Consider the following 461,373-nt stretch of genomic DNA (forward strand, 5'->3'; position numbering starts at 1 on the left):
GCAGCTTGAAGCTGGCGTCGAGGATCTTGACGTTGGCGTCGTCAATGTGGGCGGCGAGCCATTCGGTGGAGACGAGGGGGTCGGTGGTCATTGGTCTTTCCTTGCAGTCATTCCGGTGCGCGTAGCGCGAGCGAGGTTGATACAGCGCGCGTCAAACTCCGCTGTCATCGCCCGGCTCGACCGGGCGATCCAGTACCCCGAGGCAGTTGTGATTCAACCGATAGGCCGCGGCGTACTGGATTCCCCGCTTTCGCGGGGAATGACGCCGGAGATTGGAGTGGCAGCGAAGCACCCCTCACCCCTTCTTCTTCGGCTCCCACTGCTCCACCGGACCGCCGGCATCGCGCCAGGCGGCATAGCCGCCGGCGATGTGGGCGACGGGCTTTAGGCCCATGTCCTTGGCGGTCTTCGCCGCGAGCGCGGAGCGCATGCCGCCGGCGCAATGGAAGACGAATTTCTTGTCTTCCTGGAAGATCGGTTTTGCGTAGGGGCTCTGCGGATCGATCCAGAATTCGAGCATGCCGCGGGTGCAGGCGAACGCGCCGGGGATGCGGCCGTCGCGCTCGATCTCGCGGGGGTCGCGGATGTCGACGATGACGACATCGCCGTTCTTGGAGATCTCGATGGCCTCCTTGGCGTTGAGCGTCTCGATCTCGGCATTGGCCTCGTCGATCAGCGCCTTGATGCCGCGGGTGATGGTCTGGGGCATGTGGTTCTCCCTCTTGTCGGCCTCTGCGCGGCCGTCCGGACTGACGGCGCGTACAGCTAGTGCGTCAATTCCTTCATCGCACCCTCGAGCCCCTCGATCGTGATCGGGTACATGCGGTTGGCGAAGATGCGTTTGATGATGGTGGTCGATTCCGAATAGTCCCAGTGCTTCTGCTGCACCGGATTGAGCCACACCGTATGCGGATAGGTGCGGATGATGCGGTCGAGCCAGACCGAGCCCGGCTCCTCGTTGACATGCTCGACCGAGCCGCCCGGCACCATGATCTCGTAGGGCGACATCGAGGCGTCGCCGACGAACACGACCTTGTAGTCGTGCGGGTATTTGTGCAGTACGTCCCAGGTCGGCGTGCGGTCGGTGAAGCGGCGCTTGTTCTGCTTCCACACGCCCTCATAGAGGCAGTTGTGGAAGTAGAAATACTCCATGTGCTTGAACTCGCTCTTCGCCGCCGAGAACAGCTCCTCGACCTGCTCGATATGCGAATCCATCGAGCCGCCGATGTCGAAGAACACCAGCAGCTTCACCGCATTGCGCCGCTCGGGCCGCATGTGGACGTCGAGATAACCGTGATTGGCAGTCTCGCGAATGGTGGTGTCGAGATCGAGCTCATCAGGCGCGCCGGTGCGCGCGAATTTGCGCAGGCGCCGCAGCGCCACCTTGATGTTGCGGATGCCGAGCTCGACATTGCCGTCGAGATCCTTGAACTCGCGCTTGTCCCACACCTTCACGGCACGGTTGTTGCGGTTCTTCTCCTGGCCGATGCGGACGCCTTCGGGATTGTAGCCGTGGGCGCCGAACGGCGAGGTGCCGGCAGTGCCAATCCACTTCGAGCCGCCCTGGTGCCGGCCCTTCTGCTCCTCGAGGCGCTTCTTCAGCGTCTCCATGAGCTTGTCCCAGCCCATGGCCTCGATCTGCTTTTTCTCCTCCTCGCTGAGGTATTTCTCGGCGAGCTTCTTCAGCCACTCCTCGGGGATCTCCGCCTTCTCCATGGCGTCGAGCAGGCTTTCCAGCCCCTTGAACACCGTGCCGAAGACGCGATCGAACTTGTCGAGGTTACGCTCGTCCTTCACCAGCGAGGTGCGCGACAGATAGTAGAAATTCTCGACCGAGTAGTCCGACAGGTCAGCGTCGAGCGCCTCCATCAGCGTGAGGTATTCGCGCAGCGTCACGGGGACCTGCGCATCGCGCAGAGAAGTGAAGAATTGCAGGAACATGGGTGACAGATTGCCCGTCGGGGGGCGAACGTCAAGGGGCCGAGCCCGCCGCGGGACGCTGGACCGGTCGGCTTTTTGCTCTAGAATTGACCGTCTCACGGGGTTGTTTTGGGGACGTTTGCAATGGGAATTCTCGCAGCGCTCATCATTGGCGCGATCGCCGGCTGGCTTGCCGGCAAGATTGTCCATGGGGCGGGATTTGGACTGATCGGCAACATGGTCGTCGGCATCATCGGCGCGCTGGTGGCGAGCTGGGTGCTGCCGCAACTGCATATTGCGCTGGCCACCGGCACGGTCGGCGCCATCGTGGATGCCACCATCGGCGCGGTGATTGTGCTCGTCATCCTTTCGCTGATAAAACGGGTCTGAAAGCCTGACCGAACCAGGAACGGCCGCCATGAGCGGCCGTTCCCATGTCGCGACCGGGGCAATGAAATTGGCAACGCCCGGGCCGACGACCAACAAGGACGCGCGATGAAATTTACCGGCACCAAGGACTATGTTGCGACCGACGATCTCAAGGTCGCCGTCAATGCCTCAATCGTGCTAGAGCGGCCGCTGCTCATCAAGGGCGAGCCCGGCACCGGCAAGACCGTGCTGGCGGAGGAAGTGGCGAAGGCGCTGAACGCGCCGCTTTTGACCTGGCACATCAAGTCCACCACCAAGGCGCAACAGGGCCTCTACGAATACGATGCGGTGTCGCGCCTGCGCGACAGCCAGCTCGGCGATGCCCGCGTCTCCGACATCAGGAACTACATCAAGCGCGGCAAGCTGTGGGACGCCTTCACCGCCGAGCAGCGACCGGTGCTCTTGATCGACGAGATCGACAAGGCCGACATCGAATTCCCGAACGACCTGCTCCTCGAGCTCGACCGCATGGAATTCCATGTCTACGAGACCGGCGAGACGATCAAGGCGAAGCAGCGCCCGATCATGATGATCACCTCCAACAACGAGAAGGAGCTGCCGGACGCCTTCCTGCGCCGCTGCTTCTTCCACTACATCAAGTTCCCCGACGCCGACACGATGGGCCGCATCGTCGACGTCCATTTCCCCGGCATCAAGAAGCGCCTGGTCGAGGAAGCGCTGCGCATCTTCTTCGAGGTGCGCGAGGTGCCCGGTCTGAAGAAGAAGCCCTCAACCTCCGAGCTGCTCGACTGGCTCAAGCTGCTGCTCAACGAGGACATGAGCGTGGAGCAACTGCGCGAACGCGACCCGCGCAAGCTGATCCCGCCGCTGCACGGCGCGCTGCTCAAGAACGAGCAGGACGTGCACCTGTTCGAGCGGCTGGCGTTTTTGAGTCGGAGGGAGGTTTGATCTGCCAGCGCGCAGAGACAACCTGACCGCAATTCCTACCGCTACTCTGGGCCGCGCTTCCCCGCGTCATCTCGGATTCGGATGACCGTCAAGGCGGAGCTGATAAACGAAATAGGTTGGGGTACAGAACCCGATCTTTCGGCTTCTCAAGTTATTCAACGCCGGGGCACTGACGTTGAACCTTGCACTCGTGACAAAATCCGGCATCTGCTGGCAAATATAGTCCTCGCGGCAAAACCGCGACGGCGAGCATGTGTTCAGGAGGCCGCGGCCGACGCCAGCGGCGAAAATGCCGCTGTCGAAATATCCCTTGGCCATCTGCTCAAAGCCCTTGCCTCCGACGATCGCGCAGATTTCCTCGGGCGCGCTGCCCGGCCGGATCACCGCCAGCGACGCCTCCTCGGGCTTGCAGGGACGCGTGACGCGGCCCAGCGGCACGCCGATCTTCGTTGGACGGCAGTTGTAGCCGTAGCCGCTCAATTTTCCTTCCGACAGCTTGTAGACGAGTTCTTCCTTGCTGACGCGGTCGCTGAACGCGCGCAGGTTGAAGCCGAGCGGGTTGTTGGCGGCGGTCTTCGCTGTGGAGTCCTCGATAACGTTTGAGCAGCAGCTCAAACCCGCGGCGACATTCTGTGCCGCGGCCACGCATTGGCCGAGATTGGAGGAAGTCGCAGCGTTCGTCACCAACGCCTGACAAGTGAGGTTACGCGTGGCATTGCAGCTCCATTTCGCGGCCTGCGCCAGATCCGCATTCAAAGGGCACGGCATGTTGTCGCCGGCGACAACATAGGCCGGATTTCCGCTCTCCCAGGCCGCCGGGGGTGCCGAAGGATGCGGGCGAAAACTGTTCGGCGCCTGACCGAGCGAAACCCGCTCGACATAGTCCTTGCGGCGAACAAGTTCCGCGTAGACATGGGGCGAGAACGGCAATTGCAACTCGTTGCCGTCAAGGGCGTTTCTGATGGCGTCCGCGTCGCGGCCGAAATCGAACCGGTCCACGCCGAGAACATGGAACCCGGCGGTCGAGGATGATTGATGGCAGCCCATGCAGGACGACGTGTTCAGGCGTTCGAGCAGACCCGCGCCGGATTGCACGAATTTTGGTGACCTCCCGGGGACACCCGCCGCCGCGACGATCCGTGCCGCCTGCTCGCTGCCGATTGCGAGATCGAAGGGACGATTGGCCATGCGCGCGCTGCCGGCAGTGGAAAAACTCAGCGCGATATCGGCCTCCAGGCTCTCCGGTATCCTGAAGGTGCCGTTGTCGATCTCGGCGATGTGGCCGGCGAGATAGTCCTGCAACTGCTTCTGCTTGGCGGGATCCTTCAGGATTGCCTGCACATCAGGCGTATTTTCCAGCCGTGTCGGCTGAAACTTGCCATCCCTCAGCGCGAAGATCCGCATCCAGTAGATCGCCTGTCCGGCGAATTTGCGGTTCTCCATGTTTTCGAGGTCTGATGGGAAGCGCACCACCTGCGCATTGATCTCCATCTGCTTGAAGATGAGTCGCGAAAAATCCAGCGGCCCCTGCAGCAGGCGTTGGGCAACCACTGCCGGATCGTCAGTATCGATCCCGGCGACGCGCCAGAGCGAGGCGACATCCTGGCAATTCCTGCCGTCATCCGCGTAACTGAACACCATGTTCACGGTGAACGGCATGCGCGACGCGTAAGTCTTGCCGTTCATCCTCACTTCGTAGCCGAGCCGGTAGATGAAGCGCAATTCGCCGCAATGCGCGGAATCGAAATCGCGGCGGTCCATCCGATTGACTACGCCCGACAGGAGAAACAATCCGTCGCTGGAACCGAGCCATCTCTCGTTAAACACGCGCGCAACATTGCCATTCAGCCGCAGCGTCTTGCCAGCGTCCGTTTTGGCCGACTTCGGGTCGTAGGTTTTCAGGATCTCCTTTTCCCAATCGATGCCAAGTCCCGCCGTGATACGCGTGATGTCGGCGGACATCACGGCAGCGAACTGCGCGTAGGTCCCACTGAATTGAGACAAATCGCTCGCCCGCGTCGGGCCGTCGGCGACCGCCGGCTGCGGCAGCTTTTGCGCGGCGTGAATTTTCCTGAACAGGGTCACCAGCGAAAGCGCGGATGAATTGTCATGATCGAGCACCGCGAGCAGAGGCCCCTGGCTGATCAGGGTCGTCACCTCTGCGGAAGCCCGGGGAGACTGGGCAAAGCAGGGAGAGATCGTGAGAATCAAGAGGCAGAGTATTGAGATGAAGCGCATCTGCTGTTTCTACTACGTCAAGGCACATCCTGCAATTTAAGGGTGAATGTCCCGAGGAGCCCGCGCTCGAGGAAAGAGGGAAAGCGCACGCTCTCCACATCGTCATTGCGAGCGCAGACACGCCGCAGCATCCTCGCGGCGCATTTCGCCCGAGCTTTGCTGTCTCCGTCACGCCCTCCAGGAAAGAGGGCGCAGGGAAGACCGGGTGCCGGCTGGCACCCACGGTCCGCTGTGCGAAAGCACACGCAGAAGAACTGCACAGCGGCATACAGGTAAAGCCAAACACACGGCCTTCCCTGCGCAGTGGTCGGACGGCGTATGCCGTGCTCTCCCGGGAGCCGAGTTCGTTCTGGCCTCCCTCACCCCTGCGAAAGTCGCCGACACCGCGCCGGTTGACGCAAATGCCGCATCCGCAAGAGCTTGACCGTAGCAACGACGGCCAGGACCACACGAACTTGCCGAGCGTTGCAGTTTCAAAGGCTTGCACTCCCAAACCAGCCCGATCGGGGACATGGGATCATTTGCGAATTGCCCCGTGTCCCAAACCTTGGCCTGCCCGGCATCCTATCCGGGCGGGCCGTTTCGTCGGCGCCGCGATGGCCCACCAAGCGGTGTACGAGTCGCTAGTGCGTCGGCGGGCGCCGCCGGCCCTTTCCCCGCCCCGATCGAAATAACGCATTACGGATGCCGCGCCCGGCCGCGCGGGGCCATCTAGCGCCCGGCCAGGCCAGCAAGCCCCTCACTGCAAATCGCGGTAGAGTTTGATCCCAATCATGAGCAGCGAGGCAGATGCAAGAACTAGCGGGCAGATAAGCGGCAGCTTTTCCAGCACAGCGATAACGGCTGAGCGTCCGATAGCAGTTCTTTTCACACGCGCGAAGCGCCAGCCTGCGACACCCATTCGGACAACTCCGTTTGGCCCCCAGCAGCGGCGGTCTGACTACTATCAGCGCGAAAGCGCTCGCCTGGCTATGACCAGCCGGGCCGGAACCTAAGTAAAGGTAAAGAAATCCTTTAAACTTTGCTGTGACGCTCGCGGCCCATCGCGATCAGGGCCAAAAACCTGCAGCAGTTGTTATGAGAAATCGGCTCGGCTTGAATGCTCCCATGGTTAGACTTCTGATGAGCGCCCGCCGAATTCTGTGAGTACCTGCGTTTTGACCCGCGCGCCGCACCCTTCTCTGCGTTAGCGTTTGCTCCCAGGGGATGGTGCGTCATGCAGCAGCTGCAACTCAATTTAAACGCCAATGGTGTCGCCGCACCCGCCCAGAGGGCGGCCTGGCAATGTAGCGAGATCGTCACGTTCTGCTTGCAGTCGGCGGCTGTTAGCGATCTTTCCAAGGAGCCAGAAATCGTCACGAACGCCATGAAGTACCGCTTCACGGGCCCCGAGATGACAGCAACCGAGCGATTTGACCTCTACGAGAATTGGCTGCTGGCCAAAGGCTTTCAGGAGTTGGCACGCGGTGTTCGCGAGACGCTCGAGGAGGCCGTCTTCTACATCGAATTACTAAAGAGCCCTCAGGTTCAAACGACGTGGGGAGAGCTTCAGGCAAAGGTCGCGGCGATTAGAAAGCGTGCGGGACGGCTGCTGTTTCCTGCCTTGCTCAATGAAGTCAACGCCGGTCTGACCGCGCCGCTTGCTTTCGGTGAGGAGTTCGCGTCCTTCCAAAAGGTTCGAAATTGTTTGGAACATAGGGCGGGCATCGTAGGTGACAACGACGTCGATGAAACAGGACACCTCACGCTGATTTTGCCTCGGCTCAAGATGTTCTACGTCAATCCGGCCGGCGTCGAAGTCGAACTTGCTGTGGGCACGGTCATTGAAGCGGACGAGCACACCGAGATGGTGGAAATCATGACGAAGCGGGAAAGCAGGCTTCGATCTTATGCCTGGGGCGAGAAGATCACCTTCAAATCTGCCGAGTTCAGCGAGATAGCGTTCGCCTGCAACCTGTTTGCAGGCGACTTGGCGACGAAGTTGCCGACTGCGCCCACTGCGCATGCCTGAGGTGCGGCCTAAAGTATTCATACGGTCAGATGGGGACTGGCTAGAATGCGTAAAAAGAGCGCTCGCGCGGCCGGACAGGGGATGGGTTGGTTTCTGCTAGGAGAAGATGGAGCCAAATATCGGCATGCGATTAATGAAATTCCTAAGCAAAGAGATCGCGGAGCCGCGATCATCGCGACATCAATTTTGGAAGATCATCTGCTCGATGCGATCCATTCACGCATCGAACGCCACGGTCCAACGGAGGCGAAGGTGTTCAACGGCTATGGCCCGCTAGCTACCTTTTCTGCTCGAATTGATATTGGTCTTCTACTGGGAATTTACACCGAGGAGGGACACAGAAGGCTGCATCTAATTAGACGGATTAGAAACAATTTTGCCCACAGCATGCAGCCGATCTCGTTTAAATCGCAGCGAAGCGAGTGCAATAAGCTGCGCATGACCAGCTCTTACCGTCAAATGAACGCGATGCTCGACGAGACCATCAACAAGGTGCAACCCCATCGAGTTCGTCTTGACATGTACCGCAGCACCACAAACCCTCGGACCCAATTCATTCGGGCCGTGCAGGACATGTGCTTCCTTCTTTGGGTGGAAACCCTTTCAGGGCACGCCGGCGGAGATTGGATAAAGGAAAAAGATCATGCAGCTCGCCTCGCAGCGTTAAAGGACGAGTAATAAGGGCACCGGCTGATGCCATGGTCGGCGCAGTTTGACGACCCGATCATGTTGCCGGACGGCAGCAAGCTGGTGACGCTGCGCGACGCCGCCACGCACATCACCGAGCTGCCGAAGGTCGAGCACGACGCGGACGAATGGCAGGCCGCGATGACGCTGTTGCTAGTCGCGGAGCGCAACGGCCCTGCGATGATGGCGCGAATCGGGATGATGAGGGCGTTGAATCGGCGCGACATGAAGGCGACGCCAGCGACGCGACGACAGCGCGCAAAAGTCTTTCGGATCGTTCGGTGATCGAGCTCACCCTGTGAATAACCGGGACAAGCGTCCCAATCCCTTTGTGCTGCTGCTACCCTGCATTGTGCTGCCCTGAGGATTCACTCAGTTGATCTATCAACCTGCAGGGCTTTACGTCCGTTTAAGGAAATCAGAGATGCCTGATTATAAGTGTGACATTTCGTTCACCTGCCCGAAGTGCGGAGCAAAGGTGATCGACCGGATTGATGTGCCGGAGCCGTATTGGATGGCCGACCGCGCATCCGATATGACCGCCGAAGGCGATCTCGATCTAGAGTGCCGTAACTGCGATGAGATGTTTGCGGCCAGTGTGATCAATAATGCCGGAGATTGCGACATTAAAATCCACGATCACCCGCTAGTGACAGTTGATGCCGACACCGCCTTTTATGATGGCTCGGACGAGGATGACTGGGAAGAACCAGAGCCTCCGGACAACGCCTTTTCGGTGTTTATGCGATCACATCGCGAGACATGGATCATGCTGAAAGAGAACGCACTCCCTGCCGACGGGAGCAGCTTGATGAACCGAATGGTATTTGCTCACCAGATCTCGGCGATGGAAGCATTTCTTGCCGACACCGCGATAATTCACGTCACAACCAAACCAGATGCCATGAACCGGTTACTCGAAGAAGACGCTGATCTAAAGAAAGAGAAATTCAATCTCGCAGAGATCGCGGCTGATCCGAACCTTGTCCGCAAGACGGTAATCGAACATCTACGTTCTCTCATGTATCATAATATTGCGCGAGTGCGCGTTCTATACCAGACGGTCTTAAACATTGATCTGTTCAAGTTGCTCAGCAAGGACGAACTCGAGACATTGATGCGAGCAGTGATCTATCGACATGACTGCGTTCATCGTAACGGTCACACCAAAGATGGTGAAAAGTTAGCGGTGTTCACTCCAGAATATGTCGAGAAAATTGCTGGGATCGCCCACTCTCTGGTGGATGGAATTGAAAAGAAGCGCATAATTGACGGCTTCCAGGCGACGATTGACGCTATTACTTTGAGGCGGTCGGGGACATAAATTGAGAATGCGACCGCGAGCGCTTTGTTGGGTGGCGGCTATATGTGCCGATCCAGGCGGCTGGTTGGGCGCGGTCATTCGTTCACCGCGCGCGGCACGCCGTAGCCGGCTTGCCGCTGCTCGGCCTCAAGCTCGGCGACGCGCTTTTTCAGCCGCGCGTTCTCTTTCAGCGCATTGGCGCCGCGACGTTGCGCGGCGTCCTGCTTTGCCCATTCGCGCTGCATAAAGGCGTCGCGCTCCCTCTGCGAGGCCCGGACGGCGCGGATGCGCGCGGCGAGCCCGGCAAAGAAGCTGTTTCTGGCGGCGGTCCGTGCGGTGACGCTGTGGTCCTCCAGTGCGACCACCAAACCGCTGATCAATGCCCACGCCACCGCCATCGAAATGTGGGACATCTCCCGTTGGCATTGCCTATCGTAGTCGCTGAGCAATTGCAGCAGATCACTGGTCGAGGCGATGGTGCGGATCGGGAAGTCGTTGCTCATCGCGCCCTCCCGTCACCATGTCACGTTGTCGATGTAAGCGACGCGGCCGGTGCGCGTCATGGTCCAGCCGCAGTCCGTGATCATGCGCACCGCGATGGCGTTGGTCTGAAACAGGCTTCTCGCGGGCGCGGCGACGGTGGCCGGGCTTCCCGCCGTGCCGATTGGCAGCGGCGTGGTGTCTTCCTCGTGCAGCAACGCCTCGGTGGTCGTCATGATGTCGGGCGTGTCGCCCTCGCCGGAGGCGAAATTGGCGGCATCGATCATGATCAGCCGTTTGCTCGGCACGGACGGTGCCGCCACGATCGCCAATTGCGGGCCGTCATCCTGCACGCTGAGCACAATGCCGCCGGTCAACGACAGCAGCACGATCAGCGCGCTCGTGCTCGACATGATCAAGGTCGGTGCGATCAACGGCCCGGTGGCTTCGATCGCGGCGGCCAATGTTCTGACATCGCCAGCCAGTGCAGCGAGACCGCCGCTGGCCGTGGGCGCGCTGGCGGTGACGCCGTTCAAGATGCCGGCGGGCCGGATCGCGGTGGCGGGGTTGGCGTCAAGCAGAATGCCATCGAGCGCGGTCGTCGTATCGGCCGCCATCACGTCCCTGATCAGTTGCTCGATGTCGACCGCGCTGCGGTTCAACATTTCGCCGGTGAATTCCGAGATCACCGCCGCTTTCTTCCGCGTCAGCGCCGTGTTGGCGACGGCGGCTTGCCGGATCGGGATCGGCTGGCCCTCGCCCACGAAAGCCGGCGCGAGCGTCGGTGATGGCGATCGGGTCGGCACCTTGACGGAGCCATGGCCGGCAAGATCGGCGCGGATTGTGGCGGGCAGTTGCGAGAGTTGGCTATAGGCACTTCGCGGTGCGATGATCGGCAACACGCCGAGCACGGTCGGCGTCACCAATTCGCTCGCCCAGCCGACGACCGTGGTCTGCGCCGGCGCCACCGCAGCCTTGCTGATGACGCTGCCCGGCGCGTGGATCGCGGCAGTCACACTTCTGTCGTAGGGAAACAACTCGGCCGCGACCGCGAATGGCGTGGTCTTGTGCTGGACCGCGAGCACACGGCACATCACCGATCGCGCCAGCACATCGCGCGGCGACGGTCCGTTGCCCCGCGAAAGCCGCGCGGTCAGTTTCGAGATTTGCGATTGGATGTCAGTGAGCTGGCGGCGCTGCTCGAAATGTTCGGTCGTGCTCATGGCTGTGCCCTCGGCGTTGTGGCCGTGCAAATCATTGCGGGCTATAGCCATGCCTCGGATCGTGGGTGTCTTGCCGGCGTCCCGGAAACCGCGATCCAATGCGCGCACAGATTCTCTGCCTGATCGGGGCCGGGCGCAAGAGAGAAGCCAAGATGCCCGGATCATGCCAGGACAGCACCAGTATCTGCTTGAATCCGATGTCCGCTTATCCCCTAACAGCGGCGCAGAAGCGGACATCGCAAGAGGTCCGAGAAGGCCATGTGTGGACGTGCCGTCGCGCCGTCCGGGCAGCTATGTGTCTTATTTCACAGTCGGGGACGATGTGCAGTGCTAGTCTCGTCTACGAGAACCGGCAGAATGCTTGTGGAGCATCAAGCCATGCAAAGCAAAAGCGTCGGTGAACACGATCCAGAGGTGGTCTTCCGCGATGGCGTTGCATATGTCCGCAACGTTTCTTCTGCGCAAGAAAGAACTTCGATGCCCCGGGATCTCATCCGAGACCCTCCCGAATGGGTGCAGGCACTTGTTGGCAAGTCTGCCTCGGTCACGGAGTTTCTGGCGGTTCTGGGCGCTCGGGCGCGAGACGCCCGTACCATGGATCAGCGTAAAGAACTCTTCACGGTGTTCGAGCAGTTCGCTCTGTGGCGAGAAGGTCGGGACGCCGCTGACCTCATTCTCGGCCCAGACTTCGCCTACAAACTGACGCTCGACTACGAACCGCATGTCGCCGCGCCCGCCGGGTTAAGGGATCCGGCCATCATTGTTTCCCCCGCCGACGTTCCAGTAATATTTCCAGGCGCCACCAATGCGGGCGTCTGGCTCAATCCCTGGCAAGATGAATTCGTCTGGCCCGAAAAAGAGCTGCGATCGCGCCATATCGATCGTCGGATATCCCAAGTGTGGCTTAACAATTGGCGTCCCTTCGTCGAGCTGTTCCTGTTCGACGGCCCCGACCTGCAAGGCCGGATGGCGCGCTTCGCCCGGGTGTGGACACCGAACGCCGATTTGCCGATCGAACTCGACGAGCAGTCGTTGCGGGGTCAGGCGCGCAGCCTGCTCGGCGGCGAGTTCAACACGTCCGGCCGTCGCTTCAGCGCATCCGCGCGGCTCAGTCAAGCAGCAGAGCAGTGCTTCGCAAGCGCGGTGGCAGCTTCTGCTTACGGCACGGCGACCTTGACGCGCGCCCCCCAATTCTCTTGGGACGGCTACGACCGCTGGCTGAGAGTACCGTCGGGCAATAAGAGAGCCGCATTGCGCGTTCGATGGGATTTCCAAATCGACGACATCGAATACGGAATCACGGTTGGAACAATGACTGCCGAAAACACATTTTGGTGCCCTGGCGATTTGCGTCCCATCCAATGGGAGGGAGCCTTGATCTCGAATGATGTTCCACCTCCTTGGCGAGGCGGCTTTCATGATATCGAGCCGCCAAGCCGCTGGAGAATGCTCCTGATTTACAAAGTCGCTATCGAGTTTGGTAGGCAACTCCAGGGTCTTCTTCTTGACCTTGCCGGTTCACCCCCGAATTCGATGCTCGTCTTGCCCGGCCAATCGACGGCAATTCCTCAGGCACCTCAGCATGACCTCAGAGAGGTCGGGCAGACCACCGACGACGCGACAATCGTGTTCTTTCCTTAGGGCATGACTGTAAGCGACGGCACAAGATGATGACGGGCTATGTCCGTGTTCGGGTCAAAACCGGCAGCGAGCAGAATCTTTCTGCTTGGAGCCCGAAAGCCGAAGGGAAATCATTCTCTGCTTCGAGCCTTCCTCACCGCGCCGTTCCATGGCTGAGCAGCTCCGCGCCTCATTCCGAGGCCAGCAAAAGGAGCCCAACATGCCGAAGCCCACGCCGCTCAGCGCCGCCGAGATCAACGCCATCCAGGGCGCCAAGCAGTTTCAAACCTCGATCCTGATCGGGCGCGGCAAGTATCGCTCGGCGCTGCATCCATCGCTCGCCGCAGCGCGCGTGGCCGCGCCGCAGATCGAGGCCGAGGTCAACAATGGCCGGCGCTGCATGGTCCATGCGATCGATCGGGCGACCGAGAAGGCGATCTTGGTGCCGGTCGGATTCGATCCGGCCGCGCCGGTCGCGGCCAAGGCCGAGAAGCCGGCTAAGCCGAAGGCATCCGCGAAGCCCGCGAAGGCCACCAAGCCGAAGGCCGGCAGCAAGTCCGACATCGCGGTGAAGATGCTCGGGCGCAAAGGCGGCGCGGCGCGGAAGGCGATCGTCGCGGCCTGCGGCGGCTGGCAAGTCGATCTCAAGCAGCTTTGCGCGCGGCGCGGGTTGAAGTTGAAGCGGCTCGCGGATGGCAATTTCATCGCTTCCTGAATTTTTGGAGCGTACATCGGCCGTGTACGCTCCATCAGCATCAGTGCCCTACCCGGACGAGACCCCGCCTCATGGGCGGGGTTTTTCGTGGCGGGTCGTCGGCGGTCCCTCGCCGGTCGCGGGCGGTCCCGAGGGGGTTCCGGGAAGTCAATTTTGCGAATCCGCACGCGAAATTTGCGCGCCGATCGTGGCCGAGGGGCGGCGGGGAGTTCGCTCCCGGCCCCCGGAGCATGAGATCGGCACGGCGCATTCGGCGCATTTCTCATATAGTTCACGGATTCAATTTGAGAGCTCTATAAGAATATGCGCCGTAGTGCGCCGTGTGCCGTACCATCAATCCGATGTCCCGACGCGGCCAAGGTGGTAACCACGGTCGCGGGAATAGTTGCCGCATGATAATCTGGCGGCATGGCAAAGCGCAGCAGAAGGCTAGTGGGTTTGGCGGCCACAATAGTCGAGGCCGAGGCAGTCGCCTTTGCGCGCGTCTGGATCGGCCGGCAGCTCCAAGGGCCTTTCCTCGATTCGGCGCATGGGATGCTCGACCCGGCAGCGTCCCATTGGTTTGTGCGCCGGCTCATCAGGCAATTCGTGGAATCGAGCTCGCTCAATGCAGCTAGGATCGTCGAGTCCGCCGTGCACGGATGCGGCGAGGCGGACATGGCCCTGCGCGAGATCATCACCGACAAGCTCGATCGTGGCGAGCCGCTCGGCGCCGTGCTCGCCGCCTACAATGTCCGCCTGATCCATCCCGACATTGTCCGCGTCCGAGGCAAGTCGAAAGTCACTAACCTGTTACAGGACGTTATGATCGCAGGGTTGGTGCTGGAATTGATCGAGCGATTTCCGCCATTGAAGCCGACTCGCAGCCAAGTCGGCAGGAAGACATGCCCGTCAGCATGCAGTATTGCTGCGGCAGCACTTGCGCAATCGGGATTGCATCGCGGTGAAGAGCGAGCGGTGCAGGTGATCTGGCAACGCTACTCACCTGCTCTGTTGCATGGCTATGGGTGGCCCAACCGGGGAACCCGGTCGCTGGGCTTCGAGCCTGAGTCCGGGTCCGGCAAAACGTTCTAAAATGATAGCTCGAATGAATTGAAACCAACGCCTGCGGAAAATGTGATGAATGGGTGTCGGCTGAACCCAGCCGGCAAACACAACGGCCGGTCTGCGCTAAGGCAGTCCGGCCGGAATGCTTTTTGAGTGTCTGATACGCCTCAAATATTCCTGTCGTGGCTTCTGCGCAAGCCGGCTTTCACCCGAGGGAGCCGACCCATGCCACAAGTTAGCGCGATCTTTTCAAGCCAGATCTATCGCGGCAGCAATCTTCCCGCCGAAGGAAAGGCGGTCCTGATTGAGGACTGGCACGAGGAGCAGTTGTGGGGACGAGACTGCTATCTCCTCGATCTGGTGGACGATCCTCTCGTGCTACAGCTCACAAGTACTCTAGCGCGAGACATCGAGCAGATTCTCGGCACCGGCGAGATCGAGGATTGGGCGGAACGCTGGATCACAATCTATCCTGTAACAAAGACGATGCCTGATCGCGACACCGGCAAGGAGAAGACGATCTGCATGATCCGCGCCCGCGCCTGCGACAAGGATCAGGGGCCGCGGCGGCGCCCGCGCAAGGATATGCCCGACGATGGCGTCCCGTTTTGAGCGGGGTGTAGTCCATGACCGACGACGATCCCGACGTAATCAATCTCGCAAGAGCGCGACGCGGCAAATGGCAGAACGATTGCATCAAGAGCGATAGCGGAAGGCCGCTGCCGATCATCGCCAATGCATTGCTGGCATTGCGGCGCGACAGCGGACTGCAGGACGCTTTCGCTCATGACGCGATGACACGAACGACGATGCTGATGCATCCGATCGGCAGCCCCATGGCGCCATTCGAGCCGCGCGCCGTCATCGATGAGGATGTCGCCTACGCGGCCGAATATTTGCAGAAGGCTGGGCTCAAGCAGGTCGGCAGCGGCGTCGTGCGTGATGCTATCGCTGCCCGCGCGCTCGAAAACTCCTATCATCCCGTGCTCGATTATCTCGATCGTCTGCAATGGGACGGTCGGAAGCGCGTCGACTTCTGGCTCACCACCAAACTTGGCGCCGACCCAACCGACTACACGATGGCCGTTGGCCGCATGTTCCTAATCGCCATGGTGGCGCGGGTGTGCGAGCCTGGCTGCAAATGCGACCACATGATCGTACTTGAGGGACCGCAAGGCGCCATGAAATCGGCGACCTGCGCCGTCCTCGGAGGGCCTTGGTTCTCGGACGCGTTGCCAGACGTCGGCAGCGGAAAGGACGTCAGCCAGCATCTGCGCGGTAAGTGGCTCATCGAAGTCAGCGAAATGCACGCCATGAACAGGGCCGAAGCGACGTTGCTCAAAAGCTTCATCACGCGACAGGTCGAAAAATACCGCCCAAGCTATGGTCGCTTCGAGGTCGAGGAACCTCGCCAATGCGTATTCATCGGCACGACGAACCGCGAAGCATATTTGCGCGACGAAAGCGGCGGCCGCCGGTTCTGGCCGGTTAAGACCGGGGTCATCGACATCGACAGCTTGGTCGAAGATCGCGACCAACTGTTTGCCGAAGCCGTGCACCTCTATCGACTAGGTATCGCATGGTGGCCGGATCGCGCGTTTGAGCACGGCTACATCAAGCACGAGCAGGAAGCACGCTTTGAAGCCGACGCCTGGGAAGAGTCAATTGCGGAATTCCTCGCCACGCGAAGCAAGGTGACGATCGGTGAGGTTGCCAAGTTTGCCCTGTTCTTCGACGCGTCGAAGATCGGCACCGCCGATCAGCGCAGAATAGCGGCAATTCTGGAATTGCTGGGGTGGCATCGCCTGCCGAAGGACAGTCAGGGGAAAAGGCTCTGGTCCCGTGAGTGACGACCCATTGAATGATCACCTGATGACGATCGATAGGAATCGCCGAGCGCATCGCGAAGAAGTTAAAGCCGGAATGAAGCGCATGGGAGCGAAACCATGGTCAGGCAACGCGACATCAAGGCGGCCGTCCGGGCGGTGACGAATGCCGGCTTTCCGCTGCGGGAGCTGCGGGTCGGCCCTGATGGCTCAATCATCGTCGTGGCCGGTACCGATCTTCTGCCAAGCGCCGACGCCGCCGCGATCGCCAAAGAGGTCGCCGAATGGGAGCGCCTGATAGCAGGGGACGGCCCGGTGAAAAGCCTTCCAGCGACGAATCCGGTTTGGGAATCTCCGCCCGATCGGGGCGTGGCGCCCCGCGCAAAGGGGAAACCGCGACAATGAAGCTCAGACTAAAACTGCCGAAATATATCGATCGCTTCGTCGATCGGCACGGCAAGGCGCGTTACTACTACCGGCGCGGGCAAGGGCCGCGTATCCCGCTGCCCGATCTGCCATGGAGCCCGGAATTCATGGCGAGCTACGCGCTGGCCGCGTCGGGCCAGGGTGCCATGCCGAAGGGCACGCACGCGATCCTGCCGGGCAGTGTCGAGGCGGCGATCATCCGCTACCTCGCCAGCAACGACTGGAAGCAACAGGCCCAAACTTCGCGCGAATTGCGCAAGCCGATCATGGAGCAGTTCCGCATCAAGTACGGCACCGCCAAGATCCGGGCGCTGCGGCGCAGCCATGTGCAGCAGATCATCGCGAACAAGTCGCCGAGCGCGCAAAGCAACTGGCTGAAAGCCTTGCGTCATTTTACGTCGTGGGCGCTGCGAGAGAACCTGATCGCGGCCGATCCATGTGCCGGCGTGCAGACCGCGCGCAAGCCGCAGACCGGCGGCTTCATGACGTGGACCGAGACGCATGTCGCGACCTATCGCACCAAGTATCCGCTCGGCGGCAAGCCGCGCCTCGCCCTCGAACTGATGCTGAACCTCGGCGTGCGCATTTCCGATGCCCGCCAGATCGGCCCGCAGCACATCCAGAACGGCGTGCTCACCGACTACCAGCCGCAGAAGGGCCGCACCACGAACGGCCATTTCATCAACGTGCCGGTGCATGGAGATCTCGCCAAAGCCATCGCGGCCATGAAAGTCACGGGCGCGACCAGCTTCCTCGTCACCAGCGAGGGGAATGTCTACACCGCCAAGTATCTCGGCCAGCACATACGCGAATGGTGCAACGACGCCGAACTGCCCGAATGCACCAGCCACGGCCTGCGCAAGCTCTGCTTGGTCCGCCTCGCCGAGGCCGGCTGTTCCCCGTTCGAGATCATGTCGATCTCGGGCCACAAGAACCTCAGGGAGGTCGAGACCTACACCGCCGCCGCCTCCCGCAAGAAGCTGGCCCTGATCGCGATGGCCAAGCGCGCCGGCATCACCCTCGACGCCGCGCTCCCGCTCGACAAGCTGCGCGAAGCCTATACCGCCGGGACTGGCGCCCAGCCGGTGATCGCCGAGACCGCAGCGTGAACGAACCATCCCAAACCGGTCCATCGCGGTTTGGGGATAGCGTCTGAAACATCAACAATTTCAGCAGTGAGAAACCAAGAGGCAAAACCCACACGGTTTTGCCGTACGCACACAGCGCCGCTCGTCCGCACGAAGCCTCAGGGCTCACGGAGAGCAATCCGCCCTGCCCTTAGCCTCTCGCGCCCGACGCTGCCGCGTCCACCGCAACCCGGCCCGCGTTTCGAACGACTCGCGAACCGCCCCTCTTCCATGGGCCGGGCTGTTTCGATCTATGCCGCAATTCCGAATTTCGGTAAAGTGGAATATTTTTGCTGGGATGGGTTGACGGGTTTTCGCGGCGGCCGGTGTTTTGCCCGACGGCGCAATCTGGGCCGCTCCATCAATCATAAAATCTAGCTTTCTCCCAAATCCCTCAGCCACGCAGCGAAATCCTCGCCTCCGTGGAGATATGTGGTCGGAGAACTGCGAAAGTCTGCGCCGGACAACCTCGTGATGGCTAGCCATACCTGAGAATCTTCGATGCCGGGGTCGAACTGCCGAACCCACTGCGCTGCCCAATCCGAGACTTTCTGACGCGCTTCGTCATCACCGACAAGGGCACGTATCTTCTCCCGAACCTCAGAACGGGTTGGTTCGCCGAGCCCCTCATAATCCGACATACGCCACCATTTGATCGATTCCCGCCTGCGCATTGCTTCGACAATGCGCCTACCCATCCAAAGGATCAGGTTTGAAATAGTGAAAGGCGACGGTCCGCCCTTTTTGCAGAGGCAATGCCAAGTCGACATCGGCACGTAGCGGCCACTTATCGGGCTCACCGCTGATCCAGGTAACTCCGCTCATGTCAGATGTTACGACAGCGTCGGCCAGTGCCATCAGCATAACTTCCGCTCTGTCGTAAAATCGGCCGCCGCTCGGCAGCGGTATCAAGCGCTGGAATGCGTCCAGACAGATGACTCCGGATTCCCTCATCAGCCAGTCCCTCTCTGCATACACGGAATACCAGGCACCTGCGCGCCCCACTCTCAGAGGGGCGGCGTCCAGGAGGATCAAAGTCTCTACAAGGCGCGCCAAAAGCAGAGCGCCGGTGGGAAATTCGCCGACATACATATCAGGCTTGGCGCGAATGGCATCGACCGCGCTTATGGTCGGAATTTCATCATCCGGATGATTTGAGTTTTCGTTCATGCGTCAGCGTAACCCACCACTTCTCTCGACGCGGAAACAAAAAGGGGGGCCTACGCTACGCTACCCCACCCTACGCAGATAGCTCTACGGCACGCCAAGGACCTCTTGCAGAGTATTGAGGATCTCGGTCACGAAGCGCTCATAGGCGGTTCGGTCTCCGCCCTTCTCGGCTATCCGTTCGGTCTGCCAAGCCAGGAAAGACGGCAGATACCAGAGCAAGGATAGCAAGCGCTTTGGTACCATCTTTTCGTCGCCGATCTTGATTGCGCGCAAGATGGCAAGGACCGCTTGTCCTCGAGTTGCATCATAATCGCCATTGCGGACGCGATCGAAGAAGCCATCCGTATTCCACTCGGTTTCCAGCTGCTCGATGATCGCGGCAATAGTCATCGGCAAGTCCCTTGGAAAGCGAAAATCTGACTCGCGGAGAGTCCCCCTCACCCGGATCGCATCTTCGATGCGATCCGGGTTCTCCCCGCAGGCGGGGAGAGGCGAAGTATCTCACGCCACCGCGGCGTCCGGCACGCGCGCGGATTCCATCGGCTGCTTGCCGCGGATCAAATCCGAGGCACGATCGGCGATCATCATAGTGGACGCATTCAAATTCGCCGAGATCATGCGCGGCATCACTGAGGCGTCGATGACGCGGAGGCCCTCCACCCCGTGGACGCGGAGCTGGTCGTCGACCACCGCCCACGTGCTGTCCGCCGGGCCCATGCGGCAGGTGCAGCCGGGGTGGAAGGTGGTGGTGCCACGTTCGGTGGCGGCGGCGAGGAATTCGTCGTCGGTGTTGATGTTCGGCCCCGGGAAATCCTCGTAGGCGTAATAGGGCGACAGCGGCGCACTCTTCAGCAAACGCCGTGCGAGCTTCATGCCGCCGACGATGACGCGGCGGTCGAGCTCGGCGTCGAGATAGTTGGTCTGGATGATTGGCGGCGCGAACGGATCAGCCGAACGGATGCGGACATAGCCGCGGCTCTCGGGGCGCTGCTGCCAGGAGGCCACCGTCATGCCGGGCTCGTCCTCGAGCTGGCCCTGCACGCCTTCCTTGTAGCTCGCCGGCGTGAAGGTGAGTTGCAAGTCGGACGAGTCCGCGCTCTCGCCGGAGTGCCAGAAGCAATAGACCATGGTCGGCGACAGCGAGAGCAGGCCGCGGCGCGCCGTCGCCCATTTCAGAGCTTCGATCCACAGCGAGAAGCCGCGGCGGAGCTCGTTGATGGTCTTGATGTCCTTCACGCGCGCTACGGTGCGCGGGGCGTAATGATCCTGCAGACCTTCGCCGACCGGCAGCGCATGGCGCACCGCGATGCCGTGCGCGCCGAGCAGATCGGGTGAGCCGATTCCGGAGAGCTGAAGCAGCTGCGGCGAATTATAGGTGCCGCCGGACAGGATCACTTCCTTGTTGGCGCGCACTTCGACCGGCGTGCCGCCGCGGCCGCCCTTGCTGTAGCGCACGCCGACGGCGCGCTTGCCTTCAAAAATGATCTCGGTCGCGTGCGCGTGGGTGTGCACATGCACGTTCGGGCGCTTCATCGCGGGCTTGAGGAACGCGGTCGAGCCGGAGACGCGCAGGCCCTTGTCGATGGTGCGCTGGCAGTAGGAGACGCCTTCCTGCTTAGCGCCGTTGTAATCGGGGTTGCGGGGAATGCCGAGCGAGACCGCGCCTTCCATGAACGCCTCGCAGAGCGGATCGCGCCAGTCCATGGTGGTGACGGTGAGGTTGCCGTCGCGGCCGCGATAGGTGTCCTCGCCCTCGCCGACCCGCTTTTCCAGCCGCTTGAAGTAAGGCAGCACGTCGGCATAACCCCAGCCGCGATTGCCCATCTGCGCCCAGGTGTCGAAATCCATCCGCTGGCCGCGATTGTAGATGTGGCCGTTGATCGAGGACGAGCCGCCGAGCGTCTTGCCGCGCGGCGCATAGATGCTGCGCCCGCCGGTGTAGGGCCCCGGCTCCTGCTGGTAGGCCCAGTTGATGCTCTTCATGTGGAAGGTCTTGATGAAGCCCGCCGGCAGATGGATGTAGGGATGCCAGTCGCTCGGGCCCGCCTCGAGCACGCAGACGCTCACGTTCGGATCTTCGCTGAGCCGGCTGGCCAGTACGCAGCCGGCGGAGCCCGCGCCGACGATCACATAATCGAATCTGTCCATGGTGCCTCGGCCGCTCAGCGCGGCTTGTCGTTGAGTTGATAGTTCAAATGCGTCCGCACCGTCGGCCATTCGGCGGCGGTGATGCTGTAAACCACGGTGTCCCGCAGCGTGCCGTTGGGCGTGACCTGGTGGCTGCGCAGGATGCCGTCCTGCTTGGCGCCCAGGCGCTCGATGGCGCGGCGGCTCTGATGGTTGAAGAAATGCGTGCGGAATTCGACCGCGATGCAGTTCAGCGTCTCGAAGGCGTGCGTCAGTAGCAGAATCTTGCACTGCGTGTTGAGCGGGCCGCGCTGCGCGCTCTTCGCATACCAGGTCGAGCCGATCTCGACGCGGCGGTTGGCGGCATCGATGTTCATATAGGTGGTCTGGCCGACGATCTTGCCGCCGGCATCGAACACGGTGAACGGCAGCATCGAGCCTGCGGCCTGGAGGCCCAAGCGGCGGTCGATCTCCTTGGCCACGTTCTCCGGCGTCGGGATCGCGGTGTACCAGATCGTGTAGAGCTCGCCGTCCTTCACGGCCTCCACCAGCCCCTCGCGATGCTCTTTCGACAGCGGCTCGAGACGGGCGTGCTGCCCACGCAGGGTGACGGGATCAGGCCAGGGCATTTCTCTCTCCATAATGACTGCCGTCCATCCGGGGCGCGACGACGTCGCGAGCCCGGAATCCACAATCACCGCTCGGGGTTATGGATTCCGGGCCTGCGTGCTGGCGCACGCATCCCGGAATGACGACGGACGCATCGGCACGGCTGCTCAGATACATTCACTTATTCAGAAAGTTCAACGGCAAACCGCCGCGCGGCCAGTCCATGGCGATCAGCTCGCCCTTGCCCGACAGCGTGATGTAGGCGGTCTTCAGCCCCTCGCCGCCGAAGGCGATGTTGGTGGTGACGCGGTCGCCGGTCGGAACCTGCTCGACCAGCGTACCGTCAGGCGCGATCACCGAGATGCAGCCGGAGACGAGGGTGGCGACGCAGACATTGCCGTTCGCCTCCACCGCGAGCGAGTCGAACATCTGGTAGCCGCCGAGGCCGCAGATCGGCTTGCCGCGCTCGCCACGGTAGATCACCTCGCGCGGCTTAAGCGTGCCGGGCGCGGACAGCTCATAGGCCCAGAGCCGCCCCGTCGGCGTCTCCGCGATGTAGACGGTGTTCTCGTCCGGCGACAGGCCGATGCCGTTGGCCGGCAGCACGCCATGCACGACCTCGACGATCTCGGTCATGCCGGGCTTGAGATAATACATGCCGCCGACATCCATCTCGCGGGCGCGGCGCTTGCCGAGATCGGAGAACCAGAGGCCGCCATGCTTGTCGAAGACGAGGTCGTTCGGCCCGCGCAGATCGTGCTCGCCGCATTTGGTCACGACGGTCTCGACCTTGCCCGATTGCAGATCGACGCGCTGGATCGAGCCGCCGAGATAGCCGTCCGGCTGCGGGCCGGGCATGATCATCTTGCCGGTCGGAATCCAGGAGAAGCCGCCATTGTTGCAGATGTAGATCTTGCCGTCGGGGCCGAGGGCTGCGCCGTTCGGGCCGCCCGGCACCTTGGCGACGACCTCCTTGCGGCCGTCGGGATAGATTCGGGTCAGGCGCTGGCCGCGAATTTCCACCAGCACCACCGAGCCGTCCGGCATCACCACCGGCCCTTCGGGAAATTCGAGGTCGGTGGCGAGAACGCGAACGTTGGACATGGGGACCCTCCCGGCTGCTTGTTATGGCTTGCACGGGATGTCCGGCACGGGCCCCACACGCAAGATTTGCCTGCGGTTATGACAAAGTCGCCGGGGCTTGCCAAGCAAGCGGGATGGTATGCCAGCGTTGCAACGTAAAGCGCGATGACATATCGCGCTTTAGGTCTTGTTCGAGCATGATCTCTTCGGAAAATCGCTGCGCACTTTGCGCGAACGCGGCCCTTCGGGTCCGGATCGTGCTTACTCCCGCACTGGTATCCAAATCTCGAAGCCGCCATTGCCGGTCGCGGGATCGAATTTCTCGTCATAGCGCTCGAAGTTCGGCGCATCCGCGGCCTTCAGGCCGGACGCCGGCAGCCACTGATTCCAGATCGTGTTGACGGTGCGGCGGATCGAGGCGACGTGCTCGGTGTGGGTGAACACCGCGTAGCGCTGCTCGGGAATGCGGATGCGACCGAAGCGGCGCGGCAGGTCGGAGAAATCGGCGACCTCGACGCCGGCGATGTAGTCGAAATTGCCGGAATCATCGCCGTTGCAGCAGACGCCATAGGCGACTTGAGATTTTCCCTGGCCGACGCGCGCGGGAATGTCGGCGACTTCCTGATGGAAGCGGTGCCACAGTCCCGGAATAGCGGCGCCGTTGTCGCAGGAGATGCGCTCGGCGGGGCCGGCGACGAGGAAGGCCTTCGCGGCTTCGAAACGCGGCGGGACCAGATGGTCGAGCATGGTGGAATCCATGAGGATCGGCTCCTGAAGCTTGAGTTTGTCGAGGCACGTTGCCGCCCGCACCACCTCGGGTGTGGTGCCAAACTGGTCGCGGAACGCGCGGGTGAACGCTTCGTGCGAGCCGTAATCCGCCTCCAGCGCCAGCGACAGGATGTCCGGCGCGCCGTTCGCAAGACTGCGCGCCGCTTCCGTCAACCGCCGCGCGCGCACGTAGCGCATCACCGGAAGTCCGGTGGCCGCGGCAAACGCCCGCACAATGTGGAACCGCGACACGCCAGATATCGCCGCAATCTCGTCGAGCGTCATCGGCTCGGCCAGATGGCTCTCGATATACCAGAGCGCGCGCTGGGCTGGGTTCATGCGTCAAGGGCCCTCGTTCGAAGCCTGGCGATGATGCGCTGACGGCCACCGCCTCGCTTGATCGGCATTGCTGTCCTCGCATGAGAATAGTTCCAGAATAGCCACTGGCAACGCCCCGGCATTCGCAGCTACACTCGTTGCAACCGCTCACCAGAAAGAGGAACCGCGTCATGGAAATCACCGATGTGCGGGCGCACCATATCCGCATCCCCTATGACGCCGGTGTCGCGAGCTTTCGCCAGGGCGCGTCCGCAATCTCCGCGCTCGACATGGTGCTGGTCGAGGTCACGACCGATGCCGGACTGACCGGCTGGGGCGATGCCTTTGCCTATGTCTCCCCGCGCACCACGCGAAGCGCCGTCGAGGAGATGATCGCGCCGCAGGCCCGCGGGTTGAAGGTTCCCGATGCCGCCGGCATTCCCGCGGTGATGGAACAGATCCAGCGCAACCTGCATCTGTTCGGCCGCTACGGCATCACCATGTTCGCGATATCAGGGCTCGACATCGCGCTGTGGGACCTGGCTGCGAAGATCGAGGCCGTGCCGCTGCATCGCCTGATCGGCGAGACCAGGCGCTCGTCCATTCCTGCCTATGCGAGCCTGTTGCGAATTGGCTCGCCTGAGAACATCACGGGCGAATGCAAGAAGGCGCTCGCGCTCGGCTATGGCGCCATCAAGCTGCACGAGACCACGACGCCGGCGGTGTTTGCCGCGCGCGAGGCCATCGGGCCCGGCATCCCGCTGATGGTCGACATGAACTGCCCGCTCACAGGCGAGCAGGCGATCGCATTTGCGAAGGCGTGCGAGGACGCGCAGCCGATGTTTCTGGAAGAGCCGGTCTGGCCGCCGGAGGATTTTACCACGCTCGCCGCGGTCCACCGCAAGGGCGGGCTCGGCGTCGCCGCCGGCGAGAACGCCTGCACGGAGTATCAATTCCGCCAGATGATGAATGCAGGCGCGGTGAGCCACGCCCAGCCGTCGGTGACCAAGGTCGGCGGCATCACGGAATTTTTGAAGGTCGCCGCACTCGCCGATCAGCTCGGCGTCAAGATCGTTCCGCACTCCCCGTATTTCGGTCCGGGCCTGCTGGCGACATTGCACCTGCTGGCGACGCGCGACGACGGGTTGGTAGAGATGTTCTATCTGAAGCGCGAAGCGTGTCTCTGGGGCGGCCGCGCCGATGTCGATGCCACCGGCCACGTCGCGGTGCCCTCGGGACCCGGGCTCGGCTATGAGCCCGATCGCGGCGTGATGGAGCGCTATCGCGTCGCGTGACGGCGACGCCTATTTCGCCGCGTCCTTCGGTGGCGGCGCGTCCTGCTTCTTCTTCAGATCGTCCGCGATCTTCACCTGCACGGCCTGGAGATCGCCCAGCGTCTTCTGCAGGCCGGCCACAAGCGTCTTCAGCGCGTCGATCTGGCGGTTGGCGGCATCGAGCTTCTGCTGATGATCGAGCGTCAGCTTGGTGATCGTCTTCTGCAGGAAGTCGACGTTGCTCTGCAGGCAGCTCGTGCGCCGCTCCATGGTCTTCTCGACGGTACAGATCTCGATGCCGGGCACGTCTTGCGCGCGGACCGGCGCCATCGCCAGCGTGGCGAGCAACAACATCGCGAAACAAACGCCGGCGCTTCGAAGCAGCATGCAGGTTCCTCGTCCAAATCAATCACGGCAATGTGCGCTTTTTGCTCGCCGACGCCGGAGGCTACCACACTCGTACCGCATTCTCGCGTTGAGCTTGGCTTGTTCCCTTGGACGGGGAGCAGTGAACCGTGCGCGGAAGAAGAAGTGGGCGCTGTTTCCGCGACTTTGATTAGGGGAGATTTTTGGAATGGCAACGCGCGATAGACGTCTAGCGGAGTTCGATGGCGCCGGAGAACCGCCCCCTGGCCTGCCGGTCGAAGTGCTGTGTGAGGACCATAGCGGAACGTATCAGCTGCCGTTCGCCTGCCGCTATGTCGAGGGCCGCTGGCAGAACGATGCGGCCGGCGTCCCGGTGGAAGCGACCGTCATCGGCTGGCGCGTGCCGCGCGTCAAGCACTCGGGCTTCGCCTGACGAGCGGCGTCTGTCTCAAAATGCAACGGGGCCGCGCTCTGCCTTAACGAACGGAACGCGGCCCGAACGAATCACGTCCGAATCAGCCGGAACGCCGTGTACGCGGCTGTTCACGGCTAGATGTCGCAACAAGCCCGCACGCGTATACAATATCTGCGCAGCACGTGGGCCGGCCCGAGCCGGCTGCGGGTGCTAAAAGTTAACGGCTTCAAAGACATGGCGGCCGGCTGCGGCAGCCCGGGTCTCGCTCCCAAAACAGGCAGGCGGGCGCCAGGCCTGCCTAATATTCGACCTCGAGCTCCTCGATCTCGGCCGGCTCATCCTTGGCCGCCGCGATCCATTCCTTCAACTCGGGCATGGCCATGATGGTATCGGCATAGGCCTTCAGCAGCGGCTCGAGCTTGACGTCATAGGTCACGAAGCGCGTCACCACGGGGGCGTACATCGCATCCGCCATGGTGCGCCTTGCGCCGAACAGGAAGGGACCGCCTGATTTCTCCAGGCAGTCGCGCCAGATGGAGCAGACGCGGTCGATGTCGGCCTGCGCGCGCGACCAGATCTTGAAGCCGGGGAAGTGTCCCTTCAGATTGACCGGCAGCGAAGCGCGCAACGTTGTGAAGCCGGAATGGATTTCGCCGCAGATCGAGCGGCAATGCGCCCGCTGGACGCGGTCATCAGGCAACAGACCGGCATCCGGCATCGCCTCGTTGAGATATTCGGCGATCGCCAGCGTATCCCAGACCACGGCGCCGTCGTGGCGCAGGCACGGCACCAGGATCGACGACGACAGCAGCAGGATTTCAGCGCGCGCCGAGGCGTCGTCCGGCGCGGTGACGATCTCCTCGAAATCGAGCCCGGAAAATTTCGTCAGCAGCCAGCCGCGCAGCGACCAGGACGAATAGTTCTTGCTGCTGATCGTCAGTGTCGCCTTCGCCATATGGCCCATTCCCTACGCCTGTGACTTGCACGCCGCCCGGCCCGCGGGAGTGCTCATGACCTGTGCTTCCCGCAAAAGGAGGAGCAAGCGATGTGCCAGTTTTGAGGGCGGTAGGGCTCCCGTTTGGCTTCGATATTGCATGACAGCACGGGAAGGTGGGCGTTTCAGTATGATGTCGATGTATTATCAGGCCTTTCAGAACCATATGGACCTCACCGCACCGTGGCGGGCGGGAGCTTCGTCCGCGCTCAGATTCCTCAATCTGGTGCCGCAGGGCCTATCGGATCAGGTCGTCGGCCGGCTCTCCGCCGCGCTGGAGCTGATCTCGCGCTCCACCCTCACCTATCACCGTCCGGCCTACGGCATCGACAGCGTGATGGTGGGCAACCGTGAGGTCGGCGTCACCGAGGAGGTCGCCTACGCGACGCCATTCGGCTCGCTGCTGCACTTCAGGAAGGACGGCGTGCCGGAGCAGCCGCGCATGCTGCTGGTGGCGCCGATGTCGGGCCATTTCGCCACGCTGCTGCGCGGCACCGTGAAAACGCTGCTGCAGGATCACGACGTCTACATCACCGACTGGCACAATCCGCGCGACATTCCACGCCGCGAAGGCCGCTTCGGGCTCGACGATTACACCGACCATCTCATCGACTTCCTCGGCCAATTGGGCCCGCGTCCGCATATGGTCGCAATCTGCCAACCCTCGGTCTCGGCCCTCGCGGCCGCCGCGGTCATGTGCGAGGGCAACCACCCCTCGCGGCCTGCGACGCTGACGCTGATGGCGGGCCCGATCGACACCCGCATCCAGCCGACCAGGGTCAACGAGTTTGCCAAGAGCAGGCCGATCGACTGGTTCGAGCAGAACCTGATCAACTACGTGCCGGTGCAATGCCGCGGCGCGCTCCGCAAGGTCTATCCCGGCTTCGTGCAGCTCACGGCGTTCGTCTCGATGAATCTCGAGCGCCACATCAAGCAGCACATGGATCTCGCCAACCATATCGCCAAGGGCGAGAAGGAGAAGGCCGCGAGCATCAAGACCTTCTACGACGAATATTTCGCCGTGATGGACCTGCCGGCCGAGTTCTACATCGAGACCGTGCGTGACGTGTTCCAGGAGCACCTGTTGCCGCAAGGCAAGTTGATGCACCGTGGCCGTCCCGTGAACACCAAGGCCGTCAGCCGCATGGGACTGATGACGGTCGAAGGCGAGAAGGACGACATCTGCTCGATCGGCCAGACGCTCGCCGCGCAAGACCTCTGCACCGGTGTGCGCGCCTATCGCCGCGTCCACCACATGCAGGCCGGCGTCGGCCATTACGGCGTGTTCTCGGGCAAGCGGTGGAATAACGAAATCTATCCGCTGCTGCGGGATTTCGTGCACGTGAATTCCTGACTGTCATTCCCTGCCCCCAGACCGGGGGAAAACGGCACGTGCCTAATGCACTTGCTCGAGCAGCTCTTTCGCTTCCACGACTTCAGAAAGATTTCGCTCCACATCGAATTCGGCCAGCACGGGAGCGAGCACTTCGGATACCCCGCCTGCTCGGCCATTTCTCTTGTGCAGGCGAGCAAGTCCAAGGGCGCTGCGCAGCTCGAAAGTCTTCGTCTGCTGGTGTCGTGCGATCTCAAGCGCTCGCTTGAGGGAAGCTTCGGCACTGGCTTCGTCCGAAGGATCAAGACGCGACAAAAGCTCACCGCGGGCGCGATGCAGCTCGGCATCAAGCCAATGCTGGCCGGATTGCCCGGTCCATGCGATCAATTCGCTCAAGATTTCCAGCCCGGTTTCGAGTTGGCCCGACGCTGCGTTCGCCAAGGCGACATGCATCCCCCAAAACGGCTCACAGAGATAGCAGTCATTCTCGTGCAGCAAGGTCCAGCCGCGACGCATTTCCGTCAGTCCGGTCATTTGGTCGCCGGCACGCCACTTGGCGAGGCCATCCAGGTAGGTGCCGGCGGCCACATACAACGGCATCGTGTGGTCGCGCGCGAGACCGAGCGCCAGGATCGTCTCCGTTTGCTGCAACATGCCTCCGCATAGTCCGTCGAACACAGCGCGATGAACCAGCGCGTTGGCCTGGGACAGCGCCCGCTTTTCTCCCGAAGCACTCACCGCTTCGGCGGCGAGGCGGCGTGCGCGCGCGATCTTGCCAAGCGGCCAAAGCACCAGGGCAAGAAACCTCATGATCACGAACGGGAGATCCAGTGCCGAAGCCCTGAACGTCGCGGGATCCGGCTCGGCTCCATAGATCTCGAGTGCCTGCTCGAGATGCACCCTCGCGTTCAAGTAGTCACCGCCGAACCAGCAGGTAACCCCGCCCGTCCAATGTGCAACGACGGCGGCCACCGGTGAGTCCGGTCGTCGGTCAGCGGCGCTCCTGATGGCATCCGCCAGCTCCCGCATCGGAGCGAGTTCGCCGTGTGTCAGGCAAGCATTGAAGAGACCCGAATGGACCGGCGCGAGTTCAACGGGATCGTTGATGTCGGCAGCGAACTGTCGGGCACGCGTCCATGCGGCTACCGTTTCGGGAGCGCTGTGGCCGAGGCTGCCTCGCAATGCACGGCCATACTCGATTTGAAGATGCAGCCTGCTCATCATCCGGCGGGGATCATCCGGCACCTCATCGGCGGACGCAATCGCCTTGCCCAGATGCGCGATCGCCTCGGAATAGGCCGAGCGCTTCAGCGCTTGCTGGCCCGCCTTGCGCCACCATTCGAGGGCGATCTCGCTCAGCCCCGCCTCGGTGAAGTGGTGTGCCAGAACTTCCGGCTCAGTCTCGGCAACGACGGGAAATTTCTCGCGCAGGACATCGCCGATGCGCTTGTGAAGCACCTGCCGTTTGCTCTTGAGCAGGCCTTCATAGGCCGCTTCCTGAACGAGAGCGTGCCTGAAGCTATAGTTTGCGTCGGGCGGTGTCCCGCGACGCACCAGCAGTTCCGCCTCTTCGAGTTGCCCCAGCGCAGCGCTCAGCGTCAGATCATCGCGTCCTGTCACATATCTTAGCAGCGCGTATGAAAAGTCGCGGCCGATGGCGGCGCCTATCTGCGCTACCTCCTTGACGGGAGCCAGCCGGTCGAGCCGCGCCATCAGCGAATCCTGCAGCGTCGCGGGAATAGCGAGCGGCGGGAGCGGACTATCGAGGCGATAGCGTCCGGAATCCTCGACGAGCAGTCCGGACTCCAGCACCATCTTGGTCAGTTCCTCGACGAATAGCGGGATGCCGTCCGTCTTGTCGATGATCTGCTCCATCATCTCGCGCGGCAGCTGGCGGCCAACGGTCACCTGCTCGACCAGCGCACGCGTGTCCTGCCGGTCGAGCCGGTCGAGCCGCAACAGGCTGACGTTGGCGAGGCCCGACCAGGAGGGCTCGAACTCTGGCCGGGATGTCATGAGCATGAGTATCGGCAGTCCCCTGATCCGGTCGACGCCGAGATCGAACAGTTCAAGTGTCGTGGCATCGGCCCAATGCATATCCTCGCAGATTACCAGCAGGGGCTGCTCTCGCGCCAACCCCTCGAGCTGATCGAGAAGCGAGGCAAATGTCTGTCGCCGCTGCTGCGCCGGGCTCAAACCAAGCGGCGGATAATGGTCGCCGGTTGGAATCGAAAGGAGAGCCGCAATGAGCGGTGTCGCCCGGGCGACCTGTTGCGTTCCAAGCGCCAGCATTGCCTCAAGCTTGTCGAGCTTTTGCCCCGGCGTGTCGTGCGAGCGGATACCGGCTGCGCGCTCCAGCTGCGCGACAAAGGGATGAAGCGCGCTGTTGGTGTGGTAGGGCGAACACTGATATCGCACCCGGCGGTGCGCCCCCAACGCGGGGTTTTCGGACAGCGTTGCGACGATGCGCGACTTGCCGATGCCTGCTTCGCCGGAGATCAACACCATCTGGCCCTGCCCCTGCCATGCCAATCGCTGGCGCGAGAGCGTGAATTCGATCTCCTCCTTGCGACCGACAAAGCCGATCGAACGCGCTGCGCGGACCGCCTCGAAGCGACTCTCCGACGCGGCCGCCCCCTCGACCGCCCAGACCGCGATGGGTTCGGCTATCCCCTTGACCTCGCGGCGGCCGAGATTGCGAAAAGTGAAGAGATCGCCAAGCAGCCGGCGCGTCGACGAGGCGACGACGACCACTCCCGGTTCGGCCAGGCTCTGAAGCCTGGCAGCAAGGTTTGGTGTATCGCCGACCGTTGCGTGCTCCTCCGACGCATCGCCGCTGATGAGGTCGCCGATCACCACAAGCCCGGTCGCGATTGCGATCCGCAGTTCAACCCGTTCGGTGGCGCCCGTCCTGAGTCGCCCGACCGCAGCGATGGTGTCGAGGCCCGCTCGCACTGCGCGCTCCGCATCGTCCTCGTGGGCGCGGGGATAGCCGAAATAGACCAGTATTCCGTCACCGACGAACCTGGCGATCCTGCCGTCATAAGCAGCGATGACACCCGCACAAGCGGCGCGGTAGGCCCGGATCACTTCCCACATATCCTCGGGATCGAGACGCGCGGAGAGCGCAGTCGAGCCGACCAGGTCGCAAAACATAACGGTCAGGTGACGCCGCTCGGCGTCGTGAGGAGGAGCCGGCGATGCGATCAACGCGGCTGGATCGAGGTCGGCAATGGCACGCAGCATTTTGCGGCGATGGCCAAGCAGGACTCCGAGCTTATCGAAGTCCTCGGCCATCAGTTCGGGAAGGACGCCCATGTCGATCCCATTTTGGACAAAACGCTCTGCGTATTGTCCAAGCCCCAGCTTCTCGAGCCACTCCGCAATCTGCATTGGCTCCACCGATCGTGCGGTTGGCGGTTAGCAGAATTTTGGACCACGGCGCGGGGACAATATCCCAACGCCACCATGATGGCACGTCTTGTTTGTTGCGCGATAACTTAGGTTGCTCAGTACCGATGCCGCTTCCAAGCAAGGACATTGCTCGATGAAAACGGTCGCGCTACTAAAAATCGTCTGCACGCAGCGTTGAACGACAGAAGTTGCGATGAGCCGTCAACCACTCGCCTTCAGACCTGACGTCAGCACTGGCACTGGTGCCCACATCACGACGCCAAGCAGACGTTTTTCCGTGAGCACAATTGTCTTCATTCTTCGTCCTTGGGCACTTCGTAGTTGCGCGCCATCGTTCCCGCCGCAACTTGAAGCGAAGACCCAACGACCCAACAGCCGGCGAGAAACGCTATCAGCGCATTGGGTAGGCTTTGATCAAGGACAAGGATGCTGACGGACAGAGTTGCTGCAATCGCCGCGCCGAACGTACCGGCCGCACTCATGATCTCAGCAACCTCAGAGCCGTTGTATTCTTCCGAGGTGCTCGAAATCGACCTCCGAGCGACAGACCGGGACAAATCAATTCCAACATAATAGCTGAGAGCTCCGTAGAGCATTGTTAGCAGCACGATCCAGCCGCTTTCAAAAAGCCCGCCTTTCTGACGCAACAGGGTCGCACCCACATAGAGGCCGCAAGAGGCCCCAACGGCTGCGAGCCCAATTCTTTCGAGGAGATGGGCCGACTTGATAAGACTGGAACGGGCGATCCCAAGATTACCGGCGTACCTCGTCAGGGAAAACGCGCTGGAAACTGCGTTGCCTATCTTCATTGGGGGCTCCTCAATAAGTAGCAGCCTACCGGCCGACCCCGATTAGAAGCTGCGTGGACGCGCTTCGCGATGCCCTTGATTCCAATTTCCAAAAGATGTGGCTGAGTGATGGGGCTGGCTTGCTCGTAACCAAGACGAGGGCCAGTCCAAAGCTGCGAGCTCGCGGCTTCGCAGGCATTGCATCTCACCCGTGTCTGTCAATCAGCTCCGGGTGCAGCAATTTCTTGGGGGAGAGTTAGCTCGAAAAGAGAGTGATGGACTATGAGACTGTTCACATACTGATGCTCCCTGCCGCTCCATCCAGTCACGATCTCAGGAGGACTAAGTTTGCATCGTTGCATACGCGGGAGCGCAGAAGCGCGAACTGACAGCCGCCGTGAGTTCGCAAGCTGTCCCGCGTTGCGCCACGTCAGATGGCGATCTCGCTGGCGAAGCGGTCCAGATTTGGATTCTGATTTTGACGCGAAAACGCTCTACGCGTCCCGCCCGCCATGGGTTTCGCGGCGCCATGCGCCCGGACTAACGCCGACCATCTGGGTGAACACCCGCGTGAAATGGCTTTGATTGGCAAATCCGGCCGAGATCGCAATCTCGGACAACGGCAGGTTGCGGACGGTCATCAACTGCGTGGCCGCCTTCACGCGCTGGCGCAGCAGCCATTGATGCGGCGGCAGGCCGGTGGAGATCCGGAATGCGCGTGAAAAGTGGCTGACCGAAAGGCCGAGCTCGGTCGCGATCTGCTCCAGCGCGACCTTGCCTGAGAGATCGGAGTCGAGCCGGTCGCAGGCGCGCTTCACCTGCCATGGCGCGAGGCCGCCGCGGTTAGGCTCTGCGACAGGCTTCAGCCCGCCATAGGTCTGGGCGACGTGGGCGGTGAGCGCGAGCATCATGTGATCGACGAAAAGCTGGTTGGTCTCGTCAGGCCGACGCAGTGCTTCCTGCAAGCTGGCGCCGATATGACGGATGACCCCATCGTCATGGCCCACGCCGGGCTCGTAACTGAGCTCGCCAATGCGCGGCGCGCCGGGTTGCCTCGCCATGTCGTGAAGGGCCGAGCGCGGCAAATAGAAGAAGAGCGAGTGAAACGGTTTGTCGATCACATAGCGCGGGTCGCGCTTGAGGTCGTACAGATAGGTCGCGCCCGCACGAATATCCTCCCTGGTGACGTAGCGGCCTTCCTCCCAACATTCGCAAGCGGGATAGTCGCGGAGCTTCAGGCTGACAAGGTAAGCATCTTCAGCCGGCAACGAGCCGGAAAGTTCGGACGTCGGCTTGTCATTGCGGACTTCGGTGACCGCGAGCTCCGCGCTGCGCAGCGAGCGCGTGATCAGAACCGGAGCTTCCTTCACGTGAAAGCCCCGCCCGAGCCTCTGCCCGTAGACGCCTGCTTGTGTCATTTCAATATTCCATCCGTGAAAGGCACGTCTGCGTCGGCCTTTCCGAGTCGATGCATTATCGGAGATCGACGGCCGACGGTCCAGCTTCGCCGGATTAGCATATAGATTGTGGCAGGCGGTCGCACTCCGTCGCGACGAGGTGAATTCATTGTGATTTCAGCACGATTTCACAGGCTTGGCATCGCGAAGGACGACACCGTTAACGTGTGCGGCAGATCATGGCACGATATTATCGTGCGTTCTCGAAAGCATCCGCTGCGCGCCTTCGCGCGCTAGGCCGACCATTCCTCGCCCCAGACCTGGACGACGTGGCCGGGCGAGACTTCACGATACTGCCGGACCGGCGGCTGATAATCCGGTGCGCGCACCGGGCTTCGGATCTCGTCGTTCGAGGTCTCGCGCTTCGTGCGGCGGCGCGATGGATCGGGCACCGGCACCGCGGCCATCAGCTTCTTCGTGTAGGGATGCTGCGGATTGCCGAACAAGGCTGCGCGCGGGCCGGTCTCGACGATCTCGCCGAGATACATCACGGCGACGCGATGGCTCATGCGTTCGACCACCGCGATATCGTGGGAAATGAAGAGATAGGCAAGGCCCATGCTGGCCTGGAGGTCGAGCATCAGGTTGACGACCTGCGCCTTGACCGAGACGTCGAGGGCGGAGACCGCTTCGTCCGCAACGATCAGCTTCGGCCTGAGCGCGAGCGCGCGCGCAATGCAGATGCGCTGGCGCTGGCCGCCGGAGAATTCGTGCGGAAAGCGCGCGGCCATGTCCGCGGTCAGGCCGACGCGTACGAGGAGGTCGGCTACCTTGTCGCGCGCCTGCGAGGCCGTAGCGAGCCCGTTGGCGAGCAGCGGCGCTGCGATCGCCGTCCCCACCGACATGCGCGGATTGAGACTCGCGAACGGATCCTGGAATACGATCTGCATCTGCTTGCGGAAGTCGCGCAAGGTCCGGGCGTTCATGGCGAGGACGTCCTGGCCGTCGACCAGGACGGTGCCGCTGTCCGGCTCCGTCAGCTTGAGGATGGAACGGCCTGTCGTCGATTTGCCGCAACCGGATTCGCCGACCAGCGCCAGCGTCTCGCCGGCGCGCAGGGTGAAGGAGATGTTCTCGACCGCGTGGACGCGGCCCGAAACCTTGCCGAACAAGCCGGAGCGGATCGGAAAGCGTGTGGTGAGGTTGGCGACTTCGAGCAGCGGCCGCTCGGCCATCGAGACCGTGTCGGGCGTCTCCGTCGGCTCGTCCGAGGTGCCCGTCACCTTGTCGACGATCGGAAACCGCATCGGCCGCGTCCGCCCGCCCATCGAGCCGAGACGCGGCACAGCCGCGAGCAGCGCGCTTGTGTAGGGATGCGAGGGTGCTGCGAAGATGCGCGCGGTCGCATCGGTCTCGACCGCCTGCCCGCCATACATCACCACGGTACGATCGGCGATCTCCGCGACCACGCCCATGTCGTGGGTGATGAAGAGGATCGACATCCCCTCCTCCTGCTGGAGCTCCTTCAGAAGCTCCAGGATCTGCGCCTGGATGGTGACGTCGAGTGCCGTGGTCGGCTCGTCCGCGATCAGCAGCTTCGGCTTGCAGGCGAGCGCCATCGCGATCATCACACGCTGGCGCATGCCGCCGGAGAAACGATGCGGATGCTCGTGGAAGCGTGACGCCGCCGCGGGAATGCGGACACGATCGAGCAGACGGATGGTCTCGGCCTCCGCCGCCGCGCGCGACAGGCCGCGATGCTGGATCAGCGCCTCGGCGATCTGGAAGCCGATGGTGAGCACCGGATTGAGGCTCGTCATCGGCTCCTGGAAGATCATGGCGACATCGTTGCCACGGACATCCGTCATGCTCGCTTCGGACAGCGTCAGCAGATCGCGGCCCGCGAGCGTGACGCGCCCCTCGACCCGGCCGCTCTCCTTCGGAATGAGCCGCATGATGGAAAGCGCGGTGACGCTCTTGCCCGAACCGGACTCGCCGACGATCGCCACGGTTTCCTTGGCCGCGATATCGAACGACACGTCGCGGACGACGGGAATCCATTGCCGCTCGCGCAGAAAGGACGTGGTCAGGCCCGCGACCGACAACACGGGCGCCTGCGCTTCGGCAACGATCGGATCAGGCCTGCTTGCGCCGATGCTCATGCGATTGCCCTAATAGCCGCGACTGCGATCAACACGCCCCGGCAGATCTTCGCCGCGGCGGTGGCGCGCGATGACGTCGAGCACGAAATCGACGGCCGTATCAGGCGTCGTCATGCTGGCATTGTGCGGCGTCAGCAGGATGCGCGGATGGCTCCAGAACGGATGGCCGGCGGGCAGCGGCTCGGGATCGGCAACGTCGAGCACCGCACCGGACAGTGCGCCGCTGTCGAGCGCCGCGAGAAAATCGGCTTGGACGAGATGCGGGCCACGCCCGACATTGACGAGCCCTGCTCCGCGCGGCAGGCGCGCGAACAGATCGGCATTGAGGATGCCGCGGGTCTCGTCTGTCAGCGGCAGCAGGCAGACGAGGATGTCGGCCTGCGCGAGAAACTCGGGCAAGGTGTCCGTACCGGCGTAACAGGTGACGTCTTCAATCTCGCGCGGCGAACGATTCCAGCCGAGAAGCGGGAAGTCGAACGCCTTGAGCCGGTCGAGCACGGCCTGGCCGAGCTGGCCTAGCCCCATCACGCCGACACGACGACGTTTGGCCGGCGTGATCCGGATCTCGCGCCAGACCTGCTCCGTCTGTTGGCTGATGAAGTGCAGGAGATCGCGATGCAGCGCGAGCACGGCCATGGTGACGTACTCCACCATGGTCTCCGCGATGCCGGGTTCCAGCATGCGGACGAGCGGAATGTGCGCCGGAACTTTTGTGGCATCGAACTGATCCACGCCAGCACCGACCGAAAACACCAGCTCGAGATTGGGAAAGGTCGTCGCGATGTTATCAGGCGGCACCCACGCCACCAGGTAGCGCACCTCTGCGGGATCGCCGATGTCGGGCCAGAGCCGGAACGGCACATCGGGCGCGCGCTCGGCGAAGAAGCGCGCCCATTCGGCGCCGCGAACCATGTTGGCCTTGTAGAGAACCGTCATGCCACCAGCACTCTCAGAACGGGCTGACCGGCGCGAGACGCCGGCCGTCGATCATGCGCTTGTGGCTGTAGGCCGCGGGATCGACCAGCGGCGTCGCGCCGGTCACGATGTCGGCGGCGAGCTTGCCGGCCGCAGGACCGATGCCAAAGCCGTGGCCGGAGAAGCCGGTCGCGAGGAAGAAGCCGGGCAAGGCATCGACCGGCGAGATCACTGGGATCGTGTCCGGCGTGCAGTCGATCGTGCCGCCCCAGGCTTCCGCGATCTCGATGTCCTTCAATTCCGGATTCGACTTGATCAGCGAAGCCAGCGCCGCGTTGACCAGCGACATGTCAGGCGCCGGATCGCGCACACGCTCGGTCTCGAACGGCGACGGCTTGTCAAAACTCCAGCTCGTGCCGCGCACGATCTGGTCGAAGAACGACTTGCCGAACGACAGTTTCAGCCCGTTCTTGCGATGCAGGTAGGTCGGCCAGAAGGTGCGCGCGTAGCGGAACAGGTCTGGCGACAGTTCGACCGTGCCGCGGCCGCGTAGCGCCAGTGTAAAACCGCCGTCGAGACGGCGGCGGATACAGTAGAAGTCGGTGCCGAGCGCGCCGGACGTGATCTCCGGTCCCGGCGTGGTTCGGCATGCGGTGGCGTTGACGAGACCGATCGGCAGCTCGATGCCGTGACGGCGGCAGAACAGCGACGACCACGCCCCGCCCGATAGCAGCACGGACTGGGTGCGAATGGTGCCCTTCTCGGTGACGACGGCGCTGACCCGTCCGCCCTGCGTTTCCAGCCCGCGTGCAGCGCAGCCCTGGTGGATGGTCACGCCATGCTTGCGTGCGGCGGTGGCGAGCGCGGGCACGGCCATTGACGGCTCGGCGCGCCCATCGCTCGGCGTGTGCAGGCCGCCGACCCATTTCTCGGAATTGCCGGGCAGGCGCTCGGCGACCTCCGCCGGTGTCAGGACGGTCGAGTGGACCTGCATCTCGCGCGCTGTTGCGGCCCATCGCTCCCAACTGGCCAGCTCGTCCTTGCTTTTGGTCAGGAACAGCACGCCGGTGCGGCGGAAACCGGCATCGACACCGGCGTCGTTCTGCATGTCCTCCCAGAGCCGGAGCGCCTCGCGGGCCAGCGGGATCTCCTCACGGGCGCGGCCCTGCTGGCGGCACCAGCCCCAATTGCGGCTCGACTGCTCGCCGCCGACATGGCCTTTCTCGACGAGGGCGACGGAGAGACCCTTCTTTGCCAGATGGTAGGCCGCGGACACGCCGATGACGCCGCCGCCGATGACGACGACGTCCGCCTGCGCCGGCAGGCGTTCGTCGCTGTTTATACGGGTGAGCGGCGGGGACATGGGACACTCCAGCTATTCAGTTCGATCGAAGCAAGTCGGCTCGGGGTCAGGCTCGTCATGGGATGTTCATTCGCGGGTCGAGCGCGTCGCGCAGGCCGTCGCCGAGGAAATTGAAGCTCGTCACCGCGAGCGTGATGGCGACGCCCGGCGCGATCGCGAGCCACGGCGCGCTGGTGAGATAGATCTGCGCGTTGTTGAGCATATTGCCCCAGCTCGCGGCCGGCGGCTGGATGCCGTAGCCGAGATAGCTGACATAGGATTCGAGTAGAATCGCCTTGGCGACGTTCATCGTCGCCGCCACCACGATCGGCGCAATCGCGTTGGGCACGAGCTCGCGAAACATGATCCGCAGATTCGATGAGCCGAAGGCGAGCGCGGCGACCGCGAATTCGCGCTCGCGCAGCGAACGCACCTGGGCCTCGACGACGCGCGCCACGGCCATCCACGCTGTGGCAGCGATCAGCACGGTCGTGGTGGCGAGACCGGGCTCTGTGAGCGCCGCGAGCGCAAGCAGCAGGAAGATCGTCGGGAAACACAGCACGGCGTCGACGAGCCGCATCAGGACCGCGCCGACCACGCCGCCATAGAAGCCGGCGAAGGCACCGACGGCGATTCCGACCGCCATCGCGATCACCATCGCGACGATACCGATCGAGAGCGAGACCCGCCCGCCCATCATCAGCCGCGCCAGCACGTCGCGGCCGAGCTCGTCGGTGCCGAGGATGTGCGCGCCCGACAACGGCGGCGCGAACCGCTTCATGATGTCGATATAGGTGTCGTCGAACGGCAGCAGATAAGGACCCAAGGCCGAGCCGAGGACGAGAACCAGAATGATGACAGCACCCGCAAGCGCAAGCCGGTGCCGGCGGAAGCGCCGCCATGCGGCCTGGCCGGGCGCGAGCTGAGCGGTCGAGAGGGTCGCAGCCGTCATTCCTAGCCCACCCGGATGCGCGGATCGACGACGGCGTAGAGGATGTCGGCGAGCAGCGAGCCGATCAGCACCATCGTCGCCGAGAACATCAGGATGCCCATCACCACGGGATAGTCGCGGTAGCCGATGGAATCCAGAAACAGCCGGCCCATGCCGGGCCAGGTGAAGACGGTCTCGGCGACCAGCGCACCGCCGAGCAGCGTCGGAAACTGGAGGCCGGCCACCGTGATCATCGGCAGCAGGGCGTTGCGCAGCGCGTGCACGGTGAGGATGCGCCATTCCGGCATGCCCTTGGCGCGCGCGGTGCGGATGTAGTCCTGGTTGATCACCTCGAGCATGGAGGAGCGCATGAAGCGGCCCCACATCGCGGTCTCGACCAGCGCCAGCACCAGCGCCGGCGCAATCAGATGATGCAGCAGGTCGAGGAAGGAGCCATCGCCGACCGTTTGGCGATTGCCGGCCGGCAGCCAGCCGAGCTTCACCGAGAACACGTAGATGGTGACGAGGCCGAACCAGAAGGTCGGGATCGACAGCGCGATCATGGCGCCGACGGTCGCCAGTGTATCGAACAGCGAATAGCGGCGCAGCGCGCCCAGCACGCCGATCCAGCAGCCGAGCAAAACCGCGATGATCGTCGCCGTCGCCATCAGCTCCAGCGTGGCGCCGAGATGGGAGGAGATCACAGACAGCACCGCCTCGCCGTCGCGGTAGGACTTGCCCCAATCGCCTTTCAGCATGCGGCCGAACCAGTCGAGATACTGGATCGGCAACGGGCGATCGAGGCCGAGCTGCCTGGTGACGCGGTCGAGGTCCTCCTGCGTCATCTGCGCGGACGCCGCGTATTGCGATAGCGGACCGCCGGGCGCCAGATGCAGGATGGCAAACCCGATCGCGGAGACGATCACCAGCAGCATGATCGCTTGGGCCAGGCGGTTGGCGACGTAACGGGCCATCTCAGGCGATCCCGCGAGCCTGAGGCATCAGGCCCAGTACCATTCGCGGATGTTCCAGCAATTGATCGAGGTGTTGATGTTGGGGCGGAAGCCTTGCAGCCCCTCCTTCACGCCCTCGGCGATAAAACCCTGGAACAGCGGCAGGATGGCGAGGTCGTTGCGGATCAGCTTCTGCAGATCGCCATAGGTCGTCTTGCGCTGGGCGAGATCGAACTGCTTGGCGCCCTCGGCAAGGAGACGATCGGCCTCGGCGCTGTTGTACTGATATGTGTTGAAGCCACGGCCGCCCTTGGCAGGGATAGCGCCGGAGCCGAAGCGCGGCGTCACATCAGGGTCGCTGCCGAGCATGAAGTTCACGGACACCAGCACCGAATTGAACTTCGACTGCTGCCAGAAATCGCCCCAGATCACGGCGGCCGGCATGTTGTTGACCCGCATCGCCGCGCCGATCGCGCGCCAATCCTGGATCAGGAGCTGCTGGGTCTGCTCGCGCACCGCATTGCCCGACGTCGTCGAGTTGGTGAATTCGAGCTTGACCCCACCTTTCTCGCGGATGCCGCCGGAGCCGCGGGTCCAACCGGCGGCATCGAGCAGCGCATTGGCCTTGGCCGGATCGTACTTGTGCTGCGGCAGGCCCTGCTGGAACGACCAGGCCTGTTGCGGCACGAAGCTCTCGGTCTGCGTCGGCAGGCCGTAGTTCAGCGCATCGATGATCGCCTGCTTGTTGATGGCAAGGTAGAGCGCCTCGCGCACCGCGCGATCGGCGAAGGGGCCGAATTCGAGGTTGGGCGCAACGTGCTCCACCGACGAGGTCGCGGAGACGAAGATCTTGCGGCCCTTCAGCGTCTTCGCCTCCTGCACGAAGTTCGGCAAAATGCCTTGCAGGCCGGTGTAGTCGACCTGCCCCGTGCGGAACTGGGTGTAGAGCACGGTGAGATCGGGAATGTATTTGAAGACCACGCGTTCGACGTAGGGTCCCTTGCCGTGGTAGCCGGCGTGGGCATTCAATTGAATGTGGTCGCCGGGCACGCGCTCGCCCCAGCGGAACGGCCCGGTGCCGACAGGCGCATTGTGGAATGGCGAGGCGTTCGGATCCGACAGCTTCTCCAGGATGTGCTTCGGCACGATGAAGGTGAGCGACAGGATCGACATGTAGGGCGAATAGGGAGCCTCCATCCGCCAGTGGATCTCGTCGGGCGCGACGACCTTGATGTCCTTGACGAGGTTGTGGCCGACGCGGTTGCGGACGCGGAAGTCGGGATTGTTGATCAGGTCCAGCGAGAACTTCACGTCCTCGGCCGTGAACGGCGTGCCGTCGTGCCATTTCACGTCGCTGCGCAGCTTGATCTTCCAGGTCAGGCCGTCGGCCGACAGGCCGCCATTCTCGACGGTCGGGACTTCGCGCGCGAGATCAGGAACGAACTTGCCATCGGGCTCGATGAACCAGAGCGGCGAGAACACCTGCCACCAGATGCCCTGATCGACCTCGATGCCCGGCATCAGCGGATGGAAGACGGTCGGCTCCTGCGACAGCGCCGCAATCACCTGCCCGCGCGGCTTGTCCGGCGGATTGGTCGGGCGTTCGCTCTGCGCAAAGGCGTCGCCTGCAAGGGTCCATCCCGCCGCGGCGCCCGCGCCGAGCTGGAAGAATTGTCGGCGATTCGGAATGCCGAGATGACGCAGTCCGCCAACGCCGAACTTGCCGGTGCTGTCTGCCATGACCAGTCTCCGTTCCCGCACACGGCACCGTCTCCCGCGCCCCCGAGACCCGGCAAAGGGACAGGAGTGGGCTTTAGTGCTTCTAAATTTTTCAGTCAAAAGTTCATCATGACTAAATACAGCTGTCAATCACATTGCTAGGATGCGCGACCTTTTCACGCCGCCGGCCATTCCGGCGGCGAGGCAATGCATGGGAGAGCGACATGGATGGTCGCGGCGAGACCAACAGCCCAAAGGACGCCCCGGCGATCGAGGCTGACGATGCGGTCGACCAGCGGCTCGGCGAGACCGTGCGGCTGCTGCGGCAGCGCGCCGGCCTCTCGATCCAGGACGTCGCCACCAAGACCGGGCTCTCCAACGGCATGATCAGCCAGCTCGAACGCGCGCGTGCCATGCCGTCGATACGGACGCTGCGCCTGCTCAGCATCGCGCTCGACGTTCCCATCTCCTACTTCTTCGAGACCACCGACCCCGCCGACGTGCAGCGCTACATCGTGCGCAAGAACAGCCGGCGCCTGCTGCGGCTCACCGCCAGCGGCGTCGTCAAGGAAGCGCTGACGCCGGAGGACAAGGGCCAGCTCGAACTCTACGAGCTCACGCTCAACCCCGGCGCCTCGTCCGGCACCGACTTCTTGCAGCACACCGGCGAGAAGGCCGGGTACATCCTGTCCGGCAGCCTGCGGCTGTGGCTCGACAACCAGGCTCATCTGCTCGAGGCCGGCGACAGTTTCCGCTTTCCGAGCATCGTGCCGCACATGTTCGACAACCCGACCCAGCAGGCCGCGCGTGTGATCTGGGTCACGACGCTGCGCCAGACCGATTCGCCGGCAGGTTGAAGCGCGAGGAACGCCGGCGCCCCACCGGAAATTGCCCCTCGACGCAGGCCCGCGGAGTCTGTAGCTGACGTGAAGCCGGAGCAATCTACAGCGCGAACGCGAGGGTCCCGCGATTGACGTCGTTGGTGTGAGACCATGAAACTCAGACCGCTTCTGACACTCGCGCTGGCCGCGCAGGTCGCCGTGACCGCCGCGGCCCTCCTCGCCTCCTATGCCGCGACCGGGACCGGGTTCGGCTTGGCCCAGGTCGTCGTCTTGCTGGCAAGCGGCGCCGTTGCGGTCCTGCTCGCACGGCTGTGCACGCGCGCGATCGAAACGGCGCAGGACAAACGCGCTGCCGCGCAACTGGCCGAGCAGGCCCAGGCCGGCGCACAGATGACCCAGGCCGTCATCAAGACCGCGCTCGACGCCTTCGTTCAGACCGATGCGAACGGCATCGTCCTGGAATGGAGTGTCCAGGCCGAGGCCCTGACCGGATGGACCCGCAAGGAGGCGCTCGGCGCCGACGTCGTCAACCTCCTCATCGCCGAGCCGCTCCGCGACGGCTTCAGGCAACGCATGATGCGGCTTTTGCCGGAGCTGTCGGATACGCCAATCGGCATCCGGTTCGAAGCGACGCTGCTGCACCGGAACGGCGACCGGATCCTGATCGAGGCGTCGAGCACGGCGCTCCAGCTCGGCGGGCGCACCATCATCAACAATTTCGTCAAGGACGTCACCCAGAAGCGCGCGGCCGAGGAGCAGCTGATCCAGGCCCAGAAGATGGAGGCGGTCGGCCAGCTCACCGGCGGCATCGCGCACGAATTCAACAACATGCTCACCGTGATCACGGGCACGATCGAGATCCTCGCCGACGCCGTGAAGGACAACCCGCCGCTTGCGACCATCACCAAGCTGATCAGCGAAGCGGCCGATCGCGGCGCCGCGCTGACGTCGAGCCTGTTGTCCTTTGCCCGCAAGCAGGCGCTCCAGCCGGCCGAGATCGACGTCAACGAGCTGCTCGAAGAGGTCGCAAAGCTGCTGCTGGCGACCTTCGACAAGAAGATCGAGATCGTGTCCAGGCTTGACCGCAACGTCTGGCTGGCTTTCGCCGACCGCGGCCAACTGAGCGCGGCGCTGCTCAACCTCGCGATCAACGCCCGCGACGCGATGCTGGATGGCGGCAAGCTCACGCTCACGACGCGCAACGTGGTGTTCGGCGTACGCGAGGCCGTGGCGGTGGGCGCCGGCTATGCCGGCGACTATGTCGAGATCGAGATCGCCGATACCGGCACGGGCATTCCGCAAGCCATTCTCGAACGCATCTTCGATCCGTTCTTCTCGACCAAGGATGTCGGCAAGGGCACCGGGCTCGGCCTCAGCATGGTGTTCGGTTTCGTGAAGCAGTCCGGCGGCGGCATCAAGGTCACGTCCGAGGAAGGCCGCGGCACGATTTTCACGATCTACCTGCCGAAGGCCGAGACCAGCACGCTCCGTCCCGCCGGCTATGACGAGCGCAAGGTCGTGGGCGGCACGGAAACCATCCTTTGCGTTGAGGACGATCGCGACGTCCGCCAATATGTCACGGTCCAGCTCGAAAGCCTCGGCTACAAGGTCATCTCCGCCGCCAACGCGACCGAAGCGCTCGCCATCGTGGCCGAAGGCACGCCGTTCGATCTGCTCTTCACCGACATCGTGATGGCCGGCGGCGTCAACGGACGCGAGCTCGCCGAACAGATGGTGGCTGCGCGGCCCTCACTGCGGGTGCTGTTTACGTCCGGTTATGCCTACGATTCGCTGCACGCGCAGGGACGCGCCACCATGGGCGCGCCGCTGCTGACAAAGCCGTACCGAAAAGCCGAGCTCGCGCGCATGCTGCGCCGCTCCCTCGACACCGCCGTTGACGCCGCGGGCGATCCGATCCCGACGCCGTACTCGGTGCAGGCGGATGTCGAGGGCTTTTTACGCAGGCAGGCATTGGAAGACGGCGCGACTCGATCGCGGAAGACGTAGGTTTCCGCTGGCCGGCCGGACCGAGCCAACGATGGCTTATGCACAATTCTCTTGCAACCTGTGCGGGCGGCCGGAATATTGTCTGCCCCGAACAACCTACCATTTCAGACGCCAGACGTTTTGAAGACCTAAGCCCTACTTGACATCATTCGAGGACCAGCCCATGGCGGACGTCGCAAATCAACAATTCAAAGAGCAAACGCCGAACACCTATAAGTGGGCACTGGGAGCAAGCGGTGTGGTCGCGGTCGCGACGACAGCGGCATTGTCGATAGCCCCCGAAGTCGCAGGTTACGCTATGGCTGGCCTGATGTTCTTCATTTTGCTGATGTTCATCGTCGTCAACTTAGAGATTGGGACGACTGCCAACGCCAATCCTCTTGCGCAAAATGCGCAGCTCCAGGTGAAGGTCTTGTCCTGGTTTGCAACCGTCGCTCTCATCCTGGGAGCGACATCGATCATGTCGTCGATCCTGCTTGGATGGCCACTACAAATATCAATTGCCCAAGACACGGGATCGAAGAAATACCTCGATTCCATCAAGCGCTATGACCTCCCGAAAAGCACCATCGAGCGAATTGCAGCCGGCGTCTGGCAAGAAAGGCTTCTGAGGGATAACTCAGTTCTCTACACATATACGGAGACGAGCTTCACGCCGCACTTCCTGACATTGTGGGACGACAAGCGAAACGTGACTGTGCGAATTCCAACGCGGGGCGGCATGCTGGAATGGTCCATCAATGACAAGTTCAAGGACTGCGACGGCGAGTATTGCTGGGGTGACGTCAACCAGGCGACGATGTTTAGATGATGATGCATTGTCCTTGTCGCTCGCTTTTCGACAAAGGTTGATCGGGAAGCGCTGCGCTTTTCGCTAGCTCATCCTTCGCCGCAGCGTTGCCGACGGCGTCTCGCCGAATTTTTCGCGGTAGGCACCCGCCATGCGGCCGAGATGGGTGAAGCCGAGATCGAAGGCGATCTCGGTGATGGAGACATCCGGCGCAGCCTGCGCGAGCCGGGCGTGCAGAGCAGCGAGGCGCATGTCGAGCAGCATCTCCGAGATCGACACGCCGAAGTGGCGGCGGAAGCCGAGCTGGAGCGCACGGACGCCGATCCCGGACGCGCAGGCGAGCTGCGCGAGGTCGAGCGGCTCACCGGCATTTTCCGCAAGATGGTCCCGCGCGGCGCGCAGTGCACGCGGCAAACGCTCGGCTTGCCCCGAGAACCTCCTGATGGCATCCGACAGGCCATGGCGCTGGCCATTGAGGAGATGATCGAGCAGCACCTCGCGCCAATCGGCCATCGCGACCGGTGAAAGCCTGCCGGACGGCCCGAGACGCTCGGCGAGCAGCATCAGCTCGGCAAGGCTGGTCTGCAGGGCCTGCCCCGCCGGTGCGTCGAGGTCGATCGCGGCATCAAACTCGACTGGGCCGGCCGCCCTGCCCGACAGCGACGCAGCGCGTTGCTCGACCATGCGACGGTCGAGCAGCAGGATCGCCTGCGCACAGTCGCTCCACATCATCCGGGTCGGGATGGTCGGCGACAGCAGCGACGCCGTCCGGCCCGGCGCAGCATCGATTTCGCTGCCCCCGGCACGAATGCGGGCGGTGCCGGTGAGCGGGACCTGTACCAGGAAGAAGCGCTCGAGGCAGCCGGGATCGATGCTCACCGACCCGCCATAGGCGACATAGTTGATGGAGAAGCCGTCGAACGCCGCGCAATTGTGCCGGGCTGAGAAGCCCGGTCCGCGCGGCCGTACCGGCTTGAGATCGTGCGGGCAGAAGATGCGTCCGATCTGCTCTGCCGCTTCGTCGACATCGTCCGTGGTGACGCGGGCGAAGTCCGCAAGCCGTTCGGCTTCGGACCGCCGCGTGCTCATTTCCAGCTCGGCTGCGGACATCGTCGACCACGCCTCGGGTCACGGAGTTGCTTTAAGCCTATAATAGTTCCCGGGACGCGAAAAGAGCCGCGTCGCAAAATCGTCGTGCTGCATGGCAACAGCCGCATCCGGATTCGTTTAGCGGATAGACAGCGACCGTCGACGGGCCGAAGCTCCATCCTCGCCGGAATCCATGAGGAGTGAGCCATGACTGCACTCGAAAAGGGCATAACCGCTGTTGGCACGGGCTATGGCGGCAAGAGCTGGAACATCCTTGGCCAGGTTTATTTCCCCAAGGCCGTCACAGATTCCACCTTCGCGTTCGAGACCAACAGCGAGCCCGGCCAGTTCGTGCCGGTGCACATCCATCCGACCCAGGACGAGTTCATCCTGGTGCAGGAAGGCACGCTCGACCTCAAGCTCGACGGCCAATGGGTCAAGGCCCATGCCGGGGATCTGGTGCGCATGCCGCGCGGCATTCCGCACGGCTATTTCAACAAGTCCGACAAGCCGTGCCGCGCGCTGTTCTGGGTCTCGCCGATGCAGAAGCTGGAGGCGCTGTTCAACCAGCTCCACAATCTGACCGACCCCGCCGAGGTCGTGCGCATCTCGGCGCTTCACGAGGTCGACTTCCTGCCGCCCGAGGCCAACGACTAGGCGGCCAGCCTTCTCGTCCAGCTTCATCTGCTTGCGAGTGCACCGGTCGCGCATCGCGGCCGAGCGTGGTCGCTTGCGCCCGAAACACATTGATTGCGAGGAATCCCATGGTCAACCCCAAGCATGTCTGCGTGATCGGCGCCGGCGTCTCCGGCCTCGCCGCCGCAAAGGCGTTCTCGAACCACGGCCACCGCGTCACCATCGTCGAGCGCAGTGCCGATCTCGGCGGCGTCTGGGAGCCCGCGCGCTCCTATCCTGACGTGCAGACCCAGAGCCCGAAGGAGCTCTACCGCTACACCGATCGCGCCATGCCGGACACCTATCCGGAATGGCCGACCGGGCCGCAGGTCCATGCCTATCTCTGCGACTATGCGAGAAACTTCGGCCTCGACCACATGCTGCGCCTCAACACTGGGGTCGCCGGCATGGAGCGCCGCGCCGATGGCAAACCGGGCTGGACGCTCACGCTATCAAGCAAGGATGGCGCGACCACGAACGAGAATTTCGATTTCGTCGCGGTCTGCACCGGGCAGTTCAACGAGCCGCGCGAGCTGCATTGCCCGGGCGAGGACGGCTTTCTGGCGCAGGGCGGCCAGATCCTGCACTCGTCGACATACAGCGATCCGACGCTGGCGAAAGGGCGGCGCGTCGTCGTGCTCGGCGGCTCGAAGTCCGCGACCGACATCGCCGTGAACGCGGTGAAATCGGGCGCGCGCGAGGTCACCATCGTGATGCGCGAGCCGGTGTGGCGCATTCCCTATTTCATCGGCGGGCTCGTGAACTTCAAGCGCATCCTCTACATCCGCGCGCAGGAGGAGATGTTTCCGGGCTGGGGCGCGAGCTCCATGGCACGGCTCGCGCACCGCATCGCCGCGCCACTGATCTGGGCGAACTGGCGCGGACTGGAGAGCCTGTTGAAAGCGCAGCTCAAGCTGAACCGCTGCAAGATGGTGCCGAAGGAGCGGATCGAGGACGGCGTCAACTGCTCGGTGCCGATCGCAACGCCGGACTTCTACCCGATGGTCGCCGACGGCCGCATCAAGGCGGCGTTCGGCAGCTTCGATCACTATGAAGGCGACAGCATCGTGATGAGCGGCGGCGAGCGCGTCGCCGCCGACGTCGCCGTGCTCGCGATCGGCTACAAGCTCGGCGTGCCGTTCCTGCCCGCGGCCTATCGGCAGAAACTTGTCGATGCGGACGGGCAGTACCGGCTCTACCGCCTGATCGCCAACCCTGATCTGCCGGAGATGGGCTTCGTCGGCTTCAACTCGTCGTTCTGCACCGTGCTCTGTGCCGATCTCGCGGCGAACTGGCTGGTTCGCTATGCCGACGGACAGCTCGCGAACCAGCCGACGGCGCAAGCGATGCGCGACAATGTCGAGATGATGCTGCACTTCAAGCGCGTCGAACGGCCGGCTGCCGGCGTCTATGGCGGCCTCTGCGTCGCGCCCTATCACTACCGCCATTTCGACGAGCTCATGGCCGATATCGGCGCCAAGAACCAGAAGCGCGGCGGGCTTGCCGGACACTTCCAGCCGCCGGATGCGGATGCCTATGCGAAATTCCTGGCCTCGGCGCCGGACTACCGGGCCACAGCGTAAGGTCGGAGAACCCGGGCTGAACGTGATTTGCAACTCGCCAGTCCGCGCGTTTGATGTTTACGATCCCGTGACCGACGAATCTCCGGCACATGGGAACCGGCCATGGGACGACGATGTCACGCCGCCACGGCCCTGGCGGTGCTTGGGCTGATCCTCACGACGTTCACGGTCGGCCAGGCACAAACGCTTAACGCGAAGCAATCGGAGGCGCTCGCCACCTACGATCGCGCGCTCGGCGATTTCAAATCCATCCTTGCCGAGCGGCGCCGACAGATCGAGGCGAAGGAGCCGCTGCCGAACCTGCCGGGACAGGCACTCTATCTGGCACGCGTCGCTGTCATCAGTTCTTACAAGGATCTCACCGACGCCATGCCGTCGCGAATCGGCAAGCCCAACAAGTTCGAGATACCACCGGCCTATTTCGACGCCGACATCGAGCCGCTGATCGACGAATATTCAAAGCTGTTCGACGTCATGGAGGCGCCGCCCGCCGGCGCGCAGAACTCGGCGACGCCGTTCAAGGACGTCGTCGATCTCGCCACAGCGATCGCACGCGCCAAGGGGCTTGCACCGGCTCACGCCGAAGCTGCGGGCCGGATCAGCCTCGGGCTGTTCTTCGCCGAGACCAATGGCAAGCAGAATGTCCGCAACGGGCGCTCGAACACCTATATGGGCAGCTTCCAGACCGGCCCGTCCGAGGACCGCAACGGCCGCCGGAAGTGGGAGGCCATCAAGGGAGACATCGCGGCAGCCGACCCAGAGCTGAGCGCCCGCGACGACAAGGAAGAGGCACGCGCACGCGGCACGGACTATCGCTTCAACCACTGGACCAACGTGCGCGACGGCCTGATGAACGCGCATGCGGAGGTCTTCCGGGAGATTCCGGGAATCGTGAAGACACTGCCCGACCCGATCGACCAGATGAAGCTGTTCGAACTGATCCAGATCGTGCCCACCCCGACGCGGTCCGCGCTCAAATCAGGCGATGTCCTGAATTACAGGGTATCCAGCCCGACCATCATGAAGCACCTGCGCAACAACAGCATCTTCGCGTTTGGACAGTCCGACCGGGCGCGCAGCTCGGCCAGCTTCCGCGAGATCCTCGCTGCGATGTGGCTGTTCAACCGGAAGTTTGAGCGCGCGATGACGAAATATGCGGAGATCAAGCCGCGCTGAGGAAGCGGTTGCAACCTTGACTGGACGTCGTAGGCTCCGTTCCCAAATACTTCGGGAAGGAAGCGTCACGATGTCATCGGCAAGCTCATGCGCCTGCTAATCCTCGGCGGCAGCCAGTTTCTCGGGCGCGCGGTCGCCACCCATGCCTGCGCGGCCGGCCACGACGTGACCTGCGCAGCGCGCGGCTTCGCCGGGCCGATTGCGGCAGGCGCCCGCTTCGTGATGATCGATCGCGACACCACCGACGGTCTTGCGCCGCTCGCCGGCGCGACGTTCGATGCCGTGGTCGATGTCTCGCGTCACCCCGGCCAGGTCCGCCGCGCGGTCGCGGCGCTGAAGCGGCCGGGCGTGCACTGGACCTTCGTCTCGACCGTCAGCGTCTACGCGGACAATCGCACACCAGGACAGCACGCCGATACGGCAGCGTTGCGCGAGCCTGCAACTGAGGATATCTGGCACAGCACCGACGCCATCTATGGCGCGGCCAAGGTTGCCTGCGAACAGGCCGTCGGCAGCGACGCCTTCATCTGCCGGGCCGGCCTGATCGCCGGGCCGGAGGATCCGACAGGACGGTTCTCGTACTGGCCGGACCGGCTTGTGCGCGGCGGCGAAGTGCTGGCGCCGGGATCTCCCGATGACGCCGTCCAGTACATCGACGTGCGCGACCTCGCGCACTGGATCGTGCATGCGGCGGAGGTCGGTCTCAGAGGCATCTATGACGGGATTGGACCGATCCGCACGCGCGGCGAATTCCTGGGCGAATGCGCATCCGCGCTGAACCCGTCTTGCAAGTTCACGTGGATCGACGGCGCTTTTCTGGAGGCGCATGACGTCAGGCGATGGGCCGGTCCGAGGTCGCTGCCGATGTGGCTGCCCCTGCCCGACTTCGCCGGCTTCATGACGCGCGACACATCGCCCGCGCGCGAGGCAGGGCTAACCTCGCGATCGCCGGCGGTCACCGCGCGCGACACACGCGCCTGGCTCCGCGCCGGCAATGGACCGATCGTCGGACTGACAGAGGACGAGGAGAAGGCCGTGCTCGCCGCGTGGCACGCGAAGAGCACCGCCTAATTCTCCGGCTTATAGCCGTCCGTCAGCGTCTCCAGGAACGCGATGATGTCGGCCTCGTCCTGCTCCGTCATCGCCGGCTTGTCGCCGGGATGACGGTCGAACGGCGGATCGGTGACGTCGACATTGGCGTGATATTTCTGCGGCAGGTCATCGTACTTCAGCACAGTGCCGTCGGCGGCGTGCGGAAACACCTTTTCCGGATTGGTGTCGCGGAAATTGTAGAAATCCAGGACCTGCTCGAGGGTACCGAAGACGCCGTTGTGGAAGAAGGCGTGGCGCGTCGCCGTGTTGCGTAGCGTCGGCGTCAGGAACATGCCGCAATATTGCGTCTGCTCGGGAATGTCGGTGCGCTGCGGGCCGCAGACGCCGAGATCGAAATGGTTGGGATCGCGATTGCCGGCGAGCGCGGCATTGCGCGGCGCGCCGAGCGCCTCGTATTGGTGATCGGTGAACAGCGGCGGCAGGCCGTCGCGGGTCGGCGCCGAAGTATGGCAGCCGGCGCAATTGGCCCTGTCAGGATCGTTGAACGCTTGCAGGCCGCGCAGCTCGGTCTCGGTGAGTCGCGCCGTGCCCTCGAGCCAATAGTCGTACTTGCTGGTGTAGGGATGGAAGCTCGGCTCCTCCACCTGGTAGCGCGCCACCGCGAACATCGCCTCCGCGATCAGGAGCCGCTGATTTCTGAGCACGCCGGCGCCGAACAGCTCGACGAAGCGATCGGCGTAAGGCGCATGGCGCAGCTTGTCCGCGACGATCTCGGCACTGCCGCCGTCCATCTCGTTGGGGTCGAGCAGCGGGAACAGCGCCTGGTCCTGGAGCGTGTCGGCGCGGCCGTCCCAGAACAGGCCGCCTTGCGGCACGATGTTCGCCGATGCGCCGCTGCCGCCGGCCGTCTTCGTCGTCCGCGCAGCCTGCTGGCCGATTGCAGCCATCTGCGCGAGGTCGATGACGTTGTCGTCGTCGCCCTTGTCGGGGCCGATGCTGAAATTGGGGTGGCGATCGAGATAGGTCAGCGACGGCACCGCGCGTGCGCCTTGCCGCGACAGGGCGGCGCCGCCGAGCATCACCGGCCCGTCGTTGGGCGGGCCGTAGGCGTGATCCGGGCTGTGGCAGGATGCGCAGGACAGCGCGCCGGACGACGACAGAGAGGCGTCGTAGAAGATCTCCTTGCCGAGCTGCGCCATCGCGGACAATGGCGCGACGGGCGGGCGCATGAGGCGAACCGGATTCGGGTTCGCGCCGAGCTGGCTTGTCTCCGCAAGTCCCTGCGTCCCGGCCGCAAAGACGGCGCCGGCCAGACAAAGCAGGCCGGCGCCGAGGAGCCACATGGTGCGGCTGTTCATCAAGCGTCCCGTCGGACTAGTGGTGGTGGTGCTCGTCCGGCGGGCTGGTGATCGCCGTGCCGGAGGTCGGATCGAGGAACAGCGCGTCGGTCCGGTAGTCATGGCTGTGATCCTGATCGAAGTCGAACAGGTCCATGATCGAGCCGGAGCTGGCGTCGAACGAGCCGCCACCGATGCGCTGGCCGCGCAGCCAGTTGTCCTCGATGAACCGCACCACGGACGCCTGCGAGATGTAGGTGCTGCTCACGTGGTTGGTCCTGGCGTAGGGCGAGACCACGATGAACGGAATGCGCGTGCCCGGACCGCAGCGGCCGTTCACCGGTTTGCCGGAGAGACCCTTCGGTGCCGGCTGCTTCTGCGGGCCGAGGCCGCACAGGCCCGGACCGTTGACCTGATCGGCGGTCGGATCGTAAGAGGCGGTCTTCGGCGCAACGTACTGGTGGTCGTACCAGCCGTCGGAGTCGTCATAGGTGATGATGACGGCGGTCTCGCGCCATTCCGGCTGCTTCTGGAGGAAGTTGATCAGCTCGACATTGCCGACCTGCTCGTCGAGCGGATCGGAGTTGCCGGCATGACCGTCCTGGAAGGCCGGCATCTTGATGTAGGAGACGGCCGGGAAATTGCCGGCCTTCACGGCGGCGTAGAAGTCCTCGAGATCGTAGCCGTGGTTGGCGGGATCGACCTTGCCGTTGAAGTCGTAGGTATGGCCGACAGCATGCACCGAGCTCGGCCGCGCATGGGTCGGGTTGGCGGTCGACTTGTAGTACTGGAACCAGGCGTGGTGCGGGCTGTAGTCCACGATCGTGCCGTTCACGTTGCTGGAGAAGGTGGTGCGCGCGCAGCCGGTGGTGCCGTTGGCATTCTTGAGCGTCAGGTCAAAGCCGCCCATGAAGCTGCCCCAGCTGATGCGCTCGTCGTTGAGCAGGTCGCCGATGTTCTTGCCTGTCATCAGCACGGTGCTGCTCGTGCTCGAGCAGGAATCGTAGGCCGGGTCGGTGTCGCCGATCAGCGTCAGGCCGCCCTGGCCGTCGGCGATCGACGCCGAGGTGCCGACGATGTTCTGCGCGCCATTGGTCTGGCCAGAAATCACCGCGAGCGCGCCCTGCGTCGACGGACCGAAAGTGTCGGTCCAGGCATTGTCGCTCATGGCGAAGTGCTGGGCGTAATTCCAGAAGGCGGTGGTGGTGTTGCCGTCGAAATAGCCCATGACCTGACCGTTGGTGCCGAACGCACCGGCGCCGCCGGCGGTGCCGCGGCCGGTGAATTTCGGAAACAGGTCTTCCTTGCCGTTGTCCACGGCCTGCTGCTCTGGCGTGTAGGAGTGGTTCTGCGAGCGCGTGTTGGCCTGGGTGCGGTCGAGGCGGAACGGGTCCGTCGCGCCGGTGCCGTTGGCCGCGCTATTGTTCGGATTGTTCACCAGCAAATGCGCGTTGGCGAGATTGTTGACCTTCGGCGTATGCGGCTTCGGCACGAAGGGGATCGAGCCGGACGGATTGGCCGCGTTCGGATAGGTCGCAAAGTAATGATCGAACGAGCGGTTCTCGTTGAAGATGATCACGAGATGCTTGATCGGCGTCTCGGTGTGGATGTCATGCGGATGACGGTGATGATCACGGTCGTGATCGTTGTCGCGACCTTGATCATGCCCGTGATCGCGGTCACGGCCGAAATCGTCCGCAAGGACGGGAAGAGTGCACGCGAGCGCGCTCGCGGCTGCGACAATCGCAGCCGTCGTCAGTAGTCTCGATTTCATTTTTTTGACGCCCCGGAAATGAGGATGTTTACGATCAGAAACGTTCTAAACATCGCGAGTGACAGAGCCGTGTCAGTTTGACGCACGAGACACTTTGCGCAGTGGTCGAGGCATAATTTTTTATGCAGCCACCCGCTTCGGCCGTGCCGAAGCGCGTCTTGCCGTTTTATTCCAAGGGCGAAGGCAAAAATGATCGCGTTCAGATTGTTGCGCGATGCCCCCGGTTGCATTTAGCTTTGCCGGACAAGAACAAGGTCTCAGGGGGAAACATGAAAGCCGCTGTTCACAGGCGCACGCGCGATGTCGCGTCGGCTCTGGTCGCAACGTCCTTTGCCGGCTTTGCAAATTTCGCCGCTCATGCCGAGATCGTCGTCACCGCCAATGACGGCAAGATGATGCTGGAGAACGGCAATGCCGTGGTGCGCAAGCAGCCGCTGCCGGACACGGTCAGCGTCATCGATCTCACCGATGGCGCGCTGAAGCTTTTGGGCGACGTGCCGGCACCCGCCAGCGTAGTCGGGCCGCCGCCGAGCGTCGCGATTGCGCCGGACGGCTCGCTTGCGCTGGTCACGGGTGCGATGAAGCTCGATCCCGCGGATACGACCAAGACGGTCCCCGACGACAAGCTATCGGTGATCGACCTCAAATCCACCCCGCCAAAGGTGCTCGCGACATTGCAGGCTGGCCCAGGCGCCGCCGGCGTCTCGATCAACCGTGCCGGCACGCTGGCGCTGGTTGCCAACCGCAGCGAAGGCACCGTCTCGGTCTTCGCGATCAGCGGCAATACGCTGACCGCAGGCGGGAAGATTCAACTCGGCGATGCCAAGTCCGGCCCCAGCCATGTAGTGTTCTCCCGCGACGGAGCCACCGCGCTGGTCACCCGCGACGGCGACAGCAAGATCTCGCTTCTGAGCGTGGACGGGACCAAGGTCGAATACACCAAGCGCGACCTCTCCGCCGGCATCCGCCCCTACGACATCGACCTCACCGGCAGCGCGGTGGCCGTCGTCGGCAATGTCGGTGCCAGCAGCGGCGACAGTGACACGATCAGTCTGATCGACATGACCGCCAGGCCGATCCGCGTCGTCACGACGGTTACCGTTGGACAGACACCTGAGGCCGTGAAGATGTCGCCGGACGGCAGCCATGTCGCCGTCACCGTCATGAACGGCTCGAACAAGCCATCGGCCTCGCCCTTCTTCAACGATTTCGGCCTGCTCAAAGTCTACAAGATCTCGGGCACCGACCTCACGCCGGTGGCGGAGGCCAAGATCGGCCATTGGTGCCAGGGCATGGTGTGGTCAAAGGACTCAAAACATGTCGTGGCGCAGTGCATGGTCGAGAACGAGCTGATCGCGTTCTCGTTCGACGGCAAGACGCTGACCAGGACTTCCACACTCAAGCTGCAGGTGAGCCCCGCAGGCATTCGCACCGCGGAGCCGTGAGGCCAGTCGTAACAGCAGGCGAAGAGCCTGGAATGGCCGTCAGAGCCGCTTGGTGAAATGGTAGCGACGAATGCCGCCGCCCAATGTCTTGTTGCTGGCGGCATCGGCGATCTCCTCGCGCACCTTCTCGTATCCTGCGTTTCGATAGAGCGCCAGCGCGTCCTGCTGAAGCTCGGACGTGCTCAGCTGCAATTGCAGCCGATAGCGGCGGCGGCACTCCTCTTCCGCAAACGCCAGCATCTTTCGCGCGATACCCCGGCGCCGCGCGCCGGGAGCAACGTACATGCGCCGTAACTCCATCTCGCGTTCGCCAGAGGCCTCCAGTCCAAACATGCCGACGATTTCATCGTCATCGACGGCGACCCAGAAACCGCCGCTCCGACCCGAATAATAATCGGCGAGACGATCTATCTCCTACGCGAGGGAGCGGGTGATGTATCCTTCAAACGCCTCCGCCAAATGCGCCGGCGCCAACAGACGATTGACCCGGATAAACAGCTCGCGCACGGCGGCCGCATCGGCGGGCAAGAAAGCGCGGATCTGAATCTCGCTTGCCATGGAGCCGCTGCCGCTACTCCGTCCGGATCGGCGTGTCCTTCAGACCGTTGTTGTCATAGGCCTTGCGCAAGGTGCCGTTCGTCGTGGCTTGCGTCATGAACCTGGAGACGAACGTCAGCGCCTGGGGATGACCGAGCGGGACGGCGACGGCCGTCACCGTTTTCTTGAAGGTCTCGTCCAGCACCTTCGTGCCCGGGATCTTCTGCGCCATCTTGTTGAGCTGGTCGCGCGACAGCGCGAAGGCGTCGATCTCGCCGCTCTTCAGGAAGCCGAAGATCTCGTCATAGGTCTGATAGCCCGTGACTTTCGCATTCTTCAGGTGCGCGATCGCGCCGCGCATGGTCGTGGTGGCATTGACGGCCGCGACCTTGATGCCGGGCTGGTCGAGGCTGGCGAAGTTGGTGACGGCTGAGCCGGGCTTGACGATGTAGGTGGCATCCGCGACCTCGTAGATCGGGCCGAACATCATCTTGGTCTCGCGCTCGGGATCTTTTGGCAGCCAAGTGACGTCCCAGGTCCCCTTGCCGGCCGCGTCGGTGATCTGCCCGGAATTCTGGTGCACGACATATTCGACGGGCACGCCGAGTTGGCCGGCCATCTCCTTGCCGAGGTCGACCGGCACGCCGGCATAGCCGGCTTCGGTCTTGGTCGACCAGAACGCGCCGCCCGCCGGGCTGATCGCGATCGCGACCCGCAGCTTGCCGGTCGGCGCGATCTCGTCCTTCAGGCCATCGGCTAGCGCGGGCATGGCGACTGCCGCTGCGAGAACGAGGCCGGCAAGGGCCGCCTGGAGGGACGTGGGCATGTCATGTTCTCCTCACCTTTTCTTCTCTGCTTCTCGACCGCTTCGTTTCCGTCACTCGGCCTTTGACACAATTCTGGTCGATCATGCACCCGATGAAAAGCGGTTTGCCATGACAAACCTGTCAAAGGCCACTGCGCCATTTGCAGTGCAAGGCTGGTGACCGCCATGGCTATGGTGTTCCACGGCCGGGCATTTGTTGGTAGCCTGCCACACCGACAGACAATAATCGGGGGCCACCGAATGACCTGCGCGAATCCCGCTGATCTCGCACAACGGAACGGAGCGTGGAGACATGTCGGGCGGGCACTCGTTGCCGCGGCGGCCGTGGTGGCGCTCGCCGGCTGCGAGGACAAGAACACGTTCGTGGCGCCGCCGCCGCCGAAGGTGGACGTCGCCACGCCGGTACAGCGGGCCGTGACGCGCTATGTCGAAGCCACCGGCAACACCGCGCCGGTCAAGAGCGTCGATCTGGTGGCGCGCGTACAGGGCTTCCTGCAATCGATCGACTATCAGGACGGCAGCTTCGTCAAGCAGGGCACCCAGCTTTTCTTAATCGAGCCTGAGACCTACAAGCTCAAGCTCGAGCAGGCGCAGGCGGCCGAGGTCGGTGCGCAGGCCACGCTCAAGCAGGCCGAGGCCGATTTCAAGCGGCAGGTCGACCTCGTGCAGCGCCAGGCTGTCTCGCAGGCGACTCTCGACACCTCGACATCCACCCGCGACAACGCCCAGGCCAGTCTCCAGCAAGCCCAGGTCAATACGAGGCTCGCCGAGGTCAATTACGGCTACACCAAGGTGAGCGCGCCGTTCGACGGCATCGTCAGCGCGCACCTGGTCTCGATCGGCGAGCTCGTCGGCGTCTCCTCCCCGACCCAGCTCGCAACCATCGTCGCGCTGGATCCGATCTGGGTGAACTTCACGGTCAGTGAGCAGGACGTCCTTCGCATCCGCGCCGAAGCGGCCCGTCGCGGGCTGACCGTGGCCGACCTCAAACAGTTGCCGATCCAGGTGGGCCTCCAGACCGAGACCGGCTATCCGCATGAAGGCCACCTCGACTACGTCTCGCCGACCCTCAATACATCAACGGGCACGCTCGCGGTACGCGGGGTCTTGCCCAACGGCAAGCGAGCGCTGCTGCCCGGCTATTTCGTCCGGGTCCGGGTGCCCTTCGACCAGGACAAGAACGCCCTCCTCGTCCCCGACACCGCGCTCGGCAGCGACCAGGGCGGCCGCTATCTCCTGGTGGTCAATAGCGACAACATTGTCGAGCAGCGCAAGGTGCAGATCGGTCAGGTCGACAACGGCCTGCGCGTGATCGAAAGTGGCTTGAAGCCGGACGACCGCGTGGTGATCGCGGGGCTCCTGCGCGTGATCCCGGGCCAGAAGATCGATCCGCAACCGACGAAGATCGACCAGCCGCAGGCGTCGGCCAAGTGAGGGGTCGCCAGCCATGATCTCGAAATTCTTCATCGAGCGGCCGGTCCTCTCGAACGTCATCGCGCTTCTGATGATCCTGATCGGCGGCGTCGCGCTGTTCAACCTCGCGGTCGCGCAATATCCCGACGTGGTGCCGCCAACGGTGCAGGTCACCACGCGCTATCCCGGCGCCAGCGCCAAGACCGTGATCGACACCGTCGCGCTGCCGATCGAGCAGCAGGTCAACGGCGTCGAGGACATGCTCTACATGCAGTCCTACAGCGGCTCCGACGGCACCTATACGCTGACCGTGACCTTCAAGATCGGCACCGACCTCAACTTCGCGCAGGTGCTGGTGCAGAACCGTGTCTCCAGCGCGCTGTCGCAGTTGCCGACCTCCGTGCAGAACCAGGGCGTCACCGTCCAGAAAAAATCGACCTCGATCCTGCTGTTCGTGACGCTGACCTCGCCGGACAAGACGTTCGACAGCCTTTATCTGAGCAACTACGCCACCATCAACATCCGCGACGAGCTTTCGCGCCTGCCCGGCGTCGGCAACGTCACGGTGTTCGGCGCCGGCCAGTATTCGATGCGGGTGTGGCTCGATCCGAACAAGCTCCAGGTCCGCGGACTGATGCCGTCGGACGTCGTCACGGCGATCCAGCAGCAGAGCCAGCAGGTCTCGGCCGGCCAGGTCGGCGCGCCGCCGACGCCGCCGGGACAGGCGTTCCAGTACACGCTCAACGTCAACGGCCGGCTCGACGACACCACCCAGTTCGAGAACATCATCGTCAAGACCGGCACCAGCGGCGACGTCACGCGCGTGCGCGACGTCGGCTGGGTCGAATTGGGCGCGCAGACCTACAGCCAGATCTTCTCGCTGAACAATCAGCCGGCCACCGGCATCGGCGTGTTCCAGTCGCCGGGCGCCAACGCGCTCCAGGTCGAGCAGGCCGTCGAGAAGAAGATGGCGGAGCTTGCAAAGCGATTCCCCGAAGGCATCAAATACGACACGCCGTTCGACACCACCAAATTCGTCGAAGCCTCGGTGCACGAGGTCTACATGACGCTGATCGAGGCCGGCCTGCTGGTCCTGGTCGTGATCCTGGTGTTCTTGCAGGACTGGCGCGCAATGCTGGTGCCGGCGACCACCGTGCCCGTCACCATCATCGGCGCGTTCGCGGCGATGGCGGCGCTCGGCTTCACCATCAACATGTCGACGCTGTTCGCGATCGTGCTCGCGATCGGCATCGTCGTCGACGACGCCATCGTCGTGGTCGAAGGTGCCGCGCACAACATCGAGCAAGGCATGAACGGCCACGACGCCGCGATCAGAGCGATGGACCAGCTGTTCGCCCCGATCGTCGGCATCACCCTGGTGCTGATCTCGGTGTTCCTGCCGGCCTCGTTCCTCGCCGGCCTCACCGGGCGAATCTATTCGCAATTCGCGCTGGTGATCGCGGCGACCGCGCTGCTATCCGCCATCAACGCGGCCACGCTGAAGCCGACGCAATGCGCGCTCTGGCTGCGGCCCACGGTGCCGCCGGAGCAGCGCAATTTCTTCTACCGCGGCTTCAACGCCGTCTATAACCGTGTCGAGCGGGGCTACACGCGCCTCATCGGCGTGCTGTGTAGGAACAGCACGATCTCGGTCGCATTCGCACTGGTGCTGATCGGGATCGGCGGCTACGGCCTGTCGCGGGTGCCGACCGGCTTCCTGCCGATCGAGGACCAGGGCTATCTGATCGCGGCCGTGCAACTGCCCGACGGCGCCGCGCTGGAGCGGACCCAGACGGTGCTCGACAGAGCGAGCGAGCTGATCAAGGACACGCCGGGTGTCCAGCAAGTCATCACCATCGCCGGCATCTCCGCGCTCGACAACAGCGCCAGCCTTGCCAATGCCGGCGTCGCCTACATCATCCTGAAGGACTGGGGGGCGCGCAAAGGGCCCGGCGAAGATCTGCGTTCGCTGGTCTACGGGCTGAACGACAAGCTCGCGACCATCATGGAGGCGCGCACCCTGGTGCTGCCTCCGCCGCCGATCCAGGGCATCGGCAACGCGGCCGGCTTCTCGATGCAGATCGAACTGCGCGACGGCAACAGCGATTTTGCAAAGCTCCAAGCCATCACCGGCGCGATGGTTTCCAACGCCCAGAGCCAGAGCGCGCTGCAGCGCGTATCGTCCTCGTTCCGCTCGTCGGTGCCGCAGTTCAACGTCGAGATCGACCGCATCAAGACCCAGACGCTGCACGTCACCACCGATCAGGTGTTCGCGGCGCTGTCGACCTATCTCGGCTCGTCCTATGTCAATCAGTTCAACAAGTTCGGACGCGTGTTCCAGGTCTATACCCAGGCCGATCCGGCATTCCGCGTCACCGAGCGCGACATCGCCAACATGCAGGTACGCAACTCGAACGGCGACATGATCCCGATCGGCACCGTCGCCACGATCACGCCGGCCACCGGCCCGTCGCTGATCAGCCTCTACAACCTCTACCCTTCCTCGACCATCGTCGGCCTGCCGGCGCAGGGCTACTCGTCCGGCCAGTCGCTGCAGCTGATGGAGGAGATCGCGGACAAGACGCTGCCGCCGGGCACGGGCTACGAGTGGACCGCGATGTCCTACCAGGAGAAGGCCGTCTCGAACCAGATCTACTGGGTGTTCGGCCTTGCCATGCTGCTGGTCTATCTCGTGCTCGCCGGCCAGTACGAGAGCTGGTACGCGCCGATCTCGGTGATCCTCGCGGTGCCGCTGTCGCTGATCGGGCCCATGCTGGTCCTCAACGCCTTGAAGATCGACAACAACCTCTATTGCCAGATCGGCCTGATCCTGCTGATCGCGCTGTCGGCCAAGAACGCCATCCTGATCGTCGAGGTCGGGCTCGAGCTGCACGGCCGCGACGGCAAGCCGGTGCTGGAATCCGCGATCGAGGCGGCGCGCGCCCGCTTCCGGCCGATCCTGATGACGTCGTTCGCCTTCATCCTTGGCGTGGTGCCGCTGGTGATCGCGACCGGCGCCGGCGCCAGCGCCCGCAAGTCGATCGGCATCACCGTGTTCTCAGGCATGCTGGCCTCGACCTGCCTTGCGGTGCTGTTCGTTCCGGCCTTCTTCGTGGTGGTGCAGCGCTTCGAGAACTGGCGCACGTCGAAGAAGGCGCCGAAGGCAAAGACGGTGGCCGAGGTGAAGCCGTAGTTTTTCCGCGGAGGGCGGGCTGCCGACAAACAAAAAAGTCGAAAACAACCCCATGCACAGTAGAACGGCGTTGATGGCATTGGGGTTTTTGGAGCGTTCCAGTGCTTTGACACGTCGGGCAAAACACCGGCAGAATGGCATTGTGGGCGGGGTGCACGATGCGCCGGTCCATCCCCCGTCATTGCGAGCGCAGCGAAGCAATCCAGAGTCCCTCCGCGGAGGCAGTCTGGATTGCTTCGTCGCTACGCTCCTCGCAATGACGAGCGGAGAGAGCCCCGGCCTCACGCCGCCGCCGGCGTCCTGATCTCGCGCGGCAGGATGATGGCGGCGGCGATCGCGAGCAGGCAGAGCGCGGCGAAGGCGTGCAGCATGGTGACGAAGCCGCCCTGCTCGTAGAGCCAGGCGACCAGGCCGACGGAGGCGCCCGCGGCGGTGAAGCCGATGAAATAGCGCACCGCATAGGCGCGCGAGCGCCATTCCTCGCTGGTGTATTTGCCGACCATGGCATCGTTCACCGTGACCTGCCCGAACGCGCCCATGACGATGCCGATCGAGACCAGGATCAGCGGCAGATTGGACAGGCTCGCGGCGAGATACAGGAACGGCGCCAGCATGAAGGACAGCGGCAGCGCCACCGTCTTCAGCGAGTAGCGGTCGAGCAGCCGGCCGATCGTGTACTGGGTCATCGCGCCGAACACGTAGACGCAGGCGGCGATGACGCCGAGCAGCGCCGGGCTTTTGGTGAGGTCGGCAAGCCGTTCCGCGAACAGTTTTGGCAGCGCGACGGTCACGGCATTGAAGGTCGTCGAGATCGCGATCACGACGATCAGCAGCGACAGGATCACGCGCCACATGTCTTTCTTCGCCACGCGCGCTTGCGCTGCCGCCTGCTTCGAGCCCTTGCGGTCCTCATGCACGACCATCATCGCAAAGGCGATGCCGATCAGGATGGTAACGACACCGGGCACGATGAAGGCAAAACGCCAGCCGAGATACTGGCCGATCACGCCGGTGACCAGCGCGGACGACGCAACGCCGAGATTGCCCCAGACGCCGTTGATCCCCATCTCGCGGCCAAGCCGGTCGGCATAGGACACGATCATCGCGGTGCCGACGGGGTGATAGATCGAGGCAAAAATGCCGATCGCGAACAGCGCCGCGCCAAGCTGAGCCGGGGTCTGCACGAAGCCGACCGAGATCATGGAAGCACCGATGCCGACGAAGAAGATCAGCATCATGTGGCGGCGGCTCCAGCGGTCCCCGAGCCAGCCGGTGAGCAGCGAGCCGGCGCCGAAGGCGACGAAGCCCGGCGTCGCATAGGGCAGAAGTTCCGAATAGGCCATGCCGAGCGCCGGCCCCATGATGATCACGGCGGCGGCGAAGATCAGCATCGAATAATGGTCGACGAAATGGCCTGCGTTGACGAAACTGATCACCCGGCTGGGGCTGTTCATTTCCCGAATCCTCTCCTGCTCCGAAATGAGTTATATGTCCTGGGCATGACGGGATGCTGCCAATGACTGTCTTGGAAACGCCAATTCTCAGGGAGGTCCGGAGCAACCATCGCTCGCCCGCGGGCGTGCACCTCGTCGCCCGCGACTATCCCAAGGGCATGCGGATCGATCTGCACATGCACCGCGAGGCGCAGCTGATCTATGCCGCCAAGGGCACGATGCAGGTGACGACGCCCGGGGGACGCTGGCTGGTGCCGCCGGACCGCGCCGTCTGGGTGCCGGCCGGGCTCGAGCACGCCCTCGACCTGCTCGCCGACATCGAGATGCGCACGCTGTATTTCGACCTGCCCTGGCTCAAGCGCGAGCAGCGCTATGAGGGGCTCACCAAGGAATTCGTGGTGCGGGTATCGCCGCTGCTCAACCAGGCGATCCTCGCGCTGTTCGACGCACGCAACACCGAGGAACGCACCGAGCTGCTGGTCCGCCTGGTGATGCTGGAATTGCACCAGGCGGAGGATTCCGCGACCTTCGTGCCGCTGCCGCATGAGCCGCGCTGCCGGCGCGCCGCGATGATCGTGCTCGACGATCCTACCGGCCTGCACGACATCGACACGCTGGCGCGCGAAGTCGGAACCTCCGCGCGCACGCTGTCGCGGCTGTTCTCGACCGAGACGCAATTGAGCTTCAAGAGCTGGTGCCAGCGCGCAAGGGTTGCGGCAGCGATCCAGCGGCTGTCGACCGACCCCAATGTGTCGGTGAAGCAGCTCGCCACCCAGCTCGGCTATGCCAGCGTGCCGGCGTTTTCGGCAGCATTCCGTCAGGTGACTGGGCGGACGCCGACGGAGTTTGCGGGGAAGTAGTCACGGTGTCGTCGCCCGGCTTGACCGGGCGACCCAGTATTCCAGAGACGGCCGTGATTGAGCCGAGAGGCCGCGGCGTACTGGATGCCCCGGTCAGGCCGGGACATGACAGGCCGTAGGGTGGGCAAAGCGAAGCGTGCCCACCCATTCTTTCGCAGCTGTCGAGACATGGTGGGCACGGCGCAAGTGCGCCTTTGCCCACCCTACGGCAGCGAGTGAACCGATAGGTCCCGGCGTACTGGATGCCCCGGTCAAGCCGGGGCATGACAGCGGTTGTGGAGCGCAACGGCCCTCGCGGGGCATGACAGCTTTCCTGGTGGCGCATGGCACCACGAAAGATCCAAAATTCCCCTGCTTGATTGTGATCGGCTTCCGCCTAAATCCCGTGTAAGCTTCCGCAACGCACAAACCGGAATCGAAACGACCAGATGGCCAACGCCTTCTTCTCAGACCTGCTCGCCACCATCTCCGATCGCGGCCGCACGCTGCTGCGCCGCGGGGATTCCGACGACACCAAGCACGATGCCGACGGCCTGATCGAGCTCTGCGGTGCGCTGCTGTCCGGTCGTGGCGAAGCTTCGGGCACCGCCATGGCCCGTGAGGTGCTCGACATCTACCAGGAGTTGGATGCGGCAGGACGCCGCGCCTTCTTCGAAGCCCTGGTGCGCGATTTCGGCCCCGATCGCGAACGCCTGTCCAAGGCGATCGAAAAATGGCGCGCCAGTCCCAGTGACGAAGACGCGAGCTCGCTGCATTTCGCCTCCGAGCCGCGCCGGCAGGAGCTGATCCGCCGCCTCAACCGCGCGCCGGGCGGCACCGGCGATCTCGTCAACATGCGCGCCGATCTGCTCGGCATGATGAACGGTCACACCGATCTCGCCGCGCTCGATCGCGATGTCTCGCATCTTCTCTCGTCGTGGTTCAACAGGGGGTTTCTCGTGCTGCGCCGGATTGACTGGTCGACCCCGGCCAACATCCTCGAAAAAATCATCCGTTACGAAGCCGTGCACGAGATCAGCGACTGGGACGATCTGCGTCGCCGCATCGATCCGGTCGACCGGCGCTGCTACGCCTTCTTCCATCCCGCCATGGTCGACGAACCCTTGATCTTCGTCGAGGTCGCGCTGACCGAGACGATCCCCGGTGCGATCGCGCCGCTGCTCGCTGTCGACCGCCAGCATCTGCCGATCGAGCGCGCGCGCACCGCAGTGTTCTATTCGATCTCCAACACCCAGCGCGGCCTTGGCGGCATCTCCTTCGGCAGTTTCCTGATCAAGCAGGTGGTGGAAGAGCTGCGCCGCGAGACGCCAAAACTCGACACCTTCGTGACGCTGTCGCCGGTGCCCGGCTTCATGCAGTGGGTGAAGCAGGACAAGGACCTGCCGCTCTCGGACGAGGACCGCGAGATCCTGAAGCGCCTCGACGATTCCAAATGGTTCGAGAACCCCGAGACGACGACGCTGCTACGCTCCGTAATCGAGCCGCTCGCGGCCTATTACTTCCTGAAGGCGCGCACGCCGAAGGGCAAGCTGATCGATTCCGTCGCCCGCTTCCACCTCGGCAACGGCGCACGGCTCGAGCGCATCAACTGGCTCGGCGACCTCTCGCCGAAAGGCGCGCGCGAGTCCGCCGGCGTGATGGTCAACTATCTCTACCGCCTCGACGACATCGAGAAGAACCACGAAGCCTACGCCAATGACGGCGAGGTCGTGGCGTCGAGCGCGGTGAAGAAGCTGCTCAAGGGCGAGGGACGACGGCTGCTGGATATGCGGTTGTCGTAGGGGCGCAACCGGCTCGCACCACATCGTCATTGCGAGGAGCTCTTGCGACGAAGCAATCCAGATTGTCTCCGCGGAGAGAGACTGGATTGCTTCGCTGCGCTCGCAATGACGGAGGATGTGGTGGCACCCCGGGCGCTTCTGGCGCCAGCGTCGGCTACTAGACACGCGGCTGTCCTAAGCGCTAGACGTTTCATCAGTTCCTGCACCAAAGACGGGACACCATGAAACGACGCGACTTTCTCGGCCTGACCGCAGCGGCGGCAACCAGCCTCTCGCTTTCGCCCGTACGCAGTTTCGCGGAGGGATCTGGCTCCGGGCCAGAAATGACGGCGCTGTGCGACTACATGAGCGCTGCGAAAACCCGCGCGCTGCCGCCCGAAGTCGTCGAACAAGCAAAGCACCACATCCTCGACACGCTGGCGTCGATGATATCAGGATCGGAGCTGCCGCCCGGTCAGGCGGCGCAGCGCTACATTCGCGCCAATGCTGCGCAGGGGACATCGACCATTGCCGGCACATCGCTCACCGCGTCGCCAGTCGAGGCTGCGCTTGCCAACGGCGTCATGGCGCATGCCGACGAGACCGACGATTCGCACAGCCCGTCGCGCTCGCATCCCGGCAGCTCGACTGTGCCCGCGGCACTTGCGCTCGGCGAACACCTCGGAATCGACGGCGCCCATTTTCTGCGTGCGGTGACGCTCGGCTATGATGTCGGCACGCGCGTGGTGATGGCGATGGGCGGGGCCGATTTCAGCTATGAAAGCGTGCTGAGCACGCACAGCATTTCCGGCACGTTCTGCGCTTCCGCTGCGGCGGCCAGCGTCGCCGGCTTCGACGCGCGCCGGATGCGCTGGGTGCTCGACTATGCCGCGCAGCAATCCTCCGGCTTCATCGTGTGGCGGCGCGACGTCGACCATATCGAGAAAGGGTTTGTGTTCGCCGGCATGCCGGCCCGAAACGGCGTGACGTCGGCACTGCTGGTGCGTTCGGACTGGAACGGCGTCGACGACGTGTTCTCAGGGCCAGACAATTACTTCCTGGCTTATGCGCCGAAGGCTGCGACCGGCAAACTCGTGGAGAAGCTTGGCGAGCGTTACGAGATCGCAGGCACCGACATCAAGAAATGGACGGTGGGTTCACCGATCCAGGGACCGCTCGATGCGGTCTACGCCATCCGCAGCAAGCAGGCGTTCGAGGCCGGAGAGGTCAAGCGCGTCACCGTACGTCTTGCGCCGTCGGTCGCCGAGGTCGTGGACAACCGCGACATCCCCGACATCTGTCTCCAGCACATGGTCGCCGTGATGCTGCTCGACAAGACCGCCTCGTTCCACGCCGCGCACGACAAGCCGCGCATGCAGGACGCGGCGATTTTGAAGGAGCGCGCCAAGGTGAATTTGGTGCGCGACGAGGAGCTGGCCAAACTATTGCCGGTGCGCGTCGCCGTCGTCGAGATCGAGCTCACTGATGGAAGCCGCCTCTCCGAGCGCGTCACCGCCGTGCGCGGCACGCCGCGCAACCCGATGACGCGCGACGAGGTCATCGACAAGGCGCGCGATCTGATTGCCCCAGTGGTCGGCGGCGAGAAGGCCGAGCGGTTGATCAAGTCGGTGTATGAGATTGAGGCTGTGACCGACATCCGCAGCTTGCGGCCGCTGCTGCAACGCGTGTGAGGAGCGAAATTTCGTAAGGGATGGCAGACTTTCGCCCCATCGTCATTGCGAGGAGCTCTTGCGAAGAAACAATCCAGACTGCCTCCACAGAGAGATTCTGGATTGCTTCGCTGCGCACGCAATGACGGAGCGTGTGGCAGGCATCTCGCCCCGCGCCACGCGTCGTCGAGCTACAATTGGAATTCTTCCATGACATCCGATGGTGCCGCATCTCCTCGGCCAATAAGCCCCTCGGACCGGATCGACGCCATCGACGTGCTGCGGGGCATTGCCCTGTTCGGCGTCATGGCCATCAACGTGGTCATGGAATTTCGCATTTCGATCTTCGAGCAGTTTCTTGGTGCCAGGACGCTCGCTTCGCCGGTTGATCGCGCCGTCGAAACGATCCTGACGCAGGCCGTGGAGCTCAAGGCGTTTGCGCTGTTCTCGCTGCTGTTCGGCGCAGGCCTTGCCATTCAATTCGACCGGCTCGCGAACAGCGAGCGCCGCACTTTCCTGCTCCTGCGGCGGCTCGCTGTGCTGCTGGTGTTCGGCGTCATTCATTTGTGCCTGATCTGGAACGGCGATATCCTCACCGAATATGCACTGGCGGGATTCATCGTGCTGCCGTTCCTGTTTGGCCCGCGCTGGTTGCTGACGCTCGCCGCGCTGGCGTCTCTCGCGCTGTATCTGGCCATGCAGGCCTTTCCGCCCGCGGGGTTGTTTCCCGGCAGGACCGCGATCTGGCGGGACGTCATGGATGCAAATCGCATCTATGCGACGGGCGGCTTTCTCGACGTGCTGGCGTTTCGTCTCCGCGAAATTCCTCTCATCGCGTCCCTGCACGCGTTCGTCTTTTTGCGCACGATCGGGCTGTTTCTCGTCGGAGCGCTGGCCTGGCGGAGCGGCATTCTGCAAAATGCCCGCGGCCTGCTCGTCATCGCGCTTCCGGCTATCTGTCTCGGCGCGGCCTTGCTTTACGTCGGCATCGAGCCGCTCGGCAACATCCTGCTGGCGCTGGGCTATGGTGCCGCCATCATCTTCATCGCCAGTTTCGGACGCGGCAAGAGGCTGCTCGGCTGGGCCGCGCCGCTCGGCCGGATGGCATTCACCAACTACGTCGCACAATCGCTCATCTTCGGCTGGATCTTCTACGGCTACGGCCTTGGCCTGTTCGGACGGCTCGGCATCACCCAGGCCCTCGCTATCGGCATCGCCGTCTACGTCGGACAGGTGCTGTTCAGCGCATGGTGGCTGCGCCACTACCGACACGGCCCGATCGAATGGCTGTGGCGCACGCTGATGTATGGTGCACTGCAGCCGATGTTGTTGTCACGGGTAGAGGGCGTGCAGTGACCAAGGCCCCTCCGCCGTCATTGCGAGGAGTACTTGCGACGAAGCAATCCAGACTGCCTCTGCGAAAAGACTCTGGATTGCTTCGCTGCGCTCGCAATGACGGAGAGTGTCGGCGCGGCCGTCGAGCCCAATCCTACTCCGCCAGCGCCTTCATTTCCTTGGAGAGATCGGACTTGCCTTCGAAGCCGATGCCCGGCAGGTCGGGCATGGTGATGTGGCCGTTCTCGACACGCACACCATCCGGGAAGCCGCCATAGGGCTGGAACAGGTCGGGGTAGCTCTCGTTGCCGCCGAGGCCGAGGCCGGCTGCGATGTTGAGGGACATCTGGTGGCCGCCGTGGGGGATGCAGCGGCTCGGCGACCAGCCGTAGGTTTTCAGGACCTCCAGCGTGCGCTGGTATTCGCAGAGGCCATACGACAGCGCACAGTCGAATTGCAGCCAGTCGCGATCCGGACGCATGCCGCCGTAGCGGATGAGATTGCGCGCGTCCTGATGGCTGAACAGGTTTTCGCCCGTGGCCATCGGGCCCGGATAGAATTCGGCGAGCGCGGCCTGCAGCGCATAGTCGAGGGGATCGCCGACCTCCTCGTACCAGAACAAGGGATAGTCCCTCAGCATCTTGGCGTAGGCGATGCCGGTCTCGAGATCGAAGCGGCCATTGGCATCGACCGCGAGCTGCGCGTCCTTGCCGATCTCCTTCAGCACCGCCTCGATGCGGGTGCGGTCGTCCTCGATCGACGCGCCGCCGATCTTCATCTTCACGACGTTGTAGCCGCGATCGAGATAGCCGCGCATCTCGCCGCGCAACATCGAGAGATCCTTGCCGGGATAGTAGTAGCCGCCGGCGGCGTAGACAAAGACGCGCGGATTGGCTTTCACACCGTGACGTTCGGCGAGCAGCCGGAACAGCGGCTTGCCTGCGATCTTCGCCACCGCGTCCCACACCGCCATGTCGATGGTGCCGACCGCGACCGAGCGCTCGCCATGGCCGCCCGGCTTCTCGTTGGTCATCATCGCGGCCCAGACCTTGTCGGGGTCGAGATTGTCACCGGCCGCATTCAGCAGCGACTTCGGATCGGCCTCCAGGATGCGCGAGGCAAAGCGCTCGCGGATCAGGCCGCCCTGCCCGTAGCGGCCGTTGGAGTTGAAGCCGTAGCCGACGACGCGCTTGCCGTCGCGAACGACGTCAGTGACGACGGCGACGAGGCTCGTCGTCATCTTGGTGAAGTCGATATAGGCGTTGCGGATCGGCGAAGAGATCGGCTTCGTGATCTCGCGGACGTCAACGATGCGGACGGACATGGGGTTGGCTTTCGCTAACGGTGAGAAACGTTCGTCATTGCGAGCGGAGCGAAGCAATCCAGACTGTCACCGCGGAAAGACCCTGGATTGCTTCGTCGCTGCGCTCCTCGCAATGACGAGGACAGAGTATGCGCGCGCTTATTTCTTATCCCTGAAATACGGCTCGACCGGACCATGCACCTTGATCGTCAGCGGATTGCCGTGGCGGTCCTTGGCGTTGCCGGCGGTGACGCGGACCCAGCCTTCGCTGATGCAGTACTCCTCGACATTGGTCTTCTCGACACCTTTGAAGCGGATGCCGACGTCGCGCGAGAGAATATCCGCGTTGTAATAGGGGCTGTTCGGGTCGACCGACAGGCGGTCCGGAAATTCGTCGCTCATGATTGTCTCGCTCATAACAGGGTCTCGATTTGCTGCCGCAATCCTTCGGGACGGGCGGTCGGCGCGTAGCGCGCGATCACCTTGCCGGCACGGTCCACGAGGAATTTGGTGAAATTCCATTTGATGGAGGCGCCCAGCAGGCCGGATTGCTGGCGTTTCAGGTAGTCATACAGAGGGTGCGCATGGGCGCCGTTGACGTCGATCTTCTCGAACAGGGGAAAGGTGACGTCGTAGTTGGTGGAGCAGAAGGCCTGGATCTCGCTCGCCGGCCCCGGCTCCTGCGCGCCGAACTGGTTGCAGGGAAAGCCGAGCACCGAGAAGCCGCGCGGCGAGAGGTCGCGATAGAGATCCTCCAGCCCGCGATATTGCGGCGTGAAGCCGCATTTGCTCGCGGTGTTGACGATCAAGAGCACCTGCCCTTCGAAACGGCGCATGGGCACCTCCTCGCCGAGAAGCGAGTTGGCCTTGAAGTCATAGATCACAGACATCGCTAACCCACGGGATCGATCGGCGACGGCGGCACGCCGCCCGCCTCGATCGCTTCGCCCGCGAGCAGACACAGATCCTCGCGATAGCGCCCGGACACGATGTGCACGCCGACCGGCGCCTTGCCGACGAGACCGGTGGAGACCACGAGGCCCGGCAGTCCCATGAACGGGGTCGCGATTTGCGGCATCTGCGCCTCCCAGACACGCTCGAAGGACTCACTGTCCTTGCGGTCGAGATGATCCGGGAACGGCAACTCGCCGGACACCGGCGTGAGCACTACGGCATATTTCTCGAAGAACAGCATCCAGTCGCGGGTCAGCGTGGCGCGTCGCGTGAGCGCCTTGGCGTAGTCCGCCTGGTCCATCGGCGTGACCTTGGCGCGATTGCCGCGCAGGCAGGCCAGCGCACCGGGATCGCCTTCGCGCTCAGCCATCTCCAGCTGCGCCTCATAGCCGTCGCCAAGCCAGAGTTTTCTCTGCCACTCGACCGCCTCGCGCATCGGCGGCGTGTTCTCGATGACCTCGACAGTCCAGCCGGCGCGCTCCAGCCGCTTGCCGGCGTCGGTCACCGCGGCCTTCACCTCCGGTTTGGTCGCAAGCCCGTCCGGGTTGAGGCAGAGCGCGGCGCGCTTCGGCCGCGCGGGGCCCTCCAGCGGCGCCGGCACGAACCAGGGGTCGCGGATGTCGCGGGCCGACATGGCCTCGAGCGAGATCCTGAGATCGTTGACCGTGCGCGCCAGCGGGCCCGACACGGCCATGATCTGCGGCCCGATCGGACGCTCCGGCAGCGCCGGGTTGAAGGCCGGGATGCGGCCGAGCGTCGGGCGCAGGCCGTGCACGCCGCAGGCATAGGCGGGATAGCGGATCGAGCCGGCGATATCGGTGCCGTGGGCGATATGGCCGATGCCGGCCGCGACCGCCGAGCCGGCGCCGCCGGACGAGCCGCCCGGGGTCAGCGAGGCATCGCGGGGGTTCTTGGTGTCGCCATGGACCAGATTGGTGGTGAACCAGCGGTAGGAGAAGGCCGGGCAATTGGTGCGGCCAAGCAGGATGGCGCCCGCTTTGCGGAAATTGGCGACCACCGGATTGTCCTCGCGCGCGATCAGGTCGCGCTGGAGTTTCAGGCCGTTGGTGGTGGCAAAGCCTTCCTGGTCGACATTGGCCTTGATGGTGACGGGCACGCCGGCGAGCACACCGGGATCTTCTCCCCTAGCGATGGCGGCATCGACGGCGTCAGCCTGCTTGAGCACGTCCTCCGGCCGGTGGTCGATCACCGCGTTGAGCTGGGGATTGACGGCGTCCAGGCGGGCCAGACCGGCCTTGGCCGCCTCCCTGGCGGAGACCTTTTTGGATTTGACGAGGGTGGCGAGGTCGGCGGCCGACAGGCGCCAGAGATCTTGCATGGCTTGCTCCGTTTAACCGGCGTCTTTTAGCGCCGGGAACGCAGCAAAGCCATGCGGATTTCGCGGGGAGAAAGAGCGGGCTTGGCGTCGGGGTGGCGCCTCATTCTCCGTCATTGCGAGCGCAGCGAAACAATCCCGAATCCCTCCGCGGAGACAATCTGGATTGCTTCGTCGCAAGGGCTCCTCGCAATGACGGGGGAGAGCGCGGGGGCCTCAATGCCTGGTCGCGGACTGATCCGGGATGTCCAGCAGGGCCTCGGTGAAGGGGAATTCGAGCACGATCTCCCCGTCGTCGTCGGTCACCTCGATCACGGCCTCCATGAGCGCCGGCTGGGCGCCCTCCGACTTCACCACCTCCAGGATCATCTGGCGGGCGACCTCCCAGGCGCGATCGGGGTTACGCAGGTCCTCTCCGTCGGGATCCACGATCAATTCGTCGCCGATGCGGGTGTTGAAGAAGTATCTGGGCATCACGAGGGTCCAAATTGGGAGGCCTGTACCGGATTGAAAGCTGCACTGCACTCACAACTGCTTTATCAGGACAGGGTTCGCGACCGAATGCGCCACGCGCAAGGCAGCATCACGGGAAGTGATGTTCCACCATCATTTTTCGCGGCGCAACATGACTTTCTCGGGAAGATTTCACTAGCGAAGTTTTCCGCTCGCATTACTTTAACCGTTGGGCGGATACGTCCGAATTCGTGAAAATGGAGAGCCAAAATGGCTTGGAAAGCCCCGAAGATCGTCGAAGTGCCCTGTGGCATGGAAATCAACATGTATGTGAGCGCCACCCGCAAGTAAGCGGTTGGTGGTTTCTGCGCAGGTGGATCTTTCGGTCACGATCGGTTTCCGGAAGACACGAACTTTGTCGGCATCCGTGTCGGCCTGAGATCCACCTCGCGACGTTCCCTCCAGGAGACGTATTATGCTTCGCGTCGTCGTCCTGGGCGCCGGGGCCGGCGGCGGAGTCCCGCAATGGAATTGCGGGTGTGAGGGCTGCCGGGCGGCCCGTGAAAATGGCCAGGAGCTTCAGAGAACCCAGGCCTCGGTCGCTTTCAGTGGCGACGGCGAGCACTGGTTCCTGATCAACGCCTCCCCCGATCTTCGCCAGCAATTGAACGCCACGCCGCAGCTGCATCCCAAGGCCGGCGCGCTGCGCCATACGCCTGTTGCAGGCGTGATCCTGACCAACAGCGAGGTGGATGCGGTCGCGGGCCTGCTGTCGATGCGCGAGGGCTCGCCCTTCACGGTCTATGCGCATCAGAAGGTGCTGGCGATCCTGAAGAGCAACAGCATCTTCAACGTCCTGAACGAGAAGAACGTACAGCGCCAGCCGGTTTCCATCCACGAGCCGTTCGAGCCGCGGCTGCCTGATGGCACGCGCTCAGGGATAGAGGTGCTGCCCTTCGCCGTGCCCGGCAAGTCGGCCTGGTATCTGGAAGGCAAGGCGCATCCCGGCGGCGAGACCGGCGACGGCGATACGCTGGGGCTCAAGATCACGGACAAATCAACCGGCAAGTGCTTCTACTTCATCGCCGCCTGCGCCGAGGTGACCGATGCGCTCAAGGCCGAGATCGACGGCGCAGCACTGGTGTTCTTTGACGGCACGGTCTGGCAGGATGACGAGATGATCAAGGCCGGGCTCGGCCACAAGACCGGCAAGAGCATGGGCCATGTCGCGATGTCCGGTCACGATGGCGCGATCGCGCGCCTCGCCGACCTCACTCTCGACAGGAGGATGTTTCTGCATATCAATAACTCGAATCCGGCGCTGCTGCCCGATACGCCCGAGCGCAAAGCGCTCGAGGCCGCGGGCTGGCGGATACCCGCCGACGGAACGGAGATCGTGCTGTGAATGCCGCGTCACTGACTGGAATGACCGCGCTCTCTGTTGGCAAGGACATCAGGCTCAACTCGGCCGAGGAGCTGGAGGCGACGCTGCGCCATATCGGGGCGACGCGCTATCACAGCCTGCATCCGTTCCATAAGCTGCTGCACGGCGGCAAGCTGAACAAGGGCCAGGTGCAGGCCTGGGCGCTGAACCGCTACTATTACCAGAGTACGATCCCGATCAAGGACGCCGTCGTGATCTCGCGCTTCCGCGACCGCGCCACGCGGCTGGAATGGCGCCACCGCATCGAGGACCATGACGGCGACGTCGGCTCCGAGGGCGGCATCGAGCGCTGGCTGAAGCTGACCGAAGGCCTCGGCCTCGACACGGCCTATGTGGAATCGACCGAAGGCATCTTGCCGGCGACGCGCTTCGCGGTCGAAGCCTATGTCCATTACTGCCGCGAGAAGAGCCCGCTGGAGGCGATCGCCTCCTCGCTCACCGAGCTGTTCGCGCCGAACCTGCACGAGGAGCGCATCTCCGGCATGCTGGAGCACTACGACTTCGTCAATCCTGATATCATGAGCTACTTCAAGCGGCGGCTGGCGCAGGCGCCGCGCGATGCCGGCTTCGCGCTCGACTACGTCAAGGCGCACGCCACGACGCCGGAGCAGCGCGCGCAGGTGTGCAACGCGCTGATCTTCAAGACCAACGTATTATGGGTGCAGCTCGACGCACTCCAGCACGCCTATGTCGAGGGCCACATTCCGCCGGGCGCCTTCGTGCCCAAAGCGAGCTGAGGGATCAGAGCAATGGCCGGGCCGCGGAACATCAGCGTCAGCGAGGCAAGCCGCCCGGTGCTGCCGCGGCATGCCAAGCTGAAATATGACGAGACGCGCAAGGTCTGGGTGATCCTGGCGCCGGAACGGGTGCTGGCGCCCGACGAGATCGCGGTCGAGGTCTTGCAGCTCTGCGACGGCGAGCGCAATGTCGGCGACGTCGCCGATCAATTGGCCGCGAAATACGCGGCACCGCGCGAGGCGATCCTGGCCGACGTCATCGTTATGCTGCAGGATCTCGCCGACAAGGGCTTCCTCACCGAGGCCCGGGAGAAGACGTCATGAGCGACCTGCTCGGCAATCTTCCGCCCGACATCAGCGACAGCCTCGCGGTGCTGGAGAAGCAACGCTCGACAGCGGAGACGTTCGGCATTCCGCTCGCCGTATTGCTCGAGATCACCCATCGCTGCCCGCTGCAATGCCCCTATTGCTCCAATCCCGTCGAGCTCGACCGCTCCGGCAAGGAGCTGACCACCGAGGAGTGGAAGAAGGTCTTGAGCGAGCTCGCCGAGATCGGCGTGCTCCAGGTGCATTTCTCCGGCGGCGAGCCGACGGCGCGGAAGGACCTCGTCGAGCTGGTCAAGCATGCGAGCGACGCCGGCCTCTACACCAATCTGATCACCTCGGCCGTGCTGCTGACGCGCGAGCGGCTCAGCGCGCTCGCGGACGCCGGCCTCTGCCATGTGCAGATCAGCTTCCAGGGTGTCGAGGAAGGCATCGCCGACCGCGTCGCCGGCTACAAGAACGGGCATCGCAAGAAGCTCGAAGTGGCGAAATGGACCCGCGAGCTCGATCTGCCGCTCACCGTGAACGCGGTGATGCACCGGCAGAATTTGCATCAGCTCCCCGACATCATCCAGATGTCGATTGACCTCGACGCCGACCGGCTCGAGGTCGCCAATGTCCAGTATTACGGCTGGGCGCTGAAGAACCGCGCTGCCTTGATGCCAACCGTGGCGCAGCTCGACGAGTGCACCCGCATTGTCGAGGAGGCGCGCGAGCGGCTCAAGGGCACACTCGCCATCGATTACGTCGTGCCCGACTATTACGCGCTGCGGCCGAAGAAGTGCATGGGCGGCTGGGGCCGCCAGTTCTTCAACATCTCGCCCGCCGGCAAGGTGCTGCCCTGCCACGCCGCCGAGAGCATCACCGGGCTCGAGTTCGAATCCGTGCGCTCCAACCATTCGATCGCCTGGATCTGGCAGAACTCGGATGCCTTCAACCGCTATCGCGGCACCGGCTGGATGAAGGAGCCGTGCAAGACCTGCGAATTCCGCGAGATCGATTTCGGCGGCTGCCGCTGCCAGGCCTTTGCGCTTACGGGCGACGCCGCCAACACCGATCCCGCCTGCGCGCTGTCGCCGCTGCACGAGACCATCTTCAAGCAGGCCGAGCGCGAGGCCGAGGGCGAGACCAACCGCTTCCTCTATCGCAATTTCGCCGGCGGCACTCTGGAATCCGGGAATGATGCCTGACGCCGACGCGGCCGCATCCGCCAAACGTGCCGATCCCTTTGCGCCGCTGACCTCCGACATGCTCGACGTCGGCGACGGCCACGAGCTCTATGTCGAGAGCGTCGGCCGTGCTGATGGAATCCCTGCGATCTACCTGCATGGCGGGCCCGGCAGCGGCTGCCAGCCGGATCACCGCCGCCTGTTCGATCCCGACCGCTTCTGCGCCGTGCTGTTCGACCAGCGCGGCTGCGGCCGCAGCCGTCCCAAGGGATCGCGCGAAAACAACACGACGGCGCATCTGATCGCGGACATGGAGAAGATCCGCGAGAAATTCGGCTTCGACCGCTGGATGGTGGTCGGCGGCTCCTGGGGCGCGACGCTGGCATTGGCCTATGCCGAGGCCCATCCCGAGCGCGTCTCGGGCATTGCGCTCCGCGCAACCTTCCTGGGCACCCGCGCCGAGGTCGAAACCGCCTTCACATCGCGCCTGTCGCAATTCTATCCAGCGCTCTACGAGGATTTTCTCAGCGTGCTGCCGCCCGATGAGCGCGCGCACCCGGTGGACGCCTATTGGCGCCGCATCCTCGATGCCGATCCGGCCGTGCATGGTCCCACCGCGCGGGCCTGGCACGACACCGAGCGCGTCCTGTCTGAGCACAAGGCGGCCAAGACGCGGCTGGACCTCGCATCGCTGAACGTGTGGCGCACGCTGCCTGCGACGCCATTCATGGAGGCGCACTATTTCGTCCACGACAGCTTCATGACGGACGACCAGCTGTTGGGGAACGCCGGCAAGCTCGCTGGCATTCCCGGCATCATCGTGCAGGGCCGCTACGATCTGTTGTGCCCTCCTGAGACATCCGAGCGGCTTGCGAAAGTTTGGCCGGGTTCCGAGGTCAGGATCGTGGAAGAAGCAGGACATTCGCTCTATGATGCCGGCGTGCGGGACGCGGTCATGAAGTCGATCGCCGATCTCGCGTCGAAAGCCGCGCGCTAGATCGATCTCCTCATCCTGAGGAACGCTCCAAGGGAGCGCGTCTCGAAGGATAAGGCCCGGATCTAGCAGCGGGGCCTTCATGGTTCGAGACGCCACTTCGTGGCTCCCCACCATGAGGGTCTGAATGGGAAGGACAAGAACAATGCCGCTCGCCGGGCAAGGCATGCTGCTGACGTCGATGAACATCGACGTTCCAGATGAGGCCGATTTCAACCGCTGGTACGATCGCGAGCATCTGGAAGAGCGCGTCGCGATCGAGGGTTTCCTGGAGGCGCGGCGCTATGTCGCGCATGCCGCCAACCCCAAATATCTCTCGCTGTACTCGACCGCAACGCTCGACGTGCTCGACAGTCCCGCCTACCGGGCCCGCCTCGCCAACCAGACCGAATGGTCGCGGCGGACCATGGCGCATTTCAAGAACATGCTGCGCGTGGTCGCGCGCATCACCATCAGCAAGGGCACCGGTCGCGGCGCAGCACTCGGGCTGGTGCGGCTGCGGCCGAGCGCCGACAATGCCGGGACATGGCGTGATGCACTGCACGAAAAGCTGACGCCCGGGGAGCGCGAGGGCATCATCTCGATGCATCTGCTCGAAAGCGAGCCGGAATTGTCGGGCGCGACGGCCGACATTCCAGCGGTGCGCAATGAGGGCGCGCGCGACTGGTTCGTGCTGATCGACGGCACGCATGTCGGCGCGGTCTCCGCCGTCATTGCCGAACGGTTCACCGGCCCCGCCGCATCGCCCTTCCCGCTTCCCGTCTCCGTCGGCACTTACAGCCTGATGTGGGATCTCGCGAAGAGCGATATCGCGCCCGGCTAGTGGCCATCCGCAACGCAACATATTGCACCGCACGCATCTTGCGTGCGGCCGTTAATGCTGGGCGCGCGCAGCACCTATGAAAGCAGGTGATCGCGTAAATTTGCCGTTGTACTTCGGAACGGTTCTAATAAGCTAACCCAATGACGTCATTCATAAACCAGATCGACGCGCATTAGCGTTCGCCAAGCTCAAGAAAAGGCCGCCGGGTCTTTGGGCCTGTGCGGACAGGGTAGGAATGAAACCGACCGATATCGCGGCCCCCGACTACTTTCACAAAGTGGTCGATTGCCAGTGGGCCTGTCCTGCACACACCCCGGTTCCCGAATACATCCGACTGATCGCACAAGGCCGCTACAGCGACGCCTACATGATCAATTGGAAATCGAACGTGTTTCCCGGAATTCTGGGGCGCACCTGCGATCGTCCATGCGAGCCGGCGTGCCGTCGCGGACGCGTCGAGGAAACGCCGGTGGCGATCTGCCGCCTCAAGCGCGTCGCCGCCGACTTCAAGGACGACATCAGGCAGCGCCTGCCGCGTCCGTCGCCGAAGAACGGCAAGCGCGTTGCGTTCGTCGGCGGTGGCCCCGCCTCGCTGACGGTGGCGCGCGATCTTGCCCCGCTCGGCTATCACTGCACCGTGTTCGACGGCGATCCCGAGGCCGGCGGCATGATGCGCACGCAAATCCCGAAATTCCGCCTGCCCAATTCGGTCATTGACGAGGAGACCGGCTACATCCTCGATCTCGGCGTCGAATTCAAAGGCGGCCACCGCATCGAGAGCATGAAGGCGCTGCTCGCGGAGAAATACGACGCGATCTTCGTCGGCTCCGGCGCACCGCGCGGACGCGAGCTCGATGTTCCCGGCCGGAAAGAAGCTGCCGCCAACATCCATATCGGCATCGACTGGCTGTCCTCGGTGTCGTTCGGCCATATCGACAAGATCGGCAAGCGCGTGATCGTGCTCGGCGGCGGCAACACCGCGATGGATTGCTGCCGCACCGCGCGCCGTCTCGGCGGCGCAGACGTGAAGGTCATTGTGCGCTCCGGCTTCGAGGAGATGAAGGCCTCGCCCTGGGAGAAGGAAGACGCGATCCACGAGGACATTCCGATCCTCAACTACATGGTGCCGGTGGCATTCAAGCATGTCGCCGGCAAGCTCATCGGCGTCACCTTCCAGCACGTCAAAGCCGAATACGACGCCAAAGGCCGCCGCAATCTGGTGCCTTCGGGCGACCCCGATCAGACCATTCCCTGCGACGACGTGCTGGTCGCGGTCGGCCAGGAGAACGCCTTCCCCTGGATCGAGCAGGATTGCGGCATCGAGTTCGACAAATGGCACATGCCCAAGGTCGATCCGAAGACCTTCGTCTCGACCAATCCGAAAGTGTTCTTCGGCGGCGACGCCGCGTTCGGCCCGAAGAACATCATCTGGGCCGTGGCGCAGGGCCACGACGCCGCGCTGTCGATCCACAAGATGCTCTCGGGCGATGACATCACCGAACGGCCGTTGCCGGAGGTGCAAATCTCCTCACAGAAGATGGGCATCCACGAATGGAGCTATGACAACGACATCTCCAACGACAAGCGCTTCAAGGTTCCGCATCGCGACAAGGTGATTGCGCTGAAGGACATCCGAACCGAGGTCGAGCTCGGCTACGACGTCAAGCTGGCGCTGGGCGAAGCCGAGCGCTGCCTGAACTGCGACGTCCAGACCGTGTTCTCGACCTCGCTCTGCATCGAGTGCGACGCCTGCGTCGACATCTGCCCGATGGACTGCATCACCTTCACTGATAATGGCGAGGAAAGCGACCTACGCCAGCGCCTGAAGGCGCCCTCGCCGCATCCCGACCAGGACCTTTACGTCTCCAGCGACCTCAAGACCGGGCGCGTGATGGTCAAGGACGAGGACGTCTGCCTGCATTGCGGGCTGTGCGCCGAGCGTTGTCCCACCGGAGCCTGGGACATGCAGAAATATTTCATCGAGATGACTCACGCAGGTTCGACATGTCCGACAAAAAGCCGCTCAGCAGCGTAAACGACTTCGTCGTCCGCTTCGCCAACGTCAACGGCTCGGGCTCGGCCAGCGCCAACGAGATGTTCGCGCGCGCGATCCTGCGTCACGGCGTTCCGGTCTCCCCCCGCAACATCTTCCCCTCCAACATCCAGGGCCTGCCGACCTGGTACGAGGTGCGGGTGACGGAAGACGGCCATCTCGGCGCCCGTGGCGGCGTCGACATGATGGTGGCGATGAACCCGCAGACCTGGGACAAGGACATCGCCGGCATCGAGCCCGGCGGCTATCTGTTCTACGATTCCACCAAGCCAATGCCGTCGACCAAATTCCGCGACGACATCACCGTGATCGGCGTGCCGCTCACCGCGATCACCAACTCGACCTACACCGATCCGCGCCAGCGCCAGCTGTTCAAGAACATCATCTATCTGGGCAGCCTCTCGGCGCTGCTCGACATGGACCCGAAGCTGATCGAGCAGCTGATCGGCGAGCAGTACAAGGGCAAGGAGAAGCTGCTCTCCTCCAACGTCCATGCGCTGCATCTCGGCCGCGACTGGGCGCTGCAGAACTTGAAATGCCCGATCGGGCTGCGGGTGAAGAAAACCGACAAGGTCGGCGACCGCATCTTCATCGAGGGCAACAGCGCCGCCGCGCTCGGTGCGGTCTATGGCGGCGCCACCGTCTGCGCATGGTATCCGATCACGCCGTCCTCGTCGGTGGCGGAAGCTTTCACCGCCCACTGCAAGAAGTACCGGCACGATCCTGAAACGGGCAAGGCGAAGTACGCGATCGTGCAGGGCGAGGACGAGCTGGCTTCGATCGGTATCGTCATCGGCGCCTCCTGGAACGGCGCCCGCGCCTTCACCGCGACCTCCGGCCCCGGCATCTCCTTGATGACCGAGTTCATCGGCCTCTCCTATTTCGCGGAGATCCCGGCCGTGATCATGAACATCCAGCGCGCCGGTCCCTCGACCGGCATGCCGACCCGCACCCAGCAATGCGACATCATCGCCTGCGCCTATGCTTCGCATGGCGACACCAAGCACGTGCTGCTGTTCCCGGAAGATCCGGCCGAGGCCTTCGAGTTCGCGGCCGCCGCGTTCGACCTTGCCGAGCGGCTCCAAACCACGATCTTCCTGATGCTCGACCTCGACATCGGGATGAACCACCGTCTCTGCCGCCCGCTGAAGTGGGACGACGCGAAACAGTATGACCGCGGCAAGGTGATGACCACGGAGATGCTGGAGGAAGGCCGCGACTTCGGCCGCTATCTCGACGTCGACGGCGATGGCATTCCCTACCGCACCTATCCCGGCACGCATCCGACCAAGGGCTCCTATTTCACCCGCGGCACCTCGCGCGATCGCTATGCGCGCTACTCCGAGGAAGGCTCGGTCTATGCCGACAACATGCAGCGTCTGGTGCGCAAGTTCGAGACCGCGCAGGACCTGGTCCCGCGCCCGCTCCAGGCCAACGCGGAACGACCGACCAAATATGGCGTGATCTATTTCGGCTCGACCTCGCCCGCGATGGACGAGGCGATCGGCCTGCTGGAGGCGCGCGGGCATCAGCTCGACCGCCTGCGCATCCGCGCTTTCCCGTTCCACTCGAGCGTGGCGAGCTTCCTCGCCGAGCACGACTTCGTCTACGTGGTCGAGCAGAACCGCGACGCCCAGCTCCGCCAGCTCATCGTCAACGAGAACGGCATCGACCCGGTGCGCCTGGTGCCGATCGTGCATTATGACGGCACCCCGATCACCGCCCGCTACATCGCAAAAGCCATTGGCGACCACCAGGATCACCTCAAGGTGACCCCGCTCCGCAAGGCCGTGTCATGACCTATATTGCCAAGCCGAAGTTCCATCATCCGGGCCTCAAGAAGAACGAGCTCGGCTACACGCACCGCGACTACGAGGGCAAGATCTCGACCCTGTGCGCCGGCTGCGGCCACGACTCGATCACGGCCTCGATCATCGAAGCCTGCTACGAGCTCTCGATCGAACCGCATCGGGTCGCGAAGATTTCGGGCATCGGGTGCTCGTCGAAGACGCCGGACTATTTCCTCGGCAACTCGCACGGCTTCAACTCCGTGCACGGCCGCATGCCGTCGGTCTTGACCGGCGCCAACCTCGCCAACCGCGATTTGATCTATCTCGGCGTCTCCGGCGACGGCGATTCCGCCTCGATCGGCTTCGGCCAGTTCGCGCATTCGATCCGGCGCGGCGTCAACATGACCTATATCGTCGAGAACAACGGCGTCTACGGCCTGACCAAGGGCCAGTTCTCGGCGACCGCCGACCGCGGCTCGAAGTCCAAGAAAGGCGTGACCAACACCGACAACGCGATCGACCTCGTCGCGATCGCGCTGCAGCTAGGGGCCACCTTCGTCGCGCGCTCGTTCTCCGGCGACAAGAGCCAGCTGGTGCCGCTGATCGCCGCCGCGATCGGCCACAAGGGCGCATCCTTCATCGACGTCATCAGCCCCTGCATCGCCTTCAACAACCACGCCGGATCGACCAAGAGCTTCGACTATGTGCGGGAGCACAATGACGCCGTGAACCGGCTCGACGTGCTGGTCGGCCGCGATCCCATCGCCGTCGAGTATGCGCCGGGAACGGTGCAGGTGGTCGAGCAGCACGACGGCAGCAAGATCGCGCTGCGCAAGATCGACGCGGATTACGACCCGCACGACCGCCTCGGCGCCCAGACCTTCCTCCAGAAGCACGCCGCCAAGGGCCAGATCGTCACCGGTCTGCTCTACGTCGATCCCGATGCGGAAGACCTGCACACGCATCTCAACACGGTCGAGACGCCGCTCAATACGCTGGAGGCGGACACGCTGTGCCCGGGCTCGGCTGCGCTGGACAAGTTCAACGCCAGCCTGCGGTGATCATCGACCGCGCTCGACCGGCTGCCTGACACGTATGGTGATCTTCTCCGATACGACAGGCGGCTCGAACGGATAGTGCTTCGCGTCGCCCAGCACCAGCTGCAGCGTGTGCATCCCGGGTGGAAGTTCGAGCAGGGTTTCGGTCTGCCCCGCCCCGAAGTGCAGATGCGACTTGTCCTGCGGGATCGGCTCCTTGGGATCGATGGGATCGTTGACGTCGACCAGCAAATGATGATGGCCGGCGTTCTGGTACTCGTCGCCGGCGTGCGTCACGCCCATATTGCGCAAGCCGAACCGGACCCAGAACCCGCCCCGAACCTTCTGCCCGTCACGCGGGGTGATGAAATAAAGCTTGGCATCCTTGGGAGCGGTCTTGCCCTGCGGATAGGCGACGCCTGGAAGCAATGCGAGCGCCGCCGCCAAGGCGGCGCAACGAATGATCTGCATCGAAATGACTCCACCACTTAAGGACTTTGCGCAACGCGGAATCCATGCGTCGGATAACGAACATTGGTATCGTAGCCATCGCGGTTGGACGGCCTCACATATCTCGAATCGTTCTTCCATGAACCCGAGCGCAGGACATGCGACGAGCAGTCCCCGCCGGTCCATGCCGAGCCGTCACCGGGTGCGCCCTGATAGGTCCTGCGCCAGCAGTCCTCGACCCACTGATCGACACCGCCACCCATGTCGTGGAGGCCGAACGGGTTCGGCTTGAAGCTGCCGACCTTCGCCGGCTGCTCGGCCGCGAGGTCACCGCAATCCTTGCATCCCGCCATGCCCGGCTGGAGCTTGTCGCCCCACCAATATTTCGTCTGCGTCCCGCCGCGCGCGGCGTATTCCCATTCGGCTTCGCTCGGAAGCCGATACGACTTCTTTGTGGTCCGCGCGAGCCAGGCCGCATATTGCTGCGCGTCGGTCCAGCTCACATTGGTGATCGGCGCATCGTCCTTGCCAATGGCGGTGAAGCCGCACGCCTTTGCAGCCGCGCATTCGTTCCATTCCTGCACGGTCACCGGATACTTTCCGATCGAGAACGGCTTGACCGTGACCTGGTGGACGGGACGTTCGGTCGGATCGTCATTGCTTCCCATCGCGAAGCTGCCGCCGCGAATGGCGATCATCTCGGGTTCGCGGAACGGCGTGGCCGATGGGCTTGGTGCTGGACTTGACGTCGAAGCACTTGACGCCGAAGCACTTGGCGCGGAAGCACTTGGCGCCGGAGCACTCGACGCTGAAGCACTTGGCGCCGGAGCACTTGGCGCCGGAGCGGGCGATGGAGACGATGCCGCCAATGAAGGAGACGGCTGCGGCGTTTGTGTCGCGGCTTCTCGCGGTGCAGGTTGCGGGCTCGGTGATGCGACCGGAGCCGCAGTCGGCGCGGCGGCCTGCTGGTTCACCCTGCCCGACGGCTGCGCCAGCAGATACCACAACACACCGGAAGCGATCACGAGGAGCGTGATGCCCAGAAGGAAGATCAGGGTATTCTCGCGCCGGCCTCGCGTCCTCCCGACCGCATCTGCGTCCGGCAGCACGCGATAGACACGCACCGGATCGGTGATGTTCTTGACCTTGCGGTCGCCGAGCGACTCATAGCCGCACACCACCTTGTGTTTGATCTGCTCGTAGATCGCGCCGGAGATGTAGACCTGACCGGGCTCGGCGATACCCTCGATGCGCGTGGCGATGTTGACGCCGTCGCCGTAGACGTCGTCCGGCTCCACGATGACGTCACCGAGATTGACGCCAATCCGATATTCGATCCGGGAGTCCTTCGGAAGCGAAGCGTTGCGCCCGACGAGATTCTGCTGGATGACGATGCTGCAGCGAACGGCCTCGACGGGACTGTCGAAGATCGCGATGAAGCCGTCTCCCGTCGTCTTCACCAACGTTCCATGGTGTTCGACGATGCTGGGCTCGATGAGATCCCGCTCGATCCGCTTGACGCGAACATGCGTGCCTTCCTCGTCGGCCTGCATCAAGCGGCTGTAGGAAGCGATGTCACCGACGATGATTGCGGCGAGACGACGCGGCATCGAGCCGTGTGGAGGCGGCTCGTCATGATTTCCGGATCTGAAGTTACGAATCTCGCCCATTGCGGGGAACTCCACAAACGCGGGTGAGCTTACGACATCGAATTTCAGCTGTCTGTGAAGACTATCACATTGATGATCCGCGACAATCTCGCAGAAATCAGCGGCGCCGGGTTCCCGGGCAGAAGCGCGGCAAGGATTGAACCTTCTCGGACCGACGGCGGACTAAGGCTCGCGCGACCACACGGCAACGGAGCCCATGCCTACTTCGACCGCCGCTGCGATGCGCGGCATCTTACCCGATGCTGGCGATTCCTCGCCCGCTTCAGCTGACAGCCTCGGGCGCCGGTTCAGGCTCCGGCACGGAGTGGTCCGAAGGGGCCGGTCGTCCGGCACCCCAATATTGCTTGCAGGTCTCGAGCAATGTCTTGACGTCCATGGTCAGGCCGCCCGCATTGACGATCACGCTGTCAGCGCCAAGCGTCTTGTTCATCAGCGACAAGGCACGCCTCAGGAAGCCCCCGGAGAATCGCCCGGCGACAAGGGGATCGAGCTTGAGCACCACGAACTTCTGCAGGCGCTGCTCCCAGATCTGTATCTTCCGCACGGAGCTCCAGGCGATGGTCTCGTCGGCGAGCCTGAGGTCGCGAATGCCGACACGGCTGATGAAGACGACCGGCGACCTGGCGGAGATCAACCTCCAGAGCATCCTGAAGGTGGCAAGGCCGAAAAACACCGCGCCGACATAGCAGGCGGCGACCTCGAACGTGGTGATGTTCTTGCCTTGCTGCCACATGAATGCGAGCGCAGCGCAGAGCAGCGTCAGCAGCAGACCGGCGCCGAAAAACACCAGCAGCCGTCCCCGGGAATAGCCGATCGTAATGTTGGGCAAGTTCTGACCTACGGACATGTTCGACCGCCACCAGCCTTTTGCAGCAACCCTGGGTTTACGAACGCCCCTTCTCCCGAGTTATTAGGACTGGAACCTTGCGCGAGGCTGCCCACGGGAATGCAAGGCATCGGCACTTGAACGCGCGGCGTTCGGCTTGCGACTAACCGCCAGTTGGCTCCCCCCTCCGATGCGGCCGTCAACAGTTCACGCGCCCGGTGCGATCATGAAAACCGCCGGAGCATCTTGTGGAGCGCCGTCTCGGCCCTGGGCGCGGCGCTCGGCGGCTCCAGCGCGAAGGCCGCGACGGAAGCCGGCACGGGCAACAAGCTCAAGGTCGTCTATCACCTCAGCGATGCCGAGAAGGTCAATTTCGTGCTCGGCAACATCCAGAACCACATTGACGGCGTGGGCGGTCCCCAACACGTGACAATCGCGCTGGTGATTCACGGGCCGGCGCTGAAGGCTTTTCACCGGGCACAGGCCAACCCCGACGTCGGCAAGCGCGTCGGCGATTTCTCCAGGGACGGTATCGAGCTCGCGGCGTGCGCCAACACGATGAAGGCGCAGAACGTCACGCTGACGGGCTTGCTGCCGGGCTTCGTCAGCGCGGAGAAAGGCGGCGTGGTCCGTTTGGCCGAGCTCCAGTCGCAGGGCTATCTCTACCTGCGGCCCTAGGCGTCGAAGTCTTCCATTCTCGGGCTTGACTTACCCATAACTCTACGGTTATGAATTTATCCATAACTTAAGGGTTATGGATTTCACATGTCCGCCGCGCACGATCTTCTGTTCAGGACGCTCGCCGATCCGACCCGGAGGGCGATCTTCGAGCGGCTGTGCCGGGAGGGCGAGCAGACGGTCGGGGCACTGACGGCGACATCCGGCGTTTCCCAGCCGGCGGTCTCAAAACATCTCGGCGCGCTGAAGCAGGCCGGGCTGGTGCGCGACCGCCATGCAGGACGCCAGACCCATTACAGCGCGCAGCCCGGCGCGCTCAATCCGCTGATCGACTGGACCGGCCAGATGGCCGGCTTCTGGCAGAACCGGCTCGATGCTCTCGACGATCTCCTGAAGAGGATGGACCAATGACCGAAGCTGCCGCCGAGATGCGCTCCGTGGTGATCGAGCGCGAATTTGCCTTCCCGGCCGAGCGGATCTGGCGCGCGCTGACGCAGCCGCATCTGATCGAGGAATGGCTGATGAAGAACGACTTCAAGCCGGTCGTCGGTCATCGCTTCAATCTTCGCGGCGAATGGGGCGGCGTGCTGGACTGCGAGGTCCTCACCATCGAGCCGCAGCACGCGCTCGCCTATACCTGGAATTTCTCGCATGAGGACGCGGCGTTCGATCTGAAAAGCGTGGTGACCTTCACGCTGACGCCGACGAACGCGGGCACGCATTTGCGCGTCGAGCAGGCGGGCTTCAGCCCGACCCAGAAGCAGGCCTATGGCGGCGCGCATGCCGGCTGGAAGCAGTTTTTCGCCAGGCTGGACGAGGTGCTGGCGCGGGCTGACTAGGTCCGTCGCCTGCCTTCATTCGATCATCTCAAGAGGAGGTTTCATTGACCGGGAATATGTGGGTTCGACAAATCCATCGCTGGCTGTCCATCGCTTTCACGCTCGCTGTCATCGCGAACATTGTTGCCCTGACGCTGCAAATCCAGGCCACGTGGATCGGGCTGCTGGCATTCGTCCCGCTGATTCCGTTGCTCGCTACCGGGCTCTACATGTTCGCGCTGCCCTATATCAGCCGTCGCAGCGGCGCGCGGCAAGAGGCGTGATCATGAAGAAGGCTGTGACCGCGAAGACAGGCAGCGCGACCAAGACGGACGGCGCTTCGCCTTCCAGGATGATCGACGGCAGGATCAAGGAGCTCGGCGACTGGCGCGGCGAGATGCTGGGGCGAATCCGCGGCCTGATCAAGGAGGCCGATCCTGACGTCGTCGAGGAATGGAAATGGCGCGGCGTTCCCGTGTGGGAGCACGACGGCATCATCTGCACCGGCGAGACCTACAAGGCCGTCGTGAAGCTGACTTTCGCCAAGGGCGCGGCGCTGGACGACCCGGCCGGCCTGTTCAATTCCAGCCTCGACGGAAATTTGCGCCGCGCGATCGACATTCGCGAAGGCGAAAAGATCAACGAGAAGGCGTTGAAGGCGCTGATCCGCGCGGCGGTGGACTTGAATGGGTCGAAGAAGAAGCCGGCGAAGAAGCGATCGACTTAGACCACGTCAAGTCGATGCAAATTCTTGGTGACGGCCAGAGCAAGCGCCTCGTCCTTCGAGACGACCGCTCCGCGGTCTCCTCAGGATGAGGCTAACCAGAATCGCCGTCTGTCGACATAGCTCCCGCACACTCCGTCCTCATCCTGAGGGCCCGCCAAAGGCGGGCGTCTCGAAGGATGGGCCGCGGGCGAGCTATCCGCCTCGTCGATGTTCCAGCAGCTGCCGGCCGCCTCAGGCCGCCGCCGGGATCGGGCGCGGGCTTACGACATATTCGCGCAGGACCTTGTCGTTGGCGTCGACCTCGATCAGTGAGACGTCGTAAGTCCAGAGATCGGCGAGGTGCTGGAGCACGCGCTTGGCGTCGGTCTCGTTGAGCTGCGAGCCCTTGATGACGTGGTGATGCAGGATCAGCCGGCGGTCGCCGGAGAGATCGACGTCGACCACTTCGATATTGGCATCGATGAAGCCGACATCATGCTGCCGTGCCAGCTCGCGCCGCACCCGGCGGAAGCCGCGATCGTCGTGGATGGCATCGACCCGGATGCCGGCGCGCTCCTCGGGATCGTCGTGCAGGTGGAACATGCGGAAGTGCCGCATCAGCTTCGGGCTCAGGAACTGCGCGATGAAGCTTTCGTCGCGGTAGTTGGCCCAGACGTCGCGCAGCACGCCCATCACGTCGTTCTTGCCGGCAATGTCGGGGAACCACTCGCGGTCCTCGTCCTCCGGCCTGGTGACGATGCGCTCGATGTCCTGCATCACGGCAAAACCGAGCGCATAGGGATTGAAGCCGGAGAAGCGCGGATCGTCGAATTCGGGCTGGAACACCACGTTGGTGTGCGACTGCAGGAATTCGAGGAAGTTGCCGTCGGAGATGCGGCCTTGCTGATGCAGCTTGGTCATGATGCGATAGTGGACGTAGGTCGCGGTCCCCTCGTTCATCACCTTGGTCTGGCTCTGCGGATAGAAATATTGCGCGATGTGGCGGACGATGCGCAAAAGCTCGCGCTGCCAGGGCGCCAGCCGCGGCGCGCTCTTCTCCAGGAAGTAGAGCAGGTTTTCCTGCGGCAGGCCGAGCAGCTTGCGGCGGCGTTCGATGCTGAGCGCGGAGCGGGTCTTCGACGCCCCCTTCGGCACGGTGCGCCAGAGGTCGTTGAAGACCTCCTCCTCGTGCTGACGGCGGCGCCCCGCCCGCTTTTCCTCGGCGCGCAGATCCAGCTTCTTCTTGCCGGGATAGCGGTCGATGCCATGCGACATCAGCGCATGCGCGGCATCCAGGGTGCGCTCGACCTCGACGCGGCCGTAGCGCTCCTCGCAGGTCATGACGTAGTTCTTGGCAAAGTCGAGATAGTCCAGAATGCCGTCGGCGTCGGTCCACTGCTTGAACAGATAGTTGTTCTTGAAGAAATGGTTGTGGCCGAAGGCGGCGTGGGCGATCACCAGCGTCTGCATCGTCGCCGTGTTCTCCTCCATCAGATAGGAGATGCAGGGCGAGGAGTTGATCACGATCTCATAGGCAAGCCCCATCAGGCCCTTGCGATACGAGGCCTCATGGAACGCGAAGTGCTTGCCGAACGACCAGTGCTTGTAGAACAGCGGCATGCCGACGGACGAGTAGGCATCCAGCATCTGCTCGGCGGTGATGACCTCGATCTGGTTCGGATAGACGTCGAGCCCGAGATCCTTCGTCGCCACCTCCTCGCAGGCATCGGTGATGCGCTGCAACGTGCGGAAATCCCAATCGGCGCCTTCGAACAAGCGTTCCGTCATGGAGCGACTTTCTCCTGGGAAGTTTCGCGGCGCTGGAACAGATCGTGGAACACCGGGAAGATCTCGCTGCGCTCGCTGACCTTGCGCATCGAGAGCGGTGCGCCGCTGTTGCGCAGGCGGTCGTAGAGGGTCCAGAGCGAGGAGTCGGAGAGATCGAAGGCGCTGCCGCCGGACTCCCCGACCTCGAGATAGGCAAAGAACTGGCAGACCGGCAGGATCTTGTCGGTCAGCAGCATGCCCGTGAGCTCGCCGTCGGAATAGGAATTGTCGCCGTCGGAGGCCTGCGCGGCGTAGATATTCCAGTCCGCCGGGTTGAAGCGCTCGCGCACGATCTCATGCATGGCGTGGAGCGCGCTCGAGACCAGCGTGCCGCCCGAGGCCGGACCGTAGAAGAAGGTCTGCTCGTCCACCTCCTCGGCGCGGTCGGTGTGGCGGATGAAGACGATCTCGACATGCTTGTAGCGCCGCTTCAGGAACACGTAGAGCAGCATGTAGAAGCGCTTGGCGAGATCCTTCATGTGCTCGGACATCGAGCCGGAGACGTCCATCAGGCAGAACATCACCGCCTGCGCCACCGGCCGCGGCACCTTCTCGTAGCGGCGGTAGCGGATATCGAGCGGATCGACGAAGGGAATGCGCTTGGTCCTCGCCTTCAGCCTTTCGAGCTCGGCGAGCAGCACCACACGCTCGTCCTCGTCGGTGCATGCCGCGATCGCGGCTTCCAGCTCCTCAATCTCCTCCTTGCGGGGACGCTTGAGCGCGATGCGGCGCGCCAGCGCGAGCTTCACCGTCCGGCTGACCGAGATGTTGGCGGGCGAGCCGGACGTGGTGTAGCCGGCGCGCTGGATGCCCTCGCTCTCGGTCTGCGCGATCTTGCGCTTGGCAAGATCCGGCAACTCGAGGTCGTCGAGGAACAGATCCACGAACTCGTCGCGGGAGAGGACGAAGCGGAACGCGTCCTCGCTGTCGCCTTCGCCGGGACCGGAATCCTTGGCGCTGCCCTGGCCGGATCGCTGGAGGTAGTCGCCCTCGATGAACTTCTTGTTCCCGGGCAACACCATGTCGCGCGTTCCGCCTTCACGGCGGAAACGCGGCTCGTGCATGCCGTCGAGCGGTATCGTGACCTCACCACCCTCCAGGACGTCCTTGATGTCGCGTTCCTGCGAGGTCTTCTTGACGGCGCCCTGCACCAGGGATTTGGCCCGACGCAAGAACCGCTGCCGATTCTCAAGACTCTTGCCGCCTGGATTCAGGCGCCTGTCAATAATGTGAATGGGCACTTTTCCATCCGCTCCATCCGCCTCAACCGGCCTGCTTCACACGCATGTACCATTCGACGAGCCGGCGAACCTGACGCTCGGTGTAGCCGCGCTCCACCATGCGTGCGACGAACTCGCCGTGCTTCTTCTCCGTCTCGCCGTCCTTCTTCGACCCGAAGGAGATGACCGGAAGCAGGTCCTCGACCTGCGAGAATATCCGCTTTTCGATCACGTCGCGAATCTTCTCGTAGGAAATCCAGGTCGGATTCTTGCCTCCGTTCTGGGCCCGCGACCGTAACGAGAATTTGACCACCTCGTTGCGGAAGTCCTTCGGGTTGGCGATGCCCGCCGGCTTCTCGATTTTGGTCAGTTCCTGGTTCAAAAGCTCGCGATCGAGCAGCTGGCCGGTGTCGGCATCCTTGAAGTCCTGATCCTCGATCCAGGCATCGGCGTAGTCGACGTAGCGGTCGAACAGATTCTGGCCGTAATCCGAGTAGGATTCGAGATAGGCCTTCTGGATCTCGTTGCCGATGAACTCGGCGTAGCGCGGCGCCAGGTCCGCCTTGATGAATTCGAGATAGCGCTTCTCGACTTCCTCCGGGAGTTGCTCGCGACGGATCGACTGCTCCAGCGCGTACATCAGATGCACGGCGTCGGCGGCGACTTCCTGCGGATCGTGGTTGAAGGTCGCAGCCAGGATCTTGAAGGCGAAGCGGGTGGAGACGCCGTCCATGCCTTCGTCGACGCCGGCGGCATCGCGATATTCCTGGACGCTCCGTGCCTTCGGATCGGATTCCTTCAGGCTCTCGCCGTCATAGACCCGCATCTTGCCGAACAGCGTGGAGTTCTCGTGCTTGCGCAGGCGCGACATCACCGAGAACCGCGCCAACGTCTCCAGGGTCGAGGGTGCGCACGGCGCGGCCGCCAGCTCCGAGCCCTGGATCAGCTTTTCGTAGATCTTCTGCTCTTCGGTGGCCCGGAGGCAGTACGGCACCTTGATCACGCAGATGCGGTCGATGAAGGCCTCGTTGTTCTTGTTGGCCTTGAAGCTCGACCACTCGGCTTCGTTCGAGTGCGCGAGGATCACGCCGGTGAAGGGGATCGCGCCGATATTCTCGGTGCCGATGTAGTTGCCCTCCTGCGTTGCGGTGAGCAGCGGGTGCAGCATCTTGATCGGCGCCTTGAACATCTCGACGAATTCAAGGATGCCCTGGTTGGCGCGGTTGAGGCCGCCCGAATAGCTGTAGGCGTCGGGATCGTTCTGCGCGTAGGTCTCGAGCTTGCGGATATCGACCTTGCCGACCAGCGAGGAGATGTCCTGGTTGTTCTCGTCACCAGGCTCGGTCTTGGAGACCGCGATCTGGCGCAGCCGCGACGGCTGGATTTTTGCGACTCTGAACTGAGAAATGTCGCCGCCGAAGGCTTCCAGCCGCTTGTAGCACCACGGGCTCATCAGGCCGGTGAGGCGACGGCGCGGAATGCCGTACTTCTCTTCCAGCATCGGTCCGAGATGATCGGGATCAAACAGGCTGAGCGGGCTTTCAAACACCGGGCTCAATTCATCGCCGGCTTTGAGCACGTAGATCGGCTGCACTTCCATCAGCGACTTGAGCCGCTCGGCGAGCGAGGATTTGCCGCCGCCGACCGGGCCGAGCAGATAGAGGATCTGCTTGCGCTCTTCGAGCCCCTGCGCCGCGTGGCGGAAGAAACCGACGATGCGCTCGATGGTTTCTTCCATGCCGTAGAAGCCGGCGAAGGCCGGATAGGTCCGGATGGTGCGGTTCAAAAAAATACGGCCAAGGCGTGGGTCCTTGGCCGTGTCAATCGTCTGAGGCTCACCGATCGCTGCTAGCAGTCGTTCGGCCGCGTTCGCGTATTTCATGGGATCGCTTCGACACGATTCCAGATATTCCGCCATCGACATGTCGTGTTGGCTTCTCGCCTCGAACGACTTAGCGAAAGCGTTGAATAGAGAATCGTTATACATGATCCCTCTCCGCGTGAGTTCCGCCACAAGCTGAAACGAAAGCAGTTACCGGACCGTTCCTCAGGCCATTTCGAATCAGCGTGAGCACATGACGATCATTGGACACCCGGGTGCCGACACGACGCAACGCACAACGTAGGCACTCGTTGAGTTACGAACAGGCACATGCCTGTAATTTGTGCGAATCTGTATCCATCTTCGCTCATTTCCAGAAAATGTCACTTGGTCGCAACATCCGGGCATTACCGGGGATGAGCCCATCCGGCACTGCAACATGGAGCGATCTGCGAGCGGCAATCTTATGACGCTTGTACGGCGAAGCCTTGCGTGCCGCGTTCATCTTCCTGCTGCAATGCGGTGCGCGCAGCGCTCGCGGCATGACAATCGCGGCAAGCGCGCAGCAGTGTATCAAAATCGGTCGCCAAACCCTCGGAGCGGATGACAATCCGTTCATTCTGCCGTTCATTCTGCCGTTCATTCTGCCGTTCGTTCTCCGCACGGTGCGCCAAGGTGCTGATGGTGCAGAGCTGCCGCTGCAAGGCCGGCGTCAGCGTCAGCACGATCGCCTTGTGGCCGCGGCCTTCCTCAGTCGAAACCTCCGCAATCGAGTCCCACAGCAGAAATTCGTTGCCGATGCGGAGGTCGCGGATGCCATAGGGGGTGACGATCACCACCGGCCCCCGTTCGGCGGGCAGCAGCCAGATCAGCCGGCCGGTCACCAGGCCGAACAGCACGACGCCGGCATAGCCGACCGTCGTATCGTAGTCGCCCAGACCGTCCCACCAGTCGAAGGCAAGGGTCGCACTGAATAGGGTCATGGCGAAGCCCGCCGCGACCAGCAGCCGCAGCTGGGTCGTACATGGACTGATTTCGAGATCGTGGGTCGCATCGATGCATGCGGCCGGCGCGACCGATTGCGGGCTGTCGGCAACAGCGAGCGTCAGGCGGTCATGATGTGCGTGCATGCTTTTCCCCAGCATGGCCATTCGCGGCCGAGCGACGATCTATCAGGCGGACCGTAATCCGCTGATGACACTCCACGCAGACTGGGCTGACGAGACGAAGCGGCTACGTTGGTAACGAGCCCTTGGCCATTGTTCCGGCCGACGACTTTTTACGCAACACGGCTACTTCCGCCTGGATCGCCATGATCGCGACGGAGTTACACTGGAGGGTAGACGCCTATCCCCTTGATTGGTTCCCTCCCGGGAGCATGTAGGCTAGAGGATAGCGCGTCAGGACCGGCGCGGAAACCCCTCGCCCGCAGGCTTGGAGATAAATAAACATCATGAATCCCGTCAAAGAACTGGAAAAGCACGGACAAGCCGTCTGGCTGGACTTCCTGGCCCGCGGCTTCATCGCCAAGGGCGACCTGAAGCGGCTGATCGACACCGACGGCGTCAAGGGCGTCACCTCCAACCCGTCGATCTTCGAGAAGGCGATCGGCAGTTCGGACGAGTATGACGCCCCGATCGGCAAGGCGCTGAAGCGCGGCGACCGGACCGTGGCCGACCTGTTCGAGGCCGTCGCGATCGAGGACATCCAGAACGCCGCGGACGTGCTCCGCCCGGTCTATGACCGCCTGAGGGCCGGTGACGGCTATGTCAGCCTGGAAGTCTCGCCCTATCTGGCGATGGACACCGCCGGCACGGTCGCCGAGGCGCGGCGGCTCTGGAAGGATGTCGACCGCAAGAACCTGATGGTGAAGGTGCCGGCGACGCCGGAGGGCCTGCCGGCGATCGAGACGCTGATCGGCGACGGCATCAGCATCAACATCACGCTGTTGTTCGCCAGGGACGTCTACCTCCAGGTCGCCGAGGCCTATCTCACCGGTCTGGAAAAATACGTCGCCGGCGGCGGCGACCCCTCGCACGTGGCGAGCGTAGCGAGCTTCTTCGTCAGCCGCATCGACTCGGTCGTCGACAAGCAGCTCGACGAGAAGATCGCCCGCGCCAACGACCCATCCGAGAAGGAGCGGCTCGCCGCGCTGAAGGGCAAGGTCGCGATCGCCAACGCCAAGGTCGCCTACCAGGATTACAAGCGCCTGTTTTCCGGCCCGCGCTGGGACAAGCTCGCTGCCAAGGGCGCCAAGCCGCAGCGGATGCTGTGGGCCTCCACCGGCACCAAGAACAAGGACTACAGCGACGTCCTCTATGTCGAGGAGCTGATCGGCCCCGACACCGTCAACACCGTGCCGCCGGCGACGCTCGACGCGTTCCGCGACCACGGCAAGCCGCGCGACAGCCTTGAAGAGAACGTCGACGACGCCCGCCGCGTGCTGGAAGAACTGGAGCGCTCCGGCGTCTCGCTCGAGGCGATCACCGAGGAGCTCGTCAAGGACGGCGTCAAGCAGTTCGCCGATGCCGCCGACAAGCTCTATGGCGCCGTCGCCCACAAGCGGGCAACCGTGCTCGGGCCTGCGATCGACCACCAGCTTCTCTCGCTCGGCGACGGCCTCGGCAAGGCGGTGGCCAAGAGCACCGAGGAATGGCGTGCCTCGGCAAAGATCCGCAGGCTGTGGCAGCGCGACAAATCGGTCTGGACCGGCACCGACGAAGACAAATGGCTCGGCTGGCTCGACAGCGCGGCGAAGGCCGACGTCGCCGACTACGAGGACTATGCGAGCCGCGTGAAGGGCCAAAAGTTCTCCGATGCCGTCGTGCTCGGCATGGGCGGATCGAGCCTTGGCCCCGAGGTGCTGGCCGAGACTTTTGCGCGGAAGTCCGGCTTCCCGAAATTGCACGTGCTGGATTCCACCGATCCGGCACAGGTCCAGGCAATGGAGGCCAGGATCGACATCGCCAACACCGTCTTCATCGTGTCCAGCAAATCCGGCGGGACCACCGAGCCGAACGCGATGAAGGATTATTTCCACGAACGCGTCGCACAGGCGGTCGGGCCGAAAGTGAAGACCGGCCATCGCTTCATCGCGGTGACCGATCCCGGCTCGTCGCTGGAGAAGGCGGCGAAGAGCCTCAACTACGCCCGCATCTTCCATGGCGAACCCTCGATCGGCGGCCGCTATTCGGTGCTCTCGCCGTTCGGCCTGGTGCCAGCGGCAACCGCGGGCATCGACGTCAAGACGCTGATCAAACACGCGCTCTCCATGGCCCGTTCCTGCGGACCCGACGTGCCGCCAGGTGAGAACCCGGGCGTCCAGCTCGGCCTTGCCATGGGCCTCGCCGGCCTCGAAGGCCGCGACAAGGTGACGATCCTGTCGTCGGAGAAGATCGCCGATTTCGGCGCCTGGGCCGAGCAGCTGATCGCGGAATCGACCGGCAAGGAAGGCAAGGGCCTGATCCCGATCGCCGGCGAACCGCTCGGCGAGCCCGCGCTCTACGGCAACGACCGCTTCTTCATCGACATTCGCACCGAAGGCGAAGCGGACCCAGCGCATGACTCCAAGCTTGCCGCGGTCGAAGCCGCCGGCCATCCCGTCGTGCGCATCGTGATGAAATCGATCGACCATCTCGGTCAGGAGTTCTTCCGCTTCGAGATGGCGACGGCGGTCGCCGGCAGCATCCTCGGCATCAACCCGTTCGACCAGCCGGACGTGGAAGCGGCCAAGATCAAGACCCGCGAGCTCACCGCGTCGTTCGAGAGGACCGGCGCATTGCCGGCCGAACAGCCGGTGGTCAGCACCGACGAGGCCGATCTCTACACCGACGAGGCCAACGCCACGGCGCTGCGCGCCGCCGGTGCCAACGGCGACCTCACCTCGTGGCTGAAGGCGCATCTCTCCCGCTCGGGCCATGGCGACTATGTCGCCCTGCTCGGCTACATCGCCCGCGACAAGGCGACGATCGACGCACTCCAGACGATGCGTCTCGAAGTGCGCGAGAAGCGTCACGTCGCGACCTGCGCCGAGTTCGGACCGCGATTCCTGCATTCGACCGGGCAGGCCTACAAGGGCGGGCCCGACAGCGGCGTGTTTCTCCAGATCACGGCCGACGATGCCAAGGACTTGTCGGTGCCGGGCCAGAAGGCGAGCTTCGGCGTGATCAAGGCCGCGCAGGCGCGCGGCGACTTCGACGTGCTCACCGAGCGCGGCCGGCGCGCGCTCAGGGTCCACCTCAAGGGCGGGCTCAAGAAAGGTCTCGCGGCGCTCAACGCGGCGCTTAACGATGCGCTGAACTAAGGGAATCTCTCGATGCAACTCGGCATGATCGGCCTCGGCCGGATGGGCGGCAACATCGTTCGCCGCCTGATGCGCCACGGTCATACGACCGTGGTCTACGACAAGGACGCCAAGGCCGTCGCGGGTCTCGCCGCAGACGGCGCACAGGGCTCGGCGACGCTGGAAGAGTTTGTCGCCAAGCTGGAGCGGCCGCGCGCGGCCTGGGTGATGCTGCCGGCCGGCCACATCACCGAGACCACGATCGACACGATCGCGGGCGTGATGCAGGAAGGCGACGTCATCATCGACGGCGGCAACACGTTCTGGCAGGACGACGTCCGCCGCGGCAAGGCGCTGAAGGAGCGCGGCATCCATTATGTCGACGTCGGCACTTCAGGCGGTGTCTGGGGGCTCGACCGCGGCTATTGCATGATGATCGGTGGCGAGAAGCAGGTGGTCGACCGGCTCGATCCGATCTTCGCCGCGCTTGCGCCCGGCGCCGGCGACATTCCGCGCACGGAGGGACGTGAGGGGCGCGATCCCCGCATCGAGCAGGGCTACATCCACGCAGGCCCCGTGGGCGCCGGTCATTTCGTCAAGATGATCCACAACGGCATCGAATACGGCCTGATGCAGGCCTATGCCGAAGGTTTCGACATCCTCAAGAATGCCAACATCGAGGCCTTGCCGGCGGATCATCGCTATGATTTCGACCTCGCCGACATCGCCGAGGTGTGGCGGCGCGGCAGCGTGATCCCGTCCTGGCTGCTCGACCTCACCTCGACGGCGCTCGCCGACAGTCCTGCGCTTGCGGAATATTCCGGCTTCGTCGAGGATTCCGGTGAAGGCCGCTGGACCGTGAATGCGGCAATCGACGAGGCGGTGCCGGCCGAAGTTTTGACCGCGGCCCTCTACACACGTTTCCGTTCCCGCAAGGAACACACCTTCGCCGAAAAAATTCTCTCCGCAATGCGCGCGGGCTTCGGCGGTCACAAGGAGCCGAAGCAGCCGGGCGCTTCGAAACCCAAATAAGAGCCGAAGTAACAAGTAACAGAGCGAAGGCCGATCATTCGTGACAAAAGACCCGCAGGCCAAGCGCAAGCCCGAAAATTGCGCCTTCGTCATCTTTGGCGCGACCGGTGACCTTACCCATCGGCTGGTGATGCCGTCGCTCTACAATCTGGCCGCCGAGCACCTGTTGCCGGAGAAGTTTTGCGTCGTCGGCGTGGCCCGCAACCGCCAGTCGGATGACGAGCTGCGCGACAGCCTGCTGAAGGGCCTGCGGCAATTCGCGACGCGGCCCGTGGACGACGACATTGCCCGGAAGCTGCTGGAATGCGTGACCTTCGTCGAGGCCGATCCGAAGGATCCCCCGTCCTTCGACCGCTTGCGCGCGCATCTGGATTCGCTGGAATGCGCGCAGGACACCGGCGGCAACCGACTGTTCTATCTCGCGACCCCGCCCGCCGCCTTCGCACCGACCGCGCGGGAGCTCGGCCGCACCGGAATGATGAAGGAGAACGGCGCCTGGCGTCGGCTCGTAATCGAAAAGCCGTTCGGCACCGATCTCGCGTCAGCCAAGGCGCTGAATGCCGAGCTCCTGAAGATCATGGACGAGCACCAGATCTACCGGATCGATCATTATCTCGGCAAGGAGACGGTGCAGAACATCCTGGTGCTGCGCTTTGCCAACGGCATGTTCGAGCCGATCTGGAATCGCAACCATATCGATCACATCCAGATCACCGTGGAGGAGAAGCTCGGCGTCGGCCATCGCGGCGGGTTCTACGATGCCACCGGCGCACTGCGCGACATGGTGCCGAACCATCTGTTCCAGCTGATGTCGCTGGTCGCGATGGAGCCGCCGGCGCGGTTCGATGCGCATTCCGTGCGCTCCGAAAAGGCCGACGTGCTGACGTCGATCCAGCAGCCGACCCGGGAAGAGGCGCTGAAGAATTCGGTGCGCGCGCAATATCTCGCCGGCCGCATCGGCGACGACGAGATCACGGACTATCGCAAGACCGAGGACGTCAAGCCCGGCAGCACCACCGAGACCTTCGTCGCGCTGAAGCTGATGATCGACAATTGGCGCTGGGCCGGCGTGCCGTTCTATCTGCGCACCGGCAAGGCGCTCGGCCACAAGCGCACGGAAGTGGCGATCAAGTTCAAGCAGGCGCCGCTGTCGATGTTCTCAGGCACGGATGTCGACCGCCTGTCGCAGAACTTCCTCACCATCGGCATCGCGCCGACCGAAACCATCGAGCTGCAGTTCAACGCCAAGATCCCGGGGCCGAGCATCACCATCGACGGCGTCGAGATGAAGTTCAAGTACGGCGACTATTTCCGCGCCGATCCCTCGACCGGCTACGAGACTCTGATCTACGACTGCATGATCGGCGACAACATCCTGTTCCAGCGCGCCGACGGCATCGAGGCCGGATGGCAGGCGGTGCAGCCGTTCCTGGACGCCTGGAAAAGTGAAGGCACCAACGGCATCGAGACCTACTCCGCCGGCAGCGACGGCCCCGCCTGCGCCGATGAGCTGCTCCGGCGCGACGGGCGAAGCTGGCGGAAGTTTACGTGATGGAAGCGGCCGACCAGCCGAAGCTGATCGTCGCGGCCGACGCCGAGGCGCTGGCGCAGGCCGCAGCCGACCGGGTGATGGCGCGGATATCAGCCAATCCCGGGCGGATCGCGATCTGCCTCACCGGCGGATCCAGCCCGAAAAAGCTCTATCAATCGCTCGGCAGCGACGCGTATCGCGGCAAGATCCCGTGGGACCGCGTGCATTGGTTCATCGGTGACGAGCGTTTCGTGCCTTCGAGCGATCCCCTCAACAACATGGCAGTCGCGCGCGCGACCTTTCTCGACCGCAATGCGCCGTCCGGGCATATTCACCCGATCCCGACCACGGCTGAAAGCCCCGAAGCGGGTGCCGAGGCCTACGCGCGCGAGCTTCAGTCCTTCTACGGCGCCGAAAACCTCGATCCGGCACGGCCGCTGTTCGACATGGTCCTGATGGGCGCGGGCCCGGACGGCCACACCGCCTCGCTTTTCCCCGGCTACCCCGCGATCGAGGAGACCGCACGCTGGGTGGTCGGCGTCCCCAAGGCCAATGTCGCGCCGTTCGTGCCGCGGGTGTCGCTGACCCTGCCCGCTTTGGCCTCCTGCCGCGAAATGCTGTTCGAGATTGCCGGGCACGACAAGCAGCCGATCTTGACGCGCCTGCTCAATGGCGAGACTCTGCCGGCTGTACGCGCGCGCTCGAATGGTGAGACCGTCTGGCTGGTCGATCAGGCCGCGCTTCCGGAGGGAATTCGTGGCGGGCGTTGAAGCACCTTGTGCGTTGATCGTGATGGGCGTGTCGGGTTCAGGCAAGAGTACGGTTGCGGAGGCGCTCGGGCAGCGGCTCGGCTGGCGTTTCGAGGACGGCGACAGCTTTCACCCCGCCAGCAATGTCGAGAAGATGCGGGCCGGCCATCCCCTCACTGACGAGGACCGCTGGCCCTGGCTCAACGCCATTGCCGACGAGATCGCCCGGGTTTGCGACAAGGGCGAGCACGTGATCATCGCCTGCTCAGCGCTGAAGCACACCTATCGCGACGTGCTGCTGCGCGGACGCGACGACGTCCGCTTCGTCTTCCTGAGGGGCACCAGGGAGCTGATCGCCGCCCGCCTCGCGCAACGCAAGGGCCATTTCATGCCGCCCGGACTGCTGACGAGCCAGTTCGACACGCTGGAGCCGCCGGAAGCGGGCGAACATGTCATCACCGTCTCGATCGACGAATCCGTCGAGGCGATCGTGGACGGCGTGGTACGGCAATTGAAGCTGAGCGGGGCGAAACGCTGAGGCCGACAAACCCTGAGGTCCTGCCATGACGAAAATCTCACTGGTCGTCTCCGACGTCGACGGCACGCTGCTGACCAAGGACAAGACGCTGACGGAGCGCGCGCGGTCCGCGGTGCAGCGGCTGCACAAGACCGGCATCGGCTTCACCATCACCTCCAGCCGCCCCGCGATCGGCATGCGGTTCCTGATCGAGCCGCTGGCGCTCTGGCTGCCGATCGGTCCGTTCAACGGCTCCTCGATCGTCGATCCCGAGATGCATCCGGTCGAGCAGCACCTGATCCCGGCAAGCGCCGCCGAACGGTCCTTGCAGATCCTCCGGGAGTTCGGCGCCGACATCTGGCTCTTCACCACCGACAAATGGCTGATCGACAACCCTGATGGTAAATACGTCGCGCACGAGCAGCACACGATCCGCTCCGATCCCACCATCGTGACGGATTTCTCGCCGTACCTTGCGAACGCCTGCAAGATCGTCGGCGCCAGCGCCGATGCCGCCGGCCTGGAGCGTTGCGAGAAAGCGATGCAGGAGGCGCTCGGCAGCGCGGCCACTGCAGTGCGCTCGCAGACCTATTATCTCGACATCACCCCGCCCGGCTTCGACAAGGGCACCTTCGTGCAGGCCATGGCCAAGCGCCTTGGTATTTCCACCGACGCGGTCGCCACCATCGGTGACATGCAGAACGACCTTGCGATGTTCCGCGTCAGCGGCACCTCGATCGCCATGGGCAATGCCACCGACAGCGTCAAGGACCAGGCCACCCATGTCACCGCAACCAATGAGCAGGACGGCTTTGCAGAGGCGATGGAGGTGATTTTGAAGCGGAACGGGGTGGGCTGAGCGCCTGGTAAGACGAGACTCGACTGGCGCCGCGACGGAGGTATGTTCCCTCCCCCCTTACTTCGACCGCTGCACCGCCGGCTTCTCGCTCTCCTGCCTCGCGGCCGAGAGATTGTGCGCGGTGTTGATCAGCGCGATGTGGGTCAAGGCCTGCGGGAAATTACCGGTCTGGCGCCGGGCGCCTGAATCATACTCTTCGGCCAGGAGGCCGACATCGTTCGCGATGCCGACCACGCGATCGAGCAAGGCTTGCGCCTTGTCGAGATCACCCGTTAGCACATGCGCATCGGCCAGCCACAGGCTGCACGCCAGGAACGCGCCCTCGATCGGCTGCGTCTCCTCGGACACTTCGCGGGGATCGTGGCGCAGCACAAAACCGTCGCGCATCATGTGTTTCTCGACGGCGGCGATGGTGCCCCGAATGCGCGGGTCCGATGGCGGCAGGAAGCCGACGGCCGGCAGCAGCAGCACGCTGGCATCGAGCAGCTTTGAACCATAGAAGTCGACAAAGGCATTCTCCTCCGCGTCAAATCCCTTGTTGCAGACATCGCGATGAATGGCTTCGCGCAGGGCACGCCAATGTAGGAGCGGCGCCTTGAAGCCAAAGGTCTCGGCGCTCTTGATGCCGCGGTCGAAGGCGACCCAGGTCATGACCTTGGAGAACACGTAGTGCTTCGGCTGTCCACGCAGCTCCCAGATGCCGTTGTCGGGATGGTCCCAGACCTCGGCGAGATGGTTGAGCACGACGCATTCCAGCGCCCAGGTCGTCTCGTCGTCGAGCTTCAGCTTCGCCATGCGCGACTGGTGGAAGGCGTCGATCAGTTCGCCGTAGACGTCGAGCTGGAGCTGCGCATGCGCGGCGTTGCCGACGCGCACCGGTTGGGCGCCCTCATAACCGTCGAGCCAGCCCGCTTCCCATTCCAGCAGACGCCGCTGGCCCCAGATGCCGTACATGATCTGCATGTCCGCCGGCGAGCCTGCCGCCGCGCGCAGCAGCCAATTGTGCCAGGCCAACGCTTCCTCGGTGTAACCCGAGTTCATCAGCGCCAGCAGCGTGAAGGTCGCATCGCGCAACCAGCAGAAGCGGTAATCCCAATTCCTGGCGCCGCCGAGCTTTTCCGGCAACGAGGTGGTGGGCGCCGCGACGATGCCGCCGGTCGGGCCGAAGGTCAGCGCCTTCAGCGTGATCAGCGAGCGTACGATCAGATCGTGATAATCACCGTCGCGGGTGCAGCGGCTGCACCATTCGTTCCAGAATTTCTCGGTCTCCTGGAAGGCGATCTCCGGATCGATCGGCGCGGGCGGATCGAGATGCGAGGGGCCGTAGGTCAGCACGAACGGCACGGTCTCACCCGCCTTCACGTCGAAGTCGGAGACCGTGGTGAGATCCTCGCCGCGGGTCTCCACCGGGGTGCGCAGCACCGTCATGTCCTGGCCGGCGATCGCCAGCAGCGAATGGTCGATGCGTCGCACCCAGGGAATGTCGACGCCGAAGCCGAAGCGGATGACGAGCTCCATCCGCATCTTCACCGTGCCCGTGAGGCCGCGGACCAGCCGCACGATGTCGGAGGCCTTGCCGCGCGGCGGCATGAAGTCGATCAGCGCAACGGTGCCGCTCCCGGTCTCGAAGCGCGTTTCGAGGATGAGGGTGTTGCCGAGATAGCGGCGCGAGATCGAGGTCGTGTCCTCGCTTGGCGCGATCAGCCAGCGGCCGTTCTTGTGCGTGCCGAGGATCGCGGCAAAGCAGGCATCGGAATCGAAGGCCGGCCAGCACAGCCAGTCGATCGAGCCGTCGCGCCCGACCAGCGCTGCGGTCTCGCAATCGCCGATCAGCGCATAGTCCTCGATCCTCTGAGCCAATGTGTCACGAGCCCCGGAAAATCCGCCGTTTCAACTCCCGCCGGTCAACGAGCGTTCCCGCGTCGCCGCCTTCAAGGCCGTAACATCGACCTTGGCGGCGATCTTGTCGAGCGCCACCGGCAGGCGCTGGCGCCAGTTCGGATGCTCATCGATCGTACCGGGAATGTTGGGCTGGTCAATCACGCCGAGCAGATCCTCCAGCGACACCGCCAGAAGACGCGACGGCGTCCGCGACAGGAAGGCGAGCACCGAATAGAGATCGTTGGCGTTGATGCCGTTCTGGCGCAGGATCTCGTCGAGCCTGCCGAGCGCATCCCAGCGCGCCTGGTCGTTCTCGCCGGGGTCGAGCCCGAGCGAGCGCTTCATCTTGAGATCGCTGAAGGAGCGCCAGCCGGCATAGGTGCACAGATCATGCGTGTTCAGCGTGACCAGCGCGTTGGGCCGGTAATGGTCGGCATTGCGGAAACGGCCGGCATCGTCGCGCTCGAACATCATGACGAGGTAGGACCAGATGCCGAAATCCTGCATGGTCTCGCGGAAACCTTCCGGCACGGTGCCGAGGTCCTCGCCGATCACGATGCATTTGTGCGCCGCGCTCTCGTGCACCACGGCGCCGAGCAGCGCCTCGAACGGCATCTGAACATAGGCGCCGTTGTCCGGCTTGAAGCCGCGCGGCACCAGATACAGCCGCTTCAACCCCAGCACGTGATCGAGCCGGATCGCGCCGGCATGGCGCATCGAGGCGGCCAGCATGTCGGCGAACGGCACGAAGGATTGCGCCTCCAGACCACCGGCATTGAAGCCGGCAAGGCCCCAATCCTGTCCGACGGTGTTGAGCACGTCGGGCGGCGCGCCGACGGCGAGATGGCGCGAAATCGCCATCTGCTCGTTCCAGGCGTCGAAGCCGTTGGACTGCACGCCGACGGCGACGTCGAGATAGAGCCCGACGCGCATGCCGAGCTGGCCGGCCAATTCCTTGGCGGCCTGCAATTGGCTATCGGCCGTCCATTGCACGAATTCGACGAACTCGACCTCGCGCTTGTCGGGACCGTTGCGGAGCTCGGCGCATTTGGCTTCATCCGGCTGCTGCCACTCTTGCGGCCACTCCCACCAAGGCCCGGAGAAGCGATGCCGCAGCACCTCGAAGCAGGCAAAGCGGGACAATAGCGGCGCGCGGTCCGCGCGGAAGGCGTCGAATTCCTTGCGGCGCGCCTCGCTCGCGCTCGTCACGAAACTGTTGTAGGCGGCGCGCAGGCTGAGCCATTTCAGCGCCGCCAAGTCCGCATAGGGCACACGATCGCCTTCGCGCAGCCGCGCGGCGGTCGCAGCCGCGTCGGGGACGAGGTCGGCGGAAAATTCCGGGATCGCCTCGACGTCGATATAGAGCGGGTTGAGAAACAGCCGGCTGTTCGGCGAATAGGGGCTGCAATCGGCGGGGTGGTTGTCGAACAGGACATGCAGCGGATTGAGCCCGACGCCATCGGCGCCGAGCTGCCTGGCGAGCCGGACGAGATCGGCGAGGTCGGTGAAATCGCCAATGCCCCAATTGCGGTCCGAGCGGACGCTGTAGAGCTGCACGGCGAGCAACCAGCCTCGGGCGAAATCGCCGCCGAAGGCGCGTTCGGGCGCCACGATCATCGGCACCTCTTCCGCAACGCCCCGGGCATCGGTCAGCGTCAACCGGTGATAACCGAGCGGCAGGCCGGCGGGCCAGGCGATCACGGGCTCCTGGGTCTCGCCTTGTGCGATCACATTGCCGTTTGCGCGCAATGTCCATTGCAGCGGCGGCGCGCCGATCGTCGTCAATTCGGTGCGCGGATGTCCCAGGGCGCGCACCACCACGGGCCCGCCGACGAAGCGGTAAACCCGCTTCTCCGGCAGAGCCTCGAGGATGGATTTGAGGGCCACGGGATCGGTGACCCGCAGCTTTCCGAGGGCATCGACGAATTCGGACTGAACGCCCTTGATCCGGGCTTGAGCTAAAAGATCCATTCGGCACGCAGCTTGCAGGCCGTCATCCGGCCGGGGGCAGGGAATTTAACGAGGTCGTGGAAGAGGTTAGTCAGGGCTAACTCGCAGACCGTGCCTGCCGTTCCCAAGGGAACCAATGACACACAAGCGGCTTTCTATATTGGTATCAAGTGTAGGTTCCCGACAAGGGAAACGGGCTCCTGCTTTCTTGTCAATGGCATCACCGTGAACAAGACAATTCAAACTGTCGAGAGTGCCGCAGCCGGCAGCGCTTTCCTCATCGAAGATATCTATCCCTCGATCGACAGCGGCCGTTTCGCCGTGAAGCGGATTGCGGGCGAACGGGTCGACGTCTGGGCGGACATTTATCGCGGCGGCCACGCGGTGATCGGTGCCGCGCTGATCTGGCGAGGAGAACAGGACCGGGAATGGCGGAGCGAGCCGATGATCCATCACGGCAATGACCGCTGGTCCGGCGCCTTCACCCCCGTCGAGCCCGGCCAATATGTCTATGCGATCGAAGCGTGGACCGACGAGTTCGCCACCTGGTCGCACGGGGTCGAGCGCAAACGGCGCGCCGGCGCGGACGTCAGCCTCGATGCGATCGAGGGCGCCGGCCTCCTGACCAAGGCGCATGGCGCCCGGCAGGACGCCGCGGCGGTCATCGTGAAGCAATGCGAGGACTATCTTCAGACCGGCGATGTCGGCTCGCTGCTGGCAGCCGATCTCGGCGCGGCCATGGCTGAGAGCCAGTCGCGGCCCGACCTGACCCGCTCGCAGAACTTCCCGCTGATCGTCGACCGCGACAAAGCGCGCTTCGGCGCATGGTATCAGATGATGCCGCGCAGCCAGAGCCAGAGTCCCGGCCAGCATGGCACGCTGCGTGACTGCATCGCGCGCGTGCCCGACATCGCCGCGATGGGATTTGACGTGCTCTACTTCACGCCCATCCACCCCATTGGCCGCACCCGCCGCAAGGGCCGCAACAATGCGCCGGTGGCGACCGAAGGCGATCCCGGCTCGCCCTATGCGACCGGCACGACCGAGGGCGGGCACGATGCACTGCATCCCGAGCTCGGCACGATCGAGGATTTCCGCGCGCTGGTCGCGACCTGTCTCGAATACGGCCTCGAGCTCGCGCTCGACTTCGCCGTGCAATGCTCGCCGGACCATCCCTGGCTGAGGCAGCATCCGGAATGGTTCAAATGGCGTCCGGACCGCTCGGTGCGGACGGCGGATGATCCCTATTCGGACATCGTCATCCCCGATTTCGCCTCCGTCGACAGGGCCGGGCTGTGGAACGCGTTTCGCGATGCCATGCTGTTCTGGATCGACCACGGCGTCACCATCTTCGCCATCGACAATCACGACACCGCGCCGCTTCCGTTCTGGGAGTGGCTGATCAGCGACATCCGCCGCCGCCATCCCGAGGTGATCCTGTTCTCCAAGACCTTTGCACGACCGAAGCTGATGAAGGGCCTCGCCAAGCTCGGCTTTGCACAGTCCTTCAGCTATTTCCCCTGGCGCACGGCGAAATGGGAGCTGGAGCAATATCTGGGCGAGCTGACCCGCTATCCCGAGCGCGATTTCTATCGGGCGAACCTGTTCGTGAGCACGCCCGACCTGCTGCCCTATCATCTCCAGGGCGGTGAGCCCTGGGCGTTCAAGTCGCGGGTCGCGCTGGCCGCGACGCTGTCCGGCAATTACGGCATCTACAGCGGGTTCGAGCTGCTGGAGCATGACGCGATTCCCGGCCGCGAAGAATATCTTGATTCCGAGAAGTACCAGATCAAGCCGCGCGACTGGGACCGGCCCGGCAACATCAAGACCTACATCGCCGCGCTCAATCGCATCCGCAACGATAACGCCGCGCTTCAGCAAACGGAGAATCTGCGCTTCCTCGGCGTCGAGGACGGCGAGACGATCGCCTTTGCCAAGGAGGCGGCCGATCCAGCCAACACCGTCGTCGCGGTCATCGCCCTCTCGGGCCATGTCCGCGAAGTCTGGTTGCCGCTGGGCGACCTCACCATCGACGCCGGCGGCGCACGCCGCCACGTCACCGCACTCGAAAATCTCATCACAGGCGAACTGTCCCGCATCGAATGGGGCGGGATCAGATTATATATCGATCCCGACCGCGACCCGGCGCTGCTGTTCCGCTGCCTGGCGTAAGGATCACGCCATGAATGTTTTGTCTTCCGTCGACACCCAAAAAGCCGAGGCAGCCGAGATCGTGGATGAACTCTGGTACAAGGACGCAATCATCTACCAGCTCCACGTCAAGGCGTTTGCCGACAGCAACCATGACGGCATCGGCGATTTCGCCGGACTGACCGAGAAGCTGCCCTATCTCCAGGAGCTCGGCGTCACCGCGCTGTGGCTGCTGCCGTTCTATCCATCGCCCGGGCGCGACGACGGCTACGACATCGCCGACTACGGCTCGGTCAATCCCGATTTCGGGACGATGAAGGACTTCAAGCGCTTCATCCAGGAAGCGCAGAAGCGCGGCCTGCGCGTCATCACCGAGCTCGTCGTCAATCACACCTCCGACCAGCACAAATGGTTCAAGCGCGCGCGCCGCAGCCATCCGGGCTCGAGCGCCCGCAACTGGTATGTCTGGAGCGACACCGACCAGAAATACCAGGGCACGCGGATCATCTTCACCGACACCGAGAAGTCGAACTGGACCTGGGACCACGAGGCCGGGGCGTTCTACTGGCACCGCTTCTTCTCGCACCAGCCGGACCTCAATTTCGACAATCCGCGCGTGGTCAGCGCCCTGATCCAGGTGATGAAGCGCTGGCTGGATGCCGGCGTCGACGGATTCCGCCTCGACGCCATCCCCTATCTCTGCGAACGCGACGGCACCAACAACGAGAACCTCCCCGAGACGCATGCGATCATCAAGCGCCTGCGCCAGGAACTGGACTCCTACTCCAAGGGCAAGCTGCTGCTGGCCGAGGCCAATCAATGGCCGGAGGACGTGCAGGAATATTTCGGCCGCGGCGACGAGTGCCACATGGCCTACCACTTCCCGCTGATGCCACGCATCTACATGGCGATCGCGCAGGAAGACCGCTTTCCGATCACCGACATCTTGCGCCAGACGCCGGACATTCCCGCAAGCTGCCAATGGGCGCTGTTCCTGCGCAACCATGACGAGCTGACGCTGGAGATGGTCACCGACGTCGAGCGCGACTATCTCTGGACCACCTACGCCAACGATCCCCGCGCCCGCATCAATGTCGGCATCCGCCGGCGGCTGGCGCCGCTGATGGACAATGACCGCCGCAAGATCGAGCTGATGAACTCGCTGCTGCTGTCCTTTCCCGGCACGCCGATCATCTATTACGGCGACGAGATCGGCATGGGCGACAACATCTATCTCGGCGACCGCAACGGCGTGCGCACCCCGATGCAGTGGAGCCCGGATCGCAATGGCGGCTTCTCCCGCTGCGATCCCGCCCGTCTCTACGCGCCGCTGATCATGGACCCCGTCTACGGCTACGAGTCGGTGAACGTGGAGGCGCAGTCGCGCAGCCTGTCCTCGCTGCTCAGCGCCACCAAACGCCTGATCTCGGTGCGCAAATCGACCCTCGCCTTCGGCCGCGGCACCATGACCTTCATCCGCCCGGCCAACCGCGCCGTGCTGGCCTATGTCCGGCAGTACAACGACGAGGTGATCCTGTGCGTCGCCAACCTCTCGCGCGCAGCCCAGGCGACCGAGCTCGATCTGTCGCCGTGGAAGGACCGCATTCCGCAGGAGATGCTCGGACGCACGCGTTTTCCGCCGATCGGCGAGGTGCCCTACATGATCACGCTGGGGCCTTACGGCTTCTACTGGTTCCAGCTCACCGAGCGCAACAAGTCCGAGCCGGTGACGCCGCGCGCGGTGCCTGAGTTCGAGACGCTGGTGGTGCCGGTCAATTCGACCTGGGTGTCGCTGGCGCGCGAGCGCGGCGTGTTCGAGCATGAGGTGCTGCCAGGCTTCCTGTCGCGCACGCGCTGGTATCCCGAGCAAGATCCCAAGCAGATCAAGCCGACGCTGACCTCGGCGGTTCCGTTCTGCGACATCGGCGACAACAGGCCCTGGATCGCGATCTTCGAAACCGCGCAACAGGATGCCACGGCGCGCTACGTGCTGGCGATGCAGATCGAATGGGTGCGCTTCGACCGCGAACGCTTCAACCCGAAGGCGCTCGCCGCCGTGCGTCAGGGCGCGCGCGAGGGTACGTTGCTCGACGTCGCGACCGAGCAGATCTTCATCGGCCTGTTCCTGCGCAATCTGTCGCAGAACCTGGTGGTGGAAGAGAACAATCTGCGCCTGGAGTTCAAGGCGACCAGCCGGTTCGCCGATTACATCATCAAGGAGCCCGAACGCATCCGCGCCATCGAGCAGTCGAACAGCACGGCGCTGGTCGACAACCAGTACGTCGCCAAGATTTATCGCCAGCTCGAAGGCGGCATCAATCCCGAGATCGAGATCGGCTCCTACCTCACTGACGTCGCGCACTTTGCCAATACGCCGGCGTTGCTCGGCAGTGTCGAGCTGGTCGAAGGCGATCGAAGCAGCGCGGTCGGCGTGCTGCACGCCTATGTCGAGAACCAGGGCGACGGCTGGACCGTCACCACGGGTTATCTCGACCGCTATATCGACGAGCAGCGGTTGGCGCCGATGAGCGAAGCGCCCCGAGAGACCCAGGAGCAGGCGCCTTATCTGCACTTCATGGCGCAGATCGGCCGGCGGCTCGCCGAGCTGCACGTGGCTCTCGCCGCCGCAAGGCCCGACGATCTCGCGCCGGAGCCGATCGACCCCGCGCAGGTCGAGCGCTGGGCATCCGAGCTCAAGGCACGGGCCGAGCGGATCTTCGAACGGCTGGCCGACAGCCGCGACGGCCTGCGCGAGACCGACCGGCCTCTGATCGACCAGCTCGTCGCGGTGCGCGCGACCCTGCCCGACCACCTCAATGCGCTCTTGCCATCCGACATCGTCGGGTTGAACATCCGTCATCATGGCGACTTCCGCCTCGGGCAAATCCTGATCGTGAAGGACGATATCTTCATCATCGATTTCGACGGCAATCCGCATCTCGCGCTGGCCGACAAGCGTCGCAAGGCACCGGCCGCACGCGACGTCGCCGGCCTGATCCGCTCGATTGAGCTTTCGGTTAACACCGCGCTCGGCCGCGCGCTGACGGGCGCATCCGACGAGCAGGACCGGCTCACGACCGCACTCGGCGAATGGCGCGAACGCGCCGCCGCGACATTCCTTAACGCTTACCGCGAAGCCATGACCGATCGCCGGCTGTGGCCGGAAGATCGGCAATCCGCGGAAGGCCTGTTAAGGTTTTTCCTGCTTGATCAAGCCTTCGACGAAGTAGAGTACGAGCTGTCCCACCGGCCTGAGGGGCTCCGCGCGCCGCTGACCGGACTGCTTCGCATTCTGTCCAATGAGAGCGAAGCCCATGCCTAAACTGCCAGCCGAGGCCTACGCGATCATCGAGGGCCGCCACTCCGACCCCTTCCATTATCTCGGGTTGCATCCCGAGGGCGGCAAGAGCGTGGTGCGCGCGTTCCTCCCCGATGCCACCAATGTCGAGGCGGTGGGCGAACATGGCGAGGTGGCGAAGCTCGATCGCGTCCACGCTTCGGGCCTGTTCATCGGCGCCTTGCCGAACGGCTCGAAGCGCTATCAGCTCCGCGCCAGGTTCGGCGACAACATCGTCGAGTTCGAGGACGCCTATCGCTTCCCGCCGATCCTGACCGATTTCGATCTCTATCTGCTCGGCGAAGGCACCCATCAGCGCCTCTACGACAAGCTCGGCGCGCATCCGATGCGGCTCGAAGGCATCGACGGCATCGGCTTCGTCGTGCTGGCGCCGAATGCGCGGCGGGTGTCCGTGGTCGGCGATTTCAATTTCTGGGACGCGCGGCGCCATCCGATGCGGGTACGTGGTGCCGGTTATTGGGAGCTGTTCATCCCGCACGCCAAGGGCGGCGACCACTACAAGTTCGATATCATCGGGCCGCACGGCCACCAGTTGCCGCTGAAGTCCGATCCCATGGCCTTTGCGAGCGAGGTGCGGCCGAAGACGGCTTCCATCGTGTTCGACGAGGCACATCTCGCGCGCCCGCGCCCGGCGCCGGATGGCATCAACGCGCTCTCGGCGCCGATGTCGATCTACGAGGTCCATCTCGGCTCCTGGCGGCGCAAGAACGGCGACGAATGGCTCACCTATCGCGAGCTGGCCGAGCAGCTGCCGGCCTATGCCCGCGACATGGGCTTTACCCATCTCGAATTCCTGCCGGTCAGCGAGCATCCGTTCGACGGCTCCTGGGGCTATCAGCCGACCGGCCTCTATGCGCCGACCAGCCGCTTCGGCGGGCCTGAGGATTTTGCCGCGCTGGTCGACGCCTGCCATCGCGAGAGCGTCGGCGTGCTGCTCGACTGGGTGCCCGGCCATTTCCCTGACGATCCGCACGGGCTCGGCAGCTTTGACGGCACCTCGCTCTACGAGCATGCCAATCCGCTCCAGGGCCGCCACCTCGACTGGGGCACGCTGATCTACAATTACGGCCGCACCGAAGTGACGAACTTCCTGGTGTCGAACGCGCTGTTCTGGCTCGAGCGTTACGCGATCGACGGCCTGCGCGTCGATGCGGTCGCCTCCATGCTCTATCTCGACTACAGCCGCCCGCCGGGCGCCTGGATTCCGAACCAGTATGGCGGCCGCGAGAACATCGAGGCGATCGCGTTCCTGCGCCGCTTCAACACCGAATTGTTCGCGCGCTTCCCGCAGGCGACCACGGCGGCCGAGGAATCCACCGCGTGGCCGCAGGTCTCGCGCCCGGTCGAATTCGGCGGGCTCGGCTTCGGCTACAAGTGGAACATGGGCTGGATGCACGACACGCTGAACTACATCAGCAAGGATCCGATCCACCGCAAGCATCATCACGGCGATATCCTGTTCGGCCTGCACTACGCTTTCTCGGAGAACTTCATCCTGCCGCTGTCACATGACGAGGTCGTGCACGGCAAACGTTCGATCCTCGGCCGCATGCCCGGCGACGAATGGCAGCGCTTTGCGAATTTGCGCGCCTATTACAGCTTCATGTTCGGCCATCCCGGCAAGAAGCTGCTGTTCATGGGCGCGGAGATCGCGCAAAGCCGCGAATGGAATCACGACCAGTCGCTCGACTGGCACCTGCTCGAATACAAGTACCATGCCGGCATCCAGGCGCTGATCCGCGACCTCAACCGGCTCTATCGCGCGGTGCCGGCGCTGCACCAGATGGATTGCGATCAGGCCGGCTTCGAATGGCTGATCACGAATGACGCCAACCGCAACGTATTCGCCTGGCTGCGCAAGGGTTTTGACGAGCACGCGCGGTGTCTCGTGGTCGTCAACTTCTCCCCGAACGTCTATCGCAACTATCGCGTCCCCGTGCCCTTCGCCGGCAAGTGGAAAGAGGTGTTCAATTCGGACTCCGCCCATTACGGCGGCACCAATGTCGGAAACATCGGCGAGGTTCATGCCGCTGGCAAGGCGCCCGAGCTTCGCCTCACCGTTCCGCCGCTCGCCGCGATCTTCCTCGTTCCGGAAAGCTGACCGATGCGCCTGACCGCTGGATCGCCCGCACGCCTCGGCGCAAGCTGGGACGGACGCGGCACCAATTTCGCGCTGTTCTCCGCCAATGCGCAGAAAGTCGAGCTGTGCCTGTTCGACACGCAAGGAAGGCGCGAACTCGAGCGTGTCGAGCTGCCCGAGCGGACCGAGGACGTCTGGCACGGCTATCTCAACGACATCTCGCCGGGCCAGCTCTACGGCTATCGCGTGCACGGCCCCTACGAGCCCGAGCACGGCCACCGCTTCAACGCCAACAAGCTGCTGCTCGACCCCTACGCCAAACGGCTCGCCGGGCGGCTGGTCTGGAGCGATGCCCATTTCGCCTATCGCACCGGCTCACCGCGCGAGGACCTCTCCTTCGACCGGCGCGACAACGCGCGCGGCATGCCCAAGGCGGTCGTCGTCGACGAGACCTTCAACTGGGGCCGTCGCGAGATCAGGCCGAACATCCCCTGGGAAGACACCATCATCTACGAGGCCCACGTCAAGGGCCTGACGCAGAAGCGCGACGACGTGCCGCCGAATTTGCGCGGCACCTATGGCGGCCTGTCGTCGCCGGCGATGATCGAGCATTTGAAAACGCTCGGCGTCACCACCGTCGAGCTGCTTCCGATCCACAGCTTCATCGACGACCGCATTCTGGTCGAGAAGAAGCTCGTCAACTACTGGGGCTACAACACGCTGTCCTTCTTTGCGCCCGAACCGCGCTACGCCCAGGACAATGCGCTCGATTCTTTCCGCACCACGGTCGCGCGCCTGCACGATGCCGGCATCGAGGTGATGCTCGACGTCGTCTATAACCACACGGCCGAAGGCAATCACCTCGGTCCGACCCTGTGCTACCGCGGCATCGACAATGCCTCCTATTACTGGCTGAACCGCGAGAACCCGCGCTATTACGACGACTTCACCGGCTGCGGCTCGTCGGTGAACCTCACCCATCCGCGCGTGCTCCAGATGGTGATGGATTCGCTGCGCTACTGGGTCGAGGTCTGCCATGTCGACGGCTTCCGCTTCGACCTCGCGACCACGCTCGCGCGCGGACCGAACGGCTATGATCGCGGCAGCTCGTTCCTGACGGCGATCCGGCAGGACCCGGTGCTGGCGGCGGTGAAGCTCGTCGCCGAACCCTGGGATCTCGGGCTCGGCGGCTACCAGGTCGGCGCATTCCCTTCCCAATGGTCGGAGTGGAACGATCGGTATCGCAGCGCCATGCGCCGCTACTGGAGCGGCGAAGGCAGCCTGATCGGCGACATCTCGAGCCGCATGACGGCCTCATCCGACCTGTTCAACCATGACGGACGGCGGCCGCGCGCCAGCATCAACCACATCACGGTGCATGACGGCTTCACCCTCGCCGACCTCTTCAGCTACAACGAGAAGCACAACGAGGCCAATGGCGAGGACAATCGCGACGGCTCCAGCGACAACCACAGCAACAATTGCGGTGTCGAGGGTCCGACCGACGATCCCGCGATTCTCGGGCTGCGGCGGCAGCTTCGCAAGAACGTGCTGGCCTGCCTGATGCTGGCGCAGGGCGTTCCGCTGATCCTGGCCGGCGACGAGGTCGGCAATTCGCAGTCCGGCAACAACAACGCCTATTGCCAGGACAACGAGGTCGGCTGGGTCGGCTGGGACAATCTCGGCAAGGACGGCGACGACATGGTCGATTTCGTCGCCGGGCTCGCGGAGATCCGCCGCCGCTTCTCGCAGCTTCGCAGCCATCGCTGGCTCGACGGCCGGCCCAAGGACGGCGTCTCCTACGGCGCGCTGTGGCTGACGCCCGCCGGCGACGAGATGACGGAGAACGACTGGAAATTTCCGGAAGGGCGGTTCCTCTCCTATGTGATGGGGCCGATGGAACCGGGGAGCGCCGCGATCTTTATCGTACTGAACGCCGCCCCCGAAGAGATCGCATTCAAATTGCCCAAAATGGCCGAGTACAAAAGCTGGCAGCAGATCCTGAACACCACCGATGCCAGACCGAACAGTGTTGATCTGCAGCCCGGAAGCGACAGCAAGGCGCCGCCGCGCTCCGTGCTCGCCTTCGCGGGGGCGCTATGAGACCATCCTTCGGGGCGAGGCCGACCAGGGACGGAGTGTCATTCCGGCTGTGGGCGCCCGGCGCTCGCCGAGTCGATCTCCTGCTCGACAGAAGGCACGCGATGCAACGCCGGCAGGATGGCTGGTATGTCGCCGAGATTGCCGGCCTGCCCGTCGGCAGTCCCTACCAGTTCAGGATCGACGACGAGATCGACGTGCCCGATCCCGCATCCGCCTTCCAGCCGGACGACGTTTTTGGCCCCAGCGAAGTCGTCGATCATGATGCCTTCGCGTGGCGCGCGCGCGATTGGCGCGGACGTCCCTGGGAAGAGACGGTGCTGATCGAGACCCATGTCGGCACCTTCACGCCTGAGGGCACCTACCGCGCCATGATCGACAAGCTCGATCATCTCGTTGCGACCGGGATCACCGCGCTGGAATTGATGCCGCTGGCCGATTTCGCCGGCCGCCGCGGCTGGGGCTATGACGGCGTGCTGTGGTACGCGCCCGACAGCGCCTATGGCCGGCCCGAGGACCTGAAGACACTGATCGACGAGGCGCATCTGCGCGGGCTGATGGTGTTCCTCGACGTCGTCTACAATCATTTCGGCCCCGAGGGGAATTATCTCGGCCGCTATGCGCCGGCCTTCTTCACCGATGCACATACGCCATGGGGCAGCGCGATCGATTATCGCGTGCCGCAGGTCCGGGCCTTCGCGGTCGAGAACGCGCTGTCCTGGCTCACCGACTACCGCTTCGACGGCCTGAGACTGGATGCCGCCAACCACATCATGGCGATCCCGGGCGAGCAGTCGATGTTGCAGGATCTCAGCGTCGGCGCCGGCGAGCTTGCCAAGGCCACCGGGCGGCACATCCATCTCGTGCTGGAGAACGGCGACAACCGCGCCAGCCTGCTCGATGCCGCGCAGGACCCGCCCAACGGCAAATATCGCGGACAGTGGAACGACGATTATCACCACGTCTGGCACGTGATGCTGACCGGCGAGCTCGCGGGCTATTACGCCGACTACCAGACGCCGCGCATGGATCTTGCGCGCGCGCTCGCCTCGGGCTTCGTCTACCAGGGCGAGATCTCGGAGTTCTGGGGCAAGAAGCCGCGCGGCGAGGCGAGCGGCGAGCTGCCGCCGGCGACCTTCGTCAACTTCCTGCAAAACCACGACCAGATCGGCAATCGCCCGCTGGGCGAGCGGCTCGAGAGCCTGGCATCGCCGCGGCAGATCGAAGCCGCACTCGCGGTGACCCTGCTCGCACCGATGGTGCCGATGCTGTTTCAGGGCGAGGAATGGGGCTCCACGGTGCCCTTCCCGTTCTTCTGCGATTTCCAGGATGGCCTTGCCGATGCCGTGCGCAAGGGTCGCAAGCAGGAATATGCCTGGGCCTACGAGAAATACGGCGAAGAGGTGCCAGACCCGCTCGATCCCAAAACGCTGCAATCGGCCGTGCTGGATTGGACCGGTCACACTCCGGAGCGGGATGCGCGGCTCGCGCTGGTGCGGGAGCTGCTCGCGCTCCGTCACAAGGAGATCGCACCGCGGCTGAAGGGTGCGAGGTTCGGCGATGCCGAGACGGCCGATAGCGGCCTGCTCACCGCGCATTGGCGCATGGGCGACGGCGCGAGGCTGCGCCTGATCGCCAATCTCTCGGACAAGGACATCGCACGTCCCAGCGACGCGACAGGCACGCCGATCTGGGGCTCTGTCAGCGGCGATCGGCTCCCACCCTGGTCGGTGATCTGGCATCTCGGAGGTTAGCATGCCTCCCGCCATTCCTCTTGCGACCTATCGGCTTCAGCTCACCGCGGATTTCGACTTCGACAAGGCCGCCGCGGTCGTGCCTTACCTCAAGGCACTCGGGATCACGCATCTCTACGCCTCGCCGGTGATGAAGGCGCGCAAGGGCTCGACCCACGGCTACGACACCGTCGACCACAGCCAGTTCAATCCCGAGCTCGGCGGCGAGGCCGCCTTTACCCGGCTAAGTGACGCCCTCACGCAGCACGACCTCGGCCTCATCATCGACTTCGTGCCGAACCATGTCGGCGTGCACTTTGCCGACAATCCCTGGTGGCTCGACGTGCTGGAATGGGGCCAGGCCTCGCCGCATGCGGTTTCCTTCGACATCGACTGGGATCAACTGGCCTATCGCGCCCGTGGCGGCGTGCTGCTGCCGATCCTCGGCTCGCCCTACGGCGAGGCGCTGGAGCGCAGCGACATCGAGCTGCGCTATGATGCCGATGAAGGCAGTTTTTCCGCCTGGTATTTCGAGCATCGCCTGCCGATCGCGCCGGAACGCTATGGCGAAATGCTGCGCGTGATCGTGAAGGAAGCCGACGCCGCCGAGACCGAGGCCGGCAAGCGCCTGCTCGCGCTCGCGGCCCGCTACACGGGGTTGCGTCGTCCCAACCGCAGAGAAGCGCCCGGCTTCAAGGCGGAGCTCAAGGAGATCGCAGGCAACGCCGACATCATCGAACGCGGCCTCGCCGCCTATCGTTCCGCCAAGGATCGTCCGGCGCAGACGCTGGCGCTGCATCATCTGCTGGAGCGCCAGCACTACAAGCTCGGGCACTGGCGGCTCGCCTCCAGCGACATCAACTATCGCCGCTTCTTCGACGTCAACGGGCTCGCGGGCCTGCGCGTCGAGGACGCGAGCACGTTCGCCGCCACGCACCGGCTGGTGAAGCAGCTCATTGCCGACGGCAAGCTACAAGGCATCCGCCTCGATCACATCGACGGCCTGCGCGATCCCGCACAATATTGCCAGCGGCTGCGCCGGCTGGTGCGCGACGCGCAAGGCAACACCAAGCCGTTCTATACCGTGATCGAAAAGATCCTGTGCGAGCACGAGCGCCTGCCGCGTTTTGCCGGCGTCCAGGGCACCACGGGCTATGAGTGGATGAATGTCATCACTCAGGTTCTGGTCGACGCGAAAGGGCTGGAGGCGCTGAACGAGACCTGGCGGCAGATCAGCAACCGCCCGCCGCGGCTGGCGCCTTACGTCAAGGATGCCAAGCGGCGCGTGCTGGAGACGCTGCTGACCAGCGAATTCACCGTGCTGACCCGCCTGCTCGCGCGCATCGCCAACGGGCATTACTCGACCCGCGACTTCTCCGCCGACAGCCTGCGGCAGGCGCTCGAATTGTACGTGCTGCATTTCCCGGTCTATCGCACCTATCTGACGCATAGCGGCCCGAACGCGCTCGACCGCAAGCTGATCGACGACACCATCGAACGCGCCCGCGCGGAGTGGTTCGCCGCGGATGAAGGCATCTTCGACTTCCTGCGCGATGCGCTGACCATGGACCTGCTCAAGCCCGGCCGTCCCCCGCACAGCGCCCCGCGGGTGCGCCGCTTCGCGCTGAAGGTGCAGCAGTTCACGGGACCGATGATGGCGAAGTCGCTGGAGGACACCGCGTTCTATCAATTCCACCGGCTGCTCGCCCTGAACGAGGTCGGCGGCGACCCCGCGAGCAATGGCCTCACGATACCTGCCTTCCATGAGGCCATGCGCGCGCGTGCCAACGAATGGCCGCAAGGAATGACGGCGACCGCGACCCACGACACCAAGCGCGGCGAGGATGCCCGCGCGCGCATCGCGGCGCTCAGCGAGATTCCCGGCGAATGGACCAGCGCGGTGGCACGCTGGAAGGTGCTGAACGCGCCGCACCTCGCGCTCGACGGCAATCTGCGCGCGCCGTCGGCGACGTTCGAATACATGCTCTACCAGACCCTGCTCGGCGCCTGGTCGCTTGGGGAGACAGCCGATGCCGGCTTTGTCGAGCGCATCCAGGCCTATGCGCTCAAGGCCGCACGCGAGGGCAAGGAGGAGACCAGCTGGCTCAACCCGCACGAGGCCTATGAGACCGGCGTCGCGAGCTTCATCGCCAAGATCCTCGATCCAGCGCAATCCAGCGAGTTCCTGGAGGCGCTGCAGACCCTGGCACGCCGCGTCGCGCTGCTCGGCGCCTTGAATTCGCTGAGCCAGCTCACGCTCAAGGCGACGCTGCCCGGCGTCCCGGACTTCTACCAGGGCACCGAATACTGGGACCTGTCGCTGGTCGATCCCGACAACCGCCGCCCGGTGGACTTTGCCGCGCGGCAGACGGCGCTGACGTCACTGGATGCGCCGGACTGGCGCGGGCTGATCAAGACCTGGCCGAACGGCCAGCTCAAGCTGGCCTGGACGCGGCACCTGCTCAAACTGCGCAACGAACTCGCCGATGTGTTCGCGCAGGGCGAGTATCAGCCGCTGCAGGTCCGGGGCGCGCACGCAGACCACGTCATTGCCTTTGTCCGCCGACACGGCCGCACGGCTGCGATCGTCGTGGTCGGGCGCCAGTTTGCGCCGTTCACGCAAGAGGGCCGGCAATGGCCCGCGTTCGAGGGCGTTGACGCGACGATCGACATCACCGGCTACACCGGGCCAGGCCTTGCCGGCATTGAATTGCCGCTCGCGCAAGCCTTCCGGGATATTCCCGCTGCGGTCATCGAAGCACGCGCCGCCAGCACGGCGAGACCCAGGCAACAGCGCGCTCGTAGCTGACGGCTACTTGCCCCCGTCCTTGGTCAGCAGCAGCTGCCCGCGCTTGCGGATGGTCGCCTGCGCCATCTCAGCGAAGCGCTGCAACAGCCACGGCAGCACAACCTCAACCTTGACGTGATCGTCGGCGACATCGACCTGGCCGCTCGCGATCTGCCCGAGCGCGCGGATGCGAAAATTCATGCTGTCGCCGTTCCAGCGCTCCTCCTCGACCTGCATCACGGGAATGCTGGCTGCGGCGCGGCCGAGCCCGGTCTTGAGCCGGCGCACGGCTTCCTCGCGGCCGAGACGATGCGGAATGGAGACGACAAGCGGTGCTGACATGGCGCTAGCCCTGTGGTGACTGATCCTCACATAGTCATGCCGCCTGGACTGGCAAAGGTTCCATGCAAGTTGGCCCCGTTCGCCGTGTTTCATCGTCGGAACTATAAAACCTGCGGCAAGTTGCCCTCGCACCACGGGACAGGTGCAAACGACCCTTTCAACAAAGGGCTGGAGGAGACTAGCATGTCTATCGGTACGATCATTCTGATCATTTTGGTCATCGCGCTGCTCGGCGGCTTCAGCGGTATCGGCGGCGGCCCGTTCTACGGCACCGGCTATTACGGTGGCGGCGGCCTCGGGCTCGTCATCGTCATCCTGCTGATCCTGCTGTTGCTCGGACGGATCTAGCGGCGGCTTCGTAGGGTGGGCAAAGGCGCAACGCGCCGTGCCCACCTCTTCGCCGCAATAAGAAAGATGGTGGGCACGCTTCCGCCTTCGCTCTTCGAGCTACGGCGGACAAGCCGCTTTATCTACCCTACTTCGTTTTCGCCGCGAGCTTCTTCGCCGCCGCCTTGATCGATGTGGCCGCCTCGTCATAGCCATCCCAGGCTTTCGAGCGCGCCAGCAGACCCGGCACAGTCCGCACCGTGTACCGCTTCGGATCGAGATCGCCCTTCACCTGCGCCCACGTCACGGGCATCGACACGGTCGCGCCATCGCGCGCACGGGGCGACAGCGGCGCCACCGCCGTCGACAGGCGGTCATTCCGCAAATAATCCAGGAAGATCTTTCCGTTGCGCAGCTTCTTGGACATGTTGAGCAGATAGCGCTCGGGATCGTCGTCGGCCATCCACTGGCAAACGCCCTGCGCGAACGCCTTGGCCTCCTTCCAGCTCACCTTGTCGCGCGCGCCATGGAGCAGCGGCACCACCACGTGCAGGCCCTTGCCGCCGGTGGTCTTGCAAAAGCTCTCCATGCCGACGTCGGTAAGGCGCTGCCGCATCTCCTTGGCGGCGTCCACGACATCGGGAAATTTGACGTCCGGCGCGGGATCGAGATCGAACACCAGCCGGCCCGGCGTATCGTAGGCGTTCGGGGCGCAATTCCAGGGATGCAGCTCGACGCCGCCGATCTGCGCGACCGCGGCGAGCCCCTCGACGCGATCGATCTGCAGGTACGGCTTGCGATCGCCCGAGACTTTCGCGAGCTCCAGCAGGTTCGACGTGCCCTGCATGGCATGCCGCTGGAAAAATTTTTCTCCGCCGATGCCGTCAGGCGCGCGCACGATCGAACAGGGGCGACCCTTGATATGCTCGATCATCCAGGCTCCGACGGCCTCGAAATAGTGCGCGAGATCGAGCTTCGTCACGCCCTCGCCGTCGCCGCCATCCGGCCACAGCTCCTTGTCCGGCTTCGAGATGACGACACCCATCACCTCGGCCGTACCGGCATCCTTCCGCTTGCCTGCCTTCGGCACGGCACGCTTCCTGGCCGAGGGCTTTGCGAGTTCGGTATCGGCGGGTGTTTCCGCCTCGACCTCCTCGGCCGGCTTGTCCTGCCGCAGGCCCTTGAAGGCGGCCTGGCGGATATTGCCGTCGGCGGTGAACCCGGCGAACTCGATCTCGGCGACGAGCTCCGGCTTCAGCCAGTGTACGTCGCGCGTCTTTTTCGGTGCGTTCTTGCCGCCGAAGGGGCTTTGCCTGGCCTCCATGGCCTTCAAGGACGGCATGATGCGCTTGACCGTGTCCGCGCCGAAGCCGGTGCCGACCATGCCGACGAAGGCAAGATGATCGCCGCGGTGCACGCCGGCCATCAGCGAGCGGAATTTGCCGTTGGTGGTCTTCCAGCCGCCGATCACGACCTCATGGCCGGCGCGGCATTTGGCCTTGGTCCAGCTTTCCGTTCGCCCCGACCGGTAAGGCGCATCGAGCTTCTTCGACACCACACCTTCGAGCTCGAGCTTGCAGGCCGATTGCAGCACGGCATCGCCGCTGCTCTCGAAATGCTCGACATAGCGGATTTGGCCCGATTTCTTCTTGCCTGCGTCCAGGAGTTGCCTGAGGCGGTCCTTGCGCTCGCCGAGTGGCAGACGCCGGCAATCGAGCCCCTCGGCGAACAGGAGGTCGAAGGCAAAGAAGATCAGGTCCTCGGTCTTGCCGTCCGACAGCGCGGCCTGGAGCGAGGAGAAATTCGGCGCGCCGTTGTGATCGAGCGCGACGATCTCGCCGTCAATCATGGCGTCGGGAAGCTCTCCCGCCTCCTTCGCGATGGCTGCGAACTTGTCGGTCCAGTCGAGGCCCTTGCGCGTCTTCAGCGTCGCCTCGCCGTCCTCGACGCGGAGCTGGACGCGATAGCCGTCGAACTTGATCTCGTGGCACCAGCCATCGGCCGCCGGCGGCCGCTCGACCGGGGTACAGAGCTGCGGCGCGACGAAGTCCGGCATCTCCGCGACTTTCTTCGCGTTTGTCGCGGTCGTCGCTTTCGTCTTTGCGCCCGTCCCGCGCTTCAACGCCGCGCCGGGCGCCGGCCTGACGGTGCGCCCTTTCGGCTCCTCGGCACGATTGGACTGCCAGACCGCATCGGCCTTGGCCTTGGCACCCTTCGCCAGCATGAACGGCTTTGGCGCGCGACCCTTGCCATCAGCGATCTCTGCCATCGCGCGGCCGGAGGCCACCGACTTGTCCTCGCCGAGAATGTCGTCGCTCTCGCTGGCATATTCGTCGCGATGCTTGATCAGGAGCCAGTTGGTGCGCTTGCCGCCGGTGCGGTCATGCCTCATCCGCACCAGCACCCAGCTTCCATGCAGCTTGTCGCCGTGGAGCGTGAACTTGAGGTCACCCTTCTGGAAGCCGCGCTCGGGATCCTCGGACTCCCAGGTGCCGCGGTCCCAGAGCATGACCGTGCCGCCGCCATACTGCCCTTCCGGAATCGTGCCTTCGAAATCGCCATAGTCGAGCGGATGGTCCTCGACTTCGACCGCGAGCCGCTTGTCATGCGGATCGAGCGAGGGTCCCTTGGTCACCGCCCACGACTTGAACACGCCGTCGAACTCGAGCCGCAGATCATAGTGCAGCCGCGTCGCATCGTGCTTCTGGATCACGAAGCGCCGCTGCGCCGATGGCGCCACTGCCATCTTGCCCGACGGCTCCGGTGTCTTCTCGAAATCGCGTTTCTGTCGGTAGGTGGAGAGTTTTCGCAGCACGACCGGTCCCGCATTCTCTTTCGGCGTTGAAGCCTATCACGGCAGAAGTCCCACCCGGAACCAAAACCCGATGGGGCTGTTGGGGTTCCAAAATGCCTTGAAACGCTGGAGAACGGAATGGCCCCGCGCGCCTATTGGAAGGGAACGTTAAAGCTCTCGCTGGTCAGTTGCCCGGTCGCGCTTTATCCGGCGACCACCGCGGCCGAGAAGACGCGGTTTCACATGATCAACCGCGAGACCGGAAACCGGCTCAAGCAGCAGATGGTGGACTCCGAGACCGGTGACGTGGTCGAGAGCGACCGGAAGGGACGCGGCTACGAGCTGCGCAAGGGCAAATATGTCGAGATCGAGCCGGAGGAGCTCGCGGCCGTCCAGATCGAAAGCAACCACACCATCGACATCGAGAGTTTCGTGCCGAGCGACGAGATCGACCAGCGCTATCTCAATCACCCTTATTATATCGCGCCCGACGGCAAGGCTGCGGTCGATGCTTTTGCCGTGATCCGCGACGCCATGAAGGACCAGGACCGCGTGGCGCTCGCCAAGATCGTGCTCACCAACCGCGAGCACATCATCGCGATCGAACCGCTCGGCAAGGGCCTGCTCGGCACCACGTTGCGCTTCCCCTACGAGCTGCGCGACGAGGACCAGTTCTTCGACGACATCAAGAGCCCCAAGATCACCAAGGACATGGTCGAGCTCGCCGGCCACATCCTGCATACCAAGGCCGCACATTTCGACCCGAGCAAGTTCAAGGACGAGTACGAGGCCGCGCTGAAGGCGCTGGTGAAGCGCAAGGCCAGCGGCAAGACAATCGAGCTGCCGGAACCCGAGGAGCGGCCGAGCAACGTTGTCAGCCTGATGGACGCGCTGAAGCAGAGCTTGAAGGGACGCGGCGGGAAGAAGACGGCGGCCAAACCCAGCGCACGCCGCGCGACGGGAAAGCAAAGAGCGACGAGGAAGACCCAGCGGTCGACGGCCCGGCACAGGAAGGCGGGCTGATTGCCTCCGTCATTGCGAGCGCAGCGAAGCAATCCAGGATCTTTCCGCGGAAGGACTCTGGATTGCTTCGCTGCGCTCGCAATGACGATGTGGATGCAGGCTCGCGCCACAACATCTGCCGTCATGCCCGGGCTTGTCCCGGGCATCCACGTTCTTCGTGCCGCACGTCAAGGCGTGGATGGCCGGGTCAAGCCCGGCCATGACGGGTCGTTTGAAGTCGACAACTAATCCCCCGCCTTCAGCCGGTACCCGATCCCGGTCTCCGTCAGCACATATTGCGGACGCTCCGGATCGGCTTCGATCTTCTGGCGGAGCTGGCGGACATAGACGCGCAGATACTGTGCGTCGGTGAGCTCGTCCCAGAGCTCCTTGAGCAGGAAACGATGGGTCAGCACCTTGCCGGCGTGCTGCACCAGCACGCGCAAGAGATCGTACTCCTTCGGTGACAGCTTTATCTCGCGCTCGCCGACCTTGACGATGCGACGCACGAGATCAACCGAGAGATCGCCGGTGCGGAACACCGGACGCTCGCCCTTGACCTGGAGCTGGTGCCGCAGCGCCGCACGCAGGCGCGCCAACAGCTCGTCCATGCCGAACGGCTTTGTCAGGTAATCGTCGGCGCCGAGATCGAGCGCCTGCACCTTGCCGGCCTCGTCGCCGCGGCTCGACAGCACCACGATCGGCACGCCCTCGTTGCGGCCGCGGATGGTGCGCAGCAATTCGTGGCCCTGGATGTCCGGCAGGCCGAGATCGAGAATGATCAGCGCGGGTTCTTCCGCGAGCTTCTCGAGCGCGGTCTTGCCGTTCGACGCTTCCAGGATCTCGTAGCCTTGCGTCGAGAGCCCCATCCGCAGCAATTTTCGGATTGGCGGCTCGTCGTCGATGACCAGAACCTTGATCGGGGCGGCGCTCATGCGGCGGTATCCAATGCGTGGGTCCGTGCCGGAACGGGCAGCCGGATGGTGAGGATCGCGCCGCTGCGGTCGCCGCGGTTGGCGGCCGAAATCGTGCCCTGCATCGCCTCGACGAAGCCGCGCGAGATGGCGAGCCCCAGCCCGGTGCCGGGACGGACATGGTCACCCTTCTGCACGCGATAGAACTTGTCGAACACGCTCTCGAGCTCGTCAGGCGGAATGCCGCCACCCTGGTCGGCGATCTCTAGCACAACATGATTCCCCTCGCGCCGGCTGCGGATCGAGATCGTTGTATCGGGCAACGAATATTTCGCCGCATTGTCGAGTAGATTGAACAACACTTGCTCGAACAGCACGGCATCGAGCTGAAGCATCGGCAGATCGGCGGCCAGCACCAGTTCCACTTTGTGCGCCGTCAATATCTTGCTCGCACGCCGCAGCGCGCTGCCGACGATCTCGCCGAGATCGTGCAGTGCCGCGTTGGGCACGATGGCGCCGGATTCGAGCTTTGTCATGTCGAGCAGATTGGCGATGAAGCGGTTGAGCCGCTCGGACTCGTCGATCACGGTGGCGAGCAGATCGCGCTTCTCGGTGTCGGACAAGGCACCGGCGAGATCGCGCATGGTCGAGGCCGCGCCAAGCACGGAGGCCAGCGGCGTCTTGAGATCGTGCGAGATCGAGGTCAGCAGCGCAGAGCGCAACCGCTCGGATTCGACGGTGCGCTTGACGCGATCCACGTCCTCGACCAGCAGCACGCGCTCGATTGCCAGTGCGCCCTGGTCGACGAGTGCATCGAGCAGCCGGCGCTGGTCGGGGGTCAGCAGCGGACCGGTGCGATCATTGTCGATACCGATGACGCCGATCGGACCACGCCCGGTGCGCATCGGCAGGAACAGCCGTTTGGCACCTGGCAGCGTGTCCGAGCCGCGACCGGCGGGACGATCGTTGCTCCAGGCCCAATTGGCGGCGGCGAGATCGGCCTGGTCGATCTGGTCCTCGGGCGGATAGCCGGACTTCACCGTGAGCAGCCCTTCCTCCGGCAGCAGCAGGACCACGCGAACCTTCAGCATCAGCGCAGTTTGATAGGCAGTCGCCCAGAGCACATCGTCGAGCGTACCGGTGCCCGTGAGCTTGCGGCTGAACGCATAGAGCTGCTCGGTCGTGCGGATGCGGCCGAGCGCGGTGTCCGCCTGCGTGCGCACCCGCCCGGCGACGTTCGACACCACGAACGCGATCAACATGAAAAAGAAGAACGCTGCGACATTGGTCGGGTCGGTAATCGTGAAAGTGTAGACCGGCGGCAGGAAGAAGAAGTTGTACGCCAGCGACGCCGCGACGCTCGCAAGAAGCGACGGCCACAACCCGTAGCGAACAGCCACGGCGACAACCGCGGTCAGGAACATCAGGTCGACGTTTTCGATACCGAAATACGGCTTGATGGCCACCGCTGCGGCAAGGCCGAGTGCGGTGATCCCGAGCGCCTTCAAATAGGGACGAGCATCAAACGCCTCTGCCCGTGCCGCCGTCTGAACCGCCGTCTTCGGCGCCGGCTCGGCCGCGAGCTCATCGCCGGGAATGACGTGAACGCTGATATTGCCGGAACTGCGCACGAGATCATGCACGACGGAGCCGCGCGTCAGTTCGAACCACCGCGAGCGCGTCGATTTCCCGATCACGATCTGGGTGACGTTGTTGCCTTGCGCGAAGTTGATGACGTCGTCGGCGATGCGGCGGCCGACAGCGGGAATGGTCAGCGCTTCACCGCCGAGCGATTCGGCAAGCCGCAGCGTATCGGCGAGACGATCGCGTTCCTCGTCCGAAAGCTGGAGCGACCGCCGGGTCTCGATCGAGATCGCGGTGAATTGCGCATGCAGCCGGTCGGCCAGCCGTTTGGTGTAGCGGACGAGCCCGGCCGCGCGCGGATCCTCGCTGATGCAGACGAGGATACGCTCGCCCGCGGCCCAAGGGCCGGCGATGGCATTCGCCTGCATGTGATTGAGAAGCTGCTCGTCGACCCGCTCGGCCGTACGCCGCAGCGCCAGCTCGCGCAGCGCGGTCAGATTGCCCGGCGAGAAATAGTGCTCCAGCGCCCGCTCGGCCTGCTTGGGCACATAGACCTTGCCCTCCCGCAGCCGCTGGATCAGATCGTCGGGCGTGAGGTCGATCAGCTCGATCGCATCGGCGCGGTCGAAGACCGAGTCCGGCACGGTCTCGCGCACCCGCACATGGGTGATCTGGGCGACGACGTCGTTCAGGCTCTCGATATGCTGGATGTTGACGGCGGTGTAGACGTCGATGCCGTGGGACAGCAGCTCCTCGACGTCGAGATAGCGCTTGGGATGGCGGCTGCCGGCGGCATTGGTATGAGCGAGCTCGTCAACCAGCGCGATCCGAGGGCGGCGCTCGATCACGGCATCGAGGTCCATCTCCTCGACGCTCTGGCCGCGGTAATCGAACCTCTTGCGCGGCACAACCTCGAGCCCGCGCACCAGCGCCTCGGTCTCGGCGCGGCCATGGGTCTCGACAAAGCCGACCACCACATCGATACCCGCCTTGCGCCTGGCATGGGCGCTTTGCAGCATCTCGTAGGTCTTGCCGACGCCGGGGGCGGCGCCGACGAAGATCTTCAGCTTGCCGCTCGCGCTCTCCTCCCGGCGCGCGGCTTCAAGCAGCGCCTCAGGGGACGGACGTTGTTCGGGATCGCGGCGCTCTCGGACCATCAGGCCAATATAATCATCCGCCCGCCCCCAGCCTAGACCGCTACTTCGCGGTGGCGCGATCGAGCGCGAGGTTCAGTGCCAGAACGTTAACCCGCGGTTCGCCAATCAGGCCGAGCAAACGGCCCTGGGTGTTGGAGGCCACGAGCTGCTTGACCTGATCGTCCGGCAGATTCCGCGCCTTCGCCACCCGCGGCACCTGAAATTCAGCCGCTTCCGGCGAGATGTCCGGGTCGAGGCCGCTGGCCGAGGTGGTGACCAGGTCGACCGGCACGGCGGCGTTCGGATTTTCAGCTTTCAACTTATCCACATCCTCCTTGAGCCGGTCGGCCAGCGCCTTGCTGGTCGGGCCAAGGTTGGAGCCGCCCGAGTTGGCCGCGTTGTAGGGCGCCGACACCGTCTTGGTCGAATCATTCGGGTCCGGCGCCAAAGTCGCCGAGAGGCGGCCGTGGAAATATTTGTCCTCCTTGAACTCCTGCCCGATCAGGGCGGAGCCGATCACCTTGCCGTCCCGCTCGATCAGGCTGCCCTGCGCCTGCGAGGGGAAGATCGCACCGGCAATAGCGGTCATTGCGAGCGGATAGGCCAGGCCGGTGATGGCGGTGAGCACCAGCAGCAGGACGATGGCGGGGCGAATTTCTCTGAGCATGTTAGGTCTCCAAATCTTTCGTCATTGCGCGGGGCGCGGTGCGCCCCGCGACGACGATCAAGCCAGATGCAAGGCGGTGACGACGAGGTCGATCGCCTTGATGCCGATGAAGGGAATCACGATGCCGCCGAGGCCGTAGATCAGGAGGTTGCGCCTCAGCAATGCGCCGGCACCGACCGCGCGATAGGCCACGCCCTTCAGCGCCAGCGGGATCAGCGCGATGATGACCAGCGCGTTGAAGATAATCGCCGACAGGATGGCGCTCTGCGGGCTCGACAGGTTCATGACGTTGAGCACGTTGAGCTGCGGGTAGAACGCCAGGAACATCGCCGGGATGATCGCAAAATACTTTGCGACGTCGTTGGCGATCGAGAACGTCGTCAGCGCACCGCGTGTCATCAGCAGCTGCTTGCCGATCTCGACCACCTCGATCAGCTTGGTCGGGTTGGAATCGAGGTCGACCATGTTGCCAGCCTCGCGGGCGGCCTGGGTGCCGGTGTTCATGGCGACGCCGACGTCGGCCTGGGCAAGCGCCGGCGCGTCGTTGGTGCCGTCGCCGCACATGGCGACCAGCTTGCCCTTGGCCTGCTCGTCGCGGATCAGCTTCAGCTTGTCCTCGGGCGTTGCCTGCGCGAGGAAATCATCGACACCCGCCTCCGCCGCGATCGCAGCGGCCGTCATCGGGTTGTCGCCCGTGATCATGATGGTGCGGATGCCCATGCGGCGCAGTTCTGCGAAGCGCTCGCGGATGCCGCCCTTGACGATGTCCTTGAGCTGGATGACGCCGAGCAGCTTGCCGTCCTTGGCGACCGCAAGCGGCGTTCCGCCTGCTTTCGAGATCTCGTCGGCAATGGTCTGGACTTCACGGCCGGCGTCGGAAAGCACCGCAGGCTGGATGGCGCGCGCGGTGTTGCCGGAAGCAACGGCCAACGGCGCACCGCCGCCGACATAGTTGAGCATGGCATCGACCGCGCCCTTGCGTACCGACGAGCCGCCGGCATCGACACCGCTCATGCGGGTTTGTGCCGTGAACGGAATGAAGGTGGCGCCAAGCTCGGCCATGTCCCGGCTGCGAATGGAATACTTCTCCTTCGCCAGCACGACGATCGAGCGGCCTTCCGGGGTCTCGTCGGCGAGCGAGGCGAGCTGCGCTGCGTCCGCGAGCTCCTGCTCGGTGACGCCGCGCACAGGACGGAATGCGGTCGCCTGGCGGTTGCCGAGCGTGATCGTACCGGTCTTGTCGAGCAGCAGCGTGTCGACGTCACCGGCAGCCTCGACAGCGCGGCCGGACATCGCCAGCACGTTGAAGCGGACCAGGCGGTCCATGCCGGCGATACCGATCGCCGATAGCAGCGCGCCGATCGTGGTCGGGATCAGCGTCACGAACAGTGCGACCAGCACGACCACCGAGATCGAGCCGCCGGCATAAGCCGCATAGCTCGGAATGGTGACGGTGGCGAACACGAAGATGATGGTGAGGCCGGCGAGCAGGATGTTGAGCGCGATCTCGTTCGGCGTCTTCTGCCGCTCGGCGCCCTCGACCAGCTTGATCATGCGGTCGATGAAGGTCGAGCCTTGCGCAGCCGTAATGCGGACGCGGATCCAGTCGGACTGCACCTGCGTGCCGCCGGTCACCGCCGACCGGTCACCGCCGGACTCGCGGATCACGGGCGCGGACTCGCCAGTGATGGCGGCTTCGTTGACGGAAGCGACGCCTTCGATCACCTCGCCGTCGGAGGGGATGACGTCACCGGCCTCGACCAGCACGATATCGCCGACCTTCAGGCTGGTGCCCGGCACCAGCGTGAAGACCTGGCCCGCGCCGCTCAGCAGCTTGGCCTGGCTCTCGGTGCGGGTCTTGCGCAACGATTCGGCCTGTGCCTTGCCGCGGCCTTCGGCCACCGCTTCGGCGAAATTGGCGAACAGCACCGTGAACCAGAGCCAGAGGATGATCTGGAAGGTGAAGCCGAGATTCTCGCCGCCGGCGACGAGGTCGCGCAGGAAGATCACCGTGGTGAGCGCGGCCACGATCTCGACCACGAACATCACGGGGTTCTTGATCATCAGCCGCGGGTCGAGCTTGGTGAAGGACGCGCTGATCGCGGGCAGAACGATCTTGGGATCGAGCATTGCCGACATCGGGGCACGTTTTTGCAGTTTCATCGTATCCATGGAGGTCACTCCAAACAATCAGAAGACGTTGCCGGCGTTCATCGCGAGTTGCTCGACGATCGGGCCGAGCGCGAGTGCCGGGAAGAAGGTCAGGCCGCCGATGATCAGGATCACGCCCACGACGAGGCCGACGAACAGCCCGCCCGTGGTCGGGAACGTGCCCGCCGACGGCGGGATCGACTTCTTGGCGGCCAGCGAGCCGGCAATCGCCATCGCCGGAACGATCATGAAGAACCGGCCGACGAACATCGCGGATGCGAGCGTGAGGTTGTAGAACAACGTGTTGCCGGTGAGGCCCGCGAAGGCCGAGCCGTTGTTGCCGGTCGCCGAGGTGAAGGCGTAGAGCACCTCGGTGAAGCCATGCGGGCCGGCATTCGCCATGGAGGCGACCGCCGCCGGATAGACCACGCCGACCGCGGTCCAGCCGAGATACATCAGCGGCAGCACCAGGATCGCGAGCATCGCCATCTTGACTTCGCGCGCCTCGATCTTCTTGCCGACATATTCCGGTGTGCGGCCGACCATCAGGCCGGCGACGAAGATCGCGAGCACGACGAACAGCAGCATGCCATAGAGGCCGGCGCCGACGCCGCCGATGATGACTTCGCCGAGCTGCATGTTGATCAGCGGGATCATGCCGCCGAGCGCGGTGAAGCTGTCATGCATGGCGTTGACCGCGCCGCAGGAGGCGGCCGTGGTCACCACGGCGAACAGCGAGGATGCGACGATGCCGAAGCGGACTTCCTTGCCCTCCATGTTGCCGCCGGTGAGGCCGAGCGCATGCATCATCGAGGTGCCGTTGGCTTCCGCCCAGTAGGTGATGGAGACACCGGCGATGAACAGCACGCCCATCACCGCGAAGATCGCCCAGCCCTGGCGCTGGTTGCCGACCATGCGGCCGAACACATTGGTCATGGCCGCGCCGATCAGGAAGATCGAGAGCATCTGAACGAGATTCGACAGCGCGGTCGGGTTCTCGAAGGGATGGGCGGCGTTGGCGTTGAAGAAGCCGCCGCCATTGGTGCCGAGCATCTTGATCGCGACCTGCGAGGCCACCGGGCCGACCGCGATGGTCTGCTTGGCGCCTTCGAGCGTCGTGGCCTCGACGTAAGCACCGAGCGTCTGCGGGATGCCCTGCCAGACCAGGAACAGCGTGTAGACGACACAGATCGGCAGCAGCACGTAAAGTGTCGTGCGGGTGACGTCGACCCAGAAATTGCCGACCGTGCGCATCGAGGCGCGCGAGAATCCGCGGATCATGGCCACCGCGAGCGCGATGCCGGTCGCCGCCGACAGGAAATTCTGGTGCGTCAGGCCGAGCATCTGCACGAGATAGGATACCGTGCTCTCGCCGCCGTAATTCTGCCAGTTGGTGTTGGTGATGAAGGAAATCGCGGTGTTGAAGGAGAGATCCTGGGCGACCGCGCCCTGCCCGGCCGGGTTGAACGGCAACACCGCCTGAAGCCGCATCACGCCGTAGATGATGAGGAAGCCGCCGACATGGAACAGCAGCATCGAGACCGTGTAGGTCAGCCAATGCTGCTCGCGCCTCTCCTCGACGCCGGAAAACCAGTAGATGCCGGCCTCGATCGGCCGCAGCACCGGCGACAGGAACGTCCGCTCGCCGTTGAACACAGCCGTCATGTACCCGCCGAGCGGTTTTGTCAGCGCGACGATAATCGCGCAAAAGAGAATGATCTGGAGCCAACCGATCATAGTCATGGCATCAACCCTTTAGGACATTTGTCCTGCGCAGGAGCGGCAGGATCAGGGCAAGCAGGCACGCGACGAGCGCGGCGTCCGCGAGCAGCAATTCGAGAAGCAGCAGCACAGGTCAGAACCGCTCGGGCCGCAGCAGCGCGTAAGTGAGGTAGAACAGGAGACCGAGCGAGACGACGGCGGCGAGCGAATAATCGAAGGTCATGGTCCGCTCCCTCACAGCCGTTCGCAGGCGTAGGTGTAGCCGATCGCGAGCGCGAAGAAGCCAAAGCCCAGCGCCAGCATCAGAATGTCCATCATGGGAATGCTCCTCGTTGCGGCTTTATGTCGGACGCAACCGTTTCTCAGGCGTCCGGCGAGCGCGTGGAACGAAGGAAATGCAAAGCATTTCCACGGCACCAGCCGGGACTTTTGACCGTGTTGAAGTGCCACCACCGGCATAGGTTTTCGAGATGAGGCCTATGGCGAAGTTATATGAATTCCATAAATGCCGGCGCGTCGTGGCTGTCCGCCATGTGGCACCGACACTGTATTCCGGGCGGTCGTTCCGAGCAGGCAGCGCAGCGACACAAGCCACCGTTGCTTTCACTACCGCTGTTAAGGCAGGCCATGGCCTGGGTCTTTTCAAAAAGCCCTGCTTCTATAAGCCTCGACCTTCGGCGGCGACGGCGGCCGGGGATCTGTCGCTCTTATCCGGAAGATTCCGTGCACTTATGAAATCCTTATATCTCCCGTCCCGTCCCCATCTCGTTTTCAAATGCGCTTCCAGCCATCTTGGAGAGGCCGGCCGACTGACCGACGCCAATTCCAGGAGGCCTGACATGACCGCCGTTCTCCGACGCCTTGCCCCACCTTCCCTCAACCAGCAGCTTCGCGCGGCACCGGCAATGACGCGTCCGCTGATGCTCGACATCATCGATCAGGCCTGCCGGCGCTTCCCGTCGCGCGGGCGGAGCGAGCGCAGTGCGCGCATCATGCGCCTGGTCGATGCCGAGGCCTGGACCGACGCCGCGCTGGCGCTGATCGAGCTCGAGCTGCCGCTGTGGCAGGTCCGCCGCATCGCCTATGACGAGGGCGAGTGGCATTGCGCGCTGTCGCGCGAGCGCGAATTGCCGGACTGGCTCGACGCCGCTGTCGAAGCCCGGCATGCCGATCTCGCACTGGCCTTGCTGTCGGCCTTCATCGAAGTACAGGCATTGGCCGTGGAGGTATCGCGGCCGAGCGTTCCCACCGTGCGCCCCGCCCCGGACCCGCTCTATCAGCCGGTCGCTTGCGAGAATTTCAGCTAGGCCAAGCGGAGGTTCGCGCCTTGCCGCAATCTTCAGACATGTCGCGGGGCCTCAGCCCGACGCGGTTGATCGCGCGCTTTGCCGTCCGCATCGCACTGCTCGTCGCCTTTGCAGCCTTCGGCAGCGTCGGCTTTGCACGCAGCCTCTCCGCCCTGCTCTGGATGTCGATCATCCTGTGCGCCCTCGCCGGCCTCGTCAGGCGCGAGCCGCTGTTCGGTGCCGTCCTCAATCATTGGGACGAGGGCGTTGCCTTCGGCGCGCTGTTCGCGCTGGTTCAGGTCGTCAACGAGCTGGCCTGAACATCGGGCTTTATGACCTTCCTATGAGATCGTCGCGCAGCCTCACTCGAAATCATATTCGCTTGAAAAGATATTGATCGGGTGGTCGCGGGACACGCACCCGCCGCCCGCGTCAATCGGAAGGAATACGAAAGTGAAACTCGTCGAACCTCCCTCGTGCAGCTCTCCCTCGACCATCGTCTTCATCGGCCGCAACCACAGGGGACAGTGGGTCGCCCAGCAGCAGAACGGCCTCTACGGTGGCCTCTTCGTCAACCGCGCCCAGGCCATCAAATATGCGCTGTTCGAAAACGGACAGCATCCCGAGACCATCATCGAGCTGCCACGCGAGATCGAGCTCGACATGGGCAGCAGGCCCGATGCCGCCGCTCCCAAGCGCGCCGCCTGAGCTCCTCGGCAAAAAACCATGTTCATCCCACCCTCCGCCTGGTTCACCGGGTTCATACCGGACCTGCCGACGCCGTTCGATTCGGCCGACGCGATCGACCTGAAGGCGTTCGCCGCGCTCTGCGAGCGTCAGATCGCAGCCGGCGTACCCGCACTGGTGGTGTGCGAGACCGCCGGCGAGGCACCGACGCTCTCGCCGGCCGAGCAGGCGCTGATCATTCGCACCGCGGTCGATGTCGCGCGTGGCCGCGTGCGGATCATTGCCGGCGCCGTGTCGAATTCAACGAGCCACGCCATCGAACTCGCGCGGCGCGCGGAAGCCGCCGGCGCCGATGCCGTGATGTCGGTGGTGCCCGCCTACAACAAGCCGATGCAGGACGGAATGCTCGCGCACTTCCGCGCCATTTCCGGCGCGATCGGCCTGCCCGTGATCCTGCACGACGCCCCTTCCCGCACGCTGCGCCCGCTCGCCGACGAGACGCTTCTGCGTCTCGTCGAATCGCGCCAGTTCGTGGGCCTGCGCGATGCGAGCGGCGACATCACCCGCCCGATGCGCCTGTCCCGCCACCTGCCTGCCGGCTTCCGCTGTCTATCCGGCGACGACGGCACCGCCTTCGGCTTCATCGCGGACGGCGGCGATGGCGCGATCTCGGAGGTTGCCAACGTCGCGCCAGATCTCTGCCGCACGATTTTTTCACATGTCAGGCAGGGCCGGCTGCAATCCGCCCGGTACCTGCACAGGCGCCTGATCCCCTTGATCGCCTGCCTCGGGAAGGAGAGCCCGGCCGCACTTAAATGTGCACTCGGCGTGCTTGGCCTGATGTCGCCCGCCACAAGGCTTCCGATCGTTCCGCTGGACGCAGCCGCGCAGAGGGAAGTGGTACGCGCATTCGCCGCGATCGCCGACGAGGAGCTGATCGACCGCGTCGGCGCCTGAGGCGTCGCACGGCATCCGGGTATCCCCATGCGGCAATCAATCGAAAGGCCTCACAGGCTGCTCCGCGCCTGGCAGCTCGCGCTGCTGCGATTTGCCGTGACGCTCGATGAGTCCGACAGGCTTAATGTCGCCGCGCTCGCGGCGGAGCTCGATCATCTGGGCGACGGCGCCAGGGACTCCCTCCACTTCTTTCGGCGGACCAGCTCGCAACTCTGTGCGGCCATCAGCGGGCAGCGGCAGAGTGTGGAAGCGACGCTGGAATGCTTCTGCAAGCAGATCGAGGAACCGCGGCTGCGGAACGCCTTTGCCGCAGCGATCGGGATGACGCATTCGGATCCTGCGCCGTCTCAGGCCCGGCCGAAGCGGAATCCCGGTCTCTTCAGAGGGCTGCCGACGCGACGGTCGGCATCCTTATAGCATTCCTATACTGCTGCCTCGGCGCTCATCTCGCAATCCTACGCAACGATGGACATCATACGAGGCAGATCGCGGCGGCTTCGGCCACCGCCATGCTGACGAAGGAATGCAGACATGTCGATGCTGACACATGGCGTTGAGCGCTCCCTTGGTTGGGCCGAACGCCCCGCACGGATCTCGCCGGAGCGCAAGGCGCAGCTCAAGCGCATCGCGCTCAGCGCGCTGACCCTGCTCTCGATGGGCAGCGTGCTCGCAGCGCTCATCGCGCTGAAGACCGCGATCTATGTCTGGCATCTCCACGCCTGACGGCATGGGAGACCATCATGACCTTGCAGATGTGTGAGGAGGCCGCCATGGCCGCGATCGCCCTTCAAGCCACGCGTCGCCAGCCCGAGCGACCGACAATGGCCGCGTCCGCGGCGTGCCTTGGGCCGATCGACCCGGATGTCATCAGCACTGCCATCCCCGCCTTTTTCATCGGACGCAACGGCGCCGGCCTCTGGGTCGCGCGCGAGGCGCATGGGCGCATCGGCGGTCTGTTCCTGTTCAAGAGCTCCGCGGTCGATTTCGCCAACCGGCAGAGCGGCCTCGCAAGATGCGCGCTGGTGTTTCCCGCCGAGACCTTCGAGCTCGATATCGAGAACCGCGGCAATCCGCTGATTGCGCTGGCGGAGGGTGCGAGGCGGCTCCTGGCCCGCGCGGCGACAAGGCTGCGGACATGATTGAGCTCAAGATCGCCATCCTGGTTGCGGTGATGGGTGCATTGCTGCTCGGCCTGCGCATCGGCGTCGCGCCTGCCACGGACAAGTAGCATGCAGCTCCTCAAGGGAAATCTGGAGCAGGCGGTCACGACGACGATCCTGACCATGACGCTGAGCCTGATCTGGGGCGCGGTCCTGACAATCGTGATCACGCTCGTGGCACGCGGGCTGGGAGTCTAGAACCCGGCACATCGATGGACCGTGAATTGACCATGGCTGCCTACGAGGCCAGCAGCCGGGTGCGCAGCGCCGTCGCGATACCCGCCTGAGGCCGCGTATCCCCGCGAAAAGATGTGGCCGATCTGGCGCAATTTCACGGAACCGTGTAGATCGGTTTCATGAGCACAAGCAGCGTCAACGTCGTCGCCCACCCCCTGGTCCAGCACAAGCTCTCCCTCATGCGGGAGAAGGACCGCTCGACCAAGAGTTTTCGGGAGATCCTGAACGAGATCGGGATGCTGCTCGGCTACGAGGTGACGCGCGATCTGCCACTGGAACTCGTCGAGATCGAGACGCCGATCTCCCCGATGCGGGCACCGAAGATCGCCGGCAAGAAGCTCACGCTGGCGCCGATCCTGCGCGCCGGCGTCGGCTTCCTCGACGGCATGCTGGCGCTGATGCCGTCGGCGCGCATCGCCCATATCGGGCTCTACCGCGATCCCGAGACATTGCAGGCCGTGGAATATTACTTCAAGGCGCCGCAGGACCTGTCCGACCGCACCGTGATCCTGATGGACCCGATGCTGGCGACCGGCAACTCGGCCCGCGCCGGCGCCTCCCTGCTCAAGGCGCGCGGCGCCCGCGACATCCGCTTCGTCTGCCTTCTGGCCGCGCCCGAAGGCATCGCGCAGTTCCAGAGCGAGCATCCCGACGTGCCGATCTGGACCGCCGCGATCGACGAGCGGCTCAACGACCACGGCTACATCGTGCCGGGCCTGGGCGATGCCGGCGACCGGATGTTCGGCACCAAGTAGACAGGTCTGCGCGATCGGGTTAGTCCGGTTGCCATGAGCGTCAACCAATTTTCGCTTCAATCGCTGATCGGCACCCAAGGTGCCGAGCCCGCCTTCGTGTTTGACGGCAGGCCGGTCTCGCGCGCGGAATTCTCCGGGAAGGTCGAGCAGACCGCCGCATGGCTTACCGCACAAGGCATCGGCCAAGGCGACGTGGTCGCGGTCTGGCTGGTCAACCGGGTCGAATGGATCGCACTGCTGTTCGCCGCCGCCCGCTGCGGTGCGATCGTCGCCTCGGTCAATACCCGCTACCGCAGCGCGGAAGTCGGCCATCTGCTCAAGGTGTCCGGCGCCAGGCTGATGGTGGTCGAGGCCGCGTTCCGCTCGATCGATTTTGCCGCCATCCTCGCCGAGGTCAGCAGGGACGAAGTGCCCGCGCTGCAAAGGCTCGCGGTGGTCGGCGGAGATGCGATCCCCGCACACTGGCCCTGTGTGCGCTTCGATGCGTTCGAGAAGTCCTATCCGCCAGCACCGCCGGCGCAGGACGATGTCGATCTGCCGGTGCTGCTCTACACGACATCGGGCACGACCAAGGGACCGAAGCTCGTCGCGCATTCGCAGCGGACGCTCGCCACGCACGCCGCCTCCGTCGCCGAGGCGCTAAAACTCGCGCCACAGCGCCATTCGCTGCTGGCCATGCTGCCGTTCTGCGGCACCTTTGGCATGACCAGCCTGCTCGGCTTCATCGCAGCCGGCGCGACCATCCATGTGCTCGATGCTTTCGAGGCGGCATCAGCGTTGAAGGTCCTTGGCGAACACAAGGTCACGCACGCCTTCGGCTCCGACGAGATGTTCCGCCGCATCCTGGCGCTCGCCGACGCGCCACGGCCATTCCCGCATCTCGAAGTCTGCGGCTTCGCCGCGTTCCAGCCCGGCTGGCGTGAGCTCGCCGCGGAGGCCGAGGCGCGCGGCATGCCGTTGTTCGGCCTCTACGGTTCGAGCGAGGTGCAGGCGCTGTTCTCGATCGCCCGCCCCGGTGATACCTTCGCGGATCGCATCGAAGGCGGCGGCTGGCCGATGTCTCCCGACGCGAAGGTGCGCGTGCGCGATACCGAGACCGGCGAGCTGGCAGCGCAAGGCGTCTCCGGCGAGATCGAGATCAGCGCGCCCTCGTGCTTCCTCTGCTATTTCAACAACCCGGATGCGACGCGCGATGCGATCACCGCCGACGGCTTCTTCCGCACCGGCGACATCGGCCGCCTGCGCGGCGACGGCGCCTTCGTCTACGAGACCCGCGCGGGCGATGCGATGCGGCTCGGCGGCTTCCTGGTTGCGCCCGGCGAGATCGAGGACGAGCTCAAAGCCTGCACGGGGGTTGCCGACGCCCAGGTTGTCGCGGTCGATCTTAGGGGTCAGGCGCGCTGCGTCGCCTTTGTGATTCCGGCCGAGGAGCCGCCGCAGCAGGAGATGTTGGTGGCCCGCCTGCGCGAGCGGCTCGCGGGCTACAAGGTGCCGGCACGAATCTATATCGTCGACGCTTTCCCCGTCACCGACAGCGCCAACGGTGTGAAAATCCAGCGCGCCCGGCTTCGCGACATGGCAATGGAACGGATCGCCGCCGAATAGGCCCGTCTGTTTCAGATAGCTCGCGAGCTTCTAGCGCGCGGCGCGAAGTCGTGCCGACAGCGCATCGCGGTGCCCGGGCGCCGCGATCACGATCATGCGGCGCGCGCGCTCGGCAAGTCCGCAGCCGCGCAACTCCGCAACGCCCCATTCGGTCACGATGGCATCGACGTCGGCGCGCGGCGTCGTCACGGTCTCCACATTGGCGACAATGCGGCTGGTCCCGTCGGACGCCGTCGCCGGCAGCGCGATGATCGCCCTGCCCCCGGGCGATGCATTGGCACCGCGCACGAAATCGAGCTGCCCGCCGATGGCGCCGATCGCGACGCCGTTCAGCGTCTCGGAATTGACGCTGCCGTCGAGCCCGACCTGGAGCGCCGAGTTGATCGCGACCAGCCGGTTGATCCGCGCCAGCACGTTCTGGCCGTGCGTATATGACGTCGGCCGCACCGAAACAGCCTTGTTCTCGTGCACGAAGCGATAGAGCCGCTTCGTGCCGATCACCTGGTTCGTCACCGTGATCCCGGCATCGATTCCCTTCTCCGCATTCGTCACCGCGCCGCGCTCGATCAGGTCGACGACGGCGTCATTGATCAGGCCGGAATGGATGCCGAGATTGCGGGCATGGGAGAGCGAGGGCAGGATCGCGTCCGGGATCCGGCCGACGCCGAACTGAAGCGTGCTGCCGTCGGCGATCAGGCTCGCCGCATGTGACGCTATTCTTCGTGAGACGTCATCCAGCGGCGCCGGCGGCAGTTCGACGGGCGGACGGCGAGCGGCGACCCGCAGATGGATCGGCGCGTCCGCAGGCCATTCCGCGCCAAACGTCCAGGGCGCATCCGGATTGATCTCGGCGATGACGACGCGCGCGCCCCGTGCAGCATCGATGACATAATCGTTGGAGAGGCTTGCGCTCAATCGACCATCGCCGGACTCGGCCAGTTGCACCAGCACCACATCCGCACGGTGGCGCCGTGAGGCGAAATCGGCGCAGAAGGCGCTGTAGTTGCTCGGGATCACGTCGAGCCGTCCCGCTTTCGCGAGCCGCCGCGCATTCCCGATCACACCATAGCTCTGGAACGAGATGTTGGGCGCGCACGCCGCGGAAAAGGTGTCGGAGAATATTGGACCGACCATCATGCGGAACGCCGGCAGATGCCCGGCTTGCGCGACCAGCGCTTCGGTCAGGGTGACCGGCTCAGCCGTTGCCTGCCCGCATACGACACGGTCGCCCTCCCGGATCAGGCCGGAGAAGTCGAGGTTCATTGGCGTCCCTGCTCAGCGATCCGCGCGAAGACTAGTAAGACTTCGCCAGACCGAGCACCTTTTCCGCAATGAAGCTGAGCGCAAGCTGCGGGCTGACCGGTGCGATTCGCGGGATCAGGACCTCGCGCAGATAACGCTCGACGTGGAACTCCTTGGCATAGCCGAAGCCGCCATGGGTCATCACCGCCTGCTCGCAGGCATGGTAGCCGGCTTCGCCTGCGAAATATTTTGCGGCGTTCGCGCCAGCGCCGCAGGGCAAGCCCTTGTCGTATTGCCAGGCTGCCTGCATCACCATCAGCCAGGCCGCCTCGAGCTCGACCCAGTTGACCGCAAGCGGATGCTGGATACCCTGGTTCTTGCCGATCGGACGGTTGAACACCACGCGCGTCTTGGCGTATTCGGTCGCGCGCGACAGCGCGAGCTTGCCGAGGCCGACCGCTTCCGCCGCGATCAGGATACGCTCGGGGTTCATGCCTTCGAGGATGTACTGAAAACCCTTGCCCTCTTCGCCGATGCGGTCCTCCATCGGGATCTCGAAGTCCTCGAAGAACAGCTCGTTGGAATCGACGATCTTGCGGCCCATCTTCTCGATTTCGTGGACCTTGATCTTCTTGCGGTCGAAGTCCGTGTAGAACAGGCTGAGGCCGTGGGTCGGCGAGCGCACGTCCTCCAGCGGCGTGGTGCGCGCCAGCAGCAGGATCTTGTGCGCGACCTGCGCGGTGGAGATCCACACCTTCTGGCCGTTGACGATGTAGCGGTCGTTCTTGGCGACGGCACGCGTCTTGAGCTGGGTGGTGTTGAGGCCGGTGTTGGGCTCGGTGACGGCGAAGCACGCCTTCTCGCGGCCCTCGACCATCGGCGGCAGCATGCGCTTGCGCTGCTCTTCGGTGCCGAACACCACGACGGGGTTGAGCCCGAAGACGTTGATGTGCACCGCGGAGGCGCCGGACATGCCGGCGCCGGATTCCGCGATGGCGCGCATCATGATCGCGGCTTCGGTGATGCCGAGCCCGGAGCCGCCATATTCCTCCGGCACGCAGATGCCGAGCCAACCGGCATCGGCCATCGCCTTGTGGAAGTCATGGGGAAAGCCGCCGTCGTGGTCCTTCTTCAGCCAATAAGCGTCGGGAAAGTCCTCGCAAACTTTTGCGACGGCGGCGCGAATGGCTTCCTGCTGATCGGTGAGCGCGAAATCCATGTTCTTGATCTCCTTATTGGGAGCCGAGCTCCGATCCTAGCGCCCCATCTGCGAGGGCAGCCAGAGAATGATCGAGGGAAACGCCACCAGGATCGCGATTGCGATCAGGTGCGCGATGAAGTGCGGGAAGGTGCCGTGGAACACTTCCGCCACCGGCCGCTTGGCATAGCGGGCAACGATGAAGCAGTTGAGCCCGACCGGCGGCGTGATCATGCCGACCTCGGCGGTGACGATCTTGATGACGCCGAACCAGATCGGATCGAAGCCGAGCGTCTTGATCAGCGGCAGTACGATCGGCACGGTCAGCACCAGGATTGCGATCTGGTCCATGAACGAGCCGAGCACGATGTAGCCGCACAGGATCAGTGTGATGATCACCCAGCGCGAGGCCGGCAAGGACCCGATCCAGGCGACGAGGTCCTGCGTGACATGGGTGAGCGTGAAGAAATAGCCAAAGATCGAGGCACCGACCAGGATCATGATGATCATGCAGGTGCCGTGGCAGGCGCGCAGCAGCGTCGCATAGAGCGAGGACGGCGTGATCTTGCCCTTGACGATGGCGAGCAGGAAGGCGCCGAACGCGCCGAAGGCGGAGGCTTCCGTCGGCGTCGCGACGCCGAGATAGATCGTGCCCGTCACGATCGAGAACAGCACCACCATCGGCGAGACCTGCCACAGCAGCGCAAACTTCTCGCGCCACGGTACCGACTTCGCGGCCGGTGCGCGCGAGGGATCCTGCCAGACCAGGAAATAGATCGTGGCCATGATGGTGAACGTCACCAGGATCGCCGGGATGATGCCGCTGATCAGGAGCTTGCCGATGTTCACTTCGGCCAGCAGTCCGAAGATAACGAGCGCAACGCTGGTCGGCAGCAGCATCGACAGCGTGCCTGAGATCGCAACGACCCCCGCCGCCATCTTCGGCTCGTAGCCCTGGCGGATCATCGCCGGCAGGCTGGTCGAGGACAGCGTCGCGGCCGAGGCCGTCGACGTGCCGCAGATCGCGCCAAAGCCGGCGCCGGCGAGCGCCGTCGCCATGCCGAGGCCACCGGGAATGCGGCCGACCCAGGCCGATGCCGTCTTGAACAGATCGTCCGCAACGCCCGACAGCAGCACGAGGTCTGCCATCAAGAGAAACATCGGAATGGTGATCAGCTCGTAGGACGAGACGGTCGAGAGCGGCGCGGTTTGCAAAATGCCGAGCAGCGTGCCCCATCCACCGACCATCACGAGGCCGACCGAGCCGGAGAAGGCCATGGCGAAACCGACGGGCGTGCCGAGCGCGAGCAGGCCGAACAGCAGGGCGAGAACGATGAAAGGGGTCATGAATGCCTGCCGTTACTCGAAGCCGCGTGCTTCGCCGACACCGGTCACCGGCGGCAGCGGATACAGATCGCGGCCGCTGACGAGGCTCAGCACATTGCCGACGAGCTGCAGCGCGAGCCGCAGCACCAGCACGCCGCAGCCGAACGGCACCAGCGCCGCCGAAATCCAGGTCGGCCAGGGGATCGCGCCGGAGAGCACGTCGTGCTGCTCGTAATTCTCCAGCGCGCGCTCGAAGCCGACCTTGCAGATCAGGATGAACACGAACAGGCCGGCGAGCGCCGTGACGATCTCGGACAACCGCCGCCCCGTCAGCGAGAAGCGCGACAAGAGGATGTCGACGCCGACATGGACATGCTCGCGCAAGGCGTCCGACAGCGTGAAGAAGAACACACCGGCGAGGAGATAGAGCCCGATCAGATCATAGGTGAAGGAGAACGGACTGTTCAGCGCGTAACGCATGAACACGTCGGTCACGACCAGCAGCATGATCACGAACATGAAGACCACCGCGATCACCGTCAGCGCGCGCTCCAGCGCGCCGAGTACATCTCCCGCCCGTTTGATCACCTTTCGCGCCTCCCTGTTGGATGTCGGACTACCTGGCGCTCTACTTGGCGCCGCCCGCGGCGAGCAGATCGTCGAACTCCTTCAGCGCGGCGGACGCCTGCTTGCCGCGGCTGTCGAGCCCGCTCGCCCACTCCTTGCCGACGCCCTTGAGCTTGTCCTTGATCTCGGTGCGCGTCGCCTCCGGCAGCGGATCGAAGCTGATGCCTTCGTCCTGCATTTGCTTCTTGGTAACTTCGCCTTCCTTTTCGACGCCGGCGCAGGCTTGCGGCGTAATCGCCTCCGAAGCCTCGTTCATCGCCTTCTTCACGTCGTCGGGCAGCTTGTCCCAGACCGACTGGTTGATCGAGTAGGCGACGATGAAGCTGCCGAAGCTGACGCCTTCGGTGGCGTGCTTGACCAGCTTGTCGAGGCCGTAGGAGACGACGCTGTCGAGCGGGAACAGCAGTCCGTCCATGGTGCCACGCGACAGCGACTCATAGGCATCGGGCGCAGCCATGCGCACCGGCACGGCGCTGAGCGCACGCAGCGTCAGGTCCTGCGCGCCGCCCGTGGTGCGCAGCTTCAGGCCCTGCATGTCCTTGGTGGTCTCGACCTTCGACTTGACGGTCCACACCTGGTAGGGCGGCAGCACTACGGCGAGCAGCAGCTTGATCTTGTTCGGCACGTATTCCTGCTTCGCCAAAATGCCTTCACGCGCGGTCTTCCAATAAGCGAGCGTGCCCTGGCAGCTGGTCGCGAACGCGCCCGGCAATTGCGCGACTTCCGAGAGCGGCATCTTGTCGGAGACATAGGACGGCCCGATGTAGCCGATGTCGACCACGCCGGACTGCGTCAGCCGCAGCATGTCGGCGGCTTTGCCGATCTGCTGGTTCGGATAATAGGTGAAGGTCACCGTGCCATTGGTGCGCCTGGTGACGTCGTCCATCCAGGGCTTCAGCATCAAGCGGACGAGATAGTGACCGGCGGGGAAGCTATCGGCGACCTTCAGCTCCAGCGCCTGCGCCTGCAGCGTCGAGACCGGCAGCGAGAGAGCGAGCACTGCTGCGGCCCTGACCAGATTCTTCTTCATGTCGTTCTCCTTGACGCGTCCCCACGCCGAACGCGGCAGCGAATTGCTGCGGCGCCGTCCGGCCCTCGCTCTATTTCTTGCTTGAAAATGTACATATAGGTGAATTTATATGTCAAGTATATGAATTATGTATGGAGCTATGCGCCGTAGACCGGAGCCGTCGAATTGACACTGCTACTTTATGAACTCTAACTCCACGTATATGAATTTATCCAACGAGGCCTCATGGGACCGCTCGCCGGCTTCACCATTCTCGACCTGACCTCGGTGCTGATGGGCCCCTACGGCACCCAGGTGCTGGCGGACATGGGCGCGGACGTCATCAAGGTCGAAAGCCCCGAGGGCGACATCGTTCGCCAGATCGGTCCCGGCCGCACGCCCGGCATGGGCGGGATGTTCCTCAATGCCAATCGCGGCAAGCGCAGCATCGTGCTCGACCTGAAGAAGACGGAAGGCCGCGACACCTTGCTGCGGCTGGCGAAGCACGCCAACGCGCTCGTCTACAATGTGCGCCCGCAGGCAATGGCGCGACTCGGCCTCGACTACGAGACACTTCGCGAGATCAATCCCACGCTCGTCTATGTCGGCGCGTTCGGCTACGGCCAGTCCGGGCCCTATGCCGCAAAGCCCGCCTACGACGATCTGATCCAGGGCGCCGCCACCATTCCGACGCTGCTTGCGGCGGCCGGCGACGGCACGCCGCGCTACGTCCCCGTCACCATCGCCGACCGCATCGTCGGCCTGATGTTGGTCAACGCCATCATGGGCGGGCTGATGCATCAGAGCCGCACCGGCGTCGGCCAACGCATCGACGTTCCGATGTTCGAATCGATGACGGAGTTCGTGCTGGTCGATCATCTGGGCGGCCTCACCTACGATCCGCCGCTCGACCATGGCGGCTATGCCCGCCTGCTGTCGCGCTATCGCCGCCCCTACAAGACCAGCGACGGCTATCTCTGCGTCCTCATCTACAACGACAAGCACTGGCGCAGCTTCTTCGAGGCGATCGGGCAGCCGCATTTCCTCGATCAGCCGCGCTTCGCCAACCACGCCGCGCGGACGAAGCACATCGACGAGATCTATGAGGAGATCGGCCACATCTTCCTCACACGCACCACCACGGAATGGCGCGATCTGCTCGAGCGCGCCGACATTCCGGTGATGCCGATGCATACGCTGGAAACGATCCTCGAAGATCCGCATCTCAATGCGATCGACTTCTTCAGGACCGTCGATCATCCCGTGGAAGGCCGCATCCGCCAGATGCGCGTGCCCTCCACCTGGAGCGTGACCCAGCCGGAACCCGCCGGCCCCGCACCGACCCTCGGCCAGCATGGCCGCGACATTTTGCGCGAGGCCGGCTTCTCGACCGAGGAAATCGAACAGCTCGCAGAGCAAGAAGCAGTTCACCTGGCCGCGCCGCCTTAACGGCGGCGCTGGCCAGAATCGCAGGACACAGGGAGGAAACAGCGATGGCCGGACTTTATTTCGAGGAGTTTTCCGTGGGCCAGGAGTTCAGGCATCCGCTGACCCGGACCGTCACGGAGATGGACAACACCATGTTCAGCCTGCTGACGCTCAACCCGCAGCCGCTGCATATCGACGCGCATTTCGCTGAAAAGACCGAGTTCGGCCAGCGCATTTTCAACAGCCTTTACACCCTCGGCATCATGATCGGCATGACGGTCTATGATACGACCATGGGGACCACCGTTGCCAATCTCGGCATGACCGACGTCACGTTCCCAAAACCGGTCTTCCATGGCGACACGTTGCGGGCGACGACGAAGGTGCTTTCGTTGAGGGAATCCAAATCGCGCCCGAGAGCGGGTATCGTCGAGTTCGAGCACCACGCCTTGAACCAGAACGACGAGATCGTCGGCAAATGCCGCCGCATGGCGATGATGCACAAGAGGCCGGTCTGATGCGTTCGATGCTGTTCGTGCCGGGGGATTCCCCGCGCAAATTCGAGAAGGCGAGCGAAGGCAAGGCCGACGCGCTGATCATCGATCTCGAGGATTCCGTCGTCACGGAGAAGAAGCCGGAAGCGCGCGGGCTGACGCTTGCGATGCTGAAGGGCCGCCCCGGCCCGCATCAGCTCTATGTCCGCGTCAACGCGCTCGACACTGGAATGACGCTCGCCGATCTCGCCGCGGTCATGCCCGGCAAGCCCGACGGCATCGTGCTGCCGAAATCGCAAGGCGGCGATGACGTGCGCCAGGTTGCAACCTGGCTCGAAGCCTTGGAAGCCGCGGCCGGCATCACGGTCGGCGCGACGCGCATCGTCTGCGTCGCGACGGAGACTGCTAGCTCGATCTTTGGGCTTGGCAGCTACAAGGGCTGCTCTCCTCGCCTCGCCGGATTGATGTGGGGCGCGGAGGATCTCTCGGCCTCGCTCGGCGCCACCGAGAAAGCCTCGGGCGGCGTGTTCCACAGCCCCTATCGGCTCGCGCGCGATCTCTGCCTGATGGCGGCGGCTGCAGCCGAGGTCGCGCCGATCGACACCGTCTATACCGACATCGACAACCTCGCCGGCCTCGAGCAAGAAACGCGCGCGGCGCGCCGTGACGGTTTTTCGGCGAAGGCGCTGATCCATCCGAAACATGTCGACGTCGTCAACGCGGCATTCGAGCCGACCGAGGCTGAGCGCAGCTGGGCGGAAAAAGTGATCGCGGCATTCGCGAGCAATCCGAACTCCGGCACGCTGCGTCTCGACGGCCAGATGATCGACAAGCCGCATCTTCGCGCCGCGAAGAAGATCCTCGGCCAGACCTAGATCGGAACGCCGCCACCATGATCGTTCGCCAAGCCGCAAACGTCCTGGAGATCATGGAATTCTTCGCGCAAACGAGGAAGCCGGCGACGCTTGCCGAGATCGCCGATCATTTCGGCTGGCCGCGCTCGTCGACCTTCAACCTGCTCGCGACGCTGTCCGAGAAGGGCTATCTCTACGAGCCGCGGCCGCGCGCCGGATTCTATCCGACGCCGCGCTGGCTGGCGATGGCACGGATGATCTCCGAGGTCGAGCCGCTGCCGCCGTGGACGCATCAGCTGATCGCAGATCTCTCCGCCGAGACGGGTGAGACCGCATCGATCGTGGCGCCGGCCGGCGTGATGGCGGTGTTCATCGACGTCGTCGAATCCCAGGCCGCGATCCGCTATTTCGCGACCATCGGCCACCGCGTGCCGATCCACGCCACCGCCAGCGGCCGCGCCCTGCTGCTGCAATATTCGCAGGAAGAGCGCGACTCCGTCTATCGCAAGATCGAGTTCAAGCAATACGGGCCCTCGACGCCGATCAGCATCGAGGCGGTCGAGATCGAGCTGCGCAATTCGATCGCGCGCGGCTACTGCCAGAGCTTCGCCGATTACAGCCGCGACCTCGCCGGCGCGGCGATCCCACTGCCGATCGGTGATCGCCGGCTCTCCGTCGTCGTCGCAGGGCCGGAATTTCGCATTGGTCCAAAAGTGCCGGAGGTGGCCGCCCTGATCGCACGGACCGTCGACCGGCTGCGGCCGAAGACGACCGCGGCCTAAAGCCGGAGCCTCATTCGAGTCCCTGAACGGGCGGGGTCGAAGTCTCCGCCGGCGGAGCCGGGGCAGCTTGAACTGGCTGCACCGGGGGCGTGGCTTGAGCCGGCGGATTGCTGGCAGCTCTGATCTGGCCGTTAGCATTCATCGCCTCACGCGCGCGCGGCGGAGCGCCGGTCGCGGCTGCGCGGTACGCCTCGCGGCGTGGCGGCTGCTGGTGTCTTGCCGACCGCGAACCTCTCACGCCCCATGACCTCGCGATTGAAGGACCGGCGGTATAGCCAATTACTGCACCCGCGACCGCACCGACCGGACCGAGCACGACGGCCCCGGACACGGCGCCTATCGCCGCAGCACCAGCGCGCTCCTGCGCAACGGCGCTCGCAGGCACGCCAGCCAGCAGCACGACCGCAGTGATCAAAACTTTCTTCATCGGAGCGCCTCCCTCTCGGGAGATCACTCTTACTCAAATATGGCCGCACGAGGTTTGTTCGTTGCCCAACACGGGGCAATGGCCGATGGAACTCCGGCAATTCAAAGACCCCCGCCGCCAGTCGCGGTTCCAGCGGACGCAGTTCGGCGCAACTACGGCGCGATCTTGTCGCTGGTAAATCCATTACCATCGAGCGCACGACGCACGGTCCCGTCTACCTTGGCTTCATCCAGGAAGCGCGCCGCCCAGGCCTTCGCCACGGCCTTGCCCTTGGGAACGACCACGACCACGCCGGTCGATTGAATCACTTCGTCCAGCACCTTGGTTCCGGGCAGCTTTCGCGAAAGATCTTCCAGGGCTCCCATTCCCATGGCGAGAGCATCGAGCTCGCCTCTGCCGATCAATTCGGCCGCCTCTTCGGGCTTCACGAACTTTGTCAGCTTCGCCTGCTTCAGCGATTTCTCGACCGTGCGTGACGTCGATGTCCCTTCGATGCAACCAACCCGCGTGCCGGCGCGATCCACATCCGCAACGATCCGGATGTCCGAACCGGCCCGCACGAGATAGCCGCTCATATAGGCGACGTAAGCCGGGCCCTGGTCCACGAACTGTTCGCGCTTGACGTCCGCCGGCATGAAGGAGAGATCCCAGACGTCCTTACTGCCAGCGGCCGCGATCTCGTCGGAGCTCTGGTATTCGACGAGCTGAAGCGGAACGTGCAGCTTGTCGGCGGCGGCCTTGGCGAGCTCTACGGTGACGCCGCGCGGCTTTCCGGTCGAAGGATCGCGCGTCGTCCAGAACGCCGACGCGGCAGGACCGACAGCCACCGCCACGCGGAGCGCTCCCGTCAGCGCGATGTCGACGGGGCCTTCGGCTTTCAAGCTGGGAATGGAGGTCATGATGAAGACCAAGCCCAACGCAGCAATCAGACCACGCCGCAACATTTAGCGCCTCCAAGATTGGACAATCCGTCGACAAGCTGACGGCGCGCTCCCCCGCCCCGTTCTTACGGGGAGAGGTAAAGAACTACACGATCTTGATCGACATATCAGGCAGGCCCTCGAGCTTGCACAAGAGCACGTCGCCCTTCACGACCGAGCCGACATTCTCCGGCGTGCCGGAATAGATGATGTCGCCGGCTTTCAGCTCGAAAGCTTCCGACAGCTTTGCGATCTGCTCGGCAACGCTCCAGATCATCTTGCTGAGATCCGAGCTCTGCTTGACGGTGCCGTTGATCGCGAGCGAGATGGCGCCCTTCTCGAAATGGCCGGTCTTGCTGGCCGGATGGATCGGCCCGATCACCGCGGCGTGGTCAAAGCTCTTGCCGATCTCCCAGGGCTTCTTCTCCGCGGCCATGCCGTTCTGGAGATCGCGCCGGGTCATGTCGAGGCCGAGCGCGTAGCCATAGACATGGTCGAGTGCCTTGTCGGCTGGGATGTTGGTGCCGCCGGATTTCAGCGCGGCGACCAGCTCGACCTCGTGATGATAGTTTTTGGTCAGCGACGGATAGGGATGGTCGGCAACCTGGCCCACCGCGACGTTCTGGATCGCATCCGTCGGCTTCTGGAAGAAGAACGGCGGCTCGCGGTTCGGATCCGAGCCGCGCTCGATGGCGTGCGCGGCATAGTTGCGGCCGATGCAGTAGATGCGGCGAACCTGGAACACACTCGTTTCGCCGACGATCGGGATCGAAACCATCGGCACCGGGAAGATCGGCTTGGGTGCGGCCTGCGCCGCAGCCGGCGTCACCTCAGTGAGGCCCGCCGCGGTCATCGCGGCTGCGGCAGTGAGCACGCTGCGTCGCGTGGTTTTTGTCATGGCTTCACTCCCTGATATTTGCCGTTTCTTGTCGAACGGTAGTCTTAGAGCCAAATGCAGGGCGGGCCAATGGCCCGCCCTGTACGTCTTAAGTCGCGACGCGATCGAAGAACGCGCGAACTTTTTGCGCGCATGCGTCCGGGTCAGTCGCGGCGACGTGATAGGAATCGCCCGGCAGCACTTCCAGCTTCGAGCCCGGAATCGTCTCCTGCCATGCCTTCACGGAGGCGACGTCGCCGAGACCGGAGCCGGTCGTGGTGATCACCAGCGTCGGACGCTTGATGGACGGAAGCTCGCCGGTGACGTCGACGGTCGGCACCATCTGTAGGAATGCCTCCAGCGTCGAAGCCTTGGTCTTCGACATCAGCTTGATCCACCAGTCCAGCGCCGGCGGCGGCAGCGACGAGCCGAGTCGGCCTGCGGTGGTCTCGCGCACCCAGGGCTCGACGCCCTGCTCGCGGATCTGCTTGCGCCAGGTCGGCGCCCGCTCGTTGAACGAGGTGAGCGAGGCCGGCGCGCCGACCGCGGCGACTGCGATCACGCGATCCGGGTGTTTTGCCGTGAGATGCATCGCCAGCGTGCCGCCGATCTTGCCGCCGACCAGGAACACGCGATCCAGCTTCAGCACGTCCAGCATCCGGATGATGTCGTCGCCGAGACCGGCGAAACGATAGGCATAGGTGCCCTGCATCGGTGTCGAATCGCCGTAGCCGCGCAGGTCCGGGCGCACCACGAGGTGATGCGTGGCGAAATACGGCACCCAGCGCCGGAACGCCTCGCCGCTTTCGGCGAGCCCGTGCAGCATCACGACCGGCGGCTTGACATCCCACGGCAGCAGATAATCATCGATGCGAACCGCAAGCTCGCAATCCTCGCTGACACCGATCTTCCGCAGTTCGCTAGCCATCAGATACACCTCGTTCCACCGCCATCGACATTGATGCAGGTACCAGTAATGAAGGACGCGCGGTCTGAACAGAGGAACGCGACGAGGCCGGACACTTCGTGCGGCTGCCCGACGCGGCCGAGCGGAACCGAGGCGATCGCCGCAGCATTGGTCGCGCCCTGATCCTGGCCCGAGATCGCCGCACCTTGAGAGATGAGGCTGTCCCAACGATCGGTCTGCACCGGTCCGGGATTGACGCCGGTGACCAGCACGTTATCTGGCGCGCATTCCTCGGCGAGCGCCAGCGTGAAGTTCAGCAGCGCGGCATTGACCGCGCCGCCCGCCATATAGGCCGCGCGCGGCTGATGCCCGCTGCGGCCGATGATGTTGATGACACGGCCCCAACGGCGGTCGCGCATTTCAGGCAGGACATCGCGCGCACAGCGCATGTAGCCGAGCAGCTTCAGCTCGATCGATTTGGCCCAGGTCGCATCCGGCGTCTCCGCGATCCGGCCCATCGGAGAGGCGCCGGCGTTGTTGACGAGGATATCGATGCGGCCGAAGGCCTCGCGCGCGGTGGTCATTGCACGGGCTATGTCGTCAGGCTTGGTCATGTCGCCGGCACAGGCGATCACGCGCCGGCCGGTATCCCGCGACAACTCCTGCGCTGAGGCCGCGAGCCGTTCAGCGTCGCGCGCGACGATGACGACATGCGCCTGCTCGCGCGAAAGCTCGGCGGCAATGGCACGGCCGATACCGATGCTGCCGCCGGTAACGACGGCAACCTTGCCGCCCAGATTGAGATCCATGACGCTACCCTAATCCACTGTGGCGCCGGACGCCTTGACGAGCTTGCCCCACTTCGTGGTTTCGTCCGCCATGAACTGCCCGAACGCCGGACCAAACACCGTGCCGGGCTCGGCGCCAAGCTCGGCAAGCCGCTTCTTGACGTCGGGCATCTTCAGAATGGTCTCGAGCTCGCCGCTCAACTTGGCGAGCGCGGGCGCAGGCGTCTTGGCCGGCGCCACCAGTCCGAACCAGGACGATGCCTCGAAGCCGGGAATGGTGTCGGCCACGGTCGGCACGTCGGGCAGTGCTTCCGCACGCTTGGTACCAGCAACCGCGATCGCATTGATGGCCTTGCCCTGCACCTGCGGCAGCACCGCCGGCATGTTGTCGAACATGAAGGGGATCTGGCCCGCGAGCAGATCGTTCATCGCCGGCGCGGCGCCGCGATAGGGCACATGGACGATGTCCACGCCGGCCATGCTCTTGAGCAGCTCGCCGGCGAGGTGGTTGGTCGAGCCGATGCCGGACGAGCCGAAATTCAGCGAGCCGGGCTTGGCCTTGGCGAGCGCGATCAGCTCGCCGACATTCTTCGCCTGCACCGACGGATTGACCACCAGCACAATCGGCACCGAGGCGATCAGCGCCACCGGCGCAAACGCCTTGGCCGGATCGAACGGCAGCTTTTTGTAGAGGGAGCCGTTGATCGTCAGCGGAGGCGGCGCGGTCAGCAGCAGGGTGTAGCCATCGGGCTCTGCGCTCGCGACCGTCTCGGCGCCGATATTGCCGCCGGCGCCGCCGCGGTTCTCCACCAGGAAGGTCTGGCCGTTCCGTTCGGTCAGCTTCTGCGCGACGATACGGGCGATGATGTCGTTGGACCCGCCGGCCGGGAACGGCACGATGATCTTGACGGGTCGGGAGGGATAATCCTGCGCTACCGCGAAGCCGGAGAACAGAACGGCCGCACAGGCGGCCAGAAAGGTGCGTCGCATAACCCCGCGCATGGGCACTTCCTTGATGTTTGTCTTGTTGTTGATTGATTCATCACGCCGTCAGCAATGGCCTCAACTTGCCGACGTCGTCAAGCCGTTCGAGATTGCCGATCTGGTCGATCAGCTTCTCGGCCCTGTCACTGCCCAATACCGGTGCAATCAGATCCCGCGTCTTGGCCGCCACTGCTTCCGTGCTCAGCGGATTCTCCTTGGTGCCCGGCGGATACTTCGTGAAGTGCTCGACCTTCTTGCCATCGGTCAATGTCACCTCGACGACAGCGCCGCGCGGCGCTGCCGGGTCCATCAGTGCCTTGTCGCCGGCCAGCGTCACCTTGGCGCGCTGCTCCAGGATTTTCGGATCGTGCATCAGCGCGACGTTGTGACTGTCGTTGAACGACACGGCGCCCTTGACCAGCGCGACAGCGACGAGATGCTGGCAGTTGACGTCTGGCATCGCGCTCTCGCCCACAATTCCCATCGCATCGGTCGGCAGCTTGACCAGGATGCTACGCACATTATCTGGCGTGAGGCTGTGCTGCTTGCGCAGCGTCAGCATCGCATCCAACGGCGACTGGATGGGATAGCCGACCGAGAAGGTCTTGATTGCGGTCTCCGTGACGTAGAAGCGACTGCCAAGCTCTTTCACCATCTCTTCCGGCTTCGGATCGCTCGACAGTGCAATGAAGAGATTATGCGTGCCGTCGAGCACGTCGTCGACGCCTGTTAAGCCATTCTTCACCATGTCGACGGCCATCACTCCGTTGCGGGCCCCCATGCCGGCGAAGTCGAACGCTTTCTCGATGTGGTCGTGATCCTTCACCCAGCTCCACAGGCCGGACACCTGCTGCGACGAGTAGGAGATCGCGTAGCGCATTCCCTTCTCATCTAACCGCGCCAGCGAGGCGGCGGCACCAAGCGCGCCGAAGGTCGATGACGTCCCCTCTGCGCTCCGGTGCGTACCGCGGACGAGATCCGGACCCAGCGCCATCAGCAGGCGGCAGGTCAGGTCGTAGCCGAGCGTAACGGCGCGAATGAAATCCTGCCCACTGCGATGCTCGCGCTCACCAATAGCGAGCGCGGCGGGCACGACCGAGCATCCCGGATGCGCCTTGGTGACGGGCTCGAAATCGTCGGTCTCGTCGGCATGTCCACACATGGCGTTGGCCAATGCCGCGTTGACCGCCGTGGTCCGGAAATCGGAGCCGATCACGGATGCCTGCTCATCACCGCCGAGCGTGCGAACATATTTCAATGCCATCTCGCCCGGCCGCATGCGCGAGCCCGACACCATCGCACCGAGCGTGTCGAGAATGCGATGCTTGCATTCGAGCATGACTTGTGCGGGCAGTTCCCGATCGCGCGCGACGACCATGTAGCGGCCAAGGCGCTCCGTCACGCCCGGACCTTCGGCGAGAGCCGCACGGCCGCCGGTGGCGACCAAGGCGGCAACGGAGCCGGCGGACTGCAGGAAACGGCGGCGTGACGGCATGCTTCTCTCCCCCGCGGTCAGGACGCGACCGACATCCTTGCGATCTCCGCCGCGTTCGGCAGGTTCTCGACATTCCAGCAGGCGTCCATCACACGCCGGATCGCAGCAGTGGGAATGATGCCTTCGGCAAGGTCGGAGAACTTGGTATCGAGCTGCTTGTCGGTCATTGGCACCTCGACGCTGCCTATGGCGTGCTCGATGTAGCGGTTGAGCTTGCGGCCGTCCTTGAGCACGATGGTGAGATCGACCTGCTCCGGCTTGATGCCTGATGTTATGACCGGGTTCACCTTGCCGCGCAGCGCGACGACGGTCGGATCGGTCACGGCCCGGTCACTGAACTGCTTCTCGCCGCCGGCGCCTTCGACGATCGCCACCGCGACCGCGTGATAGATGCTGAACTTGCCTTCGAGGCCCGCCTTCGGCGTCTTCTTGCCGGTGAGTTCCAGCACCAGCGGATGGACCTTGAGGTCGACGCGCTCGATCTGGTCCGCAGTCACCTTGCTCTCGTTGCGGAGCTGGATCGCGGCGTCGATCGCCGGATGCATGACGATGCCGCAGGCGAATGGCTTGTAGGTATTGAGCGCGGCCTCATAGCGTTTGCCGAGGTCGCCCAGGATCTCGTTGTAGTCCTGCTTGGTGCTGATGGTGTTGGCCCAGCCGCGCTTGGCCTCGATCATGGCGTCGGACGAGGTGAAATTCTTCGAGGCCAGGATCGCCGCGAAAATGCCGCTTGATGCGGCACGGCCTGGATTGAAGCTCTTGTTCATCGAGCCGAAGGATTCGCGCAGGCCCAACGGCTGCGAGGCGGCAAGGCCGAGCGCCCATGTCATCTGCTGCTCGTTCAGCTTCAACAGCTTGCCGACGGCCGCGGCCGAGCCGAACACGCCGGCCGTGCCGGTGATGTGCCAGCCGACATCGTAATGGTTCGGATAGACCGAGTTGCCGATCCGGCATTCGGTCTCGACGCCGAGCACCAGCGCGTTCAGGAATTCCTTGCCCGATACCGGTTGCATCTCCGACAGCGCGAGAATGGCCGAGGCCACGGGACCGGCAGGATGGATGATCGTCTTCAGGTGGGTGTCGTCATAGTCGAAGATATGGCTCGACACACCGTTGATGAAGGCCGCGTTCATGATGTCGAACCGCTCGCGCCGCCCGAACAGCGAGGCCTGCTGCGGCCCGGAGAACGGACCGAGCGCGGAGACCGCGATATCGACTGTCTCGTGATGCGAGCCGCCGATGGCGACGCCGACCCAGTTCAGCAGCGTGCGCACGCCTTCCTTGCGCACATTGGCTGGCAGGTCGTCATAACTCGCGGTCACGAGATAATGCGCCAGCGCACGCGTCACCTCCTTGGGTGGCGCTGCTGCGGGAGCTGCGGTGGGTGCCTGCGCGAATGCCGCGTTGGCGCCGACGGTTGCGAGCGGCAGCGCGGCCGCCGCCTGGAGCAGGGTCCTGCGATCAGTTTGCATGGGCAGCCTCCTTGACCTTGATCGATACCAGTTGCGCTGCAAGGCGGACCGCGCTTTCGAGCGCGCCGGTCTTGGCGACGCCCGTGCCGACGATGTCGAACGCGGTGCCATGCGATGGCGTGGTGAAGACGGTCTCGAGACCCGCGGTGACGGTGACGCCGCGGTTGAAGCCGCGCAGCTTGGTCGCGATCTGGCCCTGGTCGTGATACATCGCGACCACGCTGTCGAATTCGCCGGCGAAGGCGCGGATATAGACGGTGTCGGCGGGATAAGGCCCGGTGCAGGCGATGCCGGTCTTCGCGGCGGCCTCGACCGTCGGGCGGATCATCTCGATCTCGTCGCGGCCGAACAGGCCATTCTCGCCGGCATGCGGATTGAGGGCGGCGACCGCGATGCGCGGCTTGGCGACGCCAGCCTTGCGCATCATGCGGTCGACCAGTTCGATCGAGTCGGTGATGCTCGCCGGATTGATGCCGTCGAGCGCCTCGCGCAGCGACTGATGCCCAGTCACGCGCGACATCCATTGCCCGTCGAGCACGTTCATCTCGGAGAAATAGGTCTTATGCCCGAGCAGGCTTGCGAACATCTTGTGCTCGTCGGGGAACTTCCATCCGCCGTCGAACATCGCGCGCTTGTTGAGCGGCGCAAACGTGATCGCGTCGACCTCGCCCGCCTTGGCGAAATCGATCGCACGCGACAGCGTCTCGCCGGTCAGCCGGCCCGATTCCGCGCTGGCCTTGCCGATCGGGAATTTGGCGGGATCGGTGTTGCCGAGGTCGACGAGCTGCACGGCGCCGCGGCCCCAGTTGGCCGCCTTGGGCGAGGCAATCCGCTCGACCTTCAGCTTCACGCCGGCATGCGCCATGCCCATCTCGAGCACGCGGGCATCGCCGACGACGACGAGACGGGCCGCATCCGCGAGCCGGTCATCGGACAGAATGCGCGCGACCTGTTCGGGGCCGATGCCAGTGCAATCGCCGGGGGTGAGCGCGATGACGGGCAGTTCTTTGGTGCTGGTAGCCATGATAGAAACCTTGAGTCCTTACTTCACTGCTTGGATTTGAGCGGCGGACTGAGCCCAGTCCTCGCGGTTGAATTCCCCATCCCATTTCGCGACCACGACGGCGGCGACGGCATTGCCGATGGTGTTGGTGATGGCGCGCGCCAGCGACATGAAGCGGTCGATGCCGAGCAGCAGCGCCAGCCCTTCCGCTGGAAGCCCTGCAGCGACGACGGTCGCTGCGAGCGCGGCGAAAGCGCCGCCGGTGACGCCCGCGGCGCCTTTGCTGGTGAACAGCATCACCACGAACAGGCTCAACTGCTGGCCGGCCGACAGTTCGATGCCGTAGACCTGAGCGACGAACATCGTGGAGAGCGGCAGCGTCAGCGCGACACCATCGAGATTGAAGGAATAGCCGGAGGGAATGACGAGGCCAGCGACTGCCCGCCCCACACCCGCCTTCGGCAGCTTCTCCATCATGCCGGGGATGGCAGTCTCCGACGAGGAGGTGCCGAGCACGACCAGCAGTTCGTTCCGCAGCAGCCGCAGCAAATCCATCAGGCGAATACCGGCGAGGCGACAGATCGTGCCAAGAATGACGAAGATGAAGAACGCCATCATCGCCCAGGCGGTGCCGACCAATAGCGCCAGCGCATAGAGCGTGGCGGCGCCGAACTTCGCCACGGTGAAAGCCATGGCACCAAAGGCGCCGATCGGCGCCAAGGCCACCACGACATGCACGACGCTGAAGACGAGTTCGGTGATCCGCTCAAGGCCCGTTCGCAGCGGCGCTGCCTTTTCGCCGAGCAGCAGCAAGCCGATACCGCACAGAAGCGCGAGCACGAGAACCTGGAGCACGTCGCCGGCCGCGAACGCGCCGACAAAACTCTCCGGGATCATGTGCTGGATGTAGGCTGACAGCGACCCGACATGGGCCTGCGAATAGCGCGCGACGGTCTCCGCCTGCTGCGCCGTGGCATGCGCCACGCCCGCGCCGGGCTGCACCCAGCGCACCACCACAAAACTGATCAACAGACAGACGGTCGTCACCGCCTCGAAATAGGCGAAGGCCTTGAGCCCGATGCGGCCCACCGCCTTCATGTCGCCGACCTGCGCGATGCCGGTGACCACCACCAGGAAGATCAGCGGCGCGATCGTCATCTTGATCAGCGAGATGAAGGCATCGCCGAGCGGCTTGAAGTCGACGGCGACGGTCGGAAGCAGGAAGCCGAACAGTGCGCCGAGCGCGGCGCCGGCGACGACCAGGACATATTGCTCGCGCCAGAGCGGCTTGCGGCGGCGTTCAGAAACCGGGCGCGACATCGGCTCAGTCGATATGGGCTCAGACAGCGGCGTTGCGGCGATCTGCAATTTGCTTCCTCCAACGGCATCGTCGCGCCATGCGAAGGTGGCGCTTTGTTCTTGTCTTGCGATGCCGTTTACATTGGACCAGCGGCGTGTCAGGCGCTAATGCCGTATCGGTATGATTTGAGGACAAAACCGCATCATGGACCTGGTCTGGCTGGAGGATTTCCTTGCCATCGCCGAGGAAGGCGGGTTCTCGCGCGCCGCCCAGCGACGGCATGTGACCCAGCCGGCGCTGAGCCGCCGCATCAGGTCGCTCGAGGAGTGGCTGGGCACGCCGCTGTTCGAACGTTCGACCCACACGATCACGCTGACGCCGGCCGGCGAGAGTTTCCGCCCCGTCGCGGAGGACGTGCTGCGCCGGGTCCTGGTCGGACGCGAGGAAGCGCTCGAAGTGGCGCGGCTGAAGGCCGAGACCATCACCTTTGCCGCCACGCATTCACTGTCGCAGACCTTCTTTCCGGAATGGATTCGCAACTCCGACAGCGCGCGGGCCGACTCGGCCGTTCAGCTCGTCGCTTCGAATTTCGCCGGCTGCGAGAAGCTACTTCTGGATGCGCAGGCGCATTTCATGCTGGCGCACTACCATCCGACGCTGGTAAGCCGGCTCGACATGGACCGCTTCCAGCGCGTCGATCTCGCGACCGACGTGCTGATCCCGATCAGCGCGCCGGCCGCAAAGCCGGGCCGCGGTGGACGCAGCAGCAAAAAGGCACAGCCTCGTTACGCGCTGCCCGGCGCATCGGGCGCGCCGCTGCCCTATCTCGCCTATCACCCCGGCTCGGGCGTGGGGCGGCTCGTCACCTCGTTCCTGGCCGCGAAGGATTCGACGGCGTGGCTGGCGCCCGGCTTCGCCGCGCCGGTCATGCTGCTGGTCGACATGGCGCGCGAAGGGCGCGGCGTGACGTGGGCTCCGATGAGCCTCGTCCGCGCCGATCTCGACAGCGGCCGCCTGTTGCGCGCTGGCGGCGCGGATTGGGACATTCCGATCAGCGTCTCGCTGTTCCGCACGCGGGCCCGCATGACCCGGGCGGCCGAGAATTTCTGGAATTCGGTGCGCAAGGGCCGGCCGGGAGGGAAATCCATCGCCGCTGCGCCGCGGACCAGATGACCGTGTCGCAGATCAAGTCGGCCTTCGGGCTGCTTCGGCCGCAGATGCTGCTGATGAGCCTGCTCGCTGCCACAACGTTAGACGCGGCGCACGCCGGCGGCGTCTCCATCGCGCCCGCCGAGCTGAAAGCGATCGGGACGATCGATGCGCGCTTTCAATCCTACAATATCGAGATGGTGGAGGTGACCGGCGGCCGGTTCTGGAAGCCCTATCCGCGAACGATGCGCGCGCTCGATGAGCGGGATCGTTACGGCGAGAGGCCGCCGATCGATCTTGCCAGTGCGCGGCTGCGCAAGCTCGCCGCCGCTTTGGCGCCGGCCTATCTGCGCGTGAGCGGCACCTGGGCCAATGCGACGTTCTTTGCCGACACGAACCATGCGCCGGCCAAGCCCCCGCCGGGATTCAATGACGTGCTCAGCCGCAACCGATGGCGCGACGTCATCGACTTTGCTCGCGCAGTCGACGCGGAGATCGTCACGTCCTTCGCGATCAGTCCGGGCAGCCGCGATGCGGATGGCGCGTGGAAGACCGATCAGGCGCAGCGCCTGATCGACACGACGCGTTCGCTGGGTGGCCACATCGCGGCGGTGGAATTCATGAACGAGCCGACGCTTGCGGCGACGAACGGCGCGCCGCCGGGATATGATGCGGCCTCTTATGGCCGGGACTTCAGGATCTTTCGCGAATGGATGCAACGCGCGGCGCCCGAGACGCTGATCGTCGGTCCGGGTTCAACCGGCGACGCGCCGTCGCCATCCGGGTCGGGCATCACCACGCACGATCTGCTCGCCGCATCCGCCCCCGGCATCGATCGCTTCTCCTATCATCACTACAACACGCTCTCGCCGCGCTGCGGCGGCCGCGACGATCCGGCGCAGACGCTCTCCTCGGACTGGCTGGCACGCACCGACGCGACGTTCGCGTCCTACCGCGCCCTGCGCGACGCATTCGAGCCGGGCAAGCCGATCTGGTTGACGGAGACGGCAAACGCCGCCTGCGGCGGCAATCCATCGGACAAGACCTTTCTCGACACCTTCCGCTATCTCGACCAGCACGGACGCCTCGCAAGGGCCGGCGTCCAGGTGGTGATGCACAACACGCTGGCCGCCAGCGACTACGGCCTGCTCGACGAGGGAACGTTTCGTCCGCGGCCGAACTACTGGGCTGCGCTGCTCTGGCATCGGCTGATGGGAACGATCGTGCTCGACGCGAACCCGGTCGCCGCGCCAGGTCTCCATCTCTACGCGCATTGCCATCCGGGCATCCGGGGCGCCGTATCCGTGCTCGCAATCAACGCGTCGCGGCACGCATCATCGACCCTGACGCTGTCACACCCCGCCGAGCGTTACACGATACATGCGACGCGGCTGCAAGACGCGACAGTTCAGCTGAACGGCAAGACGCTCGCGCTGAGTGCCGACGACGAACTGCCCCGACTCGAGCCGCGCGCAACACCTGCGGGAGCGATCCGGCTGGTGCCGGCGACCGTCACCTTCCTGGCGTTTCCGGACGCAGCAAACCCCGCCTGCCGGTGACCGCGCTTAGGACTTCAGTGCGTCGCGCGCCGTCTCCGGCGCCATCAGCGTCGCGATGATCGTGATGATCGAGAGCGCAATGATGTAGACCGACACCGGCCAGTAGGCGCCGGCCCATGCGAGCAGCGCCGTTGCGATCAGCGGCGAGAAGCCGCCGCTCAGCGCCGCCGCGACATTGGCGCCCAGCGAGGCGCCGCTGTAGCGCACCTGGGTGCGGAACAGTTCCGGCATGAACGCCGCCTTCGGCCCGAACAGCAGGGCGTGCGTCAGCGTCATCGTGACGACGAGCGCGAACGTGATCAGCGCCGGCTCCCTGGTGTCGAGGAACCAGAACAGCGGAAACGCCAGCGCCACCGAGAACACCCCGCCGGCGAGATACAGCGCCCTGCGGCCGAAGATATCGGAGAGCCAGCCGGCGAGCGGCAGCGTCGCGAACTCGACGAGCGCGGCATAGACCACCGCGTTCAGGATCACCTGGCGAGGCAGGCCGAGTTTCGTCGTCGCATAGACCACGGTGAAGACGGTGAGGAGATAGGCGAGCCCGACCTCCGACACCGTGATGCCGATCGCGAGCAGAAAACTGCGCCAGTCGCGGCGCAGCACTTCCAGCACCGGCTGCGCCAGCACTTCCTTGCGCTCGACGACTTCCTTGAAGTGCGGCGTTTCCGCAAGCTTGAGCCGCACGATGAAGCCGACGCCGACGAGCAGGATGCTGATCAGGAACGGCACGCGCCAGCCCCAACTCAAAAAGTCGGCCTCGGGCAGTTGCGTCATCAGGCCGAAGATACCGGTCGAAGCGGCGACGCCGACCGGAAAGCCGATCTGCACCAGACTGCCGTAGAAGCCGCGCCGATCACCGGCGTGCTCGATCACCATCACGACCGCGCCGCTCCATTCGCCCCCGAGCCCAATGCCCTGGACGAAGCGCAGGATGATGAGCAGGATCGGCGCCCAGACGCCGATCTGGCTGTAAGTCGGCAGGCAACCGATCAGGAAGGTGCCGAGCCCCATCGCGATCATGGTCGCGACCAGCATGGTCTTGCGGCCGAGCCGGTCGCCGTAATGCCCGATGATCGCGCCGCCGATCGGACGCGCCACGAAGCCGACCGCATAGGTCGAGAACGCCACCAGCGTTCCGACGAAGGGATCGAAGCTCGGAAAGAACAGCTTGTTGAAGACAAGCGCAGCTGCCGTGCCGTAGATCAGGAAATCGTACCACTCGATCGCGGTGCCGAGCGCGCTTGCCCACACCACATGCGCCGTCGTCGATCTCTCCGCGGCCGCGGAGACCCCCGTTGCTGCCGTCATGCCCTGCCCCAAAGATTCCTGACGGCATCATGGCTAATCGCGATGGCGGTTGCAACCTGCGGAGGTGTGATCTCTGTGCGGGATTACAATGCGAGATTTTGCGCGTCGCTGCTCCCGCACTCCGTCATTGCGAGGAGCTCTTGCGACGAAGCAATCCAGGCTGCCTCCGCGGAGAAAGTCTGGATTGCTTCGCTGCGCTCGCAATGACGGGTGTGGCGGCAGTTGCGCGCACGCCTCCGGCAATGTCTCCCGGGCGACCATGGAACTCATCGACCCCTCTTATTCGCCATTGACAAACTCATTCGCCAATATCTAATTTACCCCCAGAACAACCAGCCGCGCCAAGCGGCCAATAAGAGAGGGATCGACGATGAGAGGGCTTTTGGCCTGCACCTTGCTCGTGGCCATGACTTCGGCTGCCATGACCACGGCGGCGCGCGCGCAAGTCTCCGATGACGCGGTGCGGATCGGCGTGCTGACGGATCTGTCGAGCTGGGGCCGTGACAACAGCGGGCCGGGATCGGTCGAGGCGGCCAAGATGGCGGTCGAGGAGTTCGGGCCGACCGTGCTCGGCAAACCGATCGAGATCATCAGCGCCGACCACCAGATGAAGACCGACGTCGGCGTACAGATCGTGCGCGGCTGGTTCGACAACGGCAAGGTCGACGCGGTCGTCGACATCCCCAACTCCGGCATCGCGATCGCCGTGCACAACATGGTGCGCGAACGCAACAAGATCGCGCTGCTCTCCGGCCCCGGCGCGAGTTCGCTCACCGACGAGCTGTGCAGCCCGAACACCGTGCACTTCACCTACGATACCTATGCGCTGTCCAAGGTGACGGCCTCCGCCGTAATCAAGGAAGGCGGCAAGTCCTGGTACTTCATCACCGCGGACTACGCTTTCGGCCAGCAGCTCGAAAAGGACGCCACGCGGTTCATCAACGAGATGGGCGGCAAGGTGCTGGGCGGCGTGAAGCATCCGACCAACACAGCCGACTTCTCCTCCTTTGCGCTCCAAGCGCAGAGTTCGAAGGCCGACGTGGTGGCGTTCGCCAATGCCGGCCAGGACACCGACAACGCGATCAAGCAGTCCGGCGAGTTCGGCCTGGTGCAGGGCGGCCAGAAGCTGGTCGGTCTCCTGATGTTCGACACCGACGTGCATGCGGTCGGCCTGAAGGCCGCGCAGGGCACCTACATGACAACGGCGTCCTACTGGAACATGGACGAGGCGACCCGCGCCTGGTCGAAGAAATTCTACGAGCGCACCAAGGTCATGCCGACCATGATCCAGACCGGCGTCTACGGTTCGGTGCTGCATTATCTGAAAGGCATCAAGGCCGCCGGCACCGACGACCCCACCAAGGTGATGACCAAGATGCGCGAGCTGCCGATCGAGGATACCTTCGTCCATGGCGGCAAATTGCGCGAGGACGGCCGCGTCATCCGCGACATGTATCTCGCCAAGGTGAAATCGCCCGAGCAGTCCAAGGAGCCGTGGGACTATCTGGAGATCGTCAAGACCGTGAAGGGTGAGGACGCCTTCCGCCCGGTCTCCGAATCCAAATGTCCGCTGCTGAAGAAATGAGGCCCGCATGACCGGCAACGAGCGCAACGCAATTGAGAGTTACGAGTGCGATGTGCTCGTGGCCGGATCGGGTGCCTCCGGCATGTCGGCCGCGATCACCGCGGGTTATCGCGGCCTCGACGTGCTGATCGTCGAGAAGGAGCCGCGCTTCGGCGGCACCACCGCCCGCTCCGGCGGCTGGCTCTGGATCCCCGGCACCTCGCTGGCGAAGGCCTACGGCATCGAGGAGGCGCCGGAGCAGGCCCGCACCTACCTGCGGCACGAAGCCGGCAACAATTTTGATGCCGCGCGGGTCGACGCATTCCTGAGTGCGGGTCCGGAAGCGGTCGATTTCTTCACCACCAGGACCGCGCTGCGCTTCGACATGCCGCTGGTGTTTCCCGACTATCACGCCGAAGCGCCGGGCGGCGCGCAGGGCGGCCGCTCCATGGTGACGCGCCCGTTCGACGGCCGCGAGCTCGGCGACCAGATCAAGACGCTGGGTATGCCGCTGCCCGAGCTCACTGTGTTCGGCATGATGCTCGGCTCCGGCAAGGAGATCATCCATTTCATGCGCGTGACGAAGTCGCTGACCTCGGCGGTATACGTCGCCAAGCGCCTGTCGCGCCATTTGATGGACGTGCTGCGCTATGGCCGCGGCATGACCTTGACCAACGGCAACGCGCTCGCCGGGCGCCTCGCAAAATCCGCGCAGGACCTGAAGATTCCGATGTGGCTGTCCTCGCCGGTGCGCGAGCTGACGGTCGAGAACGGCACTGTTACGGGTGCCATCGTCACCCGCGAAGGACGCGAGGTGCGCGTCCGCGCGCGGCAGGGCGTCGTGCTCGCCTGCGGCGGCTTCCCGCATGACGTCGAACGCCGCAAGAAGATGTTTCCACACGCACCGACCGGCCATGAGCATTATTCGCCGGGACCGGCCGGCAACACCGGCGACGGCCTGCGCCTTGCAGAAAGCGCCGGCGGGCATGTCGAGGATCGCCTGCCGAACGCGGCGGCCTGGGTGCCGGTATCGGTGACCAAGCGCAAGGACGGTTCGAGCGGCGTGATGCCGCATTTCATCGACCGCGCCAAACCCGGCGTGATCGCGGTGATGCGGGACGGCAAGCGCTTTGCCAATGAGGGCAATTCCTATCACGACTTCGTCCAGGCCATGATCAAGGCCGCCAAGCCCGGCGAGGAGATCGCGGCATATCTCGTCTGCGATCACCCGACGCTGCGCAAATACGGCCTCGGCTGCGTGCCGCCGTTCCCGATGCCGCTCGGTCATCACCTCGATACCGGCTATCTCATGCGTGGCGACACGCTGGAGGCGCTCGCGGCAAAGGCCGGCATCGATGCGACGGCGTTCACCGAGACGGTCAGGCAGTTCAATGCGACTGCGCCGCAAGGGCACGACGCCGCCTTCGGCAAAGGTTCAAAAGCCTATAACCGCTACCAGGGCGATGCCATGCACGGCCCAAATCCCTGCATCGCACCGATCAAGAACGGCCCGTTCTACGCCATCAAGATGGTGATCGGAGATCTCGGCACCTATGCCGGCATCGTCACCGACGAGAACGCGCGGGCGCTGGACGCCGAAGGCCGGGTGATTCCCGGGCTCTATGCCGCCGGCAACGACATGGCGAGCATCATGGGCGGCAATTATCCCGGTGCCGGCATCACGCTTGGGCCGGCGCTGACCTTCGGCTACATTGCCGGCCGTCATCTCGCCGACAGCGCCGTAAAGCGCAACGCGGCGTAAGCCACGCGCCAGGAGACGCATGAAGAGAGAAAGCCGCGGCATCCAGTCGATCGAGGTCGGCGGAGAATTGCTTCGTGCGCTCGCGAGATGCGGCGAACCGATGATGCTGCGCGATCTCGCGCGCGAGGCCGGCATGACGCCGGCCAAAGCGCATCCCTATCTCGCCAGCTTCTCCCGCATCGGGCTGATCGAGCAGGACGAGACCACCGGCCGCTACGAGATCGGCGCGCTGGCGCTGGAGCTCGGCCTGATCAGCCTGCGCCGCCTCTCCGGCGTGCGGATCGCGCGTCCGAAGATCGCAGGCCTCGCGAGCCAGATCGGCCATGCCGTCTCGCTCGCGGTCTGGGGCACCCACGGCCCGACCGTGGTGCAACTGGAGGAGCCCGGCCAGCCCGTGCACATCGTGATGCGCGCTGGTTCGGTCATGGCGCTGCTGGAGACGGCTACAGGCCGGGCGTTTGCTGCCTTCCTACCGGAGAAGACGATCAACGCCGCGCTCGAGAGCGGCCTCGACCGTCATGGCGTCGGCTACAATCCGAAGCGGGCGGTGAAGGGCGCGAAGGTCGCCGAGATGCTCACGGAGGTCCGCAAGCACGGCCTCGCCCGCGCGCTCGGCGATCCCCTGCCCGGCGTCAATGCATTCTCGGCACCGGTATTCGACCATTCCGGCCATGTCGCGCTGGTGATCACCGCGATGGGGCCGGAAGGCACTTTTGATGCGCGCTGGGACAGCCCCATTGCCCATGCCCTGCGCGACTGCGCCGGTGGGATCTCGAAGCGGCTGGGCTACGGGATGACGATCGCGGCGGAGTGAGGGCTGTTAAAGCATGATCCGGAAAAGTGCGCAGCGGTTTTCCGAAAAGATCATGCTCAAACAAAAACCTAAAGCGCGACGACGATTCATCCCAATTTCATCGCGCTTTAGGCCGGCGACACGCGCACCTCCTCCGCGGAGATCGATCCGCTGTCGACGACGAGCGCGACGGCGCCGCTGGTCAATGGGAGATCGCCCGTGTCCTGAACGCTGAAGAGTTTTTTACCATCGACATGGGCTTCGATGTCGGTTCCGGCCACGCGCAGCTCAATCCGATATCTCCGGTCGAGCTGCCAGTCGAAGCGTTCGCTGGCGAGCACGAGTTCGTCATGCACGCGCTTGACCAAACGGACGCGGCCGCCCTCGGCACGGTCGAACATCAGCGCGTAATAGCGCTCGCGTCCCTGCACCCGCGCCGCGAGGCCCCAGGCGTTCGCCAGCAACGGTATGATCTCGGACGTTACGCGATAATCCTTCCAGTCGCGCGTACCTTGCGCGATGAAGCCGAGCCCGTCGCCATTGGTAACGCGCAGGCCCTCCCAGCGGGTCTGGAACTGGCTGACATTGTTGACCCAGGCGTGCTTCCACATCGTGCTCAGATTGTTGTCCGGCCGCTTCAGCACGGTGTCAGGCGCGCCACCCCAGGTCAGATAGTCGAGATAGAGCGTGCCATCGACGCCGAGCGGATCGCGCGTTTCGATCTCCACCCCGATCTCGAAGATCGGATAGGCATGGGTCTCCGGCACCTCCCAACTCAGCACGGCGTGACAGCCGCCGGTCAGCTCCTGCGCATCGCCGTAGATCTGGATCAGCTCGTCGTGCTCGTCATAGACGCTGGAAAACAGTCGCACCGCCACGGTGCCGCTATCCGCTTCCGATTCAATCCGGCACTCCACCCGTTGCCCCGAATACAGCGTCGGACAGGCCACAAGCTGGTAGGTCGGCATCGTAAACACCTCCTTGTCGAAGAAGGTGGGGCTCGCAACGCGTGCCACGCGTCCGGGCGCCAGACGGCGGAAGTCGATCGCCAGACTCCGCTCCCCAGTGCGGCTGTGGCCGGCGACATTGCTGAGCTCGACCTCGTGGAGCCGTGCGGGCGAGCCGCCCTTCACGTGGAAGCCCTGCAGGCTGCCCGGAAAGTTGAAGTTGAAGCGCGCGCCGTCCTTGGCGACCGCCAGCGCCGGCGCACCGGCGAGCGCAAGCCCGGCCGCGACCAGCGACTGCGTCTCGATCACGGCGTCGGAGATCGCAGCGCCACCATCGGCCGTCGAGATGTACATGCGGTCGGCGATGGGGGTGCGGAAGTCCGGCCCGGCGTCGAGGCCGGCAAGTCCGGTGCGGATGCCGAACAGGCAACCGACATTGCCGGCATTGCAGTCGGTATCCCAGCCGGCCGTGTTGGCGATGCGCATCGCCTCCTGAAAGCTGTTCCCGCCGTAGAGCGTCGCCAGGATGATCAACGCGTGGTTGGGCACGACATGGCAATTGCCGAGGAATTTGTCGTAGCCGTAACGTTCGGCGATCAGCGCACGGGTCCGTTCCCAGTCGTTGCCGTTGTCGCCGGCGTGCCATTCCCGGACGTCGTTGACGACGCGCCGGATCAGCGCGTCCTTCGGCACGAAGCCGAGCCCGACATCGATCAGCTTCTGCACGTCGTGCTCGACGAAGGCCAGCGCCTCCATCGCCGCGAGCAGTTTTGCGGCATGCACGGATTCACCATCATGGCTCACGCGCCCGGCCTGCTCGGCCAGATAAGCGGCCTGCTCGGGATTACCCGGGCTCACCATCGCCCAGCCGTCGATGAAGATTTGCGCACCGATCTGCTCGGCTACGGTCGTGCCGTTCAGCTCGATCGAGCCGCTCTGCGGCGCCGGGATACCGGACTTCAGCCGCAGATAGGCGGTGTGCTCGGTGGAATTGCCGATGCCACCCCACCACAGGATGGCGCGCTCCTCGACGATGTAGTTCAGCCAGGCTTGCCCGATCTGCTTCGAGGTGAGACGCTTCGGATAGCCATTGTCGGCAAGCGCGCGGGGAAACGCAAAAGTGCCGGAGACGTCGTCGTCGGTGACGACGAGATGATGGGATCGCAACGCGACGTCACGACGGTCGTTGACATAGTAGTTGATCGGCCCGAGCTCCTTCATGATGCGCTCATAGGTCCAGCCTTCGAAGGGCCGGCCGAGGTAGACACCGATGAGCTTGCCAAGCACGCCGGCATAGACCCGCTCCGCGTAGTCATGAGGAATAGCTGTCACGAGTTCACTCCCATATCCAATTGCTTGGCTCGCGGGTCAGACCGACGAGCGCTTCATGATCTCGAATTTCAGTTCATGGCTCCGGCCCGACGCCACGAGCCCGCCCGGTTGCAACCGCTTGACCAGCGTCTCCGCCGCAAGCGCGCCGAGATCGAACTCCGGTTGCCGCACCGTGGTGAGCCCGAGCAGCTTTGCGACCGGGATATCGTCGAAGCCGGCGATTGCAATGTCGCTGGGGATCGAGAGCCCGGCAGCACGCGCCGCCTCCATCGCACCGAGCGCCAGCACGTCGCTCGCGCCGAACACGGCGGTCGGGCGATCGCCCTTTCTTTCGAGCAGCCGCTTCATCGCACGCGCGCCGGATTCCTCGGAATAGGCGCTGTCGGTAATGAAATCAGGCGCAAGTCCCGCTTCCCGCATCACCGCGCCGTAACCCTGCGCGCGCCGCTGGCTCGGGCCGAACTCGGCCTGGATCATCGCGATGCGCCGGTGCCCGCGCGCGATCAGAAGCCGCGTCATTTCCGCGGCCGCTTCGGCATTGTCGATATAGACGCTGTCGATCGCGAGCGGTCCGTCCGGCTTGTGCTGGCTCTCCAGCCGCACCAGCGGGATGCCCTTACGCGCGAGCACGGCGAGCTGGGGCGCCCGCAGATGAAAGAACGTTGCGACGACGCCGTCGGCGCGCCCCTGGAGGAGCCAGTCGATGGCGCGGGCCTCGCCTTCCGGCCGCCCGTCGGTGTCGAAGATCAGGACGTCATAGCCAGCCGGCGCCGCGACCGTCTGCAATCCCCGGACGAGGCCTGGATAGAACGGATTGGTGATATCTGGAATGACACAGGCAAACGTCATGGTCCGCGCGCTGCGCAGCATCCGCGCCGGATGGTTCGGCTGGTAACCCAGCTCCTGTGCGACCTGAAGAATGCGCGTGCGCGTCGCAGGCGGAACGGACGGCGTCTCCGTCTTGTTCAGGACAAGCGACACCGCGGCCTGCGAAACACCGGCCGCGAGCGCGATATCCTTCTGCGTGGGGCGGGCTGGCGCCTGCTTGTCGCGCCCCTTCCCCCGCTTCGTCCTCGTTGTTGACGTCGCCATTTGGCTTAGTTATACGTATTACTAAAGGAAAATCAACAATCACCGCCAATGACCTGAGGAAACCGAGGTTCATCGCCATGACCATGACCCGACGCCAGCTTGTTTCCGCCATCCCCGCTGCCGCGCTTGCCGCTAGCTTGCCGCGCGACGTTCGCGCCGAGGACGGGCGCAAGGTCGTGACGTTCTGGTTCGGCCAGGCGAATTCGGACGGCCAGGCCGCGCTGCGCAACGATTTGGTCGAGGCGTTCAACGCCTCGCAGGACAAATATCTGCTCCAGCTCGAGGTGAAGGGCGCCGCCGTCAACAACCTCCTGAAGGTCGCACTCGTCGCCGGTAACGGCCCGGACATCGTGCAGACAGCGGGTCCCGCCTATCTCACCGCGATCGCGAATGCCGGCCAGGTGCTGCCGCTCGACGATTTCGCCGAGAAGTACAAGTGGAAGGATCGCTTCCTGGCGCCGCTGCTCAACACCAGCGTCTACGGCGGCAAGCTCTACGCGCTGCCGCGCGACTACGAGTCGATGCACCTGTTCTATAACAAGGAGCTGTTCAAGCAGAACGGCTGGAAGCAGCCGACCAACCGGCAGGAGATGGAGGCGATCGCAGACGCAGCGCTCGCCAGAGGCATCATCCCCTTCGGCGCCGGCAATGCCGACTGGAAGGGCGTGAACGAGTGGCTGATGACGGTGTTCTTCAACAACGTCGCTGGCCCCGACAACGTGCGCAAGGCACTTGCCGGCGAACTGCCCTGGACCGCGCCGCCGTTCGTCGAGGCGGTCGAACTGTCAAAGGCGTGGTACAACAAGGGCTATTTCGGCAAGAACTATTTCTCGCTGACCATCGAGCAGAGCTTCCTCCAGGTCGTCAACGCCAAGGCGGCGATGGCGTTCAGCGGCACCTGGTCGTTCGGCACCAAATCCTACGGCATGTCGAAGCCCGATACCGTGATGGACGTCATGCCGACGCCGACCCTCGGCTCGGCCTTCACGGGATCACTGGTACATCTCGCCTGCGGCGCGACGCTGTCGATCGCCAAGAACTCGCAGAATGCGGAAGGCGCAGCCGCAGTGTTCGAGTTCATGCTGACGCGCAAGTTCTACGAGACCATGAACCGCGACTGGCCCGGCAAATGGGCACTCCCGGTCAAGGACCTGCCGCCGGACATGCTCCAGGGCATCGGCTATCCCCTATTCGAGAAGACGATCGCGAATCTGCACGAAGCGTTCAGCAAGGGGCAGTACGGCTTCACCACCTGGACGTTCTGGCCCGGCGCCACCAACTCCTATCTGATCGAAGGCATCGAGCAGGTCTGGCTCAACAAGATCACGCCGGACGCTTACCTCACGCGGATGCAGACGCTCTTCAGCCAGGAAGCAAAGGAAGGCAAGGTGCCGCCGCTGCCGCCGCGGACGGCCTGACGCACGATGTGGCTCTTCGCGCTTCCAGCGCTCCTGATTAACGTCTGCATCATCCTGGTTCCCGCCGTGCTGACATTCACGGCGGCTTTCTTCATGTGGGACGGTGTCGGAAAGCCGGCGTGGGCGGGACTGGCCAACTTTCAGAACATGTTCGCCGATCCCGTGTTCTGGTCGGCGCTGACAAATAACTTCATCTGGACGGCGATCTTCCTCACCGTGCCGGTCTGCCTCGCGCTCGTGATGGCAGCGGCGCTGCTGATGGCGCCGAAGGCGCGCATCGTGGTCCAGTCCATCATCTTCCTGCCGCGCATCATCGCTGTCGCAGTCACGGGCCGCATCTTTCAGGGCATGATCTTCAGCCCCGCGACCGGCGTCGTCGCCTGGTTGAACGAGCACGGCTTTTCCATCTCCGATCCCCTCGCCGATCCCGACCGCTCGCTCTATGCTGTCGCCGCGGTCGACATCTGGCACTGGTGGGGCTTTCTCGCGGTCGTGTTCCTGTCGGCGATGCGGCAGATCAGCATCGACCAGATCGAAGCCGCGCGGCTCGACGGAGCCGGCTTCTTTGCTTTGTTCCGCTACGTTCTGATCCCGGGCATCCGCCCGACCCTGACCTTGATGCTGATCCTGACCGTGATCTGGTCGTTCCAGGTCTTCGAATTCATCTTCATCGTCACCCGCGGCGGCCCCGCCTATGGCAGCGAGGTGCTGGCGACGTTTGCCTACCGCCACGCCTTCTTCGAAGGCGACGTCGGCCAGGCTGCAGCCGCCGCCTGCGTCATGAGCCTGTTCGGCCTGTGTGCCACCGCCGTCTATCTCTGGCTCCAGATCACCGACGACGCGCAATCGACATGATCGGGGATCGCTGGAGCAGGACATTCAGCCTCGGGCTGATCGGTATCGCATCGTTCAGCTCGCTGCTGCCGATCGTGCTCGCCGTGATGAACGCACTGAAGACGACGGTCGAGATCGGCAGCAATCCGCTCGCGCTGCCGACCCAGTTGCACTGGGAGAATTTTTCCTCCGCCTGGCGCAACGCCCAACTCGGCCCGAGCCTGCTGCACAGTGCCGAAGTCGCGATCCTGACCATTCTGATGGTGTGCGTCACCGCGACGCCCTGCGCCTATGTGCTGGCGCGGCAGAAGGGGAAATTCTGGCGCTTCATCACCTTCTACTTCATGGCCACGATCACCGTGCCCGTGCAGCTCTATCTCTACCCGCTCTACTTCATCTTCGCGAAGCTCGGGCTGGTCAATTCGATCCCCGCGGTGGCGCTGATCTACACGGCGATGTTCTCGCCGTTTGCAATTTTCCTCTTGCGCACTTACGCGCTCGCGATTCCCGTCGCGCTCGAGGAAGCAGCCCAAGTTGACGGCGCAAAGCCGTGGCAGACCTTCTGGTACGTGATCTTGCCGATGATGCGGCCCGGGCTGCTCACGGTCGCCATCATCGTCGGGCTGAACGCCTGGAACGAGTTCGTCATCGCCGTGACGTTCCTGCAGAACGACAGCAACGTCACCGCGATCGTGCGCTTCTACAATCTGACCGGCCAGTATTCGACCGACTGGGGCGAGATGCTGGCCGCAGCCGTCACCATCGTGCTGCCGATCGTTGCGATCTTCGTGCTGCTGCAGCGTCAGTTCATCGACGGCATGACGTCGGGCGCGGTGAAGTCTTGAAGCCCTACTTGTCCTTCACCGGCACCGTGTAGTTCAGGATCAACCGCCCGCCATCCGGATAGATCGTCTGCCCGGTGATGTAAGACGCGTCATCACTCGCAAGGAACGCCACGACGGAAGCCACCTCGCTCGGCTCGCCGCCACGGCCCGCCGGCGTGCGTGACATCACCGTCTTGCGGGCATCCTCCGAGGTGTAGATGGACGACGCCACCATGTCGGTCAAAATCGTGCCCGGCCCGACCGCCACGACGCGGATATTGTGCGGGGCGAGCGCGACGGCGGCGACCGAGGTCAGCTGCTTCATGCCGCCCTTGGAGATGGCGTAGGTCGCAAGCGTCGGGATCGCCAGCAGCGCGTTCACCGAGGACATGTTGATGATGACCCCGCCACCGCCCTGCGCAATCATCTGCTTCGCGGCAGCCTGCACGCCGAAGAACGCGCCCTTCAGGTTGATGCCGATAATTTCGTCGAATTCCTCTTCGGAAATCTCCAGGATGTCGCGGTTGCGGGCGACGCCGGCATTGTTGACCATGATGTCGAGCCGGCCGAATTCCCTGACCGCGGTCGCCACCGCGCGATCGACGTCCGCACGCCGCGCGACGTGACATGGCACGGCATACAATTCCTTGGGCTTGCCCAGCTCGTTGACCGTCTTCTCGAGCTCATCCGTATCGACGTCCGAGATGACGACCTTGACGCCGTCGTCGAGGAACCGTTTTGCGCACGCCTTGCCAATGCCGCGCGCCGCGCCGGTGATGACGGCGACCTTGCCGGATAGTTTCATGGGTCTCACTCCAGGATAGCTGCTTGGGCAGCGAGCTATCCCGGAGAGGACCCCGGTTCAAGCCGCCGCGAAGCCGAGATGAGCACGGAACCGGTTCTTGATAAAGACGGCATCGCGCGAGGGCAGCGAGCGCGGCGGATTTTCGGCCAGAACCTTGATGACAAAAAGCCGCGGGCCATCGGCCGGTCCGGCGATCTGCGCGGCGAGGCGTTGCACCTCCTCGAGCGTCCGCACGGTTCCGGTCGCGGCAAAGCCGCAGGCCACCGCAATTGCCGTGAGATCGACGCCGCGGCCGGTGTGGCTCGCCTGCATCCCGGTCTCGCCAAAATGCTGATTGTCGATCACGACGATGTCGAGATTGCGCGGACGCGCGACGCCGATGGTGGCGATGCCGCCGAGACCCATCAACTGCTCGCCGTCGCCGGTCAGGGCAAGGACGCGCTTGCCTGGCTGGGCTTGCGCGAGCCCAAGCGCGATCAGCGCGGCGCCGCCCATCGCGCCCCAGAGATAAAAATTGCCGTCGTGATCCCCCACGGAATGCAGGTCATAGGTAGGCGAACCGAGACCGGAGACGACCAGCGTGTCCTTGCGGTTCTTCAGGAGCGCGGCGACAGCGGCGCGACGATCGAGTTGAGCTTGCATCGGCATCACCACTTCTTCTTGCCGATCAGGCGTTGCCCGATCAGAACCGCGATCTGCTGGTCGGACTCGTAGGCGAGCGATGCCGCCGATCCGACCGTCTCGACCAGATCCTCCGCCGTCTCCGCGCGCATCACTTTCAGGCCGATCGCTTCCAGCGACGGCTGCGTCGCCCGGCTCATCGGCACCTGCCACGGATTGAACTCGGCCCATTCGCCGCGCATCGTCACCAGCATCAGCAGGGGAAAGCGGCCGATCGCCGACAGCGACAGCATATTGATGCAATTGCCGACCCCGCTCGACTGCATCAAGAGCACGCTGCGCTGCCCGCCGAGCCAGGCGCCGGCGGCGATGGCGATGCCCTCCTCCTCGGTCGTCAGCACGTTGGTGGTGACGTCGCGGTCGGCCGAGAACATGCGGATGAGCTGGCTGTGGCCGGCATCCGGCACGTAGGACATCTGCCTGACGTCGGCGGCCTTGAGGACGCGATAGAGCTCGGACGGCCAGTCATCGCTGCTGCGCGTTTCAGGATTCGGTTGAGGGCTGTGCACCGCGTGTCTCCATGAATTTCGAGCGGACGCTAGCGATTATTCCGCGCGAAAGCTCTGACCGTCTGGCATGAGCAGATATCGAGGGATTGTATAGCTGCCTTTTTCTTGTCGCCTGTGGACCAGAGCACGATGCGCATGACTGTGCCCTCTCCCCTTGCGGGAGAGGGCATCACCGCAGGTAGATACAAACTCATTGGGGTGAGGGGTCTGTCTCCGCGCATTCATGCGTATCCGTACGCGCGGAGAGATACCCCTCATCCGGCGCTTCGCGCCACCTTCTCCCGCAAGGGGAGAAGGGAAGAGACACTGTCGCCTGGACTAGCGACTCAATTCGCCGCGGACCTTGCCGCGGCGGGCATGTAGATCTGCGCGTAGCCTTCCTTGATCGCGGAGGTGATGCGATCCAATCGGCGGTCGATGTGCTTCTCCAGCACCGAGACGCAGGCCTCTTCGTCGCGCGCCTTCAGTCCTTCGACGACCGCGCGGTGCTCGGCCTGGGTGTTGGAACGGTTGATGCTGTCCATGTCGATCCAGCGGACGAAGCGGATGCGGGCGTTGACGTTGCGGAGCACGCGCAGCATCTCGGCATTGTTCGACATCGCCATCAGCCGCTCGTGAAAGGTCTCGTCGAGCTCGACCAGCTCCACCGAGGAGCGCTCGCCGGGATCGGGACCGGTGGCTTCGAGGAATTTCAGCAGCGCGTCGATGTCCTCGTCCTTGGCGCGCTTGATGGCGAGGCGGACCGAGGCGACCTCGATCGACTTGCGCAGCTCGTAGAGATCGAAGATCTCGTGCGCGTCGAGCTCGCGGCAGAAAAAACCCTTGCCCGGCGTGAAGCGCAGGAAGCCTTCGGTGTTGAGACGGTTGAGCGCTTCGCGCAGCGGCGTGCGGCTGACGCCGAGGCGCTTTGCCAGCTCGCCCTCGTTGAGCCGTTCGCCCGGCTTGAACTCATAGCTCACGGCCATCGCCTTGAGCTGTTCATAGACGCGATCGACGATACTATCGGAAGCCAGTTCCACGTTGCTCTTCATAAGCTGCATTCATACCCGAACACAGCCCAATATACCGGGGCTGCATGGACGATTGCAATCCAAACAGCTGCCTAGCACATCTTGTGCAGAGCTTTGCGACAGCCGGGCTCAGGCAAACGCGCGCGGGCGCAGTCCAGCATGAAACCAGGTGATCATGGAATAGATGTCGTAGACCGGCAGTCCAACTTCGGCCTGCAGAGCTGCCGCATAAGGAGGCATGTTGGTGCATTCGAGCACGATGGCGCCGACATCCGGATTTTTCGCGACCAGCTCCTTGCCCGCCTCGACCACGTCACGCTCGGCCTGGGCCACATCCATGTCGTCCTTCTCGGCCTTGATCAGGACGCGAAAGAATTCCTTGCCGTGCTCGGTGCCGACCAGTGGCGTATCGAGCGGCACGCCGGCGCCTTCGAGATGGGCCGGCGTCAAGGTCGAACCTGATACCGTGACGAGGCCGACGCGCTTGCCTGGGGGCAAGGTCGCCTGCACCCACGGCACCTGCATCAGCGACGAGGTCGCGACGGGAACGCCGACGGCGGCCGCGATCTCCTTCTGAAACAGCGAGAGGAAGCCGCAATTGGTGGTGATGGCTTCCGCGCCCAACCGGACCAGGTCCTTGGCCGCATCGATGAAGTCAGGCAGCAGGCCGGCGGCGCCCTTCAGCACCACCTTCTCCGGCGAAGCGCCGCTCACCACCCGATAGAGCACGGGGAACGGCCAGGTCGTGCCGTTGCCCATGTCGCCGGGAATGCGGGGAAAGCGCGCTTCCAGCATCAAGATGCCGAGCGGCGCGCCATAGATGGCCTTGCCGCCGCGGGCGATGCGAGAGGACGAGTTGGCTGGATAGGTCATGGTGCGTTCTCAGAGGAAGCGAGTGGGCGCGAACGGCGCGAGCGGAATCTCCGGCTGCTTGCCGCTCAGAAGCTGCGCGACCAGACGGCCGGTGCGGGCCGATCCGACCAGGCCGACATGGCCATGGCCGAAGGCGTAGACGATATCGCGCGAGGCACGCGCATGGCCGATACAGGGAAGGCCGTCCGGCATGCTCGGCCGATGGCCGAACCAGGTTTTGATGCGCGAGGGGGGAATGTCCTTCGGCAGTTTTGGGAACATGCTGAAGAGGCTATCGCGCAAGATCTCGGCGCGCTTCCAGTTCGGCGCGGCGTCGAGGCCGGCGATCTCGACCGTGCCGGCGGCGCGCAGGCCCTTGTCGGTCCAGTTCACCACCATGCTGACGTCGGACGCCATCATCGAGCTGCGCGGACCCGATTCCGGGTTCTCGATCATGACGTGATAGCCGCGCTCAGTTTCGAGCGGCAAGGGATCGCCGACGGATGCGGTGAGCTGTTTTGACCGCGCGCCGGCGGCGACCACCGCGGCATCGCAAGCAATCTCACCGGTCTCGGTGAGAACGGCAACGAGCTTGTTGCCTGAAAGCTTCAGACCGGTCGCCCTGGCATGAACGAGCTTGGCACCGCTCGCGAGCGCATGCTGGGCCAGCGCCGCAACGTAAGCGCCGGGATCACGGCAGCGTCCGGCCTCCTCCACCACCACGCCAAAGGTGTAGCGCGGATGCAGATCCGGCTCGCGCTGACGCATCTCGTCGGCGTTCAGCTCCATCCATTCGACGCCGACCTTCTTGCGCAGGCGCCAGCCGAGATTGCTGTCGAAATTGCCGCGCGACGGGAATACGTGCATCACGCCGTTGCGCTCGACCAACTCGGACACGCCCGCTTCTTCCGCGAGCTTCTTGTGCAGCAGCGGCGCGTCCTTCAGCAGATCGCGCAGCGCAAACGCCGTCTTCTCGACCCGTGCCTCGGTCCAGCCGGAGAGCAAATACTTGACCAGCCAGGGCAGCGCCTTCGGCAAGTAAGACCAGCGGATCGCGAGCGGGCCGAGCGGGTCCATCAGATAACCCGGCACCTTCTTCCAGAGGCCCGGCTCGGCCGGCGGAATCACCGAATGGGAGGAGAGCCAGCCGGCATTGCCGTAGCTCGCCGCCTGTTCGCCACCGGGCTCGCCTGCGTCGATCAGCGTGACGCGATGCCCCTCGCGCAGCGCCTCGATGGCGCTGATCACGCCGACCGCGCCGGCTCCGATGATAGCGACGTGGCGGCCTTCCGACATCGGCTACGCCTTCACCGCCGGCGCGAAATCCTTGCCGACCGAGATCGCGCGCGGATCGATGATGCAGTGGAGGATCGACGGCTTGCCCGAAGCGAGCGCGCGCTCGAACGCCGGCGCAAACTCTTCGGTGCGCTCGACGCGCTCGCCATGGCCACCGAATGCCTTCGCATACATCGCAAAGTCAGGGTTCTTGAGCTGAGTTCCGACCACGCGGCCGGGATAATCACGCTCCTGGTGCATACGGATGGTGCCGTATTGCGAGTTGTCGACGACGATGACCACCAGCGGCGCGTCGTACTGCACGGCGGTCGCGAATTCCTGGCCATTCATCAGGAAGCAGCCATCACCGGCAAAGGCGACGACGACGCGATCCGGATATTGCCGCTTTGCAAGCACCGCGGCCGGCACGCCATATCCCATCGAGCCCGAAGTCGGCGCGAGCTGGGCGGCAAAGCTGTGGAAACGGTGATGGCGATGGATCCAGCCGGCATAGTTGCCGGCACCGTTGCAGACGATCGCGTCCTTCGGCAGGCGGTCGCGCAGCCAGGTCATGACCTGGCCGTACTGGAATGTGCCCGGCAGCTCACGCGCCTTGTCGGTCCAGGCAAGGTAATCGGCATGCGCCTTGGCGGCCTCACCCTTCCAGGCGACCGCGCCTGATGGCTTCAGCGTCTCGACGGCGGCGGCGAACGCGGCGGGCGTCGCCTGGATCGCGAGCTCAGGCTGGTAGACGCGGCCTAGCTCTTCCGAGCCCGGATGCACGTGGATCAGCTTCTGCTTCGGCGTCGGGATATCGAACAGTGTGTAGGACGAGGACGGCATCTCCGACATGCGGCCGCCGATCAGGAGAATGACGTCGGCGTTGTCGATGCGCGCCTTCAGGCCCGGGCTCGGCCCGATGCCGAGATCGCCGGCATAATGCGAATGATCGGCATCGATCAGCGAGGCCCGGCGGAACGAGGTCGCGACCGGCAGGTCGAACCGCTCGGCGAAGCGCGCGATGCTCTTGGTCGCCTCATCGGTCCAGCGCGAGCCGCCGAGGATGACAAGCGGCGCCTTGGCACTCGCCAGCATGGCGCCGACGCGCTCGAGATCTGATGGTGCCGGCCAGCTCACGGCCGGCTCGATGCGCATGGCGTCGGCAACGGCCGCCGTCTCGGTCAGCATGTTCTCCGGCAGCGCGATCACCACGGGACCCGGACGGCCCTGCATGGCGACGCGGAAGGCGCGCGCGACCAGCTCCGGAATGCGATCGGGGCGATCGATCTCGACGGCCCACTTGGCCATGGTGCCGAACACCGCCTTGTAGTCGAGCTCCTGGAACGCCTCGCGCTCGCGCATGCCGGTGTCGACCTGTCCGACGAACAGGATCATCGGCGTCGAATCCTGCATCGCGATGTGGACGCCGTGGCTGGCATTGGTGGCGCCGGGGCCGCGGGTGACGAAGCAGATTCCGGGACGGCCGGTGAGCTTGCCATAGGCTTCCGCCATCATCGCAGCACCACCCTCGGCGCGGCAGATCACGACGTCGATCGGGCTGTCATGCAGCGCGTCGAGTGCCGCGAGGTAGCTCTCGCCCGGCACGCAGGTGACGCGCTCGACGCCTTGGGCGACGAGCTGATCGATCAGGATCTGGCCCCCGGTGCGGGTGTTGCGAATGGTCATGACAGCTCCCTGCAGGCTTTGGCGATGCGCATCACGGCCTCGCGCAAGTTTTGTTCCGAGGTGGCGTAGGACAGGCGGAAATAAGGTGCAAGGCCGAAACAGCTGCCCGGCACCACGGCCACGTCATGCCTCTCCAGCAGGAAGCGGCAGAACGCGGCATCGCTATCGATAACGGTCCCATCCGGCGTGCGGCGACCGACCAGGCCGGCGCAGCTCGCATAGGTATAGAACGCGCCTTCCGGCCGGCGGCAGTTGACGCCGTCAATGGCATTGAGCGCATCGACCACGATGTCTCGGCGGCGCTGGAACGCGGCACGGCGTTCGATCAGGACATCCTGCGGGCCGGTCAGTGCGGCGATCGCAGCGGCCTGGCTCACCGAGGACGGATTCGTCGTGCTCTGGCTCTGCACCACCGCCATCGCTGCGATCAATTCGCGCGGGCCGCCGCCATAGCCGACGCGCCAGCCGGTCATGGCGTAGGCCTTGGAAACACCATTCACCGTCAGCGTGCGTGATTTCAGGCTCGGCTCGAGCGTCGCTGCGGTCACGAACGGCATGCCGTCATAAATCAGGTGCTCGTAGATATCGTCCGCCATCAACCAGACATGCGGATGGCGCTTGAGCACATCCAGGAGCGGGCGAAGCTGCGCGGCCGAATAGGCGGCTCCGGTCGGATTGGACGGCGAGTTGAGCAGCAGCCAGCGCGTCTCCGGCGTGATCGCGCGTTCGAGATCGGCGGCGTCGAGGCGAAAGCCGTTGTCCTCGCGGCAGAGCACGTCCACCGGCGTGCCGTCGGCGATCCGCACCATGTCGGCATAGCTGGTCCAGTAGGGTGCTGCGAGGATGACCTCGTCGCCGGGACTGAGTGTCGCCATGAAGGCGTTGTGGATCACCTGCTTGGCGCCGGCGCCTGCGGTGATCTCGTCGGCGGCATAGACGAGATCGTTCTCGCGGCGGAATTTCTCGGCGATGGCCGCCTTCAATTCCACGGTGCCGTCGAGGATCGTATATTTGGTCTGGCCGGCGCGGATGGCGCGCATCGCCGCGTCCTTGGCATGATCAGGCGTATCGAAGTCAGGCTCGCCGGCGCCCAGCACGATCACCGGTCGCCCCTCGCGCTTGAGCCGCTGCGCGACTGCGCCGATCTTCAAGATCTCGGAGACACCGATCGCGCTGATGCGCTGGGCGGGACGGAAGGTCGATGCGGGCGCCTGGACAGTCACGGCCGAGCCTCAACTGCGCGCGGCGATCGCGATCACCTCGATGCGGAAGGCGGGATCGGCAAGCTCGACCTTGCCGCAGGCGCGGGTCGGCGTGTTGCCCGGTACGACCCAGGCATCATAGACCGCGTTCATGGCGTCGAAATCGTCCATGTTCCTGAGCCAGACCTGCACGCTGAGCAGGCGGGACTTGTCGGTGCCGGCGCGTGCCAGCATGTCGTCGACCTTCGCCAGTGCCTCTTTTGTCTGCTGGGTAATATCGGCGGTCTTGGTGTCCGCCACCTGACCTGCGAGGAAAACGAGATCACCGAACACGGAGGCGCGGCTGCGGCGGGCGTTCTGGTCGATGCGGGTGATATCAGACATGGGATGTCCCTAGCTTTTACTTGCCGGTGGCGATGATGCGGCGGCAGTGGTCGAGCGCCGCGCCGATGAGATTGTCGCTCGCCTCGGGCGTGCGGAACGCCGAATGCGCCGACAGCGTCACGTTCGGCAGCTTGGTCACGGGATGACCGGCGGGAAGCGGCTCGACGGTGAAGACGTCGAGGCCGGCATGGGCGATGTGGCCGGAGCGCAGCGCGTCAAGCATCGCGTCCTCGTCGACGACGGCGCCGCGCGCGGTGTTGATCAGGATGCTGCCCTTACGCATCTGGGCGATGCGCTCACGCGACAGGAAACCCTTGGTCTCGTCGTTGAGCAAGAGATGCAGCGAGACGACGTGGCTCTCGGCGAGCAGCTTCTCCAGCGAGACGAACTCGACGCCGGGATGGGTCTTCGGCGTCCTGTTCCAGGCAATCACCTTCATGCCGCAGCCCGCCGCCATACGCGCGGCTTCCGCCGCGATGCCGCCGAAACCGATCAGGCCGAGCGTCTTGCCGGTGAGCTGAACCGCGTCACGGCGCAGCCAGTTGCCCTCGCGCATGCCGCGATCCATCTCGCCGAAGCTTTTTGCAGACGCCCACATCAGCGCGATCGCGCATTCGGCAACCGCTGTGTCGCCATAACCCTTGATGGTGTGGACGGAGATGCCGCGCTCAGCGAGCTCCTCCGGATTCATGTAGCTGCGCGCGCCGGTCCCGAGGAAGACGACGTGCTTCAGCTTCGCGCATTTCTCGGCAATCGCTGATGGCACCGCCGTGTGGTCGACGATCATGATCTCGGCATCGCCGAGCAGGCCGGGCAGATCGTCGGGCTTGATCGAAGGATTGCGGTTGATGCTGACCGGCAGCTTCTGCGAGGCCAGCAGCTTGTCGGTCACCGCTGCCAGGGTCTCGTTCGCATCGACGAATAGGGCGCGCACAGGCCTCTCCTTCAGCTCACTTCCATATTGCGTTCAGTCTTGTATTCAGACTTAAATGCAATTGACAACCCCTCCCCATCAGGAATTTTGCGCAATCCTGCCAAGATATTGGGCTCATTTCTGCCTTGCCGCCCAAATGGTCAGCAACTCGAAATACCGTATTGCATTTTATCCTGAATACAGAAATAGTCCAGAGGCCGGACACACGATCCGACCCAGATTGCAGGGAGACAGAGACCATGAATCGCAGGGATGCTCTCACCACCGTCGCGCTGGCAGGCGCAGCGATCGCCGCCGCGAGCGGCTCGGCCAAGGCCGATGCGCCGGCCTCGACGCTCGACCGCATCAAGAAGAATGGCGTGCTGCGCGTCGCCGTCATCGTCGGCCAGGAGCCCTATTTCCATAAGGACCTCGCCACCAACGAATGGTCGGGCGCCTGCATCGACATGGCCAAGGACATCGCCGGCAAGCTGGGCGCCAAGGTCGAGACGCTGGAATCGACCTGGGGCAACCAGATCCTCGATCTCCAGGCCGACAAGGTCGACCTCGCCTTCGCCGTGAACCCGACGCCGGAGCGCGCGCTCGTCATCGACTTCTCGACGCCGATCCTGGTGCACTCCTTCACCGTCATCACCAAGAAGGGCTTTGCCAAGCCGCAGACCTGGGCCGAGCTCAACAAGCCCGAGGTCAAGATCGCCGTCGACATCGGCTCGACCCATGAGACGATCGCGCGCCGCTACTGCCCGAAGGCCACCATCCTCGGCTTCAAGAACCGCGACGAGGCGATCCTTGCCGTCGCGACCGGCCGCGCCGACTGCAACGTCTCGCTGGCCGTGCTCTCGGTCTCGACCCTGAAGAAGAATCCGAACCTCGGCGATCTCGCCATTCCGCGGCCGCTGCTGACGCTGCCGACCAACATGGGTATCCGCGCCGAGAGCGACCGCCGCTACAAGGATTTCCTCAGCGCCTGGGCCGACTACAACCGCGCGATGGGCCAGACCCGCGAATGGATGCTCAAGGGTTTTGAGGCGGTCGGCCTCACCGCCGACGATCTCCCGCCCGAAGTGCAGTTCTGACGGTCGATCGATGTACGTCTGGGACTTCGCGGCGCTCAAGCCGTATTGGGGCCTGATCTGCCAAGGGCTCCTGGTCACCGTGTATTACACGGTGACCACGGTGGTCGCGGGTCTCGCCATCGGACTGTTCGTCGGCATCCTGCGCACGACGGCACCGCGCTGGGTCACGGTGCCGTTGCGTCTCTATATCGAGGTGTTCCGCTGCACGCCGCTGCTGGTGCAGCTGATCTGGGTCTACTACGCCCTGCCCGTGCTGATCGGCGTCGACATGTCGCCGGCGATGGCCTGCTTCATCGCGCTGTCGCTCTATGCCGGCTCGTTCTATGCGGAAATCTTCCGTGGCGGCATCGAGGCCGTCGACACCGGCCAGTGGGAGGCCGGCCGCGCCATCGGCATGCGCCGCGGCAAGATCTTTCGCCGCATCGTGCTGCCGCAGGCGACGCAGGTGATGATCCCCTCCTTCATCAACCAGACCATCATGCAGCTCAAGAACACCTCGCTGGTGTCGGTGGTCGCGGTCGGCGACCTCCTCTATCAGGGCACGGTCATCACGGCGTCGAGCTACAAGCCGCTCGAGGTCTACACCACGATCGCCGTGCTCTATTTCGTCGTGCTGTTCCCGCTGACGCTGGTTGCCGACCGGGTCGAGCTGAAGATGGGGGCGCACCGATGAATGCTCTGATCGCTGACAACATCCACAAGGCGTTCGGCGACCATGAGGTGCTCAAGGGCGTCTCGCTTTCGGTCGCACGCGGCGAGGTCGTCACCTTGATCGGCGCCTCCGGCTCCGGCAAATCCACCTTCCTGCGCTGCCTGAATCTCTTGGAAATGCCGCAGCAGGGTGAGCTTGCGATCGGCACGCACAAATTCGCCTTCGGCAAGGGCATGCGCGCCGCCGGCGATGCGCAGCTCGCGCTGCTTCGGCGTAGCGTCGGCATGGTGTTCCAGCACTTCAATCTGTTCCCGCACATGTCGGTGCTCGCCAACGTCACAGAGGGACCGGTGCAGGTGAAGGGCATGGCGCGAAACGAAGCCGATGCGCTTGGCCGCGATTTGCTCGCCAAGGTCGGCCTCGCCGACAAGGCCGACGCCTTTCCGAGCCGCCTGTCCGGCGGCCAGAAGCAGCGCGTCGCGATCGCGCGCGCGCTCGCGATGAAGCCAGACGTGATGCTGTTCGACGAGCCGACCTCGGCACTCGATCCCGAGCTTGTCGGCGAAGTCCTCTCCGTCATCCGCAGCCTCGCGAGCGAAGGCATGACCATGGTGCTGGTGACGCATGAGATGGCCTTCGCCGCCGACGTCTCCACCCGCGTCGGCTTCATGAACGACGGCATCATGGCCGAGATCGGCACGCCGGAAGAGACGATCCGCCAGCCGCGCAGCGAGCGGCTGAAGGCGTTCCTGGCCCGGTTTCACGAGACGCATTAGACTGCCGTCACGACCATCCCAAATCGGTGGGTAGATTATGAAACTCCGCGGCGGCTTCACGAATTACGGCGAGACGATCGGCATCCTGATGCTCGATACCCGCTTCCCGCGTCCGCGCGGCGACATCGGCAATGCGCTCTCCTACGACTTCCCGGTGCGCTACAAGATCGTGCGCGGCGCGCACGCGACCAGGATCATGGGCGACCAGCCCGATCCCACCCTGCTCGAGCCGTTCATCGCGGCGGCCCGCGAATTGGAAGCCGACGGCGTCAAGGCGATCACGACGAGCTGCGGCTTCCTCGCACCGTTCCAGAAGCAGCTTGCGGCTGCGGTGAACATCCCGGTCTTCACCTCGAGCCTGATCCAGGCGCCGTTGATTCATGCCATGCTGCCGCCGGGCAAGGTCATCGGCATCTTCACCGAACGCGGCCACCACATGAACGAGGGGCATTTCCGCGGTGTCGGCTGGTCGCCGGACGAGATCCCCGTCCAGATCCAGGGCATGAAGCCCGATGCGCAGTTTCCCGCAACCTACATTCTCGGCTGCGAGGAACTGGACACCGACGTCCTCCGCGCCGAGATGATCGAGATGACGGAAGCTTTCATGGCGTCCTGCAAAAACCCGGGCGCGATCCTGTTCGAATGCACCAACATGTGCCCGTTCTCGAAGGACGTCGCCGAAGTCTCGGGCCTTCCGGTGTTCGACATCAACACGTTGATCAACTTCTTCTATCGCGCGGCCCATCCCGTGCCATTCCTGCGCTGAACGAGCCCCGCTGCCCCTCGTTGCCGGCCGGAACGAGACGCGTCAGGGCATGACGGACGCGTCGGCCTCCCTCCCCTCCCGCTCCACCCAACCCGTCGCAATCGCGCTTGCCCAGCTGAGCATGCCCTTGCTGCGCGCCAGTGCGGCCATGGCCGTGGTGTCATAGGGTACGTAGCGGATCGTCGCGGACCAGCCTGCGCCAGCATGCTCCAGAATCGCGTAGCACGCATGCGGCGTACCGACCTCGACCACGTAGGGAACGGGCACTTTCCCGTCATAGCCGGGCAACCCGACGCCGCCGGGATTCACGACCAGCCGTCCATCCCTCAAACGCACCACGCGCGGAATGTGCGTGTGGGCGCACAGGATGATCTCGGCATCGATCCCCTCAGCTTCAGCCTCGATCGCCTCGATCCCGCTCGGGCGCGGGCAGCCGTCGTCGGCAATGTGGTCGAGCCAGAAAGCTGCGTCATCCCGCGGCGATCCATGGCACAGGAACACCCGTCCCTTATAGGTGAGCGTGGACGGCATGCTTGCCATCCAGTCGAAGTGCTTGCGCGCGAGCTGACGGAAATCGCTGCGAGCGGAGCCGCCGGCCTGCCAGAGCTCGACGAGGATTCGATCCTGGTCGCCCCGTATCGACGGGAAGCCCCGCGCCATCAACAGGTCCGCGGTCCTGGCTGCCTCGAGCGGGCCACTGACATGGTCGCCGAGGTTCACGACCTCGTCGATGCCGAGCATGGCAACGTCCGCAAGGACGGCTTCAAGTGCCGGACGATTCCCATGCACGTCCGCGATGGCAGCAAATCTCATTTGGCCCCTCCCATTCGGAATGGCCGATCGTTCTCGCTATGCGGGGGATGCAGGACTGGCTAGTCAATTTAGCTACGTCTCTTTAGCTGCATTTGTAGAAGCGCCCGCAAGCTGAGGATCAAATCGGCGCTGCCAGAAGAATTACACGATCGTGGTTGCCAGGCAAGCAATGCGAGTTACGAACTGTCGCGGCAATGCCGACGTGACCTCGGGAAAATAACGCGCTACGTTTCCCGGACAAGACCAAGAGGAAACGCCAATCGTGTACGACTTCATTATCGTCGGCGGCGGCTCGGCGGGGTCCGTGCTGGCCCACCGGCTCTCCGCAAAGAGCGCCAACAAGGTCCTGCTGTGCGAGGCCGGACAGGACACACCGCCCGGCAACGAGCCCGCCGAGATCAGGGACAGCTATCCGGGCACGGCCTATTTCGATCCCCGCTTCCACTGGACCGAACTCAAGGTCACGACCCAGATCGTCAGCCACAACAATCCGAACGAAGCGCGTCCTCCCCTGCGCAAATACGAGCAGGCGCGCGTGCTCGGCGGCGGCTCGTCGATCAACGGCCAGATGGCCAACCGCGGCGCACCGACCGACTACGATGAATGGGACGCGCGGGGCGCCGACGGCTGGAGCTGGAACGACGTGCTGCCGTTCTTCAAGAAGGTCGAGCGCGACCTCGATTTCGACGGCCCGTACCACGGCAAGGACGGCAGAATTCCGGTACGCAGAATTCCACGTGAACACTGGACGCGGCATTCGCAGGCATTCGCCGACGCCTTCCAGCAGGCCGGCCATCAGTTCGTGCCTGACCAGAACGGCGAGTTCGTCGACGGCTATTTTCCGGTGACGCATTCCAATCAGGCCGAGCAACGCGTCTCGGCCGCGATGGGTTATCTCGATCGCGACACGCGCAAGCGCGCCAATCTCACCATCTCCACCAACACGCAGGTGAGAGAGCTGCTGTTCGAAGGCACGCAATGCGTCGGCGTGAAGGCGATGGTCGACGGACGGGAACAGGAATTCCGCGGCCGCGAGATCATCCTCTCCAGCGGCGCGATCCATTCGCCGGCGCATCTCCTGCGCGCCGGCATCGGCCCGGTCGGTCATCTCAAGGATATGGGCATTCCAGTCCTGATGGGGCTGGCAGGCGTCGGCCAGCGCCTGATGGATCATCCTTCGATTTCGCTGTCGTCCTTTGTCCGCCGCGGCGCGCGCATGAACGAGCACACCAGGCGCCACATGCAGCTTGGCCTGCGTTATTCATCCGGGCTGTCGGGCGTACCGAAGGGCGATATGTTCGTCGTCCTGCTCAGCAAATCGGCCTGGCACGCGGTCGGCGAGCAGATCGGCTCGCTGCTGACCTTCGTCAACAAGACCTATTCCGAGACCGGACAGGTCAAGCTCGCCTCGCGCGATTCCGCCGCCGAGCCGATCGTCGAGTTCAATCTGCTGTCCGACCGCCGCGACCTCGACCGCCTGATGAGCGGCTTCCGCAAGATGGCGGCCGTGCAGATGAGCGACGTGGTGAAAGCGGTGACGGACAAGCCGTTTCCGGCCGCCTATACCGACAAGGTGCGCAAGATCGGCGTGGTCAATACCAAAAACAGGATCCTGACCAAGATCGCCGCGACCTTGATGGACGGGCCGGCGGCGCTGCGCCACTACCTGATCGACAATTTCGTCGTCGAAGGTTTCACCTTCGACCAGGTGATGAACGACGACGATGCGCTGGAAGCCTTCGTCCGCAAGGCGACCATCGGGGTGTGGCACGCCTCGTGCTCATGCCGCATGGGCCGGGCCGACGATCCGATGGCGGTGGTGGACAACCAGGGCCGCGTCAAAGGTATTCAGGGCCTGCGCGTCGTCGACGCCTCGATCTTCCCGGTGGTGCCATGCGCCAACACCAATTTCCCGGTGCTGATGTCGGCGGAGAAGATCGCTGCGTCGATAATGCAGTGAGGGCTAGCGACTGCCGGGCGGGTGGAGGGATCAATGGATTGCAGCATCCGCCCGGCGCGCGAAGAGGATAGCGGCGAAATCAGCGCCGTCATTCTGCGCGCACTGCGCGAGACAAATGCGAGGGATTACACAGACGAGATCATCGAGCGGGTCGAGCATAGCTTCAGCCCGACCGCCGTTCTGGAGCTGATCCGCAAACGCACGGTCCTTGTTGCCGCCCTTGGCGGCCGCGTCGCTGGAACGGCGAGCCTTGACGGAAGCGTCGTCCGCACGGTCTTCGTGGCTCCCGACGTTCAGGCGCAGGGGATCGGCAAGTTCCTGATGGCCGAGATCGAACGCATCGCGCGCGAGCGAGAGATCGCTTTGTTGACCGTCCCGTCTTCCGTCACCGCGGAATCCTTCTACGCACGGCTCGGGTTCAAGGCCGTGCGTGACAGCTACTTTGGCGATGAGCGCACGATCATCATGGAGCGATCGCTCGCTGCTGTTTCGTAGGTCCGGACTGCGCCGATAGCTCCGCCCATACGCGGAAGCGCGCGCCGTTGTTGATCGGCACGATGTGAAACGGCTGGCCGAAGATCGCGAGCGGCTCATGGCCCGGCTCGAACTGCGGCCAGGCTTGCGCGACGTCCGGCATGCCGGTCGTGACGAAGCGCAAGACGCTCGCCTGAAACCGCGCCGCGACATCAATGTCGGCCGGGGTCATCGGCCCGCCCTTGCGCCTGAGGATCGGCCGATCGATGAAATCAGGCAGATGCGCCCACAGGCAGGCATTGTCCGCGCCATGGGTTGGTCCCTGCGACAGGAACGGCTCCAGCGCCGGGCGATGATCGAACCGGCTCAACCACACCGCGCCGCCTGCCGCAGCATGACGCCGCGCGAGATCGGCCATGGGGCGATGCCAGAACGCATCCGACAACAGCGCCTCGTACGGATCCTCGTCGAGGCGCGCGTTGGCGCGATAATAGGATAGCAGCCGGCACCAGCCGGCATCGCCGAACGCCGCGCGCACTTGTCGCTCGGTGGTGCGGATCATCGCGGCCGGCGGCATGCTCTTCAGGAACATCACCATCTCGTCGCGGCAGGAGCCGAGCCAGAGCGGAATGTCGCGCAAAGTTTCGTCGGCGAAGACGTCGCGCGGCTCGCACGCGATCACGGTCCCGTCGAGCACCGGACCGAACACGGTGCCTGCGTCCGTCTCGTCCGCGAGCCTGCGTCCGACGCGCTCTACCGCCGCGAACAGCTTTGGCAGCGGCACGGACGCAATCGCGCTGGGATCGCGCGCAAGCTCGAGCTCCTCGAGCACGTGGCGCGCGACATCGTCGGCGTGCCCCGCACTCATGATGTTGCGCCCGGGCGCGCTCAGCGCGAGGGCACGGATAAACTTGCCTCGTGCATGCGGCAGGGTTGCGAGCGCGATCACCATGGAGGCGCCGGCGGATTGTCCCGACAGCGTAATCGCATCCGGATCGCCGCCGAAATTCGCGATGTTGGCACGGACCCAATCGAGCGCCGCGAGCGTATCCTGGAGCGCGAGGTTGTTGGCTTCGGTGAGGCCGTAGCGATGCAGTTGCAGAAAGCCGAGCGGCCCGAGCCGGTAGTTGATGGTGACAATGACGGCCGGACCGTGGGCGGCGAGGAAGGAGCCGTCATAATCGGCGCCGCCGCCGGTGACGAAGGCGCCGCCATGGATGAAGAACTTGACCGGCAGCGGGTGATCCGCCGCCGGCGCCCAGATGTTCAGGCTGAGACAGGATTCCTCGTCAGCATGATCGAGGTGGCCGGGCTGCGGCGCGTAAGCGCCGTAGTCCGTGCATCGGCGCGGCTCCGTCCACGCGAGCGGCGGTGTCGCTTTGGCAAAACGCCGCGCGGTCGCGAACGGCACGCCCTTGAACACGCGTAAGCCGTTCTGCTCGGCGCCGATGATCGGCCCGCTCGTGGTCGAAACTGCGTTGGTCAACATGCGACTTTCACTCATCCCGACTCAGGCGTGCCGCTTGCCGAGATCGGCGATGTCGACATTGAGGGTTTCGCGCGCGGTTGCCGCAGATGCCGCCGAGATCACGCAGCAGCAGGCAACGAAGATTGCCACGGGGATCCAGCCGTTCGGCCCCTCGCCGACCAGGCTCGCACTCACCAGCGGCGTGAAGCCGGCGGCGAGGAAGCCGAGCTGCGTGCCGATCGCCGTGCCGGAGTAACGCACGCGCGCGTCGAACATCTCCGCATAGAACGACGGCCAGATCGCGTTCGGCGCGGCGTAGATGACACCCGAGAGGATCATCGCCGCGGCGAAGATCGCCGGCGTATTCCCCGATGTCACCAGCATGAAATACGGGAACACCAGCACCGCACAGCCGAGCACGCCACCGATGAACACCGGCTTGCGGCCGATCCTGTCGGCCAGCAGCGCCCACAGCGGCTGGGTGATCAGCGCGGTGACATTGCCGAGCACGCCGGCCCACAGCATGGTCGGGCGGGCGACGCCGAACTTGCTGGTGGCATAGCCGAGCGCGAATACCGCGGTCATCGTGCTCACGGTCGCGATCAGCGCGCAGACGATGACGCGCAGCACGTCCGGCCAGTAGTCGCGCATGAGCGTAACGACGGGGAAGCGCGCCACCTGCGCCTTGTCCTTGATGTCTTCGAAGACGGGCGTTTCCGGCATGGTCCTCCGCACCAGGTAGGCGACCAGCAGCACGAGCGCGGAGAGCAGGAACGGAATGCGCCAGCCCCAGCTCAACAACTGGTCTTCCGGCAGGCTCGACACCGGGATGAACACCAGTGTTGCAAGGATCGCGCCGGCCTGGGTGCCGCTCAGGGTCCAGCTCGTGAAGAAGGCGCGGTTGGAATTGGCGGAATGCTCCAGCGTCAGGGAGTTGGCTCCGCTCTGCTCGCCGGCAGCCGACAGGCCCTGCAACAGGCGGAGCAGTGTCAGGATGACAGGCGCGGCATTGCCGATCGTCTTGGCATCCGGCAACAGGCCGATCGCCAGCGTCGAGCCGCCCATCAGCACCAGCGTGAACAAGAGCACCGTCTTGCGGCCGATACGGTCGCCGAAATGGCCGAGGATGACGGCGCCCACGGGCCGAGCGATATAGCCGATGCCGAAGGAGAGCAACGCGAGCAGCGTCGCGGTCGAGGGATCGACGTTGGCGAAGAACACTTTCGGAAAGATCAGCGCCGCAGCGGTGCCGTAGATGAAGAAGTCGTAGTATTCGAGCATGCTGCCGACGAAGCTGACCAGCGCGGCGCGCTTCGGCAGCTTGTTCGGCGTGGCTTCCGCGCTGGATGATGCGCGCAGCGGTGCGGTTGACGTCAGCGTCATTGAAGGCTCCTCCCCATGTGGCCGGTGCGGTTCGCGTCAGGCAGATCGCCTCGCGCGCGTTTTCTGGTTCTGGTTGCCGCAACTTTGGTTTGGAGCGATAATGTACGAACTAGTACGTTTATGCAATACGCATTGGATCAATGCCCCGACGGACGAAATTTGCCTTCACCTTCAAGGTGATCCGTGGAAACTGGCGGGAGAAACTGTGATGCTCGAGCGCATGCCGCCCCCATCGAAGCGCACCAACGACCCTGAGCGCACCAAGCGCGACATCCTCGAAGTGGCGATGGCCGAATTCGCCTCGGAGGGCTATTCCGGCGCCCGCGTCGATGCGATCGCGGCGCGGACGCGCACGTCGAAGCGGATGATCTATTACTATTTCGGCGGCAAGGAGCAGCTCTATCTCGCGGTGCTGGAGGAGGCCTATCGCAGCATCCGCGCGCTGGAGGACCAACTCGACATCGAAAGCTGCGACGCCCGCGAGGGATTGCGCCGGCTGATCGAGGCCACCTTCGACCATGACGAGCGCAATCCGAACTTCATCCGCCTCGTCAGCATCGAGAACATCCACCACGGCAAGCACCTGAAGCAGAATCTGCAACTGCGCCAGCTCAACGCCAGCGTGATCGCGACACTCGACGGCATCCTCGAACGCGGCCGCGGCGAAGGCGTCTTCCGCGACGACGTCGACGCCATCGACCTGCACCTCGCCATCTCCTCCTACTGCTTCTTCCGCGTCGCCAACCGCCACACCTTCGGCGCCCTGTTCGACCGCGACCTCAGCGAGCCCAGGGTGCTGGCGACGAGCCGGACGCAGATCGTGGAGATGATCCTGGCGTGGCTGGCGGCGACGGCTTAGCCACACACTCGCTGTCATTCCCCGCGACCCGGCTACGCCAAGGCTTCGCCGGGGCTGCGGTCCAGGGGCGCCGAAGCTTTAGCGTAGGCGGCAGGCGGGGAATCCAGTACGCCGCGGCCTATCGAGGAACCACTACCGTCTCTGGAATACTGGATCACCCGCTTTCGCGGGTGATGACGGCGGAGACCGGAGCCCCCCTCACCCGCCCCTCTTCCCCCGCGTGCTCGCCAGCAGCACCAGCATGAACGACGCCACCGTCATCAGCGTCGAGATCGCGGCGATGGTCGGGTCGATCTCGTCGCGCAGCGCGGTGAACATGCGCTTGGTCAGCGGCTGATACTGGCCGCCGGAGATGAAAAGCGCGACGATGGTCTCGTCCATCGCCGAGATGAAGGCGAAGATGCCGCCCGCGACCACGCTGGACTTGATCTGCGGCAGCGTCACCGCGAAGAAGCTGCGCAGGCGGTTCATGCCGAGGCTGCGCGCCACCATCTCCTGTGCCGGATCGAAGCTCTGCAAGCCCGCGAGCACCGAGATGACGACGTAGGGCAGGCCCAGCATCACGTTCGCCAGCACGAGGCCGGGCATGGTCGCGACCAGGCCGACCTTTGCATAGACGAAGAAGATGCCGACCGCAGTGATGATGATCGGCACAACAAGCGGCAGCAGCAGCGCCATGTGGATGATGCGCATGATGCGCAGCTTCGACTGGCTGATCGCGTAGGCCGCCGCGACCCCGCACGGCGTTGCGATCAGGACCGTGAAGAACGCGACCGTCAGCGTCACCCGCGTCGCCTGCATCCAGGCCGGATTGGCGAAATATTGCTGGTACCAGCGCAGCGAGAACGACGGCGGCGGGAACGTCAGGAAGCGCGCACTGGAGAACGAGATCGGCGCGATGATCAGGACGGGCAGGATCAGATAGACCAGCACCAGCGCGCTGATCACGTAGAGGACAATCCGTGCGGGCGAAGTGCGCGTCATTTCTGCCCCAACACGCGATCGAGCGAGATGAAGCGGCTGACGGCGAAGAAGATCAGGAGCACGCTGAGGAGCAGCACCACGGCGACCGCGCTCGCGGCGCCGAACTGGTTGTAGAGCTCGACATTGCGGCTCACCAGCATCGACACCATCACGGTGCGGCCGCCGCCGAGCAATTCCGGCGTGATGTAGAAGCCGAGGCAGAGCACGAACACCATGGTGCAGCCGGCGAGCACGCCCGGCAGCGACAGCGGCAGGAACACGCGGAAAAACGTCAGCGACGGACTCGCCCCCAGGCTCGCGCCGGCCTGCATCAAATCGCCGGGGATCTTCTGCATGGTGGCATAGAGCGGCAGCACCATGAACGGCAGCAGGATGTGCACGGTTGCAACCACCGTGCCGAACGTGTTGTGCACCAGCGCGAGCGGCTCGGAGATCACATCGAGATAGCGCAGGAACTGGTTGATCACGCCAGTGCGCTGGAGCAGCGCCAGCCAGGCATAGGCGCGGACCAGCACGCTGGTCCAGAACGGCAGCACCACCAGCGACAGGATCAGGATGCTCCAGCCCTTCGGCACGGCGTTGGCGAGATAGGCGACGGGATAGCCGAGCAGCAACGCGATGACCGTCACCGCGAGGCTGATCTCGAAGGTCAGCGCAAAGCTGCGCCAGTAGATGTCCTCGGTAAAGACCCGGCGATAATTCTCCAGCGTGAAACCGTCATGGTAGATCGACTGCCAGGCGAGCCAGCCGACCGGCAGCACGATCAGGAGAAGAATCACGAGCAGCGCCGGCGACACCAATGCCAGCATCAGCGCATGCTCGCGGCGCTGATGCTTTTGGGAGGAATCTGGCACCGATCTCGTCAACGCTGCCTCGCTCACTTCTGCATGAACGACGCCCAGCGCTTCTCGGCGGCCTCGCCCGCGGGCGAGGACCACCAGGCGTAGGACATCAGCGCCTGCTTGGCCGCGTTCGCCGGCTCGCTCGGCAATTGCGCGGCGCGCTCGGGCTTGATCACGCCGGTCTCGAACGCCTTCGGATTGCCCGGGCCGTAGTCGATGTTGAGCGGCAGATTGGCTTGGTGCACGGGATCGACGGCCTCATTGAGGAACTTCACCGCGGTATCGAGATTCGGCGCGCCCTTGAGGATGCAGAGCGAGGTGCTCTGAAGGACGCCCTGGTTGTAGGTGAAGGAGACCTTTGCACCCTCCTTGGCCACCGCGCTGACGCGGCCGTTCCAGGCCATCTCCATGTCGACCTCGCCGTCATTGAGCAGCTGCGCCGACTGCGCGCCTGAGGTCCACCACACCGTGATGTGCGGCTTGATCTCCTCCAGCTTCTTGAAGGCGCGGTCGACGTCGAGCGGGTAGAGCTTGTCGGGCGCGACGCCGTCGGCCATCAGCGCGGCCTCGAGCGTCGCGAACGGATGGTTGCGCAGCGCGCGGCGGCCGGGAAATTTCTTCACGTCCCAGAAATCGGCCCAGCTGTTCGGCGCGTCCTTCGGGAAGGTCTTCTGGCTGTAGGCCAGCACGCTGGAATAGAACTCGTAGGACACCGAATAGGGACTGCGATAGGCCTCCGGCATCGCGGCGCCGTTTGGAATCTTCGAAAAGTCGAGCTTCTCGATCAGCCCCTGCTCGCCGCCGCGCAGGCAGTTGCCGGTCGGGGTGTCGACGACGTCCCAGATCGGCTTGCCGCTGCCGACCTGCGTCTTGATCGCGGGCCAGGCGTCGGGAATGGAGTCCTGGTTGATGGTGATGCCGAGCTTCTTGGCGGAGGGATCGAGGATCGCCACCGTCTGCGCCGCCTGATAGGCGCCGCCTTGCGAGACGAAGGTGATCTGCTCGGCGGCGCTCGCCGCGGTGCCGCTAAACGCGATGGCGCCCAACAGGGCGTAGCCAAATCCAGAATGCCGTTTCGTCATCATCCTCGCCTCCTCCATCACCAAATAATCTCACTGACCGATCGCATCGAGAAACTGGTACCAGCCGGCGACCATGCGCACGGCGGGCTCGCGCAGCGGATAGAACGGGATCGCCTTCATGCGCCTGATATCGAGCAGCCCGACCTCGGGCGTCTCGCCGCGCACGAAGGCGGCGAGATAGCGGCCCATCAGGCTCGACATCGCAACACCGGCGCCGTTGTAGCCCATCGAGACCAGCGTGCGATCGTCGAGCCGGCCGATATGCGGCACCGAGTCCAGCGTCATGCCGACGAGGCCCGACCATTTATAGGCGAGCGGCACATCGGCAAGATCCGGGAAGATGCCGACCATCGCCTTGCGCAAGGCGTCGAAGGCAGCTTGCGAGTCCTGCTTGCCGAAGGCGCCGCGGCCGCCAAAGATGACGCGGTTGTCGACCATGCGGAACCAGCGCATCATGCGCTTGGTCTCGGTGTAGGTGCGCCCCGTCGGCATCAGCTTGCCCGCGAGATTGCGCGGCAGCTGCGCGGTCGCAACCATGGCGCTGCGGAATGGGATCAGCGTACGCTGCATATGCGCGGTCGCGCTGGTGAGATCGGAATAGCTGTTGGTGGCGATGATCGCCTGTTTCGCGCGCACCGCGCCTTGCGGCGTCTCGGCGACGATGCCGCCGTTCTCACGCCGGAGTTTGACCACCGGCGACTCCTGGAAAATCGGAACGCCGCGGCGCGCAACGCCATCGGCGAGCCCGCGCAGATAGTTCAGCGGATGGATGCCGCCGGAGCCGGGATTGAGCACGCCGCCGACAAAAATGTCGGAGCCGGTTTCGTCACGCACCCCGCGCTTGTCGAGGATGCGGACTTCGGCGGAGCCCATCTCGCGCGTCATCCAGTTGGCTTCGTCGATCGCGGCCTTCAGCGTCGTCTCGTTATGCGCAGCCTTGACCTGGCCCGTGCGTGTCAGCGCCGCGCTGGCGATGCCGAATTCGGACACCAGCTCCTCGACCATGTCAGTCGATTCATGCGCGATCTCGTACATGCGCTGCGCCATGGCGCGACCATGCGCGGCGTCGATCTCGCGGAACGACAGGCGGAATTTTGCGGTGATCACCCCGCCATTGCGCCCGCTCGCGCCCCAGCCGGGACGGTTCGCCTCCAGCACGACCGGCGACAGGCCGCTCTTGGCGATGTGGTGCGCCGCGGAGAGGCCCGTGTAGCCTGCACCGATGATCACCACATCCGCCTGTCGCTCGCCCGACAGCACGGGACACGCGCGCGCCGGCTCCGCCGTGGCTTCCCACAGCGAGTTGGCCGATGGCAATGCGCTCCAATCCCGTGTCATGCCGCCGCTCATGCCTTACGCCGCCGGTCCGATGGCCGCGTCGGCCAGCGCCTTCAGCGTCGGGAAGTGGAAGTCCGGCTTGGTCAGCGTCTCCACCGCCGGCGTGCCGCCGAAACCGGCGATGCCCTGGCGGCGCTCGATCCAGCACACCTTGTAGCCGAGCTTTCGCGCGATCCCGATGTCGTGGTACTGGCTCTGCGCGACGTGCAGGATGTCGGACTGCTTGTAGCCGAAAGCTGACTGGCGCCCCTTGTTGTAGGCGAAGAACTCCGGGTTCGGCTTGGCAACGCCGGTATCGTCGGCGCAGACGGTGTCGTCGAAGGGATTGCCGAGCGCGTGCGCGTAGCAGGAGAGCGCGACGCGATCCGCATTGGTCATCGCCACCAGCCGGAACCTCGTGCGCAGGCGCTTCAGCGCCTCGACCGAATCCGCGAACGGCCCCCAGCGCAGCACCGAGAGCTGGAACACATCGCAGGACGCATCGTCGGAGGGAAGCCCGAGCTCCTTGGCGAGATGGCGATAGACGTGGAACATCGCCTCGCTCGAGCGCTCATAATGCTTGTCGCGGCCGCGCTTGTAGGGCTCGAAGATCTGCTCGTCGCTGAGCTCGGCCGGCGACTTGCCGGAGATCTTGCGTACCGCGGAGAGTACGCCGGTCTCGAAATCGATCAAGGTGCCGACGACGTCGAAGGTGAGAACCTTGAAATTGCTGAACGAGGCTGCTGACGACATCTTTGGTTTCTTCTCTCGGTTGAACAAGGCTTGAGTTCAGTCCCCCGCCCTGGGGACAACGATGGTGTCCTCGGGGTGAAGGGTCACGGTGAGGCTGCCGCCGAGCGGCGGGATGCGGCTGTAGGCCTGGTGATAGCTCGGCTGGCGCAGGCTGAGTGCGATGCCATCGGCGAGCGCCAGGAAGATGCGGAGACTCTCGCCCTGGTAGACGATGTCGGTGACCGTTCCGGTCAGCCGGTTGCAGGCGGCATCCTGCGCGCCGTCGTCGATCAGGAGCTTTTCGCTGTGCACGGCGAGCATCAGGGCATCGCCTGAGGGAATGGCGCGGGCGCTGCGCAGCAGCGCATTGCCGAGCGCGACGCTGGAGGCATCGACGCGGCGAACCGGCAGCATCGTCGCTTCCCCGATGAAGCTCGCGACGAAGGAATCCGCGGGATGATCGTGCAGCCGCTCGGGCGCGTCGATCTGGATCAGCCGGCCGTCCTTCATCACGGCGACGCGGTCGCTCATGGTCAGCGCCTCGCGCTGGTCGTGGGTAACGTAGATGATGGTGGCGCCGATGCGCCGGTGCAGCGCGCGCAGCTCGATCTGCATGGATTCGCGGAGCTGCTTGTCGAGCGCGGAGAGCGGCTCGTCCATCAGGATCAGGCGCGGCTCGAAGATCATCGCACGCGCCAGCGCCACGCGCTGGCGCTGGCCGCCGGAGAGCTGCGCGATGCCGCGCTCTTCATAGCCGGCGAGACCGACCATCGCGAGTGCTGCGCGCACCTTGTCGGGCCAGCTCGCTTTCGGCAGGCGCCGTGCGCGCAGGGGAAAGGCGACGTTCTCGCCGACGCTCATATGCGGGAACAGCGCGTAGTTCTGGAACACCACGCCGATGTCCCGCTTGTGCGGCGGCATCCAGGTGACGTCACGACCGCCGAACAGGATGGTTCCGCTCGACGGCAGGATGAAGCCGCCGAGAATTCCAAGCAGCGTGGTCTTGCCGGAGCCGGAAGGCCCGAGCAGCGAGACGAACTCGCCGGCGCCGACATTGAGCGAAACGTCGTCGAGAGCGCGAACGGGGCCATACGCCTTGCTCGCGGACCTGATCTCGACGCTTTCCGCTCGTTTGCCCAACGATCGACCTCGCCTCGTTCCCTGCAATGGCGTGCCTCACTGCGCGCCATAAGCCTGCTTTATAGACAGGAATGTTGACCACTTACGGCCGAAGCGTGCACCGCACCAAATCTTCGTTCGCAAGTCCTGTCTTTAGGCTGTGATGTCAATGACACCAGACTTGGCAAAACTCGGCAATTGCCAAATTCTCACCGCGTCCATAACATGGCGTTATGCCCGAGCTGCGCCGGATGCTGCCCTCCAGTAACGCCCTGTTCGTCTTCGACGCAGCGGCGCGCAATGGCAGTTTCACGGCGGCAGCAGCCGAGCTCAACGTCACGCAGCCGGCGGTGAGCCGGATGCTCGGACAGTTCGAGGAGCATCTCGGCGTCCGCCTGTTCGACCGCACTGCGGGGCGCGCGGTGCTCACCGAGGAAGGCGAGCTGCTCTATCGCCGTGTGCTCGAAGGCTTTCGCAGCATCGAGACCGGGCTCGTCGAGATCGAGCGGCGCCGCAAGGGCACCGAGACGGTGACGCTGTCGGTCTCCTCCGCCTTCACCACACATTGGCTGATGCCGCGCATCGACAAGCTCCAGAAGCAATTTCCCGACGTCGATCTGCGCTTCCAACTGATCTCCGGCGCGCTGCGCGGGCCGGTCGAGAATGTCGACCTCGGCATGCGCTTCCGTGACCGCGACGAGCCGTCATCCGGCGGCACGCTGGTGATGAAGGAAGTCATGCTGCCGATGTGCAGCCCCGGCTATCTCGGCGAGACCGATCCCACCGAAGGCAACACCATCATTCGCCTCGCCGAGACACCGGGCGACTGGGCGGCGGATTACGCCTCGCTTCTCACCGGCCGCCGCGGTGCGGCCAAGGCGCTGAGCTTCACCGACTATGCCGTCGTGATGCAGGCCGCCCTGCTCGGCCAGGGCATCGCGCTCGGCTGGCTGACGGTGGCCTCGCACTGGCTCCTGACCGGCGCGCTCGTGCCGGCCTCCGAAACGCTCACCACCACGCGGCGCATCTGCGAATTCCTGCCGCCGCGCAACCGGCCGATGCGCCCCATCGCCGCCGAGATCCGCGACTGGATCATCGCGCAGATGAAAAGCGAGATCGCCGCGATCGACCGGCTCTATCCGAAGCTCGGCGCGATGGCCGCCTGCTATTGATGCCGAACGATCACGGCGCGCTACCCGGGCCGGAAGCGCAGATTGGCGCGCGATAGCTGGCTGATCGACGTGCATCCCATCAGCTTCATATCGCGCACGAGCTCGGCCCGCAGCAGGCCGAGGGCCCGTTCGACGCCGGGCCGGCCGGCGGCGGCGAGCGGATAGAGATAGTATCGTCCAAGCCCGACCGCCTTGGCCCCGAGCGACAGCGCTTTCAGGATATGTGTTCCGCGCTGGATGCCACCGTCCATCATCACGTCGATGCGGTCGCCCACGGCATCGACGATTTCGGCGAGCTGATCGAAAGCCGAGCGGGAGCCGTCGAGCTGGCGGCCGCCATGATTGGAAAGGACGATCCCGGCACAGCCGATATCGACCGCGCGGCGCGCGTCTTCCACCGACATGATCCCCTTCAGGCAGAACGGGCCGTTCCAGGTCCGCACCATCTCCGCGACATCGTCCCAATTCATCGCGGGATCCAGCATTTCAGTGAAGTAGCGACCGATCGACATGGCGCCGCCGCTCATGTCGACATGCTCCTCCAGCTGCGGGAGCCTGAATTTTTCGTGGCTGACATACTGGATACCCCACATCGGCTTGATCGCGAACTGCAGCATCCCCGCAGGCGTCAGGCGGAAGGGAATGCTGAAGCCGGTGCGCAGATCGCGCTCGCGATTTCCCCCGGTGATGCTGTCGACCGTCAGCATCATCACCTCGACGCCCGCGTCCCTGGCGCGCTGCATCATGGCGCGGTTGAGACCGCGATCCCTGTGGAAATAGAATTGATAGACCTGCGGCGTGTCGTGGGCCTTGCGCAATTCCTCCAGCGACACCGTGCCCAGCGAGGAGACGCCGAACATGGTGCCGTAGCTCGCCGCAGCAGCGGCGACGGCACGCTCGCCTTCATGATGGAACAGGCGCTGCAAGGCGGTCGGCGAGCAGTAGAACGGCAGCGCGAGCTTCTGACCCATGATGGTGACCGACAGATCGACGTCCTGCACGCCGCGCAGCACGTTGGGCAGAAGGTCGCAATGCTCGAAGCTCGCGCTGTTGCGGCGATGGGTGGTCTCATCGTCGGCCGCGCCATCGATGTAGTCGAAGATCGGACCGGGCAGTCGGCGGCGCGCCAGCCGCCGGAAATCGTGGAAGTTATGACACTGTGTCAGGCGCATTTCTCAACTCCGCTCGCGGCATGCTCTGCGCGTCGACCATCTTGCCATCGCGCCGCCGATGCTGTCAGCGGCCGCCATCGCGGCGATTTCTCGCCTGATGGAGCCGCCGGTCTCCTATCGATGCTCGATCGCCCTGATCGCGCCACGGAGTTCGGCGAGGCCGCGCAGGCGTCCGATCGCGGTATAGCCGGGATTGGTGCGCTTGGTGGCGGCGAGATCATCGAGCATACGATGGCCGTGGTCGGGACGGAACACGATTCTCTTGTCGGGCGAACGCCGTGCGTTCTCCTTCAAGAGCGCCTTCAGCACCGCGACCATGTCGACGTCACCGTCGAGATGATCGGACTCGTAGAAGGACAGGCCGTCGGCCTCGCGCTTGGTCGCGCGCAGATGCGCAAACGCGATGCGCGGTCCGAAGCGCTCGGCCATCGCAGGCAGATCGTTCCCGGCGCGCACGCCGAGCGAGCCGGTGCACAGGCAGATGCCGTTGGCCTTTGAGGGAACGGCATCGAACAGAGCCTGATAGTCGTCGGCGGTCGAGGCAATGCGCGGCAGGCCGAACAGCGGGCGCGGCGGATCGTCGGGATGCAGCGTCAGGGACACCCCGAGTTGCTCGGCGACCGGCGTGACGCGGCCCAGGAACTCGGCGAGATGCTGCCGCAAGATCTTTGGCGTGATGTCGCGGTAGGTCTCCAGCCGGTCACGGAATTGCGGGATCGTCATCGGCTCGGTGGTCGAGCCCGGCAGCGCGCTGGCGATGACCATGACGAGATAGTCGATATCGGCCTGGCTCATCTTCTCGAACAGCTTTTTCGCGCGCGCCTGCTGCTCGGGCGAATACTCCTGAACGGCGGCGGGGCGCTTCAGGATATGCAGCTCGAACGCTGCAAAGCGGTCCTGGTCGAAGCGCATGGCGCGGGCGCCGTTCGGCAGCTCCCATTCCAGATCGGTGCGACACCAGTCGACCACCGGCATGAAATTGTAGCAGATGATCTTGATGCCGGCCGCGGCCACCGCTTCGAGACTCGCGATCCACGCCTCGATCGAGGCCGTCGCCTTAGCCCCGAGCCGCTTGACGTCGTCGGGGATCGGAATGGACTCCACCACCGACCACGTCAGTTGCGAGCGGCCGGGCTGGCCGTGCTCGATGAAGTTCTTGCGCTCCTCGACCGCCTTGCGTGTCCAGGCTTCGCCGATCGGTACCTGATGCAGCGCCGAGACGATATCCGTCGCCCCGGCCTGCCTGACATCGTCCAAAGACACCGGATCATCCGGACCGTACCAGCGCCATCCCTCGAGCATCATCGAAATTCTCCTAAAGCGTTTTCGAGCGAAGTGGATACCGGTTCGCGTGAAGAAAACGCGTCAAAACAAAGAATCAGTTCGCGGTCAGCACGACCTTGACGCTCTGCGAGCGGTCGAGCGCCAGCCGCAGTGCGTCCGGCGCGGTCGACAGCGGCCGCTCGGCGGTGACCAGCGACAGCACGTCGACGCTGCCGGCGCTGATCAGTTCCACTGCGGTCATGAACTCGAAGCCGAAGCGGAACGAGCCGCGCAGGTCGATCTCCTTCGCCATCACCGCATTCGACGGCGTCGGAATCTGGCCGCCCGGCAGATTGCCGATCTGCACCACAATGCCGCCGCGCCTGACGATGCCGATCGCACTGGCAAGGCCCGCGGCGGTGCCCGAGACCTCGAACGCGACGTCATAGGGACGCGATGCGGCCTGTGCCTTCAGTCCTTCCTCGCCGGCCGAGACGTTCTCGACATGCGAAGCGCCGAGCCGGGTCGCAAAGGCGAGCGGCGCCGGCGCGATGTCCGCCACCGTGATGTCGGCCATGCCGGCGCGGTGTGCGGCGAGCATGGTCAAAAGCCCGATCGGGCCGGCACCGAAGATGATGCCGCGCTTGCCCTCGATGTTGCCGGCGCGCGCCACCGCATGCAGGCAGACCGCGAGCGGCTCGGCCAGCGCCGCGGCCTGATAGGAGACGTGGTCGGGGATCTTCACGCATTGCGCGGGGATCGCGTCGAAATAGTTGGCGAAACCGCCCTGCATGTGCGGCGTCTTCGAGGCCGAGCCCATGAAGTAGATGTTCTCGCAGAGATTAGGCCGTCCCTCGCGGCAGGCGACGCAATGGCCGCACCAGCGCGACGGATTGACGGCGACATGGTCGCCGACCTTCAGGTTCGCTGCGGAACCTGCGATCTCCACGACCTCGCCGGAGATCTCGTGGCCGAGCACGAGTGGCGACTTCACGACGAAATCGCCGGTCCGGGCATGACGGAAATAATGCATGTCGGAGCCGCAGATGCCGCCGGCGCCGAAACGGATGCGCACCATGCCATCAGCGAGCCTGTCGAGCGGATGCTCGATCATGCGCAGATCTTCGGGGCCGAACAGGGTTGCGGCGAGAGCGGTGGAGGTCATTTGGAGAGTCCCATGTATTTAGGCAGCCAGAGGGTCAGTTCGGGAATGTAGGTGATCGCGATCAGCGCGACCATCAGCGGCACCAGCCAGGGCAGGATCGCGACCGTCGTGCGCTCGACCGAGAGTTTTGCCACGCGGGCGAGAACGAACAGCACCATGCCGAGCGGCGGATGCAACAGGCCGATCATCAGGTTCAGCGTCATGATCAGACCGAAATGGATCGGATCGATGCCGAGCTTGAGCACGATCGGCAGCAGGATCGGCACCAGGATGGTGATCGCCGCCGTGGTGTCGATGAAGCAGCCGACGAATAGGATCAGGACGTTGGCGAGCGCCAGGAACACCCATTTGTTGTGGGTGATGCTGAGCATCCAGTCCGAGAGCATTTGGGCTGCCTGCGACACCGTCAGCAGCCAGGCGAAGATCGAGGCTGCCGTGACGATGAACAGCACCGAGGCCGTGGTCTCGATGGTGTCGAAGGTCGCCTTCGCCACCGTCTTCAAGGTCATGGTACGGTAGCGGACGAGACCGAGGAACAGCGACCAGATCACGGCGGCGACCGCGGCCTCCGTCGGCGTGAACCAGCCGAGCGTCATGCCGCCGATCAGGATGACCGGCGCCATCAGCGCCATCACCGCCGAGAAGTCGAAGTACCAGTCGATCGCGAGCAGCGTGCCGAGGCCGATGACAACGGCCATGTTGGTGGACATGCCGGCCAGCACCATCAGCCAGATCGCGAGCGGGAAAGCCAGCACGATGGCGATCTCGATGCCGGCCGAGCCGAGCTGCGGCCAGGAGAACGGCGTATCGCTGCCCCATTTGTTCTTGTGCGCGAAATAGGTGACGGTGGCCATCATCAGCAGCGTCATGACGATGCCGGGAATGACGCCGCCAAGGAACAGCGCACCGATCGAGACGTTCGCCATCATGCCGTAGATCACGAAGGGCAGCGACGGCGGGATGATCGGCCCGAGCGTGGCTGAGGCCGCGGTGACGCCGACCGAGAACTCGGTGGAATAGCCGTGGTCCTTCATCGCCTTGATCTCGATGGTGCCGAGACCGGCGGCGTCCGCGATCGCCGTGCCCGACATGCCGGAGAAGATCACCGAGCCGATGATGTTGACGTGACCGAGGCCGCCGCGCATCCAGCCGACCAGCGCGACCGCGAATTTGTAGATGCGGCCGGTCACGCCGGCGATGTTCATGAGATTGCCGGCCAGGATGAAGAACGGCACCGCGAGCAGCGGAAAGCTCTCGACGCCGGCGATCATGCGCTGCGCCAGCGTGACATCAGGCGTCACGCCGCTGACCAGGATGTAGAGCAGCGACGACGCGGCCATGGCAATCGCCACGGGAACGCCGAGCAGCATCAGGATGAGGAAGCCTCCAAGCAACAGCAGCATAACTCTACCCCTCAAAACCGTCGTAGGCGCCGGGACGTTCGAGGATCGAATAGCCCTGTCGCAAATGTTGGATGGCCACCTGCACCGAGCGCACGAACATCAGCACGAAGCCCGCCAGCACGGCGTAATAGACGTAGTCCTTGGGCAGATTGATCGTGGTCATCGATTCGTCGCCGATGATCTGGATATAGACCCAGACCAGCTTGATGGCGTAGCCGAAGAAAGCGATCCGGATCAGGTCGATCGCGGTCGACAGCCCGCGCGCCACGACATGCGGCAGATAGCGGTAGATCAGGTCGACCTGGATGTGCCGCGACAGCCGAACGCACATCGAGGAGCCGATGAAGACCACGCCGATCAGGCAGTAGGTCGCGATCTCCTCGGTCCATGCATAGCTGTCGTTGAGGACGTAGCGGGTGAAGAACTGGAGGAAGACGGCAAGCGCCATCACCCAGAAGATCACCAGCGCCACCCAGTCCTCGAAAGCGTAGACGCCGAGATCGACCTTCGGCACCGCCTCTTCCTCGAAGGTGTGGGCGATCTCGTCCCCGGTGATCTGCCGGTGCACTTCGACGGTGGACATGGGGTTACTCCTCAACCTCTTAATCGTCATTCCGGGGTGACTCGAAGAGCCGAGCCCGGAACGACGACTTAGTTCTACGAACTCCGCTCCTCATCCTGAGGAGCTTGCGAAGCAAGCGTCTCGAAGGATGGCCTCAGGCGACGCCCGAGCGACATCCGGGCCTACATGGTTCGCCCGGCGATGCGAAGCATCGTCCGGAGCGCGCTTCGCGCTCCTCACCATGAGGGTCTCAGTTATTTCACCGCCTGAATGCGTTCCCAGTCGGCCTTGCGATAACCGAAGGTCTCGAACGCAACGTTCTTCAGCACGATGTCGCGGAACTCGTTCTTGTCGACCTCGGTCACGGTCAGTCCCTTCTCCTTGAAGAAGGAAACCAGCTTGGCCTCGTTCTGCTTGATCTCAGCGGTCGCTTTCGCAGCCGCCTCCTGGGCGACGTCGGTGAAGATCTTCTTGTCCTCGTCGCTCAGCTTCTTCCAGAGCGCGCCCGCCACCACCGTGTTGAGGTGGTCGACGATGTGGCCGGTCAGCACGATGTGCTTCTGCACTTCGTAGAACTTCTTGGCCTCGATCGTGGTCAGCGGGTTCTCCTGCGCCTCGACGGTGCCGTTCTGGAGCGCGAGATAGACTTCGGCGAACGCGATCGGCGCGGTGTTAGCGCCGCAGGCGCGCGGCATCGCGAGATAGGCCGGAACGTCGGGCACGCGCATCTTGAGGCCCTTGAGGTCGGCGCAAGTCTTGATCGGCTTGTTCGACGAGGTCTGGCGCACGCCGTAATAGGTCACCGCGACGATGTGGTGGCCGCTCTTGTCCTCATAGCCCTTGGCGAGCTCCTTGAAGATGTCGCTCTTGGTGTAGGCAAGGAGATGGTCGGCGTCGCGGAAGGTGTAGGGATAGTAGGTCACGCCGATCGGCGGGAAGCTCTTGGCCGCGAAGCTCGAGCCGGAGATGATGATGTCGACCGAGCCGAGCGAGAGGCCCTGGTTGATGTCGGCTTCCTTGCCGAGTTGCGACGCCGGATAAACGTCGACGGTATAGCGCCCGTTGGTGCGCTTGCCGATCTCCTGCGCGGCCCAGACCGAGGCGGTGTGGAACGGCTCCGAGGTCTCGTAGACATGGGCCCATTTGAGCTTGGTCTGCGCCATGCCCGGATTGGTCGCCGCGCACATCGCCGCGACCGAAGTCGCCAGCACCATCGTCATCTTCTTCAACACTGACTTATCCTCCACTGACTAAAGTCTGCTTCTTGTTCGCCCGCCCCAAAAACCGGGACGAGCCGCCCAATCTCATCGTCGCCGCACGCTGCCGCTTTTGGCCTGCGTCTTCGCGCGTTTTGGTTTTGCCGGTTTCGCCGGCGTGCGCGCGATCCGGCCCCGCTCCGCGGGCGATCCCGCGGCGGTCTCGGCACCAAAGTTCTGCGCAAAGCGCTCCTGCGAGCGCGCTAGATGCTTGCGCATGGCCTCGCGCGCGGCGTCCGGATCATGCGCTGCAATCGCGTCGCGCACGGCGCAATGCTCGTCGAGCGCGGTGCGCCAGGTGCCCGGGCTCTCGAAGTAATGCGCAAGCTGCGCGAAATAGGGATTGAGGCGCTGGTCGAACAGCTCGCCGACCACGCGCACCAGCACGGCATTGCCGAGACTGCCGGCGATCGCGACGTGAAAGGCACGGTCGTGCACCATCGAGGCCTCGCCGGGATGCTCGACATTCTCCATCGCGACAAGCGACGCATCGATGCGGGCGATATCGTCCTTGGTCGCCACGCGCGCGGCCTGCTCGGCGAGCGCGCTTTCCAGGAATTCGCGAGCGCGCAAGAGCTCGAACGGGCCTTCGATGCCGGCGGCCGGAAGCGCAGGCGCGGCGTCCGCCGGCTCGGTCACATAGATGCCGGAGCCGACGCGAATGCGGACACGGCCCTCGACCTCGAGCGCGATCAGGGCTTCGCGCACCGTCGGCCGCGAGATCCTGAGCTGCTCGGCGAGCTCGCGCTCGGTCGGCAAGCGGCTGCCGACCGCGTACTCGCCGCTGTCGATCAGGCTTCGCAATTGATCGGCGACCTGGCGGTAAAGCCGTCTCGCCTCCACAGCTTCCAGCGGCACGCTGGCCTCCCCGAAAGGGTCTCGCCGGGAAGCATCGCGTCCCGGCGGCCCGCCAATTTTGGAAAATTGGTCTTACCAATTGACCGAAGCATTGACCGAGGACAGGCGCCATGTCAAGCAGCGGCCAAACACAGGGAGAGACGACCATGCGCTATAATTCAACGCGTCTTGGCCGCGCCAATCTCGACCGGCTGCCGTCCGCCATCCGCCGCCCGGCCTATGACCGCTCGCGCGTTACGCCCGGCATCGTGCATCTGGGCCTGGGCGCCTTTCATCGCGCGCACCAAGCCGTCGTCATCGACGACTGCCTTGCCGCAGGCGGCTCGTCCTGGGGCATCGTCGGCGCGAGCCTGCGCAGCCCGGATACGCGCGACGCCCTCGCCCCGCAGGATCATCTCTACACTGTCGCCGTACGTGCCGCCGAAGGCACCGAACACCGCGTCATCGGCGCGCTGCTCGACAGTGTCGTCGCGCGCGAGAAGCCGGCAGCACTGGTCGAGCGGATGGCCGATCCCGCCATTCGCATCGTCTCGCTGACGGTTACCGAGAAGGGCTATTGCCACACGCCGCAGACCGGCGATCTCGACGAGCGCCATCCGGATGTCGTGCACGATCTCAACAATTTTGACGCGCCGCGCTCGGCACCCGGCTTCATCGTCGCTGCACTGGCGCGCCGGCGCGCACAGGGGCTGGCGCCCTTCACCGTGCTCTGCTGCGACAACCTCGCCGCCAACGGCCACACCGTGCAGCGGATCGTGACGCAGTTCGCCGCGCTCCGCTCGAAGGACCTCGGCAAATGGATCGCCGATAGTACCGCCTTCCCATCGACGATGGTCGACCGCATCGTGCCGGAGACGACGGACGCCGACCGGGATGCGGTCTCGAACGCGCTCGGCATGCGCGACGCCTGGCCTGTGATGACCGAGCCGTTCACGCAATGGGTGGTCGAGGACCGCTTCACGGCGGGGCGGCCCGATTTCGCCGCCGCCGGTGTCGAGCTCGTCACCGACGTCAAGCCGTTCGAGCTGATGAAGCTGCGGCTGCTCAACGCCAGCCATTCGGCGCTGGCCTATCTCGGCTATCTCGCAGGCTACGAGACCATCGCCGACACCATGCTGGATCCGCATTTCGCCCGTCTCGCCGCGCAGGTGATGGAAGAGGCCGCGGTGACGCTGACGATGCCTGTTGGCACCGATCTCGCCGCCTATCGCGCCTCGCTGCTCAAGCGCTTCGCCAACCCCGCGCTGCATCACCGTACCTGGCAGATCGCGATGGACGGCTCGCAGAAGCTTCCGCAGCGCCTGCTCGGCGCGATGCAGGATCGCCTGCGCAAAGACCTGCCGATCGCGACGCATGCGCTCGCGGTGGCCGGCTGGATGCGTTACGTCACCGCGACAGACGAGCAGGGCCGCGCCATCGACGTTCGAGATCCGCTCGCCGCCGAGTTCGCCGCGCTGGCGCGCGAGGCGGGTCCCGTCGCCGAACGGCTCGCGCCCGCATTGCTCGGGGTCGAGAAAGTGTTCGGACCGCTGGGCACTGAGCCGCGCCTGCGCGAGGCCGTGACCACGGCGCTCGGCCGTCTTTATAAGGATGGTGCGCGGCGAGCGGTGGAGACATCTGTCTCGGCGTGACCACAAAGCAGGCAATGCTGCACTGCGGTCCAAATCGAACGCAAAGTCGAACGGAAGTCGCGCTTGATTTTTGCCTGCCATTGCCCCACCCGAGAGGCATGGCAAAGGACAATAAGGTCATCGCCGCGAACGCGGCCTTCTACGCCGCCTTTTCAACGGGCGACTTCGACGAAATGGAGCGGATGTGGGCGGATGACGACGCCATTTCCTGCATCCATCCCGGCTGGCCGGCCATCATCGGCCGGGCCACGGTGATCGGCAGCTGGCGCGACATCCTGCAAAATCCGGAACGGCCGCAGATCGTTTGCGCCGAACCGCAGGCGATCGTCGACGGCGACAGCGCGCGCGTGCTCTGCATCGAGATCGTCGACGGCACCGCTTTGGCCGCGGCCAACCATTTTCGGCGTGTCGGCGACGGCTGGCGGCTGGTGCACCACCAGTCGAGCCCGATCGCGCAGATTGTCGAGCAGGCTGAAGACGATAGAATGAGCCACCGCGTCCACTGACCGCGGCGGCCCGGCCGGCGCTATCTACTGTGCATGGGGTTGTTTTTCAGTTTTTTGTTTTGAGCCCCCGAGTTCCGACAAATCGTCCAGCACGACCTGCGCCGCACTGAAATCATCGTCCCGAAAGAACATGCTTCTGGTGATGAGCACTGGAATGTTCGCCCGCGAGGCCGCGATCAGACCGTTGCGGGAATCCTCGATCGCGACGCAGTCGGCTGCGCCCAGCTTCAGCCGCGCCAGGGTTTCCAGATAGACATCCGGCGCCGGCTTCTTGTGGCGGACATCGTCGCCGGCGACGACCGCATCAAAATCCGCCGCCCAGCGCGTTCCCAGCGCTTGCGACAGCAGCGCATCGATATTGCCGTGCGAGGTGGTAGTCGCGATCGCGAGCCGCTGGCCGCGGGACTTCGCGGCGGCGAGCAGATCGGCCACGCCGGGCCTCAAGGGACAGCAGCCGGTTTCGATCAGCACGGCGTAATGCGCGGTCTTGATGCGGTGAAGGGCTGCGATATCCGCATCCGGCAATGGCGGCGGGACTTGCAGCCTCGCGTGAAAGGCGCGCATGCGCTCCTTGCCACCGGTGACACGCAGCAGCTCCTTGTAGACGGCCCGGTCCCACTGCCAGTCGAGACCGTGGCGAACGAAGGCATGGTTGAAGGCCTGCCGATGCAGCTCCTCGGTTTCGGCCAGCGTGCCGTCTACATCGAAGATCAGCGCGGCGGCGCGCCTGATCAACTCCGCGGCACCGCATGGCACTGCGGCCGGCGCTTCTGCCTGCATGACCGACGCCTCCCTCCTGACACGCGAGCATCGCCTGCCCTGGCCGGCGAGTAAAATTGCAATATCTTTTGCCGGACCCAAAAATCCCTTATGAGCGAACGGCGCGCAGCTCGCGCGAGCGGGAACTCCAGCACGGCAGGCGCATGCGGCTCTTCATCCTCGGCCTCGGCTACAGTGCCCGGCATTTCGTCGGCCAATTCGGCGGCCGCTTTTCGCATATCGCCGGCACCGTGCGCGATCCCGGGGCGCGAAACGACCTTGCCGGCATCGAGGTGCACGCCTTTTCCGGCGGCAGTCCGGCGCGCGAGGTGATCGAGAGAGTGCGCGACGCCGATGTCCTTCTCATATCGATCCCGCCCGGCAGCGCGGGCGACCCCGCAGTTACGGCCCTTGGCGACGCGCTCGCGGGCCGGCGGCGGAAGATCGTCTATCTCTCCACCATCGGCGTCTACGGCGATCACGCAGGCCGCTGGGTGGACGAGAGCACGCCGCCGCAGGCCACCCTCGACCGCACGCGAACGCGCGTTGCGGCGGAGCAAGCCTGGACCGCCGCGGCGCGCGGCGATGTCGCGATCCTGCGGCTTGCGGGCATCTACGGGCCCGGCCGCAACGCGCTGGTGACGCTGCGGGCGGGGACGGCGCGGCGCATCATCAAGCCGGGGCAAATGTTCAACCGCATCCACGCCGACGACATCGCGAGCGCGATCATGGCGGCGGTGAAGCACGGTGACGGCGGCACATGGAACGTCTGCGACGACGAGCCGGCGCCGCCGCAGGATGTGATCGCTTATGCGGCGAAAGTGATGGGCCTTGCGCCACCTCCCGAAGAGCCGTTCGAGACCGCCGAGATGTCGGCGATGGCCCGCAGCTTCTATGCCAGCAGTGCCCGGGTCTCCAACGCGAAACTGAAGCACGAGCTCGGTGTCACGCTTGCCCATCCGACCTATCGGCATGGCCTGGATGCGTTGTGGCGCACCGGGCAAGGACGATAGGTTCCTGTTATCTCCAACGCGCCCCAGACATGCCTCGCCCGCGGTTGACTTCGCTCTGGCGCAGTCGTGATCTAAGCGCTCAGCGAGCCACCGCAGAACGAGCTCGCCTTGGGAGGATGCAATGAACAAGACGATCGCCATGATCGCGGCGGCGGCTGCCGTCATCACGTTCGGTGCGGCGCGCGCCGCACCACTGCCCGAAGCCAATCCTGATGACGCCGGTTTCTCGAAGCAGGGTCTCGCGCGGCTCGACAGCTTCTTCGCGCGCGAGATCGCCGCCAAGCGCGTCCCCGGCGCCGTCGTCGCGGTGGCGCGGGACGGCAAGCTCGTGCACTACAAGGCTTACGGCATGCTCGATCCGGACAAGGGCACGCCGATGCCGGTCGATGCGATCTTCGCGCTGGCCTCGATGACCAAGCCGATGGCGGCGGTCGCCGGCCTGACGCTGATGGAGAAAGGCCAGTTGCCGCTCCAGGCCAAGCTGTCCGACTATTATCCCGGCTTTGCCGACATGAAGGTCGGCGCGACCGGGTCCGATGGCTCGCTCAAGCTCGAACCGCAGGCCTCCCCGATCTTCATCCACGATCTCTACCGGCATACGTCCGGATTGATGTATGGCGGCCGCCCCGACTCATCGAGCCCGGTGGCGCGGCAATACCCCGATGGCGTCGCCCCGGCGGTGGAAGGCGACACTGAGACCTTCATCGGCCGCATCACGAAACTGCCGCTGGCACATCAGCCCTCGACCGAGTTCGAATACGGCTTCTCGATCGACGTGCTCGGCGCCGTCGTCGAGAAGGTCAGCGAGCAGAGGCTCGGCGACTATCTCGCCGCCAATGTGTGGCAGCCGCTCGGCATGAAGGACGCGACCTTCCACCCGACCGACGCGCAGCGCCCTCGCCTCGCCCGCCCGTTTGCCAACGATCCGCTGACCGGCAAGCCGCAAGCCATCAAGCTGCTGGACACCCCGACCAAGTTCGACTGCGGCGGCGCCTGCTCATTCGCGACGATGGGCGACTACATCCGCTTCGGCCAGATGCTGCTCAACGGCGGCGAGCTCGACGGCCAGCGCATTCTTTCCCCGAAGACCGTGCATCACATGACGACCAACCACCTCGGTCCCGAGATCAAGAACAACGTGGCGAACATCGAGCCGCATCGCGCCGGCTTCGGCTTTGGTCTCGCGGTCGCGGTCCGGACCAGCGAAGGGCTGTCGTCGGTTCCCGGCAATCCCGGCGAGTTCACCTGGAACGGCGCCTACGGGACGCAGTTCTTCTGCGATCCCAAGGAGCGTCTCGTCGTGGTGGTGGGAACGGCGGCGCCGGGCGAGCTCAGGAAATATTATCGCGAGCAGGTGCAGGACATCGTCTATGGCGCGATGGTGAAGTAAGACCGGCGCGCTGGAATAGAAAGGGCGGCCGCTCAGGCCGCCCTTTGCGAATCTGGCGTCAGCTCAACACGCCGTACTTCTTGAACCAGGCCTGAGCCTGCTTCCAGGCATCTTCCGCCGCATCCTTGCGATAGCTGCCGCGATAGTCGGCATGGAAGCCGTGCGGCGCCTGCGGATAGATCTTGAATTCGGCGATCTTCTTGTCCTGCTCGAGCGTCGCCTTGAACTGCTCGACCTGGGCCACGGGAATGCCGGTATCGGCGCCGCCATAGAGGCCGAGCACCGGCGCCTTCATCTCGGGGGCGAGCTGAAGCGGGCTCTTCGGCCACACCGGATTGGCGGGATCGACCGGCGCACCGTAGAACGCGACACCAGCCTTGAGGCTGCCACTATGGGCGGCGTATTCCCAGACATTGCGGCCACCCCGGCAGAAGCCGATGATGCCGAGCTTCGTGGTGTCGCCGCCTTGCGATCCCGCCCACGCCACCGTCGCATCGAGATCGGACAGCAGCTCGGCGTCCGGCTTGGCATTGACGACCGGCAGCAGATCCTTGATGTCGGTGACCTTGGTGAGATCGACACCCTTGCGGAAGTAATAGTCGGGCGCGACCGCGAATGCGCCGAGCTTGGCGAGGCGCCGTGTCACGTCCTTGATGTATTCGTGCAGGCCGAAAATCTCCATCGCCACGATGATCACCGGCGCCTTGGTGTTGCCGGCCGGGCGAGCGAAATAGGCAGGCATCTCTTCGGACCCGACCTTGATCCTGGCGTCGCCAGCCTGGAGGCCGCCGGTATCTGTCGTGATGATTTCGGCACGGACCGGACCGGCCGCAAGCGTGTAGCCGGCAGCGACGGCCGCGGTGGCGCTCATGAATCCGCGGCGCGAGACCGGGGCGACTTTCGTCAGCCCGACGACGTCGGATGTCATGGTGGTTTCGAAGCTCATCGGTCGATCCTTCCTGATGCTTGGCCCTGATTCCTCAGGCGGCGCATTCGCCGATAATTGCCGGCGAAACGCAAATCACCAGCCTGCGAGCATGTCCGCGTTCAGGCCAGGCCCTGACGTTTTTTCACCGGCGCCGTTTCGGGCATCAGGCTCATTGCGACAAGTCCGACGATCGCCGCAAGCAGGAGGTACCAGGCCGGTGCCAGCGGATTGCCGGTGACGTGGAGGAGCCAGGTGACCACGAGCTGCGCCGTACCTCCGAAGCTCGCGATCGCCACCGCGTAGACGGTCGCGAACACGCCTCCGCGGATGTTCTGGGGCAGCGCTTCGGTGAAGGTCGCATAGAACGCGGTGAACGGCAGCGAGCCGATGATCGACAGCACGCCGAAGCCGATCAGGAGCGACAGCGCGCCCGGTGCATGGACGATCCACAGGAAGGTCGGATAGGTGAGCAGGAGGGTTGCGAGCTGCGGCCAGATCATGATCGGCTTGCGGCCGAGACGATCGGCGAGCCATCCGCCGACCAGTGCGCCGACGAACTGAATGCCGTTGCTGACGAGCGACACGGCGAAAGCCAGTGTCGACGACACGTGCAGGGTATTCTGCGCATAGGTCGTCATATATTGCGTGACATAGGTCGAGATCGTGCCGCTGGCCAGGATCATCAAGGCCAGCGCGATGACGCCGAGGTGACGCCGGGCCTGCGAGAGGTGACCCGTGCGCTCTTTCGCTGCGACACCGGCATCGGCATGCGGAATCGTCTCGGGCAGTGTCCGCCGCATCCAGAACCCAAACGGCAGGCAGACGGCCCCGATCAGGAACGCCACCCGCCAGCCGTAGGAGTCCAGCATCTCCGGCGCCATGGTCGTGCTCAGGATGACGCCGACCAGCGCGCCGGCGGTCGCCGCAATCTCCTGGCTCGCCGGCTGCCATGCCACGACCAGCGCCCGATGCTCGGGCGGGGCAATCTCGAGAAGATAGGCGGTGGTCGGTCCGACCTCGCCGCCGAGGGCGAAGCCCTGCACCATGCGCGCCGCAATCACGATGATGGGCGCGGCGACGCCGATCATGCGATAGGACGGCGAGAGCGCGATGGTCAGGATAGCAGCTCCCATCAACGCAAAGCTCAGCAGCATGGCGGGCCGCCGGCCGATCCGGTCGGAATAGATGCCGAGCACGATCCCGCCGATCGGCCGCGTCACGAAGCCGGCCCCGAACGTCGCCAGCGACAGCATCAGGCTGCCGTACTCGCTTCCGGTCGGGAAGAAGGTATGGCCGATCTGGATGGCGAAGAAGCTGTAGGTAATGAAATCGTAGAATTCGAGCATGTTGCCGATGGTGGCTGCGAATGCTGCTCGTTTGACGTTGAACGGCGCCGCTTGCTCAATTCCCAACGACACTTTGACTCCCTGGATTCGCTCGTTTGCCGGACTTAACCGTCTGGCTGCATTGCGTCGCAACATCCATTAACCGAAAGAGAGGGTTCTCTTCCGGCCAGCCACATCGCCAGGCGTTGCCGGTGATGCGCCCTTTTGCGTATTCGAAACTCCAGGCCGCAACAAATGGGCTTCGCAGTGGCGACAATGACACATCATGTTGCTCAGGCGTCGCACATCACCGTCAATTCACGCGCAAGCTCTCGTGATTTGATTGAAATTTTCAGAAGAGTTGAGCCGTGCGATTTACTCGAACTTTCTGTGTGACGCTCTAGTTCCACGGCCGGAAGTTCCATCTGCACAACGGATGCAACTTCCCGAGCGCGGTCCCTCCATCCGGCAACGGACGAAGAATCGCCCGAGAACTTTCATTCTCGTCCACCCAGATTGCGCTACCAAAGGCTCAATTGAATAAAGCTTGTCCGACCTGGAACTGAAATGATTTTAGCTCGCGAAGCGATTGAATTGCTGGGACAGATGGCCCGCATCCTGTGGTTCGAAGGCACCAAGCATGGCTTGCGCGACCGCGAATGGATGGCCCTGCGCTTTCTGTCCCGCGCCAACCGTTTCTCGCGAACGCCCTCGGCGCTCGCGAGCTACGTCGGCACCACCCGCGGCACCGCCTCTTTCATCATCGGCGAGCTCGAGCGGCTCGGATATCTGGAGCGAAAGCGGTCCGCGACGGACAAGCGATCGGTGACGCTGAGCGTGACGCAGCAGGGCAAGAAGTTCCTGGTGCGCGACCCCATCAGCGTTCTCCTCGAGCCGATCGCCGTCCTCGACGACGAGGCCAAGATCCGCTTTCGCGACACGCTCCGGCACGTGCTCGATCAGGCGGACGCGGCCGAGCAGCGGCACCATACCGACGTCTGCAAGCGATGCATCTTCCTGCGCGAGGATCGCACCGCCACGGACGGCAAGCCCGGCGCCGCCGAGTTCAGCTGCCGCCTGTTTCGCGCGCCGATCGCGGAGCCGGAGATCGATCTGCTATGCACCAGCTTCGAGCATCATCGCCAATAGGAGGCGGCCCTCGATCACGGCGTCGCCTTGCGTGACGAGTAGATGACGCCACCGCTGGACTCCACGACCAGACGGCCGTTCTCGTTCTTGATCTCTTCGATGCGGCCAAGCCCGGGTACCTGCTGTCCAAGCACGGCCTCGATGACGCCGTTCGGACCTTGCAGGATCGCAATTCCCTCATAGGCCTGGCGGACCGACCAGCCCTTGACCACCTTGCGCGGCGCCGACGGAGGAACCGAACCCGTGATCTCGGGCGCGGCAACCGAGGCCATCATCGGCATCGTCTGCGAGGGCGGCTGCGAGGCAACGGCCGCCGGTGCCTGGGCCTGAGCCTGGGCGAGCTTGTCCAGCTTCACCGTCGAGGACGAGCTCACCCGCTCGATACGGTCGAGATTCTCGGCGAACCTGCCGAAGCGATCGTTGGTCGCCTTGCTCGACTGATCGACCGCGGTGCGCAGGCCGTCGAGATTTTCGGACACGCCCGACACCTGCTTGCGCAGCAGCGCGACGGTCTCGCGCAGATTCCTGATCTCCGTATTGGCGGCAACGTTGCTTTGGGCGGGCTGCGTGGTGAGATAGGCGATCACGCCGGTGCAGGCACAGACCACCAGGATCGCAGCGACCGCCAATGTTGCGAGCGGCGCGACCCATGTCGGACGCGGCGGCGGCGGCTTGGCCACGATCACGGCCGGCTTCATCACGGTCGGCGCAGGCTTCGGTATCGCCATCTTGTCGAGGCGCGCCTTGGCGCGAATACGCTTCAGGCCCTCGAGCGCCTCTTTCGCCAGAGTCTCGTCGTTCGCCGCTGCCGACACACGCTTCGCGCTTGCAGCGGGCTTGGCCGTCTGTGTCGTGCTTGTATCGCGCGCATCCGGAGCCGGCTTCGCCGCCGCGGAAACATCAGCGGTCGCGTTGGGACGAGCTTGTCCATCGGACAACATGTGAAAATGCTCCGTTCGGTTCGATCTATCGAACGGTGAAGTTATTTGCCGAAGCTTGCCTGAAACGTGCGCAGCGAAAACTTTTCATCGCGCCCGATGCGACGTCGCATGAGTCAAAAGCGTCATGGACGTGGCGAGAGTGCGACTCGAAAGACACACACTCGCCAAGATTTCGCCAAGCTGGAGTCGCCTCGCCATACATGAGTCGAATTGTCGCATGGGGAAACACCAGCAGGAGAGTCAATCCCGGGTTGAAAACCCCGCTATGCGCATGACCCGCAGCACCGCGCAAAACAGCTGTGATTACGCGGGGATGCGGAACTTTAGAAACGCTACGGTGCAAAACTAGTTCGATTACCAAATCAACTGATGCGATCGAACATACAAAGAAACAACCAGAAACGAATCAACAGCATCAAACACGCATAGCAACCGCTTTGCTGCGCGCGCTTGATCGGAAATCGGCAATTGTTACGGTCCTACTCAAGTGATTCTCGCCAGTTGGCGAGGAGATCGACACGGTTCAGGTGCGTTCGGACGCAATCGGCAAGTTGGCGCAACTGTTCTAGGTCTGTCTCAATCCGCTCCGCGAGGTGATCCGTAAGACACCCGCCGAGCCTCACGCAGTAAGCGTTCAGTATCGAGTCGAAGTAGCAGGCCTGCACACGCAGGCACTGAATGCGTAGGGCTGCCCGCGAATATCGAAACCATAATAACGGTTCGCGGGATGGAAATATCGTCAAACAGCATGGTTGCCGAGCCGGGCATCACAACAACCATCCGGCCGCAACAAGTGCGAAACAGGGGCGAAAGACTAATGTATATTATCGTTGATGATCGCGAGAGCGTCACGAACAGCTACGTTGGAGGGCTCGTTCGCGAAGGTGTATCGTCGATCGGCTTCTCCTCCGGAGAATTCTGGGACTGGCTGCAATCTGCGAGCGAACCGGATCTGGCGGCGGTCGACGCCTTTCTCCTCGGGGACTGCGATGCCCGCGGAAGCCTGCCACGGGCGATGCGCAAGCGTTCCTCGGCGCCCATCATCGCCATGAGCGGCCAGAAGATGCTCAAGAACACGCTTGAGCTGTTCGAATCGGGCGTCGACGACGTCGTCCACGTGCCGATTCACCTGCGCGAGATCCTCGCCCGAACGGCCGCAATCGCGCGCCGCCGGGTGGGCGAGCTACCGAGGCCCTGCGAGACCAGGATCCAGGTCTTCTTCAACGGACGTGACCCCGAGATCGCGGGCCACGCTCTCACCCTGCCCCGCCGCGAGCTGCGCATTCTCGAATATATGGTCAGCAACCACGGCAAGTGGATCACCAAGACGCAGATCTTCAACGCGGTCTACGGCATCTTCGAGTCGACCTTCGACGAGAGCGTGATCGAGAGCCACGTCAGCAAGCTGCGCAAGAAACTCCGCGACCGCCTCGGCTTCGACGCGATCGTGGCCCGGCGCTACGTCGGATACCGCCTCAACATCCCGGCCGGCGAGACCATCGACGTGCCGATGCAGGAACTCGACGAGGTCGGCATCCTCCTGAACAGGGCACATGTCGCCCCGGCGGCGTACCCGGCCGGAAACTAACGCGGCAGGGCACCGCCACGAAAACGACAACGGCCTCTGCGGAGTACCCTTCGCAGAGGCCGTTGCACTTTCAGCGGCAGGGATGGCGGAACAGCGGCCTCGCGATGCCGGCGCGGCGACAGCTACGGCTTCTGCTGGAATTCTTCCTTTGAAACATAGTTGAAGTCCTCGACCAGGACGTCCTGGACGACGTCGGCCTGCATCCGCTCGTTGACGCGCTGCTTGATGGCCGTCGTGAGGATGGAAAGGTCGTAACGGGCGAGCTTCCTGAAATCGAGGCGGTCGTCGGCATAGATCCTGCGGAAGGCCTCGTCGACGACGAACGGCTCCGGCGGGACGTTGAGCTGGTGCATGATCCGCGCCTCAACGGTGTAGACGAAGCGCGCCACGATGTAGCCCTGCACGCTGCCGCCCTCGACCATTGGCACGCTCAGCGCCCGCGTCTTCTGGTATTGAAGGCCGTCGAGATATTCGTCCTTCGCCGGCAGCAGGCTGCCGTTTTCCTTCCAATAGGCCACGGCATAGCTCGTGCCCGCGGTGAGGATGCATACCCAGAGCCCGGCCAGCACGAGTCTGATCATTTTCCGTCCTGTGCTGTGCGGCCGGTATAGGTGCCGTCCGACTCGGCTTCCTTGATCGCCTTGACGATGATGGCCGCGACCTCGCGCACTGCATCGTAGTGCATTTCGAGGATGGAACGGTTTCGCTCGAGCTTCTCGCGCAACCGCTGGATCTCCTCGGTGATCTCGACCTCGTTGCCGAGATGCATCCGTGCCCGCATCAAGCGGACGAATTCGAGCATGCTCCGGCTCTTCCGGGCACTGAAGTCGTCGAAATCGATCTTCTTGCCCGTCGAGAGCGCGACCGTCTCCTCTTCGACGATGTTCTCGAGCCGGCGGATCGCAGACAGCAGGCCACGCACCTCGTCCGATCTCGCCACGTCGGTGCCGTCGTTCACCACGTCACTGCCGAGATTCGGCAGCAGCGCAGGCAAGAACACATCGCCTTCTGCCGCTTCCAGCGTCATCGCCTCGGCGTCCACGACCGGCTGCTCCACCACCAGGACCGCCGCACCTTCTTGTGCTTGCATAGGAAATTCACCCCTCAACTTCTGTCACCCATTCCCGGATCATGATCCGGTCTTTTCCGTAACGCCGGGCCCCGCCGGTTGCGCAGCGGCGAGCTGCTTGGCAATGCCAATGCCCTTGCCCTTTGCCAGCTGAGCACCAAGCTGCTCTGCCAGCATCGACTTCCAGACGCCGCCGGCCGTGCCCTTGCCGAAGACTTCCTCCGACTCCTTCGGCAGCATCGTCTCGACGAATGTCTGGAGAATGAACGCCTCGAACTTCCGGTACACCTCGCCGGATGCGGGCGCCTTGATCACCCGCACCGGCGGCCCGTTCACCGCACCCGGCTGCTGCACTTCGGCAGCCTGCGCCGCGGATTGATCGGCATTCGCCGCTTTGGCCTTGCCGACCTCCGCGTCCATGGTGGCGGCGAAATCGGCGTCCGACGATTTCAGTGCATCGAGCTTCGCGGTCGCCGCCCGCTGCGTCACAGGGTCGGCGGCATCGAGGACATCGAGAACGAGGTCGGGCGTCGCTGTCACGATCATGTCTTGTTCCGGCTGGCTGGCCGTGGCGTCCAGTCACGCACGGCGGGGCTTATTCCCGTCATCTCTTCGAGCGAGCGCGCCTCCGCGTCGCGAAGCTTGTCTGCGAGCGCGGCCTTCGCGACCTGCTCGAGCTGTTTCACACGGCGGGTGTCCGCGCGGACCTGGTCGAGCTGCTGCGACGCCTGCGCCTGGACCGCGCGCGCACCGGCGCTCGTCCTGTTCAGGCGCCGCGCGATTGAATCGCTCGATGAGCCCGCCGGCGGCTTGCCCTCGTTGAGGGTTCCTACCAGCCATTCCTGCTCGTCCTGCAAGCTGCGCTCCTGCTGCCGCAGACGCGCGAGCTGCCATTCGGACAGCCGGAGCTGAAGCTTCACGAGCGAGACCATCCGGCCGAGCTTGTCCGCGCGCGACGTCATGACCATCACTCCGCCAGCCACGACGAGACGCCGAGCATGAATTGCGTCAAGAGCTCGTCGCTGGTGAGGTAGAGCAGCAGGAAGCCGCCGAACAGCACGAAGGGCACCGAGATGAAATAGACCGGAATCGCCGGCGTCAGCTTGTTGATCAGGCCGACCGCGAGGTTGACGATGACCGAATAGACGATGAAGGGGCTGGTGATCCGCAGCGTCAGCACGAACGCCTCGGACAGGCGGCTGACGAGCTGTTCGAGCGCCATGCTGCCGCCGATCCTGTTGCCGGGCTGCCAGACGTCGTAGGAGTTCATCAGCCCGCGCAGGACCTGCCAGTGCTGGTCGGTCATGAAGAACAGCGTGGTGACGGCTGCCATGATCAGCGGGACCAGAGCCGGCGCCGGATCGGTGTCGCCGACCGGCGTTCCCGGGATGTTGCTCAGCCCGATCGCGCCCGCCATCACGGTCGCCATGGTCTGCAGCGCGAGGAAGAACACGCGCCCGCCGAGCCCGATGACGCTGCCGACCACGAGCTCGGAGCAGATCAGAAGCGCAAGCGTCAGCGGCGCGGCGTTGTCGGTGAGAGGTTTCAGGACCGAGATCAGGATCGGCGTCAGCGCAAACGTCGTGACGAGCGCGACGAACAGGCGAACCTGGGCCGGAACGTTGACGCTGGAATAGCCAGGCACGAGCATCAGGCAGGCGCCGATGCGGCAGAACACGATGAACGTGACCAGCACGCTATCGGCAAGCCCGCTGATCACGATATGGCTCCCAGCGCCCTGATCTCGGCACTGCGCGCGACCTCGACATGCGACAGGACCGGCAAGGTCGGGAACACCCGCTCCAGGATCATCCGGACATAGGGGCGGGCTTCGGGGGTGACCGCCAGAACCACGCTGGTGCCGTTCTCGGTGAATTTTCGGATCGCGGCGCTGGCTTCGGTTGCGAACTGCTCGATCAGGCGAGGATCGGCGTCGAATTCGAAGACTTCGCCCTTGGCGTCGCGCTTCAGGCTCTGGTGGAACGCAAGGTCCCAGCGGTTGCCGAGGCGGACGACGTTCAGCACACCGTTGTCGGAAAGGTCGCCGCAAATCTGCTGGGCAAGTCGCGTCCGCACATGCTCCGCGACCTGCTCGGAGCGCCGCACATGGGGTGCGATCTCGGCAATGGCCTCCAGGATCAAATGGAGGTTGCGGATCGACACGCGCTCGGCCAGCAGGATCTTCAGGATAGCCAGCAGGCCCGAATAGGAGATCTGCGACGGGCAGAGATCCTCGACCAGGCGCTTGTATTCGGGATCGAGACGGTCGAGCAGGCCGCGCATGTCCTTGTACGACAGCAGCTGCGCGAGATTTGCCCTGAGCACTTCGCTCAAGTGCGTGAGCAGCACCGACAGGTTGTCGACCGGCTTGCAGCCCTGACGCTTGACCTCGTCGGTGAACGCCTCGGTCACCCACAGCGCCTTCATGCCGAAAGCGGGTTCGATCACCTCTTCGCCGGGAACGTCGGGCTTTCCGTCCTTGTCGACGAGCACCAGCACCTCGCCGAGCCGCAGCTCGCCATGGGCGATACGCGTGTCGTGGATTCGGATCTGGTATCCCTTGGGATCGATCGACAGATTGTCGCTGAGCTTGATCTCCGGAATGACGAAGCCGTATTGCTTGGCAAACTTCTTGCGGAGCTTGCTGACCCGGTGCCCAAGCTCGGTGCGCGCGCCCAGCAGATGGACCGACAGATGGCCGCCGAGCGACACCTCGATCTCTGCGGTCTTGAGCGATTCCTTGACGGATTCCTTGGCATCGGCCTGGGCCCGCTCGTCGGCCTTGCGCGCATGCTCTTTCTTTTCCCGCGCCGCCTGCCGCCGCGGCAGCGAGTAGCCGACAAAGGCCATGGCGCCGCCGAGCAGCACGAAGGGTGCCATCGGCAGCCCAGGCATCAAGGCGAGCACAAACATCATCAACGACGCCGCCGACACCGCGCGCGGGTAGCCACCGAGCTGCCTCAGCACGGCCTGCTCCGCCGACCCCCTGGTGCCGCCCTTGGAGACCAGCAGGCCCGCCGACAGCGACACGATCAGTGCCGGCATCTGCGTTACCAGACCGTCGCCGACGGAGAGTTTGGTGTAGACGTCGGCGGCGCGCGACAGCGTCAGCCCGTGATGCGTCACGCCGATGATGATGCCGCCGAAGATGTTGATCGCGGTGATGATCAGGCCGGCGATTGCGTCGCCGCGGACGAATTTCGAGGCACCGTCCATTGCACCGAAGAACGCGCTTTCCTCTTCGAGCTCGCGGCGCCGGCGCTGGGCCTCCTTGTCGTCGATGAGGCCCGCGGAGAGGTCGGCGTCGATCGCCATCTGCTTGCCCGGGATGGCGTCCAGGGTGAAGCGGGCGCCGACTTCGGCGATACGCGTTGCGCCCTTGGTGATCACGACGAAATTCACCGTCACCAGGATCGCGAAGATGATCAGACCGATGACGAAGTCGCCGCCCATGACGAACTTCGAGAAGCCGGCAACGACGTGACCCGCGGCTTGTTCGCCCTCCCCGCCCCGCGACAGGATCAGACGAGTGGTCGCAACGTTGAGCGCCAGCCGCAGGATCGTCGCGATCAGCAGCACGGTCGGGAAGGCGGAGAAATCGAGCGGCCGCTGGATCCACAGCGCGACCATCAGGATCAGCGCGGACAGCGCGATCGAGAAGGCGAGGCCGAGGTCGATCAGGATCGGCGGTATTGGCAGGAACAGGATCGTGAGCATGGCCACGATACCGCCCGCGAAAAAGGCGTCGGCCCCCAATCGTCGCGGGGTCGGCAGGCTAGCAGCTAATGTATCGGCCATGGGTCACCGGCAGAGGGTCCGCCCCGCAATCTGCCGTGCAAAGCTTACGCGAGGGTGGTGGCCGGGCTCTCGCGGATCAGAAGCCGTGCTCGATCCGCGAATAGACCATCTCGGTGAAGGTGGAGAGATGGGCGCCGATGAAGGAGCCGGAGACAGCAACGACCAGGAGGATGACGATGATCTTCGGCACGAAGGTCAGCGTCACCTCCTGGACCTGGGTCAGCGCCTGGATCAGCGCAATGGCGGTGCCGACAAGCATCGCGGCGCCAACGGCGGGGCCGGAGGCGACGATGATGGTCCAGATCGCCGCCTGGACGATGTCGAGGGCGTCCCGCTCGTTCATGACTGGCTGATCGTAAGGCCGGGCCCGACCGCCACCTTCGTGCCGTTCTCGAGGGTCGCGATGGAGCCGTCGTTGTTGATGGAGATCGAGACGACCTTGCCGCTGAAGTTCGCGCCGGTCGCGTCGGTGAAGCTGACGGTCTTTCCGATCAGCCCGTTGGCCTGCGACAGCGACTGCGACGACAGCAGCGCATCCAGCTTCGAATTGGTCTGCATGGCCTGCTCGACCGTCGAGAGCTGGGCGAACTGGCTCATGTATTGCGAGGTATCCATCGGATTGGTCGGATCCTGATTCTTCATCTCGGCGACGAGGAGCTGAAGAAAGGTATTGTAGTCGACGGTGTTGCTCGCCGTGTTCTTCGTGGAATCGGTCGCATTGGACTTGCTGGTGCTGTCGGTCGCGCTGGTGACGTTCATGTAGCCTCTCCGCTGTCAGGCAGCCTGGAATGGGATCTCGGCGGCGGCGCCGGCCAGGCCGGCCAGGATTGCGTCCTCCACCGGGAACAGCGCCCGGATCCGCTTGAGCGCCTCGAAATAGCGGGTCGTACGGACCAGCTCATGGATCGCGGCGAGCCCGTCGAGCATCTCGCGGCTCTCGCAAACCGCGAGCAGGGCCGCGTGGTGCTCTCCGTAGAGCGCGACTGCGGCGCCGATATCCGTCGGGTTCATCAGCATGAGCTGGACGATGAAATAGAGCTGCCGCATCGCCGTAGTGGCGTCGGAAGCCTGCATGACCTGCCCTTCGAGCAGGAACATCACGTCGTTGACGAGCTCGACGGAGACCTTGCGGTCCACGCGCAGCACTGCGCCATTGACGTAGATCCGCTCACCCGCCCGCAAGGATATTTTCATCAGAGGGCGTCTCGGATCAGGCGGTTGATTTCGATGAGCTGCATCACGTCGTTCGACTTCTCCTCGCGAAGCCGATCGGCTTCCTTGACGACCCACAGACCGATCGAGATGATGTCGGCGCGCAGCTTTTCCGGGAGTGCGTTTTCCGGATGGGCGAGATCCTCGATGAAGATCGTCCAAAGCCGCCGCACATAGAGCAGGCTCTCGACCAGATCTTCGAAGCTGAAGCGCCCGCCCTGGACCCGCTCGAGCCGGTCGATGCCGAGACTGAGCGCCTGCCGCTCGCGGCCCCGCGCCTCAGAGGCGCTATCATCGACGACCGCTTCATAGGCTTCAAACGTCATCAGAACCACTCTGCGCAGGAGACCGAACAACAAGACAAAGTTACAGACCCCGGCTCAGAGATAGTTGATCAGGCTGATCTGCTGGAGCTGCGACGTCAGCGACAGCGCCGTCTTGATCTGGGTCTGCAGGGTGTTGACCCGGACCGAGGCCTCCGTCGGGTCGACGGCCTCCATCTTGACGATCTGATTGTTCAGAATGTCCTGCTGCGTCTTGAGCTTTTCGGTGGCGCCGGTGACCCGCTGCTGGACCGTGCCGACGCCGCCGCCGAGCGTAGCGAGGTCAGTGATGGCGTTACCGACGAGGCCGATGGCCTTGTCCACGACGACCTGGAACGTGTCCTGGCTCAGGTTCGCGTTCCCAAGATCCGCCATCATGGTGTAGGCCTCGGCGAGCCTACGGAAGCCGATCTGGTTGGCGCTAACGGACGTATCGGCGATCTCGGTCGTGGAGATACGGCTTTGCATGGTCTGGTCGGTGGCCGTTGACCAATTGGTGTTCCAGGCCGGGCTCGCGAACTCGGCATCGAAGGTGGTGTTGAGGAAGGTCTGCATTTGGGCCGGGGTAATGGTGCTCACGCTGGCCGAGGATTGCGAGAAGCCGAAGGTCGCAAGGAAATCGGCATCGACCTGGTTCTTGCTGGCCGAACCCGCGGTGTAAGCCGTGATCGGCGTGTTCTGCGTGTTGACCCCCGAGAAGAGATACGAGCCATTATAGGAGACGTTCAGCGCGCCGATCAGATCCTGGAGGTTGGCGGACGCAGGCGGCAGGATGATCCGCCCGCCGCCGTCGGTGCTGCGGGCCGCGATCAGGTCCTTGAGGAAAGAGGTTGCGGTTGCGCCCAGCTGGGTGATCCGGTTCTGCGTCGTGTCCAGGCGCCCCGAGACGAGCCCGTTGGTATCGACGAGCTGATCGGCGAAGCTCAGGTCCGCCCGCAGCGTGACGTCGCTTCCCGTCGTGGCACCAAGCTCGAGGCCGACATCGGCGAAGCGGCCGGTGGTGGCTTCCTTCGAGGCCTTGGTCAGCGCGGCCTGATTGTTCGTGATCGAGGACCTCAACGACGAAGACAGCATCAGGGTCGAGATGTAGTTGGCGCTCATCATGACTTAATTCCCCACGGCGGCCAGCAGGCTCTGCAACATTTGGTCGACGGTCGAGATGATCTTCGACGACGCCGAATAGGTACGTTCGACCTGAAGCATCAAGGACATCTCGTCGTCCATGTTGACGCCGCTGACGTTCGACAGCGCCGCGGAGCTGCGGTCGAGCAGCGTGTTCTGGTAGGTGGCGTTGTCGTCCGCGGCCTTGCGCTGGTTTTCGATCCAGCTCGTCGACGACGCAGCGAAGTCGATCAAGCTGCCGCTCGGCTTGCCTTGCGTGGTTGCATCGAACGGCTGCGACGCATCCATGTTGCCGATCAGCTGCTGCAGCCTGGTCGAGTAGCCGGCATTGCCGGTGGTGTTGTATCTGTAGGCGACGTTGCCGCTGATCGCGCCATCACGCAGCAGGTTGGGATTGCCGCCCTGGGCCGGGTCGACCGACGCGGCAACGCTGATCGAGCCGGCCAGGCCGACCGAGACGGTCGCGCTTGCGGGCATCGCGGGTGAGCCGGGATAGGTGAAGAGGCCGGGCCGGTCGGGCAGCGCGGCGCCGGACTGGTCGACCTCCTTGAAGGACTCGACAAGGCCGCGTGCGACCTCGTCGAGCTGGCTCTGATACGTGACCGTGGCGTTGTCGCGCAATTGGGCGAGGCCAGCGAGCTTGCCGGTCTTGATCGGCATCACGGAATTGGCGCCGGTAACCGGGACACCGTCGATATAGACAGCATTTCCGGTGGTCCCGGGCGTATAGATGTTGGTCGCCGCGAAGCTGACCGAGCGCGCCGTCTTGTCGAACAGCACGACACCGCTGTCGGTGTAGAGCGCCGCGTCGCCGTTGGCGCGCAGCGTCATCGAGACGCCGACCTCCTGCGACATCTTCGAGACGATGTTGTCGCGCTGGTCGAGATAATCGGTGACGTCGTCGCCGGCGATCGTCCCCTTCACGATCGCGGTGTTGACCTTATCGAACTGGGTCAGGAGCTGATTGATATTCCCGACCGAAGTCGCCATGTCGGCGTCCGCTCCCTGGCGCACCGTCTGCACGGTCTTGGTGGCCTGGTTGAGCGCGGTCGCCATGTCCTTGGCGGACGTGACCGCCGCCTGCGCCAGCGTGGTGTTGTCCGGAGCGTTGGCATATTGCTGGAGCGCTTGCTTCAGCTTGTTGAGCTGGGCGGCCGGCGACTGCCCAAGTTCGGGATCGTCCACAGTCGAGGCCGATATCTTCTGAAGACCGTCCAGGATCGCATTCTGCTTGGCGGACCCAGACGTCGCGATCAGGACGTTATTATAGAGACCCGAGCTGGCGGCGCGCTGGATCGCCGCCACGTAGACGCCGGCCCCGGGGAGATTGTCCAGCACGGCGATCTTGCGCGAATAGCCGGCGGCGCTGGCACCGGCTATGTTGCGCGAGATCGTCGACGACTGGATACCCGACGCCATGAGCGACGCACGAGCGGAGTCGAGAGCGGCGGTAAGGGACATGATTTGCTCTTGCCCGGAATGAGCGCTTGAGGATTCAGCGCTTCAGGTTGACGACGACGTCGAGAAGATCGGCGCCGGTCTGGAACGATTTCGAATTCGCGGTGAAGCCGCGCTGCGCCTCGATCATCCCGGTGAGTTCGTCCGCGAGGTCGACGTTGGAGTCTTCCAGCGCGCCCGACTGGACAGTGCCGAGACCGCCGGTACCGGCATTCCCGGCCTGCGCGTTGCCGGAATTCATGTTGGTCGAATAGACGTTGCCGGGCTCCGGCGTCAGGTTGTCGGGGCTCGCGACGTCGGCGAGCATGATGGTGTAGAGCGTCAGCTGCTGACCGTTCTTGAGGATCGCCGTCACGAAGCCCGAATCGTCGACATCGACTTTGTCGATGGCCGATGGAACGCTGCCATTGACAGTCGCCTTGAAGCTGAAGTCGGTTCCGACCTGCGTCATGTTCGACAGGTCCAGGCTCATCGCCGCACCGCCAGGAACGGTGAGGGCGAGAGTCGTCGGGCTCGCCGCGGCCAGCGTGCCTTTGCCGGCTGCGGTCGTATCGAAGGTGAAAGTGGTGGCGGCACCAACCGACGCACCTGTCGCGGAGTTGTAAGCCTGAAGCTGCCAGGTGTCAGAGCCGGCGGCCGTCGCCGTGTGGGACATGTAGACGTCGAGCGTAACGGCCTGGCCGATATTGTTGTAGGCCACGATCGAACTCTTCGACGAATATGACGCCGGCCCGGGCGGACCGGCGATCACAGCCGCTTTCGGATCCAGATTGCCGGTCGTGAGCGTTCCCGCCGTCGACGGCACAGGCACTTGCGAAACCTGGGCAATGTTGACGATCTGCATGCCGGACAGACTGTTCTGCGAGAAATTGGTCACCTTACCGGGCTGGCCCAGGAGGTAGTAGCCGGCCGCGTTGACCAGATTGCCCTGGGCGTCCGGCACGAACGAGCCGGCGCGCGTCAGATATTGCTGCGTGTTGGCGGCGTTCGACACCACGAAGAAGCCGTTGCCCTGCACGGCGAGGTCCGTGGTCGACGTGGTGAACTGCGTGTGTCCCGCGTCGCTGATGGCGTAGCGAACCGTCGTCTCGACGGCGCCGGAGTCGTAATTGCCGGAGCCGCTCTTCAGGATCAGTGACGAGAATTCCGTCGAAGCCCGCTTGTAACCGGTCGTGTTGACGTTCGCGATGTTGTCCGAAACCGTCGACAGCTTGTTGGACTGCGCGCTCATTCCGGAAACGCCGGTGCGCATAACACCATACAGGCTCATGAAGTAGGCTCCTTTGTCAGGTTGTATCTACAATGCGGGTTCTTGCTTGCGCGGAGCTGATGATTGGGATCCGTGCACAACTTTCAGGTGGTAGCGGTCATGTCGTCTTCGGCTGACAGAACGAGCGCGCCTTGTCGGTCCACGCGCCGAAGCCGCTGGAGACGAGATGCGCGACGATGTGACAGACGTAGCGCTTCTGCGCGGGCTGATTGTTGGGGCCTGCGTTGTAGCGCGCGACCGCCATGGTCCAGCTGCCCTCGCGCTGCTTCAGCTCTTTCAGGAAGCGAGCGGCGTATTCGACGTTCTTCGCGGGATCGAACATCGCGCGCACCGACGTGAACTTGTCGCCGTGATAATAATGGTTGATCTGCATGCAGCCGAGGTCGATCAGCTTGATGCCCTTGCTGCGCATCGTCTCGAAATTCGCGATCGCGTCGTTCATGTCCTTGGCGAACACGGTCTGGCCGTCGGCGCCGAGCGCGTAAGGATAGAGCGCACCGCGCCGCCCGGTCTCGGTGAGACCGACCGCATAGAGAATGCCGAGCGGAATGCCGTGCTGCTGGGACGCACGCGCCATCTCGCGCTCGCACGGGCGCGCGTTGTCGGTCGCCGCTGCCGCGGCGCCCGCGTTACAGATAAACAGGACCGCGACGAATCTGCGGGCCCACGTCCTGGTCATGACGCGTCTCCTGGTTGGACTGGCGCTCCTGCCGGGCCTGCTTTGCACCGCCGTCGGATTGCCCGGACGACGTGCCAGCGCCGCCGAACGTGCCTTGCGACTGCGACGATGGCTGTTGCTGGCCGGAGAGCTGCGGCTGCGGCTGGCCGGAGCCGCTCTGGAATCCGTCCAGCGAGCCGTGCTGCACGGGCGCGACGTCGGCGACATAGCCCGCCGACTGCATGAGATCGCGGATCGAGTCGCGCTGCTGATCCAGCATCAGGCTGGTGTCCTTGCGCGCGGCCGCGAGGTGAACTGAAACCTCCGAGCCGACGAGGCGAAGGCGTACCGTGACGTTGCCGAGCGCCGGCGGTTCGAGATTGATCGTCAGGATCTTGAGCGGCTCAGGTGCATTGGTCTGCGACGTCGCGAGATCGGGGGCGGTGGACGCCGTCGGAGCCGGCGACTCCTTCAGCTCGGCGACGACTGCGTTGGCGACCTGCTGCGGAGCGCCGAACTGCGCCGGCGGCAGATGGGTCTCCTGCTGGACCACGGTGACCTTGGTCGCTTCGGGCAATGCGTCCCGCGCCGAGGCTTTGACGGCGCGTTCGACATTGGCCGTGACGGCCTCGAAGCCTTGCGTCGCGGGCATTGGCTTCGAGGACGCATCGCTGCCTTGCTGCGCGGCTGCCGCCGCCTGCGAAGGCGCGGCCTGCGAGCGCGTGCCCGTTGAAGCGGCAGCGGGCGGCGCGGGCTCGGCAGACGTGACCTTCGCGGTGCCCTGGACCTCACGCTTCGTCGTGGCAGAGCGCTCGTCGCGCGCAGGCGCGTCCTTCTTGTCGCCCGCCGGCGATTGCAGCTGCGGCTTCACGGCCGGCACGGCGGCGAACTGCTGTTCGACGACCGCCGGAATGCTCGATCGGGCCGAAACATCGGTCTTCGCGCTGTGGTCGACCGGAGTTTGCGTCTCCGGCGATTTTTCAGTTTTCTCGTCGGACGATTTGCGAATGGATTCGGGCTCGTCATCCGCCTCGGTGCGTTCCCGCACCGTCTTGTCCTTGTCGGCCGGGCGCGCGAGGTGCGTGCGCAGCGATCCGGCCTTCGCGCTCGTGTTGCCGCCCTCGTCGTTGAGCGCCCGCTTCGCGAGATTCGAGACTGTGTGCAGCAGATCGTTGAACGACGAATCTGCCGGCGATTTCGTTCCGGCGGATTTTCCCGAGCGCGATGCGCCGCGCACGTTGAGGCTTTCGGCGAGACCCGAAAAGACCTGTCCGGAGGTTCCACTGAGCTTCGTCATGGGCGATCCCTGGTAAGGCGTTCGAGTTCGCCGAGCTGCTTCCGCGCGCGCGCAAGCGTCTCGGTCGACGCGGCGAGATCGAGACGCGCCGGCGTGACCGGAGGCTTGTCGGCGGCGGCGGTGGATCCGCCCGCGAACGGCTTGCGGACATCGAGTGCGAGCTGCAACGTCGCATTCAGAAACGGAACGTCGCGCTCGGGCAACTTCGAGCGGTCGAGGGCCTTCAACTCGGCGACACCGCCGTCATACTCATCAGTGAGCGCCCGCGAGACGCCGCGGAAGAAATGCGCGCGCTCGCGATCCTCCGACGCATCGGCGCTGAGCGTCAGCGCACGCTCGCCTGCAAGCCGGGTCACCGCCAGCCGTCCATGCACCATCGCGGTGCGCGCGATCACGAGATAAAGCTTGAGGCGGCTCGCGCGGTCGATCTGCTCCAGCAGAGTGACGATCCGCGCAAAGCGGCGCTCGTCGAGAGCAATGCTCGATTGCGTCAGGCCGGAGGCGAAGCGCTGCCAGAAGTCCCCGGCATAGACCGAGTTGCGGTAGTGGCGGATATAGGCGAGCGTCAGGAACTCGAACTTGTCGAAATCCTCGGCCTGCCCGACCAGCAGGATCTCGCGCCGCAGCGCCGCCTCCTCCACCAGCGTGCCCGGCAACAGCAGCCGCGCGTCATCCAGGCGCTCGATCGCGAGCGATGCCTCGGCGCGCGCGAACAGCGCGCCCTGGACCAGCGCGACCTGTCCGCCCAGGCCCGTTGGCAGCGTGCGCGGCTTGACGTCCTTGAGCAGTTCGCGCGCTTCGTCCTGGCGGCCTTCGACATAGGCCAGCGCACCGTTGAACAGCCGCTCGTCGACGTTCAGCTTGTCGCGCGGCAGCTTTCGGACGACCTGCGGCCCGCCGCCGCTAAGCAAATAGATGATGACGGCCTGGCCGTTCTGCGCGTTGCTCCACACGCCGGGATCGGCGGCGAGGAACTTTTCACCGACCTGCCGGGTCAGCGCGATGTGGCTGCCATGCGCCGCGGTGTCGCCACGGGCAATGCCATCCTGCACCGCCTGCAATGTGCGCACGAGCTCATAGGGCTCGCCCGAGGTTGATGCCGGGGACGGTGCCGGATCGGCAAGCGCGCATACCGTCGTGAACGGCAGCAGCAGCAGCGCGGCGCGCAGGAGCGGCCTGATCAAGGGCGCTTCTCCCGGATCAGGATCTCGATCCGGCGGTTCTGCGCCGCCGCCGGGTCGCTCGGAAGCTTCGGCCGCCGATCGGCATAGCCTTCGACGTGCTCGATCCGCTGCGCATCGACGCCGGAGCGAACCAGCATGTAATAGGCCATCTGCGCGCGCGCCGTCGACAGCCGCCAATTGTCGTAGGTCTCCGACTTGTACGGCCGATTATCGGTGTGGCCGCGCACGATGATCACACCCTGGCGCTTCGTCACCAGCGGCCCGATCTTGTCTATCACGCGGATCAGTTCGGGCCGCGGCTCGGCCGAGCCGACTGCGAACATGCCGAAGCTCGCATCGTCGGTCAGGCTGATCAGAAGGCCTTCCTCGACCTGGCGCACCTCGGCCACCGGGCCCGCACCGGCCTTGATGTCCGATAGCGCATCCGCGATCGCGGACTGTAGCTGCTTGACGGTCGGCTGCTGGGTCTGTGCCGCGTCACGCGATTCGGAATTCTTTGCTTGATCGCCGAGGCGTGGCTGCGCGGCTGCATTGGCTTGAGCGCCAGCCTGGGCGCCCGGTTGCGGCGCATTCGCCTGGGCACTGCCATCGCGTTGAGCCTGCGAAGGCGCGGGCCCCGGCGGCAGCAGGGGCGACAGGCTTGCAGACGACGCGTCCGCGTTCGGCGCCACGCTTCCGCCGGCATCGTCCTGCTTGGCACGTTGCGCCTGCGGCTCGCCCTGACCTGTCCCGGACGCGTTGTCGCGCGCGGACGCGTTCGGCTTGGGCTCGCTGTCGACGAAGTGATCCGCATCCTTGGACGTCTGCGGCGTCAACTTCCAATAGCCGGGATCGAAGGGATCGCGGTAGGCATCGCCGCCCTTGAGGCCGTCCTCTTCGGCGGAGGTCAGCGCGCCGGCACGGCGCTGGCCCGAGGCCTGGTTCGCGCTGTTGGCGATCTCGGCAAGCGTCGCATAGGGATCGCGGAACAGAACCTTCTCTTCGAAGGAGGCAGGCTTCTCCGCCGTCGGCGAGTCTCCGCGACGTTCTTCGTTCGGTCCGGCCGGCTGACGCTTGCCGTCCTGGCCTTCGAACTGCGTCGGCTCCTTCTTGCTGAGATCCTTGAGGCCCTTCGGAGCGGGTGCGTTCTCCGCGAGCTTGATCGGGTTGAAATAGCTCGCGACCACCTGCTTCTGGTCCTGGTTGAGCGCATTGAGCAGCCACATGACCAGAAAGAACGCCATCATCGCGGTCATGAAGTCCGCATACGCGATCTTCCAGACGCCACCGTGATGCGCCTCCTCGGCGAAGGCGCTGCGCCTGCGGATGATCACCAGCTCGTGCTTGACTTCTTCCATGGCGGACTACCGGCGCGCCTCGTTCAGACGTTCGCTCCACGCCGCAATCTGCGTCTCGATCACGGTCTGGTCGGCGACAACACGGACCTCGAAAGTGTCGGCGGCTTCGTATTCAATCCCGGTTCGCCGGGCCGTCTGGAGCTGCGAGCGCACCAGATCGAGCAATTCGCCCGGGCCGGTGATCTTGAACACCGGCACCGGCGAATTGCCGGTCAGCGCCGCGATCTGCTCGACCAGCGATCCGATCGCCTTGTCACGGACGGCGTCGGCGAGGAAAGGCAGCAATATCCGCGCAACCGAGCTTGCGATGTTGGTTTCGATCTCGCGGCAGGCCGTCTCGAAGCCGCCTACGATCGTGACCGCCTGCTGGTCGGACCATTTGGCCCGCTCCTCGCCGAGCCGGATCGCGCTGCGGACGCGCTCCTCGGCAACCCTGGCATCGCCTTCCGCGACACCGGCGGCATGGCCGCGACGATAGGCATCTTCGAGAAGATTGACCGACGGAGCTTCCGCCTCGGGCGCCGGAAGCGGCGACTGAAGCTGCGGCTGCGATTGGGCCTGACGCGGCGGCTGGGGCTCGCGCCGCACCTCCATCGGCCTAGTCAGCACATCCTGGATCTTGGGGGGCGGAGGCGGCGGTGGAGACTTGGCCCGCCCATTCGCGTCGAACTGCGTCAGGAGTTTTCCGATAGCCGCGTTCATGCTGCCTCCTCGCGTCGCATCCAGTCTTTAAGGATTGCTGCCGCCTGCATCTGATCGAGCCGGACGATCTGCTCCAGCCGCTTCTGCGGCGTCCGCTGCATCTTGCCTTCGAGATCCTCGACGAGGTTGAGCTCGGGGTCCTGACTGTCGGCCAGTGCAAGTGCTGTTGCAGCTTCGAGCTCGGCGGCCTCGGCCGCCTCGGTCTGCTCCTGCGCTGCGCGATGCGTCAGAATGCCGTTGACCGCGGGGCGAAGGCCGAACCAGACCAGCATCGAGGCAACGGCCAGGATGGTGACCGCATTGATGACGCTGCCGAGCTGCTTGTTGATCATCTCGACAAAGCTGATCGGCGGCACCGGCGCCAGTTCGCGCGAGCCTTCGATGAAGTCGACGGCCGTCACCTGGATCTGGTCGCCGCGCTGCTTGTCCAGTCCGCCTGCCGTCGCCGCGAGCTGGCTGATCTCGGCGAGCTTGCTGTCGACGATCGCCTGGTTGCTCTTGTCGCCGAGATCGGCGACGAGCCGCGCGCGGTTGACCAGCACGGCGATGAAGAGTTTTTTGACCAAATAGCCGTCGCTCACCGTCGTCGTTGTCTTGGACGACACCTCGAAATTGGTGACGTCCTCGCGGCGGGTCTTGTCCTCGCTGGAATTCTTTGTGCCGCCGGAATTCACCTGCTGGTCGGGCAGGTTCTGCTGCACCGTGGTCGGCGTCGAACGGTCCGCATTCTGCGACGATTCCTTCTCGCGCACGTTCCGGACCGAACGCTCGGCGCGGCTCTCCGGGTCGTAGACCGTCTCGTTGGTCTGCCGCTTGTCGGTGGAGAGCTGCGGCGCGACGCTCACCTCGAAATTGTCCAGGCCGAGATATGGCGTCAACGCCTTGCGGATGTTCTCCTGCACCATCCCGCCGACCGTCTTCTGGAGGCTCGCCATCTTGGTCGGCGCTGCGCTCGCTTCGTCCTCTTCGGCGAGCAGCATCGAACCATCGGCATCCAGCACCGTCACCTTGTCCCGGCTCATGCCGGGAATGGCCGCCGCGACGAGGTGGCGGATCGACTGCGCCGTGCGCGCCTCGATCGCGCCGTCGGTGCGCAGCACGACCGACGCCGACGGCGGCTGCTGCGTCGCCCGGAACGAGCCGCGCACCGGCATCACGATATGCACCCGCGCCGCCTTGACGCCCTTCATCAACTGCACGGTGCGCGCGATCTCGCCTTCCAGCGCCCGCAGCTTGGTGACTTCCTGCATGAACGAGGTCAGGCCGAGCGAGCCGATCTTGTCGAACAGCTCGTAGCCGGAATTGGCGCTGGTCGGCAGCCCCTTCTCGGCAAGCAGCATCCGCGCCTGCATGGTCTGGCTCGGGCGCACCGAGATGGCGTCGCCGGCCGTATTGACGTCGAATGTGATATTCTGCTCGCGCAGCGCGGCGCCGATGCGCGTCACGTCTTCGCGATTCAGGCCTGTATAGAGCGTTTCGAACTCAGGCCGGCTCAGATAATAGGCGCCGCCGACGACGGTGACGAGAACGGCAAAGCCGATCAGTCCCAAGGCCATCAGGCGTCGCGGCCCAAGCTCCAGCAGATTGTTGAGCAGTTGCTGTACCTGCGCACGACTGAGCAGCATGTGACCTCGTACAAATGCGAACGTATGGGACACTCCGCTGCCAACCTTGTCTGAAGGTTGCGCGAGGAGGCGAATGTGTCAGTTCGCGGGCGAGGCGTTGCAATTTTACAAGAATCCTGGACGACGCGATCAACTCAGCAGCAACAAGCGGGCGCACGGGCGCATGGCAGCGCAATCGGCTGCGGCGTGTTGCATCACGTCTGGCGTCGGAAGAACTTCCATTACGGGCACATCTTGTGCCGCCACACCCGCCGGTCATGGCAGGGACCGTGCTCCCGGGGGAGCACGGTTGTTTCCAAAGCCGAAGCTTACTTGAACAGCGACAGGATGCTCTGGCTGTTCTGGTTGGCAATCGAGAGCGCCTGAACGCCGAGCTGCTGCTGGGTCTGAAGGGCCTGCAGGCGGGTCGATTCAGCATTCATGTCGGCGTCGACGAGTTGACCGACACCGCGGTCCACCGAGTCCATCAGGGTCTTGACGAACTCCGTGTTGGTCGAGATGCGGTTCTTGACGGCGCCGAGGTCGGCGGCGGCCGAGGACACCGAGTTGATCGCAGTGGTGAGCTGCGTGATGTACCCATCGAGCGTGGTCTGGTCAGCCGTCGAGTCGGTCAGCGCGGAGATGTTGATCGTGTTGACCGACGCCGGGCCGCTCACCTTGTCCAGGATACCGGTCTGGGTCGCGGTATAGAGCGAGTAGTTGGCGATCGTCAGGGTGATGGACCCGATCGTCGGCGTGCCGCCGACGCGCGAGAACGACGACACCAGGTTGAAGGTCGCCGGGGTGGCGGCGGTCGTGCTCAGCCAGTTCACGCCGTTGAAGGTTGCCGCATCGGCGGTACCCTTCATCTGCTGCTGGATCTGGGTGATGTCGGCCTGGATCTTGGTGCGGTCGATACCAGCGGTCTTGGCTTCGACCAGCAGCGCCTGCAGCTTGGTCAGGCCGCCGGTCTTGTCGCCGACAACCGCGGTCAGAGCGGTGTATTCGGTGTCGACGGTCGCAGCCGACAGACCGAGCGAGTCGGAGACGGCGGAGAGCGCGGCGTTGTCGGCGCGCATCGACGTCGCGATCGACCAGTAGGCGGCGTTGTCGGAAGCAGTGGCCACGCGCTGGCCGGTCGAGATCCGGTTCTGCGTGGTCGCGAGCTGCGAGCTGACGCTCCGGAGGGTCTGGAGCGCGGTCATTGCAGCGGAGTTGGTAAGCAGGCTCGAGGCCATTCTTGACGTCCCTTTGAAACGGATTGAATTGATTTTGGGGACATACCGGGCTTGCACCGGTACGGCGGGGCGGCATCATGCCTTTGGGCGGCCGAAGAGCGGGCCCAACCTGTCGTAGCGGCGACGATAGCGCGCGAAGTTTGTGCGAGGCTTGTGGCGACGTGGCTGGACCGCAACACGGTGAGCCAGGAGGTCACGACGCGTGACGAGCGTACGCCAAATGAAAAGGCCGCGCTTCGCGAGAAGCGCGGCCTTCCCGGATGGTTTTGAGGCTTAGCCGCGGAACAGCGACAGGATGCTCTGGCTGTTCTGGTTGGCGATCGAGAGCGCCTGAACGCCGAGCTGCTGCTGGGTCTGAAGGGCCTGAAGGCGGGTCGATTCCGCATTCATGTCGGCGTCGACGAGCTGACCAACACCGCGGTCCACCGAGTCCATCAGGGTCTTGACGAATTCCGTGTTGGTCGAGATGCGGTTCTTGACGGCGCCGAGGTCGGCGGCGGCCGAGGCCACCGAGTTGATCCCGGCCGTGACCTGCGCGATGTAGCCATCGAGCGTGGTCATGTCAGCCGTCGAGTCGGTCAGCGCCGCGATGCTGATCGTGTCGATCGATGCAGCGCCGCTCACCTTGTCCAGGATGCCGCCCTGGGTCGCGGTGTAGAGCGAGTAGTTGGCGATCGTCAGGCTGATGGATCCGATCGTCGGCGTGCCGCCGACGCGCGAGAACGACGACACCAGGTTGAAGGTCGCCGGCGTGGTCGCGGTCGTGCTCAGCCAGTTCACGCCGTTGAAGGTCGCCGCATTGGCGGTACCCTTCATCTGCTGCTGGATCTGGGTGATGTCGGCCTGGATCTTGGTGCGGTCGATACCAGCAGTCTTGGCTTCGACCAGCAGCGCCTGGAGCTTGGTCAGGCCGCCGGTCTTGTCGCCGACAACCGCGGTCAGAGCGGTGTATTCGGTGTCGACGGTCGCAGCCGACAGACCGAGCGAGTCGGAGACGGCGGAGAGCGCGGCGTTGTCGGCGCGCATCGACGTCGCGATCGACCAGTAGGCGGCGTTGTCGGAAGCAGTGGCCACGCGCTGGCCGGTCGAGATCCGGTTCTGCGTGGTCGCGAGCTGCGAGCTGACATTGCGGAGGGTCTGCAGCGCAGTCATTGCAGACGAGTTGGTGAGCAGACTTGAACCCATTTTTGATGTCCCTTTGAAGATTGAACTGTTTTTGGGGACATACCGGGCTTGCACCGGTACGACAGGGCGGCGTCATGCCTTTGGGCGGCGAAAAAGCAGGCCCAACCTGTCGTAGCGGTGACGATAGCGCGCGAAGCTTGTGCGAGGCTTGTGGCTCTGTGCCCGGACTGCAACAGGGCAGCCGAATTTGCGGCGTGCGCGCGGCAACACACCAAACGAAAGGGCCGCGCTTCGCGAGAAGCGCGGCCCTCCCCAGATGGTCTAAGGCTTAGCGGAACAGCGACAGGATGCTCTGGCTGCTGTTGTTGGCGATCGAGAGCGCCTGCACGCCGAGCTGCTGCTGGACCTGGAGGGCCGCCAGGCGGGTGGACTCCTGGTTCATGTCGGCGTCGACGAGCTGGCCGATACCGCGATCAACCGAGTCCATCAGCGACTTCACGAAGTCCGTGTTGGTCGAGATACGGGTCTTGACGGCGCCGAGGTCGGCGGCGGCCGAGGCCACCGAGTTGATCCCGGCCGTGACCTGCGCGATGTAGCCATCGAGCGTGGTCTGGTCAGCCGCGGAGTCGGTCAGCGCCGCGATGCTGAGCGTGTCGATCGACGCCGCGCCGCTCACCTTGTCCAGGAAGCCGCCCTGGGTCGCGGTGTAGAGCGAGTAGTTGGCGGTGGTCAGGGTGATCGAGCCCGTGGTCGGCGTGCTGCCGACGCGGGAGAACGACGACACCAGGTTCACGGTCGCCGGGGTAGTGGCGGTCGTGCTCAGCCAGTTCACGCCGTTGAAGGTCGCCGCATTGGCTGTCGCCTTCATCTGCTGCTGGATCTGGGTGACGTCCGCCTGGATCTTGGTGCGGTCGATACCAGCGGTCTTGGCTTCGACCAGCAGCGCCTGCAGCTTGGTCAGGCCGGAGTCCTTGTTGCCGATAACCGTGGTCAGAGCGGTATATTCGGTGTCGACCGTCGCAGCCGACAGACCGAGCGAGTCGGAGACGGCGGAGAGCGCGGCGTTGTCGGCGCGCATCGACGTTGCGATCGACCAGTAGGCGGCGTTGTCGGAAGCGGTGGCCACGCGCTGGCCGGTCGAGATCCGGTTCTGCGTGGTGGAGAGTTGCGAGCTGACAGACCGCAGGGTCTGGAGCGCGGTCATGGCGGTCGAGTTCGTAAGCAGGCTTGACATTGCGAATGTCCCTTTGATGTACGCGTTACATTTTCACGAGGGGACATACCGGGCTTTCACCGGTACGGAGGGGCGGCATCATGCCTTTGGACTGATGTGGGTGGGGTCCAACCCGCCGTGCCGCATTCCTAGCACGTCGAATCTTGCGCCGAGATTAAGATCGGCTTGAATTTCGCTGTAATATCATATAGTTAACATTACCCTCTGCTAACCATAGACCAGCACTTTTCGCTAACCATAACCGGCCGGCGATCGCGGTCGCTACGAGAACGACCGCACCAGTCCGGAGGCCAGCAGGTTCCAGCCGTCGATCAACACGAAGAACAGCATCTTGAACGGCAGCGCGATGATCGTCGGCGGCATCATCATCATGCCCATCGACATGGTCAGCGTCGCCACGATCATGTCGATGACGAGGAACGGCAGGATGATGAGGAATCCGATCTCGAACGAACGCCTGAGCTCGGAGATCATGAAGGCCGGAATGATGACGCGCATGTCGATGCGCTTGTCGTCGAACTTCTTGCGGAAGCTCTCCGCGGCGAGTGCCTCGAAGGTCTGGAGATCCTTGTCGCGGACATGGGCCAGCATGAACTCGCGGAACGGATCGGTGATCTTCAGATAGGCCTCTTCCTCCGAGATCTCGTTCTTCATCAGCGGCTGGACGCCGGTTTCCCAGGCGCGGTCGAAGGTCGGCGCCATCACGTAGAAGGTCATGAACAGCGCGAGGCTGATCAGCACCAGATTGGCCGGCGTGGTCTGAAGGCCGAGACCGGAGCGCAGGAACGACAGCGCCACCGCAAATCGCGTGAAGCTCGTCACCATGATCAGCAGCCCCGGCGCCACCGACATCACCGTGATCACCGCCATCAACTGGATGATGCGGCCGCTGGTCGAGCCGTTGCCCGGCGGCAGCAGCGAGTTGAGGTCCGGAATCTGGGCCAGCGCCACCTCGGGCAGCACGACCAGAACCAACGCGAGCAGCAGGACTCTCACTCTCACTCTCACTGAATCACCAAGGTCTCAATGATCAATTCGCGGATCTTGCCCGACGAGCGGATATTGGCGCGCTCTGTCAGGTCGTCGCGCAGATGCTGAAGCCCGCGCGATCCCTCGAACTGGCCAACCGATGCCGACCGCAGATAGGTCACGATGTCCTCGCTGATATGGGCGGCCAGGATGCCGGCATCCTCGTCGCTCATGCTATCGGTCACCATGGAGGCTTCGACACGGGCCCAGTTGTTGGCCGGCGCGGCGAGATTGGTCACGATCGGGGACAGCTTTCTCAGCCGTGCGCTGCCGGCGTAGCTCGTGGCAAGGGGCGGCGGCGTGGCGGTCTTCTTTGCGTCGGCGACGCGCTCCGCGGCCGCGAACAGATGTAGGCCTGCAACCGCGCCCGCACCGATCGCGATCAGGGTCAGCACCACAATGGCCGCAATCAGGCGCATCACGTCCCCTGCCCTCGCGGCGCGGCGCGGTCGGCGCGATTCTCAGAATGGTGCCACGGCGTCATAGATCCGATGTCCCCATCCAGGCTGCTGCACGTCAGACAGATTTCCGCGACCGCCATAGGCCACGCGTGCCTCGGCGATCTTCTCGTAGGAGATCGTGTTGGTGCGCGAGATATCGCGCGGACGCACGATGCCGCCGACGTTGAGCACGCGCATCTCGGTATTGACCTTGAACTCCTGCGAGCCGCTGATCATCATATTGCCGTTGGGCAACACGTCGGTGACGATGGCGGCAATCGACAGCTTGATGTCTTCGGTACGATCGATCTGACCGTTCCCCTTGATCTGGGTGTTGGTGTTCAGATTGGCGCTGGTCGAGCCCTTGTCCTGCCATCCGGCGACGTCCATCAGCCAATCCAGCCCGAACTTGATTTGCGAATCGCGCGAACGATCGGTCTTGTTGTCGAGCTTGGCCTTGTCCTGCATCGAGATGATGACGGTCACGACGTCGCCGGTGCGCCGGGCACGGGGATCGCGATAGAGATCCGTGCCGTCGTCCCAGGTCGAGCGATAGCTGACGGGCGTACGCATGCGGGGCGTCACCGGAATCGGATCGGCCTGTGTCCTCAGGCCGGTGCCGACCGGCGACAGTCGCGGACCGGTCAGCACTTCCGCGGGATCGCCGATGCACCCGGTCAGCATCAGGAGCGGCAGGATGAGGATCAGATTCTTCATCTATTTGGTCTTTCCGTCATCCACGCGACGCATTCCGCCGAGCAGATCGGCAAGGTGCGCCGCGCGTGCCGTCTCCATCTCGTTGAAGATCGCGCTCGAGCTCCTCGGACTGAGTTTTGCAAGCACGGCGGCGGCGGTCTCGTCCGCCATCCCGGCGATCTGGGTCGCCGCGGCATCCGGCTTCATGCGCGAATAGATCTCGACGACGCTCGCTTCGGCCTTCTTCAGGAAGTCGTCACGCAGCGCCATCCACTTCTCGTATTCGGCGCGCTTCGCCTCGACCTCGGCGATCCGCTCCCGGAGCTGGGTCTCGGCCTTCTCCAGCTCCCTGAGCTGCCAGGCCAGCCGCGCATCGACGGCGGGGTCGGCGACATTGCTGCAGAACAGGGCGACCTCATTGTCCGCAGGTACCGCAGCCTGTGCCGGTGCGGGCTTCGGCGGCGCCGTGACGCTGCCCGGCTTGGCCGGGCGCACGGGCGCGACTGCGGGCGCCGGCGCAGGCTTCTCGGGAGCCGGCACGGCCCCCGTGATTGCGGGTCCGGAATCTTCGGCGGCCCATGCCGTCGCCCGGAACGACGCATTATCGCCCGGTATCGACGGGGCCGACGGCTTCTGCGGTCCAGGCGCGCGGGCACGCGCGAAGGACAGCAGGTTGAGCGGCTTCGACGGCTTGGCCTCATCCAGCGCCAGAACGGGCGAAGCGCATCCGAACGCGCAGGCCGCGACCAGGAGGAGGAGTTTGGCTTTGTGATCCAGTTTCAGCATCGGGCCGCGTGCGATTCTCGGTCGAGACCTGAGCATTGAGCGACCAAGCTTGCACGACGCTTGTGCATCATTGCACGATGACGTCGGCCTGGAGCGCGCCGGCCGTTTTGATCGCCTGCAGGATCGCGATGATGCCCGACGGCTTCAGGCCGATCTGGTTCAGCCCGCGCACCAGGCGCTGGAGGTCGACGCCGCTCAGGATCGCCACCTGCGATCCGGCCTCGTTGGCCTCGACCACGGTCTGGGGAACGACCACCGTCTGCCCTCGCGAGAACGGCGCCGGCTGCGACACCACGGGAAGCTCGGTGACACGAACCGTCAGGTTGCCATGCGTCACGGCGACGGTCGATATGCGCACGTCGCGCCCGATCACCACCGTACCGGTCCGCTCGTTGATCACCACCCGCGCCGGCGTGTCCGGCTCGACCGTCAGCTCGCCGATTTCGGCGAGGAAGCGGACGGGGCCGATATGGCGCGGCTTCGACAGCACGATAGTACGGTAGTCGCGCTCGAAGGCGATCTGCGCGCGGTAGCGGCCACCGGCGTAACCGTTGATGGCGTCGAGAATGCGTGTCGCGGTGACGAAATCAGGGTTCTTGAGCTCCAGCACCAGGAACTCCATCTCGTGGAGGCTTCCCTGCACCTCGCGCTCGACCAGCGCACCGTTCGGGATGCGGCCCGCCGTCGGCGTGCCCTGGCTGACGTTCTGCGCCTGCCCTCCTACACTGTAACCGGCGACCGTGACCGCGCCTTGCGCCACCGCATAGACCGCGCCGTCCGCCGCCCGCAGCGACGTCATCACCAGCGTGCCGCCGAGCAGCGAGGTCGCATCGCCGAGCGACGATACGGTCACGTCCATGCGCTCACCCGCCCCGATCGAGGGCGCCAAATCCGCGGTCACCATGACGGCTGCGACATTGCGTGTGCGCAGCGTCGTCGGACGCGGGGGATTGTTGGTGCTCGTGGTCTCGTTCCTGACGTTGATGCCCATGTTCTCGAGCATCGATTGCAGGGACTGCTCCGTGAACGGAGCGTTGCGGAGCGTGTCGCCGGTGCCGTTCAAGCCGATGACAAGGCCGTAACCGACGATCTGGTTTTCGCGCAATCCCTTGATGTCCGCGATGTCCTTAATGCGGACGGCCGCCTGGGCGCTGGCGGCGGAAACGAGCAGGACGAGCGCAAGCAGGAATCTGGTCATGATCCATCCACGACCTTGACGGTGCCGTCCGGCTGGACGACGCCTCTGATGATCACGCCGGTGTCGGTGTTTCGTACCGGGATGAGCGCGCCGGTCGCGCCCGACTGCATCGCCGCGCCGTAAGTGACGATCGACAGGCCGCTGTCTTCCACTACCACCTTGACCATGGCGCCGCGGGCAATGGTCCAGGGATCCTCCACCGAATTGGTCGGAATCGGCTGACCCGGCAGCAGAGCGCGCCGCGCCATGCGTCCGACCAGGATCTGGCGTCCTTCGATGAACATGGCAACGCCGAGCACATTCGGCGCGAAGGCGCGTTCCGTGATCATGTCGTCCCGGATCAGCTCGCCGGCGCGGATCGACACGGCCGGCACGGGAAGCCGCTTCTCCTCGGCCGCAGCGAGGCGCGCCGAGACGAGAACCAGCAGCACGGCGGCCAACCCGCGCACCATCAAGCCCACCCTGTTCGACATCGAGAACACCGGAACTAGCGCATGCCCTTCGAGACCGTCTGGGCCATTTCATCCGAGGCCTGGATGACCTTGGCGTTCATTTCGTAGGCGCGCTGCGCCGAGATCAACTCGGTGATTTCCTTGACCGGGTCGACGTTCGAGGCTTCGAGATATTGCTGGTTGAGCTTGCCGTATCCGGAATCGCCCGGCAGTCCGACGACCGGCGTGCCGGACGCCGTGGTCTCGCGATAGAGGTTGCTGCCGAGCGGCTCGAGGCCCGCTTCGTTGGCGAAATTGGCGAGGTTGAGCTGGCCGATCTGCCGCGGGTTCACTTCCGTATCCAGCTTGGCAAACACCTGTCCGGTCTGGTTGACGACGACCTGAACCGTTCCCTGCGGTATCGTGATTGCGGGATCCAGCAGATAGCCGTCGGTGGTGACGAGCTGGCCGTTGGCGTTAGGGCTGAACGAGCCGGCGCGGGTGTATTGCACCTCGTTGTTCGGGCCGAGCACCTGAAACCAGCCGCGGCCGTTGATCGCGAGGTCGTAGGGGTTGCCGGTCTGCGTGAGCGCGCCCTGGATGTGCAGCTTGCGGATGGCCGTCGACTTGACGCCGAGGCCGAGATTGGAGCCTTCCGGGATCGGCGAGGAGCCATTGACGTTCGCGACGCCCTGCATGCGGTCCATCTGGTAGAACAGATCGGTGAATTCCGCGCGCGCACGCTTGTACGACGTCGAATTGATGTTGGCGATGTTGTTCGCGATGACTTCGATGTTGGTCTGCTGGGCGTTCATGCCCGTGGCCGCAATGGCGAGCGATTTCACAGCTTCATTCCCTCAGATCAAATCGACATCCGGACGACTTCTTGGTAGGCCTGCACGACCTTGTCGCGAACCGCGACCGCGGTCTGCAAGGCCTGCTCGGCCGACATCAGCGCCTCCACGACCTTCCGGGTCGATTCTTTGCCCTGCATCGCCGAGATCGACGCCGCTTCGCCCGCCTTCAGCGTCCCGATCGCGTCCGTCGTCACCTGCTTCATCACCGATTCGAATCCGACATCGTCGGTGGACTGAATGGCGGTCGGCGCCGCCGGCGCGATGGCCTGCGTCTCGGTCGCGCGGCTCGCCGCTTGCCCGGCGGAAATCGCGGTGGATGAAATTGCCTCAAGCATTGTCAGCTCCTCAGCAGGTCGATGGTCATGCCCAGCATCGACCGCACCTGTTTCACGACCTGGAGATTGGCTTCATAGGACCGGTTGACTTCCCGCATGTCGGCCATCTCGATCATCATGTTGACGTTCGGCAGCTTGACGTAACCGGCCTTGTCGGCGGCGGGATGTCCCGGCTCGTACTCCACGCGGTACGGCGTGGTGTCGACCCCGATCTCCTTGACCTTCGCAAGCTGCGCGCCCGAGGCGCGGTCCATGGCGGCATCGAAGGTGATGGTCTTGCGCTGATACGGATCGGCGCCGGCCGTGCGTCCCGTCGAGGTCGCATTGGCAAGGTTTTCCGAAACGATGCGCATGCGCGTCGACTGCGCTTCGAGCCCGGAGCTCGCGACCGTCAATGACGCTTGCAGTGAGTCCAGCATGTCAATTCACCTCAGCTCTTCGCGCTCGACAGCAGCATGCGGTGGAACGACCGCACGACCGCCGAGTTCATCGAGTAGTCGCGACTGACGTCGCTGCCCTTGATCATTTCCTGCTCGAGGCTGACGGAGTTGCCGGAGTGAACCACTTCCCAGCTGTCCTTCTTCGCGGTCTTCCGCGTATCGGTCTCGGCCGCGGACAATTGCATGTGCGAGGGCGACGTCGTCGCGAGCCTGACCGGTGTGGCGTCGAGCACCTTGTTGAAGGGCTCGACGTCGCGCGCCTTGAAGCCCGGCGTATTGGCGTTGGCGACGTTGGTCGCAATGGTCGACTGGCGGAGCTCGAGGTACCGCGCCTGCGACGATGCGAGTTCGAAGAGATAAAGCGGTCCCACGACGGCCCCATGCTGATTTCTTAAGATTAAGTTTAGGGCCGCAAGCTTTCGTCAGGCTGATGCAGCCGACGCTATGCTCGGAAATCTACTGAACCTTCTCGGTCCTCGGCGCCTGCTTGGACTGCAGGAAGTAGATGATCTCGGCGACCGGCCGGAAGAATTCCGCCGGAATCACCTGGTCGACCTGAACCGCCTCATAGAGCGCGCGCGCCAGCGCCTTGTTCTCGATCACCGGAATCCGGTTCTGCTCCGCGACTTCGCGGATCTTCAGCGCGATCACGTCCATGCCCTTGGCGACGACCATGGGCGCTGCGTTTTCCTCGCGCTTGTAGCGCAGCGCGATCGCGAAGTGCGTCGGGTTGGCGATCACCAGCGTCGCGCGCGAGGCGGATGCGATCATGCGTTGGCGCGAACGGTCGCGCGCCAGCGAGCGCAGGCGCGCCTTGATCAGGGGATCGCCTTCCGCCTGCTTGTGTTCGTCCTTGATCTCCTGCTTGGTCATGCGCAGCTCGCGCCGCCAGTGGAAGCGCGCCCAGGCGAGATCGATCGCGACCAGGACGATGGTGGCGATGCAGATCGCCGAGACGATCCGCATCGCGATGTTGAGAATCATCTCCGGCAGCGCGACCGGATCCGTATACATCGCCTCGAACGCCCGGGCTTCGGACGAGCGCAGCACGAACACGACGACGACCGTCACCGAGACGAGCTTGAACAGCGACTTGGCGAATTCGACGAGGCCCTGCGTTCCGAACAGCCGGCTCCAGCCGCTGATCGGGGAGATTCGCGACAGCTGCGGCTTGATGCGCTCCAGCACCAGGCGCGGCGCATTCTGCAGCAACGAGGCGGCGAGGCCGAACACCGCCAGGGTGACGACCAGCGGCACCAGGAATCGCAACGCCTCGAGGCCCACCACCGTGAGCAGGTTGCGCGCGTCCGCGCCGTTGCTGAGAGGGAAGCCTTCGGGATCGTCGAGCAGGCTCTTCAGCGTCGGCGTCAATTGCTGTACGCCCTGGCCGATCAGGAACGCCTGGATCACCATCAGCGCGGCCATCGAGGCGAAGATAGAAGCCTCCCGAGAGACCGGGATTTTGCCCTGTTCGAGCGAATCGCGGACTTTCTTCTCGGTCGGCTCTTCTGTCTTGCTCTCCTGATCGGATGTTTCTGCCATGCCCGTTCAGCGGTCAGCGGAAGACCAGCTCGTCCTCCTGCTCGGGGTTGAGCTCGATTTCGCCCTTTTCCGCCAGGTCGAGTGCAAGGTCGGTGATGACGCGGCGCGCCTCCAGCACGTCGCGCTGGTTCGACGGCTCGCCGATGGCGAGTTCGTGCTCGACGACGCGGCGGACGCGCGAGGCAACCGAGGACAGGATGAGTTCGCGGAAATGCTTGTCCGTGCCCTTCAGCGCGATAACGATGCGATCGGTCGGCACCTGGTCGAAGATCATGGTGCGCGCCTTCGGGGTCAAATTGACCACGTCGTCGAAGGTGAACAGCAGTTCCTTCAGAACTTCGGCCGACTTCGGACGCTTCTCCGACAAACTCTTCAGCATGTCCTCGATATGGCCGCGCTCCATCTTGTTGATGATGTCCGCGACGCGTGCGTAGGTGTCGGCGCCGAGGTTGCGGGCGAAATTGAGCGTCAGGTCCTCGTGCAAGGTCTTCTCGAGGACTTTCATGGCGTCGTCGACGATCGGCTTGAGGCTGAGGACGCGCCGCATCAGCTCGTTGCGCAGGCTCGACGGCAGCTGGCTCATCACCTTGGCGGCGCAGGACGGCTTGACCTTGGACAGGATCAGTGCCGCGGTTTGCGGATGCTCCTTGGAGAGGTACGTCGCCAGCGAGTTTTCCGACACCGATGAGACGCGGTCCCACACCGACCGGCTCGAATTGCCGAGCAGGTCCGACATGATTGCCGAGACCTGGTCGGCCGGCAGCACATCGCCGAGCACGGCTTCGAGACCGCCGATGGTGCCGAGAATGTTGGCGCCCATCGAGAATTGCTGGGCGAACTCCTCGACGATCGACTCGAGTTCCTGCGCGGTGATCGGCCGCAGCTCGGCCGCGGCCTTGGTGACGATGCGGATATCCTGCGGCTCGAACTGCGAGAGCACGCTCGCGGCCGCCTGCCGGCCCATGGCCAGCAGGAGTGCCGCGACCTTTTCCGTTCCGCCCAGCGTGGCAACGCCTCGCTGCTTGATAGGAGCGACGCCGACCTGTGCCGCCATGATCAGGTATCACCCTGCCCCAGCGGTCCGACGATCTCCGTGAGCGAGACGCCGAAGCGGGAATTGTCCTCTTCGACGACAACCACTTCGCCGCGGGCAACGACGCGGCCATTGACCACGACGTCGACCGGCTCGCCGACACGGTGATCGAGCGGAACCACCGCGCCGCGGCCGAGCTTCATCAGGTTCGCGACCGGAATGGTCGCAGATCCCAGCACCACCTGCATCGTGACGGGAATGCGCAGGATGGCATCGACATTGGCGAATTTGCCGGTTTCCTCCGCCGTGCGCGCGGCGATCTCCGCCAGCCGCTCCAGCGGAGACGCATCGGTCTCTCCCGATGCCGATGCCGATGCAGACTCATATTCGAAAGATTGCGCCATTTGGTATCGCCTCTTGGTATTTCTGCTCCCGGAGCGCCGCGACGGTCCGATCGTACGTGTCCTGCAAGTCCCGAATTCAATGCTTGTTCGCCTCGGCGCCGCTCACGGTTGAGGCCGGTTGGAGCCCGCTCCGCGCGTCGAGCGCCGCGATCGCCTCGTGGGCCTGATCTATCTTCGTGCTCAGCACATTGGCGAGCCGGCCGAGATTTGCGGTGGAATCATGCGCGGCGGTGATAACGGTGTCGAAGGCGCCCGCCGTCTCGTGGACGATGGTCGAGAACTCGCCCTGGTAGCTGCGCAGCCGCGCCAGTTCGCGGTGCATCCGGGTCACCCTCATGCTGGTGAAGGCCAGCGCGATCAGCAGCACGGCATCAACGAGATAGGATATCATCGACGAACTCCCGCTTCTGATCGACGGGATCGGCCACCTGCATGGCGTAATAGCCATCGAGCTGACCGATCTGACACCAGAACAGCACCTGGTTGTTGCTCTCGAGCCGGGCCAGCGTGCGCGGCGTGGCCTCGAGCTCCAGAACTTGCCCCACCTTGAATTGCACGACGTCCTCGAGGGAAATCATCTTCTCGTCGAGCACCGCGCTCAGCGTCACTTCGGTACGGTGAACCTCGCTCTCCATCTGCTCGCGCCAGCGCGGATCAGCCGCGCGGCCGTCGCTGACGACGACGTGGGCGAGCTTCTGCCTGAGCGGATTGAGCGCGGAGTGCGGAATGATCAGGAACATCTGGCCGCCGCGATAGAGCGCCTGCACCATCATGTTCGCGCAGATCGACATATTGCTGGCGCGCCCAATCGCGAGCGACGCCATCGCCGTCTCGACTCGCTCGACACGGAAGGTGACATTGGAGGTGCCGGCGAAGGCGCCCTGCAGCGCCTTGGCGAACCGCTCAAACAGTGCCTGGACCAGCCGGATCTCGATGTTCGAGAAGGTGCGTTCGACGTCGAGCGGCGGTTCGGCGCCGTCAGAGCCGAACATCGCCTCGACCATGGTGAAGACGAAGTCGCGATCCAGCATGATGATGACGCGCGAGTCCCACTGCTCGGCATAGAGCACGGCGGCAACCGCGTTGCCCTCGTAGTCCTTGATGATGTCGCCGAGCGGGTCGTTGGTGATGCCGTTGACGGAGAAGTAGCACGGCGTTCCCGCCATCGGCTGCAGGCTGTCGGTGCACGATGCCGCCATGCGATCGAAGATCACATTGAGCATCGGCATGCGCTCGATCGATATGCCGGCGGCGTCCAGCAGGTAGTTCGGCAGCTGCTTCCGCTGATCGACGTCGAGGTCTTCCGTCATCATGCGCGGGCAGCCTTCGGTTCAGCCTCGGTCGCGACGGCCTTGGGACCTGCAATCGTCTCGTTCTCGACCACGTCGATCGACGGCCGCTCGCCGCTCGCGATCATCTTGCGACCGTGCTCGACGGCGATCTGCGGCATGGCGCCGTTCATGAACGCCAGCAGCGTCTGCTTGACGATGATATAGGGCCGGCAGCGCTTCTCTCGCGTCATCTTGATCTTGATCGCGAAGGGCGAGAGGACGCCGTAGGACAGGAAGATGCCGGCGAAGGTGCCGACGAGCGCCGCGCCGATGAAGCCGCCAAGGAGCTTCGGCGACTGGTCGAGCGCGCCCATGGCCTTGATGACGCCGAGCACGGCGGCGACGATGCCGAGCGCCGGCAGCGCCTCGGACACCACCACCATCGAATTGTAGGGCGCCAGCTTGGCCTTCACGATGGTGTGGATCTCTTCGTCCATCAGGGCTTCGATCTCGTGCGTGCGCGCATTGCCCATGATGATGAGGCGGACATAGTCGCAGATGAACTGCAGCAACGGCGGGTCCCCGAGCACGCTCGGGAACGCCTTGAAGATCTCCGAGGACGCAGGATCGTCGATATGCGCCTCGACCTCGTTGCGGCCCTTGCCCCGGAGCTCCCGCATCAGGGCATGGAGCGCTCCGAGCAGATCGAGGTAATAGCGCTCACTCGGCACCGCGCCGGTGATGGCCTGCATGCAGGCCACGCCGGTATCAACGACCGTTTTCCACGGATTGGCGACGATGAAGGTGCCGATCGCGGTGCCCAGGATGATCACGAATTCCCACGGCTGCATGAGCACGGCCAGATGCCCGCCCATGGCGGCAAATCCGCCGAGCAGTGCCGCTACCGTGATGAAAATCCCCACGAAACTGAGCAACGCGCCACTCCATCGCCGATCCCATCGGGAATATCTAGTCGGCGACGCTTGCGCGAGGCTGGCTTCGTGATCGCCAGCCCCGCGCAAGCAATTGGCGGCAGCTTGAGACGAAGTCGCAACGGCGGCCAGAGGGGCGCGTGCCATGCTATCCACGATCGCGGACTACACCAGACTGACCAAGGACATGGGCAAATCGCTGACGCAGGTCGCGGCCCAGCCGGACGTCAGCCGCGACACCGATTATTTTCTCAGCCACATCGGCAATGTGAAGACGATCGACGACTTCCTGAAGGACTATCGCCTCTACTCCTACGCGATGAAGGCCTTTGGTCTCAGCGACATGACCTATGCCAAGGCGTTCATGCGCAAGGTGCTGACCGAGGGTGTCTCCGACTCCAAGAGCTTCGCCAACAAGCTGACCGACACCCGCTACCGGCAGTTCGCCGCCGCCTTCAATTTCGCCGCCCTCGGCGACAAAGCGACCCAGACCGCCGCCGCCACGACCGGTACGGCGACCCAATACGTCACGCAGACGATGGAGGAGAAGGCCGGCGACCAGAACGAGGGTCTGCGGCTGGCGCTCTATTTCACCCGCAAGGCCTCCACCATCAGCACCTCCTACCAGATCCTCGCCGACAAGGCGATGACGCAGGTGGTCCAGACCGCGCTCGGCCTGCCGTCGACCATAAGCGCGGCAGACATCGACGCCCAGGCCAAGTTGATCACGAGCAAGATCGACCTCACCGATTTCCAGGACCCGGCCAAGGTCACCAAGTTCGTGCAGCGCTTCGCCGCGATGTGGGATGCGACCCAGGCCCAGAACGACATCAACAATGGCAACTCGACCAACTCCGCGCTGGTCCTGATCGGCGGCGCGTCGTCGATGGCCGGCCTGGATACCGACATGCTCACGAAGCTTCAGTCCATCCGGTTGGGAAAGTAAGTCATGCAATCGGCTCTCTATGTGGGATTGTCGGCGCAGGTCGCCCTCGAAAAGCGCCTCCAGACGATCGCCAACAACGTCGCCAACGTCAACACGGCGGCATTCCGCACCGACGTCGTGAAGTTCGAGACCGTGCTGTCGAAGGCCGGCGCGAACCCGGTCGCCTTCTCCTCGCCCGGCGACAACATCATCTCGCGCGAGATGGGTAGCATCACCGAGAGCGGCAACCCGCTCGACGTCGCCGTGGTCGGGCAGGGCTGGATCGCCTTCGCCGGCCCGAACGGCACGGTCTATACGCGCGACGGCCGCCTCCAGCTCGCCCCCAACGGCGACCTTCAGACCGTGTCCGGCTTCCCCGTGATCGATGCCGGCGGCGCGCAGATCACGCTCGACCCGAACGGCGGACCGATCGCGATCGCCCGCAGCGGCGCGATCACCCAGGACAACAACGAGATCGGCTCCATCGGCCTGTTCAACATTCCCGCCGATGCCAATCTCGAGCGCTACGGCAATTCCGGCGTCACGCCGGACCGGCCCGCGACCGCCATCGCCGATTTCTCCCGCGACGGCTTCAAGCAGGGCTATGTCGAGGGCTCCAGCGCCAATCCGATGATGGAATTGACCAAGCTGATCGCGGCTTCGCGCGCCTTCGACGGCACCAATTCGATGATCGAGGGCACCGAGAGCTCGCTCCAGAATGCAATCCGGACGCTGGGCGAGCCGGGCAAATAGACTGCGCTACATGCGCATTGAGGGTGGACGGTTTCCTTGAACGCTCTTCGGCAACTCGAGTGGGCGCTGCTGGAGCTTCAGCAGAGCACTCCCCTGGCCAGCGTCAGCGGCGCGATCTCCGAGATCGCTCCGACGCATTTCCGCGTCTCCGGCCTGTCGCGCTTCGTCAGGCTTGGTGAACTGATCGGCGTCAACTCCGGCGGCAAGCCCCAGATCGGCGAGGTGGTGCGGATCGACAGCGAGGGCATCATCGCCAAGCCGTTCGACCGGCAGTTCGCCGGCGGCCTCGGCTCGGTCGCCTACCGGATGCCGCCACTGTCCTTCGCGCCCGATCCGAGCTGGAAGGGCCGCGTCATCAACGCGCTCGGCGCGCCGCTCGACGGACAAGGTCCCCTCACCCCGGGATCGCGCACCGTCTCGGCGGAAGCCGAGGCGCCGGCGGCCATGAAGCGGGCGCGCGTCCACAAGCCGCTGCACACCGGCGTGCGCGTCATCGACCTGTTCGCCCCGATCTGCGCCGGCCAGCGCGTCGGCATCTTTGCCGGCTCCGGTGTCGGCAAATCGACGCTGCTGGCGATGCTGGCCCGCAGCCAGGGCTTTGACACCGTCGTGCTGGCGCTCGTCGGCGAACGCGGCCGCGAGGTGCGCGAATTCATCGAGGACGTGCTCGGCGCCAACCGCAGCCGCGCCATTACCATCGTATCGACGGGAGATGAAAGCCCGATGATGCGGCGGCTGGCGCCGAAGACCGCCATGGCGGTCGCCGAATATTTCCGCGACCGGGGCGAATCGGTCCTGCTGGTGGTCGATTCGATCACCCGTTTCGCCCATGCCGCCCGCGAGGTCGCCCTCGCCGCCGGCGAGCCTGCGGTCGCCCGCGGTTACGCACCGACGGTCTTCACCGACCTGCCCCGCCTGCTGGAGCGCGCCGGCCCCGGCGAGGAGGGATCCGGGACGATTACAGGCATTTTCTCCGTGCTGGTCGACGGTGACGATCACAACGAGCCGATCGCCGACACCATCCGCAGCACCCTCGACGGCCACATCGTGCTCTCCAGGCACATCGCCGACCAGGCGCGCTATCCCGCCGTCGACGTTCTGGCCTCGGTCTCCCGCCTCGCCCACAACGTCTGGGACCCCGAGGAGCGCGAATTGGTGAGCAAGCTGCGCACCATGATCGCCAAATACGAGGACACGCGCGATCTTCGCCTGATGGGCGGATATCAGACGGGGCGTGATTCGGGTCTCGACCAGGCCGTCGACATGGTCCCGAAAATCTACAGCGCCATGCGGCAGGACGCCTCGGCAGGGCCGAGCGCCGATCCATTCCGCGAGCTGCGAGACATGCTCAAGGGCGACTAGCCGGGCGCGGCCGGCGCGCCCGTCGTCGTCGACCTGCTCATTATCGCGACAGTCGATCACGCATGCCGCTGCGCCTCCGGCGCATGCGCACCCGTCGCCGACTGCCGCTTTCCGTCGCGCGCTAGCATCGGCCGTTCGGTGGAGATCGCGCCGCCGAGGCGAAAGCGATCCGGCGAACCCGTCTCGCTGTCATTATCACAACAACCGCTGCGTGCAATCCCTACGAGTTCCATTGCCGATTCTGTGACGGATCGCACAAGTTGTGGATGACGCGCCGCTGCGCGTCACCATCATGCACAAGCTTCCATCAATTTGCATCAACGGCGAACAGCAGCAGGCGTGCAATCAAACCGTCGCACATTTGCGTGCAAGTAGCTTGTTACACTGCGTATTGCGATCACCATGATGTGTCCTGACGAACGAGATTGTCTTGAACGTTACAATCGCTTCGAGCGACAGCCAGTCTTCAGGAGCGTCTCTACTTGATTTTGTTGAGAAGCTCATTCATCGTTTCGATGGAATACAAGAAACGTCTGCGTGTGACTTGAACTTCAGGGGCTACGGTTGAACAATACCGATCCATCGTCCGGCTGTGACGGCAACTCGGGCTTTCGTTCGACGACGCCACGATTGGCACACCATCATCGACACAGCTTCTCGCGCCGTATCTCGCAGGGTCCATCTGTCGAGTTCGGCAGCAGAACAGTCCGTGCTTTCGCGCGAGAGCCTGGCTCTGCGCATGTGTCGGATGTTGTGGTTGGTACGGCTTCTCGCGAAGGACTGGTGCGCAACGACGGAAGGCGGCTCCGGGGCGCCGCAGACGTGATATCCGGGGCAAGGTAGGAATTTATGCCGTTGGCACGCGAGGCCGTCGAGCTGCTGGTTCAGGCGGCCAGAGCCTGGTATTTCGAAGGCAATCAGCACGGGTTGCGCGACCGGGAATGGATGGCGCTGCGCTTTCTTCACCGCGCCAACAGGTTCTCGCGCACGCCGTCCGCGCTGGCCGGCTTCATCGGCGCGACCCGCGCCACCGCATCGCAGATCGTGAAGACGCTGGAAGCCAAGTCCTTCCTGGTGCGAAAGCCGTCGCACGAGGACAAGCGGTCCGTCGTGCTGCACGTCACCGCGCAAGGCGAGAAATGCCTGAGCCAGCACGACCCGATCAATCACGTGGTGAACGCGGTCACGTCTCTCGGCACCGACGAATGCGTCAGGCTGCGCGACTCGCTGCGCGAGATCCTCAATCATCTCGACGCGGCCCATCAGCGGCTCGATGCCAGCATCTGCCGCGACTGCATGTTTCTCGCCGAACGCAGTCCCGGCGCGGGCAAGGGACGCGCGAGCGCCGAATTCATGTGCCGGCTGTACCGCGCCCCGGTTTCTCTCGAGGAGACCGAGCTCCTCTGCACCAGCTTCGAGCGCACCCGCGACCGCCCGAAGATCGAGGGGCATCTCGACCGCGCGCGCATGGCGAGCCAGGGATGACGCGGGAGTTCGCGACGTGATGGAACGCGCAAGTTTCGGGCGGATGCGATCGCCGGCGCTTGCGTAAAGTTTCTCAGCGGTATCGTTCTTTGAAACACGCTCGTTTCCTCCGGTCTCCCGGACGCGCTGACCAAGCACGGGAGCATAGTGGCGCACGCTCCCTCCACGTCGTTGCGAGCGCAGCAAAGCAATGACGGAGTATGAGACATCGTCCTCCAAGTACCCCTGTCATTCCCCACGACCCGGCTACGCCAAGGCTTCGCCGGGGCTGAGGTCCAGGGCCGCCGAAGCTTTAGCGTAGGCGGCAAGCGGGGAATCCAGTACGCCGCGGCCTCTCGGCTCAATCACAGCCGTCTCTGGAATGCTGGATCCCCGGTCAAGCCGGGCGATGACAGCGAGTGCTGCAGACGCGCCTTCGCGCTCTCGCGGCGCATCTCGCCCGAGCTTTGCTTCGTCGTTCCACCCTCGAAGCCAAGAGGGCGCAGGGAAGGCCGGGTGCTGACCTCGCACCCGCGGTCCGCTGCGCGAAAGGTAGCGCAAGGAAACCGCACAGCAGCATACAGGTGGTGCCAATCACTCGGCCTTCCCTGCGCGATGGTTGGACGGCTTATGCCGTGCTCTCCCGGGAGCCGAGTTCCTTCTGGCCTCCCTCACGCTTGCAAAAGTCACCAGCACCGCGCCGGTTGACGCGACTGCCGCATTCGCAAAGCACTTGACCGTAGCAACGACGGCCAGGACCACACGGTTTTGCCGTACGCACGGCCCGCCATTTCGCCGCAGTTTTTCCAGCCCTGTCGACGGAGCCGGAAACTTACAGACGAGACGAACCTGACAGCGCCGCTCATCCGGCACGAAGCTTTGGGCTCACGGAGAGCAATCCGCCCTTGCCCGCACTTCTCGCGCCCAACGCTGCCGCGTCCACCGCAACCCGGCTCGCGACAGTGACGACACAAGATCGCCCCTCTTGGTGAGCCGGGATGGGCAGCGCATACGCCAATTCCGAATTTCGGTAAAGTGGAATATTTTCGCCCGCGCGGCTTGACGCCCTCTCGGGTGTTTTGCCCGTCGGGCAACGAGAGCCCCGTCGCCCGGATGGAGCCAACGGGTCGACGCGAAGCGCCGCCCGATGACAGGCTTCGCGCAATCCGGGAAAATCGTGGGCGTCGGACGAGCGGTCCCGGATCGGGCTGCGCTCCATCCGGGCGACCGACTACCCGCGCCCGCCCGGCAGTCCACCCGCCTTGTATGCATTATCCCAGTTGCCATCGCCGCGGACTTCGCTTTACATGCCGGCAACTCGCCCGCGGATGACGGCCGGGGCTCAAAAATCACACACATTTTCAAAGGGACGGAATATGGCGCGTAACATCCTGATTCTCGGGGCTTCCTACGGTTCCCTGCTGGGCACGAAGCTGCTGATGGCGGGCCATAACGTGTCCCTGGTCTGCCGCGCCAAGACCGCCGAGCTGATCAACCGTGACGGTACCGAGGTGCGCATCAAGCTGCGCGACGAGGCGGTGCACCGGGCGATCTTCTCGCGCGACCTGCCCGGCAAGCTCGACGCGGTGACGCCGGGCAATGTCGACCTCTCGCGCTACGACATGGTCGGCCTGGCAATGCAGGAGCCGCAATACACCAACCACACGGTCCGCGTTCTCATGGTCAAGATCGCCGCGGCGAAGCTGCCGTGCCTGTCGATCATGAACATGCCACCGCTGCCCTACCTGAAGCGGATCCCGTCGCTTGCCGACATGGATCTCGAGGAGGCCTACACCAATGCGCAGGTGTGGGAGCGTTTCGAGCCCGGCCTGGTGACGCTGTGCTCGCCCGACCCGCAGGCCTTCCGTCCGCCGGAAGAAGCCGCCAACGTGCTTCATGTCGGCCTGCCGACGAATTTCAAGGCATCGGCCTTCGCCGACGAGAAGCACAACAAGGTGCTGCGCGAGCTCGAAGCCGACATCGACGCGGTGACGCTCGACGGTCACGACGTGCCGGTGAAGCTGAAAGTGTTCTCTTCGCTGTTCGTGCCGCTGGCGAAATGGTCGATGCTGCTGACCGGCAACTATCGCTGCATCACGCCGCACGAGCCGCAGTCGATCCGCGACGCCGTGCACGGCGATCTCAAGCGTTCGCAGACGATCTACGATCATGTCGACGCGATCGCCCGCCGTCTCGGCGCCGATCCGCAGGACCAGGTGCCGTTCGCGAAATACGCCAAGGCCGCCGAAAGCCTGCTCAAGCCGTCATCGGCCGCGCGCGCGGTCGCGAGCGGCGCGCCCTTCATCGAGCGCGTCGACCTGCTGGTGAAGCTGATCTCGCATCAGCTCGGCACCCCCAATGCCGAGATCGACCGCACGGTCGAGACCGTGGACCTGAAGCTGAACGAGAAGATCGTGCAGGGCGGATCTGGCGCGCAGTAGCAGCGTGCCGGCGCTGCCGTCATAGGTCGCGCCGGCCTGCACTGATCGAATTGTCGATGCAGATCGGATCGCCCCTCAGCATGGGCTTACAATTTGGCCCAATACGGGCGATCCTGCTCAGCAGTCCGTTTGCGTAAATCCCGCATACATGCGACTGCTAGCCGTCACGCGGGCGCCGATTTCCGCAGGTTCCGGGGCAGCGCGATGGCCGGATCGAAGGGCTGAAGAACAAGTAGAAGACGATGGATCAGACGGCGTTGCAGGTCGCTCGCGCGGTGGAGGCCGGCGCGACGACGATGAAGGGGATCGTTGACGCGACCGGATTGTCCCGCCTCAAGGTCGAGCGCGCGCTGAGCACGCTGGAGAAGCAAAAGCTCCTGGTCCGCGACGGCCAGGGTTTTCGCGCGACCGGCCTGCCGAAAACGGCGCCGCTGACCCGGCAGTGCGGATCGTGCAACGCCTGCTGCGATATCCTTGAAGTGGCCGCCGTCGACAAGCCGGTGAACCAGCTGTGCAGACACTGGCAGACGGGAACCGGGTGCACCATCTACGACCGCCGCCCGCAGATGTGCCGGTCGTTCGTCTGCGCCTGGCTGCAAGGTCATCTCGATGACGCCTGGTTTCCGGCGACGTCCGGCATCATCGTGCATTTCAGCCAGGACGCGGTCAACGTCACCGTCGACGACGAATGTCCCGATCGCTGGCGCGAGGAGCCTTATTTCAGCAAGCTCGTCGAATGGTCGCTGAACGGGATCAGGCGGATCGGTAACCGCGGCTACGCGACCCTCGTGGTCTCCGGCGAGAACCGGTTCCTGCTGCTCGGACGTACCATCGTTCCCGAGCCGACGCTGTTCGGAACGGCGTTCCTGCCGCTCACCACCGACACCTTCCGGTTCTGGCGCGCGACATCGCCCGAGCATCTGCAGCGGCTGCACGAGCGCATCGCCGAGATCGAGCGTATCCGGCAGGAATTCGGCTCCTGTGCGATCCCCGAGAACGAGGACGACGATCCGCAGGCGCCCTATCGGCCCGCACTTTTACGGCAATCGAATCACGCCTGAACTCCGCCGTGGGCAACACCGCATGATTCGCACGGTGCCGCTCGACGCGCCCCGGCCGGGTTGTTAAGCCCCTGTCCGCGAATGATGGGGACTTGAGTCGGGGACATGACAGTTGCGATCGAGATGGGGCAGACCACGGCAGGCGCCGCGGCCGCCATGGACCTCGAGGAACTGCTGGCGACCCGGCTCCTGGTGCAGGGCAATTCGGGCTCCGGCAAGTCGCATCTGTTGCGGCGGCTGCTCGAACAGAGCGCGCCCTGGGTGCAGCAGGCCATCATCGACCCCGAAGGCGACTTCGTCACGCTGGCCGAGCAATTCGGTCATCTGGTGATCGAGGCGGAGGATCACACCGAGCGCGGCCTTCAGGTCGCGGGCGAGCGCGCGCGGCTGCATCGCGTCTCCACCGTGCTCAATCTCGAGGGGCTGGACGCCGAGAACCAGATGCGGCGTGCCGCGGCGTTCCTCGGCGGCCTGTTCGACGTCGACCGCGATCACTGGTACCCGATGCTGGTGGTGGTCGACGAGGCGCAGCTGTTCGCGCCGGCGGTCGCCGGCGAGGTCTCGGACGAGGCGCGCAAGCTTTCCCTCGGCGCGATGACCAATCTGATGTGCCGCGGCCGCAAACGCGGCCTCGCCGGCATCATCGCGACCCAGCGCCTGGCAAAACTCGCCAAGAACGTTGCGGCGGAAGCCTCCAATTTCCTGATGGGCCGGACCTTCCTCGACATCGACATGGCACGCGCCGCCGACCTGCTCGGCATGGAGCGGCGGCAGGCCGAATCCTTTCGCGATCTCGAGCGCGGACAGTTCATGGCGCTCGGCCCGGCGCTGTCGCGACGCCCACTGCGTTTGCATATCGGCCCGACCGACACCCACGCGCGCAATTCCACGCCGCGGCTGATGCCGATGCCGGAAGCCGCGCTCGAGGATATGCGCGCCGTGATCCTGGCCGCGCCGCCGCCCGATGCCAGCCGCCCGCAACGCCGGCCCGCGCCTGATCTGCTCGAGCAGCTCCGCGCCGCGAAGGCGGCCGCGCCGGAGATCCGGCCTGAGGTGGCCGAGGTGCCGATCAGCGCCGAGGAGCTCGCCGAGCGGCGCGAGCGCGTCGATCGTACGCTTCGCGCCGTGCTCGCCGAGCCCGACGCCGGCTTCCGCGCCGTCGGCGTGCTCTATCAGGAGTTCGTGGTTCGCTGCCGCATCGAGGGCCTCGGCTCCGCGGTGCCTGATCTGAACGAATTCCGCCGCATGCTGACACGCGCGCGCGCCGGGCTCGGCGCCGAGCATGCCGAGGACGACGTCTGGCAGGACGTGTCGCTGCGCGCCTCGATCCTGCCCGACGACATGCAGGGCGTGTTCATGATGATCGCACGCGCGGCGAAGGAAGGCTGGCCCTGCCCCGGCGATGCCGCGATCGCGCGTGCCTACGGCTCGCATTCGCTGCGCCGCGCCCAGCGCCTGCTCGGCTATATGGAGGAGCAGGGCCTGATCGTCTGCCAGCTCGACGGCGGCGGGCGCCGGATCGTGACGCTGGTGGAGCTGGCCTGGGCCACCGCGCCGGGCGATCCCAACGGCGACGATCTGCCGGCGGAGCCGGTTCCGAGCGCGGCCTCGGCTTGAGATCGTCTAGAACGTCCCGGCGACAGTCACGCGAAAGGTCAGCGGCTCGACCGGGTGCAGCACGTAATCCATCACGCCATTCTGGCAGACCGCCGTCGGCGCGACGCCGCCGGTGCAGAGATTGTACAGCGTGTCGGTCTTGAGCAGCGAGCCATAGGCATAAGTGATCTGGTTCGCCTGCGTGTTGAAGAGATTGAGCACGTCGAGCTGGATGCGCCAGCCATTGTCGATGCGATAGCCGAGGCGGCCGTTGAAGATGCTGGTCGCGGACGAGCGGAACGCATTGTCTTCCGTCAGCGGGCTCGACGCCAGATAGCGCCAGCGCAAAGTCCCGAACCAGCCGGTCTTCTCGCCGAGCGTGATGCCGGCCGATGCCACCATCGCCGGCCCGTTCGGAATGTAGTTGCCGGGCGCGTTGCCGATCTGCGCTTCGGGATAGCCCGCGAGCGAGGCATAGACCTCCGCCTGCTCGCTGTCAGTGCCGCGGAAGCGCGCATGCGTCATGGCGAGATCAGCATCGATGTCGATCCACGAGCGCGGGCGGTAGTGATTGGTCCACTCGAAGCCGTAGCGGCGGCTGGCGCGGGTCGCCGAGGTATCGCCGGCATCGCCGGAGAACAGGATCTCGGAATCCTGGTCGAGGATGAAGAGGCTAAGCGAGGTGTCGAGGCCGGGAACGATCTTGCTGCGGACGCCAACCTCCGCGCCCTTTGTACGTACCAGCAGCGGCGACGGCGTAAGTCGCGTGGCGGGGTCGCTCGGATCTTCCGTCGTGGTCGCGCCGCGCGCGTCGTTCGAGTGCATGCCGGTGCCGGCACCGAGGAAGAATTCGGTCTGGTTGAACGGGCCGAGCACCATGCGGAATTTCGGGCTGCCGAGCGCGGCGTCAGAGCGGCCGGAATTGTTGGCATTGAACAGCGAGGTGACGTCGGCCGCATAATAGTCGCCGCGCAGGCCGACAGTGGTCCTCAGCCAATCGGTCCAGCGCACGGTGTTCTCGGCATAGACGCCGACGCTGCCCTCGCCGACCTTGTCGCTCCGAATGCTGGAGAGGAAGCCGCGCTGGAACGTGTTGCTCAGCGCCAGATCGATCGAATCATAGCGCGATTGCAGGCCGATCGTGGTCTGCATCGGCAAGCCGGCGAACGATCCGCTCAGCGTGCGCGAGATGTTGGCGCCCGCCATCAGGCGGTCGTCGTGCTGGTGGAACTGGTCGCCGAGCACGGGATCGCTGAGGAAATAGGTGAAGTTGTTGAAGAGGTCGAGCTGGCTCTTCACGACGTAGGCGTTGACCTTCCACGACCCCACATCATCGCTCTGCGCGATGCGGCCCGAGAGCGCAAAGCGGTTGGTGTTGCCGCCGTCGCTCGGATCTTCCGAGCCGAAGCGGTCGATAAAACCGCCGGTGATCGCGCGCTGCGGCACCTGGTCGGTCGAATTCCATTTGTTCGCGTAAGCCATGCCGGTGACGGAGACGCCATCGGTCGCGGTGCCCTGGCTGTAGCGGACGAGACCGTTGAGCTTGCGCACATTCTCCGGATTGTCCCAGGGGCCGTTGTAGGTACCAATCTCACCGGCGACGAGCAGCGAACCTTCACCGACTTTCGCTGAGTCCATGCCGAGAAAACGACGATAGCCAAAGCTGCCGGCGGTCACCTGCGCGAGGCCCTTTTCGGTACGGTCGATCAGGCCGATGCGCACGCTGCCGACAGAGGCGAAATCGCTCTCGTCGGCGAAGTACGGCCCCTTGCGCACATCCATCGCGCTGATGGTTTCCGGGATCAGCCAGTTGAGATCGGCATAGCCCTGGCCATGCGCGTGGGTGCGCATGTTGACGGGGACGTCATCGACATAGATGGCGAGATCGGTGCCGTGGTCGAGATTGTAGCCGCGCAGAAAATACTGGTTGGCTTTGCCTTCGCCCGAATGCTGGGTCACGATCAACCCGGGCACGACTTCGAGCGCCTCACCAGGTCGCGTGAAAGGGCGCGCGTTGATCTCATCGCCGGAAACGGTGATCTCGCTCGCCATGCCTGGCGGGCCCTTTGCGCCGGAGGCGACGCTGCGGGCGCCCGAGGCCGGAGCCTGCGTCGGCTGAGCCACGTGACCGCGATTGGCCGGGACCGGCTTGCTGGCTCGCCGCGATGCGGGCAGTCTCTTGTGAGGCTTCGTCTCGCCGCCGGAGACCTCGATCGGCGGCAGTTCGCGCGAGGCGCCACTGCTCTGCGCGAAGGCGCTGCCGTCATCCGCGAGAAGCATGATGGCCGAAAATGCCGTCAACGCTCCGCGACGACGGCCAGACTCAGGCCGCCTCGGTCGCATCGGCGCCCCGAAGTACATTCGCGCGGGACGCGGCGCCCGCAAACATGCGGCGATAGAGCAGGACCGAAACGAGCCAGGCGATCGCAAACAGCGCGATCACGGCGAAGCCGACATTGGCGAGCGACTCGTTGAGGCCGTCGACCAGCGCCCACACCCCGCCGGTTAGACCAAGCCGGTCGGCGATCAGGCCGAGCGCCTCGATGCCGCCGATCAACAGCGCCACCGCGACGGACGCGCCGGTGATGGTGAGGTTGTACCAGAGCTTTCGCAGGGGATCGACGAAGGCCCAGCGATAGGCGCTGACCATCAGCGCCGAGTCGGCGGTGTCGACCAGCGCCATGCCCGACGCGAACAGCGCGGGAAAGACCATGACGTCGACGAGCGAAGCGCCGCGCGCAGCTTCCGTCGCGGAGATGCTGAGCAGGCCGATCTCGGTCGCGGTGTCGAAGCCGAGCCCGAACAGGAAGCCGAGCGGGAGCATGTGCCAGGGCTTTGTCACCAGGCGGAACATCGGGCCGAGCAGGCGCGCCAGGAATCCGCGGCTCGCCAGCAGCGCATCGAGCTGCGCGGCGTCGTGGACGCCCTGCGCGCGCGCGATGCGAAATGTACGCCACAGGCCGACGAAGATGGCGAGATTGATGGCCGCGATCACGAGCAGGAACAGCGCCGACACCGATGTGCCGATGACGCCGCCAATATCCCTGAGCAGGCTGTCGCCGCCGAGGCTCACCACGCCGAGTGCCAGCAGCATGGTCGCGGCCACGACCACGGTGGAATGGCCGAGGGCGAAATAGAGGCCGACGCTGCGCGGCGCACCGCCCGCATGCATCAGCTTGCGCACGACATTGTCGATGGCGGCGATGTGGTCGGCGTCGACGGCATGGCGGAGGCCAAACACCCAGGCCAGCAGCGCGGTCGCCATCACCGTCGGCCGGTCACCGAACGCCGCGAAGGCCCAGGCCCATGCGGCGACGTTGGCGGCGATGAGCCCGCCGAACAGCAACACGGTGGCGGGCTCCACCGCCCGTAGGGACCATTTCGTCACGACAATCATTCCGTTCGCACGCCCCTTCGCGGCAACGGTATGATCTTTTCATAGAATGATCACACTAGCCAATGCAATTCCAGGGGGCCGCTTTGCAGGAATGCTTGTAACCATCCTTCGAGACGCCCGCTGCGCGGGCTCCTCGGGGTGAGGCCTGGATTCGCCGCCACGTTGCGAGCAGACCCTCATGGGGAGGAGCCCGCGCAGCGGGCGTCCGGACGATGCTCTGCATCGCCGGGCGAACCATCAGGCCCAGGTCAAGCTACGCGGCCTCGGAGCCACCAAGATAGGCATCGCGGATGCGGGGGTCGTCCTTCAGCGCCCGCGCCGGGCCAGAGAGCACGATCTTGCCGGTCTGGAGCACATAGGCCTCGTGCGCGATCTCGAGCGCGAGGCTGGCGTTCTGCTCGACCATGAAGACCGACACGCCTTCCTGGTTGATGGTGCGGATCAACTCCAGCACGCGGTCGACATAGAGCGGCGACAGGCCCATGGTCGGCTCGTCCATCACGATCATCCGGGGACGGCTCATCAGCGCGCGCGCCATCGCGACCATCTGCTGCTCGCCGCCGGAGAGCGAACCGGCACGCTGCGACAGCCGCTGGCCGAGCTTCGGAAACAGCGTGAGCATCTTGTCGAGATCCTGCGCGATCGCCTCGCGGTCGTTGCGCACGAAGGCGCCCATCAGGATGTTTTCGCGAACGCTCATGTCCGCGAACAACCGCCGCGCCTCTGGCACAGAGGCGATACCACGACGGACAATCTGCGGCGTGGTCAGCCCGAGCAGCGAGGCGCCGTCGAAGGTCACGTCACCCGAGCGTGGTTTCACCAGGCCCAAGATGATCTTCATCGTGGTCGACTTGCCGCTGGCATTGCCGCCGAGCAGGCAGACGATATGACCGCGGCCGACCGTGATCGACAGGTCGAAATGCACCTGCGCCTGGCCGTAGAAGGTGTTGACGTTCGAGAGCGCCAGCAGCGGCTCGGATGCGCCAGTCGTCATACCACGCTCTCCCGCTCCGGCGTGTCCGACAGGCCATGGCCGAGATAGGCCTCGATCACCTTGGGATCGCCACGCACCACTTCACCCGGCCCTTCCGCGATCTTCTTGCCCTCGTCCATGACGATGACGCGGTCGGAGAGGCGCATCACCATCTCCAGCTTGTGCTCGATCAGGAGGATGGTCAGCCCCTCGGCCTTCAACTCGGCGACGAGGCCCTGCATCTCCGTGGTTTCGGTCGGGTTCATGCCGGCGGTCGGCTCGTCGAGCAGCAACAGGCGCGGCTTCAGCGCGAGCGCGCGCGCGATCTCGACGCGGCGGCGGTTTGCATAGGACAGGCTATAGGCCGGCTGGTCGATCCGCGGCAGCAACCGCTCGCCGAAGCGTGCGAGAATGGTCTTCACCTCCTCGCGCAGCCGTTCCTCTTCGTCCCTGACGCTGGCCGGACGCAACAGCGCCAGCCCCAACTCCAGCAGCGGGCCGATCACAGGCACCGCGGGCTTCACCGCGCGCAGCCGCGTATGCGCGCCGATCAGGACGTTGTCCATGACGCTGAGATTGCCGAAGACGCGACCGAGCTGGAACGTGCGCGCGATGCCTCCGGCAGCAAGCCGTTCGGGCGAGAGACCCGTGATGTCCTGCCCTTCGAAGTGGACATGGCCGGCATCGGGCCGATCGAGCCCGGTCACGAGGTTGAACAGCGTCGTCTTGCCGGCACCGTTCGGGCCTATGATGCTGATGAGCTCACCCCTGGCGAGATCGAGGTCGATGGCATCCACTGCGGTCAGGCCGCCAAAGCGACGCGTCAGCCCGCGCAGGGACAGCATGGGTGTGTGCTGCTCTGCCATCATATCGTTCCCAACAGGCCCTGCGGCCTGAACCGCACGAGCAGCAGCAGCACGATGCCGTAGATCAGGATGCGATACTCCGCCGCGATCCGGAACACCTCCGGCAGGCCGACCAGCGCCACCGCCCCCACGATGGCGCCGACCACGTTGCCGAGGCCGCCGAGGATCACGACCGTCAGCGCCAGGATGGATTGCTGCGTGTTGAAGGTCTCGTGGTTGATGTAGGAATAGAGATGCGCGGCGATGCCGCCGCTGACGCCGGCGGCAAAGCCGCCGAAGATGAAGGCCAGCGACTTGTAGCGGTTCAGGCTGAGGCCATAGGCGCGCGCGGCGATGTCGTCGTCGCGGATGGCGCGGAAGCTGCGGCCGAGATGCGAGCCGAGCAGCCGCCCCTGCAGCAGCGCCAGCACGACCATCACGACAAAGCTGAACCAGTAGATCGAGGTCGGGCTGACCAGATCGTAGCCAAACAGCGACAGCGGCGGAATGCCGGAGATGCCGATCGGGCCGCGGGTGACGCTCTCCCAGTTCAAAATCACCAGCGACACGATCTCGCCGATGGCCAGCGTCGCGATCGACACATAATGCCCGCGCAGGCGGAACGACGGCGAGATCAATGCCGTGCCGAGCGCGGCACTCATCAGGCCGCCGGCGATGATGGAGAGGCCGACGGGGACGGAGAAATTCAGCGACAGCAGCGCCGAGGTGTAGGCGCCGATCGCGAGCAGCGCGGCATGTCCGAGCGAGACCTGTCCCACCGTGCCCGCAACCAGCGTCAGGCTGAGCGCGAGCATGCCGAGCAGCCAGGCGTTGATCAGGGTCTGGAGCACGTAGAAGGACACCGGGAAGAACGGCAGGATCGCGAACACGCCGGCGGCGACCAGCAGCGCCCAACGCGGAATCCGCACCGGGCGGCTCGGCGCGATGAAAGTGCCGGTGAGCGGCTCGGGCGGCGCCTGCCGCGCGCTGGCGAACAGGCCGTTCGGACGCAGCACGAGCACGATGACCAGCAGCAGGAACGCGAATAGATTGCGGTAGCTGGTGCCGAACACGGCGACGCCGTAGCTCTCGACCAGCCCGAGCAACAAGCTGCCGATCACGGCGCCCGGCACGTTGCCGGCACCTCCGACCACTTCCGCAACGACGCCCTTCAGCGTCGCCTGCAGGCTCATCGCGGTGTCGATCTGGTTGTAGTACATGCCGACCAGCAGGCCGGAGACGCCGCCGAGCGCAGCCGCGATTCCGAACACGGCCTGATTGACGCGGTTGACGTCGACGCCCATCTGCATGGCGGCGTCGCGGTCCTGCGCGGTGGCGCGCACCGCCCAGCCGAGCTTGCTGTAGCGCAGGAACACGAACAGCAGCAGCGCGCTGGTGAGGCCGACGCCGGCGATCAGCAGATCAAGCGGTCCGATCGTGCCGCCACCGACCTGGAAGCGCACGTCAGGCAGCTGGCTCGGCAGCGCGCGCGGGTTGGGCGAGAAGGTCAGCATCACCAGCTGATCGAGCACGAAGCTGATACCGATGGTCGCGAGCAACGGCGCGATGCGCACGGAATTCTGGAGCGGACGCAGGCCGAACCGTTCAATGATCAGTCCGACGATCGCGGCCGCCACCGCCACCACGATGATGGTGAGCGGCAGCGGCGTATGCAGCTGCACCACCGCGACCCAGCCGATATAGGCGCCGACGAGATAGATCGAGCCCTGGGCAAAGTTGATCAGCCGGCTGACGCCGAAGATCAGCGCAAGCCCGACTGCAACGAGCGCGTAGACATTGCCGACGATCAGCCCGTTGATCGTGTAGTCGAGCCAGGAAGACACGCTGATATCACCGCGTAGAGAGGAAAGCGGCCGGAGCCCCCGCTCCGGCCATCATGTCAGGTCGGCTTGCCGTCCCAGAGCGCGAACTGGCCCTTGCGCACGACCAGCTCGGCGTTCATGGCGCCCTTGACGCGGCGAGTCGCGACGTCGAACGTCGCGGCGCCGAAGATGACGCTAGGGACGTCCTTGACCTTGGTGAAGGCGTCGCGGACCGCCTTGCGGTCGGTGCCGCCGATCTTCACCACGGCAGCCGCCATGTTCATCGCATCATAGGCGTAGGCGTTGAAGGCGTCTGGCTCCAGACCGTTGTACTTCTTCTTGAAGCCGGCGATGAACTTCTGCACCTCGGGCCGCGGGTCTTCCGGGAAGTAGCGCGTGCCGACATGGACCTCTTCGACGGCCTCGCCGCCCAGCTCCAGGAATTTCGGCGAGTAGACCGAGCTTGCCGCGCAGATCACCTGCTTGAGCCCGACCTGTCGCGCCTGACGCGCGATCAGCGCGCCGTCGGAGTAGTAGGAGATCAGGATCAACCCGTCCGGATTGGCATCACGCACACGCACCAGCGTGGAGCGGAAGTCGCGCTCCTCCGCGATATAGCCCTCGGTGACCGCGATCTCCGCGCCATATTCCTTTGCAGCATTGACGAAATAGTCGCGGCTGGTGCGGCCCCAATCCGTGTTGAGGTGCAACACCGCGAGCTTCTTCAGGCCGAGGCGCTTCACGGCATAGGACGCCAGCAGCGGCTGCTCGTCGGCCTGGCTGACCGAGGTGCTCCACATGAAGTCGCCACCCTTGGTGAAGTCAGGGTGCGAATTGGTGAAGCCGAACTGCACCAGGCCCGCGCGCTGATAGATCGGCGAAGCCGCCATCGACGCCGGGCTGGAGAAATCGCCGAGCTCCAGGACGACGCGGGGATCGGAGACGAATTTCTGCGCGATCGCCACCGACTGGCGCGGATCGCTCTGGCTGTCCTCGAAATTGTAGGTGAGCTTGCGGCCGTTGATGCCGCCAGCCGCCTGGATCTCGTCCAGCGCGAGGTCGAAGCCCTGCTTCCACTGCGTGCCATATTGCGCGTTCGGCCCGGTCAGGGGGCCGCTGACGCCGAGCAGGATCGGCTCGGCGGATTGCGCAAAGGCGCCGCGCGAACCGGCTGCTCCCGCCATCATGGCGGCGAGCGAGCCCTTGACCAGGGTACGACGATCGATGTTGCTCATGCACGGCTCCATCCAGATAGTGTTGAAACAAACAGCAATTCTTGTGCCGGTGAGATTGCCTATTTCGAGGGCTCACCGAGTGACAGCATCAGCCGGTTCGCCCAGTTGAAGAACGAGGCGCCGTTGATGACGTCGACGATCTCGGCATCGTCGAGGCCGGCGCGGCGCAGCTCCTCGACATTCTCAGGGCCGAACGCGATCGGCGTCGCGGCCAGCGCGACCGAGGCCTTGACCACCGCGTTCCAGCGCTCGCCGAGGTCGGCCTGGACGCCTTCGTCGAGCAGCCGCTGCACGTCGTCGCGGCGCTTGGAATAGGTGCTGGCGAAACGCGCATGCACCGAAGCGCAGTAGATGCAGCCGTTATAGCGCGAGGTCGCGGCCGCCGCGAGCTCACGTTCGGCGCGCGGCAGGCCGTCGGCGACGTTGTAGAAGATGTCCTTGTCGGTCTTGGTGCGGGCTTCCAGCACCTCGGGATCGCGCACGAGAAGGCGGAAGTATTCGGACTTGGCACGGGAGCGATCGACCAGACCCGCGAAATGCCGCTCGGTCAATTCGGCCTCGGGCAGCGGCTCGATCCACGACACCCAGCCGAGTTCGTCCTGGGTGAAGACGACGGGCGGATTGACGTTGTTTGCAGCGCTCATGATGCAGTCTCCTTACGCGCCGGCCGCAGCGCTTGCGGTGCCCAGCGAGGCGCCGAGCACGCGCAGGCCCGTGACGACGCGCACCTGGAACGACAGGAACGCGACGAGCTGAGAGAAAGTGACGATGCCGGTGTCCGACCAGCCGGCGGCCAGCAGCGCCTTCATGTCGGCGGACGCGGCATCGCGCGGGCGGAACACCAGCAGATGCGCATGCTCCAGCGCCGCGGCGAGCCTGGCGCCAACGACGGACCTGCCCTCCGCGCTCACGCGATAGATCAGGCCGGCCGTGTTCTCGACTGACAGCGGTCCGGCCGGATACGCACCGTACGGGCCTGACGTCTCGCCGCGCCTGATTTCGACTTCGATCGCCTCGGCTAGGCGCGCACCATCGGCGGTCGCCGCGAGCTTCGCCCGGTAGAAGGCAGCCATGGTGGGCTCGCGGTGAAGGCCGATCACGAAGAGCGCGACTGCGGCGCGCTCGACAAGCGAAAAATCGCCGGCGTCGATCGGCTCGAACAGCGAGAGATAGCTCTTCTGCGCGTTCTCGCGCGCCTGCAGGCGGCGTGCGCGAATGCCATCCAGAGCCGTGCCCGGCTCGATCCCGGCAAGCGTGTCGATGATATCTTTCGTAGCCATCATTCAGCCTCGTGCAACGCGATCATGTTCACTCCGATCAGCCCGCCAGAGCCACGTCAGCCGCCGTCCGGGTCCAGCCCAGCGCCGGCGCGACCTTCTCCGCGACAAGCTCGATCGAGCGCAGGATATGAGGATGCGGCGCGTCCACCGAATGCGCCTGGAAGACGAGGTCGGTCACCCGCTCCAGCGTGGCGTCGGCGCGGAGCGAGGCGATGACGTCGTCGGCCGCACCGACATGGGTGTCGAATGCTGTGATCATCTCCTCCAGCGTCTCGCCCGGCCTGGCATGACCGCCCTTGAGGAACTGCGGCAGCGCGCGCCGCAGCCCAATGTCGGCAAGGCGCATCGCTTCAGTCCGGTCGTCGGCGACGAAGACGCTGCGCGAGGCCATGATCCGGGGCTCGCATCCCGGCGGCAGCGCTTCGAGATAGGCATCGATGACCGGATTCTGGATCTCGGCGAGCGTGGCCTTCGGCGCCTCCTTGGTCCGGGGCTGGGTGCGCGACAGCAGCAAGCCATCGCCGGCCTTGCCCGCGCGCGCACCACCGGCGACCGAGAACGTCGCCTGCCAGATCCGCTTGTCCAATTGGGGCCGCTGCGGATAGAGCGTATCGCCGCCGGTGAGCGGCTTGCCGACCAGGGCGGTGCGGACCACGTCCAGATTGCGGGCAAATATCTCGTTGCGCTGGGCGCTGTCGAGGCCGAAGGCGGCAAAGGCCGACGGATTGCCGCCGGTGCCGACGCCGAGCTCGAAGCGGCCGTTGCAGAGCAGATCGAGCACCGCGGCATCTTCCGCAACGCGGACCGCATTCTCCAGCGGCAGCGTGACGATGCCGGTGCCGAGACGGATGCGCGAGGTCTGGGCTGCGACGTAACCGAGGAAGGTGAAGGGCGACGGCAGGCCGCCCTCGCGCTCGTGAAAATGATGCTGCGCGATCCACGCGGAATCGAGGCCTGCTTTCTCAGCGCGCACGATCTGCTCGGCGGCGAAGCGGTAGCGCTCGGCGGGCGGGGCTTCATCGAGGAGCCGCGTGAAGAACCCCAGTCGTTTCAGGTTTGCAAAGCGTTTCATACGACCCCTGTCGGGCGAGGATGGGCTCCGATGATGTCGGTTGCCGCAGCTCCAGACAAGCGGGCATTGCGCAAGGCTGCCCGCCGGATCGCCCCCGCGCTGGACCTTGGCTAGGCAGATTGCCTACCAGCTCGGCAGCACCGCGCCCTTGAACTTGGTCAGGACGAACTCCTTGACCTCGGGCGTGTGGTAGCTGTCGACGAGGATCTTGACCCAGGGCTTGTCCTTGTCGGCGGCGCGTACCGCGATCAGGTTGACGTAGGGTCCCTTCGGGTCCTCGCGCAGGATCGGATCCTTGACGGGATCGAGGCCCGCCTGGGTTGCATAATTGGTGTTGATCGCGGCGGCATCGACATCGTCGAGCGCGCGCGGCGCCTGCGCCGCATCGACCTCGATGAATTTCAGCTTCTTGGGATTCTCGGTGACGTCGAGCACCGTCGGCTTGAAGCCCGTGCCGTCTTTCAGCTTGATCACGCCCTTGTCGCGCAGCAGAAGCAGCACGCGGCCGCCATTGGTCGGATCGTTCGGGATCGAGACCTTGCCGCCCTCGGGGATGTCGGCGAAGGCCTTGTGCTTCTTCGAATAGACACCGATCGGGAAGTTCACGGTCAGCCCGACGGATTCGATCTTGTAGCCGCGGTCGGCCTTCTGGTTGTCGAGATAAGGCTGGTTCTGGAACGAATTGGCCTGGATCTCACCGGCATCGAGCGCCGCATTCGGCACGACGTAGTCGGAGAACTCGATCAGCTGGATGTCGAGACCCTGCTTGGCGGCGATCGGCTTCACCGCCTCGAAGATCTGCGCATGCGGGCCCGGCGTCACACCGATCTTGATCGTCTCGGCGGTTGCTGCGGCCGACCAGGCGGCAAGCGCGGTTGCGAGGATCAGGGGGAGGCGAAACGACATCTTGGTCTCCATCACGCGGGCGGCAATCAGTGGAACCGTATTCGCTTCTCCGTGAGGCGAAATCAATGAAATGAAAATCCATAATGACTACCGGTGGCGGACTCTCGTTCTCCATTTCGCGCAAAATAGGAAACGAATTCGCAGGTCATGGGGCGCGTTGCGCAAGCGTGATGGGCATCACGGCAAAGTGTCACCCCGGATGCGAGATTAGCAGCAAGGCCAGCAAGGAGTTCAGCCATGACCGCCCTCGCCGCCCCGAAGTTCGCCAGCCGGAAGCGCCTAGGAGCCTCTATGCCCTGCTCCAGGGCGTTCCGTTCAATTCCGGCGTCGCCCTGACGATGAAGCTGATCAACGCGTCGCCGCTCAAGTGGCTGAGCAATCTGCTGCTGCTGTCGGCGCTACCGGCATCCAGTGATACCTGTTTACTCGGAGCGCCACGTCCACGGTGACAGCATGATCAGGACGCAGATCGCGGCATAGGCGGCGAGCGAGGCCGTGACCATGGTGGCGAGACCCGCCATGCCCGCGCCAAAACTCACCACCGCGATCCAGCCGCCGCCGGCCGCGATCAAGATGCGCGCGACGGACGAAGCCAGCGGCCCCATCGCTCGGCCGGTGCCTTGCACCGCGAACGAACTGACAAAACCGAAGCCGAGCGCGGCATAGGCCGGCGCGACGATGCGCAAATAGGTCATGCCCTCGCTGACGACGTCCGCGTCATGGCTGAAGAGGTGCAGCCAGGCCGTCGGGAAGATCGCAACCAGCAAGCCGATCGTGCCGGTCATGATCATGCCGACCACGCCGCTGATCCAGCCGATCTTTCGTGCCCGCGCGGTCTGGCCCGCGCCCATGTTGACGCCGACCATGGTCAGCGTCGCCGTGCTGATGCCGAACAGCAGCGGAATCATGATGTAGTCCAGCCGCGAGGCGATGCCGTAGCCGGCGAGCGCGGAGGTGCCGAACAGGCCGACCGCGCCGGTGACGAGAATGACGGTGAGGTTGGTCAGCACCGCGTTGAACGCGGTCGGGATGCCGACCTTCAGCATGTCGCCGAAGATTTTTGCGCGCAACGGCACGATGTGCAGCTTCAAGCCAGTCGCGCCCGTCGACATGTAGCGCAGCAGGAACAGCATCGCCGCGCCATAATAGAGGCCGAAGGCTATGCCGGCGCCGCCGATGCCGAGCCGCGGGATCGGCCCGAACCCGAAGATCAGTGCCGGCGAGACCGGAATGGTCACGATGGCGCCGACCAGAGTCACCAGGGCCGGCACTTTGACGTTGCCGGCGCCGCGCAGCGCGGCAGCCTGGAGGTTGACGATCCACACCGGGATGGCGCCGGCGAACAGATAGTTGGAATAGGTGGTGGCAGCGCTAAGCGCACCGTCGGTGCCGCCGAGGGCACGATAGAGATGCGGACCACCGAGGACGACGCCGAGCGTGAACACGCCGCCGGCAATGATCGCGAGCACCACGGCATGAAACAGCGCCGCCTCGGCATCGGCGCGGCGGCCGGCACCGACCGCGCGCGCCACCGAGGACGCAACGCCGGAGCCGAACCCGCCGTTCGACATCATGGTCATCAGCATGAAGATCGGGAACACCAGCGCGGCGCCGGCGAGCGCATCGGTGCCGAGATAGCCGACATAATAGGCCTCCGCGATGTTGACCGCGGTCTGCGCCACGAGGACGGTCACGGTCGGCAGCGCGAGCTTGAGCAGCGTGGGCAAGATCGGCGCGGTCAGGAGCGCGGCGCGTCTTTGCTCAGCCGCGCTTGGTGCGGGTGGAGCCGCCTGGCGAAGCGGCGCCGCGGTGTGGGCCACGAATGGCGCGGCAGACAAGGCCGGCGCGGCGGCATCCTCGACGGACATGGTTCGATCCTGTGGTTCCCTCGGACCGCCCCCGGTCGGCCGCCCATTGCATTATGATCATAATGTATTATTATGACCGTAATGCAATAGAGCAGACCTCACGTTTTTGTGGCATAGGGGGCGGCGGGTTCGCAGGAGGCGGAATTGGCGCGCTATGACAAGGGACACAGGGACACGACGCGGCGGCATATTCTCGATGTCGCATCGACGCAGTTCCGCGAGAGCGGCATCGCCGCGGTCGGCCTCGCCGGCATCATGGCGGAAGCGGGCCTGACCAACGGCGCCTTCTACACGCACTTCGCCTCCAAGGAGGATCTGGTGCGCGCGGTGCTGCTCGACGCGCTGGAGCGGCGCGAGCAGCGGCACAGGGACAATCTCGAAAACGGCGTCGCGCTCGAGACCGTGATCCGCGACTATCTCTCGCCCAGGCATCGCGATCGGGCGGCGACCGGTTGCCCGACCGCGGCCCTCGTCTCCGAGATCGCGCGGCATCCGAAGGCGACGCGCGAGGCGTTCACCGGCAAGATGTCCGACATCCTCGCGCTGATGGCAGCGCAAATGCCCGAGGGCACCCCGGCGGAGCGGCGCCGCCGCGCCATCGCGGCCTACGCCACCATGGTCGGCGCGCTGCAATTGTCGCGCGCGGTGAGCGACAGGCAATTGTCGGAGGAGATTCTCGAGAACGCGGTGGATGCCGCGCTGGCGCTTGCGAAGGGGCGCTAGTGCATTCGCCCCTCCGTTCGCACCGGATCATCGTAGCCCGGGGCGTCCCGCGTGTTGCTCAGCTCCTCGCGTCGAGCTGGCTGCTGCGACCGGACGAACTTGCTTGCGAGGCATAAGCGGAAGCCGCGGCCGAGGCCGGCGAATAGTGCGACAGCGATTCGGCGAGTTCTTCGGCGGCCTCGGTGAGCTCCTTCAGGACGGCGTCGCTGTCCGTGGCGTGGCCGCCGGAGGAATGCAGCACCTCGAACGAGATTCCGTTCGGAAGATCGACATGAACCTTGTCGATCCCGACGGCGTCGGGCGTGTCGCCGTTCTGCGACTGGTCGGCGCCGGACGCCGGATCACCAGATATCTGCTGGCTCGCGAGCTTCTGCACGAAATCCTCGATGGACTTGAGCGCGCTGCTGTCGAAGCCGCCGCCACCGAAATGGACGATGCCGATCGACATGCCGTTCGGCAGGCTCACCTTGACCTCGTCGTAGGGCGTGCCGCTCTCCAGCAGAGACGAGAACATCGAGGCGCCGTCTTGTGAACCCGCTGATTTCGACTGGCTGGTGGATGAAGGCGACCCCGCCGCGCTTCCACCGATGCTGCTCATGCTGCTGACGCTCATACCCGCACTCCACTGTCATTGCGAACGCACGCTTTGCGTGCAATGCGCATGCCAGATGAGAGCCTCATTGCCATCAAGGGCTTATCGCGAAATCCGGCCGGCATCCCCTTCACGCCGGCAACAATGTCCCGGCAGAAGCTGCCCATCTCCACGTTCGCCATTTCGTCGCAGGGCCTTGCGGCCTCGCCGGCATTGCCGCCTCGTGCATGATGCAACATGATGGGGTGCCGAAGACGATTTTTCTTCGAGGTGGGGGTCATTCGATGAATGAAGACGAGATTCGCAAATCCATCGCGGAGGTGAAGCAAGGCACGCTGTCGCGACGCTCGTTCATCCGGACCATGGCTGCGGCCGGGATCGCCGCGCCGGTCGCGAGCCAGATCCTGCTCTGGAACGACGTCGCGATGGCGGATGCCACGCTGCCATACAAGCCGACCAAGGCCGGCGGCGGCGGCCCGCTCAAGATCCTGCTGTGGCAGGCCCCCACCCTGCTCAATCCGCATTTCGCGATCGGCACCAAGGATCAGATCGCCTCGCGCATCTTCTTCGAGCCGCTGGCCGGCTGGGACAAGGACGGTAACCTCATCCCCTGCCTCGCCGCCGAGATTCCGACCAAGGCGAACGGCAGCCTCGCGGCCGACGGCATGAGCGTCATCTGGAAGCTGAAGCAGGGCGTGAAGTGGCATGACGGCAAGCCCTTCACCGCCGACGACGTCGTCTTCACCTGGGCCTATGCGGCGGACCTCGCGACCGCCGCCTACAGCACGGGATCCTACAAGGACATCACCGTCGAGAAGATCGACGACCACACCGTCAAGGTGCTGTTCAAGGCCCCGACCCCGTTCTGGGCCGACCCCTTCGTCGGCTCGGTCGGCCAGATCCTGCCGAAGCATCATTTCGGCGACTATGCCGGCGCGAAGTCGCGCGAGGCGCCGGGCAATCTGAAGCCGGTCGGCACTGGCCCGTACAAATTCGTCGAGTTCAAGCCGGGCGACCTGATCCGGGCCGAACGCAACCCCGACTATCACGTCAAGAACCAGCCGCATTTCGACACGCTCGAGGTCAAGGGCGGCGGCGACGCGGTCTCCGCGGCGCGCACGGTGCTCCAGACCGCCGAGTACGACTATGCCTGGAACCTGCTGGTGGAGGAGGAGGTCCTCAAGCGCATGGAGGCCAGCGGCAAAGGCAGGGTCGACATCACGCCGTCCGGCAACGTCGAGTTCATCATCCTCAACACGACGGACCCGTGGACCGAGGTCGACGGCGAGCGCTCCAGCGTCAAGACCAAGCACCCGACGCTGTCCGATCCGGTCGTCCGCCAGGCGTTCAACCTCCTGATCGATCGCGAAGCGATCCAGAAATTCATCTACGGCCGCGGCGGCATCGCCACGGCAAGCTTCGTCAACCAGCCCCAGCAGTTCAAGTCGGGCAAGCTGACCTACGCCTTCGACGTCGACAAGGCGAACAAAATCCTCGACGAGGCCGGCTGGAAGCGGGGCGCGGACGGCATCCGCGAGAAGGACGGCAAGAAGCTCAAATACGTGTTCCAGACCTCGATCAACGCCCCGCGCCAGAAGACACAGGCCATCATCAAGCAGGCCTGCCAGAAGGCCGGCATCGACATCGAGCTGAAGTCGGTCACCGCATCGGTATTCTTCTCGTCTGATGTCGGCAACCCCGACACCTACTCGAAACTCTATTGCGACATGGAGATGTACAACACGACGCAGCCGCAGCCCGATCCGGAGCGATTCTTGAACCAGTGCGTCTCCTGGGAGATCGCCAACAAGGAGAACAAGTGGCTCGGCCGAAACATCTCGCGCTGGTCCGATCCCGAGGCCGACAAGGCCTACAAGACCGCGCAGCAGGAGCTCGATCCGGTCAAGCGCGCCGCGCTCCTGATCAAGGTCAACGAGATCTTCTGCGAGGCCAATATTCTCGTGCCGCTGCTCTCCCGCAACATCGTCGGCGCCGGCGTCAATAGCCTCATGGCCGACATCTCGGGCTGGGACGTCACGACCTGGAATCTGGGGAGCTGGTATCGGGTCTGACAACCGGCGCGCGAGGACCCGGCTCCCTCAAGGCGCCGGGTCGCATGCCGTATCTGCGCATGATGGCTTTGCTCAGCGCGCCCTCGGACGCATAGCCGACCTCGCCGGCGATCTTGGCGACCGGATCGGAAGTGCCGGCCAGCCGCTTGCGCGCGACCGTCAATCGCAGATCGGACAGGAACGTCATGGGTGCGACCCCTGCGCGCTTTTGAAAAGCGCGCACCAGCGTCGCGCGCGAGGCGATCGCCACCGCCGCCATGTCGTCGAGCGTCCAGTCCCGGGCGAGATCGTTGAGGATCGCCGACACGACCCGGGCCGTCATGCGGTCGCGCAACAGCGACACCGTGCCATTGCCGGAGGCATCGTCCGAAAGATGGTCGCGGAGCATCATCACGAACAACGCTCTCGCGAGGTCGGCCGCGACCACCTCCGATCCAACCCGTCCAGCGTCCAGCTCTTCGCGGATGTCGATCAGCAGGCGCCGAAACCGTTCCAGCAGCGGCTCCTCCGCCGTGCGCAGGATGATCTCGTCGGGAAGGGCGGCGATCAGCGGGTTCTCATCCGACGTCTCGAACAGGAAACGGCCGCACAGCAGTTCGGTATCGACCTCGGCCTCGACCGTCGCGCGCTGGCGGACGCCATTGCGGACCTCGGTCGTAACACGCCCGATAGCGCCGCCAGTCCGGCTGCGAACCGCGTGACTGTCGCCATGCGGCAGGAGAAGGATGTCGCCGGCTTCCAGCCTCTGCGTGCCCAAACCCGGCCGTTCGACTACGCAAGCGCCGCGTGTGACCATGTGGAACTGCGCCCATCCCTTGCCGTTCGGCGCGTGTAGCGACTCCCAGCTGCCGCCGAATTTGCAGGAATCCTCGAATATTGGACGGATCCTGAACAGCGGCACCATCGCCTTCAACAATTCCGCCGCGTCCGTCTCCGACATCCCTCTCCCCTTGATCCGCCCGGACATGTCTCCGAGCCGCCCGGCCATTCCATGGAACAGCCAAGCGCATCTACCCTACAAGCGGGCTGTCCCGCGCATGAGTGGACCAGTGCTCATGGCTTTTAACACATCCTAACGAGCAATCCTCACGGTGTTCGGTAATGTCACGGCATGAAGGCGGCAGGGATTTCCAAAAACAGGGTTATCAAGGGGAGATCATATGACGTCCAAGACGCCAGTCGAGTTGTTGCCACGGCCTGCGAATGTGTCGCGCCGTGGCTTCGTGGGAGGCCTGTCGGCGGGCATCCTTGGCGCGGTGGCGTCCGAGGCGGCGGGCGCCGAGACGCTCGCCGACGTCCCCGATCGCGGGCCCGGCGCTGATCTGAGCGCGCACAGCGAACGCTCCCGGTTTGCAAAACTCGATCGCATCCCCGAGGCCACGCCGGGCAAGCGCAACGTCGATCCCGGCGACGCCATCAATTCCAAGACGCCGCACCAGAAGCTCGTCGGCAATATCACGCCGACCGATCTGCATTACGAGCGCAGTCATTCCGGCGTGCCCGACATCGATCCCGCGCAGCACCGCCTTCTCATCCATGGCATGGTGCAAAAGCCGCTGGTGTTCAGCGTCGACGATTTGAAGCGGATGCCATCGGTGACGCGCGTGGTGTTCATCGAGTGCACCGGCAACGGCTGGGAGAACTGGAAAAAGGCCGATCCTGACGTGACGGTGCAGAACACGCATGGCCTCGTCAGCACCAATGAATGGACCGGCGTTCCGCTCAAATTCCTGATCGACCTCGTCGCCAAGGACAAGGGCTCGAACTGGATGCTGGCGGAGGGCGGCGACGGCGCGGGCGTCGATCGCAGCATTCCCCTCACCGACGAGATCGTGAACGAGGCCTTCGTCGCCTACGGCCAGAACGGCGAACCGCTGCGGCCCGCGCACGGCTTTCCGATGCGGCTGGTGATGCCGGGCTTTGAAGGCAACCTCAACATCAAATGGCTGCGCCGCCTCAAGTTCGGCAGCGAGCCCTGGATGACGCGCTGGGAGACGGCGCGCTACACGCAGCTGCTGGCCAACGGCAAGGCTCGGCAGTTCCAGCTGCGGATGGACACCAACTCCGTCATCACGCAACCATCGGGCATGATGCAGATCCAGCCCGGCTATAACCGCATCTCGGGTCTTGCCTGGAGCGGGCATGGCAAGATCGCCAAGGTCGAGATCTCCACCGACGGCGCCAAGACCTGGAAGCCCGCGCAATTGAGCCAGCCGGTGCTGTCCAAGGCGCAGGTGCGATTCCAGATGGATTGGGTCTGGGACGGCAAGCCGACAAAAATCGTGAGCCGCTCGACCGACGACCACGGCAACGTTCAGCCGGACCGGCAGTCCTTCATCGCCGCGATGGGGACCAACGCGCTGTTTCACTACAACGCCCAGCAGACCTGGAGCATCGACGAAGCCGGGAGGGTCCGCAATGTCCTCGCATGACAAGCTGCTTCTCGCCGGCATCCTCACCGCCGGCCTGCTCGCCGCGCCCGCGCTGGCGTTCGATTTCGGCCGTCCGGCAACGCCGCAGGAAATCAAGCTATGGGACATCGACGTCGGCCCCGACGGCAAGGGCCTGCCCGACGGCAGCGGCACGGCGACGCAGGGCAAGCAGATTTTTGCCGACAATTGCGCGGCCTGTCATGGCGACAACGGCCAGGGCGGCATCAAGGATCGTCTCGCCGGCGGACAGGGCACGCTCGCCTCCAACATGCCGGTCAAGACCGTCGGCAGCTTCTGGCCCTATGCGACGACCCTGTTCGACTACATTCATCGCGCGATGCCGTATCCGACGCCGGGCTCGCTCAGCACCGAAGAGACCTATGCCGTCACGGCCTATATCCTGAGCCTCAACGGCATCGTTCCTGCCGACGGCAAAGTCGACAAGGACTCCTTGCCGAAAATCAAGATGCCAAATCGCGATGGCTTCATTCCGGAGCCGGAATTCGACCCGGCGCGATTATTCCGCAAGAAGTGAGCGGGTAATCATGAGGCTTTTCACACTGATCCGGATCTTCGCGCTGATCGTGACATGTTTCTGGGAGACGCAGGCAATGGCTACAGACGGACTCATCACCATCAAGAGCAGTTTTGGCCCGCAGGACACGATGACGCGGCTCGAGACCGAGGTGAAGGCCAAGGGCCTCACCGTGTTTGCCCATGTCGATCACGCCGCGGGCGCTGCCGCCGTCGGCATGACTCTGCGGCCGACTGATCTGCTCATCTTCGGCAACGCCAAGGGCGGCACGCCGTTGATGCAGCAGGCGCAGACCATCGGCATCGACCTGCCGCTGAAGGCGCTGGTCTGGCAGGACGAGCAAGGCGCGACCTGGCTGTCGTACAACGATCCGGCCTATCTCGCCGGCCGTCACGGCGTCGGCGAGCCGGCCAGGACCGCCGTCGGCGCGATGACCGCCGCACTGCATGCGATCGCGGCCAAGGCCACCGCACCGTAAGCGCGCCACGACGGCCGCGCGAGGAGAGGTTCATGAACGTGACCAGCGGGCAACCGGCGCCGCCCAAGGCGCAAGACAGCAAGCTCGCCAGATGGCTGGTCATCGCGGCGTTGTGCGCGATGCTCGTCGCCGCGAGTGTTCTCGGCTATCTCGGCTGGACCAGCACGGATAACAGCGTGCCGGCGTCCGGCTATGTCGCGCTGGTGCTCGGCGTCGTGTTCTCGCTGGTCGTCGGCGTCGGCCTGATGGCGCTGGTGTTTTACAGCAGCCGCAAAGGCTATGACGAACCGGTGGTGCTGATCCGGGAGCCGGAGAGCGATCCGGACGATGGACAGAGCGGCCCGCGCTAAGCCGCAACAAGGGGTTGACGGGGTGACAGTGTTTGCCCGACGAGCAATCCGAATAAGATGGCCGCCGGCACGTCGCGGAGTATTGAAAGTACCGCACCGCTTCGCGATTGCGACTGGGCCTGGCAACCGAATAGAGTGGGCCATCCCGTCACGAGAAAGGGAGTCAGGCATGGACGCGCCGAGCTCTGACAAGGACATTCAAAACACACCCGACGAGCCGGCTAACGAACAGGCGAAAACCACGCGCAACCCAACACGTACTCCTTCCATCATCGTCGGTGTCGTTGCGGCTGCCGTCGTCGCGCTTTCCGCCTTCTATCTCTTACGACCCGAACCATTGCTCGTTCAAGGCGAGGTCGATGCAACGCGGCTCGATATCGCGGCGCGCGTGGACGGACGGGTCGGCAAGATTCCCGTCGAGCGCGGCCAGAACGTCGCTGCGGGCGCGGTGCTGCTCCAGATCGACAATCCGGAAACGCTGGCCAAACACGACCAGATGAAGGCGGCCAAGGCCGTTGCGGACGCCCAGCTTGCCAACGTACTCGTCGGAACGCGGGTGGAAGTGATCGCGGCACGGAAGGCGGAAATGGAGCGGGCGCAGGCGGCGCTGGTGCTGGCACAGAAGACGTTTGACCGTACGCACACCTTGACCGAGCAAGGCAACGCGCCGCAGGCCCGCCTCGACCAGGCAACCGATGCGCTGCACGAAAGCGAGCGCGCCGTCGACCAGGCCAAATCGGCCTATGAGCAGGCGGTCAATGGCTACACCAAGGAGGAGCGGGCCATTGCCAAGACCAATGTCGAAAAGGCCAGTGCCGATATCCAGAGCGTTCAATCGATCATCGACCAGCTCGTGGTTTATGCGCCCGTAGCCTCGCAGATCTATCAGCGTAATGTGGAACCCGGCGAATACGTCTCGCCCGGCGTGCCGCTGGTGACATTGATCAATCTGGCCGACCTCTGGGTGCATTTCGATCTGCGCGAGGATCTCGTCAAGGGACTGAAGGTCGGCGATCGCTTCGATGTCCGCATTCCCGCCCTCGGCGACCGTTCCGTCGCGGTCGAGGTCAAGCTCATCGCGACCAAGGGCGAATATGCAAGCTGGCGAGCCACGCGTGCTTCGGGCGATTTCGACCTGCGAACGTTTTCGATCCGTGCCTATCCCGTTCAGCCCGTGCCCGAGCTGCGACCTGGAATGAGCGCCTATCTCGACTGGCGGTCGCGGCCATGAGGCCCGCGCCCAAGCCCGGATTTCTGCTGGTCGCGCGGCGCGAGTGCCGCTGGCTGTTTCACGATCGTGTGGCGCTGCTGCTGATCTTCGGCGTGCCGCTGTTTGCGTTCGTGGTTCTCACCACGGTCTTCAGCCATCCGGTCATCCGCGGCCTCGGCGTGACGATTGTCGACGAGGACAAGTCGGACGCCTCGCGGGCCCTGGTGGAATACGTCGCGGCGTCTCCGAGCCTGAAAATCACAGACCGCTCCGGGACGCTGTCGACGGCCGTGCAGGACATACGCTCCGGCAAGTCGATCTCGGCCGTCTACATCCCGCCGGATTTCGAGCGCGACCTGAAGGCCGCGCGCCGCCCGCAGATCGTCGGATTTTACAACCAGCAGTTTTTGACTCCCTCCGGGATCGCATCCTCAGGTCTGAGCGATTCACTTTCCGCCGCGGCAGCCGTGGCCGCTCCCGCCAGTCGCGCGGCACCTGCGCCAGCGTCCCTGGGAGCGCTCAAGGCGGAGACCATGGCGCTCGTCAATCCGCAGAAGAACTACGCGCAGTTCCTGCTGCGCGCGCTGCTGCCGACCATCATCCATGTGGTGATTACCCTTGCCGCCGGCTATTCCGTCGGCTCCGAATTCCGCCGCCGCGACGCGCGGGCCTGGCTCGAAAGCGCCGGTGGCGATCCGCTTGTCGCGCTGGCTGGCAAGCTCGCGCCGCTGTTCTGCCTCTTCATTTTGATCATGCTGGCCGAGCCGCTGTTTCTGGAGGGCGTGCTGGAGATTCCCTTCAAGGGCGACTTGCCGTTGATGATCGCTGCAGCCTCGCTGCTGATCATCACCTATCTGTCGCTCGGCGCCCTGCTCCAGCTTCTGGTCGGCGATCTCGCCACCGGACTCGGGCTTGCGGGCCTCATTGCCTCGCCCGCATTCGGCTATGCCGGCGTCGGCTTTCCCACCATCGGCATGAATGCCTTTGCGCAGACATGGAGCGCGATCCTGCCGCTTCGCTGGTACATGGCCGTCCTGCTGGGACAAGCCGCGCGGGGATTGCCGGTCGCGGATTCCGCTATTCCCTTCGCGGCGCTTGCGGGCCTGGCGTTGCTCTTTGCCGGCCTGGCGTGGATGCGCATGGCGAACGTCACCCGCAAGGGATGGTTTGCAACAGCGCGGCCTGTCGAGCCATCCGAGGCCATCTCCACACCGCGCGGCGTCGGCGGCGCCTTCGTGGCGGAGTGGCGGCGCGTGCTGGGAACGCGGGGCGCCTTCGCTCTGCTGTTTCTCGCTCCCCTGGTCTACGGCATCTACTATCCGCAGCCCTATCTGAACCAGATCCTTCGCAAGCTCCCGATTGCGGTCGTCGACAACGATCTCAGCGATCTCAGCCGGCAGATCGTCGAGACGCTGGATGCGAGCGGCGCATTGAGCGTGACGGTTCGCGCCCGAACGCTCGCCGAGGCGCGCAGCGCGATCGATCGCGGGCAGGCCTTTGCCGCCGTCGAGATTCCGCCCGACACCGAACGCGACGTGCTCAAGGGCATCACCGCCCACATCCCCGTCTATGCGGACGCAACCTATCTGTTCATCTTCAGATCGAGCGCCAGCGGGGTCGCCACCGCCATCGGAACCTTGACGTCCGAGCTGGTTTCGCGCGGCGCGCGCTCGGATGGCAGCCTCGTCAAGGCGAAGCTCGCGACGTCGAGCCCGGCCGACGTGTTGCTGCAGCCGATCTTCAACCCGGTGGGCGGCTATGCGAGCTACGTCGTTCCGGCGGCGTTCATCCTGATCCTGCAGCAGACCCTGCTGATCGGCGCAGCTATGCTAACCGGCACCGCGCTGGCGAGCGGCGGCGCGGCCTTTGCCGGCGTGCTCGGCCGCGGCATCGCGCATCTGACCGTCTACCTTCCTGCGCTCGCGCTCTACGTCGTCGTGCTGCCCCGCATCTACGGTTTTTCGACGCTCGGCCATCTTCCGCAGATCCTCGCGCTCGCGAGTGTCTTTCTGCTGGCAACGAGCTTCATGGGTCAGGCTATCGGGGCCTGGTTCACGCGGCCGGAGAACGCAACCATCCTGTTGCTGGCGACGAGCCTGCCGCAGTTCTTCATGGCCGGCTTCGCGTGGCCGCGCGAAGCAATTCCGGACGTGGCCCTTGCGTTCGGCCGGTTGTTCCCGGCCGACTCCGCGATCGACGGCCTCGTGCGCGTCAACCAGCTCGGCGCCGGCATCTGGGAGGTTGCGCATGACTGGCTCGCATTGTGGTGCCTGGCGCTCGGCTACTTCGCGCTCGCGGTGATCTCGGCATTTGCCGTCAGGAGGAGACAGGGACATGCCCAACCTTAGACCTGCCGCCTTCGTCGCGATTCCGCTCGCGCTGGTCGCGGCGGGCGCGCTGCTCTATGTCATGCGCCACGCGGCACCGCCGGCAGCCATCGTCGGCGTCGTGCGCGCGACCGAGATCAGGGTCGAGCCGGAGGTCAACGGCCAGCTGGTCTCGATCGCGGTTGAGAAGGGTGCCTCTGTGAAGGCCGGCGACGTCGTGGCGCGGCTCTCGGCGGTGGAGTTGACAGCGCAGGCGGACCAGGCGCGTGCCGCGCTCGCGTCCGCCGTCGCAAGCCGCAACAATGTCTATGCCGGCGTGCGCCGCGAACAGGTCGACTCGCTGAAAGCCGCCATCGCCAAGGCCGGCGCCCGCCTCGACTACGTGCAGGCCCAGCTCACCCGGACCAGCACGCTGGCGCGCCAGAGCTTCGAATCCCAACAGTCGCTCGACCAGGCCGAGAACGACGTTGCAAGCGCGCGTGCCGGCGTGGCGGAGGCCCAGGCCAATTACGATGCGGCCGTGGCGGGACCGACCCGGGAAGAGCGCGCGATCGCCGACGCGCAGGTGCAGGCCGCGGCCTCCGCGGTCACCGTGCTCGAGCGCCGCCTCGACAAGATGGTCTTGCGCGCGCCGGCCGACGGCGTGGTCAGCGTCATCGCCGCCGAGGTCGGCGAAAATGTTCGCGCGGGCCAACCGATCCTGATGGTCGAGGCCGCGGGCAGGCAATGGCTCTCGTTCAACGTGCGCGAGGATCATCTCGATCGTCTCGCGATGGGAGAGACAGCGAATGTGATGCGGAACGGCGCTAATGGCGCGACGAAGGCGGTCATCACTGAACTTCGGCCGCTCGGCGTGTTTGCCACCTGGCAGGCCGAGCGGGTGATTGGCGATCATGACCGCAACACGCTTCGCCTGCGCCTCGACCCCAAGGGAGACAAGGGAGAGTTAGCAGGCCTTGAGCCGGGCATGACCGTCTGGATCGGCCCCTAAACCCCGGTGATTTGAGCTCGCGGAACCAAGCTGTTCCGACCGTCTTCAAAATGAAGCCCCAGCAGTCATTGAGACCACTGGGGTTTTTCAACAGCCTTGCGGAATTCGAATTCAGCCTAGCTGGTGACGGCGGCTTCGGTGTAGGGCGCCGTATTCTTCGCGCGGTTGTCGATGCTGAGAGCGCCCGCACCGAAAGCCGCGATCTGGAGCAGTCCGCCCGCCATCATCACGTTCTTCAGGAAGTGAATCACCCCGATGTCCATAGCTGCGGCCCGTGTGGATGGCCGAAGATACTAGCCCGCGCCGCCCAATTCCCTGATGCTGCGCCGCACTACTGCGCGCCTAGCCTGGATTTTCGAACAGATCGAGCCGCGGCCCAGCGGAACTTCGATCGCTACCTTTGCTAGAACCATTCAAAATGTATAGGCTGATCTGGTCAACGGGCTTGAGAGAAAGGCCCGGGACGTTCGGGACGTGAGACGCTGAAGGGGTTGCTTGATCGGAAGGCGCGGTCGTCTTCACGGCGGGTGCGACGGATATGGAATCCGATTCAGACGGCCGTCACGGCGGCCTGGAAGGGTCTTACCGTCGGACTTTACGTGAGCGAACCGGCAGTTGCGGCAGGCACTCCCCCGCATTCAGGTGAATGATCGCAGGGCCCGTCATGAGCGGTCCAGCACCTTTCACGTCGGAGGAGCCGGGATGGACCAACGAGAAGTGCTGGCGGCGTGGGAGAAGTTCGTCGAGCGCGGAGCGTTGTCATCCGACTTGAGATCATCGGTCGCAGCGTCGTGGCAGCGATCCAGGAACCATCACGTCACCGTCGACCGTGCGCGAGCGCCGCTCGTCGCGGACGCCGAGTTGTTTCGTCATCGCTCCAAATACGCGTCGCTCCGGCATGCCGCCCGCTGCGCTCTCGAGAACTCAAAAACATTTCTGCGCGATGCAAACTCAATCATGATCCTCACCGATCCGAGCGGGCTGATCATCGATACGCAGGGCGACGATAGGGTCATCGACGCCGGCCGCGCAGTCCATCTCGAACACGGAGGTCGCTGGAGCGAGGCCGACATCGGCACCAACGCGATCGGCGCTGCGATAGCGGAATCGAAACCTGTCCAAATTCACGGTACAGAGCATTTCTGCTCGCAGGTGCAGCGGTGGACTTGCGCTGCCGTCCCGGTTCATGACCCGACCGATGGCGAACTGCTTGGCGTAGTCGACATCTCGGGTCCTGCAAGCACCTTCAATCCGCAGAGCCTGGCTTTGGCCGTCGCGGTCGGCCATCACGTGGAAAGCGTTCTGGCCCAATCGGTCCGACAGGAACATGAGGAGTTGCTGTGCCGCTTTCTCGGCAGGAGATCGCAATGGGCGAACGATGAATGCATCGTGCTCGATCGTCGTGGCATGATCCTCCACGCCACCGAGCGTGCTCTGAACGCACTCCAGCATGATCGCCACGGCATTCACAACAACGCGCCAACCCGCTTTTTGAAGACGGTTCCCTTCGATGAGTGGCCGAGCAGGTTGAAAGAGCTGCTTCCCAACGCGAGCTTCAACTTCGTCGAGAACGAACGCTCCGGCATCGGCGCCATCGTGGTGCTGCATGCGCGACGACGCCAGTTGATCACGCATCGCGACGTCCAGAAATCGAGATCCGAATCTGACGGCCGCGACACCGCGAGCTCATCATCTGCCCGAAAGGATTCAAAGCCGGAACCACGGTCTCTTCAGAGCATGGCCGCCGGCTTCGTTGCGGACGACCCCGCAGTCCGAGCCATCGTCCGTCAAGTCGAGACCGCGGCAGCACGCAAGATGCCCATCCTCATCCGAGGCGAGACCGGAACCGGCAAGGAACAGCTTGCCCGCCACGCCCATATGGCGAGTGGGCGGACCGGCGCGTTCGTTCCAGTGAATTGCGCCGCCCTGCCGGAAAGTCTGATCGAGAGCGAGCTGTTTGGCTATGCCGCCGGAGCATTCACCGGGGCGCGGCGCGGCGGCGCGATTGGACTGGTCAAGGAGGCCGACGGCGGCACGCTGTTCCTTGACGAGATCGGCGACATGCCCGTCGCGCTGCAGGCGGTGCTTCTGCGCCTGCTCGACGACTGGACCGTGCGCCCTGTCGGCGGCGTCAGATCGAAGGTCGATGTCTTTCTCATCTCCGCCACCAACGCCAGGTTGGACAAGGCCATCGCCGAAGCCCGGTTCCGATCCGACCTGCTCTATCGTCTCAATACGCTCGAGGTCAGTCTGCCACCGCTCCGAGATCGCAACGACTTTGACGCCATCGTTCGCCATCTGCTCAATGCGATCGACCCGAATTGCGAGATCACGCGGACGGACATTGCGCATCTCGCCGCACGTCCCTGGCCTGGCAACGTCCGCGAGCTTCGCAACGTTCTGGCGCGATTCACCCTTGCCGCCGCGGACGGCTCTATCAACGAAGCCAGCGCGGAGAGCATCGTTCAACATCCCGGAGCGGAGTCCGGATCGCTCCACGACATCCACCGCGCGCGAATCCTTGTTGTGTATGCCGAGACCGCCGGAAACGTCAGCGAAACCGCGCGACGCCTCGGCGTCTCAAGAAACACCATCTATCGCGCACTGGGGCAGAAGAAGCCCGAGTGATGCCATAGTGCCTCGAAGCGCCGATGCTGCGAGTATCGCAGCATGCCCTACTATGGACAGAGCGCCGGTCGCTTCGAACCGATGATTGTTCCGTTCAAAGCAGCTCAGCGCCACCACCTCGGGCCGGGCCGGCGGTCGGATCGTAGTCATCCGGCTTCTTGGCGATCAAGGTCTGAGTCGTCAGGATCAGTCCGGCCACCGATGCCGCATTGCGAACCGCGCTGTAGCAAACCTTGACCGGGTCGATAATGCCAGCTTCGACAAGATCGACCGCCGAACCATTGCGCACGTCGAGCCCGTGGCCATTCGTGGCCTTGGCAATTCTCGCAACTTCCGCCTCTCCGTTCAGACCGGCATTGGCGGCAATGTAGAAAAGCGGCCGACTGAGCGCGCGTTGCAGCAGCTCGGCGCCCTGCCTGGCGCCTCCGTCCAGACGACTGATCAATTCGTCGAGCCTTGCAGCGATCCTGAGCAAGGCCACTCCCCCGCCCGGCACAATGCCTTCTTCGATCGCGGCGCGGGTCGCGTTGATCGCATCCTCGATCAACTGGGTCCGGCGTTTTTGCTCGACCGGCGTCGCGCCGCCGGCAAGAATCATCGCTGTGCCGCCGGACAGTTTTGCGATGCGCTCCTGGAACTTGTCCCGCTCAATATTTTCGGGAGCGGCATCGTATTGGCGCAACACCTGCTCGCGTCGCGCCGCGATGGCCTTCTGATCGCCACTTCCCGCCGTGATCAGGGTCTTCGAGGCGGAAATGCGCACTTGGCGCGCGGACCCAAGGTCGTGCAGCTCCACCTTCTCGAGCCTTCCGCCTAGATCCGCCGAGATAACGCGCCCTCCGGTCGTGATCGCGATATCCTCGAGCATCGCCTTGCGCCAATGGCCGAACTCCGGCGGATGAATCGCGGCGACCTTGAAATTGGATTTCTCCCGACGCGCCAGCAATTGCATGATGACCGATGGCGCCACTTCCTCGGCGATGATCAGCAAAGGTCGCCCGCTCTTCTCGATGAGCGAGATCACACCTGCCAGTTGCTCCCCGGTCTGGATCTTGAGATCGGTCATGACGATGAACGGACTGTCGAGAACCACCTGCATTTTCTCGACATCGGTGACCATATGATGTGAAAGATAGCCGCGATCGAAGGCCATGCCTTCAACGATTTCCAGCGTCGTCTCGACCGTGTTGCCAAATTCCACCGCGACGATTCCGTGATTGCCGGCGCGCTCGAAGGCTTCGCCGACCATGTCGCCAAGCGCTGTGTCGTTGGCGGCAATGCTCGCAACAGCCCGCAGGCCAGCAAGCCCCTGCAGCGGTCTCGCCGACCGTCGTAACGCCGTAATGGTCTCACTAACCGCCAGCTCCAGCCCTTGAACCAGCTCGACCGGATTGGCGCCGGCCGCTAAACATTTCAGGCCTTCCTGCACAAGAACATCCGCCAGCACGGTGGCCGTGGTGGTGCCGTCCCCCGCCACCTCATTGGTTCGCGCTGAAACCTCACGCAACACCTGCGCGCCCATATTCTCAAACGGGCATTCAAGTTCGATTTCGCTGGCAATGCTGACGCCATCGCGCGACACGATCGGTGTGCCGATCGGTCGGTCCATGATCGCGTTCATACCCCTCGGACCCAGCGTTCCGCGTACCGCCTTGGCGAGCTTGGCGACGCCCCGGCCCAGCGCGGCCCGCGCAGCTTCATCGTGCAACATGATCTTCGGCATTCTATATCCCCGACTTTGCCTTGAGGTCGTCTGGTCTGGACTTGTTGTCGATGCTGCGCACCCGCATCACGGCACCTGTTACGTGTCCGGCGACGCCGGCATCGTCCTCGATTTCGGTACGAACGGTGTATCGAGGTCGAACCGCGCGGCAAGCAGGCCGCGGCACAGTGCGCCGTTGAATTCAGCATTGATGCCCACGCGCCGTAGATTCGACAGGTATGCGGCAAGGCCGTCGGCTTTCAGCCGCGCTCCGTTCGCATCGACAAAGGCGGGTTCACCACCGCTTGCCGGACCTACGACGGCACGTCGCTCGAGATAGCGCTGAATCAGCGCCTCACCTGCATCGTCGAGCGGCAGGCAACCGAGCTCCGTCAACGTCAGGCTCACGATCTCTGCCGGCGATTGCCCCAGCGCGATGAGGTGACTGAGTAGCGCAACCTGCCGGCGCTGGAACGCCTTGACGAGGAATGTCTGACGCAGATCATCGAGGCTGCCATCGGCCTCGGCGCCGAACGTTTCCTGGAACGAGCGCCCCAGCGCGAGGCCCGCATTGATCTTGTCGGCATACATGTGCTCACCCAAGACCACGCTGACGCCCTTGACCCAGTCCAACGCGCTGATGGACCGGCGCATGTCGTCCGCCATCAGGAACGAAAAATTGGCAGCGCACCAATAGGTCGGCAAGCGGAACTCGATGTGGACCCGATCCTTCGCGTCGACATCGGCCCTGGTCACGAAATTCAGGTCGATGACGGACTCGTCGAGTTCCGGGTCCATCACGTCTCGCAGGCAGGCCCATATCTGCGCCTGCCTGTCATCTGACGAGCGGCTTCTCGGCCGCTCCCTCCCCTCAACGCCACGCTTCATGGCCATCACCTCGGCGCGTGAACGGCTTCGGGCAAGTGGGCATAACCGCCGCCCGCCTGGATCTTCTTCTTTTGCGCTTCGACATCGATGCCATAGATGCGCGCGGCATTGAGACCGAGGATCTTGGTCTTCGTTTCCATCGACAGCACCGAACCGGTCTCCTTGGTGACGTCGGCCGGGATTTCAAATGCCATGAACTTGTCGATCAGCCATTTCGGCGTCCAGATGCCATAATCGCTGCCGTAAAGGATCTTGTCCGGTCCGACCCAGAATAGCAGTTCGGAAATGACGTGGGCGAAATACCCCGGCCGCGAATGGATGAAGGGCAACGCCACCGCGAGGCCGGCATAGACATTGGTTTCCTGGGTCGCGATCCAGCAGAAGTCGTCAAGGCGCGGCAAGCCACAATGCTCGACGATGAAGTTCAAATCCTGGAACGAGGTGGCGACGTCATCGATATCGGCGACATCGAACGCATCCCGGTTCAACGGGATGATCGTTGGCCCCTTGTGGACGTGGATGTTCTTGATCCCGAGCTTCTGCGCCGCCTCGAGATACTGGTAGGACGCCTTGTCGGTGAGCTTGTAGCCCTTCGACTCGCCACGCCATTCGGCGGTGTAAAGCTTGACACCCTTCAGCTTGTGCTTCTCGGAGAGCGCATGAAGGTCTTCGATGCCCTTGGTACCGTCACGCGGATCAAAGGCGCCGTTCAGGATGAAGCGGTCCGGATGGCTCTTCTTCATCGCCGAGTTTCGTTCGGTGGTATTGAAGCCGTTCTTGTAGAAGTCGGTGAGATAGGTCGGCTGCAGGATCGCCATGTCGTCGTAACCGGTGACGAACAGGTCGTCGAACATCGTCTTGGCGTCGTACTTCTCGAACTTCTCCTTCTCCCATTTCTCCGACGGCGGGCTCAGATTCGAGTGATAAGCGTAGAAGCACTCGATGAACTGCTTGCCGTGGATGTTCTTCTGGTTGGCCGGGCTGCCATCCCAGAAATGGGTATGCCCATCGATGACAAAAATCTCTTCACCCTTGGCCGTCCTGTACATGGCGTTACTCCCGCTCCGCTGGATATTGCGTATTGTTGTGAGGCGCGATTGATGTCGTCGAAATGAGCCCGGCCGGCTCTGGTGCCGGCCAGGCTGGTTCGCTGGCGATCATTAAACGATGTATTTCATCATCTCGTTCATGTCGCCGAACAGCATGACGGTGTTATCATCCGTCATGACCATGCGGCCGTAATGCGTCGAGGTTGAAATCTCGAAGAGATGCGGGGTCATGACGCGGCCCAACTCTTCGGAAATCTCATCCATCTTGAATTCCATCTTGCCGTCGCCATCGATACGGATCATCGCCGGCATGTAGGTCACCTTGATGTGTTCATGACGGCTCATGACTTCGGCGATAGCGCGCGCCTCGACGCTATCGTTCATTGTCACTCCGCATTGATGCGACACCGTGTCCTCGAACGTAATGTCTTTCATCGATTTGAAGATGTTGTCATTCTCGTGCAGCATGTCGGTCTCCAGAAGGATTGAGTGTGAGGGCGTGAAGCGATGCCGATTACGACGCCAGTCCGGCCGGAACCGTCAGGCCAAGCTCGGTGGCGATCCCCCTGATACGATTCTTCGCGTGTGCCATGGCATCGGCGAAAGCCGCGACCTTGACCCGAGGCTGCGACCAGATGGGCTGCAAATGATTGGCGGCTTCGAGCGCGAGATCGGCATGATTGGCCAACCATTTGTTGAACAACGCAAGGTTCTGCGCCCCAAAGGTCGGATCAGTGCCGAGGATGTGGAACAGCTCGACGGTATTGGCGAGATTGCGCTCATAGTCGGCCTCCGCAGCGGAGACGACAGCCGGAGTGATGAAGTCGTTCTGCGCAGATGCCGCCTGCATCAGGAAGCCTGAGCGGAAGAGTTCGCCGACCAGCGGCTCGAACACCGCATTGGTCGCAAAATATTGCTCGAGATAGTCGTTTGAACCCATCACTGATTCAACCGACTTGCGCACGCCTTGCCAGATCGGATCTTCCAGCCAGTGCTTCTTGCCGGCGGAAATGTCGAAGCCTGGAAGGTCGAGGCCGATTTCGCTCAGGTAAAGAGTGATGTCCTGCGCGAAGCGAAGCTTGTAGGACGAGTTGGTCAAGATCGCATTGTTGACCATCTGCGTGTAGCCGTAACGTTGCGCCTGCATCGTCGAGGTGCCGAGACCGAACTCGGCATGCTTGTAGGCTCCGAGATGGTTCTGCAATATCTTCACCCAGGCGGGATCGAATCGGGTCGGCGCGCCCGATTTCCGGCCATTCTCGATGGTGTTCTGCACCATGCCGCAGATCGTCGACTGGCGCTGGTAATGGGTACGCTCCCACTCCTGGTCGACAGCGCGGAATTTGTGCCAGTTCGAGCTCTTTGCCGCCGTCCAGTCCTTGGAATAGGTCGGCGTTCCGTCAGGGAACGAGATGATCCAATCCTGCAGCAGATAGCGCTCCGGATCGGGTTGAACATCGACCGTCATGTCTTCGTAATGGGTCGCCTTGCGCCCCTTCGGTTCGAAGTAGTTATACTTGCGGCTGTCGGAGCCCGGGAAAACCGCTGCCCCCGCGGCTCCGGATTTGACGATTGCCGCAGGCTTGGTCGCTGCTGCTCTGCTCGTTTGTGCGCTCATTGCTTACTCCCTTTCTGCCATTCTGTTCTGCGACGAACCTCGAACGCCGTCATCGCACCGCCGGCGTAAACTTGTCGAAATAGATGTGGTCCGGCTCGACGCCATTCATTTGCAGCACGGGCAATACGGCGTCGATCATCGGCGTCGGCCCGCACGCGTAGGCGTCGATGGCGCCGCTCAGCTTCTCCTCGCGCAGATGGCGCAGCACGACCTCGTGGATCAGTCCGGTCTCGCCGTTCCAGCCGTCACCCGTCTCCGCATGGGACAGTGCCGGCACGAATTTGAAATCGTTCAGCCGCGCGGCGATGGCCGCGAGCTCATCGAGGTAGAACAAGTCGGCGCGGGTACGCGCTCCGTAGAAGAACCGGACCGGTCTCTGCTCGCCGCTCCCGATGTGATCGGCCAGGATCGACCACAGCGGCGACATGCCCGAGCCGCCGCCGATCAGCAGCATCGGCCCCGGACGTTCTTCGCGCCGGAAGCAGGTGCCATACGGCCCCTTGGCGATCACGGCGTCGCCGACGGCCAATTTCCCATCGAGCTGGGACGAAAACGCCCCGTTCGGATATTTCTTGATGATGAAGCGGAGATTGGTGCCTTCTCCAGGCGGGTTCGCCATCGAAAAGGCGCGGGTGATGGTGCCATCCTGAAGCGTCAGATCGACGTACTGGCCGGCCCAGAACTTCATCGGCCTCTCGATCTCGATCTCCAGCAATCTGATGTCTGACGTCAGCGCGCTAATCCCTGCCACGCGGCCGGAAAATGCCTTCACCGCGATCGAACGGCTAAGCAGGTCTTCGTCATAGTTGAGTAATTCAACACCGATGTCGCTGTAGACATGCGTCCGGCACAGCAGGACGTGGCCGGTCTCGCTCTCGTAATCCGGCAGAGCGAAGGTCGAGTATTTCAGAAGCTCGATGTCCCCCTCGACCAGCTTTGATTTGCAGCTGCCGCACTGACCTTCCTTGCAGCCATGCATCAGCGAGATGCCCTGACGAAACGCGGCATCGAGGACGGTCTCGCCCTCTTCCACTTCCATCTCGATACCCACTGGCTCGAAACGAACCTTGTGAACCCGCACGTCCGTCATGATCCCGGCCCTGTCGTCGCAGCAGTTGTACAGAACGATCGGCAAACCGTTGCCGGTCCCGGCAAGAGGGGCCGCCGAAAGCGGCCCCTCCCCCTCATCATCTCTTTAGTGGCAGGGATTGATCTTGAAGCCCTTACGGTATTCGGCCGTCGCCACCTCGCGCTCGATCGGCGAAAGCGCTCTGAAGCCACGCAACGGACTGCCAAGCGTGTGTCCGCGCACGTGATCGAGCGTCCACATGTCCTTGGAGTCGAAGCGCAGATGGGGTTGCGCGATCATGGTCTTGCCGTCGGGCCGGACAAAACCGAGATCCTTGATCGCGTCAGCGACGTCCCAGCCGTGATAACAGTCCTCCCATTCACGGCGACCGCTGAAGCGGCCCATTGCCGGCGTCGCGCGGCCCTCGTATTCCGCGGCGAACGCCACCTTGTGGGTCCAACGGCAACCTTCGGAGCAGTAAGTGTAGATCTTGCCGTCGACCTCGTCGCAGACGAAGTCCTCGCGGATCAGGCAAGGGACCATGCAGCTCCAGCAGCGATGCGGGTATGAATAGCCCACCTCGCTGTTGAAGAGGATGTTGGTCTCGCCGGGCACGCTGAGCTTGGCGTGCCATTTCCAGAAATCGCCGAATTCGGCGTACCAGCCCGGATATTTGTGCTCGAACCACTCGAAATCACGCTCGGTCTGGGCCTCGATACGCCAGAAGTTCACCGACCATCCGACCGTGAAGAACTGCGCGGTCTTGTGGACGTAGTTCTTCTTGACGATCCGATCCCAGGCGGCGGCGACGTCATCGTGATGGATCTTGATGCCGTACTTCTCGAGCGGCAGCATGTAGGTCCGGTAATAGTCTTCGTAGATCCAGCGATGCCAGAGCTCGGCGTAGGACTCCTTGTTCTTGTCGCGGTTGGTCGTGCCGTACTCGATGAACGTCCCGATCGCGGCATCGACAATCGCGTGATTCTGCCAGAAGGCGTATTTCAGATCGCGCTCCAGCAGCTGGTGGTTCGACGGATCGTTGATCATCGCCATCAGCATCGAGTGACCGTTGCCGATATGACGGGATTCGTCCGACTGGACCGACAGGAACACGGTCGGCAATGCATAGTCGCCGTTGCGCGCCGCTTCCGACGGCATCGCCACGAACAGGGTATTGGTGAAGGCGGTTTCCGCGACGACCGTCAGATAGACGTTGGCCGCGGTGATCGCGTCACCGGTCAGGAAGCCCTCGGCGAACTGACGGCCGATCGTGGTCGCATAGCATTTGCCGAACGCGGCTTCCGTGATATCGAACCCGGCTGGATCGATGTAATTCTCCATGTACCACTTCTTGAGGTTCATCTGGATCGTCGAGTGCCGGAACTCGTCGACCATCTGCATGGTGAAGCCGGTGCGCAATTCCTCGCCGGGCGCCAACCGCCCGACCATCGCCATCGAACGCGCCGCCGAGATCTCCGGGAACGGGATGATCGCCAGGAACAGCTTCATCCATTCGACCCATCGCGGCTCGACATTGCGGAACATGTCGCCGCGCAACGCCGCATCCAGCGCGCCATAGACGCGGTTGTCTTTCTCTTCCTGCATCGGGAAATATGACCGCAGGACCTGCTTCATCGGATCGCGTGGTGTCTTCGAGATCTTGTAGTCGGTTGGGAAAGTCATCGCCTCCTGCACGTAGCTTGGCGTCCAACCAAGGTCCGCGACGCGGTTGGCCGCTTCAGCGATGCTGATCCCCTTCTGCGCGGTGATCTTGTTCAGTGTCAGACTTGCAGACATTTCCAGCTCCTTTGAACGTTGCGTTATCTTCGGCATTCTCGCTTCGGTTCCGGGTCAAACCCCTGGATCGCCTTGTTGAAATTCTCCGCCGCAAAACACACTTTAAGTCCGTTAAATGGATTGATTGATCTGCTGACTCGTCGTTTCACGTCAGCCCGGTTTCTCGGCGCTGACGGTCTCGTCACCTCCGTTGGCTCGTTTGATGAGAGGTTTTCCTTCGGCAACGAATTTCGCCGAGAGGACCAGCGCACCAGTAGCGAAATCCCTGCCGTGCGCGGCGATCATGGCCTCCGCGATCTCGGCCAGCTGAATGAAGAAGGCGTCTTTCGACCCGGCTTCCTCGCTCATGTCCGGTTGCGGAGACGGCATTTGTGCCTGTTGCTTTGATGCAATCATGGTTGCGTTGTTCCTGCTCATCATGCGTGCCCCGAACGTTGGTGGTCGCCGGACGAAGGACCGTTGTCGATCTCCAGCAGGGACGTGTCGAGCCATTCACGCTCGGCCACCAGGCGTCGATGCTCCTCCCGGAGCATCTCCAGGCGCACGACCGCTCGCTCCAGTTCAGCATGCGCGTCGCTTCCGGCGTCGGCGCGCGCCGCGCTACGCACGGCGCACGCGAGTTCGATTTCGGCTCCGCCGCGCGCGTACTCATTCTTGATTTGCATCTCGTTGTTATCGACCATCTCGTCGATCAGCCTGTCCCGGGCAATCATCCGATCGCGGGCGCGCTGCAATTCAGCGGCTTCCTCGGCGGTGATCGGTGGCCGGCATCGGCTGTCCTTTGTCACTCGCGCCACTCTCGTTCGATGATCTGGACCGAGGCTTTGCATGTCGCGGCACATGCCCCTACGGGATCAGGACCGCGCGGCCATGAATGCGTCCATGATGCAGATCGTGAAGCGCGTCATTGGCCTGGCTCAGCCTGTATTCCTTGGTGTGGAGTTCGACGAGGCCGCGATCCGCGAGCGCCATCAGCTCGACCAGCTCGGCGTATGTGCCGACCAGGTTGCCGACGATGGTCTTTTCCGACGTGATCATGTCGATGGTCGGGATATCGATCTTCCCACCATACCCGACGATGTAGTAGTAGCCGGCGTTCGCTGTCATCGACAGGCCCTTGGCGATGGCGTCACCCTCGCCAACAAAATCGATCACGGCCTCCGCGCCGCGCCCGTCGGTCAGCGCCAGCACGGCCTCGACTTCGTTGCCGTCTGCCTTCACGACATGATGTGCACCGCACTTCTTGGCGAGTTCGAGAGACTGTTCGGCGCGATCGACCACGATGATTTCTGCCGCGCAGAGCGCGGCGAGAACCTGGATGCCGATATGGCCCAGCCCACCGGCGCCGATCACCGCGACGTATTCGCCGGGCAACAGATGACGGGATGCCTTCTTCGCGGCGCGATAAGCCGTCAGCCCAGCATCGGTGTAGGGAGCAACATCCTTCGGTGCGAGCGACTTCGGCAGCTTGATCAGGGAGCGCTGCCCCGTCAGCAGATACTGCGCGTAGCCGCCATTGGCATTGATGCCGGGAAACGAGCTGTCCAGCGCATGCATGTCGTCGCCGCGCCGGCACGCGAGACAATGCCCGCTGGTCACCAGCGGATGACAAATTACGCTGTCGCCAACCTTGATCCCTTCGACACCGGGGCCGATCGCTTCGACCCAGCCGGCGTTCTCGTGGCCCATGATGTATGGAAGCTTGACGTCGACCTTGCTGCGCCAGATGCCCTCAACGATGTGCAGATCGGTGCGACAGACGCCGGCACCACCGATGCGCACGATCACGTCCATCGGGCGCGAGATCTTCGGGTCAGTTACGTCATCGAACTTGACGAACTCCTTCGCCGTCAGCTTCTCGTCGAACTCATGAAGCACCGCCGCTTTCATTAAACGCCTCCCCGGCAAAATTATTATTCTGTCGATCTGACGCGATCGCCATCTTGCTGAACAGTTGAGCAAGGGCTGTGCCAAGCGCACAACGGCCTGATCTTTCTACTGTTCTTGCGATCTCGGGAGTGCTCGCGCCGATCCGCCTCGGAGCAGACTTTGCGCGCGACTGTTCCGAGACGGAACAGTTCGACGGCAGCAACAGCGGGTGAGCAGAAATTTGGATTTTTGATTGTTTGATCTATGATCGTGAGAACCGCGCCACACGCGAGAACGACCCGAACCGGGCTACGACCAAGAGGAAATCGCCAAGCAGCGACTCCCGGAGGAGCTATGATGCTGACCGCCAGCCGACGCATGGATAATGCTTGGATGACGCTCGATCAGCGCGGCGCGCCGCCGGCAGAGCTGCTATCGGCCGATATCTACGACAGCTGGATGCGCTGCATTTCGCTTGGTCTCGATACATTGCGCCCTCCTTCGCCCGAGTTCGTGAGCACCGCCGTTTTGCGCCAGGAGCAGCAGCGCTGCTCACTGATTCGCGGCCTGGCGCTCGCGGAGATGCACACGCTGCATCAGCAGATTGCCGGCTCCAATTTCATGATCGCCTTTGCAAATGCCAACGGCCTGCTGCTCGACATCATCTCGGACTCGAGCTTCAGTGATGCCTCGAACGCAGCGAGCATTCGGCCCGGCACTATCTGGACTGAAGCCATTTGCGGCACCAACGGCCTCGGCACCGCCGCGTATCTCAAGCGGGCCATCGTCGTTCACGGGGGCGAGCACTTTTTCTCGCGCTACCACAATCTTACTTGCATCGCGGCGCCAATCTTCGCGCCCGATGGCGAACTGGCCGGAATACTGGATGCGTCATCGGATTGCATGTCGAGGCAGGCGCATACCCAGGCGCTCGTCGCGATGGCGGCAACCCAGATCGAGAATGGTCTGTTCCGCGAACATCACCGCGGAAACATCCTGATCGCTTTCCATAGCCGCGGCGAATATCTGCATACGTTGAGCGCGGGCCTGCTGGCCGTCGACAACGAGGGCAGGATCCTTGCAGCCAACAGGGCCGCAAGCGTCCTGCTGCATGGCCTGCCAGCCTTGCCGGGTCGTCGCTTCGCCGACGTCTTTCGTACGAAATTCAACGCCTTTGTCGATGAAGGCCGGCGCAAGGAACGCCAGCGCCTCGAGGACGAGGTCGGTAGCCAGTTCGTCGCCACAATCGAGAACGCGCGCCAGTCCTCGATGATGCAAGCCATCTCGCGGCCTCGGCCGTCGACGCCCAAGGACGTTCCCACCCAGTTCGTCTCCGCCGATCCGGCGATCGCTTCCATTGTCCAACGGGTGGGAGTCGCGGCGGTCCGTAAGATGCCGATCCTGATCCGAGGCGAAACCGGCACCGGCAAGGAGCAACTCGCCCGCCATGCTCATACCGCCAGTGGACGGGCCGGCGCTTTCGTCCCGGTGAATTGCGCAGCGCTCCCTGACAGCCTGATCGAGGCAGAGCTGTTCGGCTATGCCGAAGGCGCTTTCACGGGAGCAAAAAAGGGCGGGGCTGCAGGACTGTTCAAGGAAGCGGACGGCGGAACGCTCTTCCTCGACGAGATCGGCGACATGCCGGTGACGTTGCAGGCCGTGCTGCTGCGCTTTCTGGACGATTGGACTGTCCGGCCGGTCGGTGGCACCAAACGTCAGGTCGACGTTCTCCTGGTGTCTGCCACCAATGCCAATCTCGACGACTCGATTGCGAAGGGCCGGTTCCGATCCGATTTGCTGTTTCGCCTCAACACGCTGGAGGTGACGTTACCGCCTTTGCGCGAGCGTTCCGATTTCGCCGAGATCGCGCGCTATTTGATCCACAAGATCGATCCCTTGATGGATTTGACCGCAGGGGCGATCGATCGTTTGGCCGAACTCGACTGGGATGGAAACATCCGCGAACTGCGCAACGTGCTTTCCCGATTGTCGCTGGCCGAGCCGGGAGATCTGATCGACGAGACATCGGTCGAGTCCGTACTTGCACATTCAGGCGGCGAGCGCTTGACCGGCAAGGCGGTGGGTGGTGGGCTCAAGGCCAATCTGCATGAGATTCAGCGCTCGCATGTGCTGACCGCGTATGCGGAAACGGGCAACAACATCAGCAAGACCGCGCGCCGCCTGGGCGTGTCGCGCAATACGATCTATCGTGCCCTGCGCGGCAACAAGGATTAGCACAATCGTGGCGAAGGCTCTGCGGCGACAGCGCGATCTGCGCTGTAACTGGAGGCGTTGAAGTCCAGCCCCTCGTCGGGTTCAATTGGGAGTGCCGCGATGTTTGAACCGGAAAACAGTCTCGAAGCCCTGATGCAGGCTGCCGCAAGGGACGCCAGCGTCGTTCCCGCATTCTATCGCGCGTTGCTCGAGACGGAGATCTACATTCTGACGCCGGAAGCGCCGATGAAACCTGGACGCCGTCGCTCGCTCAAATTTCAGGAGGAGATCAACGTTGCAACGGTCGACTTCCAGAACATGAAATGGCACCCCACCTTCACCTCAAAGAAGCGCATCTACGACTATATAAAGCAGCCTGAGGTGTGCCTTGGCGCCGCCGCGCGCAATCTGTTCGAAATGTTGCCTGACTCCAATTTCTGGCTCAATCCGTTGTCCGAATGTCAGAAGCCACTGCCCGCCGCCGAGATCGCCCTCCTCATGAGTGGCGAGATCTTTCACATGCCGATTAAGTCCGCGCGATAGGCGCAGACTTCCTGCCAGATGCTGTCGGCCAAGCGGAATTATTTCGAAAACGGCGCAGCGACATCAGTTCACTAGACCATCTGCCTGATTTCCTGAAGTGTGCCCGCAAAGGCTCGTGGCGAGCCGGGCGGATGGGAATTCGCCAGGCCGAGGTCGGAGCGGCGAGGACAATGATCGAATGAACAGAGGAGCGCTTTGGTCTCAAGCCGGAGCGGCTTGCCGGGGATACCGCTTACGGGGCTGCTCCGATGCTGAACTGGCTGGTCGAGGCGAAGGGCATCGCACCACATATCCCCGTGTTCGACAAGTCGAAGCGAGATGACGGTACCTTCTCGCGCAGCGACTTTCGATATGATCCGACCAGCGACGTCGACCACTGCCCCGGCCGGAATGCGGCTCGGGACGAGCGGCACCGTGCACGGGGGCAAAACGCTTTTGTATCGTGCGAGCAAGCTCGACTGCGACGCATGCCCGCTTAAACCGCAGTGCTGTCCAAAAGAACCATCGCGCAAGATCCCGCGCAACATGCATGAGAACGCCCGGGACGTCGCCCGGTCGTTCGCTGGCACCGAGGGATTCGAGACGTCGCGACGTCAGCGCAAGAAGGTCGAGATGCGGTTTGCGCATTTGAAGCGCATCCTGAGGCTTGGTCGGCTTCGGCTTCGTGGCCCACGGGGCGCCCAGGACGAGTTTGTTCTTGCTGCAATCGCTCAAAATCTGAGGCGCCTCGCGCGTTAGGGTCGGCGGATCAGAGCCGGTCGGCCTTACCGAATGGCCGAAAGACATCCGTCGGTTACAGCCGACTTTTGCAACAAAATCGGCCATGCCCGGACATCGCCACAGGCGGGGCTAGCTGACATGTCGCTTGCTTGACACCTCTCGTAGCGTTGGTCTCTAATCCCCAGGCAAGTCCTGAGGCTGGAGGCGAAATTTTCGCCGCCAATCAAGAATAAGGCCAACTGCTCCGCCAGGCGAGTGCCGGGTAAAGGAGCAGAGGCTAAAAATAGCTTCCTGGGAGGGAACAATGGACAGACGCCAGACAATCAAAATGCTTGGTGGTGCGGCGGCGATCGCCGGTACCGGTTTTCCGGGGTTTGCTTTTGCGCAGGCTCAAAAGGAAATGGTCACGGTCGTGAAGATCGCCGGCATTCCGTGGTTCAACGCTCTTGAAAAGGGAATCCAGAAGGGCGCCAAGGACTTCAGCATCAATGCCACCATGGTTGGACCGGCGAACGTCGATCCGGCACAACAGGTAAAGCTGCTCGATGACCTGATCGCCAAAAAGGTCAACGTGATCGGCTTGGTGCCGCTGGACGTCAAAGTGTGCGAGCCGGTGCTCAAGCGCGCCCAGGCGGCCGGCATCAAAGTCATCACCCATGAGGGCCCCGAACAAGAAGGCCGTGACTGGAATGTCGAATTGATCGATTCCGTTCGCTTCGGTGAAGTGCAAATGGAGCGTCTCGCCAAGGACATGGGCGGCGAAGGCGATTACGTGGTTTATGTCGGGACGTTGACGACGCCGCTTCACAACAAATGGGCCGACGCCGCGATTGCCTATCAGCAGAAGAATTTCCCGAAAATGAAGCTCGTCGCCGACCGTTTCCCCGGCGCCGACGAGATCGATACCAGCCAGCGCACGACGCTTGACGTGATCAAGGCCTATCCAAACCTGCGCGGCATTCTCGGCTTCGGCTCGAATGGGCCGATCGGGGCCGGCAATGCGGTGCGTCAGCAACGCCTTGGCAAGAAGATCGCCGTGGTCGGCACGGTGCTGCCGAGCCAGGCGAAATCGCTCATCGCGGATGATACCATCCGCGAAGGTTTCCTGTGGAATCCCACCGATGCAGGTTACGCCATGGTTGCCGTTGCCAAGCTCGTGCTTGATGGCAAGCCAATCACGGATGGCGTCGATGTTCCCGGCCTCGGCAAGGCTGCGGTCGATGTGGCCGGCAAGCAGATCAAGGTCGACAAGATCATGCGGATCAACAAAGAAACCATCGACGGACTGATCGCCGGAGGACTCTAGAACTACACCGGTCCCAGCCGCCTCGTCGCGCTGCATTCCCGGCTTTCCGGCCGGGAATGCGATCCTCGTCGAGGCGATCGCTTGACGAGCGGTCCCATTACAGGACGAAGCCTTGACGACTTTCCTGGAGATGTCCGGCATATCAAAACGTTTCGGCGGCGTGCATGCGCTTCGCGACGTCGATCTGACGCTGGAGGTCGGAGAGGTGCATTGCCTTGTCGGCGAAAACGGATCCGGCAAGTCCACGCTGATCAAGATCATTTCCGGCGTCGAGGCGCCGGAACCAGGAGGCCGGATCGTCATTTCCGGCAAGGAGTACCCAAAACTAAGCCCGGTCTACTCCACCCATTGCGGCATTCAGGTCATCTATCAGGATCTATCGCTATTCTCCAACCTCACCGTCGTCGAGAACATCGCCATGGCGCACCATCTTGGCGGCGTCCACACGGTGAACTGGTCCTCTATGCGGGCCATCGCCATGGCCACAATGGCGAAGGTCGGCGTTGAGGTCGATCCAGAAACAAAAGTCTCCGAACTCAGCATTGCCGGACGCCAGCTGGTCGCGATCTGCCGGGCCTTGGCGGCGGATGCCAAACTTCTCATCATGGATGAGCCGACGGCGTCGCTGACCCGCCACGAGGTCAACACCTTGATCAAGCTCGTCAGCGACCTGAAAAGAAGCGGTATCTGCGTCGTATTCGTTAGCCATCGCCTCGACGAGGTGCTTGAGATTGCCGAACGCGTGACGGTGTTGCGGGACGGCGCAAAGGTAGGCACCTTTGCCGCAGCGACCATCAACGGCAGCAAACTCAGTCACCTGATGACCGGGAAGGCTTTCGAGTATCAGAAACAGGTGCCCGACCTTGCCGTGGGTGCGGTTGTTCTCGAAGTCCAGGGGCTTGGCCGCGATGGTGACTACGACGATGTGAGCTTGCAATTGCGCGCCGGAGAAGTCGTGGGGCTTACCGGATTGCTTGGATCGGGCCGAACCGAGCTCGCACTGTCGCTGTTCGGCATGAACCCGCCCGATCGAGGCACCATGGCGCTCGACGGCCACCGCATCGCGCTGAACACGAATGCAGACGCGATCCGTCGAGGCATCGCCTACGTATCTGAAGACAGGCTTACACTTGGCCTCATCCTTGACCAGTCGATCACGTCGAACGTCACGCTGACTGTGTTGGAACGTCTCGCCGGCGCGTTCGGCCTGATTGGCGCACGCGCGCGGCAAAGCCATGTTGCGCGATGGGTCGCCGAACTCGGAATCAAGGTCTCTGATCCCAACAACCCGGTCAAGACGCTCTCCGGCGGCAATCAGCAGCGGATCGTGCTCGCCAAATGGATGGCGACCAACCCGCGGGTGCTTATCCTTGATAGCCCAACGGTCGGTGTCGACATCCGCGCTAAGGATGGGATTTATGAGATCATCCGGCGACTGGCCCGCGAGGGCGTCGCAGTGCTGATGATATCAGACGAAATCCCCGAGGTACTTTATCACAGCCATCGCGTGCTGGTGATGCGCGAAGGGCGTTTGACCGCTGACGTGATGGCCGCAGACACCTCCGAAGATGCGCTTCGGCAGGCAGTCAATGCCTGAATCGCAGTTTGCTTCATTTGGCAGGTTTCGGCGCAGCCATGAGTTCTGGCTGTTGATCGTGATCCTCGTGCTCTGCGCCAGCCTGGGCGCGGCGAACGGCCAGTTCCTGACCATGCAGAATCTGTTCGACCTGCTGACCTCCTACGCATTCGTAGGCATCCTCGCCCTCGGACTGCTCGTGGTGCTGATCGCCGGCGGAATCGACATCTCCTTCACGGCGACGGCATCGGTGGCGCAATATGTCACGCTTACGGTGGCGAACGCATACGGCGCGAACTGGATCTGCGTTTTTGCGATCGCGATCGGCATTGGCGGTGCGCTCGGCGCCCTCAACGCGATCTTCATCCAGAAGCTTCGGATACCATCAATCATCGTGTCCGTCGCAACGTTGAACATTTTCTATGGGCTGCTGATTTTCTTCACGGGCGGTAAATACATCTATTCGTTACCCGACTGGTTCGCGACCGGGATATTCTGGTTCGAGTTCGATTGGGGCAAGGATACGTCCTACGGCGTCAACCTGCAGATCCTCGCGCTCGGGTTCTCATTTCTGTTCACCTGGCTCCTGCTCAATCGTAGCAATATCGGTCGTCAGATCTACGCCATGGGGGGCAATACCGATGCCGCGCAGCGACTTGGCTTCCATGTCTTCGGCCTCAACATGCTGGTCTATTGCTACATGGGGGTCATGGCCGGTATCGCCTCACTGGTCCAGGCGCAGCTTGCACAGTCCGTCGCTCCGACGGTGCTGGTGGGCAAGGAGCTCGATGTGGTTGCGGCCGTCGTGCTGGGCGGCGCCAGCCTGATGGGCGGCGTCGGCACCGTTCTCGGCACGTTTCTGGGGTTGGCACTGCTCGCCATCCTGCAGAATGGAATCATTTTGCTGGGCGTTTCGTCCTACTGGTCGCCATTTTTTGTCGGGTTGGTCATTCTGATCTCGGTCTCGGCAACAGCCTGGTCGCAGCGAGAACGGCGGAGCCGGAGCGCGCGGCCATGAGAAATGAGTCCACCCTCGCCCTTCGCGGACGCCTGATCCGTTTTGCCGGCAGCGGGACGATCGCAACCCTGATGCTGTTGTTGGTCGCGCTCTGGTTGGTGTTCGCCATTACCATCGGCGACCGGTTTTTCTCCGTCAACACGCTGCAATCGATGGCCTTCCAGATGCCGGAGCTCGGCATTCTTTCGCTTGCGATGATGCTGGCCTTGTTATCTGGCGGCCTCAACCTTTCCATCATCGCCACCGCTAATCTCTCCGGACTGACCATTGCCTTCCTGCTGACGCACTACATTCCGGGCACTCAGGGCATTGCCTGGGCCGGCGTACAGGTGCTGGCGATTGCGGCAGGGTTTGCCGTCGCGGCACTGGTCGGCCTTGTCAACGGATTTGTCATCGCCTATCTCGGCGTTTCGCCGATCCTCGCAACCCTCGGCACCATGACACTCTGCAAGGGACTCGCGATCGGCCTGACGCGCGGCAATGTCATCTCCGGATTTCCGGAGCCCATTGTTTTCATCGGCAATGGAACGGTTCTCGGGGTGCCTTTTGCCCTGATCGTGCTGGCGCTCTGTGCGTTACCCGTCGCGCTCATGCTAAACGCAACGCCCTTCGGGGCAACGGTTTACATGATCGGCTCGAACGAGAAGGCAACCCGCTACTCCGGCGTCGATACCCGCGCCGTCCTGCTCAAGCTATATGTCCTCTCGAGCCTGCTCGCCGGTGTCGCAGCGGTCGTCATGCTGGCACGTTTCAATTCAGCCAACGCGGCATATGGCGAGAGCTATCTGCTCGTCACGATTCTTGCAGCAGTGCTCGGTGGCGTCGATCCATTTGGCGGCTTTGGCAAAGTCGGCGGATTGCTGCTTGCGCTGATAATCCTTCAGGTCATCTCCTCGGCGTTCAACCTTCTCAATCTCAGCCAGTTCCTTACTCTGGCGATCTGGGGTGGCATCCTGATTGCCGTTGCCGCGGTTCCCCATCTGGGCGGCAAAGCGCCCCGGTAGACAACGATGACAAGATCGGAAGCCTCTCCCCGGATCGCGGTTCTCGACATTGGCAAGACGAATCTGAAACTGCTGGTCGCGAGTGAGGACGGCTGGCCGCTCGAAACACTTTCGATCCCGAATGTGCCGACCACGGCAGGACCATACCTCGCCTATAATCTTGCCGGGCTGGAAGAGTGGTTCCTCGACACTTTGGCCGTGGTGACGCAACGCCACACCATCGGCGCGGTGATCGCGACCGCGCATGGGTGTGGCGCCGTTCTTGTCGAAGGTGACGAGCCAGTGCTGCCGATGATGGACTATGATGCGGTCTCGCCACCTGAGATCGACCAGGCCTACGCCCGGATTGCGCCTGCCTATGATGAAGTGTTTTGCGGTATCAGCGGCGCGATGCGGCTCGGCAAGCAATTGCTCTGGCAGGAAAGCGCATATCCCGCCGAATTCGCCCGCGCGAAAACCTATCTTACGACTGCGCAGTATTTCGCCTTGCGGCTCGGCGGGTGTGCTGCAAGTGAAATTTCACAGCTCGCGGCTCAGAGCCATATCTGGGACCTTTTCCACCATCAGCCTTCCTCCCTGATGCGCAAGCGCGGCTGGGACCGTCTTCTGCCGGAGCGGGCATCCGCCGGTGCGGTGCTAGGGAGGGTTTCGGAGGCCGTAGCCAAGCGTACCGGCCTGGCGCGCTCGACCGAAATCCTCTGCGGCGTGCATGATTCCAACGCCAACCTGTTCCGCTACAAGGCCGCCGGCATGGCCGATACCTCGATCCTATCAACAGGCACCTGGATGATCGGCTTTCAGCGCGGCCTCGCGCTAGACAAGCTCGACGCCACACGCGGCATGGTGCTCAATATCGATGTCGACGGTGAGAACGTACCCTCCACGCTGATCGCGACAGGCCGCGAATACGACTTGATCAGCAGAGACCACGACGCTTCTGATGCAGCCGTCCTCACCGCATTGCCGAGTCTACTGGCCCTTGGAACCCTGGCACTCCCCTCCTTCGTTGGGGATGATGGACTGTTCCCCGGTGCAGCTCACCGCGGACGCATTATCGGACCGCGGCCCGAGACGCCAGCCGAATGGCAGGGGTTGGCAGTCCTCTACGCCGCATTCAGCGCAAACCGCTGTCTAGATGCGCTTGGCAGCTCGAAACACATCGTCATCGACGGTGGCTTCGCCGCCAACCTGCCCTTCGCGCGCGCTCTGGCCGCGTTGCGGCCATCGCAGAGCGTCTCGGTGAGCCAATCTCGGGATGGAACGGCGCTCGGCGCGGCGCTGCTGTGGCGGAGATTTTCGCGTACGATTCCGGTTTCGAGCGTGGTGCTTGAAGCAGTCACGCCGCTCGGCGAGGATGAGTGCAAACGCACCCTTTCCGCCGCCTATCAATCCTGGATTTCTTTTTCGGAGCACCCATCATGACAGACCGCAATCATGCCGATCTCCGCCAGGGCATCGTCGATACCTGCAAGGAGATGAACCGAAACGGTCTCAACCAAGGGACTTCCGGCAATCTTTCGCACCGGATTCCAAACGGCATGCTAATCACACCGACAAGCTTGCCCTACGAGCGCATGCGGCCAGAAGACATTGTCGCGATGGATTTTGCCGCGAATTACCAGGGCAACCATCGCCCTTCTTCAGAATGGCGTTTTCATCGCGATATTCTGCGAGCGCGGGACGACATAAACGTCGTGCTTCATACGCATTCCACCTTCAGCACCATTCTCGCCGTGCACGAGCGTGGCATTCCCTGCTTCCACTACATGGTCGCGGTAGCCGGTGGCAACGATATCCGTTGTTCGCCTTATGCCTGCTTCGGCACACAGGCGCTGTCGGATTATGCCGTCAATGCGCTCGAAGGACGAAATGCCTGCTTGCTCGGCCATCATGGCTTGATCGTAACGGCGCAGACATTTGAAAAGGCGCTTTGGCTTGCCGTGGAGGTGGAGACCCTGGCGAAGATGTATGTCCACGCGCTGGCGATCGGCGAACCTCCGCGCCTCAGCGAGACCGAAATGGCACAGGTCCACGAACAGATGAAACGCATGGGCTACGGCCAAGCGCCCGATCTTGACGACGTCGGTGATGTTCCACGCGCCATGCCTCAGTCGAAACTGGCGCCACATTGACTCAGAGTGTCGTTGAACGCGGCTAGTCTTCGCTAAGGAAACTTGCAAGCAACTCTACCAGCCGCTGGTGATCAAGCGAAAAATGTCAGACAGCGAGCCAATATCCCTTGTGAATATCGAACTTCACGGCGCCGTCGTCACGCATCTTCAACAAGAGCGATTGGCAATCGTCCTCATGCTTTATGTTCACGCGCTTCATGATTTCGAAAACCTTCAGAGGCTTTTCGCCAAGGGCAATCAGAATCTTGTCTCGATCAGTCATTGGGGCTCCTTGCATCGGCATCGGCGACCGTACGCGCTGTACAGATCGTCTGCAACGGCCGCGTTCGCTTGACGAGGTCCGTTCCGGGTCACCAGGCCCGAAGCTGCCGCGCCAATACAACAGCACGGAGCGAGCTTCGCTACCCCCAGCGCGACGACCACACCGGATACGTGCTCTTTTCGTTCGTGCACGGCCCGCGAGGGTGTCAGGCAAGCTCGCCTGCTGATGAGTGGGAGGTGACAGCATCCACGATCCTTGCCTTTCCGGCCGACGGAAGCGGTTTCCGCATTTGATGATGAAGTCGGACATCTCCGGTAAAGCGGAAGTCAGCCATAACGCCAATTATGTCGGCTGAGGGCCATGAGCAGACGTGCTACGCTCGTTCAACGCGGATCGAGCTGTGCGCCTTCCAAAAAGTACCGAAGCGCTCACCACCGGCTTCGTTTCGCCCATATTGCCTCACCAATGAGGCAGGATATTCGCGGCTCCCTTTCGGTCACCGATACGATCCGGTCCCTGGGCACGCCGCCGGCAACCTCGAGCACGAGCTTTGTTCGGATCGCCTCCTTGAACCCGTCACGGCTTCTGATCGTCACCATAAACGAGCCTGACCCGCCAATCACACAATCCTCGTAATAGAGATCGAGGTCGTCGATGTCCATTTGCGACGAAAGTCTTCCTTCGAGCATGATCGGCAATCCGTTGATGGTAATGCCCCTTGCCAGCGCCGCATCACGTGCGATGGTAACTGGGCTTCCGTCGTTGTTCACGCCATCGCCGGAAACGTCGATCACACGCCGCAGTCCACGATACGGATCCGCATCGAACAGCGGCAATGCGAAATCTATCGCGCCAGAGATCGAGGTGCGTGACCCCATGCGAACCGGCGCTTTCGCGATTTCCGCCGCCACCGCAGCTGCAGATTCGCGGCTGTCGATCAATCTCCACGGCACGATGATTTTCTGATCGTTCGGTCCAGACCATTCCACATAGACCAGGGCCAACCTTCGGTTCGGCCCGGCCTTGAGCGCCTGGAGAAATTCGTTGGAAACGATGGCCTCCGCGTAACCCTCGCGCTGAAGCAAAAGCTCGCCAGGATCCATTGAATAGGAGACATCAACAGCAAGAACGAGTTCGACATCGACTGATGGCTGCTCGCTGCCGGCAACCACTCGGTACCCCGAATTGAGGGCGGCCGTGTTGGCGACTTCACCTCCGGCGATCACTCCGGCGATCAATGCCGCTGCGATGGAGACACGATGAAGCATGGTGGCCTCGCTGCTGGTTCCTCTTCATGGTGGCAGAAACGCCGCTGCCTGATCGATCGGTCCAGTGCCGGGTGCGGATTGATGCGAGCGCGCGAAGACGAACCGAGATGTCACATGTATTTCGGAGGCGGCTTTGCCGTCCTGGCCGATGAGGATCAATCCGGCGCCGCCATTTGCTACATTCAGAACAATCGGCTCGCCACTCCACGTCTTGATTGGCTCCATTCCGATGATGAGAAATTCACCGATAGGCTGGTCAAGATATTGGATGCGCAATTGCGGGCCGACTTCGGCTGCCGCGAGTTCCAAGCCGAGCTGTCGAGCACGCGCGTAAACATCAGCCAAGGTCACAGTACCGGACGTGAATCCAAGCTGGGCTGGCGATACGAGGACAAGCTCCACGTCTGTCTTGCGAGGGCCAAGGATGAATGTCGGTCGAGCAAGTATTTCAGCGGCCTGCCCCCCGATACCGCAGCCCATGCCGTCCAGCTTATTGCGCAGTCCAAGCGGATCAGCGAAGGTACCAATGGTAATGGTCTTCCATGTCGCCACATCGCGGCCGGACTGAATGAGTTGCTGGGACACTTCGGCGGGGCGCGTCTTGAGCTTCAGCTGGTTTTGCAAGACATCGCGAGCCGTGCATTGAGCCCGCGCTGGATTGGTTGCGAACGGAACGATGCAGGCCGCGCACAGTATCGACACAATGAAGTAACGGCTGCCCCGGCGCGCGCGCGAATGACGGTCGACTCCGCCGCAATGCGCCCTTCCCGCTGTGATGGCTATCGAAAATCTCTTCCGCATTTGCAATCTCGCGAGAAGAAAGAGACCACCGTCTGGTTGGACACACTCTGCGCCCTGTGAGCGCGGTGCAGCTTTCTCGGTATCGCGTTATTCGGTTACCGCGGGCTCAGGGCAGCGGCTCTCCGGTTGTCAACGTAGTGCAGGTCTGCGGGAAAACCGTACGAAAAGGCACGATAAAGGACGAAATCGGGCTCTGCCGCTGCCTTGAGACGCACTTTCCGGTCCGCTAAGATCAATGGCGGGAGGTGTGCGCATGACCTGCCTGCGGCTGAACGGATACACGCTCAATTTGGATCAGGCGCAGTTATTTGACCTGCACGGCCAGGCCGTTGAGCTGCGGCCTCAGGCTCTGGCAGTGTTGCTTGAATTGGGGCGCCGTCCCGGAGAGTTGGTTACAAAACTCGATCTCGGTGCGCGAGTGTGGCCGGGCGTTTCGGTCACCGACGACTCGCTCGTGCAATGCGTGGTCGAGATCCGGCGCGCGCTCGGTGACAGCCGGCAGCAAGTCGTGCGAACGATGCCACGACGTGGTTACCTTCTGATCGTTGACGCGGCCGACACGGCGCCGCGCGATGTGCGAAGATTCCATCGCCTGGCCGCCGCCCTTGCGATGGTGGCAGTCGCGATCGTGGCGGTCTGGCAACTTCTACTGCTCGGCGCCGGCTCCGGGCCCCCCAAGGTACACAACAGGATGGTGGCCGATGTTGCAGTTCTACCCCTGCGCGTACTTAACACCTCTCAGGAAGGCAGTCCGGACGGCAACGGATTAGCCTACATGATTGCCTCCGAACTTGCGCGCAACCCCGACCTGCACATCGTCTCAACCCTCGCCACAGCCGAACTTAGCGGCAAGAACCTGTCGCCGGTGCAGATCGCTGCGATGACCCACGCTCGCTACCTTGTGGATGGCAGCGCAGAGAGACGCGGCGACCGGCTGCAGCTCCACGTGCAATTGATCGATTCCGGCAACAACCGCATCGTCTGGAGCGGCCGGTTCGAGCCCACTGCGCAGGACCTGCCCGACGTTACTGAAACGTTGATCTCTCGGATCAGCGCCTCGCTTGGTGCAACCGTGCGCGAGTCGGACCGGGCGGCGTTACGGAGCCGCGCGCCGGCCTCGCTTGATGTGCATGCGCGCGTGCTGCGCACGCTTGCGCTGACCATGGCACCAAGTTCCGAGAGCCTCCGCCAAGCGCGGCAGGAACTCGAACTGGCGGTCCGCCTTGATCCGAACTACGCGCCCGCGTGGACGGGACTCGGACTGGTGAAGAAGATGCTGATTTTTGGCCGTCACGATCCTGGGCTCAGTCATCAGGACTTGCCGCAGGCGATCGCCGACGTCAGGCGCGCGATTGCGCTGGACCCGCTGCGTGCCAGTTCGTGGCGAGTGCTGTCCTTAGTAACCGACGCAGGTCAGGACCCTGAGTCAGCGGTGAGCGCGGCCGAGCGGGCGATCGAGCTCGGCCCTGGCGATCCGGACAACTGGGTCGTCCTTGCCGGTGCATTGCATTATGCCGGTCGAACCCAGGCAGCGATTGAAGCCTTCGAGAAGGCGATCTCCTGGAACCCGGTACGCCCAGCACACTACGCGCTCTACGGGGCAAGGCTGCGCTATTCCGTGCAGGATTACGAGGATGCGCTGCGTTTCGCCCGCGAATGTATGGATCGAACACCTGCGATAGGTGTCTGCAAGGCGGTCTGGCTATCGTCGCTTATTCGTACCGGCCATGCCGCCGACGCGGAGGCGGCGTGGCCCGCTTTGGTCGCGGCCGCCCCCTCTTTGCAGACGTACCGGATGACGCCGCGGAATACGCCGATAGCTCTGGCGGTTGATGAGGACCTCGACAGACTTCGCAAGAGCAACACCTCGGCAATGGCCCAGTAAAGCTTCAGGCGCGTGAACCTGATGTGATCATTCCAAGTTGGCCTTTTTCGGCGCAGAAGCGGCTTCGAGGCCGTTCCGGATGGAGTGATCCGCGTCGCTTTGCCGTTTGAGGCCGGTGTCAGCTCGTTCTAAGGGCCAACAGGCGACGTCCAGAAGCTACCAACTGAAGTGGGCTTTATTCAACTGTCTCTCTTCAATTTCGACATGACATCATCTCCGCCCGTAAGAACGTATCGGAGCGCGTACCCGATCAGCCAAGACGCCGCCGCTAGGCCCAGGCCAACCATTGCTAGATAGATGTTGATTCGATCCCAGGCGAAGCCAGCGGCAATAAGCGTCATCCATGCTTGCGCTACCGACCTGCCGCAGGTGCATGCCGCGCCTGCGCGCGCCCAGGTGCTCTTGGCGGCCGAGGGGATGCGACGCACATCGCGCGCTGCTCGAACTGTGGCTGGACGATGCGGTAGCCTGATGAGGCATTCGCGAATTTGTGTGCGTGTCAGTCGCGGAGATCGCCATCAATATCTGGACTCTCCGGTTCCACGCGCCATAATGAGGCGATGGACGGGATATCCAAAACCTTAAATTGTGCGCGTTGCGGCAAGCCGCTGGTCCTGATAGCGCGACCGGATGGCAAGGGCCCACTCCGGCCGACATGCTTGCATTGCGAGGAAGCCGATCCGATCACGTCGCCCGAGGTCGCCAGGTGGTTTGCTGGGGAATTGCAGCCGCCGAAGGGATAGGCCGTGAGGATCGCTGCCATGGCCGTGACTGCCGCATAGTGCCGAGCTTGAGATGCTCGGGGACGACCGTCGTTGGCCTCAATTGTGTCGACAAATTACGGTACTGATTCGCCAGTGAGCCAGCGTCTCGCAATCGGTTGGTCCTTTGGCCTCTGAACTCACAAGTCACCGACGCGAGTGGCGTGCAATGGGGCCCGGCCCAGCCGGGCCTTTTGTCCTTTGTGAATTATGTGCACTCACTGCACCCTGGGCCCACCGCGCCGCATCGCGACCGAGGACCCTCGTTGGCGCGAACTCACAAATATTCGGCCTGAACTGCCAAGATACAAACTGCCCTTTTTACTATGGCGGCCCAGTTGGCCCAACGCACGGGGTGCACTTCGACCGGGGATCGATGACCAATGCGCGTCTTTTTTAGTTGCTTGTTTTGCGGGACGCTTCACAGCGCTATCCAAATAAGGCGGCCGGTCGTGGCAAGCGGGCGCTTCGATTGCAAAGCGTGCGGGCAGACACTGCATCGATGGTGGGCTGTATACGACTTTACAGATTGGAAGGGGCCGCTCGACCAGTAGCGGGCGCGGCCAATCCGGGTCGCCGCACCTTGCCGGCCCCGCTCAAATGCGCCTATGCCCGTCCTCACCCGTCGGCGCGATCCGCACCGCAGCGATTTGCTGGCACATCCACTTTGACGACATCACGTCGGCAGCATAGCAAAAGCCGTCGGAAACCCCAGACTCGTCCGAGGTTTGGCAATGGCAGTGCGGCTTCTATCCCGGCTCGAAGCCCGGCGAGCACCGCAAAGGCTCGGCGCCGTCGTTCGAGGCGGCTCCCGCGGCGTTCGAGGTGGCATGGAGCGAATATCTGCCCAAAAGCACAGAGACCAATTTCCAGGCCTCGCGCGTTCATGAGGCGTGGACTCGCGCGAAATACGCGCGCTTTGATTGCGGCGAACGGATAGCGTCGGACTGGCGTCAGCATGGCTGAATCCGATGGTTGCTTACGCCGCTTTGACGCTCAGATCGTGCTGCCCAGCGGCACCGAGCTCATCACGTTGCGCGATGCGATCCGGCACTTCAGCGAGACGGTGCCGAAACGCGAGCACAAGCACCCGCGCGTACTTCTCGCCGCCACCGCGCTGACCGACGCCGCCGAGGGCCGAACCGCGCAGCGATTGCCTCGGATACCGCTGCGCACCTCCTATCGTCCGCATCTCAACATATCCTCGGATTGTCGCCATTGTCGCAAATGCGGCCGGGCACGCCCCGGACCGACGGACCGAACCATATTGGAATGCCCTCCCAGACAATCCAGCAGCCGCCGGGGCCGGTATTGAATATATGACAGGGCTTGCCGTACACCGTGATGCGCGTTGGCCCGGCTGCGAATTTCTCGCGAGCCACGGCGGTCGTTGTAAGGACGGTGATCGCGATCAATCCAGTCGCCAAGAACTTGATTGTGGTCATCGAGCCTGTCCTTTTGACCCTTGATGGGGGCTGCGACCTTAGCCTGTTTCCTGGGCCAGTGGAGGACCGGATGCGCTTGCTCGTTCGCATCCTGCCTGACGAAGCTCGCGGTAGGTAACGGCAAGGACCTATTTGCCCAATCGCCGCAAAGAGTGGCGTTTGGCGCCGGAACGAGGACAAGAGCAAGACGCCCCGGCTCTGTGATTTATTGGGCCTCAAGCGCTTCACGCCGCACGATCTCCGCCGAACGGCGCGCGTCGGCGGTCAAGGCGTCAAGTAAAGCGCGAGCCACGCCAGTCGATTAGACTATTAGGCTCGTAAAGAAGGGCTTGGTTATCTCGACGACCGAGGGTTCTCTCTCATCAGGAGTGGCGGCGGTGACAAACTCGCTTTTGCAGTTAAAGCAGCGCCAAAGATCATGGATTTCTTGGGCATTGACGCGCTCACGCCACTCTAGATGGACCAACCCAGAACCACATTGAGGGCATTTTTCTGGATGGGGCGTCGAGAAGATTGATGCCATGTGGAACCTCCCTCGTTTTCGGCGCAGCGTACGACTGTCTGGGCACCTTGGAATTGATCCACAACAAACAATTTGCCCATTTGTCATCGCCGGGCGGCTTCCAGGTCCGGGACCGTCGAGTGCTGGCGCGCGCCCTCCGCAATCGGGCCTTGCCAGTTGGTACACAAAGGGCGGCGATGTGGCGCATGTCGAATACGGAAGCCGTGATCTTCATGGGTTGGAACGCCCAGGGCCCGCATAAGGTTAGATAGATTGCGCACCGTCGCGGCGGCCTGACCGCACGCTGGATTGGAGGCAGCACATGAAAATCGTGGACGAAGACGGCGAGATCATCGCAACAGCATCCGATGACCATACTTTAATCGGCGGCCACCACCGCCTCGCAGTGGCGGCCAGCCTCGGTAAAAGACTGTTCTGGCGGGATACCGGCGAACCAGTGAAGCTCGATAACTTCTTCAAGCATTATGGAAGTTCTCTTCGACATACAGCCTGAGCCGCTCGCCGAGCGTACGTTGTTCGGTGCATCGCAACAACGCCAACGAGGATTTTTGCCATCGCGCATTCCTGGTTTAATTTTATGCGGTCCCGTACACAAAGGCGGCGCGCGATGTGGCGCAAGTGCGACAATCGATCACCCCCGTTTGGCCCTGGTCTCCGAGGGACCCCGGAAAGCAAATAGGGGCATCGTTGGTTCGCGTCTGACCGCTCTTGCCATCAGCCCGCTCCATTTAAGCTCTCCCTCCCTTTCCCACGCGCCTCTGGCGTGATCGAGGCGGTCGAGGCGGTGCGGCCGGCGGCACTGGCGCAGAGGCGATGCCGCAACGAAGGTTCGAGCGAAAGAAATCAACTGCGACATCTGTCGCAGTTGGGAAGCGCACGGGCAAGAATGGTAACGCCCGCAAGGTGCCGGTCGAGCGGCGCGCCTTGGCCGCCTGGGTCGAGCCTGTGTCACGTCGCGAGATCTGGTCGCTTCAAATGACCAATTGCGCGGGCCCGCCGCCGATCTATCAGGTCTGCCTCTTCACGATTTCAAATCCCTTTGCGTGCAATTCCAGCAGTATGCCCTGTGCCAAGTGCGTGCACTCTTCAGACTTGATCCAGTGCGGACTTCTCCAATCCGGGTCGTCTTCCTTTGGGTAACTGGTGAAGGCGGAGCGAATGGCGGCTTCGATCACGTCGATGGGATTGTCCGACATCTGCATCCCTCACGCATTTGGCGAAATAGATCAAAATCCTAAAAGAACAAGCCCAGCCGGACACTCACCCGGCGGCCCTCTCCGTTCAGAAGAACGTCACCGCCATCAATGGCTTGATCTAGGTCAACGCTGTGCCTCGGGCTCAGGCACGTGAACGGATCGCACTAAATTTGACGCGGTATGATGAATTGCAAATATATTCATACGGCGCGGTCGCGCGGTCCCGGCACTTGCCTCTGGCCCTCACAAAGGACCCGGAACTGCACCAATGACCGCACCCGGCGCGGCGTCACTGGGCCAGAGAAGGCTGCGGTAATGCCTTGAGCGGTCGTCGGCAGGCGGTCGCCATCGTTTCAAGCGCCCGGCAAATCAGGAGGCGAAGCCGCCGGTACCGCCGCTTTGACCTCCGCCAGCGCCGCTTGCAAGGCGGCTTCCTTAGTGTGGTCGAGAGAAGTCTTTAGCACCGTGCCGCCTTCGCCTTTTAGCCTCTCAAGAACCTTGTCTGCCGTGACTTTGCGCACCAGTACGAAGAGCGCTGCGGTTCCGGGTTGAACGGCGGCAGCGGTCTCTTTCATCCATTTGTCGTTGATGCCGACATCCGTTAAATATCCGCTGAGTGTGCCGGACGCGACGCCAAGGGCAGCACCAGCAAGCGGCATCAAAAAGATCAGGCCAATCAGCGTGCCCCAAAAGGCGCCAGTAGCCGCACCAGCAGCCGTGGTATTGATCAGTTGATTTAGTTTGATGTTTCCGTTGCTGTCTTTCACGGCGATCACGGCATCGCCGAGTTCGATCAAATACTCCTTCTGCATGGCCAGCAATTTTTGACGAACTTCCTCCGCCTTCGCCTCGGTTGGAAATGCAATTACGACAAGGTCGCTCATCTGTTCTGCTCCTCTACTCGAACGATTGCTGCCCATGCGAGAGAGGATGCGCCCGGTCGCGCGGGACAGGCAAGCCGCTACGGATAGCGGATGACGGCGCTCCGGGCACAACGGGAGGCGGCCGGCACACCCGGCACGGGCGGACCGGCTCGCGAGAACCGACAAGATGAGGCGTCAGGGTGCGAGTCAGGAGACCGCTAACGCCTCTCCCCACACGACGCAGATCTGCGATATTTCCTCCGATCGTCCGCCTAAACTCAGAAGCTTGTCGAATGGCGGGTTCAAATCTGGCCCATGATTTGAACCAACGCAAACGTCTCAAACGCGACAGTCATGCGGGTCTGCCGCAGACAAACCAGGGTTGTTACCGGCTCAGAATTTGGAACGATGTCGGCTCCCCAAATTGGGGGCGTTAGATTTTTGTGAATTCTCGGTGCACACATCGTGCATACGCACTGTTCCAACTATTGAAACAATCAAACTCTCGCCCCGATCCATGATTGGGAAGTTTGAGCTAGATTCAGCCAGCGGGAGCTATTCAGCTCCAACATCTACAACCCAACGTCCCTTTTTGCGCTGCGAGTGGATCCTCCGATCGGGTCCTTTTTGTTGAATCTTACTTCTCATTGCCCTCGATCCAGGTTTTCTCGGCAGCCACACTACCTTGGCGGCGCGGACGCCACTATTCGATCGATCGAGCCGACGAGAAACGGCTCCCTTGCATGGACGGGCCTAAGCGGGGCGGAGTCGATAGGACTTCGATTGCAGCAAAAAATGAGCCGCGCGGAAATCAGACGCCCCAACGCAGAGCTGCGGTCTGCACCGGGGCATCCCACAATGTCGTGGCTTTGCGATCGAGCACCGATACGGTGATCGACACACCGGCCATGTCGAGGGATGTGACGTAGGAACCGGTCAGGAAGCGCGTCACCGTGATCCCCGCGCGATCCAGAGTCCGCTTTGCGGCATTGACCATCAGATAGAGTTCGATCAGAGGCGTCGCACCAAATCCGTTAATGAGAAGCAGCGCTTCACTGCCCTTGCTCGGCGCAAGATCCTTCAGGATCGCGTCGAGCACCTCGGCGGCGATCGCATCGGCGGAAGCCAACGGTACCCTGCGCCGGCCAGGCTCGCCATGAATGCCGACGCCCATTTCCATTTCATCGTCGGCCAACGTGAAATTTGGTCGTCCGGCGGCCGGCACAGTGCATGGCAATAGAGCTACCCCCATCGAGCGCGTACGCCGGTTGACTTCATCGCCGAGCGCCTTGAGCGCGGCAAGCGGCATTCCGGTCTCGGCAGCGGCGCCGACCATTTTTTCTACGATCAACGTTCCAGCGACACCGCGACGACCGGTCGTGTAGGTCGACTTTTCGACCGCCACGTCGTCGTTCGTCACCACGCTTGCGACTTCTCGGCCGGCCATCTCGGCTGCCATGGTGAAATTCATCACATCGCCTTCGTAGTTTTTGACGATGAACAGCACACCTGCGCCGGTGTCGACGGCCTCCGCAGCCTCGATCATCTGATCTGGCGTCGGCGAGGTGAAGACCTGGCCAGGACAAGCCGCGTCGAGCATGCCCAGGCCGACAAAGCCCGCATGCAGCGGCTCATGTCCCGAGCCGCCTCCCGAAATCAGCGCAACCTTGCCCGGTTTCAACGTGCGACGGCGCACAAATTTGCGCTCGGCGCCGAGAAGCAGGATATCCGCGTGCGCTGCGGCGAGGCCGTCAAGACTTTCTTCGAGTACCGTATCGGCGCTGTTGATCAGCTTTTTCATGAGCGTTCTCCCAGTCCGGTCTAAAGTTCGATTCAATGGCTAACCGACGCTTTCCGCAAAGCGCGCGAGCTGCGCGGCTAAATCCACGATGAGCTGCTCGAGCGCACGATTCTTCTTGTCGTCACCAAGTTCAGGAACGGTCACGGTAATGACACGCGTGCGCGCTTCGCGGTGGGGTGCGCGCAGTCTTCCGGGGTGCGCGCGGCCATACGCATCGAGAAATGCCGCACGCTCGGCGCTGGACAGATGGCAGACGTCGAAGATGACCGCGACATGCTTCGCCGGGATCGGCACCAGATAAGCCGGATTCGTGATTTGACTCACGAACGAACGATTCTTGCCCAGCGCCGCCGCAAGCTTCAGGCGCGTCCCCGAGGGCCGATTGTCGAGTACCTTTCGCAGGATTATTTTGTACTCTGCGACATTCTTGTCACCGGGCGTGTCCTTGCCGACATCGTCCTTCATGAACTCACCTTTGCGATTGCGGCCTTGAGCCGTGCGACGGCAATCGGCGACACAGAGAGAGTTGTCAATCCAGTCGCGAGCAGCGCCGCCGTGAGGTGAGTGTTGGCCGCGGCGTCGCCACAGAGCGAAACCTCGACGCCTCGCTTTAGCCCGGCCTCGACGGTCGCGGCTATCAGTGCCAGCACAGCCGGATTGCTGGTATCATTGAGGTCAGCGACTGCGCCGATGTCGCGCGCCGCCGCCATGGTGTACTGGGTTAGATCGTTCGAACCGATGGAATAGAATGCAGCGCCAAAATCCGCTGCACAGAGCGCCGCCGCTGGAACCTCGACCATAATGCCGAGCGGCGGGCGAGCGCAGGCAACTCCTTTCGCTTGGAGGGCTGTGAACTCCGCGTCAAGTATTTCGTTCGCGCGGTCCAATTCCGACGGGACCGCAACCATGGGCAACATCACTTTCAGCGTGCCATGGACAGCCGCACGGCAGAGCGCGCGGAGCTGCATGCGAAACACCTCCGGCCGCGCGAGCGAGAGGCGGATACCGCGGAGGCCGAGAAACGGATTGCTCTCACCTTCGACCGTCAAACCGGGAACCTGCTTGTCTCCGCCTGCATCCAAGGTCCGGATCGTCACCGGCTTATCTTGGGCCCAGACGAGAATGTCTCGATAGACCCTGTATTGCGTTTCCTCGTCCGGCAGGCCGTGGGCCGCCTCGAACAGGAATTCCGTGCGTACAAGGCCGATGCCGTCGCAAATTGCGGAATCAAGGTTTGCAAGGTCTTCAGGCCCGGCGACATTGAGCAGAACCGCTATCCGCCGACCATTGGCGACGAAGGCAGGCGCAAGGCTGGTCGCCTCGGCGACAGCCAGTTCGGCCTTCGCAGCCGCCATACGCAGCTCAAAGAGACGGATGGTCTCCGGCTCCGGATCGAAGATGACCCTTCCGGCGTCGCCGTCTACCAGCGCCAAGACTGGTGGCTGTCCATGCCACGACAACGGACCTAATCCAACGACCATCGGCGCCCCGCGCGCACGCGCCAACATGGCGACATGCGAGGAAGGTGAGCCACTGGCCAGCGCGATCGCGCCGCCTTGCGACCAGTCAGTCGCAAGAAAGGTCGAAGGCGTGATATCTTCAGCCGCAACAATCGAACCGCCCGCGATTCCGGCGACAACATCCACACCGCCCAGATGCGCAAGCACGCGATCGCGGATGTCAACGATATCAACGGCCCGGGCACGGAAATATTCATCTTCAGCCGCGCGATAGCCGGCGATCTCTAGGTCGAGCGCCCGGCGCCAGGCATGGTCGGCAGCGATCCCGATCGCGATAAGTTCATACGCCGTATCTGTGAGTGCGTCGTCTTCCAACATGGCGGCCTGGAACTCCAGAATGTCTGCCGCCTCACTCTGAATCGTCTTGATCTGCTCGGCGAGTTGCGCCCTCGCCCCCCCAATCGCCGCCCGCAGCGCTGCAGCCTCCTGCTCCGGATCCTCGCTCGCCATTCGCCCGGCCACGGCCGCAGTCAGCACCGCGACCGGCCCGAACGCGAGGCCCGGCGATGCAGCACGGCCGATAAGTTGGATCTCTGCCACTGCCGTTAAGCCTCACCAAAACCGTCATGCACAAGCGCAAGCATGGCAGCAAGCGCCACCTCTCCGTCCGGTCCGGCGACCCGGAAATGCAGCGTCGCCCCCTGCGGAGCTTTTACACGCATCACCTTCACCGGACTCTTGGCATCCGTCCAAGGCCCGTCTCCAGAGAGGGCGAGTTCGATCTTTGCGGCAAACCTCTTCGCACACTGCGTGAGCTTGACCGACGGCCGCGCATGAAGTCCGACCTTGTTGACGAGAACCGCCGAGGCGGTCAGCGGCACCGACGTCTCACCTGCCCGGCTGGCGTGGGCATCATGCATAGAATTCCTCCGCGCTACGCTTGACGGCTGCGAGCGATGAGCCACCCGAGGATTCCGTCGCTGCAATCACCGCTCCTTCGACCACCGGAGCATTGCAGACGACGACGCGCGCCCTTCGATCTTCAGCCAACATTTCCACCGCCATCTCGGAATTTGTCTCCGCTCCACCGAGATCAACGAGCACAGCCACACCTGCTGCGGACCACGCCGCCTCGATCGCCTCCAGGATTCCAGCAACATTCGTGCCGAGCCCTCCATCGACATCGCCGCCGGTCCAGGCGAGCGGCACCGCATTGCCCACCATCTGGCGCACCATATCTGCCGCGCCTTCCGCTATCTTGGGCGAATGTGAAACGATAACGATTCCGACATTGCCGCCATTTGGATTGTTCATGACCTCGCCTCGAATTCCAATACTTTGACTGCAGCCCCGATCAACAGGGACGCTGAGCGCGAACCGGGGTCCATGTGACCAATGGAGCGTTCGCCGAGAAAAGAAGCCCTGCCGCGAATAGCGAGCATCGGCGTCGTGCGATCGGCCGCCTGCACCGCTTCTAACGCAATCGCCCGCGCATCGCCGCCTGCAGCCAATACCGCTTGCACGGGCACCAGGACATCCAGCAAGGTTTTCTGTCCTGCCTCCGAGCGTCCGCGCGCCTTTACGGCATTGATTGCCATATCCGTAGCCGCGACAAACTCTGCGCGTGTTGGCTGCTCTGGAAGCGCCTTGCCCAACTCCATGAAGAAGGTGCCAACCAGCGGCCCAGAGGCTCCGCCAACCTTCATGACCAGCGTCATTCCGATCGACTTCAGCATTTCTGGCAGAGACTTGTCCGCAAGGCCGGGCAACGTCGCGAGCACGGCCTCGAAGCCGCGTTTCATGTTCAGCCCATGATCGCCGTCACCGATCGCCTGGTCGAGGCTGGTCAGTTCGTCGGCGTGCTGGATCACCGATTCCGCAAGCGCCCGCACCAGTTTCTCCCTAGAGGTCCGATCGAGACTCATGCAGCGACCCTCCCGCCGGCCGCATCGAAGAACAGCGGCCTGTTAAGGCGTAGCGACACGACGTCGCCGACGTCTAACCTCGCCTCAGGGTCCGCCAACGTCACGACAGGTTGGCCGCCGAGATCGAGATGGACATGGCTCTGGTCGCCGAGATGCTCGACCCGCGTGACGGTGGCCGACACGTCCCCGCCGCTGCGTGCGATCGCCAGGTGCTCGGTACGAGCGCCAATCGTCTTAGCGCCGGGCGGAACGCCGGCAAATAGAGTTGCCGGCAGCAGGTTGATCATCGGCTGGCCGAGCCGGGCAGCGACATAGGCGTTGACCGGGTTCTCGTAAATCTCGCGCGGCGTGCCGATCTGCATCAGCCGCCCGGCCTCCATCACGCCGATGCGCGATGCCATGGTCATAGCCTCGGTTTGATCGTGGGTGACGTAGAGGATCGTCGCGCCGAGATCGATCTGGATGCGCTTAAGCTCCAGGCGCATTTCACCGCGCAGCTTGGCATCGAGCGAAGAAAGCGGCTCGTCCATCAGGTAGATCGAGGGCGAGCGCACCAGAGCGCGGCCAATCGCAACGCGCTGCATCTGCCCGCCCGACAACTGGGTCGCCTTACTGTGGAGCTTGGCCTCGATATGGAGAAGACGCGCAACCTGTTCGACCTTTGCGCGAATTTCGGTCTCCGGCAGGCGCCGAGTCGGCGCGCGTAGTGCAAAGGCCATGTTCTCGAACACGGTCAGATGCGGGTACAACGAATATTGCTGGAATACGAAGGCGACGTCACGATCCGCCGGCGCATCACTGGTCACATCGCGTCCGTCGATGCGGACCGAGCCGCTGTCGGGCGCCTCTAATCCGGCAACGAGACGCAGCATCGTCGTCTTGCCGGCGCCGGTCGGCCCCAGCAACGCAACGAATTCGCCATCTCCAACGGTGAGGGACAGATCGACGACGGCTTGCGTCTTACCAAACGCCTTGGAGACCGCCCCGATCTCGACTTCAGCCATGCTTGCCTCCCTCGTGCAATGCGGTGCGTATTGCCCGTCCCGACCCCTGGTCGAAGAGCGACAACGTATCCGGCCGAAAATCGAGCCCGACATTCATCCCAATCCGAAAGGGCATGCTGGCGGGCGAGCGGGCCTTGAGAGCGCCGTAAGGCGTCGTCACCGTCACGATCTGCGTCGTGCCGAGATATTCCGACCCATAGATCTCGCCCCGCACCATGCCGCTATCGGAAAAACGCACATGCTCGGGTCTGACGCCCAGGACAAGGTCGCTCTCCACCAGAGCCTCGCGTGCGGTGGGTATCGCAACGTCGCGATCCCCGAGCCGGATCGCCTGCGCCCCGGCTTGCAGGCTGCCGCGAAACGGCAGGAAATTCATCGCTGGAGAACCGATGAAGTCCGCGACGAAGAGCGAAACAGGCCGGTCATAAATGTCGCTCGGACTCGCAATCTGCTCGACCACGCCGTTGTTCATCACCGCAATCAGGTCCGCCATTGCCATGGCCTCCAGTTGATCATGCGTGACGTAAACGGTGGTCGCGCCCAGCCGGTCATGCAGCGCGCGCAATTCCTGGATCATCGCCTCGCGCATCTCGGTATCGAGCGCTCCGAGCGGCTCGTCCATCAGGAAGCACTTCGGCTTGCGGACGATCGCCCGCCCAAGCGCGACGCGCTGACGGTCGCCGCCGGTGAGGGTCGAAACCGACCGATCAAGGAGGTGGGAGATACGCAGGATCCGAGCCGCCTCCACCACGCGCCGGTCGCACTCCGCGGCTCCGATCCCCTCGCATTTGAGCGGAAAGCCGATATTGCGCCGGACATTCATGTGCGGATAGAGCGCAAATAGCTGGAAGACGAAGGCGATATCTCGCGCGGAGGCACGGTTCATCGTGACGTCCTCACCGTCGAGCCTGATCGTGCCGGATGTCGGCAATTCCAGTCCTGCAATCATCCGCAGCGTTGTCGTTTTGCCGCAGCCGGACGGCCCAAGCAGACAAAGGAACTGTCCGTCATCCACCGTAAAGCTCGCGCCCTTGACTGCGTGAAACTCTCCAAAGGATTTGTTGAGCGCTTCGACCCTGATCTGTGCCATCGAGCGCTACTCCCGGACCTTCGAGACGATCGTGAACATCACCGTCCCAAAGAGAGTGACTGCGAAAGACCAGGAATAAAGCGTCAGAAAAAACGGCTGCATCAGCATGACCACGCCTGCGGCAATGATCGCCGTCGCGATGGCCTCCAGCGGACCGCGCCGCAACATTCTGCTCGTCAGGCTGGCGTGCGGCGTTGACGTGTTCACATCAAGGTTCATTTGCGAACGGCCCCAAAGGTAATCCCGCGCAGAAGATGCTTGCGAAGCAGCACCGTGAACACGACGATCGGCACAAGAAAGATCGTCGTGCCGGCGGCTACGGCCGGCCAATCCTGGCCGCCTTCGCCAATGATGATCGGAATGAATGGGGGCGCGGTCTGAGCGTTGCCAGAGGTCAGAAGCACAGCAAAGGCGTATTCGTTCCACGCAAAAATCAGGCAGAAAATCGCCGTCGCCGCGATCCCCGTCGTCGCCTGCGGTAGAACCACCTTCACGAACGCCTGAAAGCGCGTATAGCCATCGATCATTGCCGCTTCTTCGTATTCACGCGGGATTTCGTCGATGAAGCCCTTGAGTAGCCAGACAGCGAGCGAGACGTTCACCGAAGTGTAGAGCAGGATCATCCCGAGACGGGTATCCGATAGCCCGACGGTCCGGTACATCAGGTAGATCGGGATCGCGACCGCGATTGGCGGCATCATTCTGGTCGACAGAATGAAGAACAGGAGGTCGTCCTTGAGAGGCACGCGGAAGCGCGAAAAACCATAAGCCGAGAGCGTACCGAGCGCGACGGCAAGCACCGTCGAGCCAAAGGCGATGATCAGCGAGTTGATGAAGCGCGGCACGTAGTTCGACGGCCCGGCGACAACCATGTTGCGGCTGCGCGCGATGTTGTCACAAAGCCCCTGCGGCGGCCCCAGCGTCTGGATAAACTCCTGAGTCTGACGCGAGCGTGTTGTGAAGACATTGCAATAGCCTTCAAGGGAGGGCTTGAAGAGGACCTTCGGCGGATAGGAGATCGCATCGTCAGGCGACTTGAACGAGGTGAGCACGATCCATATCAGCGGAACCATCGTTATGATGGCATAGAGTATGACGAGCAGGCCGGCAAAGCGGCGAGTGCCGGTCGACGGTTCGACGACTGAGTGGGCTGCATTTGAGGCGCTCATCTGCTTTTCACCCGGTTCAGCGCCTTGACGTAGATGTTGGCAAGGCCAAACACTGTCACGAACAGAATGATCGCGAAGGCCGAGGAATAGCCGGTTCGCCAACTCTCAAAGGCTGCGCGCTTCAGTGTGATCGAAGCGACCTCCGTGGTCGAGCCCGGCCCTCCTCCGGTCAGGAGGTTGACCATGTCGAACATCTTGAAGTTCTCGATCCCGCGAAAGAGCACCGCGAGCATGATGAACGGCAGAGCCATCGGCAGCGTGATCGACCAGAACTGCCGCCAATTCGACGCGCGGTCGACCTCCGCTGCCTCATAAATGTAATCCGGGATCGACCGCAACCCCGCCAGGCAAATCAGCATCACGTAAGGCGTCCACATCCAGGCGTCGACGATGACGATGGCCCACGGGCTGAGGGTCACGTCTCCCAGCATCTGGAACGACGAAGCGCCGCGCCCCGTGAAGAAGGCGACCACGTAGTTGAACAGCCCGATCTGCGGCTGATAGAGGAAGGTCCAGAAATTGCCGACAACCGCTGGTGAGAGCATCATCGGCAACAGAATGATCGTGGTCCACAGGCCATGGCCACGGAATTTCTTGTCGATCAGGAACGCGAGGCCGAATCCGAGCACAGTCTCGATCAGCACGGTCCAAACCACGAAATGCGCCGTGACCTGCATTGCCGCCCAGATATCCGGATCGGTCAGGATCGACTGGTACCAATCGGTCCCCAGCCATAGCGTCGGCGCGTTCGGCCGATTGGCGCGGTAGTTGGTAAATGACAGGTAGATCGTCCATACCAGCGGGAAGATATTGATCGCCAGCAGCAGCACGATCGTCGGCGTGATGAAGAGCCATGCGAGCGCCTGGTCCGAAAGGCCGCGGATACGACGTATCACGCCTGGTCGGATCGGGACGGCCCGGTAGGTGATCTGCGACGAAGTGCTCAAATCGTTCATGGCCCTGGTCAATCCTGGCGTCGCGATGGTCGACTATGCGACGCCTGCGGGTTCTACCGAAGAGAGCCTGGAGCGCGCTCGGCGTGCGCTCCAGGCGTTTGCCCTAGAACTTCTTGCCTTCTTCCTTGAAGATCGCCTTCCAGTCCTTTACCAGGCCATCGAGCGCTTCCTGCGCGGTGCCCTTGTCCGCCACCACGTAGTCATGCACGCGCTTCTGTTCGGCTTGCAGGAGTTGGGCATAGGAAGGCTCGGCCCAGAAGTCGACGACCATTCCCATCGACTTCAAAAACTCGCCGGCAAACGGCGCGCTGTTCGGGAAGCCCGGATCGTTCAACACTGACTTGGCGCAGGAATAGCCGCCCAGCGCCCACCACTTCTTCTGCACATCTCCACCGGAGAACCATTTGATATATTGCAGCGCCTCGGCCTGGTTCTTGGAGTAAGAAACGACCGAGATGCCCTGCCCACCGAGCTGCGTCGCCCGGGTCGCGGGGCCGGCGGGATTGCTGAAGAAGCCGATCTTGTCCCCACCGACGTTCGGATCTTTGTAGAGGCCCGGGAAGAAGGCGAAGAAGTTCATCTGAAGCGCGACTTGCCCCGACTTGAACGCATCAAGCCCTTCGGACATGTAGGAGTTGGATGCTCCGGGGGGCGTACAGCACTTGTAGAGCTCCTTGTAGGCCTCGAGCCCCTTCACGGCGCCGGGCGAGTTGACGAACCCGTCCATTGAATACGGCTTCTTCGGATCCTGATACTGGAAGCCGTAATCATAGAGGTAGTTCGACACGCCCATGGTGATGCCTTCCGAGCCCCGCTCGGTATAGATCGAAGCGCCATAGACCTTCTTGCCGTCGATCTCGCGGCCCTGGAAGAATTTTGCGATGTCGCGCAATTCATCGAGCGTCTTCGGCACGGCGAGATCGCGGCCGTACTTGGCCTTGAAATCCGCCTGGATCTCAGGCCGCGCAAACCAGTCTTTGCGATAGGTCCAGCCCACCGCGTCACCCATGGCGGGCAGCGCCCAATAGTTCGGGCTGTTCTTCGGCCACTCGGAATAGCCGACCACTGTCGCCGGCATGTAGTCGTCCATGCTGATTCCTTCCTTTGTGAAGAAATCGTTGAGCTTGACGTACTGACCGTTCTCGGCGGCGCCCCCGATCCATTGCGAATCCCCGATGATGAGATCGCACAGCGAGCCATGCGAATTGAGCTCGTTCAGGAAGCGGTCGGCATAGTTGGTCCACGGCACGAACTCGAACTTCATGCCGACGCCGGTCTTGGCGGTGAAATCCTTCGACAGTTCGACCAGGGCGTTGGCAGGATCCCACGCGGCCCAGCACAGCGTGATGGTCTTGGCCTGCGCATGCGCAGGAGTAGTCCCCACTCCGACACCGAGCGCGGATGCGAGAACTCCGAACGTAGTAAGAAGCGCCTTTACTGTCTGTTTCATAACGCTTTCCCTCCCAGTGGGGCCGGCCATCGACATGGCGCGACTCTCCAACCCGCTCGAATGCTTCGAGCAGAGCGATACAGTCCTTCACGGGCTGAACGACTAAACGGACGTTTCCTCGCGCCTGCCTGGATTCTTAGGGATTCAGCCAAGCTCGATTTGTTTAGTGAAACACTATATACTAAACATTGCAAGTACGCTCTTAAGCCTGTCGGTCATGGTGCTCCTCGCGAAATTGAGGCAGCAACCATGCGCTCAACCAGTACTGGCTATGCGATCTGCGCCACCTTAAGTTACGTCAGGGACTTTGCGTTCGAGCACGGCTGCCTCGACCTGATCCGCAAGAACCGTGAGATGGCTGGATCTAGAGACGAATACGCATTGTCGCTATGGACGGCGATGCCGTCTGGCTTCGTGCCTGCCTAAACATCTTCTTTCTGAAGAAGAGAATGCAGACGTTGAGCGAGTTCGGACACGCCAAAGGGCTTGTGAATAATCGGGAACTCGTCTGTCGCCCCGTGACGCGCGAGCACGTCTCCCACGTAGCCCGACGTAAGTAATATCTTGATCCTGCTGTTCCGCCGCTTTGCTTCGCGAGCAAGCTCGACGCCATTGGGACCATTCGGCATGACGACATCGCTGAACAGAAGATCGAACCCCTGATCGCTGTCGAGAATTCGGATGGCTTCGGTACCGTTGTGAGCAAGGCGAATCCGATAGCCAAAGCTCGTCAGCATTGCAGACACGACTTCCAACAGATCTTCATTGTCCTCGACCAAAAGAATTCGCTCGGAACCTCCCGGCATAGCCCGGGTCTGTTCAGTTTCCACCTCGTCGCGAGCCTCCTGATTGGCTCTCGGCAGGTACAGCGAGATCGTGGTGCCGGCGTTAGGGGCACTTTCGACTGAAATATAGCCACCGGATTGCCGGACAAAGCCATACACCATGCTGAGACCGAGGCCAGTGCCCTTGCCAACTTCCTTGGTAGTGAAGAAGGGCTCGAAAATCCGGTCTCGCACCTCGGGAGACATCCCCTGCCCCGTATCCGAGACGGACAGCCTCACATATGATCCGGCCGGACATCCAGCGACGGCTTCCCCATCCAGAACGACGTTCCGCGCCTCGATCTCGAGCACTCCGCCGCCCGGCATCGCATCGCGGCCGTTCAGCGCTAGATTGAGAAGGGCAGTCTCCAGCAGGGATGGATCCACCTGACAGAGCCACAATCGCTCGTCGATCTTCAGCCTGACCTCGCATTCTGCGCCGACCGCCTGACGGACGAGCCCCTGGAAGTTGGAGATCAGCTCGTTGGCATTAATCAGTTTAGGGTTGAGCTTTTGCCGTCGAGAGAAAGCGAGGAGCTGTGCGGTGAGCTTCGCCCCCCGGTCGGCGGCGCGCCGCGCAGTCGCGGCGAAGCGCCGGATCTTGCCGTCATTTGCCGCGCGCTCGATGAGATCAAGGTTTCCCGAAACGACGGCAAGCAGGTTGTTGAAGTCATGGGCAACACCGCCCGTGAGCTGTCCGACGGACTCCATCTTCTGACTCTGATGAAGCTGCTCCTCGATGCGCTGGCGCGCCTCCACGGCATGCTTTTGCTCGGTGACGTCTCGAAAGAAGATCGCGATCCCTTCGCCAGAAGGAAACGCGTTGATCGCATACCATGCGGCACGACGAGGACAGTGCGCTTCGAACGAAACCGGACGGCGGTTCGACATGACTTCCCGAAGCTGCTCGACGATTCCCGTATCGGCGGCATCCAGAAGCGACGCCTGCAGGTGCATTCCAATCAGATCACGCCCCTGAGCGATCTGAGACCAGGCCCTCTGGTTGAAGAAGCTGATCCGCCAATCGTGGTCGACGATCACGACGCTGTCGGTTGTGCTTTCGAAGAGCATCGTAAGCCGGGCCGCGGCGTCCTCGGCCTTCTCTTTTGCATCGGACAATTCCTGCTCGCGGCGATCCAGCGCATCAGCCATGGTGTTGAAGGCGCCGGCTACGCCCGCGATTTCAGAACTGCCGCGGATGTTCACACGGCGAGCATAGTCGCCGAGGCGCCATCGGTTCGCGGCGTCAACTAATAGTCCGAGCGGCCGATGGATGAATTGCCGGGCGCCGAGCAGCGTCAGGCCCAGCACCATCATGGCGCTGAGGGCGATGAGGAAGATGTCGTGTCGGGTCCGGCTCTGGATCTCGGCAAAGGCGTTCGCCTTGTCGAGGCCGAAGCTGACGCGAAGTCCCCCAGAATCGGGCCCGAGAGTCGAGAAACCCACGATCCTCTCGACGCCGTCGACATCAACCAGGTCGGCTGCGAGACCGTCGCCATACTGCCTCTCATCACCAACGCGAACCAATTTCTTACCGACAAATCGGTCATTGTCCGGATAGCGGGCAAGGTAGGTGCCGTTGCGATCGGTGATGGCCAGCGCGTCTCCCGCCGGAACACCCGCGCGCGCGATGTAGTCCGCTAACCAGTCCAGACCGAGAGGCGCAATGATGACGCCCCCTGGCTGACCATCATCTCCGTAGAAAGGCAGCGCAAACTGAATGAGTTTCCGATCGACGGACAGACCGATCGAGAATTGTCCCACCGTAAACGCACCCGTCTTCAACGCGTCCGCAAAGTAGGGACGCCCGGAGACATTCACCGGCTTGCGATCCGTGTTTGTATCGCAGAAGGGCTGGCCACTCAGATCGGTAGCGACGAAAGTGAGGAAAGCCGGAAACCGGGACCTCATCCCTGCCATCGCCGCATTGCACCCCTTGCTATCTTTCGCCTTTATCGCAGGGAGTTCGGACAGCGCAATCAGGACCTGCCGAATGCCCTGAACGATCTGTTGCTGCTGTTCGGCGGCGAGCTTAGCGAGACCGAGCGCCTGATTCTGTACGTCCACTTGGCGCGCGCGTCGAAGGTTAACTTCGTTGTACGCCTGAATCGAGATAGCGGGCAATAACGCGACTGCGACAAGCGCCAACAGGCGCGACAAGATGGTCATTCTCTGCCGTATTCAAATCGTCCCGGAGCTTGCTGTGCATTTCAATCCCAATGGGGATACGCTTATAGGCGTTCGTCATTCCAATCACGATCGTGAGAACCACGAGTGACCGCTCGTTGAACATGCGCGGCGGCGCGAGCTTCATCCGCGTCCGCTTTCAAATGACACATGTTGCATCTTCGCCCCTGCAATCCCGCCCTACTCGCGAGCACCATGACATCGCGCGGTGGTACAGCCAAAATCGACAATCTTGGTACTGTTTTTTTGAGCGGGCATCGCGCATCTATCTGCCAAGACCAACGGCAACTCGGATGTAACTTCGACCTGTGGCACGACGGTTCGAATGCGTCGGGCGCGATCGCGCCACGGCGTCGGAGTATTGCGTCGGTAATTTAGACCAAACCTACTTTGCTTAAAGCACCGCCTTGCTCATCATCGCTCATGAAATGCCAGGCGATCACAGATCCGATCTGGACCGCGCCAGCGATACCGGCAAGCGCCGGTACTTCATGGCCCAACCATCCTGGAAAAGCTGGCGGTGATGGAGTTATGGTCTAACGAATCGGCGGATGTGTTTCGCTAACGGAAGGAGCCACCTGGATCGGTTCCGTTACAAGCGCCTTTATCTTGTCGAAGTCTGCCTTTGACCCTCCAGGCGCGATTAACCTTGGCGGTTAGGCTTACCGAGCAAGCATCTCCGCGAGAAGCTTGACGGCCGATCTATGAGCCGTTGGCCAGAACCGATAGATTGCAAGGATTGAGTCGTTGCGTTCGAGTGGCGCGCGTGAGTTTTCAGCTTTCCATTTTGAAGATTTTGGCAGGGCAGCCCGACGGCCGGGGAAACCTTGAGCTTATCAAGCTGCATCTCGCGGTTTTCTATACGAGCGGCCCTGAATGGACGTTGCGTATGAAGCGTCTCGCTGAACTTGCGCCGGATCTTGATGCGTTCAGCCAAGGACTCATCACTCGTGAACGCGGCGCATGGACTATCACGAACCAAGGACGCGACTTCCTTGCCAAACTCGAGGAGGCTGCCTTGGGTGCAACGGCGGCCATACGGCCCCCCGACCCAGCCGAGCCGGTTAAGGTCGAGCAAGCCTCGCCAATAGCTCCGCCAGCGGCGGCTTCTCTGCCGAAAGTACTGGAGCGATCGCACGGGCGCCCCCAAGGCAAACACCGCAAGAACCATCGCAAACGATCGGCTTAAGTCGGCGGAATCTTAGATCGGTTCGGTCTAAGACGGATCGATCTCCTCGGCCCTACGGTTGATCAGTGGGGCGAGAAGGCGCGCGATGGCCTCGTAACGGCGATGTACTCCCTCGAATATTCCCCGCTCTCCGAAGATGACCGTCCGCGGGCGCGTCAGCCGTCGTAACGAGAAGGGCGGCGGTCGAAAGACGCAGCGAGCGACGGGTCGTGATTGTTGGATGCGGTACGTTTCTCATCGCTGAACTCCAAATCGGTGCAACACTGTTGCGCGGTCGACCCACAAAACCGCTTCCGACTTTCGATCAATTGTTATCGCTGTGCCTCGCTATCCGACCAACGTGTAGTTGCGCGAGTGTTGATCGGATACCTTTGTGGGCGAACCTAAGAACCAAATCACCAGACCGGCGTTATCCCGGCACTATGGAGCCGTTTCGCGGAGGTCTAATGATGGACCCGAATCGAGCAGCTTTACTCCTATCTGCTATCGCTCTGGCCATCGCCATTGGATCGGCAATCACGTCAGAGCGCCTCGATACTCGTACGGCCAGCAACGACGCACCTCCCGGAACGGTAGGCCTCGCTAGGCCACACCCGCCGCTGGACCGTGCGGCAGGTGAACCGATACAAACGGTAGGCGGGCCGCCTGGCGCGAGTATTCGGCAGCGTCCCTGACCGAACACTGGCCACCCAGCGAGAGCGCTACCGAAGCTCCTTGATGTGGCCGGTGCTGTCGACGATGAGCGACCGCTCCGTACCCTCCTTGATTGCTCGGTAGGTCTTGATCTTGCCGCTCGGGACCTCCTGAATCTGCGAATAGCCCGCGGCACGTAGCTTGGCCTCAATCTCCCCCTGCGTCAGGGCGAGCACAGGCGAGGACGCCCCCACCGTTACAACAATGGCAATAACTGATCGCATCGTTCGCCTCCTGGCTCCGCCAGAGGATGCGATGGCTCCTACCGTTTTTGGCGGCGCGCACTGTCTCACTGAAGTTCGCCAATTTTCGCTAGCGATTAGTCGAGCTACAAAGCGCGAATCGCTAACTCTTGTTAATCATTGGGGCACACGCTCTACGTCAGATATTTCATACTTCTATTTTTTTGCCGCGCATGGCCTTTGGTCGAAGAAAATCGGACCGTGTTCAATTTGCCCATCAGCACGCCGTCAACTTGATGGCTGTGGATGGCACTTGGAGCCGAGTCTGCGTTCTCAACGACATTTCGGCAACGGGGGCAAAGCTAGAGGTTGAGGGCTCGACTGACGTCCTAACCTCGCGAGAGTTCTTCCTAGTTCTATCGTCAACGGGCCTCGCATTTCGTCGCCGTCAGTTGGTCTGGTTGGATGGACCAGCCGCTGGCGTGCATTTCATCCACGATAAGAGAAAGTCTGCGTCGTGAGCGCCGTGCTGCAAAACATGGAGCTGATCGTCCAGCGCAGCTTGCCTACTCTTGACGTCGAGTCCCTTGAATGTTGTGAGGCAAAAGAAGCACTTTTCCGAAGCAAAGACGGCTTTATGCTCTATCTAACAGATGGAGCCCCACCGCCTCTTGGTAGGGAGCGACTGGTCCCATTGAGTCTTCGTCAGGCACTCCTCTGGCTAAACGAAAACCAACTCTCCGAGGCTGGGTCTTTCTGGGCATAGCGGAGAGCAGCTTAGCTGCAATACCGGCAAAACCAAGTTTGCGTCTGGGCCCAACCCGCTTAAGCAGCTCGCGGAGTTGCGGATGGAGCATCCCCACGCGAGACCGCAATCGCATTGAGGCCACTCCGGATCCTGCCTTCAAATCACTTCCGCCGATGCTGTTGGCTTACGTTCTCAACCAGGCCCTGATCACGATCCGCCACCGGGTGCTGTTCTGGGAGCGTCTCGGACGGGTTGAGGCACGCTTGTTGCTCCCTGCCCTCACGCGACGCGCATCAACTCGGCGTCACGCCAATGCTCGACCCGCCTACTTGATCGTCGCGTGTACTGTGATGACCGATGTGCCAGAAGCCTTCGGCCCCTTGCCGGTTGCTTTGATGGCAAAGGTGTCACTTCCTTTGTATCTCGCCTTCGTCCTGTACTCGTAAGTCGCAACGTCGAGCTTCTTCAGTTTGCCGTGTGCTGGCTTTTGCGAGATTTCCGAGCTACTCGCCGCGCCGCGCAACGTGATCGGGAAGATGCAACTGTCCCCAGACGCGACGCTGATGTCGCCGGTCGAGTTCTCGCCCCAATCCGCCAATTCCATTGATCTGGAACATTCCGAAGCCGCCAGGACGATAGAAACATAAGTTGGGCTGGAAGCTCCCGCGACAAGCGCCAGAGTGGCAAGGCTAGACAATCGCATCGTTGATCTCCCGGATCATGCCGCAGCTTAGCGCGAATCGGTGAGCAGTAGTTTCGTTGATTTCAGTGGGGGACTGGGCATCGGGTTGCAGTCCGCCGAATCATGGCGGTCGTGAGCTGTCCGGGGTAGAGCGGACATGCTCCGCCCCTCCGTTACAGGAGCCTGCGGGCCAAATTCCGGACGCATGCACCGCAGCAAATAGAGCTCTTAGTCTACCCCATCGTCGGTGGGCGAAGCGGCGTTGTTGCAGGCGAGCGCTGAGAGGCGCTGAAGCCGACCGGGAACCCTGCCGCGCGAGTCTGGATTCCCGCGATGGTTGGGGTAAGGTTACGCTGCCTGCGTAGAAAAATTGCAAACAACACCCGGGAGGAAGTGATGCTCGACACCACGCTTAGCGCGCGCGTCCAGGTTTTCCTCGACAAGTTTGAAGCCGCGCTTGCGGCGGGCGATCTCGACACCGCCGTAGGAATGTTCGCTCCGGAATGCTACTGGCGCGACCTCGTTACCTTCACCTGGAACATCAAGACCATGGAAGGCCGCGATCAGGTCCGCGACATGCTCGCGCATTGCCTCGCGCATGTGAAGCCGCGCAACTGGAAAATCGCCGAGGGCGAAACGCCAACCGAGGCCGGCGGCGTGACCGAATCTTGGATCACGTTCGAGACCGAGGTCGCGCGCGGATATGGACTCATCCGCCTGCAGAACGGTCATATCTGGACGCTCTTGACAACCATGGCCGAACTGAAGGCCCATGAGGAAAAGGCTGGCTTCAGCCGACCGCTCGGCGCCAGGCATGGCGTCAATCCCGGCGCCAAGACCTGGAAGGAACTGCGTGACGAAGAAGTCGAGCAACTTGGTTTCAAGAGCCAGCCCTACGTGCTTGTCATCGGCGGCGGACAGGGAGGCATTGCGCTCGGGGCCCGGCTGCGCCAACTCGGTGTGCCGACGATCATCGTCGAAAAGAACGCACGCGCCGGCGATTCCTGGCGCAACCGCTACAAGTCGCTCTGCCTGCACGACCCCGTCTGGTACGATCACTTGCCCTACATCGATTTCCCCAAGAACTGGCCTGTGTTCTCGCCCAAGGACAAAATCGGCGATTGGCTGGAAATGTACACCAAGGTCATGGAGCTGAACTACTGGTCGAACACCACGGCCAAACGCGCCAGTTGGGACGACACCAAGAAGGAATGGACCGTCATCGTCGAACGCGATGGCAAGGAGATTACTCTGCGGCCCAGGCAGCTTGTGTTCGCGACCGGCATGTCGGCCAAGCCGAACATGCCGAAAATCAAAGGCATGGAAACGTTCAAGGGCGAGCAACACCATTCCTCACGCCATCCCGGCTCCGGCGGCTACAAAGGCAAGAACAAGAAGGTGGCGGTGATCGGCTCGAACAATTCGGCCCATGACATCTGCGCTGCGCTGTACGAGGCCGGCGTCGACGTAACGATGGTGCAGCGTTCAACGACGCACATTGTGCGCTCGGATTCGCTGATGGAGAGTATCGGCGATCTTTATTCCGAACGCGCCGTCCGCGGCGGAATGACGACCGCAAAGGCCGATCTGATCTTCGCTTCACTGCCCTACCGGATCTTGAATCAGTTTCAGAAGCCGGTCTACGACAAGATCCGCCAGGATGACGCCGCTTTCTATGCCGGGCTGGAGAAGGCCGGGTTCAGGCTCGACTTCGGTGACGACGATTCCGGGCTATTCATGAAATATCTGCGCCGCGGCTCGGGCTATTACATCGACGTCGGCGCCTCACAACTTATCATTGACGGCAAAATCAAACTGTTCGCTGGACAGGTCGAGGAAATCACGCCCAACGGCGTCAGGCTCGACAACGGCAAGGAATTTCCGGCGGACGTGATCGTCTATGCCACCGGCTATAGCTCGATGAACGGCTTTGTTGCCGATCTCGTGAGTCCGGAAATGGCCGACAAAGTCGGCAAGGTCTGGGGCCTCGGCTCGAGTACGACAAAGGACCCCGGCCCATGGGAAGGTGAGCAGCGCAACATGTGGAAGCCGACGCAGCAGGAAGGCCTATGGTTCCACGGCGGCAATCTGCATCAGTCGCGACATTACTCGCAATTCCTTTCCCTGCAGTTGAAGGCACGCTACGAGAGCATCCCGACGCCGGTCTACGGCCTGCAGACTGTCCATCACAAGGCCTGAAATTGCCGAGCGCACAGCGGGGCTCGCGGATTGCGAGCCCCATGCCATTTCCGGGTCTCCGCACTCGCCAGCGCAATGGCCGCCTTGTCAGCGCGCAGCTGAAAGGGCTCGGGAATGGTTAGGCCAAGTTCCTTCGCACTCTCCGGGTGTCATCGAAGCTGGTGACAGGGAGGTCACCGGTTCTGAGAGAATTCCCCTCGCCAGTGGAATTGGCCCTTCTATTTAGACACGGTTGAGAGCGCAGTTCTCAGTAGTTTGCGGGCTGAATTGAGCGCGCCGAAAGTTATTGCGGAGTACGTGCGTACTTATCTCGAAGAGCGAAAGCGCCTCGCAATCACATCGAATGGAAAAAGGCAGCGCCTCGAATAACAGCTTAGACAGTTGAATCGAGAAATCGAACGACTGGTGGATGCGATCGCAAAAGGGCGCGGCGATCCATCCATTCTCGGTCCGCGATCGACCGCCCTCGGCGCCGAACGCGAGCGAATATCTGAAGAGTTGCGGAGTGAACCGCCGGCCGCAAAAGAGGTCGCGCTGCATCCAACTATTCTCAAGCGATATGAAGAACAGCTAGGTCGGCTCGAGGAGGCGCTAACGAAGGTATCAGCTTGCGGCGGAAAAAGCGGGGTGGGCATCACCCCTTCCCGCGGGGCATGGCCGCGGAATTTCAGTACAATTCGCATACGGAAGTTACACGTCGCAGGTCGCCGAGGTCGAAGTAGCGGCCGATGGCTCCGTCAAAGTTAAGCGGATCGTCTGTGCGCTTGACTGCGGAATGTACGTTAATCCCGATACGATCGAAGCCCAAGTTCAAGGAGGAACGCTTTTCGGGCTGACGGCCGCACTTCATGGCTCGATCACGTTCAAAGATGGTCGGGTCGAGCAGAGCAATTTTGACAACTATCTGCCGATGCGTATCGACGAGGCACCGGTGGTGGAGACACACTTGATCAAGAACGCGGAGGCTCCGGGTGGCGTTGGTGAAGCTCCGACGGCCATTGTCAGTGCTGCAGTGACCAATGCGATCTTCGCCGCAACAGGCAAGCGTGTGCGCAGCCTGCCGATCGATACGAATGGTCGGAGCCGCCGGGTGCAACCCATTGGCGAAGGACTAAACCGGCCGGAGCGGGCAGCGCGAATCCTTTTCCTGTTTCAGGCGTCGAGCGACTGGAGTCGGTACTCGGACATCCTCTGGGCGGCGATGATGACCTCGACCCTGTTCCTGGCTTGCATCTTCTGCATCAGCTCGGTCATGTAGTGCTTGACCGTCTTCTCGGTGATGCGAAGCGTCGCGGCGATTTCCTTGTTCGTCATGCCACGCAGCAGCAGCCGGACAATCTGCCCCTCGCGCTGACTGAGCTTGATGGCCTCGGCGACGCGGTGGCGGACGTCGGTGTTGCGGAGCGCGTCGATCACCCGGACCGCAAAGCCCTGGGTAATATAGGTCTCATCCTTCAGCACGGCCCGGACGGCGGCCATCAACTCGTCGGCCGAGGAGCGCTTGAGGACGTAGCCGTGAGCGCCGGCGTCGAGCGCCCGGACGGCATGGTCGACGCCGTGCTGGGAGGTGTAGGCGACGATCTTGATCGCAGGCAGGACGTTGCGGATCGTGCGGATGGCGTCGTAGGTCTCGTCGGGGACGGAGGGGCTCAGAATCATCAGCCTGGGGACATGGAAACGGGCCAGCCGGATCATGTCGGCGGCGGTGACGCCGAAGGCGACGATCTTGAAATCGGTCGACGCCGAAAGAAAGGTCGTGAGGGCCGTCATCATCAAAGGCTGGTCCTCGACAATCGCGATCGTAATATCGCTCATCAAACCCACCCAAAAGAGCCATCATTAAAACTTCCGCCGGTGGAGAACGACGGTTCCAAGGCATTCACGAGGAAAGAAAAATCCCCGAGCCCGAAAGAAAATACCAATTCGTGGAATCCGTCCTTGGATATTCCGGAGGTGTGGCAAGATGCCCGGGCTGCGGTGCTGGGCCGGAAGGCCTCCGAAACCCCGCCGAATGTCGCCGGTTCGCGGCTCCCGACGCTCCCCTTCGCTGAAAGGTTAACGTAAGGAACCCCGGCGGCCACCTCGGCGTCGATGCCTTCCTCGGTGTGTCGGCGGGGAAATTCGTCATGCCTCAGCGCTCCCGAAAGGCGCGTGTCATCTGGTCGATGACGGGCTTGGCCAGATAGGAGGCCGCGGTGCGCTCCTGGGTCGAGACGAAGACCTCCGCCGGCATGCCGGGAACGAGCTTCAGTCCCTTGTGCTGGATCAGGTCCGCCTCGGCCGGAAGCAGGCGGACGTGGGCGATGTAGTGCTCCTGGCCGTTGGACGGATCCCGGGCCGAGGCCGGCGACACCATCGCGACCTTGCCCTTCAGCTCCGGCGTGGTGGCGCGGTTGAAGGCGGAGAGGCGGATGCGCGCCGGCTGTCCAACCCTCACCTGGTCGATGTCGGCCGGCGAGATGCGAATCTCGAACTTGAGGTCGGCGTTCTCCGGCACCACGGTGGCGATCTTGGCCGCCGGGGTGATGACGCCGCCCACCGTGTAGGCAAACAGTTCGTTGATGTAGCCGGACGCCGGGGAACGTATCTCGGTGCGCGACAGCCGGTCCTCGACGGCGAGCTTGCGCTCCTGAAGCTCGGCGATGCGCGCCTCCACTGTGCGCAGGTCCTTCTGGGCCTCGGTCGAGGCGTTCTGGTCCACGGCGATGATCTGCACGCGGATCTCGCTGGTCCTCACCTTGGCGCGCGCGATGCTCGCCTGGATCTCGCCCTGCTCGCCCATGATGCGGGCGTAGTCGCGCTGGGAGGTATAAACGCGCTGGTACTCGACGATCTTGCGCTCGAAGAGCGACTGCAGCTTCTCGCGCTCGGCACCGACGAGCTTACCTTCCTCCTCCTTGGCGGCGAGGCGGGCCGCCATGCCCCTGATCTCCTCGCCGGTTTGGGCGATGCTGAGCTCGAGCTGTTCCTTCTGGCTGTCGCGCGCGGTCTTGTTGCCGGCGAACAGACGGGCCTCGCCGTGGATCACCGATCCGGCGGTCGAAGGGAATAACGCGTGCATGTCGCCGGGAAACTCGACGGACGTCAGGTTGTCGCGTTCGGCCACCAGGCGGGCGCGGCGCCCGAGCGCCTCGACCAGCTGCGCGCGCACGATCAGATGCTCGGCCTTGATCTGGACGTCATCGAGGGTCGCCAGCACCTGGCCTTCGCGAACCTGGTCGCCCTGGCGCACCGACAGTGTCTTGACGATGCCGCCGTCGCGGTGCTGCACCTCCTTGAGGTTCTGGTCGACCTTGACCGTTCCGGCGGCGACCACCGCGCCCTCCAACATCGCCCAGGCGGCCCAGCCGCCGCAACCGGCGACCAGTAGCGCGCTCAGCACGAGGCCGGCGACGATGCGCGGCCACAGCCGCAACGGCCGTTCGCGGGGCGCGTCGATAGCCGGATGCTCCAAGCGGGCGAATTCAGATGCAGCGACATGCTTCATGGCTTCACCTCAGGAATGAATCGACGAGAATTGCAGATGGTGGTGACCGGCGACTTCGATCGTCATGCCGTCTGCGTCGTCGTTGCCGTAATCGACGTCGATGGCGGTGTACTTGCCCTCGGCGAGTTCCTCGAAGCGGAAGCGCACTTGGCGATTGTGGCCGCCGTGGTTCTCGTCGAGGTAGATCTGTTCAAACAGGTCAGCGACTTGCTCCTCGGCGTCGCAGCCTTCCTTGATCGTAATCTGATAGGTCGCGGCCACGATCTTGTCGCCGATTGTGAAGTCGGTGATCTTCTTGACCACGTCCTGCTGCTGAGCGCCGTCATCACCGCGCTGGAACTGAAAGCAGTCATCGCCGGCGCCGCCGGTCAGGACCACCGCGCCGCTGCCGGCGATGATCACGTCGTCACCGGAGCCCGCGATGATCACCTCGAAGCCATCGATCAGGTCCTTGCCGATCTCACGTCCCACGGCGGTGCCGCTGCGCAGATCGATCGTGACGGTGACGGTGGTCGCCGAATAGTCGAGGGTGTCCTGACCCGAATTGCCATCATAGGCGTCGTCGGTGCCGTCGGCCGACGCCAGCACGACGTCGTCGCCGCTGCCGCCGTCCACCTTGTCGGCTCCGCCGCCGTCGGCGATGATGTCGTTGCCGGCCCCGCCGGCGAGAGTGTCGGCTCCCGCACTCCCCGTCATGACGTCGTCGCCCGCGCCGCCGACGACAATCTCGAACTCTGCGATCGCGTCCTCTCCGATATCCTCACCGAAGGCTCGGCCCGAGGCGAGATTCACGGCGATCTTCTTGATGGCCGAGGAATAGTCGAGGGTGTCGGTCCCGGCACCGCCGTCGAGGCTGTCGTCCGCGGCATCGGCCCCAGCGAGAACCAGATCGTTTCCGGCCTCGCCGGCGACCGTATCAGATCCGCCGCCGTCCGAGATCGTGTCGTTGCCAGTCCCGCCGGTCAGCGTGTCGTCGCCGGCGCCCCCGGCCACGACGTCGTTTCCGCCGCCGCCGTCGATCGAGGCCGAAGCCGATCCAGCGGCCGTGAGGGTATCGTCGCCCGCGCCGCCGATGACGATCTCGAACTCCGCGATCGCGTCGTTGCCGATGTCAGTGCCGGAGGCGGTACCCGAGCCCAGATCCACCCTGATCGAACGCGTAGCCGATGAATAGTCCAGCGTGTCTACGCCGGCGCCGCCGGCGAAGCCGTCGTCCGCGGCATCGGCGGCCGCCATTACGATATCGTTGCCCGCGCCGCCGGTGGCGACGTCGTTTCCGCCGCCGTCGGCGATGATGTCGTTGCCGCTCCCGCCGGACATCCGGTCGGCGCCCTCGCCGCCGTCGAGATGGTCGTGGCCGTCACCGCCCTCAAGGGTGTCGTCGCCGGCTCCCGCCAGCAAAATGTCGCGGCCCGCGCCGCCGTCGAGGTGGTCGTCTCCCTCCTCACCCAGCAGGGTGTCGTCGCCTTCGTCGCCCCACAGACGGTCGTCGCCGGTGCCGCCGAACACCACGTCGTTGCCCGTGCCCGCGAACACGGTGTCGTTGCCGTCGCCCGCATAGACCACGTCGTGGCCCGCGCCCGCCAAAATATGGTCGTCGCCGGCGCCACCCGAGATCCGGTCGTTGCCGCCTCTGGCGTCGATGTTGTCGTCTCCGCCGAGTCCCGCGATGGTTTCGGCGCACTGTGTGCCGAGCAGGATGTCGTCGCTCTCGGTCCCGACGATGGGCGGCGCCTCAACCACATTGAAGTAGGCTGTCTGCATGACGATGTGGGAGCCGTCGCTGATCGCGTAGGTCAGCTTGACCTCGCCGAGCATGTTCGGCGCGCGATCGAATTCCCAGCCATCCTCGGTGCGGACCAGGGAGCCGGAGGAGGAGAAGATGCCGACCACGGTCAGATTGTCGCCGTCCGGATCGGTGGCGCCGGCCAGCAGCGCCGCCATCGATATCGCCAGACCGTGGCAGGCCACCACGTCGGGAAGATGCACCGCGCCGGAGACGCGGGGCGCGCGGTTGCGGTGATCCGGCGCCGGCGGGGCGCGCGGTCTGTCGCCGCCGCCACCTCCTCCGCCGCCACCTCCTCCGCCACCGCCACTGCCACCACCGGAGCCGGAGTCCTCCTGGCGAGGCCGGTGGTTGTCGTTGGCGACCTTCGGACTCGCGCCGGACCCCTTGTTGTTCAGCTCGGGCTTGTCGGTGCGCGCCTGGGCGCTGAAATCGGTCGCACCGCCGCCTACGGCGCGCTCCTCCTCGGCGTGCGCGACGATCCTGCCCTCCTCGGTCCAGCCCGACGACCGGGGCGGCTCAGGCTGCTCCTCCGCGGGCTCCTCGGCCGCCGCGAGCGCGTCCTCCTTCAGGTTCTCCTCCTCACCCGAGCCGCGGACCTTTTCACGGTCCTCGCTGGCCCCCAGCTTCATTGGCAGGAAGCTCTTGAGGTAGGCTGTGCAGGATCCGACGATGAGCAAGAAGATCAGCGGCACGAAGCGGCGGCTGCGATCCTGCTTCTCTTCGTAGTCCTCGCGGCCGGGGGCAGTCTCGACGGTGGACTTGCGGGTGGCCTGGACGTTGATCATGCAGGCCTCCGCATTTGGGCTTCCACGGGAATCGTGCCGGCCGGGGTTAGCGCGGAAGGCTGCAGGACAGGAGTCATGATGTCCTGCTTCTTGCCGAAGGCGACCATGCGGCCGGCCTGGACGATGGCGACGAGATCGACCGCCACCAGCGCGCTCGGGCGGTGCGCGATCACGATGGCGACGCCGCCGCGAGCGCGGATGCCCTCGATCGCCGCGGTGAGCGCCGCCTCACCCTCGCCGTCGAGATTGGAGTTGGGCTCGTCCATCACCACCATGAAGGGATTGCCGTAAAGCGCGCGCGCCAGCGCGATGCGCTGGCGTTGACCTGCGGAAAGCGCGCAGCCCTGCGGCCCCAACCTGGTGCGATAGCCCTCCGGCAGCCTGACGATCATCTCGTGGACGCCGGCCGCCTTGGCGGCCGCGATCACCTTGCGGGAGTCGGGCTGGCGCTCGAGGCGACAGATGTTCTCCTCCATGGTGGTGTCCATCAGCGCGACCTCCTGGGGGAGATAGCCGATGTGCCTGCCGAGGTCGTCCTCGCGCCACTGGGTCAGGTCGGCGCCGTCGAGCCGCACGCTGCCGCGCAGCGCCGGCCAGATGCCGGTCAGCGCGCGCACCAGCGTGGTCTTGCCGCCGGCGCTGGGGCCGATGATGCCAAGCGCCTGGCCGGCCTCGAGCTTGAAGGCGACTTCGCTCAGCACCACCTGTCCGGTCCCGGGGACCGCCACGGTGATCTTCTCGACGGAGAGACGGGCGGTCGGATCGGGCAGCCGCATCGGCTCGTCGGCGGAGGCGAGCGCGATGACGGTCTCGCGCAGCCGTTGGTAGGCCATCCGCGCGGCGATGAAGGCCTTCCAGTTGCCGATCGCGAGATCGACGGGGGCCAGCGCGCGCGCCGAGGCGACCGAGACCGCGATGATGGCGCCAGCCGAAAGCTCACCCTTGATGGTGAGGTAGGCGCCGAGCCCCAACAGGGCCGACTGCAGCACCATGCGTAGCACACGCGAAACCGCGGCGAACCCGCCGGTGATGTCGTTGGCCTTCGTCTGCAGATCGAGATGCTCGGCATTGGCCTCGTTGAAGCGGCCGACGGCGCGGCCTGCGAAGCCCATCGCCTTGAGCACCTCGGCGTTGCGCGCGTTGCAGTCGGCGATGCCGTTGCGTTCCGTCGCCGCCTTGCGCGTGGACACGATGAGACGGCGGGTCATGACTTCGCTGACCACGGTGAGCACGACGAGGACGAGCGCGCCCGCGAATGTCAACGCGCCGAGCATCGGATGAAGGAAGTAGATGAAGGCCAGATAGATCGGCATCCAGGGCAGGTCGAACAACGCCGAGGGGCCCTGGCTGCCGAGGAAGCCACGGACGGTGTCGACGTCCCGCCCGCGCTCCAGCGCTTCGGAGGTGGAGAAGCCGAAACGCGGCATGTCGATGGCGACGCGATGCGCCAGCGGCGCGATCTTGCGGTCGATCCGGGCGCCAACCCGCACCAGCACCTGGGAGCGGACGACGTCGAAGGCACCCTGGAATAGATAGAGCCCGATCGCGAGCACCGAGAGCATCACCAGGGTGGGGATGCTGCCGCTGGTCAGCGCGCGGTCGTAGATCTGCATCATGTAGACGGAGCCGGTGAGCGCCAGCACGTTGATCATGCCGGAGACCACGAACAGAAACAGGACGATGCTGCGGAAGCCCCTTGTCAGCTCGGCCAGGCGCCGGCGCTTCGCGGGTGTGAGCTCTTTCGGTTTAGCCATTTGTTTGGATGCCCTCAGGTGCGAGGAACAGAAATCTGGCCGGAACGGAAAGATGGTCTCCCGTTCCGGCATAGGGTCGTGAGGCTAGAGCGTGACGTTGGAGCCGAGGTTCTGGTGGCCCGCGATCTCGATCTTGAAGTCGGCGGCGGCGTTGCCGTCGACGTTGCCCTGGATGACGGTGAATTCCTGACCGTTGTGAGTCTCGTAGCTCACCGCGAGCTGCCCGGCCGCGGTGAACGCGGCATCGGAAACCAGTGTGAAGCTCTGGTTGCCGTCGACGGCGTAGTTCGCGTCGATGCCGCTGAGGTCGATGCGGTCTCCCGGCTCGAAGCCGACGATGGTGTCGCCCTTGGCCGCTTCCACCGAGCTGAAGCGGAAGGTGTCGTCGCCGAGCCCTCCTTTCATCACGTTGGCGGCGGTGCCGGCGACGATGACGTCGTTGCCGGAGCCGGTGGTGACATTCTCGATGCCCCACAGCGTGTCGTTGCCGGTCTGCGAGCTCGAGGCGCTGCCGTTCGCGAGCGGGCCGGAACCCAGGTTGACGGTGACGGCCGTGCTCGCCGCTGACATGTCGAGCGTGTCGGTGCCCGACCCACCGGCGCCTTCGTCGCCGAAATAGGCGTCGTTGCCATCGCCAATCTCGGCCACGATCAGGTCGTTGCCGGCCCCGCCGAACACGGTGTCGTCGCCCGCACCGGCGTTGATCAGGTCGTCGCCCTGATCGCCGAAGATGCGGTCCGCCCCGGCATCGCCGTAGACGATGTCCGCGTCGGCTCCGGCGAACACGTGGTCGTCGCCCGCGCCAGCGAAGATCACGTCCCGGCCAGCACCGCCGTTGACGAAGTCGGCCCCCTCGCCGGCCGAGATCGCATCGGCGCCAGCATGGCCGACGGCGATGTCGTCTCCTGCGAAGGCGACGATGCTGTCGTCGCCGGGTGTGCCGACCAGCGTATCGGACTGCGCCGTGCCGTTCCGGACCACGCCGTCGGTTGCGGTCTCGGTCTCTTCTTCGTCGTCACCGCCCGCCGTTGGCGCCTCGTCATCCTCGTTCGGCGTTTCGGTTTCTTCCTCGTCGTCCTCGTCCGGCTCATTGGGTTCGAACTGGGGCGGCACCATGCCCGAGAAGGTGACCGAATGGGTTCCGTTCGAGATGGTCTTGGTGCCGTCCTGGTTCTCGACCAGGTGGTAGGTCGCCGGATCCGCCCCTTCCGGAAGCTCGATCACGTCCTCGGCCTGGAGGGCGCCGATGATGGTGTCGTTGCCGCCGTTGGACTTGAACACGATGCGATGGGCCGAGGTGAGGGCAGAAATGTCGATCGTGTCGTCGCCCTCGTCGCTATCGATCGTGATGGTGTTGAGGCGCAGGCTGGTCGCGGTGAAGTCGCCGACGACCGTGAACGTATCGCCTGCTCCCGCGCCGCCCGTCGCTCCAGTCGGTTCGATGCCGTTGATGCGGATCTCCTCGATCTCGCTCAGTTCCGCGATCACGTTGGCGAAGGCCGAACCGCCTCTTGTGACGACGATTTCCGGCGTACGCCCGCCGAAGCTCGCGATGTCGTTGCCGGCAACGGCATCCCAGGCGGCCAACGTATAGATCGTGTAGGCCTCGCTGGAGGTGTTGCCATTGATGACGAAGGTGTCGCCCGCGGTGCCTTCGGTGCCGCCATTGACGATGTCGCGGCCATCGGTCGGGACCGCCGTCGCATTGGCGTTCCAGACAATGGTGTCGTCTCCCGCACCGCCGTTGACCGTGTCTGCCCCGGCGTTGAGGCCCGGCGCGGTGACGTTGACCGTGAAATTGTCGACGTAGAAGTTGTCGCCATTGTCCCAGTTGTTGCCGTCGCCGGTAGTCCGGAAGCGGATGGCCGAGTTCGAGCCGATCTGGGCGGGCGTCAGGGCGGCGCTGAAGTTGAAGGTGCCGTTGGCACCGCCTCCCAGCGTTCCGCCGGTCAAGACCTCCCAGGCGTTGGTGTTGACATTCCGTGCCTCGACGATGACGGTCTGGCCGCCGTTGAGATTGTCGTCCTCGTAGGTGAACGACACCGTCGCCGCGATCGCGCCGGCGAGGTTGACGGCGCGCTCGATCGTCTCGCCGCCATCGACGCCCTGATTGAACTGAAGGCGGCCGCCGGTGATCGAGATGTCGCCTGCTGTCGGGCTGGTCGTCTCGCCGCCGCCTTCGGTCCAGTTTCCCGTGAACGCGAGCGTGCCGTTGCTGTTCGAATACGACGCGGCTCCGAAGCTGTCGACGTAAGCGCCGTTGTTGCTGCCGGTGCCACCGGTCAACGTGTCGTTGCCGTCGTCGCCGTTGAGGGTATCCGCGCCCTCGCCGCCGAGGATGACATCGTCGCCACCGCCGCCGCTCAGCGTATCGTTGCCGCCGAGGCCGTCGATGAGGTTGGCACCGCCGTTGCCGGTGATGACGTCGGCGTTGGCGCTCGCCGTGCCGAACGGCGCCGGCGCGGCCTGCGCAAGGACGTAGTCGGACGCGTCGATCGCGGCCGTCGTCGTGTTGTTGACCTGGATGGTGCCGATCGTCGCCAGGGACGCATCCCTGACCGTGAGCACGGTATTGGCGCCCACCTGGGTCTCGACAACACGCGTCGCCAGGTTGGCGGCCGTGATGCCGAGGGCGCTGAGGTTGATCAGGTCCTGGCCCCCGGCCGCGGTCGAGTCGAAGCCGGTGATGGTATCGGCACCGAACCCGGCGGCGTTGTAGACCACCACGTCGTTGCCATCGCTGACGTTGATGGTGTCGCTGCCGGCGCCGCCGATAATGGTGTCGGTATCGCCGCCGGTGCCTCCGCTCAGCGTATCGTCGCCAGTACCGCCGTCGACCAGGTCGGTACCGTTGCCGGCATCGATGGTGTCGTTGCCGCCACCGCCGAAGATCTGGTTGTTGGCGCCGTTGCCGGCGATGGTGTTGGCCTGCGCGTTGCCATTGCCGTTGATGGCGTCGCCTCCGGTCAGCGTCAGGTTCTCGACTTCGGCCCCGACTGTGTATGAGACCGAGGACTGCACCGTGTCGGTGCCGCCGGCCGCAAGTTCGGTCACCACGTCGGCGGCATCGTCGACGACGTAGATGTCGTTGTCGGCGCCGCCGGCCATGACGTCGGCCCCGGCTCCGCCGTTGAGGGTGTCGGCCCCGAGCCCACCTGTCAGCGTGTCGACGTCGTCGCCGCCGTTGAGGGTATCGTTGCCGTCGCCGCCGTCGAGCGTATCGTTGCCCAGACCGCCGTTCAGGGTGTCGTTGCCCGCCAGACCGCTCAGCGTGTCGGCCAGATCGCCGCCGGTGATGACGTTGTTGCCGGCGTTGCCGGTGCCGATGAACTGGTCGGCGTCGACGCCGCGGTAGGTGAGGTTCTCGACGTTGGCCATGTTCGCGATGGAAAGCTCGGCCAGGAAGGTCTCGACGGTGTCGGTGCCCTCGTCCTGGGCCTCGATCGCGACATCGAGCAGATCGTCGATGCCGTAGGTGTCGTTGCCCGCACCGCCGACCATCGTGTCGGCGCCGACGGCGCCTTCGAAGTCGTCACCAGCGAGGTTCAGCCGGGCGTCGAGATCGTCGTTGCCCGCACCGCCGACCAGGAGGTCGTCGCCGAGCCCGCCGACGAGGTCGTCGTTGCCGGTGCCGCCGAAGATCAGGTCGTTGAGGCCGCCGCCAGTGATCTCGTCGTCGACGCCCTGCTCGCCCACCACGAAGTTGGCCTGAGTGTTGGTCACCGCATTCAGCGACATGTCGACGTCGCCGCCTGCCCGGTCGGCCGGATCGGAGCGGCTGATGAAGTAATCCTCCGCGCCGAGCGCATAGCCGGCGAAAGTCGCGCCGTTGAAGTTGATGCGTTCGACGCCGGTCTGCGCGTTGTTGCCGGTGAAGTGGCCTGCCACCGTGATGGACTGGGCGACGGAGCCCGTAGGCCCGGTCGGTAGGCTGTAATTGATGACCAGGTCGCCGGTCTGGGTCGCGGTGCTGCTGTCGAAGGCGTCCAACGCGGTGATCGTCGGTACCGGAAGCAGGGTCACCGGGTCGATGATGGGCTGACCGGACGCGTCGACCGCGTTCGGAGCCTGGATCGAGATGCGGTCGGCGGTGCCGCCGCTGGCGGCATTGACAGCTTCGTTGATGAGGTCGTTGCCGTCGCCGAGCCCGAACGCGTAGGTGTCGTTGCCAAGACCGCCGTTGAGGGTGTCAACGCCGCCGTTGATGCCGGCTCTGACGATCGTGATCGTCAGGTTATCGACGTAGAAATTGTCACCGTTGTCCCAGTTGTTGCCGTCGCCGGTTGTCCGGAAGCGGATTCCCGAGTTCGCGCCGATCTGGGCAGCGGTCAGCGTCGCGCTGAAATTGCCGTTGCCTGTCGCGGTGGTGCTGCCGAGCGTGCCGAGAACTTCCCAGGTGCCGCTGCCGCTGTTGCGGGCCTCGACGATGACACTCTGGCCCACGCCGAGATTGTCATCCTCGTAGCTGAAGGACAGCGTTGCGGCCGTAGCCCCCGCCAGGTTCATCGAGCGTTCGATGGTTTCGCCGCCATCGACGGTCTCGTTGAAACGAAGGCGATTGCCATCGATTTCGATGTCGCCGCTCGTGGCGCTGTTGTTGTCGTTTTCCGTCCAGTTTCCGGCGAAGTTTGCAGCATTACCATCGTTGCCGGAATAGCCGCCCGAATTGAAGTTGTCGGCAATCGTTCCCGTCGCAGAACCCGGACCGCCGACCAGGATGTCGTTGCCGCCGAGACCGTTGAGCACGTCGGCTCCGGCAAGGCCGACGATGATGTCGTCGGTCGCCGAACCGTTCAGCACGGGACGGTTGTCGGACGGCGGGCCCTGCGGGGCGAGGCCATTGTCGCTGAACGGGGTGCCTACGACGATACCGAGAGTGCCGTCGGAAAACTGCAACCTCTCCATGTTGCGCATCAGGTCGGTGCCATCGAGCGGATCGAGGCCGCCGGTGTTGGAGACCACGAGGGTGCCGTCGGCGCGCGCCGAGAACGAATAGTTGGCGCGGACGTCGGAGTAGACTGCGGTGTCGATGTCCGATGCCGCCGCGCCGTCGGAGACGATGTCGCGGACGATCTTGAGCTGGCCAGGATTGATCTGACCCGAGAACACTTTCTGGACCAGAGTCGTCATGCTGTCGTGGAACTCGAGCACGGTGTTGCCGACCGGGCCGTTCTCGTCGAAGTCGGACATCACCGCGATGCGCACCCGCAGCCATCGGTCGCCGTCGAGGATATCGTCGCCGCCGCGGCCTTCGATGAGGTCGCTGCCGGCACCGCCGAGCAGGATGTTGCCGCCGACGAAGCTGCCGTTGGCATCGAACGAGGCCGGTCCCGCGCCGGCGAGAAGCGCCTGCAGGCCCGTGATGAGGGCGATGCCCTCGGCATCCAGGGCACTGCCGCGGAAGCCTTCGGTCGGCACGAGGTCGGCGGTGACGTCGGAACCGCGGATGACGTCATTGTGGGCCGATCCGGACGCGCCTTCGACCTGGGTGAAACTGTCGAGCGCCGCGTTGCCCGGAAGCACCGGCAGACCGGGCAGGATCACCCGGTTGAGGTCGACGTCGACCGCCAGATTCATGTTGGCGTAGGTCGTCCAGTCGTAGCCGGACATGCCGTCGAACTTGCCGCGACCAAGGCTGCCGAACCAGATATCGTCGCCGCCTTCGCCAATGAATTCGTCGAAGCCGCCGTCCCCGTGGAACACGTCGTGGCCCTTGACGGCATCGAGCTGGAACTGGTCGTCGAAATTGTCGCCGACCGCGCCGGTCCAGGCGCCGATCTCGATCCAGTCGTCACCTTCGCCGCCAAGCGTCTGCTCGGTGGTCTTGCTGCCGAGAACGAAGTCGTTGCCGACCCCGCCGAAGGCCTCATCGAGACTGTCGGCGCCGAGCACGATGAAGTCATTGCCCTCGTCGGCGACGATCAGGTCGACGCCCTGGCCGGCGTTGACCGCGTCGTGGCCGCGGCCGGTGCGCATGATGTCGTCGCCGAACTGGTCGGTGATGATGTCGTCACCGTCGCCGCCGATGTACTGGTCGTTGCCGGCGCCGCCCTCCATGCGGTCGTTGCCGGCGTCGCCATAGAGGGTATCGTCACCCTCGCTGGCGATCAGCGTGTCGGCCTGGTCGGTACCGCCCAACAGGACGTGGTCGGCGCCGGTATAGCGCAGGTAGTTCGCTTCGGCTCCATCGGTCGCCGGGTTGTCGCGCAGGACCAGCGGGGTCAGGATCGTGCCACCGGTCGGATCGGCCGAATCGAGCCCCGGATTCCACTGCCGGGTCTGGTCGACTTCGAGGATGAGGCCGGGCGTGGAGAACACGTCCGAAGGCAGATGGCCGGCGTCGGCATTGAGGCCGATTACCTTGGCGAAGGTGTTGTTCTCCATCTCTGACAACAGATGCAGCCCGTCGAGCCGCTGCAGGTAGTAGAAGCGGTCGCCGTCCTGCAGCTTTTCGAGCTGAACCTCGAACACGAAGTTGAAGGTAGAGCCCAGCATGCCGCCGAACGGCATGACCTTCTCGGCGAGACCGCCGATCCAGAGATCGACGTTCTCGAGGCCGCCCAGCGAGCCGCCGGCGTAGATGCCGGTCGCGTTGAGGAAGGCTATGCGGTCGGCATTGAATGCCGCGAGCTCGGCCGGGTCGGTCGGAACGATGACGTCGCCGAAGCTGGTGCCGAAGATCAGCGCCATGGCCGCGTCGCGCTTGCCTTCGACCGTCGTCTCGCCGGTGATCAGCGTGTGCGTTCCGTAGGCGGCGACGAAGTTGATAATCGAAGCCTCGTTCTTGAGGTGGCTCGCGAAGTCGACCCAGCTCGCGTAGGGCCGCAGCTCTTCGGCGTGGCTGCTTGCCTCAAAGAAGTCGCGGCGCGCAGCGTTCAATGACGGCACGCCGGCATCGCGGCCGCGGGCCAGGTTGATGGTAGCCAGATCGAGCGGCAACCCGAGCAGATTGTTGCGCAGCGCGCTGGTGACGAACTCGTCGATCTCGTTGCCGACCTGCCGCGTCATGCCGCGGATGATGTTGCCGGCGGCGACGCTGTCCGCGACGGTGTGGCCCGAGTCGAATTCGATCGGGTTGAGGAAGGCCTCGATGAGCCCGATCTGGTCGTTAGTGAAGGTCGGGTCGAGCCGGTCGATCGTCTCGGTCAGCATTGAGTGGCCGAAGCGGTAGACCACGTGCGCGAATTCGGCGACAATGCTCGGATTGATGTCGGCGTGGTATCCGTCCGGCACGACGAAGAAGTCGATGTTGGGCTGCACCTTGCGGGCGAAGTCCTCGAAGACGAGATGTTGGTATTGCATCTCGGTACCGAACTTGGCGGCCTGGAACAGGCGTTCGCCATCCCAGACGAGGGCGGCGATCTGAGCGGGCGTCGTCGGCAGTGCGGCGAGGTCGACGGCCAGCCATTCGTTGAGGAAGGCCAGGTCGTTCGAGGCCAGGACGATCTCTTTGGTGTGCTCGACCAGCCGGTTGTGCTCGGAGTGGAAGATGTGGTGGACCGCGGTCAGGCCGATGTTCTCGTTGGCGCGGCCGTCGCCGGCGATGAAGTGGGCGTCCAGCAGTTCGTTGTCGTAGACCGCCGGGTTGTTGCCGGGGTTGAGCAGCCCGATTTCAATGTCGCCGTCGGCGATGCCGTTCGGCACGGCGTCGTGCGCGATGTCGGCAAGGAAGGCGGCGTTGATACGGATCGCGGTGGCGACGCTGACCGGCGCCGTCGAGGTGCCGGAGATGACGATGTCGTCCGCAGTGTTCGGAATGCCGTCGGCGCCGACGCCGGTGATCACCTGGGCGAAGCCCGCGGCATTCGGAATGAAGTTGCCGTACGGGTCGGTGCGAAGCAGCGGCACCGCGCCGACGTCCTGGTCGGTCAGGAGGATGCCAAGCATCTTGGCCTGTTCCTTGACCTCGCCCCAGGTGGCCATGCCGCCCGGCTGGTCTCCGCCGCCCTCGATCAGCTGGCCGGTAGCGTGCGGGACGCCGTTGGCGTCGAGCGCGTACTGGCGCAGGAAAACCTGGTGGGAGGCATGCGACGTATAGGTCTGGTTCTGGTCGACAAACGGCGTCGTGGTGTTGACGGGACGCACGTCGTCGGCCGTCCCCATGACGCCGTCGGCGCCCGGGCTGACGGTGGCGCGGGTCAGGACCATGAAGTTGGTCGGGCTACCCGGCACGTACAGCGGATCGTCCGGCTGGAGCGGAACGAACACGGTGCCGCTGCCGCCCTTGTTGACGAGATCCAGACCGTGATCGAAGAACTGGCCGAACAGAGTGAACCAGGAGTTGAACGGGGCCGACAGGCCGACGTCCGGAGAGACGTTGACGACCTGGACGTTGTCGCCGTCCATTGTGATCCCGAACGGCTCGAGGCCCGCATCGCGGACCGCGCGCGCCACCGCCAGATCGTTGAGCATGTCGTTGTGCACCGCCGTGGCCGCCGCGAAGGCGTCGATCGCCGCCTGTTCGGCCGCGCCGGGAACGGTGGACTCGTCGCCGTCGCTCAGCTGGTTCGCCGCCGCCTTGGCGTTCTGCATCACCACGCGGGCCTGATACTCGGCGTCGAGCGCGGGTTTGAAGGCGTTGTAGATATCTTGCACGAGGGCGACGTTAGCCAGCGTGGCCTCGACGATCCCGCCGGACTGCAGGCCCTTCATGATCGCCGCCGGGTTCGCGAGCGTCTGATCGACGATCAGGTTAGAGATGGTGCGCAGGCTCGAATCGAACACCATCGAACCCGGGTTGTTGGACGGCGCGTAAGACGTCGGCACGGCGGGCGCGCCCGGCGGCAGGAAATTGCCCGGTACGTTTTCCGCGGGCCTGAAGGTCGGATCCAGCAGTTCGGGGAACGGCATGTCCGCGGCGCCCCACTTCTCCTGGCCGGGCAGCAGGTTGTTGTTCTGTCCGTCGACGGTACGAAGACCGATGCTGAGGTTGTAGGACGGGACCGAGCCGACCTGGCCGGCCAGACCGGCTCCGTAGAGCGGCGCGGCGTTCGGGTCGAGCGGATTGACGATATAGGCGGCGTGCTTCTCCGCGACCTTGATCTGCGCGAGAATGAAATCCAGATCGCTCCTGATGTACGCAACCATGGCGGCCTCACCTGTTGTGGCGCACGGTCCGCCGCGGCGGCCGAGCCGTTGAAATTTTTGCGAGCCGTCCGCGTCGGATGGCTCCTATGGGCTCAGGTTAGATTTTTCTGTGAACAACGGGACAGGGTACAAGGTCCAACGACCTCGTGGGACCGAGGTCTGGCGCTTCGGCCGACCATGGTCGTAGGACCTTGGTCCGATCGGCGGACGACCATCCTCGCTTCGCCAGCGCCTCGGCGCGGCGGGTGAAGCGGTGTTTTCCGAATGTTTTCGGGAGACTTGGCCGCGCCCGATCGGAGAAGCCGTCACATCGATCGGGCATCATGGCGTGCGGAACATGCAATGCTGGGCCGAGGACTGCCGGAGCACGCATCGCAAGCGTCAAGAGCGCTCCAGGCCGGCGACTTCTTCGCGTCGTGTCAATCGTGAGGACCCGGAAGTTCGCTGATCCTAACATCGGCCCTTCTAACCCGCAGATCGGTGCTGATCCGCCAACAGGGCATCGATGTATATGGGAATTTCCGGCTCCTGAAGGCGATGACTCTGTCCCAGCCCGACGCGTACGGGCATGACGGAAGACATGATGGATGACAAGAAGCTGCTGGCGAAGTTCGCCGAGCGGATCCCGTTAGGCCGCGTGTGCGAACCCGAGGAAGTCGCCGCGGTAATCGCGTTCTCTGGCGACGTCGTTCACCTTTCGGTGAAGCGGTACTGTCGTCCATCGTGTTGCGCGCATGCTGACCTCAATGCCGTTTGCCGAGCACGAGGACGAAAGGGACGACGAAGAGCCCATCGCCCTGGTCGTCGCTGACATGCAGCACCCAGTGACGCCAATCCTCGAGGCTGCGCTCGTTGGTGAAGGATCGCACGAGCGGGGTCGCATGAACGCGGACCTCAGCGAGATCGTTCACCACGGCGCCGTGGTGATCGAGGAACACTTTCTTCGCGTTGGAGCGGGACGCGTGAAAGAAACGTGGTGCGAGCTCGAACTGCATGATCAGGCCAGAACCAGCACGGACTCCGCCTACCACTTAATAGGCCGGCGAATCCGAGATCGGTCAGCTCAATCGTTGCGCGACGCCGTGTCGGACCGAACGCGCGTCACGTCCTTTGCGTCGATCGGGGCAGTCGCCGCCCCCCAACTGTTTCTGATATAGCTGAGGACCGCCGCGATCTCGCGGTCATCGAGCTGCCATCCGTAGGAGGGCATCCCGGGCGCCGTCGGCTCGGCCATCGTACCTACACTTCGCGCACCGCGGAGCACGATTCGGATTGCCGTTGTGGGATCATTCGAGCGCACCATCGTGGACTCTGCGAGGGCGGGAAACAGGTGGGGAACGCCCTTGCCTTCGATCCCGTGGCAGGCGGAGCATTGGTCCCGGTAGATCGCGCCTCCGGCCGCCATCACGTTCGCACCCACCGGGGCAAGCCTCGCCTCATCCTTGTTGCCCGGCAGTGATTTCAGATACGTCGCAATAGCCTTCGTATCCTCATCCTTCATCCTGGACGTCGACAGCTCGACGGCCTCCGCCATCGGCCCTGTCGCAGCGGTAGCGCGATTGTGCCCCGTCTTGAGGTAGAGCGCGACATCGTCTGCCGTCCAACTGCCCAGTCCTGTCCGCCGGTTGTTGGTGATGTCAGGCGCCGACCAGCCCTGGAGATTTGCTCCCTGCAGATATTGATCGGTTCGATCGCCTCCGAGCAGCGTCTTCGGCGTGTGACAGGCTCCGCAATGCGCCGGCCCGTCGACGATGAACTTGCCGCGATTCCATTCGGCGGATTTGGTCGGTTCCGGCTTGTATTCACCTGCCGTGAAGTACAGCGCGTTCCACACGATCATCGTTGAGCGGATATTGAATGGAAACGGAAGCGTATCCGCGTTGCGCGAATTTCGGACCGGCTCCAGCGAAGTCAGATAAGCCCGGATCGCCATCACATCGTCACGCGACATCCGGGTGTACGCATTGTAAGGCATGGCCGGATAGAGATGCGCGCCGGTTCGTCCGATACCCTTTCTCACCGCGGCATCGAATTGATCGTCGCTCCAGGCTCCAATGCCCGTTTCCAGATCGGGCGTGACATTGGGCGATATGATGTTGCCGAACGGCGTTTCGATCGGCCGCCCGCCCGAAAACGGCTTGCCGCCGGGAACCGTATGGCAGCCGGCACAGTCCGACAGGATCGACAGATAGCGCCCGCGTTCGATCTGGGTGAACTCTTGCATGTTTGCGGAGCCGGCATGCGCGCGGCCAGCCAGCGACGCCGAAACGAGCACTGCCCAAACGAGCGTGCGTACGCGGGGAATCCTACGCATCGACCAGCCTTCCGGGATTCTTGAGGTACTGGTTCCGGATAGCGGCCGCCGACCAATAAGCGAGCGCGCCGACCGTGAGCGTCGGGTTGTAGCCGGCGTTCTGCGGAAAGGCGCTTGCCCCCATCACGAACAGATTCGGGACATCCCAGCTCTGCAGGTATTTGTTGAGGACGCTTGTCTTGGGATCGGCCCCCATGATCGCACCGCCGTTGAGATGCGTCGTCTGGTAGGTCGTTATGTCGTATGGCGCGGTCCGATACTGCACGGCGAGCTTTTCAGCGCCCATCGCCTTGATGATCTCGGCGAACTTGTCGGTGAGAAACTTGTTCTGCTTGATCTCGTTCTCCTTGAGATCCATCGTGATCCGCATCAGCGGACGCCCGAACCGGTCCTTATAGGCGGGGTCGAGATCCAGGTAGATGTCGCGGTAGGCGTAGAAGCTGCCATGCACACCGGTGCCGGGCTTGACCGTGCTGAGATAATTGTCCTTCACCGCCTTCTTCCAGTCGGCGCCCCATGCCGGCGTTCCCGGCGGCACCAGGGTGCTTTCGATCGGACGAGCACCTGTCTGCACCTGGCCGACATAGCCGCCGCCGACGAAACCATGCGGCCCGTGATCGAAATTGTCGCCGTTGAACTCGTCGATACACATCCCGATCGAACCCGATGCGATGAACGGGTTGAAGTTGAACTTCTTGTTGTCGAAGAAGCCATTGACCGACGAGATCGTCTGGTGGGTGTAGTTTCGGCCGACGACCCCAGTGTTGGTGACGGGGTCGTAGGGCTGCCCGATTTGCGAATGCAGAAGAAGCTGCACGTTGAACATCGTGTAAGCCGACAGGATCACGAGGTCGGCCTGCTGCTCCCATTCTTCGCCGCTCGAGTCCACGAATGTCACGCCGGTGGCGCGCTTGCCTGAACGATCGACATTGATCCTGACAACCTCGGAATTGTCGCGGAGGCTGAAGTTCGATTTTCGAATGAGATGCGGCAGGATGGTTGTTTGCGGGCTGGCCTTGGAATAATTGCCGCAGCCAAACCACTCGCAGAAGCCACAATAGGTGCAGGGGCCAAGGCGCATGCCCAGCGGGTTCGTATAGGCTTGCGAGAGATTGCCCGAAGGCTGCGGGAACGGCTTGTAACCAAGCTCGCGCGCGGCTTTCCCGAACAGCGTATGGCTGAACGGCTGGGCCTGCGCCGGGGTCGGATAAGGACGGGACCGGGGCCCTTCGAACGGATTGCCGCCGTCCATGATCTTGCCGCTCAGATTTCCGGCCGTCCCCGACGTGCCGCACAGATATTCGAAGCGATCGTAATGCGGCTCAAGCTCGTCATAGGTCACGCCCCAATCCTGGATCGTCATATCCGGGGGCAGGAACGCCGCACCATAGCGTTCGGTCAGATGTGTCTTCAGCACGAAATCCGACGGAAGAAAACGCCACATCTCGGCGTTCCAGTGCACGCCCCCGCCGCCGACACCGTTCGGCGGCATGAACGCACCCCAGCTTCGGATCGGCAGGGCGGTCTGACCCATATTGTTGCGAAACGTGAACGTCAACTGGTCCGGACGGAGGAACAACTCGTGCCGGATGCGGTAACGAAGCTCGTCCTGCATGTAGCCCGGCGGAAAGTCCGTCGGCGCATCGCGCCACGGACCGCGCTCAAAGGCGATGACCTCGAGCCCCTCGTCGGTCAGCTCATTTGCCATGATCGCGCCGGTCCAGCCGAAACCGACGATGACGACGTCCTTCCTGGGAAGCCTTCGGGACATGCTACGACCTCGTCCATTGCGCGTTGCCGGTCATCCCGACCGGCGGCAGTGGAAAGCGCTCGTTGTGGCGGTTCACCCAATCGAGATAGTTGTAGCGCGCGCCCGGATAGCCGATCATCTTCCACGCGACCATGTCGCGATTGCCGCCATAGATCGGGTCCGCGAAGAATCCCATCTGCACGTCCTTGACGAGTTGCGCGAAGAACGATTTGCCATCGACACCGTCGAGTTTGAGCTCGCCCTTCTCAACCGCCTTCAGAACCGCGACCCTGTCGTCGCCCGACAGCTCGGCGAAGGGCTTTCCCCCGCCCCTCTGCTTGCACGCACGATCGAGTGCAGCGAGGCCCTCCCGGTAGTCTTGTGCGGGGCCGTTCGCCGACTGATGGCCCTGGTTCTTCGCACCGGCCTGAAACGGCGGGCGCACATACAATCCCTCCTGCCGGCCATAAGGCCCGGCCAGCTGCCGGTCGATGAACACGGCACAGCCGGCCTCCTTGCCGCCCGGTGTCTCCGGGTCCGGCGGGATGATGCAATCCACGAGCGCCTCCATGGCCCGGCCTTCTTCCCCGTTGAAGAACTCCCACGGTCCGACCTTGATTAGCGGCGGGGGATTTCCTGCATTGGGAACCCAGGGCAACCTCCCCGCGATCGTGGCCGCTTTGACGGTCGTCGCGCTGAACAGCAGCATGGCCGTTCCGGCAAGGAACTCCCTGCGCCGCAGGGCGATTGTTGCGGGCTTCGCCTGTCTCATTTGTTCTTCCTTATCGGTCGACTACGCTGTCAATGACAGTTCGGAGACGGCCAATCGCCCGCGAACACCATTTTGCGCGAGCAACGCAACCGTCATTCGGCCAAAACCCGAACGGAAGTGAAACGCCGTATGTCGCTTATGACCCGCATCCATCGCTCATGATCGACAGCAATTATCCGTGAATACCCGCGATCTCACGAGCGGTGCTCCCGACTTCTACAGTGGTCCATCGATCGCGTATTCCACGAAGCGCATGATATTCCGAAAAGACACGATGCCCGACCGCAGAGGGTACAGAGGTTACCGCAAACCAATCCCGAAAATGACTGCCCTGCCCGGCTCGCTTGCGCGTCGGCCACACCAATGCATGAAGGCGTGTCGCTGGAAGTTGTCGCCTCCGGTATGCGCACAGAAAACGACGTTGAAGTCGGATGGTTCGATGTCCGTCTTGGGCCACTAGCGAAGGGCGCAAGCGCTTCGAATTTGCACGAACTGATAGATCGCAAATCGCTGATTGACCCACATCTCGGTGATGGTGCGCTCAATGCGCGCGTTATAGGCGGCGGAGGTTCATGATAGACCACGCTCATACGCCCTCGTAGACCAACTTGGTGAAGTAGCCTCCATCGACGACGAAGTTGCCGAATCTGTCATCAAAGGCCGCGGTCGGCCTCGCGGCAACGGTCTCGTCGCGAGATAATCCTCGCTCTTTTAGAGTTGCAACGCTATCTCTAACAACTACGAGCATCTCGCGGAACTCTTTCAACTCGGATCGATTGCCGATAGGCTTTCCGTGGCCGGGGACGATGATCGTTGCGTCTGTGGTTGCTGCCAGGTTGGCATCAGATGCAGCAATCATTCCGTCGATGCTGCCTCCCGTCGAGTAGTCGATGAACGGATAGACTCCGTTCCAGAACGTGTCGCCGACATGAACAATATCCGCCTCGGCAAACGTAACGGCGATATCACTGTCAGTGTGTGCGGAAGCGTACCGCCATAAGTGGAGGTTTGATGCGTTGAATTGAAGATCGTACTCTTCCGTGAAGACTTCGCTGGGCATTCCATCCAGAGATGGGGGCAGAAAATTGTAGTCCCAGTCTTCCACTCGCTGCACCTTTGAGAGATATTCTCGGGTCTTTTCATGCGCGATGATCTTCGCACCGGTCGAATGCAACCAGGTATTTCCATCGGAATGATCAAAATGCCAATGCGTGTTTATGACATGTGTGACGGCTCCGGGACCCAACTCTTCAAGAGCCCTGGCAAGGCGCGGTCGCGAGATTCCAATACCAGCGTCAACGAGCACCTTGCCGTCTGCCCCCGCGAGAACCGCAATGTTCCCTCCCGAACCTTCAAGCACGCTGATATTGTTACGCAACTTGTGGGTAACGATCGGTGAGACCGCGGCGGCATCTTTGATAGCGCTTACGAGTCCGCGTGCTTCGGCAAATGCCTCACTCGGCGAAAGCCAACGACTAGCGGTCGAAAGCGCCGCGCCCGCGACACAGCAGGAGCAAAAACGTCGCCTGGAGAACACTTGCGATGGAGTGATTGTCATGGTTTTCCTCCAATGCTCCACATGGAGCCCATGAACGGCCGAACCGTCCGTGCGGCTCAACGGAATGGAGCGACCCTAATCCCTCACTGACACCAGATCATTTGAGCTCACGTCGGTGTCTGAAGTAGGCACACCGTCTCAAGCGGAAGATCAAGGATAGCTTCAGCACCAGCCTCGCCAAGATTGAAGGCAAATGTCGCACCGAGGGCCTCCGCAAGTCCGCTAATAATTCGCATGCCGCCTCCATTCCTTGGCTGCGCCATCGAACCAGATCCATTGTCCAACACTCGACACACCACGGACTCTTGTGACACCAGGCAATCAACCCGAATCACGCCACCTCGCTGATCAAACGCGTGACGAGCGGAGTTCGTAATGAGCTCTGAAATTATCAATCCCATCAACCACGCGCGTTCGGCAGACAATCGGAATGGCTGATCGACAAGAATTAGCTCAATGCCCGCATTTACGAGCTTGGAGCAAGTTATCGAGAGGCACAGCTCGCGCAGATATTTCGAGGCATCGACAAGATCGCTTTGCGTTGGCATCTGCAGCGCGTGATGAACCCGCGCGTAGGCGTGCAATTGTTCCAGTACATTTGCCAGTGCAGTCTTCACATCGTCGTTTGACGATCTAGCCGCGGCCGAGGATACGACCTGAATCGCCGACGCGAACTCGTTGTTAATTCTATGAGTAAACTCGTTCAGAAGCAGCTGCTCTGAGAATTGGATCTTGGGCCGCGCTATGGTGTTCAAGAGATGCTCCGCCGTCTTGTATGAGCCATATGACAAGGATTGAGACCTCGCTCCGTATTCTGCGACGCCTTCGCGGTATCATCTTTCGAATTCGGACTGTGTTTTGAGATCGAACGCAAAGTGGCATGCTCCGCGGACGGCATTGAGCCACCCGGCCACACCTTAGAGTTGCTTGGCTCGACGCTAACCGCCCGGTCGTTACAACCGTATCGAAATGTCCTTGCACGGCTTTTCGGGCAGAGGCCTTGCCTGCGGCAATAAACTAACTTGATTTCGGACGAGCATAAATCGAGGATTGCTTCCAGCAGCCGGCTCCCCCTACAAAAAGCCTTAGGCTCTACAATGCCCGGCCTACCCATTGATCGCGGTCAACACGAAGGTCGACATGAATCGAGCGAGACGCACGATCAAGTCGTTTCGTTTGGACCGTTCCGGCTGTTCGCCGCGAGACGGTTCCTCGAACGTGACGGCACACCGGTTCGTCTGAGTAGTCGAGCCCTCGACATCCTTGTCGTTCTGGTCGCAGAAGCTGGCAAGGTAGTCAGCAAGAGTGACCTGATCGCGCGAGCCTGGCCTGGGATCACCGTCGACGAGGCCAATATTCGCGTCCAGGTCGCCGCGCTTCGGAAGGCACTCGGCGACGGAGCCACGAGTGCGAGCTATATCAGTACAATTCCCGGGACGGGCTATTGCTTCGTCGCGCCGATTTTTCGCGCGGGGGTCCCAGCATCGACCAATCAGGCGTTTGATCCGGACTACAATCTTCCGCCTAAGGTTACGCGGATTTTCGGACGTGATCAAACGGTCGGGGAAATCGTTATCCGGTTGAAGACCGAGCGCTTTCTCACGATCGTGGGACCGGGCGGCATTGGGAAGACCACGGTGGCTGTCTCAGTCGGTCACGAGCTGAACAACGAGTTTGGCGGCGCCGTATATCTTTTCGATCTTGGACTGCTGAGTGATCCGCTTCTCATACCTGGCACTATTGCCGTGACGCTTGGTATTCCGCTTCAGTCCGCGGATCTCACTACTGCCTTGATTAACCATCTCCGGGACAAACGAACGCTTTTGATCTTTGACAGCTGTGAGCACGTAATAGAAACCGTGGCGACGCTAGCTGAGCGAATATTCGCGAACGCACCGCAAGTGCACATATTGGCGACCAGCAGGGAATCCTTGCGGGTCGAAGGCGAACATATTCATCGGCTACCGCCGCTCGCCAGTCCACCCGATAACGTACGCCTCACCGCTACGCAGGTACTCGATTTCCCCGCCGTGCAGCTATTTATGGAACGCGCTATCGCTGGCGGACGACGACAACTCACGCTGACCGATACTGATGTTCCCATAATCGGGGAAATTTGCCGTCGGCTAGACGGAATCGCCCTCGCCATTCAACTCGCCGCCGCCCGTGCCAACGCCTATGGGATGGAGGGCACCTTGTCACTCTTGAAGGATCGGTTCGAGCTAACATGGGAGGGACGGCGTACGGCGCGCCCACGTCATCACACACTGAGAGCAACGCTCGACTGGAGTTATGATTTACTGCCGCAGGAAGAACGCTTGGTTCTTCGCAGGCTTTCCGTTTTTGTCGGCACCTTCACACTTGAGGCAGCGTGCGCAGTTGCAACAGATGAAGATCTTGATGACATACGTGTCGCGGCGGCCACCGCCGCTCTGGTTGGAAAATCCCTTGTTGAGGTCGACAAAGGGGGGACAAAACGGCGGTACCGACTACTTGATACCACCCGCACCTATGCTGCAATCAAATTGGGAGAAAGCGGGGAGCTCGACCCGACGAAGCAGCGTCACGCGATCCATTATCGAGAAGTCCTTGAACGCCACGATTCCAGCTCGCTCGCAATGTCTCGAGACTTGAGCCTGCGATCAGAAGTGCTCGGTAACGCGCGCGGCGCACTCGATTGGAGCCTATCGTCCGCGAACCACACCGAAGTCGGAGTTTCTCTGGCGGCCTTAGTCGCACCTTTCTTGGCTGAGCTTTCGTTATTGGCCGAATGTCATCGCCTAACGAGGCGAGCGCTGGGAGTAATCGGCGAACCTGATCGCGCCACGCGACGAGAGATGGAATTGCAGGCGTCGCTGGGATCATCGTTGATGCTTACGGAAGGCTACCGCGAGGATGCGCGGATTGCTCTGATGAGAGCACTGGATTTGGCCGAGGTCCTTGGCGATCCGTACTTCCAAATGCGGATGCTTCGCTCCCTTCACAACTTCCACATTGCAATTGGGGATTTCCGCAAGTCATTTGAACTTGCGCAACGCAATGAGGAGGTCGCCCGAAAAACGAACGATCCAGCCCCCATTGCTGTAGCGAATTGGATGCTCGGGCTTTCGAACTATTTCGCCGGCAACCAGCTTTCTGCCGAGAGAAGTTGCGAGAGCCTTCTCGCCGATCCCAGCGTTCTTCGCAACCAGTCGAGTAATTTTGGCTTCGATAGCCATACGGAGACGCGCGTTCGGTGTGCGTTGGCTGCAATTCGGTGGTTTAGGGGATTTCCCGACCAGGCCGTCAAGATGGCGCTGGAGACAATCCACGATCGCACGGATATAGAGCATCCCGTCACATTGAGCACCGGCCTGGTCTTTTCTGGTTTCATGTTCGTTCGCATCGGAAATGTCCCCGTGGCGCGCGGCGTGATCGAGCGACTTATCGCTCATTGCGAAAGGCATTCACTCGGTCCCCACCGTGCAGTTGGTATCGGCTTGAAAGGTGTGTTGGATATTCACCATGGCGACGCAGAGGAAGGTGTCGAGATGTTGGGTGGCGCAATCAGCGCACTGCAAGCTGACCGGTACGAACTTCATCATCCGGCATTACTTGGCAGCTTGGCCGAAGGCCTCGCTAAGCTCGGGCGGAGTGACGACGCATCAGCGACCATCGACGATGCAATCGCCCGAGTTGAAGACAACGGCCAAGCATTCATATTGCCAGAGCTGCTGCGTATCAAAGGCGTCATTTTAGCGTCGGCAGATCAAGAGGATTTAGCGGGCGCGGAACGGCTATTTCAGAGATCGTTGAAATTGGCCGACGTGCAACACGCTCTTTCTTGGGAATTGCGAACCGCGATGAGCTTTGCCGAACTGTGGATACACCAAGGTCGTCAATCAGACGGCTGCAGTCTATTGGCTGCTGTGTTCAACCGATTCACGGAAGGATTCGATAGCTCCGATCTCAAGGCCGCAAAGGCGTTGCTCGGCAGGTTAAGGGCGACTCCGTGCCTTTGATCGACAAAGGTGAATTCAATCGAACGTACCTGAAAGGCGCCCGGTGGGATTGGCCGTGGGGCGGGTCTGGGGAGGAAATGCCCACCGGCGGGCCTCGGGACGGCGCGAGCGCCGAATATCAGTCATAAACGCAAGCCGATGGTTGAGAGGTTGATCTTTCAAGGCCTCCCGAAACGACTAAGAGTTTGAAAGGATACGTAGCCATTCGAGCGAACCAGCCACAGCGTGGCAATTTGCAAGCGTGAGACACTTGATTCATCCACCGGTGCCCCGGGCGCTGGAAGTCACCTACCCGCTGGCCGAAAAATTTCGCCCGCGGCTCTCGAGGCAATGCCTCTCCATAAGATCGCCGCATCGTTCCTGATGACGCTTGAACATCCGGATGGGCCTCGCCGCTGATCAGAATTCGACCGCTCAGTTCGGTGCCACTCTGGCTGTGGTGGCTGTGGAAGCCACTGCGTCAAGCGCGATCAACATAGCGTGGATGGCCGCCTTCGATTTGGTCTCTGCCTTGTGTCGCTTGGCGAGCCAAATCAGATCATTGTATGAGATCCAGGTCGCCCCCGCTTCGTCCTGCCAGATAAGAGCCTTGAGCGGCAAGTCTATGCCGATAGTCTGCACCGTTTGCATTAGGGGCGTCCCCCCCTTGGCGCTGCCAAAGATCAAAAGGTTTGTCGGGCGCAACTTCATGCCGGCAGCGGCAGCCGCAGCCGCATGGTCAATTCGGGCAAACACCGTCATGCCCGTGGCTTTGATCGCGGCCTCGAGCCGCTCCATCGTTTCCTCTGGGCCGTAGTTGCTCTTGATCGAAATCAATCCCTCTATAGACATCGCCTTTACTCCTTTAAATCCGAACAAGCAGATGGCAACGACCACACCAATAAATCGCACCTCGGCTCGACGCATGCGCATCGGGGGCAGTCGTTGTCGCTTCCCTTCATGACGTCCAGCTCAGTTATGGTGGCTCTGCGGGTAGTCGAATTCCGGTACCGGAACAAATCCGTTGCGATTCGGCATTTGAACTTTCGGCAGGCTCTGCTTGTCCAACTTCCCATCCATGGGTAATATCCCGTTCAGGCTAAGCAGGTAGGCAGCGACGGCATAGGTGTCGTCGACACCTAGCGAACCGGGTGCCTGGTAAGGCATGGCCCGGTGAATGTAATCAAACAACGTTGTGGCATAGGGCCAGAAGCTGCCGACGGTCTTGATGGGATTTTCGGAAGCGAGCGTGCCCTGACCACCAACCAAGCGATCCTTGATGCCATCTTGGCCGCGCGTGCCGTGACAGCCTGAGCAGTTGTCTTCGAATATCGCTTTACCCTGCGCCACCGTGCCACTGCCTTCTGGCAGGCCCTTGCCGTCCGGCCTCACGTCGATGTCCCATAGTTCGATCTCATCAGGCCTAGCGGGACGCCCGAATTCTTCGGCCAGCACCGGTGTCACCAAGCAGCTGGCAAGGGCAATTTGCAAGAAGAGCTTATTCAAGAACATTGCGGACTCTCCCTGCTGCGTCGATGCTCCAGGTCTGCTGCGCATTGTAGTGAAAGAGCGCGTTTGTTCCCATGAGTGCGATAAGTGCAGCGCGATCTGGTTGAACGTTGCCCTTATCGTCGGTAGAACGACTTACGATCTTTGTGCTTCGGCCATCCCAGATCCAGCTCATCTGAAATCGGGTCTGGGCTTTTGGAAGTACTGGATGACTCAACTCTGCTTGCTTCCAGCTCTTCGCGCCGTCGGTGCTGATCTCGACCTTCTCGACCTTGCCATGACCGCTCCAGGCCAAGCCTATGATGCGATTGTATCCAGGCTCTATCACCATCGTTCCGGATGGCGAGGTGATAACAGAGTTGGTCTCCATCCTGAGCTGGAACTGGGTCGCCTTTCCGTCTGCCAGAAGCTGCGTATAGCGAGCGGTTTCCCAGCGGGTCATCCAGGGTTGATCGCCGAACTTCAGACGCCGAAGCCATTTGATGTTTAGATTTCCCTCGAACCCGGGCATGATAAGTCTGATCGGGAAACCGTGAGCAGGCCTGAGCGGCTCGCCATTCTGACCGTAGGCGACGAAAGCCTCGTCCATGATCTCGTCCGTGAGTGGAATGCTACGCGCAACGCCCGCGGCATCGCCACCCTCGGCAAGCATCCACGTGGCCCCGGAGTTCTTGCCGACCAATTGGATCAGGAACTTTAATGGCACTCCGGTCCATTCATTCGTACTGACCAGGCCATGGGTATTCTGCACGGTGAGGTTCTCGTCCGCCTTTTTCCAGTTCTCCCACCCGTTACCGGTGCATTCGATAAAGGCCATCCGCGAAATCGACGGCATCGCCTTGAGATCGTTCAATGTTAAAACCAGTTGCTTCTGGGTCATGCCATGCAGCAGAAGACGGTGTTTGGCAGGGTCGAGTTCGGGTATTCGCGTTTAACATCGGCCTGGAGCAGGGTTCATGAGGGACGACACATGACGCCGGACGGCCGATCAATGGTTCAGCGGCCCCGCGTCTCCCACAACTTCATTTCGGGAATTGCGGATGACATGCGGCACCGAAGCATCAAAGCAGCATCGACCTCGGGAGGCGCGCCTGGATATGCGCAACAGGCGCTCTGCGAACAATGTCCTGGACGCTCGGGCTCGATTTACGAAGAGCGATATTGGCATCGCCCTCGCAAGGCACATCGTCAACCAGAAGACCGGCACGTTCGACCCAGGGAAATTCGAGGATCATTACGAGACCGCGCTGGTCGACCTGATCAACCAGAAGCGCGCAGGCAAGACCATCCGCCCGAAGGAACGGCCCAAAGGCGAAAACGTGGTCGATCTGATGGAGGCGCTGCGGCAGAGCGTCGGTCGGGAGGCTGCGCCGGCGAAGGCAGCAAAGCCCGCCGAGAAGCCGCGCAAGGCGGCGGCGGGCCAAAAAGAGATGCTGATGACGATCCAAGGCAAGAAGCCGGTGAAGGAAGTAGCGGCGAAGAAACCCGTGTCGGGCCAGCGGCGGAAGTCGGCTTAGGCGGGGTGACCGCCGCTTTTGACGGCGAGTTCAACCGATCGCTGGATGTCTGCTTTCGGGGCAGACCAGATATAGCAAAGGGAAGCCGCCACTTCCGCTAATGACCCCATAGCGGACATCTCTGCCTCGCGAGACCCGCACTGCGTGACAGACGTGCCACCAATGGTGGAGCAGTAAGGCCAAGGTTTTAAGCTATGCCACGCGCGGCCGCCGTCTCTCGCGCCGCCTTCTCCTGTGCGAGAGTTGCTTCCAGCCGCGAGATGTTTTCCTGGAGGCGCTGGTTGTTTTCCAGCAGACGCTGACTGGTGAGGAGGAGGATGATCGACCTGTTCGGATCGGCAATGTGTTGAGATGATCGACCGCAAAAATCCAAAGGCAGATCAAGAGATTTTGTTTGGTCCTTTCCGTTTGTCCGGTTCGCGGAGAGTTCTGGAAAAGGAGGGCGTTCCAATTGAGGTTGGGGTCCGAGCCTTCGAAATTCTGGCCGTTCTGGTCGAGCACGCTGGGAAAGTGGTCGGCAAGAAGGATTTGATCGCTCAAGTATGGCCCGGCGTCACGATCGATGAAGTAAACCTTCGTGTTCAAGTTGCCATGCTCCGTAAGGCGCTCGGCGAAGGAGACGCCGGAGCGCGCTATGTGGCAACAATTCCGGGCCAGGGCTATTGCTTCGTGGCGCCAATCTCTCGCTTGGGGCCGCTGCAAGCCGATGCTACGCACAACCCAGCCTCATTCATCGCTCGAAAGTTGCCGCCTCGTTTGACCCGAATGATTGGTCGCGATGACGTGGTCCACGAAATATCAGGTCAGTTGTCGGAGCGACGCTTTGTGACGATGGTTGGCCCGGGCGGCATAGGAAAAACAACTGTTGCTGTCTCGGTGGCTCACGCATTGTTCGAAGAGTTTGCAGGTGCCGTATGCTTTGCTGACCTCGGTCCCCTCAATGAGCCGTCTCTGGTGGCCAGTGCGATAGCTTCTCGCTAACCTCGCCTTGATGGCTTTGATCAATTCCTCTTTCCCGGCACAATGGATTCCATGATGACGTCGGAGGGATGATGGCGAATGTAATCGTCGCCCACTCATCGGCCCTGCGGAACACGTTGGGGCAACCGGATCACTGCAACCGGGTCGGCGTCGATGTGCGCCGCGTCAAGCAGGAGAAGATCGCTGGGTGAGCGCGGTTACCCGAAGTCTCGGAGACGCGTTGCAGCGATGACGTGACTGGAATTGCCGCGCCTGCTTTCAGCGAAGCTGATGTGATCATCGGAAGCATGGTGATTAAGTCTGGATCGCCTCCGGCATTAGCCGAAAGCGCGCTCGCGCAAACCCTATAGGAAACGACCGAACAAATCGCGCGTATCATGCGACGAAATGGACGCGATGGCTCCCAAGTCATTCTAGTACGGAAAGAGCCTAGGCTGCATCGATACACTCAGGCCGGCACGGGGTACCACCGCTTACCTTGTATCTTTCAACCGGTCTGCCATGCGCTCTGCGATGGCTACCGTGGTCAAATGGGTGTTGGCGCGCGGGACTTCCGGCATGACCGACGCATCGATCACGCGCAGTCCGGTGCATCCGATCACCCGGCATTCGTGATCGACGACCGAGCGCGCATCGTCCGGCGCGCCCATGCGGCAGGTACCGCTCGCGTGTTGCGCGTCGCTACACTCGGCGAACAGCCAGCCGTCTAACTCTGCGTCGCTGAACGGCTCGTCCATAGAGCGGCCACTGATGCCATAATCGACGCGGGAAGCGATCTCGGTTACCGCAGGCTGCAAGCAGATATCGCGCAGGCGGCGAACACCATCGCGCAGGCGCACCAGATCGCGAGGATCGGACAGCATGCGTTCCTCAACCGCCGGGTCGACCTCTGGGTCGGTGGTAGTGATGCGGACGTAGCCTTGACTGAAGGCCTGATAGACAGAGACAGCGATGCGTCCGAGCGCCACATCGGCCGTCGATTGCTGCGAGCGAGCAAGATTGCCAGCAATCATGATCATGTCATTTTCGCCAGCGTCTGCGAGGCCGGACGAGTAGCGCAGGCAGCAATTGGTGTGCCGATGCATCAGCGTGCTTACCTGGCTTCCTTCGCGCAAATGCAGCAGTGCGTTTACAATCGGGTGGTCGAGCAGATTCTCGCCCACCGGGAGATCCACGCGGATCGGGACACCGAGCGGCTCCAGCAGGGCGACAGGCCCGATGCCGGAGCGTTGCAGGATAGCCGGCGAATGGATGGCGCCGGCGCAGAGGATAACCTCGCGCGTCGCGCGGGGCGCGTAGGATTGACCGTTGACGCGGACCAAGACGCCACTGGCGTGCAGCCGGTTTCCTTCGAAGGTGACGCTGTCGACCAGGGCATCACCGACGATGTCAAGGTTGGCGCGACCGCGCGCCGGCTCCAGATACCCATCATTGGTGGAGATTCGCAGGCCGCCCTCGCTATTGATAGCATAGGGCGAGACTCCGGTGCCGGTAGGCGCGTTGTGATCCTCACACCAGCCATAACCGAGGGCAAGCGCGGACGAGCGTAACGCCCGGTCGACATTGCCCCAATCCGGGACCGGAGCTCGATACACCGGGATCGGGCCGTGATCGCCGTGATAGACTGCATTGGGGAAATTCTTGTCCGTCTCAAGCTTACAGAAATAGGGCAAAAGCTCGTCCCACGACCACCCCTGACAGCCCGCGGCCGTCCAACGGTTGATGTCGTCGGGGACGGCGCGGATCGCGATCTGACCATTGATTGTCGAGCTTCCGCCCATGGCACGGCCGCGCCAGAGCAGCAGCGGCTGCTGGCGCTCGGTGCGTCGCGCCAACAGCTTCGGCCAGCGGAAATCGTCGTCACCGATGGCGCGCATCGGGTTGGGGATGCGGATGTGTTCCGGCGTAGTTGCTGTTCGGAGATCTTGTCCCGCTTCAAGCAGCAGCACCCGATGCGATGGGTCTTCGCTGAGGCGCGCGGCGAGCGTCGCTCCAGCGGAACCTCCGCCGATGATAATCGTGTCGTATTCCTGTTCAATCACGTTCGGTCACTTCCATTCTGTGCACTTCTCGGATTGGAAAGGCGCAATGGGACTGAGAAAACTGTTTCGCTAGGCTCGGATATCCATCCGTGGTGCATGTCCATCATATGCGGCAGCCCCGCCATGAGAAGCCGAAACTAAAAGCAGCTTCTCGATCGCTCCTCATGCGCACCCACCGCCTCAATCGGCGCGATACACCACCGGTGAAGATCACCTTACGCGCGATGCGCGGGGCCCGGACTACCGTGGCTACCAACGTACGGACGAAGGCGCCGTTTCGATGGTTACTTTCGGTCGTCGCGCAATTGCGCGGCCCGGCCATCTTCTTCGAGCTTCCTGCGCAGAACGAGGAGCGCGAAGTGGATGTGCTCCGACATCAAGTTCTCCGCGCGCTGGGCCTCACGCTTAGCGATCGCATCTAGGATCCGATGGTGATCGTCGTGGGAGCGCGCGATGACCTGATAATCTTCCCAAATGAAAACCCGGTCTGACGCCATCGGAACGTTGTGACACTGCCGCACGAAACTGCTGACGAAGGGGTTCTCACAGGTCTGGATGATGGTCTCGTGAAAATCGACGTTCATACGGCGATAGGGGATCAGATCGTGTGGATCTAGAACACCCTTCGAAAGAATACGATCACCTTCGGCAACGCATTCGCGCAGCCGGTCGAGCACCTCCACTGAGGCGCCCTGCCTCGCTACGATGCCACACGCCAGCGCCTCCAGCCGCGCGCGCACCTCGAAAGCCGCGCTGATTTCGGCCGTTGAGAACGCCCTTACCGCGTAACCGCGGTTCGGTTCGTAGATGAGCAGTCCTTCCTTCGCGAGTTGCGCAAGCGCCTCACGCAGCGGCGTGCGTGAGACGCCAAGGGCTTCCGATAGCGGAATCTGCTGCAGCCGCGACCCTGACGGCACATCGCCCGACAGAATGCGCTCACGCAACAATTCAGTGACATCCGATGCGCTGGTCACGGGGCCTCATCCACATGCGAAGGTAAAGATTGGATAAAATATTGCAGCATCCAATGCAATATTGTTGACATTAGCGCGCGACTACCCTTGGATTGTATCCAATCAAGGGACCAAGGAGTGAAACGCGTGAATGGTCAGGAGCGGCGCGCCGCCCTCGTGACGGGGGCGAGCGGCGGGATTGGTGCGGCCATTTGCCGAGCGCTGGCCGAAGACGGCCTGCGGGTGGTGGCTCTCGACCGCAGCCGGGATGCACTTGACGGCCTGCTGCCGCAACTCGCCGGCACCGGCCACATCGCCATTGTCGCCGATGTCTCGAACGAGACGCAGGTCAAGGCGGCGTTCGACCGCGCCCAGCATGCATTGGGCGATATCGCCGTCATGGTGACCGCGGCTGGCGTCCTGATGCTGCGGCCCGACGGCTCGCGCAATCTCGTCGCAGAGACGGACCTTGCCGAATGGCAGACGACGCAGGACGTCAACGCGACCGGGACGTTTCTGTGCTGCCGGGAATTCGCAAACCGCCTGCCCGCCTCCGTCGGCGGCGGACGCATCGTGACACTGTCGTCCGTTGCGGCCCAGCTCGGCGGCTACAGGTCCAGCGCGTCCTATATCGCCAGCAAATCCGCCGTGCTTGGTCTCACCAAGGTCTTGGCGCGCGAGCTTGCGCCGCGGACGGTCACCGTGAACTCGGTGGCGCCGGGACTAATCGACGCGCCGATGCTGCGTCTGTCGCTCGATCCCGCCGACGACGAGAAGGCTTCGGCCCAGATTCCGCTGGGACGGCTCGGCACGCCCGACGATGTCGCGGCAGCCGTGCGCTTCCTGGTCTCGCCGGGCGCGTCCTACATCACCGGCGTCACCATCGACGTCAACGGCGGCTACAGGATGCAATAACGGGTTCAACAAAAAAGGGGAGGAACAAGAATGTTGATCAGAGCACCCGGCCGGCTAGCCGCACTGGCCGCCGCATGTTTTGCCGCCATGAGCCTGCCGGTAGCCAGCTTCGCGCAGGAACCAGGCATCACCGACAAGACCATCAAGATCGGCATGTTCGCACCGCTGTCGGGAGCGAACATGGCCTATGGCTTCGACGTCGCGAACGCGGCGCGGATGTATTACGACAAGATCAACAAGGACGGCGGCATCAACGGCCGCAAGATCGAGGTGGTCCTCGAAGATGACCGCTGCAATGCCAACGATCTGGTCGCCGCGGTGAAGAAGCTCGTCGAGCAGGACCAGGTGTTCTTGCTCAATGGCGGATCGTGCTCGGCCGCGGTCGTCGCCGCAAAGGACTATGTCGTCCGCTCCAAGATTCCGCTGATCATGCTGAACGCCTCGGGTGACGGGGCGCTCTATCCGCCGACCGACTACATCTTCGGCGCCTTCTCGATCTCGCAGTACGCGGTCGGAGGAGCGATCATCGATTTCGCGGCAAAAACCCTTGGCGCCAAGAAGATCGCCTACATCAACCACGACGACGCCTATGGCGTATGGAACCTGGAAGGATCGAAGGCCGACGCGGAAGCGCACAAGGTCAATCTGCTGGTCGAATCGATCAGCCCGACCATCACCGATGTCACCGCGCCGTTCTTCAAGCTTCGCGCCGCCAATCCGGACGCGATCGCGATCGTCACCTATGCGCGCCCCGCCGCCCTGCTGATCAAGAAGGCTTACGAGCTCGGCTTCAACAAGCCGATCATCCTGTCCGTCACCGGAACGGCCAACCTGTCGCAGCTCGCGGAGAATGTCGGTAGCAAGGACGCGCTGAATAACTTCTACGTGCAGGACGTCTTGGCCGACCTGCCTGGCGGACCGAAGATCAAATGGGTCTACGACATGTACAAGGCGGCCTACCCCGACCTCGCCGCCAAGCCGGATCACCCGCAGGCCTATATGCCCTACGGCATTCCCTCCGCGATGAGCATCGTCAACGCCCTCAAGGACGCCGGTCCGCAGCCGACGCGCGAAAAGGTGCTCGACGCCTTAAAGAAGCAGAACTTCGACAGCGGCGTGATGGCCGGGCCCGTCGTATTCGGCCCACAGGAGCGCGCTGCGAACAAGTCGACCATCTTCATCAAGTTCGACGGCACGAACCAGGTACTGCAGCCCGGCGTCTATACCAGCCGCTGGCAATTCAAGGGCTGAACCGCTCGAGGCCGCGCTCCATCCGCGCGGCCTCGCATCCTCTTCCCCAACCCGGTTCTCGAACGGCGCATTCATGGATTTGCAACTCGCCCTCCTTTTCCTGCAACAGGGCGTCGCCTCCGGCCTCGTCGTCGGCAGCGTCTACGCGCTGCTGGCGCTCGCGATCGTCATCATCTTCAGGACGTCCGAGGTGCCGAACTTCGCGCAAGGCGAGATGCTGATGGCGGCAGGCTATGTCGCGCTCTATTTGCTCGTGTTTCGCGCGGTGCCGGCCTGGGCGGCGATCCCGATGACCATCGTCGTCGCGTTCGCCGGAGCGGCGTTGTTCCGCCGCGTCGTCCTCGCCCAGGTCGCCCATGCGAGCGGTAGCCCAGTCAACCTCGTGATTGCGACGCTCGGTCTCTCCTATGTGCTGAAGGGCCTCGTGCGCCAGACCGGCTTTGGCGACACGCCGCGCTCGTTTCCCGCACTGGTCTCGACCGATTCACTGATGATCGGACAGGCGAGCGTGACCCGGCTCGATCTCGTGATTCTGGGCACCGCAATCGCCGTGATGGCGGCCTTCTTCTGGATGTTCGGCTACACCAAGCTCGGCCGCGCCATGCGCTCGGTCGGCATGAATCCCAAAGCGGCTCAGCTCGTCGGGGTCAATCTCAACCGGATCCACACGATCATCTGGGGCCTGTCAGGCGCGATCTCGGCGATCGCGGCGCTGCTGATTTCACCCAAGCTGCTGATGACGGCGGACATGGGCACGGTCGTAACGCTCGGCTTCGCGGCCGCGATCGTCGGCGGTTTCGCCAGCCTGCCCGGCGCCGTGGTCGGCGGCTTCATCATCGGCATCGTCGAGCAGTTGGTCGGGCTGTTCGTATCGTCGCGCGCCATCACGCTCGCTCCGTTCCTTGCCATCATGCTGGTGCTGATCCTGCGGCCTCAAGGCCTTTTCGGCGGCCGCATCGTGATCAAGAAGGTCTGAGCCGCCATGCGCATCATCGGCCTTCTCGCGGCGTTAGCGGGCTTGATCGTGCTGCCGATGGTTTCCAGCGGTTATGTCATCTACCTCGCCAATCTGCTGCTCACCTTCACCGTGCTCTGTCTCGGAATGCACATCGTCATCGGCGAAGCCGGCCAGTTCTCGCTCGCGCAGGCGGCCTTCTACGGTATCGGCATCTACACCAGCGGTCTTGCCAACGCCGCCTTCGGCTGGCCGTTCCCCTTGTCGGTCCTCGCATCGGGTCTCGTCGCCGCGCTGGTGGGGCTGTGTATCGGGACGCTCGCGCTGAGAATGCGCGACATCTACCTGGCGCTCGCCACCTTTGCATTCGGCGAGGCCATGCAATGGGTGTTCCTGAGCTGGACGCCGGTCACTGGCGGGCCGAACGGCCTGCGTATTCCACCGGCCAGCCTGTTTGGTTTCGAGATCATCAGCGACAGACAGGCCTACCCCGTCGTGCTCGCCATCACCTTGCTGATGATCTGGGCGACGGTCGTGATTGCACGATCGCGGCTCGGGCGCGCCTTCCGGGCCGTGCGCGAGTCCGAGGTCGCCGCACTTGCGATGGGCGTGCCGGTCCGGACCACCAAGCTCGCAGCCTTCGCACTCTCAGCCTTCTTCGCGGGCGTGGCCGGCGCCATGTTCGCGATCTATTCGACCTACATCCATCCTGATAGCCTCGGCTTCCAAACCACCATCCTGGTGCTCACCATGGTGGTCGTCGGCGGGCTCGGCTCCTTCTCCGGCGCGATCGGCGGCGCGATCGTCTTCGGCCTGATCTCCGAGCTGCTGCGCCAGGCCCCTTCCTACCAGGAGATCATCTACGGACTGATCCTCATCGTCTTCATGATGTTTGCACCGCGCGGCCTGTTCGCATTCGTCGGCGACAATTTGAAGAGGTTCGCCCGTGCCTGACGCCCTGCTCAGGGTCGAGAATGTCACCGTCCGGTTCGGCGGACTTGTCGCGGTCAGTGATTTCAGCCTCGACGTCGCGCAGGGGACCATCCATGCGCTGATCGGCCCCAACGGCGCCGGAAAGTCGACCACCTTCAACTGCATTTCCCGCTTCTATCAGCCGACCTCCGGCCGGGTCGTGTTCGACGGTACCGACATCACCCGGGCACCAGCCTCCGAGATGGCCGGCCGCGGCATCGCACGCTCGTTTCAGAATCTCGAGCTCTTCAACGAACTGACCGTGCTCGAGAACGTCATGATCGGCGCGCACGTCCATTGTGGCGGTTCGTTGCGGGACTGGCTCCAGGCAAAGCCGCCGGCGGTGATGCGCCACATCGAGAGCGTCATCGAACGCACCGGCCTTGGCCCCTATCGCGAGCACAAGGCCAGGAATCTCGACTTCGGCCATCAGAAACTGCTCGAGCTGGCGCGCGCGCTTGCGATCCGGCCACGTCTCCTGCTGCTCGACGAGCCGGCCGCGGGCCTCCGCAATCGAGAAATCACGTCCCTCGACCGCCTACTCACCGACCTCGTCAGGACGGACGGGCTCACCATTCTGATCGTCGAGCACGTCATGCAGCTCGTGATGTCGATCTCGGATCGGGTCACGGTGCTCAACTTCGGCACCAAGATCGCCGAGGGGACACCGCAGGAGGTGCGCAACGATCCGGCGGTGATCGAAGCCTATCTCGGCAAGGAGGCTGCCCATGGCTGACCTGCTCGAAGTCAAAGGCGTTTCGGCCGCCTACGGGCGCATCCAGGCCCTGAGCAATGTCAACCTCAAAATGAGCGTCGGTTCGATCGTGGCCCTGCTCGGTGGCAACGGGGCCGGTAAGACCACGACGCTCAATACTATTTCGCGGCTGGTGCCGCTGACGAGCGGCTCCATCCGCTTTGAAGGCCAGCCGCTCAACCGGCTGCAATCCCATCACGTGGTCAAGGCCGGGATCTCCCAGGTGCCGGAAGGCCGCGAGGTTTTCCGCGACATGAGCGTGCGCGAGAACCTCGACATGGGCGCCTATGGCCGCAGCGATCCCGCGGGCGTCCGCAGCGATCTCGATCGCGTCTTCGCCTACTTCCCGGTGCTTCGCGAACGGCTGAAGCAGAAGGCGGGCACGCTGTCCGGAGGCGAGCAGCAAATGCTGCTGATCGCCCGCGCGTTGATGGCACGGCCGCGGCTGCTCCTGCTCGATGAGCCCTCACTCGGCCTGTCGCCCGTGCTGGTGCAGAAAATCTTCGACATCATCGCCAGGTTGCACGCCGACGGCCTCAGCATCCTCCTGGTCGAACAGAACGCGGCGGTCGCGCTGGCCGCTTCGCAATATGCCTACGTCCTCGAAAACGGCGAGATCGTGCTCGAAGGCGCATCCGATGCGTTGCGCCAGAACGAAGCGATCAAGCGCACTTATCTCGGGAGCTGATCATGGCCTCTCAACCCGGACGCCTCGTCGGCAAGGCTTATCTCATAACCGGAGCCGCACGCGGGATCGGTGAGGCCGTCGCTCATCAGCTCGCCGGCGAGGGTGCGGACATCGCGGCAGCTGATCTCGACCCGGCAGGCCTGTCGGCGTTGCAGGCTTCACTGCAGTCCGCAGGCGCCCGGGTGGTCGTTCAGGCCTTCGACACGCGTGACGCAGGCGCGACCAGCGCTTTCGTCGCGGATGCCGTACGACAACTCGGCCGGCTAGACGGCGCGATCCCTTGCGCAGGTATCGCCCGTGCCGCAGCCGCGGAAACGATGGACGACAAGACGTTCTCTGACGTGCTCGATATCAATTTGAAGGGCGTCTTCTACACCTGCCGCGCCGTCGGCGAGGTGCTGCTCGCGCAAGGTCACGGCGCGATCGTTACCATCGCCTCCATCACCGCCAAGGGCGGTCAGCCGGGCCGGGCCAACTACGCGGCGTCGAAATGGGGACTGGTCGGCCTCACCAAAACGCTGGCGGTGGAATGGGGCCATCGCGGCGTGCGCGTGAATGCGGTGGCGCCAAACGGCGTCGACACGCCGATGATCCGCGACGGCATTCCCGCCGCCTTTCTCAACGACGTCATGCTGGATCGCACGCCGCTCGGCCGGCTGGCGCAACCAGCCGAGATCGCGTCGGCCATCGCGTTCCTGCTCAGCGACGAAGCTTCCTACGTCAATGGCGCCGTGCTCGAAGTCGACGGCGGACTCACCGCCGGCTTCCTGACCCACCGCCACGGGGCCGATTTCGCGCGTGCCGACGCCAATTCAAGAAACATGGAGAAGAAACCATGACAGATCCTTCAACCCAGCCACCACTTGCACTCGTGACCGGCGGCGGGCGCGGCATCGGCAAGGCGATCGCAGCCCGACTGGCCCGGGACGGATTCGAGGTCCTCGTTGTCGACCTCGATCGCGCGGCGGCCGAAGCCTGCGCCGCCGAAATATCCACGGCCAATGTGACGTCACGCGCAGCCGCCGTCGATCTGCGTCAGCACGATGCGGTCACATCGCTGATTGCAGGGGAACGTCCACTGTCAGCCCTCGTCAACAATGCCGGCATCTTCGACGAGCGCCCGTTCTTCGATCTCACGGCGGAGGACTTCCGTCGCATGTACGAGATCAACCTCATCGCTCTCTTCAGCCTATCCCAGGCGGCCGCCGCGCGCATGCAGTCCGGCGCCAAGATCGTCAACATCGCCTCCCGCGCCTTTCTCGGCGCACGCAACCATGCCCACTACGTGGCCTCGAAGGCCGCCGTCGTCGGCTTGACCCGCGCAACCGCGATGGAACTGGCGCCGCGCGGCATCCTGGTCAACGCCATAGCGCCCGGACTGATCGACACGCCGCTTCTGGCGGCGCTCACACCCGAACGCCTGGCGGCGCAGCTCGCCCTTCAGCCGACCGGAAAGGCTGGACGGCCGCAGGATATCGCCAACGCCGTCTCCTTCCTTGCCTCGCCGCGCATGGATTTCATCACCGGTCAGGTCCTGCTGGTCGACGGCGGCAAATCGCTTGGCGGTGGCCTTGGAATCTAGACATGTCAGCAGCTCAGTTTTCGCCTGGTTTCGATGAAGAGCACGACGTCGTGGTCGTCGGCTCCGGCGCCGGCGGAATGGCCGCGGCCCTCACCGCGGCGCATCACGGCCTCGACGTTCTCGTCGTTGAGAAGACCGACAGCATCGGCGGCAGCACGGCGGTGTCCGGCGGAGCGGTCTGGATTCCCATGAATCCGCACAGTCGCGAGGTCGGGGTCGACGACAGCCGGGAGGCGGTGCTCAACTATCTCCAGGCCATCCTTGGCAATCGCATGCGTCGCGACATGATCGACGCCTTTCTCGACGCCGGCCCGCGCATGGTCAGCTTCATGGAGAGCAACACCGCCCTGCGCTTCATCCCACGCGCCCTGTCACCCGACTACCAGTCGAACCTGGAGGGAGCATCGAGCGGCGGCCGCACCATCGACCCAGCTCCGTTCGATGGCCGCGAGCTCGGCGAGCATTTCAATATGCTGCGGAATCCGATCGCCGAATTCCTGGTGTTCGGCGGCATGATGGTCGGGCGGAAGGACATCGACAGCCTGCTCGGCATCCGATCCTCCTGGGCCAATTTTCGCGACTCCACAAAGCTGCTGCTGCGCTACGGCCTCGACCGCCTGCGCTACCCGCGCGGCACAAGACTGCTCATGGGCAACGCGCTCGCGGCGCGGCTGCTGAAATCCGCACTCGATCGAAAGATCCCACTGCGGACGGGAACGGCCGCAACCCGGCTGTTGCTGGACGGGCCGCGTGTCATTGGGCTCGAAGTCGAGCGCGATGGACACGTCTTGCGCATCGGAGCGCGACGGGGCGTGGTGCTCGCGACCGGCGGCTTTCCCGCGAACGCCGCGATGCGGGCCGGCATGCTGCCACATGCCGATCAGCATTATTCGATGGCCCCGATCGGCAACAGCGGCGACGGCCTCAAACTCGGACGCGAGGCCGGCGCATCGATCGAGACGGACAATGTCGGCAACGCGTTCTGGACGCCGGTCTCGGTCATGCGCGACCGTGACGGCCGCGAGATCCGCTTCCCCCATCTCATCCTCGACCGCCAGAAGCCGGGTGTGATCGCCGTCAACCAGGCCGGCCGGCGCTTCGTCAACGAAGCAACCTCGTATCACGAGTTCGTCGAGGCCATGCATCGCGCTCACGAGAGCGAGCCGACGATCCCGGCCTATCTCGTCTGCGACGCCAGCTTCCTGCGCACTTACGGTCTCGGCCTGGTGCGGCCGGCCGCACGTTCGCTTTCGCGCTTCCTCGACAGCGGCTATCTCGTTGCCGCCAACACGGTGGACGAGCTGGCACGCAAGCTCGGCCTCGATGCAGCCAATCTTGCCGGGAGTATCGCCCAGATGAACAATGCCGCTGCCAGCGGCAACGATCCCGCATTCGGCAAAGGCAGCACCGCCTATAACCGCTATCTCGGCGATCCCGCGCACAAGCCAAACCCGTGCCTTGGGCCGATCGAGACACCGCCGTTCTACGCGGTGCGCGTGTTCCCCGGCGACATCGGGACGGCCGCCGGTCTGAAGACAGATGCAAAGGCCCGTGTGCTGGACAACGATCGCCGTCCCATTCCGGGGCTGTTCGCATCCGGCAACGACATGAACTCGATCATGGCCGGCGCCTATCCGGGTGCCGGGATCACACTCGGCCCAGCTTTGACCTTCGGTTACATCGCCGGGCTTGAACTCGCCAACGCAAAACAAGATGAGGCGTAGCCATGAAGATTTTTTATTCGCCCTTTTCGCCGTACGTCCGCAAGGTGCTAGTCACAGCGCACGAGATTGGCCTTGCCGACCGCATCGAGCAGCTTCCCAGCGCAGCGCATCCGATCAACCGCGATCAGACCATCATCGCGCATAACCCGCTAGGCCAAGTGCCGACCATGCTGCTGGATGACGGGACCGCCCTCGCTGACAGCCGCGTTATCTGCGAATATCTCAATGACCTCGCCGGCGGAAAGCTGTTTCCGAAGTCGCAAGCGCAACGTTGGCGAGCGCTGGGCGATCAGAGCACTGCCGACGGCATTCTGGCCGCCGCGCTGCTCTCGCGCTACGAGCTTGCGGTCCGTCCTCCCGAGAAGCTCTGGCAGCCCTGGCTCGATGGCCAGTTGGACAAGGTCGAAACCTCGATTTCCGCGATTGAGAAGGCTGCCCCCACGTTCGGCGAGCGCGTCGACATCGGCACAATCAGCTTCGCCTGCGCCTTCGGCTATCTTGATCTGCGCTTCCCCGACTTCGGCTGGCGCTCGCGCCATCCGAAATGCGCCGCATGGTTCGCCAGCTTCGAGGTGCGGCCGTCGATGCAGGCGACGCGGCACCCGGTTGCTTGAGCTTGCGGCTAGTCTCACTCGGAGCCTAAACCGACAGAGAATCCGCTCTAGCAACCTAATTGCATCGAGGGATTGTGGTGCGCTCGGAGGGCGTTCGCACTTTGCGCGATTTCAATGGGTTAGAGAAGCGAGAAACGAACTGAGGTGCATTCCGCGCAGAAAAGTGCCTTTTGGCCGAACAGCTGAAGAAGAGCCCTGCCCTATGCGAGGTCAGGTCAGACCCACCGCCCATAACGGTCTGGTTGCAGGTTCGAGTCCTGCCGGACCCACCAAGATTATCAGTGACTTACTTCGTCTTCGTTGCTCGCATCGCCACGACCGCACGGCTGATCGTTGCACGGTGATGCCTATGCCCGAGTTGAAGAACTCATGTCAGGTGCAACACGGCTGCAAATCTCACGAGCTCGAGCTCGTCAAATATCATTGACACGCGAAAGCGGCACGTCGCGCGATCACGGCACATCTAGATTTTAGTGCTCCGTCGCGGACTACGGGCTTGGTCATATACCGGGCGAATGGTCGTTTCCTCCCGCACTTAGCCGAGACCTCCTAGAGGTCTCGGCCTTTTTCGGTCACGATCGCCGCTCTGCTCGATTGCAGGCCTAAGCTCTTCTGGCTCCGCAGCCTTGGCAAGACGTTGATCGTGGCGCTCTCGCTGCTCGCGTATCGTCGAATAGCCGCCGCCCATGCTGATGCCCGAAAGGGTACGCTCCGCTTCTGCATTGTCCGATCCGAACGCGCGCGTCTGCAACTTCGACAACCGGCCGCGCGGGCTGTCTCCGGCCGTTGCGGAGATCAAAGCTCGCAGTTCGGTTGCAGATTGAGCTTTCGAAGCAGCGGACTGAGCCCGTCCTGGCTGCAGCTCTGTTTTGGTCTCTCGATCGCTTTGGATTGAGCGTCTTTTGACTCGGCAGCACTGCGCTTGCGGATTTGGTAGCCGGAAGCGGCGTTATCGTGCCAATGACGCGGAATGAAGGCTGGCTCTTTCGGCTTGGCCTTCGCTTGAGGAGCAGGCGTCGCTACGACGACCTCGGGTGTCGGTTTCGGATCTATCGTTGCCGCGGCGGAAACGGCAAGCGCCACATCTTCCTTTTGGGCCGCGAGCAGTCGGTCACCCTTGGTACCGGATACAACCGGGTAGCTCACAATCTCGGGCGCGACTGTAGCGGAGGCGACCGGAGCAGCGCTTCGACCAAGCGCCGCAACAGCACCCAGCGCCACCAGGCCAGCCACTCCCAAGGCAAAAAATCTGATCACTTTCGACGGGTCCCCACCCTTCAGCCCTGGCAGGGTCGGGCCGGAATCAGCCGAGATTATGGCTCAGGGGCTGGCGCGGTTAACAGAAAGAGACTTGGCCCCGATTTCGTTCCGCGATGACTGCCCGGCGCAGCTAGACAGTTGCCCGGGGGCTCGCATCGCGGAAAGATCCACATGCCTCCCGCCAGCGCCGAGGTGGTTGATCAGCTGGGCAGCCCCAACGCAGGGATGGCCGAGCCAGAGCCTAGAACAGTACAGGGGCCTTCGTAAGCACTGCCGTTGCGACTGAGACATATCCGAGCCGGTGAAGAAGTCAAATTGCCGCCGTCGTCGCCGACTGATTTTCGTCGGAGCAGTTGCGCGTGTGCGGATCAGCTAGGATGCTACCGCTCTCACGCGCACGTAGGAGCCAGGAGCGTCCTCGATGACCGGCAAATTGCCGCCGCCCGGTTCGCGCGCGGGAACGCGCTGATGATCCAGGCGGCTCACCCACTCGTCCCAAACGGGCCACCAGGAGTCCCGATGACTGGTTGCATCTGCGAACCACTGGTCGGGGGTAGGCGGCAAGTTATCGTTCGTCCAATGGCCATACTTGCTGCCCGGTGCGCTGATGACTCCCGCCATGTGTCCGGAGGCGGACAGAACGAATTTGACGGGACCGGAATACAGACGCGTCGCCGCATAGGTCGACGTCCATGGGGCGATATGGTCCTCGCGCGTGGACAGGATGAACGACGGGATCTTGATCCGCGACAGGTCGATCGGGGTACCAGCGAGCGTGATGCCGCCGGGCTTGGAAAGACGATTTTCCAGATACATTGCCCGGAGGTAGAATGAATGCATGGCAGCGGGCATCCGTGTGGAGTCCGAGTTCCAAAACAGTAGGTCGAACGGGAGCTGCTCCTTGCCGAGCAAGTAGTTGTTCACGACGAAGGACCAGATCAGGTCGTTGGCCCGCAACATATTGAATGATGTCGCCATATCCTGAGCGTCGAGATATCCGCGCTCGCGCATGCGCCTTTCGAGCGTTGCGAGCTGCTCCTGATCTATGAAGACGGCCATATCACCGACTTCCGCGAAATCCACCAGCGTCACGAAGTAGGTTGCGCTTGCGATCCTGTCGTCTTCGTTCGCGGCCAGGTAGGCGGCCGTTGAGGCGAGCAGAGTGCCCCCAAGACAGTATCCGATGGCATTGACCTGCTCTTCGCCGGTCGCCCTTTTTATTGCATCCAGGGCTGCGACTGGACCCTCGCGCATGTAGTCTTCGAAGCCCTTCTCAGCGAGCTTCTCGTCCGGATTGACCCAGGAGATGACGAAGACAGTATGGCCTTGGTCGACCGCCCACTTGATAAGCGAATTCTTCGGCTGAAGATCGAGGACGTAGAACTTGTTGATCCACGGCGGAATAATGAGGAGAGGCCGCTTGCGTACGTCGCTTGTCGAAGGAGCGTACTGGATAAGCTGCATCAGGTTGTTCTGGAAAACGATCTTCCCGGGAGTCGTTGCGATATTCTCGCCGAGCCGGAAAGCCTTCATGTCGGTCATCGTGATCGAGAGGCGACCCTCGCCACGACCGAGATCGGAAAGCAGGTTGTCCAGCCCGCGGAGCAGGTTTTGTCCTCCGGTCTCCAGCGTGGCTTTGAGCACCTCCGGATTGGTGGCGACGAAGTTCGAAGGAGAAATGGCGTCGACGAACTGACGCGTGTAGAAGTCGACCTTTCGAGCAGTGGCGTCGTCCATGCCCTTGACGTCTCGGACGGTCGAAAGGATTGCCTTGGCGGCGACCAGATAGCTTTCCTTCACGTAGTTAAAGACTGCGTTCTCGGTCCAGTCGGGATGCTTGAAACGTTTGTCCTTGGGTTTGTCGGACTCGCAAGGCCGCGTCAGCCACATGCTTTCTGCCGCCGATTTCCAAACCGCCATGCTTTCGTTGAAGAGGTTGATCTGGGCCTTCGCCACCGGCGTCGGGTCCGACATCATTCTTGTCATGAGATCGACGAAATCAAACCCGAGCGTCGAGGTGTCTCCCATGCCGACCTTCGTGGCGTCGGCTTGGGATGTGGCGAACCGCTGCATCAACAACTGGCTCTGCTTCGCGACCGAGTGCAGTTGGCCGGCGAGAACAAAAGGATCCCACGTAGGTTGCGTCGGTCGATCTCCCATGTCTTCCTCCCTCCGTTTTTCGAAAGAGTAGCACCGCTGGGATCGAAGGCCAGCGAAGAGGCGGTCGATCCCGCGGATGGCTGGATTAACGTGAGGTCGTAAGCCAAGTTTCCTTGTGCTGCGATCAACGTTGAGCATCACATGTAGATGCCTGGATTCGTCCGGCGATCCGCACAAATTCGAGTACATTGTGCTCTGCAAAAAGTCACCCGGGCGTCTAGGCGCGAGGGCCGCCAAAATATCCGATCGCCGCTGGGGCGGTTGTGATTGCGGCTCCAATGTAAGAGGTTGTCCAACGTCTATGAGGCGCCTTTGCCTCGTCAGCACTGATGCCGCCCCAAATGGAACGTGCCGATAATTGGTCTCGATCGCACCTGGCCCATGCGAAGGCGTATGGCGATCGGAGGGATACGCTGCCGCTTCGCCGACACCGGAGAGGATCGGTTGAGCAGATCGCCGAACGCTGGGTCGCCAGGGTGACACACAGCGGAGTCCAGGGAACAACTAAAGCGATGATGCTTGCGTGTGGAATAGGTTACCAATAACGGACATCGTCTACGAAGCCCCAAACAACAGCGGTGCAACCAGAGCAGCATATTGGTCCAACCATGGGTTGGTGTTTAGACCGATCTTCATCAGCTATCTGATCCCCGCTGCAATGACTTACCACCCTCCGGATCCTGCATTGCGGTGATGACAGAACAGCTAAATCCCGAAGATTGGGTCTGGCAAATTTCGGCTGAAGTCTACCGTCTCAATTTGTATAGCCGCCTGACGGGAAAAGCAGATCAAAATCGATCATCGGTCACCGATGAAGAGTTGGCTGAAGCGATCCGGGACAGTTTCACTCAAATGAACGAAATCGCCTATCGCGAAATGGTCAAGTTGGCGACCGAGGCAGCACTAGAAACCTACGATCGGGTCGTATCGTCCATCGTCAAGCGGTCGCGCGTTCGGCTGCGCAACTGAAGTCGCTTTGCGCACTCGGAAGGTCGCTCTCTTGGCTTGGCGCACATACCGTTGCGCCGCTTGCGGCCGGTGTCACAGCTCGGATGAGCGTGGACTCTCACTAGGGAAGCGACCCCGGCAGGGGCTGGCAAGCGCCGGGGCCGCTCCATCCCTCGTGAAGCACGCCCCGCCGAGCGCAAGCCAAGCATACTGGAGAAATCGATAAGGGAGGACTTTGTCGGCGCGGCAGCCTGTCGCACCAGATAGTTGACCTAAATTAACCCGCAAGCCTCGACCGACCTCTAGGTCAAGGTTCCTGAGGTTTTAGTTGTCCAGCGGTAACAGCTAATCTCGTTCGGTAAGCGACGCACCGATTCTATTTGCGGCGCAAAAACCTCGGGCGTAGCTTTGTCGACGCCGGGGCTGGACCATATTTCACGTATTTTTTTGACCCGGCGGGGCCGCAGCGTCGCAAGCCGCTGCGGCCTTTTGCTGACGGGCTGCAACGGGCGAGCACCGTTCGAGTTGCAAGACGATGGTTCCGCTATGGCCTTGGTCGGCTGCGCGAGACCCATCCGGCTCCTTATCCCAATCGTTCTGCTCGCTCGATCAGTCGGCGCCGTTGCGATATGTTGGCACTTCAATCCAGAGCCCGTCGATCTGGGCGCGGTCTTCGCCGCGCTTCCGCGCGGCATCGAAGCCCTCGACAATTGCAGACGCACGCGCCAGCTCGTCCGCGCTTGGAGTAAAGACCGCGTTCAGCGCAACCGCGTGCGCGGGACGCACTAGGGATTTGCTGCGGTAGCCGAGACGACGTGAGAACGCAGCCTCGCGGACCGCACCTTCAACGTCGCTGAACGTATAAGGGGCATCGATCGGTTCAATGCCGGCCGCGCGAGCTTCCAGGATGAACCGCCGGCGTGCGTAGTCCAGTTCGACCGCGTCAATGCCTCGTTCGGCGCACAGATCATTGGAGAGGTCTTCCGCTCCTAGCAAGGCGCACCGGATTCGGGGGCTGCTCGCGGCGATCGAACACACCTCGACCACGCCGCGGGCCGTTTCGCAGACCGGCAGGATATCGGTGCTGTTCGTTGCTATTTTAAGCTCTCGTTCCCAATGGGTGATCGCCGCATCCAGGGCATGCATCTGCGCCGCCCTGTCGCTGAACGGCATTCCCGGCGCCCTGATCCACGGTCGTTTCGACATCAGCGGACCATTGTCCACGGCCTGGCAACTGCACAAGCGATGGACGACCACTAGGCTGCATATTCTTGACGACGCCGGTCACGGCGGTGGCAATGAGTTCATGCCTTCGATCTGACAAATATTCACGAACCTGACCTAGTGCGAGAAGCGTCGCGCACCTCCGTCAACGTGGATTACCTGGCCCGTGATGTAACGGGCAAGTGGCGAAGCAAGAAAGGCGACAAGCACTGCGAGATCTTCCGGCTCGCCGATATAGCCAGCAGGACAATTCTCCGCGACCCATTTGCGCTGAGATTCCTCGGTCGGCAATAATTTCTGATCGATCTGCTCGGAGTGTAGCCGGCCGGGCGGGATCGAATTGACCGTGATCCCATCCTTGCCGACAACACGGGAAAGCGACTTTGCCCAGATATGGGTGGCTCCATTGGGCGGAATGCCACCATTCAACGCCAACGGCTCATCGCCTCCGGTCAGATTAATGATCCGACCGAATTTCTGAGCCTGCATCATGGGCACGAAGGCATGGGCGAGTTCCCGACCGGCATGAAAATTAAGCGCCATAGCCTCATCCCATTGCTGACGCGTGCCTAGGCCGTCGAATGGCCGCGAACCGCCAGCATTGTTGACGAGGATGTCGAGGCGGCCGAAAGCGGCAAGCACCTCATCTCTGATACGCGCGGCTGCGTCGTGCTGTGTGACATCTGCGACGATCATCAACGGCCGCTCGCGTCCAGAAGCCGCAATCTCGTCCGCCACATTTCTTAGGCGGTCTTCTCGCCGGGCCACGATTGCGAGACGACATCCCTCTTCAGCGAGCATCTGCGCGATCGCGCGGCCGAGGCCGACGCTGGCACCGGTGACAAGCGCGACCTTGCCGGCGAGCTTAAGATCCATGGTTTTCCCTTTTTTGCCGTGACTTGATACTCGCAAGCGAGCTCAAAGTCCGAGATAGGCCTTTCTGACCCGATCATCGTTTTGGAGAGCGGCGGCAGGGCCCTCGATCGCGATCCTGGCGTGCTCCAGCACGTAAGCGTACTGCGCCTGCTTGAGGGCCAGGGCGACATTCTGCTCGACGAGTAGAATGCCGATGCCTTGTGCCACAATCTGGCCGATGACGGCCATAACCTGCTTGACCACAATGGGAGCCAGGCCGAGCGAGGGCTCGTCGAGCAGCAGGTAGCGAGGCCTCGACATCAGGCCGCGCGCGATTGCGCACATCTGCTGCTCACCGCCAGACAGCGACCCAGCCTGCTGGCCAAGCCGCTCCTTTAACCGGGGAAAAATGGAAAGGACCCGGTCAAGCGCGTCCTTCTCGTGTCCCCTCGCCCGCGGTGCGTAGCTTCCGAGTTCAAGATTCTCGCGCACGCTCATGAAGGCGAAGAGTTGGCGACCCTGCGGAACATGCGCGATGCCCGCCTCGACGCGCTCATGGGCCGGCATACGCGTAATATCGATGCCTTCGAGCCGGACCGTACCGCTGGAGACATTCGCTTGCAGGCCGGAGATCGCGTTCAGCGTGGTGGTCTTCCCCGCACCATTGGCGCCGAGCAATGCAGCAACGCTGTTGGTTGATACCGAACATGTGACGCCGCGTAATACGGTAACGTCGCCATAGCCGGCACTGAGATCGGTTACATCGAGCGCCATCAGTCGTCGCTTCCGAGATAAGCTGCCACTACAGCGGGGTCTCGCACCACTACCTCCGGCTTGCCCTCGGCGATTTTGCGCCCGTAGTCGAGCACTACGACCTTGTCGGCGAGCGACATCACGGCATGCAGATTGTGCTCGATCATGATGACGGCGAGGCCGTCCTGATGCGCGAAGCTGCGGATCAAATGAACGCTCTCGTTGATTTCCGAAGCATTGAGCCCGGCGAGTATCTCATCAAGCAGTAACATCCTTGGTTCGATCGAGAGAGCGCGCGCGAGTTCTAGCCGCTTGCGGGACTCCAAGGTCAGACTGCCCGCCTGCTGGTCGAGCAACGAACGCATGCCGACGCGGCCGATGATCTCCGCGGCCTTTTCGCGTGCCGTCGCCAGCGGATAGTTCAGCAGCGCGCCGACGGTGACATTCTCATGCACCGTCAGGCTGACGAGGGGCTTGACGATCTGGAACGTACGGCCAATGCCCGCGCGAGCGCAGACACTTGCAGAAGCACCGGTAATGTCCTGGCCGGCGAAACTGACGTTGCCGGAATCGGGCCCAAGTTGACCGCTCAGGATATTGAACAGCGATGTCTTGCCAGCGCCATTTGGACCGATGAGCCCAACGATCTCGCGGTCGGTCACATTCAGCGACACCTCGTTCACGGCGACGAGTCCGCCAAAGCGGCGTACAAGCCCGCTCGCGCGCAACAGTTCCTTACCAAGAGATCGGCTGGCCGTGTCCATCATGTGGGGCGCCATGCCTTGAGTGTGCCGACGATACCCCTGGGCGCCAACAGCACAGTCCCGAGAAGCACGGCGCCATAGATCAATAGCCGGGGGCCGCCGCCAAAGAACTGGCTCAACACCCCATCGAGCGGAGTCATCACCAGCGAACCCACGATCGGGCCAAGCGGTGTGCCAAGCCCACCAATGATGCTCAAAAGCGCGATCTGCACTGAAATGTTGATCGAGAACACGCTCGGCGGATCGAGGAACAGGATGTACTGGGCATAGAAGAAGCCGCCGACGGCTGTGAGTGCAGCACTGATCATGGTGACGATTAACTTTACCTTGACCGTCTTGATACCCATGCTGGCCGCCGTTGCCTCGTCGTCGCGAACAGCGATCAGATAGAGGCCGAGCCTGCCGCGATGCATCCAGCGGGTGATCGCGTAGACTGTCATCATCAGCGCGAAGGCCGCGACGAGATAAGCCCACCGCGAGCTGAAGATGAATGTAGAGATACCCGGTTGGAACGGGATCGCGATGCCGCTTGGGCCGCGCGTGAGATCGCTCCAGTTATTGGCGACGATTTCCATCGCGATCGGGAAGACCAGCGTTGCGAGCGAGAAGAATGCTCCCCGCAGCCGAAAGCAAGGCCAGCTGATCGCGACGGCAAGCCCGGTCGTAATAAAGATACCAGCGATCAGGCCTAGCCAGGGCGAAACCCCGTATCTGGTGAAGGCAATCGCAGTGACGTAGGCGCCGATACCGAAAAACGCCGACTGTCCGAGCGACACCAGTCCTCCATAACCCGCCATCAAATTCCAGGCGCCGGACAGGGCCGCCCAGAGACAGGTCATCACGGCGATGTTGAGGTAGTAGTCATTGAAGAACGCGCTCATTTGGTGCCGACCTCTTCCATGCCAGCGCGGCCGAATAGTCCCTGAGGACGGATCAACAGAATCAGGATGAACAGCACAAGCGCCATGACGTCCTTGAGTTCGACCGAGACGTAGAAGCCTGTCAGCGTCTGGGTGACGCCAATGATCAGCCCTCCAACCATGGCGCCGGCGACGCTGCCGAGCCCTCCGAGAACGACTACGACAAAGGCAGTGATGATCAGATCGACCCCTGCGGTTGGAAACGTGTAGAACATCGGCGTCAGGATGCAGCCTGCCACCGCCGCACAGGCAACGCCGGCGCCGAACGCCAGCCGGTTCAGCCGCTGCGTGTTCACCCCCATCAGCGAAGCGGCATACCGGTTTTGCACCATGGCGCGCAGTGCCTTGCCGTCGCGCGACAATTGCAGAAACGCGATCAACGCTCCCGCCATCAAAAACGCGACGATGAAGGCGTAAAGTGAGCTCACGGAGATGGCGACATTCCCGACGATAAGGGATTGCGAGGAATAGGCCGTCTGAACCGAACGGTAGTCAGGGCCCCAGAAGGTAAGGGCAACGTTCTGAAGTACCACCGACAGGCCAAAGGTCGCGAATATTTGCATCGCATGTGGCGCGTGCAGGATCGGCTTGATCACCACGCGTTCGGCAAGCAAGCCAAGCCCGAACAGGACCGGTGTGACGATAAGGATAGATGCATAGGGGTCGATTCCCCACAGCGTGTTGAGCCAGAAGGCGCCGAACATGGCGAGCATGATGAACTCGCCTTGCGCGAAATTGACGATCCGCAAGACACCAAAGATCAATGTCAGGCCGATCGACAGCAATCCGTAGACACCGCCGATGAGCAGGCCCGAGACCAGCAATTGAGGAAGGATGTCCAGCATCTTGTATCCCGGCTATGGACGATGACTGGCATTGCCAGCCACCGCGGCCAGATCAACGCTTGTCCCAAGTCTGGAGCGGCACCAACACCGGATCGCCGGTCTTGAGGTTATCCGGCGCCACCACGACGAGTTTTCCATCCTGCCATTGCTGCGCGACCGGGAAGGAACGCTCGTTCTGCCCCTGCATCTCGCTACCCGGCTTGGCGAACTTGACGCCCCAGCCGAGCGAGGTGCCGCCGGCGGGAATGTCGAGCGCAAGCGCTGCCTCCTTCAGCTTGGCGGGATCCGTCACGCCTGCCGTGCGCAGCACCTTGTCGAGCAAAATGTAGGTGCCGACAAAGCCCTGGGTTCCGACGTAGGATGGCGCCTTGCCCTGACTAGCCTGGAAGCGCTTCTGAAACTCGGCGAGCAGCGTCCGCGCCTCCTCTGAGAGCGCCGCCGGATTGATCCCCGCCGACCCCTCGGTGTCGAAGATTCCATTAACGGCGCTCCCCAATCCTTCACCGAAGCTCGCCAGACCGTAAATGCCGCCGGTACCGATGAAAGCCCCGACATTAACGCCGAGCTGCTTCATCTGGCGCTGGATCAGCAGCGCGTCATTGGCATAGGACGAGGCGATGACGATGTCAGCGCCGCTCGCCTTCATGCGCAGCACGAGCGGGGCGAGATCGGTGGTCGTGGCTTTATATGGCAGACGCCCCGCGACCTTGAAGCCGAGGTCCTTGGCCTTTGTCTCGGCCGCGGTTGCAACAGAGGTACCGTAATCCGAATCTTCGTGAACGATGAGCACGGTGAGATCGGCAGGCTTCTTGCCAAGACGCGGCGCAATGGCGCTCGCGGCGAGACTGGCGGCAAGCTGCCCGTTCGAGCTCGCCGTGAACACGAGGCGGAAATAGCCGTTGAAACCGCGCTTGGTCAAACCGTCGGCGATGCCGCCGGTCTCCCAATACAATCCGCCGCGGCGTTCCACCACCTGGCTTGCTGCGTAAGACAGCCCGCTCGAATAAGTACCGGTTATGATCTGCAGATTCTCGAGCGAGGACAGGCGCTCGGCCTCCGACTGCGCCTTGTCCGGGGTCGACGCATCGCCCTGGACGAGTTCGACTTTCTTGCTGGCGATGCCGCCTTTCTCGTTGATCATGTCAACAGCGATACGCGCGCCATTGAGATTTTCATTACCGAGCAGCGCCAGGCCGCCTGTCAGGGGGTAGAGCGCCCCGATGCGCCACGTCTCTTGCGCGCCCGCGGACACGGTCGATGCGGCGAACACGAGAGCCGCCAATACGAGACGTTTCATTGTCTATCCCCCTTGCTGTGTTTCTGCAGTCTGGCGATGACGGTGGCCGCATCCGTCACGTCGGCGAATTGCCGATCCATGTCGAAGAGGCTGATCGCGTGCGAGATCGGCAACCGGTCGAACACCGCGTCGGCCGGAACGATCGCGCGGTAATTGTAGGAAGCGGCGTCGAAGACGGTAGCGCGCACGCAATTGCTGGTTGCACCGCCGAGCACGATCACGGTGTCGATATTGCGTTCGACCAGATAACCGAGCAGTGGCGTCCCGTGGAAACCACTCGGCTTCTTCTTCACGAAGACGATATCTCCTGGCTTGGGTCCGACCTCGGGCAGCAATTCAGCGCCCATCGTTCCGTCGATGCACCAGTCATCGCGCTCCTTCATGAAGGCGCGCTTGCGACCATAGACACCAATATCATTGCCGCTGGCGTCGAGGGCGAAGCGGGTCAGGAACACCGGAACGCCCGCCGCTCGTCCGGCATCCAGGATGGTCGCGATCCGATCGACCGCCGCCCATCCTATTTCACCGCAGGACGAGGGATAGCGCTCGTCGCGAATGCCGCGCTCGCCGACCATGTAGCGTTGCGCATCGATGACTACGATTGCGGGCCTCACGCCGAAACCCATCCGCTGTGCAAACCGCCCTCTCGCCAATACGGCGCGGTCGGCCTCACCCAAATAGCTATCCCAGATCTGCGTGCCGGTTGTGTTGTTCATCGGTCATCCTCGGAGGGTGCGTGGTGGGCGTGCCAATGCTCGGCGACATCAAGGCGCCTGCAGGCCCAAACGCGGTCATGCTTGAGGATGTGGTCGAGGACGTTCGCCAGAGCCCGCGCCCTTGCCGGCCGTCCCGTGATGCGCGGATGAAGGCCGATTGACATCAGCCCGGGCTTCTCGGCGCCTTCCCTGTAAAGCTGGTCGAAAGTCGACTTCAGATAGCCCTCAAAATCGTCGGGCGCCGAAAAGCCGGAGGGAGCCGCGAACTTTCCGTCATTGGCATCCATCGTGTAGGGCACGACAAGATGGTTCTTGCGCTCGACCTCGACCCAATAAGGCAGCTCGTCATTGTAGGCGTCCGAATCGTAGCGGAAGCCGCCCTCCTCGACGATAAGGCGGCGCGTATTCTCGCTCGGCCCGAAACGGCAATACCAGCCGAGCGGCCGCTTGCCGGTCGTGCGCTCGATAGAAGCAACCGCGCGCGCGATGCGCTCTCGCTCTTCCTCTTCGCTCAGGCGGAAATGCTCTTCCCAGCGCCAGCCATGACAACAGACATCGAAATTCGAAGCAGCGATGGCCTCCGCTACCTGCGGATTGCGTTCCAGCGCGACAGCACAGCCAAACACCGTTGCGGGCAACTGCCGTTCCTGGAATAGATCGAACAGCCGCCAGATTCCGACCCGGCTGCCATATTCGTACATGGTCTCGAACGCGAGGTCGCGCTGTCCGGCCGGCACCCGCCCGCCCGGGGCCTCGGCAAGGCCAAGCTCGGTACGACCGCTGCCGTCGGGAACGCTGTATTCCGACCCTTCTTCATAGTTGATCGCAAAATTCACGGCGATCCGGGCGTTGCCAGGCCAGCGCGGATCGGGGCGTTTTCGGCCGTAACCTACGAAATCACGCGGATGTTCGGAACTTGGCCGCCAGACGCCTGTCATGCTCTGTCCTCTCCCTGTGCAGGGAGCCGGCCTGCGGCCCGCAACTCATCAATGATCTCGTCGCGATCCTGGTCAATCCGTGCGCCGGTGCGACGGATAGCGCCGGGCGTGCGCGACATCACCGGGAAGACGTTCTGCATCCGCACCGGGCCGAGATCCTCGTCCGGTACCGAGACCACCGAGTTTCGCGCGATATATTGCTGATCGCCGAAGATTTGCTCAACATCATAGATTGGCGCAATCGCGGCCTCGACACGCTCAAAGGTCTCGAGGACTTGGGGCAGATCATGTTTGGCGATCCAGCCACCGACGATCCGATCTATCTCCTCGACATGCTTGATGCGGTCGAGGTTGGTCTGGAAGCGCGGATCATCCGCCGTACCCGGGCCCCCCGTCAGGTCGAGCACACGCTTGACGATACTGGGTGTCGCCGCCGAAAGCGCCACCCAGCGCCCCTCACGCGTACGATAGGCATTGCGCGGCGCATTGTTGACCGAACGATTTCCAGTGCGGTTCTGGATCACACCGAGCTGGTCGAAGATGATCGGTTGCGGTCCCAGCAAGGCAAAGATTGGTTCGTAAATGGCAAGATCAATATACTGGCCCTTGCCGCTGCCGCCGATGTCACGTTCGTAAATCGCGAACATCGCCGCAAAGCAGCCGTAATAGGCCGCAATGCCGTCGGCGAGCCCAAATGGCGGCAAAGTCGGCGGGCCATCGGGCTGGCCGGTTATATGGGCGAAGCCGGACATCGCCTCCGCCAGCGTGCCAAAGCCAGCGCGTCGGCTATACGGCCCGGTCTGGCCGAAGCCGGTCACCCGCACCATCACAAGCCGGGGATTGATCTTTGAGAGCACGTCCCAGCCAAGCCCCCAACCTTCAAGCGTTCCGGTTCGGAAATTCTCCACGAGAATATCCGCGTCGACGATCATCGCCTTGAAGATCTCGGCGTCCGCGGCGGTCTTCAAATCGAGCGCGATGCAACGCTTGTTGCGCCCAGTGGTCTTCCACCAGAGGCCGTGCCCTTCTTTTTTGGCGCCCATGTTCCGTAACGGATCGCCGCTCGGGTGCTCGATCTTGATGACGTCGGCCCCGAAATCGCCCATGAGCGTCGAGATGATCGGCCCCGCGAACAGCGTCGCGCAATCAATGACGCGCAAACCCTTCAGAGGGCCTGCGGCTGCAGGCATGGCGCGTTCGGTTTTCATCGTTTCAGGCATGGTGGGCCGCCCCTTCGACGATTCTCAGCACTGCGTGGGCCCGGTCGATAAATGGTCCATCGGCCATGACGCCATCGACCATGAACGCCCCGACCCCGCGCGCGAGCATCTCTTCGGCTTTGGCGACGATGCGCCGCGCATTTTCGATTTCCGCGGGGCGCGGAAAGAATACCGCGTTGGCGATGTCGATCTGACTGGGATGGATACAACTCTTTCCCGCAAGACCTAACGCGCGGCCGGCTTCAGCATCCATACGGAACGCTTCGCCATCCGCCACGCCGACGAATGCTCCGTCAAAGGCGTCGATACCGGCTTCGGCAGCGGCAAGCCGGACAGCCAGCCGCACCGGTGCCAGCGCAAGCGGACTACGCTCGACTCCAAGTGGTTCGAACAGATCGCCGAAGCCCAGCTGCAAGCCGATAACCCGCTCATGGGACAACGAGATCTCGGCCGCCACACGAAGGCCTCGCGCGGTTTCGATATTGGCGAGAATGCCAACGCGGCGGCCGATACCGTTTTCGCGCTCGAGCCGATCGAGGAGGCGCGCCGTCTCCAGGATCGTTTCGGCACTTTCGACCTTCGGAAGATTGACGATGTCGAGGCCGGGTCGCACGACCGCCTCAAGATCGTCGGCAAAGAAAGGCTCGCCCCAGGGATTGATGCGGACAATCACAACCTTTCCCGACGTTGTGCGACGTTCAAGCGCCCTCGCGACGTAGTCGCGCGCTTCGATCTTGCGGTCTTCCGCCACGGCATCTTCGAGATCAAACGAGATTGCATCGGCGGCCGATTGCCACGCTTTGTCGAACAACTCGGGACGGGAACCCGGTACGAAGAGCTTGCTTCGCATCGACGGGGAACGGGTAGCAGACATCGCCACGACCTACCTATGAGAGCGGGTTATACCTCGCCGTCCAGCGAGCCCCCGTTTTCGCGTTGGCTTTTCCGGAAAGCCGCTTCATTCCATCCTTAGATTGCTTGTTCGGCAAATATAATGTTGTTAGAGGGGCATTCCTGCAAGGAATGGCCTTAAACAACTAAAACGTGCAGCCATGGACCTTCGCAAGCTTCGATATTTTGTCGACGTCGTCGAGGCCAAAAGCATCAGCAAAGCGGCTGCGAGTCTTCACGTAGCCCAGCCTGCCTTGACCAAGAGCATCCAGTCGCTCGAACAAGAACTAGGTGCAGTGCTTTTGCAACGCTCGGCCAAGGGTGTTGCTATGACGGAAGCAGGGGCCAGGCTCTACGAGCACTGTCAGATTGTCTTTAAACAACTCGACCGGGCCCGGCACGATGTACGCAAATCGATCGAACGACCGTCGGGTGTAGTGACCGTCGGACTACCGCACAGCTTGATGACGGTGCTCGCCTTGCCTCTGTTGCAGCTCACTACGGCGCGTTATCCCGATGTTCGCCTGGAGCTGAAGCAAGAGCACACCCATTTGCTGGTTAACGATATCCGAGCGGGAAAGTTGGATTTCGCCGTAATGGCAGAACCGCGCTCAGCATCGGGCCTGCACTGCCAGCAACTTCTGAAAGAGGAGCTTCTTTTTGTCGGACCGACCTCAGCCGACCTGAGTGCCCGTCAGACCCATATCTCCTTCCTGGATGCTTCGGTGCACGAGTTTATCCTTCCGTCGGTCGGCAATGGCCTTCGCCATACGGCAGAAGGACATTTTCGCGCCCGCTCCCTGCCGCTCAACGTCAAACACGAAGTCGACGCCATCGCCCTGATCACGCAATGCGTACAAGCCGGGCTTGGCGTCTCGCTGCTGCCAGGCGGCTGCATTCGCATGGATGCCGACCAGGGCCGTATTCGGGCGATGCCCTTCGCGGAGGGGGGCTGCCATCGTACCATTGTGTTGTGCCAGGCGGCGGGAGCAGCCTTATCTCCAGCAGCGGCCACCGTGGTGGCAGTAGTGGAAGAGGCTGCCCAGGAATTGGTGACTGGCGGTCAGTGGCTTGGAGCTAGGTTGGCTTGAGGGCTTTTCGCGTTGCAAATGCGCATTCGACAGCCCGTCGCAATCTACGCCAACATGCGCGTGCGATCTGCCCTTTTGCCTTCGAAACATCGCTTTGTTCTCCGGCCCAGCTTCGCTGAGTTAGTCTGGATGAAAGCTCGAATTTGCACTGCCCCATGGTTACGATACCATCTCCTGCCGTTTTCTTGCGACCCGTCACTCCTTTGAAACCCGACAGGGATCGTCTAGACCTCTTTCGGCTTCAAGGTCGCTTTTGACCGACGATCCTTCCCTTATTCCGGGGCTGGCGAGTACGCTCGCGAGGGTGGCTTGAACACGTTGGAAGACTCCACCGTGCCCACCCGGTCCACACCCGAGCGAGATAGGAGCGTGGTCGGTCACGCAAAGTGATGGCCAGGAGCTCTTCGACGGATCTGCGCTAATAGTTGCCGGTCATCGGGTTTGCGACTCCGGGTCGATCACGACGAAGCAGGGATCCGCGCGTCGATCGGTGAGCGAGGTCTCAATACACAGAGACGTCTAGCAATCGACGTCCAGAGGCACCGCACCAGTTTCGTACCGGAAACGACGTCAACCAAACGTAACGAAAGCAATTGGACTTGAACAAAACGCGGGAGAATCACGAAGCTGACCTGCCGCTCATAACGGTCTGGTTGCAGGTTCGAGTCCTGCCGGGCCCACTAAGAATATCACTAGCTTACTTGCTCCTCGTTGCCCTCAACGACCGCACCAGAAACCGCACCAGATACGTCCACTTTTCGTTCGTGCAGAGAGCTCGTGAGAGTGTCAGGCAAGCTCGCCCACTGATGAGTAGATGAGACAGTCCATCGACGATCGTCGCCTTTCCGGCCGACGGAGAGGCCGACAGAAGCAGTCTCCGCCTCTGGCGATGACGTCGGCCATCTCCGGTAAAGCGGAAGTCAGCCATAACGCCATTCGTGTCCGCTAAGGGCCATTCGCGACATTCTAGCGGTGCGCCGACGAATTCCGGTCTACCTCGATAGGCAGACATAACGCATTCGTGAACCTCGCCACAGGGCGACCGCTGTCCTTGCGAATGAACACAAGGGACGGCAGGGGCGACCAACCCTACAGCGGGAAGACTTGCCACAGCGCCTGCCTCGGCTGCATGTTAGGACGTTCGAGGCAGCATTCCGTTCCGGGGAGGCGCGATATGCTGCAGTTGAAAGACAAGGTCGGACGGTTCGCGACGACAGGGCGCAGCTGCCAAAACTGGAAAAAGGATCAGGAGCTGGTCATTTCGCTGCTCAACAAGATCGCCATTTCCGACGGCGGCGCCGAGAACACGCTTAAACCACAGATGGTCGTGACCGGTTATGCCAGCGACGGCCTTTACAACTCGATTCTGTACTTCCAAAAGAAGAACTTTCCCGGCACGCCTGACGGCTATGTTCGGCCTGCCGGCCCGACATTCAGTCGGCTCGTTGAACTGTCGACGAAGGCGGCTGCCAAGCCCGCCCTGCCAAAGGGCCAATGGGACGCAATCGCGACTCCTTCCGTCGATGCTGCACTTCGCAAAGGCCTCATCGACGATTCAAAGCTGGACTACGCAGAGATCGTTGACATCATCCGGGCTACCGTCGCAGACGGCATGGTCACCGCATTCGAGCTGGACGACCTGACCACCATTGCGAACACCTCCAGAACGCTCTCCCCCACCTCGAAAAAGCTCATCACGCTCTTCGTCGGAGAAGAATACAAGGAGAAGCGCGGGATCGGACCGTACGACCTCAATTCCGACCAGAAAAAACTAGCCGCGGAAATGGTCTGCGATTTCCTGAAAAACACGAGGACGACGTTCTTTCCGAAGCTCGACCCACACCGCGTCGGCATAGGTATTCTCAGGCGCATTGCGAAGCCGAGCCTCATCAATCAAGATCAGGGAAGTCTGTGCGGGCCATCCGCCCTGATGTTCGGCTACGCGTCCGACAAGCCAGGGTCTTACGCGCGGTTCGCGATCGATCTCTATCAGAAGGGGCAGGCGAACCTTGGCCGCCTGCTGATCAAGCCGGGAAAGGATGTGAGGAACTTCACGCCACCTTGGTCGCTGGACCACGTCGATTGGCTGACATGCGCCTCCATACGCGATTCGGAGAACTGGTTCCTCGATTTCGACGACACAGGCAAGATCAGCGATCTTGCGGGTGTCACCCTGCCGAGCGAAATGGAGCAATGGTTTCGCAAGGCAGGATACCGGGACGTGCGGGAGAATACCAACATTTCGCGATACAACAAAGACATCGACGATGTAAACGAAGCCAACCGGCTGCTCGACAGCGGATATCGCGTATGTCTCTTCATAAGCGCCAATATGATCGACTATGACGACCAGTCCGATAAAGGCTCCGCGTTTACAATGCACTGGGTCGTGCTGCGCGAGAAGATACAAGTGATGAACGGGTACGTGAAGGCGAAGGTCTTCTCGTATGGCGATGGAGACTACGTGATACCGCATCCGCAGGAAAAAACCGGTGCCGTCAAGCCCCTCGCCGTTCGGGACTTTCTTATGAATTTTTATGGGTACGTGGCTGCCAAGGGGTGACCGGGGCCAGAAGCGCCGAAGGCATCATCATGCTGGTCACGCACGAGATGGCCTTCGTCCGATGTCTCGACCCTGCGTCGGCTTCATGAATGCCGGCATCATGGCCGAGGATCGGCACGCCCGAGGAAACCATCCGCCAGCCGCGCAGCGAAACGGCTGAAGGTTCTTGAGCCGGTTTCACGAGGCGCACCGAGGCTTGTACTCGCAGAACGCCCGGCAGTCAGGGCGCGTATGAGGTCCGCTGTGCCCCTGATAGCGGCGCAATAGCGGATCTCAGCAGAGGTCGGCTTTGGGTCAAAAGCTGACGGTGTCCGATTAAGAGACAGCGGTCTCCTGTCGCTCGATAAGCAGAAATGTAGCTTAGCCTCCAATCCCTTTTTCGCTATCGCTCAGACGCATCAGCGGGCGTTCGTCTCAAGCGCTGTGATAGCAAAGAACTTCCCGATCTGGATGCTTGCCCAGTATGAAGCCCCTTGCGACGAGGTATCGCCGCTTTGAGTTTATGGTGCGCTCGGAGGGCGTTCGCATTGCGGTGATTTCAACTGGTTACGTTGGAGAACAGCAAGCTTTGGTGCATTTCGCGCTTAAAAGTGCCCTTTGGCCCGGCCCTCTGAAAAGGAGCCCTGCCCTAAGCGAGGTCAGGCTGGCCCATCGGCCACAGTATCGCCGCAGGTTGAAGCGCGCTTTGTTCTACGCAGGATCGTTCTAGGCCTGCAGGGATCACGTCTCGCGACTGCGCGGGGCATCTCGCTCAAGGCGATACCCGCCCTGCAAGCGGTCGGGGGTTTCGAGTCGGGAGACGCTACCGCTTTTCCCCACATGGCCAAATCTGCGATACTTTCTCCGATCGTCCGCCTAAACTCGGAAATTGTCGAATGGTGGATTCAAATCAGCGTGGCAAGGTCTCGCGGTCGACGGTATTCGATAGAAACCGCGGCGGCCGGGACGCTTACACCGAATGAGATGAAGCCTATTTTCCAGACCTCGGACAGGCGTCTTCAAGCTAGACGCTTGCGAACCTCAGCGGTTACCTCAAAAGCGAGCAAGCAGAGGAGCGCAAGCTCACCGTCAGGCCAACTCCTCCGCAGCAGCCCTGATTCCAACGTAGATTTCATCGAGGTCCGGCTCCGTGACGCAATAGGGCGGCATCACATAGACCGTATTACCCAGCGGCCGCAGCAGCAGGTTTCGACGTTCAAAGAAGGCCTGAAGCTTCGGGCCGATGCTTGCGAGATAACCCACATCGCTCCCCTTCACATCAAGAGCGGTGATCGTCCCGATGCGGCGGACACTTCCAAAGCGTGCATCCGCCCGGAAGGGCGCAATAAGGCGTTCTTGCATTGCTGCGACTGACGCAACGCGCTCGCGCGCATCCTGCTGCCAAAGTTCGAGGTTCGCCCGGGCTGCTGCGCAAGCGACTGGGTTCGCTGTGTAAGAACTAGAATGGAAGAATGTTCGCGCACGATCGCTGGAATAGTGCGCATCGAAAATGTCGGCACGGCAAAGGGTTACCGCAAGCGGCAGTGATCCGCCGGTGAGACCCTTCGAATAGCAGGCGATATCCGGCGTGATGTCTGCCTGCTCGCACGCGAATAATGTGCCGGTCCGCCCCCAGCCGGTCATGACTTCATCGGCAATGAACAGGACTTCCGAGGCGTCGCAGATGTGCTTCATTTCCTTCAACACCCAGCCGGGATACATCAGCATACCACCAGCGCCCAGGATCAGCGGCTCGACGATGAACGCGGCCGCGGTTTCCGTCTCGCACGCAGCTTCGAGCGCATCGAGCGTCGCTTGCTCGTGACCCGCGCCGGGAAACGGGATTGACGTGACGTCGAACAGCAGCGGCTCGTAAGCCTTGTTGAAGACGCCGCGCGCCCCGACCGACATCGTCCCCACGGTGTCGCCGTGATAGGAATGCTGCATGACGATGATCCGCGTGCGCGGCACGCCGATATTGTGCCAGTAGCCGAGCGCCATCTTCATCGCCACTTCCACGCTGGCCGAGCCGGAGTCGGAGAAAAACACATACTCCAGCCCACGCGGCGCCAGCTTCAGGAGTTGCGCCGCAACCTCTTCGGCCGGATCGTGAGTATGGCCGGCAAAGATGATCTGGTTGAGCTGTTCCGCCTGGTTCTGAATCGCACGCACGATATGCGGATGGCAATGACCATGGGTCACGACCCACCACGATGAGATCGCATCGATGATCCGGCGGTCATCCGCGGTGTAGAGATAGGCGCCCTCCCCGCGCACGATCCTTGTCATCTGATCGTGCAGCGCGTGCTGGGTGAACGGGTGCCAGATTGGCGATTTCTGAAGTGACATCATGGGTTGAACTCGTCGCGCCGGAACGAGGCGTTGAAAGCTGTTTGCAGCGTGTCAGCAGCGAGCGGAGACAGCCAGGGCAACCGGCCCAACCGGCGTACTCGTCCCATTTCGCAGATGGCGCGCTCGCTCTCAGGATTGCCCTCGCCAATGAAGGCGATCCCGAGAAGATCGATCCGGCGCTTGCGCATTGCCTCGACCGACAACAACGAGTGATTGATGGTGCCGAGGGCCGTGCGAGCGCACAGCACGACCGGAAGCCGCCATCGCTCGAACATGTCGATAAAGAGCGTGTCGTCGTTCAGCGGCACCATCAGCCCACCGGCGCCCTCGATCACCAGCGGCCGGTTCAAAGTGTCGGGCACGTCGAGCGCGGCAGGATTGATGCGGACACCATCGATCGCGGCGGACTGATGCGGCGAAGCCGGCGTGCGAAGCCGGTAACGCTCGGGCACGATGCGATCGGCCGCGAGACCCGCAAGCCGCGCCACCAACTGCGCATCGGTCTCTTCCTCGAGGCCGGACTGAACCGGCTTCCAGTAGCTCGCGCCGAGGAAATCGGTGAGACCCGCGGAGAAGATGGTCTTTCCAATCCCGGTATCGGTTGCGGTCACCACGATCCGGCTGATCATCGCGACCAGCCCTTTGTCTCTTCGACGAGCGCGTCGAGCAGCGCGCGCACGTCGTCCTCGTCGACATTGAGGGTCAGCACAATCCGCAACCGCGCGGTGCCCGCCGGCACGGTCGGCGGGCGAATGCCTCCGACGTCGAAGCCGCGCGCACGCAGCACTGAGGCAAGCTGCATCGCGCGCGCATTGTCGCCGACGGTATAAGGCACGATCTGCGAACGCGACGGACTGTTCAAGCCGCGCAGATCGATCTCGCGATGCGTGAACGCAACCAGTTCTGCGAGGCGCTGCTGGCGCTCGGGCTCTTGCTGCAGGATCAGCAGCGCCTCGCGCACGGCGACGGCCACAACCGGCGACGGCGCGGTGGCGAAGATGAACGGGCGGCAGCGATTGACCATAAAATCGCGCAGCACGGCGGAAGTCGTCACCAGCGCGCCGGCGGCGCCCAGCGCCTTGCCGCAGGTGTGAACGACCACGAGATTGTCGCGCCCCTCATAGGGCGCCGTCAGCCCGCGGCCCTGTTCGCCGTAGACGCCGGTGCCGTGCGCCTCGTCCACCATCAGGAACGCGTCGTGCCGTTCGGCGATGGCGACGAGGTCGTCGAGCGGCGCGACGTCGCCGTCCATGCTGTAGACGCTTTCGACCACGATCCAGACCCGGCCCGTTCCGCCCTCGGCGCGCCAGGCGCGAATGGTGTCCTCGACTGATTGCGGATCATTGTGCGCACTGAACCGGAACGCGGCGCGGCCGGCCCGCGCGCCTTCATGGATGCTGGCGTGCACCAGCGAATCGAGCACGAGCAGATCGCCGCGCTGCGGCAGCGTCGTCAGCACGGCGAAGTTGGCGACATAGCCGCCGCCGAAGAACAGCGCGGTCTCGGCGCGGAAGAACGCTGCGGCCTCGGCCTCCAGCCGTTCGTGCTCCTCGCAATTGCCGCGCAACAGCCGCGACCCGCCGGCGCCGATCGGCGTGCCGGCTGCGAGCGCGGCCGAGACCGCGTGCTTGATGCGTAGCGCGTTCGCGAGCGCCAGATAGTCATTCGATACGAAATCGATGCCCGCGCGCGGCTTGAGGCCGCGCAGCCGATCGTCCTTGCTCAGGGCGTGCAAGGCCGCGGCGTAGTCGACGGCTTTCGCCGCCTGGATTACGCTCATGTTTCGCTCACAGGGTGGTGGTTCGTCGCGCGGCGAATGACGCCGCGCGCTCGCAGATGATTGCGGTCAGGCGAGGCGGGACGTGATGCCGAGCCGGTCGAGCAGATCGGCGTCGCGATCGCGCTGCGGGTTCTTGGTGGTCAGCAGCACATCGCCGATGAAGATCGAATTGGCGCCGGCGAGGAAGCACATCGCCTGCATTTCATCGGTCAAGTATTGCCGCCCGGCCGACAATCGCACCACGCTCTTCGGCATCATGATCCGCGCGGTGGCGACCAGCCGGACCAGCGCGATCGGATCGGGACGCTCGGCGGTGTCGTTGACCGGCACGCCCTTGACCTCGTTCCAGAGGTTGATCGGCACGCTCTCTGGATGACTGGGGAGATTGGCGAGCAGCATCAGCATGCCGAGCCGGTCCTCGACCTGTTCGCCCATGCCGATAATGCCGCCGCAGCAGACCTTGATGCCGGCGTCGCGCACATGCGCGAGCGTGTCGATGCGGTCCTGCAGGGTGCGGGTGGTGATGATCTTGTCGTAGAACTCGGGCGAGGTATCGACGTTGTGGTTGTAGAAATCGAGCCCAGCGTCAGAGAGGCGTCCGGCCTGGTCCGACGTCAGCATGCCGAGCGTGACGCACGTCTCCATGCCCAGCCCCTTTACGGCGCTGACCATGTCGCAGACCTGATCGAGATCGCGATCCTTGGGGCTGCGCCAGGCCGCGGCCATGCAGAAGCGGGTTGCGCCGGAGTCCTTGGCGCGCTGCGCGACCGCGACCACCTCGTCCCGCGGCATCAGGCGGGTGGCCTTCAGGCCGGTGTCGTAAAGTGCGCTCTGTGAGCAGTAACCGCAGTTTTCCGGACAGCCGCCGGTCTTGATGCTGAGCAGGCTCGCGGTTTCGACGTGGTTTGGATCGAAGTTGGCGCGATGAACTCCCTGCGCCTGAAACATCAGGTCCGCGAAGCGCAGCCCGTAGAGCGCCTGTGCCTCAGTCCGCTTCCAGTTCCTTCGCGGCGAGGAGCTGTCGAGCCTGTTGGGCCGTTCGATTTCCGTGACATCAATCATACAGATTGCTTTCCCTACAAATCATAGATAATGACACCATTTATCTATGATCAATGGTCTCCACTGGATGCTAGATATGTTTTGCCGAAAGCGCAGCCAGTTTTTTGATAGATAATCTATGATCAGTGACGGTGAAAACACGACAACTGCAAAGCGCATCGCCGAGTCGCTCGCGGAACGGATCATCAACGGCGAATTGCTGCCGGATGCACCGTTACGGCAGGATCATGTCGCGCGGGAATTCCATTCAAGCCACGTCCCGGTGCGCGAGGCGTTCCGGCAGTTGGAGGCTCAACATCTTGCCGTTGCAGTGCCCCGTCGCGGCGTGCGGGTCGCCCCGCTCGACACCAAGTCAATAAAAGAGATCGCCGAGATGCGTGCCGCGCTGGAGGTCGTCGCGTTGCGCAACGCCGCTCCCAGGTTCACATCGAACCATCTGGCGCGGGTTGAGCTTGCTCTGATTGAAGGCGACAATGCCGAAACTATTAAGGATTTTGAAATAGCCAATCGCGCCTTCCACCACGCGCTGGTGGCGCCGTGCGCGATGCCGCGGCTGCTTGGCAGCCTCGACGGCTTGCAGCTCGCAAATTCACGGTTGGTGTTCGCGATGGCGCGAAACGCGAGTTGGCGACCGCGGCCCAATCAGGATCATCGCCTGATTCTGCAAGCACTTCGTGCACGCAATATTGAACAGGCATGCAGCCTGCTCGCACGTCATATTCAAACGATTGAGCGTCTCACCCTGCCCACGCTATGATCTAAAGACCGCCCGCAAGCGAGTCACACCCCTCCGCCATGCCCTTACTGTTGACGCAGTTCTTTGTGCCGTCGCGACAGTACTTCGGGTCTGCCCGAAAGCATGCCGTGATTACGATTGCTCCGCCGCGGCGGAGAGTTCGGCCTCGTTCTGAAGGGCGGAGCATGAAGTTCTTGTAAAGAAGAATAAAAAGGAACGCCGCAACCGGATAGACCAGATTCAACGCAATCGTCGCCAACATGATTTCGCCGGACGCGTGAAAGAAAAGTGGTGCGAGCTCTAACTGCATGATCAAGCCAAAGCCAGCGCTGACTCCGCCGACCACTTCAATAGGCCGGCGAATCCGAGACCAGTCAGCTCAATCGTTGCGCGACGCCGTGTCGGACCGAACGCGCGTCACGTCCTTTGCGTCGATCGGGGTAGTCGCTCCCCCCCCAACTGTTTCTGATATAGCTGAGGACCGCCGCGATTTCGCGGTCATCGAGCTGCCATCCGTAGGAGGGCGTCCCGGCAATGTCCGACAAGCTGCCCGCAGAATCCGAGAAGGAACGCGCGGCGCAGAAGGCCGCCGCGACGTTTAGGGCGAGTGGCTTTGGCTACTTCCTGGAGCAGTCGACGCGGCCACAGACAATCGGCTACTCCCTGCTGGATTCACCCCTCGGGCTCGCGAGCTGGATGCTCGACCATGACACGGACAGTTACTACAAGATTTCCCGAGCGTTCGTGGAGGGTAAGCCCGCGGGCAGTCTCACCCGGGACAGCATCCTCGACAACATCACGCTGTACTGGCTGATGGGCACTGGGGCCTCGGCCGCACGGTGGTACTGGGAGGCTGGACAGGCCGCAGCCCGTGCGGCCGGCAAGTCTCCTCCTGCGGTCGCGGTTCCCGTGGGATTTTCGATGTTCCCCGGCGAAATCTTTGCTGCGCCCCGAAGTTGGGTCGAGATTATGTACCCCGGCCTCGCCTACTTCAGCGAGGTCGAACGTGGCGGACATTTCGCCGCCTGGGAGGAGCCGAAGCTGTTTTCAGATGAGGTACGCGCAGCCTTCAGATCATTGCGCAAATAACGGACCAGAGGCTCGACGCCAACGATGTTGAGCACGCGCGTCAGATTGCAGGTCAGCGCACACCGCGCCATCTCCGTGGCGACCTTCGGCAGCGTCTTGCACAGGAAGTTCGCCAGGCTAGGCGGCAGGAATGCATGCTTGCAAATTCTAACAGCGGGCGTCCGGCTCAAGTCAACTGAAACAAGTTTGTTGCGGGGACTAGGGCGCGACGAAGTGAAGGGCAAAGGCAGCCGCGACACAGAGCGCGACGGCAATGGAGGCGGACCACCATTTAGCGGGGTAGCCACCGAATGTAATTCCAACCAAGGCTGCGCCTAACATCCAACTGATCAAGGCCACGGGGTTGCTCCGCGTCATGTCCTATCAATATGCGCTTGGAGTCGCCCCGTTTCCAGCCCGTCCGGCTGCCATAATCAAACCGACCCACTACCCAAAAGCTGCCCTCAGCCGGTGCACTGCCCATCGTCAGCTTCGGGTCAAGCTCTGAAGTCGGCGGGTCCACGGTAGATGGTTTGCTCTGCCACTGTGAGCGGACATCACCGGATCCGCGGTTCAGGTCCGCGAAGGGCCAGAAGCGGAAGCACTCCACTAAGTGAGATTTCGCTTCCAGGTGTAGTCTTCAGCTTCGGGCCGAGGTTGCAGGCAATCAGGTTGAGGAGGAAGTCGGTGGCGACGCGAGCGAGGCCTCGATGTTTCGTCATTGCTCGCCTCGTGCTAGACTTTGCCTGCCCGATCAGGGAGAACAGCCATGACCGCCGAGTTCGATGAAGACCGCTTCAATATGGCTATCCGTAAATTTCTGAAGCATGTCGGAGTTACATCGCAGCGTGAAATTGAGAACCTAGTGCGTAGCGGAGAGGTGAAGAGTGGCAAGCTCAAACTGCGAATGACCTTGTCCGCGGAGGGGACGCCGCTGAACCATGTGGTCGAGGAAACAGTCGCGCTCTGACGATTGTCCCGGCTGTGGGAAGCCATGGCCCTGATCCTCACGAAGGCTACCATTGCGGTCGCCGGCCGAACGTCGCCTTCGGGTCAAGCTCGGAAGTCGGCGGGTCCATGGTAGATGGTCTGCTCTGCCACTGTGAGCGGACATCACCGGATCCGCGGTTCAGGTCCGCAAAAGGTCACATCCGGACTCATGCAGCGCAACAAGATACGCACTCAGCCGATCACTTTGTCAGTGCGCGCGAGTACCATCGGTAGTCGAACCTTGCAATTCGATTCGAACTGCGCGGCGCTTCATTCGGCTAACTTTGTGCGTCGGCGCCAAGTTCGAGGCTATGTCCTGCGATTGGGCTGAATCTTGGCCTCCAGGCTCTGCGCATCACCGGCTCCAACGGTCCGATCTCAGGCGCCAATACTAGTTCAACACTCTCACCAGATCATCAGCCTCGCGCAGATCGCGGGAAGTTTCCGCGGATGCGAATTTCGCCCGGGTCGATATTAGCAGGTCTCGTGCCTCAGTGCGTCCGGATGCGCTCTCGCCTGCGCTGACCAGGCGCGCGATGCTGATCGCCGTGCGCAATTCCCAACCGACCGCCCCGAACTTCCTGGCAGTGGCAAGCGAGCGCTTGAACAAGCGCATGGCGGCCCGGTCGTCCCGCGATGGATCGCGACACAGCAGCGAGCCGTGGATCCGGTAGATCTCGGGAGCTGCCCAGCGCTCGCCGGTTTGCTTCACCAGGGCCTCAGCCGAGGCAGCGAAGTTTCGAGCCCTGCCGATCTGCCCGATCCGTCCGAATTCCGTGGCAAGCAGAATTCGATAGAGCGGCATCTGGATGCACCGGTTCTCGGCGGGCAGCTTATCGAGCAGGCCGCATAGCTTCTCGAGCGCGTCCGGCGCGGGGCCTCGTGCCGCCAACGCTGCGGTTGCCCACAATGGACCGATGACCCGGTACATCGGATAGCCATACTCGTCAGCGACCTTCAGACCACGCTTCACGCTGGCAAGGTTCTCCGCAAGGTCACCCTCATACCAGTGATCGGCGACGCCGAGAATGGAGGCAAAAGCCACCATGAACGGATGTCCGATCTCGTTCGCAAGCTGCCGCGCCGTCACGCAGCACTCTCTGGCCCGGCCGGGCCGGCCCAACAGCCATTCAATGTGTCCGGAATAGACGAGCGATACAATTAATGGATCATGCTGATAGATCTGGACCAGCTTGCCGTGCTCGCGCGGATTGTAGCGAGCGCTGACCAGAGCCGCGAGCTCACTCGCCTGCTGCAAACGACCGAGGAAGAAATTGGCGATCACGGCGGCGGTGTAGGCCATGAGGGCGGCCTCGTCGTTGCGCCACTCTTCTGCCCGCCGGACGAAATTTTCCGCGTGTTCGAGGCCCTTGGTGAGCTCGCAGTTGACCAGCTTGGCTATGGTACTTCCCCACAGCACCGTCGCCTTCTCGCGAATGGTGCCATGGCTCGCGCAAAGCTCGAGTGCACGACTGTAGGGGCCATAGACGTTCGGGTCGGACCATCCGGCGTTGGCCGTGTACGCCATCGCCAGATTGGATTGCAGTCCGATTTCAGCCTCGAAGCGCCGTGGCGACGCCGGCATCTTGGATATCAGCGAGAGGCCTTCGCGAAGGTGAGCCACGGCTTCCTTGGTGGCAGATCTGCGCAGCGCGGATTTTCCAGCCTGGAGCCAGGCCTCGATCGCCTCCGGAATGTTGCCTGCGCGCGCATAATGATAGCCTAATACCGCCGGCTGGCCGCTTTCTTCAATGGAGGCTTCCTGGAGCAGCCACGATGCCACGCGCGCATGGAGTTCACGCCTTTCCTCCATGAGCAACGAGGAGTAGGCAACTTCCTGTATCATCGCATGTTTGAACGTGAAGACCTCGCCTTGAGGTTCCTTGCTGCGATACACGATCCCCGCTCTCTCGAGAGCTCGCAACGCCTGTGGCAGCGTTTGGCTCTTATCCGGAAACACGTTGAAAATGCCTTCATAGTCGAAACGCCTTCCGAAAACGGAGGCGATCTGGGCGACGCGCTTGGCAGGACCGAGACGATCAAGGCGCTCCATCAGGGAATCGTGAATACTTGACGGCACCAGGGGTTCCGGCAACTTCGGCACAGGGCTTTCGGCGGCCGGCGGGACCGCACCGGCATCGACGACGGCCCGCGTGAACTCCTCGACAAAGAGTGGCACGCCGTCGGTCCTTTCCACGATCTGGCTGGCAATCTGGCGCGGCACGAAATCGCTGCCCGCGACGGCTGCGACCATCTGCTCGCATTCATGCGCTGCCAGCTTCCGGAGGGGGATCCGTCTAATTGCCGTGCTTGGCAACCAGTCGGCCTTGTAATCATCGCGATGCGTGATCAGGACCATGATCCGCTCGCCAGGACAGCGAGCCATCACGCGTACCAGCAGTTCGATGGTGGTCGGGTCCATCCACTGGACGTCCTCGACGATCCCGAGGATCGGCTGCTTGCGCGAGGCGGCGACAAGAGCGTCGACGAACACCTGAAACGCGCGCTCGCGCTCCAGGGGAGATCCGAAATCCGCGGGCTCGTATCCCGCGCATGCGGGAATCGATAGCACCGCCCCGTAGTAACGAAGCGCCTGCTTGAGATCGGTGACGGCGCTCGCCAACAGCGCTTGCAGTTTTGCCAGCGCGAGTTCCGCGTTGTCGGTCTCGTGAATGCCAGTCGCGCGTATGAGGCGCTCGATTTCCGGGGCAAGCGGCGTGTTGATGTGGAACGGTGAACATTGCAGCGACAGAACATCACGCGGAGACGCACCGAGCGAACTGCGGAACTGGCGGATCAAACGTGACTTGCCGATGCCGGGCTCGCCGGAGATGACGCCAACTTCTCCCGAGCCGGCGAGAGTCTGCTGCCACATCTCGGCAAGTAACGCACTTTCGCTGGTTCGGTTTATCATCGGGGCAAGAGGCGACCTCCGCGCGCGGTCGAACCTGCTTTCGTTTGATCCAAGCGCCTCTGCACGCCAAGCCTCGACCGGCTCCTCTACGCCCTTGAGAGCTTGTCGGCCAAGCGGCGCATAGCTGAAGGTTCTGCGGGTCAGATCGTAAGTGCTCGAGCCGACTACGATACCGTTCTCACTCGCGAGTCCTTGCAGGCGGGCAGCGACATGCGCCGTACTGCCGAACACTTCCCGTCGATCGGGGGGCTCGCCGGGCACGCTGCCGACGACGACGACCCCGGTGTTGACCCCGATGCGCACGCCCAGGCGAACGAAGCTGCCGTCCGACAGCAGAAACTTGTGTTCCTTGATCGCCGCGGCAATCGCCAGAGAGGCGCGGACCGCGCGCTCAGGATCATTTTCATGGGCTTGCGGGACGCCAAAAAATGCGAGCAACCCGTCACCAATCATTCTGGCGATATGACCGCCGTAGCGGCGAATCTGTTCGTCGCAGATATCGCGGTAAGTTCTGATAATCGCGAAGAACTCCTCGGGATCGATCCGCTCGCTCAGGGGTGTCGAACCGACAATGTCGATAAATGTCACGGTGAGCTGGCGGCGTTCGGCATGCGGAGCCTCATTCTCGACATTCGGCGGCCCCTGTGTCCGCTGAAGTCCGCCCAAACGATCGGGCTTCGGCTCGCTGCTCATGACCCACCAAGTTCACTTTCCGCCGTACCCGCCGCGAGGCAAGATAGACGGCGAGCCGCATCCAGTTGACGCTGCCGAGCGGCCCGTGCGCAGGCAGACAGTTCCAGGGATTGAATACCATGTGCTCGCAGTCGTACAGCGCATTCTGCGTCAAACTCTTGAAATGGCAGTGCTTCCTGGGCGCACTTTAGGACGGGTCCATGGCCGCGAAGCGTCCCCGACGTCATCCGACGTGACGGCGTGCCGTACCCTTTTGGAGAAATCGAACACGACGTCATCGCCGCCTCGTTGCGTGCGCGGGTGCGGATCCCCCACAAGCGATTCCTGAAGAAAGCTTTTCGATGGGTCCAAAACGCAGACGTCCACCATCTGATGTCCTCATTCGACCACCGGGAGGACCGACCAAATAGCGCACTACTTTGTGCTCGCCGATCTCGGCTTCGGGTCACAAGCGGCGGTCGAGGCAAGCGCGGCCCCGCGTCCGGTCCGCCGCCGATAGTCGACATCGCAATAGGCTCGGTCTTGTGCGGCTAAGGGCCACGAACAGACATGGCCTCACCTGTCGCGTTAGCGCCGAGCTCTGACCGCTGCTGTCCTAATAAACCAGGCTAGTGCCGGGCGGCTTCTCTAGCGCGGCGGCCAACGACCGGTACTCCTCGCAGCCAGTCCCGCAAATGGATGCAATCCGGCCGAGATGATAGAGCGCTTGCTCGCGGTTGCCCCGCTCGAGCTGCCACAGTCCATAATACTGCCACGTCAGCACGTGGTTCGGATCGGCCTTGAGCGCGCGCTCGTACCAGACCTGCGACTGCTCGTAGTCACCGAGCTTGCGGTAGGAGTAGCCGATGAGGTTGGCGACGTTTGGATTGTCATCGTGGCCGAGCGTTTTCAATTGCTCAATCGCAGAGGCATAGTCAGTGCGGTCGTAGATCGCCGAATAAGCTGCGCGATACCCATGAGCAAAGGCGGGGGCGTCGAACAGGGACTGCTTGGCTTTTTTGGCCTTGGGCGCGTGAGTGGCCTTGGCGCCCGACCGCTTCGGGTATGACGAAGGGGGATAAGCGGAGCGTTGCCCCATCCCGCTATAGTCTGCGTCACTGCCACCTGGCCCAGTGCCCGGGGCCGCAACAGCCGAAGTGACCGAGAACGCATCGATCAGCGCAATCGAACACGTTGCCAGCATCGCAATCCTGATCATCAAGTTGGCCATATAAGCCTCCTGCAAGCTACGCCTTCGAGCTCCCACTTCAGCCGAACATGCTAACTCCGGCTTATCTCAAACATTTCTGGAATGGTATTCAGAAGAACGAGATTTGGTGTGACAGCAATGTTGTCTTATGAGCCGGTCAATGTTCGCAGCAGGTCAAAAGCTGATGGTGCCGGAGCAGGAGTCCGCTGTCTCTTCTCGCGCGATAAGCGGACATATGGCTTAACCGCCGATCCCTTTCTGGCTTTGCTCAGACGCATCAGCGGCGTGCGTCTCAAGTGCTGTGGTAGCAAAGATCTTTCCGAGCCCAATCCCTGCCAGTGTAAGCCCTTGCGACGGCATATCGCCGCGTGGATTTATGGTGCGCTCGGAGGGCGTTCGCATTTGCTGTGATTTCAACGGGCTACAGCGGAGGACAACGAGTTTAGGTGCAATTCCCACTCAAAAGAGCCTTTGGTCTAAAAGATCTCGGTTGCCCCTCGCCTTGCCTTACCCCGACCTTCTCCAGGGGCTCCGCATAGCGAGCCGCCCCCACCGACGAGCGAGGACCTCTAAAGAGCGCCCTCAGATGGGGTGACCAAAAGAGCCACCAATCGAATTAGCGCAACAGGCCCTCTTTGGGGACGCGCGTACCCCAGGCGACGCATTCCTCGATGGGAGCATGAGCATCTGCTCGATGCTGTGCAGCGGCGCCTTGATGCGAACCCGATCGCTATGCATCAACGTCGCGAGACCGTCGGACATCCGTTCGGCACAATGAAGACCCCCAAGGGCGCGACACACTTCCTGACTAAAACGCTTCCAAGGGTCGGCCACCGAGATGGCACTATCGCGCGCCTTCGCCGGCTAAGTCGTGGTCCAGTTCGATTATGCATTTCTGGGCCTGAACTTACCCGGACGTGATGGGTAATTCCTTGGAGATCGAACTCAGGATCTGTGAGGAATCTCCATGTCTATGCAAACGTGCAATCCGGCTCCGGCTTCAGAGGCGGATCTTCGGCACGCCTCGAGCCAAGGCGAACTGCAGGCCTGCTATCCGGTCATTGCGGAGTTGCGGCCGTTTCTAAGGGATGCGGTTGACTGGTGTGAACGGGCCACCGTCATGGCGCAAGCGGGATACCGGGTTCTTGCGGCGTGGAAACAAGATCGTGCCGTCGCCGTCGCGGGATATCGCGTCATGGAAAATCTCATTCACGGGCGATTTATTTATGTCGATGATCTTGTCACCGCGTTCGACAATCGTGGCAAGGGCCTAGGGGCTTCCCTACTGAAAGAGCTCGCCCACATCGGCACGAAGGAGCATTGTAGCCGATTGGTCCTTGATACCGCCGCGACGAATGCGAACGCGCGTCGCTTCTATACGCGTGCAGGGCTGCTCGACGTCGCAGTTGGCTTCGTCAAGCAGTTGGAGAATGTCACATGAACATTCTTCACATTGACTGTAGCGCCAGACCACAGTCCTACAGTCGAAGCCTTTCGGCGGCGATCGTCGATCGGCTTCGCGCCATCCACCCAAAAGCAACCGTCATTCGGCGCGACCTTGGATCTGATCAGATCCCACATGCAACGCCGGCGTATGCGACCGCGCTGGCTTCGCCTGCGGCGCTCTCGAAGGCTAGTTCGCGCGATGCTATGCGCCTTTCAGAAAACCTGATCGTAGAACTTGAGGCGTCCACCCTTCTCGTGATCGGAACACCGATGAACAACTTTACCGTGCCATCGGTTCTGAAAGCCTGGATCGATCAGATCGTGAGGAAAGGCCGAACATTGAGAGTGACGCCGACCGGCAAGGTCGGGTTGCTTCAAGACCGCCCCGTTTTCGTTGGCATCGCATCCGGCGGTGTTTTCTCGGGAGATCATGCAAGCCAGCCTGATTTCCTTACACCGTACCTTTCCGCGGTCTTCCGTTATATCGGGCTCAACAGTATTCATTTCCTTCCCTTCCAAGGGACCGCCTTTCTTGACAAGCACATGGCGACCATCGAGCGGGATCTTCTGCTCAAGGCGTTTGAGGCTCAGATTGCCGCAACGAAGTACAAAGAGCCCGCGCAAGAGAAAGATACCAAGATCTGACGTTCGATCATCGGGCGACCGCTCAGTTTCCAACAGTAGAATGTCAATGACATTGCCACGCACCCTGAAACGTCCGACATCCGGCGCGTAGAGGCGCGCGGTATGAAGTGGTTATTACGAACGCGCCCGGTGGACGAACTGATGCCGTCTGCCTAATCGAAGAGACGACTCGGTGATTGTCGTTCACAACTAGATTGTTGGCGCGTTCGTCGGCTCGGGAGCAGTAATCGGCCCATTAAGATCAACGCTCAGTTGTCGAATTGGTGTGAGGATGAAAATCATTCGATATCCGCAGCGAGACGGCTACGGGCCATGTTGCTGACGTCAAATTAATCGCAATGAAATCAAGGAGTCAATTTCAATGCATGCATGCTCTAGACCCGTCTGCGCTAAGATATGCAGATTGCAACACAGGAAAGCTCGTTTCGCCGGCAGTTCGCTTTGTCTAGCGATCGGGTTGCTTGTGCTGTTTCTCTCGCCAGGGCGGGCGCAGCAACAAAACGAAATCGTGGTCACGCCGTTGCTATCCACGACCACTACGTCGGCGGGGCAAGAGATTGTATTGCCCGAAAAGGACCCGCAGTTGGTGGTGACGATCTTTGATATTCCTCCTCAGATGCAACTTCCTGAGCACAAGCATCCTTACCCTCGATACGGCTACATCCTATCGGGAAACTTGCGCGTGATAGATACTGAGACCGGTCGGAGCAAGACATACAGAACAGGCGATTTCGTGGTGGAGGCAGTCGGGCGATGGCATTCTGGCGCCAATGCGGGAGGGGAGTCGGCAAAGGTGCTCGTCATTGACATTGTCGAAAAAGGGCACACGAACACCGTCTTGCGTCAGTGATTTCATCTAAGCGGACGCGAGTGTACCCGCCATACCTCGGCAGTCATCAGGGTCAAAAGCGTTGGACGCCGAAGAGGAGCCAAGCTAGCGAGCCGATCGACGCAGTCAGCTCGCCCGAGTTTGCATGATCGATACTGAAGACCGAAAGCGCGGGGATGCGGACGGATCTAAGGACACTGGGAAGACACTATAGCTACGGGATCACAGGGCGACTTTGGAACGGCCCTCTGCGAAGCTGCACGAAGCGATCAATGATTTGACAGAGCCGATCGCAGGACGCCTCAAGTGACCGCCCGGGTATCGTCGCAGTTCCAAGTAACAAGCCGGAGCAAGAGGCAGGCGACGTCGAGTACCACGGCGATAACGGCATAGGCGCGAGCCCATGAGTACGAGCATCCTCAGCGATAGCTGTATCCGGAATTTCGCTGGGAAGGTCGAGCAATAAGGCAAGTCCGGCGGTTCGCGCGTCGTGTCCTTGTGTACGGAGACACGCCTTTAATCGCTCCTGCCGAATGAAGTACATGCGCTTTGTTCGTCGAAGGTGACGCATGTAATGTCCGTCTCTCATAAACTCAGCCGTCGCGATTTGCACCGAAGGCCCTGGCGGGGCTGCCAGGAAGGCAGCTGTCTCTGCAATTTGCGCGGTGAGCGACGGAGGCGCGACGACAAAGCCGAGGCGGAGCGTAGGGCTGATTGTCTTACTGAACGTGCCGATGTGAATGACGCGGCCGGCCCGATCCGTCGAAGCAAGAGCGGGAGCAGCGCGTCCTGCAAGCTGCAACTCACTCAAATAGTCGTCTTCAATGATCCATGCTCCCGTCTGCGCTGCCCAGTCGAGCAACTGAAAGCGCCGCTCGAGCGACATCGTCGATCCCAGTGGAGCCTGTTGACCTGGAGTGACTACAGCAAGGGCAGCGTCCGGCGCGCACTCAAGTCCGTAGGCGACATTCATGCCCTGTCCGTCAACTGGAACTGGCGTGAGACTAAGCCCCGCGAGTTCAAGGCCGCGCCGGGTAAACGGAAAACCTGGGTTTTCCACCCATGCGCGTCGACCGTCAAGACCGAGGGTGCGAAGCACCAATCCTAAACCTCCGTGGAAGCCGGAAGTGATGAAGATCTGCGAAGGAGAGCATTCCAGTCCACGCGCAATTGCGACGTGTGCGGCGATCTCGCGGCGCAATGGTGGTTCGCCTTGCGCATCCGGATAAATGGCGGGCGCTGTCGCTTCTGCGCGGACGGCCCGCGAGCGAATCCGAGCCATGAGCTTTGCCGGAAACGCGTCATGCTCAGGAACGCCTATCCGAAACGTCGCAGGACCATGGTTGTATGCCCGATACATCGCGATCATCGTACTAGGGTTTGAACGCGTCTCAGGGAGCATCGCTGGCGTGAGCCGTTTCGCAACACGCGTCCCGGCAGATCGCGACGACACGATGAGTTGAGCGTCGGTCAGCCTCTCGTAAGCCGACCGCACCGTGCCACGGGCAACACCTAATTGCGCCGCCAAGTCGAGCCATGACGGCAGTCGAGCGCCCGGCAGAAGAGCGCCGCTATCAATTGCAGAGATAATCCCCTTACTGATCTGCTCCGCGAGGGGCGTCCTCGCGTCTCGATCGATCTTGCAGAATGGCGTCTTCGTCATGGCTCGTGGTTCATTCAGTTGATGAGCTTTCGGTGCTTTCGTTCTACCCGGTCTTAGCTATCTGTTAGGTCCAAGGTGAATGACAAAGGAGACCAAAACAATGAAATCAAAGCCGATCTTAGTTGCGGCTTTCCTGGCGATCATAAGGCCCGCCGCCGCCCATGAACCGGGCCATGTCGTCGTACAAAATCTTGAGCTTGTAATGCCCGGCATCTCCGCAAAGTCCGCAAAGTCCGCAATCCCAGTTGTCGGTCTGGAAAGCGTCACTCGCGCTATATCGCCGAAGCCATGTGAGACACATACTACGACACAACGTGTCGGAGTTCAATATGAGCAAATTGTCGCTGCTCTCGGTACGCCGGGTTTCCTCGACACCAGCGCCAACTGGCGTAACCCAACCTATTGTAGCGGTTAGCACACCTGACTTTCTTGATTGAGAGGAAGCGCGACGACCACAACGACATTAAACCCGTCATGATGATTGCCGGTTAATGGGACAGTCTTGCCAGACCGGCAGTCTCTTATTCAAAATTACTCACTGAAAGGCGGAGTGTACCGATGGCAGCATTGGATTCGCTCGATACTTCCTCGATTGCTCGTTGCGTGCCCCTTCGATCGAAGCGGCAACTACTGCGAAACTTAGCTGTTTGCGTGGTAGTCGCCTTCTCGATTAGCGAAGGAAAGGCTTTCGCGAGCGACGTTCCACCTGCGCCTGAGGTCACTGTCGCGTTTCCAAGGGCAAAGTCGGTGCCAATATGGGATGAGTACACCGGTCGTTTCGAGCCGGTGCAGCAAGTCGAGGTTCGACCACGGGTGTCGGGCGCGATCGACAAGATCCATTTCGTGGATGGTCAGTTCGTCAAGCAGGGTGATCTCCTCTATTTGATCGATCCGAGGCCGTTTGAGATCGCTGTCGACATGGCCGAGGCGGATGTCGCCAGGGCGCAGGCGCAGGTCGCGGTCACGTCTACTGACGCGACCCGGGCAGAGCACCTAATAGAAACGAACGCAATAACCGTGCGTGAAGCTGACCAGCGCAAGACCAATCTCAGTGTTGCCAAGGCTCAGCAGCTCGGTGCGGAGGCAGCCCTACGCAATGCTGAGCTTAACCTTGAATGGACGGAGGTCCGAGCTCCAATTTCCGGCCGAGTGTCCAATCACAGGGTTGACGTCGGAAATCTCGTGCAGGGTGGCCAGACCGGGGCAACATTGCTGACGACGATTGTCACCTTAGATCCCATTCACTTCACCTTCGATGCCTCGGAGGCCGACTATATCCGCTATGCCCGGCTTGCTTCTGCGGGCGAGCGATCAATTTCGCGAGAATTCAAGAAACCGGTCATGGTGCGGCTCGCCGACGAACCTGGATGGAGCCGTGGCCACGCGGGGGTTATGGACTTCATCGATAATCAGATCGATGCCCGTGCCGGCACGATACGCGGACGGGCCATTTTCGAGAACAAGGACCTGTTCCTGCTGCCCGGCACGTTCGGCCGTCTGCGGCTTTTCGTCGGCGAGATCAACGCTCTTCTGATTCCGGATGCAACGATCGTCTCCGATCAGGCGAGCAGAGTCGTGCTGACGGTGGGTAGCGACAATAGAGTTGTTCAGAAAAGTGTGACGCTTGGTGCGATGTACAAGGGATTGCGTGTAGTCCTGAGCGGACTGTCCGAAAGCGATCGGGTCGTAGTTGCCGGCGTCGCCAATCCGTTTGTGCGGCCCGGCGCCGTGGTCAAGCCGACTGAGGGCATGATCACGGTGTCGGCCGAAGCCGCCTCGAACTAGACCCAGCAAACCTGCTGCCGTGGATGACTGAAGATGCGATTCTCTCATTTTTTTATCGAGCGGCCCGTTTTCAGCGTGGTGCTTTCAGTACTTCTGACCATCGCGGGGATCGTTGCGCAGCGGTCGCTGCCGGTCTCCGAGTATCCGGAGATCGCGCCGCCCACGGTGAACGTCTCCACGGTCTATCCCGGAGCGTCAGCCGAGGTTGTCGCCGCAACTGTTGCGACGCCGCTTGAGCAGCAAGTCAACGGCGTTGACGATATGCTCTACATCACGTCGCAATCCACAGGCGACGGAAAGCTGTCGATCGACGTTGTGTTCAAGCCCGGAACCGACGTCGACAAGGCGCAGGTCCTCGTGCAAAACCGCGTCGCTATTGCGACGCCCCGTCTGCCGCAAGAAGTCATCCGTCAAGGCGTCACCGTGCAAAAGGCCTCGCCAGACCTGATGATGGTTGTGCACATGATCTCCCCGGACGGCTCGCGTGACCAGAAGTATATCTCCAACTACGCGACGCTTTACATCCGGGATGCACTCTCGCGTGTCGATGGCGTCGGCAATGTGCAGATCCTCGGCGCACGTGATTATTCCATGCGCGTCTGGCTCGATCCTGGCAAGATCGCGGCGCGCGGTTTGACCGCCGAAGAGGTCGTAGCCGCATTGCGGGCCGCCAATCTTCAGGTCGCTGCAGGGGCCATCAACCAGCCGCCGGTGAAATCACCGGGTGCGTTCCAGCTCTCGGTGCAAACTCTCGGGCGCCTCACCGACCCGGAACAGTTCGGAGATATCGTGATCCGGGCTGACGATCGCGGATACGTTCGCGTCCGCGACGTTGCCCGTGTCGAACTCGGTGCGTTAGACTATACCGTCAACACCTATCTTGACCGTGATGCAGCGACGGCGATGTTGATCTTTCAACGACCCGGCTCGAATGCCCTTGCCACCGCAGCCGGGGTGAAAGCGGTCATGGAGGGAGTACGGAAGGACTTCCCGCCGGGGGTCGATTATACGATTGCCTACAATCCGACGGAGTTCATTCAACAATCCGTGGACGAGGTCGTCCATACGCTGTTCGAGGCGGTCGTACTGGTGGTTCTCGTCGTCATCGTCTTCCTGCAGACCTGGCGTGCGGCGATCATTCCGGTGATTGCCATTCCGATCTCGCTGACCGGATGTTTTCTGGTCCTGAGCGGCGTCGGGCTGACGTTCAACACGCTGTCGCTGTTCGGACTTGTCCTTGCGATCGGTATCGTGGTGGACGACGCTATCGTTGTTGTCGAAAATGTGGAGCGGTACCTCGAACACGGCATGAGTCCAAAGGAAGCGGCCCACAAGACCATGGACGAGGTCGGCGGCGCCCTGCTGGCGATTGCAATCGTGCTCTGCGCCGTGTTCATTCCTGCAGCCTTCATTTCCGGGCTGCAGGGGGCCTTCTACAAGCAATTCGCGATTACAATCGCCGGCGCCACGGTGATCTCCGCCTTTGTGTCGCTGACCTTGTCTCCCGCATTGGCGGCCATTTTGCTGAAGCCGCGCCGGGGAGGGTCAGGCATATCGAAGAACATGCAGCGGATTTTACTGCCGTTACGCTTGTTCTTTGCGGGGTTTAACTGGGCGTTCGACAAGTGCGGTATCGCTTATGGCGCCCTGACGGGGCGCGTCATCAGGTTTGGCTTCATTGCCCTCATCGTCTATGCGGGACTGATATTCCTCGCCGCCGATCTGATGAGGAGAACGCCGACCGGCCTGATACCGAAGCTCGACCGCGGCTACCTGATAGCGGCGTTTCAATTGCCGCCGGGCGCGTCGCTCGATCGTACCGATAAGGTGCTCCGCGAGGCGAGCGAGATCATCTTGAACCGCAAGGGAGTTGAGCGTGTCGACCCGTTCGTCGGGTTTGACGGCGCAACCTTTACTAATGCTACCAACACCGGCGTCATTTTCGTGGTTCTGAAACCGTTCGAAGAACGCGCCAGGGAAGACTTGACTGCCGCTAGGATCCAGGCCGATTTACGCGACCAGCTGAAGGTTCTGACAGACTCGTTTGTGTTCGTTTTGGATCCGCCGTCCGTGCCCGGCATCGGCACAGGTGGCGGCCTCAAGGGTTATGTTCAGGATCGTGCGGGCCGTGGCCTGCCGGCACTCGAAGCCGCGACCTGGGGAGTGGTCGGAGCTACACATGCAAATCCGGGATTTTCCCAGGCCTTCACACTGTTCAACACCCACACGCCGCAGGTTTACGCTGACATTGACCGAACTAAGGCCGAGCTTCTCGGCGTGCCAATCTCCCGCGTCTTTGACGCGCTGTCGATCTACATGGGGTCCGCGTATATCAATGACTTCAATCTGCTTGGCCGTACCTATCAGGTCACTGCCCAAGCCGACAACGGATATCGGCTGACGACACGTGACATTGCAAACCTTAAAACGCGCAACGCGTTCGGCGACATGGTGCCGATTGGCTCCGTCGCAACGCTTAAGGATACGACCGGGCCCTTCCGGGTGACGCGCTACAACCTCTATCCTGCGGCTGAAGTGCAAGTTAGCCTTGCGCGCGGGTTCTCGTCTGGTCAGGGCATCGCAGCAGTCGAGGCGATTACGAAAGATAAACTTACGCAAGGTTTCGGATTCCAATGGACCGAGATTGCTTTGCAAGAAAAGCTTCTCGGCAACACTGCTACTCTGGTTTTTGGTCTTGCCGTCGTTTTCGTTTTCCTGCTTCTGGCCGCGCTTTATGAAAGTTGGCTGCTTCCGATGGCGGTGATCCTGATTGTCCCGATGTGTATCCTTGCGGCGATGATCGGCGTAACCGCGCGGAATCTCGACCGTAATATTCTGGTGGACATTGGCCTCATCGTTCTCGTCGGCTTGGCGGCGAAGAATGCCATTCTGATCGTCGAATTCGCGAAGCAGGCGGAGGAGGAGGGGCAGACCCGCTTCGAAGCGGCAGTGTCGGCCGCCCGGACGCGTTTGCGCCCAATCCTCATGACGTCATTCGCCTTCATCTTCGGTGTGGTGCCGTTGATGAGCGCCTCAGGGGCAGGTGCTGAAATGCGGCAATCGCTGGGTACAACTGTGTTCGCCGGTATGCTCGGCGTAACCTTGTTCGGACTTTTGTTTACGCCTATATTTTACGTGGTCGTACGAGGCGCCGCGTCGAGGCTTGACCGCTTCAAAGCAAGCCGACGCCGGCAGGATGTCGAAAGCGCTAAGCCCGAAAGAACGTTAGCCTCAGGACCATCAAACGCCACCGACTGACTTGAAAAATTGGAGTGGGAGCCAAGAATGGCGCACATCACTACGGGCGTGGAGTATGGGCTGCATTGCTTACTGTATTTGGTCGAGCCTCTCGACGAGAGTCAGCCAGCGAGCGTTCGGGCGCTTGCTGAACTGCAGGGCGTATCGGTTGAATACGTAGCAAAGCTGTTCACCAAGTTGCAGAAGGCCGGCTTGGTGGTCGCTACTGAGGGAGCGCGAGGAGGCTTCCGACTCGCTCGTCCGGCGAGATCGATCAGCGTACTAGACGTCATCACCGCGATCGACGGAGAGAAACCAATTTTTGAGTGTCGCGATATTCGGGCTCAATGTGCAGTTTTTGGCGGGAAGCGGCCAGCGTGGTCAACCCGGGGCGTTTGCTCGATCCATGCTATTATGCTCGAAGCCGACGCGCGTATGCGAAAGGTGCTCGCTTCCCGGACGGTGGCTGACATCGCGTCGATGGTGACTAAAAAGGTTCCGGCCGAGTACATGCAGAAGCTCGAAAAATGGTTCGAAGAGAGGGCTCCCACCTCGCGGAACGGCGGCTAGGACGCTCAAGGCAAGAGTTAAATTGACACATCGGCGGTGCCCTAGTTTGTAAGGACGGCGTAGCTATCTCGGCCGCCGATCATGAGTAGGGCGGCGCTACCTCGCGTAAGCCAATTGTCGTTAGCGCCGGGGTCCCTCAATAACTGCTTCCGGGTGATGCGGACGGTGAGACGCCGAGTTGCTATACTGGACGCCAAATTGGCTGCGCATTAGCAGCTCGCCCTAACAGGTGACATCGCAAGAGCGTGATAACCTGATGCGCGCAAGAGAAATTAGCAGAGAAACGAACGGCGTTTGCAATAACGCCCGTATGTCTCAGTTTAGTACACGAATTAGATTAATTCCTGGTCCTTTTTCTCAGGTCAGGATCGATCCAATCTCCGGCGGAGTTTGTCGGAGAACAAAAGAAATGACATTTCTAGGACTTCAGCTGGGATCTGTCGCGCGAGCAGTGGCAATATTGGCTCTTGTGGTGACACAGCGATCATCAATCGCGGAGCAAGGGCCGGGCTCCGCGATCGGTCCAGTGTTCAACGAAGCCATCCCGAACATCCCGGGCAAGAACCTCATCGCCGTCGCTGTCTACTATCCTCCCGGCGGTAAGACACCGGCGCATCGTCATGCGGCTTCTGCATTTGTTGCGGGTTACGTGTTGTCGGGCGCCATCCGCAGCCAAGTGGATGGCGGCGAGATGCGAGTGTTCAATGCGGGCGAAAGCTGGTTTGAGAAGCCCGGAGCGCATCACGACGTGAGCGAGAATGCGAGCAGTTCTGAGCCCGCGAAGCTTCTCAAGATCTTCGTGGTTGATCGCAAGGATACCAATCTGACCATCATCGATGGACGCTAAACCTACCGCAACAGCGTGACGCGGTGGGGCTCCCGGCGGCTCCATTTTCCGGCCCGATCCAATCGATGTCTATCCGGTCGTACCGGCATAGCGTAGGAGCGGTTCACGTGCCTTGCCACTCCACGGGCAGCGGATTCTTGAAGTGGGGTGAGATCTGTTTCGATAAAGGCGGGAACTCTACCTCGAAAAGCAGACCTCGTATGGGCTCAGGAGCAAGTCCGCTTCGGGTCAAAGGCTGACGATGTCCGAACAAGGGATGGTTGTCCCCTATCGCGCGATAGTCCCATCTCCGCTATCGCTCAGACGTGTAAAGGGACCCGTCTCGGGCGTTGAGGCAGCAAATAACTTCACGCGATCTCTTGACCGAATTCCGGAGGCGGACGCTCGCCCAGTGTGAAGCCCATAGCGATGACCTGCTCCACTTTGGGTTTATGGTGCGCGCGGAGGGAGGTCGCATTTGCTGTAATTTCAAATGGTCGCGAGATGAAATGAAGGGTCGGGGTGCATTTCGCCCCTATTGGTGCCTTTTGGGCCGAGCATCAGCCTGGGCGGACAAAATTGTTCCCTCGGCTGCACCTTAGCTATTCCAGCTCACGCTCAAGCCGGTCGTGTCGTCATCATGATGGTGAAGTCGAGACCCTGCCCGATTGGCGCAAGGAGCCATTTGAAGCCACACTATCAATCATTCACAAGGATTAGATGCGATTTGAAGAAGCATGCAGATGATCGCTCTCCAAAACTACCTAGTTTTGCTGCTGGCCACCTTGCCGGGCTCAATATGAAAGACCATCGGCACATTTGGCAGATGGTTCTCTGAGCTGGACATCAAGAGCAGACGATTGACGGTGTTGTCCTGAATTCCACCCTCGAACAGCATCCCGATCATTCGTGCTTGCTCAAGCGGAATATTCGCTTTCTGCATAACCTGCTGCGCGCGGGCCTGCACGCGCGTAAAGCGGCTCGCGAGCCCCTGCTCCACATTCGGCTTGCGGCTCCGATCGGAGAGTTTCGTCACATATTTGAACGTCTCGCGCATGATTTGCCGATAGGTGGCAAACGTATCGTCAAATGATAGTCGGGCAATGTCAGAAGAGGTTTGCGGAAACGCAAAGCTGGACTGACGCATGGCGCGGGCGAGCTCTGGTAGCGCCATTGTTGGTATTCGTCCAGTCCGAGCGGCAGCCATGAGCATCTCTTGCCAACGCGCAGGGCTGTCGGTGACGATACTGGCGCCTGTGGCCTGGGCCAGATACATGGCCATCTCAAAATTCGGTGCCAACTTTGCCGTACTGAGGCTGCCGCCATTTTTGCCGCTCTCAAACGGCTCTTGCTGGAGAACAGCGAGCGGATCCTGTTCCTGAAGCCGAAGCATTGCCTGCAAAAGGTCCTCGCGTTCGGCTTCGTTCTTGTCAGGAAAGGCCTTCTTCATCTGCGACAGCAAAACACGCTGCGGCATCGACATAAGGCCACGCTGGGTGTCTTTCGAACATCGTGGGCAAAGGCCTGCGAACGGGCGGGCACGGCGACCTGACGTTTCACGATTTGAGGGGCACCGCAGTGGTTCGGCTGGCGATCGCTGGAGCGAGCGTACCGCAGATCGCGGCTGTGACCGGCCACTCGTTAAAGGACGTCGAGGCCATTCTGGACGCGCACTATCTTGGTCGCGACATTCAGCTTGCAGAAGCTGCGGTACTCAAGCTCGAAGCGAGAACAAAACTGTAAAACGACCTGTAAAACGAGGTCGCCTACGATACCAAGCCAGATGCTAAGTGCTTGATTTATATGGTGGGCGCACCAGGGCTCGAACCTGGGACCCGCTGATTAAGAGTTCAAAACTAGCCCTTCGCTACGATTTCTGAATCTGCTCTGCGCTACGACGATCCCTCAGAAGCCCTTTGTTTTATAGGGGTTTGTCGCATAGCTTCGCGGTACGTCGAACCCGAACATCCAAACAACCCGGTTCGCCAAAACCGTTTGAAAACCGTTTTAGTCCACGGCCTCCGCTCCAATGAATGACATTCGTATTCCTCTGAACGACAAGAGCATCGCTCAGTTAGCTACCCCGAAGGAGGGCTGGTATCTAGCCCGCGACACTGAGTTGAAGGGCTTCTTCGTCGTCGTGGGGAAGAGGAAAAGAACCTTCACTGTCCAAGGCGATCTTCGGCAGGGAGGCAAGCGAGCATCGTCCATCAGAGTATCGATCGGCGACACGCGCGAGTTGACCACCCGAGCAGCGCGCGCGATCGCAAAGGAATATCTGGCTCAGATCAGCAGGGGACTGCGCCCGAAAACTGCAAAGCAAGGCGGAGACGCTGGCCTTGGCCAAGTTGGGAACGAGGTGAATACCGAGGTTGCGGCTGTTACCCTCAGGCATGCATGGCAGCGATATCTGGAAGCCCACCTGATCCGAAAGGGTCGTAGTGAAAAGACCATAAGTGGTTATCGCGACCACGTAGAACGTCTCTTTGCGGAGTGGCTTGATACTTCATTGGGCGGACTCGCGGAGGATCCTGCTCGAGTTGCCAAGAAGCACGACGAGATTACAAAGGAGAACGGTCCTTATATCGCGAATGGTTGTATGCGAACGCTACGCGCAATTTACAATCATGCTCGTAAGACTAACAGATCACTGCCACGCGACAATCCGGCGGATGCCGTCGATTGGAATGAGGAGAAACGCCGAGATACTGGCATGGGCATCAGCGACTTGACCGAGTGGTTTCGGGAGTTGGCTGTCCTTGAAAATCCGATCCGCCGTGAATTCCACCTGCTCACGCTGCTCTGTGGTTCTCGAACTACCGCCTTACAGCAAGTGAAGCCAAGTCACATCGACTTTCACAGCCGAACTCTGCATATCGAAAAGCCGAAGGGCGGCAGGAAGCGAGCTTTCGATATCCCGCTCTCCCGCGAAATGATCCTGTGTCTCATTCGGGCAATCCGCTTTGGCCGGCAAATGTATCCGTTGCAGTCGCAGAAATGGGTCTTTCCCGGCGACAGTGAGTCAGGGCACCTTGCTGAAACTAAAGAGGATCGCGATACCCTCTCGAAGTGGGGTAACGATCTTCGCCAAACATTCCGGACTATTGCAACGGCTGCCGGGGTCTCGGAATTTGATGCTAAGCTGCTGATGAACCATTCAATTCCAGGCGTGAACGCCGGCTATGTTACTCGCCACAAACTACTTGAGGATCACCTTCGCAGCCAGCAACAAGCGATCAGCACCGCAGTGTTCTCGGCCCTCGGTAAGTCCCTCACGGAAGACGCCGCTTTGCGAGGCTGGCTCGGCCATGGGGCAAGCCGTCGTGCAACCAGCGAGCTTGGAGTGGAGCCAGGCGCTCAGGGCGAAGAGCAAGGCAAGATGCGGCGTGCAGCTTGATGCATGCACGGGCCAGGGAGCCTAACCGCACTGCCGGACACGGTCGGTCAGCTGAACTCGCCCGTTCCGGCAATTGCCGAGTGACGCAGGGCGATGGCAAAACCAGATCGAAGCAGGCTCAAATCCAAGAGGCGTAACCACCGATACCGACATTCGGTTCAAGTCCCGATCTGAGCGCAGGCGCCCCTGCGTCCCGAACGTAGTGAACATGTTCTAAGTTATTGATTTTCTTGCGATGGCGAGCGCTCCCGTCCCGTTTTGTTCACGCTCGTTTAATTCGTTGCGATTTCGTTGCGGCGTTCCTGAAGAAGAACGGCACTTGAGGCAGAGATCTAGGGGGGCGTGATGGGACTGAGGCGAGGTTCACTGACCAAGCGTCGAAGACAACCGGTTCCGCACCTCGTGTTAGACTGTCCCACTCCGCGGTGATCTGTCGGGGGTTCGAGTCAGTAGACCGCTACCGCCTTTCCCCACACGACTCAAATCTGCGATATTCCCTCCGATGGCCCGCCTAAAGTCGGAAGCTCATCGAACGGTAGGTTCAAGTCGGGGGCACGCAACCAACGATTCTTGCGATTGGTCGAGAGGGCGATTCCCCGCCTGGCTGCGTACATTGACCGTTACCCGCAATTCCGCTCGTACATCTGCCACACCGTTCCCCTAAACGACACATGTGCATCAAGGAAGCGGTGTAGACGAGGGCTGCGAGAACTCTCGGAAGAGGCCCTCGACACTGTCGCTGACGATATCCTTGATGCCCGTCGGGTTGGTGTAAGGAAACCGCGCGTTGATCCAGCCGGACGGTCGCTGCCTTTGCAGCATCGGTGAAGCCCCCGCGGGCAATCTCCTCTGCGGCTATTGCGCGACAAGTCCTCAGATACAGCCGCTCGTCATCGAACATCGGCTCTTTCGGACCCGACGCGCCGTGTCCAGGGTGCACGATGGCGACATTGGGATACATCGCCTCGAGCCGGTCGAGGATGCCAAGCCACGGCTCGGTATGGGCTTCTCTAAGGGGACCGTGGAGCCGGTTGAGAATGGCGTCCCCGGGGAACAGCTCTCGCGTGGCGGGCAGGTAGTAGGCCGTGGTCGCAGGGGCCTCGCCAGCCCCTAATTCGCGCGCGACGATCGTCAATCCGTCGATTTGCAAGGTCGTGTCGCCGTCGAAGGTGATGCCAGGGACCACGAAGTCGCGCGGCGGGATGTCGGGCGCATCGGCCTGCTCGCCCGCGTTCGCACCATAGGTGTCGTAGCGAATCGCATCGGCGGTCACCTTGGACGAATAGACGGGGATGACCTGAGCCCCTGAACTTCCTCCAAAAAGAGGTAGAATCCGTCACCTTGAGGGAGACGGAGATGAAGCAGTCGAGGTTCACGGAAGAACGGATCATTGCGATCCTGCGGGAGCAGGAAGCGGGTTCGAAGACGGGGGATGTCTGCCGCAAGCATGGGATCTCAAGCGCGACGTTCTACAAGTGGAAGGCCAAATATGGCGGCCTGGACGTATCAGACGCTCGGCGCCTCAAGGTGCTTGACGACGAGAATGCGAAGCTGAAGAAGCTGTTGGCCGAGGCGATGCTCGACAACGCCATGCTGAAGGACCTCAATTCAAAAAAATGGTGACGCCCGTCGCAAGGCGGCAGGCTGTGGCTCACCTTCGTTCGAGTTTTGAGGTCAGTCAGCGGCGGGCGTGTGAAGTGATTGGAGCTGATCGGTCCTCGGTGCGTTATCGCAGCCTTCGGCCTGACGACGCGACCATTCGCGTCCGGCTGCGTGAGCTGGCGTCGGTACGCCTGCGCTTTGGCTATCGCCGTCTGCTTCTCATGATCCGCGGCGAAGGCGTGCTGATCAACCACAAGAAGCTGCGGCGGCTGTATGCCGAGGAGCGGCTGCAGGTTCGCCGGCGCGGCGGACGCAAGAGAGCTCTGGGAACACGGGCTCCGATGGCGTTGCCGCAGGGACCGAACCAGCGCTGGTCACTGGATTTCGTCAGCGACACGCTGACCGACAGCCGACGCTTCCGTATCCTGGCTGTCGTGGATGACTTCACCCGGGAATGCATCGCATTGGTCGCCGACACCTCGTTGTCGGGGACCCGGGTGGGTCGTGAGCTCGATGCCGCGATCGCTCAACGAGGCCGCCCGACCATGATCGTCAGCGACAACGGGACCGAACTCACCAGCATGGCCATCCTACACTGGTCGCAGCTCACCCGGATCGAGTGGCACTACATCGCACCGGGCAAGCCGCAGCAGAATGCCTTCGTAGAGAGCTTCAATGGACGACTGCGCGACGAGTTGTTGAACGAGACGTTGTTCTCGTCACTCGAGCATGCTCGAGAACTGCTTGCCGAATGGCAGGATGATTACAACACCGTTCGTCCGCACAGCGGGATCGGCAAACCTGCCGCCATCAACCTATGCCAGACTAACAGCGTCCGAAATGTAACGGGACGGGACGCTGCGCTATGTCGAGGGCTCCGCGCCCCGTCCCGTTGCATCACCGAGCCACACAGGCTCAAATAACCAAAGGATTCTGCCCATCGCTGGATGATCTTTGGGGCTCAGGTCACGCATCCGCAGTGGAAGCTGACACCGACTGGCGAGGCGATGGCCATCTTCGCTGGGACGGAGGCCTATGTCAGCCCCTCCTGGTACGTGACCAAGCACGCGAGAGGCGAGGCCGTACCGACGTGGAACTATATCGCCGTGCATGCCTATGGGCCGGTCGAATTCTTCGATTCTGCCGATCGGCTGCGAAGGTGGTCACGCGGCTGAGCGATGTGCACGAGCGCTCGCGCACAGACCGCTGGGCGGTGTCTGACGCCCCTGGCGATTTCATCAAAACGGAGCTTAAGGGGATTGTCGGTCTGCGATTGCAAATTACACGCCTCAATGGCACGCGGAAGATGAGCCAGAACCGCAACGCGGCGGATCGCGCCGGTGTCATCGAGGGGCTATCGAAGAGCGACCGTGACCAAGACCGTCGTGTGGCTCACCTCATGACGAACCCGGACGACGTATTGTGACGCGGTATCACTGGATTTTCTCCATATCCTCGACTGCTCTCCTTCTGGACAGCGATGCGACGGCGGCGGTCGGTTCCTGCTCGGGCTTTTACAGATCACAGAAACCATACACGACGCCTCGCCTGCGCGTCACCTATTGCGAGCGGCAGCAGCGGCGCGAGGCCCCGAGGCCAGTCCGGAGAAGAAGAGCGGTACACCGGTTGCAATCCGCGGGCTGCTTCGGGGCGCATGACAGGAATGCTCCGATTGAGATCGGATTCAAGGGGGCTGCGCCGGCTCCACTGCTGTCAAAGCAAACCAGTTTAGTACGGAATCTTGCGACTGGCGCTAACTGATCCGCCACACTGAAACTCTGCGCAGCCACGAGCGAAGGTTGCATCTAAAGTAAATCACCGCATTGAAATCGCCCTTCCCACCCAAACAAAGATGCTTTGGAAGGCGGATTGCCGTCATTCTCTCGAACACCGCGTATGCAGCTTTCACCGTGATTCCGACGCCCTGCAAGTCTCAAGAGACTTGCAGGAAGCCTTCAAAGCGTCTTGAAGCTAACACGGTCAGATTGCAGATCTTCTGACAATTCGCGACAATCTGCGCTCGCTCCAACACTCCCCGATGGGCAGTAAGAAAAGCGAATGTCTAAATCCGCGAGGTCTCGCCGCTCGCTCTGTCACGATGATCGGGCTCCCGGAGCGCCCTGCTCGATATCGCACTCGAGCCTAAGACGTTGAAGAGACCTGTTCCCACCGATCGACGACGTCCGGCGCAGCCGGCATGCTGAACTGAAAGACGGCCCCGCGAGGATCATTGGCGCCCGTCCACATCCGGCCCCCGTGCGCCTCAATAATAGAATGGCAAATGGCCAGCCCCATGCCCATGCCTTCGGGCTTGGTGGTGTAAAACGCCTCGAACACGCGGTCAGCACTGTTCGGATCGAGTCCTGGGCCCGTATCCCGAAAAGTGACCACTACGTTGTTCGAGTCATCTGTCCGCGCACTGATCAGTAACTCGCGGTCACTTTCGTTAATCTCGCTCATGGCGTCGATGGCGTTCGTGATCAAATTGAGAATCACCTGCCGGACCTGGACGCGATCTGCCCGGACGAGCGGCAACGCCTCAGTACGTCGCGTTTGCACCCATACATCATTTTTCGTAAGTTCCGCGCGAACTAGGGCCAGCACCTCTAAGATCAATTCGTCAATTGCGAGCAGCTCAGTTTGCATAGGAGCCTTATTCATAAGAGCGCGGATCCGACGGATCACGTTCCCTGCACGCATACTGTCACGGACAATCAAACCGAAGGTGTGCCGAACTTCTTCCAGATTTGGCGGTTGAGCACCGAGCCAATTTAGCCCCGCCCCCGCATTACTTCTGATCGCGGCAATCGGCTGGTTGACCTCGTGGGCGATTGAGGCGGCCAGCTGTCCCATTGTCGTGATCCGATTGGCGTGTGCCAGCCCCATCAGAGTCTCGCGATATCGTCGTTCGCTTTCACGGGCTTCTGCTTCCGCTCTCTTTCGCTCTGTCAGGTCGAGGACGAAGCCAACACCTTGGTCGTCTCGCGCATCGAATACGGCGAGGCCAATTAGCACCGGCACGCGGCTGCCATCCTTGCGGACATACTCTTTCTCGAACTGCTGAACAGCTCCGGTCCTTTTTGCTTCTCTTCCAGCATTCAGTGTGCGCTCGTGCCATTCTGGCGGTGTAAGGTCGAGACCGTTAACTCGCCTCGCGACGAGATCCTCTCGGTCGTATCCTACCATCGTGAGGAAGGTTTGATTTGCCTCGATGATCTCGCCTCCTTCGCGAATGATAAATATTCCGATGACGTTAGCGTCGAGTAAGCGCCGGATTTTCGACTCCCGTTGCTGAACTTCGCTGTACAACCGGCTGTTTTCCAGCGCTGTTGCAGCTTGCGAGGCAAGCATTTTCAGCACCGAGTTGCGGGCAGCCGAGAATATGCGCGCGGCGAGATTATTCTCCAGATAAAGTACACCGATCAGCTTGCCCTGCGTGATCAGTGGCAGGCAAAGAATAGAACGCGCTTTGCGCTCGCGGATATACGGATCTTCCGCAAATGAAGGCTCGGCGGCAGCGTCTTCGAGAATGACGTTTTCGCGGACGCGTAGGACGAAATGCAGCACGGACTCGGGAAGCGCCATCGGAGTTACGGGCTGTTCATTCACCTTTACAAGCAGCGCATCCGCTACCGTTGTGGCTTCCGCCTCGATCCGTGGCTCGCCTCCATGCAGCAGAATTAACAAACCTCGTTCGGCGCCGGCCTGCTCAATGGCAGTCCGCATAAGCGTGTCGATTAGTTTTTGGAGAACAATCTCGCCGGAAATCGCCTGCGACACTTTTGTCACCGTCGCGAGATCAAGATGCTCAACCGGAGCTCCGATCCTCATTCCATTCATGGCAGGAGTGGTCTCCTCATGGCTGAGATGGGGATACAGCTCGTCGAGCTGACGCACCTTGCCATCTGCTCCCCAACGAAGGTAGCCGCGCCGCGCGTCCTGCAGGTAAACCCGGGAGATTCTGTCAAAACCGCGCGCAGCATAAAAGCGCGCTGCAAGTTCGCAAGCGATTCCCTCGTGGTGGGCGAAACCGTTACGTGCTGCGGTCTGGATTGAGTGTTCATATAGTCGCATTGCGTCTGCATCCCGGTATTCGAGCCTTGCAATTTCGGCGCCGACCAAGGCAGCCCGATTCTCAAAATTTTCAGGACAATTCGTCGCCCATATCTGCAGCTGTCTGTAATGGGCATCAATGATATCCCAATGCTGCTGTTGTTCGCTTTCGCCTAGCTTGTCGCAGTAACATGAGTGAGACAGCGCACCATAGAAGTGAAGCTCCGCGATCAAGGGCTCCGTCGGCATAGTCCATAATTTGGGCTCCGCCTTGGAGCGAGCATCAACAGCCGCAGCATAATCGCCGGCTAGAAATCGCGCCTGAAGTTTGCGGATCCAGTAGACGGTTTCGCTAGGTGACAGCTCCGGACTCCGTGCCAACGATCGCTCGACGTCTAGCTCGTCAAATTGTTGGTCATCGAAGCAACCGAATGAGCGCGTGAGGCCGCGCATGTTTCTAATGATTGCGAGCTGAACGGCTACGCCATCAGCAGCAAACTGAACCTTTCTATTCCGTATCGTAGCAAAACTTTTCTCTACTTCGTTCTGCACCTCTTTCAGGGGATCTCCGGCCATCATCATATTTGAGGTTAGATGAAGCAAGCTGTACGCTTCATAGATGACATCGCCGCTGCTGACCGCAGCTGCGAGCGCTCGCCGAATCAAAACTCGGCCACCTCTTAGGGGCTTCGTCCACGGGATCACGTTGCACCCGAAGGCCAAATAGACGGGAGCCCGAAAGCGGGAGAACTCACCGCGATCAACCAGGTCGCAAGCAAGACGACCAAATTTGTCAGCTGCTTGGTAGTCACCGAAGCGCCCGGCCAAGATTCGGCCTAGCCATGCGTAATGGGCGCAAGAAGCATCAGTGTTGCCGTATTCGAGGCTGATGGTGACAGCTCTGCAGATGACCAAAGCGGATAAATTGGCGTCCGTGAAACCTGCGGGCGGAAGAATCCGCGTCAAGACGGCAAGCGTGGCAAGCGCGGTCTGATCGGTCATTGCAGGCAAACTAGCAAGATCCTCGATTGCGTTGGGCAGCTGCGACCACATCCGCTGATATTCGGCTAATGTTTCCTGGTCCGTCGGATGCTGCGACCACTCGATCCCGACGTCGTGAAGATATTCGAGCCCTGTGAGCACTGCCCGCCCGTGCTGACCGAGCGTCAAGTAAAGATCGACCCGCAAACAGGCGACCGTTGCTCGCTGGGGCCCGTTCAAGGCGCGCTTCGACAGAGCGGACAGGAGACTCTCTGCAACGTCCAGCTGGCCTACCAAGAATTCGCATTCCGCCCGGCTTGTCTCCAGTGCAAACGCGAGTTCGTGGCGCCCTCGCCAAGAGTGCTCCGCGAGCAGCGCAGCACCAACGGTGAAATATGTGAGTGCCGAGGCGTAGGCCGCCGACGCCCTGGCACGCTGCCCTGCGACCAAATTCAGCTCTGCGAGCTGCTCACGCTCCTGACCGGAGGCAATTAGCGCGACACCTCGATTGAGTTGACTGACGATGTCGAAGATTGCCTCTTCGCGTTTGTGCGCAGGGGCGTGTGCCGCCAGCATCCGACCGATCCGCAGATGGGCAGGAGCGCGCGAGGATTCCGGCACCAGCAAGTAGGCCGCCTCTTGAAAGCGATCGTGGAGGAAGCGGTAGGCTGTTCCGTGGCGCGCGATCAGTTCCTGCCGGATCGCCGGCCACAGGGTCGCATGCACCTGCTCCTGCGAAGTTTCGAGCACGATTGCAAGCTCCGCCGTCCCGGCGATGTTGCCGAAACAGGCCAGCTGTTGCAGCGCGTCCTGCGTTTCCTCGGGCAGGCGGATGAGCTTGCCGAGCATCAGATCTACGACGTTCTCGGTGTACGCTTTTGCGTGAATACGCTCGAGATCCCATCGCCAGCGCGCCGACTCGTGATCGAACGTCAACAGATGCTCTTCGGCCAGCTCAGAAAGGAATTGAATGGCGAAGAACGGATTACCCATCGTCTTCTGATGCACCAACTTTGCAAGCGGGGCAGCGCGTTTGGGTCCGCAGCGAAGGGTGTCCGCGACTAACTGCGCGACATCGTCTGCAGTGAGCGGCGAGAGCGTGATCTCCTCGAAATTTACGTCAGCTCTCCTGATGGAGTCCAGCTTGCGTTTGAGTGGATGGCCTGCATCAAGCTCGTTGCTGCGGTAAGCTCCAATGAGCAGCAGGTGCAGATCCGACTGGGTCAGGAGATCCTCGATCAAGTCGAGCGTTGCGGCATCATGCCACTGCAAATCGTCGAGGAAGAGCACCAAAGGATGGGTTCGCCGGGCGAACACGCCAATAAAGCGGCGAAGCACCAGCTGGAAACGAATCTGCGCTTGCCGGGCTGGAAGCTCAGCAACCGCGGGCTGCTCGCCAATGATCAGGCTCAGATCGGGGATCAATTCGACCATCAGTCGTCCATTCGCGCCGAGCGCCTCCCGGAGCGCTTGCCGCCAGGTGGCGAGTTCGCCCTCACTTTTGCTGAGAAGAGCACGGACAAGACTCTGAAACGTGTGCACTAGCGTCACATAAGGAACGTCGCGCTTCAGCTGGTCGAATTTGCCTGACACCAACTGCCCGCGCGAGGGCACCAGCGCTTTGTGTAGCTCCTGGACGAGCGAAGATTTACCGACACCGGAGTAACCAGCGACGAGCACCAACCTCGGCGCGCCGCTCTTCACCGCGCGATCGAAAGAGGCAAGCAAAGCCTCGATCTGAAGGGCTCTGCCATAGAGCTTCTCGGGGATGAGCAACCGATCAGGTGTGTCGTCTGTGCCGAGCTCAAACGGGTCGATGCGACCGTGGTTGGCCCATGCTGCGAGACAGTGTTGCAGATCGTGCTCAAGGCCAGCGGCAGTCTGGTAGCGTTCCTCGGCGGTTTTCGCGAGGAGTTTCATCACAATCTGAGATATCGGCTCGGGGAGGTTTTGCGATTTCTCGACGGGCGGTATTGCTTTTCTTGCAATATGACAATGGATCCACTCCAAGGGATCTGAGCCCGTGAACGGCAGCGCGCCGGTCAGCATCTGGTAGAATGTCACGCCAAGTGAATAGAGATCGCTGCGACAATCGACCGAGCGATTCATTCGTCCGGTCTGTTCGGGCGCCATGTAGGGCAGCGAGCCGGCGATGAACTCGGCAGGCTCAGGCGGCACGCGCTCGCGGGAAAGACGGGAAGCCAGACCAAACCCAGTGAGTCGCGCCTGTTCGTCAGGACAATTGACCAGAATGTGAGCGGGTTTCAGGTCCTTGTGGACCAAGCCGTGCCGGTGAAGCTTGCCCACGGCCCTCGCGATGCCAACAGCGAGGCGCAGGAAGCGCTTGGGCTCCATACGGAGCCCAAGTAAATTTAGCAGTGGCTCGCCGCATGGATCCTCCAGGACCAGCATAGTCCGACCAGCTTCCCGGATGAGTTCCAACGGCCGCACCGCCCATGCCTCGTCTAACTCCTCCCTCAGCTCATACTCATGGGCGAGGCGGTCGAGCGTCGCTGGGTGTTCCGCGATGGGCCGCACAACAAGCACGACAGCCCTGCTGCCGTGGATTTGCAGGCGCCACGCACGGCAGAACGCGCGATCACCGTCCTCCCACAGGGGCTGGATGTCACTGTCGAGATTCGAGCCGAACAAAGTTCGGCTGAGGGGGTCCCGCGGCATTTGCCCGCCCGGTCAATAAGGACTGAGCCAAAACCTGACACATATGGGGCGAGCTTGTGAAGGGAAAACGGCGCGAGTACCGATCAAGGCCGCCAAAGAGTGGACCGCGGCACGCCAAGGTGCGACTTGCCTTCCAACCAAGCCGCGCTAGCGACGGCGCTATTTGTGGCGCGCGTCGCGCGGCTTGGTTGGAAGGGACAGCCCGATCGTGTCGATCCAGCCCAATCCTGCGCGCCGGCCGCCTGCACAGCATCGGCGGCGGGCGCTCCCGACTAGCGCAGTGTGTGGGCGAAGGATTGTATTTGATAGAGCGGCTCGTGGCCCGTTGCCGGACCACCAGCGGCCCACTGCCCAACGTGCAGCAGGGCCCAGATCGCTGCTACCGCTCAAGCAGACAATGACATGTGAAAGCTGATCGGTTTGCCCATGATCGGCACAACGCGCGAGGCCATTGGACGCCGGCTTCTGACGGCTGCATCGGCCTGAGCGTCCGGGGCGCGATGCGCAATGCCATCCCATGAGCCAATTGCGAGATCTCCTGGCGCGAACTGAAGCCCCGAGCGCCACAACTCGCTTCGCACAACGTCGTCCGAGTATGTCTTTCGAGCAAGCGGCCATACCATTGACGCGCTCAGTCTTCAGCACCAAACTAACATGGCATTGGGCCGAGAAACGTGTCTTCACAAGCTTCGAAGCCGTCCCGGTGCGCGCTGTCACGGCGTTAACGTGCGCCCGGTCCGTCCCGGTATTATCTGTGAAATGTTGATTATGCTGTCCCCGCGAAGCGAGCAGCGCGGCGACACTGAGATCGCCGTACCGAGCTAAGGAAGCACAGAGCCTGTGTATCCGTGTATCCGACACGATATTGAAGGACCTCGCCGTACACAATTTTGCACTTGAAGAAGGCCGGCCCTTCGACAACGCCTCTCAGACGCTAGTCACGAGCCTGATTTACGATCGCAGCAGAGACTTAGCTCGAACGAGACGAATCCAATGATGCGGAGGCGCGTTTGGACTTTGAATGATCAATAAACCGCAACGCCTGATCGAGCGACTTGAGCCAAAGAGCTGAAACAGCTTCTTGGTAAGCATGAGCCCCTCGAAATCGGATGTACTAAGGCTCGGAGCGCTCGGTCCATTGCAGCAAATCGAACAGCTGGACCTTTCCGCCGCTTCGATGGCTACCCCCGCGGACATAAGCGCCGGCCGATATCTTTTTCGAGCTGAAACCGCACTGGCGCAGTATCAGCTCAGCCTGTTCCCCTCGAGGCCTGCACCAAGCTGTCGATCTCCGGAGGTCGATGCCGGCCGAGGAATACCGGACGGCAGGGCACGATGCCTCTTTACGCTGACCGACGGAAATGTCGCTTCCCCGGCTGACTATGGTGCGAACCGCTCTGAATGCGATCAGACGATCAGTGAGCTCGGCGATCGCCTCGCTGATATCTGGCATGTCGAACGACCCTTTCTCACAGAAGCCGGTCCCGAGAATTCGCCCACGCTTAACAGCACGGCCGCCAAAGAAGTTTGCTCCACAATCGGTCCGGAAGGATGCTTCTAAGACCCGAGGAGAAGCAAGATGCGAGCTCGAGTCGCTGAACATCAACGCCGCAAGGGCGCTCAGGCTAGAAATCCCGCCGACACGAGCGGTGCTGTTTTCGAGATCGACGTTCACTCCTGGCTCGATTGTTGGAAGGCGCCATGCAGTCATCGACTCTGAACCACAGCATCAAGGGCAGATCTGCAAGCCACTATGAGCGAAACCGCGCCCATAACTATTCTCTTCATTCCTGCTCCCACCCGCGACAAACCCCTGATGCTCAGCGAGCGCCCGTATAGGCCCTCGCTGATCGGAATGCCGCTCGCTGCGGTTCGCAGGAGGGCGATTGCCGGCCGTGCGAAGCCGATAGATCCGAGAGAGTTCTCGCTGCTTGAACCGCTGTTCAAGCAAGGCGTAGGCTACCCCAAAACCAGTGAAGAGAATTGCAATTAAAATGAAGTACAGCGGAACGCCTTCTTTGCCAATTCGATAGATCTACGCCGGCATCGTACAACCTAACGCCACGAACGATTCAACCCCTTCCCGGTCGGCACGAAGTAGCAGGGAGTCACGACCTGCTCGGCCTTGCTGAGCGAGCCTCAGTTTTGCCACGCTGGTTGCTTCATTGGAGGCAGCATCACCGGATGTACTGGCGATGTGGGGCGAACCCGACGCACTTTCTTCTCGACGGAGTGCGGCCTGGGCCGTAGGCCCTTAGCGGATCGATGAGCTACTGGCAGGTCTAACAACAGCTTCAGGTTGACCGTTCGGGGCGCGTTTTGTCGTTCCTATGTAGGTCAAAGAGCGAACCTTCAAGGTGCCCGGCACGGAGTATGATGTCCGCCAATTCTGGTGGAAGAATGATTCTTCGCTGGATCAGCGGTTGTTTGGCTGGTGCAGGAGAGCAAATGCAACTGCCTTTTGGCGAACCGGTCCGCAGCTGGACACCAGATGGAGTGTGTCCCGCCTCTCCTTCAGATTACGCCGCCTCATGTTGGGGTGCGAGCGTCGTGAAGGAAGCAACGACACGAACGCACGTGAGCGCCCCTCCAGCAGCTCGAATTCGAGCATCTTTCCTACAAACATGACGGAAAGGACTTGAATCGCACCTTGCGTCAGGTTGCACGAAGTCGGTGCAAGGTGCTTTCCCCAACCTCGCAAAGAGCAACTCACAGGCGCTCTGACGACGCAACAAGAAGAGTTCGTGGGCTGATGCCGCTGCTACTCGTTCTAATGTCTATTTTCCTTAGTACGGGTGCGATAGTCTACGCCGCTTGCCGATCTCAACGCCGGCGAGATCGGCGCATGCACAGGCACAATCGCGCCAATTCGCTCAGCTCGCCCCCCGCATTCGACTACCAAAGCGACGGGCATTCTGATCCTTCAGCCGCATAATGAGCCGTCCGCTGCAGCCTCACTCGTGAAGGCCAGGCGACACGCGCCGCCGCTAAAGCGAGCGCCACAAGTTCTGGATTCGGTGTTTCTCGATCGGCTGCTGATCGATTTGATCGATGCCGCGGGGCCGATCCAACGCGACGGCGGACAGATGCGAAAGGCAGTTCTCGACCAGTCGGGTGGTTTTTGCTACACTTTCCTGTAATGCGTCACGCTGGCGCGAATGGCTGACCAGTCACATACCTGGAACATTTCAAAGATTTGCACTGCGCAAAAGTCCTCGAAAGCCTATGCGATCAATCAAAGGTCGTAGTGAGGCAGTAAGTCTACTGTAAATCGTACAAGTGAGGCTCTTATCGTGACCGAGCGCTCTGAACCCCGGAAGGAAGCCCCAAATGTCGTCGGGCCTGAGGTGAGGCCGAGCGTCTTCGTCGTCGACGATGACCTCTCAATGCGCGAATCGCTGGTCAACCTATTTCGTTCGATCGGTCTAGATGTCGTTGCTTACGGATCCGCCCGAGAAATGCTCCAGAGCGAGCTCCCTGATGTTCCTAGCTGCCTTGTGCTTGACATCAGGCTGCCGGGATTGAGCGGCCTTGAGCTCCAGAATGAGTTAGACAAACTGAAGATTCACATTCCCATCATTTTCATCACCGCTCATGGCGATATTCCGATGACCGTCAAAGCCATGAAGAGTGGAGCAATCGATTTTCTCAGCAAGCCGTTTCGCGATCAGGAACTACTCGATGGCGTAGTCGCAGCTATCGAACAGGATCGGAAGAGACGAGGTGTAGACAAGGTGGTCAGCAGGCTGCAGTCCTTGTTTGAGGCACTAAGTCCACGAGAGCAGGATGTGTTGAAACTGGTCGCCGCCGGCCTATTGAACAAACAGGTAGCCGCGGAACTCGGGCTCGCCGAGATTACAATCAAGATCTATCGCGGCCACGTGATGAAGAAGATGGGAGCTCGATCGCTAGCCGATTTGATCAGGATGGCTGAGAGGCTGGGAATTGGGACCGACCGTTTCAGGGTACAAACCTAAGTATGATTTTACAATTTCGTCGTACACGTGCACCCTTCTGCTGGCCGTCATGCTTCGGCCAGCGCCTTCGCCCAACTAAGAACAGGTCGTCTTGTCTAGGTATTCAACTGTTTCCGTTGTTGACGACGATCCTTCGATTCGTGCCGCACTGAACAACCTTTTGAAATCGCAGGGCCACATCGTTCATACGTTTGCATCGGCTGAGGAATTTTTGCGGTCGTCTCAATTGAACGACACGTCCTGTGTCATCGCAGACGTGCAGATGCCCATGATGAGCGGCTTTGAACTTTTGGAACAGATGCGAGCCCAGGGCCATGCTGCACCATTCATCTTGATGACTGCCTTCGCAGATGATCGCACGCGAGCCCGCGCGTTGAGCGCGGGCGTAACCGGTTTTTTTGCCAAACCCTTTGCCTACTTGGCGTTGAGCGCCTGCCTCGATGCATCGCTTCGCGAGCATCGGGGTGGAACGAACGCGTGAAAGATGGGAAGCAGTCTGGACCAAGCCGCAGCCGCGCGGCGCTTACGATGTCGATCAATGCGCGATTGCCCGTGCTTACCGCGTGCCAGTGGCGACCATCGCCTTTTGCCGCATTCCTGTCGTTGTTGTTGCACTTTCGGCATCTGGTTAAAGCACTTGCAACGTCGGGCTCCTGACAAGGCGCCTTTGGTATGATCGCGCAATCAGACGAGGCGAGGCCCTCATCGCTTTAACGAAGGAGCGCCCTAGCCGCGAGCGGTAACCGCTTTTACCGCAAAGCCAGCAGCATTCCCTTATCCGGCACAACGTTCATGCCCTATGATGGGTATTTTGGCTCCGCTCACAGTCCGGCGGATTGTATGCGAAAGGTATTAATGGACGAGAGCAGTGGCACTGATCTTCCAGCCGCCATTCTCGTCGAAACCGTGCAAGGAGAGGGAGGCATTAACGTCGCTGGTAAGGAATGGTTGCAGTAAATTGAGGCTTTGGCAAAAGAGGTCGGAGCTATTTTCATAGTTGACGATATCCAAATGGGCTGTGGCCTTACAGGCGAGTTCTTCAGTTTCGAGTTCGCCGCGTTGTCGCCAGACATTGTTGTAATGTCGAAATCGCTGAGTGGGTACGGTTTGCCACTATCGATGCTCCTGATCAAAGAAGCGATTGACGCATGGGAACCAGGCGAGCACACGGGGACGTTTCGAGGAAACAACCTTGCACTCGTTTCTGGCAAAGCGGCTTTGAATCTGTATTGGCGCAACCAGACGTTCTCGCAACAGGTCCGACGCTTGGGCGCATTTATGCGGCGTCGACTCGATGCTATCGCGCACCAGCACGGAAACAAGTTTGCTGTTCGTGGACGGGGCATGATATGCGGATTCGATTGCAAAACGACCGAAATCGCAGAGGCGACGTCACATAGAGCGTTTGAAAAGAGATTGATTATCGAGCGATGCGGACCGACCGATCAGGTTGTAAAGTTCTTGCCTGCACTTACGATCGACCAAGAAACGTTGGGACAAGGCCTAGACATATTCGAGGAGTCATTGACCGAAACGTTGAATTCAGCCCGAGCAAGCTAAACTTGTAGGCACACGAGAGAAACTGTTGCTAGCGACCGCATCGCCGCACAAGTCACTGGCGTGTGTCCTCGCTTGCCGCCGAAATGGTCAGGAGTTTTGAGGCCATGATCATGAAGGTGAAGCCTGAAGGCCAACGCTATCTGTGATCCGCCGAGTCGGCTGATCCACGGAGAACGCCTGCTGCCCTCCTCGGTCCACAACACGTGAGTGCGAGCAGCACCTTTGACCGCAGAAGCTCGCAGTCGCGAGCGACTCTGGTCGAGCTGGCCTATCTAAGTTTCCAGTCTGAGGTCTGCCGAAGGTGAGCTCGCAGCGGAATGGAGTCAAATGGTGTGGTATGGCTTCTTGGTGGCCACGTGCCCAGCCGCACGGGTGCGGACTTTATTAGGACCGTAGATTGTGCAGCAGCGATCCAGCCTGAGCCGTTTACAGCATAGGTGCAGCAACAATCACTCCGGCGGCCGGCTTTACGACGAAAGCCGTCAAGGAACGAGCGGTGGGGATGTCCCGGGTTCGTTGAATTTCTGAAGAGGTCGGCGTTGCCCACCTTGAGCCGGTAGGCTCGGGGTGCTGATTCCAAAGGAGAGCAACACCATGACGAGAGATATCACACCGGCTGGTTGGCCGGCGACCGGCGCTGGGGACGAAGCATTTGCGGAAGTGCAGGCGAGTGCCCGAGTTCAGCTATCAGAAGCCCCTATTTGGCGTGAGCGCCTCGACGGCAAGCGAAGGTGTCGGACCAAATGTCAACTATGCTGGGCCAATCGAAGAAGCCCGACGCATCTGCCGGGTCCGAGATGCGTCGGGCTGAGTGGGAGACTGAGAGCGCGACAGTCCTCCTCCCAGAACCGTGTCTGCAAGTAGTATGCCGTGCCCGTACTGCTACACCAATATATCAAATTAGATATCTGCCCTGCCACAAAGTTCCGCGAGGCATTCAAAGACGCTCGGCCAGCTCCATCTTCAAGGCCTGACTATTCCCGTTCCAAAAACTACCGCCATCACCTTTCGTTTGGATCAAAATTGAGGCAGAAGAAGCGGACAACGGGCCGCCGGCTCATCAACAACAGATATCTAGATGTTTGATGCATTGCTACGCGGGACTGGAACGATCCCCCCGAGTTCGCGCACGACAGAGGCAAACGATCGAGATCTAAGCTTAGATTTCGCGAAAGGTGCGCTCATTGTTTTGGTGATCGTTGGGCACCTGATTCAGTATGTCATCTACCGAGACGACGGGTTTTGGTATTCGCCGTACTACAAATCGATCTATATGTTTCACATGCCACTCTTTATGGCGATAAGCGGATATCTTTCTTCTCGATCGCTGCTGCAAAAGTCGTTCACTCGAGCCGCCAGCGACCGTGCGAAGCAGCTCTTGCTGCCGATGCTGTTTTGGTGGACGTTCATGGAGACAGCTAAGCTGGCGGCATTGTGGCGCGCAACCAGCGTAACGAGCGGACTTTTGGAATTTGTAGACGATTTCGCTGGCACATACTGGTTCATCTGGGCGACGTTTGTTTCCTATCTTCTCCTCAAGATTTCTACCAAGCTCAACCACCAATCGTGGGTCATATCTGGCTTGGCCATACTGGTCGCACTCGCGCCTCTGACATTCTCCATATCACCCCTGATCAGATTCACTTACCCGTTCTTCTGCTTCGGCTTCTTGCTTGCTCAATCGAGAGAACGATGGACGAGTACATCGCGACATCACAAGCCGCTCCTGATCTTATTTCTCTCGATAGTGACTTGCGTATGCTTTCTAGCATGGGACAAGGACACCTATGTCTACAATAATCTTGGGGTAATCCACGATTTTCGGTCGGCTAAAAACGTGCTTCTGATGTTTGTTGGCTCTGCAGCGGCCTCAGCAATCGCTATCGAACTCCTGCTGCAATGCTGGAGCATTGGCCGTTCAAATCGAATGGCCCGCTTTATCGCTGTGGAGTTGGGCCAGACCACGCTGCTGCTCTACCTGGTCCAGGGTACCGTGTTCCGTCTCATGGATTTCGTACAGTTCGGAAACCTTTGGGATCTCACGACCCGGTCGATCATCGCGGGTATGCTCGGGGCAACGATTATTGCGATCGCGCTAACGGTGCGCTCGATTGTTCGCGGCGTTCCATATCTATCGCAACTCGTCCTCGGAATGCCGCCACGCTCAGGTCTTCCGCAAGCAAAACCTGCAATGAACTAGCTGTATGCATTTGTACGGCAGGGTATTGCGATAGCATCGACTTGTGACGCCGCAGGAATAACGTTCGAACCCAGATCCGGCGGCGACGGCGTGCCGCCGGTCGAGCCGGTCATCGGCATAAGAGCAACCCCATCGAAGCGTGCATTGGTGAGGGTTTGCATGGCACCGGCGAACTCAGCCCATTGCGTCCATCCAAATAAGATCGACTGCCCTGAGATTAGCTTCGCTGCACCAATCGTCTAGCCGCCGGGTTTCGACCCAGATCTGGCGATCGAACCTAATCCAATCACACTCGGCGAGATGTTTTTTCGAGTGCCGTACTGAACCCGAGACGTAAGCGCTGTACGCATCCGGTGACGGCCCCCGGTCAGGTCGCCTTGGGCGGATGGCTGATTTGCGCTCAAGCAGCGTGGGCGACGCTCTGGGGGCGCCAATTCCAAGGTAGAAGTTCGTGGATGCGCTTGGCGGGTTGATCCGGCAGGCGGGCCAGCACGTCGGCAAGCCAAGCCTGTGGATCAATGTCGTTGAGCTTGGCGGTGGCGATGAGGGTGTAGATCGCAGCCGCACGCCGGCCGCCCTCATCGGAGCCGGCGAAGGTCCAATTTCTTCTGCCGACGGCGACAGTCCGTAGCTCGCGCTCGGCGGCATTGTTCGACATGCACAGGCGCCCGTCATCAAGGAAGCGAGTAAATGCATCCCAGCGGCTGAGGCAGTAATTGATCGCCTTGGCCGTATCATTGCTCCTGGAGAGCTTGGCGCGCTGTTCGCGCAACCACGCCTGCAGCTCGACGATCAGAAGGCGGCGGCTACGCTCCTGGCGCACGCGCAGGCGCTCCTGCGGAGCAAGACCGTTGATCTCACGTTCGATGGCGAACAGGATATCGATGCGCTTGACCGCTTCGGCCGCAATCGGCGCTTGGCTTAGCCGTGCGAGATCAAAGAACTTGCGCCTGCCATGCGCCCAGCATGCGGCCTCGACGATTTGGCCTCCTTTGCGATTGGGCTCGTAGAGCCTGCTGAACCCGGCGTAGGCGTCGGCCTGCATCAGTCCGGCATAGCCCGCCAGATGCTGTTCCGGATGTTCGCCGCTGCGATCCGGCGAGTAGAAGAACACGGCGCCGGTGGATCTGGCCCGGCAAACGGGCGGTCGTCCCGTACATAGGTCCAAAGCCGGCCGGTTCGCGTCTTGCCCTTGGCCAGGACCGGCACCGTGGTGTCGTCGGCGTGGACGCGCTCGGCCGCAAAGACATGGCTCCGGATCGCACCGACCAGCGGCATCAGGGCTGCCGCGGAGGCACCCACCCAGTCCGCGAGCGTCGATACGTCGAGGTCGATGCCTTCACGTTGGTAGACATCGCTCTGACGATTGAGCGGCAGGTGCAGGCCGTACTTGGCGAACAGGATATGGGCGAGCAGCTTCGGCCCTGCACGCCCCCGCGCAATCGGGTGCGAGGGAGCCGGTGGCTGGGTGATCGCTTCGCAGGCCCGGCAGACGAACTTCTCACGCACATGCTGGATCACCTTCCACTGGCGTGGAACGAGCTCCAGCGTCTCGGTCATGTCCTCGCCGAGCTTGCGCAATCGGTTGTCGCCACAGCATGGGCAGGTCGCCGGCACCGGATAGACAATGCGCTCCCGCAGCAAATGCTCCGGCAGCGGCCGGCGCGCCGGCTTGCGGCGCTCGAACGATGGCACCGTAATCTTGCCGGCTGCCGCCATCTGCACCGCTGTCTCGGCTTGTGCGGCGTTCGCCTCGAGATCGGCGAGCTGCAGCTCGAGCTGGTCCAGCAATGCGCCGCGCTCCGAGGACTGTCCGAACTGCTCGTGCCGCAGCTTCCTGATCGTGAGCTTGAGCTGCTCGATCAGCAATATCTGCGCCTGGGCATCCGCCTCTGCGGCCAGGCGGGCCGTTCGCTCGGCGCGCAGCATCGCCTTCAGCGTGGTCACATCGTCAGGGAAAGAATCATCGGCGCCCATGCCAACCAGAGAATCATAACTTGCCGTCGCTGTCCGAACCGCCGATCGTGGTATCGATTCAAATCCTGGCGATCAGCCGGCCGCCTGCGGCCGCCACGTGTGTTGCGGCATCCGCCAGTCAATGCCCTCCAGAAGATAGCCAAGCTGGGCCGGGGTGATGGTCACCACGCCATCCGCCGGCGACGGCCAGAGGAAACGGCCGCGTTCCAGCCGCTTGGCGTAGAGCGACATGCCCAACCCATCGTGCCAAAGGATCTTGATCAGCTTGCCGCTCTTGCCGCGGAACACATAGAGGTCGCCGCCGTGCGGGTCGCGCATGAAGGCTTCCTGCACCAGCACGGCCAGCGAGTTCATGCCGCGGCGCATGTCGGTGTGGCCAGTCGCAATCCACACCCGCACGCCCGACGGAATGGGGATCATCGCGGCCGCCCATCTGCCAGCGCCGCGACCGCGACCTTCAGCGTCGCCGCATCGACCGTGCCCGTGATCCGCATCCGAGTTCCGGCCGCAAACTCGATCTCGATCGTTCCGCCGTCGGCCGACCGGACTGGACCAGGCATCGCTTCCGCGACCACCATCGCCGGTACGAAGCCGGTTTGATCGGCGGCTTCCTTCGACTCGGGGCGAAACGACCGCCGCCATCGCAGCAGCAATGAGCGCGAAACGCCATACCGCCGCGCAGTCGCCGCGACTTGCCGCGGCGCCTGCAAGCTCTCCAGGACGATCTTGAGCTTCTCGTCCTCGGACCAACGCCGCCGCCGGCCGGTGTCCACTACTTCGAGCCGTTCGATTTGGGCACTGCGCCTATCACTGTCCATAAGGACAGTTCTCAACACCGCGCCTCACTTGGCAAGGCGGCCTTCAGCGGACGGATACGTTCGAACCCGATAAGCCAGCGATCCATTTCGAGGACGCGCCTCTAACACTTACCCTGCTTGCGGCGCATTCGAGCGAGGAGCACGTGGTTTAAGGGCCCGGGTCGACCTCTCCACGAGCAGCTCATCCGACTTTTTTCTGCCGAGGGGCTGCAAATCAAATGTGATAATGAGGTAGAACGCAGTTGATCCGTCAGCTCAGGCTGGTGTCCCAGAAAGCTTGCTCAAGAACCGGGACTTTGTCGCGGGCATCGATAAGAGAAGGGCGCTCGGGACCAGCAAACCGCCAGTTTCAACGGCTCCGGCATCTGCTCAGGCGGCTTGTTCACGCACATGCGGGCTTTGCCCGGTCATAGCACCGCCAGTCCAAAGACATGCTTGCGAGCGCGGAAAAGACCGCGGCGGAATGGTCGCCGAACCGAGCCCCGACCTTCTGAGCCATATCGTCGGCGCGCTAGACGCACCATTGTTGTTGATTCCGTGACCACTCGCGAGCAATGAACCGCCAGATGCTTTTCTCTACTGAATTCGTCGTCCGGGGCATATGGCGACAGTGATCGCCGCGATAATCTTCTTCAGGTCCCATATAGCACTGGCCTCATTCATGCAGCGTTTTTTTGTGAACTCAAACAGCACAGAGTCAACATGCGCGCCTTCACTTTTGCTTGCCAGATACCAACTTGATTGTCGAAAAATGGATCAATGATGATAAGTACTGCGCGACAGAGAAGGAATTTCAATGCTTTGTTTGCCCGGCTTGCTCGCGGTTGCACTGGATGAACAGCAAGACTGGAACACTCCTAGGCAAGGACACGAAATGAGGGAAACTCGCTGGCTCACTGCGCGAGTTGATCACGCGGTCACTGTGGAACGCTTCTCGGCCAAACGGTTCTGCTTACCTCCGATCCGCGCCGCAGTTTCATTAGTCGCACCCACGCAATAGAGAAACGCCTGACGAAGGCTGAACGAAGTCTCCCGGACTACAAACTTTCGTATAGTGCTTCAAAACCCTTTCGATGTGGAAGGTTTACCTCTGTACAGTTGAGCGATTGATGCAATGCCTATACAGAGTCCAGAACTCGGCAGTTCGAGAGCGTGACGCTTCCGCATTCGAAAAGGCCAGACGCGATTGACGTCGTCGATCGGGGACCAACATTAGCCTGTGCAGAGCAACGATTTGTCAAACCAAGAGAGCAAACGGCGGGTCGCTCTAGTTACCGGCGTGACTGGACAGGACGGCGCTTATCTGGCCGAATATCTGCTGTCGCTGGGCTATGTCGTGCACGGCATCAAGCGGCGCTCGTCCTCGTTCAACACCGCGCGGGTCGATCATCTCTACCAGGACCCGCATGTCGGCAACGTGCCGTTCCTGATGCACTATGGCGACATGACGGACTCGACCAACCTGATCCGTCTGGTGCAGCAGATCCGGCCGACCGAGATCTACAATCTTGCCGCCCAAAGCCACGTCGCGGTAAGCTTCGAAAGTCCGGAATACACCGCCAATGCCGACGGCATCGGCGTGCTGCGGCTGCTGGAAGCGATCCGCATCCTCGGCATGGAGAAGGAGACGCGGTTCTACCAGGCCTCGACCTCCGAGCTCTATGGCCTGGTGCAGGAGGTCCCGCAGAAGGAGACGACGCCGTTCTATCCGCGCTCGCCCTACGGCGTCGCCAAGCTTTACGGCTACTGGATCACGGTGAACTACCGCGAAGCCTACGGCATGTTCGCGTCCAACGGCATCCTGTTCAACCACGAGAGCCCGATCCGTGGCGAGACCTTTGTGACCCGCAAGATCACCCGCGGCGTCGCGCGTATCGAGGTCGGGCTGGAAGAGACGCTCTATCTCGGCAATCTCGAAGCCAAGCGCGACTGGGGCCATGCCAGGGACTATGTCGAGGGCATGCACAAGATCCTGCAGGCCGACAAGCCCGATGACTTCGTGCTCGCCACCGGCGAGACGCGCTCGGTGCGCGAGATGGTCGAGCTGTCGTTCGCGCATGTCGGCCGCCGCATCGCATGGCGCGGCAAGGGCGTCGAGGAGACCGGCGTCGATGAGAAGAGCGGCAAGACGGTCGTGAAGATCGATCCGACCTATTTCCGCCCCACCGAGGTCGATCTCCTCGTCGGTGACGCCAGCAAGGCGCGCGAGGTGCTTGGCTGGAAGCCGAAGCGGAGCTTTGCAGAGCTCGTTGCGGAGATGATGGCGAGCGATCTGGCGGACGCAAAACGGGAAGCGGCGAGTGGCATACGCACCGTTTGAGCTGACAGGCAAAAGCGTCTACGTCGCCGGCCATCACGGCATGGTCGGCAGCGCGATTGCGCGCCGGCTCGAACGGGAGGACGTCAAGCTCGTCACCGTGGACCGGCGCGAGGTCGATCTCTGCAACCAGGCCGCTGTGTTCGACTGGTTCGCGAAGACGCGGCCGCAAGTGATCTTCCTCGCCGCGGCCAAGGTCGGCGGCATCGTCGCCAACAACACGCTGCGCGCGGAGTTCATCTACGACAACATCACGATCGCGGCCAACGTGATCCAGGCCGCGCATCAGAACGGCGCCGAGAAGCTGATGTTTCTGGGGTCGTCCTGCATCTATCCGAAACTGGCACCACAGCCGCTGCGCGAAGATTCGGTGCTCACGGGTCCGCTGGAGCCGACCAACGAGCCATACGCGATCGCCAAGATCGCCGGGATCAAGATGGCGGAGGCCTATCGCAACCAGTACGGGTGCGACTTCATCAGCGTGATGCCGACCAATCTCTACGGCCCCGGCGACAATTATCATCCCGAATTGAGCCATGTCGTTGCCGCGCTGATCCGCCGCTTCCACGAGGCGAAGGTTGCTGGCGCAAAGAGTGTCGCCGTGTGGGGCACCGGCACGCCGCGGCGCGAGTTCCTCTATGTCGACGACATGGCGGATGCCTGCGTGCACCTGATGAAGAGCTATTCGAGCACGGAGCTGATCAATATCGGCACCGGCCAGGACATCACCATCGCCGAGTTCGCGCGGGTCGTGGCCGAGGTCGTCGGCTACAGCGGCGAGATCGCCTTCGACAGCTCGCGCCCCGACGGCACGCCACGCAAGCTGCTCGACGTCAGCCGCCTCGCAAGCCTCGGCTGGCGCGCGAGGACTTGGCTTGTAGATGGAATGCGACAGACCTACCAGGACTTCTTGGCGGTATCGGGTACATCGGACAAAACGAGAGACTCATGCAGCTGCTAACTGCTGACGGCGCTCATTGTGCGATTGCCGGAAAGTTGCGTTAGGATCTTCCGGCGGATTCGACAGGGCTCCACGTGTTGCTTGGAGCTCGCGCACCTCGGGGTGCCGCGTGCCCGATGGAGGGCAGGAACGGCTAGACTGGCCGATAACTATAGCGAGCGAATTGGTCAGGCGCGCCTTGCGGGACGCTCTGTTTTGAACTTGAGGTAAACTGATTAAATGTGCGGAATTGTCGGCATCTTGGGGCGCGGTCCGGTCGCGGATCGCCTCATCGATTCACTGAAGCGACTGGAATATCGCGGCTACGACTCAGCGGGCATTGGAACGCTCCAAGGAAACCAAATCGAGCTTCGACGCGCCGAGGGCAAGCTGAGGAACCTTGAGGCACGCGTTCGCTGCCATCCGCTCTCAGGCCATGTCGGGATTGGGCACACGCGCTGGGCTACTCATGGCAAGCCGACGGAGCACAATGCTCATCCGCATGCAACAGGCAATGTTGCAGTCGTCCATAACGGCATAATCGAGAATTTCCGCGAGCTGCGCGCGGAGCTAAAACGGCATGGCGCCTGTTTCGCCTCTGAAACAGACACCGAGGTGGTGACGCATCTCATCGACTTTTATCTGAAAGACGGCTGCTCGCCGCAGGAGGCAGTAAAAGCGTCGCTGCCGCGGCTAGTCGGCGCGTTTGCGCTTGCAATCCTGTTCAAGGGTCAACACGATCTCATGATCGGTGCGCGCAAGGGCTCACCACTCGCGATCGGGCATGGCGAAGGCGAAATGTATCTCGGATCGGATGCTATCGCGCTCGCGCCCCTTACCGGCTTGATCACCTACCTTGAGGACGGCGATTGGGCTGTGCTCAACCGCAACTTCAGCGTGGTCTACGACGCACAAGGCACAGTTGTCCGCCGGGAGGTGATGAAATCTGGCGCGTCGTCGGTTCTCGTCGAGAAAGCAAACTACCGCCACTTCATGGCGAAGGAAATCCACGAACAGCCAGAGGTGATCGGGCAGACGCTGGCGCATTACGTCGATATCGCCACCGAGAGCGTGGCACTGCCGCAGGAGCTTCCGTTCGACTTCAACGAGATCGGACATATCTCGATCACGGCTTGTGGTACGGCAGGCTACGCCGGCCATATCGCCAAATACTGGTTCGAGCGGCTGGCTCGTATTCCAGTGGAGCTCGATGTCGCCTCCGAATTTCGCTATCGTGAGGCGCCGATGCGCAAGGGAAATCTTGCTATCTTCATCTCGCAGTCCGGCGAGACGGCCGATACGCTGGCCGCGCTCCGCTATGCCAAATCGCAAGGCCTGCATACCCTCTCGATCGTGAACGTACTGAGTTCGACCATTGCGCGCGAAAGCGGGACAGTGTTGCAGACACTCGCCGGACCTGAAATCGGCGTTGCCTCGACCAAGGCGTTCACATGCCAGCTGGTCGTCCTGGCGGCGCTTGCGGTTGCTGCTGGCAAGGCGCGCGGTGAATTGCCGGAGAGCGACGAGGTCGATCTCGTGCGAGCGCTGATCGAAATTCCGCGGCTAGTTACAGCGGCGCTTGCCAGCGAGCCGCAGATCGAGAAGCTCGCACGCGACATCGCCAAATCGCGTGACGTGCTATATCTCGGTCGCGGCACGTCGTTTCCACTGGCCCTGGAGGGGGCGCTGAAGCTGAAGGAGATCTCCTATATTCACGCCGAGGGCTATGCGGCCGGTGAGCTCAAGCACGGCCCGATCGCCTTGATCGACGAGAGCGTTCCCGTAATCGTCATTGCTCCCTGCGACCGGGTGTTCGAAAAGACCATCTCGAACATGCAGGAGGTTGCCGCACGCGGCGGCAAGATTATCTTGATAACGGACGCTCGGGGAGCCGCAGAGGTATCCATGGATTCACTCGCGACGATTGTGCTGCCGGAGATGGGTACGACATTTACGTCGATTGTCTATGCGATTCCGGTGCAGCTTCTGGCCTACCACACGGCCATCCTGATGGGCACGGACGTCGACCAACCCCGAAATCTCGCGAAATCGGTAACCGTCGAATGAGGCAAGGTGACGTGACCTGGATTTGTCGTGGTCAGATTCCGAATGCGCACAAGCCTCTGTCAGATCGAATTACGATGTGCTGCCCGGCTCCTGGCGCGATGCGACCGCATGGCTTGTGCCGGTTCATGGCCCGGCGTTGAGGTTGGCGGCGTATCCGTCTACCTCTCCGAGATTGCTACTACGGGCAACCGCGGCTTCTACACATCGTTTCGGTCCTCGAGCCAGCAGGTTGCGATCTTTGTCGCGGCTCTTATCGGATATTTTTTGAGCGAAGCTCATTGCCTCCACAGTTGCGAACCGGCGCATTGTCATTCTCGGCCGGTTGGGTGGGTCTTCATGACCAGAAACTCTGGAGTTTCCTCCAGCGTCCGGCGCAGGAAGAAGATAAGCGGAACGATCAAGCAGCCAAGGAAGAATGGGATCCGCCAGCCCCAGGCAGCAACCATTTCGGCCGGAAGTCATGATGATCGCGTATTGCAGCTGTCCTCGCAGAACACGCTCTTGGTGACGCTTTTGGTCGCGGTGACGAACTTCATCTGGAACCCAATTGGCGGCGCGATTTCTGACAGAATCGGTCGGAAGCCGGTCTTGGTGACCATTGCCGGCCTTGCCTTGGTGACTGTATATCCGGCGTTGTCTTGGCTTGTGACCGACCCGAGCTTTGGCAAGATGCTGGCAGTGGAGATGATGTTATCGTTCTACTTTGGCACCTATAGCGGCGCCATGTTGGGCGCTTTGGTCGAAATCGTGCCGAAGCACGTTCGCACAACCTGCTTTTCTTGGCCTTCGCACTCGCCGCAGCTCTCTTTGGCACCTTTACGCCGCTTGCATCGACTTGGCTGATCGATCGGACCGACGACAAGGCTTCGCCGGGTTTCTGGTTGATGTTTGCAGCTTTCCTCGGCATTATCGCCGCACTCACGATTTATCCAGGAAACACCAAGAGAGTTGCGAAGCTGTCGCGACCCCAGCGGTCTAACCGGGCCTTAAGCCCGCAATTTACCCCCGCATTAGCAGCGCGCCCACGGGGACCTTCACGTCCAAGACTGAACTGAACGGGGTGCGTGGCGGTCCTTGCGGTGATCTCACGGTGGTCCGCGTGCCACTCTGCGGGTCACGGTTCTTCGCATGCAAGATCGAGCAGTATCGGGACGAGCCGTCGCTGATGTTGACCGGGAATGGCTGAGCACTACCGCCACGCTCGATTCGTTCTGTAGTCGAGCGGCGCGATGATAACGCTCGCACTTTGCGGTTACTTCAAACACGGCAGAGCTCCCGCGAGGGAGATACATCCCTCGCGCGAGCCCACGTGCGCTGTCAAGCAAACTGAACGGGGCACGTCTTGAGGCTGCATGAATTCCCCAGGTGGACCTAGTGTATCGCAGCTCGCCAAACCTAGCGAGCGGTTGAAAAGATTGAATCGTGCCTGGTGCACCGAGCGACGGGCCAATGCATGACCACGGCCCAGGCCATCGATGCCTCCGATCGATCAGCCGCGACTTCACGCACCGCTAGTTTGCGCGAATGAGGTACCGCGCGCAAGCTGTGCGAGCTCCGTCTCGAGCGTAGGGTTGCGCTTGAACATGGCGTCGATCAACGCTTGCGCCGGCTGCTCGGCCGCTTCCACCCACGTGGCCTTCTCCGCTCGTGCGGAGGGCGCGAAGACACGCTTGACGACGGTCGGCGACCCCCTCAGACCGCATTTGGCCATGTCATCCACGCGGGCAGTTTGAGCGCTCCATTTTACGATTGAGGCACGGGCCGCACGCAAGGCATCGATCATTGCACCGCGACGAATTTGATTGCTTGCCTCTAACATGCTGACGAGACAAGGAAGCTTGGAACGCAGCATCTGGACTCCTCCTTCGCAGCGCCGTTCCGCATCGATCGTGCGTACTTTGAAGTCTAACGCTTTGATTGTGAAAACATATGTAAGCTGCTGGACCCCGAGCCTCTTCGCAATGCCAGGTCCCACCTGCGCCGTATCGCCATCGATAGTCTGCTTGCCGGTGAATATGACGTCTGGTGGGCCATATTCCTTGCCGATATTGCGAATCGCGCACGCCAGCGCGTAACTCGTCGCCAGCGTGTCGGAGCCCGCGAAACTACGATCAGTGAGCAGGACAGCACGATCGGCACCAAATGTCAGCGCCTTTCGGAGAGATTCTTCGGCCGATGGCGGCCCCATTGTGAGAACAGTGATTTCGCCGCCGAACTTGTCTCGTAGCTCGAGCGCAGCTTCCAGTGCGAACAGATCATATGGGTTGATGATTGTCGGCACGCCCTGACGCATGATCGTATTCGTGACAGGATGCACGCGGATTTGTGCGGAGTCGGGCACCTGTTTGATGCAGACGATGCTGTGCATATGCTTCTCCTAAGATGTTGAGCAGGCTCCCCACGAATAGCAACTGTCATACCACCCCAGGCATTTCGCCCATGAGACGAATGCAACGGCTGGAGACTGACGGTGAGACCGTTGTCGGGACTGCGACGGGCTGCGCAAAGCGGACGTGATCTCTCTCTGATCTGAGTCGCGGCAGAAACGGCGCGGCCGCGATCTTGCGCTAGTTCGACACCTAATCACTTCTCATCGGGCGAATACATTGCAAGCCGATGACTAGCACGCGGCTGACGCGAAGAGGGCTTACGCTCCCGGCATGGCCACCCCCAAGCAGAGCACATCGGTTTCGTATCCGCTTCATGGACCAGAGTACCGCCTCTTGCGCACGCTCTCCTACCGCGCCCGACGATCGAGAGAGACGCTAGCCGACTTTTTATTCAGAAGCGCTTGATCTCGATACCGTGCCTTCTCAAGGCATAGCCAATCTGGCGCGGCGTCAGTCCAAGCAGGCGCGCCGCCTTGGCCTGTACCCACCCCGACCTTTCCATCGCCGCGATTACGCGCTCGCGATCTGTGACCTTGGCGGCACCTATGCTAGGTCGGCCGGGTGGCTCTAGCGGCGTCAGTTCGCTACCGACCGGCTGAACGTGTGCCACAGCTTGTGTCGGCGGCATGCTCAGCCTCGCGGGAAGTGAGATTATCGGGCTCTGCTGTCGCGCCACTTGCTCCGGCCCGGGCTTCCATAGCGTGGCGGACAGGCATTGCCCGTGCCAGCATGCAAAATCGTCTCTTGCGATCGACGATCCGTGCGCCAGGGTCGCGGTCCGCTGCACACAGTTCTCCAGCTCGCGGACATTACCGGGAAATCCGCAATTCATAAGAACGTCAATCGCACTTGAATCGACGACCAGAGCACGGCCGTTCTCATTGTTGAAGTTCTTCAAGAATCGAGCGGCGAGAAGCGGAATATCAGTGCGTCGTTCGCGCAGCGGCGGCAGTAGCAGCGGAACCACGCTAATGCGATAATAGAGATCGGCACGAAAGTCCTTCCTTGCCACCGCCTCTTCAAGATTCTTATTCGTGGCTGCAATCACGCGGACGTCGACTTTGATCGTCTGATTGCCGCCCACCCGCTCGAACTCCTGCTCCTGAAGCACGCGCAGGAGTTTCGCCTGAAACGAAGCCGAGATCTCGCCAATCTCATCCAGAAACAACGTTCCCTTGTCGGCGAGTTCGAAGCGACCCTTGCGCGCGTTGAATGCGCCCGTAAACGCCCCCTTCTCGTGACCGAACAATTCGGATTCCAGCACCGTCTCGGTGAGGGCTGCGCAATTGAGTTTGATAAAGGGGCGTTTGGCGCGGCCTGAACGCTCGTGAATAGCCTTCGCGACCAGCTCTTTGCCGGTACCCGATTCGCCACGCAACAGAACGGTGCTATTCGATTTTGCGATCAGCTCGATCTTCTCAAGCATCGCGCGCAGCGCCGGACTGTCGCCGATAATTCCCTCGACTTGGACCTTCTTACGCTCCCGCCCATGAGGCATGAGCTCGGACGACAGCTGCTTCTGCATCCGGAACTCCTCATCCATAAGCCGCCCGCGGTCGCGCACAAAGGTGCAATGCAGCTTCGCCGTCTGGCCCAGAAGGCTTGCGACCATCGTCAGCAGGCCGAGGTCGTCCTCGAGCTGCGCATGCGTCCCGTTGTCTGCGATGCGGTCGATGCTCAGCGCACCCACAACTTTCTCGTCAATCTCTATGGGAACGCCGATGAACGCAACACACGTATTACCGGCTGCGTCTAGCATCTCGACGTCCGAAGGACTGAAGATCGAATGCAGCGCTACGTTATCGACGACGAGGGGCCGCCCCGTCGCCACAATTTGATCGATTGCTCCTTGCGGCAAGCGGCCCCCGCAACGCGCGTCGCGCCCTTCGCTCCGGACGTCATCTACGATGATCTGGGGCACCCCGTCATGTTCGAACAGACATACGATGCCGCGCCGCATCTGCATGAGCGAGGGCAGACGCTCGATGACGCTCGCCAGTTTGGCTTCGAGCCGGCATAGGCCGGTGAGCGTGTGCGCTATTTCAACGATCGTGCTTAGCGATTTCTCTTGCGACGGCAGAATAGAAGCGGAAGGGTCCGCGTCGGAGGTTGAGTTTGGTCTTTCGCGCAGGGAAACGCTGTCCAGCATAATGACTTCTCCGTTCCTATCTTGATCCCCCCCATCACCTCGATCGGACTTGTTAGACTCGTGTTGCATGCCTGCCTCGATCTGACAACCAGTTCTCAGGGCGGGGGCGAGAGATGACGCCTCTTCATGGCACCCCGGCAGCACTTACAGTGACTAGATCTTCCGCCTTATTCTTTCCAACTCACTGCGCGGATCAGCCCCGGCCAACATGGCTTCCATCGATGAAGCTCAGTTAGCCGGGTTCGCCAGGGACGGATTCACTCACAAGTGTTGCCCGCCATTGATCGGCACTTCGGCGCCAGTGACATAACTTGCCGCATCTGAACATAGGAAGAAAATGACCTTTGCGACCTCTTCGGGTGTACCCACCCGGCGTAGTGGGATCATTGGCACAAGATGCGCTTCCGTGTCAGGCGACAAAATGTCCGTCTTGATTTCGCCGGGCGCGATTGCATTGACGCGAATGCCATGTGAGGCGTAATCGTGCGCCATTTCGCGCGTGAGACAAGCGAGCGCAGCTTTCGACGTGGCATATGCCGTGCCTGCAAATGGATGCACCCGCGCTCCGGCGATCGAAGTCACATTGACGATCGAGCCTGAAGCCGCTTTTAGCTCATCGAACAGACCTTGAGCGAGCAGGATCGGCGCCACCAGATTGAGGTGGAACACGCTCATCCAGGTATCGACTGAGGTCGCCAGCGACGTAAGCCGGGCACCGTTTGGCGCTTTTGGTGAGTTTCCGGCATTGTTTATCAGTCCCTGCAGCGGTGCGCCGGCAAGGCGCTCCTTTATCTGGGCAATCACGCGCGGTAGCGTCCGATGATCGCTTAGGTCGACTTCGATATAGCTATCCCCCTCTGAGTCCCATGGGCAGCGCACCGCGTCGAATGGTTGGCGCGCGCAAGAAATGATGCGCCAACCGGCTTCCGAGAACAATCTTCCGGTGGCGCGACCGATACCGCGCGATGCCCCGGTCAATACCAGCGTCTTCCGCTCACGCAGCGGACGGCCCGCTCCATCGGCGTGAATTGGACCACGCGGGTCCGTTTCCGACGATTTAGCTGCGACCGCATTGTCATCCGATAGACCTAGATTCACACGCGACTCCCTTCCGCTCCCCTCGGCTGTGCACCTGGTGCAGGATCCGGGCCAGAGCGACGCAGGGCACAGGTGGCGCGCTTTTAGGACGCAAATGGCAGGTTCCGAACATCGACCTGTTTGCTTTTCGACACCGGCAACGCCGCAGCAATGGCTGTCGTCGAGCTCCCGCGTTCTGCCCACTGCGTGCGCCACGCCTTCGAGCCGAGAGGCTGGGGTTTCCATGGCGAGCTCACTGCGTCACCACTCCACGAGTGGTCTGTGGCTCATGCGCGCTGACGAGATAGATTAGCTGCCTTTGGCGGAGATCAGGATTCAATGGCCGGTTCGTCCAAGTTTGTCTTCGTCTGGTTACGCGCGGCCGCACATACGGCTCTTGAGCAATATCGATGGGCCACCGGCCGCGCGGTTCATCAGACCTCCGTTCGAAAGGACTCTGCGAGCGAGCATGAACAAGACCGTCGTCCAGAAAACGAGCTGACTGCAAAAGGGTTGCCCAGCAAAGGCAATCCATCTACCGGCTGCGCCTCCTTGCTGCTGGGACATTCTGACGTGACTGTCTGTTACGTCAGATTTCCTCGGCGACCCGGACTGCCATTGCCGTGCTTTTCACCGTCTGGCCAGCGATGGCGGATTTGGCCGGAGGATGACAGAACCATAACCTTTCTGCGCGGCCTTCGACTTACACCGGAGGGCCCGAAGCATTGCGGGGCAAGGCCGCCGGCGCCCGCTGGCATTGGCCTTACGCTTCTGAGTCGTTCGCCCTCCCACCGCACCGCATCCGTGGTAGTGCGCCGGTCAGCCGTCGCTTGCGGGACGGAAATCGCCATCCAACGTTCCTGCGACACGTTGCGAAACTCGACGGTTTCGAAGCAAGCAGCATCAGACCGATGATCTAGCCCGCCATTGTTCAGGCCCACATTCTGGCGCTTCAGCAAGCCGCGAAATGCTCGTTTGGATTATCGATCATGGTCAAGCGCTTCGGATTGCTCTGGTCGAATTCAATAATCCGTGGCACGAGCAGACGGGCATAGCGCGTGAAGGCGCTGGTGGGGGGAAAGCGGATCACGGTAGCGCAGCGCGCAAGAAGATACATGTCGATGAGAGCGGAAGCTCCACCTTCAATTCCCATTTCCGCACTATGCAACGGCCCTGCCCGATCGGCCTGGAAACGTTTTGGTACGGCGAAGACATCGGGAAACAGACCCGATAGGCGATCGAGCACCTGTGCACTGTCCGTGCACAGAAAGACCTTTACGGGCTTTGGATATGGCAAGGCTTTGGCTTTACGGATTGCCATGCAGACCTGACTAAGGGCGAGCTCCGAATCAGCCCAGTACGGCGCATGCTCCATGATATCTTCGCCATTGCCGTGCCGAACATGAACGCCAATGATGCTATGGCCGCTAAAATGTTTCTCATACAAGTCGTCGATCCGCGCTTGTATCTCAGACCTGAGCTTGATGTTCCGAAAGATCAGTCGTTCGGCTTCCTCGCCACAACGCCACATCAGGCAGGCGTCACAGACAATGGTGTTGGCTTCGTTATCTTCTCTTGCTTGGAACAGCTCGGTCAGTTCGTCACGTTCTCGGAAGATCTGCTCATCCGGACGATTAATGCAGTCGACCGATGGCCTATTCCACCACCGCGGGAAGAACGGTCCGGGAAACGAGAGCTGGTTGATCCGGTCATCGCAAATCACCGGTACCCCAGCGATGTCCTCAACCGGCTCGAAGAACACCGGAAAGGCGTTGCTGAACGGTCGGTCGATGTAGCAGGAACCGCGCCAGTCAACGACGAGCGTCCGCCCGGTCCGCTGCGCGTACGACCAGGCTGACGCCAGCGACCAGAGGCAGTCACCAAAGCCGGTACGCCTCCGAGAAATAACAAAGCGTTCCTTGGTCAAGTCATCAAACCCTTCTCGTTGCGCAAGATCAGTTTTGTGTGGCGCCACCTACTCATCTGCGATTCCGATCCACGCCAATGGACGGCTGGTCACCTGGGCGCAAGGCAATCAACCTGCAAGCCCTCCTCCACGGCACCGCGATTGGCAGGTCATGCAAGAGGCCTCCAAAGCGCCCTCTTCCGCATTGCTCACCTTCTACGATCACGCAGTCTTTGACGGATGCAGCCGAATACGGCGCAGATCCCAGAGCCCGCGCAGTTCGTTCACGAGAGCTTCTCGCCTAGTCCTGTCAGAGGTGACCCTGGCGAGAAGATCGGCAAGAACAGCTTCCTTCTCAATTTGCATCAGCATGTCGAACAGGTCATGCGAGATGCGCACGCTGTCCTGGCTGGAGTGACCCATGCGGATCTCGCAGACTGTCTCCTGGCGTTCTCGGCCCGCATGAGCGCGAACTCGGTAAAGAGATACATGGGGCGGCAGTGATACAGCGAGTGCTGTCCAGCTTTCGAGCATTGTTGCCCGCTTCTTGACGAGGAATGAACCGACCACAAGGCCATCAAGCTCGGTCGACAAAAACGCCGTAATCGCATCGGCAACGGAATCTACGATCGGTTCGGCATTGTTGTTGAACGACGTATTAAGCAAAATCGGGACGCCTGTCCGGCTCTTGAACGCGTTGATGAGTTCCCAATAGGAGGCATTGTTCGTGCGGGAAACCGTTTGCAGCCGAGCCGTACCATCAATATGCGTGATCGCGCCCAGCAAAGCACGCTTGGATTCACGCACGCGAACGACGAAATTCATGAAGGGGTATTCTGCGCGACCATCCGGCAGCTCAAAGAACGCGCCCGCATCCTCCTCCAGAACCGATGGCGCAAATGGTCGATAACTCTCGCGCTTCTTGACCATCGCATTGATCCGGTCCTTGTTCGCCGCGGGCCTCGGGTCCGCAAGAATACTGCGGTTGCCGAGCGCACGAGGGCCGAACTCCGACCGGCCCTGTACCCACCCGATCACGGCGCCATCAGCCATCCACTCGGCTGCTCTGGTTGCGACGTCAGCGGTCCGCTCAATCTCGAGGTGTCCGGCCCATCCCTTCAGTTCCTGTTCGATGCTGTCGTCGCTGCCGACATCTGGCCCCCAATAAACCGACTGTAATCGCTCGCGGGGCGCAGGTTGCCCGGCCTCGTTCGACACCATCAGTGCCGCGCCCAATGCGCATCCGGCGTCATGCGCGGCCGGCTGCACGAAGATGTCTTCGAACAGGCCTGAATACAGGAGTTTTCCGTTCAGCGTGCAGTTGTGGGCTACCCCGCCAGCGAGGCACAACCGTTTCATTCCGGTCGACTCACGGTAATGCCGAAGAATGTGAAACACGATCCGCTCCAGCGCCTCCTGCAACGATGCGCTCACGTCTCGATGCTGTTGGGTGAACGGCATTCCCTTTCGCCGGATCTCGATACTGCGCAGCAATGCCGGGCCGATACGTTCGAGGTGAACGCGGTAGCCACCGTTTGCGGAGAGCTCATAAAATTGCGAAAAGAGCTCGCGATAGCGTGCGGGATCTCCGTAAGGAGCCAGTCCCATAACCTTATACTCGTCGAACAGGCCGTAGCCGAGATATCGGATCGTCTCCAGATAGAACAGTCCGAGAGAGTTATTCTCTGGAAACGTCATAAGCTCGGTCATTTCGCTGCCTGACCCGACAGCCAAGAGACCCGACAGGAAGTCGCCACAACCGTCGATCGCGAGGACCAGACTTTCTTCAAAACCCGACATGGCCAGAGCGCTCACGGCGTGGGCCTGATGGTGGCCTACGAAT

The 461,373-nt window shown here is 62.8% G+C and carries 396 protein-coding genes and 9 pseudogenes (2 of these 405 cut by a window edge); 170 read left to right on the forward strand and 235 right to left on the reverse strand.

The window, feature by feature from the left end:
* The 3 genes from sseA to ABIA90_RS21545 form a co-directional block, all read right to left on the reverse strand.
* A protein-coding gene (gene sseA, locus ABIA90_RS21535; RefSeq protein WP_354119468.1) for a 3-mercaptopyruvate sulfurtransferase crosses the window boundary here: on the reverse strand, positions 1 to 91 show its beginning. 761 nt of this gene lie to the left of the window's left edge; only the first 91 of its 852 coding nucleotides appear in the window; it begins with the start codon at positions 89 to 91; the stop codon falls past the left edge of the window.
* A 204-nt stretch (positions 92 to 295) separates the two neighbouring features.
* Positions 296 to 709 carry a rhodanese-like domain-containing protein gene (locus ABIA90_RS21540; RefSeq protein WP_028152329.1) on the reverse strand — a complete coding sequence of 138 codons (414 nt, stop codon included), beginning with the start codon at positions 707 to 709 and terminating at the stop codon, positions 296 to 298.
* Between the two features lie 56 nt (positions 710 to 765).
* Entirely contained in the window at positions 766 to 1,941 is a 1,176-nt protein-coding gene (locus ABIA90_RS21545) for a vWA domain-containing protein (protein ID WP_028156289.1), read from the reverse strand.
* Positions 1,942 to 2,064: 123 nt separating this feature from the next.
* Between ABIA90_RS21545 and ABIA90_RS21550 the strand changes: the two genes are divergently transcribed.
* Entirely contained in the window at positions 2,065 to 2,310 is a 246-nt protein-coding gene (locus ABIA90_RS21550) for a GlsB/YeaQ/YmgE family stress response membrane protein (RefSeq protein ID WP_063981466.1), read from the forward strand.
* A gap of 105 nt (positions 2,311 to 2,415) precedes the next feature.
* Entirely contained in the window at positions 2,416 to 3,258 is an 843-nt protein-coding gene (locus ABIA90_RS21555; RefSeq protein ID WP_063981465.1) for an AAA family ATPase, read from the forward strand.
* A gap of 66 nt (positions 3,259 to 3,324) precedes the next feature.
* Here the strand turns inward: ABIA90_RS21555 and ABIA90_RS21560 are convergent, their stop codons facing one another.
* Entirely contained in the window at positions 3,325 to 5,415 is a 2,091-nt protein-coding gene (locus ABIA90_RS21560) for a hypothetical protein (RefSeq protein WP_354119467.1), read from the reverse strand.
* 820 nt (positions 5,416 to 6,235) lie between these two features.
* Positions 6,236 to 6,397: a hypothetical protein gene (locus ABIA90_RS21565; protein ID WP_354119466.1), complete on the reverse strand. Its 162-nt coding sequence runs from the start codon at positions 6,395 to 6,397 to the stop codon at positions 6,236 to 6,238.
* A gap of 315 nt (positions 6,398 to 6,712) precedes the next feature.
* Between ABIA90_RS21565 and ABIA90_RS21570 the strand changes: the two genes are divergently transcribed.
* The 4 genes from ABIA90_RS21570 to ABIA90_RS21585 all read left to right on the forward strand — a co-directional run bounded on the left by ABIA90_RS21570 (position 6,713) and on the right by ABIA90_RS21585 (position 9,518).
* Positions 6,713 to 7,507 carry a hypothetical protein gene (locus ABIA90_RS21570; protein WP_354119465.1) on the forward strand — a complete coding sequence of 265 codons (795 nt, stop codon included), beginning with the start codon at positions 6,713 to 6,715 and terminating at the stop codon, positions 7,505 to 7,507.
* Positions 7,508 to 7,552: 45 nt separating this feature from the next.
* Positions 7,553 to 8,185 (forward strand): hypothetical protein, encoded by a 633-nt coding sequence (locus tag ABIA90_RS21575; RefSeq protein ID WP_354119464.1) that lies wholly within the window; start codon positions 7,553 to 7,555, stop codon positions 8,183 to 8,185.
* A 15-nt stretch (positions 8,186 to 8,200) separates the two neighbouring features.
* Positions 8,201 to 8,479, forward strand: a complete 279-nt coding sequence (locus tag ABIA90_RS21580; RefSeq protein WP_354119463.1) for a hypothetical protein — start codon at positions 8,201 to 8,203, stop codon at positions 8,477 to 8,479.
* Between the two features lie 139 nt (positions 8,480 to 8,618).
* Positions 8,619 to 9,518 (forward strand): hypothetical protein, encoded by a 900-nt coding sequence (locus ABIA90_RS21585; protein WP_354119462.1) that lies wholly within the window; start codon positions 8,619 to 8,621, stop codon positions 9,516 to 9,518.
* Between the two features lie 74 nt (positions 9,519 to 9,592).
* Here the strand turns inward: ABIA90_RS21585 and ABIA90_RS21590 are convergent, their stop codons facing one another.
* The gene (locus tag ABIA90_RS21590) at positions 9,593 to 10,000 is read right to left on the reverse strand and encodes a hypothetical protein (RefSeq protein WP_354119461.1); all 408 of its coding nucleotides are present in this window, start codon (positions 9,998 to 10,000) and stop codon (positions 9,593 to 9,595) included.
* A gap of 12 nt (positions 10,001 to 10,012) precedes the next feature.
* On the reverse strand, positions 10,013 to 11,200 hold the full coding sequence (locus tag ABIA90_RS21595; protein WP_354119460.1) for a phage major capsid protein: 1,188 nt from the start codon (positions 11,198 to 11,200) through the stop codon (positions 10,013 to 10,015).
* A gap of 378 nt (positions 11,201 to 11,578) precedes the next feature.
* Between ABIA90_RS21595 and ABIA90_RS21600 the strand changes: the two genes are divergently transcribed.
* The 7 genes from ABIA90_RS21600 (at position 11,579) to ABIA90_RS21630 (ending at position 17,943) form a co-directional block, all read left to right on the forward strand.
* Positions 11,579 to 12,841, forward strand: coding sequence for a hypothetical protein (locus ABIA90_RS21600; RefSeq protein ID WP_354119459.1), 1,263 nt, complete (start codon positions 11,579 to 11,581; stop codon positions 12,839 to 12,841).
* 199 nt (positions 12,842 to 13,040) lie between these two features.
* The gene (locus ABIA90_RS21605) at positions 13,041 to 13,535 is read left to right on the forward strand and encodes a hypothetical protein (protein ID WP_354119458.1); all 495 of its coding nucleotides are present in this window, start codon (positions 13,041 to 13,043) and stop codon (positions 13,533 to 13,535) included.
* A 408-nt stretch (positions 13,536 to 13,943) separates the two neighbouring features.
* Positions 13,944 to 14,609, forward strand: a complete 666-nt coding sequence (locus tag ABIA90_RS21610) for a hypothetical protein (protein ID WP_354119457.1) — start codon at positions 13,944 to 13,946, stop codon at positions 14,607 to 14,609.
* Between the two features lie 126 nt (positions 14,610 to 14,735).
* A complete protein-coding gene (locus tag ABIA90_RS21615) occupies positions 14,736 to 15,194 on the forward strand; it encodes a hypothetical protein (protein ID WP_354119456.1) in 459 nt (152 codons plus the stop codon).
* 14 nt (positions 15,195 to 15,208) lie between these two features.
* Positions 15,209 to 16,432: a virulence-associated E family protein gene (locus ABIA90_RS21620; RefSeq protein ID WP_354119455.1), complete on the forward strand. Its 1,224-nt coding sequence runs from the start codon at positions 15,209 to 15,211 to the stop codon at positions 16,430 to 16,432.
* Positions 16,433 to 16,528: 96 nt separating this feature from the next.
* Complete coding sequence (locus ABIA90_RS21625; RefSeq protein ID WP_354119454.1) at positions 16,529 to 16,813, forward strand: hypothetical protein; 285 nt, start codon at positions 16,529 to 16,531, stop codon at positions 16,811 to 16,813.
* Positions 16,810 to 17,943 carry a tyrosine-type recombinase/integrase gene (locus ABIA90_RS21630; RefSeq protein WP_354119453.1) on the forward strand — a complete coding sequence of 378 codons (1,134 nt, stop codon included), beginning with the start codon at positions 16,810 to 16,812 and terminating at the stop codon, positions 17,941 to 17,943. The genes ABIA90_RS21625 and ABIA90_RS21630 overlap by 4 nt, the downstream gene beginning before the upstream one ends.
* 392 nt (positions 17,944 to 18,335) lie before the next feature.
* On the opposite strand, the gene ABIA90_RS45610 is transcribed toward ABIA90_RS21630, so the two are convergent.
* The 7 genes from ABIA90_RS45610 to ABIA90_RS21660 form a co-directional block, all read right to left on the reverse strand.
* The gene (locus tag ABIA90_RS45610; protein ID WP_502916705.1) at positions 18,336 to 18,731 is read right to left on the reverse strand and encodes a YxzC family protein; all 396 of its coding nucleotides are present in this window, start codon (positions 18,729 to 18,731) and stop codon (positions 18,336 to 18,338) included.
* The gene (locus ABIA90_RS21635) at positions 18,652 to 19,131 is read right to left on the reverse strand and encodes a hypothetical protein (RefSeq protein ID WP_354119452.1); all 480 of its coding nucleotides are present in this window, start codon (positions 19,129 to 19,131) and stop codon (positions 18,652 to 18,654) included. Before ABIA90_RS21635 ends, ABIA90_RS45610 begins: the two co-directional genes overlap by 80 nt.
* 84 nt (positions 19,132 to 19,215) lie before the next feature.
* A complete protein-coding gene (locus ABIA90_RS21640) occupies positions 19,216 to 19,521 on the reverse strand; it encodes a hypothetical protein (RefSeq protein WP_354119451.1) in 306 nt (101 codons plus the stop codon).
* A gap of 111 nt (positions 19,522 to 19,632) precedes the next feature.
* Positions 19,633 to 21,279: a GMC family oxidoreductase gene (locus ABIA90_RS21645; protein WP_354119450.1), complete on the reverse strand. Its 1,647-nt coding sequence runs from the start codon at positions 21,277 to 21,279 to the stop codon at positions 19,633 to 19,635.
* 14 nt (positions 21,280 to 21,293) lie between these two features.
* On the reverse strand, positions 21,294 to 21,887 hold the full coding sequence (locus tag ABIA90_RS21650; RefSeq protein WP_028147003.1) for a GNAT family N-acetyltransferase: 594 nt from the start codon (positions 21,885 to 21,887) through the stop codon (positions 21,294 to 21,296).
* A 157-nt stretch (positions 21,888 to 22,044) separates the two neighbouring features.
* A complete protein-coding gene (locus ABIA90_RS21655) occupies positions 22,045 to 22,971 on the reverse strand; it encodes an SMP-30/gluconolactonase/LRE family protein (protein ID WP_354119449.1) in 927 nt (308 codons plus the stop codon).
* A 240-nt stretch (positions 22,972 to 23,211) separates the two neighbouring features.
* Positions 23,212 to 24,057, reverse strand: a complete 846-nt coding sequence (locus ABIA90_RS21660; RefSeq protein ID WP_354119448.1) for a GyrI-like domain-containing protein — start codon at positions 24,055 to 24,057, stop codon at positions 23,212 to 23,214.
* A 170-nt stretch (positions 24,058 to 24,227) separates the two neighbouring features.
* On the opposite strand from ABIA90_RS21660, the gene ABIA90_RS21665 reads away from it, so the two are divergent.
* Entirely contained in the window at positions 24,228 to 25,331 is a 1,104-nt protein-coding gene (locus tag ABIA90_RS21665; protein ID WP_354119447.1) for a mandelate racemase/muconate lactonizing enzyme family protein, read from the forward strand.
* A gap of 9 nt (positions 25,332 to 25,340) precedes the next feature.
* On the opposite strand, the gene ABIA90_RS21670 is transcribed toward ABIA90_RS21665, so the two are convergent.
* On the reverse strand, positions 25,341 to 25,697 hold the full coding sequence (locus tag ABIA90_RS21670; RefSeq protein ID WP_354119446.1) for a hypothetical protein: 357 nt from the start codon (positions 25,695 to 25,697) through the stop codon (positions 25,341 to 25,343).
* Between the two features lie 187 nt (positions 25,698 to 25,884).
* Between ABIA90_RS21670 and ABIA90_RS21675 the strand changes: the two genes are divergently transcribed.
* Positions 25,885 to 26,109 (forward strand): hypothetical protein, encoded by a 225-nt coding sequence (locus ABIA90_RS21675; protein WP_014492853.1) that lies wholly within the window; start codon positions 25,885 to 25,887, stop codon positions 26,107 to 26,109.
* A 280-nt stretch (positions 26,110 to 26,389) separates the two neighbouring features.
* On the opposite strand, the gene ABIA90_RS21680 is transcribed toward ABIA90_RS21675, so the two are convergent.
* Entirely contained in the window at positions 26,390 to 27,046 is a 657-nt protein-coding gene (locus ABIA90_RS21680) for a glutathione S-transferase family protein (RefSeq protein WP_354119445.1), read from the reverse strand.
* A 169-nt stretch (positions 27,047 to 27,215) separates the two neighbouring features.
* Between ABIA90_RS21680 and ABIA90_RS21685 the strand changes: the two genes are divergently transcribed.
* A complete protein-coding gene (locus ABIA90_RS21685) occupies positions 27,216 to 28,439 on the forward strand; it encodes a polyhydroxyalkanoate depolymerase (protein WP_187387949.1) in 1,224 nt (407 codons plus the stop codon).
* 42 nt (positions 28,440 to 28,481) lie between these two features.
* Here the strand turns inward: ABIA90_RS21685 and ABIA90_RS21690 are convergent, their stop codons facing one another.
* The 9 genes from ABIA90_RS21690 to ABIA90_RS21730 form a co-directional block, all read right to left on the reverse strand.
* Positions 28,482 to 31,811, reverse strand: a complete 3,330-nt coding sequence (locus tag ABIA90_RS21690; RefSeq protein WP_354119444.1) for an adenylate/guanylate cyclase domain-containing protein — start codon at positions 31,809 to 31,811, stop codon at positions 28,482 to 28,484.
* 314 nt (positions 31,812 to 32,125) lie between these two features.
* The gene (locus ABIA90_RS21695; RefSeq protein ID WP_071910227.1) at positions 32,126 to 32,641 is read right to left on the reverse strand and encodes a hypothetical protein; all 516 of its coding nucleotides are present in this window, start codon (positions 32,639 to 32,641) and stop codon (positions 32,126 to 32,128) included.
* 473 nt (positions 32,642 to 33,114) lie between these two features.
* Complete coding sequence (locus tag ABIA90_RS21700) at positions 33,115 to 34,038, reverse strand: helix-turn-helix domain-containing protein (protein WP_354119443.1); 924 nt, start codon at positions 34,036 to 34,038, stop codon at positions 33,115 to 33,117.
* 272 nt (positions 34,039 to 34,310) lie between these two features.
* Complete coding sequence (locus ABIA90_RS21705; RefSeq protein ID WP_354119442.1) at positions 34,311 to 36,179, reverse strand: ABC transporter ATP-binding protein; 1,869 nt, start codon at positions 36,177 to 36,179, stop codon at positions 34,311 to 34,313.
* Positions 36,180 to 36,188: 9 nt separating this feature from the next.
* The gene (locus ABIA90_RS21710) at positions 36,189 to 37,115 is read right to left on the reverse strand and encodes a 2-hydroxyacid dehydrogenase (RefSeq protein WP_354119441.1); all 927 of its coding nucleotides are present in this window, start codon (positions 37,113 to 37,115) and stop codon (positions 36,189 to 36,191) included.
* 13 nt (positions 37,116 to 37,128) lie between these two features.
* On the reverse strand, positions 37,129 to 38,457 hold the full coding sequence (locus ABIA90_RS21715) for an NAD(P)/FAD-dependent oxidoreductase (protein ID WP_354119440.1): 1,329 nt from the start codon (positions 38,455 to 38,457) through the stop codon (positions 37,129 to 37,131).
* A gap of 55 nt (positions 38,458 to 38,512) precedes the next feature.
* Positions 38,513 to 39,388 carry an ABC transporter permease gene (locus tag ABIA90_RS21720; protein ID WP_354119439.1) on the reverse strand — a complete coding sequence of 292 codons (876 nt, stop codon included), beginning with the start codon at positions 39,386 to 39,388 and terminating at the stop codon, positions 38,513 to 38,515.
* A 2-nt stretch (positions 39,389 to 39,390) separates the two neighbouring features.
* Positions 39,391 to 40,341, reverse strand: a complete 951-nt coding sequence (locus tag ABIA90_RS21725; protein ID WP_028147015.1) for an ABC transporter permease — start codon at positions 40,339 to 40,341, stop codon at positions 39,391 to 39,393.
* 27 nt (positions 40,342 to 40,368) lie between these two features.
* A complete protein-coding gene (locus ABIA90_RS21730) occupies positions 40,369 to 42,060 on the reverse strand; it encodes a peptide ABC transporter substrate-binding protein (RefSeq protein ID WP_166102280.1) in 1,692 nt (563 codons plus the stop codon).
* 203 nt (positions 42,061 to 42,263) lie between these two features.
* Between ABIA90_RS21730 and ABIA90_RS21735 the strand changes: the two genes are divergently transcribed.
* From ABIA90_RS21735 to ABIA90_RS21745, 3 genes are all read left to right on the forward strand, one after another.
* Entirely contained in the window at positions 42,264 to 42,896 is a 633-nt protein-coding gene (locus ABIA90_RS21735) for a cupin domain-containing protein (RefSeq protein WP_208088383.1), read from the forward strand.
* A gap of 135 nt (positions 42,897 to 43,031) precedes the next feature.
* Positions 43,032 to 44,888, forward strand: coding sequence for an ATP-binding protein (locus ABIA90_RS21740; RefSeq protein ID WP_354119438.1), 1,857 nt, complete (start codon positions 43,032 to 43,034; stop codon positions 44,886 to 44,888).
* 163 nt (positions 44,889 to 45,051) lie between these two features.
* A complete protein-coding gene (locus ABIA90_RS21745; RefSeq protein ID WP_354119437.1) occupies positions 45,052 to 45,699 on the forward strand; it encodes a hypothetical protein in 648 nt (215 codons plus the stop codon).
* A gap of 63 nt (positions 45,700 to 45,762) precedes the next feature.
* Here ABIA90_RS21745 and ABIA90_RS21750 read toward each other — a convergent pair whose 3' ends face one another.
* Positions 45,763 to 46,788 carry an AraC family transcriptional regulator gene (locus tag ABIA90_RS21750; protein WP_354119436.1) on the reverse strand — a complete coding sequence of 342 codons (1,026 nt, stop codon included), beginning with the start codon at positions 46,786 to 46,788 and terminating at the stop codon, positions 45,763 to 45,765.
* 186 nt (positions 46,789 to 46,974) lie between these two features.
* Here ABIA90_RS21750 and ABIA90_RS21755 point away from each other — a divergent pair, with 186 nt between their 5' ends.
* From ABIA90_RS21755 to ABIA90_RS21770, 4 genes are all read left to right on the forward strand, one after another.
* A complete protein-coding gene (locus tag ABIA90_RS21755; protein ID WP_063981444.1) occupies positions 46,975 to 47,424 on the forward strand; it encodes a cupin domain-containing protein in 450 nt (149 codons plus the stop codon).
* An 89-nt stretch (positions 47,425 to 47,513) separates the two neighbouring features.
* Entirely contained in the window at positions 47,514 to 49,025 is a 1,512-nt protein-coding gene (locus ABIA90_RS21760; protein WP_502916641.1) for a flavin-containing monooxygenase, read from the forward strand.
* A 102-nt stretch (positions 49,026 to 49,127) separates the two neighbouring features.
* The gene (locus tag ABIA90_RS21765; RefSeq protein ID WP_354119434.1) at positions 49,128 to 50,201 is read left to right on the forward strand and encodes a hypothetical protein; all 1,074 of its coding nucleotides are present in this window, start codon (positions 49,128 to 49,130) and stop codon (positions 50,199 to 50,201) included.
* 87 nt (positions 50,202 to 50,288) lie between these two features.
* Entirely contained in the window at positions 50,289 to 51,272 is a 984-nt protein-coding gene (locus tag ABIA90_RS21770; RefSeq protein ID WP_354119433.1) for an NAD-dependent epimerase/dehydratase family protein, read from the forward strand.
* Here ABIA90_RS21770 and ABIA90_RS21775 read toward each other — a convergent pair.
* Together ABIA90_RS21775 and ABIA90_RS21780 are read right to left on the reverse strand one after the other, a co-directional pair.
* Positions 51,269 to 52,612, reverse strand: coding sequence for a cytochrome-c peroxidase (locus tag ABIA90_RS21775; protein ID WP_354119432.1), 1,344 nt, complete (start codon positions 52,610 to 52,612; stop codon positions 51,269 to 51,271). The two genes, ABIA90_RS21770 and ABIA90_RS21775, sit on opposite strands and share 4 nt — an antisense overlap.
* Positions 52,613 to 52,628: 16 nt before the next feature.
* Positions 52,629 to 54,365: a phospholipase C gene (locus ABIA90_RS21780; protein ID WP_354119431.1), complete on the reverse strand. Its 1,737-nt coding sequence runs from the start codon at positions 54,363 to 54,365 to the stop codon at positions 52,629 to 52,631.
* Between the two features lie 269 nt (positions 54,366 to 54,634).
* Here ABIA90_RS21780 and ABIA90_RS21785 point away from each other — a divergent pair, with 269 nt between their 5' ends.
* A complete protein-coding gene (locus tag ABIA90_RS21785; RefSeq protein ID WP_354119430.1) occupies positions 54,635 to 55,810 on the forward strand; it encodes a lactonase family protein in 1,176 nt (391 codons plus the stop codon).
* 39 nt (positions 55,811 to 55,849) lie between these two features.
* Here the strand turns inward: ABIA90_RS21785 and ABIA90_RS21790 are convergent, their stop codons facing one another.
* The 3 genes from ABIA90_RS21790 to ABIA90_RS21800 are packed head-to-tail and all read right to left on the reverse strand — an operon-like array spanning position 55,850 to position 57,173.
* Positions 55,850 to 56,221 carry a GNAT family N-acetyltransferase gene (locus ABIA90_RS21790; RefSeq protein WP_354119558.1) on the reverse strand — a complete coding sequence of 124 codons (372 nt, stop codon included), beginning with the start codon at positions 56,219 to 56,221 and terminating at the stop codon, positions 55,850 to 55,852.
* A 3-nt stretch (positions 56,222 to 56,224) separates the two neighbouring features.
* Positions 56,225 to 56,368: a hypothetical protein gene (locus ABIA90_RS21795; RefSeq protein WP_354119429.1), complete on the reverse strand. Its 144-nt coding sequence runs from the start codon at positions 56,366 to 56,368 to the stop codon at positions 56,225 to 56,227.
* A gap of 13 nt (positions 56,369 to 56,381) precedes the next feature.
* Positions 56,382 to 57,173 carry an ABC transporter substrate-binding protein gene (locus ABIA90_RS21800; protein WP_354119428.1) on the reverse strand — a complete coding sequence of 264 codons (792 nt, stop codon included), beginning with the start codon at positions 57,171 to 57,173 and terminating at the stop codon, positions 56,382 to 56,384.
* A 240-nt stretch (positions 57,174 to 57,413) separates the two neighbouring features.
* Between ABIA90_RS21800 and ABIA90_RS21805 the strand changes: the two genes are divergently transcribed.
* The gene (locus tag ABIA90_RS21805; protein ID WP_071910194.1) at positions 57,414 to 58,607 is read left to right on the forward strand and encodes an efflux RND transporter periplasmic adaptor subunit; all 1,194 of its coding nucleotides are present in this window, start codon (positions 57,414 to 57,416) and stop codon (positions 58,605 to 58,607) included.
* Positions 58,608 to 58,620: 13 nt separating this feature from the next.
* Positions 58,621 to 61,779: an efflux RND transporter permease subunit gene (locus tag ABIA90_RS21810; RefSeq protein ID WP_354119427.1), complete on the forward strand. Its 3,159-nt coding sequence runs from the start codon at positions 58,621 to 58,623 to the stop codon at positions 61,777 to 61,779.
* 281 nt (positions 61,780 to 62,060) lie between these two features.
* Here the strand turns inward: ABIA90_RS21810 and ABIA90_RS21815 are convergent, their stop codons facing one another.
* Positions 62,061 to 63,233: an MFS transporter gene (locus ABIA90_RS21815; RefSeq protein WP_354119426.1), complete on the reverse strand. Its 1,173-nt coding sequence runs from the start codon at positions 63,231 to 63,233 to the stop codon at positions 62,061 to 62,063.
* A gap of 53 nt (positions 63,234 to 63,286) precedes the next feature.
* On the opposite strand from ABIA90_RS21815, the gene ABIA90_RS21820 reads away from it, so the two are divergent.
* From ABIA90_RS21820 to ABIA90_RS21835, 4 genes are all read left to right on the forward strand, one after another.
* Complete coding sequence (locus ABIA90_RS21820; protein WP_354119425.1) at positions 63,287 to 64,093, forward strand: AraC family transcriptional regulator; 807 nt, start codon at positions 63,287 to 63,289, stop codon at positions 64,091 to 64,093.
* 428 nt (positions 64,094 to 64,521) lie between these two features.
* On the forward strand, positions 64,522 to 65,874 hold the full coding sequence (locus tag ABIA90_RS21825) for a malonyl-CoA decarboxylase (RefSeq protein ID WP_354119424.1): 1,353 nt from the start codon (positions 64,522 to 64,524) through the stop codon (positions 65,872 to 65,874).
* Positions 65,875 to 66,095: 221 nt separating this feature from the next.
* Complete coding sequence (locus tag ABIA90_RS21830; RefSeq protein WP_354119423.1) at positions 66,096 to 67,544, forward strand: MmgE/PrpD family protein; 1,449 nt, start codon at positions 66,096 to 66,098, stop codon at positions 67,542 to 67,544.
* Between the two features lie 189 nt (positions 67,545 to 67,733).
* Positions 67,734 to 68,879, forward strand: a complete 1,146-nt coding sequence (locus tag ABIA90_RS21835; protein WP_354119422.1) for a DUF418 domain-containing protein — start codon at positions 67,734 to 67,736, stop codon at positions 68,877 to 68,879.
* 133 nt (positions 68,880 to 69,012) lie between these two features.
* On the opposite strand, the gene tarD is transcribed toward ABIA90_RS21835, so the two are convergent.
* From tarD to ABIA90_RS21860, 5 genes are all read right to left on the reverse strand, one after another.
* Entirely contained in the window at positions 69,013 to 70,182 is a 1,170-nt protein-coding gene (tarD, locus tag ABIA90_RS21840; RefSeq protein WP_354119421.1) for a D(-)-tartrate dehydratase, read from the reverse strand.
* Between the two features lie 138 nt (positions 70,183 to 70,320).
* Positions 70,321 to 70,578 carry a DUF3297 family protein gene (locus ABIA90_RS21845; RefSeq protein WP_015684132.1) on the reverse strand — a complete coding sequence of 86 codons (258 nt, stop codon included), beginning with the start codon at positions 70,576 to 70,578 and terminating at the stop codon, positions 70,321 to 70,323.
* Positions 70,575 to 71,051, reverse strand: a complete 477-nt coding sequence (locus tag ABIA90_RS21850) for a glutathione peroxidase (protein WP_354119420.1) — start codon at positions 71,049 to 71,051, stop codon at positions 70,575 to 70,577. The genes ABIA90_RS21845 and ABIA90_RS21850 overlap by 4 nt, the downstream gene beginning before the upstream one ends.
* 2 nt (positions 71,052 to 71,053) lie before the next feature.
* Positions 71,054 to 72,454, reverse strand: coding sequence for an amidase family protein (locus tag ABIA90_RS21855; protein ID WP_166343963.1), 1,401 nt, complete (start codon positions 72,452 to 72,454; stop codon positions 71,054 to 71,056).
* 213 nt (positions 72,455 to 72,667) lie between these two features.
* Positions 72,668 to 72,925, reverse strand: a complete 258-nt coding sequence (locus ABIA90_RS21860; protein ID WP_063981427.1) for a DUF6894 family protein — start codon at positions 72,923 to 72,925, stop codon at positions 72,668 to 72,670.
* A gap of 249 nt (positions 72,926 to 73,174) precedes the next feature.
* Between ABIA90_RS21860 and pqqA the strand changes: the two genes are divergently transcribed.
* The 10 genes from pqqA to ABIA90_RS21910 all read left to right on the forward strand — a co-directional run bounded on the left by pqqA (position 73,175) and on the right by ABIA90_RS21910 (position 83,299).
* Positions 73,175 to 73,255: a pyrroloquinoline quinone precursor peptide PqqA gene (pqqA, locus tag ABIA90_RS21865; RefSeq protein ID WP_007595659.1), complete on the forward strand. Its 81-nt coding sequence runs from the start codon at positions 73,175 to 73,177 to the stop codon at positions 73,253 to 73,255.
* A 124-nt stretch (positions 73,256 to 73,379) separates the two neighbouring features.
* The gene (gene pqqB, locus ABIA90_RS21870; protein ID WP_354119419.1) at positions 73,380 to 74,309 is read left to right on the forward strand and encodes a pyrroloquinoline quinone biosynthesis protein PqqB; all 930 of its coding nucleotides are present in this window, start codon (positions 73,380 to 73,382) and stop codon (positions 74,307 to 74,309) included.
* Between the two features lie 20 nt (positions 74,310 to 74,329).
* Positions 74,330 to 75,085, forward strand: coding sequence for a pyrroloquinoline-quinone synthase PqqC (gene pqqC, locus ABIA90_RS21875; protein WP_425364316.1), 756 nt, complete (start codon positions 74,330 to 74,332; stop codon positions 75,083 to 75,085).
* A gap of 12 nt (positions 75,086 to 75,097) precedes the next feature.
* Entirely contained in the window at positions 75,098 to 75,409 is a 312-nt protein-coding gene (pqqD, locus tag ABIA90_RS21880) for a pyrroloquinoline quinone biosynthesis peptide chaperone PqqD (protein ID WP_028147039.1), read from the forward strand.
* Complete coding sequence (gene pqqE / locus ABIA90_RS21885; protein ID WP_208088400.1) at positions 75,406 to 76,599, forward strand: pyrroloquinoline quinone biosynthesis protein PqqE; 1,194 nt, start codon at positions 75,406 to 75,408, stop codon at positions 76,597 to 76,599. Before pqqD ends, pqqE begins: the two co-directional genes overlap by 4 nt.
* Positions 76,589 to 77,575, forward strand: coding sequence for a prolyl aminopeptidase (gene pip, locus ABIA90_RS21890; protein ID WP_354119418.1), 987 nt, complete (start codon positions 76,589 to 76,591; stop codon positions 77,573 to 77,575). Before pqqE ends, pip begins: the two co-directional genes overlap by 11 nt.
* Before the next feature lie 142 nt (positions 77,576 to 77,717).
* Positions 77,718 to 78,395 (forward strand): DUF4286 family protein, encoded by a 678-nt coding sequence (locus ABIA90_RS21895; protein WP_135214843.1) that lies wholly within the window; start codon positions 77,718 to 77,720, stop codon positions 78,393 to 78,395.
* 235 nt (positions 78,396 to 78,630) lie between these two features.
* Entirely contained in the window at positions 78,631 to 80,430 is a 1,800-nt protein-coding gene (locus ABIA90_RS21900) for an FAD-dependent oxidoreductase (protein ID WP_354119417.1), read from the forward strand.
* The gene (locus ABIA90_RS21905; protein ID WP_071910167.1) at positions 80,400 to 82,247 is read left to right on the forward strand and encodes a 2-oxoacid:acceptor oxidoreductase subunit alpha; all 1,848 of its coding nucleotides are present in this window, start codon (positions 80,400 to 80,402) and stop codon (positions 82,245 to 82,247) included. Before ABIA90_RS21900 ends, ABIA90_RS21905 begins: the two co-directional genes overlap by 31 nt.
* The gene (locus tag ABIA90_RS21910) at positions 82,244 to 83,299 is read left to right on the forward strand and encodes a 2-oxoacid:ferredoxin oxidoreductase subunit beta (RefSeq protein ID WP_063981419.1); all 1,056 of its coding nucleotides are present in this window, start codon (positions 82,244 to 82,246) and stop codon (positions 83,297 to 83,299) included. The genes ABIA90_RS21905 and ABIA90_RS21910 overlap by 4 nt, the downstream gene beginning before the upstream one ends.
* Here the strand turns inward: ABIA90_RS21910 and ABIA90_RS21915 are convergent, their stop codons facing one another.
* The 3 genes from ABIA90_RS21915 to ABIA90_RS21925 form a co-directional block, all read right to left on the reverse strand.
* Entirely contained in the window at positions 83,300 to 83,746 is a 447-nt protein-coding gene (locus tag ABIA90_RS21915; protein WP_063981418.1) for a DUF4399 domain-containing protein, read from the reverse strand.
* Between the two features lie 17 nt (positions 83,747 to 83,763).
* Complete coding sequence (locus ABIA90_RS21920; RefSeq protein WP_354119416.1) at positions 83,764 to 85,395, reverse strand: SUMF1/EgtB/PvdO family nonheme iron enzyme; 1,632 nt, start codon at positions 85,393 to 85,395, stop codon at positions 83,764 to 83,766.
* Positions 85,396 to 85,657: 262 nt separating this feature from the next.
* A complete protein-coding gene (locus tag ABIA90_RS21925) occupies positions 85,658 to 86,242 on the reverse strand; it encodes an STM3941 family protein (protein WP_071910161.1) in 585 nt (194 codons plus the stop codon).
* 222 nt (positions 86,243 to 86,464) lie between these two features.
* Here ABIA90_RS21925 and ABIA90_RS21930 point away from each other — a divergent pair, with 222 nt between their 5' ends.
* The 5 genes from ABIA90_RS21930 (at position 86,465) to ABIA90_RS21950 (ending at position 88,444) form a co-directional block, all read left to right on the forward strand.
* Positions 86,465 to 86,899 (forward strand): DsrE family protein, encoded by a 435-nt coding sequence (locus ABIA90_RS21930; RefSeq protein ID WP_354119557.1) that lies wholly within the window; start codon positions 86,465 to 86,467, stop codon positions 86,897 to 86,899.
* 87 nt (positions 86,900 to 86,986) lie between these two features.
* The gene (locus ABIA90_RS21935; protein ID WP_028147048.1) at positions 86,987 to 87,310 is read left to right on the forward strand and encodes an ArsR/SmtB family transcription factor; all 324 of its coding nucleotides are present in this window, start codon (positions 86,987 to 86,989) and stop codon (positions 87,308 to 87,310) included.
* Positions 87,307 to 87,738 (forward strand): SRPBCC family protein, encoded by a 432-nt coding sequence (locus ABIA90_RS21940; protein ID WP_354119415.1) that lies wholly within the window; start codon positions 87,307 to 87,309, stop codon positions 87,736 to 87,738. Before ABIA90_RS21935 ends, ABIA90_RS21940 begins: the two co-directional genes overlap by 4 nt.
* Positions 87,739 to 87,782: 44 nt before the next feature.
* Positions 87,783 to 88,001: a hypothetical protein gene (locus ABIA90_RS21945; protein ID WP_354119414.1), complete on the forward strand. Its 219-nt coding sequence runs from the start codon at positions 87,783 to 87,785 to the stop codon at positions 87,999 to 88,001.
* 2 nt (positions 88,002 to 88,003) lie between these two features.
* On the forward strand, positions 88,004 to 88,444 hold the full coding sequence (locus ABIA90_RS21950; RefSeq protein WP_354119413.1) for a DUF1801 domain-containing protein: 441 nt from the start codon (positions 88,004 to 88,006) through the stop codon (positions 88,442 to 88,444).
* A gap of 231 nt (positions 88,445 to 88,675) precedes the next feature.
* Here the strand turns inward: ABIA90_RS21950 and ABIA90_RS21955 are convergent, their stop codons facing one another.
* The 4 genes from ABIA90_RS21955 to ABIA90_RS21970 all read right to left on the reverse strand — a co-directional run bounded on the left by ABIA90_RS21955 (position 88,676) and on the right by ABIA90_RS21970 (position 94,443).
* Positions 88,676 to 90,211, reverse strand: a complete 1,536-nt coding sequence (locus tag ABIA90_RS21955) for a SpoVR family protein (RefSeq protein WP_231143274.1) — start codon at positions 90,209 to 90,211, stop codon at positions 88,676 to 88,678.
* Positions 90,208 to 91,485, reverse strand: a complete 1,278-nt coding sequence (locus ABIA90_RS21960) for a YeaH/YhbH family protein (protein WP_354119556.1) — start codon at positions 91,483 to 91,485, stop codon at positions 90,208 to 90,210. The genes ABIA90_RS21955 and ABIA90_RS21960 overlap by 4 nt, the downstream gene beginning before the upstream one ends.
* Before the next feature lie 28 nt (positions 91,486 to 91,513).
* Positions 91,514 to 93,457 (reverse strand): PrkA family serine protein kinase, encoded by a 1,944-nt coding sequence (locus ABIA90_RS21965; protein WP_063981411.1) that lies wholly within the window; start codon positions 93,455 to 93,457, stop codon positions 91,514 to 91,516.
* A gap of 299 nt (positions 93,458 to 93,756) precedes the next feature.
* Positions 93,757 to 94,443 (reverse strand): STM3941 family protein, encoded by a 687-nt coding sequence (locus ABIA90_RS21970; protein ID WP_354119412.1) that lies wholly within the window; start codon positions 94,441 to 94,443, stop codon positions 93,757 to 93,759.
* 302 nt (positions 94,444 to 94,745) lie between these two features.
* Between ABIA90_RS21970 and ABIA90_RS21975 the strand changes: the two genes are divergently transcribed.
* The 6 genes from ABIA90_RS21975 to ABIA90_RS22000 are packed head-to-tail and all read left to right on the forward strand — an operon-like array spanning position 94,746 to position 102,262.
* On the forward strand, positions 94,746 to 97,595 hold the full coding sequence (locus tag ABIA90_RS21975) for a bifunctional transaldolase/phosoglucose isomerase (RefSeq protein WP_354119411.1): 2,850 nt from the start codon (positions 94,746 to 94,748) through the stop codon (positions 97,593 to 97,595).
* A 12-nt stretch (positions 97,596 to 97,607) separates the two neighbouring features.
* Positions 97,608 to 98,606, forward strand: a complete 999-nt coding sequence (gene gnd, locus ABIA90_RS21980; protein WP_354119410.1) for a phosphogluconate dehydrogenase (NAD(+)-dependent, decarboxylating) — start codon at positions 97,608 to 97,610, stop codon at positions 98,604 to 98,606.
* 40 nt (positions 98,607 to 98,646) lie between these two features.
* Positions 98,647 to 100,158, forward strand: coding sequence for a glucose-6-phosphate dehydrogenase (zwf, locus tag ABIA90_RS21985; RefSeq protein ID WP_071910145.1), 1,512 nt, complete (start codon positions 98,647 to 98,649; stop codon positions 100,156 to 100,158).
* The gene (gene pgl / locus ABIA90_RS21990; protein WP_354119555.1) at positions 100,158 to 100,907 is read left to right on the forward strand and encodes a 6-phosphogluconolactonase; all 750 of its coding nucleotides are present in this window, start codon (positions 100,158 to 100,160) and stop codon (positions 100,905 to 100,907) included. Before zwf ends, pgl begins: the two co-directional genes overlap by 1 nt.
* Positions 100,894 to 101,424, forward strand: a complete 531-nt coding sequence (locus tag ABIA90_RS21995) for a gluconokinase (RefSeq protein WP_354119409.1) — start codon at positions 100,894 to 100,896, stop codon at positions 101,422 to 101,424. Before pgl ends, ABIA90_RS21995 begins: the two co-directional genes overlap by 14 nt.
* Before the next feature lie 25 nt (positions 101,425 to 101,449).
* On the forward strand, positions 101,450 to 102,262 hold the full coding sequence (locus tag ABIA90_RS22000) for an HAD family hydrolase (protein WP_354119408.1): 813 nt from the start codon (positions 101,450 to 101,452) through the stop codon (positions 102,260 to 102,262).
* Positions 102,263 to 102,319: 57 nt separating this feature from the next.
* On the opposite strand, the gene ABIA90_RS22005 is transcribed toward ABIA90_RS22000, so the two are convergent.
* Together ABIA90_RS22005 and malQ are read right to left on the reverse strand one after the other, a co-directional pair.
* Positions 102,320 to 104,122 carry a glycoside hydrolase family 15 protein gene (locus ABIA90_RS22005; RefSeq protein WP_354119407.1) on the reverse strand — a complete coding sequence of 601 codons (1,803 nt, stop codon included), beginning with the start codon at positions 104,120 to 104,122 and terminating at the stop codon, positions 102,320 to 102,322.
* A gap of 30 nt (positions 104,123 to 104,152) precedes the next feature.
* The gene (gene malQ, locus ABIA90_RS22010; protein WP_354119406.1) at positions 104,153 to 106,114 is read right to left on the reverse strand and encodes a 4-alpha-glucanotransferase; all 1,962 of its coding nucleotides are present in this window, start codon (positions 106,112 to 106,114) and stop codon (positions 104,153 to 104,155) included.
* Between the two features lie 204 nt (positions 106,115 to 106,318).
* Here malQ and ABIA90_RS22015 point away from each other — a divergent pair, with 204 nt between their 5' ends.
* The 6 genes from ABIA90_RS22015 to treY are packed head-to-tail and all read left to right on the forward strand — an operon-like array spanning position 106,319 to position 120,324.
* Positions 106,319 to 108,265, forward strand: coding sequence for a maltotransferase domain-containing protein (locus tag ABIA90_RS22015; RefSeq protein ID WP_354119405.1), 1,947 nt, complete (start codon positions 106,319 to 106,321; stop codon positions 108,263 to 108,265).
* A 10-nt stretch (positions 108,266 to 108,275) separates the two neighbouring features.
* Positions 108,276 to 111,566, forward strand: coding sequence for a maltose alpha-D-glucosyltransferase (gene treS, locus ABIA90_RS22020; RefSeq protein WP_354119404.1), 3,291 nt, complete (start codon positions 108,276 to 108,278; stop codon positions 111,564 to 111,566).
* On the forward strand, positions 111,559 to 113,703 hold the full coding sequence (glgB, locus tag ABIA90_RS22025) for a 1,4-alpha-glucan branching protein GlgB (RefSeq protein ID WP_354119403.1): 2,145 nt from the start codon (positions 111,559 to 111,561) through the stop codon (positions 113,701 to 113,703). The genes treS and glgB overlap by 8 nt, the downstream gene beginning before the upstream one ends.
* Positions 113,704 to 113,706: 3 nt before the next feature.
* Positions 113,707 to 115,785, forward strand: a complete 2,079-nt coding sequence (glgX, locus tag ABIA90_RS22030) for a glycogen debranching protein GlgX (protein WP_354119402.1) — start codon at positions 113,707 to 113,709, stop codon at positions 115,783 to 115,785.
* A complete protein-coding gene (gene treZ / locus ABIA90_RS22035) occupies positions 115,782 to 117,536 on the forward strand; it encodes a malto-oligosyltrehalose trehalohydrolase (RefSeq protein WP_354119401.1) in 1,755 nt (584 codons plus the stop codon). Before glgX ends, treZ begins: the two co-directional genes overlap by 4 nt.
* Before the next feature lies 1 nt (position 117,537).
* Positions 117,538 to 120,324 (forward strand): malto-oligosyltrehalose synthase, encoded by a 2,787-nt coding sequence (treY, locus tag ABIA90_RS22040; RefSeq protein ID WP_354119400.1) that lies wholly within the window; start codon positions 117,538 to 117,540, stop codon positions 120,322 to 120,324.
* Between the two features lie 3 nt (positions 120,325 to 120,327).
* Here treY and ABIA90_RS22045 read toward each other — a convergent pair whose 3' ends face one another.
* Positions 120,328 to 120,645, reverse strand: a complete 318-nt coding sequence (locus ABIA90_RS22045; protein ID WP_085405235.1) for a polyhydroxyalkanoic acid system family protein — start codon at positions 120,643 to 120,645, stop codon at positions 120,328 to 120,330.
* 183 nt (positions 120,646 to 120,828) lie between these two features.
* Between ABIA90_RS22045 and ABIA90_RS22050 the strand changes: the two genes are divergently transcribed.
* A complete protein-coding gene (locus ABIA90_RS22050; RefSeq protein WP_007595743.1) occupies positions 120,829 to 120,993 on the forward strand; it encodes a DUF3309 family protein in 165 nt (54 codons plus the stop codon).
* Between the two features lie 127 nt (positions 120,994 to 121,120).
* Here the strand turns inward: ABIA90_RS22050 and ligD are convergent, their stop codons facing one another.
* Positions 121,121 to 123,787 (reverse strand): DNA ligase D, encoded by a 2,667-nt coding sequence (ligD, locus tag ABIA90_RS22055; protein WP_354119399.1) that lies wholly within the window; start codon positions 123,785 to 123,787, stop codon positions 121,121 to 121,123.
* Positions 123,788 to 123,904: 117 nt separating this feature from the next.
* Between ligD and ku the strand changes: the two genes are divergently transcribed.
* Positions 123,905 to 124,789, forward strand: coding sequence for a non-homologous end joining protein Ku (gene ku, locus ABIA90_RS22060; protein WP_354119398.1), 885 nt, complete (start codon positions 123,905 to 123,907; stop codon positions 124,787 to 124,789).
* 224 nt (positions 124,790 to 125,013) lie between these two features.
* Here the strand turns inward: ku and ABIA90_RS22065 are convergent, their stop codons facing one another.
* The 7 genes from ABIA90_RS22065 to ABIA90_RS22095 form a co-directional block, all read right to left on the reverse strand.
* Entirely contained in the window at positions 125,014 to 125,703 is a 690-nt protein-coding gene (locus tag ABIA90_RS22065) for a response regulator (protein WP_028147071.1), read from the reverse strand.
* Positions 125,700 to 128,423, reverse strand: coding sequence for a DUF4118 domain-containing protein (locus ABIA90_RS22070; RefSeq protein ID WP_085405238.1), 2,724 nt, complete (start codon positions 128,421 to 128,423; stop codon positions 125,700 to 125,702). The genes ABIA90_RS22065 and ABIA90_RS22070 overlap by 4 nt, the downstream gene beginning before the upstream one ends.
* A gap of 40 nt (positions 128,424 to 128,463) precedes the next feature.
* Positions 128,464 to 129,069, reverse strand: a complete 606-nt coding sequence (locus ABIA90_RS22075; protein ID WP_063981392.1) for a K(+)-transporting ATPase subunit C — start codon at positions 129,067 to 129,069, stop codon at positions 128,464 to 128,466.
* A gap of 57 nt (positions 129,070 to 129,126) precedes the next feature.
* Positions 129,127 to 131,241: a potassium-transporting ATPase subunit KdpB gene (gene kdpB, locus ABIA90_RS22080; RefSeq protein ID WP_354119397.1), complete on the reverse strand. Its 2,115-nt coding sequence runs from the start codon at positions 131,239 to 131,241 to the stop codon at positions 129,127 to 129,129.
* 18 nt (positions 131,242 to 131,259) lie between these two features.
* The gene (kdpA, locus tag ABIA90_RS22085) at positions 131,260 to 132,963 is read right to left on the reverse strand and encodes a potassium-transporting ATPase subunit KdpA (protein WP_166344027.1); all 1,704 of its coding nucleotides are present in this window, start codon (positions 132,961 to 132,963) and stop codon (positions 131,260 to 131,262) included.
* A gap of 112 nt (positions 132,964 to 133,075) precedes the next feature.
* On the reverse strand, positions 133,076 to 133,165 hold the full coding sequence (locus ABIA90_RS22090) for a K(+)-transporting ATPase subunit F (RefSeq protein ID WP_041953522.1): 90 nt from the start codon (positions 133,163 to 133,165) through the stop codon (positions 133,076 to 133,078).
* A gap of 11 nt (positions 133,166 to 133,176) precedes the next feature.
* Positions 133,177 to 133,401, reverse strand: coding sequence for a hypothetical protein (locus ABIA90_RS22095; RefSeq protein ID WP_085965673.1), 225 nt, complete (start codon positions 133,399 to 133,401; stop codon positions 133,177 to 133,179).
* Positions 133,402 to 133,781: 380 nt separating this feature from the next.
* On the opposite strand from ABIA90_RS22095, the gene ABIA90_RS22100 reads away from it, so the two are divergent.
* From ABIA90_RS22100 to dapA, 4 genes are all read left to right on the forward strand, one after another.
* Positions 133,782 to 134,249 (forward strand): hypothetical protein, encoded by a 468-nt coding sequence (locus ABIA90_RS22100; RefSeq protein ID WP_282522945.1) that lies wholly within the window; start codon positions 133,782 to 133,784, stop codon positions 134,247 to 134,249.
* A gap of 20 nt (positions 134,250 to 134,269) precedes the next feature.
* Positions 134,270 to 134,548: a hypothetical protein gene (locus tag ABIA90_RS22105; protein ID WP_081369150.1), complete on the forward strand. Its 279-nt coding sequence runs from the start codon at positions 134,270 to 134,272 to the stop codon at positions 134,546 to 134,548.
* A gap of 133 nt (positions 134,549 to 134,681) precedes the next feature.
* Positions 134,682 to 134,936, forward strand: a complete 255-nt coding sequence (locus tag ABIA90_RS22110; protein WP_063981387.1) for a hypothetical protein — start codon at positions 134,682 to 134,684, stop codon at positions 134,934 to 134,936.
* Positions 134,937 to 134,954: 18 nt separating this feature from the next.
* Entirely contained in the window at positions 134,955 to 135,872 is a 918-nt protein-coding gene (gene dapA, locus ABIA90_RS22115; RefSeq protein WP_354119396.1) for a 4-hydroxy-tetrahydrodipicolinate synthase, read from the forward strand.
* 36 nt (positions 135,873 to 135,908) lie between these two features.
* Here dapA and ABIA90_RS22120 read toward each other — a convergent pair whose 3' ends face one another.
* Positions 135,909 to 136,202 (reverse strand): hypothetical protein, encoded by a 294-nt coding sequence (locus ABIA90_RS22120; RefSeq protein ID WP_354119395.1) that lies wholly within the window; start codon positions 136,200 to 136,202, stop codon positions 135,909 to 135,911.
* A gap of 201 nt (positions 136,203 to 136,403) precedes the next feature.
* Here ABIA90_RS22120 and ABIA90_RS22125 point away from each other — a divergent pair, with 201 nt between their 5' ends.
* From ABIA90_RS22125 to ABIA90_RS22145, 5 genes are all read left to right on the forward strand, one after another.
* A complete protein-coding gene (locus ABIA90_RS22125; protein WP_063981384.1) occupies positions 136,404 to 136,595 on the forward strand; it encodes a hypothetical protein in 192 nt (63 codons plus the stop codon).
* 17 nt (positions 136,596 to 136,612) lie between these two features.
* On the forward strand, positions 136,613 to 137,011 hold the full coding sequence (locus tag ABIA90_RS22130) for a hypothetical protein (protein WP_166344037.1): 399 nt from the start codon (positions 136,613 to 136,615) through the stop codon (positions 137,009 to 137,011).
* A gap of 90 nt (positions 137,012 to 137,101) precedes the next feature.
* A complete protein-coding gene (locus ABIA90_RS22135) occupies positions 137,102 to 137,230 on the forward strand; it encodes a hypothetical protein (RefSeq protein ID WP_256478590.1) in 129 nt (42 codons plus the stop codon).
* Positions 137,231 to 137,388: 158 nt separating this feature from the next.
* Entirely contained in the window at positions 137,389 to 138,024 is a 636-nt protein-coding gene (gene upp, locus ABIA90_RS22140) for a uracil phosphoribosyltransferase (RefSeq protein ID WP_354119394.1), read from the forward strand.
* 33 nt (positions 138,025 to 138,057) lie between these two features.
* Positions 138,058 to 139,629 carry an AMP-binding protein gene (locus tag ABIA90_RS22145; protein ID WP_354119393.1) on the forward strand — a complete coding sequence of 524 codons (1,572 nt, stop codon included), beginning with the start codon at positions 138,058 to 138,060 and terminating at the stop codon, positions 139,627 to 139,629.
* A 30-nt stretch (positions 139,630 to 139,659) separates the two neighbouring features.
* Here ABIA90_RS22145 and ABIA90_RS22150 read toward each other — a convergent pair whose 3' ends face one another.
* Genes ABIA90_RS22150 through ABIA90_RS22170 form a run of 5 tightly spaced genes read right to left on the reverse strand, consistent with a single transcriptional unit; the run spans position 139,660 to position 145,052 of the window.
* Positions 139,660 to 140,892 (reverse strand): acetyl-CoA hydrolase/transferase family protein, encoded by a 1,233-nt coding sequence (locus ABIA90_RS22150; RefSeq protein ID WP_354119392.1) that lies wholly within the window; start codon positions 140,890 to 140,892, stop codon positions 139,660 to 139,662.
* A gap of 31 nt (positions 140,893 to 140,923) precedes the next feature.
* On the reverse strand, positions 140,924 to 142,090 hold the full coding sequence (locus tag ABIA90_RS22155) for an acyl-CoA dehydrogenase family protein (protein ID WP_071910096.1): 1,167 nt from the start codon (positions 142,088 to 142,090) through the stop codon (positions 140,924 to 140,926).
* Between the two features lie 36 nt (positions 142,091 to 142,126).
* Positions 142,127 to 143,416: a TRAP transporter large permease gene (locus ABIA90_RS22160; RefSeq protein ID WP_028160685.1), complete on the reverse strand. Its 1,290-nt coding sequence runs from the start codon at positions 143,414 to 143,416 to the stop codon at positions 142,127 to 142,129.
* Between the two features lie 12 nt (positions 143,417 to 143,428).
* The gene (locus tag ABIA90_RS22165; protein WP_028147088.1) at positions 143,429 to 143,983 is read right to left on the reverse strand and encodes a TRAP transporter small permease; all 555 of its coding nucleotides are present in this window, start codon (positions 143,981 to 143,983) and stop codon (positions 143,429 to 143,431) included.
* Positions 143,984 to 144,023: 40 nt separating this feature from the next.
* Positions 144,024 to 145,052 carry a TRAP transporter substrate-binding protein gene (locus ABIA90_RS22170; RefSeq protein WP_354119391.1) on the reverse strand — a complete coding sequence of 343 codons (1,029 nt, stop codon included), beginning with the start codon at positions 145,050 to 145,052 and terminating at the stop codon, positions 144,024 to 144,026.
* A 225-nt stretch (positions 145,053 to 145,277) separates the two neighbouring features.
* Here ABIA90_RS22170 and ABIA90_RS22175 point away from each other — a divergent pair, with 225 nt between their 5' ends.
* The 4 genes from ABIA90_RS22175 to ABIA90_RS22190 are packed head-to-tail and all read left to right on the forward strand — an operon-like array spanning position 145,278 to position 148,589.
* Complete coding sequence (locus ABIA90_RS22175) at positions 145,278 to 146,480, forward strand: CaiB/BaiF CoA transferase family protein (protein ID WP_354119390.1); 1,203 nt, start codon at positions 145,278 to 145,280, stop codon at positions 146,478 to 146,480.
* A gap of 17 nt (positions 146,481 to 146,497) precedes the next feature.
* Positions 146,498 to 146,977 (forward strand): MaoC family dehydratase, encoded by a 480-nt coding sequence (locus ABIA90_RS22180; protein ID WP_354119554.1) that lies wholly within the window; start codon positions 146,498 to 146,500, stop codon positions 146,975 to 146,977.
* Entirely contained in the window at positions 146,977 to 147,828 is an 852-nt protein-coding gene (locus ABIA90_RS22185; RefSeq protein ID WP_354119389.1) for an HpcH/HpaI aldolase/citrate lyase family protein, read from the forward strand. Before ABIA90_RS22180 ends, ABIA90_RS22185 begins: the two co-directional genes overlap by 1 nt.
* Positions 147,829 to 147,845: 17 nt before the next feature.
* The gene (locus tag ABIA90_RS22190; RefSeq protein WP_063981375.1) at positions 147,846 to 148,589 is read left to right on the forward strand and encodes an IclR family transcriptional regulator; all 744 of its coding nucleotides are present in this window, start codon (positions 147,846 to 147,848) and stop codon (positions 148,587 to 148,589) included.
* 10 nt (positions 148,590 to 148,599) lie between these two features.
* Here ABIA90_RS22190 and ABIA90_RS22195 read toward each other — a convergent pair whose 3' ends face one another.
* The 10 genes from ABIA90_RS22195 to ABIA90_RS22240 all read right to left on the reverse strand — a co-directional run bounded on the left by ABIA90_RS22195 (position 148,600) and on the right by ABIA90_RS22240 (position 158,830).
* A complete protein-coding gene (locus ABIA90_RS22195) occupies positions 148,600 to 149,016 on the reverse strand; it encodes a hypothetical protein (RefSeq protein ID WP_084794986.1) in 417 nt (138 codons plus the stop codon).
* A gap of 152 nt (positions 149,017 to 149,168) precedes the next feature.
* Positions 149,169 to 149,960: a transporter substrate-binding domain-containing protein gene (locus ABIA90_RS22200; RefSeq protein ID WP_354119388.1), complete on the reverse strand. Its 792-nt coding sequence runs from the start codon at positions 149,958 to 149,960 to the stop codon at positions 149,169 to 149,171.
* A gap of 82 nt (positions 149,961 to 150,042) precedes the next feature.
* Positions 150,043 to 150,834 carry a fumarylacetoacetate hydrolase family protein gene (locus ABIA90_RS22205; protein ID WP_354119387.1) on the reverse strand — a complete coding sequence of 264 codons (792 nt, stop codon included), beginning with the start codon at positions 150,832 to 150,834 and terminating at the stop codon, positions 150,043 to 150,045.
* An 88-nt stretch (positions 150,835 to 150,922) separates the two neighbouring features.
* Complete coding sequence (locus tag ABIA90_RS22210) at positions 150,923 to 151,741, reverse strand: alpha/beta fold hydrolase (protein WP_354119386.1); 819 nt, start codon at positions 151,739 to 151,741, stop codon at positions 150,923 to 150,925.
* Positions 151,741 to 152,529 (reverse strand): SDR family NAD(P)-dependent oxidoreductase, encoded by a 789-nt coding sequence (locus ABIA90_RS22215; RefSeq protein WP_354119385.1) that lies wholly within the window; start codon positions 152,527 to 152,529, stop codon positions 151,741 to 151,743. Before ABIA90_RS22215 ends, ABIA90_RS22210 begins: the two co-directional genes overlap by 1 nt.
* Before the next feature lie 9 nt (positions 152,530 to 152,538).
* On the reverse strand, positions 152,539 to 153,510 hold the full coding sequence (locus ABIA90_RS22220; protein ID WP_166344063.1) for a Bug family tripartite tricarboxylate transporter substrate binding protein: 972 nt from the start codon (positions 153,508 to 153,510) through the stop codon (positions 152,539 to 152,541).
* A 40-nt stretch (positions 153,511 to 153,550) separates the two neighbouring features.
* A complete protein-coding gene (locus ABIA90_RS22225; RefSeq protein ID WP_354119384.1) occupies positions 153,551 to 154,987 on the reverse strand; it encodes an MmgE/PrpD family protein in 1,437 nt (478 codons plus the stop codon).
* Positions 154,988 to 155,004: 17 nt separating this feature from the next.
* Positions 155,005 to 156,459, reverse strand: a complete 1,455-nt coding sequence (locus ABIA90_RS22230; protein WP_354119383.1) for an MmgE/PrpD family protein — start codon at positions 156,457 to 156,459, stop codon at positions 155,005 to 155,007.
* Positions 156,449 to 157,483 (reverse strand): PdxA family dehydrogenase, encoded by a 1,035-nt coding sequence (locus tag ABIA90_RS22235; protein WP_354119382.1) that lies wholly within the window; start codon positions 157,481 to 157,483, stop codon positions 156,449 to 156,451. Before ABIA90_RS22235 ends, ABIA90_RS22230 begins: the two co-directional genes overlap by 11 nt.
* 18 nt (positions 157,484 to 157,501) lie before the next feature.
* Positions 157,502 to 158,830: a cation:dicarboxylate symporter family transporter gene (locus ABIA90_RS22240; RefSeq protein ID WP_354119381.1), complete on the reverse strand. Its 1,329-nt coding sequence runs from the start codon at positions 158,828 to 158,830 to the stop codon at positions 157,502 to 157,504.
* Between the two features lie 136 nt (positions 158,831 to 158,966).
* On the opposite strand from ABIA90_RS22240, the gene ABIA90_RS22245 reads away from it, so the two are divergent.
* Complete coding sequence (locus ABIA90_RS22245; RefSeq protein WP_063981365.1) at positions 158,967 to 159,935, forward strand: LysR family transcriptional regulator; 969 nt, start codon at positions 158,967 to 158,969, stop codon at positions 159,933 to 159,935.
* A complete protein-coding gene (locus tag ABIA90_RS22250) occupies positions 159,932 to 161,470 on the forward strand; it encodes a glycosyl hydrolase family 79 N-terminal domain-containing protein (RefSeq protein ID WP_354119380.1) in 1,539 nt (512 codons plus the stop codon). The genes ABIA90_RS22245 and ABIA90_RS22250 overlap by 4 nt, the downstream gene beginning before the upstream one ends.
* A 6-nt stretch (positions 161,471 to 161,476) precedes the next feature.
* Here ABIA90_RS22250 and ABIA90_RS22255 read toward each other — a convergent pair whose 3' ends face one another.
* Positions 161,477 to 162,778, reverse strand: a complete 1,302-nt coding sequence (locus tag ABIA90_RS22255) for an MFS transporter (RefSeq protein ID WP_354119379.1) — start codon at positions 162,776 to 162,778, stop codon at positions 161,477 to 161,479.
* Positions 162,779 to 163,148: 370 nt separating this feature from the next.
* Here ABIA90_RS22255 and ABIA90_RS22260 point away from each other — a divergent pair, with 370 nt between their 5' ends.
* From ABIA90_RS22260 to ABIA90_RS22270, 3 genes are read left to right on the forward strand one after another with little or no spacing between them, the layout of a single operon-like run.
* Positions 163,149 to 164,363: an ABC transporter substrate-binding protein gene (locus ABIA90_RS22260; protein ID WP_354119378.1), complete on the forward strand. Its 1,215-nt coding sequence runs from the start codon at positions 163,149 to 163,151 to the stop codon at positions 164,361 to 164,363.
* Between the two features lie 7 nt (positions 164,364 to 164,370).
* On the forward strand, positions 164,371 to 166,104 hold the full coding sequence (locus ABIA90_RS22265; RefSeq protein ID WP_354119377.1) for an FAD-dependent oxidoreductase: 1,734 nt from the start codon (positions 164,371 to 164,373) through the stop codon (positions 166,102 to 166,104).
* 19 nt (positions 166,105 to 166,123) lie between these two features.
* Positions 166,124 to 166,918 carry an IclR family transcriptional regulator gene (locus tag ABIA90_RS22270; RefSeq protein ID WP_085405267.1) on the forward strand — a complete coding sequence of 265 codons (795 nt, stop codon included), beginning with the start codon at positions 166,124 to 166,126 and terminating at the stop codon, positions 166,916 to 166,918.
* A 107-nt stretch (positions 166,919 to 167,025) separates the two neighbouring features.
* Here the strand turns inward: ABIA90_RS22270 and ABIA90_RS22275 are convergent, their stop codons facing one another.
* Together ABIA90_RS22275 and ABIA90_RS22280 are read right to left on the reverse strand one after the other, a co-directional pair.
* Complete coding sequence (locus ABIA90_RS22275; protein WP_354119376.1) at positions 167,026 to 169,176, reverse strand: ADP-ribosylglycohydrolase family protein; 2,151 nt, start codon at positions 169,174 to 169,176, stop codon at positions 167,026 to 167,028.
* Between the two features lie 36 nt (positions 169,177 to 169,212).
* Positions 169,213 to 170,268 (reverse strand): LacI family DNA-binding transcriptional regulator, encoded by a 1,056-nt coding sequence (locus tag ABIA90_RS22280; protein ID WP_354119375.1) that lies wholly within the window; start codon positions 170,266 to 170,268, stop codon positions 169,213 to 169,215.
* A gap of 77 nt (positions 170,269 to 170,345) precedes the next feature.
* Here ABIA90_RS22280 and ABIA90_RS22285 point away from each other — a divergent pair, with 77 nt between their 5' ends.
* From ABIA90_RS22285 to ABIA90_RS22295, 3 genes are read left to right on the forward strand one after another with little or no spacing between them, the layout of a single operon-like run.
* Positions 170,346 to 171,686 (forward strand): ABC transporter substrate-binding protein, encoded by a 1,341-nt coding sequence (locus tag ABIA90_RS22285; protein ID WP_354119374.1) that lies wholly within the window; start codon positions 170,346 to 170,348, stop codon positions 171,684 to 171,686.
* 6 nt (positions 171,687 to 171,692) lie between these two features.
* The gene (locus ABIA90_RS22290) at positions 171,693 to 172,541 is read left to right on the forward strand and encodes a carbohydrate ABC transporter permease (RefSeq protein WP_085405270.1); all 849 of its coding nucleotides are present in this window, start codon (positions 171,693 to 171,695) and stop codon (positions 172,539 to 172,541) included.
* Complete coding sequence (locus ABIA90_RS22295) at positions 172,538 to 173,365, forward strand: carbohydrate ABC transporter permease (RefSeq protein WP_081369148.1); 828 nt, start codon at positions 172,538 to 172,540, stop codon at positions 173,363 to 173,365. Before ABIA90_RS22290 ends, ABIA90_RS22295 begins: the two co-directional genes overlap by 4 nt.
* A gap of 4 nt (positions 173,366 to 173,369) precedes the next feature.
* On the opposite strand, the gene ABIA90_RS22300 is transcribed toward ABIA90_RS22295, so the two are convergent.
* From ABIA90_RS22300 to ABIA90_RS22345, 10 genes are all read right to left on the reverse strand, one after another.
* The gene (locus ABIA90_RS22300) at positions 173,370 to 174,149 is read right to left on the reverse strand and encodes an SDR family NAD(P)-dependent oxidoreductase (RefSeq protein ID WP_063981355.1); all 780 of its coding nucleotides are present in this window, start codon (positions 174,147 to 174,149) and stop codon (positions 173,370 to 173,372) included.
* A 57-nt stretch (positions 174,150 to 174,206) separates the two neighbouring features.
* Positions 174,207 to 174,797, reverse strand: a complete 591-nt coding sequence (locus tag ABIA90_RS22305) for a thiamine pyrophosphate-dependent enzyme (RefSeq protein WP_354119373.1) — start codon at positions 174,795 to 174,797, stop codon at positions 174,207 to 174,209.
* Positions 174,797 to 175,339 (reverse strand): thiamine pyrophosphate-binding protein, encoded by a 543-nt coding sequence (locus ABIA90_RS22310; protein WP_354119372.1) that lies wholly within the window; start codon positions 175,337 to 175,339, stop codon positions 174,797 to 174,799. The genes ABIA90_RS22305 and ABIA90_RS22310 overlap by 1 nt, the downstream gene beginning before the upstream one ends.
* A 326-nt stretch (positions 175,340 to 175,665) precedes the next feature.
* Positions 175,666 to 176,358: a GntR family transcriptional regulator gene (locus ABIA90_RS22315; RefSeq protein WP_354119371.1), complete on the reverse strand. Its 693-nt coding sequence runs from the start codon at positions 176,356 to 176,358 to the stop codon at positions 175,666 to 175,668.
* 120 nt (positions 176,359 to 176,478) lie between these two features.
* Positions 176,479 to 177,222, reverse strand: a complete 744-nt coding sequence (locus ABIA90_RS22320) for an aspartate/glutamate racemase family protein (protein ID WP_014492734.1) — start codon at positions 177,220 to 177,222, stop codon at positions 176,479 to 176,481.
* A 9-nt stretch (positions 177,223 to 177,231) separates the two neighbouring features.
* A complete protein-coding gene (locus tag ABIA90_RS22325) occupies positions 177,232 to 178,497 on the reverse strand; it encodes an NAD(P)/FAD-dependent oxidoreductase (RefSeq protein WP_354119370.1) in 1,266 nt (421 codons plus the stop codon).
* Positions 178,498 to 178,500: 3 nt separating this feature from the next.
* Entirely contained in the window at positions 178,501 to 180,162 is a 1,662-nt protein-coding gene (locus ABIA90_RS22330; RefSeq protein ID WP_354119369.1) for a thiamine pyrophosphate-binding protein, read from the reverse strand.
* On the reverse strand, positions 180,159 to 181,385 hold the full coding sequence (locus tag ABIA90_RS22335; protein WP_354119368.1) for a pyridoxal phosphate-dependent aminotransferase: 1,227 nt from the start codon (positions 181,383 to 181,385) through the stop codon (positions 180,159 to 180,161). Before ABIA90_RS22335 ends, ABIA90_RS22330 begins: the two co-directional genes overlap by 4 nt.
* 9 nt (positions 181,386 to 181,394) lie before the next feature.
* Entirely contained in the window at positions 181,395 to 181,748 is a 354-nt protein-coding gene (locus tag ABIA90_RS22340; RefSeq protein WP_063981348.1) for a RidA family protein, read from the reverse strand.
* A 16-nt stretch (positions 181,749 to 181,764) separates the two neighbouring features.
* Entirely contained in the window at positions 181,765 to 182,682 is a 918-nt protein-coding gene (locus ABIA90_RS22345) for an NAD(P)-dependent oxidoreductase (RefSeq protein WP_354119367.1), read from the reverse strand.
* Between the two features lie 239 nt (positions 182,683 to 182,921).
* Between ABIA90_RS22345 and ABIA90_RS22350 the strand changes: the two genes are divergently transcribed.
* From ABIA90_RS22350 to ABIA90_RS22365, 4 genes are read left to right on the forward strand one after another with little or no spacing between them, the layout of a single operon-like run.
* Positions 182,922 to 183,758, forward strand: coding sequence for a transporter substrate-binding domain-containing protein (locus ABIA90_RS22350; RefSeq protein ID WP_135216109.1), 837 nt, complete (start codon positions 182,922 to 182,924; stop codon positions 183,756 to 183,758).
* 10 nt (positions 183,759 to 183,768) lie between these two features.
* Entirely contained in the window at positions 183,769 to 184,431 is a 663-nt protein-coding gene (locus tag ABIA90_RS22355) for an amino acid ABC transporter permease (RefSeq protein WP_166102640.1), read from the forward strand.
* A complete protein-coding gene (locus ABIA90_RS22360) occupies positions 184,428 to 185,186 on the forward strand; it encodes an amino acid ABC transporter ATP-binding protein (protein ID WP_354119366.1) in 759 nt (252 codons plus the stop codon). Before ABIA90_RS22355 ends, ABIA90_RS22360 begins: the two co-directional genes overlap by 4 nt.
* 37 nt (positions 185,187 to 185,223) lie before the next feature.
* Positions 185,224 to 185,952 carry an aspartate/glutamate racemase family protein gene (locus ABIA90_RS22365; RefSeq protein ID WP_354119365.1) on the forward strand — a complete coding sequence of 243 codons (729 nt, stop codon included), beginning with the start codon at positions 185,224 to 185,226 and terminating at the stop codon, positions 185,950 to 185,952.
* Positions 185,953 to 185,994: 42 nt separating this feature from the next.
* Here ABIA90_RS22365 and ABIA90_RS22370 read toward each other — a convergent pair whose 3' ends face one another.
* Positions 185,995 to 186,765: a metallophosphoesterase family protein gene (locus tag ABIA90_RS22370; protein ID WP_354119364.1), complete on the reverse strand. Its 771-nt coding sequence runs from the start codon at positions 186,763 to 186,765 to the stop codon at positions 185,995 to 185,997.
* Positions 186,766 to 187,027: 262 nt separating this feature from the next.
* Between ABIA90_RS22370 and ABIA90_RS22375 the strand changes: the two genes are divergently transcribed.
* Both ABIA90_RS22375 and ABIA90_RS22380 read left to right on the forward strand, forming a co-directional pair.
* The gene (locus ABIA90_RS22375; protein WP_354119363.1) at positions 187,028 to 188,725 is read left to right on the forward strand and encodes a GMC family oxidoreductase; all 1,698 of its coding nucleotides are present in this window, start codon (positions 187,028 to 187,030) and stop codon (positions 188,723 to 188,725) included.
* A gap of 33 nt (positions 188,726 to 188,758) precedes the next feature.
* On the forward strand, positions 188,759 to 189,220 hold the full coding sequence (locus tag ABIA90_RS22380) for a GNAT family N-acetyltransferase (RefSeq protein ID WP_354119362.1): 462 nt from the start codon (positions 188,759 to 188,761) through the stop codon (positions 189,218 to 189,220).
* On the opposite strand, the gene ABIA90_RS22385 is transcribed toward ABIA90_RS22380, so the two are convergent.
* Positions 189,189 to 190,688, reverse strand: coding sequence for a carboxylesterase family protein (locus ABIA90_RS22385; RefSeq protein ID WP_354119361.1), 1,500 nt, complete (start codon positions 190,686 to 190,688; stop codon positions 189,189 to 189,191). The genes ABIA90_RS22380 and ABIA90_RS22385 overlap by 32 nt on opposite strands.
* Before the next feature lie 21 nt (positions 190,689 to 190,709).
* Positions 190,710 to 192,050, reverse strand: coding sequence for an MFS transporter (locus ABIA90_RS22390; RefSeq protein ID WP_085405283.1), 1,341 nt, complete (start codon positions 192,048 to 192,050; stop codon positions 190,710 to 190,712).
* 208 nt (positions 192,051 to 192,258) lie between these two features.
* Between ABIA90_RS22390 and ABIA90_RS22395 the strand changes: the two genes are divergently transcribed.
* Complete coding sequence (locus ABIA90_RS22395) at positions 192,259 to 192,909, forward strand: TetR/AcrR family transcriptional regulator (protein WP_354119360.1); 651 nt, start codon at positions 192,259 to 192,261, stop codon at positions 192,907 to 192,909.
* Between the two features lie 198 nt (positions 192,910 to 193,107).
* Here ABIA90_RS22395 and ABIA90_RS22400 read toward each other — a convergent pair whose 3' ends face one another.
* The 6 genes from ABIA90_RS22400 to ABIA90_RS22425 all read right to left on the reverse strand — a co-directional run bounded on the left by ABIA90_RS22400 (position 193,108) and on the right by ABIA90_RS22425 (position 199,006).
* Complete coding sequence (locus tag ABIA90_RS22400; protein ID WP_063981335.1) at positions 193,108 to 193,893, reverse strand: ABC transporter permease; 786 nt, start codon at positions 193,891 to 193,893, stop codon at positions 193,108 to 193,110.
* The gene (locus ABIA90_RS22405; protein ID WP_049807861.1) at positions 193,890 to 194,702 is read right to left on the reverse strand and encodes an ABC transporter permease; all 813 of its coding nucleotides are present in this window, start codon (positions 194,700 to 194,702) and stop codon (positions 193,890 to 193,892) included. Before ABIA90_RS22405 ends, ABIA90_RS22400 begins: the two co-directional genes overlap by 4 nt.
* A 68-nt stretch (positions 194,703 to 194,770) precedes the next feature.
* Positions 194,771 to 195,820 carry an ABC transporter substrate-binding protein gene (locus tag ABIA90_RS22410; protein WP_354119359.1) on the reverse strand — a complete coding sequence of 350 codons (1,050 nt, stop codon included), beginning with the start codon at positions 195,818 to 195,820 and terminating at the stop codon, positions 194,771 to 194,773.
* Positions 195,821 to 195,847: 27 nt separating this feature from the next.
* Entirely contained in the window at positions 195,848 to 197,155 is a 1,308-nt protein-coding gene (locus ABIA90_RS22415; RefSeq protein ID WP_354119358.1) for an NAD(P)/FAD-dependent oxidoreductase, read from the reverse strand.
* A gap of 15 nt (positions 197,156 to 197,170) precedes the next feature.
* The gene (locus tag ABIA90_RS22420; protein ID WP_354119357.1) at positions 197,171 to 197,887 is read right to left on the reverse strand and encodes an HAD family hydrolase; all 717 of its coding nucleotides are present in this window, start codon (positions 197,885 to 197,887) and stop codon (positions 197,171 to 197,173) included.
* 36 nt (positions 197,888 to 197,923) lie between these two features.
* A complete protein-coding gene (locus ABIA90_RS22425; protein WP_354119356.1) occupies positions 197,924 to 199,006 on the reverse strand; it encodes an ABC transporter ATP-binding protein in 1,083 nt (360 codons plus the stop codon).
* Between the two features lie 212 nt (positions 199,007 to 199,218).
* On the opposite strand from ABIA90_RS22425, the gene ABIA90_RS22430 reads away from it, so the two are divergent.
* The gene (locus ABIA90_RS22430) at positions 199,219 to 200,157 is read left to right on the forward strand and encodes a LysR family transcriptional regulator (RefSeq protein WP_354119355.1); all 939 of its coding nucleotides are present in this window, start codon (positions 199,219 to 199,221) and stop codon (positions 200,155 to 200,157) included.
* A gap of 20 nt (positions 200,158 to 200,177) precedes the next feature.
* On the opposite strand, the gene ABIA90_RS22435 is transcribed toward ABIA90_RS22430, so the two are convergent.
* From ABIA90_RS22435 to ABIA90_RS22465, 7 genes are all read right to left on the reverse strand, one after another.
* Positions 200,178 to 201,329, reverse strand: a complete 1,152-nt coding sequence (locus ABIA90_RS22435) for an alpha-hydroxy acid oxidase (protein WP_063981332.1) — start codon at positions 201,327 to 201,329, stop codon at positions 200,178 to 200,180.
* Between the two features lie 114 nt (positions 201,330 to 201,443).
* On the reverse strand, positions 201,444 to 202,634 hold the full coding sequence (gene uxuA, locus ABIA90_RS22440) for a mannonate dehydratase (RefSeq protein WP_080586724.1): 1,191 nt from the start codon (positions 202,632 to 202,634) through the stop codon (positions 201,444 to 201,446).
* Positions 202,635 to 202,707: 73 nt separating this feature from the next.
* Positions 202,708 to 203,757 (reverse strand): L-idonate 5-dehydrogenase, encoded by a 1,050-nt coding sequence (locus ABIA90_RS22445; RefSeq protein WP_354119354.1) that lies wholly within the window; start codon positions 203,755 to 203,757, stop codon positions 202,708 to 202,710.
* A complete protein-coding gene (locus tag ABIA90_RS22450) occupies positions 203,754 to 205,160 on the reverse strand; it encodes a TRAP transporter large permease (RefSeq protein WP_063981330.1) in 1,407 nt (468 codons plus the stop codon). The genes ABIA90_RS22445 and ABIA90_RS22450 overlap by 4 nt, the downstream gene beginning before the upstream one ends.
* Before the next feature lie 4 nt (positions 205,161 to 205,164).
* The gene (locus ABIA90_RS22455; RefSeq protein ID WP_166102683.1) at positions 205,165 to 205,743 is read right to left on the reverse strand and encodes a TRAP transporter small permease; all 579 of its coding nucleotides are present in this window, start codon (positions 205,741 to 205,743) and stop codon (positions 205,165 to 205,167) included.
* A gap of 233 nt (positions 205,744 to 205,976) precedes the next feature.
* Positions 205,977 to 206,936: a sialic acid TRAP transporter substrate-binding protein SiaP gene (locus tag ABIA90_RS22460; protein WP_354119553.1), complete on the reverse strand. Its 960-nt coding sequence runs from the start codon at positions 206,934 to 206,936 to the stop codon at positions 205,977 to 205,979.
* A 90-nt stretch (positions 206,937 to 207,026) separates the two neighbouring features.
* Positions 207,027 to 207,836: a FadR/GntR family transcriptional regulator gene (locus tag ABIA90_RS22465; protein WP_354119353.1), complete on the reverse strand. Its 810-nt coding sequence runs from the start codon at positions 207,834 to 207,836 to the stop codon at positions 207,027 to 207,029.
* A gap of 146 nt (positions 207,837 to 207,982) precedes the next feature.
* Here ABIA90_RS22465 and ABIA90_RS22470 point away from each other — a divergent pair, with 146 nt between their 5' ends.
* Entirely contained in the window at positions 207,983 to 209,467 is a 1,485-nt protein-coding gene (locus tag ABIA90_RS22470; RefSeq protein WP_354119352.1) for a mannitol dehydrogenase family protein, read from the forward strand.
* A 98-nt stretch (positions 209,468 to 209,565) separates the two neighbouring features.
* The gene (locus ABIA90_RS22475) at positions 209,566 to 209,973 is read left to right on the forward strand and encodes a nuclear transport factor 2 family protein (RefSeq protein ID WP_354119552.1); all 408 of its coding nucleotides are present in this window, start codon (positions 209,566 to 209,568) and stop codon (positions 209,971 to 209,973) included.
* A 24-nt stretch (positions 209,974 to 209,997) separates the two neighbouring features.
* Here the strand turns inward: ABIA90_RS22475 and ABIA90_RS22480 are convergent, their stop codons facing one another.
* Positions 209,998 to 210,753, reverse strand: a complete 756-nt coding sequence (locus tag ABIA90_RS22480; RefSeq protein WP_354119351.1) for an HAD family hydrolase — start codon at positions 210,751 to 210,753, stop codon at positions 209,998 to 210,000.
* Positions 210,754 to 210,896: 143 nt separating this feature from the next.
* Between ABIA90_RS22480 and ABIA90_RS22485 the strand changes: the two genes are divergently transcribed.
* Positions 210,897 to 211,745: an NAD-dependent epimerase/dehydratase family protein gene (locus tag ABIA90_RS22485; protein ID WP_354119350.1), complete on the forward strand. Its 849-nt coding sequence runs from the start codon at positions 210,897 to 210,899 to the stop codon at positions 211,743 to 211,745.
* A gap of 121 nt (positions 211,746 to 211,866) precedes the next feature.
* Entirely contained in the window at positions 211,867 to 213,135 is a 1,269-nt protein-coding gene (locus ABIA90_RS22490; protein WP_354119349.1) for a serine hydrolase domain-containing protein, read from the forward strand.
* Between the two features lie 58 nt (positions 213,136 to 213,193).
* Here ABIA90_RS22490 and ABIA90_RS22495 read toward each other — a convergent pair whose 3' ends face one another.
* Positions 213,194 to 214,081, reverse strand: a complete 888-nt coding sequence (locus ABIA90_RS22495) for a dienelactone hydrolase family protein (protein ID WP_304491251.1) — start codon at positions 214,079 to 214,081, stop codon at positions 213,194 to 213,196.
* A 101-nt stretch (positions 214,082 to 214,182) separates the two neighbouring features.
* On the reverse strand, positions 214,183 to 215,409 hold the full coding sequence (locus ABIA90_RS22500; RefSeq protein ID WP_354119551.1) for an MFS transporter: 1,227 nt from the start codon (positions 215,407 to 215,409) through the stop codon (positions 214,183 to 214,185).
* 546 nt (positions 215,410 to 215,955) lie between these two features.
* On the opposite strand from ABIA90_RS22500, the gene ABIA90_RS22505 reads away from it, so the two are divergent.
* Positions 215,956 to 216,537 carry a MarR family winged helix-turn-helix transcriptional regulator gene (locus tag ABIA90_RS22505; RefSeq protein WP_208088486.1) on the forward strand — a complete coding sequence of 194 codons (582 nt, stop codon included), beginning with the start codon at positions 215,956 to 215,958 and terminating at the stop codon, positions 216,535 to 216,537.
* 14 nt (positions 216,538 to 216,551) lie between these two features.
* On the opposite strand, the gene ABIA90_RS22510 is transcribed toward ABIA90_RS22505, so the two are convergent.
* Positions 216,552 to 217,478 carry a hypothetical protein gene (locus ABIA90_RS22510; protein ID WP_231143347.1) on the reverse strand — a complete coding sequence of 309 codons (927 nt, stop codon included), beginning with the start codon at positions 217,476 to 217,478 and terminating at the stop codon, positions 216,552 to 216,554.
* Positions 217,479 to 218,295: 817 nt separating this feature from the next.
* On the opposite strand from ABIA90_RS22510, the gene ABIA90_RS22515 reads away from it, so the two are divergent.
* Positions 218,296 to 219,066, forward strand: a complete 771-nt coding sequence (locus ABIA90_RS22515; RefSeq protein ID WP_071909986.1) for a response regulator transcription factor — start codon at positions 218,296 to 218,298, stop codon at positions 219,064 to 219,066.
* 122 nt (positions 219,067 to 219,188) lie between these two features.
* Here ABIA90_RS22515 and ABIA90_RS22520 read toward each other — a convergent pair whose 3' ends face one another.
* From ABIA90_RS22520 to motA, 38 genes are all read right to left on the reverse strand, one after another.
* Entirely contained in the window at positions 219,189 to 219,647 is a 459-nt protein-coding gene (locus ABIA90_RS22520) for a hypothetical protein (RefSeq protein WP_014492689.1), read from the reverse strand.
* A complete protein-coding gene (locus ABIA90_RS22525) occupies positions 219,644 to 220,156 on the reverse strand; it encodes a flagellar biosynthesis protein FlgN (protein WP_354119348.1) in 513 nt (170 codons plus the stop codon). Before ABIA90_RS22525 ends, ABIA90_RS22520 begins: the two co-directional genes overlap by 4 nt.
* Before the next feature lie 39 nt (positions 220,157 to 220,195).
* On the reverse strand, positions 220,196 to 220,681 hold the full coding sequence (locus tag ABIA90_RS22530) for a rod-binding protein (RefSeq protein WP_354119347.1): 486 nt from the start codon (positions 220,679 to 220,681) through the stop codon (positions 220,196 to 220,198).
* The gene (locus ABIA90_RS22535) at positions 220,678 to 221,097 is read right to left on the reverse strand and encodes a hypothetical protein (RefSeq protein ID WP_354119346.1); all 420 of its coding nucleotides are present in this window, start codon (positions 221,095 to 221,097) and stop codon (positions 220,678 to 220,680) included. The genes ABIA90_RS22530 and ABIA90_RS22535 overlap by 4 nt, the downstream gene beginning before the upstream one ends.
* A 5-nt stretch (positions 221,098 to 221,102) precedes the next feature.
* Positions 221,103 to 221,855 (reverse strand): flagellar biosynthesis protein FliR, encoded by a 753-nt coding sequence (fliR, locus tag ABIA90_RS22540; protein WP_063981318.1) that lies wholly within the window; start codon positions 221,853 to 221,855, stop codon positions 221,103 to 221,105.
* Entirely contained in the window at positions 221,852 to 223,933 is a 2,082-nt protein-coding gene (flhA, locus tag ABIA90_RS22545; protein WP_071909981.1) for a flagellar biosynthesis protein FlhA, read from the reverse strand. Before flhA ends, fliR begins: the two co-directional genes overlap by 4 nt.
* Before the next feature lie 76 nt (positions 223,934 to 224,009).
* A complete protein-coding gene (gene fliQ, locus ABIA90_RS22550) occupies positions 224,010 to 224,276 on the reverse strand; it encodes a flagellar biosynthesis protein FliQ (RefSeq protein WP_014492683.1) in 267 nt (88 codons plus the stop codon).
* Positions 224,273 to 224,692 (reverse strand): flagellar hook assembly protein FlgD, encoded by a 420-nt coding sequence (gene flgD / locus ABIA90_RS22555; RefSeq protein ID WP_354119345.1) that lies wholly within the window; start codon positions 224,690 to 224,692, stop codon positions 224,273 to 224,275. Before flgD ends, fliQ begins: the two co-directional genes overlap by 4 nt.
* A gap of 15 nt (positions 224,693 to 224,707) precedes the next feature.
* Positions 224,708 to 225,127 carry a flagellar biosynthesis repressor FlbT gene (gene flbT, locus ABIA90_RS22560; protein ID WP_354119344.1) on the reverse strand — a complete coding sequence of 140 codons (420 nt, stop codon included), beginning with the start codon at positions 225,125 to 225,127 and terminating at the stop codon, positions 224,708 to 224,710.
* Entirely contained in the window at positions 225,127 to 225,471 is a 345-nt protein-coding gene (gene flaF, locus ABIA90_RS22565) for a flagellar biosynthesis regulator FlaF (RefSeq protein ID WP_208069782.1), read from the reverse strand. The genes flbT and flaF overlap by 1 nt, the downstream gene beginning before the upstream one ends.
* A gap of 54 nt (positions 225,472 to 225,525) precedes the next feature.
* Complete coding sequence (locus ABIA90_RS22570) at positions 225,526 to 226,572, reverse strand: flagellar hook-associated family protein (RefSeq protein ID WP_231143350.1); 1,047 nt, start codon at positions 226,570 to 226,572, stop codon at positions 225,526 to 225,528.
* 3 nt (positions 226,573 to 226,575) lie between these two features.
* The gene (gene flgK / locus ABIA90_RS22575; RefSeq protein WP_071909975.1) at positions 226,576 to 228,051 is read right to left on the reverse strand and encodes a flagellar hook-associated protein FlgK; all 1,476 of its coding nucleotides are present in this window, start codon (positions 228,049 to 228,051) and stop codon (positions 226,576 to 226,578) included.
* 34 nt (positions 228,052 to 228,085) lie between these two features.
* Positions 228,086 to 229,318 (reverse strand): flagellar hook protein FlgE, encoded by a 1,233-nt coding sequence (locus tag ABIA90_RS22580; RefSeq protein ID WP_063981311.1) that lies wholly within the window; start codon positions 229,316 to 229,318, stop codon positions 228,086 to 228,088.
* A gap of 97 nt (positions 229,319 to 229,415) precedes the next feature.
* Positions 229,416 to 229,997, reverse strand: a complete 582-nt coding sequence (locus tag ABIA90_RS22585; protein WP_135216103.1) for a transglycosylase SLT domain-containing protein — start codon at positions 229,995 to 229,997, stop codon at positions 229,416 to 229,418.
* Positions 229,948 to 231,273 carry a flagellar hook-length control protein FliK gene (gene fliK / locus ABIA90_RS22590; RefSeq protein ID WP_354119343.1) on the reverse strand — a complete coding sequence of 442 codons (1,326 nt, stop codon included), beginning with the start codon at positions 231,271 to 231,273 and terminating at the stop codon, positions 229,948 to 229,950. The genes ABIA90_RS22585 and fliK overlap by 50 nt, the downstream gene beginning before the upstream one ends.
* The gene (locus tag ABIA90_RS22595; RefSeq protein WP_354119342.1) at positions 231,270 to 232,457 is read right to left on the reverse strand and encodes a chemotaxis protein; all 1,188 of its coding nucleotides are present in this window, start codon (positions 232,455 to 232,457) and stop codon (positions 231,270 to 231,272) included. Before ABIA90_RS22595 ends, fliK begins: the two co-directional genes overlap by 4 nt.
* A complete protein-coding gene (locus ABIA90_RS22600) occupies positions 232,454 to 233,794 on the reverse strand; it encodes a MotB family protein (protein WP_354119341.1) in 1,341 nt (446 codons plus the stop codon). Before ABIA90_RS22600 ends, ABIA90_RS22595 begins: the two co-directional genes overlap by 4 nt.
* Positions 233,795 to 233,800: 6 nt before the next feature.
* The gene (locus tag ABIA90_RS22605; protein ID WP_354119340.1) at positions 233,801 to 234,496 is read right to left on the reverse strand and encodes a hypothetical protein; all 696 of its coding nucleotides are present in this window, start codon (positions 234,494 to 234,496) and stop codon (positions 233,801 to 233,803) included.
* On the reverse strand, positions 234,493 to 236,121 hold the full coding sequence (gene fliF, locus ABIA90_RS22610) for a flagellar basal-body MS-ring/collar protein FliF (RefSeq protein WP_063981305.1): 1,629 nt from the start codon (positions 236,119 to 236,121) through the stop codon (positions 234,493 to 234,495). Before fliF ends, ABIA90_RS22605 begins: the two co-directional genes overlap by 4 nt.
* A gap of 308 nt (positions 236,122 to 236,429) precedes the next feature.
* Positions 236,430 to 237,338 carry a flagellin N-terminal helical domain-containing protein gene (locus ABIA90_RS22615; protein ID WP_063981304.1) on the reverse strand — a complete coding sequence of 303 codons (909 nt, stop codon included), beginning with the start codon at positions 237,336 to 237,338 and terminating at the stop codon, positions 236,430 to 236,432.
* 273 nt (positions 237,339 to 237,611) lie between these two features.
* A complete protein-coding gene (locus ABIA90_RS22620) occupies positions 237,612 to 238,523 on the reverse strand; it encodes a flagellin N-terminal helical domain-containing protein (RefSeq protein ID WP_071909959.1) in 912 nt (303 codons plus the stop codon).
* A gap of 268 nt (positions 238,524 to 238,791) precedes the next feature.
* The gene (locus tag ABIA90_RS22625; RefSeq protein WP_071909957.1) at positions 238,792 to 239,697 is read right to left on the reverse strand and encodes a flagellin N-terminal helical domain-containing protein; all 906 of its coding nucleotides are present in this window, start codon (positions 239,695 to 239,697) and stop codon (positions 238,792 to 238,794) included.
* Positions 239,698 to 239,958: 261 nt separating this feature from the next.
* Positions 239,959 to 240,699: a flagellar type III secretion system pore protein FliP gene (gene fliP, locus ABIA90_RS22630; protein WP_071909955.1), complete on the reverse strand. Its 741-nt coding sequence runs from the start codon at positions 240,697 to 240,699 to the stop codon at positions 239,959 to 239,961.
* A gap of 2 nt (positions 240,700 to 240,701) precedes the next feature.
* Positions 240,702 to 241,145, reverse strand: a complete 444-nt coding sequence (locus ABIA90_RS22635) for a flagellar basal body-associated FliL family protein (RefSeq protein WP_014492666.1) — start codon at positions 241,143 to 241,145, stop codon at positions 240,702 to 240,704.
* Between the two features lie 42 nt (positions 241,146 to 241,187).
* Positions 241,188 to 241,883 carry a flagellar basal body L-ring protein FlgH gene (gene flgH / locus ABIA90_RS22640; RefSeq protein WP_028153467.1) on the reverse strand — a complete coding sequence of 232 codons (696 nt, stop codon included), beginning with the start codon at positions 241,881 to 241,883 and terminating at the stop codon, positions 241,188 to 241,190.
* Positions 241,884 to 242,648 carry a MotE family protein gene (locus ABIA90_RS22645; RefSeq protein ID WP_231143358.1) on the reverse strand — a complete coding sequence of 255 codons (765 nt, stop codon included), beginning with the start codon at positions 242,646 to 242,648 and terminating at the stop codon, positions 241,884 to 241,886.
* 67 nt (positions 242,649 to 242,715) lie between these two features.
* Positions 242,716 to 243,846 carry a flagellar basal body P-ring protein FlgI gene (flgI, locus tag ABIA90_RS22650; RefSeq protein WP_135216095.1) on the reverse strand — a complete coding sequence of 377 codons (1,131 nt, stop codon included), beginning with the start codon at positions 243,844 to 243,846 and terminating at the stop codon, positions 242,716 to 242,718.
* Entirely contained in the window at positions 243,843 to 244,298 is a 456-nt protein-coding gene (flgA, locus tag ABIA90_RS22655) for a flagellar basal body P-ring formation chaperone FlgA (RefSeq protein WP_063986113.1), read from the reverse strand. Before flgA ends, flgI begins: the two co-directional genes overlap by 4 nt.
* 35 nt (positions 244,299 to 244,333) lie before the next feature.
* Positions 244,334 to 245,122 (reverse strand): flagellar basal-body rod protein FlgG, encoded by a 789-nt coding sequence (gene flgG, locus ABIA90_RS22660; RefSeq protein ID WP_085405310.1) that lies wholly within the window; start codon positions 245,120 to 245,122, stop codon positions 244,334 to 244,336.
* Positions 245,123 to 245,139: 17 nt separating this feature from the next.
* Complete coding sequence (gene fliE, locus ABIA90_RS22665) at positions 245,140 to 245,469, reverse strand: flagellar hook-basal body complex protein FliE (RefSeq protein ID WP_014492660.1); 330 nt, start codon at positions 245,467 to 245,469, stop codon at positions 245,140 to 245,142.
* A gap of 2 nt (positions 245,470 to 245,471) precedes the next feature.
* Entirely contained in the window at positions 245,472 to 245,888 is a 417-nt protein-coding gene (gene flgC, locus ABIA90_RS22670) for a flagellar basal body rod protein FlgC (protein WP_014492659.1), read from the reverse strand.
* Between the two features lie 11 nt (positions 245,889 to 245,899).
* Entirely contained in the window at positions 245,900 to 246,280 is a 381-nt protein-coding gene (flgB, locus tag ABIA90_RS22675; RefSeq protein WP_014492658.1) for a flagellar basal body rod protein FlgB, read from the reverse strand.
* 85 nt (positions 246,281 to 246,365) lie between these two features.
* Positions 246,366 to 247,451, reverse strand: coding sequence for a flagellar biosynthesis protein FlhB (gene flhB, locus ABIA90_RS22680; RefSeq protein ID WP_039153365.1), 1,086 nt, complete (start codon positions 247,449 to 247,451; stop codon positions 246,366 to 246,368).
* A 13-nt stretch (positions 247,452 to 247,464) separates the two neighbouring features.
* A complete protein-coding gene (locus ABIA90_RS22685; RefSeq protein ID WP_014492656.1) occupies positions 247,465 to 248,505 on the reverse strand; it encodes a flagellar motor switch protein FliG in 1,041 nt (346 codons plus the stop codon).
* A 2-nt stretch (positions 248,506 to 248,507) separates the two neighbouring features.
* On the reverse strand, positions 248,508 to 248,888 hold the full coding sequence (gene fliN, locus ABIA90_RS22690; RefSeq protein WP_354119339.1) for a flagellar motor switch protein FliN: 381 nt from the start codon (positions 248,886 to 248,888) through the stop codon (positions 248,508 to 248,510).
* A 76-nt stretch (positions 248,889 to 248,964) separates the two neighbouring features.
* Entirely contained in the window at positions 248,965 to 249,279 is a 315-nt protein-coding gene (locus ABIA90_RS22695; protein ID WP_063981296.1) for a hypothetical protein, read from the reverse strand.
* Positions 249,260 to 250,201 carry a flagellar motor switch protein FliM gene (locus ABIA90_RS22700; RefSeq protein WP_028153460.1) on the reverse strand — a complete coding sequence of 314 codons (942 nt, stop codon included), beginning with the start codon at positions 250,199 to 250,201 and terminating at the stop codon, positions 249,260 to 249,262. The genes ABIA90_RS22695 and ABIA90_RS22700 overlap by 20 nt, the downstream gene beginning before the upstream one ends.
* Positions 250,198 to 251,094, reverse strand: coding sequence for a flagellar motor stator protein MotA (motA, locus tag ABIA90_RS22705; RefSeq protein ID WP_063981295.1), 897 nt, complete (start codon positions 251,092 to 251,094; stop codon positions 250,198 to 250,200). The genes ABIA90_RS22700 and motA overlap by 4 nt, the downstream gene beginning before the upstream one ends.
* Positions 251,095 to 251,236: 142 nt before the next feature.
* On the opposite strand from motA, the gene ABIA90_RS22710 reads away from it, so the two are divergent.
* From ABIA90_RS22710 to ABIA90_RS22740, 7 genes are all read left to right on the forward strand, one after another.
* The gene (locus ABIA90_RS22710; RefSeq protein ID WP_354119338.1) at positions 251,237 to 252,037 is read left to right on the forward strand and encodes a DUF1217 domain-containing protein; all 801 of its coding nucleotides are present in this window, start codon (positions 251,237 to 251,239) and stop codon (positions 252,035 to 252,037) included.
* A 3-nt stretch (positions 252,038 to 252,040) separates the two neighbouring features.
* A complete protein-coding gene (gene flgF / locus ABIA90_RS22715; RefSeq protein ID WP_071909949.1) occupies positions 252,041 to 252,769 on the forward strand; it encodes a flagellar basal-body rod protein FlgF in 729 nt (242 codons plus the stop codon).
* Between the two features lie 36 nt (positions 252,770 to 252,805).
* Positions 252,806 to 254,131, forward strand: a complete 1,326-nt coding sequence (fliI, locus tag ABIA90_RS22720) for a flagellar protein export ATPase FliI (RefSeq protein WP_063981292.1) — start codon at positions 252,806 to 252,808, stop codon at positions 254,129 to 254,131.
* A gap of 849 nt (positions 254,132 to 254,980) precedes the next feature.
* Entirely contained in the window at positions 254,981 to 255,616 is a 636-nt protein-coding gene (locus ABIA90_RS22725; RefSeq protein WP_063981291.1) for a MarR family winged helix-turn-helix transcriptional regulator, read from the forward strand.
* Between the two features lie 1,355 nt (positions 255,617 to 256,971).
* Positions 256,972 to 258,036, forward strand: coding sequence for a ketopantoate reductase family protein (locus ABIA90_RS22730; protein WP_063981258.1), 1,065 nt, complete (start codon positions 256,972 to 256,974; stop codon positions 258,034 to 258,036).
* A 242-nt stretch (positions 258,037 to 258,278) separates the two neighbouring features.
* Complete coding sequence (locus tag ABIA90_RS22735) at positions 258,279 to 259,097, forward strand: YkgJ family cysteine cluster protein (RefSeq protein ID WP_354119337.1); 819 nt, start codon at positions 258,279 to 258,281, stop codon at positions 259,095 to 259,097.
* A 105-nt stretch (positions 259,098 to 259,202) separates the two neighbouring features.
* The gene (locus tag ABIA90_RS22740) at positions 259,203 to 260,714 is read left to right on the forward strand and encodes a helicase HerA domain-containing protein (RefSeq protein WP_135215615.1); all 1,512 of its coding nucleotides are present in this window, start codon (positions 259,203 to 259,205) and stop codon (positions 260,712 to 260,714) included.
* A gap of 6 nt (positions 260,715 to 260,720) precedes the next feature.
* Here ABIA90_RS22740 and ABIA90_RS22745 read toward each other — a convergent pair whose 3' ends face one another.
* The 10 genes from ABIA90_RS22745 to ABIA90_RS22790 form a co-directional block, all read right to left on the reverse strand.
* Entirely contained in the window at positions 260,721 to 263,036 is a 2,316-nt protein-coding gene (locus tag ABIA90_RS22745) for a TonB-dependent receptor (protein WP_354119336.1), read from the reverse strand.
* Entirely contained in the window at positions 263,017 to 264,090 is a 1,074-nt protein-coding gene (locus ABIA90_RS22750; protein WP_354119335.1) for a HoxN/HupN/NixA family nickel/cobalt transporter, read from the reverse strand. Before ABIA90_RS22750 ends, ABIA90_RS22745 begins: the two co-directional genes overlap by 20 nt.
* A gap of 253 nt (positions 264,091 to 264,343) precedes the next feature.
* Positions 264,344 to 265,084 (reverse strand): ABC transporter ATP-binding protein, encoded by a 741-nt coding sequence (locus ABIA90_RS22755; RefSeq protein ID WP_166344171.1) that lies wholly within the window; start codon positions 265,082 to 265,084, stop codon positions 264,344 to 264,346.
* A complete protein-coding gene (locus ABIA90_RS22760) occupies positions 265,081 to 265,929 on the reverse strand; it encodes an ABC transporter ATP-binding protein (protein ID WP_354119334.1) in 849 nt (282 codons plus the stop codon). The genes ABIA90_RS22755 and ABIA90_RS22760 overlap by 4 nt, the downstream gene beginning before the upstream one ends.
* Positions 265,929 to 267,752 carry an ABC transporter permease gene (locus ABIA90_RS22765; protein ID WP_354119333.1) on the reverse strand — a complete coding sequence of 608 codons (1,824 nt, stop codon included), beginning with the start codon at positions 267,750 to 267,752 and terminating at the stop codon, positions 265,929 to 265,931. Before ABIA90_RS22765 ends, ABIA90_RS22760 begins: the two co-directional genes overlap by 1 nt.
* A 56-nt stretch (positions 267,753 to 267,808) precedes the next feature.
* Positions 267,809 to 268,966 carry an ABC transporter substrate-binding protein gene (locus ABIA90_RS22770; RefSeq protein ID WP_085399597.1) on the reverse strand — a complete coding sequence of 386 codons (1,158 nt, stop codon included), beginning with the start codon at positions 268,964 to 268,966 and terminating at the stop codon, positions 267,809 to 267,811.
* 59 nt (positions 268,967 to 269,025) lie between these two features.
* Complete coding sequence (locus ABIA90_RS22775; RefSeq protein WP_354119332.1) at positions 269,026 to 269,610, reverse strand: alkylhydroperoxidase domain protein; 585 nt, start codon at positions 269,608 to 269,610, stop codon at positions 269,026 to 269,028.
* A gap of 12 nt (positions 269,611 to 269,622) precedes the next feature.
* The gene (locus ABIA90_RS22780; protein WP_354119331.1) at positions 269,623 to 270,246 is read right to left on the reverse strand and encodes a CMD domain protein; all 624 of its coding nucleotides are present in this window, start codon (positions 270,244 to 270,246) and stop codon (positions 269,623 to 269,625) included.
* Positions 270,247 to 270,283: 37 nt separating this feature from the next.
* Positions 270,284 to 271,318 carry a putative FMN-dependent luciferase-like monooxygenase gene (locus tag ABIA90_RS22785; protein ID WP_071909937.1) on the reverse strand — a complete coding sequence of 345 codons (1,035 nt, stop codon included), beginning with the start codon at positions 271,316 to 271,318 and terminating at the stop codon, positions 270,284 to 270,286.
* A gap of 123 nt (positions 271,319 to 271,441) precedes the next feature.
* Positions 271,442 to 272,236 (reverse strand): MetQ/NlpA family ABC transporter substrate-binding protein, encoded by a 795-nt coding sequence (locus ABIA90_RS22790; RefSeq protein WP_028153283.1) that lies wholly within the window; start codon positions 272,234 to 272,236, stop codon positions 271,442 to 271,444.
* Between the two features lie 71 nt (positions 272,237 to 272,307).
* Here ABIA90_RS22790 and ABIA90_RS22795 point away from each other — a divergent pair, with 71 nt between their 5' ends.
* Positions 272,308 to 272,673, forward strand: a complete 366-nt coding sequence (locus ABIA90_RS22795) for a hypothetical protein (protein WP_354119330.1) — start codon at positions 272,308 to 272,310, stop codon at positions 272,671 to 272,673.
* Here the strand turns inward: ABIA90_RS22795 and ABIA90_RS22800 are convergent.
* A complete protein-coding gene (locus ABIA90_RS22800; RefSeq protein ID WP_354119329.1) occupies positions 272,647 to 274,092 on the reverse strand; it encodes an MATE family efflux transporter in 1,446 nt (481 codons plus the stop codon). The genes ABIA90_RS22795 and ABIA90_RS22800 overlap by 27 nt on opposite strands.
* Before the next feature lie 144 nt (positions 274,093 to 274,236).
* Here ABIA90_RS22800 and ABIA90_RS22805 point away from each other — a divergent pair, with 144 nt between their 5' ends.
* Complete coding sequence (locus ABIA90_RS22805) at positions 274,237 to 274,815, forward strand: TetR family transcriptional regulator (RefSeq protein ID WP_354119328.1); 579 nt, start codon at positions 274,237 to 274,239, stop codon at positions 274,813 to 274,815.
* Between the two features lie 58 nt (positions 274,816 to 274,873).
* On the opposite strand, the gene ABIA90_RS22810 is transcribed toward ABIA90_RS22805, so the two are convergent.
* Positions 274,874 to 275,428, reverse strand: a complete 555-nt coding sequence (locus ABIA90_RS22810; protein ID WP_354080090.1) for a hypothetical protein — start codon at positions 275,426 to 275,428, stop codon at positions 274,874 to 274,876.
* Between the two features lie 263 nt (positions 275,429 to 275,691).
* Between ABIA90_RS22810 and ABIA90_RS22815 the strand changes: the two genes are divergently transcribed.
* Entirely contained in the window at positions 275,692 to 277,479 is a 1,788-nt protein-coding gene (locus ABIA90_RS22815) for a peptide ABC transporter substrate-binding protein (RefSeq protein ID WP_354119327.1), read from the forward strand.
* Here the strand turns inward: ABIA90_RS22815 and ABIA90_RS22820 are convergent.
* Positions 277,442 to 278,419 (reverse strand): AraC family transcriptional regulator, encoded by a 978-nt coding sequence (locus tag ABIA90_RS22820; RefSeq protein WP_354119326.1) that lies wholly within the window; start codon positions 278,417 to 278,419, stop codon positions 277,442 to 277,444. The two genes, ABIA90_RS22815 and ABIA90_RS22820, sit on opposite strands and share 38 nt — an antisense overlap.
* Positions 278,420 to 278,639: 220 nt before the next feature.
* On the opposite strand from ABIA90_RS22820, the gene soxC (ABIA90_RS22825) reads away from it, so the two are divergent.
* The 7 genes from soxC (ABIA90_RS22825) to ABIA90_RS22855 all read left to right on the forward strand — a co-directional run bounded on the left by soxC (ABIA90_RS22825) (position 278,640) and on the right by ABIA90_RS22855 (position 285,802).
* Positions 278,640 to 279,911 (forward strand): sulfite dehydrogenase, encoded by a 1,272-nt coding sequence (soxC, locus tag ABIA90_RS22825; RefSeq protein WP_354119325.1) that lies wholly within the window; start codon positions 278,640 to 278,642, stop codon positions 279,909 to 279,911.
* Complete coding sequence (locus ABIA90_RS22830; protein ID WP_354119324.1) at positions 279,898 to 280,446, forward strand: c-type cytochrome; 549 nt, start codon at positions 279,898 to 279,900, stop codon at positions 280,444 to 280,446. The genes soxC (ABIA90_RS22825) and ABIA90_RS22830 overlap by 14 nt, the downstream gene beginning before the upstream one ends.
* A gap of 10 nt (positions 280,447 to 280,456) precedes the next feature.
* Complete coding sequence (locus tag ABIA90_RS22835; protein WP_354119323.1) at positions 280,457 to 280,924, forward strand: DUF302 domain-containing protein; 468 nt, start codon at positions 280,457 to 280,459, stop codon at positions 280,922 to 280,924.
* A 32-nt stretch (positions 280,925 to 280,956) separates the two neighbouring features.
* Positions 280,957 to 281,274, forward strand: coding sequence for a hypothetical protein (locus ABIA90_RS22840; RefSeq protein WP_354119322.1), 318 nt, complete (start codon positions 280,957 to 280,959; stop codon positions 281,272 to 281,274).
* A 169-nt stretch (positions 281,275 to 281,443) separates the two neighbouring features.
* Positions 281,444 to 282,505, forward strand: a complete 1,062-nt coding sequence (locus tag ABIA90_RS22845; RefSeq protein WP_354122473.1) for an HlyD family secretion protein — start codon at positions 281,444 to 281,446, stop codon at positions 282,503 to 282,505.
* A complete protein-coding gene (locus tag ABIA90_RS22850; RefSeq protein ID WP_354119320.1) occupies positions 282,502 to 284,832 on the forward strand; it encodes an ABC transporter permease in 2,331 nt (776 codons plus the stop codon). The genes ABIA90_RS22845 and ABIA90_RS22850 overlap by 4 nt, the downstream gene beginning before the upstream one ends.
* The gene (locus ABIA90_RS22855; protein ID WP_354119319.1) at positions 284,819 to 285,802 is read left to right on the forward strand and encodes an HlyD family secretion protein; all 984 of its coding nucleotides are present in this window, start codon (positions 284,819 to 284,821) and stop codon (positions 285,800 to 285,802) included. Before ABIA90_RS22850 ends, ABIA90_RS22855 begins: the two co-directional genes overlap by 14 nt.
* Before the next feature lie 116 nt (positions 285,803 to 285,918).
* Here ABIA90_RS22855 and ABIA90_RS22860 read toward each other — a convergent pair whose 3' ends face one another.
* Entirely contained in the window at positions 285,919 to 286,065 is a 147-nt protein-coding gene (locus ABIA90_RS22860) for a hypothetical protein (RefSeq protein WP_187388109.1), read from the reverse strand.
* Between the two features lie 439 nt (positions 286,066 to 286,504).
* On the opposite strand from ABIA90_RS22860, the gene ABIA90_RS22865 reads away from it, so the two are divergent.
* Positions 286,505 to 288,430 (forward strand): sigma-54-dependent Fis family transcriptional regulator, encoded by a 1,926-nt coding sequence (locus ABIA90_RS22865; RefSeq protein ID WP_502916644.1) that lies wholly within the window; start codon positions 286,505 to 286,507, stop codon positions 288,428 to 288,430.
* Between the two features lie 94 nt (positions 288,431 to 288,524).
* On the opposite strand, the gene ABIA90_RS22870 is transcribed toward ABIA90_RS22865, so the two are convergent.
* From ABIA90_RS22870 to ABIA90_RS22915, 10 genes are all read right to left on the reverse strand, one after another.
* The gene (locus tag ABIA90_RS22870) at positions 288,525 to 290,153 is read right to left on the reverse strand and encodes a molecular chaperone GroEL (protein ID WP_354119317.1); all 1,629 of its coding nucleotides are present in this window, start codon (positions 290,151 to 290,153) and stop codon (positions 288,525 to 288,527) included.
* 78 nt (positions 290,154 to 290,231) lie between these two features.
* Entirely contained in the window at positions 290,232 to 291,026 is a 795-nt protein-coding gene (locus ABIA90_RS22875; protein ID WP_085399581.1) for a metal-sulfur cluster assembly factor, read from the reverse strand.
* Complete coding sequence (locus tag ABIA90_RS22880) at positions 291,026 to 292,069, reverse strand: amidohydrolase family protein (protein WP_354119316.1); 1,044 nt, start codon at positions 292,067 to 292,069, stop codon at positions 291,026 to 291,028. Before ABIA90_RS22880 ends, ABIA90_RS22875 begins: the two co-directional genes overlap by 1 nt.
* 111 nt (positions 292,070 to 292,180) lie before the next feature.
* Positions 292,181 to 292,537 (reverse strand): MmoB/DmpM family protein, encoded by a 357-nt coding sequence (locus tag ABIA90_RS22885; RefSeq protein WP_028150059.1) that lies wholly within the window; start codon positions 292,535 to 292,537, stop codon positions 292,181 to 292,183.
* Between the two features lie 46 nt (positions 292,538 to 292,583).
* Entirely contained in the window at positions 292,584 to 293,687 is a 1,104-nt protein-coding gene (locus tag ABIA90_RS22890; protein WP_354119315.1) for an aromatic/alkene monooxygenase hydroxylase subunit beta, read from the reverse strand.
* 49 nt (positions 293,688 to 293,736) lie between these two features.
* Positions 293,737 to 294,777 (reverse strand): 2Fe-2S iron-sulfur cluster-binding protein, encoded by a 1,041-nt coding sequence (locus ABIA90_RS22895; protein WP_354119314.1) that lies wholly within the window; start codon positions 294,775 to 294,777, stop codon positions 293,737 to 293,739.
* Positions 294,778 to 294,882: 105 nt separating this feature from the next.
* The gene (locus tag ABIA90_RS22900; protein ID WP_028156528.1) at positions 294,883 to 296,553 is read right to left on the reverse strand and encodes an aromatic/alkene/methane monooxygenase hydroxylase/oxygenase subunit alpha; all 1,671 of its coding nucleotides are present in this window, start codon (positions 296,551 to 296,553) and stop codon (positions 294,883 to 294,885) included.
* Positions 296,554 to 296,703: 150 nt separating this feature from the next.
* Entirely contained in the window at positions 296,704 to 296,973 is a 270-nt protein-coding gene (locus ABIA90_RS22905; protein ID WP_354102287.1) for a hypothetical protein, read from the reverse strand.
* Positions 296,970 to 297,341 carry a hypothetical protein gene (locus ABIA90_RS22910; RefSeq protein WP_208069721.1) on the reverse strand — a complete coding sequence of 124 codons (372 nt, stop codon included), beginning with the start codon at positions 297,339 to 297,341 and terminating at the stop codon, positions 296,970 to 296,972. Before ABIA90_RS22910 ends, ABIA90_RS22905 begins: the two co-directional genes overlap by 4 nt.
* Before the next feature lie 58 nt (positions 297,342 to 297,399).
* A complete protein-coding gene (locus ABIA90_RS22915; RefSeq protein ID WP_071909903.1) occupies positions 297,400 to 298,443 on the reverse strand; it encodes an NAD(P)-dependent alcohol dehydrogenase in 1,044 nt (347 codons plus the stop codon).
* Positions 298,444 to 298,779: 336 nt separating this feature from the next.
* On the opposite strand from ABIA90_RS22915, the gene ABIA90_RS22920 reads away from it, so the two are divergent.
* The 9 genes and pseudogenes from ABIA90_RS22920 to ABIA90_RS22960 all read left to right on the forward strand — a co-directional run bounded on the left by ABIA90_RS22920 (position 298,780) and on the right by ABIA90_RS22960 (position 308,935).
* Positions 298,780 to 300,657 (forward strand): sigma-54-dependent Fis family transcriptional regulator, encoded by a 1,878-nt coding sequence (locus ABIA90_RS22920; RefSeq protein WP_502916643.1) that lies wholly within the window; start codon positions 298,780 to 298,782, stop codon positions 300,655 to 300,657.
* Positions 300,658 to 300,756: 99 nt separating this feature from the next.
* Complete coding sequence (locus tag ABIA90_RS22925) at positions 300,757 to 301,179, forward strand: SseB family protein (RefSeq protein ID WP_354119312.1); 423 nt, start codon at positions 300,757 to 300,759, stop codon at positions 301,177 to 301,179.
* A 137-nt stretch (positions 301,180 to 301,316) separates the two neighbouring features.
* Positions 301,317 to 301,917, forward strand: a pseudogene (locus ABIA90_RS22930) (transposase); the annotation flags it as partial.
* A gap of 286 nt (positions 301,918 to 302,203) precedes the next feature.
* Complete coding sequence (locus tag ABIA90_RS22935) at positions 302,204 to 303,205, forward strand: autoinducer 2 ABC transporter substrate-binding protein (RefSeq protein WP_028150067.1); 1,002 nt, start codon at positions 302,204 to 302,206, stop codon at positions 303,203 to 303,205.
* Between the two features lie 112 nt (positions 303,206 to 303,317).
* The gene (locus ABIA90_RS22940; protein WP_354119311.1) at positions 303,318 to 304,802 is read left to right on the forward strand and encodes a sugar ABC transporter ATP-binding protein; all 1,485 of its coding nucleotides are present in this window, start codon (positions 303,318 to 303,320) and stop codon (positions 304,800 to 304,802) included.
* Entirely contained in the window at positions 304,795 to 305,799 is a 1,005-nt protein-coding gene (locus ABIA90_RS22945; RefSeq protein WP_354119310.1) for an ABC transporter permease, read from the forward strand. Before ABIA90_RS22940 ends, ABIA90_RS22945 begins: the two co-directional genes overlap by 8 nt.
* Positions 305,796 to 306,803 (forward strand): ABC transporter permease, encoded by a 1,008-nt coding sequence (locus ABIA90_RS22950; RefSeq protein ID WP_354119309.1) that lies wholly within the window; start codon positions 305,796 to 305,798, stop codon positions 306,801 to 306,803. Before ABIA90_RS22945 ends, ABIA90_RS22950 begins: the two co-directional genes overlap by 4 nt.
* A 6-nt stretch (positions 306,804 to 306,809) precedes the next feature.
* Positions 306,810 to 308,225 carry a carbohydrate kinase gene (locus ABIA90_RS22955; protein ID WP_354119308.1) on the forward strand — a complete coding sequence of 472 codons (1,416 nt, stop codon included), beginning with the start codon at positions 306,810 to 306,812 and terminating at the stop codon, positions 308,223 to 308,225.
* Positions 308,222 to 308,935 carry a class II aldolase/adducin family protein gene (locus ABIA90_RS22960; protein WP_354119307.1) on the forward strand — a complete coding sequence of 238 codons (714 nt, stop codon included), beginning with the start codon at positions 308,222 to 308,224 and terminating at the stop codon, positions 308,933 to 308,935. Before ABIA90_RS22955 ends, ABIA90_RS22960 begins: the two co-directional genes overlap by 4 nt.
* An 85-nt stretch (positions 308,936 to 309,020) precedes the next feature.
* On the opposite strand, the gene ABIA90_RS22965 is transcribed toward ABIA90_RS22960, so the two are convergent.
* Together ABIA90_RS22965 and ABIA90_RS22970 are read right to left on the reverse strand one after the other, a co-directional pair.
* The gene (locus ABIA90_RS22965) at positions 309,021 to 309,197 is read right to left on the reverse strand and encodes a hypothetical protein (RefSeq protein ID WP_208088530.1); all 177 of its coding nucleotides are present in this window, start codon (positions 309,195 to 309,197) and stop codon (positions 309,021 to 309,023) included.
* Between the two features lie 428 nt (positions 309,198 to 309,625).
* Positions 309,626 to 310,465 carry a DUF1194 domain-containing protein gene (locus ABIA90_RS22970; RefSeq protein ID WP_354119306.1) on the reverse strand — a complete coding sequence of 280 codons (840 nt, stop codon included), beginning with the start codon at positions 310,463 to 310,465 and terminating at the stop codon, positions 309,626 to 309,628.
* On the opposite strand from ABIA90_RS22970, the gene ABIA90_RS22975 reads away from it, so the two are divergent.
* Together ABIA90_RS22975 and ABIA90_RS22980 are read left to right on the forward strand one after the other, a co-directional pair.
* Positions 310,457 to 311,326 (forward strand): hypothetical protein, encoded by an 870-nt coding sequence (locus ABIA90_RS22975; protein ID WP_354119305.1) that lies wholly within the window; start codon positions 310,457 to 310,459, stop codon positions 311,324 to 311,326. The two genes, ABIA90_RS22970 and ABIA90_RS22975, sit on opposite strands and share 9 nt — an antisense overlap.
* A 193-nt stretch (positions 311,327 to 311,519) precedes the next feature.
* A complete protein-coding gene (locus tag ABIA90_RS22980) occupies positions 311,520 to 313,151 on the forward strand; it encodes a winged helix-turn-helix domain-containing tetratricopeptide repeat protein (RefSeq protein ID WP_354119304.1) in 1,632 nt (543 codons plus the stop codon).
* 1,740 nt (positions 313,152 to 314,891) lie between these two features.
* Here ABIA90_RS22980 and ABIA90_RS22985 read toward each other — a convergent pair.
* The gene (locus tag ABIA90_RS22985; protein WP_135215646.1) at positions 314,892 to 315,104 is read right to left on the reverse strand and encodes a hypothetical protein; all 213 of its coding nucleotides are present in this window, start codon (positions 315,102 to 315,104) and stop codon (positions 314,892 to 314,894) included.
* Positions 315,105 to 316,181: 1,077 nt separating this feature from the next.
* On the opposite strand from ABIA90_RS22985, the gene ABIA90_RS22990 reads away from it, so the two are divergent.
* Positions 316,182 to 316,373 (forward strand): ParB N-terminal domain-containing protein, encoded by a 192-nt coding sequence (locus ABIA90_RS22990; RefSeq protein WP_028150075.1) that lies wholly within the window; start codon positions 316,182 to 316,184, stop codon positions 316,371 to 316,373.
* A 514-nt stretch (positions 316,374 to 316,887) separates the two neighbouring features.
* Here ABIA90_RS22990 and ABIA90_RS22995 read toward each other — a convergent pair.
* The 15 genes from ABIA90_RS22995 to ABIA90_RS23065 form a co-directional block, all read right to left on the reverse strand.
* Positions 316,888 to 317,076 (reverse strand): hypothetical protein, encoded by a 189-nt coding sequence (locus ABIA90_RS22995; protein ID WP_224517481.1) that lies wholly within the window; start codon positions 317,074 to 317,076, stop codon positions 316,888 to 316,890.
* A 353-nt stretch (positions 317,077 to 317,429) separates the two neighbouring features.
* Entirely contained in the window at positions 317,430 to 317,960 is a 531-nt protein-coding gene (locus ABIA90_RS23000) for a DUF1269 domain-containing protein (protein ID WP_028150077.1), read from the reverse strand.
* A gap of 790 nt (positions 317,961 to 318,750) precedes the next feature.
* Positions 318,751 to 319,740, reverse strand: a complete 990-nt coding sequence (gene dhaK / locus ABIA90_RS23005) for a dihydroxyacetone kinase subunit DhaK (protein ID WP_354119303.1) — start codon at positions 319,738 to 319,740, stop codon at positions 318,751 to 318,753.
* A 39-nt stretch (positions 319,741 to 319,779) separates the two neighbouring features.
* Positions 319,780 to 320,205 carry a hypothetical protein gene (locus ABIA90_RS23010; RefSeq protein ID WP_028160804.1) on the reverse strand — a complete coding sequence of 142 codons (426 nt, stop codon included), beginning with the start codon at positions 320,203 to 320,205 and terminating at the stop codon, positions 319,780 to 319,782.
* Positions 320,202 to 321,800, reverse strand: a complete 1,599-nt coding sequence (gene ptsP, locus ABIA90_RS23015) for a phosphoenolpyruvate--protein phosphotransferase (protein ID WP_166344236.1) — start codon at positions 321,798 to 321,800, stop codon at positions 320,202 to 320,204. The genes ABIA90_RS23010 and ptsP overlap by 4 nt, the downstream gene beginning before the upstream one ends.
* Before the next feature lie 5 nt (positions 321,801 to 321,805).
* Complete coding sequence (locus tag ABIA90_RS23020) at positions 321,806 to 322,120, reverse strand: HPr family phosphocarrier protein (protein ID WP_028150081.1); 315 nt, start codon at positions 322,118 to 322,120, stop codon at positions 321,806 to 321,808.
* On the reverse strand, positions 322,113 to 322,514 hold the full coding sequence (gene dhaM / locus ABIA90_RS23025) for a dihydroxyacetone kinase phosphoryl donor subunit DhaM (RefSeq protein ID WP_028150082.1): 402 nt from the start codon (positions 322,512 to 322,514) through the stop codon (positions 322,113 to 322,115). The genes ABIA90_RS23020 and dhaM overlap by 8 nt, the downstream gene beginning before the upstream one ends.
* Complete coding sequence (dhaL, locus tag ABIA90_RS23030) at positions 322,511 to 323,125, reverse strand: dihydroxyacetone kinase subunit DhaL (RefSeq protein ID WP_354119302.1); 615 nt, start codon at positions 323,123 to 323,125, stop codon at positions 322,511 to 322,513. Before dhaL ends, dhaM begins: the two co-directional genes overlap by 4 nt.
* Positions 323,122 to 324,129 (reverse strand): ABC transporter ATP-binding protein, encoded by a 1,008-nt coding sequence (locus tag ABIA90_RS23035; RefSeq protein WP_354119301.1) that lies wholly within the window; start codon positions 324,127 to 324,129, stop codon positions 323,122 to 323,124. The genes dhaL and ABIA90_RS23035 overlap by 4 nt, the downstream gene beginning before the upstream one ends.
* Positions 324,122 to 325,219 carry an ABC transporter ATP-binding protein gene (locus ABIA90_RS23040; protein WP_354119300.1) on the reverse strand — a complete coding sequence of 366 codons (1,098 nt, stop codon included), beginning with the start codon at positions 325,217 to 325,219 and terminating at the stop codon, positions 324,122 to 324,124. Before ABIA90_RS23040 ends, ABIA90_RS23035 begins: the two co-directional genes overlap by 8 nt.
* 6 nt (positions 325,220 to 325,225) lie before the next feature.
* Positions 325,226 to 325,438, reverse strand: coding sequence for a hypothetical protein (locus tag ABIA90_RS23045; protein WP_354119299.1), 213 nt, complete (start codon positions 325,436 to 325,438; stop codon positions 325,226 to 325,228).
* Positions 325,435 to 326,388, reverse strand: a complete 954-nt coding sequence (locus tag ABIA90_RS23050) for a carbohydrate ABC transporter permease (protein ID WP_028150087.1) — start codon at positions 326,386 to 326,388, stop codon at positions 325,435 to 325,437. The genes ABIA90_RS23045 and ABIA90_RS23050 overlap by 4 nt, the downstream gene beginning before the upstream one ends.
* Complete coding sequence (locus ABIA90_RS23055) at positions 326,385 to 327,344, reverse strand: carbohydrate ABC transporter permease (protein WP_014492573.1); 960 nt, start codon at positions 327,342 to 327,344, stop codon at positions 326,385 to 326,387. The genes ABIA90_RS23050 and ABIA90_RS23055 overlap by 4 nt, the downstream gene beginning before the upstream one ends.
* 103 nt (positions 327,345 to 327,447) lie before the next feature.
* Positions 327,448 to 328,794, reverse strand: a complete 1,347-nt coding sequence (locus ABIA90_RS23060) for an ABC transporter substrate-binding protein (protein ID WP_063981213.1) — start codon at positions 328,792 to 328,794, stop codon at positions 327,448 to 327,450.
* Between the two features lie 422 nt (positions 328,795 to 329,216).
* On the reverse strand, positions 329,217 to 331,787 hold the full coding sequence (locus ABIA90_RS23065) for an ATP-binding protein (protein ID WP_354119297.1): 2,571 nt from the start codon (positions 331,785 to 331,787) through the stop codon (positions 329,217 to 329,219).
* A gap of 784 nt (positions 331,788 to 332,571) precedes the next feature.
* Between ABIA90_RS23065 and ABIA90_RS23070 the strand changes: the two genes are divergently transcribed.
* Entirely contained in the window at positions 332,572 to 332,994 is a 423-nt protein-coding gene (locus ABIA90_RS23070; RefSeq protein WP_354119296.1) for a hypothetical protein, read from the forward strand.
* A 701-nt stretch (positions 332,995 to 333,695) separates the two neighbouring features.
* Here the strand turns inward: ABIA90_RS23070 and ABIA90_RS23075 are convergent.
* A complete protein-coding gene (locus ABIA90_RS23075; RefSeq protein ID WP_071909883.1) occupies positions 333,696 to 333,911 on the reverse strand; it encodes a hypothetical protein in 216 nt (71 codons plus the stop codon).
* A 191-nt stretch (positions 333,912 to 334,102) separates the two neighbouring features.
* Between ABIA90_RS23075 and ABIA90_RS23080 the strand changes: the two genes are divergently transcribed.
* Positions 334,103 to 334,390, forward strand: a complete 288-nt coding sequence (locus tag ABIA90_RS23080) for a PilZ domain-containing protein (protein ID WP_354119550.1) — start codon at positions 334,103 to 334,105, stop codon at positions 334,388 to 334,390.
* A gap of 552 nt (positions 334,391 to 334,942) precedes the next feature.
* Here the strand turns inward: ABIA90_RS23080 and ABIA90_RS23085 are convergent.
* Entirely contained in the window at positions 334,943 to 335,320 is a 378-nt protein-coding gene (locus ABIA90_RS23085; protein WP_166102969.1) for a hypothetical protein, read from the reverse strand.
* A gap of 375 nt (positions 335,321 to 335,695) precedes the next feature.
* Between ABIA90_RS23085 and ABIA90_RS23090 the strand changes: the two genes are divergently transcribed.
* Positions 335,696 to 337,498: an NAD(P)/FAD-dependent oxidoreductase gene (locus tag ABIA90_RS23090; protein ID WP_354119295.1), complete on the forward strand. Its 1,803-nt coding sequence runs from the start codon at positions 335,696 to 335,698 to the stop codon at positions 337,496 to 337,498.
* Positions 337,499 to 338,162: 664 nt separating this feature from the next.
* A complete protein-coding gene (locus ABIA90_RS23095; RefSeq protein WP_354119549.1) occupies positions 338,163 to 338,756 on the forward strand; it encodes a molybdopterin cofactor-binding domain-containing protein in 594 nt (197 codons plus the stop codon).
* Here ABIA90_RS23095 and ABIA90_RS23100 read toward each other — a convergent pair.
* The 5 genes from ABIA90_RS23100 to ABIA90_RS23120 all read right to left on the reverse strand — a co-directional run bounded on the left by ABIA90_RS23100 (position 338,651) and on the right by ABIA90_RS23120 (position 354,400).
* The gene (locus ABIA90_RS23100) at positions 338,651 to 339,313 is read right to left on the reverse strand and encodes a LuxR C-terminal-related transcriptional regulator (protein WP_063981736.1); all 663 of its coding nucleotides are present in this window, start codon (positions 339,311 to 339,313) and stop codon (positions 338,651 to 338,653) included. The two genes, ABIA90_RS23095 and ABIA90_RS23100, sit on opposite strands and share 106 nt — an antisense overlap.
* A gap of 316 nt (positions 339,314 to 339,629) precedes the next feature.
* Entirely contained in the window at positions 339,630 to 340,985 is a 1,356-nt protein-coding gene (locus ABIA90_RS23105) for an HlyD family type I secretion periplasmic adaptor subunit (protein WP_063981735.1), read from the reverse strand.
* Positions 340,986 to 340,994: 9 nt separating this feature from the next.
* A complete protein-coding gene (locus ABIA90_RS23110) occupies positions 340,995 to 343,559 on the reverse strand; it encodes a calcium-binding protein (RefSeq protein ID WP_354119294.1) in 2,565 nt (854 codons plus the stop codon).
* Positions 343,556 to 345,313: a type I secretion system permease/ATPase gene (locus ABIA90_RS23115; RefSeq protein ID WP_354119293.1), complete on the reverse strand. Its 1,758-nt coding sequence runs from the start codon at positions 345,311 to 345,313 to the stop codon at positions 343,556 to 343,558. The genes ABIA90_RS23110 and ABIA90_RS23115 overlap by 4 nt, the downstream gene beginning before the upstream one ends.
* Before the next feature lie 84 nt (positions 345,314 to 345,397).
* A complete protein-coding gene (locus ABIA90_RS23120) occupies positions 345,398 to 354,400 on the reverse strand; it encodes a peroxidase family protein (RefSeq protein ID WP_354119292.1) in 9,003 nt (3,000 codons plus the stop codon).
* A 556-nt stretch (positions 354,401 to 354,956) separates the two neighbouring features.
* Between ABIA90_RS23120 and ABIA90_RS23125 the strand changes: the two are divergent.
* Positions 354,957 to 355,211: pseudogene (locus tag ABIA90_RS23125) on the forward strand (hypothetical protein); the annotation flags it as partial.
* On the opposite strand, the gene ABIA90_RS23130 reads toward ABIA90_RS23125, so the two are convergent.
* From ABIA90_RS23130 to ABIA90_RS23155, 6 genes are all read right to left on the reverse strand, one after another.
* Entirely contained in the window at positions 355,144 to 355,395 is a 252-nt protein-coding gene (locus ABIA90_RS23130; protein WP_071909879.1) for a DUF6894 family protein, read from the reverse strand. The pseudogene ABIA90_RS23125 and the gene ABIA90_RS23130 overlap by 68 nt on opposite strands.
* A 68-nt stretch (positions 355,396 to 355,463) precedes the next feature.
* Positions 355,464 to 356,714, reverse strand: coding sequence for a c-type cytochrome (locus ABIA90_RS23135; protein ID WP_354119291.1), 1,251 nt, complete (start codon positions 356,712 to 356,714; stop codon positions 355,464 to 355,466).
* Positions 356,707 to 358,485 carry a GMC family oxidoreductase gene (locus tag ABIA90_RS23140; protein ID WP_354100293.1) on the reverse strand — a complete coding sequence of 593 codons (1,779 nt, stop codon included), beginning with the start codon at positions 358,483 to 358,485 and terminating at the stop codon, positions 356,707 to 356,709. The genes ABIA90_RS23135 and ABIA90_RS23140 overlap by 8 nt, the downstream gene beginning before the upstream one ends.
* 1 nt (position 358,486) lies before the next feature.
* Positions 358,487 to 359,236 carry a gluconate 2-dehydrogenase subunit 3 family protein gene (locus tag ABIA90_RS23145; RefSeq protein ID WP_354119290.1) on the reverse strand — a complete coding sequence of 250 codons (750 nt, stop codon included), beginning with the start codon at positions 359,234 to 359,236 and terminating at the stop codon, positions 358,487 to 358,489.
* Between the two features lie 586 nt (positions 359,237 to 359,822).
* Entirely contained in the window at positions 359,823 to 360,794 is a 972-nt protein-coding gene (locus tag ABIA90_RS23150) for an MBL fold metallo-hydrolase (RefSeq protein WP_231142949.1), read from the reverse strand.
* A gap of 107 nt (positions 360,795 to 360,901) precedes the next feature.
* A complete protein-coding gene (locus ABIA90_RS23155) occupies positions 360,902 to 361,549 on the reverse strand; it encodes a sensor histidine kinase (RefSeq protein ID WP_354119289.1) in 648 nt (215 codons plus the stop codon).
* A gap of 267 nt (positions 361,550 to 361,816) precedes the next feature.
* Between ABIA90_RS23155 and ABIA90_RS23160 the strand changes: the two genes are divergently transcribed.
* Complete coding sequence (locus ABIA90_RS23160; protein ID WP_354119288.1) at positions 361,817 to 364,795, forward strand: ATP-binding protein; 2,979 nt, start codon at positions 361,817 to 361,819, stop codon at positions 364,793 to 364,795.
* Positions 364,796 to 365,209: 414 nt separating this feature from the next.
* Here ABIA90_RS23160 and ABIA90_RS23165 read toward each other — a convergent pair whose 3' ends face one another.
* Genes ABIA90_RS23165 through soxC (ABIA90_RS23175) form a run of 3 tightly spaced genes read right to left on the reverse strand, consistent with a single transcriptional unit; the run spans position 365,210 to position 367,208 of the window.
* A complete protein-coding gene (locus tag ABIA90_RS23165; RefSeq protein ID WP_354119287.1) occupies positions 365,210 to 365,707 on the reverse strand; it encodes a DUF302 domain-containing protein in 498 nt (165 codons plus the stop codon).
* Between the two features lie 39 nt (positions 365,708 to 365,746).
* Complete coding sequence (locus ABIA90_RS23170; protein ID WP_354119286.1) at positions 365,747 to 366,286, reverse strand: c-type cytochrome; 540 nt, start codon at positions 366,284 to 366,286, stop codon at positions 365,747 to 365,749.
* Positions 366,273 to 367,208 carry a sulfite dehydrogenase gene (soxC, locus tag ABIA90_RS23175; RefSeq protein WP_354119548.1) on the reverse strand — a complete coding sequence of 312 codons (936 nt, stop codon included), beginning with the start codon at positions 367,206 to 367,208 and terminating at the stop codon, positions 366,273 to 366,275. Before soxC (ABIA90_RS23175) ends, ABIA90_RS23170 begins: the two co-directional genes overlap by 14 nt.
* A gap of 247 nt (positions 367,209 to 367,455) precedes the next feature.
* Between soxC (ABIA90_RS23175) and ABIA90_RS23180 the strand changes: the two are divergent.
* Both ABIA90_RS23180 and ABIA90_RS23185 read left to right on the forward strand, forming a co-directional pair.
* Positions 367,456 to 367,800, forward strand: a pseudogene (locus ABIA90_RS23180) (non-homologous end joining protein Ku); the annotation flags it as partial.
* Between the two features lie 351 nt (positions 367,801 to 368,151).
* On the forward strand, positions 368,152 to 368,781 hold the full coding sequence (locus tag ABIA90_RS23185) for a winged helix-turn-helix domain-containing protein (protein WP_354119285.1): 630 nt from the start codon (positions 368,152 to 368,154) through the stop codon (positions 368,779 to 368,781).
* Positions 368,782 to 369,254: 473 nt separating this feature from the next.
* On the opposite strand, the gene ABIA90_RS23190 is transcribed toward ABIA90_RS23185, so the two are convergent.
* Positions 369,255 to 370,823 carry a GMC family oxidoreductase gene (locus ABIA90_RS23190; protein ID WP_354119284.1) on the reverse strand — a complete coding sequence of 523 codons (1,569 nt, stop codon included), beginning with the start codon at positions 370,821 to 370,823 and terminating at the stop codon, positions 369,255 to 369,257.
* Positions 370,824 to 371,107: 284 nt separating this feature from the next.
* Positions 371,108 to 371,797, reverse strand: coding sequence for a GntR family transcriptional regulator (locus ABIA90_RS23195; RefSeq protein WP_166101192.1), 690 nt, complete (start codon positions 371,795 to 371,797; stop codon positions 371,108 to 371,110).
* A gap of 117 nt (positions 371,798 to 371,914) precedes the next feature.
* Here ABIA90_RS23195 and ABIA90_RS23200 point away from each other — a divergent pair, with 117 nt between their 5' ends.
* The 10 genes from ABIA90_RS23200 to ABIA90_RS23245 all read left to right on the forward strand — a co-directional run bounded on the left by ABIA90_RS23200 (position 371,915) and on the right by ABIA90_RS23245 (position 381,231).
* Positions 371,915 to 372,691, forward strand: a complete 777-nt coding sequence (locus ABIA90_RS23200; RefSeq protein ID WP_354119283.1) for an SDR family NAD(P)-dependent oxidoreductase — start codon at positions 371,915 to 371,917, stop codon at positions 372,689 to 372,691.
* Between the two features lie 30 nt (positions 372,692 to 372,721).
* A complete protein-coding gene (locus tag ABIA90_RS23205; protein ID WP_354119282.1) occupies positions 372,722 to 373,942 on the forward strand; it encodes an ABC transporter substrate-binding protein in 1,221 nt (406 codons plus the stop codon).
* Between the two features lie 73 nt (positions 373,943 to 374,015).
* Positions 374,016 to 374,918: a branched-chain amino acid ABC transporter permease gene (locus tag ABIA90_RS23210; protein WP_166101202.1), complete on the forward strand. Its 903-nt coding sequence runs from the start codon at positions 374,016 to 374,018 to the stop codon at positions 374,916 to 374,918.
* Positions 374,919 to 374,924: 6 nt separating this feature from the next.
* Positions 374,925 to 375,851 (forward strand): branched-chain amino acid ABC transporter permease, encoded by a 927-nt coding sequence (locus ABIA90_RS23215; protein WP_354119281.1) that lies wholly within the window; start codon positions 374,925 to 374,927, stop codon positions 375,849 to 375,851.
* The gene (locus tag ABIA90_RS23220; RefSeq protein ID WP_354119280.1) at positions 375,844 to 376,605 is read left to right on the forward strand and encodes an ABC transporter ATP-binding protein; all 762 of its coding nucleotides are present in this window, start codon (positions 375,844 to 375,846) and stop codon (positions 376,603 to 376,605) included. Before ABIA90_RS23215 ends, ABIA90_RS23220 begins: the two co-directional genes overlap by 8 nt.
* Positions 376,598 to 377,311, forward strand: coding sequence for an ABC transporter ATP-binding protein (locus ABIA90_RS23225; protein WP_354119279.1), 714 nt, complete (start codon positions 376,598 to 376,600; stop codon positions 377,309 to 377,311). Before ABIA90_RS23220 ends, ABIA90_RS23225 begins: the two co-directional genes overlap by 8 nt.
* A gap of 2 nt (positions 377,312 to 377,313) precedes the next feature.
* Complete coding sequence (locus ABIA90_RS23230) at positions 377,314 to 378,150, forward strand: SDR family NAD(P)-dependent oxidoreductase (RefSeq protein ID WP_354119278.1); 837 nt, start codon at positions 377,314 to 377,316, stop codon at positions 378,148 to 378,150.
* The gene (locus ABIA90_RS23235) at positions 378,147 to 378,893 is read left to right on the forward strand and encodes an SDR family NAD(P)-dependent oxidoreductase (protein WP_354119277.1); all 747 of its coding nucleotides are present in this window, start codon (positions 378,147 to 378,149) and stop codon (positions 378,891 to 378,893) included. The genes ABIA90_RS23230 and ABIA90_RS23235 overlap by 4 nt, the downstream gene beginning before the upstream one ends.
* Positions 378,894 to 378,895: 2 nt before the next feature.
* Positions 378,896 to 380,617: an FAD-dependent oxidoreductase gene (locus ABIA90_RS23240; RefSeq protein ID WP_354119276.1), complete on the forward strand. Its 1,722-nt coding sequence runs from the start codon at positions 378,896 to 378,898 to the stop codon at positions 380,615 to 380,617.
* A gap of 2 nt (positions 380,618 to 380,619) precedes the next feature.
* Positions 380,620 to 381,231 carry a glutathione S-transferase gene (locus ABIA90_RS23245; protein WP_354119275.1) on the forward strand — a complete coding sequence of 204 codons (612 nt, stop codon included), beginning with the start codon at positions 380,620 to 380,622 and terminating at the stop codon, positions 381,229 to 381,231.
* A 795-nt stretch (positions 381,232 to 382,026) separates the two neighbouring features.
* Here the strand turns inward: ABIA90_RS23245 and ABIA90_RS23250 are convergent.
* Positions 382,027 to 382,488 carry a hypothetical protein gene (locus tag ABIA90_RS23250; protein ID WP_354119274.1) on the reverse strand — a complete coding sequence of 154 codons (462 nt, stop codon included), beginning with the start codon at positions 382,486 to 382,488 and terminating at the stop codon, positions 382,027 to 382,029.
* Positions 382,489 to 382,863: 375 nt separating this feature from the next.
* Positions 382,864 to 384,651: a PHA/PHB synthase family protein gene (locus tag ABIA90_RS23255; protein ID WP_354119273.1), complete on the reverse strand. Its 1,788-nt coding sequence runs from the start codon at positions 384,649 to 384,651 to the stop codon at positions 382,864 to 382,866.
* A gap of 693 nt (positions 384,652 to 385,344) precedes the next feature.
* Here ABIA90_RS23255 and ABIA90_RS23260 point away from each other — a divergent pair.
* A complete protein-coding gene (locus ABIA90_RS23260; RefSeq protein ID WP_207794595.1) occupies positions 385,345 to 385,620 on the forward strand; it encodes a hypothetical protein in 276 nt (91 codons plus the stop codon).
* A gap of 588 nt (positions 385,621 to 386,208) precedes the next feature.
* On the opposite strand, the gene ABIA90_RS23265 is transcribed toward ABIA90_RS23260, so the two are convergent.
* The 11 genes from ABIA90_RS23265 to ABIA90_RS23315 form a co-directional block, all read right to left on the reverse strand.
* Positions 386,209 to 386,772 carry an HpcH/HpaI aldolase/citrate lyase family protein gene (locus tag ABIA90_RS23265; protein WP_166344246.1) on the reverse strand — a complete coding sequence of 188 codons (564 nt, stop codon included), beginning with the start codon at positions 386,770 to 386,772 and terminating at the stop codon, positions 386,209 to 386,211.
* A gap of 168 nt (positions 386,773 to 386,940) precedes the next feature.
* Positions 386,941 to 387,699: an SDR family NAD(P)-dependent oxidoreductase gene (locus ABIA90_RS23270; RefSeq protein WP_071909857.1), complete on the reverse strand. Its 759-nt coding sequence runs from the start codon at positions 387,697 to 387,699 to the stop codon at positions 386,941 to 386,943.
* 42 nt (positions 387,700 to 387,741) lie between these two features.
* Positions 387,742 to 388,452 (reverse strand): ABC transporter ATP-binding protein, encoded by a 711-nt coding sequence (locus ABIA90_RS23275; RefSeq protein WP_085400557.1) that lies wholly within the window; start codon positions 388,450 to 388,452, stop codon positions 387,742 to 387,744.
* A complete protein-coding gene (locus tag ABIA90_RS23280) occupies positions 388,452 to 389,198 on the reverse strand; it encodes an ABC transporter ATP-binding protein (protein ID WP_354119272.1) in 747 nt (248 codons plus the stop codon). Before ABIA90_RS23280 ends, ABIA90_RS23275 begins: the two co-directional genes overlap by 1 nt.
* On the reverse strand, positions 389,195 to 390,076 hold the full coding sequence (locus tag ABIA90_RS23285) for a branched-chain amino acid ABC transporter permease (protein ID WP_071909854.1): 882 nt from the start codon (positions 390,074 to 390,076) through the stop codon (positions 389,195 to 389,197). The genes ABIA90_RS23280 and ABIA90_RS23285 overlap by 4 nt, the downstream gene beginning before the upstream one ends.
* A complete protein-coding gene (locus ABIA90_RS23290) occupies positions 390,073 to 390,960 on the reverse strand; it encodes a branched-chain amino acid ABC transporter permease (RefSeq protein WP_354119271.1) in 888 nt (295 codons plus the stop codon). Before ABIA90_RS23290 ends, ABIA90_RS23285 begins: the two co-directional genes overlap by 4 nt.
* A 52-nt stretch (positions 390,961 to 391,012) precedes the next feature.
* Positions 391,013 to 392,257, reverse strand: a complete 1,245-nt coding sequence (locus tag ABIA90_RS23295; RefSeq protein ID WP_071909853.1) for an ABC transporter substrate-binding protein — start codon at positions 392,255 to 392,257, stop codon at positions 391,013 to 391,015.
* Positions 392,254 to 392,973: a cysteine hydrolase family protein gene (locus ABIA90_RS23300; RefSeq protein WP_354122474.1), complete on the reverse strand. Its 720-nt coding sequence runs from the start codon at positions 392,971 to 392,973 to the stop codon at positions 392,254 to 392,256. Before ABIA90_RS23300 ends, ABIA90_RS23295 begins: the two co-directional genes overlap by 4 nt.
* On the reverse strand, positions 392,970 to 393,911 hold the full coding sequence (locus ABIA90_RS23305; RefSeq protein WP_071909851.1) for an allantoinase PuuE: 942 nt from the start codon (positions 393,909 to 393,911) through the stop codon (positions 392,970 to 392,972). The genes ABIA90_RS23300 and ABIA90_RS23305 overlap by 4 nt, the downstream gene beginning before the upstream one ends.
* Entirely contained in the window at positions 393,908 to 395,131 is a 1,224-nt protein-coding gene (locus tag ABIA90_RS23310; protein WP_085400549.1) for a CaiB/BaiF CoA transferase family protein, read from the reverse strand. Before ABIA90_RS23310 ends, ABIA90_RS23305 begins: the two co-directional genes overlap by 4 nt.
* The gene (locus ABIA90_RS23315) at positions 395,124 to 396,005 is read right to left on the reverse strand and encodes an HpcH/HpaI aldolase/citrate lyase family protein (RefSeq protein ID WP_224517487.1); all 882 of its coding nucleotides are present in this window, start codon (positions 396,003 to 396,005) and stop codon (positions 395,124 to 395,126) included. The genes ABIA90_RS23310 and ABIA90_RS23315 overlap by 8 nt, the downstream gene beginning before the upstream one ends.
* A gap of 178 nt (positions 396,006 to 396,183) precedes the next feature.
* Here ABIA90_RS23315 and ABIA90_RS23320 point away from each other — a divergent pair, with 178 nt between their 5' ends.
* Both ABIA90_RS23320 and ABIA90_RS23325 read left to right on the forward strand, forming a co-directional pair.
* Positions 396,184 to 397,113: a LysR family transcriptional regulator gene (locus ABIA90_RS23320; RefSeq protein ID WP_354119269.1), complete on the forward strand. Its 930-nt coding sequence runs from the start codon at positions 396,184 to 396,186 to the stop codon at positions 397,111 to 397,113.
* Positions 397,114 to 398,287: 1,174 nt separating this feature from the next.
* Positions 398,288 to 399,676, forward strand: a complete 1,389-nt coding sequence (locus ABIA90_RS23325) for a hypothetical protein (protein WP_063984876.1) — start codon at positions 398,288 to 398,290, stop codon at positions 399,674 to 399,676.
* A gap of 1,068 nt (positions 399,677 to 400,744) precedes the next feature.
* On the opposite strand, the gene ABIA90_RS23330 is transcribed toward ABIA90_RS23325, so the two are convergent.
* The 4 genes from ABIA90_RS23330 to bioB all read right to left on the reverse strand — a co-directional run bounded on the left by ABIA90_RS23330 (position 400,745) and on the right by bioB (position 404,849).
* Positions 400,745 to 402,007: an adenosylmethionine--8-amino-7-oxononanoate transaminase gene (locus ABIA90_RS23330; RefSeq protein WP_354119268.1), complete on the reverse strand. Its 1,263-nt coding sequence runs from the start codon at positions 402,005 to 402,007 to the stop codon at positions 400,745 to 400,747.
* On the reverse strand, positions 402,004 to 402,636 hold the full coding sequence (bioD, locus tag ABIA90_RS23335; RefSeq protein WP_354119267.1) for a dethiobiotin synthase: 633 nt from the start codon (positions 402,634 to 402,636) through the stop codon (positions 402,004 to 402,006). The genes ABIA90_RS23330 and bioD overlap by 4 nt, the downstream gene beginning before the upstream one ends.
* Positions 402,633 to 403,787 carry an 8-amino-7-oxononanoate synthase gene (locus tag ABIA90_RS23340; RefSeq protein WP_354119266.1) on the reverse strand — a complete coding sequence of 385 codons (1,155 nt, stop codon included), beginning with the start codon at positions 403,785 to 403,787 and terminating at the stop codon, positions 402,633 to 402,635. Before ABIA90_RS23340 ends, bioD begins: the two co-directional genes overlap by 4 nt.
* A 66-nt stretch (positions 403,788 to 403,853) precedes the next feature.
* Entirely contained in the window at positions 403,854 to 404,849 is a 996-nt protein-coding gene (gene bioB, locus ABIA90_RS23345; RefSeq protein WP_354119265.1) for a biotin synthase BioB, read from the reverse strand.
* A 118-nt stretch (positions 404,850 to 404,967) separates the two neighbouring features.
* On the opposite strand from bioB, the gene ABIA90_RS23350 reads away from it, so the two are divergent.
* The 3 genes from ABIA90_RS23350 (at position 404,968) to ABIA90_RS23360 (ending at position 407,623) form a co-directional block, all read left to right on the forward strand.
* The gene (locus tag ABIA90_RS23350) at positions 404,968 to 405,606 is read left to right on the forward strand and encodes a GntR family transcriptional regulator (RefSeq protein ID WP_354119264.1); all 639 of its coding nucleotides are present in this window, start codon (positions 404,968 to 404,970) and stop codon (positions 405,604 to 405,606) included.
* A 513-nt stretch (positions 405,607 to 406,119) separates the two neighbouring features.
* Positions 406,120 to 406,674, forward strand: coding sequence for a hypothetical protein (locus ABIA90_RS23355; protein ID WP_354119263.1), 555 nt, complete (start codon positions 406,120 to 406,122; stop codon positions 406,672 to 406,674).
* Between the two features lie 748 nt (positions 406,675 to 407,422).
* On the forward strand, positions 407,423 to 407,623 hold the full coding sequence (locus ABIA90_RS23360; RefSeq protein ID WP_166101257.1) for a DUF6494 family protein: 201 nt from the start codon (positions 407,423 to 407,425) through the stop codon (positions 407,621 to 407,623).
* A 411-nt stretch (positions 407,624 to 408,034) separates the two neighbouring features.
* On the opposite strand, the gene ABIA90_RS23365 is transcribed toward ABIA90_RS23360, so the two are convergent.
* The gene (locus tag ABIA90_RS23365) at positions 408,035 to 411,250 is read right to left on the reverse strand and encodes an ATP-binding protein (protein ID WP_354119262.1); all 3,216 of its coding nucleotides are present in this window, start codon (positions 411,248 to 411,250) and stop codon (positions 408,035 to 408,037) included.
* A 595-nt stretch (positions 411,251 to 411,845) separates the two neighbouring features.
* Entirely contained in the window at positions 411,846 to 412,460 is a 615-nt protein-coding gene (locus ABIA90_RS23370; RefSeq protein ID WP_354119261.1) for a tetratricopeptide repeat protein, read from the reverse strand.
* Between the two features lie 636 nt (positions 412,461 to 413,096).
* On the opposite strand from ABIA90_RS23370, the pseudogene ABIA90_RS23375 reads away from it, so the two are divergent.
* From ABIA90_RS23375 to ABIA90_RS23390, 4 genes and pseudogenes are all read left to right on the forward strand, one after another.
* Positions 413,097 to 413,267, forward strand: a pseudogene (locus ABIA90_RS23375) (IS5/IS1182 family transposase); the annotation flags it as partial.
* 139 nt (positions 413,268 to 413,406) lie between these two features.
* On the forward strand, positions 413,407 to 413,880 hold the full coding sequence (locus ABIA90_RS23380) for a GNAT family N-acetyltransferase (RefSeq protein WP_354119260.1): 474 nt from the start codon (positions 413,407 to 413,409) through the stop codon (positions 413,878 to 413,880).
* Complete coding sequence (locus ABIA90_RS23385) at positions 413,877 to 414,530, forward strand: FMN-dependent NADH-azoreductase (protein WP_354119259.1); 654 nt, start codon at positions 413,877 to 413,879, stop codon at positions 414,528 to 414,530. The genes ABIA90_RS23380 and ABIA90_RS23385 overlap by 4 nt, the downstream gene beginning before the upstream one ends.
* Before the next feature lie 403 nt (positions 414,531 to 414,933).
* The gene (locus ABIA90_RS23390; RefSeq protein ID WP_354119258.1) at positions 414,934 to 415,380 is read left to right on the forward strand and encodes a cupin domain-containing protein; all 447 of its coding nucleotides are present in this window, start codon (positions 414,934 to 414,936) and stop codon (positions 415,378 to 415,380) included.
* Positions 415,381 to 415,573: 193 nt separating this feature from the next.
* Here the strand turns inward: ABIA90_RS23390 and pdxR are convergent, their stop codons facing one another.
* Positions 415,574 to 417,022 carry a MocR-like pyridoxine biosynthesis transcription factor PdxR gene (gene pdxR, locus ABIA90_RS23395; protein ID WP_354119257.1) on the reverse strand — a complete coding sequence of 483 codons (1,449 nt, stop codon included), beginning with the start codon at positions 417,020 to 417,022 and terminating at the stop codon, positions 415,574 to 415,576.
* A 558-nt stretch (positions 417,023 to 417,580) separates the two neighbouring features.
* On the opposite strand from pdxR, the gene ABIA90_RS23400 reads away from it, so the two are divergent.
* The 4 genes from ABIA90_RS23400 to ABIA90_RS23415 all read left to right on the forward strand — a co-directional run bounded on the left by ABIA90_RS23400 (position 417,581) and on the right by ABIA90_RS23415 (position 423,461).
* Positions 417,581 to 418,807 (forward strand): efflux RND transporter periplasmic adaptor subunit, encoded by a 1,227-nt coding sequence (locus ABIA90_RS23400; protein WP_354119256.1) that lies wholly within the window; start codon positions 417,581 to 417,583, stop codon positions 418,805 to 418,807.
* A gap of 33 nt (positions 418,808 to 418,840) precedes the next feature.
* The gene (locus ABIA90_RS23405; RefSeq protein WP_354119255.1) at positions 418,841 to 422,065 is read left to right on the forward strand and encodes an efflux RND transporter permease subunit; all 3,225 of its coding nucleotides are present in this window, start codon (positions 418,841 to 418,843) and stop codon (positions 422,063 to 422,065) included.
* A 27-nt stretch (positions 422,066 to 422,092) separates the two neighbouring features.
* Positions 422,093 to 422,614 (forward strand): RrF2 family transcriptional regulator, encoded by a 522-nt coding sequence (locus ABIA90_RS23410; RefSeq protein ID WP_354119254.1) that lies wholly within the window; start codon positions 422,093 to 422,095, stop codon positions 422,612 to 422,614.
* Between the two features lie 526 nt (positions 422,615 to 423,140).
* Positions 423,141 to 423,461, forward strand: a complete 321-nt coding sequence (locus ABIA90_RS23415) for a cupin domain-containing protein (RefSeq protein WP_354119253.1) — start codon at positions 423,141 to 423,143, stop codon at positions 423,459 to 423,461.
* Positions 423,462 to 424,200: 739 nt separating this feature from the next.
* On the opposite strand, the gene ABIA90_RS23420 is transcribed toward ABIA90_RS23415, so the two are convergent.
* Entirely contained in the window at positions 424,201 to 424,923 is a 723-nt protein-coding gene (locus ABIA90_RS23420; protein ID WP_354119564.1) for a hypothetical protein, read from the reverse strand.
* 29 nt (positions 424,924 to 424,952) lie between these two features.
* On the opposite strand from ABIA90_RS23420, the gene ABIA90_RS23425 reads away from it, so the two are divergent.
* Positions 424,953 to 425,183, forward strand: coding sequence for a hypothetical protein (locus ABIA90_RS23425; protein WP_502916640.1), 231 nt, complete (start codon positions 424,953 to 424,955; stop codon positions 425,181 to 425,183).
* A 286-nt stretch (positions 425,184 to 425,469) separates the two neighbouring features.
* Positions 425,470 to 426,837 (forward strand): tyrosine-type recombinase/integrase, encoded by a 1,368-nt coding sequence (locus tag ABIA90_RS23430; protein WP_247457858.1) that lies wholly within the window; start codon positions 425,470 to 425,472, stop codon positions 426,835 to 426,837.
* 541 nt (positions 426,838 to 427,378) lie between these two features.
* Here ABIA90_RS23430 and ABIA90_RS23435 read toward each other — a convergent pair.
* Positions 427,379 to 428,110: an MBL fold metallo-hydrolase gene (locus tag ABIA90_RS23435; RefSeq protein WP_354122475.1), complete on the reverse strand. Its 732-nt coding sequence runs from the start codon at positions 428,108 to 428,110 to the stop codon at positions 427,379 to 427,381.
* An 83-nt stretch (positions 428,111 to 428,193) separates the two neighbouring features.
* Here ABIA90_RS23435 and ABIA90_RS23440 point away from each other — a divergent pair.
* A pseudogene (locus tag ABIA90_RS23440) lies at positions 428,194 to 429,390 on the forward strand (IS3 family transposase).
* A 20-nt stretch (positions 429,391 to 429,410) separates the two neighbouring features.
* Positions 429,411 to 429,865 (forward strand): annotated as a pseudogene (locus ABIA90_RS23445) (FMN-binding negative transcriptional regulator); the annotation flags it as partial.
* 716 nt (positions 429,866 to 430,581) lie between these two features.
* Here ABIA90_RS23445 and ABIA90_RS23450 read toward each other — a convergent pair.
* Positions 430,582 to 436,152, reverse strand: a complete 5,571-nt coding sequence (locus tag ABIA90_RS23450; protein ID WP_354119252.1) for a trifunctional serine/threonine-protein kinase/ATP-binding protein/sensor histidine kinase — start codon at positions 436,150 to 436,152, stop codon at positions 430,582 to 430,584.
* A gap of 1,114 nt (positions 436,153 to 437,266) precedes the next feature.
* A complete protein-coding gene (locus tag ABIA90_RS23455) occupies positions 437,267 to 437,827 on the reverse strand; it encodes a hypothetical protein (protein ID WP_247457861.1) in 561 nt (186 codons plus the stop codon).
* A 78-nt stretch (positions 437,828 to 437,905) separates the two neighbouring features.
* Here ABIA90_RS23455 and ABIA90_RS23460 point away from each other — a divergent pair, with 78 nt between their 5' ends.
* The 5 genes from ABIA90_RS23460 (at position 437,906) to nolL (ending at position 443,889) form a co-directional block, all read left to right on the forward strand.
* Positions 437,906 to 438,145: a hypothetical protein gene (locus tag ABIA90_RS23460; RefSeq protein ID WP_247457862.1), complete on the forward strand. Its 240-nt coding sequence runs from the start codon at positions 437,906 to 437,908 to the stop codon at positions 438,143 to 438,145.
* Positions 438,146 to 439,445: 1,300 nt separating this feature from the next.
* Entirely contained in the window at positions 439,446 to 440,129 is a 684-nt protein-coding gene (locus ABIA90_RS23465; protein WP_247457863.1) for a response regulator transcription factor, read from the forward strand.
* Positions 440,130 to 440,220: 91 nt separating this feature from the next.
* Positions 440,221 to 440,610, forward strand: coding sequence for a response regulator transcription factor (locus tag ABIA90_RS23470; protein ID WP_247457864.1), 390 nt, complete (start codon positions 440,221 to 440,223; stop codon positions 440,608 to 440,610).
* A 485-nt stretch (positions 440,611 to 441,095) separates the two neighbouring features.
* Positions 441,096 to 441,689: an aminotransferase class III-fold pyridoxal phosphate-dependent enzyme gene (locus ABIA90_RS23475; protein ID WP_247457865.1), complete on the forward strand. Its 594-nt coding sequence runs from the start codon at positions 441,096 to 441,098 to the stop codon at positions 441,687 to 441,689.
* A gap of 1,078 nt (positions 441,690 to 442,767) precedes the next feature.
* Entirely contained in the window at positions 442,768 to 443,889 is a 1,122-nt protein-coding gene (gene nolL, locus ABIA90_RS23480) for a nodulation factor fucose acetyltransferase NolL (RefSeq protein WP_354116732.1), read from the forward strand.
* Positions 443,890 to 444,289: 400 nt separating this feature from the next.
* Here nolL and tnpC read toward each other — a convergent pair.
* From tnpC to tnpA, 3 genes are all read right to left on the reverse strand, one after another.
* A protein-coding gene (tnpC, locus tag ABIA90_RS23485) for an IS66 family transposase (protein ID WP_502916639.1) occupies positions 444,290 to 445,866 on the reverse strand; the annotation gives its coding sequence in 2 pieces (ribosomal slippage) (positions 444,290 to 445,008 and positions 445,008 to 445,866; 1,578 coding nt in all).
* A 72-nt stretch (positions 445,867 to 445,938) separates the two neighbouring features.
* Entirely contained in the window at positions 445,939 to 446,286 is a 348-nt protein-coding gene (tnpB, locus tag ABIA90_RS23490) for an IS66 family insertion sequence element accessory protein TnpB (protein WP_247457868.1), read from the reverse strand.
* On the reverse strand, positions 446,283 to 446,684 hold the full coding sequence (tnpA, locus tag ABIA90_RS23495; RefSeq protein ID WP_247457869.1) for an IS66-like element accessory protein TnpA: 402 nt from the start codon (positions 446,682 to 446,684) through the stop codon (positions 446,283 to 446,285). The genes tnpB and tnpA overlap by 4 nt, the downstream gene beginning before the upstream one ends.
* Positions 446,685 to 447,918: 1,234 nt before the next feature.
* Between tnpA and gmd the strand changes: the two genes are divergently transcribed.
* The 4 genes and pseudogenes from gmd to ABIA90_RS23515 all read left to right on the forward strand — a co-directional run.
* Complete coding sequence (gene gmd, locus ABIA90_RS23500; RefSeq protein WP_354116723.1) at positions 447,919 to 449,004, forward strand: GDP-mannose 4,6-dehydratase; 1,086 nt, start codon at positions 447,919 to 447,921, stop codon at positions 449,002 to 449,004.
* Positions 448,985 to 449,962, forward strand: a complete 978-nt coding sequence (gene fcl, locus ABIA90_RS23505; protein WP_354116724.1) for a GDP-L-fucose synthase — start codon at positions 448,985 to 448,987, stop codon at positions 449,960 to 449,962. Before gmd ends, fcl begins: the two co-directional genes overlap by 20 nt.
* 219 nt (positions 449,963 to 450,181) lie before the next feature.
* On the forward strand, positions 450,182 to 452,008 hold the full coding sequence (gene glmS / locus ABIA90_RS23510) for a glutamine--fructose-6-phosphate transaminase (isomerizing) (RefSeq protein ID WP_247457872.1): 1,827 nt from the start codon (positions 450,182 to 450,184) through the stop codon (positions 452,006 to 452,008).
* A 132-nt stretch (positions 452,009 to 452,140) separates the two neighbouring features.
* Positions 452,141 to 452,284: pseudogene (locus ABIA90_RS23515) on the forward strand (MFS transporter); the annotation flags it as partial.
* Between the two features lie 35 nt (positions 452,285 to 452,319).
* Here the strand turns inward: ABIA90_RS23515 and ABIA90_RS23520 are convergent.
* A pseudogene (locus tag ABIA90_RS23520) lies at positions 452,320 to 452,466 on the reverse strand (MFS transporter); the annotation flags it as partial.
* Between the two features lie 13 nt (positions 452,467 to 452,479).
* Here ABIA90_RS23520 and ABIA90_RS23525 point away from each other — a divergent pair.
* Positions 452,480 to 453,063: pseudogene (locus ABIA90_RS23525) on the forward strand (MFS transporter); the annotation flags it as partial.
* Positions 453,064 to 453,509: 446 nt separating this feature from the next.
* Here the strand turns inward: ABIA90_RS23525 and ABIA90_RS23530 are convergent.
* The 5 genes from ABIA90_RS23530 to ABIA90_RS23550 form a co-directional block, all read right to left on the reverse strand.
* Positions 453,510 to 454,376 (reverse strand): electron transfer flavoprotein subunit beta/FixA family protein, encoded by an 867-nt coding sequence (locus ABIA90_RS23530; protein ID WP_354119250.1) that lies wholly within the window; start codon positions 454,374 to 454,376, stop codon positions 453,510 to 453,512.
* A 413-nt stretch (positions 454,377 to 454,789) separates the two neighbouring features.
* Positions 454,790 to 456,547, reverse strand: a complete 1,758-nt coding sequence (gene nifA, locus ABIA90_RS23535; RefSeq protein WP_247457874.1) for a nif-specific transcriptional activator NifA — start codon at positions 456,545 to 456,547, stop codon at positions 454,790 to 454,792.
* A gap of 261 nt (positions 456,548 to 456,808) precedes the next feature.
* Positions 456,809 to 457,645, reverse strand: a complete 837-nt coding sequence (locus tag ABIA90_RS23540; protein WP_247457875.1) for an SDR family NAD(P)-dependent oxidoreductase — start codon at positions 457,643 to 457,645, stop codon at positions 456,809 to 456,811.
* Positions 457,646 to 458,576: 931 nt separating this feature from the next.
* A complete protein-coding gene (locus tag ABIA90_RS23545) occupies positions 458,577 to 459,551 on the reverse strand; it encodes a nodulation protein NodZ (RefSeq protein ID WP_247457876.1) in 975 nt (324 codons plus the stop codon).
* 201 nt (positions 459,552 to 459,752) lie between these two features.
* A protein-coding gene (locus tag ABIA90_RS23550; protein WP_247457877.1) for a carbamoyltransferase family protein crosses the window boundary here: on the reverse strand, positions 459,753 to 461,373 show its 3' portion. 386 nt of this gene lie beyond the right edge of the window; only the last 1,621 of its 2,007 coding nucleotides appear in the window; its start codon lies beyond the right edge, outside the window — the gene reads right to left on this strand; the stop codon is at positions 459,753 to 459,755.

Origin of the sequence: Bradyrhizobium sp. LA6.8 (assembly GCF_040547935.1) — a bacterium.
GTDB classification, from domain to species: Bacteria; Pseudomonadota; Alphaproteobacteria; order Rhizobiales; family Xanthobacteraceae; genus Bradyrhizobium; species Bradyrhizobium barranii.

Coding starts and splice junctions, on each gene's coding strand:
- ABIA90_RS21540 (WP_028152329.1), bottom strand. CDS start 709: ATGCCCCAGACCATCACCCGCGGCATCAAGGCGCTGATCGACGAGGCC.
- ABIA90_RS21545 (WP_028156289.1), bottom strand. CDS start 1,941: ATGTTCCTGCAATTCTTCACTTCTCTGCGCGATGCGCAGGTCCCCGTG.
- ABIA90_RS21550 (WP_063981466.1), top strand. CDS start 2,065: ATGGGAATTCTCGCAGCGCTCATCATTGGCGCGATCGCCGGCTGGCTT.
- ABIA90_RS21555 (WP_063981465.1), top strand. CDS start 2,416: ATGAAATTTACCGGCACCAAGGACTATGTTGCGACCGACGATCTCAAG.
- ABIA90_RS21565 (WP_354119466.1), bottom strand. CDS start 6,397: ATGGGTGTCGCAGGCTGGCGCTTCGCGCGTGTGAAAAGAACTGCTATC.
- ABIA90_RS21570 (WP_354119465.1), top strand. CDS start 6,713: ATGCAGCAGCTGCAACTCAATTTAAACGCCAATGGTGTCGCCGCACCC.
- ABIA90_RS21575 (WP_354119464.1), top strand. CDS start 7,553: ATGCGTAAAAAGAGCGCTCGCGCGGCCGGACAGGGGATGGGTTGGTTT.
- ABIA90_RS21580 (WP_354119463.1), top strand. CDS start 8,201: ATGCCATGGTCGGCGCAGTTTGACGACCCGATCATGTTGCCGGACGGC.
- ABIA90_RS21585 (WP_354119462.1), top strand. CDS start 8,619: ATGCCTGATTATAAGTGTGACATTTCGTTCACCTGCCCGAAGTGCGGA.
- ABIA90_RS21590 (WP_354119461.1), bottom strand. CDS start 10,000: ATGAGCAACGACTTCCCGATCCGCACCATCGCCTCGACCAGTGATCTG.
- ABIA90_RS21595 (WP_354119460.1), bottom strand. CDS start 11,200: ATGAGCACGACCGAACATTTCGAGCAGCGCCGCCAGCTCACTGACATC.
- ABIA90_RS21600 (WP_354119459.1), top strand. CDS start 11,579: ATGCAAAGCAAAAGCGTCGGTGAACACGATCCAGAGGTGGTCTTCCGC.
- ABIA90_RS21605 (WP_354119458.1), top strand. CDS start 13,041: ATGCCGAAGCCCACGCCGCTCAGCGCCGCCGAGATCAACGCCATCCAG.
- ABIA90_RS21610 (WP_354119457.1), top strand. CDS start 13,944: ATGGCAAAGCGCAGCAGAAGGCTAGTGGGTTTGGCGGCCACAATAGTC.
- ABIA90_RS21620 (WP_354119455.1), top strand. CDS start 15,209: ATGACCGACGACGATCCCGACGTAATCAATCTCGCAAGAGCGCGACGC.
- ABIA90_RS21625 (WP_354119454.1), top strand. CDS start 16,529: ATGGTCAGGCAACGCGACATCAAGGCGGCCGTCCGGGCGGTGACGAAT.
- ABIA90_RS21630 (WP_354119453.1), top strand. CDS start 16,810: ATGAAGCTCAGACTAAAACTGCCGAAATATATCGATCGCTTCGTCGAT.
- ABIA90_RS45610 (WP_502916705.1), bottom strand. CDS start 18,731: ATGTCGACTTGGCATTGCCTCTGCAAAAAGGGCGGACCGTCGCCTTTC.
- ABIA90_RS21635 (WP_354119452.1), bottom strand. CDS start 19,131: ATGAACGAAAACTCAAATCATCCGGATGATGAAATTCCGACCATAAGC.
- ABIA90_RS21640 (WP_354119451.1), bottom strand. CDS start 19,521: ATGACTATTGCCGCGATCATCGAGCAGCTGGAAACCGAGTGGAATACG.
- ABIA90_RS21645 (WP_354119450.1), bottom strand. CDS start 21,279: ATGGACAGATTCGATTATGTGATCGTCGGCGCGGGCTCCGCCGGCTGC.
- ABIA90_RS21650 (WP_028147003.1), bottom strand. CDS start 21,887: ATGCCCTGGCCTGATCCCGTCACCCTGCGTGGGCAGCACGCCCGTCTC.
- ABIA90_RS21655 (WP_354119449.1), bottom strand. CDS start 22,971: ATGTCCAACGTTCGCGTTCTCGCCACCGACCTCGAATTTCCCGAAGGG.
- ABIA90_RS21660 (WP_354119448.1), bottom strand. CDS start 24,057: ATGAACCCAGCCCAGCGCGCGCTCTGGTATATCGAGAGCCATCTGGCC.
- ABIA90_RS21665 (WP_354119447.1), top strand. CDS start 24,228: ATGGAAATCACCGATGTGCGGGCGCACCATATCCGCATCCCCTATGAC.
- ABIA90_RS21670 (WP_354119446.1), bottom strand. CDS start 25,697: ATGCTGCTTCGAAGCGCCGGCGTTTGTTTCGCGATGTTGTTGCTCGCC.
- ABIA90_RS21675 (WP_014492853.1), top strand. CDS start 25,885: ATGGCAACGCGCGATAGACGTCTAGCGGAGTTCGATGGCGCCGGAGAA.
- ABIA90_RS21680 (WP_354119445.1), bottom strand. CDS start 27,046: ATGGCGAAGGCGACACTGACGATCAGCAGCAAGAACTATTCGTCCTGG.
- ABIA90_RS21685 (WP_187387949.1), top strand. CDS start 27,216: ATGATGTCGATGTATTATCAGGCCTTTCAGAACCATATGGACCTCACC.
- ABIA90_RS21690 (WP_354119444.1), bottom strand. CDS start 31,811: ATGCAGATTGCGGAGTGGCTCGAGAAGCTGGGGCTTGGACAATACGCA.
- ABIA90_RS21695 (WP_071910227.1), bottom strand. CDS start 32,641: ATGAAGATAGGCAACGCAGTTTCCAGCGCGTTTTCCCTGACGAGGTAC.
- ABIA90_RS21700 (WP_354119443.1), bottom strand. CDS start 34,038: ATGACACAAGCAGGCGTCTACGGGCAGAGGCTCGGGCGGGGCTTTCAC.
- ABIA90_RS21705 (WP_354119442.1), bottom strand. CDS start 36,179: ATGAGCATCGGCGCAAGCAGGCCTGATCCGATCGTTGCCGAAGCGCAG.
- ABIA90_RS21710 (WP_354119441.1), bottom strand. CDS start 37,115: ATGACGGTTCTCTACAAGGCCAACATGGTTCGCGGCGCCGAATGGGCG.
- ABIA90_RS21715 (WP_354119440.1), bottom strand. CDS start 38,457: ATGTCCCCGCCGCTCACCCGTATAAACAGCGACGAACGCCTGCCGGCG.
- ABIA90_RS21720 (WP_354119439.1), bottom strand. CDS start 39,388: ATGACGGCTGCGACCCTCTCGACCGCTCAGCTCGCGCCCGGCCAGGCC.
- ABIA90_RS21725 (WP_028147015.1), bottom strand. CDS start 40,341: ATGGCCCGTTACGTCGCCAACCGCCTGGCCCAAGCGATCATGCTGCTG.
- ABIA90_RS21730 (WP_166102280.1), bottom strand. CDS start 42,060: ATGGCAGACAGCACCGGCAAGTTCGGCGTTGGCGGACTGCGTCATCTC.
- ABIA90_RS21735 (WP_208088383.1), top strand. CDS start 42,264: ATGGATGGTCGCGGCGAGACCAACAGCCCAAAGGACGCCCCGGCGATC.
- ABIA90_RS21740 (WP_354119438.1), top strand. CDS start 43,032: ATGAAACTCAGACCGCTTCTGACACTCGCGCTGGCCGCGCAGGTCGCC.
- ABIA90_RS21745 (WP_354119437.1), top strand. CDS start 45,052: ATGGCGGACGTCGCAAATCAACAATTCAAAGAGCAAACGCCGAACACC.
- ABIA90_RS21750 (WP_354119436.1), bottom strand. CDS start 46,788: ATGTCCGCAGCCGAGCTGGAAATGAGCACGCGGCGGTCCGAAGCCGAA.
- ABIA90_RS21755 (WP_063981444.1), top strand. CDS start 46,975: ATGACTGCACTCGAAAAGGGCATAACCGCTGTTGGCACGGGCTATGGC.
- ABIA90_RS21765 (WP_354119434.1), top strand. CDS start 49,128: ATGGGACGACGATGTCACGCCGCCACGGCCCTGGCGGTGCTTGGGCTG.
- ABIA90_RS21770 (WP_354119433.1), top strand. CDS start 50,289: ATGCGCCTGCTAATCCTCGGCGGCAGCCAGTTTCTCGGGCGCGCGGTC.
- ABIA90_RS21775 (WP_354119432.1), bottom strand. CDS start 52,612: ATGAACAGCCGCACCATGTGGCTCCTCGGCGCCGGCCTGCTTTGTCTG.
- ABIA90_RS21780 (WP_354119431.1), bottom strand. CDS start 54,365: ATGAAATCGAGACTACTGACGACGGCTGCGATTGTCGCAGCCGCGAGC.
- ABIA90_RS21785 (WP_354119430.1), top strand. CDS start 54,635: ATGAAAGCCGCTGTTCACAGGCGCACGCGCGATGTCGCGTCGGCTCTG.
- ABIA90_RS21795 (WP_354119429.1), bottom strand. CDS start 56,368: ATGGCAAGCGAGATTCAGATCCGCGCTTTCTTGCCCGCCGATGCGGCC.
- ABIA90_RS21800 (WP_354119428.1), bottom strand. CDS start 57,173: ATGCCCACGTCCCTCCAGGCGGCCCTTGCCGGCCTCGTTCTCGCAGCG.
- ABIA90_RS21805 (WP_071910194.1), top strand. CDS start 57,414: ATGACCTGCGCGAATCCCGCTGATCTCGCACAACGGAACGGAGCGTGG.
- ABIA90_RS21810 (WP_354119427.1), top strand. CDS start 58,621: ATGATCTCGAAATTCTTCATCGAGCGGCCGGTCCTCTCGAACGTCATC.
- ABIA90_RS21815 (WP_354119426.1), bottom strand. CDS start 63,233: ATGAACAGCCCCAGCCGGGTGATCAGTTTCGTCAACGCAGGCCATTTC.
- ABIA90_RS21820 (WP_354119425.1), top strand. CDS start 63,287: ATGCTGCCAATGACTGTCTTGGAAACGCCAATTCTCAGGGAGGTCCGG.
- ABIA90_RS21825 (WP_354119424.1), top strand. CDS start 64,522: ATGGCCAACGCCTTCTTCTCAGACCTGCTCGCCACCATCTCCGATCGC.
- ABIA90_RS21830 (WP_354119423.1), top strand. CDS start 66,096: ATGAAACGACGCGACTTTCTCGGCCTGACCGCAGCGGCGGCAACCAGC.
- ABIA90_RS21835 (WP_354119422.1), top strand. CDS start 67,734: ATGACATCCGATGGTGCCGCATCTCCTCGGCCAATAAGCCCCTCGGAC.
- tarD (WP_354119421.1), bottom strand. CDS start 70,182: ATGTCCGTCCGCATCGTTGACGTCCGCGAGATCACGAAGCCGATCTCT.
- ABIA90_RS21845 (WP_015684132.1), bottom strand. CDS start 70,578: ATGAGCGAGACAATCATGAGCGACGAATTTCCGGACCGCCTGTCGGTC.
- ABIA90_RS21850 (WP_354119420.1), bottom strand. CDS start 71,051: ATGTCTGTGATCTATGACTTCAAGGCCAACTCGCTTCTCGGCGAGGAG.
- ABIA90_RS21855 (WP_166343963.1), bottom strand. CDS start 72,454: ATGCAAGATCTCTGGCGCCTGTCGGCCGCCGACCTCGCCACCCTCGTC.
- ABIA90_RS21860 (WP_063981427.1), bottom strand. CDS start 72,925: ATGCCCAGATACTTCTTCAACACCCGCATCGGCGACGAATTGATCGTG.
- pqqA (WP_007595659.1), top strand. CDS start 73,175: ATGGCTTGGAAAGCCCCGAAGATCGTCGAAGTGCCCTGTGGCATGGAA.
- pqqB (WP_354119419.1), top strand. CDS start 73,380: ATGCTTCGCGTCGTCGTCCTGGGCGCCGGGGCCGGCGGCGGAGTCCCG.
- pqqC (WP_425364316.1), top strand. CDS start 74,330: ATGACCGCGCTCTCTGTTGGCAAGGACATCAGGCTCAACTCGGCCGAG.
- pqqD (WP_028147039.1), top strand. CDS start 75,098: ATGGCCGGGCCGCGGAACATCAGCGTCAGCGAGGCAAGCCGCCCGGTG.
- pqqE (WP_208088400.1), top strand. CDS start 75,406: ATGAGCGACCTGCTCGGCAATCTTCCGCCCGACATCAGCGACAGCCTC.
- pip (WP_354119418.1), top strand. CDS start 76,589: ATGATGCCTGACGCCGACGCGGCCGCATCCGCCAAACGTGCCGATCCC.
- ABIA90_RS21895 (WP_135214843.1), top strand. CDS start 77,718: ATGCCGCTCGCCGGGCAAGGCATGCTGCTGACGTCGATGAACATCGAC.
- ABIA90_RS21900 (WP_354119417.1), top strand. CDS start 78,631: ATGAAACCGACCGATATCGCGGCCCCCGACTACTTTCACAAAGTGGTC.
- ABIA90_RS21905 (WP_071910167.1), top strand. CDS start 80,400: ATGTCCGACAAAAAGCCGCTCAGCAGCGTAAACGACTTCGTCGTCCGC.
- ABIA90_RS21910 (WP_063981419.1), top strand. CDS start 82,244: ATGACCTATATTGCCAAGCCGAAGTTCCATCATCCGGGCCTCAAGAAG.
- ABIA90_RS21915 (WP_063981418.1), bottom strand. CDS start 83,746: ATGCAGATCATTCGTTGCGCCGCCTTGGCGGCGGCGCTCGCATTGCTT.
- ABIA90_RS21920 (WP_354119416.1), bottom strand. CDS start 85,395: ATGGGCGAGATTCGTAACTTCAGATCCGGAAATCATGACGAGCCGCCT.
- ABIA90_RS21925 (WP_071910161.1), bottom strand. CDS start 86,242: ATGTCCGTAGGTCAGAACTTGCCCAACATTACGATCGGCTATTCCCGG.
- ABIA90_RS21935 (WP_028147048.1), top strand. CDS start 86,987: ATGTCCGCCGCGCACGATCTTCTGTTCAGGACGCTCGCCGATCCGACC.
- ABIA90_RS21940 (WP_354119415.1), top strand. CDS start 87,307: ATGACCGAAGCTGCCGCCGAGATGCGCTCCGTGGTGATCGAGCGCGAA.
- ABIA90_RS21950 (WP_354119413.1), top strand. CDS start 88,004: ATGAAGAAGGCTGTGACCGCGAAGACAGGCAGCGCGACCAAGACGGAC.
- ABIA90_RS21955 (WP_231143274.1), bottom strand. CDS start 90,211: ATGACGGAACGCTTGTTCGAAGGCGCCGATTGGGATTTCCGCACGTTG.
- ABIA90_RS21965 (WP_063981411.1), bottom strand. CDS start 93,457: ATGTATAACGATTCTCTATTCAACGCTTTCGCTAAGTCGTTCGAGGCG.
- ABIA90_RS21970 (WP_354119412.1), bottom strand. CDS start 94,443: ATGGCCATGCTGGGGAAAAGCATGCACGCACATCATGACCGCCTGACG.
- ABIA90_RS21975 (WP_354119411.1), top strand. CDS start 94,746: ATGAATCCCGTCAAAGAACTGGAAAAGCACGGACAAGCCGTCTGGCTG.
- gnd (WP_354119410.1), top strand. CDS start 97,608: ATGCAACTCGGCATGATCGGCCTCGGCCGGATGGGCGGCAACATCGTT.
- pgl (WP_354119555.1), top strand. CDS start 100,158: ATGGAAGCGGCCGACCAGCCGAAGCTGATCGTCGCGGCCGACGCCGAG.
- ABIA90_RS22000 (WP_354119408.1), top strand. CDS start 101,450: ATGACGAAAATCTCACTGGTCGTCTCCGACGTCGACGGCACGCTGCTG.
- malQ (WP_354119406.1), bottom strand. CDS start 106,114: ATGGATCTTTTAGCTCAAGCCCGGATCAAGGGCGTTCAGTCCGAATTC.
- treS (WP_354119404.1), top strand. CDS start 108,276: ATGAATGTTTTGTCTTCCGTCGACACCCAAAAAGCCGAGGCAGCCGAG.
- glgB (WP_354119403.1), top strand. CDS start 111,559: ATGCCTAAACTGCCAGCCGAGGCCTACGCGATCATCGAGGGCCGCCAC.
- glgX (WP_354119402.1), top strand. CDS start 113,707: ATGCGCCTGACCGCTGGATCGCCCGCACGCCTCGGCGCAAGCTGGGAC.
- treZ (WP_354119401.1), top strand. CDS start 115,782: ATGAGACCATCCTTCGGGGCGAGGCCGACCAGGGACGGAGTGTCATTC.
- treY (WP_354119400.1), top strand. CDS start 117,538: ATGCCTCCCGCCATTCCTCTTGCGACCTATCGGCTTCAGCTCACCGCG.
- ABIA90_RS22045 (WP_085405235.1), bottom strand. CDS start 120,645: ATGTCAGCACCGCTTGTCGTCTCCATTCCGCATCGTCTCGGCCGCGAG.
- ABIA90_RS22050 (WP_007595743.1), top strand. CDS start 120,829: ATGTCTATCGGTACGATCATTCTGATCATTTTGGTCATCGCGCTGCTC.
- ku (WP_354119398.1), top strand. CDS start 123,905: ATGGCCCCGCGCGCCTATTGGAAGGGAACGTTAAAGCTCTCGCTGGTC.
- ABIA90_RS22065 (WP_028147071.1), bottom strand. CDS start 125,703: ATGAGCGCCGCCCCGATCAAGGTTCTGGTCATCGACGACGAGCCGCCA.
- ABIA90_RS22070 (WP_085405238.1), bottom strand. CDS start 128,423: ATGGTCCGAGAGCGCCGCGATCCCGAACAACGTCCGTCCCCTGAGGCG.
- ABIA90_RS22075 (WP_063981392.1), bottom strand. CDS start 129,069: ATGCTCAGAGAAATTCGCCCCGCCATCGTCCTGCTGCTGGTGCTCACC.
- kdpB (WP_354119397.1), bottom strand. CDS start 131,241: ATGGATACGATGAAACTGCAAAAACGTGCCCCGATGTCGGCAATGCTC.
- kdpA (WP_166344027.1), bottom strand. CDS start 132,963: ATGACTATGATCGGTTGGCTCCAGATCATTCTCTTTTGCGCGATTATC.
- ABIA90_RS22090 (WP_041953522.1), bottom strand. CDS start 133,165: ATGACCTTCGATTATTCGCTCGCCGCCGTCGTCTCGCTCGGTCTCCTG.
- ABIA90_RS22095 (WP_085965673.1), bottom strand. CDS start 133,401: ATGCCGGTGGTGGCACTTCAACACGGTCAAAAGTCCCGGCTGGTGCCG.
- ABIA90_RS22100 (WP_282522945.1), top strand. CDS start 133,782: ATGACCGCCGTTCTCCGACGCCTTGCCCCACCTTCCCTCAACCAGCAG.
- dapA (WP_354119396.1), top strand. CDS start 134,955: ATGTTCATCCCACCCTCCGCCTGGTTCACCGGGTTCATACCGGACCTG.
- ABIA90_RS22120 (WP_354119395.1), bottom strand. CDS start 136,202: ATGCGTCATCCCGATCGCTGCGGCAAAGGCGTTCCGCAGCCGCGGTTC.
- ABIA90_RS22125 (WP_063981384.1), top strand. CDS start 136,404: ATGTCGATGCTGACACATGGCGTTGAGCGCTCCCTTGGTTGGGCCGAA.
- ABIA90_RS22130 (WP_166344037.1), top strand. CDS start 136,613: ATGACCTTGCAGATGTGTGAGGAGGCCGCCATGGCCGCGATCGCCCTT.
- ABIA90_RS22135 (WP_256478590.1), top strand. CDS start 137,102: ATGCAGCTCCTCAAGGGAAATCTGGAGCAGGCGGTCACGACGACGATC.
- upp (WP_354119394.1), top strand. CDS start 137,389: ATGAGCACAAGCAGCGTCAACGTCGTCGCCCACCCCCTGGTCCAGCAC.
- ABIA90_RS22145 (WP_354119393.1), top strand. CDS start 138,058: ATGAGCGTCAACCAATTTTCGCTTCAATCGCTGATCGGCACCCAAGGT.
- ABIA90_RS22150 (WP_354119392.1), bottom strand. CDS start 140,892: ATGAACCTCGACTTCTCCGGCCTGATCCGGGAGGGCGACCGTGTCGTA.
- ABIA90_RS22155 (WP_071910096.1), bottom strand. CDS start 142,090: ATGGATTTCGCGCTCACCGATCAGCAGGAAGCCATTCGCGCCGCCGTC.
- ABIA90_RS22160 (WP_028160685.1), bottom strand. CDS start 143,416: ATGACCCCTTTCATCGTTCTCGCCCTGCTGTTCGGCCTGCTCGCGCTC.
- ABIA90_RS22170 (WP_354119391.1), bottom strand. CDS start 145,052: ATGAAGAAGAATCTGGTCAGGGCCGCAGCAGTGCTCGCTCTCTCGCTG.
- ABIA90_RS22175 (WP_354119390.1), top strand. CDS start 145,278: ATGGGACCGCTCGCCGGCTTCACCATTCTCGACCTGACCTCGGTGCTG.
- ABIA90_RS22185 (WP_354119389.1), top strand. CDS start 146,977: ATGCGTTCGATGCTGTTCGTGCCGGGGGATTCCCCGCGCAAATTCGAG.
- ABIA90_RS22190 (WP_063981375.1), top strand. CDS start 147,846: ATGATCGTTCGCCAAGCCGCAAACGTCCTGGAGATCATGGAATTCTTC.
- ABIA90_RS22195 (WP_084794986.1), bottom strand. CDS start 149,016: ATGAAGAAAGTTTTGATCACTGCGGTCGTGCTGCTGGCTGGCGTGCCT.
- ABIA90_RS22200 (WP_354119388.1), bottom strand. CDS start 149,960: ATGTTGCGGCGTGGTCTGATTGCTGCGTTGGGCTTGGTCTTCATCATG.
- ABIA90_RS22205 (WP_354119387.1), bottom strand. CDS start 150,834: ATGACAAAAACCACGCGACGCAGCGTGCTCACTGCCGCAGCCGCGATG.
- ABIA90_RS22210 (WP_354119386.1), bottom strand. CDS start 151,741: ATGGCTAGCGAACTGCGGAAGATCGGTGTCAGCGAGGATTGCGAGCTT.
- ABIA90_RS22215 (WP_354119385.1), bottom strand. CDS start 152,529: ATGGATCTCAATCTGGGCGGCAAGGTTGCCGTCGTTACCGGCGGCAGC.
- ABIA90_RS22220 (WP_166344063.1), bottom strand. CDS start 153,510: ATGCGCGGGGTTATGCGACGCACCTTTCTGGCCGCCTGTGCGGCCGTT.
- ABIA90_RS22225 (WP_354119384.1), bottom strand. CDS start 154,987: ATGCCGTCACGCCGCCGTTTCCTGCAGTCCGCCGGCTCCGTTGCCGCC.
- ABIA90_RS22230 (WP_354119383.1), bottom strand. CDS start 156,459: ATGCAAACTGATCGCAGGACCCTGCTCCAGGCGGCGGCCGCGCTGCCG.
- ABIA90_RS22235 (WP_354119382.1), bottom strand. CDS start 157,483: ATGGCTACCAGCACCAAAGAACTGCCCGTCATCGCGCTCACCCCCGGC.
- ABIA90_RS22245 (WP_063981365.1), top strand. CDS start 158,967: ATGGACCTGGTCTGGCTGGAGGATTTCCTTGCCATCGCCGAGGAAGGC.
- ABIA90_RS22250 (WP_354119380.1), top strand. CDS start 159,932: ATGACCGTGTCGCAGATCAAGTCGGCCTTCGGGCTGCTTCGGCCGCAG.
- ABIA90_RS22255 (WP_354119379.1), bottom strand. CDS start 162,778: ATGACGGCAGCAACGGGGGTCTCCGCGGCCGCGGAGAGATCGACGACG.
- ABIA90_RS22260 (WP_354119378.1), top strand. CDS start 163,149: ATGAGAGGGCTTTTGGCCTGCACCTTGCTCGTGGCCATGACTTCGGCT.
- ABIA90_RS22265 (WP_354119377.1), top strand. CDS start 164,371: ATGACCGGCAACGAGCGCAACGCAATTGAGAGTTACGAGTGCGATGTG.
- ABIA90_RS22270 (WP_085405267.1), top strand. CDS start 166,124: ATGAAGAGAGAAAGCCGCGGCATCCAGTCGATCGAGGTCGGCGGAGAA.
- ABIA90_RS22280 (WP_354119375.1), bottom strand. CDS start 170,268: ATGGCGACGTCAACAACGAGGACGAAGCGGGGGAAGGGGCGCGACAAG.
- ABIA90_RS22285 (WP_354119374.1), top strand. CDS start 170,346: ATGACCATGACCCGACGCCAGCTTGTTTCCGCCATCCCCGCTGCCGCG.
- ABIA90_RS22290 (WP_085405270.1), top strand. CDS start 171,693: ATGTGGCTCTTCGCGCTTCCAGCGCTCCTGATTAACGTCTGCATCATC.
- ABIA90_RS22295 (WP_081369148.1), top strand. CDS start 172,538: ATGATCGGGGATCGCTGGAGCAGGACATTCAGCCTCGGGCTGATCGGT.
- ABIA90_RS22300 (WP_063981355.1), bottom strand. CDS start 174,149: ATGAAACTATCCGGCAAGGTCGCCGTCATCACCGGCGCGGCGCGCGGC.
- ABIA90_RS22305 (WP_354119373.1), bottom strand. CDS start 174,797: ATGCCGATGCAAGCTCAACTCGATCGTCGCGCCGCTGTCGCCGCGCTC.
- ABIA90_RS22320 (WP_014492734.1), bottom strand. CDS start 177,222: ATGACCTATCCAGCCAACTCGTCCTCTCGCATCGCCCGCGGCGGCAAG.
- ABIA90_RS22325 (WP_354119370.1), bottom strand. CDS start 178,497: ATGTCGGAAGGCCGCCACGTCGCTATCATCGGAGCCGGCGCGGTCGGC.
- ABIA90_RS22330 (WP_354119369.1), bottom strand. CDS start 180,162: ATGACCATTCGCAACACCCGCACCGGGGGCCAGATCCTGATCGATCAG.
- ABIA90_RS22340 (WP_063981348.1), bottom strand. CDS start 181,748: ATGTCTGATATCACCCGCATCGACCAGAACGCCCGCCGCAGCCGCGCC.
- ABIA90_RS22350 (WP_135216109.1), top strand. CDS start 182,922: ATGAATCGCAGGGATGCTCTCACCACCGTCGCGCTGGCAGGCGCAGCG.
- ABIA90_RS22355 (WP_166102640.1), top strand. CDS start 183,769: ATGTACGTCTGGGACTTCGCGGCGCTCAAGCCGTATTGGGGCCTGATC.
- ABIA90_RS22360 (WP_354119366.1), top strand. CDS start 184,428: ATGAATGCTCTGATCGCTGACAACATCCACAAGGCGTTCGGCGACCAT.
- ABIA90_RS22365 (WP_354119365.1), top strand. CDS start 185,224: ATGAAACTCCGCGGCGGCTTCACGAATTACGGCGAGACGATCGGCATC.
- ABIA90_RS22370 (WP_354119364.1), bottom strand. CDS start 186,765: ATGAGATTTGCTGCCATCGCGGACGTGCATGGGAATCGTCCGGCACTT.
- ABIA90_RS22380 (WP_354119362.1), top strand. CDS start 188,759: ATGGATTGCAGCATCCGCCCGGCGCGCGAAGAGGATAGCGGCGAAATC.
- ABIA90_RS22385 (WP_354119361.1), bottom strand. CDS start 190,688: ATGTTGACCAACGCAGTTTCGACCACGAGCGGGCCGATCATCGGCGCC.
- ABIA90_RS22390 (WP_085405283.1), bottom strand. CDS start 192,050: ATGACGCTGACGTCAACCGCACCGCTGCGCGCATCATCCAGCGCGGAA.
- ABIA90_RS22395 (WP_354119360.1), top strand. CDS start 192,259: ATGCTCGAGCGCATGCCGCCCCCATCGAAGCGCACCAACGACCCTGAG.
- ABIA90_RS22400 (WP_063981335.1), bottom strand. CDS start 193,893: ATGACGCGCACTTCGCCCGCACGGATTGTCCTCTACGTGATCAGCGCG.
- ABIA90_RS22405 (WP_049807861.1), bottom strand. CDS start 194,702: ATGCTGGCATTGGTGTCGCCGGCGCTGCTCGTGATTCTTCTCCTGATC.
- ABIA90_RS22410 (WP_354119359.1), bottom strand. CDS start 195,820: ATGATGACGAAACGGCATTCTGGATTTGGCTACGCCCTGTTGGGCGCC.
- ABIA90_RS22415 (WP_354119358.1), bottom strand. CDS start 197,155: ATGACACGGGATTGGAGCGCATTGCCATCGGCCAACTCGCTGTGGGAA.
- ABIA90_RS22420 (WP_354119357.1), bottom strand. CDS start 197,887: ATGTCGTCAGCAGCCTCGTTCAGCAATTTCAAGGTTCTCACCTTCGAC.
- ABIA90_RS22430 (WP_354119355.1), top strand. CDS start 199,219: ATGCCCGAGCTGCGCCGGATGCTGCCCTCCAGTAACGCCCTGTTCGTC.
- ABIA90_RS22435 (WP_063981332.1), bottom strand. CDS start 201,329: ATGCGCCTGACACAGTGTCATAACTTCCACGATTTCCGGCGGCTGGCG.
- uxuA (WP_080586724.1), bottom strand. CDS start 202,634: ATGATGCTCGAGGGATGGCGCTGGTACGGTCCGGATGATCCGGTGTCT.
- ABIA90_RS22445 (WP_354119354.1), bottom strand. CDS start 203,757: ATGACCTCCACCGCTCTCGCCGCAACCCTGTTCGGCCCCGAAGATCTG.
- ABIA90_RS22450 (WP_063981330.1), bottom strand. CDS start 205,160: ATGCTGCTGTTGCTTGGAGGCTTCCTCATCCTGATGCTGCTCGGCGTT.
- ABIA90_RS22455 (WP_166102683.1), bottom strand. CDS start 205,743: ATGTCCACCGTCGAAGTGCACCGGCAGATCACCGGGGACGAGATCGCC.
- ABIA90_RS22460 (WP_354119553.1), bottom strand. CDS start 206,936: ATGGTGCTGGCGACTTCGGTCGCGGCGATGTGCGCGGCGACCAATCCG.
- ABIA90_RS22470 (WP_354119352.1), top strand. CDS start 207,983: ATGCGCTATAATTCAACGCGTCTTGGCCGCGCCAATCTCGACCGGCTG.
- ABIA90_RS22475 (WP_354119552.1), top strand. CDS start 209,566: ATGGCAAAGGACAATAAGGTCATCGCCGCGAACGCGGCCTTCTACGCC.
- ABIA90_RS22480 (WP_354119351.1), bottom strand. CDS start 210,753: ATGCAGGCAGAAGCGCCGGCCGCAGTGCCATGCGGTGCCGCGGAGTTG.
- ABIA90_RS22485 (WP_354119350.1), top strand. CDS start 210,897: ATGCGGCTCTTCATCCTCGGCCTCGGCTACAGTGCCCGGCATTTCGTC.
- ABIA90_RS22490 (WP_354119349.1), top strand. CDS start 211,867: ATGAACAAGACGATCGCCATGATCGCGGCGGCGGCTGCCGTCATCACG.
- ABIA90_RS22495 (WP_304491251.1), bottom strand. CDS start 214,081: ATGAGCTTCGAAACCACCATGACATCCGACGTCGTCGGGCTGACGAAA.
- ABIA90_RS22500 (WP_354119551.1), bottom strand. CDS start 215,409: ATGCTCGAATTCTACGATTTCATTACCTACAGCTTCTTCGCCATCCAG.
- ABIA90_RS22505 (WP_208088486.1), top strand. CDS start 215,956: ATGATTTTAGCTCGCGAAGCGATTGAATTGCTGGGACAGATGGCCCGC.
- ABIA90_RS22510 (WP_231143347.1), bottom strand. CDS start 217,478: ATGTTGTCCGATGGACAAGCTCGTCCCAACGCGACCGCTGATGTTTCC.
- ABIA90_RS22515 (WP_071909986.1), top strand. CDS start 218,296: ATGTATATTATCGTTGATGATCGCGAGAGCGTCACGAACAGCTACGTT.
- ABIA90_RS22520 (WP_014492689.1), bottom strand. CDS start 219,647: ATGATCAGACTCGTGCTGGCCGGGCTCTGGGTATGCATCCTCACCGCG.
- ABIA90_RS22525 (WP_354119348.1), bottom strand. CDS start 220,156: ATGCAAGCACAAGAAGGTGCGGCGGTCCTGGTGGTGGAGCAGCCGGTC.
- ABIA90_RS22530 (WP_354119347.1), bottom strand. CDS start 220,681: ATGATCGTGACAGCGACGCCCGACCTCGTTCTCGATGTCCTCGATGCC.
- ABIA90_RS22535 (WP_354119346.1), bottom strand. CDS start 221,097: ATGACGTCGCGCGCGGACAAGCTCGGCCGGATGGTCTCGCTCGTGAAG.
- flhA (WP_071909981.1), bottom strand. CDS start 223,933: ATGGCCGATACATTAGCTGCTAGCCTGCCGACCCCGCGACGATTGGGG.
- fliQ (WP_014492683.1), bottom strand. CDS start 224,276: ATGAACGAGCGGGACGCCCTCGACATCGTCCAGGCGGCGATCTGGACC.
- flgD (WP_354119345.1), bottom strand. CDS start 224,692: ATGAACGTCACCAGCGCGACCGACAGCACCAGCAAGTCCAATGCGACC.
- flbT (WP_354119344.1), bottom strand. CDS start 225,127: ATGAAAATATCCTTGCGGGCGGGTGAGCGGATCTACGTCAATGGCGCA.
- flaF (WP_208069782.1), bottom strand. CDS start 225,471: ATGACGTTTGAAGCCTATGAAGCGGTCGTCGATGATAGCGCCTCTGAG.
- ABIA90_RS22570 (WP_231143350.1), bottom strand. CDS start 226,572: ATGATGAGCGCCAACTACATCTCGACCCTGATGCTGTCTTCGTCGTTG.
- flgK (WP_071909975.1), bottom strand. CDS start 228,051: ATGTCCCTTACCGCCGCTCTCGACTCCGCTCGTGCGTCGCTCATGGCG.
- ABIA90_RS22580 (WP_063981311.1), bottom strand. CDS start 229,318: ATGAGCCTGTATGGTGTTATGCGCACCGGCGTTTCCGGAATGAGCGCG.
- ABIA90_RS22585 (WP_135216103.1), bottom strand. CDS start 229,997: ATGACCAGGACGTGGGCCCGCAGATTCGTCGCGGTCCTGTTTATCTGT.
- fliK (WP_354119343.1), bottom strand. CDS start 231,273: ATGACGAAGCTCAGTGGAACCTCCGGACAGGTCTTTTCGGGTCTCGCC.
- ABIA90_RS22600 (WP_354119341.1), bottom strand. CDS start 233,794: ATGGAAGAAGTCAAGCACGAGCTGGTGATCATCCGCAGGCGCAGCGCC.
- ABIA90_RS22605 (WP_354119340.1), bottom strand. CDS start 234,496: ATGAACGCGGCTATCGGAAAACTCCTGACGCAGTTCGACGCGAATGGG.
- fliF (WP_063981305.1), bottom strand. CDS start 236,121: ATGCTGCTCAGTCGTGCGCAGGTACAGCAACTGCTCAACAATCTGCTG.
- ABIA90_RS22615 (WP_063981304.1), bottom strand. CDS start 237,338: ATGGCCTCGAGCCTGCTTACCAACTCCGCTGCAATGACCGCGCTCCAG.
- ABIA90_RS22620 (WP_071909959.1), bottom strand. CDS start 238,523: ATGGGTTCAAGTCTGCTCACCAACTCGTCTGCAATGACTGCGCTGCAG.
- ABIA90_RS22625 (WP_071909957.1), bottom strand. CDS start 239,697: ATGTCAAGCCTGCTTACGAACTCGACCGCCATGACCGCGCTCCAGACC.
- ABIA90_RS22635 (WP_014492666.1), bottom strand. CDS start 241,145: ATGCGCCTGATTGCGGCCATTGTGGTGCTGACCCTGATCGCGATCGGT.
- flgH (WP_028153467.1), bottom strand. CDS start 241,883: ATGAAGAATCTGATCCTCATCCTGCCGCTCCTGATGCTGACCGGGTGC.
- ABIA90_RS22645 (WP_231143358.1), bottom strand. CDS start 242,648: ATGCTGAAACTGGATCACAAAGCCAAACTCCTCCTCCTGGTCGCGGCC.
- flgI (WP_135216095.1), bottom strand. CDS start 243,846: ATGACCAGATTCCTGCTTGCGCTCGTCCTGCTCGTTTCCGCCGCCAGC.
- flgA (WP_063986113.1), bottom strand. CDS start 244,298: ATGGTGCGCGGGTTGGCCGCCGTGCTGCTGGTTCTCGTCTCGGCGCGC.
- fliE (WP_014492660.1), bottom strand. CDS start 245,469: ATGCTTGAGGCAATTTCATCCACCGCGATTTCCGCCGGGCAAGCGGCG.
- flgC (WP_014492659.1), bottom strand. CDS start 245,888: ATGCTGGACTCACTGCAAGCGTCATTGACGGTCGCGAGCTCCGGGCTC.
- flhB (WP_039153365.1), bottom strand. CDS start 247,451: ATGGCAGAAACATCCGATCAGGAGAGCAAGACAGAAGAGCCGACCGAG.
- ABIA90_RS22685 (WP_014492656.1), bottom strand. CDS start 248,505: ATGGCGGCACAGGTCGGCGTCGCTCCTATCAAGCAGCGAGGCGTTGCC.
- fliN (WP_354119339.1), bottom strand. CDS start 248,888: ATGGCGCAATCTTTCGAATATGAGTCTGCATCGGCATCGGCATCGGGA.
- ABIA90_RS22695 (WP_063981296.1), bottom strand. CDS start 249,279: ATGATATCCTATCTCGTTGATGCCGTGCTGCTGATCGCGCTGGCCTTC.
- ABIA90_RS22700 (WP_028153460.1), bottom strand. CDS start 250,201: ATGATGACGGAAGACCTCGACGTCGATCAGCGGAAGCAGCTGCCGAAC.
- ABIA90_RS22710 (WP_354119338.1), top strand. CDS start 251,237: ATGCTATCCACGATCGCGGACTACACCAGACTGACCAAGGACATGGGC.
- flgF (WP_071909949.1), top strand. CDS start 252,041: ATGCAATCGGCTCTCTATGTGGGATTGTCGGCGCAGGTCGCCCTCGAA.
- ABIA90_RS22725 (WP_063981291.1), top strand. CDS start 254,981: ATGCCGTTGGCACGCGAGGCCGTCGAGCTGCTGGTTCAGGCGGCCAGA.
- ABIA90_RS22730 (WP_063981258.1), top strand. CDS start 256,972: ATGGCGCGTAACATCCTGATTCTCGGGGCTTCCTACGGTTCCCTGCTG.
- ABIA90_RS22735 (WP_354119337.1), top strand. CDS start 258,279: ATGGATCAGACGGCGTTGCAGGTCGCTCGCGCGGTGGAGGCCGGCGCG.
- ABIA90_RS22740 (WP_135215615.1), top strand. CDS start 259,203: ATGACAGTTGCGATCGAGATGGGGCAGACCACGGCAGGCGCCGCGGCC.
- ABIA90_RS22745 (WP_354119336.1), bottom strand. CDS start 263,036: ATGCGACCGAGGCGGCCTGAGTCTGGCCGTCGTCGCGGAGCGTTGACG.
- ABIA90_RS22750 (WP_354119335.1), bottom strand. CDS start 264,090: ATGATTGTCGTGACGAAATGGTCCCTACGGGCGGTGGAGCCCGCCACC.
- ABIA90_RS22755 (WP_166344171.1), bottom strand. CDS start 265,084: ATGACGACTGGCGCATCCGAGCCGCTGCTGGCGCTCTCGAACGTCAAC.
- ABIA90_RS22760 (WP_354119334.1), bottom strand. CDS start 265,929: ATGGCAGAGCAGCACACACCCATGCTGTCCCTGCGCGGGCTGACGCGT.
- ABIA90_RS22770 (WP_085399597.1), bottom strand. CDS start 268,966: ATGAGCAACATCGATCGTCGTACCCTGGTCAAGGGCTCGCTCGCCGCC.
- ABIA90_RS22775 (WP_354119332.1), bottom strand. CDS start 269,610: ATGAGCGCTGCAAACAACGTCAATCCGCCCGTCGTCTTCACCCAGGAC.
- ABIA90_RS22780 (WP_354119331.1), bottom strand. CDS start 270,246: ATGGCTACGAAAGATATCATCGACACGCTTGCCGGGATCGAGCCGGGC.
- ABIA90_RS22785 (WP_071909937.1), bottom strand. CDS start 271,318: ATGAAACGCTTTGCAAACCTGAAACGACTGGGGTTCTTCACGCGGCTC.
- ABIA90_RS22790 (WP_028153283.1), bottom strand. CDS start 272,236: ATGGAGACCAAGATGTCGTTTCGCCTCCCCCTGATCCTCGCAACCGCG.
- ABIA90_RS22795 (WP_354119330.1), top strand. CDS start 272,308: ATGACTACCGGTGGCGGACTCTCGTTCTCCATTTCGCGCAAAATAGGA.
- ABIA90_RS22800 (WP_354119329.1), bottom strand. CDS start 274,092: ATGTCCGTCGAGGATGCCGCCGCGCCGGCCTTGTCTGCCGCGCCATTC.
- ABIA90_RS22810 (WP_354080090.1), bottom strand. CDS start 275,428: ATGAGCGTCAGCAGCATGAGCAGCATCGGTGGAAGCGCGGCGGGGTCG.
- ABIA90_RS22815 (WP_354119327.1), top strand. CDS start 275,692: ATGAATGAAGACGAGATTCGCAAATCCATCGCGGAGGTGAAGCAAGGC.
- ABIA90_RS22820 (WP_354119326.1), bottom strand. CDS start 278,419: ATGTCGGAGACGGACGCGGCGGAATTGTTGAAGGCGATGGTGCCGCTG.
- soxC (WP_354119325.1), top strand. CDS start 278,640: ATGACGTCCAAGACGCCAGTCGAGTTGTTGCCACGGCCTGCGAATGTG.
- ABIA90_RS22830 (WP_354119324.1), top strand. CDS start 279,898: ATGTCCTCGCATGACAAGCTGCTTCTCGCCGGCATCCTCACCGCCGGC.
- ABIA90_RS22835 (WP_354119323.1), top strand. CDS start 280,457: ATGAGGCTTTTCACACTGATCCGGATCTTCGCGCTGATCGTGACATGT.
- ABIA90_RS22840 (WP_354119322.1), top strand. CDS start 280,957: ATGAACGTGACCAGCGGGCAACCGGCGCCGCCCAAGGCGCAAGACAGC.
- ABIA90_RS22845 (WP_354122473.1), top strand. CDS start 281,444: ATGGACGCGCCGAGCTCTGACAAGGACATTCAAAACACACCCGACGAG.
- ABIA90_RS22850 (WP_354119320.1), top strand. CDS start 282,502: ATGAGGCCCGCGCCCAAGCCCGGATTTCTGCTGGTCGCGCGGCGCGAG.
- ABIA90_RS22855 (WP_354119319.1), top strand. CDS start 284,819: ATGCCCAACCTTAGACCTGCCGCCTTCGTCGCGATTCCGCTCGCGCTG.
- ABIA90_RS22860 (WP_187388109.1), bottom strand. CDS start 286,065: ATGGACATCGGGGTGATTCACTTCCTGAAGAACGTGATGATGGCGGGC.
- ABIA90_RS22865 (WP_502916644.1), top strand. CDS start 286,505: ATGGACCAACGAGAAGTGCTGGCGGCGTGGGAGAAGTTCGTCGAGCGC.
- ABIA90_RS22870 (WP_354119317.1), bottom strand. CDS start 290,153: ATGCCGAAGATCATGTTGCACGATGAAGCTGCGCGGGCCGCGCTGGGC.
- ABIA90_RS22875 (WP_085399581.1), bottom strand. CDS start 291,026: ATGGCCATGAAGCGTGGCGTTGAGGGGAGGGAGCGGCCGAGAAGCCGC.
- ABIA90_RS22880 (WP_354119316.1), bottom strand. CDS start 292,069: ATGTACAGGACGGCCAAGGGTGAAGAGATTTTTGTCATCGATGGGCAT.
- ABIA90_RS22885 (WP_028150059.1), bottom strand. CDS start 292,537: ATGCTGCACGAGAATGACAACATCTTCAAATCGATGAAAGACATTACG.
- ABIA90_RS22890 (WP_354119315.1), bottom strand. CDS start 293,687: ATGAGCGCACAAACGAGCAGAGCAGCAGCGACCAAGCCTGCGGCAATC.
- ABIA90_RS22895 (WP_354119314.1), bottom strand. CDS start 294,777: ATGACGGACGTGCGGGTTCACAAGGTTCGTTTCGAGCCAGTGGGTATC.
- ABIA90_RS22900 (WP_028156528.1), bottom strand. CDS start 296,553: ATGTCTGCAAGTCTGACACTGAACAAGATCACCGCGCAGAAGGGGATC.
- ABIA90_RS22905 (WP_354102287.1), bottom strand. CDS start 296,973: ATGATGAGCAGGAACAACGCAACCATGATTGCATCAAAGCAACAGGCA.
- ABIA90_RS22915 (WP_071909903.1), bottom strand. CDS start 298,443: ATGAAAGCGGCGGTGCTTCATGAGTTCGACGAGAAGCTGACGGCGAAG.
- ABIA90_RS22920 (WP_502916643.1), top strand. CDS start 298,780: ATGCTGACCGCCAGCCGACGCATGGATAATGCTTGGATGACGCTCGAT.
- ABIA90_RS22925 (WP_354119312.1), top strand. CDS start 300,757: ATGTTTGAACCGGAAAACAGTCTCGAAGCCCTGATGCAGGCTGCCGCA.
- ABIA90_RS22935 (WP_028150067.1), top strand. CDS start 302,204: ATGGACAGACGCCAGACAATCAAAATGCTTGGTGGTGCGGCGGCGATC.
- ABIA90_RS22945 (WP_354119310.1), top strand. CDS start 304,795: ATGCCTGAATCGCAGTTTGCTTCATTTGGCAGGTTTCGGCGCAGCCAT.
- ABIA90_RS22950 (WP_354119309.1), top strand. CDS start 305,796: ATGAGAAATGAGTCCACCCTCGCCCTTCGCGGACGCCTGATCCGTTTT.
- ABIA90_RS22955 (WP_354119308.1), top strand. CDS start 306,810: ATGACAAGATCGGAAGCCTCTCCCCGGATCGCGGTTCTCGACATTGGC.
- ABIA90_RS22960 (WP_354119307.1), top strand. CDS start 308,222: ATGACAGACCGCAATCATGCCGATCTCCGCCAGGGCATCGTCGATACC.
- ABIA90_RS22965 (WP_208088530.1), bottom strand. CDS start 309,197: ATGACTGATCGAGACAAGATTCTGATTGCCCTTGGCGAAAAGCCTCTG.
- ABIA90_RS22975 (WP_354119305.1), top strand. CDS start 310,457: ATGAAGCATGGTGGCCTCGCTGCTGGTTCCTCTTCATGGTGGCAGAAA.
- ABIA90_RS22970 (WP_354119306.1), bottom strand. CDS start 310,465: ATGCTTCATCGTGTCTCCATCGCAGCGGCATTGATCGCCGGAGTGATC.
- ABIA90_RS22980 (WP_354119304.1), top strand. CDS start 311,520: ATGACCTGCCTGCGGCTGAACGGATACACGCTCAATTTGGATCAGGCG.
- ABIA90_RS22985 (WP_135215646.1), bottom strand. CDS start 315,104: ATGCGGACGATAGGAGGTGCGCAGCGGTATCCGAGGCAATCGCTGCGC.
- ABIA90_RS22990 (WP_028150075.1), top strand. CDS start 316,182: ATGAAAATCGTGGACGAAGACGGCGAGATCATCGCAACAGCATCCGAT.
- ABIA90_RS22995 (WP_224517481.1), bottom strand. CDS start 317,076: ATGTCGGACAATCCCATCGACGTGATCGAAGCCGCCATTCGCTCCGCC.
- ABIA90_RS23000 (WP_028150077.1), bottom strand. CDS start 317,960: ATGAGCGACCTTGTCGTAATTGCATTTCCAACCGAGGCGAAGGCGGAG.
- dhaK (WP_354119303.1), bottom strand. CDS start 319,740: ATGAAAAAGCTGATCAACAGCGCCGATACGGTACTCGAAGAAAGTCTT.
- ABIA90_RS23010 (WP_028160804.1), bottom strand. CDS start 320,205: ATGAAGGACGATGTCGGCAAGGACACGCCCGGTGACAAGAATGTCGCA.
- ABIA90_RS23020 (WP_028150081.1), bottom strand. CDS start 322,120: ATGCATGATGCCCACGCCAGCCGGGCAGGTGAGACGTCGGTGCCGCTG.
- dhaM (WP_028150082.1), bottom strand. CDS start 322,514: ATGAACAATCCAAATGGCGGCAATGTCGGAATCGTTATCGTTTCACAT.
- dhaL (WP_354119302.1), bottom strand. CDS start 323,125: ATGAGTCTCGATCGGACCTCTAGGGAGAAACTGGTGCGGGCGCTTGCG.
- ABIA90_RS23035 (WP_354119301.1), bottom strand. CDS start 324,129: ATGGCTGAAGTCGAGATCGGGGCGGTCTCCAAGGCGTTTGGTAAGACG.
- ABIA90_RS23040 (WP_354119300.1), bottom strand. CDS start 325,219: ATGGCACAGATCAGGGTCGAAGCGCTCAACAAATCCTTTGGAGAGTTT.
- ABIA90_RS23045 (WP_354119299.1), bottom strand. CDS start 325,438: ATGAACCTTGATGTGAACACGTCAACGCCGCACGCCAGCCTGACGAGC.
- ABIA90_RS23050 (WP_028150087.1), bottom strand. CDS start 326,388: ATGAGCGCCTCAAATGCAGCCCACTCAGTCGTCGAACCGTCGACCGGC.
- ABIA90_RS23055 (WP_014492573.1), bottom strand. CDS start 327,344: ATGAACGATTTGAGCACTTCGTCGCAGATCACCTACCGGGCCGTCCCG.
- ABIA90_RS23060 (WP_063981213.1), bottom strand. CDS start 328,794: ATGAAACAGACAGTAAAGGCGCTTCTTACTACGTTCGGAGTTCTCGCA.
- ABIA90_RS23065 (WP_354119297.1), bottom strand. CDS start 331,787: ATGACCATCTTGTCGCGCCTGTTGGCGCTTGTCGCAGTCGCGTTATTG.
- ABIA90_RS23075 (WP_071909883.1), bottom strand. CDS start 333,911: ATGCGATCAGTTATTGCCATTGTTGTAACGGTGGGGGCGTCCTCGCCT.
- ABIA90_RS23080 (WP_354119550.1), top strand. CDS start 334,103: ATGGCCTTTGGTCGAAGAAAATCGGACCGTGTTCAATTTGCCCATCAG.
- ABIA90_RS23085 (WP_166102969.1), bottom strand. CDS start 335,320: ATGCGATTGTCTAGCCTTGCCACTCTGGCGCTTGTCGCGGGAGCTTCC.
- ABIA90_RS23090 (WP_354119295.1), top strand. CDS start 335,696: ATGCTCGACACCACGCTTAGCGCGCGCGTCCAGGTTTTCCTCGACAAG.
- ABIA90_RS23100 (WP_063981736.1), bottom strand. CDS start 339,313: ATGAGCGATATTACGATCGCGATTGTCGAGGACCAGCCTTTGATGATG.
- ABIA90_RS23105 (WP_063981735.1), bottom strand. CDS start 340,985: ATGAAGCATGTCGCTGCATCTGAATTCGCCCGCTTGGAGCATCCGGCT.
- ABIA90_RS23110 (WP_354119294.1), bottom strand. CDS start 343,559: ATGATCAACGTCCAGGCCACCCGCAAGTCCACCGTCGAGACTGCCCCC.
- ABIA90_RS23115 (WP_354119293.1), bottom strand. CDS start 345,313: ATGGCTAAACCGAAAGAGCTCACACCCGCGAAGCGCCGGCGCCTGGCC.
- ABIA90_RS23120 (WP_354119292.1), bottom strand. CDS start 354,400: ATGGTTGCGTACATCAGGAGCGATCTGGATTTCATTCTCGCGCAGATC.
- ABIA90_RS23130 (WP_071909879.1), bottom strand. CDS start 355,395: ATGCAGTTCGAGCTCGCACCACGTTTCTTTCACGCGTCCCGCTCCAAC.
- ABIA90_RS23135 (WP_354119291.1), bottom strand. CDS start 356,714: ATGCGTAGGATTCCCCGCGTACGCACGCTCGTTTGGGCAGTGCTCGTT.
- ABIA90_RS23140 (WP_354100293.1), bottom strand. CDS start 358,485: ATGTCCCGAAGGCTTCCCAGGAAGGACGTCGTCATCGTCGGTTTCGGC.
- ABIA90_RS23145 (WP_354119290.1), bottom strand. CDS start 359,236: ATGAGACAGGCGAAGCCCGCAACAATCGCCCTGCGGCGCAGGGAGTTC.
- ABIA90_RS23150 (WP_231142949.1), bottom strand. CDS start 360,794: ATGACAATCACTCCATCGCAAGTGTTCTCCAGGCGACGTTTTTGCTCC.
- ABIA90_RS23165 (WP_354119287.1), bottom strand. CDS start 365,707: ATGCGCATGCGTCGAGCCGAGGTGCGATTTATTGGTGTGGTCGTTGCC.
- ABIA90_RS23170 (WP_354119286.1), bottom strand. CDS start 366,286: ATGTTCTTGAATAAGCTCTTCTTGCAAATTGCCCTTGCCAGCTGCTTG.
- ABIA90_RS23185 (WP_354119285.1), top strand. CDS start 368,152: ATGATCGACCGCAAAAATCCAAAGGCAGATCAAGAGATTTTGTTTGGT.
- ABIA90_RS23205 (WP_354119282.1), top strand. CDS start 372,722: ATGTTGATCAGAGCACCCGGCCGGCTAGCCGCACTGGCCGCCGCATGT.
- ABIA90_RS23210 (WP_166101202.1), top strand. CDS start 374,016: ATGGATTTGCAACTCGCCCTCCTTTTCCTGCAACAGGGCGTCGCCTCC.
- ABIA90_RS23215 (WP_354119281.1), top strand. CDS start 374,925: ATGCGCATCATCGGCCTTCTCGCGGCGTTAGCGGGCTTGATCGTGCTG.
- ABIA90_RS23225 (WP_354119279.1), top strand. CDS start 376,598: ATGGCTGACCTGCTCGAAGTCAAAGGCGTTTCGGCCGCCTACGGGCGC.
- ABIA90_RS23230 (WP_354119278.1), top strand. CDS start 377,314: ATGGCCTCTCAACCCGGACGCCTCGTCGGCAAGGCTTATCTCATAACC.
- ABIA90_RS23235 (WP_354119277.1), top strand. CDS start 378,147: ATGACAGATCCTTCAACCCAGCCACCACTTGCACTCGTGACCGGCGGC.
- ABIA90_RS23240 (WP_354119276.1), top strand. CDS start 378,896: ATGTCAGCAGCTCAGTTTTCGCCTGGTTTCGATGAAGAGCACGACGTC.
- ABIA90_RS23245 (WP_354119275.1), top strand. CDS start 380,620: ATGAAGATTTTTTATTCGCCCTTTTCGCCGTACGTCCGCAAGGTGCTA.
- ABIA90_RS23255 (WP_354119273.1), bottom strand. CDS start 384,651: ATGGGAGATCGACCGACGCAACCTACGTGGGATCCTTTTGTTCTCGCC.
- ABIA90_RS23260 (WP_207794595.1), top strand. CDS start 385,345: ATGACAGAACAGCTAAATCCCGAAGATTGGGTCTGGCAAATTTCGGCT.
- ABIA90_RS23265 (WP_166344246.1), bottom strand. CDS start 386,772: ATGCCGTTCAGCGACAGGGCGGCGCAGATGCATGCCCTGGATGCGGCG.
- ABIA90_RS23270 (WP_071909857.1), bottom strand. CDS start 387,699: ATGGATCTTAAGCTCGCCGGCAAGGTCGCGCTTGTCACCGGTGCCAGC.
- ABIA90_RS23275 (WP_085400557.1), bottom strand. CDS start 388,452: ATGGCGCTCGATGTAACCGATCTCAGTGCCGGCTATGGCGACGTTACC.
- ABIA90_RS23280 (WP_354119272.1), bottom strand. CDS start 389,198: ATGATGGACACGGCCAGCCGATCTCTTGGTAAGGAACTGTTGCGCGCG.
- ABIA90_RS23285 (WP_071909854.1), bottom strand. CDS start 390,076: ATGAGCGCGTTCTTCAATGACTACTACCTCAACATCGCCGTGATGACC.
- ABIA90_RS23290 (WP_354119271.1), bottom strand. CDS start 390,960: ATGCTGGACATCCTTCCTCAATTGCTGGTCTCGGGCCTGCTCATCGGC.
- ABIA90_RS23295 (WP_071909853.1), bottom strand. CDS start 392,257: ATGAAACGTCTCGTATTGGCGGCTCTCGTGTTCGCCGCATCGACCGTG.
- ABIA90_RS23300 (WP_354122474.1), bottom strand. CDS start 392,973: ATGAACAACACAACCGGCACGCAGATCTGGGATAGCTATTTGGGTGAG.
- ABIA90_RS23305 (WP_071909851.1), bottom strand. CDS start 393,911: ATGACAGGCGTCTGGCGGCCAAGTTCCGAACATCCGCGTGATTTCGTA.
- ABIA90_RS23310 (WP_085400549.1), bottom strand. CDS start 395,131: ATGCCTGAAACGATGAAAACCGAACGCGCCATGCCTGCAGCCGCAGGC.
- ABIA90_RS23315 (WP_224517487.1), bottom strand. CDS start 396,005: ATGTCTGCTACCCGTTCCCCGTCGATGCGAAGCAAGCTCTTCGTACCG.
- ABIA90_RS23320 (WP_354119269.1), top strand. CDS start 396,184: ATGGACCTTCGCAAGCTTCGATATTTTGTCGACGTCGTCGAGGCCAAA.
- ABIA90_RS23325 (WP_063984876.1), top strand. CDS start 398,288: ATGCTGCAGTTGAAAGACAAGGTCGGACGGTTCGCGACGACAGGGCGC.
- ABIA90_RS23330 (WP_354119268.1), bottom strand. CDS start 402,007: ATGATGTCACTTCAGAAATCGCCAATCTGGCACCCGTTCACCCAGCAC.
- bioD (WP_354119267.1), bottom strand. CDS start 402,636: ATGATCAGCCGGATCGTGGTGACCGCAACCGATACCGGGATTGGAAAG.
- ABIA90_RS23340 (WP_354119266.1), bottom strand. CDS start 403,787: ATGAGCGTAATCCAGGCGGCGAAAGCCGTCGACTACGCCGCGGCCTTG.
- bioB (WP_354119265.1), bottom strand. CDS start 404,849: ATGATTGATGTCACGGAAATCGAACGGCCCAACAGGCTCGACAGCTCC.
- ABIA90_RS23350 (WP_354119264.1), top strand. CDS start 404,968: ATGATCAGTGACGGTGAAAACACGACAACTGCAAAGCGCATCGCCGAG.
- ABIA90_RS23355 (WP_354119263.1), top strand. CDS start 406,120: ATGTCCGACAAGCTGCCCGCAGAATCCGAGAAGGAACGCGCGGCGCAG.
- ABIA90_RS23360 (WP_166101257.1), top strand. CDS start 407,423: ATGACCGCCGAGTTCGATGAAGACCGCTTCAATATGGCTATCCGTAAA.
- ABIA90_RS23365 (WP_354119262.1), bottom strand. CDS start 411,250: ATGAGCAGCGAGCCGAAGCCCGATCGTTTGGGCGGACTTCAGCGGACA.
- ABIA90_RS23370 (WP_354119261.1), bottom strand. CDS start 412,460: ATGGCCAACTTGATGATCAGGATTGCGATGCTGGCAACGTGTTCGATT.
- ABIA90_RS23380 (WP_354119260.1), top strand. CDS start 413,407: ATGTCTATGCAAACGTGCAATCCGGCTCCGGCTTCAGAGGCGGATCTT.
- ABIA90_RS23385 (WP_354119259.1), top strand. CDS start 413,877: ATGAACATTCTTCACATTGACTGTAGCGCCAGACCACAGTCCTACAGT.
- pdxR (WP_354119257.1), bottom strand. CDS start 417,022: ATGACGAAGACGCCATTCTGCAAGATCGATCGAGACGCGAGGACGCCC.
- ABIA90_RS23400 (WP_354119256.1), top strand. CDS start 417,581: ATGGCAGCATTGGATTCGCTCGATACTTCCTCGATTGCTCGTTGCGTG.
- ABIA90_RS23405 (WP_354119255.1), top strand. CDS start 418,841: ATGCGATTCTCTCATTTTTTTATCGAGCGGCCCGTTTTCAGCGTGGTG.
- ABIA90_RS23410 (WP_354119254.1), top strand. CDS start 422,093: ATGGCGCACATCACTACGGGCGTGGAGTATGGGCTGCATTGCTTACTG.
- ABIA90_RS23420 (WP_354119564.1), bottom strand. CDS start 424,923: ATGTCGATGCCGCAGCGTGTTTTGCTGTCGCAGATGAAGAAGGCCTTT.
- ABIA90_RS23430 (WP_247457858.1), top strand. CDS start 425,470: ATGAATGACATTCGTATTCCTCTGAACGACAAGAGCATCGCTCAGTTA.
- ABIA90_RS23450 (WP_354119252.1), bottom strand. CDS start 436,152: ATGCCGCGGGACCCCCTCAGCCGAACTTTGTTCGGCTCGAATCTCGAC.
- ABIA90_RS23460 (WP_247457862.1), top strand. CDS start 437,906: ATGAGCGAAACCGCGCCCATAACTATTCTCTTCATTCCTGCTCCCACC.
- nolL (WP_354116732.1), top strand. CDS start 442,768: ATGTTTGATGCATTGCTACGCGGGACTGGAACGATCCCCCCGAGTTCG.
- tnpB (WP_247457868.1), bottom strand. CDS start 446,286: ATGATCCCCATTCCGTCGGGCGTGCGGGTGTGGATTGCGACTGGCCAC.
- tnpA (WP_247457869.1), bottom strand. CDS start 446,684: ATGGACAGTGATAGGCGCAGTGCCCAAATCGAACGGCTCGAAGTAGTG.
- glmS (WP_247457872.1), top strand. CDS start 450,182: ATGTGCGGAATTGTCGGCATCTTGGGGCGCGGTCCGGTCGCGGATCGC.
- ABIA90_RS23530 (WP_354119250.1), bottom strand. CDS start 454,376: ATGCACAGCATCGTCTGCATCAAACAGGTGCCCGACTCCGCACAAATC.
- nifA (WP_247457874.1), bottom strand. CDS start 456,547: ATGCTGGACAGCGTTTCCCTGCGCGAAAGACCAAACTCAACCTCCGAC.